General features: G+C 52.8%; 455 protein-coding genes, 11 tRNA genes, 15 pseudogenes, 2 CRISPR repeat arrays and 3 riboswitches (1 of these 486 only partly in view). Of the genes and pseudogenes, 122 read left to right on the top strand and 359 right to left on the bottom strand.

The annotated features are described in order from the left end of the window. Positions 1-68: 68 nt before the first annotated feature. The 3 genes from ORD20_RS06440 to ORD20_RS06430 are packed head-to-tail and all read right to left on the bottom strand — an operon-like array spanning position 69 to position 3,144. Entirely contained in the window at positions 69-1,046 is a 978-nt protein-coding gene (locus ORD20_RS06440) for an ABC transporter substrate-binding protein (protein WP_146039098.1), read from the bottom strand. A 33-nt stretch (positions 1,047-1,079) separates the two neighbouring features. Continuing rightward, positions 1,080-1,898 (bottom strand): ABC transporter permease, encoded by an 819-nt coding sequence (locus ORD20_RS06435; RefSeq protein WP_242968623.1) that lies wholly within the window; start codon positions 1,896-1,898, stop codon positions 1,080-1,082. Then, positions 1,840-3,144 carry an ATP-binding cassette domain-containing protein gene (locus tag ORD20_RS06430; RefSeq protein ID WP_430626612.1) on the bottom strand — a complete coding sequence of 435 codons (1,305 nt, stop codon included), beginning with the start codon at positions 3,142-3,144 and terminating at the stop codon, positions 1,840-1,842. Before ORD20_RS06430 ends, ORD20_RS06435 begins: the two co-directional genes overlap by 59 nt. A 268-nt stretch (positions 3,145-3,412) precedes the next feature. Here ORD20_RS06430 and ORD20_RS06425 point away from each other — a divergent pair, with 268 nt between their 5' ends. Next, entirely contained in the window at positions 3,413-4,075 is a 663-nt protein-coding gene (locus ORD20_RS06425; RefSeq protein WP_103376477.1) for a GntR family transcriptional regulator, read from the top strand. Positions 4,076-4,350: 275 nt separating this feature from the next. Here ORD20_RS06425 and ORD20_RS06420 read toward each other — a convergent pair whose 3' ends face one another. From ORD20_RS06420 to xylA, 7 genes are all read right to left on the bottom strand, one after another. Next, positions 4,351-5,322 carry a 2-hydroxyacid dehydrogenase gene (locus ORD20_RS06420; protein WP_103376478.1) on the bottom strand — a complete coding sequence of 324 codons (972 nt, stop codon included), beginning with the start codon at positions 5,320-5,322 and terminating at the stop codon, positions 4,351-4,353. Further along, positions 5,319-6,371 carry an MFS transporter gene (locus tag ORD20_RS06415; RefSeq protein WP_242968624.1) on the bottom strand — a complete coding sequence of 351 codons (1,053 nt, stop codon included), beginning with the start codon at positions 6,369-6,371 and terminating at the stop codon, positions 5,319-5,321. The genes ORD20_RS06420 and ORD20_RS06415 overlap by 4 nt, the downstream gene beginning before the upstream one ends. Next, positions 6,362-6,616, bottom strand: coding sequence for a hypothetical protein (locus ORD20_RS06410; protein ID WP_242968625.1), 255 nt, complete (start codon positions 6,614-6,616; stop codon positions 6,362-6,364). The genes ORD20_RS06415 and ORD20_RS06410 overlap by 10 nt, the downstream gene beginning before the upstream one ends. 634 nt (positions 6,617-7,250) lie before the next feature. Further along, positions 7,251-8,624, bottom strand: a complete 1,374-nt coding sequence (locus tag ORD20_RS06405) for an FGGY family carbohydrate kinase (RefSeq protein WP_158246363.1) — start codon at positions 8,622-8,624, stop codon at positions 7,251-7,253. A gap of 149 nt (positions 8,625-8,773) precedes the next feature. Next, the gene (locus ORD20_RS06400; RefSeq protein WP_103376480.1) at positions 8,774-9,682 is read right to left on the bottom strand and encodes a carbohydrate kinase family protein; all 909 of its coding nucleotides are present in this window, start codon (positions 9,680-9,682) and stop codon (positions 8,774-8,776) included. Between the two features lie 386 nt (positions 9,683-10,068). Then, a complete protein-coding gene (locus ORD20_RS06395) occupies positions 10,069-11,016 on the bottom strand; it encodes an aldose 1-epimerase (RefSeq protein WP_158246364.1) in 948 nt (315 codons plus the stop codon). Positions 11,017-11,105: 89 nt separating this feature from the next. Continuing rightward, entirely contained in the window at positions 11,106-12,239 is a 1,134-nt protein-coding gene (gene xylA, locus ORD20_RS06390) for a xylose isomerase (protein ID WP_103376482.1), read from the bottom strand. A 161-nt stretch (positions 12,240-12,400) separates the two neighbouring features. Between xylA and ORD20_RS06385 the strand changes: the two genes are divergently transcribed. After that, positions 12,401-13,570: an ROK family transcriptional regulator gene (locus tag ORD20_RS06385; protein WP_103376483.1), complete on the top strand. Its 1,170-nt coding sequence runs from the start codon at positions 12,401-12,403 to the stop codon at positions 13,568-13,570. Positions 13,571-14,150: 580 nt separating this feature from the next. Here ORD20_RS06385 and ORD20_RS06380 read toward each other — a convergent pair. Next, positions 14,151-15,281 (bottom strand): annotated as a pseudogene (locus tag ORD20_RS06380) (IS3 family transposase). A gap of 776 nt (positions 15,282-16,057) precedes the next feature. On the opposite strand from ORD20_RS06380, the gene ORD20_RS06375 reads away from it, so the two are divergent. The 7 genes from ORD20_RS06375 to cas2 all read left to right on the top strand — a co-directional run bounded on the left by ORD20_RS06375 (position 16,058) and on the right by cas2 (position 22,298). After that, entirely contained in the window at positions 16,058-18,295 is a 2,238-nt protein-coding gene (locus ORD20_RS06375) for a CRISPR-associated helicase/endonuclease Cas3 (RefSeq protein ID WP_103376485.1), read from the top strand. Between the two features lie 85 nt (positions 18,296-18,380). Beyond that, positions 18,381-19,073, top strand: a complete 693-nt coding sequence (cas5c, locus tag ORD20_RS06370) for a type I-C CRISPR-associated protein Cas5c (protein WP_103376486.1) — start codon at positions 18,381-18,383, stop codon at positions 19,071-19,073. Between the two features lie 6 nt (positions 19,074-19,079). Continuing rightward, positions 19,080-19,424, top strand: a complete 345-nt coding sequence (locus ORD20_RS06365) for a type I-C CRISPR-associated protein Cas8c/Csd1 (RefSeq protein WP_430626611.1) — start codon at positions 19,080-19,082, stop codon at positions 19,422-19,424. Beyond that, the gene (gene cas7c / locus ORD20_RS06360; RefSeq protein ID WP_103376488.1) at positions 19,399-20,361 is read left to right on the top strand and encodes a type I-C CRISPR-associated protein Cas7/Csd2; all 963 of its coding nucleotides are present in this window, start codon (positions 19,399-19,401) and stop codon (positions 20,359-20,361) included. The genes ORD20_RS06365 and cas7c overlap by 26 nt, the downstream gene beginning before the upstream one ends. Positions 20,362-20,367: 6 nt before the next feature. Beyond that, a complete protein-coding gene (gene cas4, locus ORD20_RS06355) occupies positions 20,368-20,976 on the top strand; it encodes a CRISPR-associated protein Cas4 (RefSeq protein WP_103376489.1) in 609 nt (202 codons plus the stop codon). Next, positions 20,973-21,995 carry a type I-C CRISPR-associated endonuclease Cas1c gene (cas1c, locus tag ORD20_RS06350; protein WP_103376490.1) on the top strand — a complete coding sequence of 341 codons (1,023 nt, stop codon included), beginning with the start codon at positions 20,973-20,975 and terminating at the stop codon, positions 21,993-21,995. The genes cas4 and cas1c overlap by 4 nt, the downstream gene beginning before the upstream one ends. 12 nt (positions 21,996-22,007) lie before the next feature. Next, positions 22,008-22,298 carry a CRISPR-associated endonuclease Cas2 gene (cas2, locus tag ORD20_RS06345; RefSeq protein WP_103376491.1) on the top strand — a complete coding sequence of 97 codons (291 nt, stop codon included), beginning with the start codon at positions 22,008-22,010 and terminating at the stop codon, positions 22,296-22,298. A 191-nt stretch (positions 22,299-22,489) separates the two neighbouring features. Further along, positions 22,490-23,455: a CRISPR direct-repeat array (repeat unit 37 nt; unit sequence GTCTCCCGGCACTAACCTGTCGGGAGTGGATTGAAAC). A gap of 122 nt (positions 23,456-23,577) precedes the next feature. Here cas2 and ORD20_RS06340 read toward each other — a convergent pair. Both ORD20_RS06340 and ORD20_RS06335 read right to left on the bottom strand, forming a co-directional pair. Continuing rightward, entirely contained in the window at positions 23,578-23,826 is a 249-nt protein-coding gene (locus tag ORD20_RS06340; RefSeq protein WP_103376492.1) for a hypothetical protein, read from the bottom strand. Continuing rightward, positions 23,823-24,128 (bottom strand): transposase, encoded by a 306-nt coding sequence (locus ORD20_RS06335; RefSeq protein WP_103376493.1) that lies wholly within the window; start codon positions 24,126-24,128, stop codon positions 23,823-23,825. The genes ORD20_RS06340 and ORD20_RS06335 overlap by 4 nt, the downstream gene beginning before the upstream one ends. Before the next feature lie 86 nt (positions 24,129-24,214). Between ORD20_RS06335 and ORD20_RS06330 the strand changes: the two genes are divergently transcribed. Further along, positions 24,215-24,496: a DUF917 family protein gene (locus ORD20_RS06330; protein ID WP_103376494.1), complete on the top strand. Its 282-nt coding sequence runs from the start codon at positions 24,215-24,217 to the stop codon at positions 24,494-24,496. Between the two features lie 390 nt (positions 24,497-24,886). Here the strand turns inward: ORD20_RS06330 and ORD20_RS06325 are convergent, their stop codons facing one another. From ORD20_RS06325 to ORD20_RS06280, 10 genes and pseudogenes are all read right to left on the bottom strand, one after another. Continuing rightward, on the bottom strand, positions 24,887-25,273 hold the full coding sequence (locus ORD20_RS06325; RefSeq protein ID WP_103376495.1) for a PTS-dependent dihydroxyacetone kinase phosphotransferase subunit DhaM: 387 nt from the start codon (positions 25,271-25,273) through the stop codon (positions 24,887-24,889). Next, a complete protein-coding gene (locus ORD20_RS06320; protein ID WP_430626610.1) occupies positions 25,270-25,482 on the bottom strand; it encodes a DAK2 domain-containing protein in 213 nt (70 codons plus the stop codon). The genes ORD20_RS06325 and ORD20_RS06320 overlap by 4 nt, the downstream gene beginning before the upstream one ends. A gap of 56 nt (positions 25,483-25,538) precedes the next feature. Further along, a pseudogene (locus ORD20_RS06315) lies at positions 25,539-25,865 on the bottom strand (dihydroxyacetone kinase subunit DhaK); the annotation flags it as partial. 14 nt (positions 25,866-25,879) lie between these two features. After that, positions 25,880-27,388 (bottom strand): glycerol kinase GlpK, encoded by a 1,509-nt coding sequence (glpK, locus tag ORD20_RS06310; RefSeq protein WP_103376498.1) that lies wholly within the window; start codon positions 27,386-27,388, stop codon positions 25,880-25,882. Further along, on the bottom strand, positions 27,381-28,307 hold the full coding sequence (locus ORD20_RS06305; protein WP_103376499.1) for an MIP/aquaporin family protein: 927 nt from the start codon (positions 28,305-28,307) through the stop codon (positions 27,381-27,383). The genes glpK and ORD20_RS06305 overlap by 8 nt, the downstream gene beginning before the upstream one ends. A gap of 261 nt (positions 28,308-28,568) precedes the next feature. Beyond that, positions 28,569-28,826 carry an HPr family phosphocarrier protein gene (locus tag ORD20_RS06300; RefSeq protein WP_103376500.1) on the bottom strand — a complete coding sequence of 86 codons (258 nt, stop codon included), beginning with the start codon at positions 28,824-28,826 and terminating at the stop codon, positions 28,569-28,571. A 9-nt stretch (positions 28,827-28,835) separates the two neighbouring features. After that, complete coding sequence (locus ORD20_RS06295) at positions 28,836-29,450, bottom strand: glycerol-3-phosphate responsive antiterminator (protein WP_369825289.1); 615 nt, start codon at positions 29,448-29,450, stop codon at positions 28,836-28,838. Further along, positions 29,431-30,633 carry a (Fe-S)-binding protein gene (locus ORD20_RS06290; RefSeq protein WP_103376502.1) on the bottom strand — a complete coding sequence of 401 codons (1,203 nt, stop codon included), beginning with the start codon at positions 30,631-30,633 and terminating at the stop codon, positions 29,431-29,433. Before ORD20_RS06290 ends, ORD20_RS06295 begins: the two co-directional genes overlap by 20 nt. Further along, positions 30,620-31,804: a hypothetical protein gene (locus ORD20_RS06285; protein WP_103376503.1), complete on the bottom strand. Its 1,185-nt coding sequence runs from the start codon at positions 31,802-31,804 to the stop codon at positions 30,620-30,622. The genes ORD20_RS06290 and ORD20_RS06285 overlap by 14 nt, the downstream gene beginning before the upstream one ends. After that, complete coding sequence (locus ORD20_RS06280) at positions 31,801-32,583, bottom strand: FAD-dependent oxidoreductase (protein ID WP_430626609.1); 783 nt, start codon at positions 32,581-32,583, stop codon at positions 31,801-31,803. Before ORD20_RS06280 ends, ORD20_RS06285 begins: the two co-directional genes overlap by 4 nt. 218 nt (positions 32,584-32,801) lie before the next feature. On the opposite strand from ORD20_RS06280, the gene ORD20_RS06275 reads away from it, so the two are divergent. The 3 genes from ORD20_RS06275 (at position 32,802) to ORD20_RS06265 (ending at position 37,440) form a co-directional block, all read left to right on the top strand. Beyond that, entirely contained in the window at positions 32,802-34,400 is a 1,599-nt protein-coding gene (locus ORD20_RS06275; protein WP_103376505.1) for a putative PEP-binding protein, read from the top strand. A 160-nt stretch (positions 34,401-34,560) separates the two neighbouring features. Beyond that, positions 34,561-34,737, top strand: a riboswitch (cobalamin riboswitch). A gap of 106 nt (positions 34,738-34,843) precedes the next feature. Further along, entirely contained in the window at positions 34,844-36,610 is a 1,767-nt protein-coding gene (gene cobT / locus ORD20_RS06270) for a nicotinate-nucleotide--dimethylbenzimidazole phosphoribosyltransferase (RefSeq protein ID WP_103376506.1), read from the top strand. 146 nt (positions 36,611-36,756) lie between these two features. Continuing rightward, positions 36,757-37,440, top strand: coding sequence for a hypothetical protein (locus ORD20_RS06265; protein ID WP_146039099.1), 684 nt, complete (start codon positions 36,757-36,759; stop codon positions 37,438-37,440). A 150-nt stretch (positions 37,441-37,590) separates the two neighbouring features. On the opposite strand, the gene ORD20_RS06260 is transcribed toward ORD20_RS06265, so the two are convergent. Together ORD20_RS06260 and ORD20_RS06255 are read right to left on the bottom strand one after the other, a co-directional pair. Next, positions 37,591-39,174 carry an APC family permease gene (locus ORD20_RS06260; protein WP_103376507.1) on the bottom strand — a complete coding sequence of 528 codons (1,584 nt, stop codon included), beginning with the start codon at positions 39,172-39,174 and terminating at the stop codon, positions 37,591-37,593. A gap of 15 nt (positions 39,175-39,189) precedes the next feature. Next, on the bottom strand, positions 39,190-40,293 hold the full coding sequence (locus ORD20_RS06255) for a pyridoxal phosphate-dependent aminotransferase (RefSeq protein ID WP_103376508.1): 1,104 nt from the start codon (positions 40,291-40,293) through the stop codon (positions 39,190-39,192). A gap of 488 nt (positions 40,294-40,781) precedes the next feature. Between ORD20_RS06255 and ORD20_RS06250 the strand changes: the two genes are divergently transcribed. Beyond that, positions 40,782-42,515, top strand: coding sequence for a peptide ABC transporter substrate-binding protein (locus ORD20_RS06250; protein ID WP_158246367.1), 1,734 nt, complete (start codon positions 40,782-40,784; stop codon positions 42,513-42,515). A gap of 172 nt (positions 42,516-42,687) precedes the next feature. On the opposite strand, the gene hutI is transcribed toward ORD20_RS06250, so the two are convergent. Genes hutI through ORD20_RS06225 form a run of 5 tightly spaced genes read right to left on the bottom strand, consistent with a single transcriptional unit; the run spans position 42,688 to position 49,193 of the window. Beyond that, positions 42,688-43,944 (bottom strand): imidazolonepropionase, encoded by a 1,257-nt coding sequence (gene hutI / locus ORD20_RS06245; protein ID WP_103376510.1) that lies wholly within the window; start codon positions 43,942-43,944, stop codon positions 42,688-42,690. Between the two features lie 51 nt (positions 43,945-43,995). Further along, on the bottom strand, positions 43,996-45,699 hold the full coding sequence (gene hutU / locus ORD20_RS06240; RefSeq protein ID WP_103376511.1) for a urocanate hydratase: 1,704 nt from the start codon (positions 45,697-45,699) through the stop codon (positions 43,996-43,998). 36 nt (positions 45,700-45,735) lie between these two features. Continuing rightward, positions 45,736-47,076, bottom strand: coding sequence for an amidohydrolase family protein (locus ORD20_RS06235; protein WP_242968628.1), 1,341 nt, complete (start codon positions 47,074-47,076; stop codon positions 45,736-45,738). Beyond that, positions 47,073-48,314 (bottom strand): Zn-dependent hydrolase, encoded by a 1,242-nt coding sequence (locus ORD20_RS06230; protein ID WP_103376512.1) that lies wholly within the window; start codon positions 48,312-48,314, stop codon positions 47,073-47,075. The genes ORD20_RS06235 and ORD20_RS06230 overlap by 4 nt, the downstream gene beginning before the upstream one ends. Positions 48,315-48,332: 18 nt before the next feature. After that, a complete protein-coding gene (locus ORD20_RS06225; RefSeq protein WP_173677116.1) occupies positions 48,333-49,193 on the bottom strand; it encodes a MurR/RpiR family transcriptional regulator in 861 nt (286 codons plus the stop codon). Between the two features lie 262 nt (positions 49,194-49,455). On the opposite strand from ORD20_RS06225, the gene ORD20_RS06220 reads away from it, so the two are divergent. Together ORD20_RS06220 and ORD20_RS06215 are read left to right on the top strand one after the other, a co-directional pair. Continuing rightward, entirely contained in the window at positions 49,456-50,826 is a 1,371-nt protein-coding gene (locus ORD20_RS06220; RefSeq protein ID WP_103376513.1) for a purine-cytosine permease family protein, read from the top strand. A 165-nt stretch (positions 50,827-50,991) separates the two neighbouring features. After that, positions 50,992-51,315, top strand: coding sequence for a GNAT family N-acetyltransferase (locus ORD20_RS06215; protein ID WP_430626608.1), 324 nt, complete (start codon positions 50,992-50,994; stop codon positions 51,313-51,315). Positions 51,316-51,323: 8 nt separating this feature from the next. On the opposite strand, the gene ORD20_RS06210 is transcribed toward ORD20_RS06215, so the two are convergent. Both ORD20_RS06210 and ORD20_RS06205 read right to left on the bottom strand, forming a co-directional pair. Continuing rightward, positions 51,324-52,106: a DUF6671 family protein gene (locus tag ORD20_RS06210; protein ID WP_430626607.1), complete on the bottom strand. Its 783-nt coding sequence runs from the start codon at positions 52,104-52,106 to the stop codon at positions 51,324-51,326. A gap of 206 nt (positions 52,107-52,312) precedes the next feature. Then, positions 52,313-52,855, bottom strand: coding sequence for a methylated-DNA--[protein]-cysteine S-methyltransferase (locus ORD20_RS06205; protein WP_103376516.1), 543 nt, complete (start codon positions 52,853-52,855; stop codon positions 52,313-52,315). Between the two features lie 229 nt (positions 52,856-53,084). Here ORD20_RS06205 and ORD20_RS06200 point away from each other — a divergent pair, with 229 nt between their 5' ends. The 5 genes from ORD20_RS06200 to ORD20_RS06180 all read left to right on the top strand — a co-directional run bounded on the left by ORD20_RS06200 (position 53,085) and on the right by ORD20_RS06180 (position 58,195). Continuing rightward, on the top strand, positions 53,085-53,303 hold the full coding sequence (locus ORD20_RS06200; RefSeq protein WP_146039100.1) for a hypothetical protein: 219 nt from the start codon (positions 53,085-53,087) through the stop codon (positions 53,301-53,303). 46 nt (positions 53,304-53,349) lie between these two features. Further along, entirely contained in the window at positions 53,350-54,765 is a 1,416-nt protein-coding gene (locus tag ORD20_RS06195) for a DUF2079 domain-containing protein (protein ID WP_103376518.1), read from the top strand. A gap of 842 nt (positions 54,766-55,607) precedes the next feature. Continuing rightward, positions 55,608-56,777 (top strand): NAD(P)/FAD-dependent oxidoreductase, encoded by a 1,170-nt coding sequence (locus tag ORD20_RS06190; RefSeq protein ID WP_430626606.1) that lies wholly within the window; start codon positions 55,608-55,610, stop codon positions 56,775-56,777. 28 nt (positions 56,778-56,805) lie between these two features. After that, positions 56,806-57,063: a GtrA family protein gene (locus ORD20_RS06185; protein WP_430626605.1), complete on the top strand. Its 258-nt coding sequence runs from the start codon at positions 56,806-56,808 to the stop codon at positions 57,061-57,063. 274 nt (positions 57,064-57,337) lie between these two features. Beyond that, the gene (locus tag ORD20_RS06180; protein ID WP_430626687.1) at positions 57,338-58,195 is read left to right on the top strand and encodes a DUF5666 domain-containing protein; all 858 of its coding nucleotides are present in this window, start codon (positions 57,338-57,340) and stop codon (positions 58,193-58,195) included. Here ORD20_RS06180 and ORD20_RS06175 read toward each other — a convergent pair. Further along, positions 58,192-59,022, bottom strand: a complete 831-nt coding sequence (locus ORD20_RS06175) for a hypothetical protein (protein WP_430626744.1) — start codon at positions 59,020-59,022, stop codon at positions 58,192-58,194. The genes ORD20_RS06180 and ORD20_RS06175 overlap by 4 nt on opposite strands. Here ORD20_RS06175 and ORD20_RS06170 point away from each other — a divergent pair. After that, on the top strand, positions 58,929-60,131 hold the full coding sequence (locus ORD20_RS06170; RefSeq protein ID WP_430626686.1) for a threonine aldolase family protein: 1,203 nt from the start codon (positions 58,929-58,931) through the stop codon (positions 60,129-60,131). The genes ORD20_RS06175 and ORD20_RS06170 overlap by 94 nt on opposite strands. Before the next feature lie 55 nt (positions 60,132-60,186). Here ORD20_RS06170 and ORD20_RS06165 read toward each other — a convergent pair whose 3' ends face one another. Next, complete coding sequence (locus tag ORD20_RS06165) at positions 60,187-60,744, bottom strand: GNAT family N-acetyltransferase (RefSeq protein WP_103376524.1); 558 nt, start codon at positions 60,742-60,744, stop codon at positions 60,187-60,189. A 297-nt stretch (positions 60,745-61,041) separates the two neighbouring features. Beyond that, a pseudogene (locus ORD20_RS06160) lies at positions 61,042-61,275 on the bottom strand (hypothetical protein); the annotation flags it as partial. A gap of 476 nt (positions 61,276-61,751) precedes the next feature. On the opposite strand from ORD20_RS06160, the gene ORD20_RS06155 reads away from it, so the two are divergent. Then, entirely contained in the window at positions 61,752-62,198 is a 447-nt protein-coding gene (locus ORD20_RS06155; protein ID WP_242968630.1) for a hypothetical protein, read from the top strand. Continuing rightward, positions 62,093-62,416, top strand: a complete 324-nt coding sequence (locus ORD20_RS06150) for a DUF4232 domain-containing protein (RefSeq protein ID WP_242968648.1) — start codon at positions 62,093-62,095, stop codon at positions 62,414-62,416. The genes ORD20_RS06155 and ORD20_RS06150 overlap by 106 nt, the downstream gene beginning before the upstream one ends. A 708-nt stretch (positions 62,417-63,124) precedes the next feature. Here ORD20_RS06150 and ORD20_RS06145 read toward each other — a convergent pair. The 44 genes and pseudogenes from ORD20_RS06145 to ORD20_RS05930 all read right to left on the bottom strand — a co-directional run bounded on the left by ORD20_RS06145 (position 63,125) and on the right by ORD20_RS05930 (position 100,887). Further along, a tRNA-Ala gene (locus tag ORD20_RS06145) sits at positions 63,125-63,200 on the bottom strand. 133 nt (positions 63,201-63,333) lie between these two features. After that, positions 63,334-63,690 (bottom strand): VOC family protein, encoded by a 357-nt coding sequence (locus tag ORD20_RS06140; protein WP_103376528.1) that lies wholly within the window; start codon positions 63,688-63,690, stop codon positions 63,334-63,336. A gap of 30 nt (positions 63,691-63,720) precedes the next feature. Then, the gene (locus ORD20_RS06135; RefSeq protein WP_103376529.1) at positions 63,721-64,551 is read right to left on the bottom strand and encodes a M55 family metallopeptidase; all 831 of its coding nucleotides are present in this window, start codon (positions 64,549-64,551) and stop codon (positions 63,721-63,723) included. A gap of 2 nt (positions 64,552-64,553) precedes the next feature. After that, the gene (locus ORD20_RS06130) at positions 64,554-65,822 is read right to left on the bottom strand and encodes a PIG-L deacetylase family protein (protein WP_103376530.1); all 1,269 of its coding nucleotides are present in this window, start codon (positions 65,820-65,822) and stop codon (positions 64,554-64,556) included. Beyond that, positions 65,791-66,189, bottom strand: a complete 399-nt coding sequence (locus tag ORD20_RS06125; RefSeq protein WP_103376531.1) for a biotin/lipoyl-containing protein — start codon at positions 66,187-66,189, stop codon at positions 65,791-65,793. The genes ORD20_RS06130 and ORD20_RS06125 overlap by 32 nt, the downstream gene beginning before the upstream one ends. A gap of 49 nt (positions 66,190-66,238) precedes the next feature. Further along, entirely contained in the window at positions 66,239-66,388 is a 150-nt protein-coding gene (locus ORD20_RS06120) for a hypothetical protein (protein WP_158246369.1), read from the bottom strand. A 20-nt stretch (positions 66,389-66,408) separates the two neighbouring features. Further along, positions 66,409-68,505 carry a carboxyl transferase domain-containing protein gene (locus tag ORD20_RS06115; RefSeq protein WP_430626685.1) on the bottom strand — a complete coding sequence of 699 codons (2,097 nt, stop codon included), beginning with the start codon at positions 68,503-68,505 and terminating at the stop codon, positions 66,409-66,411. Between the two features lie 105 nt (positions 68,506-68,610). After that, positions 68,611-68,916: pseudogene (locus ORD20_RS06110) on the bottom strand (Glu/Leu/Phe/Val dehydrogenase dimerization domain-containing protein); the annotation flags it as partial. A 216-nt stretch (positions 68,917-69,132) separates the two neighbouring features. Next, on the bottom strand, positions 69,133-69,414 hold the full coding sequence (gene yajC / locus ORD20_RS06105) for a preprotein translocase subunit YajC (RefSeq protein WP_103376533.1): 282 nt from the start codon (positions 69,412-69,414) through the stop codon (positions 69,133-69,135). 65 nt (positions 69,415-69,479) lie between these two features. Further along, positions 69,480-70,481, bottom strand: coding sequence for an anti-sigma-I factor RsgI family protein (locus tag ORD20_RS06100; protein ID WP_103376534.1), 1,002 nt, complete (start codon positions 70,479-70,481; stop codon positions 69,480-69,482). Then, the gene (gene sigI, locus ORD20_RS06095) at positions 70,474-71,211 is read right to left on the bottom strand and encodes an RNA polymerase sigma-I factor (RefSeq protein WP_158246370.1); all 738 of its coding nucleotides are present in this window, start codon (positions 71,209-71,211) and stop codon (positions 70,474-70,476) included. Before sigI ends, ORD20_RS06100 begins: the two co-directional genes overlap by 8 nt. Positions 71,212-71,240: 29 nt before the next feature. Beyond that, complete coding sequence (gene ruvB / locus ORD20_RS06090; protein WP_103376536.1) at positions 71,241-72,251, bottom strand: Holliday junction branch migration DNA helicase RuvB; 1,011 nt, start codon at positions 72,249-72,251, stop codon at positions 71,241-71,243. Between the two features lie 14 nt (positions 72,252-72,265). After that, a complete protein-coding gene (gene ruvA / locus ORD20_RS06085; protein ID WP_103376537.1) occupies positions 72,266-72,859 on the bottom strand; it encodes a Holliday junction branch migration protein RuvA in 594 nt (197 codons plus the stop codon). After that, positions 72,856-73,344, bottom strand: coding sequence for a crossover junction endodeoxyribonuclease RuvC (ruvC, locus tag ORD20_RS06080; RefSeq protein WP_103376538.1), 489 nt, complete (start codon positions 73,342-73,344; stop codon positions 72,856-72,858). The genes ruvA and ruvC overlap by 4 nt, the downstream gene beginning before the upstream one ends. Before the next feature lie 265 nt (positions 73,345-73,609). Beyond that, on the bottom strand, positions 73,610-74,356 hold the full coding sequence (locus tag ORD20_RS06075; RefSeq protein WP_103376539.1) for a YebC/PmpR family DNA-binding transcriptional regulator: 747 nt from the start codon (positions 74,354-74,356) through the stop codon (positions 73,610-73,612). Positions 74,357-74,405: 49 nt separating this feature from the next. Then, the gene (locus tag ORD20_RS06070; protein WP_103376540.1) at positions 74,406-76,112 is read right to left on the bottom strand and encodes an NAD+ synthase; all 1,707 of its coding nucleotides are present in this window, start codon (positions 76,110-76,112) and stop codon (positions 74,406-74,408) included. Beyond that, positions 76,109-76,450 (bottom strand): hypothetical protein, encoded by a 342-nt coding sequence (locus ORD20_RS06065; protein ID WP_103376541.1) that lies wholly within the window; start codon positions 76,448-76,450, stop codon positions 76,109-76,111. The genes ORD20_RS06070 and ORD20_RS06065 overlap by 4 nt, the downstream gene beginning before the upstream one ends. Next, positions 76,437-77,075 carry a HesA/MoeB/ThiF family protein gene (locus ORD20_RS06060; protein ID WP_103376542.1) on the bottom strand — a complete coding sequence of 213 codons (639 nt, stop codon included), beginning with the start codon at positions 77,073-77,075 and terminating at the stop codon, positions 76,437-76,439. The genes ORD20_RS06065 and ORD20_RS06060 overlap by 14 nt, the downstream gene beginning before the upstream one ends. 32 nt (positions 77,076-77,107) lie before the next feature. Then, the gene (locus ORD20_RS06055) at positions 77,108-77,443 is read right to left on the bottom strand and encodes a tetratricopeptide repeat protein (protein ID WP_430626604.1); all 336 of its coding nucleotides are present in this window, start codon (positions 77,441-77,443) and stop codon (positions 77,108-77,110) included. 17 nt (positions 77,444-77,460) lie between these two features. Then, entirely contained in the window at positions 77,461-77,712 is a 252-nt protein-coding gene (locus ORD20_RS06050) for a tetratricopeptide repeat protein (RefSeq protein WP_430626603.1), read from the bottom strand. 11 nt (positions 77,713-77,723) lie between these two features. Next, a complete protein-coding gene (tyrS, locus tag ORD20_RS06045) occupies positions 77,724-78,917 on the bottom strand; it encodes a tyrosine--tRNA ligase (protein ID WP_103376544.1) in 1,194 nt (397 codons plus the stop codon). 60 nt (positions 78,918-78,977) lie between these two features. Beyond that, complete coding sequence (locus ORD20_RS06040; RefSeq protein WP_430626602.1) at positions 78,978-79,814, bottom strand: Smr/MutS family protein; 837 nt, start codon at positions 79,812-79,814, stop codon at positions 78,978-78,980. After that, on the bottom strand, positions 79,768-80,964 hold the full coding sequence (locus ORD20_RS06035; protein WP_430626601.1) for a MutS-related protein: 1,197 nt from the start codon (positions 80,962-80,964) through the stop codon (positions 79,768-79,770). The genes ORD20_RS06040 and ORD20_RS06035 overlap by 47 nt, the downstream gene beginning before the upstream one ends. Before the next feature lie 113 nt (positions 80,965-81,077). Further along, positions 81,078-81,362 (bottom strand): cell division protein ZapA, encoded by a 285-nt coding sequence (locus ORD20_RS06030; protein WP_103376546.1) that lies wholly within the window; start codon positions 81,360-81,362, stop codon positions 81,078-81,080. 85 nt (positions 81,363-81,447) lie between these two features. Next, positions 81,448-83,790: a phenylalanine--tRNA ligase subunit beta gene (gene pheT / locus ORD20_RS06025; protein ID WP_103376547.1), complete on the bottom strand. Its 2,343-nt coding sequence runs from the start codon at positions 83,788-83,790 to the stop codon at positions 81,448-81,450. Beyond that, positions 83,787-84,350, bottom strand: a pseudogene (locus ORD20_RS06020) (phenylalanine--tRNA ligase subunit alpha); the annotation flags it as partial. The gene pheT and the pseudogene ORD20_RS06020, both read right to left, overlap by 4 nt. Positions 84,351-84,583: 233 nt before the next feature. Further along, positions 84,584-84,796 (bottom strand): annotated as a pseudogene (rplT, locus tag ORD20_RS06015) (50S ribosomal protein L20); the annotation flags it as partial. A gap of 42 nt (positions 84,797-84,838) precedes the next feature. After that, on the bottom strand, positions 84,839-85,039 hold the full coding sequence (gene rpmI / locus ORD20_RS06010; RefSeq protein WP_103376550.1) for a 50S ribosomal protein L35: 201 nt from the start codon (positions 85,037-85,039) through the stop codon (positions 84,839-84,841). 701 nt (positions 85,040-85,740) lie between these two features. After that, a complete protein-coding gene (gene thrS, locus ORD20_RS06005) occupies positions 85,741-87,639 on the bottom strand; it encodes a threonine--tRNA ligase (protein WP_103376552.1) in 1,899 nt (632 codons plus the stop codon). Positions 87,640-87,987: 348 nt separating this feature from the next. Further along, on the bottom strand, positions 87,988-88,809 hold the full coding sequence (gene ytxC / locus ORD20_RS06000; protein WP_103376553.1) for a sporulation protein YtxC: 822 nt from the start codon (positions 88,807-88,809) through the stop codon (positions 87,988-87,990). Positions 88,810-89,061: 252 nt separating this feature from the next. Then, positions 89,062-89,139, bottom strand: a tRNA-Val gene (locus ORD20_RS05995). 8 nt (positions 89,140-89,147) lie between these two features. Then, positions 89,148-89,222 (bottom strand) — tRNA-Cys (locus tag ORD20_RS05990). A gap of 20 nt (positions 89,223-89,242) precedes the next feature. After that, a tRNA-Gly gene (locus tag ORD20_RS05985) sits at positions 89,243-89,317 on the bottom strand. Positions 89,318-89,395: 78 nt separating this feature from the next. After that, entirely contained in the window at positions 89,396-90,205 is an 810-nt protein-coding gene (locus tag ORD20_RS05980; protein WP_103376787.1) for a 3-hydroxyacyl-CoA dehydrogenase family protein, read from the bottom strand. Between the two features lie 64 nt (positions 90,206-90,269). Continuing rightward, positions 90,270-91,049 (bottom strand): enoyl-ACP reductase FabI, encoded by a 780-nt coding sequence (locus ORD20_RS05975; RefSeq protein ID WP_103376554.1) that lies wholly within the window; start codon positions 91,047-91,049, stop codon positions 90,270-90,272. Positions 91,050-91,267: 218 nt separating this feature from the next. Next, positions 91,268-91,933: a Crp/Fnr family transcriptional regulator gene (locus tag ORD20_RS05970; protein ID WP_103376555.1), complete on the bottom strand. Its 666-nt coding sequence runs from the start codon at positions 91,931-91,933 to the stop codon at positions 91,268-91,270. 66 nt (positions 91,934-91,999) lie between these two features. Next, the gene (locus tag ORD20_RS05965) at positions 92,000-93,256 is read right to left on the bottom strand and encodes a hypothetical protein (RefSeq protein ID WP_103376556.1); all 1,257 of its coding nucleotides are present in this window, start codon (positions 93,254-93,256) and stop codon (positions 92,000-92,002) included. Between the two features lie 280 nt (positions 93,257-93,536). Further along, positions 93,537-94,202, bottom strand: coding sequence for a 3D domain-containing protein (locus ORD20_RS05960; protein ID WP_103376788.1), 666 nt, complete (start codon positions 94,200-94,202; stop codon positions 93,537-93,539). 125 nt (positions 94,203-94,327) lie between these two features. Continuing rightward, positions 94,328-94,403, bottom strand: a tRNA-Phe gene (locus ORD20_RS05955). Positions 94,404-94,408: 5 nt separating this feature from the next. Next, positions 94,409-94,486, bottom strand: a tRNA-Asp gene (locus tag ORD20_RS05950). 103 nt (positions 94,487-94,589) lie between these two features. After that, a complete protein-coding gene (locus ORD20_RS05945) occupies positions 94,590-95,240 on the bottom strand; it encodes a histidine phosphatase family protein (RefSeq protein WP_242968649.1) in 651 nt (216 codons plus the stop codon). A gap of 514 nt (positions 95,241-95,754) precedes the next feature. Continuing rightward, positions 95,755-96,690: a LysR family transcriptional regulator gene (locus ORD20_RS05940; protein ID WP_103376557.1), complete on the bottom strand. Its 936-nt coding sequence runs from the start codon at positions 96,688-96,690 to the stop codon at positions 95,755-95,757. 76 nt (positions 96,691-96,766) lie between these two features. Continuing rightward, entirely contained in the window at positions 96,767-99,250 is a 2,484-nt protein-coding gene (locus ORD20_RS05935) for a YbcC family protein (RefSeq protein ID WP_103376558.1), read from the bottom strand. Then, positions 99,247-100,887, bottom strand: a complete 1,641-nt coding sequence (locus tag ORD20_RS05930) for a proton-conducting transporter membrane subunit (RefSeq protein ID WP_158246372.1) — start codon at positions 100,885-100,887, stop codon at positions 99,247-99,249. The genes ORD20_RS05935 and ORD20_RS05930 overlap by 4 nt, the downstream gene beginning before the upstream one ends. A gap of 397 nt (positions 100,888-101,284) precedes the next feature. On the opposite strand from ORD20_RS05930, the gene ORD20_RS05925 reads away from it, so the two are divergent. Both ORD20_RS05925 and ORD20_RS05920 read left to right on the top strand, forming a co-directional pair. Next, the gene (locus tag ORD20_RS05925) at positions 101,285-101,641 is read left to right on the top strand and encodes a PucR family transcriptional regulator (protein WP_369825297.1); all 357 of its coding nucleotides are present in this window, start codon (positions 101,285-101,287) and stop codon (positions 101,639-101,641) included. 759 nt (positions 101,642-102,400) lie between these two features. Next, complete coding sequence (locus ORD20_RS05920; protein ID WP_158246373.1) at positions 102,401-103,171, top strand: sulfite exporter TauE/SafE family protein; 771 nt, start codon at positions 102,401-102,403, stop codon at positions 103,169-103,171. 212 nt (positions 103,172-103,383) lie between these two features. On the opposite strand, the gene ORD20_RS05915 is transcribed toward ORD20_RS05920, so the two are convergent. Continuing rightward, complete coding sequence (locus ORD20_RS05915; protein WP_103376563.1) at positions 103,384-104,238, bottom strand: hypothetical protein; 855 nt, start codon at positions 104,236-104,238, stop codon at positions 103,384-103,386. 1,456 nt (positions 104,239-105,694) lie between these two features. On the opposite strand from ORD20_RS05915, the gene ORD20_RS05910 reads away from it, so the two are divergent. The 3 genes from ORD20_RS05910 to ORD20_RS05900 all read left to right on the top strand — a co-directional run bounded on the left by ORD20_RS05910 (position 105,695) and on the right by ORD20_RS05900 (position 109,247). Next, complete coding sequence (locus tag ORD20_RS05910) at positions 105,695-106,081, top strand: cysteine-rich VLP protein (RefSeq protein ID WP_103376564.1); 387 nt, start codon at positions 105,695-105,697, stop codon at positions 106,079-106,081. 202 nt (positions 106,082-106,283) lie between these two features. Then, on the top strand, positions 106,284-107,648 hold the full coding sequence (locus tag ORD20_RS05905) for a helix-turn-helix domain-containing protein (protein ID WP_158246374.1): 1,365 nt from the start codon (positions 106,284-106,286) through the stop codon (positions 107,646-107,648). A gap of 888 nt (positions 107,649-108,536) precedes the next feature. Then, the gene (locus ORD20_RS05900; RefSeq protein WP_103376566.1) at positions 108,537-109,247 is read left to right on the top strand and encodes a M48 family metallopeptidase; all 711 of its coding nucleotides are present in this window, start codon (positions 108,537-108,539) and stop codon (positions 109,245-109,247) included. Between the two features lie 2 nt (positions 109,248-109,249). Here the strand turns inward: ORD20_RS05900 and ORD20_RS05895 are convergent, their stop codons facing one another. The 5 genes from ORD20_RS05895 to ORD20_RS05875 form a co-directional block, all read right to left on the bottom strand. Further along, a complete protein-coding gene (locus ORD20_RS05895) occupies positions 109,250-110,491 on the bottom strand; it encodes a hypothetical protein (RefSeq protein WP_146039103.1) in 1,242 nt (413 codons plus the stop codon). Positions 110,492-110,613: 122 nt separating this feature from the next. After that, complete coding sequence (locus ORD20_RS05890) at positions 110,614-113,556, bottom strand: type I restriction endonuclease subunit R (RefSeq protein WP_103376568.1); 2,943 nt, start codon at positions 113,554-113,556, stop codon at positions 110,614-110,616. Then, positions 113,549-114,748 carry a restriction endonuclease subunit S gene (locus ORD20_RS05885; protein ID WP_103376569.1) on the bottom strand — a complete coding sequence of 400 codons (1,200 nt, stop codon included), beginning with the start codon at positions 114,746-114,748 and terminating at the stop codon, positions 113,549-113,551. The genes ORD20_RS05890 and ORD20_RS05885 overlap by 8 nt, the downstream gene beginning before the upstream one ends. Further along, on the bottom strand, positions 114,741-115,742 hold the full coding sequence (locus ORD20_RS05880) for an N-6 DNA methylase (protein WP_430626600.1): 1,002 nt from the start codon (positions 115,740-115,742) through the stop codon (positions 114,741-114,743). The genes ORD20_RS05885 and ORD20_RS05880 overlap by 8 nt, the downstream gene beginning before the upstream one ends. Before the next feature lie 89 nt (positions 115,743-115,831). Continuing rightward, positions 115,832-116,164, bottom strand: coding sequence for a type I restriction-modification system subunit M N-terminal domain-containing protein (locus ORD20_RS05875; RefSeq protein WP_430626599.1), 333 nt, complete (start codon positions 116,162-116,164; stop codon positions 115,832-115,834). 583 nt (positions 116,165-116,747) lie between these two features. Here ORD20_RS05875 and ORD20_RS05870 point away from each other — a divergent pair. Both ORD20_RS05870 and ORD20_RS05865 read left to right on the top strand, forming a co-directional pair. Beyond that, positions 116,748-116,876 (top strand): excisionase family DNA-binding protein, encoded by a 129-nt coding sequence (locus tag ORD20_RS05870; RefSeq protein WP_430626598.1) that lies wholly within the window; start codon positions 116,748-116,750, stop codon positions 116,874-116,876. Between the two features lie 162 nt (positions 116,877-117,038). Continuing rightward, on the top strand, positions 117,039-118,190 hold the full coding sequence (locus ORD20_RS05865) for a tyrosine-type recombinase/integrase (protein ID WP_430626597.1): 1,152 nt from the start codon (positions 117,039-117,041) through the stop codon (positions 118,188-118,190). A 371-nt stretch (positions 118,191-118,561) separates the two neighbouring features. Here the strand turns inward: ORD20_RS05865 and ORD20_RS05860 are convergent, their stop codons facing one another. The 9 genes from ORD20_RS05860 to ORD20_RS05820 all read right to left on the bottom strand — a co-directional run bounded on the left by ORD20_RS05860 (position 118,562) and on the right by ORD20_RS05820 (position 126,793). Beyond that, on the bottom strand, positions 118,562-119,533 hold the full coding sequence (locus tag ORD20_RS05860) for an electron transfer flavoprotein subunit alpha/FixB family protein (RefSeq protein ID WP_103376575.1): 972 nt from the start codon (positions 119,531-119,533) through the stop codon (positions 118,562-118,564). A gap of 28 nt (positions 119,534-119,561) precedes the next feature. After that, a complete protein-coding gene (locus ORD20_RS05855; RefSeq protein ID WP_103376576.1) occupies positions 119,562-120,329 on the bottom strand; it encodes an electron transfer flavoprotein subunit beta/FixA family protein in 768 nt (255 codons plus the stop codon). Between the two features lie 26 nt (positions 120,330-120,355). Next, positions 120,356-121,744: an L-seryl-tRNA(Sec) selenium transferase gene (gene selA, locus ORD20_RS05850; protein WP_103376577.1), complete on the bottom strand. Its 1,389-nt coding sequence runs from the start codon at positions 121,742-121,744 to the stop codon at positions 120,356-120,358. 57 nt (positions 121,745-121,801) lie between these two features. Then, entirely contained in the window at positions 121,802-121,978 is a 177-nt protein-coding gene (locus ORD20_RS05845) for a hypothetical protein (protein WP_173677119.1), read from the bottom strand. 86 nt (positions 121,979-122,064) lie between these two features. After that, positions 122,065-123,039 (bottom strand): porphobilinogen synthase, encoded by a 975-nt coding sequence (gene hemB, locus ORD20_RS05840; RefSeq protein ID WP_103376578.1) that lies wholly within the window; start codon positions 123,037-123,039, stop codon positions 122,065-122,067. Positions 123,040-123,054: 15 nt separating this feature from the next. Further along, positions 123,055-124,377: a uroporphyrinogen-III synthase gene (locus ORD20_RS05835; protein ID WP_103376579.1), complete on the bottom strand. Its 1,323-nt coding sequence runs from the start codon at positions 124,375-124,377 to the stop codon at positions 123,055-123,057. 42 nt (positions 124,378-124,419) lie between these two features. After that, positions 124,420-125,076 (bottom strand): hypothetical protein, encoded by a 657-nt coding sequence (locus tag ORD20_RS05830; protein ID WP_430626596.1) that lies wholly within the window; start codon positions 125,074-125,076, stop codon positions 124,420-124,422. Positions 125,077-125,094: 18 nt separating this feature from the next. Then, positions 125,095-126,405: a glutamyl-tRNA reductase gene (gene hemA, locus ORD20_RS05825; protein WP_103376582.1), complete on the bottom strand. Its 1,311-nt coding sequence runs from the start codon at positions 126,403-126,405 to the stop codon at positions 125,095-125,097. A 220-nt stretch (positions 126,406-126,625) separates the two neighbouring features. Then, positions 126,626-126,793, bottom strand: coding sequence for a helix-turn-helix domain-containing protein (locus ORD20_RS05820; protein WP_146039104.1), 168 nt, complete (start codon positions 126,791-126,793; stop codon positions 126,626-126,628). Between the two features lie 185 nt (positions 126,794-126,978). On the opposite strand from ORD20_RS05820, the gene ORD20_RS05815 reads away from it, so the two are divergent. Continuing rightward, positions 126,979-127,338 (top strand): helix-turn-helix domain-containing protein, encoded by a 360-nt coding sequence (locus ORD20_RS05815; protein ID WP_103376583.1) that lies wholly within the window; start codon positions 126,979-126,981, stop codon positions 127,336-127,338. Positions 127,339-127,471: 133 nt separating this feature from the next. Here the strand turns inward: ORD20_RS05815 and ORD20_RS05810 are convergent, their stop codons facing one another. From ORD20_RS05810 to feoB, 4 genes are all read right to left on the bottom strand, one after another. Next, the gene (locus ORD20_RS05810) at positions 127,472-127,603 is read right to left on the bottom strand and encodes a hypothetical protein (RefSeq protein ID WP_430626595.1); all 132 of its coding nucleotides are present in this window, start codon (positions 127,601-127,603) and stop codon (positions 127,472-127,474) included. Then, complete coding sequence (sucC, locus tag ORD20_RS05805; protein ID WP_103376585.1) at positions 127,603-128,715, bottom strand: ADP-forming succinate--CoA ligase subunit beta; 1,113 nt, start codon at positions 128,713-128,715, stop codon at positions 127,603-127,605. Before sucC ends, ORD20_RS05810 begins: the two co-directional genes overlap by 1 nt. Before the next feature lie 259 nt (positions 128,716-128,974). Beyond that, entirely contained in the window at positions 128,975-130,114 is a 1,140-nt protein-coding gene (gene icd, locus ORD20_RS05800) for an isocitrate dehydrogenase (NADP(+)) (RefSeq protein ID WP_430626594.1), read from the bottom strand. Between the two features lie 340 nt (positions 130,115-130,454). Next, positions 130,455-132,254 (bottom strand): ferrous iron transport protein B, encoded by a 1,800-nt coding sequence (gene feoB / locus ORD20_RS05795; protein WP_103376588.1) that lies wholly within the window; start codon positions 132,252-132,254, stop codon positions 130,455-130,457. Between the two features lie 57 nt (positions 132,255-132,311). Between feoB and ORD20_RS05790 the strand changes: the two genes are divergently transcribed. Together ORD20_RS05790 and ORD20_RS05785 are read left to right on the top strand one after the other, a co-directional pair. Continuing rightward, complete coding sequence (locus ORD20_RS05790; RefSeq protein WP_103376589.1) at positions 132,312-132,668, top strand: hypothetical protein; 357 nt, start codon at positions 132,312-132,314, stop codon at positions 132,666-132,668. Positions 132,669-132,825: 157 nt separating this feature from the next. Next, a complete protein-coding gene (locus ORD20_RS05785) occupies positions 132,826-134,058 on the top strand; it encodes an MFS transporter (RefSeq protein ID WP_103376590.1) in 1,233 nt (410 codons plus the stop codon). Positions 134,059-134,122: 64 nt separating this feature from the next. On the opposite strand, the gene ORD20_RS05780 is transcribed toward ORD20_RS05785, so the two are convergent. From ORD20_RS05780 to ORD20_RS05745, 8 genes are all read right to left on the bottom strand, one after another. Beyond that, on the bottom strand, positions 134,123-136,114 hold the full coding sequence (locus tag ORD20_RS05780) for a (Fe-S)-binding protein (protein WP_103376591.1): 1,992 nt from the start codon (positions 136,112-136,114) through the stop codon (positions 134,123-134,125). Positions 136,115-136,190: 76 nt separating this feature from the next. Further along, entirely contained in the window at positions 136,191-136,418 is a 228-nt protein-coding gene (locus ORD20_RS05775) for a FeoA family protein (protein ID WP_103376592.1), read from the bottom strand. After that, positions 136,415-137,170, bottom strand: coding sequence for a twin-arginine translocase subunit TatC (gene tatC, locus ORD20_RS05770; protein ID WP_103376593.1), 756 nt, complete (start codon positions 137,168-137,170; stop codon positions 136,415-136,417). Before tatC ends, ORD20_RS05775 begins: the two co-directional genes overlap by 4 nt. Positions 137,171-137,190: 20 nt before the next feature. Then, positions 137,191-137,835 (bottom strand): response regulator, encoded by a 645-nt coding sequence (locus ORD20_RS05765; RefSeq protein ID WP_242968632.1) that lies wholly within the window; start codon positions 137,833-137,835, stop codon positions 137,191-137,193. Beyond that, complete coding sequence (locus ORD20_RS05760; protein ID WP_103376595.1) at positions 137,804-138,715, bottom strand: sensor histidine kinase; 912 nt, start codon at positions 138,713-138,715, stop codon at positions 137,804-137,806. The genes ORD20_RS05765 and ORD20_RS05760 overlap by 32 nt, the downstream gene beginning before the upstream one ends. A 120-nt stretch (positions 138,716-138,835) precedes the next feature. Continuing rightward, positions 138,836-139,645, bottom strand: coding sequence for an alpha/beta fold hydrolase (locus ORD20_RS05755; protein WP_242968633.1), 810 nt, complete (start codon positions 139,643-139,645; stop codon positions 138,836-138,838). Continuing rightward, complete coding sequence (locus tag ORD20_RS05750; protein WP_103376596.1) at positions 139,642-140,367, bottom strand: nucleotidyltransferase family protein; 726 nt, start codon at positions 140,365-140,367, stop codon at positions 139,642-139,644. Before ORD20_RS05750 ends, ORD20_RS05755 begins: the two co-directional genes overlap by 4 nt. After that, positions 140,330-140,782: a CoxG family protein gene (locus ORD20_RS05745; RefSeq protein WP_158246375.1), complete on the bottom strand. Its 453-nt coding sequence runs from the start codon at positions 140,780-140,782 to the stop codon at positions 140,330-140,332. The genes ORD20_RS05750 and ORD20_RS05745 overlap by 38 nt, the downstream gene beginning before the upstream one ends. A gap of 174 nt (positions 140,783-140,956) precedes the next feature. Here ORD20_RS05745 and ORD20_RS05740 point away from each other — a divergent pair, with 174 nt between their 5' ends. Further along, positions 140,957-141,244, top strand: a complete 288-nt coding sequence (locus ORD20_RS05740) for a hypothetical protein (protein WP_103376598.1) — start codon at positions 140,957-140,959, stop codon at positions 141,242-141,244. A 3-nt stretch (positions 141,245-141,247) separates the two neighbouring features. Here the strand turns inward: ORD20_RS05740 and ORD20_RS05735 are convergent, their stop codons facing one another. The 14 genes from ORD20_RS05735 to ORD20_RS05670 all read right to left on the bottom strand — a co-directional run bounded on the left by ORD20_RS05735 (position 141,248) and on the right by ORD20_RS05670 (position 154,928). Then, the gene (locus ORD20_RS05735; protein WP_103376599.1) at positions 141,248-142,498 is read right to left on the bottom strand and encodes a polysaccharide deacetylase family protein; all 1,251 of its coding nucleotides are present in this window, start codon (positions 142,496-142,498) and stop codon (positions 141,248-141,250) included. 38 nt (positions 142,499-142,536) lie between these two features. Beyond that, on the bottom strand, positions 142,537-143,706 hold the full coding sequence (locus ORD20_RS05730) for an MFS transporter (RefSeq protein ID WP_103376600.1): 1,170 nt from the start codon (positions 143,704-143,706) through the stop codon (positions 142,537-142,539). Beyond that, positions 143,693-144,913 carry an MGDG synthase family glycosyltransferase gene (locus ORD20_RS05725; protein WP_430626593.1) on the bottom strand — a complete coding sequence of 407 codons (1,221 nt, stop codon included), beginning with the start codon at positions 144,911-144,913 and terminating at the stop codon, positions 143,693-143,695. The genes ORD20_RS05730 and ORD20_RS05725 overlap by 14 nt, the downstream gene beginning before the upstream one ends. 17 nt (positions 144,914-144,930) lie before the next feature. Continuing rightward, complete coding sequence (thiE, locus tag ORD20_RS05720; protein WP_103376604.1) at positions 144,931-145,542, bottom strand: thiamine phosphate synthase; 612 nt, start codon at positions 145,540-145,542, stop codon at positions 144,931-144,933. Further along, a complete protein-coding gene (gene thiD / locus ORD20_RS05715; protein ID WP_430626592.1) occupies positions 145,496-146,254 on the bottom strand; it encodes a bifunctional hydroxymethylpyrimidine kinase/phosphomethylpyrimidine kinase in 759 nt (252 codons plus the stop codon). Before thiD ends, thiE begins: the two co-directional genes overlap by 47 nt. Continuing rightward, positions 146,251-147,321 (bottom strand): AIR synthase family protein, encoded by a 1,071-nt coding sequence (locus tag ORD20_RS05710; protein ID WP_103376606.1) that lies wholly within the window; start codon positions 147,319-147,321, stop codon positions 146,251-146,253. Before ORD20_RS05710 ends, thiD begins: the two co-directional genes overlap by 4 nt. 432 nt (positions 147,322-147,753) lie before the next feature. Then, positions 147,754-148,584, bottom strand: a complete 831-nt coding sequence (locus ORD20_RS05705; protein ID WP_103376607.1) for a prephenate dehydratase — start codon at positions 148,582-148,584, stop codon at positions 147,754-147,756. Beyond that, positions 148,581-149,480 (bottom strand): branched-chain-amino-acid transaminase, encoded by a 900-nt coding sequence (gene ilvE / locus ORD20_RS05700; protein WP_103376608.1) that lies wholly within the window; start codon positions 149,478-149,480, stop codon positions 148,581-148,583. The genes ORD20_RS05705 and ilvE overlap by 4 nt, the downstream gene beginning before the upstream one ends. Before the next feature lie 37 nt (positions 149,481-149,517). After that, the gene (locus ORD20_RS05695) at positions 149,518-150,522 is read right to left on the bottom strand and encodes a thiamine pyrophosphate-dependent enzyme (RefSeq protein WP_430626591.1); all 1,005 of its coding nucleotides are present in this window, start codon (positions 150,520-150,522) and stop codon (positions 149,518-149,520) included. After that, positions 150,474-151,061, bottom strand: a complete 588-nt coding sequence (locus tag ORD20_RS05690) for a thiamine pyrophosphate-binding protein (protein ID WP_430626590.1) — start codon at positions 151,059-151,061, stop codon at positions 150,474-150,476. Before ORD20_RS05690 ends, ORD20_RS05695 begins: the two co-directional genes overlap by 49 nt. Further along, a complete protein-coding gene (leuB, locus tag ORD20_RS05685; protein ID WP_103376610.1) occupies positions 151,058-152,140 on the bottom strand; it encodes a 3-isopropylmalate dehydrogenase in 1,083 nt (360 codons plus the stop codon). Before leuB ends, ORD20_RS05690 begins: the two co-directional genes overlap by 4 nt. A gap of 21 nt (positions 152,141-152,161) precedes the next feature. Then, positions 152,162-153,406 (bottom strand): 2-isopropylmalate synthase, encoded by a 1,245-nt coding sequence (locus tag ORD20_RS05680; RefSeq protein WP_430626589.1) that lies wholly within the window; start codon positions 153,404-153,406, stop codon positions 152,162-152,164. Positions 153,407-153,421: 15 nt separating this feature from the next. Further along, positions 153,422-154,444 (bottom strand): ketol-acid reductoisomerase, encoded by a 1,023-nt coding sequence (gene ilvC / locus ORD20_RS05675; RefSeq protein ID WP_103376612.1) that lies wholly within the window; start codon positions 154,442-154,444, stop codon positions 153,422-153,424. After that, entirely contained in the window at positions 154,389-154,928 is a 540-nt protein-coding gene (locus tag ORD20_RS05670) for a hypothetical protein (RefSeq protein WP_103376613.1), read from the bottom strand. The genes ilvC and ORD20_RS05670 overlap by 56 nt, the downstream gene beginning before the upstream one ends. Positions 154,929-155,588: 660 nt before the next feature. Here ORD20_RS05670 and ORD20_RS05665 point away from each other — a divergent pair. The 7 genes from ORD20_RS05665 to ORD20_RS05635 are packed head-to-tail and all read left to right on the top strand — an operon-like array spanning position 155,589 to position 163,112. Next, positions 155,589-156,956, top strand: coding sequence for an isochorismate synthase (locus ORD20_RS05665; protein WP_103376791.1), 1,368 nt, complete (start codon positions 155,589-155,591; stop codon positions 156,954-156,956). Further along, positions 156,956-158,659, top strand: coding sequence for a 2-succinyl-5-enolpyruvyl-6-hydroxy-3-cyclohexene-1-carboxylic-acid synthase (gene menD / locus ORD20_RS05660; RefSeq protein ID WP_242968651.1), 1,704 nt, complete (start codon positions 156,956-156,958; stop codon positions 158,657-158,659). Before ORD20_RS05665 ends, menD begins: the two co-directional genes overlap by 1 nt. Continuing rightward, complete coding sequence (gene menH / locus ORD20_RS05655; RefSeq protein WP_103376615.1) at positions 158,656-159,495, top strand: 2-succinyl-6-hydroxy-2,4-cyclohexadiene-1-carboxylate synthase; 840 nt, start codon at positions 158,656-158,658, stop codon at positions 159,493-159,495. Before menD ends, menH begins: the two co-directional genes overlap by 4 nt. 18 nt (positions 159,496-159,513) lie before the next feature. Then, entirely contained in the window at positions 159,514-160,335 is an 822-nt protein-coding gene (gene menB, locus ORD20_RS05650) for a 1,4-dihydroxy-2-naphthoyl-CoA synthase (protein ID WP_103376616.1), read from the top strand. Positions 160,336-160,341: 6 nt separating this feature from the next. Further along, a complete protein-coding gene (gene menE, locus ORD20_RS05645) occupies positions 160,342-161,808 on the top strand; it encodes an o-succinylbenzoate--CoA ligase (protein ID WP_103376617.1) in 1,467 nt (488 codons plus the stop codon). Between the two features lie 27 nt (positions 161,809-161,835). Beyond that, a complete protein-coding gene (gene menA / locus ORD20_RS05640; protein ID WP_103376618.1) occupies positions 161,836-162,702 on the top strand; it encodes a 1,4-dihydroxy-2-naphthoate octaprenyltransferase in 867 nt (288 codons plus the stop codon). Positions 162,703-162,731: 29 nt separating this feature from the next. Beyond that, positions 162,732-163,112, top strand: a complete 381-nt coding sequence (locus tag ORD20_RS05635) for a hypothetical protein (protein ID WP_103376619.1) — start codon at positions 162,732-162,734, stop codon at positions 163,110-163,112. A 14-nt stretch (positions 163,113-163,126) separates the two neighbouring features. On the opposite strand, the gene ORD20_RS05630 is transcribed toward ORD20_RS05635, so the two are convergent. From ORD20_RS05630 to ORD20_RS05580, 11 genes are all read right to left on the bottom strand, one after another. Next, a complete protein-coding gene (locus tag ORD20_RS05630; protein ID WP_103376620.1) occupies positions 163,127-163,726 on the bottom strand; it encodes a hypothetical protein in 600 nt (199 codons plus the stop codon). Between the two features lie 125 nt (positions 163,727-163,851). Further along, positions 163,852-163,928, bottom strand: a tRNA-Trp gene (locus ORD20_RS05625). 12 nt (positions 163,929-163,940) lie between these two features. Next, a tRNA-Lys gene (locus tag ORD20_RS05620) sits at positions 163,941-164,017 on the bottom strand. Between the two features lie 7 nt (positions 164,018-164,024). Then, positions 164,025-164,100 (bottom strand) — tRNA-Glu (locus tag ORD20_RS05615). 2 nt (positions 164,101-164,102) lie between these two features. After that, positions 164,103-164,178 (bottom strand) — tRNA-Ala (locus ORD20_RS05610). 520 nt (positions 164,179-164,698) lie between these two features. Next, positions 164,699-166,669, bottom strand: a complete 1,971-nt coding sequence (locus ORD20_RS05605; RefSeq protein WP_103376622.1) for a sensor domain-containing diguanylate cyclase — start codon at positions 166,667-166,669, stop codon at positions 164,699-164,701. 277 nt (positions 166,670-166,946) lie between these two features. Further along, entirely contained in the window at positions 166,947-167,498 is a 552-nt protein-coding gene (locus ORD20_RS05600) for a flavin reductase (RefSeq protein WP_158246378.1), read from the bottom strand. After that, positions 167,476-170,568: a DNA polymerase III subunit alpha gene (locus tag ORD20_RS05595; protein ID WP_103376624.1), complete on the bottom strand. Its 3,093-nt coding sequence runs from the start codon at positions 170,566-170,568 to the stop codon at positions 167,476-167,478. Before ORD20_RS05595 ends, ORD20_RS05600 begins: the two co-directional genes overlap by 23 nt. A gap of 24 nt (positions 170,569-170,592) precedes the next feature. Continuing rightward, complete coding sequence (locus ORD20_RS05590) at positions 170,593-170,742, bottom strand: hypothetical protein (RefSeq protein ID WP_158246379.1); 150 nt, start codon at positions 170,740-170,742, stop codon at positions 170,593-170,595. 13 nt (positions 170,743-170,755) lie between these two features. After that, entirely contained in the window at positions 170,756-171,031 is a 276-nt protein-coding gene (locus ORD20_RS05585) for a DUF6504 family protein (protein ID WP_242968634.1), read from the bottom strand. Positions 171,032-171,087: 56 nt separating this feature from the next. Beyond that, positions 171,088-172,179, bottom strand: coding sequence for a hypothetical protein (locus ORD20_RS05580; protein WP_103376625.1), 1,092 nt, complete (start codon positions 172,177-172,179; stop codon positions 171,088-171,090). A 270-nt stretch (positions 172,180-172,449) separates the two neighbouring features. Here ORD20_RS05580 and ORD20_RS05575 point away from each other — a divergent pair, with 270 nt between their 5' ends. Then, positions 172,450-172,881, top strand: coding sequence for a hypothetical protein (locus tag ORD20_RS05575; RefSeq protein WP_103376626.1), 432 nt, complete (start codon positions 172,450-172,452; stop codon positions 172,879-172,881). Between the two features lie 138 nt (positions 172,882-173,019). On the opposite strand, the gene ORD20_RS05570 is transcribed toward ORD20_RS05575, so the two are convergent. The 6 genes and pseudogenes from ORD20_RS05570 to ORD20_RS05545 all read right to left on the bottom strand — a co-directional run bounded on the left by ORD20_RS05570 (position 173,020) and on the right by ORD20_RS05545 (position 177,984). After that, positions 173,020-173,796: an enoyl-CoA hydratase/isomerase family protein gene (locus tag ORD20_RS05570; RefSeq protein ID WP_103376627.1), complete on the bottom strand. Its 777-nt coding sequence runs from the start codon at positions 173,794-173,796 to the stop codon at positions 173,020-173,022. 82 nt (positions 173,797-173,878) lie between these two features. Further along, positions 173,879-174,814: a hydroxymethylglutaryl-CoA lyase gene (locus ORD20_RS05565; RefSeq protein WP_103376628.1), complete on the bottom strand. Its 936-nt coding sequence runs from the start codon at positions 174,812-174,814 to the stop codon at positions 173,879-173,881. A gap of 24 nt (positions 174,815-174,838) precedes the next feature. After that, positions 174,839-175,951 (bottom strand): annotated as a pseudogene (locus tag ORD20_RS05560) (acyl-CoA carboxylase subunit beta); the annotation flags it as partial. A gap of 4 nt (positions 175,952-175,955) precedes the next feature. Further along, positions 175,956-176,168 carry an acetyl-CoA carboxylase biotin carboxyl carrier protein subunit gene (locus ORD20_RS05555; RefSeq protein WP_103376630.1) on the bottom strand — a complete coding sequence of 71 codons (213 nt, stop codon included), beginning with the start codon at positions 176,166-176,168 and terminating at the stop codon, positions 175,956-175,958. Then, positions 176,165-176,845, bottom strand: coding sequence for a hypothetical protein (locus tag ORD20_RS05550; protein WP_103376631.1), 681 nt, complete (start codon positions 176,843-176,845; stop codon positions 176,165-176,167). Before ORD20_RS05550 ends, ORD20_RS05555 begins: the two co-directional genes overlap by 4 nt. Further along, on the bottom strand, positions 176,845-177,984 hold the full coding sequence (locus tag ORD20_RS05545) for an acyl-CoA dehydrogenase family protein (RefSeq protein WP_103376632.1): 1,140 nt from the start codon (positions 177,982-177,984) through the stop codon (positions 176,845-176,847). Before ORD20_RS05545 ends, ORD20_RS05550 begins: the two co-directional genes overlap by 1 nt. A 126-nt stretch (positions 177,985-178,110) precedes the next feature. On the opposite strand from ORD20_RS05545, the gene panB reads away from it, so the two are divergent. From panB to ORD20_RS05510, 7 genes and pseudogenes are all read left to right on the top strand, one after another. After that, positions 178,111-178,944 carry a 3-methyl-2-oxobutanoate hydroxymethyltransferase gene (panB, locus tag ORD20_RS05540; RefSeq protein ID WP_103376633.1) on the top strand — a complete coding sequence of 278 codons (834 nt, stop codon included), beginning with the start codon at positions 178,111-178,113 and terminating at the stop codon, positions 178,942-178,944. Next, positions 178,941-179,837, top strand: coding sequence for a ketopantoate reductase family protein (locus ORD20_RS05535; RefSeq protein ID WP_158246380.1), 897 nt, complete (start codon positions 178,941-178,943; stop codon positions 179,835-179,837). Before panB ends, ORD20_RS05535 begins: the two co-directional genes overlap by 4 nt. A gap of 211 nt (positions 179,838-180,048) precedes the next feature. After that, positions 180,049-181,389: an MFS transporter gene (locus ORD20_RS05530; RefSeq protein WP_103376635.1), complete on the top strand. Its 1,341-nt coding sequence runs from the start codon at positions 180,049-180,051 to the stop codon at positions 181,387-181,389. Positions 181,390-181,888: 499 nt separating this feature from the next. Then, positions 181,889-182,518: an IS607 family transposase gene (locus tag ORD20_RS05525; protein WP_103376636.1), complete on the top strand. Its 630-nt coding sequence runs from the start codon at positions 181,889-181,891 to the stop codon at positions 182,516-182,518. Continuing rightward, positions 182,515-183,702 (top strand): RNA-guided endonuclease InsQ/TnpB family protein, encoded by a 1,188-nt coding sequence (locus ORD20_RS05520; RefSeq protein ID WP_103376637.1) that lies wholly within the window; start codon positions 182,515-182,517, stop codon positions 183,700-183,702. Before ORD20_RS05525 ends, ORD20_RS05520 begins: the two co-directional genes overlap by 4 nt. Before the next feature lie 82 nt (positions 183,703-183,784). After that, positions 183,785-184,036 (top strand): annotated as a pseudogene (locus ORD20_RS05515) (hypothetical protein); the annotation flags it as partial. Between the two features lie 43 nt (positions 184,037-184,079). Then, positions 184,080-184,988 (top strand): beta-ketoacyl-[acyl-carrier-protein] synthase family protein, encoded by a 909-nt coding sequence (locus ORD20_RS05510; RefSeq protein WP_103376638.1) that lies wholly within the window; start codon positions 184,080-184,082, stop codon positions 184,986-184,988. On the opposite strand, the gene ORD20_RS05505 is transcribed toward ORD20_RS05510, so the two are convergent. Together ORD20_RS05505 and ORD20_RS05500 are read right to left on the bottom strand one after the other, a co-directional pair. Then, positions 184,968-185,843: an AMP-binding protein gene (locus tag ORD20_RS05505; RefSeq protein WP_430626588.1), complete on the bottom strand. Its 876-nt coding sequence runs from the start codon at positions 185,841-185,843 to the stop codon at positions 184,968-184,970. The genes ORD20_RS05510 and ORD20_RS05505 overlap by 21 nt on opposite strands. Continuing rightward, on the bottom strand, positions 185,777-186,190 hold the full coding sequence (locus tag ORD20_RS05500; protein WP_430626587.1) for an AMP-binding protein: 414 nt from the start codon (positions 186,188-186,190) through the stop codon (positions 185,777-185,779). Before ORD20_RS05500 ends, ORD20_RS05505 begins: the two co-directional genes overlap by 67 nt. 628 nt (positions 186,191-186,818) lie before the next feature. Here ORD20_RS05500 and ORD20_RS05495 point away from each other — a divergent pair. The 3 genes from ORD20_RS05495 (at position 186,819) to ORD20_RS05485 (ending at position 188,345) form a co-directional block, all read left to right on the top strand. Next, positions 186,819-187,403 carry an SLC13 family permease gene (locus tag ORD20_RS05495; protein ID WP_430626586.1) on the top strand — a complete coding sequence of 195 codons (585 nt, stop codon included), beginning with the start codon at positions 186,819-186,821 and terminating at the stop codon, positions 187,401-187,403. Continuing rightward, positions 187,324-187,854 carry an SLC13 family permease gene (locus ORD20_RS05490; protein ID WP_430626585.1) on the top strand — a complete coding sequence of 177 codons (531 nt, stop codon included), beginning with the start codon at positions 187,324-187,326 and terminating at the stop codon, positions 187,852-187,854. The genes ORD20_RS05495 and ORD20_RS05490 overlap by 80 nt, the downstream gene beginning before the upstream one ends. Before the next feature lie 68 nt (positions 187,855-187,922). Beyond that, on the top strand, positions 187,923-188,345 hold the full coding sequence (locus tag ORD20_RS05485; protein WP_103376640.1) for a phosphate-starvation-inducible PsiE family protein: 423 nt from the start codon (positions 187,923-187,925) through the stop codon (positions 188,343-188,345). 230 nt (positions 188,346-188,575) lie between these two features. Here ORD20_RS05485 and ORD20_RS05480 read toward each other — a convergent pair whose 3' ends face one another. Continuing rightward, positions 188,576-189,037 (bottom strand): NUDIX hydrolase, encoded by a 462-nt coding sequence (locus ORD20_RS05480; protein ID WP_207654694.1) that lies wholly within the window; start codon positions 189,035-189,037, stop codon positions 188,576-188,578. 146 nt (positions 189,038-189,183) lie between these two features. On the opposite strand from ORD20_RS05480, the gene ORD20_RS05475 reads away from it, so the two are divergent. Continuing rightward, complete coding sequence (locus ORD20_RS05475; RefSeq protein WP_158246382.1) at positions 189,184-189,606, top strand: methyltransferase family protein; 423 nt, start codon at positions 189,184-189,186, stop codon at positions 189,604-189,606. A 196-nt stretch (positions 189,607-189,802) separates the two neighbouring features. Here ORD20_RS05475 and ORD20_RS05470 read toward each other — a convergent pair whose 3' ends face one another. Next, the gene (locus ORD20_RS05470; RefSeq protein WP_430626584.1) at positions 189,803-190,042 is read right to left on the bottom strand and encodes a TetR/AcrR family transcriptional regulator; all 240 of its coding nucleotides are present in this window, start codon (positions 190,040-190,042) and stop codon (positions 189,803-189,805) included. Positions 190,043-190,128: 86 nt separating this feature from the next. On the opposite strand from ORD20_RS05470, the gene ORD20_RS05465 reads away from it, so the two are divergent. The 3 genes from ORD20_RS05465 to ORD20_RS05455 all read left to right on the top strand — a co-directional run bounded on the left by ORD20_RS05465 (position 190,129) and on the right by ORD20_RS05455 (position 193,279). After that, positions 190,129-190,848 (top strand): ABC transporter ATP-binding protein, encoded by a 720-nt coding sequence (locus ORD20_RS05465; protein ID WP_430626583.1) that lies wholly within the window; start codon positions 190,129-190,131, stop codon positions 190,846-190,848. Between the two features lie 26 nt (positions 190,849-190,874). Continuing rightward, the gene (locus ORD20_RS05460; protein ID WP_430626582.1) at positions 190,875-191,381 is read left to right on the top strand and encodes an ABC transporter permease; all 507 of its coding nucleotides are present in this window, start codon (positions 190,875-190,877) and stop codon (positions 191,379-191,381) included. A gap of 143 nt (positions 191,382-191,524) precedes the next feature. Further along, entirely contained in the window at positions 191,525-193,279 is a 1,755-nt protein-coding gene (locus ORD20_RS05455) for a peptide ABC transporter substrate-binding protein (protein ID WP_242968635.1), read from the top strand. Positions 193,280-193,404: 125 nt separating this feature from the next. Here the strand turns inward: ORD20_RS05455 and ORD20_RS05450 are convergent, their stop codons facing one another. Further along, positions 193,405-195,051, bottom strand: a complete 1,647-nt coding sequence (locus ORD20_RS05450) for a hypothetical protein (RefSeq protein ID WP_103376645.1) — start codon at positions 195,049-195,051, stop codon at positions 193,405-193,407. Positions 195,052-195,263: 212 nt separating this feature from the next. On the opposite strand from ORD20_RS05450, the gene ORD20_RS05445 reads away from it, so the two are divergent. Together ORD20_RS05445 and ORD20_RS05440 are read left to right on the top strand one after the other, a co-directional pair. Then, positions 195,264-195,857, top strand: a complete 594-nt coding sequence (locus ORD20_RS05445; protein WP_158246383.1) for an RNA polymerase sigma factor — start codon at positions 195,264-195,266, stop codon at positions 195,855-195,857. Then, positions 195,841-196,452 carry an anti-sigma factor domain-containing protein gene (locus ORD20_RS05440; RefSeq protein ID WP_103376647.1) on the top strand — a complete coding sequence of 204 codons (612 nt, stop codon included), beginning with the start codon at positions 195,841-195,843 and terminating at the stop codon, positions 196,450-196,452. Before ORD20_RS05445 ends, ORD20_RS05440 begins: the two co-directional genes overlap by 17 nt. On the opposite strand, the gene ORD20_RS05435 is transcribed toward ORD20_RS05440, so the two are convergent. The 5 genes from ORD20_RS05435 to ORD20_RS05415 form a co-directional block, all read right to left on the bottom strand. Beyond that, positions 196,449-196,988, bottom strand: coding sequence for a DNA topology modulation protein (locus ORD20_RS05435; protein ID WP_103376648.1), 540 nt, complete (start codon positions 196,986-196,988; stop codon positions 196,449-196,451). The genes ORD20_RS05440 and ORD20_RS05435 overlap by 4 nt on opposite strands. A gap of 310 nt (positions 196,989-197,298) precedes the next feature. Continuing rightward, positions 197,299-198,021 carry a hypothetical protein gene (locus tag ORD20_RS05430; protein ID WP_103376649.1) on the bottom strand — a complete coding sequence of 241 codons (723 nt, stop codon included), beginning with the start codon at positions 198,019-198,021 and terminating at the stop codon, positions 197,299-197,301. A 42-nt stretch (positions 198,022-198,063) separates the two neighbouring features. Continuing rightward, the gene (locus ORD20_RS05425; RefSeq protein WP_146039109.1) at positions 198,064-198,363 is read right to left on the bottom strand and encodes a hypothetical protein; all 300 of its coding nucleotides are present in this window, start codon (positions 198,361-198,363) and stop codon (positions 198,064-198,066) included. Positions 198,364-198,391: 28 nt separating this feature from the next. Continuing rightward, the gene (locus ORD20_RS05420) at positions 198,392-198,790 is read right to left on the bottom strand and encodes a hypothetical protein (protein WP_430626581.1); all 399 of its coding nucleotides are present in this window, start codon (positions 198,788-198,790) and stop codon (positions 198,392-198,394) included. Beyond that, positions 198,787-200,439: a class I adenylate-forming enzyme family protein gene (locus ORD20_RS05415; RefSeq protein ID WP_103376652.1), complete on the bottom strand. Its 1,653-nt coding sequence runs from the start codon at positions 200,437-200,439 to the stop codon at positions 198,787-198,789. Before ORD20_RS05415 ends, ORD20_RS05420 begins: the two co-directional genes overlap by 4 nt. A 441-nt stretch (positions 200,440-200,880) precedes the next feature. Here ORD20_RS05415 and ORD20_RS05410 point away from each other — a divergent pair, with 441 nt between their 5' ends. After that, entirely contained in the window at positions 200,881-202,311 is a 1,431-nt protein-coding gene (locus tag ORD20_RS05410; RefSeq protein WP_103376653.1) for an MFS transporter, read from the top strand. A 959-nt stretch (positions 202,312-203,270) separates the two neighbouring features. On the opposite strand, the gene ORD20_RS05405 is transcribed toward ORD20_RS05410, so the two are convergent. Next, complete coding sequence (locus ORD20_RS05405) at positions 203,271-204,194, bottom strand: fumarylacetoacetate hydrolase family protein (RefSeq protein WP_430626580.1); 924 nt, start codon at positions 204,192-204,194, stop codon at positions 203,271-203,273. Between the two features lie 15 nt (positions 204,195-204,209). Further along, positions 204,210-204,680, bottom strand: coding sequence for an acyl-CoA thioesterase (locus tag ORD20_RS05400; RefSeq protein ID WP_242968636.1), 471 nt, complete (start codon positions 204,678-204,680; stop codon positions 204,210-204,212). Positions 204,681-204,924: 244 nt separating this feature from the next. On the opposite strand from ORD20_RS05400, the gene ORD20_RS05395 reads away from it, so the two are divergent. Both ORD20_RS05395 and ORD20_RS05390 read left to right on the top strand, forming a co-directional pair. Then, positions 204,925-206,145: an FAD-dependent monooxygenase gene (locus ORD20_RS05395; protein WP_242968637.1), complete on the top strand. Its 1,221-nt coding sequence runs from the start codon at positions 204,925-204,927 to the stop codon at positions 206,143-206,145. A gap of 16 nt (positions 206,146-206,161) precedes the next feature. Beyond that, a complete protein-coding gene (locus tag ORD20_RS05390; protein ID WP_103376655.1) occupies positions 206,162-206,395 on the top strand; it encodes a hypothetical protein in 234 nt (77 codons plus the stop codon). Between the two features lie 54 nt (positions 206,396-206,449). Here the strand turns inward: ORD20_RS05390 and ORD20_RS05385 are convergent, their stop codons facing one another. Beyond that, positions 206,450-206,578, bottom strand: coding sequence for a hypothetical protein (locus ORD20_RS05385; protein ID WP_255398166.1), 129 nt, complete (start codon positions 206,576-206,578; stop codon positions 206,450-206,452). A 55-nt stretch (positions 206,579-206,633) separates the two neighbouring features. Between ORD20_RS05385 and ORD20_RS05380 the strand changes: the two genes are divergently transcribed. Continuing rightward, on the top strand, positions 206,634-208,127 hold the full coding sequence (locus tag ORD20_RS05380) for an APC family permease (RefSeq protein WP_158246384.1): 1,494 nt from the start codon (positions 206,634-206,636) through the stop codon (positions 208,125-208,127). 61 nt (positions 208,128-208,188) lie between these two features. On the opposite strand, the gene ORD20_RS05375 is transcribed toward ORD20_RS05380, so the two are convergent. The 9 genes from ORD20_RS05375 to ORD20_RS05335 all read right to left on the bottom strand — a co-directional run bounded on the left by ORD20_RS05375 (position 208,189) and on the right by ORD20_RS05335 (position 219,220). Next, positions 208,189-209,043 (bottom strand): hypothetical protein, encoded by an 855-nt coding sequence (locus ORD20_RS05375; protein WP_103376657.1) that lies wholly within the window; start codon positions 209,041-209,043, stop codon positions 208,189-208,191. A 381-nt stretch (positions 209,044-209,424) separates the two neighbouring features. Next, positions 209,425-210,249, bottom strand: coding sequence for a M20/M25/M40 family metallo-hydrolase (locus tag ORD20_RS05370; RefSeq protein ID WP_103376658.1), 825 nt, complete (start codon positions 210,247-210,249; stop codon positions 209,425-209,427). Positions 210,250-210,255: 6 nt separating this feature from the next. Beyond that, positions 210,256-210,618 carry a M28 family peptidase gene (locus ORD20_RS05365; RefSeq protein ID WP_103376659.1) on the bottom strand — a complete coding sequence of 121 codons (363 nt, stop codon included), beginning with the start codon at positions 210,616-210,618 and terminating at the stop codon, positions 210,256-210,258. Between the two features lie 3 nt (positions 210,619-210,621). Further along, on the bottom strand, positions 210,622-212,010 hold the full coding sequence (gene hydA / locus ORD20_RS05360) for a dihydropyrimidinase (RefSeq protein ID WP_103376660.1): 1,389 nt from the start codon (positions 212,008-212,010) through the stop codon (positions 210,622-210,624). 113 nt (positions 212,011-212,123) lie between these two features. Continuing rightward, complete coding sequence (locus tag ORD20_RS05355; protein WP_207654695.1) at positions 212,124-213,572, bottom strand: NCS1 family nucleobase:cation symporter-1; 1,449 nt, start codon at positions 213,570-213,572, stop codon at positions 212,124-212,126. A 695-nt stretch (positions 213,573-214,267) separates the two neighbouring features. Further along, the gene (allB, locus tag ORD20_RS05350; RefSeq protein ID WP_103376661.1) at positions 214,268-215,629 is read right to left on the bottom strand and encodes an allantoinase AllB; all 1,362 of its coding nucleotides are present in this window, start codon (positions 215,627-215,629) and stop codon (positions 214,268-214,270) included. Next, positions 215,616-217,616 (bottom strand): hydantoinase/carbamoylase family amidase, encoded by a 2,001-nt coding sequence (locus ORD20_RS05345; protein ID WP_430626579.1) that lies wholly within the window; start codon positions 217,614-217,616, stop codon positions 215,616-215,618. Before ORD20_RS05345 ends, allB begins: the two co-directional genes overlap by 14 nt. Then, entirely contained in the window at positions 217,609-218,523 is a 915-nt protein-coding gene (locus tag ORD20_RS05340; RefSeq protein ID WP_430626578.1) for a M20/M25/M40 family metallo-hydrolase, read from the bottom strand. The genes ORD20_RS05345 and ORD20_RS05340 overlap by 8 nt, the downstream gene beginning before the upstream one ends. After that, positions 218,501-219,220 carry an aspartate/glutamate racemase family protein gene (locus ORD20_RS05335; protein ID WP_430626577.1) on the bottom strand — a complete coding sequence of 240 codons (720 nt, stop codon included), beginning with the start codon at positions 219,218-219,220 and terminating at the stop codon, positions 218,501-218,503. The genes ORD20_RS05340 and ORD20_RS05335 overlap by 23 nt, the downstream gene beginning before the upstream one ends. A 410-nt stretch (positions 219,221-219,630) precedes the next feature. Between ORD20_RS05335 and ORD20_RS05330 the strand changes: the two are divergent. After that, positions 219,631-219,987, top strand: a pseudogene (locus tag ORD20_RS05330) (MFS transporter); the annotation flags it as partial. Positions 219,988-220,024: 37 nt separating this feature from the next. Here the strand turns inward: ORD20_RS05330 and ORD20_RS05325 are convergent. Further along, the gene (locus ORD20_RS05325) at positions 220,025-220,594 is read right to left on the bottom strand and encodes a sulfocyanin-like copper-binding protein (protein ID WP_103376667.1); all 570 of its coding nucleotides are present in this window, start codon (positions 220,592-220,594) and stop codon (positions 220,025-220,027) included. Between the two features lie 95 nt (positions 220,595-220,689). Further along, positions 220,690-221,577, bottom strand: a complete 888-nt coding sequence (locus ORD20_RS05320) for a response regulator transcription factor (RefSeq protein ID WP_242968652.1) — start codon at positions 221,575-221,577, stop codon at positions 220,690-220,692. 194 nt (positions 221,578-221,771) lie between these two features. Between ORD20_RS05320 and ORD20_RS05315 the strand changes: the two genes are divergently transcribed. Together ORD20_RS05315 and ORD20_RS05310 are read left to right on the top strand one after the other, a co-directional pair. Continuing rightward, positions 221,772-223,676 carry a PQQ-binding-like beta-propeller repeat protein gene (locus tag ORD20_RS05315; RefSeq protein WP_103376669.1) on the top strand — a complete coding sequence of 635 codons (1,905 nt, stop codon included), beginning with the start codon at positions 221,772-221,774 and terminating at the stop codon, positions 223,674-223,676. 450 nt (positions 223,677-224,126) lie between these two features. After that, complete coding sequence (locus ORD20_RS05310) at positions 224,127-224,510, top strand: PQQ-binding-like beta-propeller repeat protein (RefSeq protein ID WP_430626576.1); 384 nt, start codon at positions 224,127-224,129, stop codon at positions 224,508-224,510. A 70-nt stretch (positions 224,511-224,580) separates the two neighbouring features. On the opposite strand, the gene ORD20_RS05305 is transcribed toward ORD20_RS05310, so the two are convergent. Next, the gene (locus ORD20_RS05305; protein ID WP_103376799.1) at positions 224,581-225,612 is read right to left on the bottom strand and encodes an NAD(P)-dependent alcohol dehydrogenase; all 1,032 of its coding nucleotides are present in this window, start codon (positions 225,610-225,612) and stop codon (positions 224,581-224,583) included. 329 nt (positions 225,613-225,941) lie between these two features. Beyond that, on the bottom strand, positions 225,942-226,412 hold the full coding sequence (locus ORD20_RS05300) for an HIT family protein (RefSeq protein ID WP_103376671.1): 471 nt from the start codon (positions 226,410-226,412) through the stop codon (positions 225,942-225,944). A gap of 239 nt (positions 226,413-226,651) precedes the next feature. Here ORD20_RS05300 and ORD20_RS05295 point away from each other — a divergent pair, with 239 nt between their 5' ends. Then, entirely contained in the window at positions 226,652-227,197 is a 546-nt protein-coding gene (locus tag ORD20_RS05295; protein WP_103376672.1) for a general stress protein, read from the top strand. A 53-nt stretch (positions 227,198-227,250) separates the two neighbouring features. Here the strand turns inward: ORD20_RS05295 and ORD20_RS05290 are convergent, their stop codons facing one another. Together ORD20_RS05290 and ORD20_RS05285 are read right to left on the bottom strand one after the other, a co-directional pair. Continuing rightward, positions 227,251-228,276, bottom strand: a complete 1,026-nt coding sequence (locus ORD20_RS05290) for a hypothetical protein (protein ID WP_103376673.1) — start codon at positions 228,274-228,276, stop codon at positions 227,251-227,253. Further along, positions 228,246-228,992 (bottom strand): SEC-C metal-binding domain-containing protein, encoded by a 747-nt coding sequence (locus ORD20_RS05285; RefSeq protein WP_242968638.1) that lies wholly within the window; start codon positions 228,990-228,992, stop codon positions 228,246-228,248. The genes ORD20_RS05290 and ORD20_RS05285 overlap by 31 nt, the downstream gene beginning before the upstream one ends. A gap of 310 nt (positions 228,993-229,302) precedes the next feature. Between ORD20_RS05285 and ORD20_RS05280 the strand changes: the two genes are divergently transcribed. Genes ORD20_RS05280 through ORD20_RS05265 form a run of 4 tightly spaced genes read left to right on the top strand, consistent with a single transcriptional unit; the run spans position 229,303 to position 233,135 of the window. After that, a complete protein-coding gene (locus tag ORD20_RS05280; RefSeq protein ID WP_158246387.1) occupies positions 229,303-230,034 on the top strand; it encodes a glycerophosphodiester phosphodiesterase in 732 nt (243 codons plus the stop codon). Next, positions 230,028-230,969: a carbohydrate ABC transporter permease gene (locus ORD20_RS05275; RefSeq protein ID WP_103376675.1), complete on the top strand. Its 942-nt coding sequence runs from the start codon at positions 230,028-230,030 to the stop codon at positions 230,967-230,969. Before ORD20_RS05280 ends, ORD20_RS05275 begins: the two co-directional genes overlap by 7 nt. Next, complete coding sequence (locus ORD20_RS05270; protein ID WP_103376676.1) at positions 230,966-231,793, top strand: carbohydrate ABC transporter permease; 828 nt, start codon at positions 230,966-230,968, stop codon at positions 231,791-231,793. Before ORD20_RS05275 ends, ORD20_RS05270 begins: the two co-directional genes overlap by 4 nt. A 31-nt stretch (positions 231,794-231,824) precedes the next feature. Next, positions 231,825-233,135, top strand: a complete 1,311-nt coding sequence (locus ORD20_RS05265) for an ABC transporter substrate-binding protein (RefSeq protein ID WP_103376677.1) — start codon at positions 231,825-231,827, stop codon at positions 233,133-233,135. Positions 233,136-233,187: 52 nt separating this feature from the next. On the opposite strand, the gene ORD20_RS05260 is transcribed toward ORD20_RS05265, so the two are convergent. The 5 genes from ORD20_RS05260 to ORD20_RS05240 all read right to left on the bottom strand — a co-directional run bounded on the left by ORD20_RS05260 (position 233,188) and on the right by ORD20_RS05240 (position 239,958). After that, positions 233,188-234,048, bottom strand: coding sequence for a carbohydrate ABC transporter permease (locus ORD20_RS05260; RefSeq protein WP_242968639.1), 861 nt, complete (start codon positions 234,046-234,048; stop codon positions 233,188-233,190). A 34-nt stretch (positions 234,049-234,082) separates the two neighbouring features. Next, complete coding sequence (locus ORD20_RS05255) at positions 234,083-235,009, bottom strand: carbohydrate ABC transporter permease (protein WP_103376679.1); 927 nt, start codon at positions 235,007-235,009, stop codon at positions 234,083-234,085. Between the two features lie 2 nt (positions 235,010-235,011). Next, positions 235,012-236,289: an ABC transporter substrate-binding protein gene (locus tag ORD20_RS05250; protein ID WP_103376680.1), complete on the bottom strand. Its 1,278-nt coding sequence runs from the start codon at positions 236,287-236,289 to the stop codon at positions 235,012-235,014. Between the two features lie 83 nt (positions 236,290-236,372). Beyond that, positions 236,373-238,700 (bottom strand): MGH1-like glycoside hydrolase domain-containing protein, encoded by a 2,328-nt coding sequence (locus ORD20_RS05245; protein ID WP_430626575.1) that lies wholly within the window; start codon positions 238,698-238,700, stop codon positions 236,373-236,375. Positions 238,701-238,836: 136 nt separating this feature from the next. Continuing rightward, complete coding sequence (locus ORD20_RS05240) at positions 238,837-239,958, bottom strand: class I SAM-dependent methyltransferase (protein ID WP_158246388.1); 1,122 nt, start codon at positions 239,956-239,958, stop codon at positions 238,837-238,839. A gap of 129 nt (positions 239,959-240,087) precedes the next feature. Here ORD20_RS05240 and ORD20_RS05235 point away from each other — a divergent pair, with 129 nt between their 5' ends. The 7 genes from ORD20_RS05235 to ORD20_RS05205 all read left to right on the top strand — a co-directional run bounded on the left by ORD20_RS05235 (position 240,088) and on the right by ORD20_RS05205 (position 246,358). Then, on the top strand, positions 240,088-241,530 hold the full coding sequence (locus ORD20_RS05235) for a hypothetical protein (protein WP_430626574.1): 1,443 nt from the start codon (positions 240,088-240,090) through the stop codon (positions 241,528-241,530). Between the two features lie 21 nt (positions 241,531-241,551). Continuing rightward, on the top strand, positions 241,552-241,977 hold the full coding sequence (locus ORD20_RS05230; protein ID WP_430626573.1) for an IclR family transcriptional regulator: 426 nt from the start codon (positions 241,552-241,554) through the stop codon (positions 241,975-241,977). Positions 241,978-242,030: 53 nt separating this feature from the next. Then, positions 242,031-243,005 carry a thiamine pyrophosphate-dependent dehydrogenase E1 component subunit alpha gene (locus ORD20_RS05225; protein ID WP_242968641.1) on the top strand — a complete coding sequence of 325 codons (975 nt, stop codon included), beginning with the start codon at positions 242,031-242,033 and terminating at the stop codon, positions 243,003-243,005. Positions 243,006-243,027: 22 nt separating this feature from the next. Next, complete coding sequence (locus ORD20_RS05220) at positions 243,028-243,531, top strand: alpha-ketoacid dehydrogenase subunit beta (protein WP_430626572.1); 504 nt, start codon at positions 243,028-243,030, stop codon at positions 243,529-243,531. Beyond that, positions 243,485-243,724, top strand: coding sequence for a transketolase C-terminal domain-containing protein (locus ORD20_RS05215; protein ID WP_430626684.1), 240 nt, complete (start codon positions 243,485-243,487; stop codon positions 243,722-243,724). The genes ORD20_RS05220 and ORD20_RS05215 overlap by 47 nt, the downstream gene beginning before the upstream one ends. Positions 243,725-243,767: 43 nt before the next feature. Further along, positions 243,768-244,787, top strand: coding sequence for a 2-oxo acid dehydrogenase subunit E2 (locus ORD20_RS05210; RefSeq protein ID WP_242968642.1), 1,020 nt, complete (start codon positions 243,768-243,770; stop codon positions 244,785-244,787). 113 nt (positions 244,788-244,900) lie between these two features. Next, entirely contained in the window at positions 244,901-246,358 is a 1,458-nt protein-coding gene (locus ORD20_RS05205) for an MFS transporter (RefSeq protein WP_103376689.1), read from the top strand. Between the two features lie 66 nt (positions 246,359-246,424). On the opposite strand, the gene ORD20_RS05200 is transcribed toward ORD20_RS05205, so the two are convergent. Then, the gene (locus tag ORD20_RS05200; protein ID WP_103376690.1) at positions 246,425-247,798 is read right to left on the bottom strand and encodes an FAD-binding oxidoreductase; all 1,374 of its coding nucleotides are present in this window, start codon (positions 247,796-247,798) and stop codon (positions 246,425-246,427) included. A gap of 169 nt (positions 247,799-247,967) precedes the next feature. Here ORD20_RS05200 and ORD20_RS05195 point away from each other — a divergent pair, with 169 nt between their 5' ends. The 3 genes from ORD20_RS05195 (at position 247,968) to ORD20_RS05185 (ending at position 252,938) form a co-directional block, all read left to right on the top strand. Continuing rightward, positions 247,968-249,794, top strand: a complete 1,827-nt coding sequence (locus ORD20_RS05195) for an APC family permease (RefSeq protein ID WP_103376691.1) — start codon at positions 247,968-247,970, stop codon at positions 249,792-249,794. Positions 249,795-249,893: 99 nt separating this feature from the next. After that, a complete protein-coding gene (locus ORD20_RS05190) occupies positions 249,894-251,060 on the top strand; it encodes a SufD family Fe-S cluster assembly protein (protein ID WP_103376692.1) in 1,167 nt (388 codons plus the stop codon). A gap of 135 nt (positions 251,061-251,195) precedes the next feature. Further along, complete coding sequence (locus tag ORD20_RS05185; RefSeq protein ID WP_103376693.1) at positions 251,196-252,938, top strand: peptide ABC transporter substrate-binding protein; 1,743 nt, start codon at positions 251,196-251,198, stop codon at positions 252,936-252,938. 96 nt (positions 252,939-253,034) lie between these two features. Here the strand turns inward: ORD20_RS05185 and ORD20_RS05180 are convergent, their stop codons facing one another. Continuing rightward, positions 253,035-253,772, bottom strand: a complete 738-nt coding sequence (locus ORD20_RS05180; RefSeq protein ID WP_103376694.1) for a TenA family transcriptional regulator — start codon at positions 253,770-253,772, stop codon at positions 253,035-253,037. A gap of 214 nt (positions 253,773-253,986) precedes the next feature. Between ORD20_RS05180 and ORD20_RS05175 the strand changes: the two genes are divergently transcribed. Beyond that, positions 253,987-256,332, top strand: coding sequence for a plasma-membrane proton-efflux P-type ATPase (locus tag ORD20_RS05175; protein ID WP_103376695.1), 2,346 nt, complete (start codon positions 253,987-253,989; stop codon positions 256,330-256,332). 103 nt (positions 256,333-256,435) lie between these two features. Further along, positions 256,436-257,296, top strand: coding sequence for a cytochrome c oxidase assembly protein (locus ORD20_RS05170; RefSeq protein WP_103376696.1), 861 nt, complete (start codon positions 256,436-256,438; stop codon positions 257,294-257,296). 132 nt (positions 257,297-257,428) lie between these two features. On the opposite strand, the gene ORD20_RS05165 is transcribed toward ORD20_RS05170, so the two are convergent. The 4 genes from ORD20_RS05165 to ORD20_RS05150 form a co-directional block, all read right to left on the bottom strand. Beyond that, positions 257,429-258,208, bottom strand: a complete 780-nt coding sequence (locus tag ORD20_RS05165) for a G1 family glutamic endopeptidase (protein WP_242968643.1) — start codon at positions 258,206-258,208, stop codon at positions 257,429-257,431. A gap of 872 nt (positions 258,209-259,080) precedes the next feature. Beyond that, on the bottom strand, positions 259,081-259,230 hold the full coding sequence (locus tag ORD20_RS05160; protein WP_158246389.1) for a hypothetical protein: 150 nt from the start codon (positions 259,228-259,230) through the stop codon (positions 259,081-259,083). Between the two features lie 109 nt (positions 259,231-259,339). After that, positions 259,340-261,232: a S53 family peptidase gene (locus ORD20_RS05155; RefSeq protein ID WP_103376697.1), complete on the bottom strand. Its 1,893-nt coding sequence runs from the start codon at positions 261,230-261,232 to the stop codon at positions 259,340-259,342. Positions 261,233-261,269: 37 nt separating this feature from the next. Continuing rightward, positions 261,270-263,012 (bottom strand): hypothetical protein, encoded by a 1,743-nt coding sequence (locus ORD20_RS05150; RefSeq protein WP_430626571.1) that lies wholly within the window; start codon positions 263,010-263,012, stop codon positions 261,270-261,272. Between the two features lie 187 nt (positions 263,013-263,199). Here ORD20_RS05150 and ORD20_RS05145 point away from each other — a divergent pair, with 187 nt between their 5' ends. Both ORD20_RS05145 and ORD20_RS05140 read left to right on the top strand, forming a co-directional pair. Next, on the top strand, positions 263,200-264,078 hold the full coding sequence (locus ORD20_RS05145) for a class D sortase (protein ID WP_430626570.1): 879 nt from the start codon (positions 263,200-263,202) through the stop codon (positions 264,076-264,078). A 7-nt stretch (positions 264,079-264,085) separates the two neighbouring features. Next, positions 264,086-264,445, top strand: coding sequence for a hypothetical protein (locus ORD20_RS05140; protein ID WP_430626569.1), 360 nt, complete (start codon positions 264,086-264,088; stop codon positions 264,443-264,445). Between the two features lie 59 nt (positions 264,446-264,504). Here ORD20_RS05140 and ORD20_RS05135 read toward each other — a convergent pair whose 3' ends face one another. The 14 genes and pseudogenes from ORD20_RS05135 to ORD20_RS05070 form a co-directional block, all read right to left on the bottom strand. Further along, complete coding sequence (locus ORD20_RS05135; RefSeq protein WP_158246390.1) at positions 264,505-265,200, bottom strand: anti-sigma factor; 696 nt, start codon at positions 265,198-265,200, stop codon at positions 264,505-264,507. Then, positions 265,190-265,750 carry an RNA polymerase sigma factor gene (locus ORD20_RS05130; RefSeq protein WP_103376702.1) on the bottom strand — a complete coding sequence of 187 codons (561 nt, stop codon included), beginning with the start codon at positions 265,748-265,750 and terminating at the stop codon, positions 265,190-265,192. Before ORD20_RS05130 ends, ORD20_RS05135 begins: the two co-directional genes overlap by 11 nt. A gap of 107 nt (positions 265,751-265,857) precedes the next feature. After that, complete coding sequence (locus ORD20_RS05125) at positions 265,858-266,139, bottom strand: hypothetical protein (RefSeq protein ID WP_103376703.1); 282 nt, start codon at positions 266,137-266,139, stop codon at positions 265,858-265,860. A gap of 313 nt (positions 266,140-266,452) precedes the next feature. Further along, positions 266,453-266,929 (bottom strand): GNAT family N-acetyltransferase, encoded by a 477-nt coding sequence (locus ORD20_RS05120; protein WP_207654696.1) that lies wholly within the window; start codon positions 266,927-266,929, stop codon positions 266,453-266,455. A 1,853-nt stretch (positions 266,930-268,782) separates the two neighbouring features. After that, positions 268,783-270,099, bottom strand: coding sequence for a DUF5677 domain-containing protein (locus ORD20_RS05115; RefSeq protein ID WP_146039111.1), 1,317 nt, complete (start codon positions 270,097-270,099; stop codon positions 268,783-268,785). Between the two features lie 371 nt (positions 270,100-270,470). Further along, entirely contained in the window at positions 270,471-270,710 is a 240-nt protein-coding gene (locus tag ORD20_RS05110; RefSeq protein WP_430626568.1) for a DUF6527 family protein, read from the bottom strand. Positions 270,711-270,804: 94 nt separating this feature from the next. Next, positions 270,805-271,791: a ThiF family adenylyltransferase gene (locus ORD20_RS05105; protein WP_430626683.1), complete on the bottom strand. Its 987-nt coding sequence runs from the start codon at positions 271,789-271,791 to the stop codon at positions 270,805-270,807. 87 nt (positions 271,792-271,878) lie between these two features. Next, positions 271,879-272,190: pseudogene (locus ORD20_RS05100) on the bottom strand (Mov34/MPN/PAD-1 family protein); the annotation flags it as partial. A 23-nt stretch (positions 272,191-272,213) separates the two neighbouring features. After that, on the bottom strand, positions 272,214-272,621 hold the full coding sequence (locus ORD20_RS05095) for an E2/UBC family protein (RefSeq protein WP_207654697.1): 408 nt from the start codon (positions 272,619-272,621) through the stop codon (positions 272,214-272,216). Beyond that, positions 272,618-272,917 (bottom strand): multiubiquitin domain-containing protein, encoded by a 300-nt coding sequence (locus ORD20_RS05090; protein WP_103376709.1) that lies wholly within the window; start codon positions 272,915-272,917, stop codon positions 272,618-272,620. The genes ORD20_RS05095 and ORD20_RS05090 overlap by 4 nt, the downstream gene beginning before the upstream one ends. Positions 272,918-272,968: 51 nt before the next feature. Beyond that, the gene (locus ORD20_RS05085) at positions 272,969-273,118 is read right to left on the bottom strand and encodes a glycine zipper domain-containing protein (RefSeq protein ID WP_158246391.1); all 150 of its coding nucleotides are present in this window, start codon (positions 273,116-273,118) and stop codon (positions 272,969-272,971) included. 79 nt (positions 273,119-273,197) lie between these two features. Further along, positions 273,198-273,881, bottom strand: a complete 684-nt coding sequence (locus ORD20_RS05080) for an ImmA/IrrE family metallo-endopeptidase (RefSeq protein ID WP_103376710.1) — start codon at positions 273,879-273,881, stop codon at positions 273,198-273,200. 24 nt (positions 273,882-273,905) lie between these two features. Beyond that, positions 273,906-274,244: a helix-turn-helix domain-containing protein gene (locus tag ORD20_RS05075; protein WP_103376711.1), complete on the bottom strand. Its 339-nt coding sequence runs from the start codon at positions 274,242-274,244 to the stop codon at positions 273,906-273,908. A 120-nt stretch (positions 274,245-274,364) separates the two neighbouring features. Next, positions 274,365-274,967, bottom strand: coding sequence for a tyrosine-type recombinase/integrase (locus ORD20_RS05070; protein WP_430626567.1), 603 nt, complete (start codon positions 274,965-274,967; stop codon positions 274,365-274,367). Positions 274,968-275,068: 101 nt separating this feature from the next. Here ORD20_RS05070 and ORD20_RS05065 point away from each other — a divergent pair, with 101 nt between their 5' ends. Then, positions 275,069-275,299, top strand: coding sequence for a hypothetical protein (locus ORD20_RS05065; RefSeq protein ID WP_103376712.1), 231 nt, complete (start codon positions 275,069-275,071; stop codon positions 275,297-275,299). Between the two features lie 16 nt (positions 275,300-275,315). Further along, positions 275,316-275,621, top strand: a complete 306-nt coding sequence (locus ORD20_RS05060) for a hypothetical protein (RefSeq protein ID WP_146039112.1) — start codon at positions 275,316-275,318, stop codon at positions 275,619-275,621. 466 nt (positions 275,622-276,087) lie between these two features. On the opposite strand, the gene ORD20_RS05055 is transcribed toward ORD20_RS05060, so the two are convergent. The 10 genes from ORD20_RS05055 to ORD20_RS05010 form a co-directional block, all read right to left on the bottom strand. After that, on the bottom strand, positions 276,088-276,528 hold the full coding sequence (locus tag ORD20_RS05055; RefSeq protein ID WP_103376714.1) for a putative toxin-antitoxin system toxin component, PIN family: 441 nt from the start codon (positions 276,526-276,528) through the stop codon (positions 276,088-276,090). Then, entirely contained in the window at positions 276,525-276,794 is a 270-nt protein-coding gene (locus tag ORD20_RS05050; RefSeq protein WP_103376715.1) for a ribbon-helix-helix protein, CopG family, read from the bottom strand. Before ORD20_RS05050 ends, ORD20_RS05055 begins: the two co-directional genes overlap by 4 nt. Positions 276,795-277,109: 315 nt before the next feature. After that, positions 277,110-277,205, bottom strand: a tRNA-Sec gene (locus ORD20_RS05045). A gap of 52 nt (positions 277,206-277,257) precedes the next feature. Continuing rightward, complete coding sequence (cysK, locus tag ORD20_RS05040; RefSeq protein WP_103376716.1) at positions 277,258-278,202, bottom strand: cysteine synthase A; 945 nt, start codon at positions 278,200-278,202, stop codon at positions 277,258-277,260. Between the two features lie 78 nt (positions 278,203-278,280). Continuing rightward, entirely contained in the window at positions 278,281-278,508 is a 228-nt protein-coding gene (locus ORD20_RS05035; RefSeq protein WP_103376717.1) for a twin-arginine translocase TatA/TatE family subunit, read from the bottom strand. Between the two features lie 68 nt (positions 278,509-278,576). Then, complete coding sequence (locus tag ORD20_RS05030; protein ID WP_430626566.1) at positions 278,577-278,867, bottom strand: hypothetical protein; 291 nt, start codon at positions 278,865-278,867, stop codon at positions 278,577-278,579. Between the two features lie 131 nt (positions 278,868-278,998). After that, positions 278,999-279,709, bottom strand: coding sequence for an adenosylcobinamide-GDP ribazoletransferase (locus ORD20_RS05025; RefSeq protein WP_430626565.1), 711 nt, complete (start codon positions 279,707-279,709; stop codon positions 278,999-279,001). Next, positions 279,672-280,634 (bottom strand): cobyric acid synthase, encoded by a 963-nt coding sequence (locus ORD20_RS05020; protein ID WP_430626564.1) that lies wholly within the window; start codon positions 280,632-280,634, stop codon positions 279,672-279,674. The genes ORD20_RS05025 and ORD20_RS05020 overlap by 38 nt, the downstream gene beginning before the upstream one ends. Beyond that, positions 280,610-281,146, bottom strand: a complete 537-nt coding sequence (locus ORD20_RS05015; protein ID WP_103376723.1) for a bifunctional adenosylcobinamide kinase/adenosylcobinamide-phosphate guanylyltransferase — start codon at positions 281,144-281,146, stop codon at positions 280,610-280,612. The genes ORD20_RS05020 and ORD20_RS05015 overlap by 25 nt, the downstream gene beginning before the upstream one ends. Before the next feature lie 137 nt (positions 281,147-281,283). Continuing rightward, positions 281,284-281,712, bottom strand: a complete 429-nt coding sequence (locus ORD20_RS05010; protein ID WP_103376724.1) for a c-type cytochrome — start codon at positions 281,710-281,712, stop codon at positions 281,284-281,286. 161 nt (positions 281,713-281,873) lie between these two features. Between ORD20_RS05010 and ORD20_RS05005 the strand changes: the two genes are divergently transcribed. Next, a complete protein-coding gene (locus ORD20_RS05005) occupies positions 281,874-282,434 on the top strand; it encodes a hypothetical protein (RefSeq protein ID WP_103376725.1) in 561 nt (186 codons plus the stop codon). Between the two features lie 6 nt (positions 282,435-282,440). On the opposite strand, the gene ORD20_RS05000 is transcribed toward ORD20_RS05005, so the two are convergent. Both ORD20_RS05000 and metX read right to left on the bottom strand, forming a co-directional pair. Then, entirely contained in the window at positions 282,441-282,971 is a 531-nt protein-coding gene (locus ORD20_RS05000) for a GNAT family N-acetyltransferase (RefSeq protein ID WP_158246392.1), read from the bottom strand. A gap of 309 nt (positions 282,972-283,280) precedes the next feature. After that, a complete protein-coding gene (gene metX / locus ORD20_RS04995) occupies positions 283,281-284,414 on the bottom strand; it encodes a homoserine O-acetyltransferase MetX (RefSeq protein WP_103376727.1) in 1,134 nt (377 codons plus the stop codon). A 532-nt stretch (positions 284,415-284,946) separates the two neighbouring features. Here metX and proC point away from each other — a divergent pair. Further along, positions 284,947-285,765, top strand: a complete 819-nt coding sequence (gene proC, locus ORD20_RS04990; RefSeq protein WP_103376728.1) for a pyrroline-5-carboxylate reductase — start codon at positions 284,947-284,949, stop codon at positions 285,763-285,765. Positions 285,766-285,791: 26 nt separating this feature from the next. Here the strand turns inward: proC and ORD20_RS04985 are convergent, their stop codons facing one another. Continuing rightward, the gene (locus tag ORD20_RS04985) at positions 285,792-286,736 is read right to left on the bottom strand and encodes an ROK family protein (protein ID WP_158246393.1); all 945 of its coding nucleotides are present in this window, start codon (positions 286,734-286,736) and stop codon (positions 285,792-285,794) included. A gap of 486 nt (positions 286,737-287,222) precedes the next feature. Between ORD20_RS04985 and tkt the strand changes: the two genes are divergently transcribed. From tkt to ORD20_RS04950, 7 genes are read left to right on the top strand one after another with little or no spacing between them, the layout of a single operon-like run. Further along, on the top strand, positions 287,223-289,217 hold the full coding sequence (gene tkt / locus ORD20_RS04980) for a transketolase (RefSeq protein WP_103376730.1): 1,995 nt from the start codon (positions 287,223-287,225) through the stop codon (positions 289,215-289,217). Between the two features lie 36 nt (positions 289,218-289,253). Next, the gene (locus tag ORD20_RS04975) at positions 289,254-291,953 is read left to right on the top strand and encodes a bifunctional transaldolase/phosoglucose isomerase (protein ID WP_430626563.1); all 2,700 of its coding nucleotides are present in this window, start codon (positions 289,254-289,256) and stop codon (positions 291,951-291,953) included. An 11-nt stretch (positions 291,954-291,964) separates the two neighbouring features. Continuing rightward, entirely contained in the window at positions 291,965-292,864 is a 900-nt protein-coding gene (gnd, locus tag ORD20_RS04970) for a phosphogluconate dehydrogenase (NAD(+)-dependent, decarboxylating) (RefSeq protein WP_103376804.1), read from the top strand. Between the two features lie 32 nt (positions 292,865-292,896). After that, complete coding sequence (gene zwf, locus ORD20_RS04965; protein ID WP_103376732.1) at positions 292,897-294,438, top strand: glucose-6-phosphate dehydrogenase; 1,542 nt, start codon at positions 292,897-292,899, stop codon at positions 294,436-294,438. Between the two features lie 29 nt (positions 294,439-294,467). Then, positions 294,468-294,968 (top strand): glucose-6-phosphate dehydrogenase assembly protein OpcA, encoded by a 501-nt coding sequence (locus tag ORD20_RS04960; protein WP_430626562.1) that lies wholly within the window; start codon positions 294,468-294,470, stop codon positions 294,966-294,968. Further along, complete coding sequence (gene pgl / locus ORD20_RS04955) at positions 294,968-295,612, top strand: 6-phosphogluconolactonase (RefSeq protein WP_430626561.1); 645 nt, start codon at positions 294,968-294,970, stop codon at positions 295,610-295,612. The genes ORD20_RS04960 and pgl overlap by 1 nt, the downstream gene beginning before the upstream one ends. 2 nt (positions 295,613-295,614) lie before the next feature. Next, positions 295,615-296,304: an HAD family hydrolase gene (locus tag ORD20_RS04950; RefSeq protein WP_103376735.1), complete on the top strand. Its 690-nt coding sequence runs from the start codon at positions 295,615-295,617 to the stop codon at positions 296,302-296,304. A 28-nt stretch (positions 296,305-296,332) separates the two neighbouring features. On the opposite strand, the gene ORD20_RS04945 is transcribed toward ORD20_RS04950, so the two are convergent. The 9 genes from ORD20_RS04945 to ORD20_RS04905 all read right to left on the bottom strand — a co-directional run bounded on the left by ORD20_RS04945 (position 296,333) and on the right by ORD20_RS04905 (position 303,388). Continuing rightward, positions 296,333-296,614, bottom strand: a complete 282-nt coding sequence (locus tag ORD20_RS04945; RefSeq protein ID WP_430626560.1) for a hypothetical protein — start codon at positions 296,612-296,614, stop codon at positions 296,333-296,335. Between the two features lie 32 nt (positions 296,615-296,646). Continuing rightward, the gene (locus tag ORD20_RS04940; protein WP_103376738.1) at positions 296,647-298,146 is read right to left on the bottom strand and encodes a recombinase family protein; all 1,500 of its coding nucleotides are present in this window, start codon (positions 298,144-298,146) and stop codon (positions 296,647-296,649) included. A 246-nt stretch (positions 298,147-298,392) separates the two neighbouring features. Then, a complete protein-coding gene (locus ORD20_RS04935) occupies positions 298,393-298,863 on the bottom strand; it encodes a hypothetical protein (protein WP_103376739.1) in 471 nt (156 codons plus the stop codon). A 274-nt stretch (positions 298,864-299,137) separates the two neighbouring features. Beyond that, positions 299,138-299,620 (bottom strand): hypothetical protein, encoded by a 483-nt coding sequence (locus ORD20_RS04930; protein ID WP_103376740.1) that lies wholly within the window; start codon positions 299,618-299,620, stop codon positions 299,138-299,140. A 209-nt stretch (positions 299,621-299,829) separates the two neighbouring features. Further along, complete coding sequence (locus ORD20_RS04925) at positions 299,830-300,327, bottom strand: hypothetical protein (protein WP_103376741.1); 498 nt, start codon at positions 300,325-300,327, stop codon at positions 299,830-299,832. Between the two features lie 46 nt (positions 300,328-300,373). Continuing rightward, a complete protein-coding gene (locus tag ORD20_RS04920; RefSeq protein WP_103376742.1) occupies positions 300,374-301,180 on the bottom strand; it encodes a hypothetical protein in 807 nt (268 codons plus the stop codon). Between the two features lie 202 nt (positions 301,181-301,382). Further along, positions 301,383-301,739, bottom strand: a complete 357-nt coding sequence (locus ORD20_RS04915; RefSeq protein WP_103376743.1) for a hypothetical protein — start codon at positions 301,737-301,739, stop codon at positions 301,383-301,385. 420 nt (positions 301,740-302,159) lie between these two features. Then, positions 302,160-302,966: a transposase gene (locus ORD20_RS04910; RefSeq protein ID WP_103376744.1), complete on the bottom strand. Its 807-nt coding sequence runs from the start codon at positions 302,964-302,966 to the stop codon at positions 302,160-302,162. Positions 302,967-302,968: 2 nt separating this feature from the next. Continuing rightward, on the bottom strand, positions 302,969-303,388 hold the full coding sequence (locus ORD20_RS04905; protein ID WP_103376745.1) for a transposase: 420 nt from the start codon (positions 303,386-303,388) through the stop codon (positions 302,969-302,971). 525 nt (positions 303,389-303,913) lie between these two features. Between ORD20_RS04905 and ORD20_RS04900 the strand changes: the two genes are divergently transcribed. Both ORD20_RS04900 and ORD20_RS04895 read left to right on the top strand, forming a co-directional pair. Further along, entirely contained in the window at positions 303,914-304,240 is a 327-nt protein-coding gene (locus ORD20_RS04900; protein ID WP_103376746.1) for a helix-turn-helix domain-containing protein, read from the top strand. Beyond that, positions 304,240-305,118 (top strand): Cfr10I/Bse634I family restriction endonuclease, encoded by an 879-nt coding sequence (locus ORD20_RS04895; RefSeq protein ID WP_103376747.1) that lies wholly within the window; start codon positions 304,240-304,242, stop codon positions 305,116-305,118. The genes ORD20_RS04900 and ORD20_RS04895 overlap by 1 nt, the downstream gene beginning before the upstream one ends. Here ORD20_RS04895 and ORD20_RS04890 read toward each other — a convergent pair. From ORD20_RS04890 to ORD20_RS04840, 11 genes are all read right to left on the bottom strand, one after another. Then, a complete protein-coding gene (locus tag ORD20_RS04890; protein WP_158246396.1) occupies positions 305,108-306,211 on the bottom strand; it encodes a DNA cytosine methyltransferase in 1,104 nt (367 codons plus the stop codon). The genes ORD20_RS04895 and ORD20_RS04890 overlap by 11 nt on opposite strands. A 1,008-nt stretch (positions 306,212-307,219) precedes the next feature. Continuing rightward, positions 307,220-308,839, bottom strand: coding sequence for a hypothetical protein (locus tag ORD20_RS04885; protein ID WP_146039113.1), 1,620 nt, complete (start codon positions 308,837-308,839; stop codon positions 307,220-307,222). Between the two features lie 71 nt (positions 308,840-308,910). After that, a complete protein-coding gene (locus tag ORD20_RS04880) occupies positions 308,911-309,711 on the bottom strand; it encodes a hypothetical protein (protein WP_103376750.1) in 801 nt (266 codons plus the stop codon). Positions 309,712-309,784: 73 nt separating this feature from the next. Continuing rightward, positions 309,785-310,834 carry a hypothetical protein gene (locus tag ORD20_RS04875; RefSeq protein WP_430626559.1) on the bottom strand — a complete coding sequence of 350 codons (1,050 nt, stop codon included), beginning with the start codon at positions 310,832-310,834 and terminating at the stop codon, positions 309,785-309,787. Positions 310,835-310,985: 151 nt separating this feature from the next. After that, on the bottom strand, positions 310,986-312,527 hold the full coding sequence (locus ORD20_RS04870; RefSeq protein WP_430626558.1) for an FtsK/SpoIIIE domain-containing protein: 1,542 nt from the start codon (positions 312,525-312,527) through the stop codon (positions 310,986-310,988). Next, the gene (locus ORD20_RS04865) at positions 312,506-313,009 is read right to left on the bottom strand and encodes a hypothetical protein (protein ID WP_430626557.1); all 504 of its coding nucleotides are present in this window, start codon (positions 313,007-313,009) and stop codon (positions 312,506-312,508) included. Before ORD20_RS04865 ends, ORD20_RS04870 begins: the two co-directional genes overlap by 22 nt. A gap of 88 nt (positions 313,010-313,097) precedes the next feature. Continuing rightward, complete coding sequence (locus ORD20_RS04860) at positions 313,098-313,925, bottom strand: lytic transglycosylase domain-containing protein (protein WP_103376754.1); 828 nt, start codon at positions 313,923-313,925, stop codon at positions 313,098-313,100. Positions 313,926-314,100: 175 nt separating this feature from the next. Then, positions 314,101-315,924: a VirB4 family type IV secretion system protein gene (locus ORD20_RS04855; RefSeq protein WP_158246397.1), complete on the bottom strand. Its 1,824-nt coding sequence runs from the start codon at positions 315,922-315,924 to the stop codon at positions 314,101-314,103. Positions 315,925-315,984: 60 nt separating this feature from the next. After that, positions 315,985-316,842 (bottom strand): hypothetical protein, encoded by an 858-nt coding sequence (locus tag ORD20_RS04850; protein WP_103376757.1) that lies wholly within the window; start codon positions 316,840-316,842, stop codon positions 315,985-315,987. A 70-nt stretch (positions 316,843-316,912) separates the two neighbouring features. Next, positions 316,913-319,021: a hypothetical protein gene (locus ORD20_RS04845; RefSeq protein WP_103376758.1), complete on the bottom strand. Its 2,109-nt coding sequence runs from the start codon at positions 319,019-319,021 to the stop codon at positions 316,913-316,915. A gap of 12 nt (positions 319,022-319,033) precedes the next feature. Continuing rightward, the gene (locus ORD20_RS04840) at positions 319,034-319,792 is read right to left on the bottom strand and encodes a hypothetical protein (RefSeq protein WP_103376759.1); all 759 of its coding nucleotides are present in this window, start codon (positions 319,790-319,792) and stop codon (positions 319,034-319,036) included. Between the two features lie 304 nt (positions 319,793-320,096). On the opposite strand from ORD20_RS04840, the gene ORD20_RS04835 reads away from it, so the two are divergent. Further along, positions 320,097-320,384, top strand: coding sequence for a transposase (locus ORD20_RS04835; protein ID WP_430626556.1), 288 nt, complete (start codon positions 320,097-320,099; stop codon positions 320,382-320,384). Then, positions 320,384-320,884 carry an IS3 family transposase gene (locus tag ORD20_RS04830; RefSeq protein WP_430626682.1) on the top strand — a complete coding sequence of 167 codons (501 nt, stop codon included), beginning with the start codon at positions 320,384-320,386 and terminating at the stop codon, positions 320,882-320,884. Before ORD20_RS04835 ends, ORD20_RS04830 begins: the two co-directional genes overlap by 1 nt. A gap of 1,256 nt (positions 320,885-322,140) precedes the next feature. On the opposite strand, the gene ORD20_RS04825 is transcribed toward ORD20_RS04830, so the two are convergent. The 7 genes from ORD20_RS04825 to ORD20_RS04795 all read right to left on the bottom strand — a co-directional run bounded on the left by ORD20_RS04825 (position 322,141) and on the right by ORD20_RS04795 (position 329,420). Next, complete coding sequence (locus ORD20_RS04825; protein WP_103376760.1) at positions 322,141-322,761, bottom strand: metal-dependent hydrolase; 621 nt, start codon at positions 322,759-322,761, stop codon at positions 322,141-322,143. Positions 322,762-322,764: 3 nt separating this feature from the next. Beyond that, complete coding sequence (locus ORD20_RS04820) at positions 322,765-323,202, bottom strand: hypothetical protein (RefSeq protein WP_103376761.1); 438 nt, start codon at positions 323,200-323,202, stop codon at positions 322,765-322,767. Between the two features lie 46 nt (positions 323,203-323,248). Beyond that, on the bottom strand, positions 323,249-324,562 hold the full coding sequence (iscB, locus tag ORD20_RS04815) for an RNA-guided endonuclease IscB (protein ID WP_103376762.1): 1,314 nt from the start codon (positions 324,560-324,562) through the stop codon (positions 323,249-323,251). 396 nt (positions 324,563-324,958) lie between these two features. Continuing rightward, on the bottom strand, positions 324,959-325,750 hold the full coding sequence (locus tag ORD20_RS04810) for a hypothetical protein (protein WP_103376763.1): 792 nt from the start codon (positions 325,748-325,750) through the stop codon (positions 324,959-324,961). Positions 325,751-325,769: 19 nt separating this feature from the next. Beyond that, positions 325,770-326,651, bottom strand: coding sequence for a hypothetical protein (locus tag ORD20_RS04805; protein WP_430626555.1), 882 nt, complete (start codon positions 326,649-326,651; stop codon positions 325,770-325,772). 440 nt (positions 326,652-327,091) lie between these two features. Then, complete coding sequence (locus ORD20_RS04800) at positions 327,092-327,343, bottom strand: hypothetical protein (RefSeq protein WP_430626554.1); 252 nt, start codon at positions 327,341-327,343, stop codon at positions 327,092-327,094. Between the two features lie 766 nt (positions 327,344-328,109). Next, positions 328,110-329,420, bottom strand: coding sequence for an RNA-guided endonuclease InsQ/TnpB family protein (locus ORD20_RS04795; protein ID WP_103376767.1), 1,311 nt, complete (start codon positions 329,418-329,420; stop codon positions 328,110-328,112). A 50-nt stretch (positions 329,421-329,470) separates the two neighbouring features. Here ORD20_RS04795 and tnpA point away from each other — a divergent pair, with 50 nt between their 5' ends. Continuing rightward, positions 329,471-329,887, top strand: coding sequence for an IS200/IS605 family transposase (tnpA, locus tag ORD20_RS04790; RefSeq protein ID WP_103376768.1), 417 nt, complete (start codon positions 329,471-329,473; stop codon positions 329,885-329,887). A gap of 98 nt (positions 329,888-329,985) precedes the next feature. Here the strand turns inward: tnpA and ORD20_RS04785 are convergent, their stop codons facing one another. From ORD20_RS04785 to ORD20_RS04545, 49 genes are all read right to left on the bottom strand, one after another. After that, a complete protein-coding gene (locus ORD20_RS04785) occupies positions 329,986-330,477 on the bottom strand; it encodes a hypothetical protein (RefSeq protein WP_430626553.1) in 492 nt (163 codons plus the stop codon). A gap of 573 nt (positions 330,478-331,050) precedes the next feature. Next, a complete protein-coding gene (locus ORD20_RS04780) occupies positions 331,051-331,407 on the bottom strand; it encodes a zinc ribbon domain-containing protein (protein WP_430626552.1) in 357 nt (118 codons plus the stop codon). A gap of 355 nt (positions 331,408-331,762) precedes the next feature. Further along, complete coding sequence (locus ORD20_RS04775; RefSeq protein ID WP_430626551.1) at positions 331,763-332,626, bottom strand: hypothetical protein; 864 nt, start codon at positions 332,624-332,626, stop codon at positions 331,763-331,765. Next, on the bottom strand, positions 332,586-333,275 hold the full coding sequence (locus tag ORD20_RS04770) for an IS607 family transposase (RefSeq protein WP_103377028.1): 690 nt from the start codon (positions 333,273-333,275) through the stop codon (positions 332,586-332,588). The genes ORD20_RS04775 and ORD20_RS04770 overlap by 41 nt, the downstream gene beginning before the upstream one ends. Before the next feature lie 306 nt (positions 333,276-333,581). Further along, on the bottom strand, positions 333,582-334,256 hold the full coding sequence (locus tag ORD20_RS04765) for an SAF domain-containing protein (protein WP_103373813.1): 675 nt from the start codon (positions 334,254-334,256) through the stop codon (positions 333,582-333,584). Positions 334,257-334,361: 105 nt separating this feature from the next. After that, a complete protein-coding gene (locus ORD20_RS04760) occupies positions 334,362-334,919 on the bottom strand; it encodes a hypothetical protein (protein ID WP_103373812.1) in 558 nt (185 codons plus the stop codon). Positions 334,920-335,001: 82 nt separating this feature from the next. Beyond that, positions 335,002-335,469, bottom strand: coding sequence for a hypothetical protein (locus ORD20_RS04755; protein ID WP_103373811.1), 468 nt, complete (start codon positions 335,467-335,469; stop codon positions 335,002-335,004). Beyond that, the gene (locus tag ORD20_RS04750) at positions 335,450-336,043 is read right to left on the bottom strand and encodes a hypothetical protein (RefSeq protein WP_103373810.1); all 594 of its coding nucleotides are present in this window, start codon (positions 336,041-336,043) and stop codon (positions 335,450-335,452) included. Before ORD20_RS04750 ends, ORD20_RS04755 begins: the two co-directional genes overlap by 20 nt. A gap of 116 nt (positions 336,044-336,159) precedes the next feature. Continuing rightward, positions 336,160-336,393 carry a hypothetical protein gene (locus ORD20_RS04745; RefSeq protein WP_103373809.1) on the bottom strand — a complete coding sequence of 78 codons (234 nt, stop codon included), beginning with the start codon at positions 336,391-336,393 and terminating at the stop codon, positions 336,160-336,162. A gap of 141 nt (positions 336,394-336,534) precedes the next feature. Next, the gene (locus ORD20_RS04740; protein ID WP_103373808.1) at positions 336,535-336,768 is read right to left on the bottom strand and encodes a hypothetical protein; all 234 of its coding nucleotides are present in this window, start codon (positions 336,766-336,768) and stop codon (positions 336,535-336,537) included. Between the two features lie 149 nt (positions 336,769-336,917). After that, positions 336,918-337,607: a hypothetical protein gene (locus ORD20_RS04735; protein ID WP_103373807.1), complete on the bottom strand. Its 690-nt coding sequence runs from the start codon at positions 337,605-337,607 to the stop codon at positions 336,918-336,920. Between the two features lie 53 nt (positions 337,608-337,660). Continuing rightward, on the bottom strand, positions 337,661-337,882 hold the full coding sequence (locus tag ORD20_RS04730) for a hypothetical protein (RefSeq protein WP_430626550.1): 222 nt from the start codon (positions 337,880-337,882) through the stop codon (positions 337,661-337,663). A 369-nt stretch (positions 337,883-338,251) separates the two neighbouring features. Next, the gene (locus tag ORD20_RS04725) at positions 338,252-338,440 is read right to left on the bottom strand and encodes a hypothetical protein (RefSeq protein WP_103373805.1); all 189 of its coding nucleotides are present in this window, start codon (positions 338,438-338,440) and stop codon (positions 338,252-338,254) included. Between the two features lie 220 nt (positions 338,441-338,660). After that, positions 338,661-338,801, bottom strand: coding sequence for a hypothetical protein (locus tag ORD20_RS04720; RefSeq protein ID WP_158246092.1), 141 nt, complete (start codon positions 338,799-338,801; stop codon positions 338,661-338,663). Positions 338,802-339,122: 321 nt separating this feature from the next. Beyond that, a complete protein-coding gene (locus tag ORD20_RS04715) occupies positions 339,123-339,350 on the bottom strand; it encodes a hypothetical protein (protein ID WP_103373804.1) in 228 nt (75 codons plus the stop codon). Between the two features lie 556 nt (positions 339,351-339,906). Next, entirely contained in the window at positions 339,907-340,122 is a 216-nt protein-coding gene (locus ORD20_RS04710; protein ID WP_103373803.1) for a hypothetical protein, read from the bottom strand. Positions 340,123-340,460: 338 nt separating this feature from the next. Further along, positions 340,461-340,676: a hypothetical protein gene (locus ORD20_RS04705; protein ID WP_103373802.1), complete on the bottom strand. Its 216-nt coding sequence runs from the start codon at positions 340,674-340,676 to the stop codon at positions 340,461-340,463. A gap of 145 nt (positions 340,677-340,821) precedes the next feature. Continuing rightward, positions 340,822-341,202 (bottom strand): DUF4406 domain-containing protein, encoded by a 381-nt coding sequence (locus ORD20_RS04700; RefSeq protein ID WP_103373801.1) that lies wholly within the window; start codon positions 341,200-341,202, stop codon positions 340,822-340,824. 319 nt (positions 341,203-341,521) lie between these two features. Next, a complete protein-coding gene (locus ORD20_RS04695) occupies positions 341,522-341,746 on the bottom strand; it encodes a hypothetical protein (protein WP_103373800.1) in 225 nt (74 codons plus the stop codon). Positions 341,747-341,806: 60 nt separating this feature from the next. Continuing rightward, the gene (locus ORD20_RS04690; RefSeq protein ID WP_103373799.1) at positions 341,807-342,448 is read right to left on the bottom strand and encodes a sigma-70 family RNA polymerase sigma factor; all 642 of its coding nucleotides are present in this window, start codon (positions 342,446-342,448) and stop codon (positions 341,807-341,809) included. Further along, positions 342,445-343,143 carry a hypothetical protein gene (locus ORD20_RS04685; RefSeq protein ID WP_103373798.1) on the bottom strand — a complete coding sequence of 233 codons (699 nt, stop codon included), beginning with the start codon at positions 343,141-343,143 and terminating at the stop codon, positions 342,445-342,447. Before ORD20_RS04685 ends, ORD20_RS04690 begins: the two co-directional genes overlap by 4 nt. A 128-nt stretch (positions 343,144-343,271) precedes the next feature. After that, complete coding sequence (locus ORD20_RS04680; RefSeq protein WP_103373797.1) at positions 343,272-343,928, bottom strand: hypothetical protein; 657 nt, start codon at positions 343,926-343,928, stop codon at positions 343,272-343,274. A 42-nt stretch (positions 343,929-343,970) separates the two neighbouring features. Next, positions 343,971-344,786, bottom strand: coding sequence for a type II secretion system F family protein (locus ORD20_RS04675; RefSeq protein WP_158246091.1), 816 nt, complete (start codon positions 344,784-344,786; stop codon positions 343,971-343,973). A 16-nt stretch (positions 344,787-344,802) separates the two neighbouring features. Further along, a complete protein-coding gene (locus ORD20_RS04670; RefSeq protein WP_103373795.1) occupies positions 344,803-345,645 on the bottom strand; it encodes a hypothetical protein in 843 nt (280 codons plus the stop codon). Further along, positions 345,642-346,946 carry a CpaF family protein gene (locus ORD20_RS04665; RefSeq protein ID WP_103373794.1) on the bottom strand — a complete coding sequence of 435 codons (1,305 nt, stop codon included), beginning with the start codon at positions 346,944-346,946 and terminating at the stop codon, positions 345,642-345,644. Before ORD20_RS04665 ends, ORD20_RS04670 begins: the two co-directional genes overlap by 4 nt. A gap of 39 nt (positions 346,947-346,985) precedes the next feature. Next, on the bottom strand, positions 346,986-348,452 hold the full coding sequence (locus ORD20_RS04660; RefSeq protein WP_158246090.1) for a MinD/ParA family ATP-binding protein: 1,467 nt from the start codon (positions 348,450-348,452) through the stop codon (positions 346,986-346,988). Further along, positions 348,440-349,108: a hypothetical protein gene (locus tag ORD20_RS04655; RefSeq protein ID WP_158246089.1), complete on the bottom strand. Its 669-nt coding sequence runs from the start codon at positions 349,106-349,108 to the stop codon at positions 348,440-348,442. Before ORD20_RS04655 ends, ORD20_RS04660 begins: the two co-directional genes overlap by 13 nt. Continuing rightward, the gene (locus ORD20_RS04650) at positions 349,089-349,454 is read right to left on the bottom strand and encodes a hypothetical protein (protein WP_103373792.1); all 366 of its coding nucleotides are present in this window, start codon (positions 349,452-349,454) and stop codon (positions 349,089-349,091) included. Before ORD20_RS04650 ends, ORD20_RS04655 begins: the two co-directional genes overlap by 20 nt. Before the next feature lie 54 nt (positions 349,455-349,508). After that, positions 349,509-350,231, bottom strand: a complete 723-nt coding sequence (locus ORD20_RS04645) for a hypothetical protein (protein ID WP_430626549.1) — start codon at positions 350,229-350,231, stop codon at positions 349,509-349,511. 726 nt (positions 350,232-350,957) lie between these two features. Continuing rightward, positions 350,958-351,623, bottom strand: coding sequence for an EAL domain-containing protein (locus ORD20_RS04640; RefSeq protein WP_158246088.1), 666 nt, complete (start codon positions 351,621-351,623; stop codon positions 350,958-350,960). Positions 351,624-351,867: 244 nt separating this feature from the next. Further along, on the bottom strand, positions 351,868-352,131 hold the full coding sequence (locus ORD20_RS04635) for a DUF3850 domain-containing protein (protein ID WP_103373788.1): 264 nt from the start codon (positions 352,129-352,131) through the stop codon (positions 351,868-351,870). Continuing rightward, complete coding sequence (locus tag ORD20_RS04630) at positions 352,115-353,182, bottom strand: hypothetical protein (RefSeq protein ID WP_430626548.1); 1,068 nt, start codon at positions 353,180-353,182, stop codon at positions 352,115-352,117. The genes ORD20_RS04635 and ORD20_RS04630 overlap by 17 nt, the downstream gene beginning before the upstream one ends. After that, entirely contained in the window at positions 353,173-353,340 is a 168-nt protein-coding gene (locus ORD20_RS04625; RefSeq protein ID WP_430626547.1) for a DUF2442 domain-containing protein, read from the bottom strand. The genes ORD20_RS04630 and ORD20_RS04625 overlap by 10 nt, the downstream gene beginning before the upstream one ends. Positions 353,341-353,420: 80 nt before the next feature. Next, the gene (locus tag ORD20_RS04620; RefSeq protein ID WP_103373785.1) at positions 353,421-353,615 is read right to left on the bottom strand and encodes a hypothetical protein; all 195 of its coding nucleotides are present in this window, start codon (positions 353,613-353,615) and stop codon (positions 353,421-353,423) included. A gap of 184 nt (positions 353,616-353,799) precedes the next feature. Continuing rightward, on the bottom strand, positions 353,800-354,009 hold the full coding sequence (locus tag ORD20_RS04615) for a hypothetical protein (protein WP_103373784.1): 210 nt from the start codon (positions 354,007-354,009) through the stop codon (positions 353,800-353,802). A 261-nt stretch (positions 354,010-354,270) separates the two neighbouring features. Beyond that, on the bottom strand, positions 354,271-354,480 hold the full coding sequence (locus ORD20_RS04610) for a hypothetical protein (protein ID WP_103373783.1): 210 nt from the start codon (positions 354,478-354,480) through the stop codon (positions 354,271-354,273). Positions 354,481-355,112: 632 nt separating this feature from the next. Continuing rightward, positions 355,113-356,684, bottom strand: a complete 1,572-nt coding sequence (locus tag ORD20_RS04605; protein WP_430626546.1) for an RNA-guided endonuclease TnpB family protein — start codon at positions 356,682-356,684, stop codon at positions 355,113-355,115. Beyond that, entirely contained in the window at positions 356,644-357,333 is a 690-nt protein-coding gene (locus ORD20_RS04600; protein WP_103377028.1) for an IS607 family transposase, read from the bottom strand. The genes ORD20_RS04605 and ORD20_RS04600 overlap by 41 nt, the downstream gene beginning before the upstream one ends. 103 nt (positions 357,334-357,436) lie before the next feature. Next, on the bottom strand, positions 357,437-357,622 hold the full coding sequence (locus ORD20_RS04595; protein ID WP_103373767.1) for a hypothetical protein: 186 nt from the start codon (positions 357,620-357,622) through the stop codon (positions 357,437-357,439). A gap of 85 nt (positions 357,623-357,707) precedes the next feature. After that, the gene (locus ORD20_RS04590) at positions 357,708-358,088 is read right to left on the bottom strand and encodes a DUF805 domain-containing protein (RefSeq protein ID WP_103373768.1); all 381 of its coding nucleotides are present in this window, start codon (positions 358,086-358,088) and stop codon (positions 357,708-357,710) included. A gap of 219 nt (positions 358,089-358,307) precedes the next feature. After that, positions 358,308-358,853 (bottom strand): DUF6036 family nucleotidyltransferase, encoded by a 546-nt coding sequence (locus ORD20_RS04585; RefSeq protein ID WP_103373769.1) that lies wholly within the window; start codon positions 358,851-358,853, stop codon positions 358,308-358,310. Next, positions 358,840-359,430: a hypothetical protein gene (locus tag ORD20_RS04580; RefSeq protein WP_103373770.1), complete on the bottom strand. Its 591-nt coding sequence runs from the start codon at positions 359,428-359,430 to the stop codon at positions 358,840-358,842. The genes ORD20_RS04585 and ORD20_RS04580 overlap by 14 nt, the downstream gene beginning before the upstream one ends. 73 nt (positions 359,431-359,503) lie before the next feature. After that, entirely contained in the window at positions 359,504-360,349 is an 846-nt protein-coding gene (locus tag ORD20_RS04575) for a DNA adenine methylase (RefSeq protein WP_242968139.1), read from the bottom strand. Then, positions 360,349-360,738, bottom strand: coding sequence for a hypothetical protein (locus tag ORD20_RS04570; protein ID WP_103373772.1), 390 nt, complete (start codon positions 360,736-360,738; stop codon positions 360,349-360,351). Before ORD20_RS04570 ends, ORD20_RS04575 begins: the two co-directional genes overlap by 1 nt. 61 nt (positions 360,739-360,799) lie before the next feature. Further along, positions 360,800-361,057 (bottom strand): hypothetical protein, encoded by a 258-nt coding sequence (locus ORD20_RS04565; protein WP_103373773.1) that lies wholly within the window; start codon positions 361,055-361,057, stop codon positions 360,800-360,802. A gap of 39 nt (positions 361,058-361,096) precedes the next feature. Next, positions 361,097-361,369: a hypothetical protein gene (locus ORD20_RS04560; protein WP_103373774.1), complete on the bottom strand. Its 273-nt coding sequence runs from the start codon at positions 361,367-361,369 to the stop codon at positions 361,097-361,099. A gap of 422 nt (positions 361,370-361,791) precedes the next feature. Continuing rightward, positions 361,792-363,363, bottom strand: coding sequence for an RNA-guided endonuclease TnpB family protein (locus ORD20_RS04555; protein WP_430626546.1), 1,572 nt, complete (start codon positions 363,361-363,363; stop codon positions 361,792-361,794). Beyond that, complete coding sequence (locus ORD20_RS04550) at positions 363,323-364,012, bottom strand: IS607 family transposase (RefSeq protein WP_103377028.1); 690 nt, start codon at positions 364,010-364,012, stop codon at positions 363,323-363,325. Before ORD20_RS04550 ends, ORD20_RS04555 begins: the two co-directional genes overlap by 41 nt. Positions 364,013-364,336: 324 nt before the next feature. Beyond that, positions 364,337-365,290, bottom strand: coding sequence for an ORF6N domain-containing protein (locus ORD20_RS04545; protein WP_103375994.1), 954 nt, complete (start codon positions 365,288-365,290; stop codon positions 364,337-364,339). Between the two features lie 1,819 nt (positions 365,291-367,109). Here ORD20_RS04545 and ORD20_RS04540 point away from each other — a divergent pair. Further along, a complete protein-coding gene (locus ORD20_RS04540) occupies positions 367,110-367,370 on the top strand; it encodes a hypothetical protein (protein WP_146039073.1) in 261 nt (86 codons plus the stop codon). 155 nt (positions 367,371-367,525) lie between these two features. On the opposite strand, the gene ORD20_RS04535 is transcribed toward ORD20_RS04540, so the two are convergent. The 13 genes from ORD20_RS04535 to ORD20_RS04475 all read right to left on the bottom strand — a co-directional run bounded on the left by ORD20_RS04535 (position 367,526) and on the right by ORD20_RS04475 (position 379,678). Then, positions 367,526-368,125, bottom strand: coding sequence for a hypothetical protein (locus ORD20_RS04535; protein WP_103375990.1), 600 nt, complete (start codon positions 368,123-368,125; stop codon positions 367,526-367,528). Then, positions 368,118-368,846 (bottom strand): hypothetical protein, encoded by a 729-nt coding sequence (locus ORD20_RS04530; RefSeq protein ID WP_146039072.1) that lies wholly within the window; start codon positions 368,844-368,846, stop codon positions 368,118-368,120. The genes ORD20_RS04535 and ORD20_RS04530 overlap by 8 nt, the downstream gene beginning before the upstream one ends. A gap of 21 nt (positions 368,847-368,867) precedes the next feature. Next, positions 368,868-369,335, bottom strand: coding sequence for a hypothetical protein (locus ORD20_RS04525; protein WP_146039071.1), 468 nt, complete (start codon positions 369,333-369,335; stop codon positions 368,868-368,870). A gap of 521 nt (positions 369,336-369,856) precedes the next feature. Then, positions 369,857-370,198 (bottom strand): hypothetical protein, encoded by a 342-nt coding sequence (locus tag ORD20_RS04520; RefSeq protein ID WP_103375987.1) that lies wholly within the window; start codon positions 370,196-370,198, stop codon positions 369,857-369,859. Positions 370,199-370,566: 368 nt separating this feature from the next. Next, complete coding sequence (locus ORD20_RS04515) at positions 370,567-371,085, bottom strand: hypothetical protein (protein WP_103375986.1); 519 nt, start codon at positions 371,083-371,085, stop codon at positions 370,567-370,569. After that, positions 371,082-373,415 carry a DUF927 domain-containing protein gene (locus ORD20_RS04510; protein WP_158246316.1) on the bottom strand — a complete coding sequence of 778 codons (2,334 nt, stop codon included), beginning with the start codon at positions 373,413-373,415 and terminating at the stop codon, positions 371,082-371,084. Before ORD20_RS04510 ends, ORD20_RS04515 begins: the two co-directional genes overlap by 4 nt. A 303-nt stretch (positions 373,416-373,718) precedes the next feature. Continuing rightward, on the bottom strand, positions 373,719-374,789 hold the full coding sequence (locus ORD20_RS04505) for a DNA primase (protein ID WP_103375984.1): 1,071 nt from the start codon (positions 374,787-374,789) through the stop codon (positions 373,719-373,721). 24 nt (positions 374,790-374,813) lie between these two features. Next, positions 374,814-374,957, bottom strand: coding sequence for a hypothetical protein (locus tag ORD20_RS04500; protein ID WP_158246315.1), 144 nt, complete (start codon positions 374,955-374,957; stop codon positions 374,814-374,816). Then, positions 374,950-376,644: a DEAD/DEAH box helicase gene (locus ORD20_RS04495; protein WP_242968568.1), complete on the bottom strand. Its 1,695-nt coding sequence runs from the start codon at positions 376,642-376,644 to the stop codon at positions 374,950-374,952. The genes ORD20_RS04500 and ORD20_RS04495 overlap by 8 nt, the downstream gene beginning before the upstream one ends. Continuing rightward, entirely contained in the window at positions 376,637-376,933 is a 297-nt protein-coding gene (locus ORD20_RS04490) for a hypothetical protein (RefSeq protein WP_146039070.1), read from the bottom strand. The genes ORD20_RS04495 and ORD20_RS04490 overlap by 8 nt, the downstream gene beginning before the upstream one ends. 93 nt (positions 376,934-377,026) lie before the next feature. After that, positions 377,027-377,782, bottom strand: a complete 756-nt coding sequence (locus tag ORD20_RS04485) for a hypothetical protein (RefSeq protein WP_103375981.1) — start codon at positions 377,780-377,782, stop codon at positions 377,027-377,029. Between the two features lie 89 nt (positions 377,783-377,871). Next, positions 377,872-378,591, bottom strand: coding sequence for a hypothetical protein (locus ORD20_RS04480; RefSeq protein WP_103375980.1), 720 nt, complete (start codon positions 378,589-378,591; stop codon positions 377,872-377,874). A gap of 76 nt (positions 378,592-378,667) precedes the next feature. Continuing rightward, positions 378,668-379,678: a PD-(D/E)XK nuclease family protein gene (locus tag ORD20_RS04475; protein ID WP_242968567.1), complete on the bottom strand. Its 1,011-nt coding sequence runs from the start codon at positions 379,676-379,678 to the stop codon at positions 378,668-378,670. 156 nt (positions 379,679-379,834) lie between these two features. On the opposite strand from ORD20_RS04475, the gene ORD20_RS04470 reads away from it, so the two are divergent. From ORD20_RS04470 to ORD20_RS04460, 3 genes are all read left to right on the top strand, one after another. Then, positions 379,835-380,926, top strand: a complete 1,092-nt coding sequence (locus ORD20_RS04470) for a helix-turn-helix domain-containing protein (protein WP_158246314.1) — start codon at positions 379,835-379,837, stop codon at positions 380,924-380,926. A gap of 43 nt (positions 380,927-380,969) precedes the next feature. Continuing rightward, a complete protein-coding gene (locus ORD20_RS04465) occupies positions 380,970-381,779 on the top strand; it encodes a 3'-5' exonuclease (RefSeq protein ID WP_103375978.1) in 810 nt (269 codons plus the stop codon). A 212-nt stretch (positions 381,780-381,991) separates the two neighbouring features. Then, positions 381,992-382,561 carry a site-specific integrase gene (locus tag ORD20_RS04460; RefSeq protein ID WP_173677103.1) on the top strand — a complete coding sequence of 190 codons (570 nt, stop codon included), beginning with the start codon at positions 381,992-381,994 and terminating at the stop codon, positions 382,559-382,561. A gap of 243 nt (positions 382,562-382,804) precedes the next feature. On the opposite strand, the gene ORD20_RS04455 is transcribed toward ORD20_RS04460, so the two are convergent. The 9 genes from ORD20_RS04455 to ORD20_RS04415 all read right to left on the bottom strand — a co-directional run bounded on the left by ORD20_RS04455 (position 382,805) and on the right by ORD20_RS04415 (position 392,064). Further along, positions 382,805-383,047, bottom strand: coding sequence for a hypothetical protein (locus tag ORD20_RS04455; RefSeq protein WP_103375976.1), 243 nt, complete (start codon positions 383,045-383,047; stop codon positions 382,805-382,807). Positions 383,048-383,199: 152 nt separating this feature from the next. Then, a complete protein-coding gene (locus ORD20_RS04450; protein WP_103375975.1) occupies positions 383,200-383,394 on the bottom strand; it encodes a hypothetical protein in 195 nt (64 codons plus the stop codon). Between the two features lie 262 nt (positions 383,395-383,656). After that, positions 383,657-384,031, bottom strand: coding sequence for an HNH endonuclease (locus ORD20_RS04445; protein ID WP_103375974.1), 375 nt, complete (start codon positions 384,029-384,031; stop codon positions 383,657-383,659). 854 nt (positions 384,032-384,885) lie between these two features. Further along, positions 384,886-385,967: a CRISPR direct-repeat array (repeat unit 30 nt; unit sequence GTTTCCATCCCTTATAGGTACAATCCCAAC). Positions 385,968-386,134: 167 nt separating this feature from the next. Then, a complete protein-coding gene (locus tag ORD20_RS04440) occupies positions 386,135-387,448 on the bottom strand; it encodes a hypothetical protein (RefSeq protein ID WP_430626545.1) in 1,314 nt (437 codons plus the stop codon). Between the two features lies 1 nt (position 387,449). Beyond that, the gene (gene csm4, locus ORD20_RS04435) at positions 387,450-388,376 is read right to left on the bottom strand and encodes a type III-A CRISPR-associated RAMP protein Csm4 (RefSeq protein WP_146039069.1); all 927 of its coding nucleotides are present in this window, start codon (positions 388,374-388,376) and stop codon (positions 387,450-387,452) included. Then, on the bottom strand, positions 388,376-390,844 hold the full coding sequence (csm3, locus tag ORD20_RS04430) for a type III-A CRISPR-associated RAMP protein Csm3 (RefSeq protein ID WP_430626544.1): 2,469 nt from the start codon (positions 390,842-390,844) through the stop codon (positions 388,376-388,378). Before csm3 ends, csm4 begins: the two co-directional genes overlap by 1 nt. Further along, positions 390,837-391,352 carry a CRISPR-associated endoribonuclease Cas6 gene (cas6, locus tag ORD20_RS04425; protein ID WP_430626681.1) on the bottom strand — a complete coding sequence of 172 codons (516 nt, stop codon included), beginning with the start codon at positions 391,350-391,352 and terminating at the stop codon, positions 390,837-390,839. The genes csm3 and cas6 overlap by 8 nt, the downstream gene beginning before the upstream one ends. Positions 391,353-391,370: 18 nt before the next feature. Then, a complete protein-coding gene (locus tag ORD20_RS04420; RefSeq protein ID WP_158246313.1) occupies positions 391,371-391,547 on the bottom strand; it encodes a hypothetical protein in 177 nt (58 codons plus the stop codon). Positions 391,548-391,830: 283 nt separating this feature from the next. Beyond that, positions 391,831-392,064, bottom strand: coding sequence for a hypothetical protein (locus ORD20_RS04415; protein WP_103375966.1), 234 nt, complete (start codon positions 392,062-392,064; stop codon positions 391,831-391,833). Positions 392,065-392,264: 200 nt separating this feature from the next. On the opposite strand from ORD20_RS04415, the gene ORD20_RS04410 reads away from it, so the two are divergent. The 4 genes and pseudogenes from ORD20_RS04410 to ORD20_RS04395 all read left to right on the top strand — a co-directional run bounded on the left by ORD20_RS04410 (position 392,265) and on the right by ORD20_RS04395 (position 395,100). Then, entirely contained in the window at positions 392,265-392,453 is a 189-nt protein-coding gene (locus ORD20_RS04410) for a hypothetical protein (RefSeq protein ID WP_103375965.1), read from the top strand. Positions 392,454-392,660: 207 nt separating this feature from the next. Then, positions 392,661-392,816: pseudogene (locus tag ORD20_RS04405) on the top strand (transposase); the annotation flags it as partial. Positions 392,817-393,065: 249 nt separating this feature from the next. Beyond that, entirely contained in the window at positions 393,066-394,385 is a 1,320-nt protein-coding gene (locus ORD20_RS04400) for a HEPN domain-containing protein (protein ID WP_430626543.1), read from the top strand. A gap of 166 nt (positions 394,386-394,551) precedes the next feature. Beyond that, positions 394,552-395,100: a Uma2 family endonuclease gene (locus ORD20_RS04395; protein ID WP_158246312.1), complete on the top strand. Its 549-nt coding sequence runs from the start codon at positions 394,552-394,554 to the stop codon at positions 395,098-395,100. Between the two features lie 312 nt (positions 395,101-395,412). On the opposite strand, the gene ORD20_RS04390 is transcribed toward ORD20_RS04395, so the two are convergent. The 10 genes and pseudogenes from ORD20_RS04390 to hisS form a co-directional block, all read right to left on the bottom strand. Then, positions 395,413-396,561: an NAD(P)/FAD-dependent oxidoreductase gene (locus ORD20_RS04390; protein WP_103375961.1), complete on the bottom strand. Its 1,149-nt coding sequence runs from the start codon at positions 396,559-396,561 to the stop codon at positions 395,413-395,415. A gap of 15 nt (positions 396,562-396,576) precedes the next feature. Next, the gene (locus tag ORD20_RS04385) at positions 396,577-397,518 is read right to left on the bottom strand and encodes an ornithine cyclodeaminase family protein (RefSeq protein WP_158246311.1); all 942 of its coding nucleotides are present in this window, start codon (positions 397,516-397,518) and stop codon (positions 396,577-396,579) included. A gap of 455 nt (positions 397,519-397,973) precedes the next feature. Further along, positions 397,974-398,483 (bottom strand): GNAT family N-acetyltransferase, encoded by a 510-nt coding sequence (locus ORD20_RS04380; protein ID WP_103375959.1) that lies wholly within the window; start codon positions 398,481-398,483, stop codon positions 397,974-397,976. 353 nt (positions 398,484-398,836) lie between these two features. Further along, on the bottom strand, positions 398,837-399,613 hold the full coding sequence (locus ORD20_RS04375; RefSeq protein ID WP_430626542.1) for an RNA-guided endonuclease InsQ/TnpB family protein: 777 nt from the start codon (positions 399,611-399,613) through the stop codon (positions 398,837-398,839). 12 nt (positions 399,614-399,625) lie between these two features. Then, the gene (locus ORD20_RS04370) at positions 399,626-400,024 is read right to left on the bottom strand and encodes an RNA-guided endonuclease InsQ/TnpB family protein (protein ID WP_430626541.1); all 399 of its coding nucleotides are present in this window, start codon (positions 400,022-400,024) and stop codon (positions 399,626-399,628) included. Then, a pseudogene (locus ORD20_RS04365) lies at positions 400,021-400,650 on the bottom strand (IS607 family transposase). The gene ORD20_RS04370 and the pseudogene ORD20_RS04365 overlap by 4 nt, the downstream one beginning before the upstream one ends. Before the next feature lie 25 nt (positions 400,651-400,675). Then, positions 400,676-401,095 carry a DUF302 domain-containing protein gene (locus tag ORD20_RS04360; RefSeq protein ID WP_103374081.1) on the bottom strand — a complete coding sequence of 140 codons (420 nt, stop codon included), beginning with the start codon at positions 401,093-401,095 and terminating at the stop codon, positions 400,676-400,678. A 349-nt stretch (positions 401,096-401,444) separates the two neighbouring features. After that, positions 401,445-401,765 carry a hypothetical protein gene (locus ORD20_RS04355; protein ID WP_103374082.1) on the bottom strand — a complete coding sequence of 107 codons (321 nt, stop codon included), beginning with the start codon at positions 401,763-401,765 and terminating at the stop codon, positions 401,445-401,447. A 16-nt stretch (positions 401,766-401,781) separates the two neighbouring features. Continuing rightward, entirely contained in the window at positions 401,782-402,141 is a 360-nt protein-coding gene (locus ORD20_RS04350) for a hypothetical protein (RefSeq protein ID WP_146038951.1), read from the bottom strand. A gap of 139 nt (positions 402,142-402,280) precedes the next feature. Continuing rightward, positions 402,281-403,525, bottom strand: a complete 1,245-nt coding sequence (gene hisS, locus ORD20_RS04345) for a histidine--tRNA ligase (protein ID WP_103374084.1) — start codon at positions 403,523-403,525, stop codon at positions 402,281-402,283. A 237-nt stretch (positions 403,526-403,762) separates the two neighbouring features. Between hisS and ORD20_RS04340 the strand changes: the two genes are divergently transcribed. The 3 genes from ORD20_RS04340 (at position 403,763) to ORD20_RS04330 (ending at position 407,223) form a co-directional block, all read left to right on the top strand. After that, complete coding sequence (locus tag ORD20_RS04340) at positions 403,763-404,413, top strand: IS607 family transposase (RefSeq protein ID WP_430626540.1); 651 nt, start codon at positions 403,763-403,765, stop codon at positions 404,411-404,413. Continuing rightward, positions 404,410-405,930 (top strand): IS200/IS605 family accessory protein TnpB-related protein, encoded by a 1,521-nt coding sequence (locus ORD20_RS04335; RefSeq protein WP_430626539.1) that lies wholly within the window; start codon positions 404,410-404,412, stop codon positions 405,928-405,930. The genes ORD20_RS04340 and ORD20_RS04335 overlap by 4 nt, the downstream gene beginning before the upstream one ends. Before the next feature lie 414 nt (positions 405,931-406,344). After that, on the top strand, positions 406,345-407,223 hold the full coding sequence (locus tag ORD20_RS04330; protein ID WP_103373879.1) for a metallophosphoesterase family protein: 879 nt from the start codon (positions 406,345-406,347) through the stop codon (positions 407,221-407,223). Positions 407,224-407,467: 244 nt separating this feature from the next. Here ORD20_RS04330 and ORD20_RS04325 read toward each other — a convergent pair whose 3' ends face one another. Beyond that, complete coding sequence (locus ORD20_RS04325) at positions 407,468-408,394, bottom strand: acetamidase/formamidase family protein (RefSeq protein WP_103373878.1); 927 nt, start codon at positions 408,392-408,394, stop codon at positions 407,468-407,470. Between the two features lie 142 nt (positions 408,395-408,536). Further along, positions 408,537-409,679 carry an RNA-guided endonuclease InsQ/TnpB family protein gene (locus ORD20_RS04320; RefSeq protein WP_430626538.1) on the bottom strand — a complete coding sequence of 381 codons (1,143 nt, stop codon included), beginning with the start codon at positions 409,677-409,679 and terminating at the stop codon, positions 408,537-408,539. A gap of 530 nt (positions 409,680-410,209) precedes the next feature. Between ORD20_RS04320 and ORD20_RS04315 the strand changes: the two genes are divergently transcribed. Then, the gene (locus ORD20_RS04315; protein WP_103373876.1) at positions 410,210-410,830 is read left to right on the top strand and encodes a rhodanese-like domain-containing protein; all 621 of its coding nucleotides are present in this window, start codon (positions 410,210-410,212) and stop codon (positions 410,828-410,830) included. Positions 410,831-410,945: 115 nt separating this feature from the next. On the opposite strand, the gene kdpC is transcribed toward ORD20_RS04315, so the two are convergent. From kdpC to ORD20_RS04290, 5 genes are all read right to left on the bottom strand, one after another. Continuing rightward, a complete protein-coding gene (gene kdpC / locus ORD20_RS04310) occupies positions 410,946-411,524 on the bottom strand; it encodes a potassium-transporting ATPase subunit KdpC (protein WP_103373875.1) in 579 nt (192 codons plus the stop codon). Between the two features lie 13 nt (positions 411,525-411,537). Further along, entirely contained in the window at positions 411,538-413,466 is a 1,929-nt protein-coding gene (gene kdpB, locus ORD20_RS04305) for a potassium-transporting ATPase subunit KdpB (protein ID WP_242968147.1), read from the bottom strand. A gap of 118 nt (positions 413,467-413,584) precedes the next feature. Beyond that, positions 413,585-415,279 carry a potassium-transporting ATPase subunit KdpA gene (gene kdpA / locus ORD20_RS04300; protein ID WP_103373874.1) on the bottom strand — a complete coding sequence of 565 codons (1,695 nt, stop codon included), beginning with the start codon at positions 415,277-415,279 and terminating at the stop codon, positions 413,585-413,587. 46 nt (positions 415,280-415,325) lie between these two features. Beyond that, positions 415,326-415,406, bottom strand: coding sequence for a K(+)-transporting ATPase subunit F (gene kdpF / locus ORD20_RS04295; RefSeq protein WP_369825220.1), 81 nt, complete (start codon positions 415,404-415,406; stop codon positions 415,326-415,328). Positions 415,407-415,416: 10 nt separating this feature from the next. Continuing rightward, positions 415,417-415,542 (bottom strand): hypothetical protein, encoded by a 126-nt coding sequence (locus ORD20_RS04290; RefSeq protein WP_255398079.1) that lies wholly within the window; start codon positions 415,540-415,542, stop codon positions 415,417-415,419. Between the two features lie 132 nt (positions 415,543-415,674). On the opposite strand from ORD20_RS04290, the gene ORD20_RS04285 reads away from it, so the two are divergent. The 3 genes from ORD20_RS04285 to ORD20_RS04275 all read left to right on the top strand — a co-directional run bounded on the left by ORD20_RS04285 (position 415,675) and on the right by ORD20_RS04275 (position 419,262). Continuing rightward, the gene (locus ORD20_RS04285) at positions 415,675-417,042 is read left to right on the top strand and encodes a GAF domain-containing sensor histidine kinase (RefSeq protein ID WP_103373872.1); all 1,368 of its coding nucleotides are present in this window, start codon (positions 415,675-415,677) and stop codon (positions 417,040-417,042) included. A 39-nt stretch (positions 417,043-417,081) separates the two neighbouring features. Next, complete coding sequence (locus ORD20_RS04280) at positions 417,082-417,744, top strand: response regulator (RefSeq protein WP_103373871.1); 663 nt, start codon at positions 417,082-417,084, stop codon at positions 417,742-417,744. Positions 417,745-417,800: 56 nt separating this feature from the next. Then, a riboswitch (SAM riboswitch) is annotated at positions 417,801-417,901 on the top strand. A gap of 71 nt (positions 417,902-417,972) precedes the next feature. Further along, positions 417,973-419,262 (top strand): O-acetylhomoserine aminocarboxypropyltransferase/cysteine synthase family protein, encoded by a 1,290-nt coding sequence (locus tag ORD20_RS04275; protein ID WP_103373870.1) that lies wholly within the window; start codon positions 417,973-417,975, stop codon positions 419,260-419,262. A gap of 49 nt (positions 419,263-419,311) precedes the next feature. On the opposite strand, the gene ORD20_RS04270 is transcribed toward ORD20_RS04275, so the two are convergent. From ORD20_RS04270 to ORD20_RS04240, 7 genes and pseudogenes are all read right to left on the bottom strand, one after another. Beyond that, a complete protein-coding gene (locus ORD20_RS04270; protein WP_103373869.1) occupies positions 419,312-420,238 on the bottom strand; it encodes a class I SAM-dependent methyltransferase in 927 nt (308 codons plus the stop codon). Positions 420,239-420,321: 83 nt separating this feature from the next. Further along, positions 420,322-420,540 (bottom strand): hypothetical protein, encoded by a 219-nt coding sequence (locus ORD20_RS04265; RefSeq protein ID WP_430626537.1) that lies wholly within the window; start codon positions 420,538-420,540, stop codon positions 420,322-420,324. Further along, entirely contained in the window at positions 420,501-420,692 is a 192-nt protein-coding gene (locus ORD20_RS04260) for a hypothetical protein (protein ID WP_430626536.1), read from the bottom strand. Before ORD20_RS04260 ends, ORD20_RS04265 begins: the two co-directional genes overlap by 40 nt. Positions 420,693-421,147: 455 nt before the next feature. Further along, entirely contained in the window at positions 421,148-421,537 is a 390-nt protein-coding gene (locus ORD20_RS04255) for a hypothetical protein (RefSeq protein WP_430626535.1), read from the bottom strand. A gap of 43 nt (positions 421,538-421,580) precedes the next feature. Continuing rightward, a complete protein-coding gene (locus ORD20_RS04250) occupies positions 421,581-422,288 on the bottom strand; it encodes a type II secretion system F family protein (protein ID WP_103373865.1) in 708 nt (235 codons plus the stop codon). Next, a complete protein-coding gene (locus ORD20_RS04245; RefSeq protein WP_158246098.1) occupies positions 422,281-423,483 on the bottom strand; it encodes a CpaF family protein in 1,203 nt (400 codons plus the stop codon). The genes ORD20_RS04250 and ORD20_RS04245 overlap by 8 nt, the downstream gene beginning before the upstream one ends. A gap of 350 nt (positions 423,484-423,833) precedes the next feature. Further along, positions 423,834-423,955, bottom strand: a pseudogene (locus tag ORD20_RS04240) (transposase); the annotation flags it as partial. Between the two features lie 442 nt (positions 423,956-424,397). Here ORD20_RS04240 and ORD20_RS04235 point away from each other — a divergent pair. After that, the gene (locus ORD20_RS04235) at positions 424,398-424,826 is read left to right on the top strand and encodes a nucleotidyltransferase substrate binding protein (protein WP_242968145.1); all 429 of its coding nucleotides are present in this window, start codon (positions 424,398-424,400) and stop codon (positions 424,824-424,826) included. Next, positions 424,826-425,134 carry a nucleotidyltransferase domain-containing protein gene (locus ORD20_RS04230; RefSeq protein WP_103373862.1) on the top strand — a complete coding sequence of 103 codons (309 nt, stop codon included), beginning with the start codon at positions 424,826-424,828 and terminating at the stop codon, positions 425,132-425,134. The genes ORD20_RS04235 and ORD20_RS04230 overlap by 1 nt, the downstream gene beginning before the upstream one ends. 102 nt (positions 425,135-425,236) lie before the next feature. Here ORD20_RS04230 and ORD20_RS04225 read toward each other — a convergent pair whose 3' ends face one another. The 20 genes and pseudogenes from ORD20_RS04225 to crcB all read right to left on the bottom strand — a co-directional run bounded on the left by ORD20_RS04225 (position 425,237) and on the right by crcB (position 447,738). Next, positions 425,237-427,966 carry a hybrid sensor histidine kinase/response regulator gene (locus tag ORD20_RS04225; protein ID WP_103373861.1) on the bottom strand — a complete coding sequence of 910 codons (2,730 nt, stop codon included), beginning with the start codon at positions 427,964-427,966 and terminating at the stop codon, positions 425,237-425,239. A gap of 46 nt (positions 427,967-428,012) precedes the next feature. Further along, positions 428,013-428,465 carry a chemotaxis protein CheW gene (locus tag ORD20_RS04220; RefSeq protein ID WP_103373860.1) on the bottom strand — a complete coding sequence of 151 codons (453 nt, stop codon included), beginning with the start codon at positions 428,463-428,465 and terminating at the stop codon, positions 428,013-428,015. Positions 428,466-428,501: 36 nt separating this feature from the next. Next, entirely contained in the window at positions 428,502-429,014 is a 513-nt protein-coding gene (locus ORD20_RS04215; protein ID WP_430626680.1) for a methyl-accepting chemotaxis protein, read from the bottom strand. A 1,015-nt stretch (positions 429,015-430,029) separates the two neighbouring features. Beyond that, positions 430,030-431,388 (bottom strand): annotated as a pseudogene (locus tag ORD20_RS04210) (methyl-accepting chemotaxis protein); the annotation flags it as partial. Next, positions 431,385-432,110 carry an EAL domain-containing protein gene (locus ORD20_RS04205; RefSeq protein ID WP_158246097.1) on the bottom strand — a complete coding sequence of 242 codons (726 nt, stop codon included), beginning with the start codon at positions 432,108-432,110 and terminating at the stop codon, positions 431,385-431,387. The pseudogene ORD20_RS04210 and the gene ORD20_RS04205, both read right to left, overlap by 4 nt. Positions 432,111-432,349: 239 nt before the next feature. Then, a complete protein-coding gene (cbiD, locus tag ORD20_RS04200) occupies positions 432,350-433,459 on the bottom strand; it encodes a cobalt-precorrin-5B (C(1))-methyltransferase CbiD (RefSeq protein WP_103373857.1) in 1,110 nt (369 codons plus the stop codon). Positions 433,460-433,463: 4 nt separating this feature from the next. Continuing rightward, the gene (cobJ, locus tag ORD20_RS04195) at positions 433,464-435,020 is read right to left on the bottom strand and encodes a precorrin-3B C(17)-methyltransferase (RefSeq protein ID WP_158246096.1); all 1,557 of its coding nucleotides are present in this window, start codon (positions 435,018-435,020) and stop codon (positions 433,464-433,466) included. Beyond that, positions 435,017-435,775 (bottom strand): sirohydrochlorin chelatase, encoded by a 759-nt coding sequence (locus ORD20_RS04190; RefSeq protein ID WP_430626534.1) that lies wholly within the window; start codon positions 435,773-435,775, stop codon positions 435,017-435,019. Before ORD20_RS04190 ends, cobJ begins: the two co-directional genes overlap by 4 nt. Before the next feature lie 40 nt (positions 435,776-435,815). Beyond that, positions 435,816-436,886: a cobalt-precorrin 5A hydrolase gene (locus tag ORD20_RS04185; protein ID WP_103373854.1), complete on the bottom strand. Its 1,071-nt coding sequence runs from the start codon at positions 436,884-436,886 to the stop codon at positions 435,816-435,818. Then, the gene (cobM, locus tag ORD20_RS04180) at positions 436,883-437,803 is read right to left on the bottom strand and encodes a precorrin-4 C(11)-methyltransferase (protein WP_242968143.1); all 921 of its coding nucleotides are present in this window, start codon (positions 437,801-437,803) and stop codon (positions 436,883-436,885) included. The genes ORD20_RS04185 and cobM overlap by 4 nt, the downstream gene beginning before the upstream one ends. Then, positions 437,766-438,515: a precorrin-2 C(20)-methyltransferase gene (gene cobI, locus ORD20_RS04175; protein ID WP_103373853.1), complete on the bottom strand. Its 750-nt coding sequence runs from the start codon at positions 438,513-438,515 to the stop codon at positions 437,766-437,768. The genes cobM and cobI overlap by 38 nt, the downstream gene beginning before the upstream one ends. Beyond that, complete coding sequence (gene cbiE / locus ORD20_RS04170) at positions 438,512-439,729, bottom strand: precorrin-6y C5,15-methyltransferase (decarboxylating) subunit CbiE (protein WP_103373852.1); 1,218 nt, start codon at positions 439,727-439,729, stop codon at positions 438,512-438,514. Before cbiE ends, cobI begins: the two co-directional genes overlap by 4 nt. Next, a complete protein-coding gene (locus ORD20_RS04165; protein WP_103373851.1) occupies positions 439,723-440,352 on the bottom strand; it encodes a precorrin-8X methylmutase in 630 nt (209 codons plus the stop codon). Before ORD20_RS04165 ends, cbiE begins: the two co-directional genes overlap by 7 nt. Continuing rightward, positions 440,349-441,914 carry a VWA domain-containing protein gene (locus tag ORD20_RS04160; RefSeq protein ID WP_430626679.1) on the bottom strand — a complete coding sequence of 522 codons (1,566 nt, stop codon included), beginning with the start codon at positions 441,912-441,914 and terminating at the stop codon, positions 440,349-440,351. The genes ORD20_RS04165 and ORD20_RS04160 overlap by 4 nt, the downstream gene beginning before the upstream one ends. Then, the gene (locus tag ORD20_RS04155) at positions 441,826-442,389 is read right to left on the bottom strand and encodes a cobaltochelatase subunit CobN (RefSeq protein WP_430626533.1); all 564 of its coding nucleotides are present in this window, start codon (positions 442,387-442,389) and stop codon (positions 441,826-441,828) included. Before ORD20_RS04155 ends, ORD20_RS04160 begins: the two co-directional genes overlap by 89 nt. Positions 442,390-442,525: 136 nt before the next feature. Further along, positions 442,526-444,307, bottom strand: a pseudogene (locus tag ORD20_RS04150) (cobaltochelatase subunit CobN); the annotation flags it as partial. Between the two features lie 344 nt (positions 444,308-444,651). After that, positions 444,652-445,986, bottom strand: coding sequence for a uroporphyrinogen-III C-methyltransferase (gene cobA / locus ORD20_RS04145; RefSeq protein ID WP_103373848.1), 1,335 nt, complete (start codon positions 445,984-445,986; stop codon positions 444,652-444,654). After that, positions 445,971-446,663 (bottom strand): precorrin-2 dehydrogenase/sirohydrochlorin ferrochelatase family protein, encoded by a 693-nt coding sequence (locus tag ORD20_RS04140; RefSeq protein ID WP_103373847.1) that lies wholly within the window; start codon positions 446,661-446,663, stop codon positions 445,971-445,973. Before ORD20_RS04140 ends, cobA begins: the two co-directional genes overlap by 16 nt. An 80-nt stretch (positions 446,664-446,743) precedes the next feature. After that, a riboswitch (cobalamin riboswitch) is annotated at positions 446,744-446,872 on the bottom strand. Positions 446,873-446,941: 69 nt separating this feature from the next. Further along, positions 446,942-447,334, bottom strand: coding sequence for a fluoride efflux transporter FluC (locus ORD20_RS04135; protein ID WP_103373846.1), 393 nt, complete (start codon positions 447,332-447,334; stop codon positions 446,942-446,944). Further along, positions 447,331-447,738, bottom strand: coding sequence for a fluoride efflux transporter CrcB (crcB, locus tag ORD20_RS04130; protein WP_207654593.1), 408 nt, complete (start codon positions 447,736-447,738; stop codon positions 447,331-447,333). The genes ORD20_RS04135 and crcB overlap by 4 nt, the downstream gene beginning before the upstream one ends. A gap of 149 nt (positions 447,739-447,887) precedes the next feature. Here crcB and ORD20_RS04125 point away from each other — a divergent pair, with 149 nt between their 5' ends. Genes ORD20_RS04125 through ORD20_RS04115 form a run of 3 tightly spaced genes read left to right on the top strand, consistent with a single transcriptional unit; the run spans position 447,888 to position 449,396 of the window. Further along, complete coding sequence (locus ORD20_RS04125) at positions 447,888-448,559, top strand: class II aldolase/adducin family protein (RefSeq protein ID WP_103373845.1); 672 nt, start codon at positions 447,888-447,890, stop codon at positions 448,557-448,559. A gap of 27 nt (positions 448,560-448,586) precedes the next feature. Next, positions 448,587-448,964 (top strand): carboxymuconolactone decarboxylase family protein, encoded by a 378-nt coding sequence (locus ORD20_RS04120; protein ID WP_173677047.1) that lies wholly within the window; start codon positions 448,587-448,589, stop codon positions 448,962-448,964. A gap of 57 nt (positions 448,965-449,021) precedes the next feature. Then, positions 449,022-449,396 (top strand): PadR family transcriptional regulator, encoded by a 375-nt coding sequence (locus tag ORD20_RS04115; RefSeq protein ID WP_103373844.1) that lies wholly within the window; start codon positions 449,022-449,024, stop codon positions 449,394-449,396. Here the strand turns inward: ORD20_RS04115 and ORD20_RS04110 are convergent. From ORD20_RS04110 to ORD20_RS04060, 11 genes are all read right to left on the bottom strand, one after another. Continuing rightward, positions 449,365-449,874, bottom strand: a complete 510-nt coding sequence (locus tag ORD20_RS04110; RefSeq protein ID WP_430626532.1) for a hypothetical protein — start codon at positions 449,872-449,874, stop codon at positions 449,365-449,367. The two genes, ORD20_RS04115 and ORD20_RS04110, sit on opposite strands and share 32 nt — an antisense overlap. Positions 449,875-450,112: 238 nt before the next feature. Beyond that, entirely contained in the window at positions 450,113-451,798 is a 1,686-nt protein-coding gene (locus ORD20_RS04105) for a VirB4 family type IV secretion system protein (RefSeq protein ID WP_103373841.1), read from the bottom strand. Next, positions 451,789-452,370, bottom strand: a complete 582-nt coding sequence (locus tag ORD20_RS04100; protein WP_103373840.1) for a type VI secretion protein — start codon at positions 452,368-452,370, stop codon at positions 451,789-451,791. The genes ORD20_RS04105 and ORD20_RS04100 overlap by 10 nt, the downstream gene beginning before the upstream one ends. A gap of 30 nt (positions 452,371-452,400) precedes the next feature. Next, the gene (locus ORD20_RS04095; protein ID WP_103373839.1) at positions 452,401-452,688 is read right to left on the bottom strand and encodes a hypothetical protein; all 288 of its coding nucleotides are present in this window, start codon (positions 452,686-452,688) and stop codon (positions 452,401-452,403) included. A 4-nt stretch (positions 452,689-452,692) separates the two neighbouring features. Then, positions 452,693-453,496, bottom strand: coding sequence for a conjugal transfer protein TrbL family protein (locus ORD20_RS04090; RefSeq protein ID WP_103373838.1), 804 nt, complete (start codon positions 453,494-453,496; stop codon positions 452,693-452,695). Continuing rightward, on the bottom strand, positions 453,483-453,716 hold the full coding sequence (locus ORD20_RS04085) for a pilin (RefSeq protein WP_103373837.1): 234 nt from the start codon (positions 453,714-453,716) through the stop codon (positions 453,483-453,485). The genes ORD20_RS04090 and ORD20_RS04085 overlap by 14 nt, the downstream gene beginning before the upstream one ends. A 179-nt stretch (positions 453,717-453,895) precedes the next feature. Continuing rightward, positions 453,896-454,339: a 1,2-phenylacetyl-CoA epoxidase subunit PaaD gene (gene paaD, locus ORD20_RS04080; RefSeq protein ID WP_103373836.1), complete on the bottom strand. Its 444-nt coding sequence runs from the start codon at positions 454,337-454,339 to the stop codon at positions 453,896-453,898. Between the two features lie 25 nt (positions 454,340-454,364). Beyond that, on the bottom strand, positions 454,365-455,138 hold the full coding sequence (gene paaC / locus ORD20_RS04075) for a 1,2-phenylacetyl-CoA epoxidase subunit PaaC (protein ID WP_430626531.1): 774 nt from the start codon (positions 455,136-455,138) through the stop codon (positions 454,365-454,367). A 5-nt stretch (positions 455,139-455,143) separates the two neighbouring features. Then, entirely contained in the window at positions 455,144-455,488 is a 345-nt protein-coding gene (locus ORD20_RS04070; protein ID WP_103373834.1) for a phenylacetic acid degradation protein, read from the bottom strand. A gap of 51 nt (positions 455,489-455,539) precedes the next feature. Continuing rightward, the gene (locus ORD20_RS04065) at positions 455,540-455,809 is read right to left on the bottom strand and encodes a hypothetical protein (RefSeq protein WP_430626530.1); all 270 of its coding nucleotides are present in this window, start codon (positions 455,807-455,809) and stop codon (positions 455,540-455,542) included. Between the two features lie 567 nt (positions 455,810-456,376). Next, positions 456,377-456,856 (bottom strand): acyl-CoA thioesterase, encoded by a 480-nt coding sequence (locus ORD20_RS04060; RefSeq protein ID WP_103373832.1) that lies wholly within the window; start codon positions 456,854-456,856, stop codon positions 456,377-456,379. Positions 456,857-456,943: 87 nt separating this feature from the next. Between ORD20_RS04060 and ORD20_RS04055 the strand changes: the two genes are divergently transcribed. Beyond that, positions 456,944-458,371: an amino acid permease gene (locus ORD20_RS04055; protein WP_103373831.1), complete on the top strand. Its 1,428-nt coding sequence runs from the start codon at positions 456,944-456,946 to the stop codon at positions 458,369-458,371. On the opposite strand, the gene ORD20_RS04050 is transcribed toward ORD20_RS04055, so the two are convergent. From ORD20_RS04050 to ORD20_RS04040, 3 genes are all read right to left on the bottom strand, one after another. Further along, a complete protein-coding gene (locus ORD20_RS04050) occupies positions 458,368-459,141 on the bottom strand; it encodes a COG4705 family protein (RefSeq protein ID WP_103373830.1) in 774 nt (257 codons plus the stop codon). The genes ORD20_RS04055 and ORD20_RS04050 overlap by 4 nt on opposite strands. Before the next feature lie 165 nt (positions 459,142-459,306). Next, positions 459,307-460,659 (bottom strand): 23S rRNA (uracil(1939)-C(5))-methyltransferase RlmD, encoded by a 1,353-nt coding sequence (gene rlmD, locus ORD20_RS04045; protein ID WP_103373829.1) that lies wholly within the window; start codon positions 460,657-460,659, stop codon positions 459,307-459,309. After that, positions 460,656-461,373: the 3' portion of a S66 peptidase family protein gene (locus ORD20_RS04040; protein ID WP_103373828.1), read on the bottom strand. Its footprint extends 188 nt past the window's final position; the window shows 718 of its 906 coding nt (coding positions 189-906); its start codon lies off the right edge, out of view — the gene reads right to left on this strand; the stop codon is at positions 460,656-460,658. The genes rlmD and ORD20_RS04040 overlap by 4 nt, the downstream gene beginning before the upstream one ends.

Genomic DNA, 461,373 nt, shown 5'->3' with positions numbered 1-461,373 from the left:
TACTACTACCGTACACAGTTTTCTGCGCGATTTCTTGTTAAAATTGCCAACTAACACGATAACATCGTTTATTTGGCATTGCGCGCAAACTTTGTATTCACAATGTCTGCATACGACACCTGTCCGGGATGGATATTTCCCAGAAATTCTTGTAGCTCAAGAGCGTTATGGAATTCGCTTGGCGTTATGACGGGACTAGTAGCGTAGACCTTATCACGAATCATCCGCAGAACCCCCGCTTTGACAACGGATGGCGGAAGTGTCGGGAACTCTTTTATCGCAATTTGTATCGTCCCTTGGGGATGCTGGGCAATGTACCGAAGACTTTTGTCGATACCGTCGACAAATTCTTGCACGACCCGAGGGTGTTTCGCCATAAAGGCCCGACTCGTATCAATACTCGAGAACGCGTAATCGGATTGGTATTGATGCGCAAAGGAATAGACGACTTTTAATCCCTGAGCGACGGCTTCTTCCACGGTAGGTTCGTAAACTACACCATACTGCGCCTTACCTGCTAAAACTGGCGCAGCTTCGGTCCCTAACTCCACAAACTCCAAATTAGCTTTCATGTGTTTTTGCTTCAATGCCCGTTGAAGCAAATAGGTACTGGTGGAAGGCGGAATCGCAGTCGCAATATTTTGTCCCGCTAAGTTGCTAAAAGACCCCTTTTGATGGCCAACAATCCATACGGGTACTCCATTAACAACCCCCGCAACAGGCACCACGGAAGCCCCCTTAATATCTGACAATGTTGCGATCATGGGGTCCTGCAAGGAAAACTGTGCTGAGCCCGAGATAACGGACGCAACGGCGTTGGCACCGCTATTGCTCGTAACTTTAGTTACTTGTAACCCTTCTGAAGCAAAGTACCCTTTGTCCATCGCAACATAAAGAGGTAAATACAATAAGGATTGAAACGCTTGAGCAATAACGACCTTCGTACCTGCAGAAGCGCTGGCTTCTGCTTTGGCGGACGACGCACCACATCCGGATAATAGTACCGTGGCCCCTAGAAGTCCCATCAGCCGTTTAGGTCTTATCACAATGAATCATCCCCCTCAATTAGTTAAGCGCACTTACCAGGGGCGACCTCGAATAACGAGGCGTTCGACGACCGCAACCCCGCCGTACAAGACCAACGCCATCAGCGATAAGACTAAGACGCCCACCCAGACAACATTTAATTCGAACAAATTCCCGGCGACAAACACAGCATGGCCTAATCCCGCCTGGGACGCGATAAACTCCCCGATAACGGCTCCTACCAAAGCCAGCCCTACGTTAATACGCATCGCATTAACGACCCACGGCATACTTCCGGGCAGAATCAAATGAAGGAACACTTGTCGTCGGTTCGCACCAAACGCCCATAACAAGCGTTCAAAATCCCGGTCAAGTTCCATGGCGCCTTGATAGGCAGCGAGCAACGCAACAACAACAGTCGACGCGAACGCCAAGAGAATCTTCGATTGAATGCCGGTACCAAACCAAATAATAATCAAGGGCGCCAGAGCAATCTTCGGAATACCATTGAACACCACGGCAAATGGCTGAAATACCTTCGACGTTCCTGTCCAATACCAAAATGAGTAGCCAATTATCGTACCTCCCACAGTACCCAAAACGAAACCACTGAGCGTTTCAATCGCGGTAATTTGAATATCGGTTTGAAGGCTCCCCGCACTCCACATTGACCGGGCGCTTTGCCAAATCAACATCGGGCTGCCGGTCAAAAAGCCATTGACCCAGTGACGCCATACAGCAATTTGCCACAGTACTAATACGATCCCCACAATGAGGACCTGCCATCCGAGGCTTTTAACGGTCGATGCGTGTCTATTGAAAATTCGTGGCTTGGAGGGATTGCTGATCTCTATTTTCTGTTTCACTGCCACTAGCGCTCATCCTCCCTGCAATCTCCATCTGAAGACCTAACTCCTGCCACAAGATATCAAAATACGTGTGATATTCGGGAGCCTTACGCGCCTCCCATGGCGTCCTAGTCTCGGAGATTGTAAGACGAATCTCGTGAATGGCTTTGACATGCGCCGGACGGTGACTCAAAACAATGACCCTATCTGCAAGTGAAATAGCCTCCCCTATATCATGAGTCACCAACATCATCGTTCGGTGTTCACGACGATTAATCTCAAGTAACTCATTTTCGAGTAATAACCGTGTTTGATAATCAAGTGCGGAAAATGGCTCATCGAGCAAAATGAGTGAAGGCTCAATCATCAACGTCCGAATCAGCGCGGCACGCTGCCGCATGCCACCAGACAACTGGTTCGGATAAGCATGTGCATAGCCTTCTAGTCCATAACGCCTTAAGTATTCGTGCGCCCGTTCGATGTGGCGACGGTCACGACGAGAGTGTATATCCAGCCCGAGCAATACGTTGTCCAATATGGTTCGCCAAGGAAACAAGATCGGCTCACTGCGAGAGTAGCGAGCTCCTGGCACATCATAATCATGAACACAAATAGGAGGATTTAGCGCATCGCCGTGGCTACTCAAAAATTCTTTGATAGCGTTAATAGCGTCAGATTTCGTCTGTTGGTGATTCGTTCTTCCAAACGTTTCGGCCAGTGAATAACGCCCAAAGCGATCAAATTGAATCTCGGGTGAAAGAAGCTTTTGTTCCTCCTGAGCCAACAAGACGCCGTTGTTCGCGCGCACCAAATAATTTCCTGCGCCCTCTTGAAATCGAATTTGTCCTTGATAATATTCGACCACCCCTATTGTGCCGTGGTGATCCGCTAACAAGAAGTTACCTCCAACGTTGCTTGGAAATTGCTGAAAGTATTGTGATAAAAACTGATATCCTTCCTGAACCGTGGTACACTCCGCCAACATCGATGCATTGGCCAAACCTCGGTTATCTCCCACCCATCCCGATTCCTGCGGGCCACCATTGGAATCGGGCATGCATGTATCCAGATATGAAAGGACAGAACATAACCCTTGCGAATTTAATCCTGAATTAATTCCCAGCTGAACAGTAATCCCTACGGCTAAAGCGCGCATGCCCGAAGGGAAAGAGACTTCTGCATGCCATGTGCCAGCAGGAGCAGCATCCAACGTCTTAAACCCCAACAACCACTCTTTATCCGTCCCTTTCAATATACCTGTCGTACACATTAGAGCCACCCCCTTGACATATTTTGTATCCAATATAGAGGGAATATATCATGAAATTTACACTAATGTAATGGGTTGGTCCGCATATTTATCGCTTTTGTAAAAGTTCACAATAATATCTAACAGTTTTTCGACACGACATTTTTCCTTTACTTTTAAGGATTTTGACAAGATTTGTTCTCTCTTCCCGTTGCGCAGTATGCAACCGTTACTTATAATTCATTCAGACATAATTGGATACAATAATTTAAGATGATGGAGGCTCTTAATGACAAAAAACCATCTTGTTGACACGGCCGTGCGAAATTTACGCGAAGTGATTTTGAGTGGCGAACTGCCGCCGGGCATGCACCTTATTCAGGAAGAACTTGCCGAACGATTCGGGATTAGCAGAACCCCTTTGCGGGAAGCATTGCGAATTTTAGAAAAAGAAGGATTCCTCGTCGTTTCTCCTACCCAAGGCATGACTGTCTTACCTATCACCTATGAAAATGTTCGAGATTATTACGTTGTTCGCGAGGTCCTCGACGGGGCCGCTGCAAGGCTTGCCGCCCAAAAATGTACGGCTAGCCATATTGCAGAACTTCACGAAATACTAAACCACATGGAAAACACTATTGAGCCTTGGTCTCCGAGCGAATGGTTGAATCATAATCTCGCTTTTCATCAACTCATTACGGTCATAGCAGATAACATGCCGCTACGTCATCATTTAGAAGAAGTCATTAACATTTCTGCACGCCTGTTCTTTCCCACTATCCAAATCCAGTTGCAAAGAGCACAACATGCTCTACAAGAGCATCGACTGATTGTGAATGCCCTAGCAGAACATGACGCAATTCGCGCCGAATCCTTGGCAAGACATCATATTGCCACCGCACTCGAACTTTTATCTATATCCCGTTCACCACTTCTTGTTGCCGGGGACTAGCACTCAAATGATGACTTCCTAAAGATAAACCCACAGATTGATAGATGATGCAATCTTGCCTGTGTCCCCACCGGCACCAAAAATCTTTCACAAATAAAATGTTGGCAGCTAAGCAGTAGCCACCTTCTTATCCTTATACGGACTCACCAACTAGTGATCCAGAAATATTATGGGCTCATGAGGAACCTGGACCCCAGCCGTTTCTTCCCGGCATGTAATTTTTCGAACGACTGGGGTCGCCCCTCAGCACTACCTGCAATCCAATACCATAATTCTTACGGTCTTCTTGTCCATCTTTCGGTATTAACGCCGTTCTGCGCGATACCTAGGAGACCCTTTTCAACATTTGCGACTGCATCGCGAGTCATCTCAAACCGGGCCTCTAGAGTCTGGGTTCCGGTGTGCGGCGACAATATGATCGACGAGAGTTGACGGAGCTCGGAAGAGACATGCGGTTCGTGTTCGAAAACGTCTAACGCTGCGCCTTGAATACGTCTATCGGTCAAGCAACGCACGAGAGCACTTTCATCCACACAAGGCCCTCGGCTGATATTGACCAAGTAAGCAGTGGGTTTCATGCAATTCAACTCGCGCTCCCCAATAAGATGATACGTCTCGTGGGTGAGTGGCGTGAGAACCACAACAAAGTCTGCCTGACTCAAGAGCTCAGACAAGGTATGATAACCTGGATGTCCTTCAAGACTTCCATGCTTTCGCGTATAAATTACCTGAAAACCTACGGCACGCAATATTTCCTCGAGCCGTTGCGCTACTTTACCATATCCGACCAACCCAACTATTTGACTGTTGGCATTGTGTGTCAGATCCTGATTGAGAAATCCCGGATTGGGCGATTCGTCCGTAAGGACCTCTCTCATAGCTTGATCATGCGGAACGATGTGGCGCATCAAAGCCATAATCAATGTGAGACCGAGCTCTGCCGTTGCTGCGACAACCGCCTCCGGTGTATGCGTGACAAGAATGCCCAGGTCTGAGGCCGATGCGACATCGATATAGTCATAGCCTGTGCCGTATGTGGAAACTACAATGAGCGACGTCATAGCTTCCAAACGGTCTCGAGTCAATGGATAATTGGGTGCGGTAATAAATCCTTGGATTTCTGATAAGCGCTTTTGCGCAGGTTCACCGAACGCCCACGCATAGGGTGACTCTTCTAAGGACGGCCAGCCAGGAAACTTGCTGAGAGCCTGACATTGAAAATGTGGAAGTGCTTTTATTGTCGTCATAGAGTCACTTCCGATAAGGGACCACGTGCGTTAGGAGGGGTCTGCGCGGCACCGGTTCTCTTTACCCGCACCAACATCGTAAGAATTGCTGAAATGACTAGACACAGCGCCATAAATAAAAATCCATCGTTAGGCGAGCCGGTTGCTGCGGACAAATAACCTACAAAGTAGGTACCCACAAACGAGCCTAATGCGCCCATGCTGTTTATCATTGCCATAGATTCTCCCGATGCAGAACGAGGAATGATATCAGGAACGATCGCAAAATATGGCCCATAGGGTGCATACATGCATCCCCCTGCGACCACGAGTAACAACATTGCCCAGACGAAGTGGTGCACGCCCACGGCAAACGAGGCATACATCGCCACTCCCCCAATCATTAGAAAGGGCCATACATATGCCTTGCGATTAAGACTTCTATCAGCGAAAAAGGAAGCCCCCAGCATGAGTATAATCGCGAGTAAATAGGGAATCGCGCTGATAAGACCTGTCAGACCAATGCCAAGGCCTGACGCAGCCTTAACTATAGAAGGTAGCCATAGAATAAAGCCATAAATACCCGCACTCCACAGAAAATATTGACCTGCTAACAATAAAACATCCCGCGACTTGAAAGCATTCCAGTAATTCACCGGATGCGCAAACGCATTCTGCTCCGCGTTCAATCGTTGTTCAAATACATCGCGTTGACTCTTTGGCAACCACGTTGCCTCCTCGGGTGTATCTTGGACAAGCGCCAACCAAACAAATGCCATGATGATGGACGGAATGCCTTCCAAGACAAACATGACCTGCCACCCCACCGCCGCGATGAGAAAGCCAGACACTACAGACATCCACAACACTGTGACGGGGTTACCCAAAATCAACAACGTATTAGCTCTGGCTCGCTCCGGTTTTAGAAACCAGTGGGTATTGAAAACTAAGAGAGATGGGAACAACACACTTTCGACCGCCCCTAAAAGCAGTCGATCGATAATAAGCCATGTTACATTAGGCAGTAATCCTGTTAAAGACGCTAATATCCCCCAGAGAATCAGCCCCAAAAGATTATTCGTTTGGCACTTTTCGTTTCCGCATAATGCGCGCCTGGAATTTGAAAGAAAAAATAGCCCAGAAAGAACATCGCTCCTAAAAGCGCCGTGGATCCTGCGGTAATATGAAGCGTTTTTGATAGCCCCGCAGCGGCCCCGAAGCCAAAGTTTGCTCGGTCGACGTACGCCAAACTGTAAACAATAAAGATTATGGGGATGAGTCGCACCCAACGCTGGCGGGCTCCTGTTGCCTCCATACCGTATCCATCTCCTTATTGGTTTGTCGCGTAGCTAATGTTCGGATTCAGCCTCCCTATGGTTTCTTCCACTTGCGTGCTCGCACAATGGTTCGGTCGGAGGCGATTGTTTGCGCATTGAAAACCAACCGCCCTCAACATAGACCTTTTATGGCGTAAGTGCTGTAGAAGCGCGGGCAAGAATTTGGGCCATAAACCGTACTTGACCGACCGGCGTACGCGGGTGCATCAACATCTCAGCCGCTTCTCTTCCAATTTCTTCCGTTGGCTGACGAATGGCCGTAACCCCTCCCAAAATATATGAAGCCCAGTTTAATATAATAGTGCGACTAATTATTTCTTTCTACTCTGCAAAACATTCTTCCTTCTTCCGGTGTATTTGATCCGGTTCTATAATTCCCATAGAATGACTCAGGCGCACACCTCCGGCGGACTGCAGTGCCGTCTCGTAGACCAGGGCAAGGAGATCTTGTAACCACAAGATCCCTGCCGCAATTGCCCTTCGCGACAAATGAAGTAATTTATCACACTCTGAAATTCAGCCACTGCTAAAAGGTTCGATTTTTTGCGGTGGCCATGCCGGAATATTTCGCACAGCTAAGCGAGCGGGGGCTATGAACTTCTTTCGATGATGCTAGGATTTTTGATACGCAACAAGAATCGACACCCTCTCAAGGGTTCGTTCATACAGTGACGAATGGGATGGATGGTAGTAGCGTTGTATCACCGGAGTTGTAAGACCCTTTTCTGAACGAGCAAGGTCGATCGCCCCCATAAGTGATGCGTCTTGAGCATCGACGAGCGACAACGGACGACTCAGCGAATCCGAAAGAAATTGCGCTAAAAATGGCCTGTCAAGAAGACCAGAACCAATGCGGAGATCTTCTAGCGGAACCCCTTGGTGTTCGAGAGTTTGAAGCCCTCTGAAGTACATAGCGGCTATGGACAAGAGCGCCGATCCTAACATATGGTCCCGTCCATGTAATGGGGTTAGACCACGCCATTCGGCGTGGAGATCTTCACGCCACCACGGCGACCTTTCACCGTATAAATAAGGGATCGCCACCGGCAAGGGCTCCCCACGACGGACGGTATCAATCCCCCTGTGAAGAACCTCATCGACCGAAAGGGAAAATAGGTTCGCAACCCACGATAAGTAATTGCCGATATTGGAAAAGGCAGAACCGACGAGATACCCTCGGGTTGGTCCCATGGTATAGCAGAAGAGCTCAGGCGAATCCACTGTATATGCTGACGTCGTGCGTAGCGCTCCACTGGTCCCCATCGCTAATACCCCCACCCCTCCATCTGGGGCAATACCCAAATGAACATGAGCAGTCGCAGCATCATTGCCGCCGAGCACAACTTCGAATTGACCGGTGGTATCAGGAATGGCCAACGTCACAGGATGCAATTCAGGAAGGTCACGCGCAGACACATCCGCATAGTGCAATGCAAGAGGACACCAATCCCCGTTGAGTCCTAGAAAACCACTGGCCGCAGCCGTAGAGTAGTCGGTTTGCCACCGGTTGGTGAGGCGAAATACGAGGTAATCTTTGAGCGATACGGGTCGTGCGGACTTCGGCAGCGTGGAGCGCAGGTGAATCCACTTGACCAGTGGTGACATGGCGTGTAAGGGAACGCCTGTTTGCCGCTTTAAATCCCCCGCCACATCTTGCTTGCGCAGATGTTCTGCCGCAGGAAACGCGCATGAGTCCATCCAAGTCAGGCTCTGGGTCAAAGGATTGCCCTCGCTGTCCACTACCAGCAACGTGTGCATTGCACAAGAAAAGCTCAGACGTTGAATGTTCCACCGGACCCTGGCATCTTTTAAGACTTCGACAATCCGGTCATATACCCAAAGGGGGTTTTGTTCGGAATGACACCCATCCGTTCTTACTCCCGATGGCATCTGATTTTGTGCCAGAATAATTTGGCCAGATAAGTCGGTAACAACCCACTTCAAATGGGTTGTGCCAAGGTCAAAGGCGATAAGAGCGCGCTCCATATCCAACCTCCTAGCCATTCCCTAACGTCTAGTATGACGGACCTCTAGAGGCCCCACAAGTGTTAGAACTACACTCCCACCGAGAAAAACTTCATTATCTGATATCAACGAATCTCAGGGCTCTGTTATCGCCTTAACACCCTCAGTCTCTATGGCGTTACCCACCCACTTAGTACCTCGTCTTTGGTTGGCAAGGCCGGCCCTGCCCCCAAGCGACTCACAACTAACGAACCCGCCTTTAACGCCAGCATACAGGCCGCTTCATACGACAGGTTCTGGCGGAATACTGCCCACGTCCATACAGCTGTAACCGAATCCCCCGCGCCCGTTGGATCAACGACATCCACGGGAAGGGCCGGAAATTCTAGCCGTGGTTGCTGCCTTTGAAACAACCACAGGCCCCTAGCACCTAAAGTCACCAAGCACGCCTCGAGCCTCGGATTTTGTGCAAATAAAGCGGCTGCCGCATCGTCCCACGCATTCTCTGGCGCTTGAGTCATCATGGCAAATTCTGACTCATTGGGCGTCAAAAAGGTCGCGAGGTTGAGCAGTGCGGGCGGCAGATTATCAGCAGGGGCTGGATTCAGCACAACACGACCGCCGGCACTGACGACCTGCGACGCTGCCCACAAGGACACATCCCACGGTAACTCGCCTTGCAAGATCAACGTATCAACCGACAACCAGTCGTATGCCAATGCCTGTAAGTCAGAAACCGACACCTCTTCATTGACACCGGGCACATGAAAAATAAAATGACGGTCAGGCAACTGAATCGGTACAGCATAAGCTGTATTTTTGGATCCTGTGATAATCCTTAGCGTTAAATGAGCGTCGGAGAGGCGGTCTTTCATCCATTGCCCTAAGGGATCCTCCCCAAGGACGGTAATCAGTGTCACATCTTCTCCCAAACGCGCAAGCTGAATGGCTTGATTGACACCCTTACCGCCAACCGTCATATCGCTCTTAGTCACGCGGGCTGTTTCCCCATCTACCGGCATGTGGTCATAAGCCAATGGCATGTCGACTACCGCACTCCCCAACACAACCATACTCATCCAGCTGTCCACCTTTCATATTGATTACTCAAATTCACAACACATCCACTATTGACAACAGCACCTTGTTTTGACATTTTCGAACCCATTAACCTCGTTACTTTTATTACTACAGGCATTCCGTTTCCGACATCAACAAAAATTCTTTCTCATCCACATCTCTCGTCTTAATTTATTAGGAACGAGTCAAACAGATAGAATGTTCGTTCAATATCGCTTATGGTGCAGTCATCTCATTTTTACCTAAAGTATCCCAAAGGCAAAAAGCCTTTGGGATACTTTAAATCTACAGCAGAACGACATCATACGAAGAGGAAAAAGATTGATATATTGTATCTAACCGCGAACACCCTGATCGATCAATAAACGAACATTTGTAACGAATTCTACTGCGCATTAGCCAGAATACGATACTCAAACACCTTTTCCTCACCTGAATCTAAGCCACTCATTCCGCTGATAGCCTGGTCTACGGACAAATTGGGTGCGTTGTGTGTCCACGTACATGGCTCAACGCAGATGAATGGACTGTTTAACGAGGGCCGGAAGATCGTCAACTGACGAAATTGTGCATCGGGTTGCCAAATAAATTCGAAAGCCGACTCGGCACCTCGCATGAATACCGCGGTATCAACGTCGTCATCGAGGCGGTAACAGGCATCAGCCACTACGGACGTGGCTAATCGTCCAACGGGTAAACCTCGCAACGATGATAAATGGGGAAGAAATGTTCCGTTGGGCATCAGTGCCGTAGTCATGGCCCACTCTCGCCCACGAGGAATCAGTACCTCCCAATCCTGTTCTTGCAAGTTCCAAGTCGTATGAAATCCTATGCCGAATGGCACGCTCATTGATCCCGTATTTTTCGCCGTCACCCGAATTAGGAGCTCTGGGCCACGCAACGCATATTCCACACCAACATTCAAGCGAGACCCCATATACCACGCCAAGTCAGCAGTGCCTTGCGCGCCTAGCGTCAACCACAAATGTGTCGCGCTCACGTCGACAACCCGCCATGGCCGATTCCAAACAAACCCATGAAGGTGATTCGGTCCAGCCGTGTCATTCTGAGGCCAGTGGTAATGAGTCCCGTTCCAGGTAAACTGTCCTTCTGCAATCCGGCCAGGGGGGATTAAAATGGGAATACCAAATAAGAATGGCTCATCTTCCCATGCTTTCTGGTGACTCGGCACGCGGAGCAATTCCCAATTCAACGGCTTGAAGCGCAACGACAGAATCTGTCCTCCCAGCGCCGGGGCAATAAGGCAGGCCCAATAGGGATTCTCCAAACTAATAACGTCAATGTCTCCAATATGGTGCGTGACCTTCTCCACAGCTAAGTGGCCCTCCAATTCCGCTACGTGACGCAATGATGTCGTAATTCTCTGTGCGCTTGTGCTTGGCTAAGTTAGCCTACCGCCCCTTATCTTAGCCCCAAGAGTAACTCGGTCACAAGCTGGTCAAGCTTTTCATACGCATAGCCGCGTTCGCGCCAGTATGCCAAACTTGAGCTATCCACAACAGCAGGCCCCGTTTCATTTAACTCCCGAATGCGCGCTAAAACTCCAGAGATTTCCGCATCCGCATGAAATTGACGCACTTTTTCCCGGTATCCTAGGTAGCTGCGCATAGAGCCACGCGCAAATTCCCAGACGCCTTCAGCATCTTCTGTGCGGTAGGGATGCGCATCAAAATGGAGAGGCCCATCGTATCCGCTGTCTTCAAGTAGTTTAACGATATAAAACGCGCCCTTGATATCATCGGACCCGAAGCGCAAATCTTGGTCAAAACGGGCAATCCGCTGATCATTAAGATCAATATGAAATAACTTATTTTGGTCAATGGCCTGGGCAATCTCGTGTACTGGATTCAAACCCGCCATTTTGGCATGCGCAATTTCGGGGTTGACTCCGACAAGTTCCGCATCATCGAGAGTTCCAATAAACGATAACATCGATCCGACCGTCGGCAAATAAATATCACCGCGCGGTTCGTTAGGCTTCGGTTCCAAAGCAATGCGCATATCGTAGCGCTGATTACGAATATGTTCGGTTAGTGTATTAATTCCTTCCCGGTACCACGCTAGCGCATCACGGGGATCTTTCGCTCCATCGACTTCCGCTCCTTCGCGTCCACCCCACAAAACAAAAATGTGCGCTCCTAACTCCCGCCCTAAATCGATCGCCCGTTTGGCTTTGTCTATCGCAAAACGCCTTACGGCTGGAGCTGAGGAGGTAAAGGCTCCATCTTTAAATATCGGATCATAAAACAAGTTCACGGTGACCATCGGTACAACCATGCCGAATTCGTCTAATGTCTGGCGAAATTCGTTCACAATCCGGTCTCTTTCAGCGGAAGTTGCCTCCATGGGAATAAGGTCATTATCATGAAGTGTAATACCATAAGCCCCCAGCTTACTTAATTCCCTAACAATCGTTGTGGGCGCAAGTGTATCTCTAACAGCATCACCAAATGGATCTCGCCCTCGGTTGCCAACAGTCCACAAGCCAAAAGTAAAATGATCATGTCTTTGCGGAGCCAACTTATCAGTCGCCATAATAAAGTCTTCCTCCTTAATTAATTCGGATTGTGTTCATTTTATCAGATATTTTGACTCAAAGCTAAAAGATTTCGCAATATTTTCATCATAAATTTGGCATGGCCATTATGCTGTGATACTCTGATACCTATAATCTACAGGTCAAGGAGCTCGCTTCTATGCCAATTTCTGTGGCGCGCCACAGTTTAATGCGCCAAATGAACGATATTGCGGTTCTTACCGTTGTTCGTCAAAATGGTCCCACCTCACGTCGCCGCATCGCTGAAATTTTAGGGCTAACAAAATCGACCGTTACCGTGGCGACCCAACGTTTATTACAAAAGCATATCCTAACTGAAGTAGGGTCAGTCAGTGCAGGACCCGGCCATCCCGAACGATTGCTCGATATTAATCCCACCGGTGGTTTCATTATTGGCGCCGCCATCGACGTCGGTAGCTACCACGTCATCTTGTTTGACTTGCAAGCCCGTATTATACGGCAAACCATTGGCTACTACGATTTATCGAGTCCTCCAGAAAAAGTCCTCGAGTCGATTGGCCAAGATGCCGCCGCCTTCCGCCAAGATATTGACCAAAGACGCTACTTGGGATTTGGGATATCCATTCCCGGCATCATCTCCACAGCGGGTGATGTGATTTATGCGCCTAATATTCGCTGGACCAACGTCCCCATGCGCGACTTTTTTGTTCAACTCTTTGGGGAGCCTGTGTTCATTGTGAACGATGCCAATGCGGGAGCCGTAGGCGAATACTTTTTTGGCGAAGCGCAACATAGCGAACTCTTGCTCTATCTCTCACTGGGTATGGGCATTGGCGGAGGTGCGGTTGTTGAAGGCAACCTCATGCAAGGTGCGACGGGCGCGGGCACTGAAGTCGGCCACATGGTTATTGTTGAGAACGGCCCGCTGTGTCGTTGCGGACGTCACGGTTGTTTTGAAGCTATGGCCTCTGTACGCGCGTTAACCGAACGCGCCATGCGCACGGCCGATGTCAGGCAGTGGATTGAACTCGATCACATCCTCACTAGCTTCGCCGCAGGCGAAGACTGGGCGGTTCGAGCTGTCGAAGAAACGTTGACATATTTGAAAATCGGCCTCGCGAATGTGGCGAATATTTATGATCCCGACATGATTATTCTGGGCGGCCCATTATCCCATTTAGGGGAATTTCTTCGACATGAAATTGACGAAGCAGTCAATGCTCGGGGGATTGCCGAAGGACGCCGCCAAATTGCTGTGCAAACCACGAGCCTAGGCGACCTAACCAGTGTCTTTGGCGCCGGCGCCATGGTGTTACATACCGCCATTGAAACGCGTGTCGAAGCGTAGCGTAACTGAGATGGCACAAATTTTTGCTGATGAGACTGATGCTGTAGCAATTCTGGCTACCCATAAACTACGCGCGGCCCTCCGGTATCGATGAACCCTTCAAATCGCATGGAGTTCGGCAACCATTGTCCGTGCCAACTTTGTCCGCGAATCTTGAACCCTTCATATAGCCCGACTCTGCGGCATTGTGATAATAGGAGCATCTCACTTCCGTAACGCGCGGATTGCGCTCTAAAAACCATTGAGCGATAACTGGGACCTCGTGATGTCCAGAAATCGCCTCCCCTTTAGCTAGACCGGCAGAATTATATCGGTTTGTTGGGTCAAACAGCATATCATGCGCACTGCCTTGTCCCAAGAAGGCCACCACTTTTTCGGGTAGTTTCCGAAAACGATCCGTTTGCGTCGATATTTGACAGTAAGGTGGACCCCATTGTCAAGACAGATTTTTGACCCTCAAAGTGTGAGACTGGCCTTCTTTCTGTTGATCATGATTGGGACTTTACCCTCCGGTTTGGTGCGGGCTGAAACAGCCCGCACCAAACCGGAAACCCAGCCCGTAGGGCTGTCGAGGAGGGATTCAATCTCGGGGCCCCCTCCCGGCAAAGGGTGGAAGGGGCGTATACCAGGCCGCGGGTGGCGCGTGTAGCCTAAGGATTGATGCAGCCGGTGATCGTGATAGAACGTAAAGTATCGGCTCAAGCCTGATCGCGCTTCCCGTGGTGAACGGTCATCGTGTAGATAGACTTCTTCATACTTCACGTTGCGCCACAGCCGTTCCGTCAACACATGGTCCAACGCCCGCCCTATACTGTCCATATTGATTTGTACCTCCTTGGCCAACAACAAGGCCGTGTATTGGGGGCTGGTCAAAGGGCTGCCTTGATCATGATTCCCAATGGTCGGAGTGGCAATGGACAACGCCCGCTTATCGGCCGTGAGCACAAAGGGCCATGCCAAGGTTTCGGAGAGTTCCCAGGCCACCACGAATCGCGAATACCCATCCAAAATGGCCACTAAATAAAGCCAACCATGCACTAACCGGATAAACGTGATGTCAATTCCCCATACGTGATTGGGGTACGCCGGCGTGACACCGTTCAATAAATACGGGCACACCGGGTGCTGGTCTGGGGACCCGGCGCGAGCCCCCAAATCCCCATCGCCCGCAGATCGCGCTGCACGCGCTTACGGTTCATGGCGTAACCCTCCTGGTTCAACGGGGCCGTCATCCGTCGGGATCCGTAAAAGGGCCGATCGGTGTCAATGTCCTCGATGCGATGCTTGAGGGCGATCTCGTCGGCATCCGGCCCGACGGGCCGGTCATAGAGGTTCGAGCGGTTGAGGCTTAACAACGCGGCTAGTGTCGTCCACGGCAGAGTATTCGCTCCCCAAACCAGCAAGATAATCCGTTCATCGCGGGTCAGGGTTGAGGCCAGATTTTTTTGAGCCACTCGACCTGGGTGGTCGGTTTGCCGATTTCCGCATAGAGTGCGGTCAGTTGTTCCTCATGGGCTTGAGTTTGCTGTTTGAGCGCCTGCGATTCCGCAAACAGCTGCGGGAAATTGTCCAGGGCCTGGCGTTTCCCTCGATGCCACAGCCCGGGATGAATGCCCTAGTCGGCAATCTGCGTGACCGTTTTTTCTTCCTGGAGCATTTCAAGCACCACGTGGCTTTTGAAGGGGGCCGAATGCCGTGTTTGTTTCGCCATCGTGTGTCCCGTGTAACACTTAAGGGCCTCCCCAATGGTCTAGTTTTTGGGGACCACTATACGTCACCATCGTGGGGTCCGTGCGTTTGCCGAATGAAACACGCCTGCTTAATGAACTCGCGTTCTTCTAGGGTCACGGTATATATTTTCGGTTTCTTGTTCTCTGAACCCAATGGTTTCCCGAGACCTTTTCGTTCCTGCCAATATCTCCCTATCCCATCCGTGGGACCGACGTCGACTCAACTCGGTTAAATATTGGGCAAGACTCTGGGCTTCCGTAATCGCTGAGCCCGTGTTTGCTGCTACAAGGCGCCTCCACTCATCATAGAAGTAAGTGTACTGCCGATGTATTTTTTTTATAAATTCTGCTGTGTCACTTATCGTAAACCCTCCGATTATTGCTTCGCCACTGCTTCTCCCGTTCGTCGAATTTGGCGTGGTGTTTGAGAATGATGATGTGAACATCACTCGTTCCCCCTTTTCAACTTCCGTACATTAAGACTCTCACTGCGACACTCAAGCCGGCGTTAACCTGCTGAACCCGAGCGGGTTTAAACTCCGATCCACCACCTGTATTAACAGGATGCCTATTACGTAAAGCGCCCAAAATGCGAGACTAGCGCATAATTCCCCGCTTTACTTCCCGATCTACCAGACTGTTGACACTTTTCTTAGCCTATAATTCGAGAATTATTTGTTATCGTCCCCCTTAAACCGACATATTATGGTAAATTTATAATAATGAAAACACTAACGCGTTTCTGCAGGGCATCATAATGGAAAAATGGCTGGCGCATTCAGCCCCCACCGGGGGCCAATCCCAATCCCTTTCGGACCACTTGCGGACGGTGAGCCAAATGGCCTCTAGTTTTGCGGCTCCACTTGGCTTTTCGGAGGAAGCCGCCCTCGCGGGAATACTCCATGATTGCGGAAAATACGGTGAAAAGTTCCAGGCACGATTAAAAGGCAAAGCTCAGCATATTGATCACTGGTCATTCGGCGCATGGAAAGCAGTGCATTTGCATGCTATTGGCGCCGCTCTAGCCATTCAAGGCCACCATGTGGGCCTCGATGTGCTATCTACGTCGAAAATGCGTGAAAACATGGACCCAAACATCTTAATGACACATCATCCGTTATCATTAACACTTTCAGAGGCCTCCTTCGAAACCGTTATGCAGCGATTCGAGAGTGATGGGCTCCAAGCTTTGCCGCCCCGAACGACTGTCGTGCCGAATCCACTGCCGGCACCCAACGCTTCGCTCAACATGATGCTGGATGTGCGCATGCTCTATTCCTGTCTTGTTGATGCCGATTTCTTAGATACCGAAGCGCACTTTCACCAGGATGCCGATGGGCATAAAGTTTTCCGACAAGCAGGCCCAGCTCTCCATCCTGAGCAAGCATTAAGCCTTGTCATGCAACGCTTAGCGTCATTAGAGAGTGCAGGGATTTCATCGGCCCTTCAGCAAATTCGCCACGAAGTATGGACCCAAGCTCTACAAGCGGGGAACGAACCGGATGGCTTTCGCACCCTGACCGCGCCGACCGGTGCGGGTAAGACGCTGGCCATGTTGGCATACGCTTTGCAACAAGCCTCCGTGCAACACAAAGACCGCATTATTGTGGTATTGCCCTATCTCACGATTATCGAACAGACCGCCAAAATATACCGAGATCTCTTTGCGATGTTTGGCTCCCGCTATATCGTTGAACACCACAGTTTAGCGGACTATGGCGACACGGCCTCGCTAGAAGGCTCTGCCCGGCTCCTCGCTGAAAACTGGGATGCCCCCATCATCATAACCACCACTGTGCAATTATTTGAATCCCTGTTCAGTAATCGCCCGAGCCGCTGTCGAAAACTGCATAACCTAGCAAACAGCGTGATCCTCCTGGACGAAGTCCAAAGCCTTCCTCTTTCCTTGGCGATTCCCATCGTGGCAAATCTGAGTGCCCTGAGTCAGCGTTACCACACGACGGTCGTGTTTGCTACCGCAACCCAGCCGGCATTTGATAATTTGTCTGATGGTTATGCGCAAATCAGCCAAACGCCGTGCCAATTTCGCGAGATTATTAATAATCCCCCGGAATTGTTTGCGAAAGTTCACCGTTTTCATACGGAATTTCGGGAAGCTCCGCAGTCATGGGCCCATCTTGCCGAAGAAATGCTGCAACAGCCCGCGTGTTTAGCCATGGTCAATCTCAAGCAGCACGCGGCCGCATTAGCGGCGGCAGTGGCTGAGCAGAAAACAGACGAGCTGCCTCTCTTTCATCTGAGCACCAATATGTGCCCGGCTCACCGCACCGACACCTTGGCGGCAATCAAGAAGTCTTTGGAGGGGGATGGATGCCGTGTGGTGGCCACCCAATGCATCGAAGCGGGAGTTGATGTGGATTTCCCCACGGTGTACCGGGCCTGGGCCCCCGCCGATAGCTTGGCCCAAGCGGCCGGCCGCTGCAATCGCGAGGGAAGTCTACCCGATCCGGGGCGGTTTATTGTCTTCCAGCCGCCAGAAGACCGCTATCCCCCAGGGATTTACCAGCAAGCCACGAGTATTACGCGCGCCATGTACCGTGAAGGGATTCTCGATTTGCACCATCCCGATAGTTTTTCACAGTACTGGCGGCGTTTGTACGAGATGAACCGACCTGGAGAAACCTATCGCGCGTTGCTCCAAGAAATACGCTCCTTGGACTTTCCGGCTGTGGACCGTGACTACCGCCTCATCGACCGCACCACCTTGAGCGTGCTGGTTCCCTACCACTCGAGTTCTTTTGAAGAGTTGGCCACTGATGTGCGCGTCAAGGGATTTTCGCAGGACTGGGTAAGGCGCGCACAGTCCTTTAGCGTCAATATCTACCGGCCGCGGGAAGAAGATCCTATATGGGAGAAACTGGAGCCGATTTATGCGCGCCACGAGAAAACCTCATGGTATATCTATCTCGCGGCAAACGATTACAGCCCGATTTTTGGCCTCATGCCAACCCAATCGGATGTCTTGATTTCATAATCGGTCCGTGCGGAAAAATGTCTGATAGGCTGCCGCTGTGCCATTAGGACAATCTATTAGCGGAAGCCATTAAGGAGAGGTTGCTATGCTTACAATTGAAGTTTGGGGGGATTTGGGGTGCTTCACCCGACCCGAAACGAAAGTGGAACGCATGAGTTACCCTGTCATTACTCCCTCCGCTGCCCGCGGTATCATGGAGGCCATTTACTGGAAACCGGAGTTTCAGTGGGTGATCGACCGCATTGAGGTGCTGAGTGAACCGCGCTATATTACCTTACGGCGCAATGAAGTAAAAGACCGCGTCCCCAGCGAACGAACCATAGTCCAGTGGATGGCCGGCACGCATGCCATCGAGCCATTGTGGGCCGATGGCACTAAAGATGACATGGGAAGTGACCAAAAAGGCCGTACGCAACGCCAAACCGTCGCCTTGCGCTCTCCACACTACCGCCTGTCTGGGCATATCGAACCATGGCCCGGATATGAACCACAGCTCAGGAAGTACGAAGCCCAATTTCTTCGGCGGGCCCGCAAGGGTCAGTGCATTTACCAGCCTTATTTGGGATGCCGAGAATTTCCTGCGTATTTTCAGGTCCCGGACAACCTCAACGAACCGGCACCCATAGACATCACCGCCGATTGGGGTCTTATGCTGTATGATGTGTTTTCTCGCCACACCCCGGGCCATTCCTATTCCGAACCCGAGATCCAGGTATTCCCCTGCCGCATTGAGTCTGGCGTGATCAATGTCCCGCATTATACGCATTTGTCTGATTAGGCTGTGATGGGACGGCTGCAGAATGCCGCGAATCCCGGAGTCAATTCCGATGTGGTAACGCGGTTTTATAATGCGGCCAGCACCAATCCGGCTCTCACATTTGGCCGGCTCAATTCTCTTTCACGTTACCATTTAAACAAGCTAGAAAGCAGCCGCCTGCGCTTTTGGTTCGAAGGACAACTGGCCCAAGTGATGGCGCATATTCGCGACTTCCCCACCACGCTCACCTTAAATGATCAGAGTCTATTTGCTCTGGGGTATTATCATCAACTGGCATATTATCGTAGCAAAACCCACCAAAACAGTGAAAGGGCGGAACAACACGATGACAACACTTCAGAATCGCTATGATTTCTTATTTTTGTTTGATGTGGAAAATGGCAATCCCAACGGAGATCCGGACGCGGGAAACGCCCCGCGCTTGGACCCTGAAGACATGCATGGCCTGGTTTCGGATGTCGCCATTAAACGGCGTCTGCGCAACTACGTTCAGATCGCGCGAGATAATCGGCGGCCCTACGCCATTTTTATTGAACACGCCACCAACCTGAACACCGAAATTCTGCGCGCGCATGAAGAAACAGGGAGCGTGACCGTCAAGGGCGCCGCGAAAGAACGGGTACGCCAAGCCCGCGACTGGATGTGCCAGAATTTTTATGATGTGCGGGCATTTGGAGCGGTGATGAGCACTGGTGCGAATGCCGGACAAGTTCGGGGCCCCGTGCAGATCGCTTTCTCCCGCTCTCTTGACCCTATTCTTCCTCTGGACCTGTCAATAACTCGCATGGCGGTCGCCGATGCCGTGCCTGGCGCCAAAAATGTCTCTGATATGGAGAAGTGGGAGAATGAGCAACCCGAAGACAAGTTACGCACGATGGGGCGCAAATCGCTTGTTCCTTACGGATTGTACCTCGGCAAGGGATTTGTCAGTGCCCATTTAGCCGATCCGGCTACCGGGGGAACCGGATTCAGCGAAGAAGATTTGCAATTGCTTTGGGAGGCCGTAGGGTCCATGTTCGAGCAAGATCGCTCAGCCAGCAAGGGCATTATGACCACGCGCAAGCTCATCGTCTTCAAGCATGTCGGGACGGACACCGATCCCGTGCAACGCGCCCGGCAAGCGCGCCTAGGGTGCGCGCCAGCGCAGAATTTGTTGGAACTTGGGCGCGTTGTCTCGGTCAAGAAAAAACCCGGGGTAAATTATCCCCGGGCCTACTCAGACTATCTCGTGGAGGTTGATCCGAGTCGCGTTCCCATGGGTGTTGAAATGCTTTTCCCCATGGAATAACGTCTGATGAAAACACTCGTGACGATCTCCTCCTTAAATCAGTATGCTTACTGCCCACGACGCTGTGCGCTGATTTATCAGGAGCAAATCTTTGAGGATAACCTGTACACGACCGAAGGCACAGATTTGCATCAGCACGTGGACGAAGTCGGTTCCCACGCAGAAAGTGTTCCGGTCGAAACATCTCTGCGCTTGTGGAGCAAAAAATTAGGGTTGACCGGTATTGCCGATGTCGTAGAGTGGCATGACCATGTTCCCTATCCCGTAGAGTATAAGCGCGGCAAACGGCATAAGTGGATCAATGACGATCTGCAGTTATGCGCACAGGCCTTATGTCTCGAAGAGATGCTGGGGATGGCCGTACCGCGCGGAGCTATTTACCACGCCAAAAGCCGCAGACGCCGGGAAGTCATTGTGACGGAAGCATTGCGCGAGCAGACGCGCCGTACGGTTGAGACCATCCGGCAACTGATCTTGGCTCGGCATTTGCCTCCCCCCACCGAGCGCCGCGAACGGTGTGTAGGCTGCTCCTTGGAGGATCAGTGTATGCCAACACTTTATGGCTCGACGACGATGCTCCTAGAGGACATGCTGAAGGAGGATCATGATAGGTGATTTTGGAAAATACGCTTTACTTAACCACGCCAGGCTCGTATGCACATTTGGACCACGAGACAATCATCGTCGAAGCCGACCACGTCGTGCTGATTCGGGTTCCTCTGCACCATCTTGGGGCTATCGTAGCCTATGGTAATGTTCTCGTCAGCCCCTATCTCATTCACCGTTTGGCCCAAGACGGGAAGTCCCTCAGTTGGATGACCGAGTATGGCGCGTTCCGCGGACGATTGCAGGGACCGAGCTCAGGAAATGTTTTGCTGCGAGTGGCCCAGCAAACCGCTGCTCGCCAACAAAGCCTTGAAATCGCAAGGATGTTTGTGGCGGGCAAGATTCACAATCAGCGGCAGGTCCTTGTTCGAGGAGGGCGCGACGCGGGCACTGAAGGTCAACGGCGCCAGTTGCTCAAAGCGGTACGCGCCGTAACCGCAATCGGCCGGAACGTTTCCCGATTTACTACCGTGAATGCTCTACGTGGGCTAGAAGGCATCATTGGGCGACAATATTTTCGCGCTTTCCCTGCGCTTATCCGCCAAGACGATGCGGCATGGACCTTCACCGGAAGAAATCGGCGGCCACCCAAAGACCCAATCAACGCATTGCTATCTTTTGGGTATGCCATGCTGACACAGGAGTGTCAGAGCGCTTGTGAGGTTGTAGGGTTGGACCCTCAAATAGGATTTTTGCACGTCTTGCGCCCGGGCCGCCCCGCCCTGGCGCTGGACTTGATGGAAGAATTTCGTGCGCATGTCGTCGACCGCTTAGTTTTGTCTGTCGTCAATCGACGTCAAATCACCGCAGAGGATTTTCTCTATCGGCCTGGTGGCTCTGTTGTGCTTCAAGAGAAAGGACGCAAAACATTTATCATGGCCTACCAAAAAAGGAAGCAGGAGGAAATTCATCATGAATTATTGAAACAAAATGTGCCAATAGGGTTGTTACCGATATATCAAGCCAAAATCCTTGCACGTTTTCTTCGCGGAGATCTATCCAGTTACCAACCCTTTCTCTTTCGATAGGAGGAGTGCACCATGGACATTATTGTTGCGTATGACATTGCTACGGAATCTCCTATGGGACGAAAACGCCTAAGGAAAGTGGCGCAGCTATGTTTGAATTATGGGCAACGCGTACAATACTCGATTTTCGAGTGCCGGGTCAGCGAAATAGAGCTGCACAAGCTCAAAACTTCACTCTTAGACGTGATTAGTCCTCGCGAAGACAACGTTAGAATATACCGATTGTCCGGACCGCATGATGAGTGTGTCTGGTCCAAGGGAATCAACCGGTACGTAGATTTCGATAATCCGCTCATTTTTTAGGTTCTAACGGGTGTGGTGTATAGTGCGCGAACCTATAGTGACCGTGGATTTTATGGAAGGTTCGCGCCTCTTGATGCGAAAGGGAAGAGACCTATATGACACCAAAACACTTAGGATTAAGAGGCCCCATTTTTGACGTTCGCGCATTACTAGGCAATAACGCAGACTACGGGCGACTTTCACGGCCCAGTGTCTCCCGGCACTAACCTGTCGGGAGTGGATTGAAACCATGAAGTCTATCAACAGCAGTCCGCTACGGACTTGTCTCCCGGCACTAACCTGTCGGGAGTGGATTGAAACCCTTTATGAAGCCATTACGATATTCCTATCCACATGGTCTCCCGGCACTAACCTGTCGGGAGTGGATTGAAACCTGCTGAACAAAGAGATAATGGACAGCGTCCCGGCGTCTCCCGGCACTAACCTGTCGGGAGTGGATTGAAACATTGGATTGACAAAAATCTAGGCAGTTTATTTGTCTCCCGGCACTAACCTGTCGGGAGTGGATTGAAACCGGTATTTGGTGTCGGCAGCTAGCACGTTCAGCATGTCTCCCGGCACTAACCTGTCGGGAGTGGATTGAAACCCGTCACCAGCGGGGAGACAATCACCGGCACTAGTGTCTCCCGGCACTAACCTGTCGGGAGTGGATTGAAACGATTCCCACGCCCGTAGCTTCGTCTACCGTCACATGTCTCCCGGCACTAACCTGTCGGGAGTGGATTGAAACCCTACAGTCCCGACCACCACACCATTGGCCCCGAGTCTCCCGGCACTAACCTGTCGGGAGTGGATTGAAACATTGGATTGACAAAAATCTAGGCAGTTTATTTGTCTCCCGGCACTAACCTGTCGGGAGTGGATTGAAACGGGTTTTCCCTTTGATCGTAGCCGAAAAGACCCCGTCTCCCGGCACTAACCTGTCGGGAGTGGATTGAAACCAAGTTTATGCCGTTTTGCGGTTTTTGGGGCGATGTCTCCCGGCACTAACCTGTCGGGAGTGGATTGAAACTTCCCTGCGGATTTCACGAGGCTGGTGGTGGCCGCGGTCTCCCGGCACTAACCTGTCGGGAGTGGATTGAAACGCTGAGTTTTTGGGGTTTGATGTTTCCGATGTTCCGTCTCCCGGCACTAACCTGTCGGGAGTGGATTGAAACTTCGGCAGGGGGGCTTCCAAATGACCGCGCGGTCTAAGGCCCGGATAACTCAGTCTTGCGTCATGCGCCGATCCACCGCCCATCCCACCATGTTTCGGGTGGACCAAGTCCTGAAGGCTCGCTCAAGAGAGCCATCCTTCCTCCGTGGCGATATACGTGATGTCCGCCATCCACACGGCGTGCGGGCGATCGGCGGTAAATGTTTGGTTCAAGACGTTCTCGTGCACCGGCAACGTATGCCGAGAATTTGTGGTGGCTTTATATTTCCGTGTCACGCGAGAGCGCAACCGATGGTCGTGCATCAACCACGCCACCGTTTTTTGACTGATGCGCTCGCCTTCCCGCCGTCGAGACGGGGAAGCGGTGTTCATGAATGAACTGAAAGATTACTTCCGATCATTGGTGACGAGGCGCATCGCTTTTTTAGGATCGCCTTGTCCTCTTCGAGATCTCGAATACGCCGCTGCAAATCGCGCAGGGCTTGGTCTTCCGCCTTCCGATGCCCACTCCCGACAAAGGGTTCGACCGGGTCGGCTTTGTAGGCGGCAATCCACCCATACAACGTTTTGCTGGGAATACCGAGTTCGCGAGTCACTTGGACGCCACTCTTTTGTTGGGTCAACACGAGCTGCACCGCTTGTTCTTTAAAGGCGCGACCATAATGATTGGCCATCGGATATTCACCTCAATTGAGAATGATTGTATCATCTTGTCTCAATTCGAGGTGTCCACAAATTAGACTAACATCCAATTCAAGGTATGCCCCTAAATAAAGACATTTTGTATGTGGATTTCCAAAACGAGAACTTAGTCGTGCGTCAAGGGACTCATGACTTTATCGCGACAGTACCCGATTTGATAACCTTAGTTGACCCCATCACTGGTCAAGCCATAACCACCGAAAGGTTGCGCTATGGACAACGCGTGGCCGTACTAATGATTCCGGCGCCACCTATTATGAAAACGAAGAATATCTTGGAAATCTGGGGTCCCCGAAGGTTTGGCTATGACATTGATTATGTTCCGATGTCCACCACCTAACTCTAACAAGCACCTAGCGATCCCAAAGAACCCCACATCTCTATAAACCACATTCTTGGACTCTCACACGGATCCTCTAAGGACCAAGCGGAAGGGTGTTAACCTTTCCGCTTATTGTTATGGCGCGTCTCACGCAACACTGTGCGCCGCGACATGTCGTCCTGCTAGCAGAAGTTTGCGTTTGCACATTGCCGAGGGTAATTTGTAATCCAGTCTTGTTGATGAGGTTAATCTTATGAAACGCCACCTGTGTACCATCGTAGACCAACCCGCCCGCTCATAGACTCCATTCCTGAATCGTAGCGATGTCAACGCCGCCATGCAGTCAAACAGATATGTCCCTGGGGCATTAGACTCTCCCGCCATCGTTGGGTTACTGCCAACCAAGTGTCACCTTTTACGGATCGTATAAGCCTCTGTTGCCGCGGTGATAGCATCTGGGATTGCAGCTCCGGTGCTAAGCGTCATGGCAGCCGCGATGGTACCTTCGACGAGCGGCGCGTCGACAATATGCACAGGTATTGAACTTGATACGAGGTCAATGGCTGTTTCTGCCGAAATAAAGGCACTGCCAAGGTCCCCCAAAATTAGAATGCCATCCACTCCTTGCGCCAACAAGGACGTTATGCCGCTAGCTACCATGGACGCTGTGACTCCTAAACTATCTTCACCCCCTGCAGTTTCTATTGGAACCACCGAACCGCTGAGCTCTCGCGTTAAGTCCGCCAAACCGTTCACTAATTTTCTGGAATGAGAGACCAAGAGCATGCCCGTCATACAGACCCTCCTATAATGCGCCCTAAACACTGCCACCAAAGCGCCGAAGACGTGGCGCCTGGGTCAATATGACCCACACTGCGAGCGCCCAGATATGCCGCGCGCCCCTTTTTGGCCTGCAACGAAGCCGTGGCTTCGGCCCATTCTTTCGCGTGTGCGAGTTCAGCGTCTTGTGCCAGCGAAGACCAGATGGTCTTGTCACCCACCACGGCCTTGCCCCTTTGCGCGCGCCCCTTTTTGGCCTGCAACGAAGCCCGGATGCTCCGCCCGTATAATTTTTTACCACCAACAAAACTCCTGCCCCATGATCGGCTACGCGAATGCCTTCCAAGACCTGATCGGGGGTTGGTGAGGTAAATACCTCGCCTGCCACGGCTGCATCCAGCATGCCGTAACCCACATAACCGGCGTGAGCCGGCTCATGGCCGGACCCACCGCCGGAGACAAGCCCTACGCGTCCGGCTGGCTTCGGGGTGGCCCTTGTCAACACATGGGTTCCGGGGACTTGCTTAAGGTATTGGGGAAAGGAAATAACAAGACCCTCAAGCGCTTCTGCCACTAACGTGTCCGGACTGTTCATAATTTTTTTCAATGTCGTCGCCTCCTTTACATCTCACTGGGCTCAATCCAGTTCTTCGCGCGCTCGACCGCTCGCTGCCACTGTTGATAGAGATGATCCCGCGTGTCTTCCGCCATAGAGGGGTAAAACAGTGCATCCCGTTTCCATGCTTGGGCTAAAGGCTCAAAGCCCGGCCATACACCCGTCGCAAGACCTGCTAAAAATGCCGCTCCCATCGCCGTTGTTTCCGTAACTTGAGGCCGTTCCACCGTGCAATTTAATAAATCTGCTTGAAATTGCGCCAAGAACCTGTTCGCGATAGCGCCCCCGTCGACACGCAACATACTGATCTGCCGTCCAGAATCTTTCATCATCGCCTCCAATACATCGCGGCTCTGATAAGCAATCGACTCCAAGGCTGCGCGCACAATATGCGCGCGGTTGCTTCCACGGGTCAGACCAACAATCGTACCACGCGCATAGCTATCCCAATACGGGGCCCCTAATCCCACAAATGCTGGTACGACGTAGACCCCGCCCGTATCCGGCACAGACAAGGCGATACCTTCTGTTTCTTTGGCGTCATGAATTAATTGTAATTCATCGCGCAGCCACTGAACGACCGCACCCGTGATAAAAATTGAGCCTTCTAACGCATACGTCACCTGCCCGTTAATGCCCCATGCAATGGTTGTGACAAGGCCTTGATGCGAAGGAACCGGCTCCGCACCCGTGTTCATCAGTAAGAAGGAACCCGTACCGTAGGTGTTTTTGGCCGTACCCGGAGTCCAGCATCCTTGCCCAAACAATGCCGCCTGCTGGTCACCAGCAATGCCCGCTATGGGAATTTCTTTCCCAAACCACTGAGTGTCCGTGTATCCCGCAATTCCGGAGGAATCGACAACCGTGGGGCACATATTCTGCGGCACTTGCAAAATATTGAGCAAGTCGGCATCCCACTGAAGCGTATGAATATTGTAAAGCAGTGTCCTTGATGCGTTGGAATAATCCGTGACATGCTTCTTGCCACCTGTCAGTTTGTAAATCAACCAACTGTCAATTGTCCCAAAGGCCAAGTGCCCCGCTTCAGCGTCTTGGCGCGCTCCTGGCACATGGTCTAAAATCCATCCCACTTTTGTGCCCGAAAAATACGCATCCAAAACCAAACCGGTTTTTTCTTGAAAGGTTGACGTGAACCCTTGGGCCCGTAGCCTATCACAGACATCGGCTGTACGCCGACACTGCCATACAATGGCATTGTAGATGGCTTTGCCTGTCCTCCTGTCCCAGACCACCGTCGTTTCCCTCTGATTGGTAATGCCAATGGCCTTGATCTGCTCAATGGGCACGTTAGCTTGAGCAAGACACGCTTGAATAGATTGCCATTGCGATTGCCATATCTCTTCAGGATCATGTTCTACCCACCCCGGTTGGGGATAGATTTGCCTAAATTCCTGTTGGCCGGTGGCGACCGGCAAGCCCTGCTGGTCAAATAAGATCGCACGACTGCTCGTGGTCCCTTGATCGAGCGCTAACACATAGATCGCTTCAGACATTGACCGTTCCCCCTTGGGCTTCAGATTGAGGCTCGGGATCCACTAATCCCACAGCCGCTTTTGAGGTCATTCGCTTCTCCAGCGTCAATTCAATGAAGTATTTGTATACCACCACACCAATAACCGCCCCCACGAATGGTCCTAATATCGGAACCCACCAATAGCCAAAGGGTCCCGGAAAGGCATTCGGCCCCCATCCGGCCAACCATGTAAATAAACGCGGGCCAAAGTCACGAGCGGGATTGATAGCATAGCCAGCATCGACGCCGAATGACATACCAATAGCGGCCACCGCCATTCCCACAATAAAAGGACCGACATTGCCTTGCACTCCTAAATTTTTCATGTCCGTAATGGCCAAGACAAATAATATCAAGAAAAATGTGCCGATAACCTGGTCTAGAAAGGGACCAAACATGTTGGCGTGAAAATACGAGGCCGGAAATGTGCTGAAAATGCTAAACGTTGTCAATCCGCCGGGAGTTGATCGTGAAATCACATGATGTGCTGCGTTCCATGCATTAATAGCAGGATAATAGTCCACATAAACGATGGCTGCTCCTGTAAATGCACCGAGGGTCTGCGCGATCCAATAAGGAACAACCTTCTTCCAAGGCAACGCTCCGCGCAGAGCCATGGCTAACGTTACCGCCGGATTAATGTGGGCGCCTGTAATCCCGCCAGCCACGTATATGCCCATGACCACCGCCATAGCCCAACCCCAAGTTATTAATAACCAACCTCCAGCACCTTGGAAAATCACCAGTGTTCGGCCTGACATGGTTAGCCCTACTACCGCCACCGCAACACTACCGGCACCAAAGGCTAACAGCACCATGGTACCCAGGTACTCTGCTAACAGCTCACCCCAGGTCGTAGCGCGCCACCCGGTCTTGCCATATTTTTGCTGTGTCGACATGGTTTATTCCTCCATTGTCCTTGTTTAATTCCAACAAATAAAAATAAGCCCGCACTCAAACAGTGCACGGGCTTTCTCTTGTCTCTTGCCGTTCTATTTGTATTAAACAACGTCTTGTTAATTTATGCAAGACTCGTTTTATGTTGATGAGATGAATAATTCCGTAAATTTTTCATCTAACATAGGTGTTATGGCTCCCTCTTAATGAACAAAATTCAAATCAAAAGGAACGCCCTTAGACGTTCCCCGTCCACTGTCCATTTATTGCAGCAGAGGCTGTAATGCCTCCTCACACCGCTTCACAATAGCTTCATCGTCTGTCTGATAGTGTACAACGATTGCATCACCTGCCCGTACTCCAAGAGCCAAGACATTAAGAATGCTTTTGCCATTAGCTTGCTTTTCTCCAAAGGTGACTTGCACTGCTTCCGGACATAGCGCCATAGCCTGAATAAACTGCGCTGCCGGCCGGGCATGTAATCCTTGGGGGTCGGCAATCACATAAGAACGCGTAATCATAATCTCTGGTCATCCTTCCTGATATTGATTGGACTGATGCGGCGCCGTCAGAGAGGCCCGGTCCCATGATTGATGCCACAGGCGCTGGCTGCTGGTCGACACACTGATAGCGCCAGCGTTTAAGGCACCGGCCACATGTTCAGTCGTCGTAATAAGGCCTCCGGCTATCAAAGGCTTAGCGATGCGCTGGCACAGATAGCGAATGAGGACGGGCAACAATCCCGGCAGCACTTCCACGGCATCGGCATCGACATGCGCGATTTGTTGAATGCCAGACTCGACCGATTGGCTATCTAGTAAAAAAATTCTTTGGATGGCGGCCAAGCCCAGCTTTTTCGCATGCGTAATCGTATAAGGATGCGTCGTGATAATACCGTCAGGCGCCGCAAACTCTTGAAAAAAGCGAATTCCTTCAAAATCCCCATTGAGACCCTTAACCATATCGACATGCACAAAGACTTTGCAACCCCAGCGCTGCAACCGCGCCACACTTTCTGCGACACTATCAATTGTCCCCCCGAGAATGAAGACCCAGCAGGGACTGGATGGAGATAGGTCCTGCCATTGATTGGGATCTCGAATGGCCTGAATGATCACAGGCATATCACTTTTCTTGAGAGGCAATGTCCCCACTCCTTTGTGTCAGTGACAAAAAGCGTTGATAGAGCCAGTAGGCGGGATGTTTCGCCAATGCTCCTGTAATCTGCGTGAGATGCAACGCACACGTTCCGCTATCGACGATAATCCGATCATGGGTCTCTGTGACCTGCTCAAGCGCCGCCGCTCCCAAGGCATGAGCCGTTTTTTCATGCTCCTCTTTGAACGCATAGGATCCGCCCGCTCCGCAACAGGCCAAATTCAATGGTTGAGTGGCAGCTAAGCCCGCTTTGTCGGCAAGTTGCTCTAATATGCCGTCCCCACGCGACACACGGCTTCGGCACGTGGTATGAATCCAAGACGTGGTTTCCCCCTGTTCCTGTTCTGCCGTCATCCCCTTATGCATTGCATCCCAAAACCATGCAGGCGCCTTATCTAAAGCGAATTCCGAAAAGGATAGGACAGGTACAGGCAACGACAAATTCCAGTACAGCGGCCATTCTTCCCTGAGCGTGCTGTCACACGTCGCATTGAGTGTCACAATCTGCGAGAGATCCGTGAGACCTGGGGTCATGGCGTCATAGGTTGAGCGTGCAATGCGCTGTCCTTCCTCAGGTTGGCCGGCAGCATAAGCGGCGGCACCACAGCAATGACTAGCGTGCGGCAACAGCCGCACCGAAAACCCCCAAAGCTCCAATAATGCTTGAGCCGCTGACAGGACATCTTGGTCAAACCCCCTGCTATAACAGTCTACAAACAACCCCACAATCTGCCTAGTATCCGCTTGAGGTGAGGAAGACAACGGGGCCACACGTCTTTGGGGACGAGGCCAGCGACTTTGTGTGCCAAAGCCTAAGGGGCGGACCAAAAAGTTGGGGGCATTCGCTAGGCGCGGATAGCGCGCCACCCAGTGCGGATGCGCCAAAATACGGTCTCGCAAGTTGATACGCCACGTTTTCTTCTTAAGACTCTTATGTTGCGCAATAAGATGTGCGATGGGCACATGCACCGGACACGATGCCTCACACAACTGACAAAATGTGCAGTCATCGACGTGCTCGCTGGGTACAGTCAACGGGTTGGCTTGATACGCTCGAAACCAATCGGGCCCCAAGGCCTTAGGTCCGGGAAACTCCAAGTCCTGACCATAGACCGGACAGACACTAATACAGATGGAACATTTGATGCAGGCATCATCATTTTCCCACATGCGTGACGCTCCTTTCGGAGTTACAAGATCCAAGGTTGGAGAAAATCCCGGTCCGGCATAAACTCTGCCACACTGTTGCCAGAATCATGGCGCCTCCATTTCCATCTTGGTTGGGATTCCACCCCCCACATTGACTCCCGCATGCGGTCATCTCCGGCGTGCCGTAGTCGGCCGCTTGTCCCCATGAGTACAGATCAATGGCACGACCGGGTGGGATTCTTCCCACCACGGTGTCTCGAAGAGGATCTCGCAGGCGTCCGTCCACCATCACCTCAAGCCCACCTCCGAGAATGCCGCCCGTGGCGACAATCACATGGTCACTGTGCCACTGGCGCCCATCCGCCAAAGTGACCCGCCCCTTCTCGACTGAGGTGGCGCGCCCTGTTAAAAACGGCACGCCTTGTTTTTTGAGATACCACACCCAACGGTCGCGGATGCGCATCCCCCCTAAAGATGGCGTGACGAGGGGGTATTCAAACACCATCTGACCCAACGCCGTCGTCAGAGCTTGCAAGTTGTGCTCAGCCCTCCTGCGCCCTATCACTTGCGGCAGCAAAATCGGCCAGGTTTTAGGAATTTCTGGGGCCACCTTCTGGATTTCTGACACTAACCAACTTAGTCCCTCATCGGTATCCAGGTAGCTAGCCCACCGAATCGGCCCCCAAGAAGGTGTCCAAGGGGCCGGGTTAGGCAACACATGAAACCCTGCGTCCACGCTCGTTTGCTGCTGATAGGTGTGGCATTGAAAATCCGCCATGGAATCCGCCAAGCCTTGAAATCCGATAAACCAAACGGGCAGAAAGGTTTTTTGAACGTATTGCCACTGTGGCACAACAAACACCGGTTTTGACTTACCGGTGCACGTTATCGTCCACCAATTATGTGACGGGATATCGGCCGCAACAGGAATGCCAGCCGCTCGCTCAAAACGCACCAAGCTTTCCCAGAGGAAAGCCCACGTCTCAGCGGGCAGCATCAGCGGTTGACGGTCGAGTAAAGACCACGGGTTGCTGATATCGTCACTTGGAGCATGAAAATCAAAGCTACCGCTCCACAAAGGCAAACTGCCTTCCGAATCTGCCACGATCACACAGTCTTGCTGAACTTCCTGGATAAAAGAGGCGGCTAATAGCGCAGCAGGCCCTTGCCCAATAATGGTTATCGCGCTCATAGCGTCACCCCTTCTGAGCTAGGCCATGAATTTTTGAGCCCTGGTGAGTTGCCATCCCCCGGGGATTTTAGACGATTCACCACCACCGGAAACTTGCGGTGCGCAAACAAAATCATTAATCCATACGAGAGATGCATCGGGATCGGATCTTCAAACAGGTCGGCGACGGCTCCGGCCCAAGGGCCGGCCGCGTTGACAACGGCGTCACACCCTACCTCGACTTCCCCATTCGGACCTTGAGCACTCACGCTTGTCACCCGACCGTTCACGGTCTGTATTGCGGTAACGCGGTGTTTGCTCAATAATGTCCCGTCATGGGCAAGCACGTCTTTAGTCAGCATTTGCAAGAGATGAAAGCCTTCCAAGACCCCATCGGGCACCCAATACGCTGACGCCACCCGTGTTGTCAAGTCCGGATACCGCTGATGCACGGCGCGAGGATCCAATGCCGTCACGGGAATGCCGGCACGATCACAGCCCTTCAGCCACGCCTGTTCGAACCCGGGATCATCATCCTCCGAACGAACAAATATCCCACCCGTCTGCTCAATCGCGTCCGGAGCCACCGCCCGCAACAACGTATTTTCACGGTAACAATCTTCAGCAGCGGTCGGATCGGTCACAACGTAGCGCGCTCCACTGTGCAAGAGACCATGAAAACGCCCCGATGTCCCAAAGCCTGGTTCCCACTGGTCCACCACCGTGACCTTCACGCCCCGCAAGGCCAGGTCCCTTGCCACCCCCAATCCAGTAGCGCCCGCCCCTATCACCACGACCATTTTCCTACCTCCCATTAAAAAAGCCCGACGACACCTGAGGGGTGTCGCCGAGCTCTCTTTATCTCTGCTCAGACAAATACCGTGAAATTTTCGACTCGCTATTGACTTCATAAAATATTATGAATCATAGTGAAAGCATTGTAAAGTGCCTCGTGGTTGGGAACACGAATACATCCTCAACGCTCTCCCACAATTTATCAAGAGAAGGTGACATATAAATGCACTATTCCTGTCGTGTGTTATCTCCCGGGAGCACCACTGGCCCTATTCATATCGTACAAGCCACCTCAGAAGCGCCTAGCACATCCACCAACGTGCAACAAGCCCGGGAGAGCGCTGCCTTGCAATTAGAGACGCAGGCCCAGCACGTTTCTACCGGGGCGGATATCTTGTTAGCCCAAAAATCCATGTTAGAAGATCCCGAACTCCTTGCCCGCGTCGAAGCGCTCATCAGCAGCGGTGTTAGCGCGTATAGTGCCATCGCTCAGGCTTGCGACGAATTTGCCAACACCTTGCTGCAAGTTGACGACCCGTACCTCGCCCAACGTGCGGCGGATATTCGCGAAGTGGGTCAGTTATGGCAAAATGCGTTGGCCCCTGTTCAAGAAGATGCCTGCCCACAAGGCTCTATTGTGCTCTGTGAGACCCTTTTGGTCCAAAACATTTTGACATGGGCCGAAATCCCGGTCGCTGGGGTGATTTGCACGCAAGGCAGCCCCCTGATGCACGCCGCCCTCATTGCTCAAAATCTTGGGATCCCTGTAGTTGTTATGGACAAAGCCGCCATTCGTGACATGCATGAAGGACAAGTTGTCAGCATCGATGGTGCCAATGGCGTGGTCGATACCGAGGCCCAAGCTCCTGCTTCAAGCCCCACTGAGCAGGGATTGCTAGGTCATACAAACCCCATCACCCTCCCAAGCGGGCGAACGGTTGAGGTGCGCGCCAACATCGCATCCCTCGTCGAAGCCGGCCGAACCACAGCGGTTGGCGCAGACGGGGTAGGGCTTTTTCGCACGGAAATGCTGTTAGAACAAGCCGGCCGTCTCTTATCCATCTCCGAACAAGAAGAGATATACCGTGATGTTCTTCGGAAGAGTTCAGGACCAGTGATATTCCGAACTTTTGACATTGGAGCCGATAAATCGCTGGCCTTTTTAGACATGCCCTCTGAGCCGAATCCTGCCTTGGGCACACGCGGCATGCGGTTATACCGGACCCATCCTACCTTGTTTCAGGACCAATTAACCGCCCTTTACCGGGCCTCCGAAGTCGCTCCCATGTCCATTATGTTTCCGATGGTAACAACCACCGAGGACTGGGATTTTTGTCGCGATCAGGCTAAGCGCGTGGCTTCCACGGTGTCATCATCCCCGGCCAATGACGTTAGCCTCGGCGTCATGATCGAGGTGCCGTCCTTAGGATTTTTAGTTCCCGAACTTGCCTTACATGGCGCCCATTTTGCCTCATTAGGCACGAACGACTTGTCGCAATACTTCTTTGCCACCGATAGGGAATCGGACGCTTCTTATCATAGTGGTCTCGCCCTGCTCCGCTTCATCCACGCCATTGCAGCGAGTGCACGCGACGTTCAGTTGCCATTAGGTGTTTGTGGAGGATTAGCGGCCGATGTCCCGTGGGCCATTTTGTTTGCGGCCATGGGCATTTATTCCTTAAGCGTGCCTCTTCCTTCTGTTCAACCCATAAAGGCCGCTCTATCCCGCCACCAGGAGTACGAGAAGCTGGTTGCACAAGCTATTCAAGGCGCCCATGATTATGCACGGATAATGGACTTGCTAAGACAAGAGGGACCATAAGGACAACGATAACGGGGGTTTCGCGCTTTATTCAAAAGGCCTCCTCTGCAAACAACCATGAGCCCAGGACATGTGGAGAGCTTTTTTGCTGGATTCGAGCAAGCCTTCTTGTCTTTCTTTACCAATTTTAGGTTTGTTGGAATTTCTCCTGTACGCTACAATGCTCATAACGTCATTGGGTGCCCGAACGGGAGAATAGGAAATCCGGTGGAAGTCCGGAGCGGTCCCGCCACTGTAATCGGTGAGACGCATCAACACGTCACTGCCCCTTTTGGGGTGGGAAGACGATGCTACGATGACCCGAAGCCAGGAGACCTGCCCAATTGACAAAGGCTACGAGGGCGTGATGGTAAAATGCCTGACCTATTAAGGTCGGGCATTTTTTTCACCCCATCTTGGCCCAACTCGTTCTAGAACTTACGGTGACTAAGGAGAGAACAACGATGGCAACAACTTTAACTGACCTCGATCAAGTACTGAACAACATTTTGCCTAAGGACCGATTGATTCACCGCGACATGCAAAATCATTTAGATGCCTTAATCAAACCTCCTGGGAGTTTAGGCCGGTTAGAACGCTTGGCGTGTCAGCTCGCGAGCGCCGAGCGCACCCTCAGACCTGCTGTCGATCCAGCGATTACGCTCATTTACGCAGGCGATCACGGCGTCGCATCGCTCGGGGTATCACAATATCCGGCAAGCGTAACAGCCCAGATGCTCAGTGCCTATCAACACCAATTTGCCGCCATTTCCGTTTTGGCGCGTCATGCTGGGAGTGTTGTAAAAGTCATTGACGTCGGCGTGAACGGCGAATGGACCAATGACGATCGTGATAAGATCGTTGTCTCTCAAAAAATTCGGCCCGGAACCCGCAATTTTGTGGACGAGTCCGCCATGACGCCGGACGAATGCCTGATGGCGCTTACTATAGGCATTCAACGCGCAGAAGCCGCCCATGCCCAAGGCTACCGTGCGATTTTATTAGGAGAAGTGGGCATTGGCAATACGACCATTGCCGCCGCCTTAGCGTCGGCGTTATTAAATGAATCGCCCCGCACCATGACGGGACACGGCACGGGCATTGACCAAGACCATTGGGAACACAAAATCCGAACGGTTGAAGCGGCACTGAAACGCCATCATCGACCGGATTTAGAGCCTTTTGACGTCCTTACACGACTCGGAGGGTATGAAGTTGCGGCCATGGTGGGAACCATTTTGGGCGCAGCCCAGCACCATATCGTAACCATTTTGGATGGCTATCTCACCGGTGTTGCGGCCTTGCTCGCGGTGCGTTTAGCCCCCGCCGCGGTCGACTATCTTGTCGCCTCCCACCAATCCGCAGAACCGGGCCATGGCCGGGTACTAAGCGCTTTAGGCCTAAATCCTCTGTTGGAATGGGGCTTGCGCTTAGGGGAGGGCAGCGGCGCCGCATTAGCTTTGCCCCTGCTGCGTCAAGCCTGCGCCATCGCTAGCGAAATGGCCACATTTGAAGAAGCCGGGCTGACTGAAACCCCTGCCCCCCTTGAATCGCCTTGGGCCATCACACGCCATCAGTTTTCCTGGCCTGAGCGTGCAGCCGTCTACCGGGCCATTGAAAGCCGTCGCGATATCCGGCAGTTTCGTTCCGACCCCGTGCCTCCCGAGATTTTAGAGCGCTTGTTGTGGGCGGCCCATCATGCGCCATCTGTCGGCTTTTCACAGCCGTGGGACTTCATTCTAATTACAGATCCCGCCATCAAACAACAATTAAAAAGCTTAGCAGATCGCGAACGACAAGTTCAAAAGCTGTACTTTGATGACGACCGCGCTCAACAGTTCTTACAGCTGAAATTAGAAGGATTACTCGAGGCGCCCATTGTCCTAGTGATTACCGCCAACCTCGAACGCGGAGGACCCGAAGTGCTTGGCCGCCACACGATGGAGGAAACGACTCTCTATTCTGCCGTATGTGCGGTGCAAAATCTTTGGCTTGCCGCCCGCGCGGAAGGTGTCGCCGTGGGCTGGGTAAGTTTATTTGAACCGCGTCACCTGCGCCAAGTTCTGGAAATCCCTCCTGGTATTCAACCCGTTGCCGTCCTGTGTGTCGGCTATACTGATCATTTCCCGCCAGAACCACAACTGAAAACAGTTCGGTGGGCGGATGCCCTCGCCGTCAAAGAGTTAGTGCATTGGCAAACTTGGACCGGAACAACGCCTCCTACGCTATAAGAAGCAACGCACACTAGGCAAGAGCCCTTCCGGGGCCGTGTCTATCCACAGCACGGCCCCTGTCACAAATTTCTTGTAACCGGCACGGGAACAGCCGCGTTGTTCTAGACAACGGCATTATTTTGCCACCAAGGAGGCCTCATAACATGTTCACACGACAATATGGCATCATCAGCGCAGCCATATTTTTGGGCAGTATAGTCCTCGTCGGCTGTGGCACCAAGAGGCATCCCGTGACCGGTTCTCACCATAATCATTCACGAACTGTGAATCCATCCTATTCCACATCCCCGCCGACCACACCGTCATCACGTCCCGTATCCTCATCTCCCTCCTCCACCTCTTCGCCTATCACGCCGAGTTCTCCATCTACGGCGCTGCCATCCGCGCTACCCAGTTGGTCCTCCAGCACGCACGCGGAAAGCGCAATTCTGTATACCCATCAACAACAATCATTTATCATGCAGGCGGCCCAGTCCATCGGCTTGCCCGCGGCGGCTGTCCCTATGCGCGGGTTCGGGTCGCAATACCAGTACACGCAAAGAATCCTTATGAGCGGGGGAGGATCTATGCTCGTAATACAATATAGTAACTTTAGTGTTCAGGAGTTTACCAGGCCAATACTCACAGGTCGCACAGTCTTAAGAACGGTGCCCCTCACGATATTGGGTTCTTCGGTTACCGGAACGTGGAATCAAGCCGCATCCGCGAGTCAGAGCGCACCGCCTTTAACTTTTCATAGGCAAGGCATATACTACCTCATTCAAGGTTCCCGTACCTTATCACAAACACAAGTCTCTACCATTGCGGAATCTTTAACCAAACTCTAACGCCTATTCTCTGGGAATGGCACGGCAAAACGGTCCTCATTTAAGAAGAGCGTTTTGCCCTCTACTTGACGAAGTCACACAAGACTTTAGCTGGCAACGCATTGAAGGTATTGTTAAACAGACGTGTCTATCCCGCTTCTGCGGATGTCTTTAATTCCTGGTCTCTGCTGTGTCACACCTAGGCATCTTGTTGGACAGCTTCAAGCTCTTGTGGTGCGGGAAAGAATTTACTGCGGTGGGCTGTTCAGATTGGGTCCGCTGAACGTTTTGCCAATAGTTTCGGTATAAGGCGATCCCAATTACCGCGAACAAGGCGACTTCAAATAGTGGATTGTCATACCATGGATTGGCTATTTCAGGAATCACAACAAGAACCCCCATACCACCGCCAATCAGGATCATCAGTGTCCCTAAGGCGACTCGCAGACCCGGTCGCCCAGCAAGCCAGCTCTGATTGGCGGCAAATAAACCTGGTGCCATGCGCGGCATCATAATAAGCCCGAGTCCCAAAGCAGCGTGTACGATAGCACCTGCTAACACACTTGCGGCCACTCCAAAAGGCGTCCCGGTCAACCCGGTTTGGATTAAGACCACGCTAGCCAGTGCCGCCCCAACAGTTAAGGCCCGTACCGGCGTTTTCTTCGAGGATAAATGCTTAAGACCTTGCGGCACGAGTCCGTCTTCGGCAAAGGCCAACAACATCCGCGATTGGCCCATCATTCCGGGCAAGATTGTCTTAAACACAATGGCCGCAACGGCGAAACTTAAGAGAATAGCTGCCCACGCGGGTAAAAACAATCCCGTTAGTGCAGAAGCATTCGCCAATGACTTGTGGCCCGTCGCGATAAGGCCCGCGATAACCGACCAAGGCGCCATATGATAGAGCGCCAAGGCAAATGTGACGTACAATATCGCAACCAAGCCCAGCACCACCAGGACACTGCCACTCACCACTTTGCGTGCTTGACGCACCTCGCCGCCCGCATATGTCGTGCTGCGCAAACCTGCATAAGCGAAATACAATATGGGCAAGGCCTCCAAAAATGCTGCCCAATGCGGTGAAGAACCCGCGTGTGCATTTAAAAAGGCGAAGGACAGATGGTCGTGTTCAGCCAGCTTCTGCGCTAAGGTGCTGGGCCCATGAGAAAACCCGACAACAATGACCGTACTAGCCGCCACCGCGATAACCGCCGTCGCCACCTTCACTAATGTTCCGACATGCTTGACGCCTCGGGCATGAATCGCCCACGCTCCCCATATCATTATCAACCCCGCAACGACCGTGCCCATGGGTGTGGCCAGCCATGTCCCCAGACCAGAAGCAATAGGCATCAGGGCAGCGGACAAAAAAGACGGCGCGGTATAAGCCAAAAACCCCATACTGGCGGTTGCGCCAAACCATGAGACGACATGGACAATGAACCCGGCTTGCGGCCCCAGACTACGCGAGACAAAAAGATATTCTCCGCCAGCACCCGCAATAGAGTGAGAAAAGAACCAATAGGTCAAGGCCAAAACGGTGGCGAGTAAAGCGTCCACAATTAAGGCCAACGGAACATGAGGACCAATGCCAGGAACCTCGGCTTGCACCTGGGCGGTCAAATAAAAGATCCCAGCCCCCACCTCACTTGTAATGCCTAATCCAATGACGGCTAACCATCCCAGATCTTTAGCGAGCTGCTGGGGCGGTTGCAATCGACCAACATCTTGTCCCAATGCACGATTTTCTGCCATGGTTGTCCATCCTCTCTATCTGGCATCAATGGTCGACGGTGCATAAAGATTTGTGGTCACCAAACTGTTTTTAATCACGCGTAAGACCTGGTCATTCTGTTCCGGGGTGCCAATCGTAATGCGGGAAAAACCCGGTAAGCCCATTGTCTGACCGGAGCGTATCGCAATATGGGCACTATCCATAGCATGGCTGTGATCCTGCCATGCCACACTAATAAAATTGGTCTGAGTGGGGTAGACCGAAAGGTTCCACGCGGTCATTTCCCGTACCATCAACTCCCGCTCGCGGCGGATGATGGCTCCATATTCCCGGTATGCCGCCTCTGCCGCCGAAGACAGTGCCGCTTCTGCGCCTTTTAAGGCTAAGCGGTTGGGCATAGCCCGACTCATGCGGCGCTGCACCGCCTGCGCCACGGCCGCATTCGCAGCCAAGAGATACCCTAAGCGCATACCCGCCATCCCATAGTACTTAGAAAAGGTACGGGAAATTAAGAGGTTGTCATAGCGTGCTAATAGCGTTTCAGCCCCAGGCTGTCCTTTGGCATAGGCATCGGTCATTTCCCAATAGGCTTCGTCCAACAATACCGCCACCTCTGAGGGGACCTCGTCCAAAAACGCTGCAATTTCGGATAAAGGGAGGTATCCTCCTGTGGGATTATTGGGATTGCAAAGGATGATAAGGGATGTTCGCCCATTAACAGCTTGTAAGGTCCCGAATAAGTCTAGGCACCCATCACTGCGAAGAGGAACGTGGCGAACCACGGCTGACTGTGTTCGTGCGATGGCTTCATATAAAGGAAACGAGGGCTCAGGAATAATCATCTCGTTAGGCACTTGGGTCAATCCTCGAATCAGATGTTCAATAATATCACCCGACCCAGATCCCAAGACAATCTGATCCGGAGCAAGGCCCAACCGTTCAGCCAACACGCGTTTTAAAGACGAACCACTCGGGTCAGGATAATATTGGCCTCGCCATGTCAGTTCCTCCACGACGGCGGCCCGCACCACGTCAGGCAATAAAAAAGGCGATTCATTAGCGTGAAGACGAATAAACTCTCCTGTTAAACGCAAGGCCCCACGATCTAAAGATCCTTCCGGCATCACATTCCACCGCATCAGCTTTTGCTCCCTTCTGTAGTCGCTATACCGCCGACTTTCTCCCTCTCTTTTTGTGGATTTTTCTGTTATATTACCGAATTGTCTTCTATTTTTCTTGTAATCTATTACACAATTTACTCAGATATCTAACATTATTATGCTTTCTATGTTAGATATTTGCAGAAAGCGCTCGCGTCTTTAGAGAAATGGAAATCCTCGATCTATCATTCGCATGCTTTGCTCTTGTTTAGGCATTGATTGCCGCACTATTCTCAACATATCGGAAGAAAATATGATAAATTTATTGTGTTAAATGCACAGGAATTCACCCGGGCCCTTCCTCTATGCTCTTCATTACTCCTTGCTCGGAACCATGCAAGGATAGGTACCTTTATAATTTTTTGACTCCGTAAAAATAAACGCGGCAGTATACGCCCGTCCGTATGATGTGGACAAGAACAGCATCTGAGTATCAAACTTTGCGACCAGAGCGGAGGCGCATTCCTATGACAATGAGAAAGATCTCGAAAACCTTCGGAGTCATCACCACCAGCGCGTTGTTGTCGGCAGGACTTGCGGCGTGCGGCACCAACGCGACCTCGCCACCTGCGGCTGTGAGTAAGGCCGGGCATATCACGAAAGGCGGCACCATTGTCGACGCGTTGGGCCCTCTCATTTCAATCAATTGGTACAATCCACTGCGTCCCAACGCTGACAACAGCCTCTACGATGCTTGGGCGGCATCACTGATGTACAAAGGACTCTTCCATATCGCATCCAATGGCACCATTGACTATGCGCGTAGCATCGCTAGCAGCATTCATTGGAACAAGACGGGCACCGTTTATACCATAACCATGAATAAGAAGTGGCATTGGTCCGACGGGACTCCCGTGACGGCGCAAGACGTCTTGTTTACGTGGCACTTAATTAAAGCCGCGTCTTCTCCGAATGCGCCGGCCCCATGGCCATATTCTGGAGCAGGGTCTGGCGGCATCCCCACGCTCATTCGCAGTGTCACGATTTTAAATTCCCATGCGTTTCAAGTCACGCTCACACAGCCCGTCAACCAAATTTGGTTTGAATATAACGGACTTGCGGATTTGTTACCCTTACCAGCGCAATCGCGGAACCAATATCCTAACAACGTCAACCAAGAATTGACGTACTTAGCCAATAACGCTGATAATGTCTCTTTTTTTCATGTCGTCGATGGCCCCTTTCGCATTGTCAATGCCGTGCAAAACAATTCCTGGACCTTTGTGCCCAATATTCACTATGATGGTCACAAACCGTATATCAACAAATTGATTTTGGCGTATGAGACGTCGGAAACGTCTGAAGTCAACGGACTAAAAACGGGAACCATCCAAGTCGGCTACTTGCCGTTATCCATGTATTCCATTCGTCAGCAATTGCCCCAAGACAAACTCTATACAGCCTATACGTATTCCATTGCGCGCAATCCGTTAAATTTCCGCAGCCCCCAAGTCGGGAGCATTTTGCGCCAACTGCCGGTGCGCCAAGCGTTGCAAATGGGCATTGACCAACCCGCAATTATCAACACGCTCTATCATGGCATGGGCGTGTTGGGAACTGGTCCTGTCCCCCTTCATCCCCCGACATTCCTGGCCCCCCAACTCACGCAGCCCATTTACCCCTTCAACATTAATGCCGGCAAAGCCTTGCTAGAGAAAAATGGATGGCATTTAGTCAACGGCGTGATGACCAATCAGCAAGGTCAAAAGCTCGTTTTCAACATGCAATTTGCTGCAGGGAGCAACACTACACTAGACATGGCTCAGCTGATGCAGCAAGATTGGGCCAAAGAAGGGATTAAAGTCTCTCTGACACCCGTCGAGTTTGTACAAATGCTGCAATATCACGCCCAACCCAGTAAATGGGAAATACAAACCGGGCTCAACTGGAGTTATGGCGGCAGTTATCCTACCGGTGGCGGGATGTATGAATCAGGTGGCGGATACAATTTCTACGGCTATAGCAATTCAGAAATGAATAAGCTCATCGCCGCCACACACCAGCCCCAACCGTCCCCACAAGCGGCTCAGCAAGCTCTTGATGCCTATCAAGTGTTTGCGGCCAAGCAATTGCCTAATTTGTGGATGCCCATGCCGGAAGATCTAGGAGAAGTCGCGCAGAATGTTCATGGCGTCAAGGAATCCGCGAATAATTTTACCAACGCCATCTCGCCCCAATATTGGTGGATATCCCCTTCCTAAGCATGGGATCAGCTTTGACACAACACGGTTCTCATCAAGAGACAGCACGTTTAGAGGTGTGCTGTCTCTTTTTTCGATCTCTAAAAATCCCAAAGAATCCTCGGATGCCCCTAAAGAAAGCAATGCCCATAGCCAATGTCCGTATCCGGCGGTACCGCGGTAATCAATCCCGTTATACCCCACCCAATCCCTTCTCGCCGACCACCCACTGCCCTCGCACCATGACCCGCGCCACAGGATTGTGACCCGCGCGGTATGGAATCATCGCCAGTTCATCGGTATCCAAGATTAGTACATCAGCTTGTTTCCCGACTTCCAGTGAGCCGATTTGTTGATCCAATCCCAAGACATAAGCGGCGTTAATCGTCACCGCAGACAGCGCTTCTTCGGGTGTGAGATCAAAGAGATGAACCGCTAGCGACATCGTCAACGGGATGCTCGAGATGGGCGCAGTCCCGGGATTGAAATCGGTGGCAATCGCCACCGCTCCGCCAGCGTCAATTATTTCGCGCGCTGGCGGGCGCACCGTTTGCTTCATACTATATGTTGCCGCTGGCAACAGTACCGCCACCGTACCGGATGAGGCTAATCGCTCCAAATCCTCAGCAGCCAAGTAGTCAAGATGATCGAGACCACGCACCGCTAGGTCGAGTCCCATCTTGGTTCCTCCCATGCGGCTCAATTGGTCCGCATGCAGTCTGGTTAGCAGCTGACGCTGCGCGGCCTCTACGAGCAATGGCTGCGCTTCACTAGCAGTAAAAGCGCCCTCTTCGACAAAGGCATCGACAGCGTCCAGTAGCCCCTCATCGTAAGCCGCCGGCCAAAGCTCGTGCATCACTTGATCAATCCATAAGGATCGTGACGTCTCGGGCGGCGGCGCATGCAGAAAAAGTCCGGTGGAAACAATCCGTTGCTTGACTTGCTTGCGCAGCGTCTGAATGAGGCGCAGCTGCCGCAACTCGTCGCGCACGCTCAGGCCATAGCCACTTTTCATTTCCATGGTGGTCGTTCCTGTCGTCAGCATCTCACCAGCCAGCGCCCGAACAAAGCTAGTGACCTGGTCATCTGACGTTTGCCGCAATTGTCGACTTGAGCGAACAATCCCGCCCCGCGCATGGGCAATCTCTTCATAGCGCTTGCCGGCAAGCCGCAGGCGGTATTCATCGGCCCGCCATGCAGCAAAAGGGAGATGGGTATGGCAATCTACAAATCCTGGAATGACCGCACGTCCCTTAGCATCCCACACGGCATGCACTCCGGGATATTGCGCCACAATGTCCTTGGTAGGTCCCACCGCCTGGATGATATCGTCCTCTATCATTAAAGCACCATCTCGGATCGGCGGTTCTGCCGGAAGTGCTTGGCCTCGCCGGGGTGCTCTAGAGGTCTTCACCGGAAAAATCGTGCCATGAATAATGAGCTGACGCATGACATCGCTCGCTTTCCGTTGTGTTTAGCATTCGCCTCGCGCTAGGGGATTCTACGCGCGAGTATCCGAGGGGATGTTGGATGCCGGACCCACAAAAGGCGCTCGCATGCGCGCACTGTGCGCCAGCATGGTTTTTTCCGCTAAAGAATAGCCTGCATCGGCATGACGAATGACGCCGATGCCCGGATCATTGAAAAAGACCCGCGACAAGCGTCCCGCACTGTCATCACTCCCATCCGCCACCACCACGGCGCCCGCGTGCAAGGAATAGCCGATGCCGGTGCCTCCGCCATGATGGAAGGACACCCAGTGCGCGCCCGCTGCCGTATTAAGCAAGGCATTGAGAATCGGCCAGTCCGCAATCGCATCCGAACCGTCTGCCATTTTTTCGGTTTCCCGGTATGGCGAGGCCACCGAACCCGTGTCATGGTGATCACGTCCGAAGACGACGGGTGCCGACAATTTACCCTGAGCCACCCACTCGTTGACCCGCACCGCAAATGCGTCACGTTCGCCCAGACCCATATAGGCAATCCGGGCCGGGAGACCCTGGAACTGAATATATTGCTGAGCCAACGTAAACCACCGCCGCAAAAGGGGATTATCCCCAAACATATCGAGGGCGAGTTGATCGAGTTGGTATAATTCTTCCGGTCTGCCGGACAATACGGCCCACCGGAATGGACCTTTGCCTTCACAGAATAAATCGCGCAAATAGGCCGGCACGTATCCTAAAATTTCAAAGGCGTCGGTTACGCCCTGATCAAACGCTTCACGCCGAATGTTATTGCCATAATCAAAAGTTTGGGCCCCTGCACGCTGCAGCACCAACATATTTTCGACGTGGTGGGCAATAGACTGCCGGGCTTTCTGCAGGTATTGGCTCGGGTCTTCAGCACGCAGAATCGTGGCTTCCTCCACAGTCAATTCATCGGGAATATACCCGACCAACGGATCATGGGCCGCAGTTTGATCCGACAAGACATCCGGCGTAATCCGTTCCGCCACAAGGTATTGCAATAATTCATTGGCGTGGCAATGCACCCCAATAGAGAGTGCGCGTCCTTCCGCCTTGGCCTGTAACGCGATGTTCACGGCTTCGGGGATACTCTCCAACCCAACATCCAAATACCCTGAATCCAAACGCTTTTGAATGCGGCGTGCATCCACTTCGGCCAATAACGCCACCCCATCAAGCATTTTCACAGACAGAGGCTGAGCGCCCCCCATGCCCCCTAACCCCGCCGAAACATAGAGGCGTCCGCGCAGTGTACCGTCAAAATGCTTGGTCGCTAAAGCCGCTAGGGTTTCAAACGTTCCTTGAATCACACCTTGACTCCCGATGTAAATCCACGATCCTGCGGTCATTTGACCGAACATGGTTAAACCCATTTGTTCCAGCCGGTCAAATTCCTCCAGGGTCGCCCACTTCCCCACAAGATTAGCATTGGCAATCAGCACACGCGGCGCTCCCGGCTGCGTCTTAAAGACGCCGACCGGCTTTCCCGATTGGATGAGGAGCGTTTCATCATTGTCCATGGTCAGCAAGCTTTCCACAATCTTGTCATAAGCGGGCCATGACCGGGCCGCCCGCCCGCGTCCGCCGTACACAATGCGCTGTGCCGGATTTTCCCCAACTCGCGCATCCAAGTTGTTCATGAGCATCCGCAATGCACCTTCTTGACCCCATCCTTTACAGTGAAGTTCGGGGCCAGTGGGGGCTTGAATTTCGCTGTGACGCGTAAAATCCTGCATTGACAAAGACCTCCTTTGATATGTGTCCAAACCCTTTTATTGCCCGCTCCAGCGCGTGCTCACATTTTGGACCTGCTGAAACAACTCGTTGGCATCTACTGTGACAAGCTCGCCGTCTGTAACCACCGCCCGTCCGCCCACCACGACATGCCGAATAGCTTCTGGACTCATGGCATACACAATATTGGCTAACAGCGTTTGGGGCGACCACGGTAACAACGAGACATGCGTTAAGTCCACCGCCACGAAATCAGCCAAACGGCCTACCGCGATGTCTCCGGCGTTCACCTGAAGCATCTGCGCCCCAGCTGTGGTACCCATCGCCCATACGGAGGACGCGTCCAACGCGGTGGCATCCAAGGTGTGGACTTTTTGTAGCAAAGCGGCCATCCGCATTTCTTCAAAAATGCTCGCACGGTTATTGCTACATCCCCCATCCGTACCTAGGCCCGCTGTCACCCCGGCCGTTCGTAGCGCTCCAACCGGCGTCACTCCGTCTGCTAAAAACATATTGCTAGATGGGCAATAGGCAAGGTGAGCCTTGGCTTCGCCCAATAGGGCAATATCGTCAGCATTGGCCCATGTTAAGTGAATCGCAATCATGCGGTCGTCCAGCGCGCCCATTTGCTGCAAATGCGCGACCGGCGTAAGGCGCGTGCGCGCTTGACACTCTTCGACCTCGAAAGGCTCTTCGGCGACATGAATATGCCAAGGCGTATCCATCTCACGCGCCAGGGCTACCCCGGCCTGAATCATCTCGTCCGATGCCCCGTGCACACTGTGCGGCGCTGGATGAATCGACACCATCGGATGCCCTTGATATTTGACCGCCAGCGCCCGCGTGCGGCGTGTAGCTTCTTCTGGCGTCTCCCGGTAAGCGGCAGGTGCTCCCTCCCAGTCATAAAACGTCCGGGCTAAGACCAGCCGAATACCCACGTCAACTGCAGCCTGAATCACGGCCTCATCATTTTCAAGGCCGTGGGAATGGACGTAAAAAAAGTCTGCGACGGTCGTAATCCCATGCCGCAGCATTTCGCTAAAGGCCAGCTTAGCGCCCCAGTAAATCGCTTGCGCGTCTAAGTGCGGCGTGACCCGGTACAGCGCTTGATCACGCCAGACTAAGAAGGGTTCATCCACGGCTAAACCGCGCAATAAATGTTGAAAGGAATGCGTATGCGTATTCACGGTGCCCGGCACCATAGCCAAGTGCGGCCAATGATAAGACACCGCATCCGGATATTGGGTTAAAATTTTTTCTTTGGGGCCAACCGCGACAATGCGGCCATCTTGGGGACTGACCACGACGCCAAAGGCCTGCGCAAAGGCCCCTTGATGCCATACCCACTCCGGATAATAAGCCACGAAAGCGTCTATCACCGGATTCCCTCCTTAGCCAGCGTTTCATCCCACTGCACGAGAAAGTCGGTGAGCACCTGCTGGGCCGTGAGAATATCATCATCCTCACACGCTTCATCGGGACAGTGGCTTTTCCCATTGTTGCGGATAAAGAGCATCCCCGTTGGCACACGGCGGGCCATATGCGCCGCGTCATGGCCCGCCCAGCTCGCCATAACCGGGGCCGCCATCCCACGGTGGGCAATGGTTTCAGCCAATAAGGTTTGCATGCTTTGATCCATGGGACTAGGCGGCTGGTTCAATATCACATGACGATTCGCCGTAATCTGGTGGCTACGGGTCCATGCTTCCACCGCCTCCCAATACCCTTGAGCGACCTGTTGCAAAAGGTCCATGTCGGGCGATCGCCATTCCACGATAAATTCGACCCGAGAGGGCACAATATTCACCGCGTTTGGATAAACGTCCACAAATCCCACGGTGCCCGTGACTCGGCCCGTATAGCGGGCCAACCACTGCTGAAAAATCATCATAACCTGCGCAAACGCTTGCACGCTGTCGTGTCTGAGCGCCCAAGGTGTCGTCCCGGCATGATTTTGCTCGCCCACTAACGTCACGGCGTGCCGAATAATCCCCGTAATCGTGGAGACTACGCCCAGAACTTCCCCGCTGTCTTGCAGGCGTGGCCCTTGTTCGATATGCGGTTCTACAAAGCCCCGGACATCGTCCAGTGACAAATCGTGAGCATCAGGACTGGCCCCTGCGGCCTCAAGGGCCTTCATGACAGGCCGACGCTCATCATCCGTGACCGAGACAATATCTTCCCACGACAAAACCCCGGTTAAAAGGCGGCTCCCCAAGGTAGACAACCGAAATGCATTGGGTTCTTCGCCGGTAAACACTAAAACGGCCAACGTATGTTCGGGGGCATATCCGGACTCCTTTAAGCTCTGAATCGCTTCAAGCGCCATCAGTACCCCAAGCGCACCGTCATAGGCACCCCCGTGAGGCACGGTATCCAAATGCGATCCCACGGCCAACACCCCAGAGCGCTTGCCGGGGTAACGCGCCCATATATTGCCCGCCGCATCAACGTGCAGGCTTAGCCCCGCCTGCTGAGCTTCTGACACAAACCACTGGCGGGCATCAATCTCCGCTGCACTACCAAACGGGCGGGTAATACCGCCTTGAGGATCTTGGCCAATCACGCGCAATTGCTCTATACGCGATAACAAGCGTTGTGAAGAAATCGCGGACATCCATCCATCTCCTTGTGCTCAGTGATGCGGGCGCGTCCAGTACACCCCTAAACGCTGATCGCGCTCTTCAAGCTGCTCCAAGCGCTCACGCACCGCAGGAACCCTTTGTGCCACTTGGCGCGTTAGGTAATTGACTAAAAACATTGGCGCGACATACGAGTCAAAGAGAGACGCATTGGAAACCGGTACGACGAGCGCTGGATCGGCCCAGGCCATGGCTGGCGACATCCAACGGTCGGTCAACACAGCCACTGGCACCCCACTGTGCAGCGCCTGTTGCAACCAGTCTAGCAATGTCTGGGGATAGCGCGGGAACACCCATCCCACAATAACCGTGCCTGGTTGCGGGGTGAAATTATCCCATAGGACCGAACCCGGCGTCGCCACTTCAATGCCGTTTCTCACTTTGGCTAAACAGTAGGCGGCATAAGGAATAAGAGTGCTAGAAATACGTGCACCCGCCAGCACGACCCGTTCGGCTCGCGCCACGAGATCGACCAACCTTGCCATCGATTCACTCTCAAGAATTTCAGGCAAATTCTCGAGATTAGTAATCTCCTGCACCAACAGGGGATCGGCATCTTCAGGAAGGCTAGGACGCAGGTAAATTGTGCGCTCTGGTGCTTTCCACTCCTCTCGCACCACATTTTGCAGCGCGTGCACAAAATCACCATACCCTGCAAACCCCATCGCGGTGCAAAAGCGGGTAATGGATGCCTGGCTGACGCCCGTCTGTTTAGCCAATTCGGCAGAACTCATAAAGGACACATCTCGTAGGTGATCATCGAGATATTCCGCAATTTGCTGGTTGGCAGGCGAATCATCCGCAATGCGCCGGATACGCTCAGCAAAAGACTCAATGGTGCTCGCGATCTCCATATAACGTTTAACTCCATTCATATTGTTTGGACTTCATGAAACTAATCAATCATCCACATTATAGCACCTTCCAAGACGACGTCGATAACAGACGCCATTAATCCTAAATGTTTTTTGTTATTTATTCTAAATTCCAGATAATTAACTTGCATTTCCGACTTCTATTGATAATATGATGTATGGATTCATTTATGTATCGCCTCATTAAAGTAACATCTCTTTCATTCCGAACACCAGTATCCACAAAGGACGTGACAACGAGATGAAAGTGGAAACCCATTCGATTGATTATATTCCACCGACAGAGCGACACGGAAAAGTCAGCAACCTCTTCTTTATTTGGTTCACCGCAAACATGCAGATTACCACCATCGTTACCGGCGCACTGGGTATTGTTTTAGGATTAAATCTAACGAGTGCAATTCTAGCCATTCTCATAGGCAATGCAGCCGGTGCCGTCTTTATGGCGTACCATTCTGCGCAAGGCCCGAAATTGGGCATTCCTCAAATGATCCAAAGCCGCGCCCAATTTGGATTGTATGGGGCCATCTTGCCACTGCTCTTGGTTATTGTGATGTACCTGGGCTACTTCGCAACGAGCGCGGTCTTAGGGGGGCAGGCGCTGGCCGCATGGCTTGGGATGCCCATAGATCTAGCGATTATTCTCGTCAGTCTCATCAATATTGTTCTCGCCATTGTTGGCTACGACCTGATTCATCAGTATGAAAAATGGGCCGGATACCTCTTTGCAATAGTTTTCGTCCTCTTGACCATTCGGTTATGGACAATCTATCCCGTTCACGCCCCAACCGCCGGACACTTCACATGGAGCACATTTCTGCTAGCCATTTCCATCTCGACGACGTGGCAGATTACCTATGCACCATATGTGGCTGATTATTCACGGTACTTGCCGCAAGACACGTCTATCCGACAATGTTTTGGCTATACCTATTGGGGATCGGTGATTGGCACCGTCTGGATGATGTCTATCGGAGCCGTCATGATGAGTTTTGCGGCAAAAGCCTTTAACGCCAATACGGTGGCCTTCGTTGCAGACAGAGTCGGAGGATCGCTCTCTGCTATCGTTTTTCCCGTCATTGTCCTGGGGATCATTGGGGTGAATGTGCTGAACCTCTATGGCGCTTTTATGTCTACCACGACAACTCTCCACGCCATTAAACCATGGCGCTTTGGTGCACTATCTCGCATTAGCATCATCCTCGCAGCCGGCATCGTCGGAACAGCCCTTGCCATTTGGGGACAGGGAAATTTCCTCAACAACTACAGTAACTTTTTGCTTTTAATTCTCTATGTACTCATTCCCTGGACCGCCATTAACCTGACCGACTTCTATTGGGTCCGCCACGGGCAGTATGATATTCCCTCCATCTTGCACGCGGGTGGCCAATATCCCAAATTTAATAGGCGTTCCTTATTCACGTTCGTCCTTACGACGGTCATCGAAATTCCCTTTATCAACACAACCCTCTACGAAGGCCCCATCGCCAAGGCAATGGGAGGCGCTGACATTTCATGGATTGTGGGACTCATTGTCGCCAGCACCCTATATTTTGTGTTGATGAAACGCGAACGGATTGCCATCCCATCTGCAATGAGCAAACCCTTGTAACATTGTGCGAGGCACTGAAAAGTCTTGAGGGCGTCCTTAATATTAGAGATAATTGGGAGTAAAAAGGAGTCCTTATGAATCCGCTTCTCATAGACTTTCCCAACGCTTTTGAAACGGAACGCCTCCTCATTCGAAGTCCATTATCCGGGGACGGTCTCATGGTCAATGAGGCCATCGTCGAATCCTATGAGCCTGCATCTTTTTCTCAAATCGTCAGGCCAGTTTGTTGGCAGCAGCGGTCTGCATAATCTCAATTGGGAGGCCGGATGTTTCGAGATCGGTTATTGGCTTCGCACCTCCGCAGTGGGCCAAGGGCTGATGACTGAAGCTGTTCAAGGCATTGTAGACTGGGCGGCTCACCATTTAGATGCTAAGCGGCTTGAAATTCGTTGTGATCCCCGCAACCACCGTAGTCAACACGTGGCCGAACAGGCTGGATTTCATCGCGAAGCTGTGCTTCATCAAAATCGAAGCGCGCAGTGGGCGTGATAGCCGACTTAGTTTTCGCCTATCACACTAATGAGCTGGGTAGGAAGCCCACATTGCTCGCAGGGCAGACCTTTGACCACGTCGACCACGCCAAATCCCGGTGCGTGACAGGAAGGACAACGCGATGCGAGCCGTCTGCCTAACTGGGCCGCTAACGCATTTAGGACGCGCTGCCGCATGGGATTCACATGCGCTCGCATATCCGTCTCCACATGAGCCATCCCATCTGCCGATGCTGCGCTGCATAAGGCGACAGCATTGCGAAGGCTAGGCACATCAGAGATCCCCTTGAACAATAAATCCGGTTGAAATCCCGAGTGTGGCCGCACAATCAACGCATGCGAAGGAAATTGCACCTGGGTTAAAAATTCTTGCAGGTCATCCACAGATTTCGCCGCCTGATGGCCATAATTGGTTTCGACACTCAGCGTTTGCTCAACAATTTCTATGCCTCGCTCTTGATCAATAAACGCGAGCAATTCATGATCCGACGGCACAAAAAGCAGCTGCGGATGAGGCCCAAAACTCCCCTCACTCGCCAAACCTAACGACAAGCCTGTCAATTCCATCCCCCACCGGGCTTTGCGTAACGCAACGTCCCGCGGTGTGCCATGTCGTTCAATTTCTCCACTAAACGTCCCCAACAAGTCCGTATCGATGTTTTCAGGAACATAGAGATCTAATCCGACAGCTTGCTGTAAGGGCGGTCCCAATACGATTTCCTTTTGATGCTTGGTCGCTAACACCGCCTTCTGACCCTGATAAGGGTGCGGTTCATATGGGTCACTCATTAACGCCCACGCTCCTCGCTTCTTAAGCCCTGTTGAACCAACCCGAAGCATTCTGATATCCTTCGTGCGACTCATATGTCGCGACTATTATAGCGTACAAAAGGCCATAGGTGCTTCCTCTTCGGTTTTCCATGTGCGCTTAGACATTATTTCATGACACCAATCCTTGGCCTACCACGGGGAAATCGCTACGAAGAAGACTAGTCTTAGCGCCGTGCATCTAGACTCACCGCTATTCCTTCGAGTTCCAGTAAATGCGCTTTCACCTCTAACCCTCCTCGGTAGCCAGTGAGCGTTCGATTCTTGCCGATAACGCGGTGGCAAGGCACGACAATGGGGATCGGGTTGGCGCCGTTGGCGGCACCAACAGCCCTAACCGCTTGCGGGCTTCCAATACGGGCAGCGATATCGGAATAACTTTGCACCGTGCCAAAGGGAATATCCCGCAACGCGTTCCAAACACGGCGTTGAAACGTTGTGCCACGCATATCCACAGCACAGGTAAAGTGCTGACGCTGGCCGTTAAAATACTCCTGTAGTTGAGTCGTATATGGTGCAAGTGCTATGACATTGTGCTCGAGTACAGCCCCAGGAATATGCGCATCAATCCACTGTTCTAACGTAGCAAACGTGTCGTGAGGGAGCGTAATAGCACACAATCCGGACTCAGTCGCTGCTAAATACAACGACCAATCCCCTTGATCTAGCCGGCTCCAATAGACAGCTTCTTGAACAAGGTGCTTAGCCACAGCTTTCAAATCCCTTCTCCGAAATAAACTTCCCAAAAGGGGGGCAAACGCTGCCTCTATGCTCACGTCGCCATCGACTCAATGACTAGCCCACGTACCAACAGGTTTCCATGATGGGCTATGACCTTCCAAACTATTTTACGACATAAGCGTTCCATATCCATTAGAAAAGTTGGCCTATGATATCCTAAACTTACCAGTCGGACTCACAAAGAGGAGCGTGATCTTATTGAACTTTAGCGGGTTTCCCTTGTTACCGTTTGCTGGATTCGGTTCGTTGGGTGTCTTCTTGGTCGCCGTGGTCGTCTTTGGCATTCCTGCTCTTCTGATGTGGCTCTGGAATCTCACCTTGCCAGACCTCTTTGGGTGGCCTCGTCTTCGCTATTGGCAAGCGTTTCGCTTGGAGCTGATTTGTGGCTTGCTCTTCGGAGCCTTTCATATCATGTAAACTTGGCATAGTCCCCTCACACTACGCATGAAACGGAGCATTTCCTGTGAACGAATCTCTAGCCAATCCTATTTCTCATCCGAAACGCTCTGTCCAAGCGGTTGCCATCGCAGTGGCGCTTGCTTTGTCCCTTGCGGCGGGAGTCATATCCCTATGGCGTCTAGAAAGCTGGCACGCCACGGGCATGGACATGGCATGGTATAGCCAAGCCTTGTGGCTCATCAGTCAAGGACACTGGCGCGCATACGACACGGTGGTGGGATATCCCGCGTTAGCCGATGCCGGCAGCTACATTCTCTATCCCTTAGGAGTGCTCTATGGCTTAATCGGTCAGCCAGGCATTCTTCTCATTCAAGTCCTTGCCCTGAGTACAGGATTTTTGGGGATTTTTTATTACGCTCAGAAGTATCAACTCACCGCCTTAGATCTCATAGGCTGGCTACTCCTTTATGCCTTCTATCCTGCTGTGATAGGTCCTGCCTTTTTCGATTGGCATCCCGACGTGATGATGATTCCAGGATTCTTTCTGGCCATTTGGGCTTTTGAGAATAGGCGCCTTAGACTATTCGTGATAGGGCTCCTCATCGCCTCAGCGACCAAAGACGTCGGTGCCGCGGTGACCGCTGTTTTTGGCGTTGGTCTTCTGCTTCACAAGGCGACGCGTTACGGCATTATCGCTATCTTGATTGGATTAGGAACTGTGCTGCTCGATTTTTTCGTGGTCTTGCCCTGGATCTATCCCCATGGCGTCGCGGTTTGGGCTGTCACCTATGGGTGGCTTGGAGTAGACCCCACGGCAGCCATCGTTCATCTTTTGTCACATCCCGGGCTTATTTTCGATGCTTGGACCCGTCCCAACGTGGTTGCTGCCGTTGTCGTGCTTCTTCTGGCATTCGGCTTTGTTCTACCGCTGTTGAGCGCATTCTCCTCACCTTATGGACTTCCCATTTTATCCGTTTTCGCCTTCAATGCGCTGTCTGGATTTGACCCACAAATCTATCCTTTTCACCAATATTGGATTCCCGCCGTCCCCTTCTTGTTTGCCTCCGCCCTCACATTCTGGCCAAAGATTCGTTTACAAACCAAATGGCTATGGCCGTGGGCCATGGCTGGTTTATTGCTCTTCACCTTTACCCAAGCTTCCGGTCAATTGCTCACCTATCATCAACCCTACCAAAGAGTCTTGCGAAATATGTCGCACCGCATCCCGCCGAACGCTCCCGTAATCGGGATGAACAAAGATATCGCGTTATTGGCCAATCGGTCCCACATTCGTTTAATTGATGGGAGCGATATTGCAAGCAGTAGGCCTGGCACCTACGCCTTCCTAGATATGAACGATATGTCGAATGAACTTGTGTCTGCGGCGGCACTCCACCATTGGTTCCATATATTGCGGGCGAATTCCCATTGGAAAGTCATCGCGCACCAACACAACATTTGGTTATTTGAGAAGAGATGACAAGCCAAAGATCAGAAGTCGACTACACAAGCGATTTGCCTTGTGTCTGCGTACCATGGAAGGAACAATATCTGAACCCCCCCCCCATTCCAGACGCCAGATCGCAACCACCCCGCAAACACACCCGCGACCTCATCTGAACAAGCGTTATGATAACCACGACATACGCGACCTATTTCCACCATATTATGACAAAAAATGTATAAATTTCCCCTATTTTCCTTGAGTTGTGGTACTATTTGTAGTAGACATCAAATGCAAATGAATGGTATATCTTGTAAGCTGAATATCAAAGGTGAGATCCATTGTGACGCACAACCTGATTGATCTAACTATCTTATACCTCATCATCATCGCAACGCTTGATTTTTTTGTACATGGAGAACAACTCGTAGATAAGGCCGTCATGTTGGGTTTAACAAACGGCGTGCGAGGCGGCCTTGACGTATTATCCTCACTTCATTGTCCATGCCTTCTTGGCTGCAGACCTGCCCTAAAGGGTCTATGTAGTTTAAATCATATAACTCCGAATCAAACCGGCGGTCATCTGGGTTTCATTCCTCTTGGAAGCCGTCACACAAAAGGCATCCCACCAACGTCACGCTATTCTTCAACGCCTTGGAGATTACAAGAATTTGCGCGTTTCACGCCCTGTTCTCCTGTTCCGCCGTGTTAAGGGGCACGTCCCCACATGGCATAGCATGTAGCGGCCATACACCCAAGATTTCGCCACACTATGACAGTCGCTAGACATAAGTAGAGCCATTGGACCGTGTTGATGTCTTGCGCCTCGCATCTTGGGTTAAGGTGAATCAATTTCAGTGTCAGAGGAGACCTAAAACATGAGAGTGGCCATTATTGGAGCCGGACCTGCCGGGTTAAGTGCGGCATATGAGCTCTCGCGACATGGACAGACCGTAAAAATTTTCGAACAAGACCCGCGTTTTGTGGGTGGGATCTCACGTACGGTCGAGTATAAAGGCTATCGTTTTGACATCGGAGGCCACCGATTTTTTTCCAAAAGCCCAGAAGTCGAAGCCTTTTGGGCGAAAATTCTAGGCGTCGACCTTCTCGTAAGACCACGTAAATCACGCATATACTACCAAAACAAATTTTACGATTACCCTCTTAAGCCCCTAAATGCCTTTTCCAACATGGGCCTACTCAATACCTTCTTATGTCTTATGGATTATGCTAAGGCCCAAGCCGCACCGCATCGAGAATTAAAGACATTTGAAGACTGGGTCGTACGCCATTTTGGTCGTCGACTCTTCACCATATTTTTTAAAACGTATACAGAAAAAGTGTGGGGCATTGCGTGTAATGAGATCAGCGCCGATTGGGCTGCGCAGCGGATAAAAGGCTTAAACTTGATGAGCGCGATAACCCACGCGCTATTCCCCAAACGAGAAACGAAGCAAGACATGGTGAAGACGCTTATTGAGGAATTTTACTATCCCCGTTTAGGCCCTGGCATGCTCTGGGAAAAAGTTGGACAAATGGTGGTAGAAGAGGGCGCGGAATTGCTCATGGGTCAGAAAATCATCAGCCTATCTCACCAAAACGGCCGAATTGTGGCCTTGGAGGCCACAGATGCACATGGTCATATCACCCAGCATTGTGTTGACCACGTAATCTCCTCCATGCCCATACGCTCTCTGGTTCAGGCTTTGCGTCCCGCCGTGAGTTCCGCTACATGGGAGGCTGCTAGCGCCCTGCACTACCGCGATTTCATTACAGTCGCGCTCATTATCAACACCTCCAATTTGTTTCCCGATAACTGGATTTACATCCACGATCCCTCAGTCTTAGTCGGACGCATACAAAACTTCGGCAACTGGAGTCCGGCCATGGTCCCCGATCCGTCCACAACATGTCTTGGGATGGAATACTTTTGTTTTGAAGGCGACGGGTTGTGGAATCAGAGCGATGACGCGCTGCTAGCGCTTGCCGAGTCTGAGCTGCGCCGCATGAGGGGCATGGACAACGAGCTTTGTTCTTTACAACCTTAGCCATTGGTCCTACCTGGCTTGTCAAAGTATGGGCTTTCTCGTAGGCCTTGCTGTCAACTATCCTTTAAGCCACCGTTGGACGTTTCGCAGCCCATCCGCTATGCTCTCGCGTCAATTACCATTGTTCATTGGCGTCGCGCTCATGGGGCTAGCTCTGAACGAAGGCGCTGTGTGGGTCGCGGTCGCCTCCGCACATATCGCAGTCCCCATTGCGATGGCAATGGGATTATTCACCGCCTTTCTCTGGAATTTTACCGCAAATCGCTGGATCACCTTCGCACAGTGACGACGCACCACTGAAGACGGCCCCGGGGGGTGCTTCCTTGGGCTTTTGTTAAGGCCGCGCTCACCCTTTCACGGTGCACCACCCTCCACCTTTATCCAAGACACCCAAAACCGCTGTCTTTCCCATCAATTGTATCGTCCAATTCAAAGATTCAGCAGAAGTTCAGGGCATTTTCAGGGCGACTTCAGTAAGAGTGGTTAAGATGACACTGGAAGTGCAATCAAGTCTGCCTTGCATTCTTCCACAAATTACAACGAAAGAGGGCACATTTGTGATGACCAATCGCACCAAGACCCTAATTATTGGTCTATCCGGCCTCATGGTCGTCGGAGGAGGCGCCGTAGCATTCGCTCAGTCCTCACCAGCCCCTTCCCCAGCCATTCAACTTAGCACAAACACCGTCATGCCCCATACGAAAAAACATACCCACTATAAAGGCCTAGCTGTCCGGGTTACAGCGATTAGCGGACAAACGCTGACCGTGACGCATGGCAAGAACGCACTGTCTCACACCATATCGTTAGCTAATGCCGCGATAAAAGCGGGCCCCTATAGTGTCCTTGCTAATACTATCAAAACAGGAGAACACCTGCGCATTGTTAGCTGGCAAGGCTCGCATCCCCAGATCTTTCTGGTCCCGGTGGTCCACGGCACCTTACAAAATACTAATGGAACTTGGACAGTTGTGGGCAAAAAGAAAACCTGGACGCTGACCGCAGTCAGTACCGCACAACTCGTTGGTTTTTCGACTCTCACGCCAGGGCAAAGCGTGACCGCCTACGGTGTGACGTCCTCGACAAGCCTCGCCCCGACGGTTTTGGCAGCACCGGCTAACCGGACCCTCGCCCATGTTACAAGTGCTGCCAATGGCCTTATTACGCTCACGACCAAAAAATGGGGAACCGTATCTTATACGGTGCCTTCCCCGGCGCCTCATTGGCTTGACCACCTAAAAGTCGGTCAACACGTCCAGGCCAAAACGAAAGTGTTCGTGTTCACACCTCACACGCGATTTACATCACAACACAAACCGATTGCCGTCACATCAGTCAAAGTGGGCAATGTCGTTATGGTCAAGGGTCAACACCAAAAGGGCCACCAATTGGTCGCCCTTATTGTGCACGTCTCTTAAGAAGGGTCTTGGGGATATGCAATTTGGGGCGAATAATGGGTGCCGGGGAGCCCAAGAATGTGCGAGGGCAATCCGATTCCTGGATAGCCTTTCAACGAAAGAACGGCGGACAGATTCACCGTACGTTGCCCCGTCATCAGATTAATGGCCATATAACTGCCTGCCGCAGGATTTCCTAACACCACCTCATCCCCTGTAAAGTTGATCACGCTAAAGACCGGGCTGGGGCCGGGGCCAAAATACACTGGCACATGATGATAGCTTGCTCCCAATACTAAGCCATTCGGGTAATTTTGATAGATATCGAAAACGAACGAATGCCCATCTAAATATCCAGAAAATCCCTCCAGTGGCACAAACGCCTTGCTGGAAAACACCATCGCCTTATCGGTAGGGCTTTGATATCCCTGCGCAATGGCGGGCACGATTTGCGTACCGGTGAGACGTCTGACATGAACCCCCGCAAATTCCGGTGTCGAAAATGTGGCCGCAGCGTCCATCGACGGCATCGCCCCGGAAGGATATTCGCGCATGGACATCGCCATTTCCATGGCGCCGGTGGCAGAATGATAGTCATCAGCTTGGTATAATACCGAGCCTTCCTGCCATATCACGGTGGTATGCGCCCCGTCCGGCGCATTCAACACTTCGAGCACCCCGCGGGTCTCCGGCAACAAATGACGGTGCAGATATAGCACCACCTCTTGCGCCTTTTGCACATCCCCTAAGACAGATCCTCCCACCACTTCTAACGTCCAGTCGCCTTCGTGCCACTCGACCAGTCCACTATTCCAACGAGTTCCTGTCAACCCGGTTCCGAGATTCACCGTTTGGGGCGCCGAAGTCTTCGTTTAAAGAAACGTCCCATCAAATCAGCGGCCATGGCCGCCGGCGAGTCCAGATATTAAAAGAAGCGTTAGCGGACACTGAGGAAATGACGGACGCGGACTATTATGGTCAAGGCGTGATCATCGAGGAGTTTCAGAACAAAATCGCCGAGTACTTGGGTAAAGAGAGTGCCGTATTTTTTCCTAGCGGGACCATGGCACAGCAAATTGCCTTGCGCATTTGGTGCGACCAAAAAAATCTTCACAAAGTTGCGTACCATCCCCTATGCCATTTAGAAATTCACGAAGAAGGCGGATTGCGCCACCTTCACCATATTGAGCCGATCCTCGTTGGTGCCCCCGATCGCCTCATCGACCTAGCGGACGTCGTCAACTTGCCTGAATCCGTCGCTGTTTTACTGCTCGAGTTACCACAACGGGAAATTGGCGGTCAACTCCCCCCGTTCGAAACGCTCCAAGACATCGCCCATGTCTGCCGTGAGCGAGGCATCGTTCTGCACTTAGATGGCGCACGGCTGTTCGAGGTGTTGCCCTATTACCAAAAAACTGCGGCTGAGGTGTCTGCCCTCTTTGAGAGCGTCTATGTATCCTTTTACAAAGGGATCGGTGGCATTGCAGGAGCCATCTTGGCCGGACCTAAGCCATTCACAGATCAGGCAAAAATATGGAAACGCCGCCATGGCGGCGACCTCATCAGTTTATATCCGTACATTCTATCCGCCGACTACTTTTTTCATCGGCGTGTCAACAACATGGCCCGTTATTACGCCCAAGCGCAAGAGTTAGCCGCACGCTTTAATCGTTTACAAGGCGTTTGGACTATGCCTTTGGTCCCTGTCAGCAATATGTTTCATGTCTACATCGACTTGCCCAAGGAACAGGTCGAGGCGATATTAGAGCAGCTTCACCGCGCATCCGCCATCGGTCTGACAGGAGTTTTACGCGAACAGGGAACCCACAGCCGCTCTTTTGAGGTCAGTGTGGGTGACCAGCTCGGCATGATTCCTGAGCTAGCCTTACGCGATCTCTTTGACCAATTCAATACGTTGCTATTGGACGCGGTGCGCACCAAGGAATCCGTTGACTAGCGTTGGCCCCTAAAAAGGGCCCCGGTAACCAATCTTACCGGGGCTCCCGTCCCATTTAGGACATTGCTTCGTCTTCCAACAGCTCGTGGCGCAATAGACCCAATATCATTTGATCCATAGGCTGCCCGTTAACTCGTAACGCTTCACGTAAGCGTCCTTCCACTTGAAATCCGACTTTAGCATAGGCCTTCAAGGCACGGACATTGCCAGGCCACGTGTCTAATTGTATGCGGCGCAGTCCAAATCGCTGAAACAGAAAGCGACACATCGTTCGAACTGCATCCGTCCCATATCCCTTGCCCCAGTAAGATTTATTCCCAATCAGAATCCCTAGAACGGCGCTGCCTGCCACAACATCCATATCCCGATAACTGACTTCACCGATAAAGTCATCGTCATCCGTAAATATTCCCAAACAGCCAGATACTAGGTGATGGTCCACTAAAATACTCTGCTCGAATGCCGCCATAAATGCTTCTTCCGGTACAAGGCTAGACGCATATGACTCTCCCGTAGCCCAAAACATGACTTCAGGGTCGAGACGCCAATGGTAATACGTACGCCACATATCGCGGGTAAAAGGACGCAGGGTGATTCGGGTTCCTTGGATCAAGCAAAATGCCTCCCACGAGAGGTCCTGACCGCTGCCACACCGAAGAAATTGAGGATAATGCCCCGTGACCTACAATCTCACACTCTCTCTAATTTTTTATGACTCATGGATCCTTCCGGTCTTAAGTTCTTTAGGCATACCACGCTTTGCATCATGGCCATCCCTCCCCCATTCGGTATTTGTAGGATATTCATTGAGTTCATAAAAAACAAGGCCCAAGCAATCAGGCGGTCCCTAAGCACTATTACATCGATGTCATCTGGTCTTGTAATGCAATGAATTGTTCGAGAAGCGGCGTCAAATCCGTGCGGATTGTTTCCCGCACCGCAACAAATCAATTCCACCATAATGGTGAACTCGATGGCGTAAGCCAATCATGTCACGCCACAAGATGTGTGAGTATCGATCTTTTAAGCGCCAGCTCAACTGGCTCGGTCCGCAGTGTAAAATCGTGGTAAACGCATCAACCATGGTTTCGATGATGACCTCATCATCCCGCGGGGCGCTCAAACGCAGATACTCCTTCGTGTTGAATCTTCGGTTGCAATTTTGGGAGAATTTCCGCCCAGGTCGACAGAGCGGCCCAAAATCTCAGCCATCTGTTCCTCAAGACGACTTAACAATCGCCCGTTGTACTCCGCCAGCCCGCGGGCCGATTTCGAGGAAAAGGATGCCTGACTCCGGTCTTGGGGGATCAAAAACTATCCAAACGTTAGGCCAGGCCCCCATCGAATGAAAGTGGACTCTTTTTCGAATTTTTGACGCGAAATCTCGGCAACAGGCTCAGAACGGCGAGGCATGTGCGAACATGGTTGCACAGAACAACCTCCGTGGCGGTGCCAAGCATCGCCCCACTGAGCATTGCGCTCCTCCCTTCGATTATGATCCCCGTCGCGCATGTCTGTTGACCGCCGTTTCCTTCTCTGTGCGTAACCAATTCGCTCCATCCGTCGTTGTTTAAGCAGATGAGTCAGACGGCTTGAGACGCGCCTCGGGGAGGCATTCTAATGAGACGACACGTTTCAATCGTTGCGACCGTGGCCGTTGGTGTGTTCTCGCTTGCGGGATGCGGAGTCAGTCGCCACCTCGCAGCCAATCCGACGGGCAATGGAACGGTCCGCGTTTCGCATATCGTTCCCCGCAACGGATTGAAGCTACCGAGGTCGACGACGCCCTCTTCGACAGGGAGCACCACCGTAACCACCACCACGCATGGCCATTCCACGGGGACCCTCAAAGTGACCATTGTGCATAGCGCCGTGGCTGCCGGCGCAGACGGCGGCGTTATCCATTTTACAATATTGGCCATTCGCCCGTATCGCTCCGCGGATGGTCCACCGTCGTCGGTATTACGGCCTCCGGGAACCAATCTCATCTTGCCGTTCGCCGTGATTCGACCATGTTTGGGCCCTACTTTGGGCACGGTATCCCGAACGTACCCACAGTTACCCTGAAACCCGGGCGTTCGGCCGAAGAGACATTCATCGGGTCTGATATGCCGGGTCAGAACGGCAAGGCAGCTACAATCTATCACCAATTACGGATTACGCCGCCGGGCAGTACGCGATCGTTTGTGGTGTCGGCGTGGCTACCCTATGCCGACGCTTATTTCTCCTCCAGTTCCGGTATCGAAGTGTCTGTGATTGCACGGACTAAAGAGTTTAATCCGTAGCCCGAGCTGCGATTCGATATTTCGACGATCCTTGCGGTTTACTCTAGTTAGGCGATTGGCCAAACGGTTCTCAAAGCGCTTCCCTGCTGTCGCCGGATGGTAACAACCGTCGCGTCTTATTCACGCCCGTGACGGACCTACACCATCGATCCCGAGCCCCTGTCGACTACCCCGTATCACACGCGGAAAACGGAGCCGCGTGCGGGCCTGTCAAAAGGAGTGTCTGCTCAGAAGGATTGTACGCAATGTAAACGCAGTTATCGGCTACAGTGGTGGCGACACTTTGCCGACACTTTTTGAAGTCCGAAAAGTGTGATGGCCCAAGGGATTGGCGAAATCTCCACAAGATCGCGGTGAAATTCTGACAAAATGCGCCAAACGCGGAAGGACAGCTGGGTACGACACGAGTGAAGACTGTGTCGACGGCATGCGCAGACACGATAGGTCACTACCCATTGGGGAAGACGAGGATGAGGATGAACAAAACCGGGAAGGGGACCCTATTTCAATCACAGAATACAGATACTCTTTCTTTTTAGGTGGATTGTTAAGACAACGGGAAGAGTACTTCTTGGGGAACCTTCGAATGTTTGAGACGTCCAAATAGAAAAATACCTAAAGACCCATTCAAGCTCGGAATATCTTACAGTCCAGAATAAAACTAAGCGACGGAATAAATGGCTAGGATAAAAAATTGAAGAGGATAACTGGTGGAGACGAGGGGAGTCGAACCCCTGACCTCTAGAGTGCGATTCTAGCGCTCTCCCAACTGAGCTACGCCCCCAGTGCATTGCCTATTATAGTGGCCTGTTCGAGTTCTGTCAACAAAAAGGTGCCGTCTTTTTGCGTCATAAAATGGACGTGAACTACTCCGCATAGGTTGGACGCAATGTGGACATCTTATGCTTTAACAATGCCTAGTAAACTTGAACGAGGCCCCATACATTGCCAAAAGGATCAGTCATTTGACAGACCCAACGTTGGTCCACCCCAAAAATTGGCCCACGAAACAGCCCACAGCCTTTGGACTGTAGCTGCGCGATACTCTGATGGATATCCGCCACCCGCCAATAAGGCACAGGCCCTGTTGAACGGGTCGGCGTTTTGTCATCGTATGGGTGAAGCCCAATGCTCACCCCACAGAGTCGAAATGCACAATAGTGGGGGTCATCAAAAACGGGGTCGACTCCTAAAAAATCCGCGTACCACGGTTTAGCACTTTGCACGTCCGGCACAAATAACAAAATTTCTTCAAGGCCGAGAAAAAGACTCATGGACCCCTCCTATGCCAAACGCATGGCATTTTAGTATAGCGGGCGGCCCGCAGCCAATGCCATGATGGTGTAAAAAGCGCGGTAAACCTCTAGCATGCTGTGAGATGTATACTGCACCGTACGTCCCCCGGTGCGTTGGGTGCCCGGGCAATACGTGGCACGGTCGGCCATATCCGTCGTCATCACCGTCACTTCTAAGGTCACAGGTGTATCAGGAATAAAGGGAGACAAGCGCCCACTGTGCCACTTCGCTAACGCATCATGTACGCCTTGACGCAAAGCCATCGCACTTTCCAAGCCACTTAACAGGTGGGCTGCCCGTCTGTTGGTGGCTGTTTTCACGCTCACCGCAGTGACCCATGGCAGCAATTGCGACGCTTCGGCACACACTTTGTCATCGCCACTGACGAAGCCGACTGGGACCTGATAATGACCGGCCACGGCAGCATTCAGCCCCGTTTCCCCGACTTCCACGCCATTGAGCCGCACTTGAAAAATCTCGCCTGAATAGGTATGGTCCATCACGGCCTGCGGCGTTCCCGCCATAGCGTGATAGCCGACAAAGAATGCCACATCCGCCTGATCTACACCTTGCACCATCGACCACGGCTTACCCCCGCCTGAGATTAACGTCACCCCTTGCGGCATCGACGACCATAGCACATTGAGCATCCCATCGTGGGAATCATTGACGACAATGCCTGTCACTGCAGGGTCCTCTTGCACAGCACCAATAACCGTCGTGATATCTTGCATCAAGTAGTGCACGGCTTGGCTGTAACGCTGCCCCTGAGGAAGTAATTGGTCACGGTCCACAATCCCGCTGATGCCCTCCATATCGACAGAGATCCATACCTTCACGTCTATCCCTTCCTTTCCGGGTCGGCGGACAGCCACGGCCAGAACCCCGTGCGCCCCGTGATTTTATTATTCCGGTAAAACACAATGCCCTTCAGCCACTCCCGTTCTGTCCCCGTTTCTGACACAGACCACGTGAGGTCCACATGGTCTGCCGATGGCGTTACCAGCAGTCCCGGATCATCTCCGCCCTGCATTCCAGACGTCCACCCCGAAAACTCTAGACCCTTTCCCCACGCATACACGACGACCCGCGCGGACCATAGTCCCTCGAGTTTGACCCTGCATTGCACATGGTCCTGCCCTTGCCTATGTCGCCAACGGCTAGCCACAATACCATAATCACGACGCAAAAATTTCGTCAAAGACTCGGCCCGTGGCTGGGGCCAGACCGCTTCCTGATCAACGACCGTAGGCGTGACACGGCCGAAAACCTCCGTCTTACGCGCGAAAGCCAGAAGAAAGGGCTTGATTAATTCCACTTGACTCTCATAAGACAGCAGCGAGACCCTTTTGGCTTCAACCGTCGGGGCGTCATAGCCAAACTCCTCCCAGCGCAAACCAGGATAGGTGGTAAGCGAAGGTGGAACCTCCTGACGCATTTCCGGGCGATATGCTAAAGGCAAGGGCCACCCATTCCAATGCACCAAATATCCCAAATGTACCGTATGCTCCGCCCACGACAAACCTTGGGCGCGGCACGCCATCAGGGCGAGGCTCCCAAAAGCCGATGTCGCCCAGTGGTCGGGGTGCTGGTCCAGCATAAGGGGGGTAACCACCCAATCAGGCTGAATCTCGGTGAACAGTCGAATAATGGCATTCAGTAATTCGGCCCCGGTATAAGGGGTGCCGTAAGTGGGTGACTCGATGTACGGACCGCGGCTGCAACCCGTGGTCGGGCTGACGAATAAAGCGGCCGCATCATAATGCAAAAACAAATGATCCAGGCCTCCATCAGGAAACCCTAAAAAGATCACCCGTTCTTTAGGCACTCCCAAGGCCGCCATGGCTTTTTGCGCCTCAATTTGGCGCTCATAACCTAGGTGAATGTATTCTTCCGACGTAACGGTCAGCGAAAGATAATAGCGTTCGGCATCTTGTACAAAGCCGTCACCAGAGGTCATCAAAACGACATAGACATCATAGCCCTGCCGCACTGCCTGATGGATAAAACCACCCGCGCCTAATGCCTCGTCATCAGGATGAGGCGCCATCACCAAGACCCGCCGCCGTCCTGCCATCTTACGCTCGGTCGATGACAAGTAAGACGTCATTGGCGTCGACTGCACTGCCTTTTTGAACCTTTACGCTCTTGACGCGTCCTGGCACCGGTGACGTGACCTCATTTTCCATCTTCATCGCTTCCAAAATCACCAACACCTGCCCGACCTCGACCGAACTTCCTTCTTGCACTTTGACGTCGAGGACAGATCCCGGCAACGGCGCCTCGATGATCGTCTCCCCATCTTGGGAGACGACAGCAGCTGGCTTCCGCGCAGGTTCCGCCGACGCTTTGGGCTCCCTAACCGGGGCAGGCTGCGCGGAGACTTCCTGACGCGGAGCGCTGGCCTCTTTGACTTCTTCCGCCTCTACTTCATATAGAACCCCATTCACTCGAATTCGAAACTTGCGTACCGCCATCTCCTGTGCCTCCTCCACCAAATTGCATGTCATTAAACCCTTGTGTTCGTTACCAACCAACCCATCGCCATTCCGAAGGCTGGGGCCAGACTTCGCGAATCTTCACGGTGAATGCCGTCTGTTCTCGTTCATCTTCCATCATGAGCGCGACAGCCATCATGACCGCGGCGAGGTCATCGGGCCTTGTCGATTCCGGCATAATATCCTCCCTTCACCGCGTTACAGCGGCATATTGCCATGGCGTTTATGCGGACGATCATCGCGTTTGTTTTGCAGCGCCATCAGCGCTTGTGCAATATGTCCTCGCGTCTGCGCGGGTTCAATCACCGCATCCACAAAACCACGTGCCGCCGCCACATACGGATTGGCAAACTCTTCTCGGTACTCTTCAGCCTTTGTACGGCGCATCGCCTGGGGATCTTCTGCGGCATTGATATCTTCACGAAAAATAATATTGGCGGCCCCTTCCGGTCCCATAACCGCTATCTCTGCCGTCGGCCAGGCAAAGACCCAGTCTGCCCCCAGTGAGCGGCTACACATCGCCAAATAGGCCCCTCCGTAAGCTTTGCGCAAGATCACCGTCACCTTGGGAACCGTCGCCTCGGCATAGGCATACAAGACTTTGGCGCCATGGCGAATGATCCCGCCAAACTCTTGGGCGGTTCCTGGCAAATAACCTGGCGTGTCCACAAAGGTGACCAGCGGAATATTAAAACTGTCACACAGTCTTACAAACCGCGCCAGTTTGTCCGAAGCATTGATATCCATCGTGCCTGCCAACACGCGGGGCTGATTGGCACAAATGCCGACCGAATGTCCGCCAATGCGCGCCAATCCAATCACAATATTGTCAGCATAGCCGTTTTGAATTTCTAAAAAGGAGTCCGGATCCACAACACTCGCAATGATGCGCTTCACATCATAGGGCTTATTCGGGTCCAAAGGCACCGTCTCGGCCAACGCCTCATCCATGCGGTCCAAAGGATCCGTGCACGCCGTGACAGGCGGCAGCTCACGGTTATTGTTCGGCAAATAGCTCAAAATCGTACGGACTAGTGCCAAGGCTTCGGCATCATCAGCCGCGGCCATATGAGCCACGCCGGATTTGCGAATTTGAGCCTGAGCTCCTCCAATTTGCTCCCCGGTCACATTTTCTCCCGTCACCGTCTTAATGACTTGAGGACCAGTAATGAACATCTGTCCTGTATGTTCGACCATTACAATAAGGTCCGTCAGCGCTGGGGAATAGACTGCCCCGCCGGCACTTGGCCCCATAATCACCGTAATTTGGGGAATAACGCCTGAAGACCAGGTGTTGCGCTTGAAAATCTCCCCATAGCCAGAGAGCGCATCCACGCCTTCTTGAATGCGTGCCCCACCCGAGTCATTTAATCCGATAATCGGAGCTCCGGTTTTGAGCGCTAAATCCTGCAAACGGACAATTTTTTGAGCATGCATCTCGCCAAGTGAACCACCCGCGGAAGTGAAGTCTTGCGAGAACACATAGACCACGCGGCCGTGAATACGCCCTACACCTGTCACCACGGCATCTGCTGGAATCTCTTGCTGATCCATGCCAAATGCCCGAGCGCGGTGGCGGACATGCGCGCCAATTTCCTCAAATGAGTCCGGATCAAGCAACGCGGCCACCCGTTCGCGCGCCGTCATCTTCCCTGCCGCATGTTGACGAGCAATGCGGCTAGGTCCCCCCATTCCGACAATCGCTGCTTGGCGTCGCCGCAACTCTTCTAAGGGTTCCTTGTCCACCACAAAACCTCCTGAAAAGGGCCCAAAGAAATAGGAAACCGTCACGCCGCCAGAGTTACCAAGAACGTCGGGAATGACCATAATGCCTTTATCAAACAAAATGCGATCGGCCTCAGGCGTTGTGGGCCCATTGGCCCCCTCTCCCACAATGCGCGCCCGAATCTTGCCCGCATTGTCCGCTGTAATCTGGTTTTCCAACGCTGCTGGAAAGAGAATGTCAACGGGCAACTCGAGCAGTTCCTCATTGGAGATGGGTTCTGCACCCGGGAATCCTGTAAGAAAGCGGTGCACTCTTTGGTATTCCAATAACTCAGGAATATTAATGCCACTGGGATTGTACAAGCCGCCATCCTTGTCCGAGATGGCTAACACCTTGGCTCCCATAGCATAGGCAATATCGGCCGCCACCGACCCGACATTGCCAAATCCCTGAATAGCAATCTGGCTTTTGGCAAAATCGATGCCCAGTTCTGTGGCCAACTGTTTTGTAGCAAATACTAAACCACGACCAGTGGCCGCAACGCGTCCTGCCGATCCCCCAATTACCATCGGTTTGCCCGTAATCAAGCCAAACGTGTTTTCCCCACGTATCCGCGAATATTCATCAACCATCCACGCCATAATCTGAGGATTCGTGGAGACATCTGGTGCCGGAATATCCTTATCGGGACCAATGACCAAACTGACGGCACGAATGTACTCGCGGCTGAGGCGCTCAAGTTCGTGGTCGGACAACTGATCCACGTCGCAGGCAATTCCTCCTTTGGCACCGCCATAAGGCAATCCAAGCAATGCGCATTTCACACTCATCCACATGGCGAGCGCCTTGACTTCATCCATGTTGACTGCCGTGTGAAAGCGCAAGCCGCCTTTGGTCGGTCCCAAAGCATCATTGTGCTGCACACGGTATCCGTTGAAGACTTGTAAATTGCCATCGTCCCGTATAAAAGGGACTGCCACTTCGAATGATCGGAGTGGCTGTTTGAGAATTTCATAAACGGCTGGCTCTAACCCTAGCGTATCCACGGCCTCTTTAAACGCCTGTTGTGCCCGCAAGTACGGGTTAAGTGACGAATCCGCCACTGTTTCCGCCTCCCCCAGTGTGTCTCATCGAATCCGGTCTGGTCCCGAATTCGCCCGTATTATAGCACACCTTAGAGAGAAAACCGGAATTGCTCAAGCGTCTTGATATTTTCCGCCGATTCCTGTTTTGAGGACTTTAATCTTGACATCGTCCGCGATCTTCAGAACGACCACTTTGTCATCAATAGAGGCCACCGTACCAATCAGACCGCCTACCGTTACCACTTGATCGCCCTTTTGCAAGCTGTTTTGCAGCTTTTGCCGATTTTTTTGATTCCGTGATTGCTGCATGAACATCCAAATCGTCATGCCGATCAGTACGGCGAAAAAAACCCAGTACAGTGTGCTCGTGCCATGCGTTGTATGCGTGGTCATCTCCCCATTTCCTGTCAGTCATTTCTGCGCCTTATTGTGGCAGATTTTCCTAAGACTTCGCAAGTCTAACGTTTCCATTTGGCATAACCTTGGATATGAGCCAAGGGGTGTAAGGCGAAATGTCCCCGGGATAACGGCCGGTGTATCCACCCTGGTGGCAGCGCGTGTCCTGTCACAGCGGCTGCCGGAGCAGGCTTTGGCACGATCGGAACAATGTGTTGCCTAATGGCCGAATGACGGGTAAAAAGAGCGCTAGATACCGGCGCTTTAACCCGAATTCCTGGTGCTACGGGCTCTTCCAAGGGATGTCCCAACTTGTGATGGGGGTTGTGCAAGATGGGTTCTACTAAAGATTGCAAGGGTTTGCTCATGGGAACCGGACTGGCCCAAGGCACATGGTGTTTGGCCCCTTGGACCTCGCTCCACAGCAATGTGCGTCCCACAGAACTGGGTTGCCGCGCAATGGCCGTTAAGGAGGAATGACTGACGGCCGAGACAACCACTAGCCGCCCTTGCCACAATCCGCTTTGTTGCAACAGGTGACGCTCAGTGGTTTGCACCTGCGCAAACCAGGTTTGGCGCTGCACGCCAAAGGCAGCCGCCAACACGACAAACGGATGGTGTGCGTTGAGGTAGCCGTCTTTGCGGGCTTGGCGGGTTAAGTCAGCCACCGCGCGGACAATGGGCAGCCCGGTAATCGGAATTTGGGAGAGCACACGACGGCCCCTCGCATCTTTCCCACTGGCGCTGACCACAATGTGGTTGGGGCCCGCGACCACCATGCTCATGCTCGAATTCATGTCCAAGCTCACAACCGCCGTGGCTTTCAGCGGTGTGGGAGACTGTGGGCCGTGAGTCAAAAGAAGGGCTAATGCGCCCACCGCGGCCGCAACGCCCCACAGCGCCCGCTGCCATGGCGAGTGCTCGGGGAGACGATATTCCTGGCCCACCTCTAGATGATGCCTTAACATGCGCACGCGCTTAAACTGCCCCCCGGGCAATAGGAGTGTCACATGGTGAGGTTCTACCGCAATAACCAGCGCCTGACGGTGCAAGACGTTATTCATCTTGTATTCGCCCCCGCACATAGTGTTGCAAGTAGGGCCAGTCCGAAACTAAAATCAGCGTAATCGCAATAATGTACTTGCGGTGCCGTTCAATGACTTTGCGGCTTATCCCCGTCTCCAACACTAAGTCCTTAATCGGTAACTCCTTACGCGTCCAAAAATATTCTCGGTGCCGGGCACTATGCGCAATGTGATGACTCACGGCGATCGCACGCTGGCGCGCATCTTGGTGCCGTGGAGAAATTTTGGGTAACTCGGCTACATGCATCCCAAACGCATGAAGTGCCTGTTCCAATTCCGCAATTTCCTGCACCCTCACCTCTTGGCTCAGCTTGTCGCGCCACACTCGGTGAGCCATGAAGTCAATCTGTGTTTGCAACACATGCCCTTGGGGATCCTCGTGTTCGAGTTCGCTCAGCAAGACCTCCGCCGGCCCCGAATTTTTCTTCCGGTAATAATCGATCAAGCGGCGCTTAATCACTGTCTGGGCAAATCCCACAAAACTGCCCTTGGTCTTGGTGTATGCGCCAATGGCTTCATTGAATGCCAACATCGCCACCGAAATTTCCTCATCAACGCCTTGATGCAGATAGCGGCCCGCTACCTTGCTAGCGGTCTTTAAGATGAACGGAACATATTCCGAAATGAGTTGATCTCTAGCGGCCACATCGCCGCTTGATGCGCGTGCGAGCAGAGAAATCGAGACATTGGCCGCTGGATCCGACCGCATTCCCACTCCCCCTCTCCTCATGCTCTGGTCTATTCGTCCGTTAACTCCGGTTCGGCCGGCAAGCCCAAATGCAAATATGCCCGGCGGGTTAGAATGCGCCCACGTGGCGTACGTTGTAAAAATCCCTGTTGCAGCAAATAGGGCTCGACGACTTCTTCAATTGTGCCGCTTTCTTCTCCGACCGCAGCCGACAAGGTTTCTAGGCCCACCGGGCCGCCATGATAGCGTTCCGCAATCGACACCAACAGGCGCCGATCCACTTGATCGAGCCCCATCGGATCGACGGCCAATAGTTCCAATGCCTCGGTAGCTAGGACAAGCGAAACCTGTCCGTCTCCCCGCACCTGCGCATAATCCCGAATCCGCTTTAGCAACCGATTGGCAATGCGAGGCGTGCCCCGGCTCCGCCGCGCAATCTCATAGGCCGCATCCGGATGCATAGGAATCCCTAAAACCCGCGCAGAACGGTCCACAATGTGAGCGAGCTCTTCGGGATGATAGAAATCGAGATGCAACAGCACCCCAAAACGGTCCCGCAACGGCGACGCCAACATGCCAGGCCGCGTCGTCGCCCCAACTAAGGTGAACCGGGGCAAGTCGAGACGGACCGACCGCGCCCCAGGTCCTTTTCCCAAGACCAAATCCAGGGCAAAATCTTCCATGGCCGGGTACAGCACTTCTTCAACGGGACGGGACAGACGGTGGATTTCATCAATAAACAACACTTCGCGATCATCAATATTCGTTAAAATGGAGGCGAGATCGCCGGGTCGTTCAATCGCCGGCCCCGATGTATAGCGGATGCCGACGCCGAGTTCGTTGGCAATAATATGGGCCAGTGTGGTTTTTCCCAAACCCGGCGGGCCGTATAACAACACATGGTCCAACGGCTCTTTGCGTGCTAGACTCGCTTCGATAAAGATGGACAGTTTCTCTTTGAGTTCCTCTTGGCCGATATACTCCTTGAGCCGATCGGGGCGCAGTGTCCCTTCTGTCTCAGCCTCTGCCCCCGAATGACCAGAGACTACCCGGTCTTGCATCGTCCTTGCCCCCTTTATCGCCTGTCAAGCGTACGCAATGCCTCACGAATCCGGTCAGCCAAATCTCCTTCGGCCGCCGTTTGCCGAGACGCCGCCTGGGCTTCCTCCAAGGAATAGCCAAGAGCCATTAACGCTTCCCCCACGTCATCGAGTTTGACCGAGCGGGGCAAAGATGGCCCAGCGTTCGGAGAGTGGCGGCGGGGCTTGTTCTGCCATTTTCCCGAAAGCTCCAACAAAATACGCTGGGCCAATTTGGCTCCCACTCCTGGCGCATCCTTGATGGTTTGCCATTGTTCTTGAGAAATCGCCTCTTCCAGGCCATCGACGCCTAGTACCCCGAGCACGGATAAGGCGGTCTTAATGCCCATGCCCCCCACCGCAATCAGGTCCAAAAACGTTTCCCGCTCCTCGACCTCCAAAAAGCCAATCAACCGCCAATTGTCTTCTCGCACCACCAAGTGGGTATAGAGATGGACGGGGTTTTGGACGTCCGGCAGTGCTGCCAAGGCCCGTTTCGACATATCCACCCGAAATCCAATACCGTGAACATCCACCACACACGCATCGTCATCTTTGTGGACAATTTTGCCGGTTAGTTCGCTTATCATCGCAGCACCTCCCGGAATTTCACCCATTCCAACCCCGTCATCGCAATCGCTAACGCATCGGCGACATCGTCGGGCTTGGGCACGGCCTCCAGATGCAACAACCGCGTGACCATCATCTGCACTTGGTGCTTGTCGGCCCGGCCATAGCCGGCCACTGTTTGCTTCACTTCCGCCGGTGAGATTTCGACAATAGGAATATTGCGCTGGCTCAAGGCCAAGAGCACCACCCCACGTGCCTGTCCCACCGCCAAGGCCGTTTTCGTGTTTTGCCCAAAAAAAAGTTTCTCCACCGCCCCATATTCCGGCTGATACCGGTCAATCACAGCGATGAGCCCCTCATACAGATGTTTTAGGCGCTCGGGTGCGGACAACGTGGAGGAAGTCAGCACAGCCCCGTAATCATGGGCCAAGGGCTCATGGCGCACTTTGTCAATAATGCCCCACCCGCATATGGCCGTGCCCGGGTCAATTCCTAACATCCGCATAACACACCCGCTTCCACAATGTCCCTGCGCTGCTTATAGCGTCTTGCTTTGTTAAATACCACAGCGGCAGGGAAAAATCCTCTATTTTTTGTCAGGACATATGTTCTATGCGACTTTAGGGCATGCGCTGCGTTTATGCCAAGAAGGAAAAATACGCCATTGTTCTCCCCACCTATGGGGTGAAAGACTTCTGGCGCCCGTCTATGAAAAGCGGCTTACTGGGGCGTAAGCCCCAGTCACGCTTGGGTCTCACAAAAAACCCTTATTAGGCTTCGTCCATCTCAAAGTCTTCTGGGAACTCCGCGTTAAAGAAGACTTTTTCGACATCATCATGGTCTTCTAGTAAATCAATCAGGTCTAACAGTTTGTGGGCATCGTCACTGCTCACTTCGGTCGTCGTTTTCGGCAATTGCACTAATTCCACATCATCCACTTTAATGCCTTGGCTTTCAAACGATTCCCGCACCTGATCCAGCACATCAGGAGCCGTGAGGACGACAAATTCCCCGTCTTCTCGGCGCAAATCGTCTGCCCCCGCCTCAATCGCCACATCGAGCAATTCCTCTTCGCTCTTGTTCGTCTCGGTAATGGTCAGTCGACCTTTGGACTCAAACATCCAGGCCACACAGCCTGTTTCCCCCAAAGCCCCTCCATGACGGGAAAAAATATGCCGCACTTCTCCCGCGGTGCGGTTACGGTTGTCCGTCAAGATTTGCAAGTAAACCGCCACACCGCCGGGCCCATAGCCCTCGTAGACCACTTCTTCGTAGTGCACGCCCTCTTCCTGACCGGTAGCCCGCCTAATGGCCCGGTCAATATTGGCTTGAGGCAAGTTGTTGTCTTTCGCTTTTTGGATAGCCAAGCGCAAGCGGAAATTCGTATCGGGATTGCCGCCTCCTCGCTTCGCCGCCGCCATAATCTCTTTGGTTAGGCGCGAGAAGACGGTCCCCTTCACCGCGTCCACTTTGGCCTTTTTGCGTTTAATATTGGCCCACTTCGAATGCCCCGACATCGTGCAGTCCTCCTTAAAAACAAGTACCGTCTCCTATTGTCTTTACGCCTCATTCAAAATGGCGAGTGATTGGCATGCGCCTGTCCCGCCCAAACGCCCGCGGAGTCACTTTAATCCCTACGGGAGCTTGACGCCTCTTGTATTCATTACGGTTCACCAACTTAACAACCAGATCTACAAGAGCCGGGTTTAAGTCACGGGCCTTTAACGCCTCCGGAGACAAGTCTTCTTCAATATAACCCTCTAAGATCTGATCTAATATATCATAAGGCGGCAAGCTATCTTCGTCCTTTTGATTAGGCCGCAACTCAGCACTCGGCGGCTTTGATATCACGCGCTTGGGGATACGCGTCCGCTCCTGATTGAGCCACCGCGCCAGGCGAAATACTTGGGTCTTTAGCACATCTTTCAATACAGCAAATCCCCCTGCCATATCTCCATAAAGAGTGCTATACCCCGTGGCCATTTCGCTTTTGTTTCCCGTGGTCAACACCAGCCAACCAAATTTATTCGACAACGCCATCAACAAAGTGCCGCGAATTCGTGCTTGGAGATTCTCTTCGGTTAAATCCAAAGCACGCCCCGCAAACACCGGCCCCAACTCATCCAAAAACGCCGTCATAATATCCTGAATCCCTAGCTCCCATGTCGCAATACCTAAATTCTTGGCAACCGCCAATGCGTCTTCCCGGCTCTCCGTCGACGTAATGATTGACGGCATCAACACCCCATGCACTCGCTCACTGCCTAAAGCATCCACAGCAATCGCCGCCGTCAAAGCGGAGTCAATGCCGCCTGACAAGCCAATGACTACGTCCTGAAAATGATTCTTCTCGACATAATCCGCGACCCCTAACACGAGAGCCTGATAAAGTTCGGCATCGTCTTCTAAAACCGGCGTACACGTGAGGTCATAGCGTGGAGCATCTAAATGGCCCAAGGAGCCTATGCGGACAACCCCTACCTGGTCAGAGACTGGGCCCAAGCGCCATCTTGGGTCGATAAATCGCCGGTGCTGACTAGGCGTCGCGTGCAGGGTCAACGACAATTCGTCTTCGTCAAAAGCGCGCGCTCTGGCGAGCACCTGGCCGTCGGGCCCAAATACCGCACTTTGCCCATCAAACACTAATTCGTCTTGCGCTCCCACCAAATTCGTCCACAGCAGATATGAGGCCACGTCATCCGCACGCGTAGCTAACATCCGTTCCCTGGCCGCCCGTTTTCCCCGAGAATAAGGTGATGCACTGATGTTGATTAAAAGATTGGCCCCTTGCCGCGCTTGATCTAAGTACGGACCGTCGGGATACCAGACGTCTTCACAGATGGATACCCCAATTTTCCAGGCGCCCGCATCAATAATTTCCGTCTCACGCCCCGGCGTAAAATATCTCGCCTCATCAAATACCCCATAATTGGGCAAATACTGTTTTTGCACCCGCGTCACCCAAGTCCCTTCGTGCGCCACCACCGCTGCGTTGAACAAGCCCCCATCGGCATAAGCATAGCCAAAAATCGCCATCAGTCCTTGCGAATGCCTGACCATTTCATCACAAGCCTGTTGCAGGGTTTCAAGAAAGTCTGCACGAAACAGCAAGTCTTCCGGCGGATATCCTGCAAGCGCCAATTCTGGGAACACGACGACATCGATGTGATCGCGCCGGGCCCGCTCCATGGCGGACAGCATACGCTGTAAATTTCCTGCGACGTCGCCCACCACACTATTCATTTGCACCAGACGCACATTGAGTTGCGTCATGCTTCCATCTCCCCCGATGCTAAAGTCCGCAACCATTGCGTCATGGCCAAACCCATCGCCACCATCGTCTGACCGCCTTCACCGCTCACAGGAATCACAAGGTCTGGACAACGCCCACTTGAGGCTATAAGACGAAGATTCATAGAGGTCTTGACGGCGGGCCTCTCTTTGACCTCTAAACCGGCGGCGCGCAAATAGCGAGCAGCCCACTCACTCCACGGGTCTGGCCCCGTCAGCCACACTGTTTCCGAGAGCAGGCGCAACTGTCCATCATAGCCAATCTCATCCATCAATATTTGGCGAGAAAACTTTTCAATCGTCCGGTTATCGAGCTCCATGCGTGCATTGCACCGCCTTCATGCCAATTTTCGTTACGGCTCCTTGCACCCCATCGACTAAAAATAGACCCTGTGGCCAATACTGGACATCGTCAGGATGCTCCCGCCACAACTCCCACAACGTCACCGCTTGGCCGGCCACAGCAAGTGTCAAAGTTCCTAACACCCCCGCTTCAAAGCACCGAGGACCTTGCTGCAATGTGCCAAATAAACAAAAAAGACACTGCGTCTTAGGAGAAAGCAGTGCAGACATCCCTTCCGCGCGAAGCGCCGAGGAGAAAATCCAGGGAGCACCGGTCTGAAACGACCATTGTTGAATGGCCATGCGCGCAGGCCAATTATCCGAGGCATCAAAAACGATATCGCAACCCGCTAATAAACGGGCCGCGTTGTCGTCCGTCAACGCCTCAACCCGCGCCGACAAACGCTCTGGCGCATAGCGCACAAGACATTTTGCTTTAAAGTCGCCAATATCCGTCTCGTTGAACCATGGCTGCCTAGGCAAATTGGACAAGGCGATGCGGTCGGCATCAATCACCCGTAACTCTTCGATCACCGGATCATGCGCCAACTGCATCGCCAGTGGCGATCCAATCGCGCCGCCCCCCACTATGGCTGCTCGCACTGTCCGCTCCCTCCATTTCCTCCCCGCTCAGCTCACGCTTTCATGCATCGCCCCAGTTCCTCTTTGGCTTCTGGTGTCCATAAATCCACCATATCATCCACATAACGCGAGGTGCGCACAAAGGTCTCATCATCCGATTGCCATAATGGAAACGGCAATAAGGCCGGATAGTTGGTAATAAACAAGCTGAGATCCGGAATGACGGCTAACGCATCAGCCCAAGCCTGACGCGCATCTGTCAGTTGTCCTTGAAGAAAATGTGCCAGTCCCACACTGTAAAATGCTTCGGGATAACGTGACAAGCTTTGTTGAAAACATTCTACAGCTTCTGTCGGACGATTCGCGCGTAGCTGCAGCATGCCCAGCAAGTAATAGCCATCTTGACCTATCGCCTCGGTATCCCAAGCAAGCGTTGGTGATGCGGCAAATCCTCCTGCGCTTGCGCAATAGCCATCTGAAACAATTCTTGCGCTTGTTCGAAATCGCCCCACGACAAATAGACCTGACCCAGGCCGTTTAAAGCATCTGCACGGTAAGGGTCGAGTTCAAGAGCCCGTCGAAAATGAACTTCTGCATTTTCCAGTTGGCCTTGCTCCATCTCTTGCCATCCTAACCGCTCTTCATCTTGCGCTACCATGCCCTCACTCCTTACACCGTAAACCGGTAATACCGGCGTCGGCCAATACGCATCCATGACCCCGCAGCGATGCTCAGGACATCTGTCACCGCTAAGCGATTGCCATCCAGCACCACGGCTCCTTGCTGCAATAACCGCCGTGCTTCTTGTTTGCTAGGCACATCGGGCATCGCTGCCACACACTCAATCGCCGACACCTGCCATGGATTGCTAGGCATCGCCACCGAAGGCATGTCCTCGGGCACTTGATGCTCGCGAAACTTGCGGTCAAAAGCCTCTTGTGCTGCCACCGCTGCGTCCTCGCCCGCAAATCGCGTCACCAGCCGTTTCGCTAAATCGGCCTTCACATCACGTGGATTCTCACTTTGCACCCGTTCTTCCCATACCGTGCGATTTTCTCCTAAGAGCAGCATGGCCCACCGGGTAATCAAGGTGTCGGGAATGGACATGATTTTGCCGTACATCTCCTCGGGGGGTTCACTGATGCCGACATAGTTCCCCAAACTTTTTCCCATGCGTCGAACGCCGTCGGTGCCTTCTAAAATCGGCAAGAAAATTCCGACCTCCGGCTCCAACCCATAGGCTTCTTGAATTTGACGGGCCGTCATGATATTGAATCGCTGATCGGTGCCGCCCAGTTCCACATCCGCCTTTAATGCTACGGAATCATAGCCCTGCATCAGGGGGTAGAGAAGTTCATGAAAATAGATGGGCACATGTTCAGTAAACCGATTATGAAAATCGTCTCGTTCTAACAAACGGGCAATCGTCATTTGACCCATGAGCCGAATCGTGTCGGCCAGCTGCATCGGCTCCAGCCATTCACTGTTGTAGCGTAAAGTCAGCCGGTCTGCATCTAAGATTTTGCGCGCCTGTTCAATATAAGTGGCGGCAAAAGCCTTGACTTCATCCGCCGTCAGTTGCTTGCGCGTAGCCGCGCGGTCTGTCGGATCTCCAATGCGGCCCGTCATGTCACCAATCAAAAAGACCACGGTATGGCCCAGTTCCTGGAATTGGCGGAGTTTCTCGATGACTACCGTATGCCCCAGGTGAATGTCAGGGGCCGTCGGATCTACCCCCAGCTTAACCGTCAAAGGGCGCCCCGTCGCCTGCGATTTCTCTAATTTCTCTTTGAGCAACGCGGGACTGACGACGTCATCGGTGCCGCTGATAAGCCAGTCCAATTGTTTATGAATGTCTTGCAAACCCAATCCTCCCTATTATCCTGCCGAGAGTATATCATACTGATAGATTGCCTAAAAATCTTACTCTCGGTCTCCCAACGTCGCGACCGTTACGCCGTCGCCCCCTTCACCGCGCTCGCCCAGTCGGTAGGTGCTGACCCTAGGGTCAGCCTTTAACAGCTGTCCAACAGCCTTGCGCAACACCCCGGTGCCTTTGCCGTGAATAATCCGGACTTGAAAGGCTCCGGCCAAGACCGCGTCATCGAGGTATTTGTCCACCACATCCACCATCTCATCGACCGTCATCCCGCGCACATCACACTCCATGTGAAGATTTTGCGCTTTGGCCGACGACAGCCCTTGATGGCGACCCGGCGATTTTCTCGTTCGCCCCGGTTGCGGAGCCTTAGCGGCCTCTAAATCCCCAACGGGCACCTTGACTCTCAGCGCCCCCACTTCGACCAACGCCACCTTGCCGTTGACCTCCAGGACCTGCCCAAGCCCTTCAAAGTCGCGCACGTGAACATAATCTCCTGCCTGCCAATGCCCTTCGGGACGCGCTTTCGTCGTTTCTAACTCTTGGGGCAAAATGCCCCGCCGCCGCCAAGTATCCCGCAAAGCCTCCACAGCGCGCGCCTGGTCTGGTCCTTGTTGATGGCGCACTTCTAAAATGGCTTCGGTCATCTGATCATGCAACTGGTCCAGTTCATGCCGCCACTGATCGCGAATCCGGCGCATTTCCTTTTCCCGTGTGTCAAGCCATTTGCGCCGCTCTTGTTCCAAGGCCAAGGTTTGGGCCGCTAAGGCGTCCGCTTGTTCGCGCACTTGCTGTTTGGCAGCACGCAACTCCATTTGCAAGTGATTGGCTTCTTCAATCGCTCGAAAAGGTGGACAAATTTTGCTCAATGCTCTGCTCATCGCCAATATCCACCCATATCCGGTCAAAGAGCGGAATCGTTGTCCCTGCGCGGCACGGCACCATCATACCGGCCAAAGCCAGACTCACAATCAAGCCGGTCGTTCTCAGCGCGACGGTCTTGCCTCCCGTATTGGGACCCGTAATAATTAAAATATGACGGGACTTGGCTAATGACAAATCGAGCGGGACCGGGTCTTCAATCAAGGGATGTCGGCCCTCGATAATCTGTAAATCTTCCCCGCCGATAATGGGCAGAACTGCCCCGGAGTGCTGGCCGTAGCGGACAATCCCCAACAGTTCATCAAGCCAAGCCAATGTCTGTTCTGTCACCACACAGTCATCGGCCACACTTCCGACCGTGCGGGACAACTCCGCGAGCAAGTGGCGAATTTCTTCATCTTCTTGATTGCGCAGTTCTGTCAATTGATTTTGTTTCTGCACAACCGGCATGGGCTCCACAAATACCGTTTGCCCACTAGATGACCGGTCATGCACAATTCCTGGCACTTGATTACGAAACATCGCCTTGACGGGCACCACACGGCGTCCAAATCGTAGGGTGACTACGGGATCTTGCAAAAACTCGGCCCAATGCCCCGAATGAATAATCCCATCGAGCAGGCGGTCAATCTCCGCCTCCGATTGTCTGATTTCACGGCGAATTTTTTGTAAAACAGGACTGGCGTGGTCCTTTACCTGTCCATGCTCGTCTAATATGCGAAAGATAGCCTGCGCGACGTAACCTAAGGACGGCAAGCGGGCAATGCGCTGTGCCAATAACGGCATGTCTTGATCATTTGTCCACGTACTAACCGCCTCGGCAACCTTCAGCGTCACCCCAATCCCTAACAATTCTTCGGGGTTCAACATTCCGCCTTTTTGCGCCCGCCGCACCAAATCCTTTAGAGGAATGGCGCCTTTGAGGGAGATCTCCAGCGTCTCGGCGTCACGCACCAGTCGCATGACTTCTTGCAAGGCATCATGCCGTTGGCGCAACGCAGCCTCGCTCAAATACCCCGCGTTGACAATGCGCTCATGGCCCATGGGCGTATCCGTCCAGGCGGCGACTTGCTGAAGCACGGCAGGAAACTGGACTAAATCGAGACTGATCCGCAGCCGGCTGTCCGCTATGGTATCAAGAGTGTTCACGTGCCCCTGCCTTTCTCTTCTCTAAAGATCTGTTAAACTCTTGCGTATGCACCTTTGGATTATAGCACCTGAAAAGGCCACTGCGTTTGCAGTGGCCTTTTCCCTGTCCCCAATCACGGTGTCTTATTCTTCACGCTGCGGTTACTACGCCACTGTTCTTGCATCGCCCGGACAAGTTCTTCATTTTGCTCTTGAAGATGGTACAAATCTTCCGCCATGTTCAAAAGCGCCAAGACAGCAATGCGGGAAATCCCAAGATGCGGATTTTTGGCGGCCAGAACCCGCAGGCGGCCATCCACATGGTGCGCGAGTGCCTGAATCACATCTTTGGGCAGGTCTCCTTTGAGAGAATACTCCTCGCCATAAATGGTCACGGTCGTCCGAATGGGTTCTGTCACACGCCTGCCTCCCTTGATTATTCTGTCTTTCTCCTCCTCTCGACAATACCGCTTTTTTCCTGTGCTGTCACGCCATAATCAGGCATTATTGGCGTATTTTTACACCGTAAGGGTCCAGCGACGACAGAATTTGCTGAATCGCGCGATCGACGTCCTCTTCCGTCAAGGTGACCTCGTCGGGTTGGAAGACAAAGCGCAAGGTCCATGATTCACCAAATGCACCCACATAATGGTCGATAGGCGTCATGCGGCGCAAAGCCGGTAGGGCCAGAGCGTTGACCACATCCACGATTTGCTGGTAGGCGATATTGGCTGGAACCACCAAGGACAAATCTCGCACGGCTTCGGGCAGACGTAAGGGCCTATGCATTTGGGAAGACACGGCGGCCGAAGACGGCAGAAGGTCGAGCCGCATGACCCAAACCGCTAGACGTTTGGCATGATAGCGCTGGGCTATGCGCGGTCGCACTTCGCCTAGATACCCGCACACCGTGCCGTTGCGATTCGTTAGTGCTAACGTCCGTCCGGGATGCAAATACGCTGGCGGCTCCTCGACCTGGCGCCATGTCAAGCCCATATCAGCGCGCACATTGACCCATTCCATCACGCCTTTCAAATCCAACACATGAGGGGCTTCAGGATGGGGATAAGCAGGTTGTCCCTCCAGGGTTTGGACAACGGCCAGCTCCGCTATCTCTTGACACCCGTCCGCATGCGATTGATAGACGGGCGCAATTTCGAACAGGCGTAGGGCTAGTCCCCGCCGGGCGCGGTTCGCCTCAACCGTTTCGAGCAGGCCCGGAAGCAATGACGTGCGCAAAATCCGCTCTTCGTCGCGCAAGGGATTACGCACGACAACCGCATCTGAGACCGTCATTTCTGCCCGGGCTAACCGCTCCGGTGACGTAAACGAACGCGTCACAACTTCCCAATATCCCGCCTCAGCCAGCAAATTCTTTAAAAATTCCAGGTACGCTTCGTGGCTGTTTTTTTGACCGGGTACGGCAGGCGCCAGAAACACCGAGGGCTTAATGGTTTCTAAGCCATACAGCCTTGCCACTTCTTCGGCTAAATCGTGACTGCCACTAACGTCGTGACGCGCATGAGGAATCACGACGTCGCCTGCAGCTGTCACGCCAAACCCCAGCCGTTCTAACCCTTGACGCAATTTGTCATCGGCCCAGTCGACCCCCAATAAACGCCGAATCTTGTCCGGTTCAAAGACAATTTGGCGAGCCGGGGCAATACGCCCCACCACTTGGCTCGGCCCAGTAGCCACAAAGAGTCCGGCCTCTTGTAACAATGCACGGTAGCGGTCTGGGGCGGTGTACACCGCCAAGGGGTCCGTGCCTTTGCCAAAATGCAGTGCCGCATCGGAAAAAATTTGATGCCGACGCATGGTTTGGAAAATGCGCGAGGAATCAAAATGCGCCGCCTCCAACAACACATGGCGCGTCTTTGAAGAAATCGCCGACCGGGTGCCGCCCATGACGCCTGCTAGGGCCAGTGCACCCACATCGTCCGCAATCACTAAGTCCTCAGGCCCTAATGTGCGCTCTTCCCCATCCAAAGTCTCAAGCCGCTCACCCGGATGCGCCAGACGCACGGTAATAGAGCCCTGGACGGTATCGCGGTCAAAGGCATGGAGCGGTTGGCCTATATCCCACAGCAAAAAGTTCGTGATATCTACGGCCGGAAAAATCACACGCTGGCCAATGGCGCGCAACAAGACTTGCATCCACAAAGGTGTTGGCGCGTCCGGTTGAATCTGAAATGCTACAAGCCCATAGAGCGGACAGTCATGAAGATCTAAAACGCGCGCCAACGCATCTTCCCCGTATTCAAAACCGCGACTGTGTTCGGTCAACGGCAAAGACAATGCGGCCGCCAATTCGCGAGCAATGGCCTGCATGCTTTGACCAAAGACGGCTAAATTGGGTGTGAGCTCCAACTCAAAGACGGTGTCTTGACCGCCAATGACGTCAATAAAGTGCGTCCCAAGCGGTTCGGGCCCTGACCAAATCCATAAATCTTGAGGCCCTTGGTCAAATCCCAATTCTTCCGCTGACAGCAACATGCCTGGTGAAAGGATGCCGCGCATGCGAACCGCTTCCAATACACGGCCGTCAACCAGTTCGGTCCCCACAGGCGCATACCAGACGCGGTCTCCAACAAATCCATTGGAAGCCCCCGTGACAATGTCAATCGTGCTGCCGTCACCGCGCCTGACGCTGACCACCGACAAATGGTCGGCATCAGGATGCTTCACCCGCTGAACGACTTCCACCAGTTCCACGGGTTCGTACCACCGTCCCCAAGCCTCCATCTGCGCCACTTCCCACCCCATTTGCGTCAGGGTGTCGGCTACCTTCGCCGGCGCTGGCAAATCCGGAACATAGCGAGTTAACCACCGGTAACTAACTTTCATAACCCAGGCCTCCCTATGTACGTCTGAAATTGAGAGAGAAACTGCATGTCGTTTTGATAGAGCAACCGCAAATCATCAATACCAAAAAGACGCATGGCTAACCGTTCAATTCCTAATCCAAAGGCAAATCCCGTCACCACGTCGGGGTCATACCCCCCGTTGCGCAACACAGTGGGATGAACCATGCCCGACCCCAAAATTTCCACCCAGCCGGTGCCCTTGCACACGCGACAGCCTGTCCCCCCACAAGCCGCGCACGTGACGTCCATTTCCACCGACGGTTCGGTAAAAGGAAAATATGACGGGCGGAATCGGGTTTTGATCTCACTCCCTAACAGTTCTAGCGCCATCGCCGTCAACGTGCCTTTGAGATCTGCCAAAGTAATGCCGTGATCAATCACTAATCCCTCAACTTGGAAAAACATCGGAACATGGGTCGCGTCATCATCGCGGCGAAAAACGCGGCCGGGCGCAATAATTTTCACGGGCAACGAGCCCTGATATTTTTGCATGGCCCGAATTTGCACCGGCGAGGTATGTGTGCGCAAGACCCTGTCCGGACAGTTGGTAAAAAATCCAGGATGTGTCCTTTGGCTGTTGATAACGGCACCGGCCGGCAAACCCTACTGTAAAGTTCAAGTTTGCACTCCCCAGCGAATATCGACCGCCTGCAGATCCGTTCCCACCAATACCCGGATTCTCTGCGCTGCAGGGATGGCTGACATGTTCTGGATCATCGCTTACTGTCTTTTATTTTCCGGTTATTGTATCATAACCGGCGGAACTGGCAAAACAAGCGAGCAGCCGCATTAATACGGGTGATCCATAGACGCCGGAAATCACCTTTACGCTTCTTGCGGTGCTGATAGGCATACCACAATGAATGCATAACCGCTTCGTTTGCCGGTTTAAAATGACGGGAACGTGCACCCCGGTAACCCCGTGCCATCTTTAAAATCTTTTTGTGACGGCGATGTCTCACCATCCCATGTTTTACCCGAGCCATCTTCCAAACCCCTCCACAACAATTAGTTTACCCCAAGGCCACTTACTTGCCGTTGGGCAACAAACGCTTTGCACGGTGGTAATCCGCATGAGACAACAGAACCCCTTGGCGCAACCGGCGTTTTTGCGACGGTGACTTGTGCTCGAGCAAGTGACTCTTGCCGGCACGGTTCCGCGCGACTTTCCCTTTCCCGGTAATCATGAGGCGCTTGGCGGCTCCACGATGTGTCTTCATCTTTGGCATGCGTTACACTCCCTTTTTCGGCGCTAAAATCATTATCATGCTACCGACTCCCAAATACAGAAATCCATTGTTAATCCATCATAGTTTTTTTTTCCCTCCTTCGAATGCTTTCTTGGTGGTCCAAACAAAAAAGGGCGGATCACTCCGCCCAAATACAGAAACCACGTTCCATCAACCCTTTGGGTCCAAACCGGAGGGTGAGAAGCTGATGCTTCTGCTTTGTTCGGCATATGCAGTAATATTGTAAGCGAAAAGCCTTACCCCCGTCAATCACAAAGATGCTACTCACCCAATGCTCTGGGATCTCTTGGCGTGTTGGCATGGCATGAATCTCAGCCATTTTGTGCACTAGCAATTGGGAGGACGCATCTTTAACCCAACGCCGGTCCCAAGTCGGTTCCGGATCGCCATCCTTGGATTTCGACCGTGTAGTGCGACACCAGAGGTACAGTGCTGTCGCGGGTAATGAGTTATATCGCCTGCGGATTTTCTTGAACACCGGATGTCCGCCCAGTTTTTGAAAGAACGACTGCTCAAGTTCTTTCCGCACTTGAGGCTTTCTCGCAAATAAACGGTCATACCAGCGTCGCGTTGCCCGCTCACTCTATCTTAAACAGCACAAGGAGGCTCATCTCCTATTGAGACGAGCCTCCTTGGTGAACATGCTGAGCACAAAGGGATCGTCGTCCCCCTTTGTAGGCCTAGTCTAAGGGCATTTGCGCTTGTTCAACCAACTCTTCTAGATATTCGGGCCAGGCCTTAGCACCAATATCCCCTTCTTCGCGTGTACGCACCGACACCGTGTGATTTTCCAAGTCACGGCCGCCGACAATCAACATGCGCGGCACCTTATTCACCTGGGCTTCGCGAATCTTGTAGCCCATTTTCTGATTACGGGTATCGACTTCAACGCGCAACCCCCGCCGCCTGAGTTTCGTGGCGATGTCTTGAGCATAGGCGCTTTGCTGGTCGGTAATAGGGATGACCATGACCTGCACAGGCGCCAACCACAGCGGGAAAGCTCCCGCATAATGTTCCACCAAAATCCCCAAGAATCGCTCGACCGATCCCATAATCGCGCGGTGAATCATAACCGGACGCTTATTAGTTCCATCTTGGTCGGCATAGGTTAGATCAAATTTCTCAGGCAATTGGAAGTCCAACTGGATGGTCGCCAACTGCCAATGTCGACCTAGCGAGTCAATCGCTGAGATATCGAGCTTCGGCCCATAAAACGCGCCGTCGCCCGGGTTGATTTGGTATTTAATGGCGCGTTCGCGCAAAACCGCTTCGAGATCGTGCTCCGCCTTGTTCCACAATTCCAAAGACCCCATATAGTCATCAGGGCGCGTCGAGAAAACCACTTCGTAAGGCAAGCCAAATGCCCGAAACACCACATCGACTAAATCTAATACCCCTAAGATCTCTTGGGTGATTTGGTCTTCTCGCACAAACAGATGCGCATCATCTTGGTGAAAGCCCCTCACACGCATTAATCCGTGCAACGTACCGGAACGTTCAAACCGTGACAAGGGTCCATATTCGGCATAACGAATCGGAAGATCTCGGTACGAGCGGACTTGATTTTTAAAAAGTAAAGCGTGTCCCGGGCAGTTCATCGGCTTGGCGCCCAGCACTTCTTCTTCGCGTTCCATGAGAAACATATTGTCGCGGTAATGATCCCAATGGCCTGAACGCTGCCACAACCCGACGCGGTAAATCCAAGGAGTCGAGACTTCCTCATAGCCCCGTTCCGTCTGCAAGCGGCGCGAGAATTCCTCCAGTGTCCGGTATAGTTGATATCCTTTGGGATGCCAGAAGGCAAAGCCTGGTGCCTCTTCCCGAAAACTAAACAAATCCAATTGCGGTCCTAGCCGCCTGTGATCTCGCAACTTCACCTCTTCCAACCGTTGAAGATGTTGTGTCAACTCTTCTTCGGAAGGAAAAGACGTACCATAAATGCGGGTCATCATGGGATTTTTTTCATCACCACGCCAATAGGCCCCCGAGACATTGGTCAACTTGATCGCTTGAATCACTCCGGTGCGGGGCACGTGAGGACCTGAGCACAAGTCCACAAACTCGCCTTGTTGATAGGCGGAAATGGTCATGCCCTCAGGAATTCGACGCACAATTTCCAACTTAAAATCTTCATGACGATCAGCAAAAAGTGCAAGTGCCTCATCACGAGTCAATTCCAAACGTTCGATCGCGAGATTTTCCTGAACAATTTGCCGCATCATCTCTTCAATCGCGCTCAAGTCTGTCTCTGTCAACGGTTTAGGGAGCCAAATGTCATAATAGAACCCGTCCTCCAACGCAGGACCGGTACCCAGTTTAGCCTCCGGCCATAAGCGTTTGACAGCCTGCGCCATTAAATGCGCGCTGGAATGTCGAAACACCTTTTGGCCACTACTATCAGCAAACGTCAACCATTGCAGCTGCCCGCCGTGCGTCAATGGCCGATTTAAATCCACCACGTCTCCATCAATCCATGCCGCCAGAGCGTCTTGCGGCATTTCTTCTTGAAAGTCAATAGGCCGCACCCCTGGACTCTTTACGACATAATCGCCGTGTAGCTCAATCGTCAAGTCCTCCATACCTTCGTCCTCCCCATAAAAAAATCCGCCACCCCATCTGTCTGGGGGACGGAAAAATTCCGCGGTTCCACCGCCATTGGCATACAATCTGCCCGACTTTTGTGCGCAATATCGGTCGCCGCCGCTAACTTCGCCTGCTATAGGCTCGCTAGACGCTCCAAGGTGGTTAGAACTTCCGCGTCACTAAGACGTCTTTCAGCCAAGGACATCTCTCTCTTAAAGAATACGGAAATTCACATCTCTTCATCGCAGTACTATTTGCCCTTTACGATACCGAAAAGCGCAAAGCCGTGTCAATAGCCCTTAGGCATGGCAAGCAGCGTCCATGGGAGTAGTATGCCCTGATTTTCATGAATCAGCCCGGGCCGGCCGTTTCGCTGAAGACGCTGGATGCAACTTTGTTTCAACCGATTGAATGCGATCGTCAAAAATAGCGCGCAGCATCTCTTGCAAATTGGAAGGCAGTGTGCTGTCCAATACAACGCGCGCAGGTGCGAGCAACACCAAGGCACTCACCAAGAGCTCCTGGCGCGTTTCTTCGCTATCATCCAAATCTTCGGCTAAAGCATCGATAATCTCGCGGCCAACGTCAGTCCCTTGCGCATCCGCAATATGCATGTGTTTTCCACAACACCGAACATGCACGACGTCTGCGTGAGGCGCTTGTTGACTGACATAATCCTTAAGAAACCCAATAAATTGGCGGTATTCATGCTCCGCAAAATACTCATCCACGATATGTCCCACCACGTCGATCAAGCCCGCACGGACATCATGCAACAAAAAATCTTCGGCGCCTTCAATCACCAGCACATCGTGTGTCCAAAAATATGCGGTGAGCCGAGCAGCAATCGCATCCACACGCGCTTGCGCCGCCTCAGGGTCTTCCGTACGAAGGTTTTGGACTACCCGGCTCAAAATGATGCGGCGTTCTTCCTGTGTCAAGTAGCTGTACTGCTGCCGCAAAATCCGCGTCACCCAGGGTTCATAATGGGCACTAATGAGTTTGGCCACGGCGCGGGCCATGGTATAGGCTCCCTCCGTTCTTGTGCCGTCCATGTCGCAGACAGCCCACTCCATTCGGGATTGCCTGGTCCACTCTACAGGCGCCTCCAAATATGCATCAATCCGCGGAGTATCCTCTTGACTGCCAATACACCACTGCACCACCCTGTCGCCTCCATCTCTTTGAAATATCCCCACCTGTATTAGTTCTAAGATATTGCTAGTATATTCCAGATTATCAAAACCTATTCACGCCTAGGTTTTCTGCCAAGCTGAAGAACATCTGAATCACATTTCTATTCGTAAGACATCGATGTACCATGATGAAAACGGAAGCATTGAACGGAGATAAAGGAGGTAACCAGGAAATGTACTTTGCGCAAAATAAAAAATCCGCATACAATTTGCGGGTTTTTATGGTGGGCGGTACAGGACTCGAACCTGTGAACCTCTCGCATGTCAAGCGAGCGCTCTAACCAACTGAGCTAACCACCCATGTGTATTGGAGGCGACGCCCGGATTCGAACCGGGGCATAGAGGTTTTGCAGACCTCTGCCTTACCACTTGGCTACGTCGCCTGATAGGTCAGGCGGCAGATTGGAGCGGAAGACGGGATTTGAACCCGCGACCCTTGCCTTGGCAAGGCAATGCTCTACCACTGAGCTACTTCCGCATCACGCTCTGCTAGTATAACAACTTCTCTCGCATTGTGCAAGTCACCTAGGCCACAAAATTTTCGTTTTTAGCGAGTTTAATATTGGTAAAATCCGCGGCCACTTTTCTTACCAAGACGGCCCGCACGCACAAGACGGCGCAAAACTTGAGGCGCAGCAAACCGGTCGTCATGAAACTCATCATACAAATAATCCATCACTTCTAAATCCACATCCAACCCCGTGAAATCCGCTAGCGTCAACGGGCCCATCGGATGATTGAGGCCTAACTGCACCGCTTTATCGATATCCTCCTTGCTCGCTACGCCTTCCTCAAGAATCCTCATCGCTTCAATAAATAAAGGCATTAGTATCCGATTGACAACAAATCCCGGTGTGTCTTTTTGTACCACCACGGTTTCTTTGCCAAATCGCCGGGCAATATCTTGCGCGAGCGCCACCGTCTCATCGGAGGTATCTTCTCCGCGTACCAGTTCCACCAATTTCATCACTGGCGCCGGATTGAAAAAGTGCATCCCCAAGAAGTTTTCGGGATGGCGGGTTGAACGACTAAGTTCCGTAATAGAAAACGATGACGTATTGGTCGCCAGCAAGGCCTGTGGGCGAACTACCGCATCAAGGCTTTTAAACACCGCTTTTTTGACATCCATGACTTCAACAACCGCTTCGATGACCACATCTGCTACCGAAAAATCTTCCAGCGAGGCTTCTTTAAGGCGCTCCATGGCTGATTCCGCCGCGTCCGCCGTCATTTGGCCCCGTTCAACGGCCCGCGCCAACCGCGCAGCAATTCGGTCCTTTCCGCGTCCTACAGCCCCTGGCGCCGCATCATGCATCAACACCTCAAATCCGCTTACCGCAGCCAGTTGGCTGATTCCCGCTCCCATGGTGCCGGCTCCCACAATCCCTATCGTTTGCACCTTAGTGCCTCCTTTACCCTATTTGATGCTTTTAGTAACCCATAATGTGAAATCCACTGTCCACAAACAGGATATGTCCGGTAATGCGTTTAGCCCAATCTGACGACAGAAACACCGCGGCATTGCCGACATCGTCCGTCGATATGTTCTCGGGAATGGGGGCCCGTTCGGCCGTACTGTGTAGCGCCGATGAAATGCCTTTCACCCCAGACGCTGCCAATGTTTTCACCGGTCCAGCTGAGATCGCATTGACACGAATATGGTCTTTACCGAGGTCAAAAGCTAAGTAGCGTACCGACGCTTCTAACGACGCCTTTGCCACCCCCATCACGTTGTAATTGGGCATGACGCGCGTAGCCCCTTGATAAGTTAGCGCCACAATGCTAGCCGATCCCGCCTTTAATAGCGACGGATAAGCAGCCCGCGTGAGTTCGGTCAAGGAATAAGCACTGACCGTCTGCGCTAACGTAAAGCCCTCGCGTGTTGTATCCAGAAAACGCCCTTCTAAATCTTTACGGTCGGCATACGCGATGGAATGGATTAATGCATGAACGCCATCAGGAGCCATATGACCCAATTGGTCAGCAAACTCTGCCATCAGAGTGTCGTTCATCACATCTAGTAAGACGGTCTTGACCGGCGTATGCAACTCCTCGATCAATTTATCCAAATTTTCTTTCAGTCGATCGTTTTGATACGTCAAAATCAACTGAGCGCCTTCCCGTTCAAAAGCCCTGGCAATCCCCCATGCAATACTCCTCTTATTCGCAATGCCTGTAACAATGGCCGTCTTTCCCTCTAAAAGCCCCAAAAATATCTCTCCTCCGTGGTAATCCGTTTTTTGGAACATCATACCGCATCGAGACATGGACGGCTATACGTAGAAGTCCTCTTTTCATCACATGGTGATATGAGCACGTCATAGGATATCGCACGCGGGTTTAACGGACGTGAACGATCCGGCGGTAGAGCGACCGTTGTCTAGTCGCCACCTTGGAATCCCGCCATGATGGTCGCTTTTTGAGGATTCTAATCGCTATCTTTATCCACCACCGCCATCCATTGCTTCAGCTTGACCGCGTCAGTGACTTCCAGCATCCCATGGTGCGCATAGATCACGCCATCTTGCGCAAGTGTGTGAATGGCACGCGTCACTGTCTCCCGACGCGTGCCAATTAACCGGGCAATATCTTCATGGGTCAGATTAATCATGCGCCCCATCCGAATAAACAAGGTCCATAGGACCGAAGCGACTTGGTTCACCATTGGCAACCCTTTACGGTCGGCAATGGACTCTTGGATGAATCGCAAACGTTCGGCCAACACCCGACTAATTTCGAGGCCAAACGCCGGGATTTCTTGATGCAGCCGCAGTACCATCGTGCGCGCAATCCAGCCCATCACCGTCGGCGTTGACAGCGCCCGAGCCGACGCAGGATAGCCGCTCTGATCCCAAAGCCCCGCAATCCCCACAATATCGCCCAGCACCCACACACCAGTCGTGGTTAATTGGCCTTCGAATCCGATCCGTTCCATCGCCACACGTCCCTCGAGGACAAACCATAACCCTGACGTCGGTTCGCCCTGTTCAAAGACTCGGTCGCCCGCCTCATAATGACGCATCACGAGGATCTCGGACAATGTCGATTCCGGAATTAACTGAAGCAAGGGCACATCATAGCGCTTACCGGTCATGGCGTCCCTCCCTATGCCCGATATTATACGCGTCACGCGTAGCAATCGGTAGAGACGTTGTGCACCCTATACTTGTGCTTCACGTCTTTTGGACGCGCGCCTTATTGCCACAACCATATTAATTACCTGCGTCACAACCAGTCCCAGAGCCACAATCCCGCTTGCCGACACCATAGCGCCAAAATGACCAACCCATCCCACTACAGATAACAAGGCCCCCGTGACGCCTAAGACAGCGACTACGATGGGTTGCCGAGGCGAATACATTGCTTGAGCCAAGAAGAAAGCCTTGAACACAGGACCTGGCAGTTTATTCGATACAAGTAGAGCCACCATAAAAGGAATGATGCGAGATTGATAACTAAAGATAAGAATGAGAAACCCCCAAAACGCGGTTACCACCGCCAAAGGGCTAAGCCATATCCCTAACACGGAGGATGCAAGAAATAGCGCCCAAGCCGTTCCCACCCCTGCAAACACCCAGTCAAACATTTTCCCCTGCCGCACGGTACTAACGAGTTGCACGATAGATGCCACCACGGCGCCCACCCATATGGTGGCCCCCAGTCGCATTACAAGTGCAGAGGTCAGAAGCGAGGCCCACACCATGAGCGTCCCTATTCCCGCCAAAATAATCGGCAGAGCGGGTTTCGTGCGTTCAGCTTTAGACATTGAAAACATGGGGTTCAGTTTTAATTGCACACTTAACACTAAAAGACCCAACCAAGTCCCGAGCGCTGTCGCGATATGTACGCGCAGCACTTGATACTCAGGCCACCATCCCAAGAAAGACAACGCCATAAACAAACCCAGAATCCATGTCGCGTTAAACCCCAGAATTGCTCCTTGAATACCTCGGTAGACGCTGCCGTGTTTCTCAGATCGCCTCATTTGTCCCCATAATGCAACTGACCACAATACAATGGCAACGGCTAAGATCCCTCCACTCAGCGCCAACACTCGCCAGTTCCCATACATCAATCCCAACGCGAACCCGATAACGCCGCTCAGATATACAAGAAATTGGATGACCGTACGGCGAAAAGATAGCGGTGGGACATCAAACACCACCGGAATCCACTGGGTTAAGATGCCTTGAGCTGTCATGGACAAGAATCCCAACGTAAAAAAGTGAACAGCCATAATCACGTGCGGCTCCCCGGCGCGTCCCAAAGCGATAGGCTGCCCCAGGACGATAACCTCGATGGCCGCCAAAATGAAAAATGCATATCCCGTGCCCATATACAGCAGCGGCGCCGAAATTCGCGGGGCCTGTGCGATATTGATACTGGGTTTATAATGCACCATTTCGGACAAGTTCATCACCGTCTCCTTCTCTATTGGGCCTTCAAAATTCGAACAACGGCCGAATCGTCGGATCCTGCCAGGAAAACCCGCCTCACACTGATTATTGATACACGGTCGTCGCGGACCCTACGAGCATTAACCGCCAACGCCCCATTGTTTGTTTCACAAGACTTTTGACTTTGATGCCAGCCGTTTCCACCGGGCATGCGCTCCTTTCATGCCCACACTCTATCGCAGCACTTTAGGGAGCATTGTGACATCGATCACGAAGAACACCATTCAGAAGAGAGCGAGATTAGCCGGGATACGAAGAGGGGCGCTGGGTTAGAATGTACACCGTGTGAAATTGAATTCCATAACGAGCAATTTGAGAGGCGGGCTCCGGAAAGAATAAGTCAATATGATCCCCAATAATGGCCGAGCCCGTATCCACAGCCCGCGCGGGACCATATCCATCAATATACAAATACGTTCCTAACGGGATGACATTAGGGTCTACCGCCACATCGCCTTGGTGCAAGGGAAGTCCGTCCCAAGCCGCCACCGCGCCGGACGGGCCGTTCATGGAGTATTGGCCATTGTAAGCGGTCGTCAAAACAGAGAAGACCCGGTCGTAATGATACGTAACCCCGTTAATGACAATCGTATGGACGGGCGCCGTTCCTTGAGCGACTATTTGTTGGGTGGGCGCGGTGATAGACGTGCGAACAGGACCCACTTGAAAGACAATGCCCGGTCGACCCGGCTGCAACAGCAACGTCTGGCCTTGGGGCAGCATATTGTCTTTCACGGTTTTCACCGGATAGGCAACGGGCGTAAATTGCACCGATTCCGCTGCAAAACCTCGGCCTGACCATGGCCACGGCGGCATTTGATTGGGCGCTGACCCGCTTGCATTGGCAGATTTTAGCCCTATGCCCATCGCCATACAGGCGATCGCCACCACCACTGCCCACTTCATGACGCTGACGCCTCCGCCTCTTTTATGACGGTTAGTTTCCCCAAATCCTCGGGCATCATGTGCATAGGCATTGATGACAATAAAAAAAGCACACCCAAATGGTATGCACATCATTTACCTTATAGTGGTGCCGCAGGGCGGAATCGAACCGCCGACACGAGGATTTTCAGTCCTCTGCTCTACCGACTGAGCTACCGCGGCATTTGTGGCGGAGGCGACGGGATTCGAACCCGTGATCTCATGCGTGACAGGCATGCGTGTTAGGCCGACTACACCACGCCTCCGAGTTCCACCACAGCAACGTTGCTATTATCCACTACATTAAGGAGTTTGTCAAATACTTTTTTAGGACATGGTGGTTTTCTTCTATGGCCGCCTAAGGGCTAATTACCTCAGTTCAGTCATGGCTGCCGCATTTTCGGTGGTGGAATTTCTATGCGCGCAAGAAATTCCAGGTTTCCACTTCATCTCCCCCATTTCTCCAATCCTCATCACCCAAACGTCTCCATTATCCATTTCAAAGTGACGATAACTGGCCAACGGCAATGCCAAAGATGCGGCAATAAAAAGACGCATCACGGTATTGTGGGACGTGACCAACACATTTTGAAACGGCCAACTTTTCACGTCCTCAACAAAATGCTGCATGCGGACTACAGCCTCCTGCCCCGTTTCGCCCGTTCCTCCTGCTTTGGTCACGGCAGGATCTTGCACCCAGCGTTGCCACTGGAGCGCATCCGATGACTCGATTTCTTGTTGGGTTAATCCTTCCCAGTTACCGAAATCAATTTCTTGCAACCGGCTATCGATATGCAAGGACACGCCCGCGCGGTTGGAAATCGGAAACGCTGTCGCAATAGCGCGCTGCAAAGGTGACGCAAAGGCCACATCTAAAGGCACATCCTCAAATAGTTGCGCAAGCCGAAGAGCTTGACCCATTCCCGCTTCCGTCAACTCTAAATCTGATCGTCCACAGTAACGATTGCCGCGGTCATTCCATGTTGTTCGACCATGCCGGACAAAGTACACCGTTTTCATCGCCAATTCTTCGACCTCCAAATGTTCATCGCTTCTGTTCACCCTGATGACTTTGCCGCTTAACAGGGTTTGGGGGACTGCGAGCGTCTATACATAAGCAGTTCAGAGCACTGGTGGCCGCAAAGCATACCGTACGATTCACGCCAATCCCCCCATTAATATCTTTAGCCGTCCTGACAGGTTCTCCAGCCTTTTGTTTCGATGATAGGCCTTGTGAGTACCTATTACGTGGTTTTTTTGTGAATTAAGCGTATCAGCTCAGCCCATTGTTGACTAATACCGAAACATAAAAGAACCCATAAGTCAGAAATAATGGATAGGCTAGGTGACCGGAGGATCCCCTGAAGGCCATTGCGTTTAGCATGTGTACGTAATTAGAGCAGGCCATGAGGCTACCTAGCGTCAACATGACCCGGTGCAAGAGAATATCTTAACAAACCGTGTCGAACAGCCCCATCACCGCTCCTGGCACGCCCGCTGCATGCCTAAGGGCGCGACAGTTCAATGCCACAACTTAAGAGGAGACATCCAAGGACGGCTTGGGAGTGGAGATGTGTTTGAGCAACAACGCCTTAAAATGCACTGCAGGCGGTGGCAACATCCGGTCACGCAATTGGACCACATGCCAATAGCGTACCCGAGGGAATCCTTGGACGTTCAACACCACTAATTGCTGAGTTCGAAGTTCCAGTTCAATTGCGCGGCGCGGAACGATTGCAAGCCCAAGACCGTGGACTACAGCCCGTTTAATGGCGCTATTGCTTGCGACTTCCATGCCAATACGAGGCCTGACGCCTGACTCGTCAAAAAACTGTTCCATCGTTGCCCGGGTGCCTGAGCCTTCTTCTCGAATCAGAAACGTTTCGTCTGCAAGCGCATTTAATGGAATGTTCTCATGATGGGCCAAAGGGTGGTCCGGCCACGCAATGACCACAAGTTCATTGACCAAAAATGGGATAGCCTCCAATTCCGCTTCATGAGGAAATTTGCCGATAACCGCTAGGTCCGCTTCCCGAGACAATAACCGTTCGATGGCCGTCTTGCGATTTGTAACATCGAGGTTAATGTCCACTCGGGCAAACTTTTGACGAAAAATGCCTAAATACTCGGGGACCACATAGACCCCAGCGGTCGTGTCAGCTGCGACCCGAAGACGTCCAGCATCGCCCCCTTGCAACGCATCCATCGCTTCACGCGTTTCTTGCAACACGGCGAATACCCGTTGACTGTACTCTAACAGCTGAGTTCCCGCCTCCGTGAGATAAATTTGTCGGCCGACTTTTTCAAATAGCGGCATTCCCATCGTTTCTTCGAGGTGTTTGATATGCATGGACACCGCCGGTTGACTCAAAATCATTTCCTCCGCGGCCCGGGAAAAACTCATGCGACGCGCTACTTCTCGGAAGACCCGTAATTGATGGAGATTAATGAGAACCTCGTCTTCTTTCAAATCGCGTCCCCTCCTGAACCCTTTGCCTCTCACATTTTATCGCCTACCAATATGAGGCTTGCTCACCCTAATCAAATCACTGGGCGCCCACGAGAGCCCATTGTTTATTAAGACCACGGCGATGGATACGCCCGTCGTCATCAATCTGAAACAGATAAATCCATGCATCTTCGACAAGGTGCTGCACCTCGTCATGGTGCGCAATGACCTCATCGATGGCCTCCCGAGGGGCCTCAATGAGCACTGTGAGACGCATTGGCTCATGCATCCAGCGGGTACCGTCATGCAAAGACTGCCAGGCTAATCCGGCCCGCAAATCGCCTCCATTTCCTTCGAGCACCCCAACAGATCCCCCCGTCACGTTATGCAACACTTTATTGCCACTGCCCAAACGACGCGGATCCACCATAGACCCGTAATATTGCATATTAATCCACTGTGCTACAACCATCGGTGCCGTCATGATTTGCTGCAGGGTGCTAAATGTGGGGTCAAGGTGCCAATCATATTCATGCAAAAACGCCCGGCCCGCTAAATCTCGCTGACGCGTTCTGTGCCGTGGAGCCGCGATAAATGCGGCATTGCCGGCTAAAGCCCACTCCGGTCGCACCTCTGCCCAATCACGGGCCCGTCGCCATAAGACTGCACGAGCCTTAGCCGGGGTGTTCTCCTGATCTGTCTCACGGGACAAGCGTTCTGCCCGGGCAAGCTGTCCCGCTTGCTGTAACCACTGTTCCAATTGCTGAACATCTAAGACATGTGAAGACGGTATGACCTCTTTATTTAACAAACGTATCTCTTCGGTCACGGTGTCATGCAATCCCGCCAAAAAATAGGTGTCATCAGGAATGGCTAACCCTCGCTGTGCCAAGCCGTGGCGTGTACCCGGGTCATTTAACAAAGCGGCTGCCACTCGCGCATTGGCCTCTCCGGATTGCCCTCCACACGCTCCACAGTCCAACGCAGAAGCCTGAGGATTGTTCACCGTCATGCTCCCATGCCCGACTAAGAGCACTAGACGGGCGAAGTTCCCCATCAAGCCCATGTTGCGTAACACCGATTCCGCTAGGGCAGGTCGATCGGCTTCGGGAATACCGGTGATCATGTCGGAAACAAGGTCCTGAGATTTGCTCTCAGATGACAGTTGAGGCTGCATACGACGGCGGTCAGTTCGTGATAGGCCCACGTCATCTGGTTTGGGAACAGGACGGGTCCACCCCATACTGTCGCTGATTAGCTTGGGCGCCCATAAAAGCCCTACGGATTCCACAAACGCAAAGGTGGACGTTGCCGAAGTTTTAAAGATTTTCCAGACCTTATTTAACCGTAGCTGGTTATGTCGTTTGACCAAGAGGGTTTTCGTGTCTTGTCGTTCAGAATCCGGATTCAAAGATTCTGCGATACGGTAGCTAGGCGTGAACAAGACCGGAAGATGGGCCTGCCCTGCACTATCGCCAAAGCGAACATATTCCATAGGTATGCCAAAAAATCCGGCAAAACCTAAGGTCTGCACGCCCGGCTCCACCGTCTCGAAAGCGCGGCGAAACACCTCTGAACGCACATCGATACAAAACACCGCTTGCACCGGTGCCCGGTCCTGGAAGGGTTGTGATTCGACAGAACCGTTCAAAAGCCCCAACAACTGGCGCTGGTATCCTATTTCCAATGCCGTTTGCCAAATCGGATCGATTGGGATTTCCTTGGACGAATGCCCTGCGGACTCGGCGGCTTGGACCAAGAATTCACGCCACCGACTCTTCAATAGATCGCTGGACTTTAACTGATACAACAAGGCCTCCCACGACAGACGAATCGCTAGCAGATCCTGGAGGTCAGCATTGTCGTTTCCTTGCAGTTCGGCCTGGAATCGCAAATACCGTGTCCACCCTGCCCATCCCCCAATGCTCAACAAAACGGCATAAAGATAGTCGTCCAAAACTTCCCCTGGCACATCGAGTGTTTGAATCGCTTGCACGATGGCCCCTTCGGCCGTATCCGGCCACCGGTCCAACGCCTCGCCAAAACCTTTGACGCCCCATAGCCGTGGGCTTTTATCATACCGCACAAATTGGCGCCAACTGGTATACAGCGGCAAGTCTTTCCAAGGAAATGACCAAAGAGCCTGCCCTTGGTCGTAATACGCGGCGCAATAACGACTGGTGTGTTCAACAACAAAGGCTGACCAATCTTGCTGCTCGATTTGACCCAAAATATCCGTCAGCAACTTAAAGGGTATATCGCGGGAGCGGGACGGTTGGACTAACATCTGTTCAATACCCGCCGTCTCGTCCCCATAACCAAATTCTTGAATGGCTGTGGCGATATCCTCATGCGTGATACGGCCGTCTTTCATTTTCTGCCAATAATACTCTCGCGGCATGCATAGACCTTGGCCCACAACACGTTTCAACGTTTCGTGCGCATCCCAAAAGGACTGCATGAGGCCCATATAGGGATTGACGGCGACAAAACTGTCTAGCGGCCACAGTGGGGCAATCCGTTCCATGACACTTTGTGCTTGCTGGATGAGTTGTGGGCCCTTGAAATGCACCATCGTCATGACAAGACCTCCGATGGATGAGCAGCCGGTAGGACCGACGCTTGCACGATCTTACAGCCCCACAATTGGCGCACCCACCGCGTGACTATCATGTCGACATAGTCGGTATACAAATGCAAGTAAATGGCCAACCCCCAGGGATGCCGGCGGATCCGCGGCAAATTGTACTGAACGAAGAGCAAGCCGACAAAGCTCACGATAATCAATCCCCATAGCACGTATTGCAAAACTCCCCCATTGGCATGAGCTACGGGCGGCCACAAAGTCGCCAAGAACCCATTGAACACGGACCCAAGCCCTAAGAAGGCCAAAGACACACCAACGCTCAGCCCCATAATGAGCCCCACGAATTGGATTCCTTCGACAGCTCTCTCGGTCAACGCCAGCATAACCATTTGAATCAAGGCGATTAAAAGAATCGTTTCCATCACCAATAGCGGAACGTGCGCGAATAGTGGAAGTCCCATCGCAACACTGACACCCACAACCGAACCCAAGGCCACTCCCACACTCATCAGCATGCGCGAGGCTGAAAGAAACACCGGCCCGCGTTGTAATTTGGGCGCTCGAAATTGTTCCACGACACTTCCCGACGAGAGAAAGGCATGAGCCTTATACACGGCATGTGACATAATGTGTAACAACGCCAGACTATAGAGCCCTAACCCACATTCAATCAGCACAAAACTCATTTGCGCGTGCGTCGAATAGGCTAAAGACGCCTTGATATTTGACGCCGCCATCATCATCAACGACCCTGAAATCATCGACAGCAATCCAATTCCAATCAAAACGTCGCCTGTCCATGTTTCTTGCGCTACCAGCGGTTCTAGCCGTAGTAACAACAATACCCCTGTATAAATGATGCCAGCATGCAGCACCGCAGAAACCGGCGTCGGCGCTTCCATGACTTGAATCAACCACCCATGGAAAGGAAATTGTGCACTTTTGAGGACGGCACTCACAATCAGAAGTCCCCCAGCCAGTTGCAAAGCGAAAGGCAGCGGACCCGAAAAATTCATCAACGTGCTCCCAATCACAGCAAACTGGGCTGTATGCAGAGTACGTGCGATGAGGATAAAGGCGACCAATAGACTACCGTCTGCAAGGCGGTCGACAAAATATTTCTTACGCGCCGTCAACACCGCCGCGGGACGCCCGCGGTAAAACGCTAACAATGGATGCAAACTCAAACTGGCCGCAATCCAAAAAATGAAAAACGTCCACAAATTGGAAGCCGCAATCATCCATAGAAATGATCCTAATGTCAGGCTTAGCCATTGGTGAAACCGTCCCTCGTGCACATCGCCACGCATATAGGTATAGGCATAACGTGTGACGACTAATCCTACGAAGCTCACCAACAACGACATCAAAATGGTTAAGACATTGACGTCAACCCACGCTCCCAGCCCCCGTGAAGAACCTAGCGGCGCGTGATGCGCGGTGGACCAGCCCACAAAGTATAGAACGGCGTCCAACCCTGCCAATAGTAAGGTGACCACTGACGCCCCCAAGACCATCTTTTTAATGACCCCAGGATTGCGGTAAGCGCCCATAGCGATTAACCCTGCGAATACGAAAGGCCATGGCAGTATCTCCAAGATGTCTGATATGACTTTCGACAATTCCATCATAGCCCTTAACTCCTCTCGTCGCTCACCACAATGCATCAGTTTACGGAAGTTCACTTCACGACGTTTTATATACGATATAAAATTCGTGAATTCAAAGTCGTTTACTATTATACGAGTCCTCTGGTTGAAAATGCAATCACTTTAAAAAAATTTCCGTGCGTTGATATCCCAGAGCAATGCCATTAACCTCTCTCGTTTCCGAATCGCTATTCTTGCCGCAGACAACCAATGAAGAACGCCCCCTCACTGGCGAATAGCGGTTCCGAAAAAACGGAGGCGTCATGTATCTATCATTGCGCACTTATAAATAGTTTCGGATTTTGGTATTAGTCGGCGGTTAGGCGAGATGCTATTCTCAAGGTGGCAAAGCGAGAAATTGCCTATGCTTCAAAAGGAGATGTCACAATTGTCACGCTGGTTCGATACTATACCGGAATCGGTGCAGGCGGAATTTGTCCAAGAAAAACTTGGCGCCTTATTGCAATCTAGCGCGTATAGCCAAGAATTGTTATGGACCTTACAAGTCTATCTGGAAAGCAATGGCCACGCACGGGCCGCCTCAAAGCGTCTATATATCCATCGCAATACCCTTTCGTACCGTCTTAGCCGCTTGCAGACGATACTTGGCTGCGATCTTAAGGATCTCGATACAATCATTGACCTAGGACTGGCACTCGCTTTTTACCGCAAGAACCCGTTAATCCATGGAGGTGAAGAAGATGTTCAAATCGAGAAAATCGCCCCTATTTCGTAAATCTCCTTCGGCAATATGGGAACCCTGTCTTCAATGCTTTGGCTATGGCGAAGATATTTGCCCAGAATGCGAAAGTGAAGGCTGTATCCACTGCGACCAACGCGGGTACACCACGTGCCGCATGTGCCGCGGCATGGGCGAGGTCCGTGTCGATGAATTAACGTGGCGGGCCGTCCAAGGCTAGACCAATGCCCCATCACAGCCTCTATCCCTGAGATGATCTACGACCATCTTTTGTACGCATTTTTGTCCCCGCATTAGATTCAATTTTTTGTGTGACCCTTCTATCCATCATAACACCACGTGCTTGCTTTGCCTTATCCCTTCACATAGACTATTTGGCGCCACGCATGGCGTCAATGGTCAAGTGATCAGAACCTCTGAAACATAACAGCAACGTTCTCATAAGCACCCCCAAGAGAACTTTTCTTGCCATGCCTACGACTGTTCGCAAAAACGGCCTGCAAGCAATTGGGGACCAGTCCCGAGCGTTAGCGAAACATCCTCTCCTGTCACCTTTGACTGATTGCGGCCTTACGCATGTCTCCGATCAACAGAAAAACGTCTTTATCAAGACAGATACAACGGTTGATCGACCATAAAATACCGATACTCCTAGCATTTGATTGACCTTTATTGCTATACTTTGTATAGTAATAGAGCCGTTGTGTTCTAACGCCTTACGCCAAACACCTTTTCTTAATAATGAAAATAGGCGCCAGAGAACTCAACGTTACGTGCAGAGGAGCCTTATGCGAAATGGATATCGTAGTGTATTTAATCATTGGCCTCATTACTGGTGCCCTGACCGGATTTTCCGGAGCAAGCGCGGTCGTTATCGTGGTACCTGCTTTGACTTTGGGTATGCATATCCCTTTTCGCACGGCCGTTGGCACCAGCCTTGCTGTCGATGTAGTAACGTCGGTCACGGTGGCATGGAGTTACGCTCGGCAGCGTCACGTGGCGTTTAATCAAGGAGCGCTCCTCATGGGAGGAGCCATGGCTGGGGCTCAAACCGGAGTGATTTTGTCGCACCACATTCCGACTGCATGGTTGACGGTAGCGTTTGGCATTTTCATGGTCGCCATGTCCTGGAATTTTTTGTCCCACGCATGGCGTAATATCCCCCTCATCACCCCTCCCCCGGCCGGCCAGGCACCAAAACCCCCAAACTGGAAAGTGGTAGCAGCGGTCAGCGCCTGGGGGTTTCTCATTGGCAACATTTCTGGACTGATCGGCGCTTCCGGAGGCATTCTCTTTTTAGTTGCGCTGCTCTATGGCCTACGATATCCTCTGCGCACCGCTATTGGCACAGGAACCGCTGCCATGGCGTTATCAGCCCTCAGTGGCGCTTTAGGATACGGCTGGCATCACGAAATAGATGTCATCGGCTTTCTGCTGATTGGAGTGATTGCCGTCATCACGGGGTATCTCGTAGCACACTACGCTCAGGGTATTCGTGAACGCTATCAAGTCGGCGGAACCGGTCTACTCCTTTTTGCCGTCGGACTTTGGATGTTGATCCATTGACTTCGGTTTTATAGCATAAAAGGCGGTCGACGTTCCCAATCTAAATCACCTTTTGTATGACACATCGGAAATAGTGGTCTGTGCTGCAGATTTTTTAAAAAAGCGCATAGAAAAGTTCGATGGTTGGGTTCGCCAAATCATTACACCCAAATTGGTTAAGTCACACACTCACCGTCAAGGGGAAATTTACAACAATTCAGAACTTTATCCTATTATCGCAAGGGCGGCCATGAACACATTAAACCCGATCCACCACGGTTTTCAAATCCCTCGGCGGTCTCAACAAAGACAGCAATGTTATCCTTTCGGCACAAATCTTCGATGACCGCGTCCGAAGATTGACAGACGATGCCACTATAAACGTGGTGCTTAGGATAACCTTGACCATAGAGTAGCGTGTAACCGCGGATTTGTCCGTAAGCTTGCCAATTTAGCGTAATTTTTCCTTCAAATAACCAAACATGGTTATCTGCCTCACAGACAACGTCAATTTGTTTAAGTTCTGGTAGCCACACGTTTTCGCGATAAATTCCGGTTATGATGCCTGACCTCCGAAATCTATCTAATAGGCGCCGCTCTGGCGTACCTTCCACAATAAAACATAATTCTTTTAATAAAGGCGTACCGCGTTGCAACACCGCATCAAGAAAATCCAGCCGGTCCGGACGATACGTGGTTCTGTCTTTAGGCACAAAACGCCGAAATGACGCGTTAGACCCCGTCGCCCAACCAATGTGATCATCTTCGACGACAATAACCCTACCTGATATATATAGGTTGCCAGAGCGTGATTTAAAACATCTACGTAGAGAATCCTCTTCAAGTCGAGGAAGTAGAATCGAGGCCCATGGCCAAATGTCCTCGCGATAAATTTTTTGTTCCACTGTTTCATCTAATCCGCCTAGTGGGGTGACGGGAATCCGAATCACCTCACAAGGAATCTGGTGCAGTTCCCTAATTTTCTCCATGAGTTCAAGGGTTTGTCGGTGATACGATTGCTGTACCTCGTCTTCCTTCCAGTAATGCCAGTAACTATCGTCTGGACAATAATACCGTAACCCGTACATAATGGCTCGTCCCTTCGTAAAATTTATATCGGTGCTCAATCAGGATACCGTCATATCAGCGACGCCATTAAAACATGTTTATACCTACAATATCACGTAGACTAACTAATCGAAATAAAGGCCACATCGCCACTTTATGGTATGTTTTGTCGAGTTCTGATGACGCCACACGAATGTTCAATCATCAATGAAGGATTATCACTAAAAACAAAATAGAAATCTCCACCGATGAAGCCATATGAATTATTAGAGGGGATCTTTGGGAAATAGCAATGATTGTTAAATGACAGGCAATAGGAACAAGGCCACTTGTACGTGCAGAGAGTCAACCTAACAGAAGACGTATCTCAATTTGAGGTGTCCACACTACATCCACGTTTACGGTCTGCCCCTACCTGCGTAATCTCACCGTAGATGATAACGGAAAAATCCGAAACTTGTAGGTGACCGAGTAGAATACGCAGTCCTATTTGAGAATGGCATACTAAAGAAATAAAAAATCACCGTTGGCCTTGGCCATGGTGAAAAATAGATAACCGTTAAATTTGAAAAAAATGGTGCCGCAGGGCGGAATCGAACCGCCGACACGAGGATTTTCAGTCCCCCACAGTGCTCGATGGATGTGTTGGGGTGAGTAAGGCAGAGTGGGTCAGAGTGTGATTCTCTAAGGCTTTCGAGACATTGGCTTTGACTCCACGATTGGCTGAATTTGGCCCGGTTTGGCTGAGTTGGCACACATTTGGCACACAAAAATGTGACGTTAATTTCAAGCCGTTGGCCATCTCAAACAGAAGTCGCCAGACGAATTGTAAGACCCCCTTCACGGCATTCGGCCATCAAATTGAGCTGCTAAGGGACTTTAAAAATTCGGGACAAATTTTGGATTTGCGGGTTCGAACGCTCAGTAGATGGATAATTTTTAGTATGGGCGTCGCGACACCGTTAATGCCACCCACTAAAAAATTTTCATGGTGAGCCGTTTTGAATTATCCTGCTTTTTGGATGATTTCGCGGCTTATATTGTGAGAGCATGTATGGTTGCTCTCAGCTACTACCACGTTAACCCCCACTGGAAGAGCCGCGCTCATCAGAGGGTATCCGGAATGTCTTCGGAACCTTCTAATTGGAGGCTGACCCCCTATCTACCCGAATCCGATGGTCTAAGAGATGCATAGAAGCTCCTCCGCGCACATTTCCGTCCACAAGGGAGGCTTATTGCCCTTGGTCAGTATGGGGGCTTCTACACGCTTCTGACGCGATTTTTATGAAGAAGGAGGATGTCATCGAATGCGCCAAGCCGTTAATAACGTTACCTTACGAATCCCGGTCGCTATCGTGGAAACAGTAAAGCAGTTTGCCGAAGACCATAGAGTCTCGCAAAATCAGGCGTTTGTCCAACTTCTCCAAACCGGACTCCAGTCTCACGAGATCCCCCAACGAAAGGACTCTTAAAGCGATGTTGTCAGAGAAAGTACGACACCAGAACATTAGACGGACCGTGCAAGCCGACTGTGCCAATTTCGTTGGGGGACGGTGCCTTGAATCGGAACAGGCATGTTCCCTGCTGACGTGGACTAAAGGACAGGATTCATACGCCTGTCAGTATTTTGAAGAAGCGGTCCTACCCGCAAACCCGGTGCTCCGAGCCGAATACCAACAGAGTTCCAAGACCCCAGACAACAAGCAGATGGTACAAACAGGTCAATGCCAATCGTGCAGAACCTCATTTGTCAAGACCGGGCGGAATCAAAGGTATTGTCCCCCCTGTGGGCGGCAGGCTCATCGAAAGGCCCAAGCTTCGGCATCTCGGGCGTATCGCCGCCGCAAGGCCAAACCGTCATAGTTTTTAAGGTGGAGCGCCAAGTAGGACAAGGCTTTCCAGCCCCGGTTGTGAAGAGGGTGGTATGATTGCCTATCCTCCTGATTTTTACCCATCAAAACGTATGACGGCAAGCATGGATCTTCCAACAACAGAGAGCCGTCCCATGCGATGGTTCTTTTTGTTTTCGACCACGATAATGCTCCACGGAAAGGACTGCGTCCCTATGATCAATCTTCCCTCCCTATCTCACATTCAACAGCCTGTAGATTATGCGCTGTGGCTCCACGGGGAGTCCTCTGGCTACGTGACCTTTGGCATGATGGAAAACGGCAACAATCCGAAGGCTTGGGATACGCAAGCCGTCTCCGCAATTCCGACGGTATTATCGAAGTATGCAGACAATGTCGACATCGTCATCACGCTCAACCGCTTTAACGGGCCTCGCCAATCCAAAAATCTTCGGGAACTTAATGCGATATGGGTCGATTTGGACTACCACACCAAGCCCCAGTGGCAACAGGCAAGCCCCGAGGCCGTACTAGCAGAAGCCGTGAAGGTGCTCAACCATGCTCAGATTCCCCTCCCGACCTTTGCCCAAACATCGGGGAACGGGATGTGGCTCCTCTGGCGCATTGACCCCATCCTGCCCACCATGCTGCCACGGTGGCAAAAAGTCATCAAACGCTTACGCCAAATTCTGAGTCCCCTCGGGGCGGACCCCATGGCAACGGATGTCGCCCGGTGCATCCGCCTCGTCGGCGTGAACAACAGCAAGAATGGCAAGCGAACGGCTGTATTAGACTCGATGGTCATCCATTGGGCCGCTGCGTGGGATGCCGCCCTCCCTGATGCCGCAACCTATTATTGCCATACGCGATGGGACTTCGAAAGTCTCGAATACGCCATCCTAGGCAGGCACGACTCCCACAGGACGCCACAAGCTACGCCCCACAGGAAAACCCCTGCAACACGAAGGCGTAAACCGGAATGGCTCCGTAACTATACCATTGAGACATGGTATCAAGCCGTGGTTAAGGATATTTTGAACTTGATTGTGATGCGACATGGGGAATATCTCCCACCGGGAGAGCGAGATCGGTATATCTTTCCGCTGGGTGTAGCCCTGAGCCATTTGGGAGAGGAAGATATTGTATCGGCGATGAGAGAATTTGTTCACTCAGTGGGTGGCTGGGACGAACAAGAACTCACCAATCGATTGCACGCCGTCATCCAAACGGTTCAAAAGCACAGAGCCGGGGAAACGATGGAATGGAAGGGACGCACGGTTTCTCCGTTGTATCGCTTTCGAAACCACACGCTCATTGATTGGCTAGACATTACGGAAGAAGAACAACGGCAGATGACCACCATCATTGGTGCCGAAGAACGTCAAAGACGGGATCGAGAGCGCAAGAAACAAGAACGTGCAAAGCATGGTAAGCCATCACGAGAAACTCTAGCCGCAACCCATCGGTTGGAAGTTCAGAAACTTTATGCTTCAGGATATAATAAGTCAGCCATCGCAAGACAGGTGGGCATTAGTCGGATGCAGGTATACCGTTTATTGGGACCGCAAAGTGTAACATGAGTGTCTTGTTGTATGAAAAATACCTAGTACAAGGGGAATTTCATGTTACACTTCCAGAATTACTGACACTAGTTAGCTGTCATTCCTTAAATTTAGCGCGATTAAATCCCGTGGATTATTCTAACCCTGTATATTCGTGGCTTTCATTGGACAGCACGGTTTACACAGAGGTGGAAAAATTGTCCACCAACAACACATGCAAGAAGTGGACCTCGTAGCGGTTCGCTTGGCAACTACGCCAAATCCCCTAGGTCTCCCTAATGCGTTAGCCTGCGAAGTGAAATCGTTTTTGGGCTCCCATGGAGTACACTATAATCATGTTTTTAACTATGGTAGCCAAAATGCTAAACGGTATGCACTGGTAAACGATCCCGTTGTTCGTCAGCAAGTGCTAACCAACTCCAAAACGACTTCAATACCTCATTTGACATCGCATTGATCGCGGGAAAATTTTGTCCGCCTGATGTGACGAAATTTTTTCCGAATGGGCCAAGCCGATTTGTCCCACACCCACACCCATTAGGGAGTGCATACGTCATCGATGCTCAACCATGCATAAACGACGTGATAACGTTAATAAAAGGCAATGGAAGATCCTATAGTAGTGACGAACTAGTGCAGTTAATTCGCCTTTTGGGTCTAACGGGGGAACTTTGATTGCAATGGCCCAAGTTCCCCATCATCAGGACCGTCAACAAGAAGGTACTTTTGCCATACTTAGCCCAGAATAACTGAATGGCTATCCATTGCACTCCCCCTCTTTTAGGCATTTTCCAACAATCCCGCCAAAAATCTTAAAAAATCCTCGATGGTTCGCTCTTTAATTTTCCAATGCCCCTTTACGATTACATCCGTTTCGGTACAATGCGAAGGTAAGGAGCGAGAATAATGCCAACGATTACGATTGGAACCACGACCATCCCCTATACTATTGAAGAACGGCCTCGTCGCCAACATCCCGCTATCCAGATTGATGCTTCTCGACAGGTGACTGTTTTGGTGCCTGTGGGGTTTGACCGGCAGCAAATTGAGCCACTTGTGAAGCACAAAGCGCGATGGCTCTTAAAGCATTGGACCGCCCCGCCAACACCACAGACCCTCCCCGCCAAAGAATTTGTCAGTGGCGAGGGCTTCTTACTGCGTGGATATACCTTGCGGCTTAAAGTGCAACGAAGGGACGCCAGTGAATCGCCCGTTGTTTTGGAAGGCCGGAACCTCATCGTCACCGTGTCTAAAGGCCAACAACCGTACCGTATCCGTGAGATCCTTGTTCAATGGTACATGGAGCAGGCATGGTCTCTTTTTCCGGAACGAATTGCGCATTATGCCCCCATCGTGGGCGCGGCGCCATCACGTCTCAAGATTGCGGAATACAAATCCCGCTGGGGCTTCTGTCGCGAGGACGGGTTAATTGCCCTAAACTGGCGCATTGTCCAGGCGCCTCTCTCCGTCATTGACTACGTCATTGTTCATGAACTTACACATCGGCGTTACCCCCATCATCGCCGGACATTTTGGGATGCGGTCCGGGTGATACTCCCGGATTTTGAGGTGCAGAAGCAATGGCTCCGGGATCACGGGGCGGAGTTGGGGTGGTAATATTAAATAGGAACCCGACCTAACAATGATAATAACGATTTTGATAGACCGTCGATTCCTTGTAGCCAAGCCCATCCCATATGCTGTAATGTAATTAATGAAAGTGTACGCCAGTTGTCAACTTCATTTCCAATGCGCATAGAAAGAAACGGTATCCATATTCTTCTCATGAGTTTCCCAAGATCGGTTTCGGTTCCAATATCGCAAACGATGATTATGGGTGGTTTTCTGATACCGATTCGCGTTGTAAGTGCTTGCCCGAGAATCGCGTTAATGTGAATATCGCAACCGCCATAGCCAATGAGCAACCAAACATCATCATTAAAAGCATGTTGCCGAAACAAGCTTAAATACGCTGAATACGGATAGGTAATGGTATTCGCAAGTTTGTTTCGACCTGTAATCATGACGGGCTCCAACTGCCAATCCTTGTTGGACGAATAACTCGCGCCTGACTTGTGTCTTAAATTTTCCGCTATGTCAATATCTTCCACCCATAACGGTTGTGTTGGATTACTTGGGAGAGACCGATTTAAAGCATAGGATGGAATAAAATGAATCGAGCCGTGTAAAGGTAGATACAGGGTCGTGTTATCTCCCGAAAATTCTATTGTAGGATCGAATTGATAGATACCTTGGTGGTAAGGGAGCCGGAACCCTGTCTCCAATGGAATTCCGCTAAAATCTAACATATTGTCATAATTTAAGGATGCGACCGTTAATTGAAAATACTGATTTAGGGTTCTTAACACAGTATTTATGGCGGACGTGGACATTTTCATTGGATTCGACGATTGGTAAATTAAACTTAATATGCGGGTTCGTGCTTCATGCGCAAGAAGCCTTAAAAAACCCCCGTTCAATGTTAGTTGTGGTATAGTTCCCCGTCTAAACGAGCGGCGTCGGAAGGATCGACTTATCAACCACAACGTTGGATAGAAATCGAAAGCCCCATTAGCAGTCCAATTAAGGGAGGCCAACAAATCAAGAAAATCAATGAGATCTTCGAAATTTGGGCTCTTCTTCTCTCTTTGGGACATTTTCATAAACGGCGCAAAAAACGGTTCGTTAATAATGGTACTTCCATCGCTAGGTGCAATCCATGTTAACAGATCATTCGTTATCTCTGCGGTTTGAGGCACGATAGAATATGATGAACCAGCTCCAAGGAGCACTAAAATGGCTTTCTTACTGTGGCTCATTATTTTTTCCCTCGTTTTTTTCTCATAGGGTATTGCAACCACAACTCAGGTAACCTCCGACTTTCCCCACTATGATTGGGATAAAAAACCGAATCAGCATCACCTTGTGCGCAAATAGTTGTGTTCCCTTATGATGGGTAGGATTGGTAAATATAGCAATATCGCTATGCCAGACGTACTCTTGCCAACTCCATCAACTGGCCTGTCAACCGATCTAATACGCTGGACTCCGTAACCCCGGCCACCCGCAATTGCCTCCGAATAAACCTCTGCATTTCCCGCTGCACATCCTCTTTGACTTGCCAATCAATCACACGGAGCCCTTGGAGTCCTTCCACAATCGATTCAGCCAATGCAGTCATGGTATCGGTCCGTTCTCCAGAAGCATCCAATGCCTCCACCAACAGGCTCCGAAACGCCGACACGGTAGGGGATAGGCCATCGGCTTGACTGCCTTGAACAATTTCCTGTGCCTCGGTCCGCATGGTTGCCATGGCTTGGAGTAGTTCTGCCAATGTAATCCGGAGTTGGCGGTATTGCTGAATCAACTCATCCAACCGTTGCCGCAGGGATGTCCAAGCGACCGGGTTTTCTTTTTGACGCACCCGAATCTCATGACGCAACGCATGTTCCATCTCATGCGCACGGGCTTCAGGACTGGGGAGCCCTTCTAAGATCTTTTGATGAAAGGCGGGGTCCAGAATGGATATCGGAGCTAAAAGGCTCGTTACGCCCGAAGACCGAATATGGTCCTCGATGAGATGGCGAACCTTCGCACCGACACCAGAAAGATCCAAGGTCTCTTGCCGATACCGATTCTTGGCCCCCATGCGAATTTTTCCGAGCCAGCGCATGTCATCGAGATAAGGTGCCGCCACCGGATCGGGCATCACCCGGTCTAAGTGCTTGGCAAATTGCAAAAAAGCGTTATCAAAATGAATCCGACGATCTTCCGGTTCTAAATAGCGCACCAACGCATCTAAATCATTCGGGTCAATGCCATCAAAAATCCGCATGATGGTCCGGTGGGCTCGTTCCAAGGCTGGAAGATCATCGGTTAACGGGTGCAGGATCTCTTGAACATCCTGCGCCTCGAAAATGCCTAACGCCTCATCCAACAAGCCACCAATGCCGTAATAATCCACCACCAGCCCATAGGTTTTACCGGGAGCGGGCCGATTCACCCGGGCAATGGCTTGGAGTAAGGTATGTTCGCGCAGTCCGTCATCCAAATACAGAACTTGTTCTACGGGGGCATCAAAGCCGGTGATGAGCTTATCGCACACGATGAGAATGGCCAACGGATCCACCGCTAATGGCTGCTTAAATCGATCAATGAGTCGTGCTTCTTGGTCTGGCGTCAGCTTATATTGCTTCATCCGCGCATCATCGTCATTCGTTACGGAAATAATCACGGCATTTTCTGGACCATTTAGGCGTCGAATGGTTTCGTGATAGAGCACGGCAGTCTCGCGATCAATCGCCACAATTTGGGCCTTATACCCATTGGGCTGGATATGGGTTTCATAATGCTGAATCAAATCTAGACATACCTGCTCAATCCGTTGCGGACTTCGAATAATGCTTTTCAGATTAGCGTAACGTTTCCTAATCGCTTCCCGTTCTTCATCGCGATAGTCGCGAAACACGCGGTCAAATAAGGTATCAAGCGAGTGTCCTTCCACCTGCACCTCCGGCAGACGAGATTCATAGAAGATCGGCACCGTCGCCCCATCCTCGACCGACTGCTTAATGGTATAGGTATCGATGTAAGAACCAAACGTCTGGGGCGTGCTTCGGTCCTTTTTATCAATGGGGGTACCCGTAAATCCCAGAAAACACGCATGTGGCAACGCGACCCGCATATTGTGCGCCAATCCGTGATATTGGGTCCGGTGAGCCTCATCGACCATCACAAAGAGATTGCTGTCTTCACTCAGGACGGGGTGCTTGGCCGTAGGGGAGGTTTTCGGGACTTGGAACTTTTGAATGGTGGTCATTAGCGTCTGCCCCGGCCCGCCATTCAGCAACCGATCCTGTAATTCCTGAATGCTCTCCACGCGCACGGGATTGGGGAATCCGCACCGTTGGAAGGTTCCCGCGATCTGCCGATCTAAATCTCGTCGATCCGTTACCACCAGAATAGTAGGGTTTTGCAAACCGGGAGTTCGTCGCAGTTTCAAGGCCGTATAGACCATGGTCAGAGACTTTCCCGACCCTTGGGTATGCCAGATCACACCGCCCCGTTGCTTGTTGTGCGGCACATGAATGATCCGATCCATGGCTTTAGACACCGCTCGCCATTGCTGATACCGAGCCACTTTTTTAATGACCGTGTGACCATCCGGTTCAAAAACGATGAAGTTTCGCGTCAGATCTAATAGGTGCGCTGGCGTCAAAGCACCCGCTAGCAAAGTATCTTGGGGCAACGCATCCGCGCCCAAGTCGTCTGCCGTCCAAGGATAAGGATCTTTCCACTCCGCCCAATGACGCGCCGGTGCCTGAATGGGGGCCAGCCGGGCACCTTGTCCCCAAATGGCCACGCACAATTGATTCGTCCAGAAGAGTTGGGGAGCCACCCGTTGATAGCGTTCCAATTGATCCGTCGCCTCTTGGAGGGGATGAGAGACTAAGGCAGGATTTTTGGCTTCAATCACCACCAAGGGAAGCCCGTTGACGAAGAGCACGAGGTCAGCGCGAATCTTCTCCCTGCCATGCACCCAAAACTGATCAACCACAACAAAGTCATTATTCAAAGGATCATCCCAATCAATGAGCCTTACCGTCTGATGACGACGTCCCTGTCCGAGATCTTGTTCGAGGCTAAAATACGTAGTCAAATCTTGATGCACTTGCGCATTGGCTTCCAAGAGGCTGGTGGCATTGACTTGGGTGACCCGGCGCGTGGCTTGAACAGCATTGTCCGTGGAGATCCATGGGTTAAGACGTTTGATGGCGTTAAAGAGACGTTGAGGCAAGATGGGATACGCCAAAGAATCCCGCTCTTGGTCGATGGTGGGACCGGGAATGTGTGCCCAACCGAGTGCGACCAGCCGGTGCAGGGCGGGGGATTCTGAAAGTTGGGATTCAGACCAATGGTTAGACATGGGTTACTCCTTGTACGGCAGGCTGCGTTATTAAAAACTTTGAAAGGAGCGTCGTCTTTAAAGAGGTAATTTTATCTTTCTCTGCACTGTAGGATGCTTTAAGTTGCTGAATTGAATTCACAAAACCTATAATTTTAGTCTGTTCTAGTATAGGAGGAACCGGAACTAATATTTCCATTAGATTAGATGCGCTAATATTGGCTTGGCTAACCCCAGGAGTAATTATTTTCCGGATTTGTTGTTGACCTTTTTCAGAGTTCAGAAACAACGTAAGAAAATGTCCAACTACAACCTTACTATTTGGTTTGAGCCGAATTAGATAAGAGGCAAACGTTAGGGGAAGGATTAGATTAGCATCGTAACAAGCAGATTTTCCGACCAAATCAAGGCTGTTTGTGCGATTAAATAAGACGTCGCCGTCATCCAAGATATACTCTGGGGTTACGTCAGTTTGAGACAAAAATTTGACATCCGATATGTCAAGGACACCATGTCGGATGTTATTCATTCGTAGAACTGGTATACCACTACCAGGGTCGGATGCCATTAAAGGTAGAGACAGTCCGTACTGTGCTTTAAGAAGAATAGACCTAAGTGGCAGTATAGACCAACGTGTTGGAACTCTACCCACGCCAGGATGCGTACAATGTTCAGACTGTTCAAGTCCACGAGAAAGCAGATATTCTATAATTTGGCCCTCTAGTTGGACTAAGGTGTCTAATGACGATCTTAGCGAGTCAATCACCGCATCCACACTCCCCAAAATCTCCGCAATGCGCCGTTGCACGGGGAGTGGAGGGAGAGGGATAGTTTTTTCGATTAACCATGATTTATCTACGTGTGGAATTGCTCCTCCCACTCGGTTCATTTGTAGTTCTGGTTGGATATACTCAAGAAAATAAAATAAGTACTCAGGTAACAAGTTTCTGGAAATCGGACGTATTCTTAGTAGTGTCGATCCTACTGCGCCATATCGATTCTTGAATACTTTTCCACTTCCCGACCCATCAACTATCATAAGGATGTCGTCCGGAAAACAAATCGGGACTGTTTCGTCGTCAGTGAACAAAGTCTGGGATTCATCTATTAGAATATATGGAACTGACTTGTGCGGCCCTTTGCCATATATGGAACGTGGTTTTTTTCCCTTGGTAACTGTTATCATCTCGCCTAATCGAGCAAGTTCAATCAATGTATCCCAACTCCTTCAGATATCCATACATCTTCGCTTCCAATTCATCCCGTTCTACTTCCAGTTGTCGTAATTCCCGGATCAGTACGCTAATGTCTACTTCTTCCTGCTCTTCAGAGGTGTCCACATAACGCGAGATGTTGAGGTTGTATTCATTTTGCCGAATCTCCTCCAGTGACACCACACGCCCATACTTCTCCACGTCCTGATATGCGGCATATGCATCCACAATCTTCGCGATGTCCTCGGGTCGCAAGCTATTTTGGTTTTTCCCCGGTTGGAAGTCACGCGACGCCTCAATAAACAACACGCGGTGACGATGGCTCTCGGGTTTGGACTTCCGGATGATCAGGATGGCCGCCGGAATGCCGGTCCCATAGAAAAGGTTTGGGGGTAGCCCGATCACGGCATCAATCAAATCGTCTTCCAAGAGACCCTGCCGAATGTGCTGCTCGCTATTCCCCCGAAACAAGATCCCGTGGGGCATCACAACCCCAAGCCGTCCGGTGACGTTTAAGGTCGCCACCATATGTTGCACGAAGGCCAAATCGCCATAACTCTTTGGCGGCAGGCCATATTTAAAACGTCCATATGGGTCATGCTCGGCCTCTTCTCGGCCCCAGCCTTTCAAGCTAAACGGGGGATTGGCTATGACTCGGTCAAACAACATCAACTCGCCATGGTCCACCAGTTTAGGATCGCGGATGGTATCGCCTTTTACAATCTGGGCATCCACCAAGCCGTGGAGGAGCATGTTCATCTTGCAAATGCTCCACGTGTTGAGATTCTTTTCTTGTCCGTAGAGACTCACATTCTTGGCATTGCCACCGTGGGCCTCAATGTAGTGGACCGACTCAATCAGCATCCCGCCCGAACCCACGGTCGGGTCACAAATGCGCATGCCTTCTTCAGGTTGGAGCAGGGCGACTAGCAGTTGCACGACACCCCAGGCGTTGCACGACCCGCCCGAGGCGTGGGTAGATTCATATTGCACGCCACCTTTCGGGAAGATCCTTATTGCCTAGTTGCACGCGACTGAAGTGTTCCAAGAGGCGCAGGAGCACGTTGGGCAATGAGATGAATTCATATGCACAATACACCTTCGAGTCGGCGGTTTTGTTCTTCCAAGGCTTCAAAGGCTTTGTTAATCGCTTCCCCGACATTGACCGCGACAGTGCGCAAATGACTCCATCGAGCCCGTTCCGGCACGAAAAACTGATATTCCACGGGCTCATCGGGATCGGCACCGGGAATGTGTTGCAAGTCTTTCCGTTCTTCCTCGAAAACGTCATTAAGCCGTTTCAGGAATAATAAGCCAAAGATATAATTCTTGTAGTCCGCTGAGTCAATACTCCCTCGCAGGATGTTGGCGGATTCCCAAAGGTGCGATTCGAGTTCTTGAAGCGTCAGAGGCATAGATATTCGGAACCCCTTCCATTCGACAAAACATTCGATGATATTGAGAATTATACTGGATTACGAAGGAATTAGGGAGAGGTCGTACCACAGTGAAGGTGACTTCGGAGGGCAGCATCCACAACGCTGACTTAACGTGCTCGGGAAGGTTGCGACTAACGCGGACATAGCAGCTTTAATAACGTCGCAGTCAAGGTATAAGGCCTGTCCGGGTCGTCTTTATATGTGACCGCCAGAGGGCATATTACGTCAGGTTGGTCATCGGTATCTGACGCCGACCAACCGCACACAAGGATCGCTCTCAATAAATCGTATCATAGTGAATAATTATGCCATAAGAAACGGGGCCGTGGGTCTAGTTGGTATGCTTTGGTAAAAACCTTATGTTTTGCTTGATCAGTGCGAGTTCCTTAGTAGTCTTTAAGCAAGGATAACACCTCTTCATCTAGATCGTGTCATCACGGATAAACCCTGTTCCCCCTCCCACTTGAGCAGACGCTATTTCCTTTGCAATCTCCTCATCTCTCCTAATTTAAGACCCCGCAACCAATTCAAGTCATTAACACGATGGTATATTCTCCGCGTGTCCCGCTGGCGCATTTACGACCTCATCGCACAAAACGTCATCCCAGCCGTGCGTCTGGGCCGTCAAATACGCATCCCCCGTGACAAGCTGTGGGAACTAATCCAAGCACAACGTCAGGCCATATAATGCCATGATTCCCCTCCCGTTCCTAATCTCTATTCGATATCTACATGATGAGCAGGAGATAATTAATCTCCTGCTCACTCTTGAAATCATTACTACACAACAATATCATGATGGCTGTGTGCCAAATGTGTGCCTTTCCGAAAAACACACAGGAGGAAAAATATGGCTGGACAAATCATCTCCCGAGGGGACCGGACCTGGCTGATCCGGATCTTTATTGGCCGTGACCCGAAGACGGGAAAACGGAAGTATCTCAACAAGACGGTTCATGGAACAAAAAAAGAGGCGCAACAGGAACTTAATGCCTTGTTGCGTGATCAAGATACGGGTACCTTGGTAACAACGCAACGGATCACACTCAATGAATATCTCGATCAATGGCTGGAAGCGGCGGCAAAGCCACGGCTCCGCCCACAAACGTCTGAGGATTATAAGGCTATCTTGAATCGGTACGTCCGCCAACCACTAGGATACCGAAGATTATCGACTATACAGCCATTGGACTTGCAAAAGCTATATTCAGAGATGCTGGAGCGCGGGTTATCCCCACGAACGATCCGGTACACCCATGTCATTCTCTCATCCGCGCTGAAGCAGGCGGTCCGCTGGCAGATGCTTAGTCAGAATCCAGCGGACAAGGTCTCGGTGCCTAAACAGCAACGACGCGAGATGCACGCACTGAATCCAGAAGAAACGAAACGCTTTCTCAGCGCCGCAGAATCCTCTCGCTGGTTGACGTTGTTCCAATTCGCCCTCGTAACGGGGATGCGACCGGAAGAATATTTTGGTCTACGCTGGGAGGACATCGACTGGCACAACGGCAGAGTACAAGTGAAAAGAGTGCTGGTGCGGCCCAAAGGTGGTGGCTGGCGATTTGACGAACCCAAGACGAAGAAAGGCCGTAGCATACCAATTCCTCAAACCCTCGTCGCATCGCTCAAAACGCTGAAGGTGGAACAAGCTAAGCAGCGCCTAAGTCTTGGGGAAAGGTGGAAGGACCACGGGTTGGTGTTTACCGCAGAAAACGGGGAACCGATTCATCATTCAAATTTCACGGCGCGCCACTTCAAGCCGATCCTGAAGGCGGCTGGATTAGCCGAGAATATTCGGCTCTACGACCTCCGCCATACCTGTGCCACATTGCTACTAGTGGCAGGCGAAAATCCCAAGGTGGTCAGTGAACGATTGGGACATGCGAGTATTACTACATGCGAGTATTACTCTCACACTGGACACGAGTTGCTGGCTTCCTCCATCTATCCACAAAGCGCTCGTGCCGTTGGGTGCGGGATAGAGTTTGCCCCCAATCCCTAGCAAGGCATGGCCAGCACTGACTCCCACGCGCCACACGCCTGCTCCAGATGGTTCCGGCACGTCTTCCCACGCAAGAGGCGTTGGGGAATCCGTGGTAATATGAATCCCTGTGGCATGGATCGTCATGGCCAACTCGGGGGTCACAAGATAAAATTGACCATTTTGCTCCACTAACCCACCAGGCTGCGCGCTCACCATCATCCAACTAGACGTTTGCACTTGGTGCGAAGCGGGGACTTTTGCCACATAGATTTGCAGCACGGCAAACATCAGCAATAGAAAAACGGAAATGGGACGTTTCATAGGGATATTCCTCCTTGGCGCCTTCCTCCATATCCCTATGCCCGTCCCATTGTTTTATGCGAAGGGATTTATTGTTGCGCCTTCAAGGCTTTAATCTCCTCCGTCAGGCGGGGTACGACTTCAAAGAGATCCCCTACAATACCATAGTTGGCCACTTTAAAAATGGGAGCTTCCGGATCGTTATTGACCGCTACAATATACTTCGACCCCGAAATTCCTGCTAAATGCTGAATCGCCCCCGAAATGCCAATAGCAAAATAGACGGTAGGGCTCACGACCTTGCCCGTTTGGCCGATGTGATACGAATGCGGAACCCAGCCTTCATCGGCCACCGGCCGCGACGATCCCACCGCAGCTCCCAGCGCTGCGGCAAGGGCATCTAACAACTGAAAATTTTCTGGGGCTTTCATACCACGCCCGCCGGATACGATAATGTCCGCTTCCGTCAATTCTATGGTGCCCGTTTGCGCCTCCTTGCGCTCCACCACAACGGCTTGAAATGTCGCAGGGTCAACAGATGGAGCAATGTCCAATATCTCTGGGGTCACCTGGTGCACTTCAGCGGCATTGATGTTCGGACGCAATGAAAACATTTGCACAGGTGTGTTGATGACCACCTCAGCTAACGCCTTGCCCGCATAAACAGGACGAATAGCCTTCACTCGCCCCGATGCCTCCGCCTCTAAATGGAGGCAGTCGGTGGCCAATCCGGCTCCAAGAACTTCGGATAGGCGAGCGGACAAGTCTTTGCCCCACGCATTCGCTGGAAAGAGGATCACGTCCGCGTCAAACTGCGGAAAGCTTTGCGCAATCGCTGCCGAAAATCCATCCGAACTGTATTGTGTGTACGATTCCCAAAACACCGCCCGATCGGCTCCATATTCGGCTAATTTGGGAAGAGTCTTTGCCGCATCTGTACCGAACGTCAAGGCCGTTACGGGTCCTTTTCCCAAAGACCGCGCGACCGTCAACATCTCTAAGACAACATGGCGGATATCGCCCGCATTTTGATCAAAAATTACCAACACGCCATTAGCCATCCTAAATCCCTCCTACTTCTGCATTTCCCTATAAAACTTTTGCCTGGTTGTGCAGCAGGCGTACCAATTCCTTCGCCGTTTCGGCAGGATCCCCACTGAGAATGGTGGGCTCTGGCCGTGTTGGTGGTTCAAATAACCGGTTAACCGTCACCCACGGTTGGGCCGGTAACGACAACGACTCTAAAGTGACCCGCCGCACTTCTTTCTTCTTGGCCTTCATAATATTGGGCAACGTCGGATAGCGCGGCTCGTTTAAACCCCGTTGAGCTGTCACAACGGCGGGATAGGGCAATTCCACAATCTCGCTCGCGCCTTCTAATTCGCGTTCCGCTCGCAGCCGTTTCGACGCTTCATCGACTTCTAGGTGAATCACCACCGTCACTTGTGGTAAGCCCAATCCCGCCGCAATCATAGGCCCAACCTGAGCGGAATCATCGTCAACCGCTTGTTTGCCCGTAATAATCAAATCAAATCCCTCTTGTTGGCAAATGGCGGCCAAGGCATGAGCCGCTGTCGCGGGTTCCACTGAGCCCTCAGTCGTAACAATGACAGCCCGGTCCGCTCCCATCGCCAGCGACTGGCGCACAGCCTCTTCCACGCGTGATGGTCCCAAAGCCAGAACCACCACTTCACCCCCATGCTTTTCTTTTATACGCAAGGCTTCTTCAATCGCAAATTCATCATAAGGATTAATAACCCATTTAATCCCTTCTTCGTGAATGCCTTGTCCGTCCGCACGAATTTGAATCTTCGTCGCGGTATCGGGCACCTGCTTCACGGTGACTAAAATTTTCATCGCTATCTCTCCCTTGCTCTTGAGTATCAGGTAAAGAGCGCCTCTTCCAGAGCCATCACTATAGTATCAATCAACAAAGATTCTTGACTAGGGAAAATTGTGCGCAGATCAAAAATTACCGAACCATGACTAATGCGTGCAATCACCGGCATCCGGGCGTATCTTAGGCGTTGTTCGAAACGCGGTACCACGCTGCCGTCTTGCGGCGTCACCCGGACAACAACCGAGGGAATATGGGTCCCAGGCATAGACCCTCCTCCAATTTGGGAAAAATCGGGAGCGGTATCAATGTCCACAGGGCCGCTTACGCGCTGGCGAAGCACCTGCGCCACGGCCGTGGCACGTTGCTGAAGGGTATCCACCGTTTGGGTCATCATGTGCCACAGTGGCAACTCTACAGCGCGCCCTTCCAAATACCACCGAATGGTCCCCTCTAAAGCGCTCAACGTCATTTTATCGACCCGAACGGCCCGAGCCAACGGATATTTTTTCAGCCGGTCAATAATCGCCGCCTTCCCCACAATAATGCCGGCCTGCGGTCCCCCAAGCAGCTTATCGCCCGAAAAGGTGACGATATCAACTCCAGCGCCCACAACCTCTTTGACGCTAGGCTCGACCACATCCTCCAGCCGCAGCGGATCAATCACGCCACTTCCTAGATCTTCCATCACCACAATCCCATATTCACGACCAATGCGAACAAGATCAGCCGTGGATAACCCTTGGGTAAATCCAATCACACGAAAATTTGACTGATGGACCTTAAGCAGCATGCCCGTGTTGGTGTTAATCGCGCCAATATAATCGCGCGCATGCGTCTTATTCGTCGCCCCCACTTCGCGCAAAATCGCACCCGACAAGGCCATCACCTCGGGAATGCGAAAAGAACCGCCAATTTCCACCAATTCTCCCCGGGACACCACCACTTCTTGGCCCCGAGCCAATGCCGACAACGCCATCAAAACGGCAGCCGCATTATTATTGACCACCATCGCGGCCTCGCCGCCTACCAGGTCCGCCAAAACCCCTGCCACATGATCATGGCGCGAGCCCCGGCGCCCGGCTTCCACTTCATATTCCAAGGTCGAATATTGGGTCGCAACGTCCTTTACCATCTCCATAATCTCAACCGGTAACGGAGAACGCCCTAAATTCGTATGGATAAGGACCCCTGTAGCATTAATCACCGGTTTGAGGTGCGGAATGGCCCACTCTTCGGCCTTATGCAAAATGTTTTGAACAATTATGGGCACGGGCGGCGGCAACTGTCCTTGTACCGCCTCTTGTCGTAACTCGTCCAGTACCACGTCCATCGCCCGCCGGACCCAATAACGGGACACAGGCAAAGGGTTTGGCATGGCTTGCCATATTTTTTGCGCTGCAGGAATTTGTCTGCGAATATCTGGGTCTTGCATATTGTCCGGCCACACTCCTACGCAAGGCCGCCACAAGGCGGCCTTGTCTTTGCGGTTTTAATGCATCTTCTGGTGCTCTGGGGAGACTGGAGGAACCGGCGAAGTGATCATACCCAGTGACGAATCTATCACTAGGTAGCCTTGAGACTCGAATAGGTCGTCAGCATTCATGTCATAGAGAAACACGGCCTCATTACGCACCTTACCGGGTTTGCGTTGAGATGCGAACTCCATTCATAACGCCTCCTCTCCTCTATTCAGCAGGGTTAACAGAAAACCCAGTCCCCTCTTCTATTGTACCCTGTGCGCCCCTCTTCCCCCTAACGCTCTTGCGCCCAGCGGGCCATATCAGGCGCGAAGTAGGTGATAATCATGTCAGCGCCCGCGCGTTTGATGCTCACTAATGATTCTTCAATCACGCGACGTTCTTCCAGCCATCCCAATTGTCCGGCCGCCTTGATCATGGCAAATTCTCCCGACACTTGGTAAGCCGCCACTGGCACTCTGACCGCTTTTTTGACATCAGACAGCACATCCAAATACGGCATCGCCGGCTTCACAATGACCATGTCCGCCCCTTCTTCTAAATCCAGCAACACCTCTTTTAAGGCCTCTTGGCGATTGGCCGGGTCCATTTGGTAAGCCCGCCGATCACCAAAGGTCGGGGTATTCTCTGCGGCTTCGCGAAAGGGCCCGTAAAAACCCGACGCATATTTGGCCGCATAAGACATAATCGGCACCTGTTCAAAGCCAGCAGCGTCCAAGGCGCGACGTATAGCGCCCACCCGCCCATCCATCATATCCGAAGGCGCTACCACCGTGGCCCCGGCCCGCGCTTGGACGACAGCCGTACGAGCTAAGACATCAATCGTCGCGTCATTGTCCACAATCTCTCCATGCAATAGGCCACAATGACCATGGTCCGTATATTCACATAAACACAAATCGGCAATCAAGGTCGCGTCGGGAAGCCGTTCGTGAACCGCCTGCAGCGCACGCTGGACAATCCCATCAGGACTATAGGCTTCGGATCCTTGCGCATCCTTATGGCTGGGAATGCCGAAGAAGAGAAAAGCATGCACACCTAATGCATAGACCTCTTCAAGATGAGCACATAAGGTATCTACCGACCACTGATAAATCCCTGGCATCGAGCTAATGGGTTCTTGAAGTCCTTGCCCGGGGCGAACAAAAACCGGATAAATTAATTGTTCGACGGCCACGCGTGTTTCACGCACCAATGCCCTTAGCCCTTCAGTTTGACGAAGACGTCTCGGACGTTCTATCGGAAACATAATGGAAATCACTCCTTAACGATGAGTTTGATAATGCCGCACCAACGCCTCAACCATGGCTTCCATAGAGGATGTCTCGGCCTCCAAGATTTCCCCCACGACATAGTGATGTAGTGTCCTTGTTGTTAAGGGGCCGATACTCACGGCTTGCGTTTGCCGCAACGCCTCGCGCAATTCGGGATGCGGTTCCCATAAATGCTCAACCGCCGACGATGCCGTATAAAACACAGCGTCGATGTCGTGAGCAGCTACCCGCTTAGCCACTGCAGGGCTTAAGGGCACTAGGAGATTTTGATAGAGGGCGATAGACGTGACCAATGCGCCCTGCTGCATAAGAAAGTCCTTGAGATAAGAGCGATTGAGGTTGCCGCCCGGAAGCAAAATGCCTTTGCCCAACAACGGTAAAGACGCCAAGCGCTCCGCCAGTCCCTCCTGACTATATTCTTCATCAGGCATAAGACTAGGGTAAATGCCGTAGTCTTGAACCGCAGCCGCAGTCTGCGGTCCGACTACAGCAATTTGCGCAGACAACTTACGAATGTCCAGGCGCAAGCGCCGCATCGCGGAAAAGAAGCGCGAGACGGCCTCTTGACTGGTAAAAATGACCCAGTCAAACCGTTCTAAATGCGTGATTGCTTCGTCCACCGCTTCCCATGATACGGGATCGGTAACAGCCGACACCGGTGCGAGTAAGACCGTAGCGCCATACTCCTCAAGTCGTTCGCGGGCCCGAGCCGCCGCGCGGCCGGCCCTTAAGAGCATGACGGTACGACCCGCTAGGGGCCTGCGGGAAAACCACAATGAAGGAGCAACAGACGCGGGGGTTTTGACAGTCAACCAGGCCTTAAAATCCATTTCGTCATTGCCTATCTGCCTCCATTGCCCAGGCGCCCTATATGCCCAAGTTGTCGTGTCAGCTGAAAGGGTATACGTCGCTATCTGCAGGTGTTGCGCAGGCTCCACCGCTTCAAGCGGTTTCGCGAGGGTAAAGCCTTCGGTATCCAACACGGCCGTCATGCGCCAAATCCCTGGCACAACCGCCCCCAATTGCCTGCGCTCTTGCACCAAAGTCACCCATGTCGGCAACAAGGGATGGTGAGCAGGAGATTCGGGCACCAGAACCGCCACCGTCCGGTCCTGGTCCGTCCAGTGCTTTAAACGAGAGATGACCTCATCCGCTGTGATATGTTCTGCCTGTGCTGGCCACGGCCACTCGCCTTCCGGCACTGCTTGATCCGTAACTAATGCCACATCCACGCGCGCAAGGATATCCCAGCCTTGTTGGGTTATCCACCGCACGCCAGCTGGGCCCGCCCCGATAAAATATACCCTAGCCACCACACACCCCCCTCTAGAGCAATTTTAAGGCACCTTGTTCTATCAGACGCTGTCCTGCTTCGCGCCCAATCCGTTCCGGGTCAGCCACATCGCCCTGAACATCAGCAACAAGAATATGTTCGCCTTGAAGATCACCCACTTTTGCACGCATCCGCAGGACATGCGAATCCACAAGTTCGGCATAGGCGCCAAAATGACCATATCCATCACGTCGAGGGAAGGCAATTGATAATAGAAGACGCGAACTTTCTTCCATTTAAGCTCCCGCTCTTTTTCAAAATACATGACACTAAACACTGCGGCAATTAAAAAGGCCACGTATGCCGCCATGGAGGCGATGGAGGATACAAGAACCGTGGACGTGCCGGGCGTTCTCGGTAGCACCTGCCCTCCCAACCATACCACAACCACCACAGGCATTAAAAATCCCCCAAGCGGCCATGTGGGACGAAGCCGTTGATAGAAGACAAATGCCACAATGGACAGCCAAACGAATCCGGCTGTCCAGTCATACATCGTGGTGATAGGCCATAGCCCCCGTTGAAAACCCTCACGGACCAGCCATGCGGTCTGTGCCCCCCAGCCCACAGCTAAACTCGAAAAAGCCCAGCGTTTCCACTGGGCATCATATAAAGCGGCCACAAATGCGGCCGCTGCTATCATGTATCCTAAAAAGGTTACGGCTAACAGCGCTTCCACCGGTATCCCCGCCCTAGTTTACCGCTCTGGTTCGAGCGCCACACCTTGCATCGGGACAGTGGAGGGCTCGTTGGACTCCGTCAGCTTAAACAGTTCGCGCACGGCATCAATATGATTTTGCTTGTCCCCTTCGGCTGCCCAGGAGCGCATAGTCACCATAGCATCATTAAGAAACTTATTGAGGATAAGCCGTGTCGTATCAGCCACAACGGCCTTTTCCTCAGCAGACAAGTGCGGCAAACGGTTCATAGCCTTCTCCAACTCAGCCGTGCGAATGGCATCGGCCTTGGAACGCAGCTGGCGAATAACGGGCCCCACTTCCGATGCCGCCAATTCTTCTTTCAAAGAACGGATCTCCTCCTGGATAATGCGCTCGACTTTCACGGCTTCTTTTTGCCGTTGTGCCAAATTTGCTTGCACAACCGCCTCCACATCATCGACATCATACAAAAAGATTCCCGCCCCTAATTTAGCAATGGCCGGGTCGATATTGCGAGGCACAGATAAGTCAAAGAGAAACCGCAACTTCTGGGTGTTTCCCCGAATTGCCGTGCGTACCATGGTTTCGTCAAGTAAAAACCCCGACGCATTCGTGGCCGTAACAACAATATCCGCTCCACGCAATAGTTGTGGGAGAGCTGCCATATCCGCATAGTCGGCGCCCAATTCCTCTGCTAATTCTTGCGCCTTGGCAACCGTACGATTGACCAGCGTCAACCTGCCCACACCCGCTGATGTTAAATGACGGCCCACCAGCGTTCCCATTTCACCCGAACCAATCACCAGGGCATGCGTCTTATGAATATCCTCAAACACCTTGCGTGCCAATTCCACCACGGCATGCCCCATCGACAGCGCATTATGACTAATGCCCGTTTCGGCATGGGCTCTTTTACCGACGGTCAGGGTATAGCGAAATAGACGGTGCAGGGCTTTGGCCGCACCATAGCGCTGCGATACCTCATAAGCCGCTTTGACCTGCCCCAGGATTTGTGTTTCGCCCAAAACCATTGAATCCAGCCCCGCTGCCACCCGAAAGAGATGATCGAATGCCCGGTCATCTGCATACCAAAACACTGCATCGACAAATTCACTCTGATCGACGCCAACAATCTTCGCCCACCATTTCACCATTGCGGCATAAGACACATTTCCGGCGACATATATTTCTGTGCGATTGCACGTCGACAAAATGACCACGCCTTGATTACCATGCAACTCACCGAGTCGCTGATATGCATCAGCAATTAACTCCGGCGTGAGCCCCACCCGAGCGCGTATCTTTAGCGATGCAGTTTTGTGATTAATTCCGACAACCTGTATCTGCATCCAAGCCACCTCAAATCTAGCGTGACCGTATTCTGGCAAACCTATGTGCCGATCACTATTTCTCTCATCATAACACGTTCATCGGCTATGAACGCATCCAATATTAAAAAATCAAAGGAAGTTTAACCGAAATTAAACAACATTAAGCATTCACTATACTAGATACGGCAACCAAGTGTTCGCCATAGCCTTTTAGGCCACTCATCATCGCGACCTAGGGCTATCGTTGTAAAATAAAAGCTTCTTCAAGCGTCATCCCTAAGAGCAGCACGCCGGCTATAAATTTGGCTCCTGGCTGCCTTTTGCCTCCCAGTACCCGATTCACATAAGAATACGCTAAATCCATATGGGCCGCCAGGTCACGTTCGGACCATCCTCGTTGTTCCATATAATTCCTCATTGCCGGTATATTTACTGTTAACGTAGCCATGACAATCCCTCTTTTACCTTTTTGGCAAAATCATAGCCCAGATTTGCTATTTTGGCAATTTTCTTAGGCAGCACGGGAGTTGCCTACAGGCAACGAATTGAGTAGGATAGGGATGATACCGTACGGACAAAGGAGGGCTGGTGATGCGTTTTGGGCATTTTCTACGATCCAGGCGACAAGCCTGCCATCTATCCTTGGTGGAACTGGCTCGTCTGAGCCGCACCAGCCCTTCGTACCTCTCGCGCGTCGAACGTGGACTCAGGGAACCTCCCCGCCCCGCTATTTTAGGTCGTTTAGCCGATGCCCTCGACTTACCCTATGAACAATTAATGCAACAAGCCGGCTACCTCACGCCGCATTTACAAGAAGAATCCGCTCCCTACGGGATACAGCCGGACGAATGGGCCGAAGCACTCGCCACCTTGTCAGAGGATGATTGGGCCGATGTCCGGGCCCTTATACAAAACAAAGTGGCCCGAAGAAAACAAGGCCACTCGTCTTAATAGGGATATCCTGTCAAGCCGTTACGACATTACGGAACGGACGGCCTCCGCGACTTGCCATGGCATCGTCACCACTTCCGCACCATGCGCGCGCAGCGCTTGCTCTTTGCTCTCCAAAGTGCCGCGTCCACGCTCAATGATAGCCCCTGCATGGCCCATGCGTTCGGGAGCCAAAGGCGAGCATTTGGCGCGTATGAAATCGTCCTTGATTCCCTGTAATGCCTTGGACAATAATGCGCGTGTCCTGCGTGAGCAAAATAGACATTACATCGCCTCCTTTGCGAGGCGCACCGCTTGTTCCGCGGCTTCAGCCATTTCCGAATACGCTTCGATACCCGCTGCTTTCAAGAGGGCCACCCCTTCTTTTTCATTGGTCCCCACTAAGCGCACGACCAATGGTACGGGAATCCCCGTGGTTTGTTTCACTTGCAAAATTGCGGAAGCCACATCATCACACCGGGTAATGCCCCCAAAGATATTGACCAAAATGGCTTTGGGATGCATCGAGACTAACACCCCGAGCGCTTCTGCTGTAGGACCTACTGAAGCTCCTCCCCCCGCATCCAAAAAGTTTGCTGGCCTTCCGCCAAAATGTTGAATAGCGTCTAACGTGGCCATGGCCATACCGGCGCCATTGGCCATGACGGCAATATCGCCATCGAGCTCGACATAGGCTAGGCCAATTTCATGCACTTTGCGCTCCAATGCTGATCCCTCGTCAACCACCGTCACATCTTTGTGGCGATAGAGCGCACTGTCATCCAAGTTCAAGCGGGCATCGGCCGCCACTAAGTGCCCATCCACAACCGCAAGCGGATTGATTTCCACTAATTCGGCGTCCTTCTCGCGGTAAATCTGATAGAGCTTGACCACCAAGTCGGCAAACTCTTTAAAAATGGTGCCCTCCAATCCTAACGCGGCAGCTACTTCTCTCCCAAAGTATGGCAAGACGCCAACCGCGGGATCCACATAAGCTTTCACAATCTGGTCGTCGGCCACATCTTCAATTTCCATCCCACCCGCTAAAGAGGCCATGACCAGGGGTTTTTTGGCATTGCGATCGGTTGTCACGGAAATATACAGCTCCCGCTCAATCGCCAGCTTGCTTTCTGCGTACAGCAGTTCGACGGTATACCCCTTAAGGTCCATCCCCAACATGTCCTGGGCCACACGACGTCCTTCTTCAGGAGTTTGGGCAAAGCGAATGCCCCCTGCTTTGCCCCGGCCTCCCACTAAGACCTGCGCCTTCAAAGCAGCCGGCCCAATGGTTGCCACCGCCTCCGCCCCGTCCTCAGGAGTACGAACAAGCTGACCCGGGGGAATAGGTATGCCGTAGGCTTTTAATGTGCCTTTGGCTAGATATTCATATTGCTTCACGCGGCACCCTCCTTTTATCCCATGTGTTCTCTTTTGACTTTCACTAACCACAATGCCCTACCCTGACATCCTTGGGATCTCAACTAGACAAAAATTGATGACCTAGACGTAAGGAATATCACAAGGTCAATGGGAACGCTCCCCACCTCGTGGGCGTAAGGGTTCTGTCACGAGTGGGGCGCGGGAAGTCAAGCCTTTGTGCTTGTTCGCCACGCCCCATCCTCATAGTCCCCCTTGGATAGGAGGCATCGCTCACAAATTAGGTCACCGTCTTCGCTTGAATTGTCTCCTCGAGCCCCCGGACGATCAAATCCGCCGCTTCATCCCAATGCAAATGCTGCAGCATCATCACTGCCGACAAAATAAGTGAGCCCGGATTGACTTTGTCCAAGTTGGCATATTTCGGGGCTGTCCCGTGAGTGGCCTCGAACACAGCAATTTCATCAGACATATTGTTTCCCGGTGCCATGCCTACACCGCCCACTTGCGCCGCCAACCCGTCAGACAGATAATCGCCATTGAGGTTGGGGGTCGCAATAACGTCAAATTCCTTAGGCCTGAGCAAGACTTGCTGAAAAGTAATATCGGCGATGCGGTCCTTCAGCACAATCTTCCCCTCGGGCTGCTTGCCGCCGTACTCGCTGTAGAGGACATCTTCGGTAATTACGATATCAGGGAACTCGCGCGCAGCGAGTTGATACCCATAGTCACGAAATGCTCCTTCTGTGAACTTCATAATATTCCCTTTATGCATCAACGTCACGGAACGGCGGTGGTGCTCAATCGCATATTGAATCGCACTGCGTATGAGGCGTTCACTGCCAAAGCGCGTAATGGGCTTAATGCCAATACCCGCTAATTCATCAATATGTTTCGAAGTTTCCTTGTTGATAAACGCGATAATCTTTTGGGCTTCTTCGGAGCCCGCTGGCCATTCCACACCGGCATAGACATCTTCCGTATTTTCGCGAAAAATGACCATATCGACCCATTCAGGGTGCACCACCGGCGACGGAACTCCGGGCACATAACGGACGGGTCGAACACAGGCGTATAAGTCAAGTTCTTGACGCAATGTGACATTTAAACTGCGAATGCCTCCGCCAACGGGAGTCGTCAGCGGTCCTTTAATCCCCACTTTGTATTCGCGGAACATGTCCAACGTTTTGGCAGGCAACCATTCTCCCACTTGCGTATGGGCTTTCTCGCCCGCTAGGACTTCCACCCAGTGGATTTGTCTCTGGCCTTGATAACTGGCTTTAACAGCGGCATCAACCACCCGCACCGTGGCGCGCCAAATATCTGGCCCAATGCCATCTCCCTCGATATACGGGATGATGGGATCGTTGGGCACCATAATTTTCCCATTGTGATACACAATGGCATGACCTTGTTCCATTGGCCCTCTCCCCTTCCTCGATTGCTCTCTTATGATCGCACAAATTTGGCGAGGGACTCAAGGATCGTTGATAAGTTCAACAAATTTCATTGTTTTGAATTGATTTGACAGATTTCGAACGCCGCGACACCCGTCCGAAGTGGCGAGATTCCTTCCCCCCACAAGATTTCTCGAAGCGGCACACTTGACACGGACTGCCCCACTCCACCACTGCTGCAGCCCCGCACCGAGGACATCGGCCAACTCCTCGCGACAGAGGATATCCGCATTGACGACACGAGGATCCTAAAGACGTTGGCGCCATTCTCATCACCTCATCTTCATCCTATGCCGCTCCCCATTAAATGGGTCCAAAGCGCGCGACCAATCCGCCTACGACCAAGGCCAGAGCAATGGATCCACCCCAAATGGCTGCCCCTTGCATCCAGCCTCGCTCTTTTAAGATGACCAAGGTCGAAGCCATACAAGGAACAAATAGCGTCAGGGTCACAGCCCCTGTCAAAATCTGATGCGGAGTCAACCCTAACTGATAAAATCCTGCGGCTCCAAAATCCCGGCGAATAAAGCCCAACACAAAGGGCTGGACCGCTTGCGCTGGCAACCCCAACCAATAACGCATCACGGGGGCCAAAGTCCGGTCCAACCAAGGCAAAAACCCAAAAATGTCCCCGAGTTCCACCATTGCGGATCCCCATAAGAACAAAGGTCCCGCCTCCCTAAGAAACTCTAGGACTTTTGTTTGTGTTTTCCAGACAACATTGCTCAACTGAGGGACGCTTAAACGCGGCAAATCCAACAGTAATGGGGTAGGACGGCCCGGCAACGACCGATCTAAGACCGTTCCCACGGCCACAAATAATCCCGTAATAATCAGCACATAGCTTAGGGCATAAGGCCATCCAATGCCGCTTAGCAGCCCGATGATGACGCCCATTTGCGCAGAGCACGGAATCGTCCACGCTAACAAAATGGTGGCAATCGTGCGCTCCCGCTGAGTCTCCAACACACGCGTCGTCAGTGTTGCCATCGTCACACATCCAAATCCCAGCACCAATGGAATGACCGCACGACCATTGAGGCCCAGACGCAAAAACCAACGATCCAGCACTGTCGCTAACCGCGGCAAGTACCCACTATCTTCCAGCAAGGCCAGCAGGAGGTAAAAGCCTGTGACTAAGGGCAGCAAAAGGGCCACAATATAGAGCAAGCCCGCCGAAACAATGCCATATTGGCCCATCAGCAGCCGGTACGGCAAAGACGTCCTGGGCACGACACTCCCAATGAGATGTCCTATAAAGGGCACAACCCACTGCATCGTGACACCTTGTAAAAAATTGACCACCGTTCCTGCCACAACCGTGCCCACAAAATAGTACACCAGAATTGAGAGAACCCCCGCACTGGCCAAGCCCCCCCACGGACTTAACAAAACGCGGTCAAGCCATTGCTCCAAAGCGGGTGTGCCCCGCCCGGGGCGATATACGGCAGCCGCTATGCGGTCTGCCCGCTCACGGCGTTCAATATAGCGCCGTTCTCGCTCTCCGGGTTCAGGGCCCGTGCCCACTTGACGCCGCAGTTCCTTGTCTTCTTCATACCACAAGACCGCCTCCAATGAAGACAGATGCCACGTTTCAGACACGGCCCACTGGGGGTCAATTACGGGGGGCTCCAAGCGTGTATCGAGCAGACTTTTCAAGACAGCGATATTGCGCCCTTGAACAGCAGCAACGCCAACAACCGGCACTTTGAGTTCTTCTTCGAGACGAGCCGTGTCGACAAAGCCTCCTTGCGCCGCGACTTGATCCATCATGTTGACGACGACGATGACACAAAATCCCGCATCGAGCAGTTGCAGGGTCAAAAATAAGTCGCGCGATAAATGGGTCCCATCCACCACATTGACCACAAGATCGGCGTTCTTTAAGGCTTCTACGGTAATTCGCTCTTCTTCCGTCCACCGACTCAGTCCATAGACCCCAGGCGTGTCCACTACCAGATCGTCTCCGACCACCGATTCAAACATTTGTACGGTGCTTCCGGGGAAATTGGAAACTTCCACATAACGCCCTGTAAGTTTTTGAAACACCACAGATTTTCCCACATTGGGGTTGCCCACGAGAACAATTTTACGGCCTGGCATAGGTTTGTCCCTCCTAGGACAGACTATGACCAAAATATGGAAGGAAGAACTGCTGCCATGATTGAATTTCGCTTTGATCGCCATGTCTCGATAAGGACATTGAAACGTTTGTGGGATACGTGTTTAGACACGGCAGGGCGTGATCCCGAAAGCATCGATTTAGCCTGGCAGAACAGCGCCTACGTGGTACACGCCTGGCGGGGAGAGGACCTCATTGGCATGGCCCGTACCATTTCTGATGGACGTTATTTTGCTGCGGTCTGTGATGTCATTTGTGCCCCGGATGCTCCCCCCCATCTCGCATCACACCTCAAGCGTTTGGCAAAAGCCCCGTTTCAGCGCCGCGGTATGACCATTGTCTTGATTTCCCCACATCATGCTCCGTCCTCCGCGGTAAAAAAAAACGGACGATAACCGTACGTCTGTGCGAAGTCCATCACACCCCAATGCCTGATAAGTTCGGCACAATATAGGATTTGTTCCAAAGAGAAGCGGAATTTTTTTGCGCTGATCTTTGCGGCTTAAAGGCTTGTATAATAGCGATACGAATGAGACCTAGGACGGGCGAACCATGCGCACATCGTTGCTGCGGAAAAACATGCGACTATCATTGTGGCACGGCGCGTTCTTTACGGCGGCCACCACCATTGTCACAACATTTTTTCCTCTTTTTTTAATTGACTATCTTCATGCCAGCGCTCAGCTGGTCGGCTTGTCGAGCGCACTGCCGGCGCTGGCCGCACTCATCGCTAGTCTTGTCCTCATGGTACGGCTTCCCAAGACGCCCACCTTGCTATCATGGACGACCCATTCGTTTTTGGCGACGCGCCTTTCCTATTTATTGATTGCCGTAGCCCCCTGGCTAACGCCTCACCATGCCGCACTAGCAGCTGTCCTCATCCTCACGGTCGGCAATATCCCGCAGACTTGGGGCCTTATGGGATGGCAAACGATTATTGGCCACGCCATTCCTCCCTTAGTCCGGGAAAGTTTTTTCAGCTACCGTAGTATCGTGACAACCTTGGTCGCTTTAGTGGTCAGCCTCGTGACGGGGCTTATCACGCAGTGGGGAGGAAGTCATACTAGTCTCTTTCTCAAAGCCTTTTTTATCTTGGCAGCTGGCTTGGGCATTGCAGAGGTTATCACGCTCGCACGCCACCGTCTTCCAGTCCGGCCCCCGGCTGCCACTCCTGTCATCCCCCCGATTGCTTGGCGGGCCATTTGGCAGAATCCCGTCTTTGTTCGCTATCTCGTCCTCTCAGCGTTCTTTAATTTTGGTTGGCAAATGTCATGGCCGCTATTCAGCCTGTATCAAATCGGCCAGGCTCATGCCACCGCTTTGTGGCTGGGATTGTTCACCGTGGCCGCTTTAATCTCTCAAGCCATCAGTTTCCCAAGCTGGCGCGCTTTAGCCCGCCGCCAGGGAGGCATGCGGGCACTGGGAATATCCGCCTTGGGACTCGCCTCCGTTCCGTGGCTCACCGTTCTTTCACGCAACTTATGGATCTTAACCGGCGTTAACTTCGAAAGTGGCCTGTTTTTAAGTGGGGTGAATTTGCTGCTGTTTACCGAACTCCTCGCCCATATTCCCCCTGCCTACCGCACCCAATATATTGTCATGTACAACGTCGCCTTAGGCGCCGTCGCTTTTATTGCCCCGGAATTTGGCATTGTAGCGCTACATCAGTGGCATATGCACGGCGCCATGGTATTGTCCTCCATTTGGAGAGCGTGTGGCGCGATAACATTTTTGGCCATCGGTACAAGTGTCGAGCGCAAACGCGCTCAGATTGTGCGCCCCTAATAAAAGGCCAAGGGCTGGTCCCGCGGCTTATGCGGCACCAGCCCTTGGCCTTGACGCCATCATTCTAGTGGATTACAGGCAATACCGCATCCGCTAAAATCTCAGAGAAATCTCGCACCCTGACACCCTCTTCGGCCCCCAAGGACTGCACCCCATCTTTCAGCATCGTCAAACAAAAAGGACAGGCCGTGGCCACCGTGCTAGCCCCCGTCGCGACGGCCTCTTGCGCACGATTTTGGTTAATGCGCTGGCCTTGCTTCTCCTCTAGCCACATTCTCCCGCCTCCCGCTCCACAGCAGAAACTTTGCTCCCGTGAACGGTCCATTTCTACCAAGGACAAACCGGGCACCGATTGCAAAACATCGCGCGGGGCATCAAAAACACCATTGTATCGTCCTAAATAACACGAGTCATGGTACGTCAGGGTCTGCGCCTCTTGTGCCTGAGGAACCAGTTTGCCCTCCGCGACCAATTCGGCGAGATATTCCGCATGATGCTTGACGGTATACTCACCCCCAAACTCAGGATATTCGTTTTTAATGGTATTAAAGCAGTGCGGACACGTCGTCAAAATCAGATCCGGATGCACGGCGTTTAAGTTCTCAATATTTTCAGCCGCCAGGGATTGGAAGAGATATTCGTTTCCAAGCCGTCTGGCGGAGTCACCCGTACATTTTTCCAGCGCGCCCAATACGCCAACATCCACACCTGCCTCTTTCAACAGCTTAACCGTGGCTTCAGCGACCTTGTGCGCGCGGTCGTCGTATGTGGCCGCGCATCCCATCCAGTACAACACCTTGGGCCGATCACCCTTACTCACATCCTTAATTCCCATCTCTTGGGCAAAACGCTGCCGAGGATCGGATCCTAATCCCCAGGGATTACCCTGCGTTTCCATGTTACGAAAAACATTTTGCGCTTCCGCTGGCATTTCTCCTTGGGTCAGCACGAGATGACGGCGCATCCCGACGATTTTCACGACATGCTCATCAAAGACAGGGCAGGCCTGCACACACGCCCCACAGGTCGTACACGCCCACAAATCCTCTTGGGCGATAACACCACCGGCAAGCGGCAGTTCGACACACGCGATTTCCTCCGCAGACCGTTCTTCCGGTGATTTTTGCAAAATCGGACCGACTTCTTCGAGTTGATGGCGCAGGGTGACGATAATATTTTTGGGGGACAGGGATTTTCCCGTCTGATTGGCTGGACACTGCGCGGTGCAACGTCCGCACTGTACACACGCATAGGTATCAAGCAAATCTTTCCACGTCAAATCATTGACCTGGCCAATGCCAAAACTTTCTTGGGTCTCATCTTCAAAATTCAACGCCGGCAACTGCCCTTTAGGTCCTAAATTGCGATAATAAATATTAAACGGCGCCACCATTAAGTGAAAGTGCTTGGAATACGGCAGATATACAAGAAATCCCAACAAAACCAAGGCATTAACCCACATCGAGATGTGCAGCCCCATCACGTCAGCAGCGGGGCCAAAGTGGCGGAGCCAGCGTCCCAAAGCGCTGCCAATAGGCGCATAACTGCCATGCGGTGCCAGCGCCATCTGAAAGCCCTCGATACTCAGCTGCGCCAAAATAATTAACGCAATCAAAATCAGCACGGCACCCGCATCCCAATTTCGGACTAACCGCGGTGTGTGAGCCACATACCGTTTATACGCAGCCATGCCGACGGCAATCAACACCAGTACCGCGACGATATCAAAGGCCGAATCGATGAGCGTTCCTGCAATCCCCCCTGGCGCTCCTAAACCCGGGAAGAGACCATCCAAGAAAAAAATAGCGGTTTCGACGGAGACCACAAAGAAACCCCAAAACATCAAGACATGCATGATGCCCGAGAAACGTTCTTTGAGCACCCGGTGTTGACCAAAAACTTCTGTCATCACTCCAGCCCATCGTTGCCCTGATTGACCTGTGCGGTCATCAGCCTGTCCTAAGTGAACGAGCGCTAATTTTTCCTGGACTAACAACCCAAACCACAACAGGGCCAAAGCCACCAGCGCGATAAAGAAAATATGGTTAAGCGTCACGGCCGTTGCCTCCTCATATGAGGTCTTCTGTCCCATTCTACCATTAGTTAATTATTGTTGTATACAAATATTTCTTTTAAAAATCTTTCATCAGGGTGACGACAACATGCTGGGCCAATGCGCGTCCGAGCGCAATTTTACTGGGGCCAACCAACACAATAACCGGCCCCTTCGGCAATTGCTGGTGCACCGTCAGCACCCGACCTGGAACAATGCCCAGGCGAATCGCTTGCAAGCGGCTGTCAGGCAACAAAATCTCCGATACCAGCACTTGTTGGCCTGGCTTTACCTCATCGAGTGTCACCGTGTACCCTCCGCGTCAGGAGGTCCGCTTGTGGCCGCAACCGTGGTCGCAGGTGCCTTATATGCAAGGCGGGCAACCAATGCGGAAATCTCGTAAACTAAATAGATGGGAATCGCCATCAATGTCATCGACAACGCATCAGGGGGCGCTAAAATAGCAGAAATAAAGAAGGCTAATAAAATCGCATAGCGGCGGTAGCGCCGAAACATGATAGGCTGCACCAGACCCAAGTGTGCCAAGACCCCAGACACCAGCGGTAATTCGGCCACGATGCCAAAAGGAACTGACAAATCAATAATAAAGCTTAAAAGACTTCCAAGACGCCACATGGGTTGGATGCCGTGCCCCGTAAAGGATAGCATCACATGCAAGACAATCGGCACAAAAACAAAATACCCGGCCGCTGTGCCTACCAAAAATAAAACCAGACCGGGTCCTACCACTACGCCCACAACATGACGCTCCACAGGCGTTAGCCCGGGCAAAATAAACGACGCCACTTCATACAAAATCAATGGCGACGTCAAAATCAGCGCCATTGCAAAATCTAATTTAATGAGCGCAAAAAACGCTTCGGTGACGCCCGTCACAATGACGTGATGCACCGGCGTATGCTGAATAATCCAGTGCAAGACGGGACGCGTAAAGAAAAACCCTACTAAAAAAACCACCGCAACCGCTCCCAAGATGACAAAGAGTCGGTTGCGGAGTTCCGTTAAGTGTTCCGTTAACGTCATCTCTCTATCGTTCATAGCCGCTCCTCTACCGCAACCTAATGAGGGTCCACCAACCCGCGCCGAATCGCATAGGCGGCGGCTTGCACACGATTTTCAAAGTGCAGTTTTTGTAAAATGTTGCGGAGGTGATTCTTAACCGTGTTTTCCGAAATAAACAACCGGGTCGCAATGTCTCGGTTAGAAAAGCCTTCTCCAACCAATTTCAATACTTCGAGTTCACGCGTGGTCAACTGGGTTTGCTGGCGTTCAACGTCATGAGACGAAAAGGCACGGATAATTTTCAACGCCACATCCCCGGAAATCGATGCCTCACCCCGAATTTGCGCCGACAACTCTTCGAGAAATTGCTCAGGATCTAGATGTTTGAGTAAGTAGCCCTGTGCCCCAGCCTTAACGGCTTCAAACAATAAATCATTCTCATCGCTAGCCGTCAACACCACAATCTTCACATACGGCATTTGTTCTTTGATAATCCGTGTGGCTTCCAAGCCCCCGCCACCCGGCATATTAATGTCCATTAAAATCAAATCGGGCATCAATTCTTCGGCCAGTCGCACCGCTTCTTCGCCTGTTTCGGCCTGCCCTACCACTTCAAGGTCGGGACGGCTGGACAATAATGACGCCATACCGGACCGAAATAATGCATGATCATCCACCAGCATAACTCTTGCCTTTTCCACCAAGCTCTCCTCCTTTGTCACCATCCAACTGATACGATATCGTAACTGTCGTTCCTTGTCCAGGCACAGACTGAATCGATACCTTTCCACCAAAAGTTTGGGCGCGTTCTTGCATAATGCCTAGCCCAAAATGATGAGTGGGGCGGTCCTGACTCACAATAAATCCTTTCCCATCATCTTGGACCACAACCTCAACCCTATCTCGTTGCATTTCCGCCCGAATATGCACATGTTGGGCTTGGGCATGCTTGCGAACATTGGCCAGAGATTCCTGAATAATGCGCAAGATCTGAACGGACGCCATATCGCTCCAAGGTACCCCGTCGTTCGGCAACGCGGTGACTTCCACGGCAATATGACTGCCCTCTTCGAAATCTTTGGCCAACGTCCGCACGGCTGGCCAAAACCCCTCTTCTAGGCGCTTTCCCGCACGCAAGTCATAAAGGGATTGCCGAACTTCAGAATATGACTTATTGACAGCGGCGCGAATATCTTCAAGTTCTACCTTTAGCTCGTCAGTTCGGTTAGCCTCGAGCAGTGTTTTGGCTTGATAGACCTTGAGATTAATGACCGCCAGACTTTGCGCCAACCCGTCATGCATTTCCCGTGCCAAGCGTTCTCGTTCTTGCAACGACAACATCGCATCCTGATATTGCCGCCGTTCCCGTTCGATTTTTTCAATCACATCAAACACATAGGACGAAAAACCCGCCGCCCCCACTAAGGTCACGGCTACCGCTACCAAGCTCACCCCCGCTGGAGGCAGAATCTGACGCAAATAATAAAATCGGACCGTCTCCGCTATGGCGACAAAGAGCGTGGGACCGATAGTCGTTAGCAGTTTTAGCCTGCGATACCGTCTATGGTCATCATAGCCCATGTTCGTTCCTCCTTGCCGCACCATCTATTCCTGACTCGTATATTTTACCTATACCATGAAATAACGGTAAAGGGGCTAGGTAGATCCTTGGAAGCAGTCCCAAACACCTATTCCCGCGCCTTAGTCGTCCGCAGCCACGCCATGCTGCCAAAAATAACGACATTCCCGGTGTACACGGTCAGGCTGGTCCAATAAAGCCAAATGCCCACTACGAGGCAACACCTTAAGCGTTCCCTGTGGCAGCAACTGACACACCGCGTCGGCCTGAGCGGCATCGGTACGCGTATCTAAAGCTCCCACCATCACCAGCGTCGGCACAGACACGGCCGGATAAATCCGTTCGTTTGATTCGGTGTAAATGATGCGCATCGCCTCTAAATACCGCTGCACATTACAACTGCCCAGCTCAAGGGCTAAGTTTTCTTGAATTTCCCCCGAAGCGTACATCGTCAGGGTATTGTGTGCATATTCACGCGCAAATGCCGCCATCCCATTCGTCTCCAACTGTTGTTGTCGCTTCGATACATCCGCCTCTTGCCCATAAAATCCCAAAGTAGCGCCGATAACCGTTAAGGATCGTACCAGACCGGACGGATTTTGTACGGCAGCACGAGCCATCACCCATGTTCCTAATGACACCCCCAACAAATGCACGGGCATATTAAGCGCTTGGACAATATCGGCCACATCATGCACCCAGTCAGACATGGTCGGTTGCCATTCGGTATGGTCTCCAATTCCCCGGGGATCCCATGTCACCATGACAAACTCCCGTGACAAGGCGGGGACCATGCGGTGAAATAAAAAGCGTCCCAATCCCAGACTCGGATGGCACAACACCGCTTCATGCCCCTTGCCATAGACATAATACGTCAATCCTGTGGCCGTCCGCATACGACGCTGGTCCACCCCTTCCTTCCAAAGACTCATGGCTTGTCCCCACCATTCCATAATTTGAACGCTAGACGATAGTCCTCTGGGGTGTCAATATCTATAGCCGGATTAGGACGCCCCTCGATGGTCCGCAGAAGCCGGCATTCTGGAGCCAACGACGCTAACACGGGGCCCAATCCTGCATCTCCTTGTGCATCGCGAGTCCATCCCATCGCTTCCGCATCCAGCAGCACGGGATGCCCCACTTGCCCATTATAATAGGGACGCACAGCATGACACGTCTTTTCCCTGCATAAAAACCCTTCGAGTACAAAGTCGATATCATCCGCCGTAATAAAAGGTTGATCCGCTAAAAACACCGCCGCCGCGGCGCCGGGCCACCGGTACGCAACCCGCTCAAGCCCTAAACGCAAGGACCCAGATAAGCCGCGCTCCGGGGCCGGGTTAAAGACATAGTCCACACCGAGCTCCTTCGGCAAGACCTGGTGATGAACAACCACAACGGGCATTCCCACAGCCTGAATGGTTTCCACAATGTGGCCTAGCACCGTGCGGCGGCCCCACGGCAACAAATATTTAGGGCGCCCCATCCGTGACGAAAGACCGGCCGCCAACAGCACCGCGACGACGCGGGCAGGAGGCTTACGTCTCTGCTCGGGCTGTTCGGTTGTGCTCATCGCCACCGGTCTTCCCTTCCGTTCGAGGCTGACCCAATCGACCTCACCCATCAATTTTGTGAGCACGTTTGGAAATTTCACTAAAAAATTGTCCTAAAATGACACTCGACGCGCCCGACAGCACTTTTTGAGCCACTCCTGATGAAGGAGATCCGAATTGTCCTTCTCCCTCATAGTGTAGATCCGTTTGCTGTCCATTTCCACTAGCCGTCAAGGTAATCCTCAGATCCATCTCGATCGTTCCTGCCGGGCCGTTCCCACTAAGATGGAGATGGTAGAAAACCGGAGCCTTAATCTGGTCAATCTGCATGGTGCCGGCATATTTCCCTTTAAATCCGGGAATCCCTAACTCCATCTCTACATGGAAAATGTTGTCGCCTTCGGGTGTCATACGTTTTAACCCCGGCATCGCCTCCACTAACACCGCCGGATCCATCAGCAACCCAAACGTCGTCTCAGCCGTCGCGTCGATCACTTTGTGGTTATCTATCTCCATGCGCATCCCCCTTAAGCCAACTGAGAGCATATCTAAGCCCCAAGGCCGCTATTGACGCCCTTTTAGGTATATTCATGAACCGTAGTACTTAGTGCTGTTTCCTGTTTTTGCCCACGAACGCCTGACATGGTAGGATAGCGATATCACACCCTGTGGGATAAGGAGGGTACACCCGTGCGACTGTTCAACGTGGAACAACAATTAGAAGAGCGGTTTGAGGCATTTCTGGAGCCGCGTATTGAACGCTGGTTCCGCAAGTTTCTAGACTCCCCGGCAGGAGAAGAGCTAATTTCCGGCATTCTCGCGGATGTCATGGTATCTTGGATGCGTCCTGGATCTTCCGAAGGCCACAGTTATTTAGAAGGCATTGTCTTAGACCTCGTAGGCCGTCTTAAGGATAACCCCGAGTTTCGTACCCGTCTCTTAGCCATAGTGACCGCCAAAGAAAGTCCCAAGTCTTAAGTGTCAAGCTTGGCGTTTGTTCGAAGCCCGCCGATACTTTTTCATCAAGGTTTCACGGTCCATGACCAACAGGACCGGATGGAGCCGCAAAAATCTATGGAATGTCCGCCATCCTTCAGAATGATAAATGGCCATGAGAAAGATTAAATAGACCCACATCGTCCATTTGCGAAACCCCGATACGGGGACCCGATCAAACCCCAACTTCTCAATCGCGCTCGTCGCATCCAACAACGTAATCCCGCCCACCACTTCAATATGCTGGTATTTGGGATGTTCATCCACATACTGCGCGAGATCGCTAAGCGAACGCATTACAGCATGAAAAGCTCGCAAACCTCCGGCTCGGCCCGCGCTCATTTGAGACAAGGCCGGATTACCAAAATGGATTTCTCCCATAGGGTCACCTTTGCTTACCGTACGCCCCGAACTCAGCGTGATAGACGGGTAGGGAAAGCGGATATAGCCCAGGCGGAGAACGGGATCCCCTCCTAAAGATGAAGCAATAGTATCAATGTCCCAGCTGCGCGTAAATCGGGTTTCCCACCACGTCCACCACCGCCGCAATTCCGACACTTCCGGTTTTAAGTCAGACACACGGACTGGCTCCATGCCTAATTTTCTAAGTTGCGGGATCATCATTGCCACCGCTTGGGCGGTCGCCGTCCGGTCTCCCCCCGCATCGTGCATCACAACAATGGCTCCCGGCTGCGCTAACTGAGTCACGTAGTGATCAATAAATTCGGCCGTGCGTCCCGGCTTCCAATCATCTGGTGCAATGGTCCATAGCACACGGCGCAACCCCAGTTGATGGGACACCCAGTAGGTCATAAGATTGAAATGTCCCCACGGTGGGCGGTATACAAGCGGCCTTACACCCGTAATTTGCTCAATAATTTCAATCCCTTGCTCCAATTCTTTCCGTACACTCCACGGCCAGAATAAATACATCGAGCGATGCTGAAACCCATGCAGTCCAATTTCATGCCCGCCTTGTACGATAGCCTGAAGCACTTCGGGATAATGACGCGCGCGCTCAGCAACAACAAAAAAAGTCGCATGAGCCCCGTGCGTATTCAAAGACTCTAAAATGGCCGCCGTATCGGCTCCCGGCCCATCATCAAACGTCAGCGCGATTTGGTGGCTATCCCTAGCCCCAAGCGCCCCTTTCCACTGCAACTGATGCCAGAGCAGATCGGGAATGAGATAGAGGATGGCCCATATCACGATTAGTAACCCAATAATCCAACCCATGAATCCAGCAATCCCCCTATGTTCATCGCCGGCGCTTCTTACACCGATATTTTGTCTTGCACGCGAAATGATGCGTAAAAGGTGCCCATGATGAGTAAAATGATGGCTGAGGCTACAAAGGGTAGCCAAATTCGGTACGCAAACAACCGAGTCCCTAAAATAGGACCCACCGACATGCCAAATCCTTCAATGGTCATAAACACACCCCAAAGCCATCCCTCGATCTCCTTAGGGATGAGTTCCGCTAAAAATGCGTTCCAGGATGGCAAGATCATCGCATACGAGAGCCCTAAAATACCCCCAAAGACGATCAATTGAAAGAAGTGGCGAAAAAAGGCAATTCCCAATAAAGCACTACCGGCAACGAAAAATCCGCCCACAAGGGGAACCCGCAAGCCAAAGCGGTCCGTAATTTTTCCCATGGGGACGAGTAAGATCACGGTAAAAGCGCCACTGCCCAATAACAATTCGGCAAATTCTACGTGACTGAGGTGTAATACCCGCGTTGTAAACGGCTGCAAAATCGGCAACATTAGTCCGAGGGTCATATTTTGGACAAAGGTACCAGGAATCACCCAGCGAAACCGCCACAATGTTTTCCATAGGGGGTGGGACTTCAAATGCTGCTCATGAATGTGGGTCAAACGTGGGTCAGAGACCATGATGGTCACCGCAAAGGCTACCACGTCCGCTATCACCAACAAAAGAAATGCTGTACGGTCCCGTCCCCCCAAGAGAAAATTAATCAGCACCGGGCCCAACCCTGAACCGGTTAACCATGCCGCAAAGACCACGCCCATCATGGACGCCCGCCGTTCGGGCGCGGTGAGTCGATTTGTCCCCGTCACGATAGCCGGCCAATGCGTGGCCGTCCCCACGCCTAACAGCGCAACAAACACAATAATCATCGCCGGCTGCGTCGTATTCATCGCCCCAATAAGGGACAAGCACTCAATCGCCAAACCAATCGTCAACACCCGCGGTACTCCGATATGGTCGACCAGCCAGCCCGCAGGCCCTCTAAAGACCGTATCCAAAAAATAGTGGCTCGATAGGGCCCACCCGACAATGGTCAACGAGGCGCCTAAGGGGCCGGTCACGTAGGCAGGAAGCAACGAAATAATGAGAGCACCGCGGGCAAATTCCGCTAATCCCAATATCACGAGCAATAATGTCTGCGGCAAAGACATCCGCTCACGCTGGAGCATGAGCTTCCTCATTTTGCAGCGCCAAATAGATTTGTTGTGCCACAATCTGCGCAGCGTCGGCATGACCTAACGCGCGCGCTTGATGCGCCATGGATTTCAGTTCCCAAGGGTGTTCTAACAAATGCGTCACGATCTCCCCCAAATCCTCTTCACTATGCGCTCGACGCCCTGCGCCATTACGCACCAAAAATTCGGCGTTGGCGTCCTCTTGGCCCGGAATGGGCCGATAAATGATCGTGGGCAGCCCTCGACATAGCGACTCCGTTGTCGTAAGCCCTCCTGCCTTGCTAATGAGCAACGAGGATATCGCCATCAATTCGTGGACATTATTCACGTAGCCTAGCACGACCATAGGATTCGCCGCCTGCGGCAAGTATTGTTTGGCCAAGTTCATCCGCACGGCTTCATGGCCAGCAATCACAATGGTTGTATGCGGTACCCGCACTTGATCCAGAATCTTAAGGACTTGAACATATTCCCCGATGGGCATATAAGCGCCGCCCATAAATAATAAAATCGGCAAAGTAGCATCCACGTTTAACGACGCTTTCACCCGTTCGATATCGACCTCTTCTTGAAAGCGCTCATCCACCGGAATTCCCGACACCATAATTTTGCTGTCAGGCACCTTACGGTCGAGTAATTCGTTACGCATATCTTCGCTACCGACGAAGTACATGTCAACGGCGGGATGAATCCACTGCGAATGAACGCTGTAATCGGTCATCACCACAAAGTTAATGGCGTCGAGCTTGCCCTGCTGCTTCATGAGATGAATGCCGATTTCTTGATAGCTGAGGTAGCACGGCAAGACCGCCGCCATCGTTGCCGGCCAGGTGCGGCTCCACGCCGTTCGCACCAAATGGTCCGTATATGCGATGGTCGCTAAACCAGGCACTGCCCTGCCCAGATCCGCGGCCGACACGCCAAATGCTGGCAACAGCGAAGCATGGAGCGCTGTTTCCACAGTCGTCACATTCTCCGCGTGGCGCAAGAGCGTTTCTGTCCATTCCCGTCTCGGAGCACGCGACGCGGCAACGGCGAGTGTGGACAAAAAATCCCCTAGATAAAGAGCATCTTGCGTCAAAAAATACCCAAACTGCCGATGTGACACGGTGCCCTCCCCGATTCCGGCGACAAATGGGTGGTGAATCAACTGCTGCCATTGATCCTTAGCCGAATCTTTTAATCGGTTTACCATCGTCATGGGTCTTCACCCCTTTATTAGTGCTCTCTTAATCTGCGGCACGCTTCTTGTTTGTCCGCTGCTTGCCAGACAGCAGAGATGACGGCAATTCCGTTAACCCCGCACTGCCACACCGCCCCTGCATTCTCCAAGCTAATGCCTCCAATGGCCACAACCGGTGCCATGGCCTGTGCGACCCTAGTCCATTCTCGAAGCTTACTTGTGCCCACAGCCGGGCCAGCATCAGATTTTGATGCCGTCGCAAAGACCGGCCCCATACCAAAATAGTCCGGGGGACTAGCCTCAGCCGCCAACACTTCTTGTAGCGAACTGACGGATAACCCGACCGTCAACTGCGACGCTAACGTTCTCACCATGGAGACGGGCATGTCGTCTTGCCCCACATGAACCCCATCGGCTCCTAACGCTAAAGCCACATCGACCCGATCATTGACGATAAACGCCAACCCATACTTCTGACATAATTCCTTGAGCATGCGCCCACCGTCTATTAACTCGCGTGTTGACCGGTCTTTGCTGCGCATTTGCACGACCGTCGCTCCTCCCAGAGCGATGGCTTGCACGCCACTCCTTAAGGATTCTTCAGACAAGGCAAACGGGTCCACCAAAACGTGCAAACTTAAATCCATGGCGATTGCCCCCAGTGGTGAAGCAATGGCCCATGTCCGTGCCCAAGCCCCGGAGCATGACGAATGCGGCGCACTTGTAACATACTCCTTGGCAGGTATGCAAGGTCTCGATTCGCGGAGCCGATAGCCATGTTTCACGGCCCTCATGCAGCAATAAATCCACCGCCTCTTCGTCCGCCAAATGACCGCCTTTGATCAACACAAAGGGGACCCCCAAATTCTCTAGAACATGCGCAGCCTTTTGCATATCGGCACGGGTTTGCACAGGAAATCCCACTAACGCCGAGGCTTCTGGCAAGTTGGGAGTCACGACGGTGGCAAGGGGCAACAGTACATCACGCAAAGCCTTTTCCGCGCCAGGATCGAGAAGGGGTGCCCCTCCTTTGGCGCGCATCACGGGATCAAGGACCACAGGAATGCCAGGCCATTGGCGTAGCCGCTCTGCGACTACCTCAATGATGGGCTTCGAAAACAACATGCCAATCTTGATAGCATCTGTACCCAAGTCCCGGGTGACGGCGTCGATTTGCGCCCCCACGACTTCGGGATCCAACGCTTGGACACGTTCAACACCAACCGTGTTTTGCACGGTGATGGCAGTAATCGCCGACATTCCAAAAACAGAAAATGCCATAAAGGTTTTCAAGTCGGCCTGAATGCCAGCCCCGCCCCCCGAATCCGATCCTGCAATCGTCAAAGCTCTCGCCATCATTTGGGCGATCTCCCGGCGGCTAAAGCGCCAAAAGCCGCCCAAAACGGGTCAATGCGCGGATGTACCAAGGGCATCCGTCGCCCATGAGCCTCCCGCCACATGCCCTCAGACGCTGGACGCATTTCCCCAATGACTGACACGTCAATGCCTTGCGCCTTTAATGCCCGCATCACTTTATCCACCGCATGGGGTTTGACCGTTAGCAACAAGGTGCCCTCGCTAATGGCAATGAGAGGGTCGATGCCGGTCAGATCGCAAATGGCTTTGGTCTCTTCCCGCACAATCACCGCCTCATCACGCATCACTACGCCTAGCCCTGAGGCTTCGGCAATCTCATACACGCCACCCACAACCCCGCATTCGGTGGCATCATGCATCGCCGTCACGCCCTGGGACCGAACCCCTTGTGCAGCCGCTGTTAAGGCATCTGTTACGACAGTCATCTCATCAAATAGCGCATCGGCCCGTGCCCAGAGATCATGCCCCAGATGCTGACGGATATAATCAGGAAATGTTGCAGCCATTAGACCGGTTGTTTCAATGGCTGCGCCTTTGGTACATAGCAACAGATCACCAACCTCAGCCATGGCCGTCGTGACGTAGCGATCTTCCGGCCCAATACTCATCACAGTGGCCCCTCCCACCATAGGGAAATCGCAACCTTCGTAACGCGCGGTATGGCCTGACACGACAGCAATGCCCAATGATTGACATGTTTTAGCAAAGGCTTCCCAGAGCTTTTGAAAATCTTGCGTAGTAATGGTAAGGGGGAGATTTAAGTCAACCGTCATTAACGAGGGCGGAAGTCCAGACGTAGCCGCATCCGACGCCAGAATATGAACGGCAAACCAAGCCGCCCGTTCCCATCCATAAGCCGGCACTATAAAAACCGGATCGGTCGTCGTCGCCATTACGGTTCCCGGAGCGACCCGAGTAATCGCAATGTCCACGCCTGAACGCGGTCCAACCAACACTTCAGGCCGGTCTTGTCCCAAATTGGGATAAACATAGTCCCGAAACACTTCCGGAGAAATTTTTCCCATTGCTGGCATTTCTGACTTTCCCACAACGTTCCTCCATTCACCCATCGCCGAATGATGTTTCAGACTAAAAGGCCGGCCACAGTTCCGAGATGCCCGGCCTCTTTGCTCGCTTCGGCGTCATTTTTTGGGAACTGACATCACCTTGTAGCATAGCATCAAGCGAAAACGAAAAGAAGTATAAAACCGCATACGTCAGCGTAGAATTGGGGCTGTCTCAAAAGGCTCTTACCCTAACTTTTCTCCCACTTTACCCCTAAAAACCGGGAAGAAAGTGAATCTTTTCCTCCACTACGCAGGGTAAAACGGGCAAACTTTAGGGACGGCATTACCGCCGACATACCTTTTGAAACAGCCCCGTAAATGCAAACGGTTTTTCGATTATTGGTTGTCAGGCCCCGCTCGCACCAAAACTTCCTAGATTAGAGCTGGGCCAACCCAACACGATTCTTTACAGCCTTATTGACTTAACACGGGGTAGGTGCCAAAACGGCGAGACCACTCCGCGTGGGAAGCCCCAGCCGACCACGCGGCGTTTAATGCATCCACCGTTCCGACCGCATCGATCCAAAACCGATAGGCAAACGGCGCCCCCGGTCTCGGCCGCGACTCCACCTTAGACAAATTGATGCCCGCTTTTTGAAACTCCTGCAAATACGCAACCAACGAGCCGGGTTCGTCTGGCAAATCCACAACCCCACTGGTTTTGGTTAATCCCAGCGGCGATTCAATAGTCAGTTGCTTTTGACTCAGCAGCCAAAACCGTGTCCGGTTATCCGGATGGTCCTGAATTCCCGTACGGACAATGCTCAAGCCGTATATTTCGGCCGCCCTTGGACTGGCAATCGCCCCGGTATCTTCCCGGGGATTTTCGAGCAACTCCTTCGCGCTTCCCGCGGTGTCTAAGGCCACTTCGACCGCGAGCCCATGCTCTTGGCAAAATTTTTGACTTTGCATAAGCGCCTGGGGATGCGACCGAACCCGGCGCAGGCGCGACAAGTCTTGATGTCCATAGGCCATCAACGCTAACTCGACGGGCTGGACAGCTTCCGCCCAAATAGATAATGGGGCAGAAGCTGTCAACAAATCCAGCACATCATACACGGGGCCGCGGTAGGCATTTTCAATTGGGAGAAGCCCTACCGCGTTTGGGTCGTCCAATAGCGCTTGGAATGTCAACGCAAAAGTCTCAAACCCTTTAGCTTTTGCATGCGGCCAATGCGACAAAATAGCGGCTTCACTAAAAGCCCCCGGCGAGCCTTGATAATAAATCACGGGCACAGCTGTCATGCGGTCGCCACATTTTTATCATAAACGGGAACTCCCGTCGAACGGGAATACCGTTTAAACGCCTCGAGTGTCTGCTTCGTAATTGGACCAACCATTCCATCCCCAATCACACGCCCATCACATCCGACCGCCGGCACAATTTCTGCAGCTGTCCCCGTTAAAAAGCACTCATCGGCATTGTACAGGTCATGCAGGGTCAGGTTTTGCTCACGGCAAGGAATCCCCATGTCACGCGCCAACTCCATAACGCATTGGCGGGTAATGCCGTTAAGAATTCCCGCATAGACGGGAGGAGTCAGTAGCTCGCCATTTTTGACAATAAAAATGTTGTCGCCTGTACCCTCCACCACGTAGCCTTGGTGGTTCAATAAGACTACCTCTGGTAGCCCGCGCAAGTTCGCCTCAATCTTCGCAAGAATGTTGTTGAGGTAATTGAGGGACTTAATTGAGGGATTAAGCACATCGGTCGCTGGGCGCCTCGTGGAAACCGACGCTAGTTGTAGGCCATTAAGATACAACTCTTCCGGATATAGGGCAATCCGGTCCGCAATGATAATCACACTAGGCACAGGACATTTGTTAGGATCTAATCCCAAATCGCCTTTACCGCGTGAAACAACCAAGCGAATATAGGCATCTTGCAAATTGTTTGCGCGCACAGTAGCGCACACGGCCTCGGATAATTCCTCTTTTGTATAAGGAATTTCCAAAAGAATACTTTTGGCGGAATCGTAAAGCCGGTCAAGATGCTCGGCGAGTTTAAATACACGTCCTTCATATGCCCGAATGCCTTCAAAAATCCCATCCCCATAAAGAAACCCATGATCAAACACGGATACGCGGGCCTCACTACCGGGTACCATTACTCCGTTAAAATAGACCTTTAGTTCATCCATCCCATGTTCCTCCTGTTTTGCAAACGTCACGATGCTGTTATCCTTCTAGAACCATTGATAATGGCTGCCCCGCTGGGACCATTGGAAAAACATGTTCATCCTGTGGCACCCGAACTTCAAGCATAATCGGCCCCTCGATCGTCTCCATGGTTTGTAAGGCTTCTTCCAAGGCCTCTTCAGAATTCACACTAAAGCCTGGGATACCAAATGACTGTGCCAGTCGCACAAAGTCCGGATTCAACAAGTCGACACCAATACGGCGTTGGCCATGAAAAAGGTCTTGCCACTGTCGTACCATGCCATGTCCCTGATTATTAAGGACAATCATCCAGATGGGGATCTTGTATTGGGCCACGGTGCCCATTTCTTGCAAATTCATCTGAAAGCTCCCGTCTCCCGCCAGAAGGACCACACGGTGGCCTTCAGCAGCAAACTGTGCGCCCATCGCCGCGGGAAACCCATAACCCATCGTTCCGGCGCCTCCTGAGGTGAGAAAAGTCCGTGGCTTTTCCCGGCGGAGATATAAAGCGGCCCACATCTGATGTTGACCAACCTCCGTCACCACAATGTCCTCAGCTTGGAGATGGCGATTGACGATTTCCATCACCTTGGGCGTCGCGATACTCCCGTCAGGAGCCGTAGGGGGACGCAGGGGATGATCCTTTTTCCATTCATTAATGGTCGCCCACCACTCCTCGTTGGTGCGCGCGGGAACCATTTCGACAAACTTCGGTAGAATGGTTCGCAGATCTCCACGAATGGCAATGTCTGCCGGAACCAATTTACTCAGTTCTGCCGCATCGACTTCCACATGGATAATGTGAGCATTCGGAGCAAATTCATCCAGTTTGCCCGTGACGCGATCGTCAAAACGCACTCCAAGGGCTAAAATAAGGTCCGCATTTTGAATGGCATTGTTCGCATACCACGTGCCATGCATCCCCAACATCCCGAGCGCCAATGGATGGGTGCTAGGAAATGCTCCCACTCCCATCAGAGTATGAGCAACGGGACATTGATAGGTTTCGGCAATTTGACGCACATACTCCTGGGTCCCGCTTGAAACGACACCGCCGCCAATGTATAGTAAATGTTCTTAGGAAATTCCACCACCACTGGGCCAGGACGGCCACGCCGTGCGGTCTCATACGCCTCAATTAAGACATCGGCCACCTGACTGGGATCTGAAATACGCCAACTGTGTTTTACCACAGGCATTGTCATATTAAACAAATCCGCCTCTTGGAAGGCATCGGTACCAATGAGGGTGGTTGGCACTTGACCAATCAACAAAACAATCGGCACAGAATCGGTCATAGCGGTCACAAGACCAGTAATGACGTTAGTCCCTCCCGGGCCCGAAGTCGCCATGGCAATGGCGGGTTTTCCGGTCACACGGGCATAACCATCGGCCGCGTGAATCGAAGCTGCTTCATGACGAGACACCACAAATTCAATGGGGTTGTCTTTGCGGGTTGCTAACGAGTCTACTAAAGGAAGAATGGCGCCGCCTGGCACACCAAACACAACCGTTGTACCGAGTTTCGACAAAACTTCCCACGCCAATTCTGCACCGGTCATTGCTGTCTCCTCCTCTGCCAAATGTCCTTTAACCGATTGCCTACAGCCTCCGTGAATTCTTGCGTCGTGGCTTGACCTCCCAAGTCAACGGTTCGGGGCCCTTCGCTTAACGTCTGGGTCACAGCCTCGCGAATCAGGTGCTCGGCGTCGTGTTCTTGCCAACTCCATCCGACAAGAAATGCGAGGGATAAAATGGCTCCTGTGGGATTCGCGCGGTTTTGTCCAGCAATATCGGGGGCCGAGCCATGAACAGGTTCGAATAGTCCACGCGTGCCTGGAGTTCCGGCCACAGACAAGGAACCAAGAAGTCCAAGAGACCCCACCAATCCCCCAGCTAAATCACTTAAAATATCGCCAAAGAGATTTTCCGTCACCACGACTTGGTAATTTTGCGGATTGAGTACCATATCCATAGCTGCAGCATCAACATATCGGTGGCTAAGCGGCACGTCGGGATATTGACGAGCCAGTTCTTCCGTCACTTCACGCCATACTCGGGAGCTTTCCAATACATTGGCTTTGTCCACAGACGTCAATGTCAAACCGTGGTCCTTAGCGTATTGAAAAGCCAATTGTATAATCCGCGTCATTTCGGATTTACGGTATTGTAGCGTATCAATGACTTCCAAGTCTCCTGGTAAAAACCGCCGTCCCCGTGGCTGCCCAAAGTAAAGGCCACCTGTCAATTCTCGAAAAATAATGCCATTCATCACAGGATGTCGTAATGGAGATAAATGCTCGAGACCGGGAATCATTTCGAACGGTCGTAGATTAGCCCACAGTCCCATGTATTGGCGCATGTCGAGCAACCCTGCCTCTGGACGCCTTGGCGCGTTATCCCACTTGGGTCCTCCAACCGCTCCCAACAATACAGCAGAAGACCGGTCAATCGCCTGCTGCGTCGCCTCCGGAAACGGATCGCCGTATTGGTCGATGGCAGCACCGCCAATCGCGGCATGATCCACTTCAACCTGCCAATCTTCCAGCTTCGCCATAATTTCCAGAATCTTCAATGCAGACTCCGTGACCTCGGGCCCAATTCCATCTCCAGCCAACACTAGTAATTGGTGACTCGCCATGATGTCCTCCTTGGTTGTGGCTTAAGCCACGACGTTCTGTGTGCGTTCATATAAATAGGAAAGCGCTTCGTGCAATGCTATCGCTGTCGCTTTCGTATGCCTAGAACGCCGAATTTGCCCCACTTCCTCTTGCCATACCGCCTCCAGGTCTTGGTCATTGATGTCGCTCTTCAGCTCACCCAGTTCCTTGATCCGCGCTTGGATTTGGTCGATTTGCTGGCTCGTGGCGGTTAGCCCCAATTCCTCAAGGCGCTGTCTCAGCGCATGACGACCGGAATGCTTGCCTAATACTAACCGACTAAGACCCCAGCCAACCGTCTCTGGCGTCATGATTTCGTACGTCGACCGGTCTTTTAGCATCCCATCTTGGTGGATCCCGGACTCGTGACGAAAGGCATTTTTGCCAACAATCGCTTTATTCGGCTGTACAGTCATTCCGGTTAATTTACTGACCAATTGGCTCGCACGGTAAATCTCTTGGGTTTTGATGTGGTGTTGGACTTGATATTGGTCTTGACGCGCGGTGAGGTTCATTACAACCTCTTCTAATGAGGCATTCCCCGCCCGTTCGCCAATGCCATTAACGGCCACCTCCACTTGCCGACAACCAGCTTCAATGCCTGCTAATGTATTAGCGACGGCCATTCCGAGATCATCATGGCAATGTACAGACAAGATGACATCCGGATCAGGAATCGCTTCGCGCATGGCCGTGATCAACTGGAAATATTCTCGAGGACTCGTATAGCCGACCGTGTCGGGAAAATTCAGGGTCGACGCCCCTGCCGCAACCGCGATGCGCCCCGCCCGGATTAGAAAATCATGATGAGAACGCGTTGCGTCTTCACACGAAAACTCCACGTCGTCACGATAGCTCTTGGCCAACCGCACCATCGCATCGATGCGTTCCAACACCTCTTCGGGGCTCATCCGCAACTTCGCCTGCATATGAATGGGCGATGTCGCGATAAACACATGAATGCGCGCGTTTTGTGCCTTTTCAAGAGCCTGTGCCGCCCGTTCAATATCCTGGCGATTGCAACGGGCCAACGCCACTATGGATGGGCCTTGAATGGAAGAGGCAATCCGAGACACGGCGTCAAAGTCTCCCTCCGACGCTTGTGGAAAACCTGCTTCCAGATAATCGACCCCTAAACGCGCCAGCTGCTCAGCAATGGCCAATTTTTCCTGTGCGGTCAATGCCACGCCCGGCGACTGTTCCCCATCTCGCAAAGTCGTATCGAAAATGCGTACCGTGTCGGCCATGGACGAACCTCCCTCTTATTTGCCAACCCCATCTTGTTCAACGACTGACGGCTTCAACCAAGACATCATCGATCGCAATTCGCGTCCCACGTCCTCCACACTGTGTTCTTTAGCGGCCTGACGCATCCGGTTAAACGAGGGACGACCCGCTTGATTTTCCGCAATCCAGCGTTCGGCAAAGGTACCATTTTGAATATCCGCCAATACACGCTGCATCTCCTGCTTGGTTTCCTCGGTGACAATTTTGGGACCGACGGTTAAACCGCCGTACTCTGCGGTATCAGAAACGGAATACCACATGGCGCCCATTCCACCCTCATAAATCAAGTCCACAATAAGTTTTAGTTCGTGCAACGTTTCAAAGTAAGCAATTTCGGGTTGATAGCCCGCGCCCGTCAGCGTTTCAAACCCTGCCTGGATCAAACTGGTCACACCACCGCACAATACCGCTTGTTCGCCAAACAAGTCCGTTTCCGTTTCCTCCGCAAATGTGGTGCGGATAACGCCGGCTCGCGTGGCACCAATACCTTTGGCATACGCCAGAGCCATATCCAGCGCATGTCCTGTCGCATCTTGTTCAACCGCCACCAACGCAGGAGTTCCTTGACCTTCCACGTAGAGTCGGCGAACCAAATGGCCTGGAGCCTTGGGAGCCACCATAAACACATCGACGTCAGGCGGTGGAATAATCTGCTTGAACCGAATGGCAAATCCATGAGCAAACGCTAGGGCGTTGCCGGGCTCTAAGCCAGGCAAAATATCTTCTTCAAACAACTGTCCTTGGAGATGGTCGGGTGTAAGAATTTGAATAATGTCTGCTTCACGTGCGGCATCTTTCACGTCCATCGTCCGAAACCCTTGTTCGTTGGCCCGGTCCCGGGAATGTCCTGGGCGGATACCGATGATGACATTGACTCCCGAATCGCGCAGATTTAATGCGTGAGCGTGACCTTGGCTCCCATAGCCAATGATCGCCACCGTCTTATCGGCTAACCACCTCAGATCGGCGCTGTCGTCGTAGTATAATTTTGCGTTCATGATTCCATCCTCCTTGAATGTGGTGAGTCTGAGTTCGAGCGTGTTTGTCATTGATTTTTCCCGATAAGCAACTAGGGAAGAGAGCAAAAACACGGGCATGGTTTTCTTCAATCCACGTGTCCACGGCGTGACGGGGTCCCGCTACGGTGTAGTACCCTGCATGCGCGTCAATGGGTGAACAAGAGACCGCTGGGACATCGCGCACAGCAGAATCCTTAGGCCCTGCAGCGACAAGCACCGTATGAAAAGAGTTCTTCGCGAGAAAGGTGCGCACAATGTCCTGATGCCTTGTCAATTGGCGCATTACCCACCGGGCTTTTTCAGCCGTCGCGTCAATGCCAATCATGGCAGTGAGCCGACCAGCCTCTCGGTCTTTTTTAATGGTCATCTGTTCGATTTCAACATTGCGCTGTCCAAGAAGCAGCAAAAGACGTTGAATAGCGCCCGGCTTATCCTGCATTTCCACCCCAATGAATGGATTCATGAGAGACACCCCCCAAGTCTTAGAAATAATGGCTAATAAAAGAAAAACCCCTTCAGCCGCTATTGGCTAAAAGGGACGCGTTGGCGTGGTACCACCCTTATTTTTCCCTTGGCAAGACCAAAGGACTCGTTGATGGTTAACGACATCACCCGGCTTCGTCTACCTCCAGAACACTCTGGACTCGGGAAGCGCGCTCAAGGGTGAGACACACAACCTCGCCAAACCTCGAGCTTCCACCATCCTCGAGTCGCTGTAGTCTGGGCAATGAGGCCATGATACCCCGTCATCGCTCAAATCTAGCCGTAGGTATAAAAAAACCCATAGCAAGTTCAGTTACTGCCGAACCTGCCACGAGTCTTTTATCCCCATGGTGTAGCCCTTTTTGAGAAAAGAGCCTGTACCGCTTGGTCCTACCGCTACGGGCGGATCCCTAGGTACACTCCGACTAAGAATTTATACAAGCACTATACCATTCGTTCTGAAAATAACAAGGGCTAAATGCCGAATTTCGTAAAATATTTTTTCGACAGCTCTCGTCACGAATGACCTCTCCTTGTTATTTGTACCAATCTATGCGCCCCGTGATGAATCCATTCCTGTATTAGTCTTCGGCGTGCAAGATTGATTGATTTCCTTCTCATTCCGTCTTATGATGGCAATATGAACACGCATTCAGTCACTGAGAGCACAAGCCTTTTAGAGTTCGTTGCAGCCGCTTGGGAACATTGGCGGTATACGCCAGATCAACAGTTCTGGCAAAAAGAATTTGACTATCCAGCGGTGGATTTGCCAATGGCATTGCAAGATACCGTAGACGGCTGGTATTTTGCACATCCCCATGGGCAGGAACAATGCGGCCTGGGGGCTGCGATGCGTTGGCAAACGACAAGTTCCCAAGACTTCATCGATATGGAGCGTGAGCGTCTCAAGTTGTTAGCCGCCGGTCTCTCCTCTAAGACCACCTTAGGAGGAGGATTTGCTTTTGACGCGTCAGACAGCCATGATGAGGCTTGGGCAGCATTTGGGCATGCTCGGTGGGTACTGCCCGCTCTGTATATTCATCAGTCGGAAGGACAAGCCCATATTGTCGTGACGGTGTACCCTAAGCATTTCGCATCAGCCCAGGACGCTGTGCAGTATTATGGCACTCTGTGGGCTGCTGTCGACCGTCCCCAACGTCCGGACTCCAAGGATCCTGTTCCCGTCTTGTCGCAAAATATGATTCCACCATCATCCCAATGGATGGCGCTCGTCGAAGAAGCCACAGCCGCTATCCAGCAAGGTCTTTTACACAAAGTCGTGGTAGCCCGCCGCGTGGATACAACGTTTGCAGCGCCATTAGCCGTCGGGCACCTATTACACACATTGCATCACCATAACCCCTCAACAACCATTTTTGGCCTCCGCGCCCAAGGTCAAACATTTCTCGGAGCGACGCCCGAGTTGCTTTTGTCCATCCACGACCACACGCTAGAAACCATGGCGCTAGCTGGAACCACAGCGCGTCAACCATCAGCTTCCGCTGACGCCCACGCCGTACAAATGCTCATGAACAGTGCAAAAAATCGTCGTGAGCATGATGCGGTGGTCAACCGCATTGTCGATACCTTAAGGCCCTACGCCGATTTACACGTGCCCCAGGCTCCGCAGATTCTCACGTTAGCCAATGTCCATCATCTCTGGACCCCTATTCAGGGGGGTGTGCGAGGCGATCAGTCTCTTTGGTCATTGGCCTTGAAACTACACCCGACACCGGCAGTAGGAGGAGAACCCCGAACCGTTGCCCAACAATGGTTGCGCACCCATGAAGGACTGGACCGAGGATGGTATGCGGGCAGTGTCGGCACGATGGACCTTAAGGGTCAAGGAAGCCTATGGGTTGCGCTACGGTCTGCGCTGGTGGCCGGCAATAGAGCGTCCTGTTATGCCGGATGCGGCATTATGCACGATTCGGATCCTCACAAAGAACTCGAGGAATCAGAATGGAAACTACAAGCCATGTTAAACGCGTTAGGAGTGAAGTCGTGATGTCCACTCAATCTTCCGAGGTCGGCCGCTATTTAGCGCAATTTGTCATCTCTCTTGAACACAGTGGCGTCACGCATGCTGTTATATGTCCGGGGTCACGCTCAACCCCTTTGTCTCTTGCCCTTTATGCGTCGCATTTAAAGACATACGTCCTTATGGATGAACGGTCCGCGGCTTTTTTTGCGTTAGGCATCGCGAAAAACTTAAGACGGCCAACCCTTTTGGTCTCGACTTCAGGCACAGCCGCCGCCAATTTTATGCCCGCCGTGGTCGAAGCCTTTTGGTCTCATGTGCCATTGATTGTGCTCACGGCGGATCGGCCTCCTGAACTGCGCGATTCAGGCGCCGCTCAGACCATTGACCAGATCCGCCTTTATGGCTCTCATGTCAAATGGTTTCAAGACATGCCCTTAGCAGATGGCACGGAGATTTTGGACCGATTTGCCAACATCACGGCTCAGCGCGCCGCCATTACCGCCCAACAAAATCCAGCGGGACCTGTGCATCTCAATTTTCCATTCCGAGAACCCCTGTTGACGGTCTTTCCCGACCCCTCGACGCTGTTAGATCCGGGTCCTGCTCGAATTATTCCCGCCCAGGAGCAACCCAACCCACAAGGCATTTTGCTCGTGGCCCAGTGGCTGCGCCACATCAGCCAAGGCTTCATTGTGGCGGGACCCGGACACATGGCGCAGGCTTTACCCGCCATGCTCCGCCTCTCTCGCCAGTTAGGATGGCCTATTTGGGCCGATCCGCTATCTAATCTTCGGGGCCTAGACCCGGCGATTTTGGGCACCCACGATGCTATCTTGCGGGCCCATGCGGCCTCTTTGCCCACCCCGCAAGCCGTTATTCGAATCGGGGCGCCGCCAACATCCAAAGCTCTTAATCAATTTATTGCCCAGAGCCGGTTAGTCGTCATCGACGCGGAAAACAGCTACCGAGAACCCATGCTCCAAGAGGCCCAAATTCTTCAGGGGTCAGCGGATCAGGTGCTTGATGAATTGGCGACCGCCCTTTCTAACCAAACCGTGGATCCAGCGTGGCATCATTTATGGCAAGAGCAAGACCGGGGTATGCGTGCGCAATTAGCGCAACGCTTGGCGTCCGTGAATACCCCCAACGAGCCGTCCCTTTATTACCATCTGGTGAATTGGTTGGCCCCATTAGAGCCTGTCGACGTTTTTGTGAGCAACAGCATGCCGATCCGTGACGTCGATGCCTTCACGCTCAATCCAGGCCGTCAGTTACGGTTTTGGGCTAACCGGGGCGCCAACGGAATCGATGGCGTAACGTCCACGGCGTTAGGGATGTCCGCGGTACAAGGCCAAGTGGTCTTAATCACCGGAGACCTTGCTTTTTATCATGACATGAATGGACTCTTGGCCGCTAAAAAATATGGTCTCAATGCGCTTATCATTGTTGTCAATAACGACGGCGGAGGGATTTTTTCGTTCCTGCCCCAAAGCCAGTTGGCTGAACCAACCTTTGAGGCGTTATTCGGTACACCTCATGGCTTAACCTTTGAACATGCAGCAGCGCTCTATCACGCGGCCTATCGCCACACCCAGACTGTAGAAGAACTGAAGGCCGCAATTCAAGACTTAGCTCCTTTGCCCGGTTTGCGCATTATCGAATGGCACACCGCAAGCCGCCAGGATAATGTCTCGTGGCATGCCTTTCTTTGGGGTGACCCCGTATGAACTTCCAACACCACCAGTTTGCAGCCACACCGACCCGCACCTATCACTTCGTGACCGCGGGTCAATCAGGCCATCCAGCGTGGCTGTTACTCCATGGATTTACAGGAAGCCACCACGATTGGTGGCCGACAGCCGAGACTTTGGCTTCGAAATATTACTGCATTATGCCCGATTTACCTGGCCATGGCCAGAGTTTTCACACAGGAACCGTGGACGATATGGCCCTGCCCACAACCGCACGAGACCTATGGCGCTTACTCAAACATCTTGGCGTATCCGATGTGGGGATTTTAGGATATTCTATGGGCGGTAGACTTGCTTTGCATCTTCCCTTGTATGGTGGAGGAGCCAGGGTGCGGTCGCTGATTCTCGAAAGTACCACGGCAGGGCTTCGCAGCAGAGAAGAACGAGCTCTACGACGCCAAGCAGACGAACAACTAGCACGCCACATTGAGGAACGCGGCATCAAATGGTTTGCAGACTATTGGGGCACATTGCCCTTGTTGCGCACAGACGATCCGGCTTTAGCAGCCCAGCAATACGAAGAACGATTAGGAAATAATCCCGTAGGACTAGCGTCCAGTCTGCGCGCGGCCGGAACAGGGCACCAAGCTTCTTTATGGAGCATTCTGCCCTCCTACCATATGCCGGTTCTCCTTATTGCTGGCGCGCATGACCAAAAGTTTCAGGCCCTGGCGGAATCCTTGCACACGGCGTTACCCAATAGTCAGGTGCATCTCATTCCTCACGCTGGACACACGGTGCACAAACAAGCGCCAGGGGCCTTTCATCAAGCTCTTCGGACATGGGTAGACAGATCCGAAGCCACAATATGACATTTGAGGTGAGCAATTATGGCAACCATTTCATGGCAACTACTGAAAAACTATTCCGATGTGATTTTAGAAGAATATGAAGGCATTGCGAAAATCACCATTAATCGGCCCGAGGTGCGCAATGCATTTCGTCCGCAAACCCTCTTTCAATTATCTGATGCATTTAATATTGTGCGAGATGACCCACACATTGGAGTGGTCATTCTTACCGGACAGGGCGATAAGGCGTTTTGCTCAGGCGGCGACCAACGTATCCGCGGTGAGGGTGGATATGTGGATGACGAAGGCGTCGCACGCTTGAATGTTTTGGACTTGCAAAAGCAGATTCGCGCCCTTCCCAAACCTGTCATTGCCATGGTCAAAGGCTACGCGATAGGCGGTGGCCATGTCCTGCATATTGTCTGCGATTTGACCATTGCGGCGGACAATGCGGTGTTTGGCCAGACGGGTCCAAAAGTCGGCAGTTTTGACGCAGGCTATGGCGCGACCTTGTTGGCCCGTATTGTTGGCCATAAAAAAGCGCGAGAGATTTGGTATTTATGTCGTCAATACTCCGCCCAAGAAGCGCTAGACATGGGATTGGTCAACACCGTGGTTCCGTTGGACCAAGTCGAAGAAGTCACGGTTCAATGGGCACAAGAAATGATGCAAAAAAGCCCCTTGGCTTTGCGGTTCCTGAAGTCTGCCTTTAACGCAGATACCGATGGGCTTGCTGGCCTTCAAGAACTCGCTGGCAACGCCACAATGCTCTACTATATGACAGAGGAGGCCAAGGAAGGGAAAAACGCGTTTTTGGAAAAACGGCAACCCGACTTTTCCAAATTCCCTCGTCTTCCCTAGGGGTTTATGATGATGGCAACCATCCTTCCTGATTGGCTTCATGCCCGTGCAAAAACGTCCGCTCACTCTCTTGCTTTCACCAACGGGCAAGAGAGTTGGACCTTTCAGCAACTCGATGACATGGTGGCCCGCGTTGCCACTCGTTTGACACAAAGCGGTGTTGTCAAAGGACGCCGTGTCGCCTTAATAGTGTCCGGCGAGTGGCAGGCGGTGCCCGTCATTCATGCACTAGCCCGGATCGGCGCGGTGCTCGTTCCATTAAATGGTAGGTTGAAACAGCAAGAACTGGCCCCTCTTGTGGCCGATGCCGACGTTGATCTCATCATTGCCCAAGATTCCCTTCCATCCTCCTTTGGGACGGCCATCTGTCTAGAAAATCTGTTCGACAAGTTGAACACTTATGAACCAATGCCGGCGTCATTCATTGATTTAACGGCTACACAGTTTCTCGTATATACGTCTGGGACGACGGGACGCCCCAAAGGAGCCTTGTTATCCTTTGGAAATATCTATGCGAGCGCTGTATCGAGCGCGATTCACTTGGGAACGCTGCCTCAAGACCTGTGGCTACACATGATGCCTTTGTCTCATATTGGCGGTCTTTCCATTCTCTTTCGGAGCGTGATCACGGGCAGTGGCATTGTCTGGCTCAATCGCTTTGACCCTCAGACGGTCTTTGATTTGCTCCATCGCTATCCCATTACATTAATATCCGTCGTGCCCACCATGTTGTATCGCTTGCTCGAATCGGATGAATCGTTTGGGTCTAACCTACGCATTGTGCTGTTAGGCGGCGCTCCTGCGCCTGCCTCCCTCGTTGAAGAAGCGCATAGACGCAACGTGCCGGCCGTGCAAACCTACGGACTGACTGAAACCAGTTCGCAGATTGCAACCCGCTTGCCGGACGATGCCTATGGTACCCTATCATCAGGCCCCGCCATCTATCCGACTCAAATTGCGATTATGACGCCTCAAGGGCCTAGCTTTAGCCCCTATCAACACGGTGAAGTGTTAGTCAAAGGCCCTACAGTCTTTCAAGGCTATTGGAAGCAGCCAGACGCGACTCAAGCAACATTTTGGAATGACTGGCTCAGAACCGGCGATATCGGATATCTTGATGAGAGGGGCTACCTGACCGTCATTGACCGGCAGAAGGAACTCATTATCAAAGGCGGTGAAAATCTCTCTCCGAGTGAGATCGAAGCCGCATTACTAGCTCATCCCCATATCAACGATGCGGGCGTCATAGGCGTTCCTGATCCGCAATGGGGTCAAGTGCCTGTGGCCATTATTGCCACAGACCAATCGATTTCCCGTGATGAATTGCATCGGTGGGCCCAGCTCCACTTGTCAACCGTGAAGCAGCCAACGCAATATTACCAAGCGAATACTCTCCCACGAACCGCCAGCGGAAAGCTTAGGCGCCGCGAATTAGCAGCGATGTGGGAAAACGGGCAATACGCGCCAATTTAATCGGAACCGTTGAGGAAGGAATCCTTCATGAACTTTAAACAATTTCTCCGTGTTAGCCGCCCCCCTACGCTTTTAGCGACCATTGTCCCATTGCTCATTGGGGGCGCAATGGGCTGGATAACTCATCATTTTCAATGGTGGGCATGGCTTGATATGGTAGTCATCGCTTTTAGTATGCAGATCGGCGTGAATATGCTCAATGAATACTTTGACTACCGTCGTGGCTTAGATGACCACGAATCGTTGGGCATTGGCGGCATTATTGTCACAGGGGAAGTGAAGCCCCGCACCGTCTGGCATGCGGGATTGCTCACTTATGCTCTAGCCCTTATTCTCGGATTAATTCTTGTCTATTGCCGTGGCCCCTTGCTCTTGGTCATGGGACTGTTGGGCATCATTGCCGGCTTTCTTTACACAAGCGGACCCTACCCCATTTCCTCGACCCCCTTCGGGGAATTGTTAGTCGCGCTCATTATGGGCCCGATCGAAGTGCTTGCGACGCAATTTGCATCAGCGGGCGTTATCACGCCCGTTGCTGAGTTGATTTCCTGGCCCGTAGGGATTTCCGTCGCAACGATTTTAATTGCAAACAATTTACGCGACTTGGAAAAAGATCGGCGTCACGGGCGACACACCCTCCCTATTGTCTTTGGGGCCAAACGCGGACTGCTCATTTTAATCAGCATGATTGCAATCGTCCTGCTCTGGATTACCGTTATGGCCTTCACGGGCCTCTTGCCCTACAGCGTCCTCATCATTTGGCTTTCACTACCAGTTATTATTGCCAACTTAAAAAAACTGTCCTCGGGGCAGGCATGGGGCAAAGCCGTCCCGATTACAGGACGTATTCACGTCATCATCGGGGTTTTGCTTGCAATCGGTATTCTATGGTAGGGTGATGTTTAAGGAAGGAGACAAGCACGATGGCACAACAATCTGTCGCCCTACGCGGCATCAAAATCACTCAAATGATCTTGCGCTTAGCTTTTCTCGTCGCTTTGATTATTGGCCTTGGAGGCATGTTTGGCTGGTTCGCCTTGAATCGCGCGACGGTTGACTTACATATTGTATCGGGGATTATCGTCCTAGGCGCCATGATTACCGTAGCGAGCAGCATTGGCAAAGCCCGTAAACCCGGGGCTGGCGCCCTGTGGACGGGCGCCGTACTTGTCGCAGTTGGAGGATTGATGGGCTTGACGTTGCACATACGCGGCAACGCGTTAGGCATTGTGCATTTGCTCCTCATGCTCGTCGCAATGGGACTGGCTGAAATGGGCGCTTCGCGTGCTAAAAAAGCTGCATAACGGCACCCTGGCCATCAATGATATTCTTTGATTAACGCACTAAGCTCGGGTGGCATTTGCCCGGGCTTTAGTTGTTTAAACGTATCGGCATTGGCTTGCGTGTCAATTTGCAGCATTCCGTCACTGAGATGGGATACGGGAACGCTGCCCGGAGGAATATTAGGCCCCCCAAATTGGTCGGGATTAATGCGATTTTTTGCTAAGGTTTCAAGCATCCCCACGCTATATGCAACAGGATTCCCCGGAAAGGGTGTCAGGGGCGTAAAGACATTGTTGCGCGTTCCCAAAGCTTGTTCCAACAAATGCGGATCGTCGGCCATGGCTGCTTGCATAGGCGCTTTGGTATCAACAGGTGTGTACCAATTTTCTCCTCGGTGAATACTAAAATCCTTTAACGGTAAAGGTGCCATGTTTACCACGACCGTCGTTTGGGGATTTGGCGTTTCCATGCGGAGCTTAAATTGTTGCGTATCGGCCTCATATTCTCCTTGCCATCCTGTTACATTCGCCTCAGTAATATTCTGACCCAAGGAGGTTGTCATCGGCACAAAAATGACGCCGATGGTTAGTAGCGCCGACACTCCAAAGACAAACTTCATACTCTGCGTATTCATGTACGTCCTTTGGGATCGAACCCACGTGATCAGACTCCCGTGCCTTACCAGCTTGGCGACTCCCCAATAAATATTAAATTGATATGGTGGAGCTTAGCTCTACCATTGAGCTACACCCGCTTAAATGGCAGGCCAGGAGGGACTCGAACCCCCAACCCGCGGATTTGGAGTCCGCTGCTCTACCAATTCGAGCTACTGGCCTAAGTTCATGTAATGGTGGGCCATGAAGGACTCGAACCTTCGACACTCCGCTTAAAAGGCGGATGCTCTAACCAACTGAGCTAATGGCCCGAATAGATGGCGACCCCACCGGGATTCGAACCCGGGTTACCACCTTGAAAGGGTGATGTCCTAGGCCTCTAGACCATGGGGTCGCTGGTGGAGATGAGGGGAGTCGAACCCCTGACCTCTTGAATGCCATTCAAGCGCTCTCCCAACTGAGCTACATCCCCATTGACTGGCCTTAACGAGCCGCTTTCTTATTATAGTGATCTTCACTTGGCTTGTCAAGTTCTTTTTTTGCTCTGCCTCGTCGGCGTTGCAACAAAAGCAATTTTATCATCACCCCAGCATATGGTCAAGAGGTTTCATCCACGAGCTTTTTTTGCATTGTACCCATTAAAAAGCTTATGGTTGCATTTTATTGATAACACAGGTGATAGTTTTTGGCATACGTGCCATATTGTATAATGTTGTGCTTTTCTCTCCGTCATTGAGCCTGTTCCGGGCTGTCAGCTCTTTTTCCGCGAATGGTGTGAAGTTCCATTGCAAAGGAGATGGCCACGCGACTGTTCCCCGTTCGGCGGTCGTACGCTTGGCATATCCCCGCTTCCAGTTAAGCTGGTTATAGCTGGCTTGGTCAATCGGCGATCGGTTTTCAGAGCCATGCGTAGCCCCCACGCCGACCCATTGGGCCGGACAACGTTTTTTCCTATGTTACGTCGAAACAAGAACGCGACCACAGCCAATGACTTACGATACTGCAACGACTCGATTTTTCCCTGATTGCTTGGCTTCATACATCGCGCGGTCAGCGGCTGCAAAAAGCTCTTCTTGCGACATGGATGAGTCTAACTGTGCCGCCCCCACACTAATAGTCGTTCCAATCATAGAATCGTTCCACGCAAATTTCCCATCCATCTCCCGCCGAATGCGTTCCCCAACGGACATGGCTTCATCCACCCGGGTATTGGGCAAAATAATAACAAATTCATCGCCAGCATAACGACACGCCGTATCATTTTCTCGTATATTGCGCAGAATCACATGGGATAGCATCTGTAAGTGGGTATCGCCTGCCATATGTCCATAACGGTCGTTGATTTGCTTCAAGCTATCAGAGTCAATCAAGAGCAACGATAGGGCTGTATGAGTAGCCCGAGCATGGTCGATAGCCAATCGCAAGGCTATCGTAAAACGCCGAGAGTTTCCAAGATTGGTCAGGTGGTCTGTTAAGGCCACCGACTCGGTTTGTTGGTACAACTGGGCATTTTGAATCGCGATTGCCGCTTGAGAGGCAATCGATGAGACAAACTCCACATGATCTTGGTCATAGTCTATCCGGTAGGACTGAGTAGAGATCACACCAATGATAGTGCCTTCAAATATCAACGGCGCAAAAATTGCGCTCTTGGGCACACGGTATGATCCCAATAATTGTGATGGCCCAATATCTCCCGCAATGAGTAACGCTTCTTGTCCTTCTAACACCCGTTCCGTAGGACTGCCAGGCGTAATCGACATCACTTCCGCAGGATATTCTTGACCTTCATCAAAAAGATACTCCATAAGGATACGCTCCGAATCATCAGGCAACGTCAGCGCGACAAAAAACGAATCGGTTTCTAATTCCTCAGCGACGGCTTGGTGCAATGACCGCAAAAGCATGCCCATTTCAAGGTTTTTATTCACAATACGTCCGACTCGCTCTAGAATTCCTAGCAATCGACCGCGTTTACGCGCGTCAGATTGAGCCTGAGCAAATCGGCTCTGGTTCACCACCATGTCAGCAAGTCCCTCAAGCACAACCTGTTGTTGATTGAGCGGCACTCCTCCCCGGTCTCCTGCAAACGCCATCACCCCAATTACCTTAGCGCCATCTCTTAACGGCACCATGGCCAATTGATAATACCGAAGGGCTAACAGGCCATGGTCCACCTTAACAGGTGGAAGACTCGCAATGTGTTTCCAATAAGTCATTTCAGTGCGGTTAAGGGCATCGGCTTCATAACTGTCACGCGGATCCCATTCTTCCTCGTCTTCACTCAACCCCACTTGGGCCACCATCTGTAGTGTTCCAGAGGTTGTCCACCGCGCAACATATCCTACCCGCGTTTGCAATAACTGAGTTCCTGCTTGGAGAATCGTCATGACCATGGTACTTAAATCCGATAATTCCACTAAAGAACCTTGTAAAGATTTCAAAGCAGCCAATTGTTCAAGTTTGACTTTTCCGGTATTGGCACTACGCATGGCTTTGAGAACCGAGGACCCTAATGTATGGGCGCTCAATGCCAGCAAGACTAATAACAGGACTTGCCACCAAAACAAGCCATGGGTCCATCCATTAGATACTATGCCATAGCTGACGAAGATTAAGCCCGTCCCCACCGCGATCCATTGCCACGACACATATGTCACCAAAAACAACACATCAATGCTATAGAGGAGAAAACCATGACTTTGTAATCCGCCGGAGAGAAATACCGCGGCGGATATCACGATTATATCGACGGGAATCAATAGGACATTCCATGTTCGCAGACCGCTTTGGGGCATCTTCCACAGCATCAAAAGAGCCATAAGCCCCCATATGAGCGTCACTATCAAGTCGCGGGGCTGTTGGACCCCCAATAGCCCCGCGGCAAGCAACCATTCTAAAGGACGAATCTTCCAAATGGCCCTTTCGGTTTCGATACGGTACGGCGCTTGCTTGACCTTCACAATGTTCACCCAACATTATGGCGTATTAGATACTATTTCGCTTTATCCAATAAAAATCCTTTAATTCATAGGAAACTTTTTACAAATCTTAAAGAAAGTTTCCTATAAATCGATTAATTATGGGAAAAGAACATCATGATTTTTCGTCAAGTCAGGGACGTAAAAATGAGATCCTCTCGGTGGGAAAGGCATGTCAAGCACGGAAAAGCTTTAGACCACTCTTCCGTGCTTGCCTTTTGGCGTTCACATCAATTTTAGAGTTACAGGAGGAAATGGGTTACCGGGCATCATTAGAACGGTCTGGCAAAACTCTCGAATCATCATATCCACGAAAGGGCATTTTCACTTTCGTCACCGGGCCAATGTCGTTAACGAGCAAATCAGGGACCTCTCGCAGCGGCGTAGCCGTCACGGTTTGTCCAATCATCCAGTAAAAGTCGCCTAAATCTATAAGGTCATCAAGCCAACACTCAAAATTTGCAACGGCATTGGCCCATAACGGAACGCCCGTCTTTTCGCCATAGACAATAGCCCCTTCGCCAAGTAAATCAGGCGTAAGGGCACCTTGTAAAAACCGAACATAAAGGTCATACTGATCTGCTGCTACCAACGATAACCCAAAACGACGTCCTTTTTGAACAATGCGTGCGCCTTCAATTTCTTTTGCCATCGCTACTCCCATCCGGGGCGGCTTATGAGAGACAGGGCTGACCCAACACCCCGTATGCATATGGCTGCGTTCTCCGTCGGATGTGGAAATAATAAAGGTCCCTCGCCTACGCGCATCATAGACGGGTTCGGTCCAATCAAATTTTGCTCCCGTATCCATTTTTCGCTTCCCTTCTATCCGGTTGATAAACCGGGCCATTCCATACGGAAATGGCCCGCACGTCGAGACTCTTCTGTCCAATACGTCCCGCCACAACAATCACCGGATTACGCGGTCCAAAAAGCAAGTGGCCAAATTTTTGATAACCATCCGGGCCTAATCGTGCTTCGAGCACACCGGTTTCGTCCAGTAATGAAAAGAATACCACGATCTTCCCACTGCGTGTAGGCGGGCGATGGGGTCGAATCAGTAAGCCTACACAGCGAACAAATCGTCCAGCAGGCAGATGATCCAGGGCGTTAATCGGCACAAACCCCTGCTGAGTCAAAAGATTTCGCCACGGAGCCATCCATTGCTGATGTTGACCAAATCCACAATGCTGATAGTCCCAAAGATTTTGCTCAATGGGGGATGGGGCCTTTTTATTAGAGGAGATTTTTGATGTCAAGACTAGACCATCTGGTAATGTTAACTCATCGATTAAGGCCTCACGCGACAAACCCGTCTCATCCCACGCACCAATTTGAATCGTCACCATAATTTGCGACTCGTTTAAGCCGCAAGATCGCAACTGACGAGGCGTCTTATACCCTTCTTGGGGCCGCCGCGCTACAATATTTTTAGCCAACTCTATCCCTAACCGTTTAATGAAAGCCAGCCCCATGCGAATCCGGTGAGTTCCTGATTTCTGCGCTTTCACCGCACTGGCATTAATATCGATAGGCTGTATCTCCACTCCCCGTCTGCGAGCTTCCACCATCAGCACATCTAGAGGATAATAGCCTAACGGTTCAGCATTGAACAATCCGATAAAATATTCGGTGGGATAATGGGTTAAAAGATAGGCTGTACGGTAGGCCGTCGCTGCAAATGCCGCAGCATGCGCTTCATTGAACCCATAGCTTGCATATCCCACCATTTGTTGAAATGCCGCCTGTGCAATTTCAGGATCAATTCCCCGCGCTTGAGCCTTTTCCAAAAACTTCTGGCCCAATTCTCGCATGTCCTCTACGGACCGAGCATGGGTCATGACACGACGCAGGGCATCTGATTCTCCCGGGGTAAATCCCGCTAATGTACTCGCAATGGCAATGACTTGCTCTTGAAAAAGCACCACGCCATAGGTTTTAGACAAGATCGGTTCCAGTGCTGGATGGAGATACGATATCGGCTCTTGTCCTTTACGCCGTGCAATAAATGGATCAACCATATTGCCTTTAATCGGTCCTGGGCGAATCAATGCTAAACTGGCAACGATATCTTCCCACCGATCGGGTTCAAGTTTGACAGCGAGTGATCTTTGCGCAGGGCTTTCCAATTGAAACACTCCGATCCCGTCCCCTTGCCGCAGCGTCCGGTAAGTAGCCTCATCATCCAAAGGAATCTCATCATACACAAATGTTGGCGTACTCTGTTGGATGGCTTGATTAGCGATTTCTACAGCGGTAAAGGTCCGTAATCCCAGTAAATCTAATTTCAACAACCCCAAAGCTTCGACATCCCGCTTATCAAACGGAATGATTTGAACCCCTTTGTGTGATATTTCGCGTGGACTAATCATCGACAATGGCTCATGGCTAATCACCACCCCACCCAAGTGTGTGCCGATATGCCGCGGCAATCCTTCTATATGTGAAGCCCACTCTATGATTTTTTGCAGCATAGGACGTTCGGCATATTGACGCAACTCGGGAATTTCATCCCAGCGAGAAACAATTTGGGATAAGGAGGCTTCTGGCAGCGATTTGACTAGTCGATCCAACTCTAACGCGGGAAATCCCAACACTTTTCCAATTTCTCTCACAGCTGAACGCTGACGAAAAGTTTGATAAGTTGCAACGCGAGCGACATGTGCCTCACCATAGCGATCTTGAACATAGGCAATCACATCATCCCGATAGCGGGTATCAAAATCGATATCAATGTCAGGCATTTCCTGTCGTTCTGGACTCATGAACCGTTCAAATAAAAGATTGCGTGCATAGGCGTCCACATCTGTAATTCCTAGACAATATGCCACCACAGAATCCGCGGCAGATCCTCGTCCGGCAAACCGAATGCCCTTTTGCCGAGCATAGTGGGCGATGTCCCAGACCACTAAAAAATACTCGGTAAACCCTAAAGATTCAATAATGTTCAGTTCATGTTGAATACGCGGCCAAACATCTCGGGCATTGCGCGGATACCGCCAGCGCATACCCGCGACCACTTGCGACCGTAGGTATTCAAACGCAGACGTTTTAGGCGGCAAAGGAAAATGAGGAGTACGGCGTTTGTACAAAATTTGAGGGGTTTGCAAACGCTCCGCTAATGCCAAGGTGTTCCGCAATGCTTCAGGCCACTGCGCCAAAGAGGTGACGATGGCCTGCCATGGCTTAATATAATTTTCGGCATTTAAATAGCGCCCGGGCCCGACGTCCTCAATTTTTTGCCCTAACCGTATGCTGGTTAACAAATCAAACGTTGCGAAGTCTTTTTTTCTGGCATAATGGGCTGCGGCACTCACTACAGTCTGTACATTTTTCCACTGCGATAAGTCCGTTAATACTCGAAAAAGAGCGCTGTCTCCGGGAAGATAATTCGCTGGTAATTCAATAAAAACATGGCCCGTTCCAAAAATTTCAATAAACCGATCGAGCAATTCTCCCATGAACATTTTTTGACCACGAAACCATGCACGCATAATAGCGCCCATACGGTCGCCCGTCAGAACCATGAGACCCTTTCCCCAACGGTTTAGTGTGTCCCACGTCACATAAGGCGTCTTTCGTGGAGCAAGAAGATGTGCTTCCGACAAGATATTGACAAGCGCAGAATAATGCGCCGTATCAGGAACTAAGAGCACGATGCGCCCGATATCTAAGAGTTCGACTTCGGCCCCCACAACCGCTTTAATGCCTAAAGCGCTCGCTTCAGTCAAAAATGGGACAATACCCGATACGCGGTGAAGATCGGTCAACGCTAACGTAGAAATTCCTTCTTCTGCAGCAACGCGGACGAGGTCTTGAGGCAGTGAAGCACCTTCTAAAAAGGAAAATGCCGAATGAACATGAAGATGTGCCCCTATCATCTTTTTATTAAGACGTCCGCTCTATCAAGCGCCCGGTGCATGTTTTTTCCAATTCCTCCACACCCGATCAAGCAAGGAATGCTCCCGAATACGAAATGTCCTTTGGCCAATGTGAATCACCATCTCTAGCTCGCGCGCTTGGTATTGCTTGGGGAAGATAATAATTTTCGCCATAGTCTTCACCTTCCTAGTCGTAGACATGATAAACCCACCATTGGTTACTCTGAGGATGGCATACTAGCTCGTACACCCCCTGACGATCTGTTAAAACGCGCCAAAACCATAGTTCCGGTTCTCCTCGCCACCATTCGGAAACATCTCGCCAGTAATCCATAATACGGATAATCTTATGAGATTGACCATTCAAGAAGAACTGATACGGTACATGGTTACGTATTCGAACCTGCGAAATGGGGCGAACCTTTTCTTCACGACTGAAATGGGGAATTCCTTCTGGACTCACGCCGCAATCCCCCTTTTCGATGGCAATCATAGACCCGTTGTATTCCCCATTTCCCGTTATCGGTCCAGTGAATGTCCTCTCCGCCAAGGATCCCAATACTGAAGCATTCGCGTTCGGCGGGATTCTGATATTGGCCCCTCTGGATCTCCCTGAAAACGACGTGCAATAGGGCCGGACCACCAAGCCATTTGTTCTGCCCGTAAATCTTCAATTTGATGAGCTTCTAATATAATTCCTTGAGGAGGCGCTTGGGGGAGTACGGAAAGCAACGTTAAAAACCGCGTCACGACTTGCTGAGAATTTTCGGTTTGCACTGGCCAAGTTCTTTGGCGCATTTCATCTCCCTGCTCATGTTCCCAAATAATCCGCAACTGTCGGCTCCCCTGCCTTCTTTCACGTAAAATCCTCGCGATTTCCTCTGCCATGATACGCACTAACTCAGGAATTCCTTGTTCTACAGGACTATCAAATCGTTTTTCTACACGGATTACTGCCGTACTTTTGAAATGCTGTCCCCCAAACTCCCTTGTCTTGACTTTCGTATATAAATTGGGTACATCTCCAACCCTCATCCATCCTCTTTTTTTCCAATCTTTCGGATAGTACTCTGGAATGTTTTCTGGTAAGTATTCTAACGGTAATAATTTCCACAGCTCTTCCTCTTTATTTTCCCGCGCGACATACGCCTCATGTTGCGCCTGTGTCCAATGCTCTGTTAATTGGGGATAGTGTGCTCCTTCATGAGCAAGCCATTGTGCTAACAACGAATGAGAAGCAATGCCCATCGTGCTTCTTGTGGCCCATTGAAGTAAGGTCGACGTCACAAGGTGTTGCCATTGGCTGCTATTCATTTCCTGACAACCCCAATACCCTTGTTGTACATCATCTTGCACATAAAATAATGCGTTGTCATTGAGCCATTGACACAGGTTGTCATAGGTAGATTGGTAATCTTTTTTGCTCCAGGAAATGATTTTTGCGTGGGGATAACGCCATTTCATCTCCTGTATCGACATGCCTTGCCGTACGCCATTATTCCACCCGAAAGGGTCTGTATCATAAACCTTATTTTCACGCTCGACTATAAATCCGTCTTGATCCTGGCCACTTCGCTTGAGATGTGCTAAACGCCAGTACACTACCGTCATTGCTTACACCTCAGCTTCACGGAACATTTGTTCGCCTAAGCGATCTTTATTATACCCACAAGATAGCGCTTTATCAAATACTTTTTCTTCCTCTTGACCAGGTTTAGGACATGCTTCGAAAACGCGTGAGCATCGTAAATGGTTCTACTGCGCTTTGTGCCGAAGCTCTAGCCTACGCAAAATCTCGATCATAAAAACAGGAAACATCCACGCCGTGGCGAATTTTTACGGAGATCAATTTCTTCAAGAAAAGCCAAGGAGAGCTATTTAATGGAAAAGTCACGGGGAATCATAACCGCAGGAGCTATGGTCAGCGTTCTCGCCTTATCTGGGGCTGCTTTTGCGCAAAAGCATCACGATATGCCAGACCATTCCAAGCATATGGAGACCATTCACGGGATGTTTGAATCCGGCAACTTTACGGGAGCGGAAATTACCCTCAAAACATCCTCAGGAAAAATGGTTACTATTGACCTAACACGTTCAACACGCATCTCATTAGAAGCACAAGGCTCGGTCAGCACCATTATGACCGCCTTGCAAAACCATCAACTGCGCATTACGGCAGACGTCATACCCGGGCCAAAGGACTTAATCGCCCGTAAAATCGAAGCTCATCTCAATGTCGAACAGAATTCTCGTCATAAAGAAGATCATCAAGACCATAACGGCGCCAAAAAGGCCGCCCAAAACAAAAATTAAAACAATCCTATCGGCAAAATCTCTAAGCCGCGCAATAGTCACGAAGCTTAGAGATTTTTTATATCCGAACGTGCTTTTAATAACTAACGCCCACATAGACCATGCAGATTGCTAGCTCAGTGAGGCAATGTCCCCTCGTTACTGTGCGGAAGGCCACCGTGGCGAACGCTTTTCTTGGAATGCCAAGATACCTTCCCGGGAATCCTCTGATAAAGCGACTAAGCTCACCATATTTTTCAGATAGTCCATGGCTTGTGATGTATCCATCCCTTGAATATGCCGCCATGCTTCCTTTCCCATTTGCGCAATAAATGGGCTGCCTTGATTGATCGCGTCAGCTACCTCCCATGCCTTGTCTTGCAAGAGAGAAAACGGAACCAACTGATTGAAAAACCCCCATTGATGTAATTCCTGCGCCGAAATAATGCGTCCTGTTAATGCCAGCTCAAGGGTCCTTCTTGGCCCAATAAGCTGAGCAATGGGCGCCATCACCACCATAGGGAACAATCCAATTTTTACTTCTGGCAGCCCAAACGACCCGTTATCCGCCGCTATCAAAATATCGCAAGCCGCTGCCAGCCCCATCCCCCCTGCCAACGTATATCCGAAGGCCGCTCCAATGACGGGTACCTTCACGCTGCGTATGGTTTCAATCAGTTGCGCCATTAAAGAAAAATATGTACGGACCGACTCCACTTCCCGCAATGTCGCCACTTCATTTAGGTCCGCTCCCGCGCAAAATGCTTTTTCCCCACGTGCGCTTAAAATAATTACGTGAACCGTAGGATCCTGACCAAGGCGTTCGAATGTCCCAATTAATTCTTGAATCGTTTGTCCGTTTAATGCATTGCGTACAGCAGGCCGATTCAACCAAATCCGGCTAATCGCCCCGGATTCCACCTCTATATTGTTCATCACTATCCCCCAGTCGTTGCATCACCTAAAACACAAACCGCCAGCGCGATCTTGGAGACCGCATCTGACGGTTTAGGTCGCTTTATGATTTCGAAGCGTTTACAGGAATCATCTTCCCGCCCGCATGAAAAACTTTAGCGGGAACATCATGGCCCAATTTCTCAACCAAAAAACGGGCTGTCTGTAACAGCTGATCTAAATCAATGCCGGTTTCTATACCCATTTCATCCAAACAATACACGGTATCTTCTGTCGATAAATTGCCACCGGCCCCTGGAGAAAAAGGCGAGCCCCCAATCCCTCCTAACGCGGTTTCAAAACGTGAGGCACCACTACCAACAGCGGCTAGCAAATTGGATAATGCCGTTCCCCGCGTATCATGGAAATGCAAAGCCAATGAGATATCCGGCAATTTTTCGCGAAAAGCCTGCACAACGTGCGCAACCTGCCGCGGATTAGCAACGCCCACGGTATCCCCCAGGGCCAATTCATGAATGCCCATATCGCGCAACCGCTCCGCCAAGCCCAGTACTTGAGACAAAGGCACGGTGCCTTCATAAGGACAGCCAAAAGCTGTGACAATAACCGCAGAAAGAACTACGCCATGGGACCGTGCCATTGCGCTGATCTCTGCAAAGCCTTTTAATGACTCGTCAATGGTCCGGTGCACATTTTTTTGATTATGCGTTTCACTGGCCGACACAAACACAGTCATCTCATCGGGATGTGTTGCTAAAGCGCGCTCGGCTCCTACAGGATTGGGCACCAATACCGAGTACACGACGTCCGCACGCCGGGCGATCTTTGCCATAACCTGCTCCGCATCCGCCATTTGCGGAAGCCACTTGGGGCTCACAAAAGACGTTACCTCAATACGGGGTACCCCGGCATGGGTCAGTTGATCAACGAGCGAGACCTTATCCTCAGTGGACACAATCACTTTTTCCGCTTGTAGTCCATCTCGAGGAGACACGTCCCGAATCCAGACTTTCGGTGGTGCTTGCCATTCCCAGCTCATTGCTTGACTCCCTTTCTACGGGATTTATACCGGAGTCACTGGATGACGCCTAGCACTAAAATCCCGTGATTTATTCCGATACAAGTGAAAACGCCGAATCAACTCTTGGCGTAACTCATGCGGTTGCACGAGTTCATCCACAACCAATTCAGAGGCTAAGCGCAGAATATCGATATCCTCACGGTATTCCCTCTGCCGTTCTTGAATAAACTGCTGACGCTCGGCTTCATCGAGTTCATGAATCTTATTAAAATACACGGCATTGACCGCAGCCTCTGGTCCCATAACCGCAATTTGCGCCGACGGCAACGCCAACGTCGCATCCGCTCCAAAAGCCGGCCCCGCCATAGCATAGAGTCCTGCTCCGTACGCTTTACGAACAATCACACTAATTTTGGGAACGGTCGCTTCGGACACTGCGGCAATCATTTTCGCCCCATGGCGAATGATGCCCATGCGTTCAACCTTGGTCCCGATCATAAATCCCGGCACATCCGCCAAGAATAATAAAGGAATATTGAACGCATCTGCCAAGGTAATAAAGCGTGCGGCTTTGTCGGCGGAATCCACAAACAACACCCCGCCCTTGACCTTAGACTGATTGGCTACGATGGCAATAGGCTCGCCATTTAACCGCGCCAGCCCCACCAAAATTTCTGGTGCAAACAACGGCTTGATTGGAAACCAAGTGCCTTCGTCCACCAATCCAAAAATCACTCGGTGCATATCAAACGGCACATTTTGATTGCTTGGAATCACATGATCCCAATCGGTTGGCACGGGAGGCTGTGGCGCAATTGCCGGCGGTGTGGCTTGATAATGGTCGGGAAAGTAACTGAGATACTGCTTACCCCATGCAATTGCTTGCGGCTCATCGGCCGCCAATAAATCGCCGTTGCCACTTACCGTGCAATGCATCCGGGCCCCACCCATTTCTTCCAAACTCACTTTTTCTCCAATCACCATTTCCGCCATGCGCGGAGAACCTAAATACATTGATGCATTGCCATCGACCATAATGACCACATCCGTAAAGGCCGGAATGTAGGCTCCGCCTGCGGCTGATGGCCCGAATAACAAACAAATTTGCGGGACACGGCCCGATAGCTTGACCTGATTGTAAAATATCCGGCCAGCCATGTTATTCCAAAATCAGCAGAGGATCGCTTTCGTTGACAAAATCCCCTTCATGCACTAGCACTTCAATGACCCGGCCTGCCACTTCCGATTCAATGGGAATTTCCATTTTCATTGACTCCAGCCGAACCACCTCTTGTCCGACGGCCACCTGATCTCCCGGCCCGACCAACACCTTAAATACGGTTCCTGCCAAACTTGCAACAACACTACTCATGAATTCATCTCCTCGATTTGCCATATTGATTGTTCGGAAAACCATCCCTCTAAGGCAGGTAGTGGACGTAGCCCCGTAGAGCCCCATACGCCACCAGCAATGGCCTCACCGCGGATTTTCCACTCTCGGGGAGGCGCGTATTCTGCGGCGAGACCCACTGACGCCACCAAACGTCCCTCCACCCACTCTCCCACTGGTCCCAATATCAAAGGATGCCACAGGAGCACATGATCGGCACTGCGAGCAGCCCAAAATCCGGGAATGGGGGATGGGCAACGAATATAAAGCGTCTTTCCGTTAAAGCCGGGCATATCGTTCATCCAGCTAATCTCTTGCCCATGTCCCACTACGGCGTGAATATCCCAAGATTTCCATGCACAAGCCCCATAATAGACCGCTTGATGGGAAAATACCCATAGTTTATGGTGAAATATTGTCGCCAGGGCCCAGTATCCCTGACTTTCCCGTCCATCTAAAATTTGCAGAGGCGTCAACCGAGCCTTTTTTGATGCATTGAGACAAAAGACATGATGCGTAACCCATCCAGCCCAAATATCGGCCCAATTGTGAGGGAGCTCTGCAAACCCTGAAAGACGCTGCCAATACTCTAGACGTTCAGGTGTGAGTTGCGTCCGAAGTGCCGCGTCGCGTTCCCAAGTCGCCATGACCGTATGCACTATTCTACGGACTCCAGCTGTCTTGCAATCACCATGCGTTGAATCTCCGATGTCCCCTCTCCGATTTCCAGAAGTTTCGCATCGCGCATAAAGCGCTCCACAGGGAAGTCATGCATGTATCCTGCCCCCCCATGAATTTGCACCGCTTGCAATGCGGCCCGCATGGCAGTCTCAGACGCATAAAGCTTGGCCATTGCCGCCTCTTTAGCATAGGGGCGATGCTGATCTTTCAACCACGCCGCTTTCAATACCATCATGCGCGCCAGTTCAACTTCCATTGCCATATCCGCCAGCTTAAATTGAATCGCTTGAAAACGATCTAACGTTTTTCCAAATTGACGACGTTGCCGACTATATCGCAAGGACGCATCCAAACACCCCTGAGCGACCCCCACACTCAACGCCCCAATGCTAATTCTTCCTCCATCCAAAATGTCGAGAAACTGGTGAAAACCCTTATCCTTTTGCCCTAATAAGTATTTGGCAGGAACTTCCACGTTATCCAAGTAGACCTCACAGGTTTCGCTAGAGCGCATACCCATCTTTTTATACCCCGCATTGACAGACAAGCCGGGACTCCCTTGAGGAACAATAAACGCCGAAATACGGCGCTCATTGCGGTCGGTTCGAGCCGTCACCACAATATAACCGGCATGCTTCGCATTGGTTATATAGATTTTCGTCCCTGAAATGCGGTAACGGTCCCCATCTTCTTGGGCAAACGTTTGCGTTCCTCCGGCATCTGAGCCAGCTTCCGGCTCAGTTAAGCCAAACGAGGCCAAAAACTCCCCTCGTATGGCCGGAACTAAAAAGGTTTCTTTCTGTTCCTGAGTGCCAAAAGCATAAATGGGCGAACATCCTAAAGACACATGGGCCGCAAATCCCAACCCTAACGAGGCATCAACCCGCCCAATTTCCTCCACGGCTAACGCATAGCTTACGGTCCCGGCCCCAGACCCACCCCATTCTTCCGAAAACGGCAATCCATAAAACCCCAGTTGCCCCATCTGTTGCATTAAATCCCATGGAAACTCTTCGTGCTCATCGCGGTAGCCTGCCTCAGGTGCTACCATCTCATTAGCAAATTCTCGAACTGTCTCTTGAATCAGGCGCTCTTCGGGCGTAATATCCCAATCCATGCGTCATATCCCCTTTACATGGCTACATCCATCCAGAATTCATTCTACCGCGAATTTGTCCAAAACGACTATAATCTAAATAAATCCGGCAGCACTTCTGCGCCATCAAAGACAGGTGAATACAACATGTTAACTGCTCCACAACTGCGATCGTTAAAGGGCACACGCCCTATCACATGGATTACTGCCTATGACGTCGTGCAAGCCCAAGTCGCTGAAGAGGCAGCCATCGATGTGATTTTGGTGGGTGACTCGCTAGGCATGACCACCTTAGGATACGAGTCGACCATTCCTGTCACATTGGATGATATGCTGCGCCATGCTGCCATGGTGCGTCGTGGAGCTCCTCACACGATGATGATTGTCGATTTGCCCTATCTGACGTATTACAATGTGGACATTGCGCTCGCAAGCGCTGGACGCATTATGCAGCAAACGCTAGCGAACGGCGTCAAATTAGAGGGAGGACAAGCCATTCTTCCTGTGGTGGATGCCCTTATCCAAGAAAAGATTCCCGTCATCGGCCACCTAGGTCTAACTCCACAAAGCGTGCATACCATGGGCGGATATAAAGTTCAAGCCAAATCCTCATCGGCCATTGAAGAATTGGTCCAAGATGCACAAGCACTCAGCGATCATGGCGTAAGCGCCATCGTCCTTGAAGGAATCCCTGACCGGGTAGCCGCTTATGTCACAGCACACATCGAGGCGCCAACCATAGGCATTGGGGCCGGTCCCGGCGTCGACGGACAAGTCTTAGTGTTTCACGATTGTTTAGGACTTAGCTCATCGTTGCCTAAGTTTGCCCGCCCATTTGCCGATATTCGGCACGCCATGATTGCGGGGTTACAGTCCTATCGCGACAGTGTTATCAACCGCACGTTCCCGCAAGACGCCGAATCCTATCACCTGCCTGATAGCGAATGGGAAAAATTTATCCAAGCGAGAGAAAATTCATGAACATGGCCATAGCGGGCACAGGCGCCATGGCCATGTTCTATGCCTATAGCCTAAAGCCTTTATCACCCACGTTAATCGGGCGGCGTTACCGCCCGTTTTTGGTCACAGAAAGCGGCAAGCAAACACTGCTTGATCCGCCTTTTGTCTCGTGGAACGACGCAGCTGACACACCCTGGGATGTGATTATTTTGGCTGTAAAATGGCCTGCCATGCCGCTTGTCCAGCAATTATTGGCCCATCAACCCAATGAGTGCTTGATTATTTCGCTAATGAATGGCATGGGGCAAGAGGCGGCTTTAATTCCGCCCTTGTCCCCTCAACAACTGGCCTGCGGTTTAACCACTAATGCCGTAACGCTTTCGTGGAACAAACACCACCGTTTACCTGAAGCCACGGTGACGGCGCGGGGAGAAACGACGATTCCGTTGATGCCTCATCCTCTCATCCCTTTTTGGAAGGAAACGCTTGACCATATCGGATGGTCATGGCGGTTTCTCCCCTTGGAGGCCGTTCTACGCGCACGCTGGGTTAAACTGGTTCAAAACAGCGTCATTAATCCCTTATCTGTCCTGGCCAATGCCCCCAATGGCGCACTCCCCGACCTGCCATTGTGGCATCTGATGCCAGATTTAATTCACGAAGCGCGCATGATAGCCCAAACGGCCGGAATTGTTTTACCCTCAAATCTCGGCGAGCAAGTGACTCAGTTGGCCCGTGCCACAGCTCCCAATATCTCCTCAATGCTCCAAGATGTCAGGCGGCACCGCCCAACAGAAATCAACTCGATTAATGGATATCTTGTGCAACAAGCACGCGCTCATGGAATGCATCTTCCTACGCATGAAGCAGTAATAGCCCTCGTTGACCGCATTGCATCGAACCCCAACGTATGACAATCCTCACGGCAGCCCCTTTGCAAACTGACACGTTGTTGTCCTCTGACTTTGCGTTACAAAAGCAGGCTATAACGCACCAGACATTCATAAAGCCATTTTTGACAGAATACTGTGTACCGATTTAATATTCTTCTTTTCCCTCATAAAAGAACGTGCATGCCGATACGCACGCCGACTGATCTGACTAGGTCAAAAAGGAGGCGTCATCATGGATGGACTTCAAACGGGTGTCAATTTTGGAGACTTACCCGTTAGTCGCTTTATTCGTCGTCTGACCTTTCTATCAGCAATGGGCTTATTTCTTGATGGTTACGACCTCACCATTATTTCGGTGGCCCTGTTATTTATCAAACCGCAATTTCATCCCTCTCCATTCTTATTAGGATTAGTGGGTTCAGCAGCCGTTTTAGGAATGCTGATAGGATCCTTGTTATTTGGCAACCTGACCGATCGATTTGGACGCCGTACCATGTATCTTCTCGATTTAGTATTCTTTGTGGTCTTCGCACTATTAGCTGCCATATCGCAGAACATGGCTGAGCTTATCATTTTTCGCTTTTTCCTAGGGATTGGACTGGGGGCCGATTATCCGATTTCATCAACCCTGACCGCAGAATTTGCTCCACGACGCCGCCGCGGTATCCTAATGGTCACGACAATCGGCTTTTGGACAGTCGGTGCCATTGTCTCCTATTTTGTCAGTTTACTGCTTCTGCACACCGGTCCCAACGCATGGCGCTGGATGTTGGCATCTGGAGCGATTCCCGCCATCTTAGTCATCTGGGGTCGACGCTCTATACCAGAATCGCCCAGGTGGCTAGCAGCTGACGGACAACATGACAAGGCCATTGCCATTGCCCAGCAAGTGGCGCGTGAAGCTGACACCACCCTCAATATCCAAGATGGCGGAGGATTAGGCCAAGAAACCCCCACCACGATGGCGTCATTTTCCCGTTTATTTCACAAAGATCTGATCCGCATGACGCTTTTTGCGTCAGTGACATGGCTTTTGTTTGATGTCGGCAATTATGCAACGATCGTTTTCAGCCCTACCATTTTCAAAATGCTCAAGGGTTCTACATTGACGTCATCGGTACTGGCCTCGGCGGCCATGCAGGCGATTGGGCTCGTAGGAATTGCTGTGGTGTGGATCCTCGTCGACCGCGCCGGACGAAAACGCCTGCAATCTTATGGGTTTTTGGGTTTAGGCTTGATTTTCATTCTTACCGGATTATTACATCACCCCGGATTCGGACTCTTTCTCTCGCTATTTCTGGTTCTTTCGGTCGTGGACCAAGGACCTGGCCAACTGACGTACGTATACGCTGGCGAAGTCTTTCCCACATCCGTGCGTGCCACCGGTCATGGGTTTGCGACAGCTTCATCCCGTGTGGGAGCCTTGATCGGGATTTTAGTGCTCCCCCTCTTTATCGCCCACGTCGGATTATCAACCGGTCTTATTGTCTTTGGGATTTTGGATTTAATAGGTATGGTGTTGACCCTATGGTTAGCCCCCGAGCCCAAAGGCCAAGAGTTAGCCGGCGGATAATCCATTAGCATCACACCAGCGTCACATTGAGAGAACAAAGACGCCAACGAAAGTGGCCGTCCAATGATGTGTTGTGATAGACGTTACGTCACGGATGACACCGTCTATCGGAATAACAGGCATCCCATTCGGTTTCCAAAAGGTCACTGAAATCTCACTTAGGAAGCCGAATGGGATGACTCCTTTTCTTAAGCTAAGGCGCACCTTACCCGCCTAAGCGTAGGAGCTCCCCCCAGAAGAACACGGACTACTATACGGCCTTTACAGTGCCGATGACGAACATGACTCGTGTCTGACGTTCTATTGGTCACCTCGCGATCGCCCACCAAAGACCAGGGGCGTTGAAGTCAAACGTAAAATCCTGCAAAGTGCTATCATAATCACACTGAGAACACGCCTGCATGCGGTGCAACTGCGGCAAAGCCTTGTTTTTTTTAAAGGGGTTTGAACAGTTTCCTTAAATGTTGTATACACTTATCTAATGATGTAAGATCTGGATATGGATCGTAAATTGGTGAGTATTCATGAAGCGGCTCAATTTTTGGGGGTTACTCCGACGACCTTGCGCCGATGGGAGAGAGAGGGACGACTCTTACCGGATGCACGGACTCGCGGTGGGGATCGGCGCTATGATCTGAGTCGCTTGGGATCCGCGTCTCAAGGCTCGGACAATCCCGACCGAAAAACCGTGGCCTATGCGCGGGTGTCGAGTCATGACCAGAAAGAGAATCTGGAGCGCCAAAAGCAAGTCTTGGAGATCTATTGCGCCCACCACGGATGGACGTTTGAGGTCGTGGCCGACCTCGGGTCGGGGATGAACTATCACAAGAAGGGCCTGAAACGCCTCGTAAATGACATCCTCGCCGACCGGGTCGGTCGGCTGGTTGTGACCCATAAGGACCGTCTCTTGCGCTTGGGGGCGGAGCTCGTCTTTGCGATCTGCGAAGCCAAGCAGGTGGAGGTCGTGATTCTCAATCAAGGCGAGGACACGACCTGTGAGGAAGAGCTGGCTCAAGATGTCCTCGACATCATCACGGTCTTTTCAGCGCGGCTCTATGGGAGTCGCTCGCGGAAGAACCAAAAATTGCTGGACGGCGTGAAACACGCCGTGGAGGAGGCGTTGTCATGATGCGGGCCCATAAAATTGCGCTCGATCCCAACAACGTGCAGAAGACGTATTTCCGCAAGGCCGCCGGGACGGCCCGGTTCGCGTACAATTGGGCCTTGGATCAGTGGCAACAACAGTTCGACGCATGGAAAGCCGATCCGACGTTGCCCAAGCCGACCGAAGCGGCTCTGCGGCGTCAACTCAATGCACTCAAGCGCGACGCCTTCCCCTGGATGCTGGAGGTGACGAAAAACGCGCCGCAGATGGCCGTGATCCACTTGGGCCAGGCGTTTAAGAACTTCTTTGCCGGGACGGCGGAGTATCCGACGTTTAAGAAGAAAGGCCGTCACGACAGTTTTACCCTCACCAATGATCAATTGGCCATCAAAGGATCGCGGGTGCATATCCCGAAGCTGGGGTGGGTGCGAATGCACGAAACGGTGCGGTTCGTCGGGAAAGTCGTGGAAGGCACCGTGTCACGCACGGCCGATCGCTGGTTCCTGAGTGTCACCGTCGAAATTCCTGATCCGCCGGTCGTTCACCGTGAAAACCAAACGGTGGTCGGGGTAGACTTGGGCATTGCGGCGTTGGCCACGCTCTCGACCGGCGAGAAAATCATGGGACCGAAAGCCTATGCGGCGGCCTTGACAACGCTTGGTCGGTTGTCGAAACAGTTTAGCCGCCAGATGGAGGCCGCCAAGATTCGCGCCGGGCTCCAGCCCGGCCGGCCCATCCCGAAAGGGATGCCCATGCCCTTGTCCCAGAATATGCGAAAAACACAGCAGCGGATCGCGCGGCTCCATGCCCGGATGGCCCACATCCGGGCGAATGCCTTGCATCAACTCACGACCGATCTGGTCGACCGTTTCGATGTCATCGCCATCGAGGATCTGAATGTAGCGGGGATGCTGAAAAATCACAAGCTCGCCCGCGTTATGGCGGATATGGGCTGGGGCGAATTTCGCCGCCAACTCGAATACAAGGCCTCCAGGCGCGGTGTCACGGTTGTCGTCGTGAATCGCTGGTATCCCAGCAGTAAAATATGTTCCGCTTGTGGCGATAAAGTGCCGAAAATGCCGCTCTCCGTACGGGAGTGGACGTGCCCCGAATGTCATACGCATCATGACCGCGACATCAATGCGGCCATTAATTTACGACACGTGGCCGAGAGTTCGGTGAGGGGCTCCTCACCCGTTTCTGCCTAACGGTAGAACTGCTCGGTGACTCGCTTGGGGAGCGCCCTCCGGTGGACGATCGGTCTTTGAGACCCTAAGAAGCCGTGGCGCGATGAACCAGGAAGGTGGCAACAGAGTGGGTCAGCAAGATTTTTGGCAACAGCTTCTATTGGGAACCCAACAAATTAGTGCCGTTGACTGGCCTTTTAGCCCGATACAGCATCCGATATGGCAATCGCCTATCACTCCGCATTTCGATGCTTCGCAATGGATCCACCATCCAAAGATTCTCAAAAATTCAGCCCGCTTTACGCTCTATGCCTTAGCCGCTGTCGCACAAGCATTGGACCAAGCTGCCTTACCAACTCTTCCTGCCCTTCGCACAGCGGTCATCATAGGCACCTCAAATGGGCGGCGTACCGGAGTTGGTGGACGCCCAAGAACAGTTAGCCAAAGGCCCTCAAGCCGTGTCGGCGCGTCTCATGGCCACCGTAATCCCGAACATGGCCAGTGCACAAATAGCCCTGCTATATGGATTACACGGCCCACAACTCACCCTTACCAATGCGTGCGCCTCGTCTATCGATGCCTTGGGCCTCGCAGCTCGCCTTATCCAATCCGGCACCGTCGACGTAGCCATCGCAGGCGGCGCCGAAACACTCATCAACCCCGTTGTTGGCTATAGCCTCTTTAATGCGCATGCGTTGTCACAAGCGGCGTCGGCTCAAAATGCTTCACAACCATTTGATGCCCACCGAACAGGATTCGTCATGGGAGAAGGAGCCGCCATCTTGGTACTTGAGTCGTATCATCATGCCCAACAACGGGATGCAAAGATTTTTGGCCAGGTGTTAGGCTATGCATCATTAGCCGATGGCTACCACGTGACCTCTCCTGAACCATCCGGAACGTGGGAAGCCCTAGCGATGCGGCAAGCCTTAGCCGATGCCCAACGGACGCCGCAAGATATCGACGCCATTATTGCCCATGGCACCAGCACCGTCGTAGGAGACCGTGCAGAAATGCGCGCGATGCACGACGTCTATGCACATCACCACATTCCGGTCACGTCGATCAAAGGACACCTCGGCCATAGTATGGGAGCTTCGGGTGCCATGTCCGCCATCGCGGCCCTTTACGCCTTGCAAGACGGAATGCTCCCCCCCACGGTTGGCACCACAGAGCTAGACCCGGAAGTAGAGTTTGACCTTGTTCAAGACAAGGCCAAACCCTTTTCCCTATCAATAATTCAAGTTAATGCTTTTGGTTTTGGCGGACAAAATGCCTCGATTATCTTAAGCCGGCTGCTGGGGTGAGCCAAGAACTCCATGACTCAGCCATTCACGCAACCGGTATTTCTGAATTTTGCCGCTCGGTGTTTTCGGCATTGACTCCAATACTTCCAAACGTTCTGGCCAAAACTGCTTCGTAAAATCGCACGCCTCAAGATAACGTAGCAACTCTGGCAACGTTAACGAATGCCCTTCATTAAGTACCACACAGGCGCAGGCGCGGTGGACGAGGCGAGAATCGTCTACCGCCACTAATGCCGCTTCACGGATGGCGGGATGACGGTACAGCAATTCCTCTACATCAGCAACCGGTACTTTCTCTCCGCCACGATTGATCATATCGCGGACTCGTCCCGTAATCCGCACATAGCCTTGTGTGTCTAGTACCGCCATATCCCCGGTCGACAGCCACCCATCATCGCTCAACACTTGTTTGGTTGTCTCAAGATCTTGATAGTATCCGATGAAATTTTGAGGCCCTTTGACTTGCAATTCCCCTTCCTGATAGGGACCCAGTTCTTGTCCTTGGGTATTGACCACACGACATTGCATGTGTGGAACGGGTCGACCATCGGTCGTGTAGGTTTTTTCCAAGTCATCCTCCGGGCGAACTAGCGTCACCAACGAATTCTCGGACATCCCCCACCCCGCTAGGATGTGCACCCCAAACTGGTCATGTGCTTTTTCGACCAAAATGCGAGGAATAGGGGCGCCAGCGCTAATAAAGATTCTAAGCGCCGCTAAGTTATGATCCTGTGCCTGGTAACGGTCGGTCAAGTCCGCTAAAAACGGCGTCGCGCCCATGGAAAACGTCACGTGCCACTGTGACATGAGAGCCAAAGCCGTGTCAGCCGACGAAAGGTCTGCGGCACCACCCAAAGTTTCGCGTCCGTTTGTCCTAAAATTTGGCGCACCTCATGGAGACGAAAAATCGGCATAATGGGACAAATGACTGCGCCAATTTTCCAAATCGCCCATGTCAGTACAACAAATTCCCAACTATTGGGCAATTGGACTGCTACCACATCTCCAGAACTAATACCAATATTTTGTAATGCCCGTGCGGTTTTCTTTACAAGCACCGCAAACTGTCCGTATGTATAAACCTCTTCCGCCCGTTCTAAAGAATGATCGACGACGTAGACCGCATCAGGTTGTACCACCGACCAATGATCGAAATAGTCAGCCGCAGTCCATTGCATGTTATCTTCCGCCACTTCGTTCATCGCCTTCCTTTATATAAGGGATTTAAAAACCACATCTGCCCGTTAGGCGCTGTTGTTATGGTTAACTTGTCCACCACTCATGATGGCTCGCGGCCTCGCATGGTCTGTCTTCTCTACTCGGTGGCTTGGGGTTCTCTACGAAGACGAAATGTGTATTACCATGAGCTTAGCTTAAAGGTTCTAACACAAGCCGGCGTAAAAGCTAGCCCGAGTTTTCGAACTACCAGACGTCAATGCAAGTGTTTTGCACATGCTTCCAGTAAATCACTCCATTGCATTAAAACTCTGCGCGGTTCGGGTAGCGAACCCGCCCGCCATGGACAGCCTCAGAAGCTTGTGTGTCTGGTTCATCTATAAAGGAAAATAGGTCCTGAAGCTCAGTCACTTCGGGCACCTGCGATCATTATACTCTTCAGATCTTGGGATGGGTTCCTGACGCTTTAATGTTAAAGATTTCAGGGACTCGCTGATATCTCAAGACGCTGTCCTATAGACCATGCGAGTGATGTGTGGTGCATCGTTCATTTCGCATGTCTTGGGACAAATTTCCCTAATCGCCCTCGTCTTGTATGATAGTAAGGGCTCACATACGACCAACACCATCCAAAAGGACAAAAGGAGCGGGTTTGTGCAAACCAACATCGTACTAAGCATCTTTGTCATCGCCATGATACTTCTGGCGTCGAATCGGGTGCGCATTGACCTCATCGGTCTCATTGTTTTGCTAGGATTAGGCCTCACCGGTGTGGTCCCATCCTCTCAATTATTTGACGGATTTTCATCCGAAGCCGCGATTTTAATTGCCGGAATGCTCGCCTTAGGCGAAGGGTTGGTTGCCTCGGGCGTTACCGAAGCCCTTGCTAACTTTGTGAGGAAGATGGGTCAAGGCCATGAGCGTCGACTGGCCATTGTTCTCATGATCGTGTCCGCCTTGCCGTCCGCCTTTATTAGCGATGTCGGCCTCGTTGGCATGTTTATTCCGGTGGTACGGAGCCTCACCCGTCGCGTACAGATCCCCGCTAGCCGTTTATTAATGCCCTTAGGAATCGCCGCGACGTTTGGCGGGTTGCTTACCATGGTGGCTCTCTCCAGCCATTTTGTTAGGCAGTTTGTTGCTCGCGGCCTTCGGCGTCATGGGCTTGCGGTTAGCTATCGTCTTGGGAGTCGCTCTCATGGCCGGTACCGGCATCTTATCCTTGTCGAATGCCTATAACGCTATCGAATGGAGGATTGTGGTATTTGTGGCCGGAATGATTCCTTTAGGGTCTGCTCTCATTAGTACGGGGATTACCCACCACATGGTCCACGCCCTTGCACTCTGGAAAAGCGTAGCCCTACATCCTGTGCTCATGATCGCCGTCCTCTTCGTAATCGCAGCGATCTTGACCCAGGTACTGTCTAACATCGCCACCGTCTTAGTCATGGCCCCCGTGGCAGCAGAACTCGCCAAGACCTTGCATCTACTGCCTTATCCCTTTGTCATGGCTGTCATTGTGGCGGTCTCCGTTTCCCCCCTCACGCCGCTGGCTAATAAAGTTGACCTTCTGATTATGGGACCGGGCGGCTTTCGCTATGGAGACTTTTTGCGTCTGGGCATCCCTTTAAGCCTGGTCATGGGGATCGTCACAACATTGCTTATTCCCATCTTCTTCCCGTTGCATTAACGAGGGCCTCGCTTACGACCCTATCATCAGCACCCGCCGTAAACCATAGAGTGCTATGAGGTGATCTGATGAGTTCCATGCTGGAAGGCTCTCCCATGCGTCCCCTTGTCAATCGCCTGACAAGGTGGGGCGTTGATGCGGTCTACCTTTTAACCGTCATTGCGGTTTTGGCTTTAGCCGGTCGGGTCGTCTACAGCATCATCGAGATCTTGTGGCACGCCCCATCTTACAGCGCCATCGTTGACGTTTTAGACCCTCTTTTGTTTCTTCTCATGCTCGCTGAACTACTCCACACTATCCTCATGGCTCTGCAAACGCACCACTTGCCCCTAAGACCGTTATTGGCTTTGGTGCTCATGGCTGTCTTGCGTCATGGAGTCGTGCTGGCGTCGACGTCAGCACTCGACACATGGAATGCCGCCGCCACCTTGGGAGGTCTTTTTGCCCTGACCGGGTTGTTAGCGAAATTGTCATCGCATAATGCCGATTAACCCATACCCACGACAAGACCCTCAAAACATCGACTGCCGTGCAAGGCTAGATGATAAACCCGATGCACGGCAGGATTTTCATAACACCGAAGGACGGTGTAGAGACGACATCAACGCGAACAGTGTGTATCGACATTCTAAAAGGCCATCGCATATGCCCATTCACAGTGGTTCATTTAATAGTCTAGAGCAATCGCTTCGGTGCCGTCCTTAAGAATAAACAGGTGCTCTCATGATGCCACGAATCGGCGCAGGTATTCATGTAAAACACGCGTATCGTTAGGACCCATGCAATCTGGCAATTCACGGGGTCCAAACCACTGCAACTGCAAAGTTTCTTGCGGATCCGCATGCATTGTTCCTGAAAAATTCTTGGATATATAATACACGGCCGCCAAATACACGGGATCCCCATTGGGATACACATGAAAAGTCGCGGCACCCGAATCTGTCATAAAATATTCCAACTCATAGAGTTCCAACCCGGTTTCTTCGCGCACCTCGCGCCGGGCCGTTTCTTCAAAACTTTCTCCGATTTCCATCGCTCCGCCAGGCAATCCCCAGCATTCATTATCTCGGCGATGTTGCAATAACAGTTGCCCCTGTGCATTAAGAATAATGACACCTGATCCGGCCATAATCAGTGGCTTTTTACCCACTTGTTGACGCAATTCTTGAATATAGTTGGCCACCTAAGGCGCCTCCTCGCGTTCGATAATCCTTACAATACCAGGCAGGGTACCCATGCGCCAGTCTCTTAAGAAGTGTGTTAGGATCGATTTATCGATAAAGGAGGGTTTACGAAATCAAAAATTCCCCACACATCATTCCAGCGCCTTTGGTATACGCAGCAGCCTTTGTTTTAGGCGCGTTTGCTCAATCTCTCAAAGCCATAGCATGGCCCGCTGTCTCCATCACTCGGTGGAGCGGTATTCTTCTGTTTCTTAGTGGAGTAGGGATCACGATGGCGAGTTTAAGGGTTCTCCGGCAGCATCATACCCCGGTCGACCCCTCTCGCCCGGTCAATTTTTTGGTAACGACTGGCCCTTACCGGTGGTCACGTAATCCCCTTTACGTCGCACAGACATTATTGTACCTAGGCGCAGCTCTCTACTGGCATTTGACGTGGAGCCTTCTCCTCATCATTCCTACACTCCTTATTGTGCATTACAAAATCATTCGAGCCGAAGAGCGATATCTTCTGCACAAGTTTCCACAAACCTTCTCTCAATATCAACAAACCGTGCGACGTTGGTTGTAATTAGTGCGAGATTGATGCGATTCCCATCCACAACAAGCTTATGATTTTTGCGGGAATGTCCTCGGTAGGATACAAGGGCTGGCCGTCACGATCTTTGGCTTGATTAAAATCCAAACACACTTGTAAACGCGTCAATGTCAAGCGCATTAAGTCGGAGAGAAACCGCGGCTCGTGTGTAAAATTTTTACAGCATGCGTCATCTCAACTGCTGTTTCACTACGCCCATCCCGGCCGCGACAAACAACTCGGTTTTCGTCGAGAAATAATAATAAATAGCGGCTTTTGTAATTCCAGCTTGTGTGGCCACATCGGCAATACTTACCCCATCATATCCAAGCTCCATAAATAACTGAGCCGCCGTGCTTAAAATGCGTTCTTGGGTTTGTCCTTCCGGAACGGCCTTAGGCCGCCCCAGCGGCCTGGATCCGGGAGCCACGTTGAATCACCTCGCAAGAATTTTATCACAGTCTGCTTGCACATTAATTAAATAAACGGTTAAATAAATATAGGGAGGTAATCACTATGAGTGAAACACCGCACTTTGCCATAAATGTTCGCCATCTTACGAAGCAATATGGAGACTTTCTCGCTTTAAATAATTTGGACCTCACCGTAGCCTATGGAGAGTTTTTTGGGTTTCTTGGGCCTAACGGGGCCGGAAAAACCACCTTAATTAAAATTTTGACAACACTTATGGCTCCGAGCACAGGGGAAGCTTGGGTTGGAGAATACCGAATCGGTGAAGACGACGAAGCTATTCGCAGTCATATAGGCGTCGCATTGCAAGACGTGGGCGTGGATCCCTTACTCACCGGTCGCGAAAACCTTCTTCTCCAATGCCGCCTTTTTGGACTCTCTCCCCGTCAAAGTCAAGCACGCGTCGACGAATTACTCGACCAGTTTGGACTAACGACCGCTCAACATCAAAGACTTCGCACGTATTCGGGAGGCATGCGCAGACGATTGGATTTAGCGTTAGCGTTAGTTCACAAACCCCTCGTCTTATTCTTAGACGAACCAACGACTGGACTCGATCCCACGAACCGCTTTATGCTGTGGGATCTTCTCCGCCAACTGAACCATGACGCCGGGATTACCATTTTTCTCACAACCCAGTATCTCGAAGAGGCAGACGTTTTATGCAACCGAGTGGCTTTTATGCGCCAAGGGCAAATTGTGGCAGAAGACACACCCAGCCACTTGAAGCAGCAGGAGGTGCTGGTGGTGCTGGACAATCGCTAATTCGTGACATCGACTCGGGGTATTTTATGAAACTCCGTCTCAGCCCAGTATCGCGTACCGCCCTTGTTTTGGCTCCGATGATTGCGGGCATGGCCCAATTGCTCGTTCAAACCGCTCTGATTATCGCGGTGGCCTATGCGATGGGATTAACACTGCCCCACGGAGCTCTATCGCTTGTGGGCCTACTAGTCTTAACCGCGGGGTGGGGATTGGCCTTTGCCGGCTACGCGGTAGCCATGGCTCTCCGGTCCAAAAATAGTCAAGCCGCTCAAGCTGCTACCTTTGTGTTCTTTCCCCTGCTCTTTTTAAGTGATACCTTTGTTCCGATTCGGGCTATCCGTGCTCACTGGATGCGCATCGCAGCCCAGTTCAATCCCACCACGTATGTCTTTAACGCCATGCGCAGCCTGCTTTCTCCCCATTTTTCGACAACAGTTTATTGGCATGGCGTCCTTGCCGTGCTGCTTTCGGTCGCTATCACATTGTCTTGGGCATCATGGACCGCATCCCGGTCTTTGCGCAAAGAATTGTAGCCATGACCAAAAGAAGACGAAATACAAGATCCGAGTGATATCGGCAGGAGTTTTGATGAGTGTTGTCGAATATATCGCCCTAGTCTTTTTTTGCGCCAACATCTTGCGATGTCGGCGGATAAAGGCCAATAGAAGGAGGCTATATGTTGATTAAACGCAAAGCATTGGCTGCAGGATCCGTGGGATTACTGCTATCCGCTGCAGCACTGTCCGGCTGCGGAACTACATCTTCAACCAGTTCAACAACATCGTCGCACACCGGAGGCACCGCTGTCATTGCTCTGGCAACCCAGACCTCACCCAACTGGTTTTTCCCTGATCTGTCTGCGGCAGCCTTTAGTGATGTCAACACGCAGGTCGACAGCATGATGTATCGCCCCTTAATCATGTTTAACAAACAAGATCAAGTTGATTATGCACGGTCGCTAGTATCTAACATTTCTTACAACAGCACAGGAACGCAATATGTGCTGACGCTTAGCAAAAAGTACAAATGGTCCAATGGACAGCCCATTACGGCTCAAGACGTGGTTTTCACCTGGAATATCTTAAAAGCCACCAGCGGCTCTTCAGCACCGTGGACCTATGGCGGCGTAGGAATTGGTGGACTGCCCACAAGGTGGCAAAACGTCCAAGCCGAAGGCAACGACAAAGTGGTTGTCACATTGACCACTCCGTCCAACCCTGATTGGTTTATTCACAACGGGCTTGGCCAAATTTGGCCCGTACCAGAGTCGGTATGGAACAAAGATCCTAACAACATGACGGCTGAACTCAAGTTTATTGAGTCAGTGGCCAACTCCCCGTCAAATCCCGTGTACAAGGTCGTAGATGGTCCATACCACTTCCAGTCCTATGCGCCAAACAGCCACTGGACATTTGTCCCCAACCCCTCATTTGGCGGACACAAGTCCAGTTTGAGCAAGGTTATCTTTGAATATGAAGCCTCTGACGACGCAGAATTCACGGCATTAAAGACCGGGACCGTCAACATGGGTTACCTCCCATTCTCATCATGGGGAGCTCGCTCGCAACTCACGAATGACGTCTTGACCATTCCTTATCAGCTCGGCTTCAATTATTTGATTCTCAATTTCAATCCCAAAGCCCCCGGTGGACTAGGGCCAATCTTCTCCAAGTTGTATATTCGCCAAGCCTTGCAAATGGGCGTGGATCAACCCGGCATTATTCAAAGTATTTTCAACGGCAATGCCATCGAAGAAGGAGGGCCGGTGGCTTCCTTGCCCAAAACCCCCTATGCGGATCCCGCACTATCCAAACCCCTGTACGGCTTTGATCCGGCTAAGGGGAAAGCACTGTTAGAGCAGCACGGATGGCACGAAGTTAACGGAGTCATGACACGCAACGGCATCAAACTGGAATTTACCTTCTTAGCGGTTTCCGGAGACCAAGCCCAGACCAACTTGCAACAACTACTGAAGAGCGACTGGGCCCAAGAAGGCATTGTCGTCAACATCCAACAGCAGCAGTTTAACAACATTATTGCAGACGCCAACCAGCAAGGCACAGACCCTGAGAAATGGAGCATGGCCGACTGGGGAGGCGGTTGGACTTATCAACCCGATTACTATCCCACAGGGGGAGGATTGTTTGCGACCGGCGCTGCCTCCAACTTCCAAGGCTACAGCAGTCAAACGATGGATACCCTGATTCAAAAATCCTACGCGCCGGGGACTCCTGCCCAAACGCTGCAAGCCCTCTATAACTATGAGAAATTCGCAGCGCAACAACTTCCGGTCATCTGGCTTCCGTACCCTGCGTCATCGTACGCTGGAGCATCCTTGCCAGAACACGCCAAGAACCTACACGGCACGGTCAGTACCTTCAACCCCATTACGGACATGATTTTCCCGAACTACTGGACGGTTTCTCAATAGGCTCTGCATGCACCTTGTACCCTTAATAAGGGGCGCCAATTCTGGCGCCCCTTATTGCTTAAGCCTTTATGACGGTTTGTTCTCTATTCACAACCGCGTTCCTCTCACCAGCCCATGGTCCCGGTTTACTCTAAAACGTTTACCGTATTGGTGTTGTCGTCGGTGTAGTAGACGAATAAATGTCCATTGGAGGTAACAGCATCGACACCAAATAAAGCCGAGCCCGCACCGGTCTTAGGATTCACCGGCGTATTATCCAACACCTTCTGCCCTGCGACATAGGCATGGCCATTATTCAAAGCGATTTCGACCAGGTTGTTGTTGCCCTGATTTACAACCAGCAAGTCGCCATTCAGCGGATCGAGGGTAATACCCGCCGGTTTCATCAATGCACCACCCTGGTAGATGAGCTGTCCTTGCCCTTGATTTGGGGTATTGGCGCCAGTCCACTCGTAGGCGCGAATGGAATTGTCTGCTGTGTCCGTGACATAAACCATGTGCGTCATCGGATCATAGACCATCCCTTGTGGCCCTTCGATGGTACTAGCCGTCGACCCTGAATGCGCCAATCCACTGCCAATCTCCATAAAATGGGTATCGGTGTTAAAATTAGGCGGAGCAAAACCATACATGGCATCGACTGTCCCATTGAGGGCATTCGTCACAAAGAATGCCGGCGTCGTTGGATTGGGAACGAACGCTTGCCCCCATGGGCCATCGAGGTTGCTTCCCGTTATCTCACTGCCACCGTTGGGAAATACACCGCCACCCGGCGTTAACACCATGACATTGCCATTCGTTCCCATAGTGCCAAAGTCTGCAACCCAAAGTGGACCCTTAGGGCTGACGGCCAACGCATCAGCTCCTTGCACATCAGATGAGAACGTCTTAACGCTACCAGTCTGGGGATTAATCGCTTCAATCGTAGTGCCCGCACCTTGGGCCCCTGCTGCATTCGAAAAGTTGGAGACCAGCAGATCGCCATAATAGGGGTTGGGCGCAGCCGAGGTGCCGGCAAAACTGTCGTAAGTGAGTCCATAGGGATTGCTGTCGCCATTCGTAGCATCGACAGTGCTGGCAACTTTTTGGATGGTATGCATGATGCTAACATTGCTATTCATCAGGCTTTGAGTCGACGATGCCATAGTCTGCGCACTCGTCGCCGGACTGTCAATAGATTTCGCGTACGCCACAAATTGATAGGCGCCATTTTCTGTTAACGGAACCGAAAAATTCGGATTGGATTGATATGGACCACTGGCTTGCCATACGCCGCTTGGAGTCTTCCACCATAGTTGATAAACAGGCTGACTCACGTTCGATGTCGCTACGGTAACCACTTCCGCAGGTCCGGATGCGCCTTGTTCGCTCATCATTTTGACAGACACGGTAGCATTGACATACAAACTGTCCGGCGCTGTGGCCATGGCCTTTGCCCAATCACCTTGTTCCACGTCTTGACGGCTTAGCGCGTAGGCGACAACCTCATAACTTCCTGCTTGGACATGGGGCAATATAAAATGCGGGTTAGCTGAATAGGATTGCGCCATTTTCCATTGACCCGAAGGTGTTTCAATCCAAAACTGGTACTCTGTCGACGAGGTCGCTTGACTGTCTTGCACGGTGTATTGAATCGTTTGCCCAATACTGGCAGTCTCCGCGCTTGCTTGTAAGACAGGTCCGGAACTTGCCGCATAGGCCGTTAATGGCAACCATGCCATAGACAAGGCAGCAGATGCCAAAATAATCCGTGAACTCTTCCCCATTGTCATGCAATAGCCTCCTTGATAAAAATGCCGTGTCATCACGGTTTTGGTAATTTGTTCTAACCTTCATTTAGCAATACGCTGAAAAGGTTCCCCATGGATGCACGCCAATGGGCTTCATCCAATGTTTTTATACGCTGAAAATATCATCCACGAATTCTGTCGGATTCTCATGCTATGATGACTTTAAGACTAAGACGACTTTCTTGGGGCGATGGATGAAAACGCAGGGAGAGGATGAACAGCGTACCGATTTAGAGTTAATGGTACGAATTCAAGCAGGCGATCAGGATGCCTTTGCCATTTTATATAACCGCTATGCCCCTCGCGTGCTCGGGCTCACGAGACGCATCATTTTTGATGACCGTGAATCCGAAGACGTGATGCAGATCGTATTTCTTAATATATGGCAAAGATGCCATGCCTATAAACCTGAGCGGGGGTCCGTTGAAGCCTATATTTTTCAAATTGCTAAAAGCCGCATCATCGATGCATTGCGCCAAAAGCGACGGGTAGTGACCGAAGTCTCTAGCACCTTTCTCGATGAGCCAGCGCCGTCTGAAGATGAGATGGCCAAAATTGACGCCTTATTGACGGCCAGACAATTGATCCAACCTCTGAGTTCGCAGGAACGACAAGCCATTATCTTGACGGTTTACGGAGGATTTAGTCAACGAGAAATCGCGCAAATGCTAAGGAAGCCCTTAGGATCCGTGAAGAGTTGGATACACAGAGGACTTCATAAACTGCGAACCGCATTGGAGACTCATCAAGAAACAGAAAGGAGAGAACCCCGTGGCCCATTTAACTGATGAGGCATTGCTCACAGCACATCGTCGCTACGGCCGCGTGCCCAAACACTTGCGGACCTGCCAATTATGTCAAAAGCGCCAAGCCGACCTACTTCGCGCCTTACATCAACTTGCACCGGAACCCTACGCGCACCCTAATGTCGATGCCTATAGCATTTTGGCCCAAGCCCACTTTACGCCACGTCCAAAGGTTTCCCGTATCCTTGCGGTGGTAGCTAGTGCAGCTGTTTTGGCAGCCATCCCAGTGGCCCCATCACATCCCACGTGGCCCACTCCTGTTGCCATGACGGCGTCAAGTCTACCGTTTAGCACTAGTCACGTCACTCTTCAGTGGCGACCAGGCGATATCATGGGACGTATCCACACCACAAATCTGAGCCCCCACTTGGGCCGAGTCCTCGAAGTCTGGATGGTCAAAGGACACCAACACATCCCTGTCACCGTGTTGCCTCTCACGCGCACACCCCAGACGATAACTTTTGCGGTGCCATACCCCGCCCGCGATGCGCGCGCCGTCGGCATTACCATGGAACCGGCCCCTAATATGCCGGTCCCAACCAGCCCGCGCATTTTCGGTTACCATTTCTCTTCCTAGCCCTCTCCCTGAGATGACTGCTCTCGGCATTGTTGAGCCATGCGCGCAAGAAAATCACGCACTTGCCTGGGTGTTTTAAGCGTTATTTGCGTCACGTTAGGAGCTTGGCTGAGCCGTGCCATAACCAGCGGCCGTTCATCCACCGGCCAGCACCAAATCCACCGTAAAAACTCCCTATCGATTTTTTCTGGACAGCCCGGCGCCATGTCCGGACGACTTCGGCCACGATATTGGACCAGGCGCTTTAACACTCTCCACAAACACAGGTGCCGGGGAAAATCCAAAAAAATCACGGTATCCGCAGCTTGCAGCCGAATATCCAATGTCGCCCCATAATTGCCATCGATAATCCACGTGGGTCTTTGCACGAGATTTTCTTGCAAAATTCGCCATTCGTTTCGGCTGGTTTCTTTCCAATTTGGATGCCAATAGACTTGGTCTAAATGAATGACAAAAATCCCCGTCAGTTCTTGTAATTGTCTCGCCAGCGTGGACTTACCAGCCCCACTGGGACCAATAACGAGAATTCGTTGCATAAAAGCTCCTTTCGTTGCGGGGCTCCTCTAGTATGCCGAACGAGCGAAGGTCTCTTCGCCAAACTCTAGGCTGCTGTGTATTCTGCTTGACAGCCCAATTCGCCCAAGCCCACAACACGAGGCATCCGTTTAGGTTTGAAGTAACCGTCCATAGTTTAACGCGCTTTAGACCGCGCCACATCAATCATACCAGCCGTAGTCCCTGTCTGTTCGTCAGCAAACCTTGTCGCGACCACCTGCGCTACGTGGGAGTAATCCCCAAATAAAAAAGAAGGCTGCCCCCATGGGGACAGCCCTAGGCCATTTAAGGTCAATTACTTGAACTCGCCGTAGATGACGCCGAGGGCGACGTGCTTGGAGCGGTGCTCGTACTCGTCGAGGGCGACGTACTGGATCCGGTGGAAGGCGCTGTACTAGGGCTAGTACTCACCGTCGTTGTCAAAGCCTTGACCTGGGCAGTCGCTTTGACAAGGGCTGCGAGTTCCGCTTGAAATTTGGCGATGACGTTAGATAACGCGGTCGGTCCAGATTGACCCCCCATCGTTGCTTGCGCATGTTGAGCTGCCATGACCGTTTGGACCGTTTGCGCTAACGTCGTTTTAATCGTCTGCAATTGCGTCAACGCTTGCTGCATTCCGGTCGCAGATCCTGTCGAGACCGTCTGCGATAAGCCTTGCAGATAGGCGCGAATGGCCGCGACATATTGCTGACGCGCCGTCTTTACCTGCATGATGAGGGCATGCATTTTTTCAACATCCGCCAGCACCTGAGACGACTGGCTGTGAGCGTGGCTGGTCGCCTGTTTTGGCAACGACACTACATGGCTGGGGACAGCGGTCGAACTCTTAGATGCCACAGAACTCGCCTGCGATACACGGGCCGCAACCCCATTAGATGTCGTAGACACGGCATGCGCGACAGCCTGACTGGGCAAGTTAGCTGGACTGTGTCCATGGCCTGCTGCCATGACGGGTACGGCCGCGGTCACCGCTAATGCCGCCGCCACAATAGGCGCTGTTTTCCACACGTTCATTATTCCATCACTCCTACCAAATGTTTTGTCTTGTTTTCTCGTTCAGGGATTTTGCAGTTCTTGCAAAAGCTGATTCAATTGCGCAACAGATTTCTGCAGTTGTTCGACGGTAGCCGTCGAAGCCTTCGACGATGTCGCTACCTTAACCGCTAATTGCCCATGATTTTGCACCACGCTAATATGAACCGCTGGTGATTTGGTCACCGATTTTGCGGTCACAACGGAACCAGATACAGCAGTAGGACTTTGGGGCGTGGCCGTCGCGGTATGAGCGACCCCACATCCCGCGGTTAAGCTCCCTATAATTAGGAGCCCGCCAACACGCCATCCGTGGCGTAACATGGATTCCCTTCCTTTCGTTGTGTCTTCATCATGCATGATTCGACACCACCGTAATCCTTCCTCTTTTTCCTACCGTGTTTTTACCACTAACCTCTTTTGGCCTTTTACGGTTCTGAAACGCCGAGGCGGAGTGACGATGGGCTTGAGCCGTCTCACCCGGCAAAATAATCTGGATACCAGCGTATAAAGAATTCACCGTCGCAGGAGGCTCCGTTAATCCAGGGTTGACTAACATTAAGACGCGCCGCTCCGCTTCATGTAAGGACAGCACCTCGGAAAAATGCAACATGTAGGGGCGAAGGTCTCGATACCGCCATACATAAGGCACGGCTTCACTTTTAGGCTCAGCGGGGAACAGATTGCCATAGTATTTCCACAAGGGAGCCGCCCCTAATTCTTTAATGGCTTCATACGGATCTTGTATCATTTCGATGCTCCTTCCGATGTCTTGTTACGTTCCGCTTCTAAAACCGCTTCTTTGAGCAATGCGCGAGCAATTTTTCCTGTCGGCGTAGTTGGCAATTTCTCTAGCACGACTAATTCTTCTGGCCATTTATATTTCGCGAGCCCTTTGGCCTCCAAATGGTGGCAGATGTCTTGAAGCGTCAAAGAGGCTCCCTCACGGAAAGACACCGCAAGACAAGCGCGTTCCCCCAATCGTAAATCGGGACGCGGCAGAATCGCGTGTTGAGCAATTTCTGGCAGGTCGGATAATAAGGACTCGACTTCCAATGCACTAAATTTCAGTCCCCCACGATTCAAGGTTTCCGTCGCCCGTCCCCGGTACTGAATCGTCCCATCAGCATTCCAACTCGCTAAATCTCCCGTACGGAGCCATGCCTCTGCATCCACCTGCTCCGCCGTCAATTCCGGATCGCCATAATAGCCATGAAAGAGATAGGGACTCCGGTAATACAAATCGCCGACATCCCCAACGGGCGCTGGAGCCCCCTCGATCAAAATCCGCACCTCCGCACCGGGAGCCGGAAGCCCCACACTCTCCCCAACAATGGCATCAGGTACGCCGGGCCTCGTAAAGATACCCGACCCAATTTCTGACATACCCCACTGAATCACTACTCCTGCATTCAAATGCTGACGTACCGCAGCAATGAGCTCTTTGGGAACAGCAGCCCCACCTGTACGAATCTCACGAACCGATAATTGATAAGAATGAGGATGGGCATCCAAAGCACTCATCATGTCGCGCAACTGCGTCGGAACAGCAAAAATAACAGTGGCCTGAGACGATTGCGCACGTTCTAGAAAGTCCATAACGTTCCAGTGCGCGATAAGGCTTTGCCCTCCCCCCATAAGCAGGCTGATATGAACCGATAAGATGCCAAACAAATGGGTAAAAGGGCTGCCACTGAGAATGATGTCCTCGGGCCGCGCCTTCCCTTCGGTGGCAGTAACCCAAGCATTAGACAGCAGGCCGTCATGGCTATGCACACAAATTTTAGGACGCGTCGATGTTGTACCGGATGACGCGATAAGCATAAACGGATCGTCCGGACGCACCAAAACGGGTTGCCACGAATCTTGCCGCCCTCGCTCCATTAACGTGTGGTAATCCTTCATGGCGGGGTGCGAGAACGACCCTCCCTGGGCTCCTACCACAATAATTGTTTCCAGAAAGGGAAGCGTTTCCAGCAGATGTTGTGTCAACGTGGATTGCTGATGGCCCCGAAATTGATCTGGCGTGATGACAACACGAGCTTGAGTCCGGGATAATAGAGCCGATATTTCCCGCTCCCCGTGCGCCATATGCAATGGCAGCATCACCGCGCCGCGCATGGCAATACCCACATGAGCCACTAAAAATTCCCACGAATTGGGCAAATGAACGCCAACAACATCCCCACGTCCAATCCCCATGTTGGCCAGAGCTGTTGCAAAAGCGCGAGCGTCTTCCTGCCATTGTTGCCAGGTATATGACCTTTCCCCATCGTATGCCGCAATACGGTGGCCATAATGCGCCACGGTTTTGTCAAAGACGTCAGGGAGTGTGTAGCCCTGAAGGTAGGATTGCAATGACACTGGAATGTTAAATAAATAATCTTTTTCCGTTAGCACTGGCCTTACCTAGCTAAGTTCTCGGGAAACAAATCGCGTTGTCCCATGGTTGTAGCCGTCTACATGCTCAAGACGAACTACATAGCCAGGCATCCTCCCTTCTTTGAGATCCGCTGCACGTTGCGCGTGAGCGATTGCGGTAATTAAAATTTACCGGAAAACATTATATATAATGTATTATTCATTCTAGCCAACCAAAGCCCCTGCCGCAAGACTCCAAACCTCGTAAATATTCCAAAGCCTCCTAGGCCAAGTTCTTACTTTCGTGCCATTATTCTCGCAATATTAAGCCCCCCCCCCCTCATTGACCCCTTACACAAGGCTACTCACAAATAAAACCTTGTTATTGGCATCATTTTTATTGAAGCCCTCTTTAATATAATATATTATATATGCGCATATCCTCCTTATCTCTATTTTCTGACAAACAGAGGTGAATTTATGAAGCCTGAAACAGCGATTTCTCCGAGTAGCGTGCTCTCCCGACTCGAACGATTATCCGTTTGGTCTATGCCCTATTTATTTATTGGCGTCATCGGCGTGGGTTTTTTGTTCACGTTCTACGACATGTTTGATATTAATGTGTCGTTTATTCAAACCTGCACCCAACTCGTCCATGGTTGTACGCCGGAGAGTTCGTCCACATGGCTTGGTTTGCCCGTTCTTTTAAACCTTGTCGGCTATGTCATCGGCACCTTAATTTTAAGCCCTTTGTCTGATCGCATCGGCCGGCGCGATATGCTGCTTGTCACCATGATGATTACAGGAATCGGCTCCTTATGGACAGCTTTTTCTCCCACCTATAACCAATTCATCTTCTCTCGCATTCTGACTGGCGTGGGAGTCGGCGCAGACTTGGCCATTGTCAATACGTATATCAACGAAATCGCCCCACGACAGGGTCGAGCCAAGTATACCTCCTTGATTTTTATAATGTCCTCGTTAGGAGCGTTTTTAGGCATTTGGCTAGGCTTGTTACTGACAACGCCTGCCACTCCATTTCCTCTGGGCTTGCCGTTTGCTATGGCTAGCGCCCATTACACCAATGGCTGGCGCACCATGTATTTGATTGGCGGACTGCTTGCTGTCACGGGCATTTTTGTGCGTATCCGCCTTCCCGAATCGCCCCGTTGGCTCATTACCCAAAATCGAATTCATGAGGCCAGCATGGTTGTGTCCCTCATGGAAGACATGGCGTCTTTACGCGGACCCTTGCCCCCTATCACAGAACAAGTCGAGCCACCAGCAATTGGAGAGCCTGCCATTCCCTACTCCGCAATTTTCTCCAATCCGCTCTATCTTAAACGGACAATTTTACTCATGGCCATGTGGTTTATCAGTTACGTGACGGTGTATACGTATGCAGCGGGGATGACCAGTATTTTGGTCAGCTTGCATTTCGCGCCACCAGAAGCAGGGCTGATCGCTGCATTTGGAACCTTCGGATTTATTTTAGCCACGATTGTCGCATTTTACACTGCAGAGCGGCTTGAGCGAAAATACTGGCTGCCGATTTCTGCCGTCATTTGCATATTAGGCGGCATTTTCGTTGCCGAAGCGGGATCAGATTTTGTGTTGTCTGTGCTGGGTTCCTCGATGATCTTTTTTGGCTTTAACCTCTGGGTCCCCATGACTTATAGTTGGTCGACAGAAAATTACCCCACTCGCGCGCGCACCACGGGATTTGCTTTGGTGGATGGCATTGGCCATTTAGGCGGCGGTGTCGGCTTGATGGTGATTGCACCACTAGCCTTACACATGAGTGTGATGTCCGCATTTTTGATGACGGGAGCATTTTTAGCCGTAGGCGCCATCATTGCACAATTCGGGGTCAAAACCCGCGGGCGCCAGTTGGAGGAAATCTCCCCGTAACTTTTCTGTCCGTAAACCCTACCTTGATTGGGGTCAAAATTCGAGTAGCGGCGGGTGACTAACCCGCCCCGCCGGGTAGAAGGGCTACTCACTTGGAGTAGCCCAACCCCCACGGAACCCAGCGTGCGGGTTTCCCGCACTGAGCTCTTCAGCGCTGAGTGGTTGTGAGACATAGGGTTCCCTCTCTGTCAGGATTTTCTAAAATACTTAAACACAGTATCTGGTTTTGTGTGGATCACGGTGGTCCCAACGCTTTCTTCGCGGACGCACTCATCGGAAAGTCTTTCGTCTTCCCGGTCTTCTGTTCGGTAATCTGAATGCGCTCCCGCCATTTCGTGGGCGTTTCGCGCACATCCCCGACGGTCAGGTTGAGCAGGTATCCGACGGCCAATCCATATGATCGAACGTTTAAAGAACAAGCGGTTCAACTGGCGGTGACACAACAAAAAAGTGGCACGCGAATTGGGCATGCCCAGTAAGACCTTAGGTAGTCGGCTGCCGTCGTGAGTCCCACGAATTCATGAGCGGCACCACTTTCTGGTCATGTTCGGCTCTGCAGCCCGCGCGGGTCTAGACTTCTCTCCCGTCACGCGCACCTTGCGGTGCGCCTGTCCGCTTTAGCGGTACCGCGAGAGACCTACCCGGCTAAGAACGTGTACGGTCCCTCCATCTACCGGGTGCATTTACGTGACGCGCGCTTGACCGTATTGGGCTTCATTCTGTTGAGCGAATTCGCCCCACGCGCCCCGCCTCGGATGCACATCCTGTTCGTCCGGCCGGAGGTTTGCGACCGGCTTCCTTCAGATCCCGCCTCGCGACGAGCACCTTGCCTTAAGCTATGGTTGGAACGGTCATCCCCCCCTTTGGGACTTTCACCCTAAAGCACACACCCATGCCGGACGCACCGATAAGCCGAGTGAGATTATATTCTCACTCGGCTTATTATTAGCAAAAACAATTTATGCGGTCACAGTGCGGGCCACGGTAAATTTGTTGAACCAGTCCCCCATATTGTTTGGTGGAGTGGCTGTCATCTTTGACACCCGCACGATTAAATCCCCAATCCCATCCACTTGCAAATGCATCTCGTCGCCAGGCTTGACTTCCCCCACGCCTTGCGGCGTTCCCGAGGCAATAATGTCGCCAGGGAATAAGGTCGTTTGATATGAGGCCAACGAGATTAATCGCCGGATGGAATAAATCATGTCTTGGGTGCAGCCTTCTTGCCGCAACGCCCCATTAACCCATAATCGAAAGGTCATGTGGTTGATATCCGGTATTTCATCTTTGGTAACAATCCACGGCCCAATCGGACAAAACCCGTCAAACCCTTTACGATACGGGCGATCTTCAGGCCCGCGCACGGACAGATCGAGCAATCCCGTAAATCCAAAAATCGCTTGTTCTGCCTCGTCTTCTGTAATGTTTCGCACTTGACGACCGATGATAACACCGACTTCCGCCTCATGATCCGTTCGCCGTTCGGCAAAGGGAAGCGTGATGGTCTCATCCGGCCCTGCAATAGATGAGGAAGGCTTCAGAAATAAGCCGTAATCTTCAATGGTTTTGACTTGTGTGCCGGCGTAGACGCCTTTGGCCCCCCCCATCTCTTGCTGATGCAATACGTAGTTTACGGGGGCAGCAATAATTTTCGAGGGCATGGGCACAGGCGCGCGTAAATGCACCTTGTCGAGCGGCTGCCGGGGGCCATTGGCTGCTAAATCTTCCCACTGCGCACGTTTCGCGTCAAACTGAGCAATAAAGGGGAGCATCCAAGCATACGGCCAACGAGGTGACCAATCCGGAACCCAATCGGTAATATCAACCACGCTGTGATCGACAATAAGGCCAACTCGCGCTTCATCAAATACGGCTAACTTCATTCGGTTTCCTCCTGACTACGATGACTGCTGAGATACTAATCGGCGCAACAATTCGGGGCGAACCGTCTCCGGAATAGGAATCGCCACGGGAGTTTCTACATCTTTAAATGTTACCCACGCCCGTTTTTCACGGCCATGCGCAATACGTTGACCACGACAGACAATATCGTGTAACAATGTCATAGACTTATTCCCGACGTGCTCCACCGTCGTCGACACTTCAATAGGATCGCCAAAATGCAACGGAGCAAAAAATTGAATAGAGGCCTCGAGCAAAGGAAAACCAATACGCTCCACCGTAAACCACTGGGGACTACTCTGTGCTAAAGACCCGATAAAGTGATGAGTTGCTTCATCAAACCAGGCAAAATAATTCGGATAAAATACGAAACCCGCCGCGTCGGTATCCCCCCATGCTACCTTAGTGCGCCAGATATCCTGCCCTGGTGTTGGTTCATCGTCCTGCTCCATACGGTCTTCTATCATGGCTACCTCTCCTTGCTCAGAAATACATCCAGGATTCTTTATTCGTCAGATTAATATGCAAGGCGCGACATCTTCTATATTATATATTATACTTTTTCTTGAAGACAATCTAAATTGTCATGATAACCACGAACTTGCGCTCCATGGCGAAACAACATGTGCCCTGCATAATGGATTGGGCCCATGCAGCATGCTAGAGCATTGATTTTGTCCGTTACAATTCATCATCCTAGGAGGTCAACCGGTGAGTTTACAAGATATCGCATTTCCCGCCATTGTCGTCGGCGCTGGTCCTGTAGGCATGACGGCCGCCTTAGCTTTGCGTCATGAAAATATTCCGGTCATGGTCTTAGAAGCGGAATCTCAAGACCGCCTACGTCCCGGTAGCCGTGCCATTTTTCTGCATAAGGCTACACTGCAATTACTCGAAGACATCGCCCCCTCGTTAGGGAAGACCATGGCACAACATGGAGTGGTTTGGCCGGTTAAGCGCACGTGGTTTGAAGGGCAAGAAGTATACACCAAAACGTATCCATCCCCTTCCCCCGATACTCTTCCCCCGTTTACCAGCTTGCCCCAAGTACAAATCGAGCAATTTTTATATCAAGCGTGCTTGGAGCAAGGAGTTGAATTTGTGTGGTCTAGTCCTGTTGAGACATTACAGATCGAGCCCACCGGCGTTGTGGTGAAAACCCGCAATGGCCACACTTATACCACGTCCTATGTCATCGGCGCTGACGGAGCCCATTCCACTGTGCGTCATGCTGCTCATATCGATATGGAAGGCACACGCTCTGCCAATACCTTTATTGTCGTCGATGTTTCTGAAGACCCCGATGATCCCCTACCGCTAGAACGCGTGTTCCATTACAACCACCCGCAAATGGATGGACGCAATGTCTTGTTCGTGCCTTTTGCGGGCGGTTGGCGCATCGATCTGCAATTAAAGGACAGTGACGTCGTCGAGGACTATGCTGGTCTCGACGCGGTACGACGTTGGCTTCCACTTGTTATGGATAAGAAATATGCGGACCGCATTACGTGGGTATCGACCTATCAATTCCTTCAAGTTGTCGCGAATTCCTTCACTGATTCTTTGTACCGTGTCCTGCTCGTTGGCGAAGCCGCCCACCTGTTCGCGCCCTTCGGTGCCCGCGGATTTAATTCCGGCGTCCCCGATGCCGTAACCGCTGCGCAAGCCATTCACCAAGCGCTGAACGCCAAGTCGTCCTCCGCAGCGCAAGAGGCTATTGCTCATTTTGCCGAGCAACGCCACCACGCCGCGATTTACAACCGGAACGCAGCCGGCATCGCCCTCGAACACATCCAAGGCGCATCGAGCGGCATGCAAGCCAAACGTTATGTCGCTGCTGCTTTGTCTCCTGCGTGGCCTGCACTCGGGCGCTGGCTTGATGAAGGACCATATGGACCGCGCTCCGGCCCATCTGCTACTACCAAATATTAAGAGAAGAGGGTTGCTAATGACACTGCCGGAATTCACCGTGTTTTACTCGCAATTGAATCCAGAGCGATTAGGCAAGGTTTATGACAACGCCTTAAAAATGCTGACCGACCGCCTAGCCAGTAGTCAAGAATCGCCGGAAACCTTGAGTCCCGTGATTCTTGACGCCGCTATGATTCTCAGTACACACTTGCTGCATGAATACCATAACTGGTTAGCCCAATCCCTTGCTTCCACTGCAAAAGACGAATAATAAACACAAAGGGCAGGCCCTGAACAGCCTGCCCTTTGTGTTTATTAACAAACGTTACGAGACATAAACTTTTTGTGCTTTAATATGGTAGTACTGGTAGTAATAGATATCAATGTTTTGGACGACGACCAACGCTTGTTTCTCACGGACCACCACTAAGCCATCATGACCTTTTTCCGCCATGTTACCACAGCCTTTAATATACTTTCATATGTCACGTGGGAGAGGTGAACGGAAAATGATTGAACCCGGTTCTAACACGAGGCCCTATCAATTGGACAAAGTGGTGGGGGTCATTGCCATTATGGCCTCGGCACTTTCCCAAGAATACGGTTCCGGTATCAACTTTGTCGCGACACAAAGCCTTAGCGTCTACCCTCGGATCGAATACCTCGTCCCTTTAGCCATGTTTGTTACCGGCTTATTCTATCTTCCTAAAGTCTTTCTCTTTATGCGCTTTGGCAAAGTCATGCCAAGAGCCGGCGGGAGCTATGTTTGGATTACCCGAAGCCTAGGCATGCAAATCGGCTTTATCGTCCACTTTTTATGGTGGGCCAGTTTAGCTTTCGCCATAGGTGTGCTAGCCTTTGCCTTTGGTACCTTCCTATCCGCAGGACTTGTCAGCGCAGGATTGCCAGGCGCGACCTTCTTTGTCACGCCATGGGGTCATATTTTGGCCGGAGCCGTAGCCATTTGGCTCATTTTTTGGATGCATTACCGCGGTATAGGGCATTATGCCAAACTGGTAACCATCTTAATGGGTGTCGTCATTCTGACGGCCGCTATCGTCATCGCTGTGGGATTCAGCAACACGCCCGCTACATTTGCACAAGCGGTACACACCAAATTACACGTGTCGTTGGTGGCTCCCACCACCTTTCCTGCCCCAAGCTTATCGGCATTTCTCTCGGTCTGCACCCTCTTCATTTTTGCTTACGGAGGAATCTCTGCGGCGCCGTTTTTAGGCGGAGAAGCCAAAGACAGCACGCATTCCATTCCCCTCGGAATTTTTTGGGGATGGCTTTCGGCAATCGTGTTGTTTTCTCTGGTATCCCTGGCCATTTTCCACGCGGCTCCCTGGTGGGGCGTCGTCACATTAATTCATCACGGCGATACAGCGTACGCAACCACCCCAGGACTGGTAGGACTCTTAGGATCTCCAAGCCTTGCCGCCGCTCTTAATCTATTAGTCGCCCTCATTGTTGGCAAAACCCTCGCTCCACAAATGATGGGCACATCTCGTCTCGTCTTTGCATGGGCCCAAGACCATTTGTTTCCGGCCCGGTTTGCCAAAACATCGAAATGGCACACTCCGGCGGCTGCTCTATTTCTCAGCGCCGTGATCGGCACCTTATCTTTAATACAGTCGGCGCTCGTCGGATGGTCGATCGGCGTGACATTTCGGTCCATTGCGATCTTATTGGTCCTAGCCCTGCTCGGCATTGGCGTGCTAAACCTAAGGTGGGGATCGCATTTTCGCCACAGCCATTGGCGAGAACCGATTGCCCATGGTTGGGCAGTCGTTATCGCCGCTGTCTTAGGAATTATTATTGCAGCCCTGTTAATTAGCAGCGTCCTCATCGTACCGAAAACCCCCGTAGTCTTCCAGCCTGCCTTTCAAGCCGTCGTTGCCATTCTCGTAGGAACAGCCATCTACCATTGGTCTGTAGCACACGCCAAAAAGAAAGGCATTCATATTCATGCCATTGCTGAGGACCTTCCTTTGGAATAGGACGCATTGGCCTTCCACTAAAAACCGCTCCGGATTCCTCTCACCGGGGCGGCTTTGGTCTTTAGCGTATTTGTCTTAATATATTAAGGCGCATAAGATTTGGACGCGGTTTTTGTCTTCCTATCGTTAAAAAGGCCACCGCCGAGGTAGCCCATGACAGCCAAGCGACAATCAGCGTGTCCCCCACGACCGTTCCCGTAACAAAATGTGTAATCAATGCAACCCCTAGCAAAGGTATCCCAACCAAGCTATTTACCAGATGGTGAGCACTATGGCGTTGTTGCCACACCCACCACACGGCACCAACTGCTACCCCCATTCCGCTTAAGTGAAACAGCTCCTGTACAAGAAGGGTAGGGTGAGCATAAGTGATCCACGCGCCCATATATAAATTGACGGCCAAGGCCGTTGCCATCCAGACCTCAACACGAGACGACAGAGCTGTTCGGGAAGTGACCACAGGATACCGCCATAACGCCAAAACCATCACAACTAGAACGCTCTGAGCCGCTAACCCTAACGGGGCTAAAATAGCCATAATCGCAGCCGGAACATTCCACAAGACTCCTAGAGTGCAAATCACAGTCTCAATAGCTAATAAGCTCAGCAATATCACCATAAAGCGCTTCCACTGCTGCGCATAACGGCTGTAGCGCCACGCACCGACTAAAAATACCACGAGAGCCACTACAAACCCTAAAGTCAGCAAACGATGTACATATTCAATCACCACAGCTGTGTTATCAAAACGAGGGACCACCGCGCCGTGGCACAATGGCCAATCCGCGCCGCATCCCTGGCCTGAATGCGTATCATGATCGATAAAGCCTGCAGCGTTCACAGCAAAGACACCGATGACACTGATGATGCCCATCGCTTTTAGCCATCTCAAAGATGGTGTGGTATTAGATCTCATAGCCCACCTCCGATTAAAACCTCCTTATTACATATCGCTTCGACAACCCCTTGCGTATACCATTTTCCTTCATATCCCCAAAGGGACTGAGAATGTCCATGGAGGATAGCTTCATTATAAATATTATTGGAAATGATTGGGTAAAATATGTCATTTAACTCAAAATACATGACACAATGGCGGTCTCAGACATGAGGCTGCCACTTGTCTGGGACCACCCACACTCTCCTCTTGTCAAATCCTGTCCCATCCCATGCCTTCAGGCTTATACAGTAACCGGTTAGAGCCTTGACTTCCTTGCCCCCATGTTTGGCTCTTTTTGTGCCCATGGCTCAAGGTTAGCAAGCATGGTCTAACAGGTTTCTACTAAGCCTTCAATGTTCAAGTCCCTGTCAATATTGTCCGAGCTGCTTCTTCGAACACCATCACCCCGATTTCGCAATCTTGGGGCGAAGACCATTCATCGCGAGCATGACTAACGCCCGCAGCACTTGGAATAAACAGTAGTCCTGAGGGCACGGATTGAGCCAAGATCATAGCATCATGTACAGCCCAACTATTGAGAAACATTGTTGGAATCTGAAGGCGAGCAGCAGCGTCGCTTAAGATATTGCGAATCGTAAGGTCTAACGCTACTGCCGCCTTATCAACCCTTTGCACGATAGCCCCTGCCGCCCATGAGGCTTGCCACCGGCGCAAAACCGCTTCCCGTATATCGTCATTAGGTGCGCGAACATCAAAAGAAATTGCAGAATGACCGGCAATAACATTAGGACTACCAGGATCCGCGATAATATCGCCAACCGTCCCCACACATTCATGGTCCATAACGGCCTCATGCAAGCCCACAACAGCCTGCGCTGCCGCAAGCAAGGCATCTTGTCTTTTGTCCATGGGCGTAGTCCCTGCGTGGTTTTGATGCCCCGTAAACTGCACATACCCTTGCGACCTTCCCGCAATCACGTTCACAATCCCTAAAGGAATTTGGCGCTCTTCAAGGATCGGACCTTGTTCCACGTGGATTTCTAGATACGCACAGATCGGCACCGGTCTTATGGCAGACAAGGATTCCCATGTCACCCCATACGCAGCCGCCGCATCCTCTAAACTGTGGTTTCCACTTGCATCTGCCATTGTCATAAATTCTTGGCGCGTCAAAGCGCCTGTGATAGCTCGGCTTCCTAATAAACCGGAATTAAACCGCACCCCTTCTTAATCAGCGAATGCCACGATGGCCACATTGCCATAACCGCCAAATTGGCATTCACGCAAGGACAAGAGCGTTTCTAGTGCCGCGGCTACCCCGTAGACTCCATCGAAATCACCTCCGCCCGCCACGCTATCTAGATGGCTACCGAGCACCAGATATTCTTGCCCTGGCTTAGGTGTCCACAGTCCCCAAACATTACCCGCCCCGTCGCGAAACGCAGTAAACCCCTCATACGTGAGGATCTCTGCCAACTCTCGCCGCGCCAACATATCCTCATCCGTCCATGCTACCCGAAATACTCCATTGTCCTGGCGCCCAATGCCTTGTAGTCTGTGAAAGTAATCCCAAAACCTTCGTCGGTTCATGGGCTACGCCCTCACTGCCGCATGCTGAAAACCAATAAACTGCCCATTAGGGGGCTGGCCTGTAGATTGATAGTCCCGAATAGCCCATTGGCCACCTACCATCACGTCCCGCGGAAAACCTCGAACGGCCCACCCTTCATATGGTGTATAATCGACACGCTGATGCAATTGTTCCACATGGATGGGCGGTGGAACCCTTTGAGGATCAACAATAATAATGTCAGCATCGCTACCGGGCAACAGTGCACCCTTATACGGAAAAAGTCCAAACGTTTTAGCAGCATGCGTCGACATCCAACCGACCGTGGAACCCAAGTCAATCTCTTTACGCTGAACCGCATTTAACAATAATGGCACCCGCGTCTCAATTCCTGGCCCTCCATTAGGAATCTGTCGAAAATCATGAATGCCGAGTTGCTTTGCCCCCTCCATGTCAAAAGGACAATGATCGCTCGAGACAATGCCAATGTCTCTTCTTTTCAATGCCGTCCATAAAACTTCCTGGTCTTTAAGGGAGCGTGATGGGGGCGTGTACACAAAACGCGCGACAGAAAAACTGTCCGGTTCATAGACTTGGTCATCTAAGAATAAATATTGCGGGCACGTCTCCGCTGCCAAGTTCGCACCTAATTGGCGCGCGAACGCGAGAGCTTGGACCGCCTCATGAGAACTCATGTGCACAATATATGCTGCCGCTTTGGCTAGTCTGGCGAGTTGGCCCACACGAAACACCGCTTCCCCTTCCAGTTCTGCCGGCCTCGTTATCCCATGATAACCCGCTTGATAATGACCAGCCATGATGGCGTCTTCGGCAATCACATCGATTACCGGACCATTTTCCGCATGAACCATGGTCATAACACCACTGTGACCTGCCGTTCGCAAAACTTTATAAATATCCGCATCGGAGAGCATAAGTTTGCCAGGATAAGCAGTAAATACCTTAATCGTGTGCACTCCTAGGGAAGGCAATAATGCCAGTTCTTTAAGCCACTGGTCATTCATTTCGGGAATGATGATGTGAAAGCCGTAGTGGGCCCACGACGCCCCACTTTTTTCTTTCCATCGTTCCACTAACGCGGGCAACGATTCCCCCGGTTGTGGCTGGATAAAATTCATGACGGTTGTCGTACCACCAAACACGGCGGCCTTTGTCCCTGAACCCATATCATCAGTCGTCACCGTGTCGCCAAAATCCCAATCGAGGTGCACATGTGGGTCAATCCCACCAGGGAGAACCCAGCATCCACTCGCATCCAATTCCACATCATAATCTTGACGATTCACATCACGGCCAATGTAGTAAACGCTTCCCTGGACAATGCCCAAGTCTGCCTGAATGAGTGTATCAGGCGTCAGACCAATGTAGCCGTTTCGAATTATCGTGCGCACGAGTAGCCCCTCCTACTGTCGATGTTGACGTTGTTATGCTCACGCGAACCCTCTAAAACAAAGTAGCGATGCGGGTATAGAACGTCTTAAGCGCATCGCCACTTTGTGATGCGTTAAAGTTCTGCTTCTTTGGGCTCTGGAATAACCGTAGCAACCACATAGGGTCTCATCAGCAACGCATAACTTACAAAACTAGCAACGATTCCGACAAACCACGAATACGTATACAAAACGTGCAGGCTTGGAATAAAAAGTCCGATAAAAGCTCCCAATAGCCCCACCCCAAAGGCCATTAGACCCCTGAGATTCCAGCCGTTTTGGTAACGAAAATCTCCCGACCGTTCGAAGAATTGCTCAACATCATAATGTTGGTTGCGTACGACATAGAAGTCCGCCAACATCAACCCCGCAACAGGCCCTAAAGCCCCACCAATGGCACCTAACACATCGTAAATCGTGGTGGCATTGTTAAACCACATCCACGGGACAAACAAGACTCCTAAGGCAATAGCTAAGATCCCCGCGCTCACAAAATGCAGTTTTCTCGGGAACAAATTGACTAAATCGTAAGCAGGCGATACGACATTGGCACCAACATTCACGGATAGCGTAGCGACGATAAGAGTCAAAGCACCAAATACCAAGATGAGAGGATTATGGAACCGTTGCAATAAATCGACGGGATTTGAAATGGCGCTTCCAAAAGCTGCTAAAGCCCCAGACGTCGTGATAATGCTAATAAGGGCAAAGAGGATGGCGGTAATCGGCAATCCAATAGCCTGCCCTACTACCTGATCGCGCTGGCTTTTAGCAAATCTTGTGAAATCGGGAATGTTCAGGACTAATGTTGCCCATACTCCAATCAGTCCGGTAACCGCCAAGGGAAACGCCGCGTCAAATGCGGCCGGTGATAGGTGACTTGGCTCGGTAAACAGGGGCCCTAATCCATGAGCAGCGTTAACCGCCCATACCACTGCAATCAATCCCATAATAATCACCATGGGGCCCGCCCATAATTCGAAATGTCGAATTCTCTCCATACCATGGGATATGACCAACGCATGCAAAATCCAGAACAATCCAAACGCAATCGCGACATTAGCCTGCAAGCCCAAGAAAGCATATTGTGAGAGACTGTTCCAACCCGGAATCAATAAACCAAACAAGGCATTGATGGCTAAGCTACCCGCGTAGCTCTGCACGGCAAACCAAAATATCGCGACAAAGGCACGCAATAACACGGGGATTTGTGCCCCTTTGTAGCCAAAAGCCGAACGAATCAATACCGGAAAAGGTAATCCATATTTAGCTCCCGCCACCCCATTCAACCACATGGCCAAGACCAGAATCACATTGGCAATTATGACAGCAAGCAAGGCTTGCGCCACACTAAAACCTTGGCTTAGAAGAGCCGCGGCGGTTTCGTAGGCGACAATATTGTGGACCATTCCCATCCAAATGGTGCTGTAATTCACCCATGTCCAGCGCCTCTTTTCTTTCGAAATGGGAGCAAGGTCGACATTGTACAATTCAGGGTCTTTTACCATCAAATCGTTGGCCATTGCCGCTCTCTCCTTTTTCATGTTAACTTCATGGTTAAACTATCATTTTTATCTATCATTACCGATATAGGATATGACAAAAATTTTTATTTCGTATGTTATTTATTACAAAAAGCTATTTACTTGTGTAATGTATTTCTTTCACTCAAAACTGATCGGCAGTAACGGTTAGCGTGGCCTAGTGAATGAATCCTGTAAGACGAAAGACCCATCAATACACGTTTACACGGACAACTAATCAACCAAATTCCTGTGCAACGCACTCATATATGTCGGAAATCTCTTGTCAGGCACGTCAAAAGAAGCCGCTCGCAAATCGTATTCTTTCTGGATACTCAGCGACTGCAGAATGTTGTGCTTTAACTGCCTTGGGGGGGCACTGAGGTTGATGCGAAAAGTTCCTTAACACTCGCAACGTGGATCACCCACAACGCACGCAGGCACTTGGAGCAGAAACCAAGTGGCGTTTACAGAACACACAAAATTAGAATTGAACTTATAATCCACCATGCGCTTATACGCAAGCAATGCTGCCTCATACTATTAAGGCTCTTTTGGCTTTCACGAACCAAAAGAGCCTATGTCTTGCAAACGTACGCCGAGGCTTTCGCTTCATTTTTGGCAACACGCCGGATCCCAGGCGATCTCTATAGCATCTATACCCTGATAGCGTCAAAGGATCCACTGCCCCTGCGTCACAGCAATACGCCTGGGCCAGGGATCCATTGCGGCGTGAAATCATACCATTCGCCCTGCGCATATGCTATTTGGCCATTAAGCCAAGTCGCTTGAATTTTCGCGGGCAATACTTTCCCACAATAAGGATTGTGTCGGTGGGCATCGTAGATAGTTGAAGACTCCAAAGAGTGATCAGAATGAGAATCAACTATGGCTAAATCCGCCCAATACCCTCGTTGAATAGCCCCCCGGTCTTGCAAACCAAATCTTTTGGCCACATTGGTACTAAGCAACGCGGACAGCCGTGGCAATGGGATTTGCCGCTTCAACCACCCTTCCGATAACAGGACTTCCACACTCGATTGTATCCCGGATATCCCTCCCCAAATTTTTGACACATCGCTCCCCGTTTTCAGCCCTGGCGGACTCGGGGAATGATCACTCGCGATCCAATCCACATAGCCCTTCGCCACACAGTCCCACAAATCCTCGACATTTTGGGCAGAGCGCAGCGGCGGGGCGCATTGATAACGTGCTCCCCTTGTCAAATAGTCCTGATCGGTCAAAGTCAGGTAATGCGGACACGTCTCTACTGAAACATCGACACCACGCTGTTTCGCCTTGAAAGTTTTCACCACTGTATCTGCCAAAGAAGCATGAACAATATGAATTTTAGCCCTCAAACGCTCTGCCCAGTATAAAAGTCGGTCGACCGCCGCTATTTCACTATCTGGGTTGTGAACCTGCAAATAATCTTCGCGCCGCCAGCCATTTTCAAGAAAACGCCGTTGACCATCCATTACGGATTGGTCCTCAGCATGCACAGCGATCAAGGCACCCGACTCCGCCGAAAAACGCAAAGCCGCTATGAGCGTCTCTTCATCAGCCGCAGGAAATTCCGGAACGCCAGAGTCTGCCATAAAAAGTTTAAATCCCATGACGCCCGCGTTCCACAATGCGCGCCATTGCTTTATTCCATTATTCGCTACCCCACCCCATAATCCAAAGTGGGTGCGACAATGCGCTTGGGCAGCCGCCAATTTTTGCTGTAAAGCTTCCCTAGTTGTGGTAGGAGGCAGACTATTCAATGGCATGTCAAAGATAACACCAACCCCGCCAGCCAAAGCCGCACGAGACCCCTGATGAAATCCTTCCCAGTGAGTACGTCCTGGTTCATTGAAGTGCACATGCGCATCGATCATGGCCGGCATAACGACCGCGCCCCGCGCATCATAACTTGCGGAAACTAATCCCTTAGCTAAGTTTCCTGGGCCAATCCTTTGGATGCGTCCCTGATCAATAGTTACGTGTCCCCACATCTCATTGTCCTCCAGCACAATGTGGGCATTGTAAATCGTACGCATCTTAGTACATGTCATGACGCGGCGCTCCTTCCCTTAAATCCAGTTCTTTAAGAAAAAGGAGCGCAACCCGCACTGTCAAAAGATCTTCGGCATCACTAAGCGACCGATGCAGCAAATCTTCCAACTTACGTATTCGGTACAACACCGTGTTGCGGTGGACATACAGAGCTTTAGCCGCTTCCGATGCCTGATTTTGGTTTTCAAAAAAGATATCCATGGTTTCCAGCAAAACAGCACGTTCCGGTTCTGAGAGTGTTAACAAGGGCCCAAATACTTCTGTCACAAAACGCGCACGGTCTTCGGGGGCAATCTGGCGAAGCAATGCTTGAAGACTTCGAGCCTGGTAGACGTTGATCACATGATTCGTAAGCGTCTTTGCGACCTCGCGGGCTTCTTGCAAAGACAATGGCAAATGACTTGCTGAAGGATATAATCGTCCTAAATGAAACGACACCTTAACATGAAAGTGAGCCCACAAAGCCTGGCTGGCCTCTTCTAATTGACGATAATTCCACGAGAAATCGTCTCCTTCCATCGACTTAGAACCAGGCGAAGCGATTCCCACCAACTCATCATCGTCAGAAGCCAGAATCAGTCCCCAACCCTTCTGGGTCAAAAACATCTGGAGCCATTGAGCCGTTTCATCCAAGAGCGAAACGCGTTGATTCCAATGGTTACCCATTCTCTGAAAGCCCGGTCCCGTTTGCACATGCACCACCATGGCACCATAAGGACCCTTGAACAATACGTGATCGAACCGAAATGGCGAAGTCAATGTCGATACAGGTGTCAACGAGCCTTCACGGGTCATACCCTCAATCCATTGACGTTGTTGGACGTACAATTGCTGCATGGACCAATACTGCTTGGCTCTCAATAAGGCAATGGCATGGATCGCCGCCGACAGCGCCATTCCTAGCGGTTTTCGCCGCCTTACAAGAATAATCTCTCCGTACCATACACCTTCCCGAATAACGGGATAGCCTTCTGCAGTTTCCCCACTAGCTACAAGTCCTTGAGGACTTCCATCACGCACATAAGAAGCTCTGTCGCGCAATTGCTGTGCAACCATTTCAAAAAGAGCATTATTTATGCCGATTTCATCCGCCAGTCTTTGACGCACGGAATCTTGGGCAGCTCGAAAATCGACCGAAAATTGCACATGACCAGGAACACAGTTGATCGACCCGTGAATGACTTCCAATATCCCCACAGTGGCTATACCAATCGGTTCATAGCGATACCCCAAGGTATTGATGGCCAAAACCATTGCACTGGCCGCGACCAAAGCATCTTGACGACGTGCCAACGGCGTCGTCCCCGCATGAGCACTGTCACCCCTTACGCTGACAAGCCATCGTTCTTGGCCAAAAATTTCAGAAACCACGCCGATGGCACACTGGGCATCTTCTAATTCTGGACCCTGCTCCACATGAAGCTCAATATAGGCTTCATAATCCGAACGATTTGCTTCTCCCATAGATCGCCAATCGAGGCCATTCATCTGCATGGCTTCGAACAAGCTCGTCCCTTGATCATCCACAAGACGCGCCACTTCTTCCGGCTGCCAAGCGCCCAAGATGGCTCGACTGCCCAAACATGTCATGGGAAAGCGGCTTCCTTCTTCTTCACAAAACGCTACCACTTCTAAAGATTTTTCAGGCACTCTACACCGCTTCTTAATTTGTGATAAGGCGAAAATTCCCGCCACGACGCCGTACACTCCGTCATAAGCGCCACCACCCCGAACGGTATCGAAATGCGATCCCGTAAGAATCGTATGGCGAGAACGGCCCTCAATCCGCCCATGTACATTGCCTACCGCGTCAACCCAGGGATTTAATCCTTCCCCGCGCATTAACTGCACAAGGTGTCTCTGTGCCGCTGCCCATTGAGGGGAATACAGGCGCCTTGTAACCCCTTTTCGCGTCGGTTCTTCCGTGTATTGGGCTAACTGTTGTAAATCGTCTTCTATTCTTCTGTATGGATTGAGATCAATCATGCTCATCACCTTTCGCGGTCAAAGCTAGATCAACAAGACTCGTAGGACCTTTACGCCACAACGTCGCCACGACGGTTGAAAGTACCAACATGGCCCGAGATGAATCGGCCATGGCAATGTGTTCATCAGGGCCATGCGCCCCCATTTCGAAAAGATTGGCTTGCCCCGCCCCATAACAAATAGTCGGAATCTGTGCTTCGCGATATTGATAGAACTCGGTAATCAGTTCCGCCCCGGCTTTCACACTGTCGCCGCCGCGTTCACTGACAGCGGCATGCCGCGACCGCCCCCTAAGCACAATGGTCCACAAAAGAGCCCCTCCGTGTCGATCCACTACCACATCAGCACTACCGGGGCAAATGGCCACCGTGTGGGCAGGCCATGAGCCAAGTGCCAACAGGCGCTGGGGACCAAGGTATCCCCCTGTTTCCTCATCGCCAGTGAGCATGACAAACACAGGAAATGAAGGCCTTACCATCTGATATGCCATATATACCGCATACAAATATCCCATGACGTCGGATTTTGACACAGCAGCACCCCGGCCATAGATCACCTCATCTTTCAGGTGGCCGCTGTAGGGGTCGACACTCCAGCCCTCCCCGGGAGGCGTTGTATCAAAATGCGCATTAAGAATCACGGCCTGATCGGCGTCTGGACCGATTCGGGCTAAAACATTCACCGCTTTCCTCACATGGTGCTGGTGCGCTAAACTGTCTGGCACATGATCGATTCTAACGGTATACCCTAATCGCTCGGCGACTGCCGCTACATATTCAGCGGCCAACGTCATATCCGCCCCAGGGTTTTCACAACGCACCTGCAATAGACCGCGAAAATCTTCAATAAATTCTCTCATAACGTGATCTTGAAGCCTTTGCATCTCAGCGAAGCCGCTTATCCCCATCGCACACTCGCTCCTCACACCAATTTTTTATCCAGTCCGCCGCCGCCTCTACCCCATCTATAACCGGATAGGACCAATGCGGCGTGATATGAGATGTCAGCCCCGTCATCGCCGCACATCCTAAACACAGAGCATACGGCGTAGAGGGATCCGCATCCACCAATTCTGTCCGAATCGCATCAATAGTCGCAGAGGAATTCGCAAAGAGGTCGGCCGCCGATGCATGGACAGCCCGGACAATGCCCTCCTGCTGCCGCTGGGATAAATAATTAGACAACACAGGAATCCATGAATCACCACTTGTTACAATTAAGGGGGGAATTCCAGCATTTGCTGAAGCCCATAATGATGCTTGCAAAATGCCAATAACAGGTTTATGGACCAATCGGTCCCGCAAGACCGGAATTAATGGATGGTCACTATAACACGCGACAATAACGGCATCCATTTCCGCAGGCAGTTCGCCTAATTCCTCCATACAATACCAAGCACTCTCCCACGCATCCCGTTCAGATTCAATAGAAAGCGGGCCCCTTGTCGGACAAAAAGCCACGATTTCCGCCTCTGGCAGCTTGTTGCGGACCGTCTCGGCCAATGCGTAAGATAATTCCACCTGCGTATTTGGATTAATAACAAGAACTCGCACGCAACTTGCCCCTTTCTTTCCCACAATCAGCGCCTGACGCCATGCGCCCACGACAAGACCACCCGTTAATATTGTGATCGTGTCGTAGGCGCCAAGCATTGTTATATCCTACAAAGCTTTTGGGGCCATTCGTGACAAATACCATTGCAGGGTCTTTACCAGTCCCCTGACAACGTCGAGACAAACATCCCACGACCTCATACGTATCTTGGGAATACACATAACCTATTTGCGTTGATTACTGGCATTTTTGACAAAACATTTCGGACCAATCCAAAAAATGGTGATATTTTAGACCAATATGTGGTAGATTATCATGTAAGTGCAAGACTCTTTTCTCGCACCTATTGATATTTAACCCCATCTCAAACACGCACTCGTGAAATACAACATCGTTGCCATCAAACTCATTCTCTTGGCCCCAATCGGGTGCCCTATATATTCGAATAAGGAGGCACTTTATGTCCACCAATCCCCGCCCTCAACCGGCGAGCGAAGTTACTGTCAGGTCCGTGGCCAGACGTAGTACAGCGATGTTCGTACTCATCGTCATCATTTCTGCTATTCCCGCGTTTCTTGAAGGGTTTGATACCAATCTATATACGTTTGGCTCGCCCTTTGTCGTTCACAACGTGCATGGCACTGTAGCGTTATTAGGTGAAGTGTCTACCGGTTATGCGTTTGGCGTGGCAGTGTTTAGCTTAGTTGGCGGCTACTTATTTGACCGTTATTCTGTCAAATACACCATTATGACATCGGTCGTCATCTTTGCCTTCTTTACCGTGTGGACCGGATATGTTACCAGTCCCACGGGCTTATTTATCGCCCGCCGGAGCCCGGGGCGTGCTTCTATTTTTATGGTTTTCCCACCACCATGGATGGCTTTGGTCCTGATATCACATCAAAATTCACGTACATGCCCACGGCAATATGACCGGGTACCAAGCAAGCCAACTCATAATGTGCAGGATGAGAAGGAGTCCGGAATGAGAATGTGGCCGTGCTCCCTGGCGGCAGACCTGCTACCGCCTGCGGAATAGCAGCACCCTTGATTATGGGCCCTGTAGGATTTTCTGCGCCCGCTTTAACCAAACCAACCGAATGCGGCATGTTCCCATCATTGGTAAAGTTCACGGTCACCGTGTAATTCTCCGGCATGCGAATGGTCAATTCCCCAAACGAATACCCATCAAAATCGAATCCACCATTTTCGTTGTTATAATCGGCATCCATAGCCAATGTTGCCGTTTTATGGTTAAGGTTGTCTTGCAAAAATGTATGAGGATTAGGACTATGAGGGACAGGGGGCAACGTTCCGGTTTGCCCCGAAGATACCGACGTCCCCCCTTGAATTCCACACCCTTGGACTAAAAAACCTATTGTAAATACCGCCAAAGCCTTACCCATTCTAGAAGATCTCATCATTATTCCTTCTTCATCGCGGCAAAATCAAATCACAATGTAGTATACCATGAGCAGGAGCGCTAAAAGGCTTTCCTCATCAGGCCCCACCCACAGTACTAAGGCAAGAGATGGTGTTGATGGGCCCACTGGAGAGCTTCTTCACGACTATGGGCTCCAGCTTTGCGCAAAATACTTGCCGCATGAGCCCGAGCAGTCCCTTCGCTAATTTTTAGCATGTGCGCTATCACACGGTAGGGGTGGCCGTCTGCCATCAACCGTATGACTTCGTGCTCCCTGGGCGTCAATAGCACAGACGGCAGCGCCGTGCCTGAAGTGCGAAGCACATTGGCCAGCGCTTGGGCAAGTCCTGCGCATTGGCCCGGTTCAAAGCGTTCGGGCATTTGACCTAAGAGCTCTTCCAACGAGCTATTCCTCCAGGGCTCCCCAACCCCATGGACCACCGTTTCGTGAATTAACGTAGCAACAGCGGCTCGAACATCTCGTTGCCGCGAACGCATAATGTCTTCAGGCAGCGCAACATACCGCAACATCCGTCCTAGAACCGCAGACATCGCCACCACTAAAACAATAAACAGGGGCCAGGCTGGATGGGGAAACCACCCCACCATGCGATGCAACGTCCAGATGCGCACACCAACCAATCCCACACTGACACCAAACACTTTATGCACGAGAGTTTTCGTCCCCATATAACTCAGTTCCATGACGGGGATAGCGGCAAGCAACATCGCCGGCACATGGGAATTTGTTAAATAGACCACGTAGAATCCTATGGCGTAGAGGCAATCACGCCAACTCGCCGTACATTGCCATTGCTTAGATGCATAAGACGTGCAACATAAGGTAACATCCAAGGCTGCTGCGCCGCCAATAACAAAGGCTGGCTGAACGTTGCGCACTCCCGTCAGAATTTCCGCCAAACACAAGATGGGGAGAATATAACGAGCCACTGCAACAAATTGTCTTGGAGCCCATAAAGTCATCGGCACATTTTCACCTCCTTAAATTCTCTCTACACCTAGAGCCTCCAACATCGCTCTCATTATCCAAAATCTGCCTCGTGAATTCAATATTGCCACTGCCCTTATTAGTCTAAAAATAAGAACTAATCCAATAGATTATAAGAATCCTATGGCTCCATACTGACATTGCATTTCGCAAAGAAAGGAGCCTTCTTATGAAAAAAATCATTCGCGCCACACTCAGCACTCTGAGTATTGGCGCCCTAGGCTTTTTGCCCGCGTCCGTCTTAGCTATGACGCATCACACGACTCTTCATCCGACATCATCGGCTTCACCTTCTGCCACAGCAGCGACAATGGCCCTCCGTCTTTTCCCTAGCGGGACTAACAATGTGATTTTGTGCTCGTCGTTGCCATCCCAGGCACAAACCGTGGTTGCCGCGCAAGGCCTCGCCACAAAAATAGGAGCTGCGTTATTGTTAACGGAGAATGCGGTTGACCTAGGACAAGCCACCGCTCATGCCTTGAGTTTAATGACGGTTCCTCAAGTATCGCCAACCGGAACCGTCCAGCCGTATCAACCACCAGCCGGAAAACCCACCGTCACTATCGTTGGCAATACGTCCGCCATCAGCGCGAGCCTTGAGCAAACACTTAGAGCTCAAGGCTATCCCGTGGTGAGAATCTCAGGGCACGGTTCGTTCCTGATTCAAAAGCTTATCCACATCGTCGCTCCTCCCATTCCAAACGCCGCTCAATTACCGGGGTTTGCCCAATCATGGGACGTATACGCAGGCTCTCCATCTCATAACGCAGACTTCCCCGTACCCGCCACAAGCCCGAAATGGGAACAGACGGGAGTTCAATGGAATTTTGCCGAAGATTCTGCTGTACCCCTGAACGCTTCCTTTCCTGACCTCGCCAATTTAGGCGCACGTGGTGCCCCAGTCAAAATGACCCAAAACCTCGGCAACGCCGTAGGGGTTACGGCGGTTGGCGGCATTATTTATGCGGAGTCTGACGATTATCACTTATACGCCTTAAACGCCCGCACAGGAGCTTTATTATGGCAAACGGGTCCCTTGGTCAACAATCTGATGGGTAATCCGATCGTCCAAGGCAATATGGTCTATGTCACAGCCGGCGATACCGGATTTCCATTCTCCCAAGTCCTAAAATACGAATTATCGGGTGGACAAGCCTCATTAGTTCGCGGGCTCATGTATTCTGCGCTTTATGCCTTTAATCGCTACACCGGCCGACTCGTGTGGCGGCAAGATTTCCACGGAAACGCCATGCCCTCCCCCGTTATTGTAGGCCAAACGATCTACGAACCAACGGGCGGCGGCAATTTGTGGGCACTGAACGCCAACACGGGACAATTGGAGTGGAAGACGGCTCTAGGCGGATTCGACAGCATGTCGAGCCCCAACGTCTATGTCAATCCCACCACCCACCAAACCGAAATTATCGTGGGAACGTCTGATAGCAATCATGTCGTGGCGGTCAATGCTACCACCGGGCAAATCCTTTGGACTCAAAAAACAGCTCTCAACATCTTTAATACCGGCATGGGCGACAATTCGCCCACCGTCGATGAAACGCACAATCTTGTTATACAAGATTCCGTGGTCAACTTCGACAAAACTCTCGGAACTACTAATTTGGCCGTTTATGCCATGAATGCTACAAACGGATCCGTCTTATGGTCGACCAACCTGGGTGTAGGCAGCGCTCCACCAGCTTATAAAGCTGGGGTCAGCATGGTACACGATGGCATTGTCTATGTGGGCTCCCCCGTCACTTCTACCTTTTACGCCTTAAATGAATCAACCGGATCTATTTTATGGACCTTTCCCTTTGTAGGCGCAGGACCAGCAGGCGCTGGACGCGGCAACGCCGTCATCGCCGATGGGGTTCTCTGGGTAGCAGCAGGCCCGCAGATCTATGCCCTAAACCCTTACACGGGGCAAGAACTCGGCCACTATACCCCTGGAGGTCGATTTGGCATTGTAAATCCCGTGATTGTGGGCGGCACCATGTATGTCGATAATTCCTACGACTGGGTTCAAGCCATTCCTTTAAAAACAATTGATCCAAGTGTCGTGCTACAGCCTTAAATCTTGGTGACTATGAAGGGAGCTGTCCCAAGCAGGGACAGCTCCCTTCATATGGCCTCTTCTTTTGTAATGGAAACGATTAAGTTTGCACCCGACCGGCTCTGTGAACGCGCCCATCTCATACATGCCGCCAACTCCACGTATTACTGCCTACGTTTTTCTAGGTGGTACCTTTTGCAAAAGAATCATTTCGCATTGTGTAAAAAAGGAAACCGCTTTAATCTCGATTTGTCTAAACAATAGCTCACACGATGTCCTTTGCTCCGGCTTATCTAAATCACCAAAGAGTCCGACCCAGAATCTCGGAATGACTGCATCACCCTATAGGTCTTGGCCCATTTCTATCTCCGTTTAATCTAGCGACAGGCATTTAAAACCATCTAAGCTTTAAATCCTATAACCCTTAACTTGATTTAAGCATTATTTTACCTAAATATTCTAAATAATCCGTTGACTTGTTCGTCCTTCCTTCCATCCGTATCGACGTCCCACAACGGCGTCATTTATGTATCCGATACCGCCACAAGCACCTTATTTGCCATTAACGCGAAGACAGGAGCTGTTCTTTGGCACAGCGCAATCCCCAACGTCCTCTCAGCGGGAGCGGGAAGAGGCGCCCCCACTTACGCGGACGGTATCATTTGGATTGCGACGGCGCAGAACATCAACGCTTTTAATGCACGCACGGGAGATCTTTTAAGCAGCTACCATGTCGGAGGGCGTTTCGGCATTGTTAATCCCGTCATCGCCGGAGGAACCATGTATATTGACAATAGCTATGATTGGATTATGGCCATTCCCTTGAAAAAAATCGTGCCTCAGATACGTCTGTAAAACTAAGGTCATGACCACAGCGTACCCGTAAGTGCGCTACGGTCATGACCCCTCTACAGGCTTGTCACCTTTACGGCACCAACACGGCTCTGCCCATAATTTCTCCCCGGTCCAACATCTTGAGAACATCTGGAGCATCCACCAACGGGTATTGTTGTGCAGAAATCGATACACGGCCTTGCCGATGCAGTTCCATCAGCTCAACTAACTCATTGTAGGTCCCTACCAAATTACCTACGATATTAATTTCCCGATTTACAAAATCTAGCGTTGGTGTCGACACCTGGCCACCATATCCAATGACCGAATAGGTGCCTCCTTTCGCCAGCATAGAAGGCGCCACGGCAGGGGTGCAATGTTCTCCCACAAAATCGAAGACAACATCCGCACCACGGGGAGCAATTCCTACGACATCTTTTAGCCCCCCATCCGAACCCGCCAACACCCCATAATGCGCGCCCAATCTCTCGGCAAAGGCCAGGCGCGCTTTGTGCGTGTCGACCGCAATAATCTTAGCCGGCGTCAAGGCCCGAAGAATTTGGATAGCAAAATGGCCCAACCCTCCAACACCGATAACGACCACAAAGCTCCCAGGATAGAGCAATGGCACAAGTTTCTTCACCGCATGGTAAGCGGTAATACCGGCATCTGCAAATGGCGCTAACGCGACTGGATCAATATCTGGCGACAAAGGAACCACGGCGCGCACCGACGTTTTCATATACTCAGCATAACCGCCATCGGTCCCATCAAGTCCCGGAAAGCGTCCCGCTATGCAATGCATATCCTGTCCAGCCCGGCAAGCGGGACAAAGACCACAAGACATCAACGGATGCAAAATAACCGGATCACCCGGTTTCAAATGCTTCACCCCAGATCCCACTTGCTCTACCCATCCTGCATTCTCATGTCCAATTGTATAGGGCAAGACAGGATTGGCCAACGCATCTTTCCATACCCCTTCAAGAATATGGAGGTCCGTTCGGCACACTCCAGCTCCACCGACTTTAATAATGACATCGGTTGAATCTGTAATTTGGGGGTCTGCGACATCATCAATCGTAATCGGTTCGTTATATCCATGGATACGAGCGGCTTTCATCAGTTTCACGGCGTAAGACCCTAACGTTCAAACCAGGACCTTCCCGCCAATTCCCCCCCTTCTCTTCCTTTTGGAGTGAACACCTCGGCGCCGGCGTTTTTCGGTGTGGAATATGAAGCACGCCCTAAATGCTTAATGTTACGGATATTATAGACTATTTCACTAATGAGGGTATCCGTATTTTGCGATTGATCGGCTGTTGCCGTCTCTTGGTTTAACTAAGAGGGCTTCGGGTGACCTGACCGGAGTGATGTGTAAGGCGACACAACCCGTTAAAGTGATTGTGGTGCGGATGTCTTGCGCAGAACGCTAACGCCGACAAGAATAGCTCAGCGGTCACTTTCCACCATAAGTTCCTCCAATCGCTGCGTAATATCCGTTCGCATAGCCCCATGGAGTGCATCCGTATATTGTGTGATCGGCATTTGCCACATTTCGGCGGGGTATCGCCACACCGGACGCCATCTCCGCTCTTCAGGTTCCCATGCGTACCGAGGAATCACGTGAGCATGAAGAAATTCATCGGAGTTCCCGTAAATCGCGTAATTCATGCGCCAAGGCTGGCACACATCGGCCACCGCTTGGCCTAAGAGAGCCATGTCCGCTAAGTATTGGTTGCGGTCCGCCACTAATAGGTCTTCGAGCGCATGCACCTTGGGATAGGCCAACAACACACAATAACCCGGCAGGAACTGCGTATCACCGATGACCACATAGCCGCTTTTCATTCGGGCCATAATCATTGGATTCTCCCCGCGTTCTATCGCTCCAAATCGGTCTTTCTTCCATTCATCGTGCATCCATAATCAACTCTTTCATCAAAATATAGCGCAGCGGATACGTCGGCCTTTAGGCCGGAGATGAGCCGCGTAAGCGCCCCCCCCTTCTCCATGGCCCATAATCCCCATAAAATGTGACCATTCGGTGGACAAGAATGGCCCAAGAGTCCCTGTGTGTTACACCGCGAAATTGATACGCTGACACTACTGGGCGGATCCTTAATGTGTAGACGCCCCGCAAAACGAAGGGAGAATTGAAAATGGCCGATCAAACTTCTAAGGCAGAATCTGCAGTTATCGGTATTTATGATACCCACGAATTGGCTGACCAGGCAGTCAAAGAATTGCAACATGCGGGATTTGATATGAAGAAGCTCTCGATTATTGGCAAAGGTTATCACAGCGAAGAGCAGCCCATTGGCTATTACACCACGGGCAAGAAAATGGAAGTCTGGGGAGGCATTGGCGCCAGCTGGGGTGCCTTATGGGGAGGGTTTTGGGGTCTATTAATGGGTGCTGGTTTTTTCATGATTCCAGGGGTTGGGCCCGTTTTAGCCGCTGGCCCATTGGTCGGTCTCGTCGTGGGAGCATTGGAGGGTGGTGTGGTAGTCGGAGGGCTCAGCGCGCTGGGCGCCGCTTTATTCAATATCGGCGTACCCAAAGATCGCATCGTTCGCTATGAGAGCGCGATCAAAGCGGATAAATTCGTTTTGATTGTCCATGGCTCGGATGACGATGTGGCTCGTGCCAAAAAAATCATTGACCAAGCCCATGCCACCGAAAGCAGCATCTACTCCGCATCATAAAAGACGCGCAGGAGGGACCAAAACGCGAGTTCCCTCCTGCCACTTCCATGTCATTACGGAAGAATATGGGCCTCAACATCCTGAGACGAAGGGACAGCCGTAGCCCCAAGGTTCTTTGGAACAGGGTTAACATCAAAGGTCACCACAAACCATCCGCGATTCGTAAACGCCTCAATAATTGTCCATTGAATCTTTCCTAATGCCCATAAGTTCCCATCGCGAAACACCACGTCTGAAATTGGTTGTCCGACTAAAATCGTTCCAGGTCCCTCTTGCAACTGGTAGCCTGCAGGCAGCATCACCTTAGGCGCTAACGATTGTTGAGGGGAATAGGCGTGAAATGCCGTATACAGGACGGGGCCGTGTGATTTTACCGAATAGACCGGCACGGTATATTGCGTTCCGACTGCCACCACGTCAATTTCATGGGGATCACTCTGTTGGAAAGACTTAAGACCCATAGTTTCCGTGAATAACGTCGGAATATAAAGCGATTGAAAGCCCGGATCTTGCTCGGCAATATTTCCATGCAACTCTTGGTTTATGGTGACAGGATTAGAACTATTGAATGTTGTGCCCGCCCCACGCAGAATATCTTCACGAATCCCCCTAAAGCGCGACGGATAAGCCAGGTGGCGAATCGTATCGACCATAAGGAGCACTGGATTATTGCGCGTCGTGGTGCCTTGATAATACCAGGGCACAGACTGCCGAGGTCCAAAAATCTGACGCGCGGCACCTGTAGAAGAACTTGTCAAATGAGGAAGCCCCGTCGAGAGTCCTTGAGCCACAAAGTTCGGCACGTCACGGCGAACGGCTACAGGAATGGCCGGCTTTAACAGGTGCGTCGGTGACAAAACAATCTTCGCACTTACGCCCCCCGAGTATTTGTTATCATTGCTCGGATGCGCTTCATGAAGTGCAGGCGCTGATGTCAACGCGGCCTGTTGACCGCATCCTGTAAGCAGTCCCGCAAGTCCCAGCCCCAATCCCATACCAACCCACCGACTAATGCCCACGCGGTGAGTCCTCGATTCCGTCCTATGCATCATGGTGCGATTCCATTCTGGCTGCGCCATGCCATGAGGTCATCCCACCGGCGCCGTATCCCGTCGTCCGCTTCATCCATGGCCCGCGCTTTTTGATAGAGACTAACAGCTTTATCTGGCTGCGGTAGCGCCCACCGAAAAACCGGGTTATATTGATCGCCCCACCAAATGAGAGGCCATGGGTCATTGGGATAACGGTGGTGCAATGCCGCAAAAACCTCATCCCCCTCAACGAAATTGCCCATGAGGAATAACGCATCGCCTCGAGCGGCTCGTAAAGACGCTTCCTCTTCGGAGACCCAATCTTTAAACCGGACAAGAACGCCGTCAATAAAATTTAGGCAACGCCCCGCCATCTTGCGGTCGGTATACATCGCATTATGCAAGAGATCATGATAATCTGAAAGCCACACGCGAAGCTTGCTACGAAGCGCAGGAACGGCTGTCACCTGGGTGACATTTTGTTGCTGGATGACTTGCCAGATCTCTTCTCCGGTGTCTATTGATTGGGTTATTTGACCCCTTTCAGCCATGGCCAAAGCTTGATCTAATAATTCGGCAAGCCCACGTCTTTGGCCCTTCACGTGTTCAGGATCCTTATCAATACAACACTTCTTATACTTCTTTCCACTGCCACAAGGGCAGGGATCATTGCGTCCCGTTGTCAATGCCCATCCTCCACGACGATCTGTTGTTGATGATTTCCCCATCTTGTCATTAATCATATCATGCCTGTGCTCGACCATTTTCCCGAAACTCCAAGCACATGCCCACTAAGCCACTCGTGTACGTTTCAGCAGCCACGGGAACCCCGTGAGCCGCTGAATCCCCCCGGGCATGTGGTTTATGACCCATAGTGAGACACCTTCAAGAGGCCTTTAAGGAACGCGATGCAATGCGTTGTCATCAGAACAAGGTGGTGGTGTGTGGGCATATGCAGTGCGGTTGGGCTCAACCTAATCTTCCCACAATCTTCACCCTCTAATCGCCTAGTCTTAATGCCCAGTTGATACATTGGCTTCGTCACATAAGCTGATGAGAAAGGAGAATACCATTGTGGCGCAGCATTGCTGGGTATGGGGACACCGCGGATATCCCTCGTGTTATCCAGAAAACACAGCTGCGGGTTTTGCCGCCGCTATTGCCGCAGGAGTCAATGGCATTGAAACCGATCTGCAATTGACGGCCGATGGCGAGGTAGTCCTTTTTCACGACACTCACTTAGAACGCGTCACGAACCTAAACGGCTTGGTCCGGTCGAAACGTTGGTCCGAACTTCAATTGGCGCGGGTTCGGCGGCCCAACGGCGACTTATCTACAGAAAGTCTCTTGCGCTTGGAAGATTTGTTTCGTTTGTTCGCCAAGACCACCCAGTATTGTTTGGAACTTAAGCCCGTAAAAGAGACTAGAAGGACGTTGGTGGAGCGTACGATCGAGACCCTTCAGCAAATGGGGATGACCTCACAGATTATGATCTCATCCTTTGACGTCGCCTCTTTGCAACTGCTAGCCACCCATATGCCCGATATTCCCCGAGCATTGGCTATTAGTCCCTTCGATGTCGATACGTGGCAACAGTCCATGTCCGCATGCTCTCCCCAGTGGGTGCATCTGCACTATCAGGATTGGGAGTCATGGCAAGCGCTTGGCGACAGCCGTGTCCATGCAGCATTGTGGGGATTTACCTCAAGCGATCAAATCTCTCTCACACTAAAAAATCAGTGGCCCGCCGCGCTCTTCGTGGATGACCCGCACTGGCCCTACGTGCCGAGGTTGGCCCCATGTTGAAAGAACACTCCGTGCGCGAAAGAACGCCATGGATCAACGCATCGGCTCTTGTGCGCTACGCCCATCGCACAAGGCTAGTAACGCCTTGGCTTATGCTTGCACCTGCCCTTCTTGGGCTGAGCGTCTTCGTCTTGCTTCCTACTGTGGCCATTGTCGGATTGAGCTTTACAAACTGGAACCTGATGACACCTCATCCACACTGGGCCGGCGTTGCCAACTATCGATCGGTGCTCACCTCTTTCGACTTCTGGAACGCCATGCAACATACCGCGATCTATGCAGCAGCCGTGGCAATTGTCATTCTTCCAGCGAGTTTCGGACTGGCATGGCTCCTCAATTATCCTCTTCGAGGGCGCAATGTGTACCGCATGATTTTCTTTCTCCCCTATGTTATGCCCTTGGCCGCCAGTGGCATTGTGTTCAGCGGGTTGCTTTCGCCATCAAGCGGATTGATCAATATTCTACTGGGCCATCTGCACATTACCGGCCCCAATTGGTTAGGTTCCGTGCATTGGGCGTTAATAGCTGTCATCGCCGTCACAATCTGGGAATATGTCGGGTTTTATATGCTGCTCTTCTTAAGCGGGCTACAGCAGTTGAACCCTGCGCTATCGGAAGCCGCCGCCATGGATGGCGCTGGCAGCTGGCCTCGGTTCTGGCACGTCATCTTACCCCAATTGGTGCCCACGATCGTTTTTGCGGGGGTCATGGTGGTTATTCAGACCTTTCAGGCCTTTGACCAAATCTATGTCATGACTGCTGGAGGGCCTGTCACGGCAACAACCACCTTAGTGTATTACATCTATGAGCAAGGCTTTCAGTTTTTTAATGTCGGCCAAGCCTCTACAGCCTCTGTCTTGTTCGTCATGCTGGTCGGCGCTATTACGGTAATACAGTGGCGCGGAATGCATCGGTGGGGAGGCGACGGCTCATGAACGCACCTCGCAAACTGTGGCTGTGGCATGTCCCCCTTATTCTATTAAGCGCCATCATGTTGCTGCCTTTGTGGTGGATGGTTGTTGCGGCTTTTGATCCGATGCACGCCTTAATTGGGGGGCATCTCACGCTATGGCCCGTTACATGGAATTTGAAAAACTTTGTCGCCGCGTGGCGCAGCCAGCCCTTTGGGAGGTATTACGTAAATTCCATCGCCACGACTATTGGCATTGTGACTTTGCAAATTCTTACCTCGTCATTAGCGGCGTATGCCTTGGTTTTTCTGACATTCCGCGGAAAACGCATCATCTGGGGAATGACTTTGCTGGCCATGATGATTCCCGTGCAGGCCATCTTCATTCCAGACTACTTGATCTTGAGTCAATTGAATTGGATCAATACCTACCAAGCCTTAATTCTCCCCTTTGCAGCATCCGCCTTTGGTATCTTTTGGCTACACCAAGCATTTCGAAATGTACCACGGGCCCTCGTAGAAGCCATGATGATGGATGGCGCGTCGCCTCTTACGATTCTGTGGCAATTGATTTTGCCTAATACGCGCCCTGCCGTTATCACCCTAGCGGTTCTTAACACCGTCTTTCATTACGGATATCTATTCTGGCCGCTACTTGTCACCAACACGGCCGCTTACCGCGTGTTGCCTTTAGGTCTATCCTATTTTGTTGCGCAGCAAAGCGGATTCATGCAATGGAATCTGATGATGGCGGCGGTCTTAATGACGGTCTTACCCATGATGGTTTTGTTTGCTTTAGCCCAGCGCTATTTGCGAGCCGGCGTGATGCACTACGGAATCCGCGGATAGTCGCCAACCTTACTTAAAAAGGAGAACACTGATGACAACCTTTATAAAAGCCACTTCCCTTGCTATTCTCTCCAGCGCTCTACTTGCCGGATGTGGCACTAGTACGGCTAGTGCTCCCCAGCCAATACAAGCCACCACCGCGCATCCGACGACCGTTGTCTTCTGGTATGGTCTTGGGGGCTCACTGGGTCAACAGGTGCAAACCATGGTTGCCGAGTTTAATCGCAGCCATCCTTTGATTCACGTCGAAGCCGACTATGAAGGGAGTTATAGCGACAGTGGTCCGTTACAACAGAAATTGCTCGCCGCCATCGTCGCCCATCGACCACCCGACGTGGCGCAGATTGAAGTCCATTCCATGCCGGTATTTGCCGCTACCGGGGCACTAGCCCCCTTAAATCAGGACATTAGCCGCTCATCCATTGACGGGCCCTCTCACTACTTGCCCGGGATGGCGGTCACCACAACGATTCATGGTACGATTTATGGCGTGCCATTCAACCGTAGCGTTCCCCTGATCATTTATAACGAGACGTTGTTCAAAAAAGCGGGCATTACCCAACCCCCAGCCACGTGGCCTGAGCTCATCCATGATGCCCAACTGTTGACCCAACATGACGGCAGCCAAAGCGTTTACGGATTTGCCCCACTGGCAAATTGGTGGCCATGGGAATCCCAAGTTTGGTCCGCGGGCGGTCACATTATGAATAAATCCCTAACCCAGGCCACTTTCGACAGCCCTTCTGGCGAAAAGGTCACCAAGGCACTAGCTGCGCTAATCCATGCAGGCGATGCTGAAGCCTTTCCCGGATCGGAAGGATGGGACAATACCATGACCGCATTCTATCAAGGTAAAGTGGCGATGATGGAAGATTCGTCGGGAGACCTCGGGTATGACGCCCAACAAATTGGCAATAAGTTTGCATGGGGTGCTGCCATGATGCCGAAAGATCCCGTCGAAGCCGTGCCCCCAGGGGGAGCCGATGCGGTGATTTTCAAAAACTCTTCAAAACAAGTCGCTAGTGCAGCATGGACCTTCATTCAGTGGTGGACAGCGCCTGCCCAAACCATGGCCTGGTCTGAGGCCACAGGATACCTCCCAGTACAGCAAGCCGTCTTATCCAACGCCAAATATCAGCAGTTTTTGGCCACCCATCCTCAGAATAAGGTGGCATTAGCCGAATTAGCGTATCAAAAGCAGCCCCCGCAGTCCCCTCACTACTTGGCCTTGCTCCAATATGTCCAAGATGCCATGCAGTCGGCGTACTTTACCAATACCTCCGTGGCCCAGGCCATGAAGACGGCCGCGCAACAAACCAATGCGGTAGTGTCCGGCCAGTAGACCCCCTTCTTGGGCAATGAACGAGCGCCATGGGCAACACCCTTGGCGCTTTTTATATAATTTTTGGATCATTCAAGCCTGTGGTCGAAATCCCTTGGATAAACCATTTTTGCAACAGCAAGAACAAAATCGTAATGGGGACCGTAGCAATGACAGCCGCCGCCATCAAATAAGGCCAATTCGTATAATATTGTTGCTGAAACATGACGACACCTAGAGGCAGCGTCCAAAAAGTCTCGTTGTTGGCCACTAACAAGGGCAACAAAAAATTATTCCACGATCCCATAAACATCATAAGCGCCAAGGTCAACAGCGTAGGAACGACCATGGGTAAAGCAATGCGCCAAAAAATCCTAAATCGACTTGCTCCGTCAATAATAGCCGATTCTTCAATTTCCCCTGGTACGTTAAGAAAGGCTTGTCGCATGAGGAACACTCCCATGGCGGAAACCAACTGCGGCAAAATGAGCCCCGCATAACTGTTAATTAAACCCAAATCCCGCAGAATAATATACACGGGCAACATAATAGATTGGAATGGAATCATCAGCATAGAAATAATCGCAAAAAAAACAACAGATCGCCCTCGAAAATTAATACGCGCTAGCGCATATCCCCCCATCGAATCCAAAACAACATTGCCCACGACAACACTGACCGACACTACCATGCTATTCCAAAACCAATGCCCCATGGGAACAATACTCCATGTTTTGACAAAGTTATCCCACAATGGAGGATGAGGAATCCATTGAGGCGGATAGACCAAGGCTTGGCCGAGAGATTTTAAGGATGTCGACAACGTCCACAGGAACGGAATCAACATGATGATTGCCCCCACTGTAAGAATCAGCAGATAGATTCCGTAAGAAATACGATTTAAAAGTTTTTCGGTTTGGGAACCGACCATCATACCAGCCTCCTCTTACAACACCATATCGGCGTGATTAATATTCAATAGGTTTGCCAAGCCACCGATTAATGAGCAACGTTAGTCCCAATACAAGCACGAATAAGAAGACGGTGGCAGCCGCTCCATATCCGACATGGCCATAAGAGAAAATCTCTTGATAGATTAACAACGCTATGGTTAACGTGGAGTTCAATGGCCCGCCTGTTCCCCCGGATATAATGAATGATTGATCAAACATTTGCAGCGTGCCAATCATTCCCATAATGACGATGAAAAATGTCGATGGCCTTAACAACGGCACGGTGATCTTCAGAAAGCGTTGAAATCCTGATGCTCCGTCAATGGCTGCCGCTTCGTAGAGATTTTGTGGAATAGCTTGGAGTCCCGCCAAGAAGACGACCATGAAATATCCCGCAGTACTCCATATATTCAAGATCATAATGGCAACCAGGGCAAAATGCGGGTTCCCGATCCAATTAGGTCCGGAAATATGGAATACCCCAAGAAAGCTGTTCAGGAGACCCAACTTGTTAAATATCCACATAAACATAATGGAAGCCACTGCCGAGGAACTAATCGAAGGAAAGAAAAAGGCCAACCGGTATAACGGTCGAGCTGGTAAGTGCTGGTTCAATATCACCGCAAAAACCATAGCAATAATCGTTTGGACTGGCATCACAACTGCCGCAAAGACCACTGAGTTTCGGACAGAGGTCCAAAAGAGCGGCATATGAAAAATCATGTCGTAGTTGTGAAACCCCACCCACCGCATATGATTGAGCAAGTTCCACGACACCCCGCTCAAGAAGAATGCGTAGGCTGCTGGGCCGAGAGAAAAGCCCAGCAGCAACACAATAGTCGGGAAAGTAAATGCGTAGGCGGTGGTGGTTTCCTGCCGCCGCCATTTCTTTAGTCCTCCGTTCGTGAGTTTTGGAGATCTTTTGAGGCTGAGCGCAGCCACCGTCAGTTCCCCCCTTGTTTCAAAATACTCTCACCCTGGCTTTGCAACTGCGCAAGAGCTGCTTGAGGCGTAATTTTTCCTTCTACAGCTAAAAGCGACACATTGGATAAGGTACTGTTGACATATTGGTCAAAGCCGTTGGGGAAGTTCCACGGAATGGCTCCTGGCAGTTGTGCCAAAATATTTTTGTAGATAGGGTGCGTCTGGTAATATGGCATATCCACCAACGATTTTCTCACTGTCACAAGCCCCCCTTGCTCCACCCACCGGGCTTCACCCGTTCCTGTTAAATATCGAATAACTTCCCACGCTTGCTGGGGATGTGCCGAGTCTTTAGTAATAGCCCAAGCGGTCGGGAAATCTAAGCTGACATTGCTGACAGGTCCCCGAGGCAGTGTTGCAATGGCAAACGGTGTATTGGGATAGGTGTCTTGCAGGTACGGAATAGCCCAAGCGCCCTCGAGAGTCATTGCCGCACGCCCCATTCCCAAAGCCTGCCCGCCCCATGTTGCTCCAACCTGAGAAGGCTGGGCAGCAACACCCATCCGATAAAGATGTACGAAATAAGAAAAACCTTGCAACGCTTGTGGGGTATTTAAGGTCATTTTGGTCATCGAAGCATTCATAACGCTTCCACCCGCTTGATAAATAAATTGGGCCCAACGCGGTTCCTGGGGCGTTTGCACAAGTCCATAGATTTTTTGACCAGGATTGGTAAGCTTTTGAGCATCAGCTTGCATTTGCGCCCATGTCGTAGGGGGGCCGGAAATTCCGGCTTTCTTGAACAAAGCGGGATTATAATACAACACCAGGGGAGACTGATCGCGAGGGAGACCGTATACTGTTTGACCTGCTTTAAACATGTTCATGGCTCCCGAAAAGAAGTCCGACAGCGAATAGTGGGATTGTGCAATGTACGAGTTAAGGGGAATGACCATGCCTTCCGACTCAAACGTGGGGGCTTCACCGCCGTTATTCAATGTAATAATATCGGGGGCATCTCCTGCTACGAATTCCGTTTTCAGCAATGTTTCATAATCTCCGGAAATAGGGCGGTAAACGGCATGAATCGTCGGATGGGCTTTATTAAAAGCGGCTAACTGTTGATCAATAATACCGTTGGTCACGTTGGTTCCCGCCCAACTGGCCACAACAATTGTGACGGGTTTTCCAGGACTCCCCCCAGTGGAACCAGCGGCCGCACTAGTGCCGCATCCTGCAAGCCCCGTCGCCACCAGCCCCATCATAGAGGCGACGGCCATGGTTTTAATGCGTACCATACATAACTCCTCCTCGCAGTATTTTTTCTTTTTTGTTGGTTCTGTCTTTTCTGATTCCAGTCTGTTAAGTTCTTTCGCACGTATTACCGCGGCACCCCCCCTTTCACATACGGGCTCCGACACACAACCCAACCCGTTGAGTTTTCGATGATGTCAATGTCGACAGCCGAAGCGCTCCGCCACATCCGCAGTGACAGAATCCCCACGCCAAGACGAATTCCTGTAATTTCCAATTGCGTCATAGATGGGGGGAGAACCGGGTCAATCCCAATGCTTTGACGAAGAGCATCAGGCCGAAGACCTATCAATTGTTCTAAAATAAATACAGGAATAGCTGCTGCCCACGCTTGCGGGGAGCAAGATACCGGATAAGGCACCGGACGGAGCGATTCTTCGCGGGAAAATCCTGCAAACAATTCAGGTAGCCTGTGCTGGTCAAATTCATCTTGCGCTCGCAACAGACTGTCTATCACCGCTATGGCTTCAGACAAATAGCCATAGCGCCGCAGCCCATAAACTATCAAACTGGTATCATGCGGCCATACGGATCCATTGTGATAGCTAAGAGGATTGTAACGAACCTCCGCACTCGACAACGTACGAATGCCAAATCCCGTTAACATATGCGGAGACACCATAAGCTGAGCCACAACATCCGCAATTTCTTTTCCTATTAAGTCACTCACCAGCACTTGGCCCATGTTGGAAGATGTCACAAGGCAGGGTTGCTTATGCCCATCTAAGGCAAGCGCTATGCGCTTGTCCGCTTGAACAAATTGTTGGTTGAAGCCGTCTTGAAGGCGAATAGCCTGCATACGCATGCGCTGCGCATGTCCGGTCATTCCTAACGCCGAATAGATTTCTGCCCAGTCCGCGTAGGCCCGGTGGGCATAAGCCTGTACTTCACACAACGCCACAGGCCCTTCAACCAATCGTCCATCCGCATACATGATGGAATCCCCAGAATCTTTCCAGCCCTGATTGGCAATCCCTTCCCGTGCCTCTTGCCAGTATTCAAGGAAACCGTCGCCATCGCGGTCGCCATACTCCTGCATCCAGCGAAAAGCCCGCTCGACATTGGGCAATAAGCTGCGCAGAAACACCTCATCGCCCGTCCAACGATAATAATCGGCCAGCAACATTAAAAATAAGGGGGTCGCGTCCACGCTGCCATAATAGGGAGCGAAAGGCAACAACCCTATGCGACTGAGTTCGCCATCTCGGACTTCGTGGACCACTTTGCCAGGTTGTTCATCCCGATCAGGCTGATCCTCTTGCCCTTGAAACTGTGCCATCGTCCAAAGCGTACCGCGCGCTACCTCAGGCGCCGCCAGTAACAACTGGCGAGCCGCGATCAAGCTATCACGACCAAAGGGCACAGCATACCAGGGGACACCCGCAACAATCATATTGCCATACCCAAGATTACTTTGCAGCATGCGGACATCTCTCAATCCTTGGTTATACCAAGCCGCATACCGCAAACACCCCGACACCTTGGGCATCTTCGATAGCCACTGTTCATGGGACGCCGCAATTCTCTCAAAGCCCTTGGTAGGGCCTGTATCCTCACCGCACTGACAGTCCACCGGATTTATGAAGACAGAGAACGACACTTCGATCTGGCCACGGGGTTCGAGACGCATTCGACCCTGCCATCGACGCTGTGTAGCGTCCTCTTTCGTCCCGCTCCACCCTGCCAGATCGTCTAGCTGCGCGAAGGTGCACGACACGCCAACCTCAGCATGCACGACTAACTCCGGGTCAAACCCTATCCCCGCTTCAACCAATGCTGCTTCGTAGCCTTTAAGACGATCAATGCTGACCACCGCGTCCAATCGGCCGTTCACAAGCCCTATTCGTTGGTGGTTTTTAGATAACAGATGGTTAACCGCAAGCTTAGCCCCTGCCACATTGTCGGTCATTACGTAGCCACAATGCTCGCTTAAAATTGGCAAATCAATTCCAACGGACACAAGACTCGCATCGGCTACTTCGCGCATATAGGGATCGTCCATACGCATTCCCATGACAATGACGCCTTCAAGTCGCCGCTCGGTGCAAAAGTCAATATAACTTATAAGTTGTTGACGAGCTGTTGTCGTACTCAACAGCGTGACGTCGTATCCTAAATCGGCCAGACGGTTATGAATTCCTGCCAAGACATCGAACAAAAAGTGATTGCTACCAGGATTTGCATTGAAGTCAGAAATAAGTAGCCCGACACTCTGCGTTTGTTGCAGCACCAAACTCCGCGCCACTCGACTCGGTCGGTATTTCAAATCTTTGGCGACTTGCAAGACACGCCGCTTAGTTTCTTCCCCCACATCTTCATATCCATTAAATGCATGCGAAACGGTGGTTACCGAGACACCCGCCGCTCGAGCTACGTCACGAATGGTCACAGGCATTGGCCCACATCCTATTCCGAAATCTTACAAACTTTGTCATCGCTCTTACTATAGACCATAACGTTATGGCTTTGCAATGCTTTTGCAAGATAATTCAAAAGTTTTTGTTGCCATCTAATAGTATTATCCTAATGGCTTATTCCATGGATACCGCCGTCGGAACAAACAGGGTTGGCACTGGCGCATGCATGAAGACATAACGCGCGACGCTCCCCATCCACAAATCGGCTGAAGGGGTACGCGTTTTCTTTCCCATCACTACCATGCTAGCGTGAACATCTTCCAAGAAGCGCACCATCGTTGGCCCTGGCTCCCCTTCCAAAACCGAGGACTCGCACCGAAATCGATGCTCATCCAATAATGCCTGCGCACGGCGGTGTTGCCGTGACCAAAAGAGACGGTCTGTTTCCGCCACCTCTTCGGCCCTAACCTTTGGGGGAATAATGGTAATGAGATGAACGCGTGTTCCTGAAGCCACAAAGCGGTTAATCCATGCAGCACCTTTGAGCGCCGTTACCGAGCCATCAATAGCCCACACCACAGGTCCCTTCTGTGTCGCCTGATGTGAAGACACCTTGTCAGACGCCCGAACGCCCGACACCACCGCGACTAAATCCCCTAACCAATAATGGCGAGCTATTGTCGCAATGCCTAAGTGTGCAGCCTCCGAGCTCAGCTCATCGGCCGTAGGCGCGTGTTGTAACGAGACACCAAGCCATTGATAAGGCACGAGCGCATCGTTCGACAAATTGGCCGTGATGGCATCAAGACCTTTGCGTGCCAACGCTCCCAACGACGTCACCGGCTGCACCATTTCTAAAATGGTCAATCTGCCTCCCACTTTCAGAACACGGACCATTTCTTTCAGACCCTCAAGCCAATCACTCATATTACGCAATGAAAATTGGGCCGTCACCCGATCGAACGTTTGGTCGGCAAACGGCAGGTGTTCTGCCGCGCCTAGCACCCACTCGACCGGGGCGCTCTCAGGATCGGGGACTATCTTACGAGCCACGCCCAGCATTGCCTCAGCTGGATCCAAACCCACGACACGCGAAGTCGGCCCCGCAGCTTTCGCCATTAGACGCGTGGCGGTGCCTGTTCCACAGCCCACGTCTAATATGTTAAGACCAGGACCCAGACGCATCTGGTCCACGGCAAAATGATGCCACGCACGAATCCCTTCTCCCGATAACAGATTGCTCCACCGGTCATAATGGCTGGCAATTTCATTAAAAAGCTCTGGCGTCTCTCCCATTTGCATATCCCCCAGCGCGTAATCGCCTTGCAATGATATTCATTGTACACAGGCCTCTCTCTCATCTGCACGGCCTGATGGGCCCCGTTTGACCTCACAGGGCCTATCCCCAAGGCGCCTTCTCATGCCGTGTTGCACCTTCATCCCGACCACGGCGCCGCCGGCACCGTGATCCATGTATCTGGGTGGGCACCTCTGACCACCGTTATTGGCGAACCCTTTGGCTATGAACTGGACTGGCAAGAACCTGGCAAGCGCGCCGTTGCTGGCCAACTCGGTCAAGTACAACAGCAGTGGAATGGCGACCTCACGGGAACCTTTCAGGTGCCAGCGTTTTTGCCGTCCATGGGCGAGCTGTCCGCAGGTCCCGCAACTCTTGATCTCGCCTATGTCTTTGTGAGCAATCCTCAGTCGGCCTTAGCCCCATTGCATTCGTCAAGAGGGGCGGGATTTATCACAATAGCACCGACCCAGTTTGTGGACACATCGTCTCCTGAGTGGTCGAATCTCGCCATAATTCCTCGCCACATCGCTTCGAACCAAAACGGTCTCTCTTTTGCTGCGCCAACGCCCTTAGCCGTCAACGGTCAACATCTCGTGATCCAAAGCGCTTATCATGGCCCTTTGTGGCAATCATACAATGGCGGACAAAGTTGGCAACCATTGTCACTCCAATCTCTGATTCCCCTAAGTAATGCCGCCGGTTTCCCAGCGGTTTGGCCGGGTAACTCCACGAGCGTTCAAGCCACCTCCATTACCTTGGATCCGGCCTATCCTCACAGTCTTTTTGTCGCCTTTAGCGGGGTCTTAAAAAAGTATGATCAGGCGCCGCCCGTCTACAATCTTCCCGCTTTCTCGACCAACGCAGGAGGTAGTTGGCAACTCGTCCCCGTTCCCTCTGGCATGGTTTTAGGCGACTTTGGCGGATTCTATCACACATCGCAAGCGGTCTATGCGCTTTTTTCCAACGGCTCCTTAACAGAGACCGAAGAAACATCTAATGGCGGTCAAAGCTGGTCTCAACAATCGTTGAGCGCTGCAGTGAATCATGCCACACTCATTTGGGGAGCGGTGCCCAACCAAAACAACGGGCAAATGGGAGGCTTTTCACCCCAGTTGGTCCTTTATAAAAATAACCAAGGCGACTGGACACCTACCGCCCATGTTGGCTTATTAGAAGGGCCCTCAGATCTTGTCCGTTTGCCTCATCATCAAGCTCTGCTCGTCTCTAGTAGCACTTCCTATCCCGTGCAATTTAGCCGCAATGGCGGAAAAACATGGCAGAACATTCAATTGCCAACACCTCCTGGCGCCACAACCCAACAAAGTCCTTACCAGACTTTGCAACTGTTGCCCAGCGGTTCTTTGCTCGCCGATGTGATTGAAAGTCAAGGACCCAACGCCTGGTTTGTGCTCCCTCCTCATGCTCAACAGTGGCAGCCGGTACCAGTGGCTCTGCCGCAAAATACCCCCATCACCGTCGGAAATAAAGGAATTTGGTGGAATAGCAGCAGTGCTGAAAGCCCACAAGCTCTTCCAATCATTCATCACGTGTTGGACAAAGATCTGTAACCGCACGTTCAGGCGGTAAAAGTGCGCGCCTTATATGTCGGATACCGCGACCACGCCTTTGTACACGCACTGGGTAAAGCCATTCTGTCAGCGTTACCGCCACGCGTTTTGGCTCGCTATCGACAGACTCACTTCCCAGTGGCCCGCACCGCTCGCTCCCATGCCACCGACGAACAGATTGTGCGCGAATTGCAAATTACCGCCGAAAGAGGGTATAGCCTCGACGTTGGAGAGTGGGAAGACGGCGTGTGTTGCATTGGCGCTCCCATTTTCCAGTACGACGGCACGATTTGGGGCGCAGTCGCCATCTCGATGCCAGAAAGCCGCTACGATCCCCGGTCGGAAGATACCGTACACTACCTCAAAAAATACGCGCAAGCCATGTCTAAATATTTAGGCCAACCACAATCGAGCCGTTCGTCAGTGCCGTTCTTATCTGGTCCATAGTTGCATAGAAACCCAAGAGATCCGTGATTGCAAATACCAAGGGGGGATTAATATTGGACGCACCGGTTGAGATGTACCGCATGATGTGCCTGATTCGTCAATATGAAAACCGAATGGCGGAAGTGTATGCCGAGGGCAAAAGCCCGCTATTTAGTATCGCCGCGGGCCCTGTTCCCGGTGAAATGCATCTGGCCGCCGGACAAGAACCAGTAGCCGTAGGCGTGATCCACCATCTCCGTGACGAGGATGTCGTCACGGCCCCACACAGGCCACATCATTTCGCGATCGCCAAACATGTCGATCTCAGGCGCATGACCGCGGAAATTTTTGGCCGCACGGACGGATTATCCCATGGAAAAGGCGGGCACATGCATCTGTTTGACCCGCGGGTACACTTTAGTTGTTCCGGCATTGTCGGTGCTAGTTTTCCGCCAGCCGTAGGCGCTGCCCTTGCTTTTCGCCACCGGGGGCAAGACCACGTTGCAGTCGCTTTTGCTGGTGAAGGTGCTGCAAATCAAGGAACCTTTCACGAAAGTTTAAACCTTGCCGCGACGTGGAAAGCTCCTGTGATTTTCGTTATTGAGGACAACCACTACGCGATTTCCGTTGCTAAAGACACCTCTACCGCCATCGCCAAAAACAGTGACCGGGCTGGGGCGTACGGCATTCCCGGCGTTTTTATCCGTGGCAATGATGTGTTGGCGATTTCCGAAGCAGCCAGTGAAGCCATCGCCCGGGCCCGCGCCGGCAAAGGCCCTAGCCTCTTAGAGATTGAAACCACACGATTTTTTGGGCATTTTCAAGGTGACGCCGAAGCCTATTTGCATCCTGGCGAAAAAGATACATGGCGTGCGCTTGATCCTATTCCGCGATTTCGCGACAGCCTATTCGCCCAACGCTTGTTAACAGCCGATCAAGATGTGGCCATTCAACAAGAGGTAGCAGAGCTTGTCGAGGACGCTATAGCCTTCGCCCGTGAGTCACCCGAGCCCCAGCCAGCCGACGCTTTAACGGATGTTTTCGCTTAAGTGACAAGGGGGAAATGTGACAATGACGACAACCATACGAAAATTAACCATGGCACGCGCTATTAGTGAGGCCATCGCCCAAGAGATGGCACGAGACCCCAATGTCCTCGTTTGGGGCGAAGACGTAGGCGTATACGGAGGCATCTTTGGCGCAACGCAGGGATTGTATCAGAAATTTGGACAAGACCGAGTGATTGACACCCCTATCTCCGAAAGCGCGTTTATTGGCGCCGCCATCGGGGCAAGCGCTGAAGGATTACGGCCCATTGTGGAGCTAATGTTCGTTGATTTCTTCGGCGTGGCGATGGACCAAATCTATAATCATTTGGCGAAAAATCACTATATGTCAGGAGGCAGCGTGACTCTGCCGGTTGTGCTCATGACCGCTATTGGGGGCGGCTACAGCGACGCCGCCCAACACAGCCAGACACTCTATAGCCTTTTTGCCCATGTCCCCGGCTTGAAAATCGTAGTCCCCCATTATCCAAACGGCGAAGAAAACTCACCGCGTTCTTATTGTAGATGAGGATTACCGGTCATTTGGCATGAGCGGAGAAGTAGCCGCGATTTTGGCCGAAGACGCGCTTGACTACTTGGAATGCCCTGTCCGGCGGCTCGCCATCCCAGACGTTCCCATCCCGTATAGCCGTCCCCTCGAGCAATTTACTATTCCCTCCACAACACGCATTGCAGAGACGGTGCGTGCCATGATGGACTAAATATCTCAATTCAGGCTTGGCCGCCGAAAGGTAGATGATGAGTGTGGACAGCACGGATATCACAGTCAACTTTAGCGATCAACACGACGCGGAAGCGGTTCTGGTTCACTGGGTGTATGATGAGGGAGCCTTTGTGCACGCGGGCGATATGGTGGCGGAAGCTATGGTAGACAAAGTCACCTTGGAAATTGAGGCACCTACCGATGGCTTCTTGGTTCCTCTTCTCGCCGCGAATGAGGTATTTCGATCGGGCCAAACGATCGGACACCTCGCCGCTTCTAAAAGCGATATTTCCTCTGCTATGCGAGCTAGCAGTCCTGGAGAGAAACAAAAAGAATTAGCCCGTGACCCCTTCATCCCAGCGCCTCCCGCGGTTCGCCGCTACGCCGAGGAAAAGGGCGTTCCCTTAGCCGAGGTTCGCCCCCGTACACCGGGCAAGCGTCTAAGCTTGGCCGATGTCGACCAATGGCTTCTCGAACACCAACGCCCACCAACCCTATCCTATTCCCCCTTTCGCCAAGCCTTAATTGAACACTTGACAGACCCCGGCGCTTTGCCGACAACCCTGCATCGACGCATAGCTCGGGGCATGCCAGCCGCTGAAGTTCTCCCTCAGATAGCATGGGCGCTCACGCAAACCCTCCCCCAATTCCCACGCCTTCACGGGTGGGCTGATGCCCAGGGATACACCAGCGCTCAAGAACTCTTGCTGGGCATTGCTTCCCAAACAAGCCAAGGGCTGTTGGTGCCTGTACTCCGTCAACAAAACAGCCTCGATGCATGGAACAAGGCGTTTAGCACCTTACGCACAGCTATACGCAATCAAACGCTTAACAGCCTTGATTTCTCCCCGCCGTCTTTTGTTATCAGCAATTTAGGGGCACGCCAGATCGAATACTTTACACCCCGACTTATGAGCCCCACCATCGCCATTCTTGGAATAGGCGCGGTCGACAGCTCCGTTCCCGTCTCCTTAACCTTCGACCACCGAGCCGTGGACGGAGCCGAAGCCGCTGAGTTTTTAATGGCGCTTGACAAAACCTTAACCGCCTATTTACTCTAACACGTTATCAACAAACAGATTGATGGCAAGCTACGGCTTCGCGAAGCCATAGCTTGTCATTAATTCATTTACCCCTTAATCCGCCATCTCACGAGAGATAAGGGGGCAGAGCTTTGCAATCCAGACAGATATCCGAAGGAAAAGAGGCCAAAAGTGGATGGGCGCTGGCGGTTATTGTCACCGGCGTGCTCGTAGCCGCTGTTGATACAACCATTGTAATTTTAGCGCTTCCTACCATGATGCGAGCTTTGCATGCCAATCTGGCCGACATTATTTGGGTGATTATGGCCTATCTTCTAGTTATCACATTACTCGCCACGCAAGTTGGCCGCCTTGGCGACATGTTTGGCCGTGTTCGGATGTACGAGTTGGGATTTTTGGTCTTTGTGCTAGGCTCCTTTTTATGCGGAATCGCGACGACAGAGACCGCAATCATTGGTTTTCGCGTGCTACAGGGCATTGGCGGGGCTCTCATCAGTGCCAACAGCGGGGCAGTAATCGCCGATACCTTTCCGCCAGAAAAGCGCGGGCAAGCCTATGGATTTACAAGCATCGGATGGAATTTAGGCGCGATCCTAGGCATTTTATTAGGCGGTCTCATCACCACCTATCTTTCGTGGCGGTATATCTTTCTGATCAATGTTCCGATTGGACTGGCCGCCGTAATTGTCGCGTGGTTTGTCTTAAAAGAACACGGCAACAAGCAGCCACGAAACTTAGACTGGTGGGGCATGATTTTGTTGGGAATAGGACTTCTCTTGGTTCTTCTAACTATGATTCATGCCACGTCCCAGGCCTTTACATGGCATCTCGGCATCATATTGTTTTTTGGAATTTTAGCGTTAGCACTGTTTGTCGTCGTGGAAACTCACCAGACTCAGCCCATGATGAAACTCGATCTGTTTAAAAACCGCATTGTCAGCGCGTCCTTGCTCGCTGCGTTCTTTCAGGCCATTGGGAATTTTGCGGTTTTGTTTTTAGTCATTATGTATCTTCAAGGATTGCGCCAGCTGACACCTCTCAATGCCTCCCTTTTACTCGTACCGGGCTACCTCGTCGGAGGGATATTAGGGCCGGTATCAGGACATCTTTCCGACCGTTTTGGGTCCGCTCTTCCCGCGACCGTAGGTCTCAGTATTGAAGCCATTGCTCTATTTCTATATGCCCACCTTGGATTACATACGCCGTTATGGTGGATTATCATCTTTAGTACAGTGAATGGCATCGGTAATGCAGGATTCTTCCCGGCCAATAATGCCGCGGTCATGAAAGGCTCTCCGAGCGGATCCTACGGGATTGCCTCCGGAATGTTGAGAACCTTTGCCAATATCGGTATGGTGCTCTCTTTTGCTTCCGCCCTCCTTATCGCCTCGACCCAAATTCCCCGCAACTTGGCATTTGCCATCTTTGTGGGCACCACCGCTTTGAAAGGGCATTTGATGGTCGCATTTAATCACGGGATCCATATGGCCTTTTACTTAGCCATTCTTCTCATGGCCGTGGCTGCCGTGTTTTCGTTGTTGAGAGGTTCCACCAACCTTGCACAAAAGTCCCCAACTTCCACACAGTAATTGGAGAGGCGTTCCCTCCATGTTCTAGGAGGGAACGCGCAGACGCCAATTTTACATCCGCCATACTTAGTCCCGCCTTGGTATGGTTTTCCCTGGATTCAAGAGATTGTGCGGGTCCAGCGCATCTTTAATAAGCCAATACAGTGCACTAGATTCCCCCCGTTCTTCGCGTAAAAAGCGTGTTTTCCCCATTCCAATGCCGTGTTCCCCTGTACACGTTCCCCCTTGCTCCCATGCATACCGAATGACCGCCTCATTGACCGCTCGCGCTTGATCCAGCTGGTGTGGATCCTCTGGGTTAATCCCCATCACAATATGATAATTGCCATCGCCGACATGCCCTAAGACCGCCCCTTGAATCCCCATACGATTTAATGTCTCCCGAGCATGTCGCAAGGCTCGTGGCAAAGCCGATAGGGGAACAGCAGTATCGGTTGTAAAAGGATGGCTTCCTCCAGAAGCGGCCAAAATATCCAAAGCGGCTTTGTGCCGGGCATGCCATAAGGCTTGGCGACGATCGGCATCCCATTCCACAGTCCAGTCGCTCGTGCCATGATCAGAAGCCACACTTCGGCACGTCTCCAAGTCTTCTAAGAGCGCATTGTGGTGATTGCCTGCTAGTTCCAAGAATAACGTAGGCTGTTCAGGAAATTCGGTGCCTTCGACCACATTCACAGCATGAATCGTTTGTTCATCCATCAATTCCAGGCGATTAGCGGCCACCCCGTGCATAATCATCTCGGTCGCGGCTTCCCCTGCGTCTTCAATCGTGTTAAATACAGCGCGTGCCGCAACCGTCAGCTGAGGAATCGCATAGACCTTTAAGGTCAACTCCGTAAGGATCCCTAATGTTCCTTCTGCACCGACAAACAGGCTCGTCAGTTGATAACCCGCCGACGATTTCATCGTCGGACCTCCTAGACGCATAACGCGTCCATCGGCTAACACTACTTCAAGCCCCAATACATGTTGCCGCATCGCCCCATATCGTAAAGCCTCAGTGCCCGCTGCATTCGTGGAAGCCATTCCCCCGAGTGACGCGTCAGCTCCGGGATCCACGGGGAAAAACAATCCGTAAGGTCCCAAGATTTTATTTAACGCTTGTCGAGTAATACCTGGTTCCACCTGCACCACAAAGTCTTCGGGCCGGACAGCCACCACGCGATTCATGTTGGCAAAATCAATAGTAATACCGCTTTGTAAAGGGATCGTATGTCCTTCCACTCCCGTCCCCTGACCGTAGGCAATCACGGGAATTTGGTACCGATATGCCACCTGCATGATGCGACTGACTTGCCGCGCGTTCGTAGGAAATACCACGACATCGGGTTGATGACCATGGTGATAGGAAAAGTCACGCGCATGTTGCGCTTTCACTGACTCGCCCGTGGACAAGCCATCGGGTCCGACAATCTCTATCAACTCGTCAATCCAAGTCACAATCTCAACTCCCTCAATTACAGCATGATTTCATCTATCATCAACCATTTCAGCAAAATATCAGGCCATCAAGCGTCCCAAGCGCCTCTGTATAGGCACTATAAGACAAATCCCTTATACTGTTTTGCAAGTAGTATATCGCACCATTAAAAGGGCAGGAGACCATTTGATGACCACCCAAGGTTCCTCGAACACCAGGCAAACTCAGCGTCTCCTCGTTGGCGTCTGGGCAGGACTCGCAGCGTTAGCGCCAGACGCTTTGTCTTCGATCGCCTACGGACCGCAAGAGATGATTATCCAATTGGAACCCGCAGGCCTTCGAGCCGAATGGTACATTTTGCCCCTGGGCTTCGTACTCATTTTCTTGCTCGGATTTCTTGTCTTCAGTTACCGACAAATTATCCAGTCCTATCCCAATGGTGGTGGCAGCTATGTGATTGGACAAGCCACATTTGGCAGTACTATTGGCATATTGGCAGGATCCTCATTAATTATCGACTATATCATGACAGTGGCCGTCAGTGTTACGGCAGGCGTAGACGCTCTAGTGTCCGCCTTCCCATCCCTTCAGCACGACATGGTGACCGCCGATGTCTTGATTATCGTAGCGATTATGGTGTTGAACCTTCAAGGCGTGCGAAAAACGGCACAGGTCTTAAGTCCCGTCACGTACCTGTTCATCGCCATGATCTTGATGATGGCGACAGTCGGACTGGTACATCCATTTCAGCCGATAGCCCCCCACCCCAAAATTTTTCCCTTGCCGTCGGCTTTGCCTTCGGTTGGCGTGCTAATGCTGTTGCGATCCTACACGTCAGGCTCGTCAGCGTTGACGGGCATCGAATCCGTGTCGAATGCCGTCCCGATATTTAAAGCGCCTTCGGCCAAATTTGCCAAAAGGACCGAAACATTATTAGGAATTTTCCTTGGCAGCATGTATGTCGGTGTTATTCTAGCAGCCTTAAGAGAACATGCGATGCCAACCGCACATATGACACTACTTCAACAAATCGCCCAAGAAACTTTTGGCCATGGCGTATTCTTCTATCTGCTATCTTTCGTCACCATGGCTATTTTGGCTATTGGCGCTAATACAAGTTTTACCGGCTTACCTCAGTTAGCCAGTTTAATGTCATGGGATCAATGGATGCCGCGCATGTTTCTCTTTCGCAATGATCAAGACGTGTATCGCAATGGCATTTTTGTCTTGGGAGGAGTCGCGGCATTTCTTGTCCTCCTGTTTAATGGCAATATTAATCGTCTCATTCCCATGTACGCCATTGGTGTCTATCTCAGCTTCACCATCGCTCAAGTGAGTTTAATCAAGAAAGCCCTCACCGACCGAAGAGCAGGAAAGCCCACAGTCCAACTGCGCGTGTTGCCCTTCGTTGCTATCGGATCACTACTGACGATGGCCGTGGTGATTTCGTCGATTATCTCCAAGTTTCAAGGAGGTGCCTGGATAATTGTCATTGCTATCCCTCTGATGATGTGGGGCATGGTCTCCATTCGGCGACGATATCGAACCGTGGATCAAATCCTCTCCCTCGCCCAGCCTGTACACATTCCTCCAAGCCGACCCTCAGCGGTTCTCGTACCCGTCGACACATTAAATCAACTCACCGTACAAGCATTGCACACCGCCCAGTACCTCGCACCTCAAGTCATCGCGTTACACATCGCACCTAACGAAGCCGCCGAACAGGAATTTGCGGCGGTCTGGGCCCAGTCCGATACCCACGGTTCACTGCATTTGCGGACAACGTCCGTTCAAAACGCCTCGGTGATGGAATCTTTGATGGCCTATATCGAGGACTGGCAACAACAAAATCCCGGCCAAGTCTTATGGGTTATTCTCCCAATATTGACCAGCAAAAATCCATGGGAAGGCTTTCTCTATAACCAATTCGAGAGATCTCTCCATCAACAACTGGTATTCGGTCACAATATCATGGTCACAACGATGCCATTTCCCTTGCAACAACCCTCGTTGTAATTTCCCCCTAAGACCATTTCTGATATCTTCATGCGAATACGCTACAATAACCTTAACAATTAGCCCCAAAAGCTATATCATCCGGCAGGAGGAAAACCCGTGGCCCAAGAGATCTGGAAAACATTTACTGACATCACCCCGCAGTCCATCGTAGCCCACAGCCAAAAGCGGGGTGAACCCTCGTGGCTTACAGAGTTTCGCCTTTCAGCTCTCGCCACGCTCAACGCAGATCTCGTCACCCCTTATTGGCCTATCCAAGGGTTTCAAAAACCAAACACCAATATGGCAGAGTCTGGTCAAACACACGCTGATGAAGCGGAAGTCGTTTACCAGCAATTAACAAAACGCTTAGCGCAGGACCAAATCATTTATGGGAACTTTTATGACGTCATGCGCACGCACCCGCAGTTACTGCACAAACTTTTGGGCCACATTCTTCCCCCCCAAGAAAGCGCGAGCAGTGCGCTTAATGCCGTGCTCTTCACCGGCGGTATGGTGTTATATGTCCCACCGGGAGTGACTTGCCCAGTGCCGGTCAGCTATTTTCGACCCCAGGGACACCCGGGTCAAATCGAGCGCCATCTCATTTGGCTAGACCGTGGTGCCCACGCGCAATTCATTGAAGGACGCCCCTCATTGGACTTTGCGCCGTCCCATCTCGTGCACACCGAAGTGCTCTTAGGAGCGAAGGCCACCTTCCAATACATTGCGGTGAAAAATTGGGCCCATACCGTATCCACTTGGGTAACAAAGCGGGTGGTTTGTGAAGCGGAAAGTCAGCTCACATGGGTCGAAGGGCATTTTGGCGGGGCGAAGACTTATGAATCCACGCAAATTATTCTTCAGGGCACACAGGCCAGTACTCGGGTCATCACCTGTGCAGTAGCCGAAAGCGACCAACACATCATCTACCGACCCACAATTTATCATTTGGGGTCACATACCGCATCGTCCTTATCGGTCCATGGCTTCAGCAAAGATGGGCCTATGCGCATACAGGGCGGTATCTTTCTTGCACCAACGGCTACCCATGCCCGCCTTGAGCGCGATGTGTTGTCGACGGGCCCACAGGCCACGGCCACTGAGGAGAATGTCTGGCTCACTTTGCCTGACGTGATTACAGGTCCCTTATGGACAACTTCTACACCCTCCCTATCTTGGACCGCTGCCAAACCCTTGACCCAGCCGTTTGTGGACCAGTTGCCTCTAGAGTTCTCCATTGAGGCCGAACGGTTGCTACGCCAAAAATTAGGATCCGAGCCTTAAAATGTGTCCCCGAGGCTATTTTCCAATTGGTTACTCCCATCATCGATGATATAATGGCAACATTTCCAAATAATGTGTCCTCGCTATCACACAGACATGAAATCCACACACGTTAATAGTGAAGGAGTGCAACAGATGCGAAAAGTCTTAGCCCTGACATCGTCATCCGTTTTACTCGGAGCACTTTTGGCCGGTTGCGGGACGAATGCAGCCCAATCTTCTAACTCCTCCACTGGTGCGGGCCACCCCATTCATGGAGGGACCGCGGTGATTGCGCTTACCAGCCAGCAATCCCCCAATTGGTTTTTCCCATTGCGATCAGCGGTCACGGATACGGTAACCAACGAGCAAGTAGAACTCATGATGTATAAGCCCTTAATTGCCGTGAATGGCCATGATCAACTCGACTATCAGCGTTCCCTCGCGCAGTCTATTACTTGGAATGCGGCCGGGGATGTTTACACCATCAAGCTGAATCCGAAATGGCATTGGTCCAATGGCACACCGGTTTCCGCAGCCGACGTCGTATTTTCCTGGAACGTCATGAAAGCGGCAAGCAATGCCAGTGCTCCTTGGACCTTTTGGGGTGAAGGCTTTGGAGGCTTCCCCAGCTTATGGCAAAGTGTCACCGCCAAAGGCCCATATACTGTCGTGGTAAAGATTGCTGCACCGCGCAACCCCGCATGGTTTGTGCGCAATGGACTAGGCCAAATCATTCCTGCTCCTGCGTCCGTCTGGGACAAATACCCCACCAACATGACCGAAGAACTGCACTATATCGCGTCATTGGCCAATTCACCGCTTAACTCCGCCTATCGTGTCGTCGATGGTCCCTACAAACTGAGTGCAATGTCGCCCAACAATTTCTGGACCTTTGTCCCCAACAAAGCCTATAGTGGGCATAAATCATGGCTGAGCAAGGTGATGTACCAATACGAATCGTCACCCTCTAGCGAGTTTGCAGCGCTCAAAACGGGAGCGATTAATGCAGGGTCGTTGCCGCCCTCCCTGATGACGTCAAAAGCTCAATTGACCAGCGACACCGAAGTCCCCGAATACGCCATTGGCTTTAACTACATTGTGCCTAACCAAAATACAGCCGCGCCCAACGGCATTGGCAAAGCCTTTCAACAGCTTCCCGTCAGACAGGCGTTGCAAATGGGGATCGATCAAAAAGCGATCATTCAAGATTTTTACCACGGCTATGCGGTAGCAGACGACACAACCTTGGCGCCATTGCCGCGTACACCATTTTTTAATCCGGCTCTAGCCAAATCGCCCTATGCTTTTAATCCAGCCGCTGGTAAAGCCCTATTGGAGAAAAACGGATGGCATGAAGTCGGGGGAATCATGACGAAACACGGCATCCCACTCAAATTCACTTTAATTTACGCCTCTGGAAGCACTGCCGGAACCGACTTGGCCGAACTTCTTAAGAGTGATTGGGCCCAAGAAGGGATTAGTGTGAGTCTCTATGCAGAGCCATTCGACGAAGTCGTCACCCACGGCGCCGCAAATGCCTCAAGCTGGGCCATGATCGATTGGGATCAATCGGTGGGTGGTTGGACCTACGGTACCGGTTATCCAAGTGGCGGCGGATTATTTGCGTCGACAGGATCAGAAAATATGGGAAGCTACGACAATCAGCACATGAACCAACTCATCCAAGCCACTTACGCTCCGGGTACGACAGCCCAGACCTTGCACAATCTTTACGCCTACGAGTCCTATGCCGCTCGGCAACTGCCGGTCTTATTCATTCCCGATCCGGCCGAAATCTTAGTGCATTCGAAAACATTACACGGGGTCTCGACGTACTTTGACCCGGCGGGGGCCCTATTTTTGCCGAATCATTGGTGGTTTTCCGCGACCCCTTGACATTGTGCAGTACAGGAGGCAACCATGCGCAGCCCTAGGCATGGTTGCCTCCTTTTCATCGAAAGTGTCTTCAGCACTTATGTGACGAACAATCCGTCAGCGCGCTACTAATGCCTGCATTTCCTGATGCAATCCCGTATACATCGCCAATTCCGACGCAGCAATCATTTGCCCTGTTTCCAACATCATGCCGAGATCGGCAGGATCCCGAAACTGCTGCAAAATGCTACGACAGAGCTGGTAATGGCGGGGTTCATCCGTTTCCGCATGGACCCTCCAAAAGGTGAGATCAAACTCGTGATGTTGTTGATACCGCATATGCTCTAAGGAATGTCCAATGCGGCCCATGACTTCCCCAGCAAAAAATTCCGAACCCAAGCCCACCGCCGCCATGGCTTCCAACGGGGTCGAACGTCTAAAGAAATCAATAAAAAAGTCCGTAGCCTGAGCCACCACAGTAGACATTGGGTGCGGAGGTAAGCCCTGATCATCGAGCCTCATGGTGGGATCAACGGATAACAAAAAGGTCCGGTACAGTTCTTCATGGGATTTACCGGGCACACCCCGTCCCGCCTCATCCCATAAGTTATCGGCCAGAGGCATCCACCACTGCGGATACGGCGCCATCGCCGAGATCGCCGCGCCTAACACCCGCGGAAAATGCCGACTATAATAGCCATATTGAATAGCAAAATGACGTAATTGCACGGGCGTATACTGCCCCGAAGCAAGTGCTTCGAAAAAGGGGCTGTTAAAAAAGGTTTGTTCCACCCATTCGCGCATAGCGACTTCCACATCGTCCAGGGTAGTCATTTGCTTCACAGACGCCGTCATGATTCCCACTCCATTCTCAGCCGTTCTTTTGGCACATCTTTGCCTAGGGTACAAAAAATTAAGAGCGTCGTAAAGCGATTAGGCGGTCATAAGGTCTACGACCAAATGACCTCTAAAGAGAGCCATTTGGTCGTAGACACTCCCCTGGACAAATTGCCATGATATGAACAAGCTCATGCATCTAAGGTACAGGCCTAAACTAAAGGAGCGTTCTATGGACACTACAAAGGGACTAACTACGAGCGAAGCCCAAGCGCTTCTTCAGAAATTCGGACCGAATCAAGTCAAAGAGGAAGCTCCGCACCCCATCCGGTTGTTTCTGATGAAATTTTGGGGACCGGTTCCGTGGATGCTGGAAGTCACGCTGATTCTCGAGGGCATTCTCCACAAAACTCCTGAAGCGCTGATTATCGCATTCCTCTTAGTGTTCAATGCCATTTTAGGGTTTACTCAAGAACGCCGGGCCCAAGGTGCTTTGGATCTCTTACGGACTCAGTTAAAAATTAATGCCCGCGTGTTAAGAGATGGCTCGTGGACCGAAATTCCCGCCGCCGATCTGGTTCCTGGAGACTATATTCATTTGCGCATGGGTGACTTTGCCCCGGCCGACACGCTTTTGGATGCCGGATCCGTGCTGGTTGACCAATCGTCTCTGACCGGGGAAGCAGCACCGGTAGAACGAAGCGCGGGTAGCATCATCTATTCGGGTTCCATCTTACGCCGTGGTGAAGCGAGCGGAACCGTTCAAGCGACAGGGGCCCGGAGTTATTTCGGGAAAACCGCTGAGCTGGTGCGGGGCGCAGGGTCTAGGAGTCACCTTGAAGATCTCGTCATGGGCATTGTGCGCTACCTGGTATTGCTTGATGGCATTCTCGTGGTGGGTATTTTAATTTACGCCACCGTGCACAGCATTGCTCTTGGCGATATTTTACCATTTGCCCTCATTTTGCTCGTCGCATCCGTTCCGGTCGCGCTCCCCGCCACGTTTACCCTAGCTACGGCCTTAGCCTCCTTAGATCTGGCACATCATGGGGTCTTAGTCACGCGTCTAGCGGCGATAGAAGAAGCATCGTCGATGGACGAGTTGTGTACAGACAAAACAGGAACCTTGACCCTCAATCAACTGACCCTGACGGCTATGCAACCTGCCCCAGGTGTCTTAGAATCGGACCTTGTTACCATGGCAGCCATCGCTTGTGATACCGCTACCCAGGATCCTTTAGATCTTGCAATTTTGCAAGCGGTTCAAGAGCAGCATCTTACCTTACCGCCCCGTCAAGACTTTATTCCCTTCGATCCTGCCACAAAGCGGTCGGAGGCCACGTTTATTCATAACGGTGTGCCGTGGAAAGCCATTAAAGGAGCCCCTCAGACCATTGCGGCTTTAACCGCACTAACCGACTGGCAAGACGCTGCCGAAAAACTGTCACAAACCGGTGCACGGATTTTGGGGGTAGCAGCAGGCCCGGAAAATTCCTTGACTTTTCAAGGATTTTTAGCGCTCTCCGATCCTCCAAGACCTGATGCCGCCCAAGCTGTGGCCGATTTGACGGCTTTGGGCATTCACGTACGCATGGTCACAGGAGACAGTGTCCCCACGGCTCAAGCCGTTGCGAGCCAATTGCATATTGCAGGTCCCGTCTGCGAGCACGACGCCATTCAAACGTCAAACCAAGATTGCGGGGTATTTGCGGGTGTGTTTCCCGAAGACAAATTTCATATTGTGCAACGCCTGCAAAAACAACACCGCATCACCGGCATGACCGGGGATGGCGTCAATGACGCACCAGCGCTCAAACAGGCGGAAGTCGGTATTGCCGTGTCCAATGCCATGGATGTCGCGAAAGCCGCGGCAAGCTTAGTGCTCACGCGACCTGGGCTAACCGATGTGGTCACCGCCGTCAAAACAGGGCGACTTGTGTATCAACGCATGCTGACCTATACCCTCAACAAAATCGTGAAAACTTTTCAGGTCGCTATGTTCTTAAGTCTCGGCTTACTGTTATTTGGACAATTTGTCGTCACTCCGCTTCTTGTCCTCTTGCTGCTCTTTGCCAATGATTTCGTGACCATGTCATTGGCCGATGATAACGTGCGGTACTCCCAAGACCCTGACCACTGGGATCTTCCATCACTCATAGGCACATCGCTCATCATTGCCATGGCCTGGCTCATTTACATTTTTGCCGTCTTCCTGGTCGGCCGGTATGATTTCCATTGGCCGCTCCCCACCTTGCAAACCATGGACTTTTTGGGTCTCGTGTTTTCTGGCCTTGGCAATGTCTTTGTCGTTCGAGAACGCTCGTGGTTCTGGCTATCACGGCCCGGACGCTTTCTGACACTGGCTGCCCTAGGCGACGTCATCGTCGTGTCGCTATTGGCCGTTCATGGCTGGCTCATGCATGCCGTCACCTTACGCGCTATCGTCTACCTCTTTGTGTTCACGCTGCTGTATATGCTGATCCTCGATGGAATGAAAGGCATTGTTCTACGTTTCTTTCATAGCCGGACCGCTTCCCCTAGCCCCGTCCCGGGTGTTGGCCCCTCAGAGATGTCATAACGTCATCCGAGCGAGGCCTGTCTGATGTTGGCAAGCATCCATCGTCTAAGACGCCTGCTAAGTGTGGCGACTCCGAGTACAATGTTAAGGAGAACGACCCACAATGACACAGACGCATGCGAGGTGGAATATGGCCAACTTTTGGCGACACAATGTATTTTTCTTATGGCACCCGGTCATGGCATTGATTCTGATATTAGTTTTCTCTTTCTATCTTCGCTTGACAGGACGAAGGCATCACAACGCCACGGGATACTCTGCCAGCTTTTTACAGCAAACCTATTTCACGCTGGCTCTTTTGATGTTCTATCTCGCCATGGGCTCTCCCATCCGGCTGGCGGCCGAACACTATCTTTTTTCTGCTCATATGTTGCAATATGCACTACTCACGATGGTAATCCCCCCGCTATTTTTGTTAGGCCTTCCCGAAGCGCTGCTGGCACGCGTTTGGCATCACGGGACGTGGTCACGCCTTTTAGCGGGCGTCACGAATCCTGTTGTTGCTATTTTACTATTTAACATCGTTTTCGCTGGATTCAACTATCCACCCCTGCTCGATGTCAGCCTATTATCGGGATGGCTTTATATTCTCGAATCATACGTCGTATTGATCTTGGCCATTACCATGTGGTGGCCTATCTTAGCCCCGCTGCCGGTCAAAGGGTTCACGCCATCTGATTCCTGGGATCAAGACCACATCGAATTAGGCATGGTGTCCCGGATCTATCAACTCATGTATATTTTTTTCAACTTCGCTCTGATGATGCTCGTGTGGTTTTACATTATTGATACCCACGTCGCTTTCTACTCGTTCTATGTGCACGCCCCGCGCCTGTTGTCCCTGACACCGCTTGCGGATCAACAACTCGGCGTGGTTATTCTGGAAGCTTTTATGGGACTCGGATTCGTTGTGGCATTTGTGGCTTCGTATTCACGCTATGACGACTCGCATTGGTATGATTAACCAGATTTTGCAAGCGACTAGACAACAGCGTTTCAAATGGTGCCGTGTTCTATAAATCGTTGCTAAAAGCTCACCGCCATCCGTCACAAGCCGAAGAAACCTCGTAAACAAGGCCCCCGCAGGGGCCCTTGTTTACGAGGCGGGAGCGCTAGGCGCTGTGGGGCCATAGGCCACGTTAAACCCATCCGTATCGCTGTCCGGAACCGAGGGTGTCGAAACTTGCTTGTTCTTTTGAATCATGACGCCCCCATCCTCGGTCGTGAAATCAGGATTGGCTCCCCCATTGACTGTGCCGGGATTAAACGTTGTCTCCCCGTAGTTGGCCAATGTGGCGACATGCCCTCCGATGGTCGGAGCCTCCAAGATCCATTCAGCAGACGCACCGGGTCCTGAGTAGTCCTGATTGGTTGTAAAGGTCCAGCCTTCCGTGACATCCTTTAGCGTGATAGTCCATACCCCATTGCCGTCATTCACAATAGACGCATCCATCTGGTCGCCCGGCGCAACCGGTTCGTTAATGACCGTTTCTGCTGCCGGAAGAATTTCCCACCATGCCGAATACTGTGCCGATCCCCCAGTATAGTCTTGTTCTGTGCCTGTCTGAATTAGATCGCTATTATTAAAGCCGTCAATCCCAATCCACGCCGACGAATAGGTCGACCCATGCCCTGCTGTCACCGTTGGGACAATCCAACTTCCCGTAATTTGGGTGTAGGGCCCATTGGTTACGGCGTAGCCGGACCAATTGCTCGAAGACCATCCATAATTGCCGATTGCATGAGATGGGCGGGACAATTTAAGTCTTGGCGCATGGGTAATTAAAGGAAGGGCCGACGTTCCCATAGCCATAGTCGGCGCACCCACGACAAAAGATGCCATCGCAGCTGTCATAATCCATGAACGAACACGCATGAATAAATTCCTCCTCGGTAAGAGCAAATGGATGGTCAATCCCGTTAACAGCATATCCATGGTACATATTGTGTGTTCTGTTCTTTCTGTTGTTTTTCCTTCTTTTTCCATAGAATTTTTTGGGTTCTATTTCTTTCGTCGTTTTGGCGTCATCCGATGCACCATTAGGAAACAAGTGAGGAACCAAATGGCGATATCACAACTATTCCTTGTAACAATAATATGGTGCCGTCAGTACACTCCGCCAACAGCCCACCTTGTGGACCATCACGCTTCGTTATCGGCACTCATTTACCGTGCTTAATCGTGCCCCATGTCCGCCACATCCTTCACGCATCGGCGGTAGCGGTCAGTTTTCTCCAAGGCTCCAAGTCGGTCCCAATCTTCTAGTGCAAATCATAATTAATAACGCTGCCGCTGCCATAGCAGCGGCACGGTAGCCTTGGCCGTTGGATGTGTTCTCAACCTTTTGGGATGCGTATGACATGCCTCGTATTCGGAGCCTTCGGTCCCCTGCCAGGATATAAAGCCCTCTGGCGTCCTTGGCGAAGACGCTTATCCGAAAGCAAAGTCCATTCTAAAAAGCTGCTAAATTAGTGAAAAATTCCGTGGTGTCGACAAATCAGCAGTTAGGCATTCAGTCTACCATGTAAGAATAGACCCAAACATAGGAAAGAAGACAAAAGGGCTGATTGGAGCCGTTTCGCGATCGCAACAATGGCCCCGAGCCATACTTTTTTTGCGCACATAATGCAATTCACAAATTCTCAACCAGGGTCAGCCGTCATGAGAAGCGGGCTTCTTTGTATGTCTAGCGACTCCACGTCTTTCTGACTGAGCGAGACTATTGCCCCATCGCCACCCTGACATGCTCAATTTTTCAAAAAGAGACCTAAGCCCCCCATACCCAGACCAATCACCGCAACGCCCACCCATACTAAGCCTAATCCGCTTGAATCAGCATTCATGAGTACTGCAAACCCTTCTAAAACAATCGCAAATAACAACATCTTCGTCCCCATGCAAAGATCCTCCTTAAACACATCTCCTCCTTATCATGCCCGTTTTTTCCATGTAGCCCCGTGACAAAAAGGCGAAGCAAGCTTTTCGCTCCTTCGCCTTTGCCAACCTCTACTCTTGATTCCACGCCGTAAGACTTTTCGCCAACTGGGCCACGTCAGGAGAGCCAAGGCCCGTGACGGCGTTCCATCCAGGTCCCGCATTATAATACCAATTGTTGCCTTGCGTGATGGGATGAAATCCCCCGCCATTGGCATTCGCATAAAATGCCGCGTTCACCAATCCTTGCGGGCCCCGGAGATCTTGGTCGATCAAGGCCATAATCCCTGCCCATTGCGGTGCGGCAAAAGACGTACCGCCCCATCCATTGGTCCAACCGTCAGATTCGGTCGTATAGAGCGAATTCGTGTCGTAAATCGCATAGCCTGTAAACGGATCGGCATCAAACGCCACATCGGGCACACCCCGAGCATTGGCATTCCCCGTACCCGATTGCCACCAATAAAGACTCGCGCCATTGTCAGGAGTCGATGACGTCCAAAACGCGCTATATCCTCCCGTTGATCCGAAGGGATAAATATCTCTTTCCCATATGGCTTCAGATTTGACACCAAAATTAGCGTAATAAGGCAATAAATATTGCCATCCCCAGCCTTGCTCTCCCACCATGGCAATCGATCCGTTAGGAATGGGAATATATCCCGTTTCTGAAGTCCCGGGTGATATCGGATTCGCGTTCGGCTGGGTCGACACCATCGGCAACGTCGTCCCACCAGCCGCCAAAATATCGGGGCTTGACGCGGGCGAGTCGACCGCGAGCTGTTTGTCGGTAGGATAGCCGTCATATGCCCCATCATCGCCAGACGCTGCAATCATGGTCATCCCTTCAGCGGCCCCTTGCATAAACGCTTGGTTGAGCATGTAGGCATAAGAGAACGGTTCGAAAAACTCCGCTTCTCCCCAACTCGTCGTCATGACTTGGACTTGGTCAGCTGTAGCGACCGTGTCATAGAGATCAATAAAGCCCGTAGTGGTATTCGGTGCTTCATACACAATGATGTTGGCCCCTGGCGCCATAGCGCCCGAACGTTCAACATCTATTGAGGTTTCACTCCCCCCTATTCCTTTCCCAGAAGCGGTCGTGCTTTGCCCGTCGACTCCAACTTCACTGAGGCTCCCGGTTCGGTTAATGCCATAATACTGCCAAAAATACGTCGCATCACTTGGCACAAAGGGCGCCAAAGTGGCCACCCCAATCGTAACCCCCTTTCCTGTAATGTGATGCGCCAGCAATGGCGTGGCGTTATATGCCGCAGCAATTTGCTGCGGTGAATAGCCGACGGGCCCGGATTGGTCATTGAGATGCGTCACATTGGACTGTTGCACGGTATGGGGTCCAATCCCGTTATAGGTGGTCATCCCTGCGACGCCGGAAACTAAACGCGCTAAATTATATGACGTACCTTGATACGTATAGGACATTGGCAGCGAGGGGTTTTCATCGTTGGCAATAAAAGATCTCCCCGCCGAAAGATAATTGTTGATGGAAACCGAAAACGCCTGCTCCACGTCGCCTACTGTCCCGGTCACATTAATGCCTAAAGGGTATTGGACAAAGTGGCCATGGACAGTGACCGGAACAATATGGTATTGCGCCAAATAATTAAGCAATGCATCGACTTGATCCGGGGATGGCGCGTAGTCCGCCGCAAACTGGGTCTCCGTAAGAAAATGGTGAAACAACGCATTGCCCGGCGTTTCGGTATCCTGAATGTACTGCGCAAGACTTGGCATGTTGGCCGGTTTGACAAAATTAAACCCCACATATAGGGTAACTTTCGCCGACGTGTTTGCTGCCCCAGTCATTGTGGATTGAGCCAGCAACGCATGGGCAATATTCCCCGAGACTCGTCCATATTGACTGGCAGCGGCCGATCCCGGTAGAGCCAAGGCCGGTAGAGCTAAAACCGTCGCGGTACTTAGTACCGCCCATGTCCGTTTCATGAAACCGTCCCCCTTTATGTTAAGTCCATGAATCTGATCAAAATATTCGGTTTTTGCCATAAAATTCCTGCAATGTTTTTTGTTTATTAACATAAAAAAACCGTCCGGGCTGAAAGCCCGAACGGTGATAACCCGTTTTCGCTACTAGGATTGCCGTCGCGTCCTTAATAACAGTCCTGCTGCTCCCATCAAACCGACTCCGATTCCCATAATCGGCAATAAGGGCAGGCCCGTAAAGGGCAGGCCCGTAACGGGCGATGTCGCTCCTAGCACTTGCTAAAAATGCCGCGAAAGCGTCCTTATAATGCGTGAGTGTGGCTTGAGCACTATTCGCGTCGACCAAATCCGTAACGTAGGAAAAAAAGTACATATGCTCGTTCCATAACGATTCAAACTTTTGTCCAGCACTTTGCCCGTAAATACTGGTTATGGCCGCTGTCAACGACTGCGTATTTTGATTCATGACGGCGGTATAGGCATTATAGAGATTGGTATTGCCGCTATATAAGGCTTGCATCCGTAATTCGAGAATCAACGCGTGCTCACCAAGCAGTTGATCCAAATCCACCCGCAAGTTTCCGGCCGCAGTATTCGTCGCCGTGTGATCAAATTTGCTTGGAAATTGCGCGACAATGCCCTGAGCTAAATATCCCCCCGCCGTATACATCAGATTATAGTCCTGCATCAACTCTTGAGTTGCGGCCGCATCATTGCCCGCCACATAATCTTGAAATGCGGTGGTAATTTGATTGATGTGCTCTTGCAACACGGTGGACAAGGTGCTCTCACTCAAGTTCGGATTGGCCCCCGCTAAAAATTGGCTAAATTGGTTCTTATACTGCGTTAACGCCGCTTGGGCGGCCCTAGCACCGGGCGTATTGCCGTCTTTAACGTCGTTCACATAGGTAAAGAAGTACTGGTGCTGCTCCCACAAATGCTCGAACTGCTGACCCGCAGCCGTCCCGTAAATACTGGCTATGGCCTGAGTCAATGCTTGCGTATTCGCATTCATTTGCATCATATAAGCATGATACAAACCTTGGTTGCCACTATAGAGAGCTTGCATCGCCAACTCTAAAATCATGGCATGTTCTCCCAGTAGTTGATCGAGTGCCACTTGTAGATTGACAGCCGGAGTCGATGGGGACTGGTTGTCAAACTTGGCAGGAAATTGTTTTGCAATACCGCCCGCAAGATATCCGCCTGCCGTGTACATCAAGTTATAATCTTGCACGAGTTCTTGCGTCGCAGCGCTATCTTGACCCTGGGCATAGTCATTGAGGGCTGTGGTAATTTGATTGATGTGCTCTTGCAACACGGTGGACAAGGTGCTCTCACTCAAGTTCGGATTGGCCCCCGCTAAAAATTGGCTAAATTGGTTCTTATACTGCGTTAACGCCGCTTGCGCCGCATTTTCCCCCTTTACCGCATTCACGTAGTTAAAGAAGTACATGTGCTGGTTCCACAAAGACGCAAACTTTGTCCCCGCGGCACTGCCATAAATGGACGACACTGCCTGAGTCAGTTGTTGCGTATCTTGGTTCATAATGGATGTTAGGGCATTATATTGCGCGGTATTCCCACTATACAATGCTTGCATGCGCTCTTCGAGTACTAAGGCATGCTCCCCCAGCAACTGATCCAATGTAAGGCGCAATGAGACCCCAGGAGTCGCGGTCATCGACGAGCTCGGTGAAGCAGCAAAGGCCATGGATGCAGATGCCCCAATCGTCGCCACACTCAGGGCTGTCGTACTCAAGATTTTTGTCAGATAACGCATGAATTTTTCCTCCTCGTGATGACTGATTTCACTTCATATACGGAACGCAGAACGAACCCGATCTCTTTTTGGAGAAAAAATTTAAGGTTTTTTTACGAGAAGATTTCCTGGATTTTTTGTGGAAGAGATCGCATCCGAGGATTTTTACGTAGGCCCAAGTAAAGCACGATAACGAGGAGGGAATACCATGCGTCGAACATTCGCAATAAGTCTGGCCGCCTTGGGTCTAGGCATGATGGCCATTCCGTTATGGATTGGCCCCGCGGTGCAATGGACCAGCCAATTTGCTGCTCCGTTACCTACGGTTAAGCCGTCTCGCACCATACAGCCATCTCAATCCTTATCCCCAGAGCCCCAATCACTGCAAGCAGCCCCTCTACAAGACAACCCTAAACCCGGTCAACGCTGTGCAACCCTTTGGATCCCCTCGCTCCATTTGAAAGTGCCCGTCGTCCAAGGCACCGCCTATGGCGAGCTGCTGCTAGCGGCCGGTCATTATCCTGGTTCAGTCATGCCAGGCCAATTAGGCACTAGCGTTATTGCCGCGCATAACGCGACCTATTTCCGACATCTCAACCAATTACGACCGGGCAATCGCTTGATTGTGACAACATCTCAAGGCACATTTTGGTTTGATGTCACAGGCCATGAAATTGTTTCAGATACGGCAGGATTACCCGTCAGTCCCGCATCCACATTAGATCTTGAAGCCTGTGATCCGTTAAATGCCCTGTACTTGACCCCGAATCGATATATCGTTGAGAGTCGACTGGTCCGGTCGGTCCTGACGGACCATGCGACCCCAACGGTTCTCATGCCCCCCGCCTCACCCTATCACGCCATGATCCCGTCTTTTGTGACGGACCACTATTCTTTGTCTCTGCAAGACAATTCTCTACCGATGGGTACCTTGCGCTATCAAGACGCCGGCACAGCAGCCGATTTTACCTACCAGCAATCTGTTTTACCACTGCAAGCCGCAACGGAGGCTACTACTTTATGCCCTCCTTGGCGTTGCTCTTTGGCCCAGTGCCGATGCCCCCATCCAGTGGAACCGTTTCGCTAAACCTCTGTTGCTCACCCTAAGTCTAGCGGGATGGCTCGAAACCGCGTGGCAATCCTGGTATTATCCCTTTGCCACAACCGGATTTTCCACAGTTCCCAGCCATCTCTTTGCGCTTGGCGTTCTAGGGGCTTTGGCTGCACTTATTTGGCCGCGCCTACGCCGCTTAGGTGCTGCAGGCCTTATCGTTTTGTCCATTTGGGCTTGGATTACCATGCAACAAGCAGGACAATTTTGGCTGCCCTATGCGACGGACTTCAACAGTGGAGCGTTGTGGGCATTATTTGCGCTCGCTTTATACGGCTGTTCCTCCACCAAAAAGGCTCTTCACATAACCGGTTCGGGTGAACACTCGTCCCAGTCCGCATAAGACCAAGATTCAAAGGCCCCCGCTTCAAACACGGGGGCCTTAACGTGCTAAAGGTTCTTCTAACCCGGCAAGGTAGCCATGACCAAAATCGGGGTAGTTGGGGTTTTCGTGCCGCCAACGGGCTCTACCGTAATGGCGAATGCTTCTGGGTGCGGTACGGGCACTTTCAACGCCGAAGGTGTGGAACCAAAAGTTCCCGCCGCAACTGGATGTCCGCCTTGAATCCACCAACCTTCATAGGTTTGCCCGTGGCCGGGAACGGGCAGATGATTTGCCAAAACAACGGCGCGGTTCTTGGACAGATACAAGGCGGCACGGTAAGGCCCATGCGGTGATGTCAAATCCAGTCGTTGACCACTGGCCATGAGTCTAATGACCTGTTCTTGCTGAGAGGCCACATGATGCAAGTGATATGCACTAGCCCAGCCTCCTAACCCGATCACCACAACGGCTGCCCACCCTACTGCCGATGGGAGGAATCCTGTGTGGCGACGTTTGGTAGCCGTCTGGGGTGTAATACGTTCGGCGTTCAGCTTTTCCAGAAATTCTTGGCGTAAACGGTCGTGTTGGTCCCAGTCTTCCGTCACATCGTCCTCATGCGGGTCCAACTGCTGCAACAAGGCCTGGTAGTCATGATAGGCTTTTTGGCAACTGACACAAGTCTGGAGATGGACTTCGAGTTCTGCCGCTTCATCTGAAGGCAACGATCCTGCTGCCAAAAGCGGTAAGTTGAGCTCTAGTCTGTCATGGTCCACTCGTATACACCTCCAAGGCCCTTCGCAATTTTTCCAAGCCTAATCTCAACCGCGTTTTCGCCGTCCCTACCGGGATGTTTTGGCGCCTGGCCGCTTCTTCCGCAGTTTGTCCCCGAATATACACCGCTTCAATCATATTTTTCTGGGCAGCCGGCAAGGTTTCCATCGCTTGATGAAGCGTGGTCTCCGCTTCTCGCTTGACCACGGCCGTCTCGACCTGGTCGCTCGGGCCGCCCTCCAAACCGACCGCTTCGTCGAGACCTGCTTGGGTCGGTTCGCGTGCCACCTTGCGAAGCCGATCTATCGCTCGACTCCGCGCCAACGTTAACAGCCACCCGGTCACCGGCGCCCTTCCGGCATCATAGACAGCCGCCGTTCGCCACACCTGCATAAAGGTGTCTTGAATAACCTCGTCTGCAATGTTTCGATCAGCAATCATCTTTCGACAATACCCTGCCACAATGCCAAAATATTGATCATAAAATTCCATCATGGCTTGCTGATTTCCCTGGGCAATTTGGCTCAGCAACTCGCCTTCGTGACTTGCCATGACATCCGCCTCTCTAACCATGAATCCGAAAATCCGGCGTAAAACGATCTCTCGCCTACGAATTTCATGAAGAAACTTTTGCTTCCGAATCTGTGGGAGACCTACTCTTAGTCGCTCCGGTAGCGACTTAGCAAGCGATATACACCGTAGCTGATTAACAGCGGGTCAAAGACCACACCCCACCCTATACCCATTGTCACATCCGATGGTCCATGAAACCTCGGGAAGACTTGCGCATAAAAGATCTGAAAGGGCCCAAATCCGAGAAAGACAGACCCTTGATGCCACGTCATGGCCCACGACTCATACCGCAGAGCAATTATATAAAGTGCCGCCGCACTAATCGCCCCAATGCCGCTAGCCGTAACGAGCGCCCACCGCTTTGTCAAGCGACGTCATCTCCTCACCACATCAATCAATTCGAACATTTTATGTTAGTATAGCCTACTTTTCGCGTGCCCGTGCGGCAGGTGGCATCGTCCTTAAAGCGGTGACCCCAAGGATTTCGAGATGGTTCACACACCTGGATAGAAAGATCACGCAGAAAGTCGATTCCAAGTTCTTGATGCTCTTGAGTTCTGTTCCCCCATGAACCAATCCTATCAAACTCGACATGCCTCCGCCCATCTCGAGCCAATACACGAACCGAACAATCATCCTGATACGATCGCCATCCACGACCTTTTTCACGTCCATTACTCATTAAATCAACATCTTACCCATTCTCCATACCGTATGATCAGAACCTTCTTCTTGAAGATTGATTAGACCGCACTTTTGATAGAATCGAACAGCACGAAGATTGGCCGGGGATACTCGTAAATGATATTCAGTGACCCCCTGGTTACGGAAGCAATGTTCCGCATAATCAGACAACTGTGCTCCCTTTCCTTGTCCGCGAATCGACGGAACGAGGTAATATAGACTGACAAACCCTATCAACCTCTCCTCATGGTCTCTCGTAAAAATCTCCATTTGCCCAACTGTATCTCCGTGTTCTTCCACCATCACATATCCCCACGGAAATTGAACGGTCCGTTCCGTCAGAAGTTTAACGTATTCACCGGGATTAAAGCCCTTTTCGGAGCCAAAACTCACCCGAAACGAATCCTTCCGAAAGTCGATGCATGTACTGAGGTCCCTTGTCACATCGATAGTGCGGAACGAAAATGCCATCATCTGGCCCCCTCATGAATCCATTTTCCACGCTAGGTATTGATGACAAACGTGGTTAACAAAACCTATGCTGGCCGCTATGCCGTAGTGCTTGAGGCGTAACGCGCTGACAACGATGTCTGACTCATGCCCATAGGTTAGAGCTGGTAACCGGAGGCGGGCTGGATTCGCCAAGAAACCGTCGCGCATGATCCAGACTGTCTTGGGCAGCGGCGATGTCCGTTTCAGCCTCATTCCAAGCGATGTCGATAAGGACTTGGGGAACGATTGACCGCATACCCATTAAATTTTGCCTATTCCATTGAGAATTCCGGACAGGCGGCTTGAGCGGCCGATAGCATCGACAAGCCGGCTCGACGTTTAACAGTCCGGGATGGCTCTTTAGCTCAGCGTGTAATTCAGTAATAGGGGGTTGACCGACACACAAAACTAAATTCTCGAGTACGTTAAGAATTTTGTCGTCGGGAAAAGAAAACACTTCTTCATACAGCTTACGAAATATCTTCTCCCGCCCCGCATCTGTCCTATGTCTTTAAGAATACTTAACCGATCTGTGGGGTGTTTCAGATCCCATTGGTAAAAAGCAGAAGTCGCAGGAATACTCGAGGTGGTGAGAAGAATCAATGACTTGAACTTCGCTGCGTAGTCATAATTTTTTAACCAGTTTCTTAGTGACTTCCAGAAGTCTTCGCTGCGGTCGCTAAGATTATGTTCGGATAAATGGTGCTTTACTTCCGTTTGCACAGAATCCTTAGGGGATATTTTTGCAATATCGCCGTACTGTTCGACATAAATTTGCTCATTCTCTTTTAGTTCTAGGCAATTCTTTACAACGAACAAATATTGATATACATCGCCTAACCTTGTTAGGGTCGCATCATTGCCGAGCCGTTTCATACCAGCAGGCGCCCCTGCTTGTCGCATTCCCGATGTCGGGAGGCGTGTTCATAAGGCGAACCGAGAATGGGCTGTTCAGCGAACTGGTTTTCCATATAGTTTTGACCTACCTCAAAAATTTTTCCGTTTAAAGAGAAAACAAAACTTCCTTTCGTCGTATCCAGATATCGACATTATTAACGATACTCTGAGTTCAGGTCAAAAAATGGGGCCATTATACATCCGAACGGACCCGGACCATTAGGCATATCCCCGAATTTCGTGGAATTTGCAGTTAGCGATCCCCCGTCCGGAGTCTGATTGAGTTAGGGTGTCGAAGCCCAAATTATCCGACCACAGAAGGGAATCACGGTAAATCTCATTATAAAGAAGCCCCACGAAAAGTGACCCTTCTATTCCTCCGAATTGCCCCCGGCGTTGGTGGGCCCTGGTGGACCTGCTTAAAGACGCGGAAGGTAGGCGTCCAGGGACGTTGCAGCAACTCATGGCCTCCGAAGTCGACGCGTTGATGGGCTCGCCCGAAGGGTCAGCACAATTCGAGCCGCAAGACCGTGCGACTCGGAGTCGAGGACGGCTGTGTCTATGTGGGGGACCGGATGTATGCGGCCGAACCCGAGCACGTCAAATTCTCCTTCGCACACGAACGGAAATCCATAGAGGGGCCGACGATTCGTCAAAAAACCCGTTCGGATGCTGAGTGCATCTGACTAGGTCTGGGCGAGCGCCCATTGTTTTGTTCCCAACTAACATGATTATCGCTATGGCCTCCTCCAACTGCCGTCCTAGTATGTCCATGGCGATATCGTCGGTGTCACTTCCGACGCCGCACGGTCGTCGGGCAACCATGGAAATCGCGGCCCATACACATGGTAGCAAATTACTCTTTTTGGGGCAGCCATGTGACGCCCTTCCCATGTTAGTCAGATCCTTGATCTTTGTGCCATTCTTGCCTGCTACAGCTATAAAGATGGCTGAGAAGTGATGGATACTCGAAACGGAAAACCTGGGTATAGCTGGTCGATCACTCCCAAAATTTCGTCAGTCAACGAGCAAGCATCTTCGACGACGTCTTCAAGAGTATTGGCACTGCGCGTCAAAATTCGGTGAAGGCGGTGAAGAGGATTGGCACACATCTGAAAGCAACTTGCTCGCGCCGCAGCCCACGAGCCATGAACAAACCCGGAAGTCCACGGATAATAACGGTCGTAAATATCCTTGAGGTTTGCCTCGATGCTTATGTTCCTAAGGTTGCTATTATCCCAATGGCCTAGATTTATCGGGACAAATTCATGCCACATATCCTCATTAGCAAATGCCTCTATTGTCTCTAGGTTAGCAAATGGAGGCGGGGACACGGATTCATCGAGTTTTAAGAAAGTGAGTTTTGCTTGACCTACACCGTAGGTTCTATACTCCTGCCACTTATGGGGATCCCTTTGCGCAGTAAGATAGGCGATGGTAAGATATACCTCCAATAAGCTACGGAGGCCCATGCGGCCCAAGATGGAAGAGCTGTTTCCAAAGAGAACTAACTCGCCGAGGATGGATAAACTATACGCCGCCATCCCAAACGAAGAATCGTGCTGCGCATCTAATCCGGTGGAAGTGGCCGTGGTCATGGAATGTTCGACCAGTCTACGTTGAACCTCGCGAATTGTTTCTACGGTAGTACCCACTGATGATGCGTTCATGGTCTCGGTCTTCGAGTGTCCCCATGGTTCGCACTGTGTATCGCGCCAACACTGCTGCCAAAATGCTTCGGCCCAACCAGAAGAGGCCAACCCCGTTGCCGCCGAAAGGGCACCTTCTGTGGCACGGATCATGGGTCTTACCTTATGCAAGTCTCCCCGTAGTGGATAGTCTTTGAGTTCCTCAACCAATTCTTGCGAAGGCAAGACTAACTCGCCGGCAACGACCTTAACGAGAACGCGCACCCACCTTGAATCGGTTGCCGCTTCAGACTGCGGATCCAAAATACAGATTACCGCATCTCTTAGGTCCATCCAGTCATCTTCTTCAGGCTGTAGACCGATAGCGTTTTCCCATGCATTGCGAGCTGGCAAGTCTTCAAGCAACAGAAGTGGCCGTAATGTCCTTTTGAGTATGCAACTCGACGTTAGCGCCGTAAGTACTACAGATTGCACAGATTGTGGTAAGGCGGAAATCCCTGTCTGAGTGACATCCAATGTCTTCGGGATCGAAGCTAAACCGTGTACGGCTAACGCTACCCCCCGAAACACGGTAAGAGTACTGGCCCGGCCAATCCGTGCGAGCAACAATCCGGCCCATAGGAATTCTGGAAGCCTCTGATCAAGCCAAGACGTTAGGGGTAGATTTGGTATTGTAGACATAGGTGGAATTAGCGATTTGCCTTGTCTCGTGTGCTGACCTACCGTCGAATGCCGTGAACCTGCCCTTTTAGGGTTTTTTTTCTTTTTGGACATCGACCTGCTCCTTCCCCAACAATATGAATCATGAAGAGCTACTCTTCCACGGTGAATTGGAGGGGTCCAACTCGAAGTGCATGGTACCCATATTGACATCCAGTCTGAGAAGCTCAGTCAGGCGGTTCGTTCGAATGCTTATGCTTAGGAATTCAGTTCGCATCCTAAATGTCAGAGGAGAACTCGAATTCGCCCCCCCGCACCTACACCCACTCGATCTTCCCATCCTGAAGAAAAAAGTGACTTTTGCAGCCCACCTTTCTCCATACCGAAGGATACAGGGACGGTTCACCGTTGGGCCCTCTCTTCAACTTCCAACATGGCCGTGCTTTAGGAAGGAGATTAAGCTGAATCAGAGCACCACAGTTGCAGGGGCACAGAAACCCGACCGCCCATTCGTACGGAGGGTCTCCCAAAACATAGAGCACGTTTTGCTTTGGCATCTCCGGTAACGCATCGCAATTTATGACCGTATATTGGCCGACTCGTCGACGGAGTCCCAGCCATCCAAGAATCCGAAGAATACCATCCCTAACTTTACTGTACAACATTCATCTCACCCAACGGGGGGACGGTGTCTCCCCGGCCGACGTAGGGAGCCAGGCTCGATTTGACGTTTGGAGCAGGCTCGTACCGAAAATAGGCGTCACTCAAGTTGAATCGACCTGCGCTACAATCGGCATTTCTGAACCAGCGAAACCCATGAATGCGCGCTAAGAAATCATTCACGGCGAGACTTGCGGCTAACGTATTAACGCTAATGACCGCAGGGCGCTCTTCGCGGATTCCCTGAATGTAGCCCTCGTCCAACAAACCCTCATATTCCTCGGGGTCAGTGCGTTTTAGGTGACTCGCCCTAAGTTGCTCCGAGGTGTATGCCTTCCGTTCCAATAGGGTTGGGCCATCAGGGGTCAGGTAGTGCACCGAGACCCCGACGAACTCAACCCCGCCGTTTCCGTCAGCCTCTATGCCGACTCCTACATCCCAATATGGCAGGCTGTAGTACACTGCAAGCTTATTAAGCAAATCGCGACCGACTATAGAATCCATACACCCAAAGACCATGTCGCATTGTGCAAGGGCGGCGATCGCCGACGTGTGATAAAGGTCTGTGTGAATCGGCAACACTTTCGTATTTAGCCCACTCTGCTTTATTGCCCTCGCTATGACATCGACCTTGTAAATTCCGATATCCCGCCTAGAGCTGTTGTAAATACGCCCTAAATTCTTCTTCTCTATCGTGTCAGCATCCACAAGTACCAAGGAACCCACGCCAAGCCGAAACAACATTTCAACAAGGGGACTGCCTGTACCCGAAACACCGACTACACCCACCGACAGCTTACGGAGGATAGCAGTCGTACCTTGTCCAAAAGTTTGGTGAGTACGCTGTTGGATTTCGTCCATATCTTCATCGACCGGGTCTGCCTCATTCATGCGGTTCCAGATGTAAATGTCGTCGCCCGCGACAACCACCGATTCGAAGTATACGGGAGTGGCTCCACCATCCCAAGCTCTCGCCACGATTCGACCTCCGGGGAGCATTACCGCACTAACCAAGACGAAGTCGCGTTGAAACCATCCCGCCAAACTTTCATACAGACAGCGGTCTGATTCATCGTCCAGTTCTGAAAATGATTGGCTGCCATCTGGGTGGCTATGGATTTTAAGAACGACGAACTGCTGAGTTGAATTTTCAGCTATTAATTCGGAGAGCAATTTAGTCGACCAAGTGACTCGACTGCTAGTCCTCTCGGTACACTCACTGTAAGGGATGTGCTCGATGCAATGAACTGCAACGATTCGTTCAACGCGACCTGTATCTTGACGCTCCGCGACGCCACACAGGGACACACTCACTGCCTCAAGTCCGTCATCGGTTAACAAATGCTTTCTAAGCGCGTCGTATTGGTGACCTGTCATTCTCAATTTGTACTGTTTTGTAATCATTTGACCCTCTCAAATTCCCGGCGCAACCATTGCTCGATGAGGAGCAGATGGGTTACCAGCGAATCATTTCCGGGATCCCATGGAGCTTGAGATGTGCGATGCCTAGACCAACGCTGAAACGCCCGGCCATCAATCTGTTCGACCACATTCACCTGGGCGATCGACTTGTTATCGGCTCGTGACAAAGCCGGCGTGAAATAACACATATCCAGCCCTTGTCGAAGGTAATCTAAGGATGGAAACTGTACCGCCAGAGTAGCCTCCGTCACATTGTAGCCTGGGGGTATGGGAAAGTGACTCACCAGCAGCCAAAGCTTCTTCCCTTCTATGATGGTCTCCCAGTGGTAACCCTTGGCGTCCATGTACTGCTCGTCATCCGAATCTAGGTTGAATTGTCTTCTCACTTTGACCCTTCCGTTTGGTCCAATTTCATGTAAGTGAACCGTTCAAGACCCTTACGTGTCAATTCGACCACTTCAGTTAATTCGATGGGCTCGACCACCCCGTGCTTGAACTTCTGATTCAGCTGGTACTGGGTCACCGGAATCAGTTGAGCAAGTTCGAGAATTTGCTTACCCGTTATTGTCGGCTCACTCCAAATGAGAAGCTTGTTTCCGACTTTGAATCGGTATTCAACACCGTGCGTCGGTACCTCCTTACCATCTCTTGCGAATTCCTCGATATCGACAATATTAGCCATCAATCCTCTTCCTTCCCGTTAATGATCCAGAGCGATTGCTTCCGTAAATCATCAGTTTTTATTTCCTACCTCATGTCCAATGACCGCCGCTACAATTGCCCCAATTGCGGCACCTACGGGCCCTCCAACGAGAGCCCCCACGAATCCTCCTGCCGCCCCTCCAAACGTGGCACCTACCACTGCTTTCGCCTTCTTGGCCATGAGTGTATCCTCCTTTCGCATTTCCCCAATCCGCTGTTACGCTTAATAGCGTATTCTGTCCTATAAAAAAAGTCAAGCCTCACAGGAAGAAGCCAAGTTCCCCACTTTGGTTCGAAGCATACCCGACTTTAGCAAGTCGAACTTTGGCTGCCTGTTCGGATACATGAAAAAGTTCTTGCATTGCTCTTACCAACTTGGACTCATCCGAAATAGTTGATGAACTTCCATTCCCCATAGAGTCAATTAACTCTCTTATTGCCGTGTACGGCATTAAAAAAGCTCCACATGCATATCCAGCCTGCCATTCCATCCAATCGACCGGATGGACGCCCAGCACAGCCTCCCGATGACAGCGGGCCTCCAACAAACCGTTGGCAAACTCAAATTCGATCTGATTTTTCTTTTTAAGCCAAAGCGGGTTATGAAAGACTACATGTCCTAATTCGTGTGTCAATGTGGTCCGCAGCCGATTTTCCCTTTTGGGTTCCCAAAGCCGTTCCGAAATCCGTACTGTTGGCTGAGTACCAAATTCGGTCAGTCCTTCGACATCCTCGCCTTCTTGAGACAAGTCCGCCATGGAGTCCAAGTTTGCGTGCTGCTCAATCAGTACGGTCAAATCGTCCGTTTTAATCGGAAAGGAAAGCGCGCCGCGTCGGGTAATCGCGAACTCTCTAATAATAGCCGCGCATCTGTCTTCCATCTCTATGCCTTCGTAGTACGGACGATAATCAAACCGACCAGTATTGTCCGGTATCCATCTCATATAGTGCGATTCTCCCCAACAACGTTAACGTGGATCGTTCTTCTTTTCTATTGCGCGCCGAAACGCTCGGATTCCTTTTTCGACCGCATCTGGTTCTAATTGAGTAGTCTCCAAATCTTGAAGGGCTTGTGGAAGCTGTCGTGCCAAGATGCTGAGGTAGGCTTCCGCAACTCCCAACTGGGACGCGAGTTGACGGATATAGTAGGCTGGCGGAGGGTTGCGACGTCCGTGCTCTATGTCGTTGAGGTATTGCAACGATATGGGAGTTCCGTCCTCCTTCAAGATTCGCGAGGCAAGATCCTTTTGGCTTAAGCCTAACTTCTTTCGCGCGTCGGCAATGTACGCACCAAAATCATTCATCATTTACCACCTTCCGCTTAATAGCAGAATATCAGAGATATACAACAATCACAACAGTTAAGCTCGCTAGTAGTATCTCGGTCACTGTTTCTATGGCTTACAATCTGCCACTTCCTGAGTTCCTCATTCGTAGACTCCCTTTTGGTCGTCTATTTCCTTACCAAACAGAATCCTCGCAGCTCCCTCCGCCTGTTGATTTGGCAAGGCATGCGCGTAGACCTGCAAAGTAAACGCCACACTGGCATGCCCAAGTCTCTCCGATACGACCTTGGGGTTTATCCCGCTCGCCAACCAGTGCGTCGCCATCGCATGGCGCAGGTCATGCAATCGCCACGTGTTCGGTAAACCAGCCTTTGCCAATAGCTTCTTAAACGCGAGCGTGATCTGACTGGGGTCCAGCGGCGTACCCCTTGAGGTGGTAAACACAAATCCGGTTTCCCCCAGTCGTCCCCGGCGACCTGCCTTTCCAGCTGTTGTTGCTTGCGTTGCGCCTCCAGTTCGTTGACAAGAATCTCGGGAATGGTAATCGTCCGTACACCGCGTTGCGTTTTGGGAGTGTTGAGAGTGCGGCGCTTTCGCCCACTTCCCGAGAATGTCCGCTGAATGGTGACAACACGGCGCTCCCAATCTATATCCTCCCACCGCAGGGCCAAAGCCTCGCCGCGTCGGACACCCGTTAATGCGATAAACTTCCACAACACTCGCTAACCCATCCCCAGTATTCATGTCGGCATGTTCTGTATAGACAAAATATTCGACGCAAAGGAAAATCGGGATCCCCTGGCGAAGTATGCATTGCCATGACTCTGCGCCGAAGGGGGATCCCGATGATTCAACGACAGTCTATCACGACGTTTTTTCAAACGCACGGCCACTTACGCAAATCTCAACGCACGACGCTCGCTGCGTTGGTCTGGGCGGTTATCCCGTCTCCGCGTTTAGGATCCGCCATCATCGGGCGCCATCTGGCGATGGCGGACGAGATCACCACCAGCGCCAAACATACGATCAAGCGGGTGGATCGTTTTTTGGGCAATTCGCGGATGGATATGGGGTGAGCGCAAGGCGATGTGATTGCTTATCTCCTCAATGCTGTACGAGGCGTTACTCACCCTCGACTGGACCGATCCGAAGGATGGAGTGCATCAATTTCTGTCTTTAAATTGGCGGGCCCATGGCCGCGCGATTCCCTTAGGCTGGATCACCGTACGGAAAGACGCCTTAAAGGATCGCATGCGGGCCATTGAAGTGAACCTGTGTCAGCGCGTGGCCTCCTACATCCCTCTTACCTGTCATCCCATTCTGTTGGCCGATCGAGGCTTTGCCGCCGTCGAACTTTTCGGGGGTTGGCACACCATGACCTGGTTTGGCGCACCCTGATCCGCACCGTGCGCAACTTTTGCCGTCGCATCCCGCCTGTCCCGATCCGGGGTCTGAAGACAGACGCGGGGCCATAAAATCCGAGGAGCGCCCACCATCCTTCCGGCCCGATTCGCCACCTGCGGGCGAATCGGGCATGGCCTGGCATTCAGGTGGTCTGCCTTTCGCGGCCTACGAAAATGCGCGCTGGGCCTCCAGGATGCGTCACTTTCGGCGCTCCAAACAGCGACCGAACCGGCTGGGTTGTTACAAAAACTCTATTTTTGTGGTACAAACTGGGGATCAGTCAGCCCCAGAACGGTCCGTATTCGGTTCCATCGACAGCAGAACCCGCTTTTTATCTTTCTTGGCGAGCCATCGTGTCTTGAGGAGAGGGACTGTGGCACGGCAATTTTTACAGGTCACCGTCCGCGCCCAAAGATACGCGACGTCGCAGTTCGAGAGCTACCGAGAAGTCACAGTCTTATCAACCGAGAATGCCAATCTTGTCCAAAAACTCCTTGGGATTGAGCACGTGAATTCGCTGGTCGCGGAGGTAGGCCTTCACCTCCTCCGCATCCCACAAATCCGCATCTCCACTGACCAAAAACTGGGCCTTTCCCCTTTCCGCCGTCTCGATCACCACATTGTCATCCGGGTCCCGACATACACGGACCGTGTGATGGATCGGGATAACGACGGCATGTCTCCTCAGGAGTGCCTGTAGGGCCTGAACGTCTTCATCCGTCACGCCGTATTTCCGCACGATCTTGGGCCGTCGCAGAACCTCCACTAGCTCTTCCAACAGGGGCTCACTGGTGACAACGGTAAACCGCAGATCTCGATAGGCGTCCAGCACTCGCGCCGGCATTCCGTTCCGGTAAATCAATCCCGAAACCCAGACGTTGGTATCAATGACCGCGTTCATCGTCGTCGAGTTCTCACGTCGTGCCTCGCCTCGCGGATATCGCGCTCAATTTGGTCGGGATCGATGGCAGGAGACACGCGGCTACGCACCCGCTCGATGAGAGCCGTCATATCGCTTTGCCACGTCACATCGTTTTCTAATCGACTGCGCAAGAACTGGTCCACCGCTTGCCGAACAAAATCGGCCACCGGCTTATTCTCTTCGGCAGCCAGATGTTTGAGGAGTCGTAACTGGTCCTCGTCCAGATAAATGTTGGTCCGCTGCATGCCATCTCCTCCTTGCTATGTGGGCCATAGTCTCAACGACTCATAGCTCTCCCATCAGTCTATGTATTCATTATACATCGTGATGTATGTCCGCAAACTTCGAACGTGTGAAATACACCCGCGAAGTTTGCCATGACTCATTGACGCCTCAGAATTCTCAGTAGCAAATCTGGCGCTGGCCGTTACCATCGCGAGCGTCTCTACTGTCACGTCTTTCAGCTCCGCGCTCGGGCCGGATAAAACTTGCTGTGTTTGCGCATTTTGAGGCAAATAAAAATGGCCTCCGATCCTCGGAAGCCTTGCGGAAATTGACTTTGGCGGGAGCATGTGGGAATCGAACCCACCATCGACGTCTAACGCCGACCACTGGATTTGAAGTCCAAGGAAGGCACCATGCCCTCAACTACCCCCAAAGCTGCTTTATTGTACGGAAAAAAACGTAATTTGTCAAAATCACGCAGCACTATTCTTGCTCGGCCATCTTTAGCCACTCTGATGACGTGGGCGGATACAGACCTGTCGACAAATAACGCTCGCCGGAATCTGGAAAAATGACGGCTATGTGTTTGCCATCATAGTCCCCCGTGTCTAATAGATGCTGGACAGCCCAATACGCAGCCCCCGAGGACAAACCGACCACCAAGCCTTCTTCGCGTGCTAACAATTGGGTGGCTTGAATAGCGCCTTCATCCGGGACATCCACCACCTTCGTGACCACTGACATATCGAGGACTTGGGGAATAAAGCCAGCGCCAATGCCTTGAATACGGTGGTTGCCGGCTGGCTTGCCGTTCATGACCGCCGAATTTTCTGGTTCCACGGCGACAATTTCGATATCCGGATTGACGCGTTTGAGGAATTTACCCGTGCCCGTTATCGTACCGCCAGTTCCCACTCCAGCAACAAGCACATCGACATGCTGTCCCATTTGCTCCCAAATTTCCGGCCCGGTTGTCATCTCATGAATCGAAGGGTTTGCTGGATTTTCATGTTGGCGCAACATTAGCGCATCAGGCAGCGATGCCTCCAAGGCCTTTGCCCGAAGAATCGCTCCCGCGGTCTTTTCCTCCCGCGGCGTCTCAATGATTGTAGCGCCATAAGCCCAAAACAGCTGCTTGCGCTCCGAGCTTTGTCCCTCCGGCATAAAGACCACCAAGCGCAGATGGTTCAAAGCACAGACCATCGCTAACGCAATCCCGGTATTCCCGGACGTCGCTTCAATGATGACGGTCTTGGGACCGACTTTGCCTCGGTCCATGGCATCTTTAAGCAACGACCATGCCGTTCGGTCCTTAATCGATCCGCCAGGATTGAAAGATTCCAGTTTCGCAAAGACCTGGGCGCGCGGAGCTAAAGAATCTAAAAGAACCATTGGTGTGTGGCCAATAAGGGATGACAAATCCGCCATAATATCTCTCCTTAAGCAAAAAAGCCTCCAGTTGCAGGCAATTGCCGCAAAGAAGGCCTTTTCAATAGTCTCACGCCATCATTCTGTTGGCGGTTGTTGTTCCTTTATAACAGCTTGTGCCGGATATTCGGTTGGTGCTGGTGCTGCCGGATTTTTGGTTTCTTCCGTCATTTGATTCATGGACTGCTTGAATTCTCGAATACTTTTGCCCAGTCCCGAACCGATTTCCGGAAGTCTTTTAGGTCCAAAGATTAAGAGCGCCACGACGAGTAATACAATAATATGCATAGGTGATAGCAAATCCATAGGACAATCCCCTTTCTAGTCACCCGAAACCTTGTCTGCCATATAGGCTATTATAGCACGACTACGCATTAAACATGCTTTATTTTGCTGCGCGCAACAATTACCTCATGCGCTGCCATTTCCCGCGTGCTCTCCATGGGCTCTAAGACCACCTCACCATCATATTTGCAATCCAGAGCCCACTCAAGCAATAGGTCCGTTAAATGCGGATTTTTGGGCAATAACGAGCCGTGCAAATAAGTGCCAATGGTGTGATTCTTCCATGCTCCTTCCGTCCCGTCTTCTCCGTTATTTCCCTTGCCCAGCCGAACGGTGCCTAAGGCTTGACTGCTCCCCATATCAGTCCGGATAACGATCAATCCTATTCACCAACGTTGGCCATAGTGCCCGAGCTTTCGGCCCTGGGCCATACGGCGAGATACTGCTTGATAAATCGAGCATAGGATAAGGCCCAGGTTCTAGTGAAGCCCAGTCTCCTCCATGCATTCTCTCATCTCCAAATCCAGCTCCATGAGCCTACAGCGAGCACCGCAAGCTCCGTAAAGATGACGGTCGCTCCTAAAATATCGCCATTTAATCCTGAAAAGATCCGCTGCCAATAGCTCACGAACATCGCCGCCAGCAGCACAACCACCGCGTCTAACACCAAAGCACGGGGACCTATTAACCAATAACTGAGCCCCACCGTTAACAAACTGCTGATGATGCTGCCCCTAGGGTCGGTCATCTGTTGGACCCATTGTGCCAATTGGCTTTGGGCAGAGGCTTTGGGCAAAGCCGTGGCCACACTAATGACTCCGCGCGCAAAGACGGGACTCAAAAATAAAAGAGGCCAACGGAGGGTGTCAGCCCCCAGCCGCCACAGCTGCACCATAGCCACAAACCCGGCCACGAGCCATAGCACGCCTATAGCTCCGATGCGTGAATCCTTACGGGCTTGTTCCCGGCGGCCAGGCCCAGCTCCCCACCCATCAAAGACATCAGCCCATCCATCCCAGTGCATGCCGCCTGTCAATAAAATTTCGCTGACGATAGCGCCGGTCGCTCGCAATGGTACCGGCATCCCTGAAAATAGTTTCCACCAGGCCAGCCACAAGACACCGACACCCGCCCCCACTACAGGAAACCAAGCCAATGCCCATGAACGTTTGGCGCCGTGCTCGCTAAAAGGTCCCATGGGAATGCGGGTTAACAAGCTCACGGCTTGGCGCAATCTTACTGCCCGGCACAACCACCAAATCGGGCGGCTCCGATGGCAAATCAGAAGTAAAAATCACGTCAACATCGGGTTCCATCCGCAAGGGATCAAAGTCGGTAAAATTGCTCATGTAAGGCAAGGTCGGCACTACCACCGTCACCCGCGCCGAACCCTTTCCCCCTTGCGGTACGCCTAGGCTATCTTCTTCAGGAAATTGCAAAGGAACATAGGGCACGACACCCAATACCGGCTGATGCGTCAAGGATTGCAAGATCTGCACACCTTCTGTAAATAAGGATGCATCCCCCCTAAACTTGTTGATAATCAATCCTTTAAGACGCGTTTGCACAGTTTCGGGTAACAACGCGACCGTTCCGTATAACGACGCAAAAATCCCGCCGCGGTCGATATCCCCCACCAAAATCATGTCGGCATCCGCATATTCTGCCATGCGCACGTTGGATAAATCAGTGTGCATCAGATTCAATTCCACAGGGCTACCCGCCCCTTCAATAATCACGACATCGTATTGGGCGGCTAATCGATCATATGACTCTGTGACCGCACGAAACAACTCATCACGATTGTAACGAAAATGATGGGTGCCGTATGCGCCTTGGACCTGTCCATGCACAATCAATTGCGATTGCTGGGCACTTTGCGGTTTGAGCAGTATCGGATTCATATCGCGATGCGGAGCAATTCCAGCACTCCAGGCCTGCAATGCCTGAGCATAAGAAATCTCCGCGCCTTCACGGGTGATATAGGCATTAAGAGACATGTTTTGAGCTTTGAACGGAGCCACCCGAATTCCCCGGTCACGAAAAACCCGGCATAGTCCGGCCACCATCCATGTTTTCCCTACATGAGAACTTGTCCCAAGGACACTCAGCGCTTTGGCGGTCATACGGGTCGACCCTTTATCCACAACGGTAACCCCGCGACGACGAGCACGACGCTGGTAGCTAACTCGGCCAATCGTTGATTGACTTGGCCTAAGGCATCGACAAAGGACCGTGTTTGTGGGGACGAAGCCAATAGCCCCCAGCCGACTTCTTCGCTCACAACGACTGTGTCCCCTTGCCTTTGGGCCAAAAGAGAAAGCCGATTGAGCCACTCCGTGAAATGCTCAGAATTCTCGAGCAGCATACGGCTTAACACAGGACCAATACCATCCCACAATACCGGAGCGTCCGTCGCTAAAGACAAGATACGTGCCACCGGATCACTTGGTTCTTGCCATAGGGTCCAATCTTGCGGGCGCCGCAGGCGGTGTGCCGCAAGTCTTCCCTGAAACTCCACATCGGTCGGGTCCATTAATGTTTCATCGATTGTCGCGATGTATTGTACCCCCATATGCCCCATGGTCGACCCGATCAGCCGTTCGGCAAATGCGCTTTTCCCTGACGCGCTGCCGCCAAGCACCAGCCAAAGGGACATCTAATCTCCCCAATTCTTTACGTAATTTGTCTTCATTATAGCAAGGCTTTTCGGGATTCAGATAATGCGGCATGAGATTTTACCGAAAAAGCCGTCCCAAGGGGAGGCTTTTTCGGTAAACATTGCGGTAAAGTCTTTTATTTCTTTGCAAGACCCCATACATAACCGGACACATTTGTCGCTTGTTGAGGCGTTAGCGATCCCGGATCTGTAGCCGGCATATTGTGCGCTACAAATGCCTCCAATGCCGTCTCGCTGCCAAATCGCGAGACCACGGTGGGGGAAGCCGCCAATTTGGGTCCTTGACTGGTTCCGGCACCATTTTTCCCGTGGCAAGACTGACATGTGGAGGCATAAAGTTTTGCGCCTGTTGTGATGTTAGGCGGAGAGACTTTGGTATTGTCGGCGGCATTATAGGGACTGGTTTTAACATTTTTAGGAACGTTGCCAGAATGCCGGGCGCTTTGCTTAACGTTAGATGGAGCGCTGGAATTATGACCGCAGGCACTAATAGTGGTTGTCAAAACCGCGGCAAACAGCATAATCGAAAAAACGCGCCGTTGCATCTGTTCATCCCTCCCTTCTACCTCCTAGCGTGGCCGCGGGGAGAAGCGGTTATACAGAACACGACAATCCCTTACCTTGTAAGTTAGGCCGGTCAAAACGGTATAATAAAGGTGAGAACCTGCACAAAAGAAGAAGATATTAACGGAAGGAACATGCCCTAATGCCTGACGAAACCACCTTAGCCTATGGGCTGAGCGATGATCTGAAAAACCGCATCGAGCAAGAATATATTCATGAAGGCGCATTATATGGCCATTTACCGCAAAAGCAATTAAGCCCGGAAGAGATGCGCGCGCTGAAAAAAGTTGGATGGACCCCGCGCGACTACCGCGATAATCCCATTATGGAAGCCCCTCAGTCCACCATTAATTGGGATCAATTAAGCGCGGAACATCGCGATCATGTGTTACACGCAATTAGCCACCGGTTGCCACAAGGAGCGCCATGGGCGGGCAATCGCCAAGCTATCTTAGAAGAATTAATCGCGTCGGCTTGGGACGAAAGGGAAGAGGAGATGCGTATTCTCTTAAATTCGTGGACATTTGCTGCCGCTTGGTCTGGCCATCCCAACCAAAACGACCGGCTCGTTGAAAGCCGCCAAACATTTTATTTTTACACAGCCAAAATGCGTGATACCGCCGAACAGGCTCTGCATTTAGCGACAGAGCCTCCGGGAGATGATGATGCTTTTTGGGGATTTGTCGAAGCGCTTAATAGCTAGGCCTATCTATAAATATTTGGCCATAAACACTTCCGCCACCATGCGGCCTTGGATCACAAATTGGCCAGGCCGCGCCGCTTCCTTGTGATATCCATGATGCTCATAAAACCGGATGGCTCGCTCGTTACTTTCAAATACCGATAATGCGATCTTTTGCACGGCCCCGCGTGCCGCCCATTCTTCCATCGTAGCGATTAATCCCGCACCCCGGCCTTGACCGCGAAACGCTTCACTTAAAGCCATTCCAAAGGTCACGACGTGACGATTTTTACGAAACGTTCCGCGCACCGCTTCTAAGGTGCCAAACACCTGTCCTTGGCTTTCCGCCACCAATACCAATTGCACGGCATCATTAAGCTGCGTTAGAATGCGCCGTTGTTGTTCGGCAGAATAATAGTCCTCTTCGTTGGCAATATACACCTCTTCTCGACCCACGGTGCGAATCAGCGAAACAATATCGTCCGCGTCATCGGGATACGCGGACCTTACCACGTAAGGCATTCCGCTTTTGTCTATGTACAGTGACTTGATGGGCATGGGACTGATGTGTCCTCCTGATAATGGCCTGTCTTGTTCTAGACAATAATTCTCCATGCCCATACAAATCTCCTGCTACCGACCGACGCGGTCGCGACCGTCTAGGAGAGGTGCCAACCAGCTCTACAGAAATTAACCACGTCGTGGGAAATTCAAAGCACCGTGGACGTTCATGAGGATGAAACTTTCCCCACGCACGAAAAGAGTGAGAAAACCACTGAATATGAGTGGCATAGAATGTGTGCTGACCCTTGAGGGTGACTTCATATAGAGTACGCATGCACACAGCATGGACCATAATGGGCTTTTCTATTCGGATGAGACCAAAACTCTTGACATGGCCTGCAAAAATCGGCGAACAATTTTGGCCATAGCCACTGCGTCGACCAAAAAACTGTCGTGCCCCCACGGCGAGTTTAAGGTCTCAAAGCGAGTACGCACACCAGCCTCGCGCAAAATTTCTGCGTGCTGACGAATTTCATCATATAAATATAATTGGTCACTGGTAATGCCTACCATCCATACGGGTACACTGCGCATGGCGTCCACCGCCTCATCTTCCAACAAATCAAAGCGGTCCATGGCTTCGGTAATTTTTAGATAGGTGTTGGCATCAAATCGGCGGACCAGTTTGAGACCCTGATAACGCAAATATGAAGAAATCTGAAACTCCTCACGTTCGGCGGTTTGATAATGGCGACCAAATTTCTTGTCCATTGAAACGGGACTTTGATAAGAAATCATATCCGCCATCCGGGCTAATGCTAAGCCATGCGTGGGATAAGAACCACTGAGATAATAATCGCCATTGTTGAACGCGGGGTCGCTTGTGATTGCCATGCGTCCAACCGTGTGAAAGGCAATAGCCCACGGAGAATGTCTAATCGGTGAGCCAATCGCCAAAATGCCGCGGATATCTTTGGCATAGAGGGCGCCATAGGCATAGGCTACCATCCCCCCCATGGAACCTCCAATGAGAATCGGACGATCGGCCAATTGCACCGCCTCTTCTAACAAAATCCGACTAGCCCGTGCCATATCATACAGGGTAATGCGGGGAAACCTGCTGCCATAGGGATGCCCATCTGGGCCTGGCGAATGCGGGCCGGTTGTCCCCATTGCCCCCCCTAAGACGTTTACCGAAATCACATGATACTGATGTAAATCAATGGCCTTCCCAAAACCGACCATAGCATCCCACCACCCTGCCGCATCTTGGTAGGTATGCCGGGTCACATGGCTATCCCCTGTGAGAGCATGGAATATTACGACGGGAATTCCCGAGCCAATTTTTCCCCATTCCTCATAGGCCAGAAGCAATTCTGGCAGGGATTCCCCGCTGTCCAAAACAAAGGGGCCTTTGGCGCGGTAAAATTGCAGCCGCGGCCAAGGAAACCCCTGACTAACCTGCCATGGCCAAATTGGATAAGGATATCTCCCCATAATGTGAAGCCCTCCTGCTCCCCTCGTCACGGTGCGGGAGTCATGCACCATTCCCCGTGATGTCGCGTGATGAGTTCTCCCTTCACGCCTGAACATCATGATAATATCAAACTCTGTCATCGACAGCGACCCACGAGTCGACACCTTGGTTAGACAGATTCTGACCCACATGGAGTAAGCCAGGGCCCGCTCCGCCTTCTTTCTTTCCTTAAAAATCCGCGCGCTTTTCCGTACCTTACCTTGACAATCTAAAAGAAACCCATTAGAATTTGCATAAAATTTCATCGCTATTCACGATGACTGAGGCTGAGGGAATGGATTGTGTTTTAGCGAGCGACGCATGGTGAAAGGTCGTCACAATCGTCCCGTCCCATCTCAACGAGTGACCGTATAGGCGAGTTCCTCACGTTATAGAGGCATTGGAGATACATCAAGGCACAGCTTTGATGTAACTAAGGTGGTACCGCGAATCCCATTCGTCCTTAGGGTTGAATGGGTTTTTCTTTTTTTATTTCCTTAAGGGGGCAATATCATGCGAAAGATCGTCATCGTAGGTTCTGGCCATCTCGCGCGCGCTGTGGTAAGCCGTTGGCAACAAGCCCGTGCGTTAGATATTCATGTGTTAGCGCGTTCAAACAAATATTTATCCAAAGGTTGGAGCCTTGACGAGCAGGCGCTCGTGACATTTGACACATCTGTACTGCGTGACGCTGACTTGGTCTTGCTCGCCGTCAAACCTAAAGACATGCCTGGTACATTAAATCAATTAAAAGATGAAATAGCGCCTCATGCCGTAGTTCTCTCCGTAGCCGCTGGCATCAGTATTGACCAAATTCGAAAGATTTGGCCCGACCACGCTATCGTCCGAACCATGCCAAATATTTGCGCGGAAATTGGCCGTTCTGTCACCGGCGTATCCTATTATCACATTACCGATCACGACAAAGCCTGGGTCAACGATTTGCTCACACTTCTCGGATACACCCAAGAAATGCCAGAACACTTACTTAATCCCATGACAGCCCTCTATGGCAGTGGCCCGGCCTATGTCTATATTTTCATTGACGCGATCATGCAAGCGGCACACGAATTAGGAATTCCTGCAGAACACTCTCGATCGTTCGCAGCCTATATGGTTCAAGGAGCTTGTGAGATGGCCCTCACCGACCATGACAAAACCCTTGGACAATTGGTCGACGAAGTTGTCTCTCCAGGCGGCACAACCGAAGCGATGCTCAAAGTTCTCCGCAATGCCGGATGGCAAGACATTCTCAGTCAAGCACTCCAAGCCGCTGGGGAACGAGCGATTCAGCTGGGCCAAAACGTGGACCCCGTAAAGGCCCCCTCGTAATCCAAGGAGGCGGATATCGCCGCCTCCTAAATGCGTGTTTGGCCCATAACGGCCGCGGCTAATGCTCCTTGCATACCGGACGCTGTCCCTAGTTGTGCGGGAACGATCCGCACCGCAGGAAACATCGCGTCCATACTAAAGCGCTGAGTATTATCATGAATCGATTGTATCCATTCGTGGTGATTGGCCATGACTCCCCCGCCTAAGACAATCATTTCGGGGTTATAGAGATTCACCAAATACGATAGGCCCAATCCCAAATAGAACGACGCTGTATCTAAAATCGACTGACATGTCGCATCCTGAGCGTTCGCACCTGAGAAGACCAAAGCCGCATCGATCGTCTGGGATTGCTGCAGAAAGGGGCTGTCTGCTAAACGTTCCGCCGCCATCCGAGCAATAGCTGTTCCTGATGCCAATGTTTCTAAACAGCCGTGTTTGCCACAGCGGCACAAGGGACCATCCGGCTTCATGACGATATGGCCGAACTCTCCCGCGTTGCCTTGAACTCCCGCATCGCGCATGCCATTCACCACCATTCCGGCTCCAATGCCCGTAGATATGGTGACATAGACCATGTGCTTCAAACCCTTGCCTGCTCCGTATAGCCACTCTCCCATGGCCGCTGCCGTGGCGTCGTTTTCAACCACTGTCAATATGCCCGAGCGCAGACGGAGACCCCCTTCAATATCCAACCCCTCCCATTCGGCCGGCAAATTGGCGGTCTTAAATAACTTCCCTCCATTTAACGGTCCGGGGGATCCGACACCAATGGCGCGCAATTGTGCCCGTTCAATGCCTAGCCGCTGGCACAAGGCATCAATTTCCGCAGTGATGGCATCAAGCGCCTCGCCTCCCCCGGGTAAATCAGCCGTCACTAACTGACTCTCTAAAAGAATGCGACCGCTGGCATCCCCTATGCCGACCGCTATTTTGGTCCCCCCAATATCGACCCCTGCAAAGTAATCCAATATAGTTTCCTCCTATGTCGCAATCAACCCGTACGCATTGCCTGCCGATATCGACCCTTGCTGATTTCTCAATAAAAATCGTAAAATTGCTCTGAAGAGGAAGGGTCATTATCCAAGGCTTTTATTGCTGAGAAAATGATTCTTTGATGCATGGTTGTTCCCACCGCGGACGCACCTGAAAATTCTGGTTCCTCAGCTCTTCTGTGGGTGCATAGCCGTGACCCTTTCTTTTAGGAATGATTATACCAAAACACCAGGCTTCACCATGCCCTGATGCGCTCGCTGCATGACTGTACTGAAAATATCGATTCGACCATATTCGCCAGACGCTTTTGATAATGGCGCACGTTGCTAATCCCAGCAAGGACTACTAAAATTAGCAACAGATGAACAGCCTACTCAAGATGAACAGACGAAAGAGGTAGTTGACACCACAGAGCACACTTGGGCGCGCATCTCACCCATTAACCACGAAGGAGCGTTGCAATGAATTCTCAAAATTTAGATCTTCTTTCTGTCAACACGATCCGCACACTAGCCATCGACGGCGTACAAAAGGCTAATTCTGGCCATCCAGGGTTGCCCATGGGTACCGCCCCGATGGCTTATGTTTTATGGACGAAATTCCTTAAGCATAATCCTCATAATCCGACATGGTTCAACAGGGACCGATTTGTTCTGTCAGCGGGACACGGCTCCATGTTACTCTACGCCCTACTTCACTTGACGGGGTACGACCTCTCATTAGATGATCTGAAGAATTTTCGTCAACTTGGCTCCAAGACTCCGGGTCATCCCGAGTACGGACATACACCCGGTGTAGAAACAACGACAGGACCTTTAGGGCAGGGATTTGCCACCGCCATTGGTATGGCCATTGCCGAGCGCTACCTCGCCGCACGCTACAACAAGCCTGGGCTCCCTATCGTCGATCATTATACGTATGCCATTGTCTCCGATGGCGATTTAATGGAAGGTATCAGCGGCGAATCGGCTTCTTTGGCTGGCCATCTGAAACTCGGCAAATTGATTTACCTATACGATGATAACCACATCTCCATTGAGGGCACGACGGACATCGCTTTCTCAGAGAATGTTCTCGAACGCTTTCAAGCATATGGCTGGTATACGGATCGCGTAGCCGATGGTAATGATACCGAAGCCATTGAACAGGCGATTTTAAGGGCACAAGCTCAGGACCGGCCCTCGTTAATTGCCGTACGGACTCATATCGGTTATGGTAGTCCGAACAAACAAGATAAGCCGTCCGCGCATGGCTCCCCCTTAGGCGAAGAGGAAGTGCGTTTAACGAAAGAAGCTTATGGGTGGCCTGTGGATAAAACCTTCTACATCCCGGAAGAAGCCCTCGCCCATTTCCGCGAAGCGGTCCCGCAAGGTCAGGAATGGGAAGCCGAGTGGAACCATCTTTTCAGCCAATATCAAGCCAAATATCCTGACCTTGCCCGGGAATTCGAACAATCGTTAAAGCAAGAACTCCCTCAGGGGCTATTTGAGCATTTACCCACGTTTAAAGAAGGCGACATGGTCGAAACCCGGTCCGCCTCTGGTAAAGTCATTAATGCACTAGCCCCTCACCTACCCAATCTTATTGGGGGTTCCGCGGACTTAGCGCCCTCGAACAACACCCATATTCAAGAGGGCGGTGATTTCTCGGCCTTTGACCCCGCTGGGCGCAACTTGCATTTTGGCGTTCGCGAATTCACCATGGCGGCGGCGTTAAATGGCATGTCTCTGCACGGCGGTTTGCGTGTCTACGGCGGGACGTTCCTCATTTTTTCGGATTACGCGAAACCCGCCATTCGCCTCTCCAGTCTGATGCATCAACCCGTGATTTACATCTTTACGCACGACTCCATTGGACTGGGCGAAGACGGTCCCACTCACCAACCGATTGAACAATTAGCTGCACTTCGGGCCATGCCGAACATTTTGGTGATTCGTCCAGCCGATGCCAACGAGACGGCCGAAGCATGGAAAGTGGCGTTAACCACGCACGATAAGCCCATTGTATTGGCTTTAACGCGTCAAAAAGTCCCCACAGTCCCTGCAGCGAAAGCCGAAGGATTGACGCGCGGTGGATACATTCTGGAAGAAAATGCAGCCGAACCGGATTTGATTTTAATAGCCACAGGTTCTGAAGTCGGATTGGCCCAAAATGCCTATAAGATCTTAGCAGCTGAAGGCCACCGCGTGCGCGTGGTATCGCTTCCGTCGTGGGAACTCTTTGAAGCGCAGCCCCAGTCTTACAAAGACGCGGTATTGCCCCCATCGGTCACGCGCCGCATTGCCATTGAAGCTGCTTCAACCATGGGTTGGGAACGCTTTGTCGGCAATGATGGCAAGATTATTGGCATGACAACCTTCGGCGCCTCCGGAAAAATTGAGGACTTAATGGCGCATTTCGGATTTACACCCGAACACGTGGTGGAAGAGGCACATGCTCTCCTAGCGCGTTCCTGAACAATCTCTCTTGATGTGAGCAAAGGGGAAATGACGATGAGTACAGCGATCCACCGTTTAAACGAACTGGGCCAAAGCATTTGGTATGATAACGTCCGCCGCGGACTTATCGAGTCGGGTGAATTGTCCGACCTGATTGCCCAAGGTGTTTCAGGCGTCACGTCCAATCCCACGATTTTCGAAAAAGCTATCAATGGTTCGCATGATTATGATGCCGCGCTGCGTCAGCTTGTCGCCCAGCGCGCATCTTTGGAAACGATTTATGACACGCTTGTTTTAGAAGACATCGCGAATGGCGCTGATCTGCTGCGTCCCGTGTATGACCGAACTCATGGTCTCGATGGATACATTAGTGTGGAGGTGCCGCCAACTTTGGCGGCCCAAACGGATAAAACGATTGAAGAAGGCCGACGTCTGTTCAAAGCCTTAGGACGTCCCAATGTGATGATTAAGGTGCCGGCAACCCCCGAGGGCATCCCAGCCATTCGCCAACTGATTGCCGATGGGATCAACGTCAACGTCACCTTAATTTTTAGTCTCGACGCTTACCGCACGGTAATCGACGCCTACCTCTCAGGACTAGAAGACCGCGTCAGCCGCGGGCAACCTATTAACCACGTTGCATCCGTCGCCAGCTTTTTCGTCAGCCGCCTCGATACCTTGGTGGATCAATTAATCAAAGAAAAAGGCTTGCCCCAAGAGCTGGCGGGTAAAGCCGCCGTGGCCAATGCCAAGTTGGCCTATGAGCTCTTTACCCAGCTCTTCAACTCACCCCGTTTTGAAGCCCTAAAAGCCCAAGGCGCCATGGTGCAGCGTCCCCTGTGGGCCTCCACAAGCACCAAAAACCCATCATATCCTGACCTCTTATACGTCGATACCCTGATTGGTCCGGACACCGTCAACACGCTCCCTCCGCAAACGGTAGCCGCCGTTTTAGACCATGTCACCGTTAAGCGGACCGTCGACGAAGATCTCGCGGGCGCTCACCAAGTGATAGATACTTTGGAAGCGGCAGGCATTTCGATGCATGCGGTGACGGACCAATTGTTGCAAGAAGGCGTCGAGAGCTTCTCCCAGTCCTTTGTCACCTTATTCCGGGGTCTGAAGCGTAAGCGCGCCGCGATTGTCAGTGAGCTTGAGCCCGTCGACTGGTCGCAAGATATTCTTCATGCAACGGCCGATGCGGTGGTAGAAGAGCTCACCAAACAAGACGCCGTGGCCCGGGTATGGAGTCACGATGCGTCGCTATGGAAGACCGATCCAGACCATCAGGCGATCATCCGCAACGCGTTGGGATGGCTAAGCGTGCCGGAAAAGGTGGCCCAAGATCTGCCCAACCTCAAGGCCTTTACCCAGAGTGTTATTGACGACGGGTACACCGACGTTGTGGTGCTAGGTATGGGAGGAAGTAGCCTTATCTCCGATGTATTGCTACACACCTTTCCGGCCCCAGCACCCTATCTGCGCTTGCACGTGCTGGATTCAACCAGTCCCGACGCTGTGCAAGCCGTGAGAAACCGCTTGCCCTTGGCGACTAGCCTCTTCATTGTCGCTAGCAAGTCTGGCACCACAACCGAACCTCAGGAATACTTCCGGTACTTCTGGGAAGAAGTCAGCGCGATTAGCAGCAAACCTGGAGAGCACTTTGTTGCCATTACCGACCCCGGGACATTGCTCGTTGAGGAAGCGGCATCTCATGGATTCCGCAAAACTTTTTTGAATCCCGCCGATATTGGGGGGCGCTACTCGGCCTTGTCATGGTTTGGTATGGTTCCTGCTGCACTCAGCGGCGTGGATTTAGAGGCGTTGCTCACCAATGCGCAAGACATGCAGCAACTATGCCATGTCGCATCGGTGAAGGATAACCCTGGCGCCTTACTCGGAGCCTTGATGGGCGCCTTTGCCGTAAGCGGTCGTGATAAGATGACCCTGCTTATGCCCGAAGCCCTCAGCCAGTTCTCGGACTGGATTGAACAATTATTGGCCGAATCCACCGGCAAAGAAGGCACAGGACTTTTGCCCATCGCCCACGAACCAGCGCTGCCCGCCCACGAATACTCCCATGACCGGCTATTTATTGCCTGCCAATTGGAGAGTGAACCCGATTCGGACCTGGACGCCCGAATTCAAGAGTTACGTCGGGCTGGCCATCCGGTGGTTGTATTACCCATGGCCGACCGCACCGCATTAGGCGGGGAACTATTCCGCTGGGAATTTGCAACAGCGATTGCCGGATCGGTACTGCGTATCGACGCTTTTGATCAGCCTAATGTCCAAGAAAGCAAGGACAATACCACTGGATCCTCTCTTGCCGAGAGTTTGACGGCTCTTATGCGCACATTCAAGACCAATGACTACGTTGCCATGATGGCCTATGTCGATCCCAGTTCCACATCATGGGAAATGCTACAAGCCATTCGTGCAGAAATTGGTCGGCAATGGAATGTTCCGACAACGCTTGGATTCGGTCCACGCTTCTTACACAGCACAGGCCAGTTGCATAAAGGGGGAAATGATCACGGCCTCTTTATCCAAATTGTTGCAGATGCGGGCGCCCACGTTCCCATCCCAGGCGAGCCATTTGATTTCCTGACTCTCATTAAGGCTCAAGCCATTGGTGACTATCAAGCCTTGCGCAGCCATAATCGACGCGTCATTCGCATTGTCATGACAGAATCCACGGTAGAAGGATTGAAGGTTCTCGAAAATACTGTACGGGCCCTCCGTACAAAGTGAGGCGACGCATGATGAAGATTGGCATGATTGGATTAGGTCGCATGGGCGGAAATATGGTCAAGCGTTTAACGCAAAATGGGCACGAAGTGGTAGCCTATGACCGCAGCCCGGATGCGGTCACAGAGATTGCAAAGAGTACGGGAGCCGTAGGAGCGGCATCAATTCCCGATCTCGTCAATAAACTTGAAGGTCGCCGTGTCGTGTGGATGATGGTCCCCTCTGGCGACCCGACGGAACAAACCCTGGAGACATTGCTAAGCCTGCTGTCTCCAGGCGATATTATTATTGACGGAGGCAATTCGAATTTCCGTGATTCCATGCGCCGCGCAAAATTAGCGCATGCCCAACAAATTGAATTTATTGATTCGGGCACCAGTGGTGGCGTTTGGGGGTTGGCGAATGGCTACTGCCTCATGGTGGGAGGCTCTGATGATGCTGTTCACTACTGCGAACCCATCTTCACCACCTTAGCTCCTGAAGACGGTTATTTGCACACCGGTGCCGTCGGCTCCGGCCACTTTGTCAAAATGGTACATAACGGTATCGAATATGGCTTGCTCCAAGCCTACGCAGAAGGATTTGAAATACTCAAAGAAAGTCAATTCCCGCTAGATTTGCCGGCCATCACCAAATTGTGGAACCACGGTAGTGTTGTCCGTTCATGGTTATTAGAACTGCTTGAAGATGCCTATGCCAAAAACCCAGGTCTCAAGGATATCCGGGGTTATGTCGAAGATTCCGGAGAAGGTCGGTGGACTGTGCAAGAAGCCATCAACGAAAACGTCCCCGCGCCCGTCATTACCGCCTCGTTATTTGCCCGTTTTGCCTCCCGGCAGGAAGAATCTTATGGTGCCAAAGTCATTGCCGCATTGCGCAATGAGTTTGGCGGGCACGCCGTCAAAACTGAGTAAAAAGTGACTTGCGAAAGGGACGGAGAGAAGACATGATCGATATCCACAGCACAGCGAATCCTCTGCGGGAGGGGCTCGTTGAGAGCCGCCGTCCACAGCCTTTTACCATGATCATCTTTGGTGCCGCGGGGGACCTCGCGCACCGCAAGCTATTTCCTGCTCTCTACAACCTGATGGTGGACCATTGGCTTCCCCATCAGGTCAATGTTGTAGGATTTTCTCGGCAGCCCTTTGATGATGACAATTTTCGCAAGGAGATCAAACACTCCATCGAACAATTTTCTCGTCAACCCTTAAATGCCGATGTGTTTGACCAATTCGCAAGTGGCATGCATTATATCTCGGCCAACTTCAACGATCCGCAAGCGTATATCGAATTGCGCAATCTCTTAACCCGTCTCAATGAGGAACAACATTTGCTGGGCAATTACTTGTTCTATCTCGCAACCCCTCCATCTTTTTATCCCATTATTGCTGAACATCTTGGAGCGGTAGGGCTAAACGTTTCGCCTAGTGAGCAAGGATGGGTCCGGATTATCGTGGAGAAACCCTTTGGCCGTGATTTAGCATCGGCCATCGAACTCAATGCCCAATTACACAAGGTCTTTGATGAAACGCAAATCTTTCGCATCGACCATTATCTTGGAAAAGAAACGGTGCAAAACATCTTGGTATTCCGTTTTGCGAATGGGATTTTTGAGCCGTTGTGGAACCGGCAATACATTGACCATGTGCAGATTACCGTTGCCGAATCGTTGGGAGTCGAGGGACGCGGCACCTATTATGATACGGCAGGAGCATTACGGGACATCGTGCAAAACCATATGATGCAGCTGGTCTCCCTTATTGCCATGGAACCGCCTGTTGTCTTTGAGGCCGATGCCGTCCGCGACGAAAAGGTCAAAGTGCTAAAAGCCATTCGGCCACTATCTACGCGTGACGTCACGCAATTCACCGTTCGCGCCCAATATGACGAAGGCTACGTGGAAGGTTCCATGGTGCCTGGGTACCTTGATGAGCCGGATATCCCTTCAGATAGCCGCACCGAATCCTATATGGCCATGCGCCTTTTAATTGACAATTGGCGATGGGCCGGAGTCCCCTTCTACTTGCGCACCGGCAAACGGCTCGCTAAACGGGCGACCGAGATTGCCATTCAGTTCAAAAAAGCCCCGCACCGATTTTTCAACCAAACTGCCACCCCCGACTTGGAACCGAATCTGCTCACGCTGAAGATTCAGCCGGACGAAGGCATCGCGCTGCGCTTTGGCGCCAAGGTCCCGGGACCTGTGGTACGCATCCGCACCGTAAACATGGACTTTCTCTACGGCACCTCCTTTGCTGACCAAGCCCCAGAAGCCTATGAGCGCCTATTGTTGGATGCGATGATTGGAGATTCCACGCTCTTTACCCGCAAGGATGAAGTGGAAGCCGCTTGGTCCCTCGTCACGACGATTTTGAACGGTTGGGAACGCGCCAAAGGTCCCATTCCAACTTATGAAGCGGGTACCTGGGGCCCTCCAGAAGCCGATGAATTGATTGCCCGTGACGGATTTCGGTGGCGGCGGCCCTAACAACGTCATAAAGCGGAGGGAAGACACGAGTGGAAAGCCAAACATTACATTGGAATCATCCGAATATCATGGGACCGGAGCTGCTTGAACTCCTGCGCACCTCCGTGCCGCAATCCCTCGGCGGTACTCTTCCGGTCACGGCGACAGTACTGACTTTAGGATTGTATGTGAAAGGCATTTTACCCACCGATTGGGCAGAGCTGGCCGGAAAGATTTCGCGGGTTCATCCCTCTCGGGTTCTCATCATCAACCCCATCGTTAATTCCGCCAACGCTCCAACCCACGTTGATGCGGAACTTTCAGCCACCATTACATATCGGCGACCGCATGAGCCGCCTATCTTGTTTTCCGAATGCGTCCAAATGAATCTCCAAGGCGGCTTGGCCAACCACTGGATCGATTTAGTTCAATCCCTTATCAAATCCGACCTTCCCGCCTATTTGCTGTGGTTAGGTATGCCGCCTCTGCCAGGATTTCGTTGGGACTTATTAAGTACAGGGTTTAGCCATCTCGTCATCGGATCTTATTAATGCGCGGACGGTTTCTTTTGGCGTTGTCTGGTGGCTCGACGCCGCGCCAACTCTATACCCTGTTAGCCGAACCGTCATGGCAACAGCGTTTGGATTGGGCGCACACTCTCGTGTTTTTCAGCGATGAACGCGATGTGCCTCCAACCCATCCCGATAGCAATTTTAAAATGGCCTCAGATGCCCTGTTATCCCATTTAAATCCCGTACCTCAAGCCATTTACCGTTGGCATACCGAATATTCTCCCGCGATGGCCTTAGCAGACTATCGACACCATTTAACGTTGGACAATACCTTACCCGTGCCCCCTACCTTAGATGTGGTTCTGTTAGGCTTAGGGCCAGAAGGACACACGGCTTCACTATTTCCTGATCGCCCTGTCCTAGATTCCGAAGACATTGTGAGTCACACCTATGTGCCCACGCACAATTCATGGCGCTATACGTTTACACTTCCGCTGTTGAACGCCAGTCGCCATATTGCCTTTCTTGTCACGGGTTCGGAAAAACAAGAGATTATTGACCAGATTTTCACGCACCAAGCAGCGGTTCCCGCCAGCATGATTCACCCGGTCCCAGGTGACGTGCATTGGTTTTTAGACAGCGCTAGTGCACAACGCCTAAATCCCAATATTCTGCCGTCGTGACCATGCCAACATCCCCTATCCTATTGCTATGGGATATCGACGGTACCCTGTTGTTAGTGCCAGGGGCAGGAGCTTCGGCTATGACTCAAACGTTCCAGCGTTTGTTTGCAATTCCTAATGCTTTTGCTCATGTAGAATTTGCCGGGGGAACCGATTCCTATATTGTCGACTCGGCGTTCCAGCAGCACCATCTCGATCATCAGCAGTATGGCATGCTCTTTAAGACCGCATATTGTCGCCAGCTTTCTCGGACGCTTAAGGAATACCCCGGACACATTTTGCCCGGGGTCTCTCAGTTATTACAGACCTTACATAAGGACCCCCGTTTCGACCTGAGTCTAGCCACAGGAAATTACCACGACGCTGCCTACATCAAATTGGCGCACTTTGGTCTTGACCACTACTTTCCCACTGGCGGATTTGCTGAAGATGGATATACTCGCGATGCCATTATGACGGCAGCCAGGAATAACGCCGAGCTCTATTACCAAAAACACTACACGTCCTGTGTGGTGATTGCAGATACCGTACAAGATGGTCTAGCCGCCAAACAGTGTGGCTATCCTCTCCTTGCCGTAACGACAGGCAAACAAAGTATCCAAGACCTGCAGACCGTGACGCCCTATGTGGTCCCATCACTCGACGATTCGTCCCTCGTCCATCTTTTACTAAACATAGCCCTCTCGCATTAAAAAGGGACAGGCCAATGCCTGCCCCCCGTTACGTGATCGATACCGACCCTTGCGTCGTCACCATGTTCCACGGCCCCGCAATGATGGGAAGCGCTACAGTCATTTGAACTGTAGCGGTCAGCGTGCCTTTCTCATCTAAAAATGACATGGTACGCAGCGGCATTTGTATAAAACTATTGCCCTGGCGGTCCTGAACACGCCTTACGGGATCGTATTGAGATTGCTGGTGATTTGATTGAATGCGCCGATTAGCGCATTGCGCAATGCTTCTATTGGCAAAATCATAGCCAATACGACAATTATGATCCAAAGTGTTATCGTGTGATCGCGTAAGAGAAAAATCTACGATTGGTGCGGCCTTTCGGGTTCTCCGATGAATTGTATCATAGCATTGATAACTCCGTCCTCGCCAATTGACACGGTTATTTTATTGATCAGCCGCCGAGCAATCTCTTGCCGCGTGGCAAAGGGCAAGGAATCCAGATGGGGTCCCATACGCGTTCTGACATCCGCAATCAGTGTTGCCAATGACGGCTGAAGGGTATGCAAAGCCGTCTGCCGTTCACGCAGGCGTTGTTCCTCACCTTTGAGTGTTTTCAGATCCCGTTCGGCATCTTCTAAGGTGATCAAGTCCTTCCGCACTAATTCTAACAAGCGATGGCGACTCCGTTGCACCCGTTGCAACTCGTGTGCGATCTGTTCGTCTTCGCTTGGTCCAGTGGGTTCATGCTCGGTTGTTTCTTGAGCCGCCCGCCACCCTTGGGGATCATCAATCACTTTGACGATGTCGTGCCATACCGCCTCTTCCAACGAGTCGGCAGGGATCCATGGGAGAGTACACAGAGTGTCACGGCCTTGAGGCGTAACGGTTTGGAACTTACGGGGATAGCGACGAGGGCAAAAATAGTACCGATATGTAGTGCCCTTCACGGTTCGAATATTTGTGCTCATCATGTGCCCACACACACCACAATACACGAGACGACGCAGAAGCATCGGCACTTCTTGCCGTCCCTTCCAAATTTTTTGGTAATGGTAAATCACCTCACGTGCCTGCGCCCATTGCGTAGGCGTCACCAACGCAGGCACCTCAATCGCTATCCATTCGTCGGCATGACGCTCGCGATTATGATTCCCCGAATCGTATCGATGCACATAGGCGATTCCCGTATAGGCTGGATTGCGCAAAATCTTACTAATGGTATCCCGCCACCACACCGTGCCGCGTGGCGACGGGATCTGCTGCTGGGCCAACCGTTGGGCAATTTTCCCTGTGCTCAAGTGTTCATCGGCCGCGAGTCGAAAAATTTCTTGCACCACCGGTCCGGTGACGGGATCAATCGCGAGGGTTTTGGTCTGCGTATCGTACTTATATCCATAGCGTTGCATGCCCGCCACCAACTGTCCACTATACGCCTTCGCTAACCATCCTCGACGGGTGCGCTCACGAATTTTCTCCCGTTCAAACTCCGAAATCGCGCCGCGCAGAGAATAAAACAAACGGCCTTCTGGCGTATGTTGCCACTCAAAGTTGACAAATTCCAACACCACCCCCCGCCGTTCAAATTCTTCCGTTAGCAGGAGTTGATGTACCAACTTGCGCGACAAGCGATCAGGGTCAAAAATCACCAATCGGCTAATCTCGCCGCGCTCCGCCGCTTGCCGAAGCGCGGTCAACTGGGGACGTTCCAAGAGCGTGCCGCTTACGCCCCCGTCGATAAATTCCTGCACCGGCTCAACCGTGATTCCAATGTGCTTGCGGCATGCTGCTACTTGGGTTTCCAAACTCGCGCCATGTTGGGCTTGCTCCTCCGTACTGACCCGTGCATAAATAGCAATCACGAAGACGCCCCCTTGGATACTTGTCGTCCTCCGTGGGAGCCCTGCTGTTTGATCGCGTGAATCGCCACACAGCGCGCCTTATCTACCATAGTCGCCAACGGTGTATTCTCGTGACGCACAACGACTCTCTCGCCAACGTGTCGCATTTTTTCGCCTCCAAACGTTGATACGCCTGTCACATGGGCGCAAAAAACATCACCCCCCTATGGTTATAGGGAGGGTGAACCGTCGTGAGTGTTGCGTGCGTTAACGCATGTGACTTCCCCATAGCAGGCCCCACGTCACCACCGCCACGCTCCAGAGCCCCGGTCCCAAGGGCACATCGATATGCGAGGGCCACGGGCCCATGACAATGCGTCGTACTGCCATTCCTAGCCCAGTCAGCAGATACCCCATGGTGATGATTGCCACAGCTGGAATGCCCCCAAAGACAATGCCGAAGGCAGCCATACTCGCAACATCTCCGAGGCCCAACCAGTCCCGCCACCATAGGGCGGTCGCCACACCGCCGATGATTGCGCCTGCCGCGAGATGCCCGATCCAGAATCCCCTTCCTCCTGAGGTCATAGATGTGGCAATCGTTCCTATCAAGCCCACTCCAGTCGCTAATCCCGTGGCTTCAAACGGCAACAATTGGTCTCGCCAGTCCCGCCAGATTTGGTATGTTGCGACTCCACACCAGGCCAAGATCACCACCACCGCCACGCTGTGTAACACGGATCCACCTCCTTAGTCACGCAAAAAACGACCGCCTCAGCGTGTGAGCGGGACGAAGTGTAGATTAGCAATCCCAAACGACTTGTCGGAAGCCCCCTCAACTCCCGTCTCGGCTCTTCCTTCCCTGAGGGTCACCCATGCCGAGATTTGCCGCCTCCGTCCGCACTCTCATTTGGACCGGGGGACGCAAGATTAGCAGTAATAATCATACAAAAACTTACATACTCCCCAGCATTGCCATGCTAGGGACAGGCAATCCCGCTCTCATCCGCAGCTATCTGTATGAATCCACGGAGGCTGATCGGGTGTGGCTCCGGCTTTGTACGTCGGCAGAGCCTCCGTCTAACCGAAGAGATGTTCGTCCATCCACGTGATAATCGTGACAAAGATAGTGAACGTTTTCGGGGCGTGTTTCGTCATCGGGTGGATTCGGCGACCACGCGCAATCCAAAAAACAGGGATCGCTTTGGGGATCAAGATAATAAGGCCGCCCGAGTAATTCAGGAATCGTGTCATCCTGAATTTCTAACCACCAGTGCGCACGGGTCCCATGAAGAATCCAGCGCCATCGAGATTGGGCGGGGCAATCGGGATTTTCGACTTCTACCACGTTGTCGGACCCTTTGTCTTTTTGGAATTCATCATATAAGAATGTGAGAAAGGCGGTTTCTAACTGTTGCCGCGCGTCGGCTGTCAATTGGGCACTGGGGCGCGGGGCCACTCGGGCAGATCGACGATGGTATTTGCAGTCACGCATGCACGGTGGCCTCCTTGTCTCAGAACAAGCTCACGAGTAAGTTTTAGGCTGATCGTATCCTAACGTTGATCCACCAGGGAATAATGGACGTATTTGCTCGTCCATGCCAGGTTTTCTTGACATAGTGGCCCGCAAATGGTCGAACTAGATAAAACGTACGCCGTTCGTGCCGGTCGTTCTTGTACGTTACAAATTAAGGAATGGGTCTACTAGGCCTCCTCAATGTCATCGAGTTGAGGAGGCGCGGTAGTTGGCGCCCCGGCTTCATACACGTGGATTGCTTCGGTTTGGCCTAACAATTTTTCTTCCATTGCGACGACTAATGAACCGACACAATAGTTCATGCGTTTATCGGGCTCAGGATGATGTGGGTCACAAAAATCGTCACACAATCCGAGAAACAAGCGACTCTGATACGGAATCAAATCATAGGGGCGGTCTTGGCCTAACTCTGGGAGGCGATCGTCCCATACTCGTAGTCGCCAGGCGGTGGGCGTCCCTATAATCTGCCATCTCCAGCTTGCTAATTCCGTGCGATTCCAATCGGGATGGCTCGCGTGCAATGGCTCCAGGTTGATCTCGGGGTGATCCGAGCCGGGCCCGAATCGGGGTTTCGAGTGCACGTGCCCCTTTTCACTAAAATGCCATAACTCCTGATATAACTGGATGAAAAATTCGTCACAGTCACAGGGTTGCGTGTGAGGCATTGATACTCCTCCTTGACGTGATCCTAGAGAGAACGGATCCGAAGCGTTAGAATTTATTCGTGGATGGATAGAGTCCATCGTTAATCCACCAGGGAACAATGCTGGTGTTTACCCGATTATGCCACGTTTTGGTGACATAGTGGCCATAGATCGGGTAGCCCGTGATGACCGCACCCGGTCCGTGACCCTTGGAAGTCACTACTCCTGTTGCATTGCCATTATTGACAATCACTTCGAGTAAAATAGTCCAATTCTCAAACGGCACAGTTGTTTTCCACCAATGATCGTAAACAGGATGCCCATACCGGTCTTCCCCAGATGCTTGGGCATCCGCCACGGTATATTTCACACAATCTTGTGCGGCTGCTGTATTCTTCCAGTTATGGCGATATTGCATATGCTGCCAGCCCCATCCTGGCTGTGCCCCCTGGTAAAGTATTACAAACTGTCCTGTATAGTTACCATAGGCATCCCAAATGGCTGTATTCGCAGGATAGGCCATTGGCGCGACGGTCGAAGGCACTGCGGAAGGGGTAGAAGCCGTTAAGTCATGATGTACGTCAAACGTATAAATGGTGGTTTCTACGTAAGCAATTTGCGCTGTATTTAAGCCATGGTGCGCTAAGATTGTCGGAGAGACATCCACATATCCCGAAGTCGTGTTAATCTGTTCTGTTTGCCGAGCCACTTGCGCGGCTTGAACACGTTGAGTGGCGGTCAAGGCGGGTCGACTCGCCGGAGATGTTTGAGCCAAAACCGGACCCGACGTGATTAAAGGGATTCCGATAAAGGCGATGGAAGCCAGTACGCCCACTCCTAATATCCCTTTGTGGGGCAACCTATCGCCGAACAATAAAAACCTCTCCCTTAGATCGTTTTATGTCCTAGGGTTTCTGAAGAAGATCACACAATCCTGCTTAAGGCAGTAAAAAACGCTCGACATAACGCGACGCTTTTTGCAGGATGAATCGACCGGTTAGAATGAGTGATAGGGTTATCTAGTGCAAGTCGTTGAGCAAAGGACCTCATGGATGCCTCTACGCAGAAAAAAGAATCTACCGCACCCACCAATGCCGACGCACGACGCCGTGAGCGTCGGGAGTGTCCACCGTGACACGCAACAGGCCCGCCTGCGTCAGCCGATCGAGCCAATGCCAGGCTGTTCCCCGCCCGACATGCCAGATGGCGACCAGTAAGTCCACAGTGACTGGCATCCCGGACGGCCACTGACGCACACGCTGTGTAATCGCCGCCCATGTTGGTTTGTCAGACGCAGGGGGAAGCGGATTCTGGGGCAGGCGAAGGTGTCGGGGAGGCGGTGCGACAGAATTCCGGGGTCGCGGCTGCCATACGCGCCCCCACCACGCCCGCCACGACGGGGGCATTTGGAGGTCATCGGTGTTCGGCGTCATCGCCCTCACCTCCTTGACAATTCGAGTTTCTCATTGATCGGCTCTTGGAATCCCAGCATAGTCCCTGCACGATATCAGAAAGAACATGACCCGTTATATAACTGGTTTAGGTATTGTCAAGAAACAAGGCTTTTCTGCACTAATGAGTGTCATCGGTAAATACGGCATGTGGGGTCTGAATTAGATACACGCACAAGATGCACGCTATCTGAAAATGTGGTCGCGCAAATTCCCCACTTACACGAAATGCGGAAGAGCCATTTTTATTTGACTATAACCGCTAGCTAGTTCTTGCTGAAAAAGTCTCTTTGTGTTTAGGAACCTCTCTGGGAGTTATCGGCCGAGGCCTACCTTTCGCGGGCCGAGGACGTTAGCCAGCCTGCCGCTGGGCCCAGCGGCGCACATTATGAGCGAAGATCCCTAACCCGATCCCCGTCGCCACCGTTGAGCTCGGCGAAACGCGGGGGTGCGTCCCTCGAGGAGGCGCGCCTCCGACTTTTTGCCCCGCTTGGGAATGGCGATGGTCCCCATGTCGCGGTCACGGCCCTCTTGTTGATTGCGGGCGCTGTCGTCACCCCGGTCGGTGGCGACGATGTCCGGATCGCGCCCAAACTGGGCGCGATGACGATCCAAGGCAGGGCCCAGTGCCTCAGCATCCGGCGGGTTCCCGGTGTGGACTGAATAGTCCGTCACAAATCCATTTTCCGCTTCCGTGATTTGCACTTTATAGCCCAATGGCACAGGCTGCCCCCGTTGGCCTTTTTTAATCGGACGCGCATCGTGATCCGCTACGCTCACCATTCGATCGGGGATCCGTTCGCCCGCAGTGGCCGCACGACTTTGGCGGATGACCGTCTTGAGATCCTGCAACGCATCCGTGACTCGAGCAATCCGGTGGGCGGCGACTTGATCCTCCATCGCAATCTGCTTCTTGGCTGCGTCGAGCAATTGGGCCACTGCACGACCTTGAGAGAGGCCAATCTTGGCCACCTCTTCCGTGATGCGACGCACCTCGGTAAGGGCCTCCCCCGTGCGTCGCTTGAGCACCTTCCCAATTTCGAGGATCCGACGTTTCACACTGCGTGCGCGGTCCCGAATGGCGATCGGGGCTTTTTGGATGGCGGCGTGCAATTGGCGGGCCCGTCGCGTGACCCGGCGAATGGCATCCGCTAGCAAACCCGGATCGGTTGGATGGTGAATGTCGGCGTCCGTGACCGTGGAGTCCATTTCTATTTGGCCATATACACCATCCGAAATCGGCGCCCCCGGATCCCCTGATCCTCTCGAAGTCGGGCCGTGACGGCCCGATTGATGACCCCAATGCCGTCCGTCCCCAACCGTTGGCGCCAATGCGTGAGCGTGGTCGGATGCGGCAAGGCGTCCACCACCCCAAAGTGGCAAAACTTCCGCCAGTGAAAGCGATCGGACACTTCCGGATGAGATCGCGGTCGGATAGCTGATAGCGGTCCTTTAAATAAAACAGCCGGAGTATTTGGGCGGCGGGTACGGATGGACGACCCCGAACGGGGTCGAGTCGATTTAGGAGGGGAGCCAGCCTCGCGGGATCCGCGAGCAAGCGATCGACGACGGTCAATTCCGCGGACAGCGTCCACACCTCCGGGGGCATTGCGGCCGTCAGAAAGTCTCATGGTTAATGATCTGAACGTTGCATATCATGTCCGAAGCAGGAATGAGACGTCGGGATCGCGAATCCCTGCTCATCGGGGTTCCCCCCTTCGAATTGGAATACTGGGTGCTGGATAAATTCGACAATTGAGCCAGGAATCCCTTCTTTTATGCGGCTTTCAAGGATCGGTAGGGTGAAACTTTTTCAGCACGATCTAGCTACATAATGATAGCACGGCACCTATTACCCATATGTTGCGTTCTACTAATTTCAGTAATGTGATGTTTTTCCGCTCACATCTTGGAACTGAATGACATTGCGATGAATTCGGTGAGTAAGAAATTTCGGCGGTATTTCACTTAGGTTATTCTAGACAAATTTTACCCACACCTAACATCTACTAAAGTAAACATTTTTAGTTATTTTCTCATCTTTTTCGAATTACTTTCTGTGATTTTTACGTCTTAAAAGACATTAGACAACCCGTTTCTATTGGGTGTACGCTATCGTTAATAAAAACTCCCAAGACTGTCACGGAGGAACAATCATGACAGAACAAGAACTGAAAACCTTTTTTGGACATACCATAGCCAAACTACGAATGCAAAAGTCGATGAAGCAAGAAGAGTTGGCGCAACAAATTGGCTGCACTTCACGGCATATGTCCTCCATCGAACGCGGAGAAAAAATGCCCCGACCTTACTTAATAGTCGAATTAGCTCGAGTCTTAGAGGTTCCCGTTCGGAATTTCTTTCCCGGCGACGACAAAGACCAATCTATCTTCGAGTTACTTCCATGGCCCTATCAAGAAACAGCGCGGATTATGATTCGTCGATTGGAGCTATTAAGTTGTGATAACAGGAGGAAACACTAATGAATCTCACTTTCAGCGAGGCGTTTATTCTTAATTCTGCGACAGGAAAGGGTCAAATCGTCCCATCCCATGCCTTGGACGACCTATATGGAGCTTCTCTCCCACAGTTGCCAATAGTAGCTACGCTAGAACAATTGACCAAGCACATTAGCGATGTCGCTAACGCAAAAGGTTTAGCCTTGCCAAGTCGCGAAGCTTTATCCAATGCTCGTGGTACATGGTTTGAAACTCTTGTGGTGGCAAGCGCTTGGAACTACATCATTAATTTGGGAATCACCGATACGCTGGTCGTGCAATTACCGAACGTTCAACGTTTCGACTTTCGGAATCTCTTTGATCAGTCAAGTCAGTCTATGCTTGACGACCTTGAACGCTCTCTCAGGCGACACGAGGTGGATGTGGAAATGGTCACATCAAATCCCGACTTGATTGTCATTAAGTCTAAAGACATGTTGTCACGACTAGCTCCCCGAAAAATCGCCAACCTGTCATTGGCTAACCAACATTACTTGAGTGGATTTTACGAAAATCTCAGAACAAAATGTCCTTGGGACTCTATTGTCGCCGGGATCGGGCTCAAAACATCTGTCCGACCTGACCGACGACTTCAGTTGGTGCATGAAGGTAATATCCTAAAATCAACATTCGCCCATCTAAAAATGCGACATTGGAACAGAGACTTCCGTTTTCTCTACGTCGTCGCATCAAGCGAAAAGTTCAATGATGCAGATAAAAAAGCGCTAAAGACTGCCGCCACACATACCATCGTCAATGTAGATGCAACACCAGAACGTTCGGTTGATGAATTGTATTGGCTCACTGAGTTTGAAGACGTTGAACGTATGCTAGGCGATGTAATCACAACCATTAACCGATAATTGCCACCGCATTTTGAGCCTCAAGCGTGTAATAGCTGTCCAAGACCACTTTTATCTGATCGGCAAGCAACTCAGCCAGTCGAAAGGCAACCCCGTTGGAAATCATCTTGAACATCTTGTCTAATGGAGTCCCTTCTTCGAACTGATACCAATCCGGCACGGATTGAAGGCGCAATGCTTCTCGCACTGAAATTCGGCGAGGCTCAGTGGGGTGAAGATGCACTTCGTTGTTCCCATAAGCTACCGTCGGACTATAACGAAAACGATGTAGGCGCTTAAATGACTTGCGACGGTCGTCTCCTTCGGCAATGACCGTGAATTTATCCGATCTCGGTTGAAAAAACACATGATTGGGCAGTCCACTAGTCGGTACATCTTTGATGGCCGAATGAACCGTAAGGGCATATGGTACTACCAATTCATGAATGAAGTCCTCTTCATCTACTTGAGTCCCGTAATCCCATGTATCGATCCAATCAAAATTGGCTTTCGCCCTAGGATAGATAGGTTGTGGAAACTCGAAGGTCGGTAACCCATGAATGCGAAGAGCCGTAGCAATAGCATGTTTCACGCCCACTAAAAAGACCCGTGACCGATCTTGGGGGATGCCGTAATCCAAGGCATTCAGCACTTGAAAATCCACCTCATACCCAAGATCTGCGAACTGAGCCATCAAAGGAATTAACGCTTCTTCACGATTTTTTCGTATTTTGTACAAACCCTCGACATTCTCAAATAAGAAGAAATCAGGATTTACGGTGGCGACTTTGTCTAAATAATCCCAAACCAATTGCCCGCGGGCTCCAGCAACACCAGGTTTATTCGCATTCCCAACCGAAAAATCCTGACACGGAGGGCCCCCGATAATTCCAGCAGCTTTAGGAATACTATCAGGACTAACTTTCGTAATGTCAGCGGTTTGAATGGTATCTCGACGCCCTTCTCCATAGCGAAGCCTTAAATTATAATTATGAGCTTGCGCGAAATAAGGCACTAATTCACAGCCCCAAACCACATCAAAGCCGTGTTCCATGAAGCCAAAGTCCAAAAAACCCGCCCCAGAAAATAATGAAACCACCGAATATCCTGCCATTGGCAACGCCTCCACACTAATCAATTTTGACAAGACAACCGCTTTCATGCCAGAGAATGAACTCTCCAGCCCATTCTATCTCCATCCAGGTGAGGTAGATTCCTAGTTCTGGAATCACTGCGACAGGATCGGTGTCTACAAACATAGATTTTATCCATTTTCTCCTCATAACCTTATTATGGGGCGAACATTTGGAACTGTCGAGACCTTTACTTGCCCCCCCGTTAAGCTTATGGCCAAAAGGGAGACAGACGGATGTGATTCAGAATGTTTCTGCTATGTCAACTAAATCCGCGCAACACCCCCTGGTTAAAGAACGCCATGACTGGAAACACCCTAGTCATGGCGCGGTGGAATCCGACCCCTCAATCCGTTTCCTGGCATAGCCTCTGTCCTTTTCCTCCCTTCAGTTGACATAATATCATGACTTGACGGCCTGTCAAACAATGACAATAGCAGGACCCCAACAAATGAGCCTCCCTGCTCAAGCCGTTTGCGCAGGAAATGATCAAACATCGTCTTGATTGGCATTTGCTGAGGATGCGGCATGGTCTTTGCAATTGACGGGGCATGTGCAGCCACACACATTGGTAGACAGACGCGCCCTGCCCACCCTCGAAAATATACGCCAAGACGGGATATACAGGCAAAAATTCCTCTTAAATAGATTGTGGTACACACAAAAAGCGGCTGGGCCTCGTACAGACCCAGCCGCGACACACTCTAAGGCCATTACACATCTCACGTGTGACACGTTCGTCAGGGCGTCGTCCTCCATAATTCTCTTGCAAGATATCGGCCGTGGCAGTAAAGGGCCAATGGCCTGTGGGCGGAAGCTACCCCTCGTGCTCTCACCCTCTCACGTAATACCACAGGCGATGGCCCACCTAGACACACGGCCACCCGAGAGCCTTTCACACGCTTTCCACCATAGTTGTTTTGTCTGCCGCTAGATTGTCGCACAGATGCACTATCACAGGTCTCCCCCCGCTATCTGTCCCTGCGACGTTAGTTAGACGTATTGGATGCATTGGCCCCGGTTCCGCTGGTGACGGTCACCACGGGATACGGACAAAATGTCGGATCGTAGGCTTCTGAATACTTCGGCGGTCCGTCCGGCACTCGTGTTTGCGTACACTCAGTGCCATCAACGCAGGTGGTCGTGACCTTGTATTGGGTGGCCCTGTCAATAGCCCACCCGGGCCCCGGCAATAACGTATCGGGCGTGGCCCCGCCGGCTTCAACCCATGTATCGCCTTCTGGAGCCGCAATGGGTTGCCCGTTGTCTTCACGCATCACGGGGTTGGGCATACATGCGACGGCTGTTGGCCCGACGACCTGGGTGGTGGTCGTAATCGTGGTGCGGGGCACACACGATGTTGTGGTATGCGCTTCTTGCGCGGGAGCACAGTGGTCTCCAATAGTCTCTTGCCGCCACTCGGTTTCGATTTGCATGCGATACGCCGTATAGGAATAATATTCCGGCACCGCATGCCACTGGGTGACTGCTTGCTCTTCGTAACGGATCTGGTCCACCATCCCCCCATAACATGTCGTGTTGATGCACAACGCCCGAGGGCTCCATATTTCCGTCCACACAGGAACCCTTTCGTACACCGTATACGGCTCTTCCTCATACCGCACACCGGTGAGGGTATACGGAATGGAGATGTCATAGGTATAGGACACTGTTTGCGTCACTGGAGTACACACCGTTTGTGTGGTATAGGTGGTCTGGGTCTGAAGTTGATCATCGTAAGGACACGCTGGAGGCGATGAGCTAACAATCGGCAGAGGCGTGGCCGTTCCCCCAGACGTTGGTCCCGTATAATGGTATGACGGCCTGGTGTGCTGGGTGTGGTTCGATGTTGACGGATTAGATGATGGAGCGGGCGATGATGCCGTAGAGGTTCCCGTCACGCATGCCACTTGTTCTGTGCCTTTAAGTGCTCCGGAGTGCGCCCCCCAGATATACTCCGTTTGCGTTCCATTGTTGCACGCGCCAAACGTCCATTGTTGATGGGTTCCCGCACACTGGCTGGCCGATCCGGTACACCCCGGCGTGCCCTGGCACACCCCGTCTCCGTCAATCTGACTTTCCCCTGCGGGGCAACTCGACGCGCAATAACTTTCATTGTTGCCGTTATACGCCACGACTCGCCCTTGCCCACATGAATTATAAGTCACTTGCCCGGTGTGTTGACTCGCTTGTGTGTCCGGTCCCGACGTGTTGATGGGATTCGTAAAAGATCCTCCGTCCTCCCATGCGCCACTGGGCGTAGCACTCGCACTGTTGGACGCTGAATTGCTCGCAGTCGATGAAGATTGCGAACTGCTCGACGACGTGGAGGAACTACTAGCACTACTCGATGACGAGGAACCCCAATGGCACAGGGTTGCCGTGGAACATTGCGACCCTGACGCATTGCCGCTATGACAATCGTGATATTTCCCGCCGTAATAATTGCACCATGTCGCTGAGCCACATCCGCTGCATCCCATGTTTTCCCATGCCGCAAAACTTGGGTGCGACAGCCCTAAGATGCCGCTCAGGACGATACCCACCCCTGCCGCCAGCAGTAGGCGGGATGGTCGTGCGAGGCGGTAGAGGGAAACGAATTGACGCATAGGGCACTCCTTTCTTGACAATATGACCGCTATGTTGCCAGCGGCGTGCGATACCGATTACTTGCGACGCACTACCGCTCATCGGGCAAAGTGATAGGGCGTTGGCCGGGCACTAAGTCAAATTCAGTTTGACCGATCATCCAAGTGCTTGTGCGCGGCGTCCTGCCTACCCTATCCATGAAGACTTCCCCCTCCATGGTTTGGGTCACTCGATGCCCTGCGAGGCTTTCGTAGAGCCGGACCCGCATTGGCACAAGTAATTGAGCCGTGACAGGCCATCGCGCTGACTTCGGGGGGGTGAGCTGCCGCACGCTGATGGGATAACTAGATGGATACGATGTCACCACGGTAATCGTTCCTCCATAAACATACCGCCGCGATGCCCAATCCCCATAGACTAACAAATACCCATAATCAGCGGCGAGCGTGGAGGCTTCGCTCGGATCTAGGCGGCCAATCACCTGTAGCGGATTGTTGCCCAAGGCCATCCGCGCCGCGTCTGCGGCGGTTCTGATGCCCGCCTGAAGAACCTGGGGTGTCAGACCGGGCACAACGCGCTCAACGTGATGAAAATAGGCCGCATTGGCCCGCGTGGTCCCCTGAATCCCGGCGACCGTCCAATGGGACCATGACGAAGGTGCGGACGGCGCGTGAACAAGGCTCGCTGTAATGCGACCTTGGGTGGCGGCCAATGGCGAATGAACCGTGTGCAACCACTTCTGAGCATATTGCACAACCTGCACGTTGGCTTCGGGAGAGGGAGTAGCCCGCCTTGGTGGAGACATACGGGGGATTCCCCACATCCATACCCCTATTCCAACAAGCCCTGCCACACCGATTCCGACCATGCCATGACGCATTGTGATGGGCATTTTTCTCCCCTCTTTCCAAGACAAAGCCGCCGTGTATAGAACTCACACGGCAGCTACGATAGTGCAAGGCAGACTACCCTTCGTAAGAAACCGGTATCCATCCCCACCCGCTAGGAGCCGCGACATCCGGCACTAAAGCGAGCGTCAGGTCCACGTCCATGGGGGCAAATTGTCCGGTCGTCAGGAGCGAAGCATTCGCCGTTGATGGGCCGTAGCCCCACGCCACGACTTGCATGGGGACGTTGAGTTCCACGACCCCGTTAGCGGTTTTAGAAAGCAACAGCTCGAGTGACGACGACGATGGCGCCGGAATCACTGCACTGCTCGGCACAGACGATTCTAAAGTCATTTGCAACAAGAAACGCCAGTCGTTCATCTGGGTATAGATGTTTTCACCTTCCATAAGATTCGTGACTTCCGTTTGTTGCCACGCAGAGGGCATGAGTCCCCAATCCATTTGCTTCAACGCTAAGGCCGGATTATTGATGTAAACCGGAATATCTTGAGTCGCCACCGTAAGCCCTGCCGCCCACACGCTTGACGGAAGCGTCAAACCCAGACTTTGGGCTTGTTGGGTAAGGGTTGTGACGGCGGTCGATTGTCCGATCACGGTGTTTTGTGTGAAGTGATATTGTTGCGCTAACGTTGTCAGGGCAGCCGTGTACGGCACCGAGTAGGTACGAAACGTGTTGGGAGTCAGGACGTTCGCCAGATGGTGTTGCGCTTGAACCCAATCATCCCACAGCGACGCGGTGGTTACCGCTTGCCCGATCACGGGCCCCGTAGCATTCGGACTCAAGGTCGCTCCTATCGCCCACCCGGTGCTTGTGGGAGGTGTCCATTGGACTTGATTTTGATCTTCCAAGGTTTGTGCTATAGGCAAAGGAGTCCACGTTGACGTTGGGGAAGGTTTCACCCAAAACTGCACATTAAATGCGATTTGCTGTTGGTCCAGCCAATTGACGGGGCTAATCGTCGCCGTGATGGTCATCGGTTGACCGGCTCGCACCGGATGGCTCGCGCTGATTTCTTGTGGAATGGTGGAAAAGGGGATGCAGAAAAATCGCGTGATTTTTGTAGGCTGAGCATACCAATGCCCGGGTTCCGAAGAGACTATAGTCATTGTACCACGATGGAACGTTGACCACAAATCGGAGGCGAGGCCGTTGCCCAGAGGCGTTGGGCCCACCTCCGATTTGTGCGGAAGGATCGCTAATCGCGCGGGCAGGGCGCATCGGTGAGGCTTGGCGAGATGAGGGACCCTGTGGGCATCATTAAGCCTTCTTGGCCCATCCATCACGAATCACCTGCCAGACCCCTTCGGTTGCGAGCGGAGTCTGGCCCCGAATGGCCACCCCCATACTACTGCTTTTAAACAGAGCGTCTCCTCGACCGAGCAGGGTTTCGGCCCCGGGGCTATCTAAGATGACTTGCGATCCCACCGTGTTGGCAACTTTCAACGCTAACCGAGTGGGTAAGTTGGCTTTGAGCGTCGAATCAATCGTTTCCGCCAAGGGGTGTTGGGTCGCAATCCACAGCAACAGACCGGCTCCGCGAGCTTTTTGCCCCAACCGCCCAATATTGCGTTCCAATTCTTTGAGATCGTCCTTCTCCAATTGGTCCTTGAGGTCCTTATATTCATCCACTACCAAGAGACGATACGGATATTGCGTCCACCCCGCCGCCATCGCTGCCGCCAGATCCTCGACCCCCCCATGGGCAAACTCTTCAAAGCGAGCATCCGCTTCGTCCGCCCATTGTGCGACGAGTTGGCACACCTCCTGGGGCGTTTTGACCAACGCATCAACATGGGGCGCGTGCTTAGCCCACGGGAATGACGCGCCCGCCTTGGGATCCACGAGCGAAATGCGCAACCGCGTCGGCGGAACCGTGATCATGAGACTGGCTAACCATCCCACCAACGACACGGTTTTTCCGCCGCCCGTCGTGCCCCCCGCCAATAAGTGGGGCCAAGTGGCCGCATCCGACCAAAAGGGGGTGCCGTCCGATTTCACCAGGCAGCACACAGGCAAGGCCATGTTTTTCAAAGACTGCCGCGTCTGTTTATCCGTTCGAGCCAACGCCGTCACCAAGTCCACAAACTGCCGATCCGGGCGGGGACGCTCTACGGCAATGACTCCGGGTGCCCCCTCCACATAGGCCATCCGCAAGGGTAATTCGCCGTGCCCTAATTGCCCCGCAAGGGTCGCGGACTCGCCCAAAATCCTCTTCGCCAACGCTGCTGGCGGCCGAATTTTGGCCACATCCACCGTTAAGCCCCGTTGGCCTCCGATCGCGACGGTATCGGGAAATCCCAAGTGCCCCAACACGCGCACTACGTCCTGCACCCGTTCGGGGGGAATAGGACCCGACAGGACGGGGAGAGGGTCCGCCGCCGCTGCCCGTAGTTGTCCCCATCTCAGTCCGTCCTGGCCCCATTGGGTCGCGTCAGGCAGCCCCTCGACTGTTGACTTGGGGGGTTCCACAGGCGGAGCGTCTTCCCCCCTAGGACTCGAGGCTGACTCGCGTCCTCGCCGCACAATCCCCTCCGCGCTGACCGTCCATGTGCCTGTGATTCCCGCATGATGTAACGCGGTTTCAGCCCATTGGGTGGCCCATTGCACCCACTCTTGCATGGTGCCTGCATGAAATCCCATGGCCCAATGGGGGTGAATGAGCCCGTCGGCAGCGACCACGGTCATACGACGCGCCGTCGTCCCATCCGGTAAGGTCGTCCACGCCACATCGGGTTTGCTCGTAGCAAATCCGGCATCCAAGACGTGAGCGGCGTGGGCTAAATCTGCCGTCGAGGCCACAGCGTCTGCCCCCCATATTCGACGGCATCCGTCCAATACATCATCGTATTGGCCGGGCCATAACCGGGGTTCTGCGGATCACCGTCAATCGGCAAGGGCACCCAGACCCATGCTTTGTGAGGCTGGCGAAAGCCCCACCAGAGGACAGGAACGCCCTCGGCATTCTGGGCGGCGTCATTGGCGATAGCCCACATCCCCGAATGACGCAGCGCAGGACTGGGACTCAGTTGTAAATAGGCCGGAGGCATGGGCATTCCGTCGCGATGAGCAGTGCGCACTAACGCACGCCACGCGGCGGCCTGCGCCGGAAGAATCGTCGGGGGAACGTTCGTCGTTCGGACCTTTTGTGCCGACGCGCCGACAGGGGGTGAGGATATTCCCGGTGGGGGTGTGGCTGGGGATGGTGTAGTTCCCCCCCAGCCACACCCCACCATGCTCACGCCGCCCACCCCTGCGCACAAGACATACTCCCATTTACGCATCGTGATGCTCCTTCACTGGGCTTATTGAACCGAGGCCCGCTCCATCGGAGGGGCGTGCAACGATCGGCACTACACCGGACTCTGCCTATCACGCGGCCGCCGCGATCTCGACGGCAGTTTCGCCCGCCGACTCCAAAATGTCCACCCATTCAGCTTGCCACGTCTCGGCGGGCGTGGCAGCCAATCCCGGCAACGCCGAAAACGGCAATAAGGAAGGGGTGGGAATGTTCATTGCTTTCACGGCTTCTGCGTAGTTGGCGACCCCAGGAAGCTGAGGCGTTCCCACCACATACGTCGCATCTGTCAAACCGTGGTTACCCGCTGCGGGGCAGTGATTGAGCAACTCCGCCGCCGTGCTCCACGCTACATTACCCATCACCCCTTGGGCCTGTACCCACCCGGCTCCCGCGTAATAGGCCGCTGATGCTAGAAACCAATTTCCCCCAAACATGCGAGCATTCTGCGTTAAGTATTCTCCAGCCAGTATCAGACTTGCTTGCGCATTATGGCGGTCTCCCGGCTGATACCCAGGCAGGGCTTGGGCTGTACCTAACTGAAGTTGCATCAAACCGTAGGCTCCTCCGTCACTCGCTTGGGGATCGCCTGTCGGATTTTCTTTTAACAACTCTCCCGCCAACCAAATAGCGGGCACTCCGGTTTGATCACTCGCGACCAAAATATCGTGCCAGTAGTGGGCAACGGTGTTTTGGTCACTGAAAGATAAATATGCGGGCGACGCGTTCACGGCGACTTGGGCTTCCGAATCGTCGTCGCCGCGCCACCGATGATGTTGATAATTGGCCGGCATCTGCGCCACAAATACCCACGGGAGCAAAAAGACCCCGATAATCCCGGCGATAATGCGTCGGGTGCGTCGCCGTTGTTGACGGGCGCGCACGGACGGTGACCTGCCCATGATTACGGATGCTCCTGAATTTGATAGCTAATGCGCCAGTCATCCGGTTCGTAGACAGGAAGCCCTTGCCCCATCAGCTACAAGTAATCCTTCCCCTTTCTGCGTGAGTCGCTCTGTGTAGAGAAGACTCACACAGAAAGGCCGCCTCATGGGGCGGCCTTGTCAAGACAGCGTGTTAGCCTCGGGTCTTATATAACCGCGCCTCGTCCGGTGGAACTTCAGCCCGCGCCGTCACCCATTCATCGTGCCACAAGCGCAGTAAGACGGTTTGTTTAGGCAACTCAACCAGAGTTCCCGCCACCGGCGCGGGCATTTGTAACGCCTGGGCCGCACTTTCTACTTGGGCTTTTTCAAGTCGTAGGAAGGCTTTCAACGGCGTCGTAGCCCACAGGGATTGACCGACAGATGTGGACCACAGGGGATCGGGCGTATTGGTAGCCAACAGCATCACACCATTCCATTTCCGGATCGTCGAGGCCAGATCCGCCACCGACGATCCCAAAATGGGCTGGGTCATCACCCGCTGACCTTCATCCACCACAATGGCCGTCCATTGCCCGGCCCGGCGCTGACGCCGTAGCCACTCCCAAATGGTATGCCACACCAAAACATAACGGCCCGCTGTTTCGGGAGGCAAATGGCGGGCGTCCACCCCCGCGTGTTGAGCCAGGTTCCCCAAGTGCCACACCGTCAGAGGGCTGGGGATGGTGTCCCAGACTTCGGGACGCCCCGCGAACAAGTATCGTTGTGATCCGTGAATGTACACCCACAATCGTTTGGCAGCGTTCATGGCGTCCGGGTCCTCGGTCGTGATGTTCAATTGCTCCCAGACCTCGGCCATAGTCGGATGGGGGGCATGGGGGGTGCGGGTCCATGTGGCCGGGTCCTCAGGGGAGACTCCGTATCGCTTCCATACGGTAATGACCGCTCGCTCCACGGCGGACTTCGTGACCAGATCAAAATCCCCCAGAATCTGGGTCAAGCGGCCTACCGTGTCTAACATCCGGTCCCACCGCCGCGCATCCGTGGCCTCGTCCCCTACGGGCGCGGGAATGGCAAGAGGATCAGGGAAAGCACTGGCTTGTGTGCCAGACACGTCAATCCATGTCCCTCGTTCGGCCTCACACACCGCCCGGTACTCCCCGTCCACATCCAGCACGACCACACGGAACCCTTGGGCCAGCAGCCCCCGAATAACTGTTTTCATCCAAAAACTTTTACCCGTCCCCGTGCTTCCGACCGCTAACAAATTGGCCGCCGTCCCGGCAACATCTTGGAAAAAATCGACAAAAATGGGGTGCCCTTGTGCCGTGTGGCCAACATAGACCCCTCGGGTCGGATCGTCCCCGGTGAGGCCCCACCCCGGCCATACCAGTGATGCCGCACGTTCGGCGGTCGTGACACGCGGTTCCCACGTCGGAGATGACGCGTGCCCCCCAATCCACCGTTGAATGCGGTCGGACCACGTCGAGCCCGTCGCGATAGGCAAGGGCCCCGCCCCCCACGCACGCACAGCCGCCCATTGCTGGTCGTAAGGCAACGGTCGCACTTGCACCCCCAAGGCTTGCCAGCGGGCAAGCAACAACATCACGTCTTCCTCTAACAGATCGGGCGTAGAGGTGACGAGGACGACGGTATCCACGTTAACCAAAGATTCCCCTTGAAACACCAGTGCATCCCGCATGGCTTTAAGTCCCGTGAGGGCGGTCCATTCGTCCCGGCGTGGCCCGGTTTCTTCTTGGGCCAGATCCCGGACGGCCATTTCTAGGCGACGGATTTTGCGAGCCAGTTCGCCGTTTAACAGCAAAGGACTTGGGGTGACGCGCCAGACCCATTGCACCAAAGGCCAGGTATCGGACCGCAGGGGATGCGCCGCCAATGCCAGGCGGTCTCCCACAGCCCCTTGTGGCCACTCGACCACCGCAAACGCCCGGTGTGCCACGGGTGATTGGGGGCGAAAACACTGAATCGCATCCCGTTGCTCTTCCCATCCATCCATCGGTTGGGCTCCTGTCCCGCCCTGACGGTCTGAACGCCGAAACCACCACCCCATCATCGTTCAACGCGGCAGAACACGGCGCTTCCCTCCTTTGGAACCCAATCGAGGCAGAGGCGCCAACCTCAGCCCCGTGTGCACGTTATCCACCCATCGGCTATAGGCCGCCGCTGGATTCGCGGCGTCCTGTGTGATGGCTTGGGCGCTCGCTGCGGATACCCATTGCCAATCGCCGGGCCCCGGCACAGCCCGCCAGGCTTGTTCTACGGATTGAAAATGCACCCATGCGGGATCTCGACGCGGATCGGGCCATCCCATACGCAGGTAGACCTCCGTGTTGACACTGCGGGGCCCCACGGCCTGCACCCACCACTGCCACCGCGCCACCATGACGGGATCGGGGGTCGTAGCTGGCATCACAGCTGAGCCGGGCAATTGGGCGGTGCGAATATCCAGCACCAATCCATGCGCCGCCGCAACACGCACTGCTTGAGCCAGTCGATGATGCCATGCGTCCACCTGCGACGCATCCACAAGGTTTGTCGGGGGCAGGACGAGGCGAGCGACGGCCCACGTCGCTCCTCCGACCGACCACACCGGGTCGGGTGCTTGGTTCGCCGGAATCCCGGGTGACAGCCCGGGCGGATTATCCGTTAGAACGTGCCGCTGGCGCCACCGAAGCCGCCGTGCCATCATCGCGGGCCCATCCACGGCAATCCACACCCCCAAGCCACTGCTGAGTACCAACGCGATAGCCATAGCGACAAGCCACCCCAACAACGGCGTGACAAGGAACAATACCATCGGAACAAGGATCGCCATACCGCCCAAGAGGATGGCCAACCCGCTGAACGTCATTTTGCCAATCACGTGCGCATCGGTTCGAGGATCTAAATCAGGAATGACAGGGCGGTCTGCCACGGGCACATCATCCTTTCTGTCCTATTGGCCCTGCACTTGATGACGCCAATGCTGCGCAACGGGTGGAAAATCAGGATAGGTGCCCCGTAGAGGCCTTGGACGATTGTGCTACCCATACGCCTTGCCGTAATTCTTCCGTACGCCCGTACCGTTGACGAGTCAAGGGCGCATGGTGCGTGGTCGGGTGGGCCAACGTCGTCGCCACCGTTGGAGGGAGCATTGCGCCCGAGCGCGCTTGAACGGAAACTTGAGCCCCGTTGGTATGTATCAACGGCATAGCTCCGTGCTCCGCCCAGCGATCATCCGAATACTCTGTGGTGAGAATGGTCGCCGCCAGCGTTTTAGCCCGAGTGTCGACCCATTTCTTAATCTCTTGCGGATGCGCTTGAGACAACGGGGTGCCATCGGGTTGCACCTGGCTCGTGACCTCCGCCTGTGCCTGCTGCGCCGCCTGCGTTCTCGCGTCCCCTTCATGCATGGCTCGCCACGTCATAGGGTCATCTGCGAGGCCCGCTTGCGCCCACGTTTTATGCAATTCGGTCGCAACTTCAGCAGCGTGACTGGGCGATCGAGCAGTTCCTTGCCAGCCTGCACCGTCCGCCGTTTCTTGCCACCGTACCGTTGCGGCGGCGTCGGGGACTGCCATCGGGGTTGTCTGCACGGCCCATCCCGCAGGATGCGCAAAGGGGGAATCCGTTGATCCGCCCATACGGGTAGTATCGGCACTGGTGATTTCGGTGTCACGCCACCCGGCTTGCGCCCCACGCCACGCCGCCCGATCCTTGTATTCCACAGCGGCATCGCTCACATGGGCCCCGGCCGTAGTGGTGGACTCCCCCCATTCGGCCATCGTCGTCCCCCACCTTTGCACAACATCCCCAGCAACACCGGGCAAAATCACTCCCAATTGTTCCAGCCGTTGCCCCGTCGTTTGCGCACGTTCCCCTAATTGAACCGCCCTGTCGCCTGCTTGTCCCGCCAAGACCGCCACGTTTTGGCGCATGGCCGTCCACCAATTGGCGAGGTCGATTTGCACGTGGCGTAATAACAACCACGCCGGCATGGCAAACCCGCGCCATCCTACGACAATCCATACCACCGTCCACCCCAAGCTGAGCCACGGTGCAAGCCCTACAAAGCCGGGAGATAATCCCAACGGCCCGTGAGGCCCCCCATCGATGGCGGCAATGCCTCCGACCCATATCCACGCGCCCAATTGCAACGCAAAGGCCCTAGCCGCCACGCCTAATACCGCCCACATCGCCTCAGGAGACCACGGGTCCAATACGGCGATCCACGCCCACACGGGAGCGATTCCCAGCCAGACCCCGGCCCCTACCAGCAGGAGCGTCCAGAGGGCCACAGCGACCGTCACCGCCACCATCAAAAGAATCCCCACATTGAAAAACTGATACACAAAATTTGCAACATCGCGATAAATGGACAGTTGCCCGCTGATCATCCCTTCGCCGCCCGTAAAGGCCGTAGTCAGCGCATGCGCGACTCCGCTCGCGACGCCCAAAACGCCCGGGGCTGCAATTAAATCGCCAATTTTCGTCAGGCTCACATGACTGGGCCCGGACAACCCCCAGATTGCGCCCCAGATCCAAAACGGGTTCTGTAATGCGGACGGAGCAGCCCCAATCGACGACGCAATTGCAGTCGAGACCCGAGGCCCCCACGCCCCCCACAAGGTGCGCAGAAGGGGGGGCAACACGGACGGCGTGGCGAACACAAATATGCCCGTCGCAAGGGGGGCCCACAGCATGACGGAGCGAGGTCGTTGACCCCCGCGAAAGGCTACGAAGACTCCAAGCAAAATACCCAACGCCCAAATCGCTGCAACCAACACCGTCCAGACCGGCGGTTCGTGCATGGTGAGAAGAGTGTGAGTGGGCGTCCACGGATCACTCCACCCGGGGGTGCCTTTGGGATGCACCACGCGCAGCAAAGCTGGAAGCCCCGCGCTATGGCCAGTCAGATATTGCACCAGGTCCGTGAGCATTTTCCCGAAGTGGTTCCCAAACAGCAGAAACAATAACAGCACGAAGGGCAAAGACCAAACCCAAACGTTGACCGTATGCCCAATGTTGTTAAATCCGCTCGTAATCCCTTTTTCCGCGCCGTTGGAGACCGCGCTGGTGAGCGGGCCAATTAACCCTTTTAGCAATGATCCCATGCTCCGCCTCACTTAATTCGACTGACTTGCTGGCCTTGATTGCACGAAAGAGGCCAGTGGGGTCCACACATGGTCCCACGCCGCCGACCCCACCCCCTCAATCCCCAACGGCTCTGAGGGTAAGATAAGCCGGCGTGCCCCATCTCCTTTGGCCGTCCCCCGTGCGGCAATCCAGGTATTCAGAGGCACTTGGGTCGTGGAGGCCCCATTCGCCACCACGCAAATCATTAAATCGGCTGTGACGGTGGGAGGCGTCAGCCCCGCGTCGACCACAACGGCTGCGTCGGGCATCATTTTTAAGGCTTGCGGCCACTTGCGGGCCGCGTTCACGAAATTCATCGGGGTGCCCATCGCCCAGACCGTGAGACGATCCGTGAGTGTGATCACGGTCGGCGGGGCTCCGGCTGGCGTCCCCGCCTGCCACGAGGCTTCCCATCCCCACCCGGGACGGACGTGGGCGGTCCGAATGAGCGACAGCAACCCCGGCTGCGTGAAATGCCCATCAAGCAGGCGCACGGGCGTTGTTTGGTGCCATGCAAGCCATCGAGCCAAGGCCAAAGCCACCGACGACGTACCGGCTTTGCGGGCGTTGCCCCATACCCACGCGATCCACGGAAGTCGGATGGCCGACGGGGCGGGCTCGGACGGTGGCGAGACAACCCGCAAGGCAGTTGGCAGGGGCGAGCGCTTAGAGGATGGAGGGGCTCCCGCCCCTGCCGTGTTGTCTACATCGCCGAGCGGAGATGTAGACGCCAGATTAACGCCCGGCACTGGGCGTCGTGGGGGCAACGTTATATCCGAGGATGGTTGATCCCATCGCGATGGGCGAGCCGGACGCCAGTGCACCACAGGTCGCAACTGTCTGCGGATCGTCGGCCTGGTGGGATTCTCTCTCCGACCTGACGGGGCGTCTCTTTGGGAGGCAGTGGCATCGAGAGGATCCTCGGTAGGAGGTGGCGATGCTACTGACTCCTTCCGAGATCCGGACGCCGCATCCCCCTGGATGTTAGTCTAAATTGTGGACACCTCGAATTGAGACAAGATGATACAATCATTCTCAATTGAGGTGAATCCGATGGCCAATCAATATGATCGAACGTTTAAAGAACAAGCGGTGCAGCTCGTGTTGACCCAACAAAAAAGTGGCGCCCAAGTGGCGCGCGAACTCGGTATTCCCAGCAAAACGTTGTATGGGTGGATTGCCGCCTACAAAGCCGACCCGGTCGAACCCTTTGTCGGGAGTGGGCATCTGAAGGCGGAAGACCAAGCCCTGCGCGATTTGCAGCGGCGTATTCGGGATCTCGAAGAGGAAAATGCGATCCTAAAAAAAGCGATGCGCATCTTCACCAACGATCGGAAGTAATTTTTCAGTTCATTCATGAACACCGCTTCACCTTCTCGATCACGAAGATGTGCCAGATCCTCGACGTCTCGCGAAGCGGGTATTATGCCTGGTGCCATCGTCCACCCAGTCCCCGGGCGCAAGCCCGGGCCCGGCGGGTCGAACGGATTCGAGAGGTGTTTACGACATCGGGCGAACGGTATGGTAGCCCCAAAATCACCGCCGTGTTACGGCGGGAAGGCGAGCGCATCAGTCAAAAAACGGTGGCGCGGTTGATGCACGACCATCGGTTGCGCTCTCGCGTGACACGGAAATATAAAGCCACCACAAATTCTCGGCATACGTTGCCGGTGCATGAGAACGTGTTGAATCAAACGTTTACCGCGGATCGCCCGCATGCGGTGTGGATGGCGGATATTACCTACATCCCCACGGAGGAAGGATGGCAGCGGATCCATAGTGCCCTGGATTATCAGACTCCGGCCGAAGCCGATGCGGCGTATCATGCGCGATACGGCTAATGTCTCAATTTCGGGTGTCCATTTTATTGACATAGGTCCACCCGTCTTCGAGTCTTCAGAGCCGACGGGGGGCTGATCGGGAGCAGGCTCGCAGGACGAGAGGGACGTCTGCCGAGCCTGCTCCTGTTTCATCATGGCGAGCGTTCGAGCCGTTTCAGCTTGAATCCGGGCGGTTTCCGCTTCCATTTGGGCGATTTCTTGCTGAATCCGGGCGGTATCTTCTTGGTCCTTTTTGATCCGTTCGGCCCTTATCCGGGCTTCTTCCGCTCGGGCTTGCTCTAATGCTGCACGTTCTGCCGCTTCTTTTTCCATGCGTTGGCGTTGCGCTTCGGCTTCCAAACGGGCTTGCTCCACCGCTTGCCGGGCGGCTTCCACCCGGGCTTGTTCAGCTTTCTTCCGTTCGGCTTCCTGCTTCAAACGGCGGGCTTCAGCTCGAGTGCGGGCCTCTTGTTCCCGTAACTGAACCGTCGCATCATCGATGGATAGCGCACTTGGGGAATTCGAAGATCTGGACGCTACCCGGCCACCGGGCGCGGTTTGAGCTACACTAATCGCTCGATGAATGCGTCGCTCCCACGATTCCGAATCGGCCACCATCGCGGTGCCGACGCGTACAGCCCCTAGCGCTTCCCAAACCCGCCGGGCCCATTCTGCTCCCGTTAGGGCGTCGGGGCCCTTGGGCCACGCACACCAAAATCGATCGGGCCCTGATCGGACCAAGACGGCATGAGGACTCGCGAGGCGCTGAAGAACCGCCCCAGCCACCGCCATGTCTAACGGTTGCTCGTCCGAACTATACACCACCCCGACCATCCATGTCCCCGCGAAGTGCATTCGAGTTTGCCACAGGGCTCCCACTTCTGGCGTCCATGCCCCCGTTTCGGGATCACGCACGTTGGGGGTGTGGGGAGGCCATTGGACAGGATTGCCCACGGGCCACTGGAGTTGTAAGGGCCGAGTCGGGTCCCACGACTCATCTCCGATGCGGACGGTCGTGCCGTGGCGCGCACATTCGGCACATGCTTGACGCCAGACTTCCGCCTCCCGCGATCCAACCAATGGCAACGCCTGCACCGGAATCTCCAGTACGCTGGGCCAAACCTCTGCAGCTCGCGCCACGATTACCAACGCAAAGGGATACCGATACACAGGGTCTTGGTCGGCATCGAGCGTAGGATCAATCCGGCAAACCCAGTCAGCCATTAATGTTGCCCCCTTTGGGATGACTCAGGCGAGTTGCGGAAAACCTTCCGCGCTCAGCCTGCCTTGACGCCGCGATAAATGAGTTCGCTACTACCTGCTGTAATCAGGCCCAGCCACGGATTCCAATAGACTAACCCCATGATGAGCCCCCATCGAAACACCGTTTCGGGCCATGTGCCCACCGTAATGTTGGGAATGGGACTTTTGATCCACAGATTCAACGGCCAGAACCACTGCACCCCTTTGGTGTTCAAAATGTCGACCAACATGTGACTGGCATATCCAGCGCCCCATCCGATCCGCAACCCCGGCCCCCAGATGTGGTCTAAGGCACTGATCCAGCCAGGATGCCCGATCCCTGCTCCCAGCGCTAGGAGCAATCGCCCCACCCCCGCAGCCCCCCACGGCAACAGAATCCACGTGGTCAGCATCAGCGCCACCACCGAATGGGCCACCCCCCGATGCCGCACCCACCCCGTCGATCGGGCAACCGACGAGGCGGTCGACGCGCCCAACAGATGGCGGGTCAGTAACGCTTGGGGATGATCTAAATCGGGGGCGAGGCCCCCCAACCCTCCCAGGATAACCAGATCAGGGGTGACAGCCGCATGGATCAGGGCCGCCGTGGTGACGGCGGCCCCCACCCCGGCCACAATATGCGTTTTGCCTAACATGAATTAGCCCCCTGCTCCGGAGACAGGAGGCGTCGTCGTAGCAGTCGAACTGACGGTCGTGGTTAAGTGGGTCGAGACTTGCGTTCCTACGTGGCTCCCAATCCCAATGAGTGCATTCACAACGCCGACCCACGCTCCCGACATGACCAACCCCACCACCACAAACCCGATCATAATGTCCAAGATGGTGGCAAACATTTTCGGAACGCCCGCGATGGTGTTGGTGAACCCGGGCGTATATGCTCCGCTTTTATCGTTACCGCCTTTGTAATGCGCAAACAACTCTTTCATCAACCGCACAATTCCCACAACCAAAACTACGACGCCAAACAACCCAATCGCCAAATTGGATGTTGACACCAAGAGACTGACGAGGCCGGTCCCCGTATGTGTCGTCGCGTGCCCCAAGGTGCTTGGTAGCACGTACCCTGTGGCTACCAATAGCTCATGTCCTCCCATCAGCAATCGGCGGCGGGGACCCCGGCGTTCAGGCCGGGGAGGAAGCCGCCTCCCTCCTTTCGAGATTTGCTAGTTTTTGAGCATACTGCCACCCGTCTCCGCGTTGGAGCAAATGGCAGGATCGCCAAGATGCCTCAATGCGAAGGCCGTCCGCCGTGGTGACGACAAAACGCCCGTCCGCCCGAACCGTCAAGCGTCCCGCCCACGTGCCAACCTGCTTACCCCGTCGCTTCTGTGTGCGAACAAGATCCCCGGTTCGAAAGCCGAAGTGGACTTTCTTGCCTGACAGATAGCGAATCGGGAACCCGTGCTTGTCCGTGCGACAGCGTTGACGGTTGCCCCGTCCCTTTGCGGTCCAAACCTGCACATACGCAGGAAGGCTGGTGAACCGATCGGGCGTGCTTTCGCCGGCGCAGAGTGCGTCGTAGTAGTGTTCCTTCGGGAATCCGTGGTTAAGCCGCTGCATCTTGGTTCGAGCACCCGACCCGGCTTCGACGGGCAATCCCGTAGCCTTGAGTTGTTCGTACAACCGCCACCGGGTGGCGTTCATCATCGCCACATCCTTGAGCGGCTTCCGGGCTTGCACCTGGATATCGGGATACCCGAACTCTTCGGCCGTCCGACTCCCCTTAACCTGGTTGCAGGCGTGGCACGCCAAGGCCAAGTTGCTGACCCGATCCGTCCCCCCGCGGCTCTTCGGAATGATGTGCTCCACCTCCAGCGGTACATCGGTGGCCCCGCAGTAGACACAGGCCCGCCCCCACTTTTCCAGCAGGTACTCCCGCACTTCGTAGCCCAACAAGGTGCCTTGCTGGTACTCGACTCCCGAGATTTCCGGGTTCTCCAGTTTCTGCGTGTCGAAGCGGACGTGCTCCACGCTGAGATCCGTAAAGGGAGCGAGCTTTCGGAGCTTCACTAGAACATGGAGGGTCTGATCCACCCGAGCCTCCAGGGACGGAGGGAGCCAGCCCGCCTTTCGCCGGCGGTTCTGAAACCGGGGCTTTCGATAACGGGTCTTGCGATGGCGGCGTCCGCGCCGGAGGGCTCGACGGGCATCCAGCTTGGCTTTGATGCCCGCTTTGTGGACAAGCTCCCCAAAGAATACAACCTTTGATCCTTTGGCCCCCTCCAAGACGAGGGCCACGCCCGTCGTTTTGCTGCCAGGGTCGAATTTGACGCGCAGCGGTTGGAAGGTAGATCCTTCCGCCGTGCGATCCTTTAGCCGGATCGTGAACGGAGCCATTTTATGAACAATGGCCCGCCCCCGTTCGAGCAACTGACGCGCACGCTTTTCGGTGCAGGACATCAACGGATTCTTCTGTCGGTCGAGGACAAAAACCATGATACGGCCTCCTTGCTACTCCCCGTAAGGGGCTCGTAACGCTTCCTTACGGAAGTCTCTCCTCGCCAAAGTTCGGTCGGGTCGATAACGCCTCGCACACGGCTCGCACTACCCTCAGCTGGCGTTTAGTGCGAAGCCCAGAAGACTTGGGGCTGGAGAAGCACCCCAAGGTCTGCACCGACCGAACGGAGTCTCGTGAAGAGACTAAGGCTGGTCAACCGTGGAGCTTACGACAAGCTCCGCCCTTCAGGGCGGGGTGGTTGACAGGCACGACAATAGATAGCAAACAACACGCACCGCCACGACTGTGGCGGTGCGTAGGGGCGGTCGACGCGAATGGGACCAACGGACTGGGATCCCTCGGCGTGGACGCCAGGACTTGACGCCCGGTGTTGGTCAGTTCGATGTAATGGTCACAATCGGATACGGACACGCATTCACATAGTACACTTCTCGGGCCACCCAATAGGGCGAACCGTCCGCGACGGTGTCCCACGTGATCCCGTCTTTCGTGGTGACGAGATAGTGCCACCATTTTTGCAGTTCTTGGGATTCAATGCCCCATCCTGGGCCGGGAATCAAGACCCCCACGGCCCCCAATTGCTCCATGTTGCCCCAGAGCACCGGCGCGGGTTGGGCTGGATACCCGGCTAAACTCGATCCGCCCGGTAAGTTCTTCGGAGCATTGAACGGAATGACCAACGCATTTTGCGACGGCGGCGCAATCCGCGCCACCCACCCGGGTTCCCCCGGTGCCAAGGTATCCCCTGTGAAGCCGACATCCGAATTCGGAGCCACCACCGACACAGGCGGGTTGGGCATACAGCCGTTGAAATACCAAGGGGTCACCGGCGTGATGGTCACGTAGCCCGCCGGGAGCGTCGGCGGCACAGATCCCGGCGGAGCACCTGCTGTCTTTGAGCCATTGGGACCGTGCGGATTCAAGGGTTCGAACGGCCCGCGACCGAGACTCACGTGATTCTGATTGACCGAATTGCTGAGGAGGGCACCCGTGCCCGTGACGGGGGAGATCTTGGAGGTGATGGTGGTGCCTCCTGTTGCGACCGTGCCAATCCCACTAGCGGCAAAAGCCATGCCGCCAGCAAATCCTAGACTAACCGCGAGTCCCCCGGCTAGCAATACTAGCTGGGGGACTCGCGGGGCAATAGGTGAGTGCTTATATTTCATAAACGACCTCCTTGGTGGTTTATGCCTGTACAGAATACACCCCCACCACATGGGAACGGGCCACTGCTTGCGAATCAGCCACGAACCATTGTCCACTGCCTTTCCCGTTCGACATATACTCCAGTTGTATCTGTGATTCCAGATAGTATTGGTTGCCGACCTCGTACTTACTGTGATCCCACGTGGCAAAGACCTTATGCACTTGAATCACATTCGCCAACACCATCGACCACTCGGGAGCTGGCATCCCGTTTGGTAATACACCTCCCTCTGTCTCCCAATTGGCAGCCAGTACACCTTGGGTCTTGGTTGTAGGTGTGAGCACTTGCGTCCACGCACTATAGGTGTACTGACGTTGAGGTGCATTTCCTAACGTCATGGAGGTTGTATAGTCTGGTTCGATCCCACTTCCAAAAGACTGCAATCCCGTCACATTGCTTACGGTTGGGTGAGCCGGGCCCAACACTAATTTCAAGGTTGCAGCAGGATCGTTACCGTTCTCGGCATTTGCAAACTCCGCCGCCACTTCCACGCCTTGCTCGAACACCGCCTGCGTCATGCCGGGGAAAGCGTGATGAGCTTCTATCACCGGCCAAAGGGCCTTCACAAACGCCGTGACGCCTTGGACGGAGCCGTTGGCGGGCAAATTCGGAATATGCACACCCGCTGCTGTGAGCGTCGCAGGAACCGTCGGACCGCCGTATTTCTTTTGCAAGGGGCCGTTTAAGGCTGTTAGGGTGAACGTACCCGCATTCGGTCCCGTCAATGCGACCCCCGGAATGTTGGCCGCTTCCTGCTGCAACATGACATCAATCCCGTGTTCGTCGTACTGCTCACTGCGTGCATCTTCGGAGTCGTTGTCTTTGCAGGGGGATGCGTCCCGGCCTGTTGGGTGCCACACCCCGCGAGGCCGCCCGCCAACAGAGCGGCTATGACGCTAGCACTCCAAAGTTTAATGGTGGTCATAATGATCTGCCTCCTTATTGGTGGTGCGTTCCCGCAGGGGATGCACAAAAAACGCGGGTGTTCCTAGCGTGAGGCATAGGAATGCCCGCGAATCCTTAGTTGTTAGGAAAATGATAACAAAAATGGCGGGTTGATGCAAGAGACAGCCGCTTGCGATGCATCAGGCATGGGCAGAGACACATGCGCCATGCCGCCCAGTTTCTGCCTTTTTAGCCAATTCCTTAATAGCGTGGTGATATCATGTTCCACGCGTGTTTTCTTCTGAAATGTTGTGATATGCTGAAGATAATTGGGTAACCGAGCTATCGTATCGAAGGGAGATCGATGATGAAGTATCGCGGCAACACTTTGATAATTGGAGGGCTAGGAGTCGGACTAGCTTCCTTGTTGTTGTCTGGGTGCGGATCGACCGTGGCTACGAAAGCTGCGCCGCCTCCCGTAACCTCTTCGACATCCACTTTTCCCCAGCCCCAACTGCCCTAGGCGTGCAAGGGCTCGATCGCGGGTGGCTTGGGCTTGATTGACGGCAGCGCGTAATTTGGTCAACGCGAGTTGATGATCCACTTCTTGCGCCGCATTGCTCACTGCGTTCATGGCTTTATCTTTTAGGCTTTTCCAATCAGGCATAAGGAGCCCCCCTTCCATATACTAGACATATGCTATTGTAGCAGAATGCGCATGTAGCGCACTCTAATCAATTCCTACAAGAATTGGTTCGTTCAGTAGCACGAGTGCTCCTTATTGGTGGTGCGTTCCTGAAGGGAGGCACAAAAACAACACCGATCTTCCTAGCGTGAGGTATAGGAATATCTGCGAGTCTTTTGTGGGTAGGAAAATTAAACAAAAGAGGCTGAATGATGTAAGGGTGTAAGGTCCGGCATCATACGCTGTCCGAGCGGGGCACAGAGGTTTTGCTGGACTTCTGAGGCCCCATGTGACTGCGGCGGAATCTCTGGGCCGCGAATCTAGAATGTCACTGGCGGCCCCGTGAGGAGTTCCTAAATCTTTTAGCAACACGTGTCTAACTATCGTCGGTTCGCCTTCGGCTAGTGGATACTTTGAGGCAAGACGCCAGGGGAAGTCTATAGATATTCCCCTGTCCATACTATGATCGCGTAACACCGTGGGCCGTTAAACGAAAGGTTAGCTACGGTTACTCCGTACGTCAGATTGCAGGGTTCGTAGACCGACAGACATTCGCCAAGAACACTCTAACCTTCGAGGATCCTCTTTACTTATCGACTATAGGCATTTGCTCCCATAGGCCTACAAAATAAAAGAGTCAAGTCGGTAAGATTAGATATCGAATTTTAGTTGATCGTCTACCGATTGCGGATGGCAAACCCTCACTTCTTCCTTGTTGTCGATATATCGAGAGTTGAACCTCCCCGCCCTAAAGGGCGGAGATTCTGGGGGAACCACGATGGCTGCGTCCACGGGCCGTGAGGCCCTGGTGTGCTGCACCGGATTCGCTATCGCTTATCCCACCAGCAATTTCCCGGGGTTCAGCCGGACTACGCCTTAACGTTCCCTGGAGGGGAACGGGACGGCGATACGTGATCCGTTGGGGTACCAAAAACTCCCCGGGGCGAATCTCCCCATGCATTCCCTTGTTGAGGATGTTCACCGCACCGACGCCATCGCGGTGGGCTCGATAGCCGCAAGCGCGACAATGGTAGGTGCGGCCTGCCACCTTGTTCAGATGGCCACACTGCGGACACGTTTGAGACGTGTACGCTTCACTGATCTTGATCAATTGGATACCATGACGCCGGAGCTTGTATTCGAGGTACTGTTCCAAACGCCCGAATTCCAATGCCCCAACATCCTGATTGGTCCGCCGGGATCGGCGGTGCCTTTTTTTGTGGTTGAGGGTACCGAGGGCTCCCGCGTACAGAATCGTAATCCCGTAAGCGACACAAAAGGCGACGATCTGATTGGCTGCATGATGGAGAGCATTGCGTGTCACGCGCTCGACTTTTTGACTCATGCGGTGTTGCGCTTGATTGAGCCGTTTGCGGCGACGTGACCCCGGTTGTGTCCGAGCCCGCTTTTTGCGAAGCTGAGCCTGCGCTTTGGCGCGGCCCTGCTTCACCGACCGCAGCCCGCGTCCGGAAATGGCCAAGGCTTCTTCGCCATCGGACACCATACCGAGATGAATGACGCCAATATCGAGCCCTCCCGCTTTGCTGGAGGGAACCGGCACGGGCTCCGGCATCGTGCGGGTGACGGTCAGATAGATCGTCCCATACCCCAACTCGGCTTGCACCATCGTACCGGTCGGCATGGCCTCCGGAAGATGCACCCGAATCGGTTCACGCCCACGCCCGAGGGGCAAAAGCAGAGACGAGCCTTCCTTTTTCAGCGATTGGCCTTTGAAAATCGGGTTGAAATAGCGGCGGAATCGCCAGGGATACCGGGCCTGCTTATCGCCCTGTTTTCGTTTCGTGCGCACCCCGTCGATCGTGGCGCAGAACTTTTCGATGAGGGCTTGGACGGTTTGCGAGTGCAGGGGGAAGCGTCGTCTGAAATGCGCCTTGAGTTGGGCTTCGGTGGGCCATCGCCAATGGCGCCGTCGACAGAACCGATGGATTTTCACCAAGCGGGTCCAGAGATCACCCGCCGCCCGCCGAGCCGCCGTAGCCTTGGCCCACTCAGTCGGCGATAAGGACACCCGATAGGTGAAGACGGTCGTTTCTTGCATGGAATCCCGCCTTTCTTGACGAACCGTTACGGCTATTATACACTTGGTCTATGGCTACTTCAAGCGACTATCGCACTGGCCGACATTGCGTCTTCAACCTGCATGTGCATTTGGTGTTCGTGGCCAAATATCGGAGGCTGGTCTTCACGAAAGAAATCTTGGAGGACCTGCGAGCCATCTTTTCCGACGTGTGCCAGGACTTCGAAGCGACCTTGGAAGAATTCGACGGCGAGCGGGATCATGTGCATTTGCTGATCACCTACCCGCCGAAGGTGGCCATTTCTCGCTTGGTGAATAGCCTCAAAGGCGTCTCCTCCCGCCTGATCCGGAAGAAGCACTATCCCAGCATTGAGCGAGCGCTGTGGGGGGGCAGCCTCTGGTCCCCCAGTTATTTTGCCGGATCGGCTGGAGGAGCACCCCTCTCCATCATTCGGCAATACATCGAACAACAGGAAACCCCGGATTGACTCCTGCGGAGTCAGCGCCTTGTATCTCCGCCCTGAACGGCGGAGTTTTACGGCGCATTCTGATAAACACGTTAGAGTCTAAACAGATGATCGGCGCCTTACTCATGGTTTTTTTTCCACAACTGATAGGTAAGTTCACCAGAAGGCTGCTTGCCAAACCAGTCTCGTCCAATGCCAAAAAACTCCTCCAATGGCACATCCGTGGATTCAGGAATCAATGTCAGTGTATCTACCGTCATCCGTATGGGATGTAAACCGCGATAGACGATCCGTCCCTTTGCACGCGCTGTCTTTCCTAAACATTCTATAACGGTCAGCTGAAGTTCTTTTGGAAACTGTACCTCAACGCGCTTACCACTAACACTCAACCATAAAACAAACTCATGTTTACGATATACCGTAACAGAGCCTAACGTTCCTTCTAGAATCCCCTCTGCTATACTGTCGCGAGGCAACTGTTCCAAGATCTTCTTGGCTGTTGCTGCCATGGAGATAAACGGTTCCTCGTTGATCCCTAAATGGATCTCCACTCGTTCCGACAACCGGGCAAAACGACGAAAAATCCGTTCCTCGGCGGAATCAACATGCATTCCCTCACATCTAGAAAGAGAAAGCCGTCTCGCCGTAGTATACACTCGTCGCGCAGCACGAAGAACAATCGGATCTGGGGAGATGGGAGCCAAAACCATAGTCGGCAAGCTGTGATGCCAGTCACGCAGTATCCAGTGGGTTCGGCCTTGCGCCGGTGCATATGGCTCTTCTTCCGCTATTGCCAACCAATAGAGCAATGTGCGCGAACCCGTGGTATCAGCAGCTGCCCAATTCTTGGGACAAATATGGACAACCGCTATTCACGGCAGCCCCTTTCCGGAGGATCCTCGTGTGGAGGAAGAGCGGCTTACGAAGCGACTATCCGCTCCATCCCGGTTACTCCGGCCATTTCTAGCCGGTTGCAGGGTAGAGCCATCGATGCTGTGAGGTACGAAGCCTCTGCTTCTACACCGATGGCCCTGCCGGGGGAGAACCACTGGCCTCCCCGCCGTTTCCGGCATCCCCAGGCCGCTGATGACCGCTTGCCGCCTGTTTGGTGGTTAGCCGGTGCCCTTCTGGGCATCCCCCAAGGGGAAAACGGACCTCCCGATTCTCTGGTATCCGAACAGGGACTATGCCACTGTCCGGTTCGGGCCGGTTTTCGTCGCTTTTACGTTCCGGTTCTTCCGGCGAGTCGTGACCTTGCCCTGGGCCTCCCGGATCTGCTGCTCATGCCGCAATGTGGCGATGGAGGGGAAGATCTTGAGCCATTTCTTGCGCAGGTTCAAGGCCCCCACTAGGTCGGCATTGCCGCCCCAGCCACAGGCGTAGCAGCGGAACACGTCCTTGCCCCGGCGGTGATGGCGGGTGGCTTCGCAGAACCGGGCTCCGAGATGGCCGCAGCGAGGGCATGCCTGACTGGTGAACTGGGCATCCCGAGTCACGACCAGGATCCCTTCGTGCAGAGCCATGTGCCGAACCCAGCGCATGATCCCCCCCGCATCCAGTAGGATCGGCGGAGGTTCTGCCGCTTCATCCAGCCGGTGCGCTTGGGGTTTTTCATGCGGGACAGGGCCTCAAATACGATGACCCGGCTGCCGTGCCGTTTGGCGAAATCGACGATCTGGCGGGCGACCTGGTGGGCGATGGCGTCCTCTCTGTGCTTGAGATGCTCCCAGATCCGGTGATTCGCCTGGCGCTTGGGTGGGTCCCCCCCCCGTCTTCCGTTGCCGGACGGCGATGGCCTGGAGCCTGCGGAACCTCCGCTGCTCGTGCGGCCGTCGGGAACGAAGAGAGTGCCTTTCACTTTCGCGCCATGAAACGCCACTGCTACGGCCAGGTTGTTCACGCCCAGAGATCCACCGTGGTCACCGGCAGATCGGGATTTTCCGCCAGCTGGTCTTTCGCCCGTTTGACGCGGATCGGGGTGGCCAGGGGCACGTGGAATCGCCAGCGTTTGCCATCATGAAAGAGGGTACCCGACTCCATGACGGGAATGCCGTCCTGTTGCCTCCCCTCGGTGGCCAGCAAGGTTTGGGCTTCCTCGTCCCGGCCAGCCTTCTTGATCATCCGCGCCTCGGCCCGCACCGCGTCCAGCCGGGCCTGCTCCGTTTCAGCTATCGCCAGCATGGTGCGCTGGTAGGGAGCGATGGCGACCGGGTACCCCTCGAATCGCCAAGATTGACCATCCCAAACTTTCACCCGCAGGAAGGAACGGGTTTCTTCTCGCACCAGAAGGCCCATGCCCTGGTAGAGCGTGACGGGCATCGAGCGGACAGTGGGGATGGCAGGAGCCTTCCCACGACGGTGTTCGGGCAGGGATTCCCAACGTTTGCGGTTGGCGCGATAGCTCTTCGCGATGCCGATGGCGCGGTTGATCGCCGCGCGGCGGAACACCACCGGAGCATCCTCCGCACCAGGAACATTGGAGAGAGGATAAGAAGGATGGGTATGGGCCGGAGTGGATACCGTGACAAATTCCAGCCGGGTAAGGATGTCTTTGCTGGTAGGGGCACGTTCGGAAAGGATTTCGCCGGTTGCGGGATCTACCTTGACCACCGTGTCCCAGAATAAGGGGGTGGTCAGCAGGATGTTCAGGTAGAACTGAACCATTTGGGAAAACAGGGCCTCCGTCGACTCCAAAGCCTCCAGTTTGCCGGGATTGGCGTCAAGGAGCGGCAGAATCAGGGTCTTCATGGCTATGGCCAAAGGGGGATTCACCGCCTTTCTCGTGGTGCTCTTGAATGGTATCCGTGATTTTCTTCCGGAACCCCTTGCTCCGTCTACCGTAGAGCCGGGCGGAGAACACCGTCAGGATGGTGATGAGATCACGGGTCAGTTCTTCCTCGAAGGATGCCGGAGGCATATCCCGCGCGGTTTCCACCCGGACGTCAAAGGCCCGGAGATATTCGGTCAGGTAGCGATAGCCAAAGCGCGCCAACCGATCCGGGAATTCAATAAGGAGCACATCAAAGCCCCGTTTTTCAGCTAGGTGCAGGACGCGCCAAAGACCACGCCGTTTGTCATTGATGCCGGATGCCTGCTCCGCCACCACCAACACCGGATCATAGCCGCGTTTTTGGGCCTCTTCCAGGAGCCTTTCTTTTTGGCGCTCCAGGTTTCCGTCACGCGACTGCTTTGCAGAGGACACACGCGCATAGACGACACATCGGGTACCGAATCCCACCTGGCGTTTGGTGAGAAGCCGCATGATTTGGTCGGAACGATAACGGCGATACCCCGTAGGAGTTCGCTCTGACTGGATCGTTTTCGCCAGTTCCCATCGCCGCAAGGTCTTAGGCGTAACGCCTAGAATCTTTGCCGCCTTGCCAATGGATAAGTATTCTTCCATGTCCATAGTTTACCACCCAAAGGCATAGAAAGGCAAGGGTTGTTGCAGGTCCTGGCCACTCACCCCAAGTGCCTAGGAGAAAAGCCAACGCATAGGCAAGCTTTCGATCTGGTGAAGCACAGCCATCATACAGGTTTCCTGTCTCGCTATATGTGGAACCTGCCCATGTCTTTGCGTCATACAGTGAATCGAATTCTTGATTGTCATGTTCCCATCGCACATAGTTGACTTCTTCCGTGTTTTATCGTCATGGTCGCCTTTGGTCCTCGAAAATCACGTGGGTTCGTCCTCCAACCAGGAGCCAACACGCGTTTACCGTTTGCTTGATGGTTTGGACCCCGACACCGCCGAAGTCGACGTCGCTGCGGGTGTGGCGTTACCATCTCCGGCGATGAGTCCTGTCACATACCATTGGGTCGCCGGATGCCCGCCCATATTCGCCAGAACCAGCGTACTGCCCACCAGAGCGGCCGCCGCGACGGTCGGGGCCTCAATCAGAATGGTTTCGCCCGTGTTGGACGACAACGATCCGCTATTAACTGGGGCCATGACATTCAAGACTTTCACCCCCGTCGCATCGAGTGTCCCGCCTTGTTGTCCATTTTGCACGGTATAAATGGCCACACGGCTTCCCGGAACGACGTTTTCCGCGTTGGTCACGGGCACGCTTAACGGCAAGGCGACAAATTGCGACGGCACCGTTAAGTTCAGTCGCTCGCTCGCCACCACCGGCACGCCTGGGGAAATCGGGGACGCGGGCACAAACCCCACCAATTGAGCCTTCGTTAAGAAATGACTTTTGAGCGCCACACTCGCCGGCAGGGTGATGGTGGTCACGGCGGACGCGGGAATGGCGACGCCCGCCTTCGCTGGGCGAGATAACACCCCGACCGCCACTTGATGAGCGGGCTGCGACAACGCCAAGGACGCCCCCAAGCCCGCCACGGCGACACCCGCCGCAATGGCAATACGTAGGGATTTTTGCATGGTTATTTGCAGGGAGCAGGCTCACTCGTCCACCTGTGTCCGGGATGCCCCCTGCTCCTCCTTTCCGAATCTCAAATGTTGTACTCGTGCCTTTAGGCGTGGGATTCATGACGACGGCCCTTGAATGGCATTGCTATACCCCAAATTGACCGTGGTGGTCACTTGCGCTACGATTGGAAGCTGTAACCCCCAAAACGGGCGCGGGTCCATCACGGCGGTGGCGGTGTAATGGTTATGGCCGTTGTTGACCAAATTCACATCGACGACGCTAGGCACCGCCAATGCCGCATTGACTGGCACGCCCCATCCCCCTTGGGCGCACACGTCGGGTGCCCCCGAGATGGGTTGGCAGGCCACGCTGCGTGTCGCCCCTAAAGCACTCACGGACGCCGTTTCAAAACTGGATGCCGTGGAGGTCGCATCCAATTGAATCTGCCCGGCACTCTCTTGTTGGAAACTTTCAGCGGCTGCCGACTGCACTGCGGACGTGAGGGCTAACTTCAACTCACTATATTCTCCATGCCACCGGGCGATCAGCACGGCCCCGATGACCGCCCATAACACCACCATCGAAAACCCGATCTGAATCACCCACAAGGCAACCCCCCGAGGGCGCATATCCCGGGAACGGGAGTGTATGACCCGGCCCACCGTCTGTCGCATTCCATTCGCCTCTTTTCTGTTCTAACGGGTCTCGGTTTTGTTGGGCCAGCCGCCCCATTCAGACGCGAGTTTTAGGCATCCTTTAACTCCCCGTCGTCGGAGGGGTGGTACAGGTTGGCGTCCCTTCGTTGGCTTGGCTCGGTGCGGTACTAAACATTTGTCGTGTCGTGGTGAAATGGATCGGCTGACCGGTGGGCCCGGTACCGGACCATCCAGCGACCGGAAAACTCAGGGTCACAACAATGGGCTGCCCGTACGGCGTGTACGCGGCCGTTGCGTCGGTGACGTGAACCTGCGACGGCGGCAATAATCGGGCCAACGGGGCCAGTCCGTGATTCAGAGCCGTCGTGCTCGCCGCGTTCCAACAGCCGGCACTCGCCACGGTGGAGGCCACCGCATTGGTTGTAGTCTCGACCTCCATATACGTAATCCCCACGATCCCCGCCCATAAAGCCACGGGAAATATCGTAAAAATCACCACTAAGCCTAAGATATTGGCAGTGCTGGCTCCCCCGTGAGGAAGCCAGCGGTTAGATTTGCGGCGTTTCACACGACACCTCCCCCAACGATGCCTCGCGATAAAAGTCCTCTGCCGTCACCGTCGCCTGCCCCACTAAGGTTGCGTGCAACAAGCGCACGCCGATCCAATCGACCGTAATCGGCAACCCCACCCGTACGGTCAACAGGGGATCGAACTGACTCCCCACATAAATGGATCGCCCGTTTTGACTAGCGGTGGATGTGAGGCTCACGGTAGGCGTCCCGCTCGTCTTGACGGTCTGCACGTCGCTCGCTACCACCTGTGTGACGGCGCTGGTCCAACACCCATACGTCGCGACACCCTGAGCCGCATCATACGCCGCTCTTTGTGCGGCTTCCCATCCTCGTCCCACTTGCACGAGGCTCGTTAAGCCCGACAAAATTAGCCCGAATACCGCGATCCCCGCAATTAAATCAAGGGCGGCCCCAGGACTGGACCCCCCGCGTGGCTCCCACCGCCGACGGTGTGTGTCGGTGTGGGAGGCCACGACCCGGGATCGATCAAGTACGGAGGGGTCACGCCGTGGCTGACGATCCACCCCCCGACGACGGCGAGCCCAATGAGGCCAATGAGGATAAGCCATTCTTCGATCACACTCCTATGCTGAGTCAACGGCAGCGCCCCCTTGCACCCCAAATAGTTGAACTCCCTAAGAACGACCAGCGCTCCGAGGGAGTTCAACGCCCCACGATTTTGTTGTTAAGCGGCGGTTGAACTGTTGGCCCCGTTCAGTAACCCGGTAAAGTTACTCAAGACATTCGACAAATCCGCCGACCCACCGCCCTTGGTCCACCAGAGAATAATGGAGCCAATGATAATCACGGCCAGCACCACCCACAAAATCGGCCCAACCGACCCGCCCCCTCGTGCGGTCTGAGACTTGACGGCCCAACGGCTTTGGAGCCTGGCGAACCACCACGCAATCGGCGTCATAACGGCACTCCCTTCCCGATCTCGGATTGGTCTGGCATTGAACTTGTACGGGCCGTATCGGGAAGATCGGCGCTGACACGACCGCGCAAAAAGCCCCTCCCCGCGACAGACGTGTATCGTGCGTCGCGGGGAGGGGAGCGGTTAAGCGGCCGTCGAACTGCTGGCCCCGTTCAACAACCCCGTGAAGTTACTGAGCACATTCGACAAATCGGTCGACCCACCACCTTTAGTCCACCAGATGATAATGGATCCGATGATGATCACCGCCAGCACCACCCACAAAATGGGCCCGACCGATCCACCGCCCCGTGCTGCGCGTGACTTCGCCGCTAAGCGGCTGTGCATCCACGCATACAAAACAACTAGTGTCTTCATGGAGTTCCCCCTTCTATTTGTCACTCATCCGTGAGATTTATCGCTCATCCGTGAGCCATGTCGGGGCGCGTCCTCATGCGCCGCGCAAAAATAAGAGGCCAAGGCGTGTAGCCTTCGGCCTCTATGGCCAACTCGTGTTAGTGTCCGGCTTAGCACTTCTGATGACCGCTGCTCCAAGGGGCCTTTAACCGTCCCCCATCGAGGGGCACGGTAACCACGTGCCACACGGCGGGATCGGCAAGACTTGGTCCGTGCCGTGGAACCACCCGCCCAAACATTTTGCGCTGAATAGCTGGGAGAGCTCGTGCCTCCCGGCGAGGCAGGACTGTGAAAGGTGTGCCTACGGTGACGTACCCTAATGCCTCCGGAGGCGAACCAATCGTCGAAAACGTATGGGAAACAAGCACCCATTGCGGCGGTTCGGCGGCCTGTGCATAGACCGCATCCCATTCAGCCCGACGCTGAGACGCAAACGCGTGGGGAGACGGCCACTGCATTTCTTGGGTATGGCGCTCAAAATGCGGTACATCCGCCCAATGCGTGGGATCGCCCCATACCGCTCGTTCCGTCGCTCGCCGGACAGCCCAACTCGTCGGTTCAAGAAAAAACGTGTCCCAACCGTCTCGCCGCGCCCGCTGCAACGTCACGAGACGCTCGCCCATAATGATTAGGGCGGTTACCGTGAAAGCTCCCAAAACCCCCGGCATCTTAGCCACTAGCCATCCAGGAATTCCCACGGTCAGTAGCATCACTGGAACCAGCCATCGTCCCAGCCGATCGCGTTCTAAATCACTCCACACCCACGCCCATGGTTGAAAATACCACGTGTCTAAGCGCACAACTTGATCAGCCCTTCACCACAACATATGTCGGACACGAAGAACGCTCCGGTTCAATCAAGCCGAAACTCCTCGCCGTATCCGCAGGCCATCATACACACCAACCGCCCGTCTGCCCATTTCTCATCGTCCCCATCAGACGTGACGACGACGGCGGGTAGATAATGTTTAATCACAATGAGCGCGGCGGTGACGGCGATGTCGTAGGGCTTAATGTAATGTCGGGCTGGCCCTCGCCGTACGCATCCCCCAACGGAATACCTTGGTCTTGGCACATGCAAAAGTCACGCCTCCTTGATATAGAATGGAATCAGTTGAGTTCTCCTTTCCGGGCCGATGATCGCCATGGTGCAGCGCATGGCAGATTAGAATGGGGAGTTCCCCTGGCAGGGTGGGCGTGAGCAAGCAGCGGCGTCAGCAGTTGAATCGAAAGCGCCGCCAAGCGCGGGGCCAACCACTGGCCCGTGGGATCCCGCAGCATATCGGTTTCGCATCGAAGTTCGACGGTAGCCCGTCAGAATCGGGTGGAAATATTCGGGCCAAATGTTGAGAACGTAAATTATCAGCACGATCCTTTTGTGTGTGAAAAAAGGCCCGGCCGCTATCAGACGGGCCGGGCGATCTGTTGACGGGGGAGAGAGTGATTAAGCGGGCGGCAACACATCGAGCAACGCCGTGACATGTTCTTGCAGATCATCAAGCCAAGCACGTACGGTCGTAGCGTCGACAGGTCCATCGCCCGGGTGCAGGCCGTGGAGATAGAAGGTGAGCACATCGGTGGCGTGGGTATCAGGCAGCGCATGAAGTAAGGCGTCGAGCGCGTCAGTTGTCATCGAAATCACCTCCAGAAGAATACGCCGGAATCGGCGCTTGAGAACAGTATAACGAATCGAGAGAGCGTTGTCTTAAGGCGTCGGCACAAGAGATGCCGACGCCGATCATCCCAAGATCCAAGCGCCAGACGCAGGCGGAGAGCCGGAGGAACGGTCATCTCCGTCGTCGCGGGGTCTCCCTCCGCGTGGGCATAGGCGAACCTCCCGGGTAGGCGCCCTATCATGGGGAGTTGGCGTCCGCTTGTGCGAGACGATATGACCGCTGAAAAATGATGGTCGTGATTTCAGCCCGCACACGGAGCGGAGACCATTCGGCCACGTGATAGTGATGACTGGCCAATGTCAGAATGCCTCGTGCCACCCGGCTCCTGATCACAATGATCACAAAGCCGTGTTCGTTGGAGTTTGAGACTGGGATCCTTCAGCGTAAATCTAAGACAAGTTTTGTGGCGCGGCACAGACGAGACCGGGACAAGGGATGCACATTTCAGGCCATTTTGGGGCAAGCAAAGCAATAAAATGCCCGAGTACCCTGCGAATTTTCTCGTATGGTACAGAATTGGATGCGGTTTGTCAACAGACTCCCGGCATCCCCCGCCTCTCCGGGTTCGACTTCGACGATGAGAGAAATGCTAGCCCCCTGCGGGACATGGCGTCAACGAACCGAATGAGCCGTGCGAACTCAGACGGGGGGCATCGCCGGGTGGACTAAATACGGGGCAAACAACCCCACGTTGCGGCCCCACACTGCCCAAAATCCGAAGGCACTGACGATCAAGAGACTTTGCAGAAAGCGCCCCCACGGGTGGGGGAGCAACGGTCCGTAGCTTTGCCAGACAATCCACAAAAAGGCGATGCCTGCTGCGCTATCCCAAATATCCATCCAATTGAGCCAATACACCTGCCACATGGCCGAGCCTCCTGTTAGTGGGCGGTGGAAAAGCCTTGGGCACCACCAGATAAATTTGGCAGCGTCAAGGCTTTCTATCAACCTAGGAACCATGTATCAACGCTCAGCGATACCTAATTCTCTGCATCCATCTCCCATCGCCCCAACTGATACAGGCTCTCCAAACGCCTGCTTATCTGATCTCGAACACACGGCCCGAATTGGTTTGGGCAATCCGTCTCAGGTGGCACCATGCTGGCATCAGCCGTGGCGGAGGGCCTGTGGCACGGAATCGGGGCCCAATAACACGCGGGCCACGACTTGTGCAACCGCCTCCGCACACTCCCCTACCACCGTAGTCCGTTGCGTGATCAGATCCCAATGACTAAATCATTCCCGATAATGAGCCCCCTGCACGGTATAGCCGGTTCCGGTTACGGCCACGAGCACCCCGACAAATTGCGCTGACTTGTTGCGCATCTCCGGCAGATCGACGGTCCAATGTAGGCACGCAACACTCCTCTCACAGGCCCCGTGCCAACAGCCGTGGGCACGCCCCCAGACCCAGAATGAAACGTTAGAGGATGGCAATCCACTCGGAACGGCGTTGCTCCCCCACGTAAAAACACGCGAACACATGCAACGGATCCTCAGGCGTCCCCGCACCGGACACTCTTAATTCGGGTGCGGTACGCGCCAACGGATCGGTAATCCCAAACGCTTTGCACACTTCGTCGATCATCACCGGATCGTCGAATACTCGATTCAATTCCCCGTTAAATTCTAAGCGCATCGTCTCGTTTCTCCTTACTGGCCGTCTGCCCCGGCTCGTTCTACATCAGCTGTTGCCAACTGCTGAGCTCATTGTCGAATGGCGCGAGCAAGACGGGGATCTTTTGGATCGTCGCGTCGGATGATCTCCAGTGCTGAGCTTACCCCGACACTCCGCCCTGACTAACGACATTCTCATCTCAGCCCGCGCCGACAGCGCATAAAAAAAGGCCCCGAAGGGCGTCGAAACGCCGGAACCCAATGGATACCGGATTTGACAGGATTTTTGTTTTGGCAGGGCAAGATGATTTCACTCAGTCCCCCCGGGCCGTGCGCCTCGCACGACCCGGGCCACCCCAGCTAATACCCTGGCAGGCGCATTTCCCGCACAATCTGCGAGCCGTGCAAGAGGCGAAAGCTCACATAGTCCACGGGGTCCGCGAACGTGGTGCCCCAGATTTCCAAGGTATCTGCCGTGTCCCCCGCTGTCGCATCCCACCCGGGGCCAAACGGCGGCGGTTGGGTAATTGCGGCCCGAATAGCGGCGGGATCCGTCAAGCGTCGCAAACAATACACGTATGATTCCCCCTTTGTACCACTAGTATGCCATACGGAGGTGCTGAACCAAATAGGCCGTTTCCGGGTAGAGCAAAACCAGTGACCGGCGCGGTTCTTGCGACAAGCCCACGCATCCCTCATCCCCTGCGGGATCGCCCGATCCTTATTGGCTGTCGAGGATCCGTGCCACGGAGGCCGCAGACGCGGACCACGTAAAGCGGCGCGGAATAAACAATGGCGTGAGGGCGTGCCAAGTAAAGACGGTATGCACGCGCAAGCCGAGCCGCCGAGCCAAACGCACTTCGAGGCGCGCGCCACGCGAAGCTTCCCATCCGGGCAAGACAGCTACGGCCTCCGCGTGTGTTGTAAGAGTGTCTAGTCCGACGCGCATGTAATCCGCCCACGTCCACGTCGGGTGTAGGCCAATGTCCGCAGGGTTGAGGATGGTATACCCCGCGTGGCGTAGAGCATCCGCCGCCGCAAAGAACGCGGGGTAGTTATAGTCGGGGTAGCCGGTCATCGGTCCGGCCAAGTAGAGGCGCATGCGTGCTCCGCCTTTCTGTTTGGATTTCGGAATATCTCTCTACGGTTGACACTTCCCATGCTTAACGCTAGGGATCGCACGGCGCATGCCGAGATAAACACAACCGACTTTGAGGCCCCTGCCGTGCCCGCTCCTCTTGGGGAATAAAAGTAACCCCCTTCGTGTAGAAGGGGATGCAGGTTTTGTGGGATCTTGGCGTACCCGGGACATAAGGTAGCCGCCCGCTCACGGGCTTATTGTTGAGGATAGTATGACTCGAATTCCTCGATCCGTCAAGCTTCTTTGGGATTCGCGATGGCGTGTAGAATATCCGGAGATGTCAATCGATGGCCGTGCCGTCCCATCGGTGATAGTGGAGCGGTTCTTCGCCCGTATCTGTATAGGTGCGCAAAACAAAGCATTGATACACGTCATGCCACTCGACCACTGCTGCGGGAATTCCGTTAATTTCAATGGTAATGCCGGGGTAGGGTTCGCCTGGTCCATCAGCCCACGCAGTAATCGTGCCTTCAGGTGTCTTGACATTCACAGAATTAGCAGTCATGGCACTTCAGATCCTTTCACCTTCCAAACTACGTCAGAGCAGGACGGTTGTCCGTGATATCTAACCCCTCGTTTCGTCGTATAGCCACTGACGGGCCTTCCGGCGAATTCGTTGGCGAGTGTTGTCCACTTGTTTGCAAGTCAACCCGCGCGTTCGGGCTGTGATGCGCACAGGTTCGTGACGCATAAGCGGAATCAACACCCGCCACTCGGTTGGCGTTAAGCGTTCGGCCAAAGCCGTTAATACGGTAACGAGTGTGTCTCGTTGAATGACGATCGCTTCGGGATCGGGACCCGGAGCTGCAATTCGGTCGGCCACGGTGATGGGGTTATCTTCCTCGGAATTGCTCACCGTTTCCAACGAAATAGCTGTATCAAAGACCAATTGGCTATACCGTCGGCTGCGCCGTATCACGTTGGCCATTGCCCGACGAACCACTACCGCCACCCATCCCTGCACGGGTAATCCCCGCGAGGCGTCGTAGGATTGCACCGCTTGCCACAGAGCCAACCGCATCCACTGCTGGATATCGTGCTGATCAGCCCCAGCCACACGATAACGCCGACTCGCCCGGCAAAGCCACGGATCGTAGCGGGCGTAGAGCGCATCCCACGCGGTCTCGTTCCCTGCTTGATACCGTTGGACGAGATCCGCGTCAGACCACGAGAGCGTGGGACCCGCTGTGGGCGGATCGGGCCTCATTGGATCGCTTGCTCCACCCCGCGTCGGGAACCCGACACGGCGGTCGCGCCGGGAATCAGTTTCGTCATTACCCCGGCTTTGTTGGCAAACACCCAGGTCGGAAAGTCCGAGACGCGCCAGGCCTCTTGCGTCGCGGGAGGCGCCACATAGACGTGAACAGACGGAGGCACATGATACTGGTGGACATAGCGGGTCATCACCTGCTCCATACCTTGTGTGGTTAAGGCTCCGCCGGTGCCATCGTGCCCCGAAAACGGCGGATTCAGGGGGCCGGGATCGGCAATCCCCCCTTCGGGGGAGACATCCACGATGTCGAAGGTTACCTGCGGCAACGTGTTCACTAAGTGGGGAATGACATAGCGATCTTCATATCCGCAATAGAGACACCATGACGCCATGACCAAGACCACCGTGCCATGAGATCCATGAGCTAACGTGGTGGTGTGGCCGTGTAACGTGTCCACCGGAAACGCCCACAGGTGCGTAGTGTGCAACACCGCAGCCAACCCTTGAGCAGGAGGTGGGGAAGACCGCGAAGGATTTCGGGTGACCACTTTGGGGGCGGACGCGGTGGGGGCGGGTGAACGACTTAAGACACCCAACGCGAAGCCCCCCGCTAACAATCCTAGGACTCCGACCGCTAAAGCGGCGATTGGCAGGGCTTGCGATGCCAATGAGGATGGAGACGATGACATAGTTTTGGACTCCTTTCAGCGCGCAGCCTTCGTCAACGAGGCCGCACGCTCATTCCTATCACAGAGGCAACAGGGTGCCGAAAATCGGCGCCCTGTTGCCTCTGTGTCCCTAGATGCCAGGCCCTCCGCTACGATGCCACGTGGTGCCAAGCCATTCGGGTAACCCCCACCACTCCGATCATGTGCCCGACCGCCAGCAGACCCAACCAGACGCCCAACGAGACTGATGCCAGCCCCCTAGCAATAGGGGCGAGGGGGGCTAGAGCATGCGGCATCACCCGCGACATCGTGGTCAGGTCATGGTTCCCCCCGGACACGGCAAAAAGTCCCCACACAGTGATCAGCGTGACGGTGAACGAGACCACCCATTGCAAGGACATCCCCACGCGCTGTTGAGCGGCGCTCAGCACGGAAAAGGGAACATTGTAGTCATCGTCCCAAACTCGGAGCGTGTGCAGATAATAAGCAAAAACCCACACAACGTGTATTGTCAAGACCAGCGACGCCTCAATGATCGCTCGACTCGTCAGGGCGGCGGGGTCCGTTGCTATAATGAATACGGTGCCGCCAATCCATATCCATGCGATCCATTTGAGGCGACGAGGCCACCATCTCGCCACCACAGCCCCAGTTCTGTCCGCCCTGCGCGGTAGGGGGACGGAGAGGCGAGGCGTGGAAGCCGGGAGGCCACGCCCCGAATCAGACCACGGCGTCAGCATGGTATCCAGATCATCGAGAGTCCGATCGGTCGGCCCTGGCGTGTTGATATCACGGCGGTCATTCATCGTACTACCACTCCCCCTATTAGGTTGTGAGCCTCCCCAACCCTACAACGACACCCCGGATAATCCGCTGACGGCCATCGCTAACATAAAGTAGAGGCCGGTTACTAGAGCCCCAAACGTCGCCATGATCGGAATGATGGACGCCACTTGGTCGACCGACTGCGATGTCGTTTCTTGTTCGCGGTCTTGGACGGCGACCAACATCACCATCAGCGGGGCTAGGGCTTCTCCCGACAAGCGCCGCCCCGCGACCGTGGACAGGGTGGCCGCCAACACGAGGGTTTCCATGCGTTGCGTATCCCGAGCCAAAGCCCCGAAAGCATCCCCGACCGACTCTCCCCGTTCCAACCGAAAGATCACCTTATCTAGTTCGCGTCCCAGAGGCCCGTCCACACGGTTTCGTGCCCGCTTGACGGCGTTGACCAACGGCAACCCCAAGTCCAGTAGAATTTGTAGGTGATGTAAAAAACTCGGTAATCCTGCGACCACGCGCCGTTGCCATCGGGTAAAGCGGCGCCGAATCAAATAATTGGGCACTAAGACCAGGGCTACCACCGCTAAGACGACCAAGATGATCAGCGGCACCCCTAGCAATATCAGTAGAAACCCGCCTCCCGCGACCGCCGTTAAAATAGTGGCAAAGAGCATTAGAGGCGTCGTCCCCATGACACTGGCTTTACGTCGGGTACTGTCCATCGTCACGCGGGTCCAGATGGCCATCAGTAGCGCCTTGCTCCACGCCTGCGATCCCCGCTGTGCCGTAAACCACGATAACGGACGGCGGCCAGGTAAACTCCATGCCACCCCGACAGCCAGCCCCACGGCCACGACCACGGCGAGGCTCAATCGAATGTCCACGATAGTCCCTCCTTCATCAGCGGACCGCATTCATCGCTTTGCGAACCGCCCGATCGAGCAGCCAGAATGCCCCCGCCGTCATGGCTGCTCCGACGCTGCCCATGACTAGGCCCACAACTGTCCCGTCCGAGTGGCGAGCCCCGGCTGAAAACGCGGGCCAGAACACCTGAATTCCGACCGAAATCACAATCATCCCGAATCCCAACCGCGTACTCCCACTGATTTTACCTAACCGCTTTTGTTCGGTTTGGAGACGACTGCCCCACATGGCAACGAGATCTTCTAAGAGTCGACTTGCCCGTGTGGTTTGCGTGCGAATTTGCACGAGAATATCGCCTAAGAGTTCAAGATCCGCTTGCCGCACGTCGCGCCCAATTTGCCGGATCATTTCCGTCCCGGCTCCAGTATGGCGCGTCTCGGCACGCAAACTTTGGGCGAGGATACTCTTGAGCGGCTCTTCGGCATTGTGCATCGCGTCGGTCAAAGCGCTCACCACGTTGTCACTAATCGGCAACAACAGCCGCAAGGAATTCGCTAAGGTATAGGCTTGCGTGTCTAACTTCGCCCGCCGTGTGGCGGCCATGCGGCGTAATATCACAACGGGCATGAGCCCGCCCATGGCGCCAAAGATTCCCGCTACTCCGATATTGTGCGTCGCCCCTAGCACCAGCAGCGCCACGATGACCCCAGCCCCAATCCGAAGGCCCACCAACAGGCGAGGGGCTAAAGACGGCCCAAGATCCCACGCTGGGTCGGGTTCCCGAGGCTTGGCCGCCGACGATGGGGTTCCCGTGGTGTACCATATCAAGGCTCCTAAGCCCCCCGCGCCCACCAGCCCTCCGATCAGCCCCGCAATCATTCTGCATCTCCTAGGTTCCCATAGAGCGCCATACGCCGGGCCAAGGTATCGGATAAGGCATTGCGAGGAAGCCAATCCGTGCCATCCCACTGCCACAGCGGGGCTATCGTCCCATCGTCGCGCACTTCCGCGATCTCAGTAACCCGCCGCGTCACACGCCCGTCTTCATTGGCGGGGCGGTTGATCTGGATGATGAGGTTCAAAGCATTTTTGACCTGCGCTTCCACAACTTCGTATGGCAACATCAGCCCGGAATTCATGAACATCGAATGAAACCGTTGAAACAAGAGTTCTGGGCGGTTGAGATGCACGGTAAAGAGCATCCCCCCCTGTTCCGTCGCCGCCGCCTCCAGGACATCCTTGGCTTCGATTCCCCGAACCTCTCCCACGATCAGGCGGTCCGGCGTCATGCGAAGAGCATTGACAAAAAGCGCGTGGATCGACACGTCCGGTTCGGCGCTATCGGGGTCAGACTTCTCGTGACCGACCAAGCTGACACAATCAGGGAACACATCTACCAGTTGCAATTCGTCAATATCCTCGATCGTGATCACCCGTTCCCACTGAGGGATGGCGGCTCTGGCAAACGCCCGTAAGACGGTAGTTTTTCCGGTGTTGGTCGGCCCCGCAATGACAATGTTGGCCTTACCACGAATGGCCCGAATGATGACATCCGCCATCTCGTCATTCATCATCGCGCGGTCAATCAAATCAGCTAAATCGAAGGCCGCTTGCTTGTTCCGTTTGCGAATGGTGATAATAGGCCCTCCATTGCCGCTGACGCTCTCATGAACCACGTTTATTCGCGCCCCGTTGCCCGGCCACATAATGGTTTGTAACGGATTCACCGGCTGATAGCGCGCGCCAGCTCGGTCGCATAGGAACTGGGCTAAATTGGACGCTTCGGCGGGGGAGACTAGGGGCGGCACGACCTCATACCGCCCGTCGCGTTGTACCCGCACACGGGTGTTGACGACGGTAATTTCCGTCACGCTGGGATCGTTCATCCACTGATCGATGGCTCCGGCTCCAATGAGACGACTTCGTAACTTCGCCGCGACCGCCGCACGAGTGGCGCTCGATGGAATTTTTAGCTGAGCGACCGCCTGCGCAATGGTGTCAGTGACGACTTCCGTCGCCACACTCTCCTTGTGGAGCATGATGTCCGGGTAATGAGCTTCGATCCAATCCCACGCCGCATTTTCGTAGGTGGCATAGGCGGTGTGGGACCCGTGACTATGATCCGCTCGCAAGGCCGCCGCCTTGCCGGGGCGATGCAAATATTGATTGATGTCACTCACGCATTTCTTCTCCTCTCCTGTTAAAGCCCACGCTAGCAGCTACCGTCGCTTTTGGGACGCGACCGGGCGACCGGTAGCCTCGACTAAAACCCGTTCCCATGGCACTTTGCGTCCCCACTCAATAGGATGGTGTTTCGCTAACGCTTGGTGCGCCGCTTGGGGCACCCACGGGAGTTCCGCCAGCAAGGGGATGCCCCCCAAGTGGAGATTCGCAATTTCCTTCGCACTCACGCCCCCTTTGGGGCTGCCGCGCCGGTTGACAATCAAGAGCATTTTTTCCGCAGGGAAGCCAAACCCATCGAGCAACTGATGCCGAACCCGGTCTGTCTCCAAAATGGCATCCTGCTCGGGGGTGGTCACCAGAATCAACACCCCATCGTGTTCTGCCCGCTTAATGGCGGTCTGGGCGGATTCATCAAGCGCCGGATCGGTATCGCACACCACGACCGGTTCCTCCTGGTTCATGGCCCACCCAATCAACAGGTCAGGAATGCCTAACGGGGGGAACGCAGGATGCAGTCGGTTGCGATGCGGTCCCGGCACCACCACCAGCCCGCGTCCCGCAGGCGGGAGCGCATCCATCCACTGGTCCACTAACCGACGCTCCATCTCGGGATCGTGTCCGCCAGGCTGAGACCGTGCCACTTCGATTTGATCAAACAAGATCCCTAAGTCCGGGAGGCCCTCGTCCGATCCCCAAAAGTGCAAAGCGAGGTTGGGTTTCAGGTAGTCGAGATCAAGCCCGACGGCCCCTCCGTACACCTGCGCCGCTGATTGCAACAAAGCCGCCGACACCGTGGTTTTGCCCACCCCGCCCTTACCTCCGACCACCACAATCAAGCGGGACGGGGGCAACACCACTCGCGTGCCGCTAGATCCCGGAGGCACCGCGCCTAATGCTGTCTGCGTGCGAGCGGCGGAAGATTGCGAATCCGCCCCACCACGAAGGCGACTCCAAAATCCCTTTTTACTGGGAGGCTGCGACGCCATCGCGTTGATGGTATCGGGATGTGGCATCGGATCGGCGGCCCCCTCCGTTAACGAAGTCGCTGGCCCTCGGCGTTTTATGGCGTGGGCTAACGGACCCCATAATCGGTGCCCAATATCAGTGTAATCATAGAGAATTTCGTTGTCCGGGGGCGTAACCTGTCCTTCAATCACGGTCGCCCATTGGGCCAACGCCGTACCTGCCAAGCTGCCAAGCCGTCCAGGGGTCCCATCGGGAGTCCCCTCGGCCAACAAAATGCACCGCGTGGGTGGCGTGCGCTGCTGCCCCACGGCGGCCCAGGTGTCAGCCCACGGGACTAATTCGGGGCAGGTGGTCGCTGCTAGAATGGTGACCGGCACGGTTTTGTAAGCGGACAATTGTACGGGTAGCTCTGCGGCCGTGTCAAGCGTTGTAACCCCCTGCACCGCCTCCCCCCCATTCTGTTGCACCCAAGCAGCCAGGTCTGCATTTGACTCCGCATCCACGGCGACAATCACTTGCCATGCTACTTTTTCCAAGCGGACCCCTCCTCCAAGCGCAGATGCGCCTGCCAACTTTGATAGCGCAGAATCGCCGTCTGCGTTTCCTTGTTCCACCGACGATCCTGAGCATCCAACGCCTCGGGCAAGACCCCCGCTGCGTTGGATGCCAACACGACGTAACGGCGCAAATTGCCACTGTAGGACTTCGATACCCCGTGCTCTCGCATGGCCACCAACCATTGAGCTAAGAGGGCATCAGCGGTGGCATCGCCCGTGGAGGTGGGCGACCGTTTGCCACGGGACTGTTTTGTGGGGGGCAATGAGACTTCCGCCATGGGGCCCGGTGTCGCATTCATGGCCTGCCACGTGACGTGGGCAGTCTCGGCCCACGTCACCAAGGTTTGAGGCCCCTCGCCAAGAACGTCTTGCCAGATTCCTTCGATCGTCGGATCATAGGGCACAGGATCACGCATTAACGATGCCAGTGGGTGCCAAAAACGTCGGGCGCTGACCACAAACTCATCCAACGATCCGATCACCACATCGCGAGTCAACCATTGGTCCCATATGCTCTCCCATAACGCCGTCCACCGCCAGCGACGGCCAAAAGTGCGCTGTTCTTCAAGGCTAGCGGGATGGTCATGCCATCGACGCCAACTAAGCCGCGCCGCATTAAACTCCGGTAACATCATTGCTGTTCCTCCTTGTGGCTTTGGATCCGTCCCCATTATCCTGCGCCTCATCCTGCGCCTCATCATGAGAGGTCAAGCCACTAAGCAATCCCTGCATGGTGTCGGCCCCCCACCCTCGCAGAGGCAGCGTTTGTCGTGCAGGAGCGGGCTCCAACACTCGGGATTCCAAAGCCCTGACCCGTTGCTCCAATTGGGCTATCCTGGTGTCTGTCGAGTTCTCCGTGTCCCTGTCTTGCCCCCGCCAGGCCTGCTTGATGCGTTGGGAGCGAGTGCCTAACGGCCATGCCACGATTTGTGCAATCAAATCCGCATCAGCGACCGGATTCAAATACAGAACAATGCGCATGACGCTCCGCCCTTCCTTGTTCGTGGTGAATACACGTGCCGCTCCGCATCAGAATTATGCGGAGCGGCACGATGAACGCCCAAATTTAGGAAACGATGGGGCTAGGGCTGAAAAATGGCGACGGCTATGCACACATGATGCACAGATTATCCACGCAAGGATACTCCGATGGGAAATCCGATTGCCTAGAGCGTGCCCTAATTCATGCATGGGTGCGTGGCGTCTCTGCCTTGCCGCCCTCGTCGTACCCCTATTGAGGCATCGCCAACAAGTATCCTTGCGCATTAGCTGAGATGCGGTCGGCGGCAAAACCGCCAGCAACGCGGCGACGCCTTGCGGCCAGACGGCGACCTGTGCGATGGTTAGGGTCTGGCCGTTCACGGTCACGATCCCAGCCCACGCTTCGGGAATTTCGCGACGGGCTTGGAGATACCATGCCAGCGGTACGCCCACGGCCAACCGTACTCGACCCGATGTCGCTAAGAGCCGTCCTACGGCGATCATCGTCAAGTCTCGGGTCAGCACATCGGCCGCTTTATCGCGACTGAACAAGCTCGCTGCATGGGGAGCCGCGTCCTGGCCCACTAAATAATGGTTGGCCTCATGCCCCGCCCATTGCACAACATCCGGCTTGACCGCGTCCAGTGTGCCCCATGTCTCGGCCCCCTCGACCACTGGGACAATGAGACTGGGACCAAGCAACCGTTGCCCGTGATCGGTCAAGGCTTTCACACATCCGTGGCCGCAGTCGACGGCGACACGATTTTCGCTCATCATCAGGGTGTCATACCCCTTTCCGCTTTCGAAAAAATAACTTGCCTCTCGGCAACACAAGTCGGGGAGATTCGGATTGGTGCACTTTTTCTTCATCGGATAATGGCGAGGCTACTTTCGACGGCGATGGGGGAGCCCAGTGAAATTTCCAAGCATTGTACGTCAACACGCGGCAATCGGCGGGACAGGCCTTTTGGGTCACACGATGGCCATCAGACATCCGATGTAGACTGATCCGTCCACCCATCGTGCCGCCGACGTGAACGACACCCCATTGCGGATGTCGGACCACACTGCCGCGTTTAAACCCTTCGCTGCTGGCCACCAGAGGGGTGACAGACGAGGGGGGTATCCGTCACATCTTCTGCCCCGCCACGGGCGGATGGCTCAGCGGTCTTCGAGTGTCCCCGGAGACAGTTGCCCGATCCGGTGACTAGACCAAGCTAGTCTTTCGTACCCTGAGGGCACCTTGCGCTAAACGGCTGGCGAAGCACGCTCTCACAAGCCTCCGGCTTTAACCGGAGGTACTTGACTGGTCAGAAATGCTGAGAAGTCATACTAGAGAAAAAATCTGCACCCCGCCCGAATGGCTCAGCGGGATGCAGATTTTAGGAGACTTTTTCCGGTCGTAGGCAAAACGATACCTCACGCCTGTTGCGCTACCTTGAATATAGCATTGAATGACAGCTAGCGCAACAGATTAGGCACAAGTTTATGCCTAATCTGTGTCTATCGGACCAGCGCCGGAACGCCGCACGCCCAGCCTTGACCATATCGAATTCCCAACTCTTTCGCTACTTCGACATGATCCACCGTTTCTAACCCTTCAGCGATCACCATAATGCCTTGTGCTGCGGCGTAGGCTTGTACCGCTTGAACCCATGCTCCAGCGCGCACTTCATGCATCGCCCGCTGGATCAGCGGCCAATCAAGCTTTAACCGTCGAATAGGCCATTGCGTCAGCCGGGTCGACGTGCCCGGGCCATCACCCCAATCATCGAGCGCCAGATCCCCGCCCACGCGGGTTAAGGCGGCAATATCTTCAGACCGCCAATGATCGACTTCTAAGAGTTCCCAGACCACGGGAGACAAATCGCGGGTAAACCGCCCCCACACATCAGGATAATGACCGATAGAGCGCACGACCCCCTGCGGGTGCAAATTGATGTGCCATATGCGTGGATCGTGTTGAACCCGACGGACACGCACGAGATGCTGGAGGATGGCGTATTCATAGCGAGCAATGAGGCCCAACTGCGTTGCAGCTTGCCACAACCTGACCGCACTGTCATCCCCACGCGCCCGGGCCAGCCACTCCACGGATATGACGTGGCCTGTAGCCAAATCGACAATAGGCTGTTGCCAAAACGCTAAACGCGACGTTACGAGAAACACACAATCGCCCCCTTCGAAAACACCCGCCCAGCAAAAGCCCATGCGGGAGAATGTCAGCGAGGTCGTAATTACAAAGCCATGCTGAGGATGTCATGGAGACACGATCAGCCTACGCAAATCATCTGCCAGAACGGTGGGATAGGCGGGGAGAGACATCCATCGACAGCGACTCCTTTCAGCAACGGCGTCCGGCCCAGCTTTTCGGGGCATAACACCGAGGAGCCCAGGACTCGGCTGAAGTCGGTCAATCCGCGTGCAGGCGCTGAATCGAGAGCGCCGCTACGTTTGGGGCCAGCCACTGGCCCTCCGGGTCCCGAAGCACATGGGTCACACGGACCGCGCACGTGCGGCCGATATAGGCAGGGATAGCGTTCGGCACATACTCGCAGAGACGCAAAACGTCCCCCACCGCAAAGGTGCGATCGATTTCCGTGCGCAGTTCGACCGTTTTAGCGCCCGTCAGAATCGGGTGAAAATATTCGGGCCAGATTTTAAGGATGTGAACCATGTGTACTATGCAGCACCTCCGAATAAGAGTGGCCGTCCGCTGTGTTCATAGGAAAACCGCATGGCGTGGATGAGGGGACGGGGATCGGATACAGGGTGTCCCAACCTGTTGCGTGAAGATGTGACACAGATGAGACACGGCAGCCAGAACAGACGGCGAGTCCGTGCCGATTGCACTGGAGACAAGCGTCCGGCGCCACTCGTTCCCAAATGGCACTGGGAATTTTTTGGAATCCCCCATTCCACCGAATGTCCCCGCGCCACACCATCCGCCATGAAGATGGCATGCGAACCGGCAGACCAGGAGCTCGGTCCAAGGGCCAGACAATCCATCGACTGGTCGGATCGGCACGAGCCACAAATTGCGCAGGCTCCACGGTTCCTTGAATCGTGTCCAACCAGAGGGGAAGCCACGGCGCGTCGGACACTAATTGGATTTGCCCATTCACCCACGGAATAAGGCCGGCCCCGGTCAATGTGTCTCCGCTGCGGCTGACAATGTTGGTCGCGTGGTGTTTCTGTAAAAACGTCAGGGCCGACGCGGGCCAAGCCGGACGAAAAACCCCACTCTGTCGGATGGTCAACGCCATTAAACCGAGCACAGGGGTCGTCAGAGCGACCAACATCCCGGTACGCCATCCCCGTGCGCCGCTCCGAGATGGGGGGACATGCGTCATCAATAGCATGAGCGTCCCAATCGCCATGTAGGGGACAAAACGTTGCGCAAATAACGCCGCCCCCGTCCCCCCAATCAACCATCCTTGACTGACCCAATCGTGTTGGCGTCGCAGGACGGGCCAGACACTACTCCACACGCCGAACAACCATCCAAAAACGAACACGCCCCGCCACGTGCGAGGATCGGGCGGCATCCACTCGATAATATGCGTCAAGATCAGAGGGGTCAGCACATGCCCCAAAAACCCTGCCGCACTGCCGACGCCTCCCACACGCGCCACGGTGCCGACAATCGCCAATCCTAGAGGCCCCGCGAGGGCTCGGCGGCGTTCAGGCATGCCCGCAAGCATCTCCCATGCCAATGCTATCGGCACCAGCACCACCCCCACACTAATTTACCCTGAGCTCTTTGTTCAGGCGTGGCGTTGCGGAGGCGTGGAAAATCCGTCAAGGGAAAGGCTAATTCGCCTCCGTTAGTTAGAGCAAAAACAACCCTATCCTCTTCAAATCGAATCGCCGTGGCTTTAGGCATCCGTGGCCTTGGTTCCTAAAGCTCCGCCCTTTAGAGCAGGCTAGTTGACAACGGATCTATGACACGGGCCGCAACAATCATCAATCCCCTGACCAATACCCGCCACTCTTCTGATCCCACGAGGCTTCATACACCGGCTCCGGGTGAAGCAACGTCCCCCCTGGGTATTCGTGATTTAAGCACATCTGTACCGACGCCCCTGCGGGCACCGTCAGGAGCGCAGCTGTCCCGTCCGCCTGTTGCACCGTGTACACTCGATAGCCGATACTCCTCATGATGGAGTCCCCCTTGTGATCAAGTTGTTACGACACAACAAACGGCTCGCGCTGGGCGATCCAACGCGAGCCACAACGGTCCGACAGAGTAGCACAAACACGTGACCTGAGACCTAGTCGGCACCAACATCAGGAGCCTTATCTTATGTGCTGTGGTCATACGGCATCCGCCTGCGCAACGCAGTCATTCGAGAAAGGCATACGACGCCGTTTGACGAAACGCCTGCACAAACTGTGCCTTATCATCCACACTGAACCGGATGGCGCAGATCTGTTCTTTGGGATCGCCGGGAAACGTCTCAATATTGCGCCCGCCACATTGGGCCACATCCGCCACGTAATGGTCTAAATTTCGACCGTCTTCACAGCCCCGAAAATAGTACAGTAGTGTCACGATCTTTGGCCCCCTTTTACGAACCACAGCCGCCGCCCGCGCTTGGCTACCGGAAATTCCTGTGAGGTGACATGCTGCGGCAGATAACCGCACAGAGTATCGTCTATAGTGGACAGATGGCTCATGACGTTACCATTCTTTCTGAAGCTGAATGTCTTTGACAGCGCTGGGCAGTCACATCACGGCAAATTCAACACCCTACGGCGTGCCGATCACGTCCAGCAAAATCCAGCGGTTCATCGTCGCCCGCTATCGTGTGCCTCAAGGCTCAGCACCTGGCGAACATGATATAATCTCGATCTCGCGTTCTGGATAACGCACCGAAAAATGGCTCGTTCCGCCATCTAAATCTCGGATGTATTCGACCACCCAATTTAATTGCATATCCCGTTGCATCCGTGTGATGGTTCCGGTAGTTTCGCGCTGAACACGCTTGCCCACAAAGTGAGCGCGTAGTTCGTTGTCTGTCATGCTCATTCGTCCTTTCTCTATATGTGGCCTCACACTCTATGGGGCCGGACACGAATACCCGCATCCTGGTGTGCTGCAACCTTGCCAAGCATCCCCAGTAGTTGGGTCGGTAAACAGCATCAATTCGCTATAGCAGTTTGGGCACATGATGTATCACCCCCTTTGTCTACCGCAAAAGCGCGGATCGGCTGTCTCTGACGATCCGCGCTTCGTAAGGTCATTCTGCACCTGCACCTAACGCCTGTTCTATGTCCAATTCGGATAGACTTAGTGGTATCAGCAGCTGCCCAATTCTTGGGACAAATATGGACAACCGCTATTCACGGCAGCCCCTTTCCGGAGGATCCTCGTGTGGAGGAAGAGCGGCTTACGAAGCGACTATCCGCTCCATCCCGGTTACTCCGGCCATTTCTAGCCGGTTGCAGGGTAGAGCCATCGATGCTGTGAGGTACGAAGCCTCTGCTTCTACACCGATGGCCCTGCCGGGGGAGAACCACTGGCCTCCCCGCCGTTTCCGGCATCCCCAGGCCGCTGATGACCGCTTGCCGCCTGTTTGGTGGTTAGCCGGTGCCCTTCTGGGCATCCCCCAAGGGGAAAACGGACCTCCCGATTCTCTGGTATCCGAACAGGGACTATGCCACTGTCCGGTTCGGGCCGGTTTTCGTCGCTTTTACGTTCCGGTTCTTCCGGCGAGTCGTGACCTTGCCCTGGGCCTCCCGGATCTGCTGCTCATGCCGCAATGTGGCGATGGAGGGGAAGATCTTGAGCCATTTCTTGCGCAGGTTCAAGGCCCCCACTAGGTCGGCATTGCCGCCCCAGCCACAGGCGTAGCAGCGGAACACGTCCTTGCCCCGGCGGTGATGGCGGGTGGCTTCGCAGAACCGGGCTCCGAGATGGCCGCAGCGAGGGCATGCCTGACTGGTGAACTGGGCATCCCGAGTCACGACCAGGATCCCTTCGTGCAGAGCCATGTGCCGAACCCAGCGCATGATCTTCCCCCGCATCCAGTAGGATCGGCGGAGGTTCTGCCGCTTCATCCAGCCGGTGCGCTTGGGGTTTTTCATGCGGGACAGGGCCTCAAATACGATGACCCGGCTGCCGTGCCGTTTGGCGAAATCGACGATCTGGCGGGCGACCTGGTGGGCGATGGCGTCCTCTCTGTGCTTGAGATGCTCCCAGATCCGGTGATTCGCCTGGCGCTTGGGTCGCCCCCCCGTCTTCCGTTGCCGGACGGCGATGGCCTGGAGCCTGCGGAACCTCCGCTGCTCGTGCGGCCGTCCGGGAACGAAGAGAGTGCCTTTCACTTTCGCGCCATGAAACGCCACTGCTACGGCCAGGTTGTTCACGCCCAGATCCACCGTGGTCACCGGCAGATCGGGATTTTCCGCCAGCTGGTCTTTCGCCCGTTTGACGCGGATCGGGGTGGCCAGGGGCACGTGGAATCGCCAGCGTTTGCCATCATGAAAGAGGGTACCCGACTCCATGACGGGAATGCCGTCCTGTTGCCTCCCCTCGGTGGCCAGCAAGGTTTGGGCTTCCTCGTCCCGGCCAGCCTTCTTGATCATCCGCGCCTCGGCCCGCACCGCGTCCAGCCGGGCCTGCTCCGTTTCAGCTATCGCCAGCATGGTGCGCTGGTAGGGAGCGATGGCGACCGGGTACCCCTCGAATCGCCAAGATTGACCATCCCAAACTTTCACCCGCAGGAAGGAACGGGTTTCTTCTCGCACCAGAAGGCCCATGCCCTGGTAGAGCGTGACGGGCATCGAGCGGACAGTGGGGATGGCAGGAGCCTTCCCACGACGGTGTTCGGGCAGGGATTCCCAACGTTTGCGGTTGGCGCGATAGCTCTTCGCGATGCCGATGGCGCGGTTGATCGCCGCGCGGCGGAACACCACCGGAGCATCCTCCGCACCAGGAACATTGGAGAGAGGATAAGAAGGATGGGTATGGGCCGGAGTGGATACCGTGACAAATTCCAGCCGGGTAAGGATGTCTTTGCTGGTAGGGGCACGTTCGGAAAGGATTTCGCCGGTTGCGGGATCTACCTTGACCACCGTGTCCCAGAATAAGGGGGTGGTCAGCAGGATGTTCAGGTAGAACTGAACCATTTGGGAAAACAGGGCCTCCGTCGACTCCAAAGCCTCCAGTTTGCCGGGATTGGCGTCAAGGAGCGGCAGAATCAGGGTCTTCATGGCTATGGCCAAAGGGGGATTCACCGCCTTTCTCGTGGTGCTCTTGAATGGTATCCGTGATTTTCTTCCGGAACCCCTTGCTCCGTCTACCGTAGAGCCGGGCGGAGAACACCGTCAGGATGGTGATGAGATCACGGGTCAGTTCTTCCTCGAAGGATGCCGGAGGCATATCCCGCGCGGTTTCCACCCGGACGTCAAAGGCCCGGAGATATTCGGTCAGGTAGCGATAGCCAAAGCGCGCCAACCGATCCGGGAATTCAATAAGGAGCACATCAAAGCCCCGTTTTTCAGCTAGGTGCAGGACGCGCCAAAGACCACGCCGTTTGTCATTGATGCCGGATGCCTGCTCCGCCACCACCAACACCGGATCATAGCCGCGTTTTTGGGCCTCTTCCAGGAGCCTTTCTTTTTGGCGCTCCAGGTTTCCGTCACGCGACTGCTTTGCAGAGGACACACGCGCATAGACGACACATCGGGTACCGAATCCCACCTGGCGTTTGGTGAGAAGCCGCATGATTTGGTCGGAACGATAACGGCGATACCCCGTAGGAGTTCGCTCTGACTGGATCGTTTTCGCCAGTTCCCATCGCCGCAAGGTCTTAGGCGTAACGCCTAGAATCTTTGCCGCCTTGCCAATGGATAAGTATTCTTCCATGTCCATAGTTTACCACCCAAAGGCATAGAAAGGCAAGGGTTGTTGCAGGTCGTGCACGTAGCCCCCGCGCTATATGTGTGTCGGCTGAATCATCGGTCCGGAGTCTCCCCTATGATTTCTTCGCCCATTGTGCCAATAATTCAGCCCAGCGATCATCCTCGACCAAAAAGAGATCAACGGGGCCGCTGGCCGAAGCCACATTCACCAACAACTGGCCGAGCCGCCAGTCAGGATGGCGGTGCCAAATCTCGGCCATGAGAGCTAACATCGGGGCAATTCGGGCGGGATCACGCATGTTATCGGTCTCTTTCTTGTTGTCGCCTTGCTAAAAGAAACCAGCTGTCCGTGATCGCGGACGACTGGTCCACAGTGGCATCGCGCTAAAACGGCGTAGCTGAACTACTCCTCACATCAGGGACGGTCGGCGCCACTGATCCGAAACGGTTGCTTCCCAGATCACTCGGCAATACGAAGAATACCAATAAGACGATAGCTCCGACAAGCGGGATCAGGCTCATCAGCAACCACCATCCCGAGTGCCCTGTGTCATGCAGTCGGCGAATTTGCACAGCAAGACTCGGCAACAATACAGCTAAGCCGTATACCCACGTTAATATCACGAGCTCGTGTGCTAGAGACGCTAGAAGATACAAGACAATCACCGCCAGAACATTAAACAACTCAAACATCCAGTATTCGGTCCGCGATGCGCGGCCATCGAATCCGAGATAATTTCTCCAGACGCCGAGATACCATTGCATGGCAATGCCCCCTCTGAATTTCTGCGTGATGCCGTTCGTCAAGGCATCACAAAAGGTCACGATTCTGTGCCGTGGGCTAAGACTTAGGTTTTGCGACGGTGCTGGGCCTTACGGCGTAATTTTTTCGAGCATCGTCCATCAGAGCGACAGCAGGGGACCCCGGATCGGCCCCAACTTAGGTATTGGGAGCCGTTGGGGCGTCGGCTTCTGGCGCTACTGTCACAATTTTAACGTCGAAGGCCATCTCAGCGCGTCGACTAAATCGTTCCATGCACTACGAGGATTGGCGGGATTGCCGATGTAGTCATTGAGGCCGTCTTTCACATACTCATACAACTGGTTTGGATTCAAGTTCTGCGCCACGGCAATTGCATCCGCCGAATCGTGCTGTTGCCATCGACCCAACTTACTCACAATCCAATCATAGGGGCTCAGCCATCCTACGGTTAAATGGCGAAATTGCCATGAACTCCAGTGGATTCGCGATTCCCAATCTTGTTGTAACCACGCCACCGATCCCGCTCGAAAGGAAATATCCAGATTGTCCGCCTCTTGGATCAAACGGTCGGGTACGACAGTACTTTCCAATAGAATCGCATCAATATCATGGGTGGTATCACGGGCCATCACATGATAAAACGCCAAGGCCACTCCACCCAGCAGAACAAGCACGGCATGACCGTCGCGAGGCCACTGAGCGGATTCATCCCATTGCTGTAAAGCGCGATACACTGCGCTGTCATCGCGAAGATTAAAATTTCCCACAATGATCTCCTTTCCACAACAACGGGCGACAGTCGAGAGTGCCCACCCCCTGGGGAATAGTGGCCAATCCTTGACTCGCGGCTTCGATCACACGCCGCAGGAATAAGACCCGACGGTCCAGCCGAATCCTGTCTCGAATCGGCAACGCATGAATCGCATCGAGCTTACGCCAGAAATCCGGCGGCCAGACATCCAGCATGACAAAGGACTGAATCGCCCAGGTCACGGGATTTGAGTAGGTGCCCCAACTCAGCGCCCGCCAAAACCACACGCCTTCCCGTATGGCCATGGCTTGGGGATCGTCCCGGCTCGTTACGGGAACAGCGGCCAACGTTTCCTGAATCACGTCGGGATCGCTAAACAACCACCACGGCCCCTGCCACACGGCCACTCGTGGATAGTGCTGGCCTAATTGGAGCAACGCCATCCATTCGTCGGTGGTTCCCAACAATGGATCGCTCCACCGTTCTTGATGCGTGACCGTGGTAATTTCTTGCCCCATGATCTGACGTAGCCCGGCCAAGGACCATCGGATCGGGAAGTCGTCATGGTGGCGGGTCATGGGTGGTACTTTCACGAATCAACCCTCCCGACAATACGCGAGTATTTGATTGACATTATAGCACCACACACTGGACTGGCATCTGGTTCTAAAACCATGCCAATTGGCGATTGGCATGGGCCCACGCGGACGGGGACCACCAGAGACATTCCGTGCGATAATCCTGAGCCGCTAGTCTCCCCCGCGCTAAACCCGTGGCCTCCGTGCGGCCTTTGACCCCCACGGGGAGGCGATAGGTTTCTTGATGCCATCCCGCATCGACTAACGCTAAAGTCGTCGGATGTTCATACCCTGATAGCACCACCATACTGCGCATCTGAAGAACGGTATTTACCAAGTGAGTTTGATCGGCCAAGGTCCACGCCATTCCATAATCGCCATCCGTTCCCACATACGGAGGATCCAAATAACACACGGTATCAACCCGATCGTACCGTGTGGCAACGTCACTCCAATCCCCAGATTCTAAGGCGACACCTCGTAGACGGTCAGCGACCACGGGAAGCCGATGCAATAGGCGGTCCACGCGGCTTTGAATGTCAGACGCCATGCCCCCACCCCAACTGCTCGAATCGGGTTTGCCGCCAAACCCCTGGGTTAAACGAATGAGAAATCGAGCGGCTTGTTCGACCGTATCCCCTATAGGCGCAGAGTCTTTGGCCCGACGCCACTCAGCCCGACTAATCGGCGTCCACCGCAATCGGCGCACGAGATGCCTCATCGTCACGGGATCTTGGAGGCACCGATAGACGGCAATAATATCCCCATTGGCATCATTGAGCACTTCGATGGGGCTTCGGGCCTTCGCCAAAAACACCGCCGCCGTCCCTGCAAACGGCTCCACGTAGGCTCGGTGTGATGGCAGTCGGGAGGCGATTCCTGCTGCCAATCGAGCTTTGCCTCCTTGCCAGGGCCATAATACCGGCGGAGCCATCACTGCACCATCTCCTGACGGGCCGCCAAGAACATACGAGCTTCCCGTCGGTGCAGGAGCTTCGCGCGTTCTTCCGGGGGCCCTACCACGTGATTCCCCCGCCACTCATTGTGTTGGGTGACCAAGGCATCCCACCACGCCAGTCGCCAATACGTCAGAATTCGCCACGCTGTGGGCGTAGGGATCGCAATCGCGACGCCATCGGAGCAGACACGCCATGCCCACAAGCCTCGATAGTGGCCCCAAAACACGGCATAATCCCACGCATCTTCTACCCCTAACGTGGGAAAGCGTTCCCGCCACCGAATCATGGCGTGGCGCGTCCATTCGACCCGCCGTCGCCCCGGCAAGGCGCCCCGACGACGGGGTGTAGTGCGGCGCTGGGCCATGCTTCTCATCTCCTTTATGTGATCGAATTGCTATCATCAAAGTGCGGCCGATAAGGCAACGCTAGTTGGCCAGAATCTGCACGCGGATCGATACCGGACGCCGTGCAGTAGGGCGTTCGTCAAGCCATTCATAAACGTGAGCTGGACGGGTGGTAATGGCTGAGAAATCCGCGTCATCACCTGCCCAACGGCGCACTAAATCCTCCACAAATACCCGGGGCGACGTAGCCGGGGCCAGAGGATCGGACCCCCGGGCCACGCAGTGCGTGGCTTCCCCAGCCGTTAGAGCCAGACTATGCACTTCCCAATCTGCAATCATGATCTCCTCTCCTTTGCAGGATTTTCGGGGCTCCGCTCGCTACATTCCGCGCTGGAGTTGTTCTAACAAGGCAGGGCCCTCCGGTGGGTGCAATTGCTGCACAGCCCGTATCACATCATTGCGGGTGTCATACCAGGCTACGCCTTGCCGCGCCGACGGTCCGGTCGCTAACAAGTCCTCCATCGTGTTCCAAGGGTGTCCTGACGCATCCCACCACAAGGCCCATCCCTGCCCCTCTATCTCTGTGACGCCCCAACATACGTGACCGGTGGAGCCTAATCCTCGTTCAACCACTGCAACCATGTGTTCCACGAATTTCATCTCCTTGTGACCGCAATCGGGCGCAAAGCTTTTGCTCAAAACGCGGAATCCGTGGTATCAGCAGCTGCCCAATTCTTGGGACAAATATGGACAACCGCTATTCACGGCAGCCCCTTTCCGGAGGATCCTCGTGTGGAGGAAGAGCGGCTTACGAAGCGACTATCCGCTCCATCCCGGTTACTCCGGCCATTTCTAGCCGGTTGCAGGGTAGAGCCATCGATGCTGTGAGGTACGAAGCCTCTGCTTCTACACCGATGGCCCTGCCGGGGGAGAACCACTGGCCTCCCCGCCGTTTCCGGCATCCCCAGGCCGCTGATGACCGCTTGCCGCCTGTTTGGTGGTTAGCCGGTGCCCTTCTGGGCATCCCCCAAGGGGAAAACGGACCTCCCGATTCTCTGGTATCCGAACAGGGACTATGCCACTGTCCGGTTCGGGCCGGTTTTCGTCGCTTTTACGTTCCGGTTCTTCCGGCGAGTCGTGACCTTGCCCTGGGCCTCCCGGATCTGCTGCTCATGCCGCAATGTGGCGATGGAGGGGAAGATCTTGAGCCATTTCTTGCGCAGGTTCAAGGCCCCCACTAGGTCGGCATTGCCGCCCCAGCCACAGGCGTAGCAGCGGAACACGTCCTTGCCCCGGCGGTGATGGCGGGTGGCTTCGCAGAACCGGGCTCCGAGATGGCCGCAGCGAGGGCATGCCTGACTGGTGAACTGGGCATCCCGAGTCACGACCAGGATCCCTTCGTGCAGAGCCATGTGCCGAACCCAGCGCATGATCTTCCCCCGCATCCAGTAGGATCGGCGGAGGTTCTGCCGCTTCATCCAGCCGGTGCGCTTGGGGTTTTTCATGCGGGACAGGGCCTCAAATACGATGACCCGGCTGCCGTGCCGTTTGGCGAAATCGACGATCTGGCGGGCGACCTGGTGGGCGATGGCGTCCTCTCTGTGCTTGAGATGCTCCCAGATCCGGTGATTCGCCTGGCGCTTGGGTCGCCCCCCCGTCTTCCGTTGCCGGACGGCGATGGCCTGGAGCCTGCGGAACCTCCGCTGCTCGTGCGGCCGTCCGGGAACGAAGAGAGTGCCTTTCACTTTCGCGCCATGAAACGCCACTGCTACGGCCAGGTTGTTCACGCCCAGATCCACCGTGGTCACCGGCAGATCGGGATTTTCCGCCAGCTGGTCTTTCGCCCGTTTGACGCGGATCGGGGTGGCCAGGGGCACGTGGAATCGCCAGCGTTTGCCATCATGAAAGAGGGTACCCGACTCCATGACGGGAATGCCGTCCTGTTGCCTCCCCTCGGTGGCCAGCAAGGTTTGGGCTTCCTCGTCCCGGCCAGCCTTCTTGATCATCCGCGCCTCGGCCCGCACCGCGTCCAGCCGGGCCTGCTCCGTTTCAGCTATCGCCAGCATGGTGCGCTGGTAGGGAGCGATGGCGACCGGGTACCCCTCGAATCGCCAAGATTGACCATCCCAAACTTTCACCCGCAGGAAGGAACGGGTTTCTTCTCGCACCAGAAGGCCCATGCCCTGGTAGAGCGTGACGGGCATCGAGCGGACAGTGGGGATGGCAGGAGCCTTCCCACGACGGTGTTCGGGCAGGGATTCCCAACGTTTGCGGTTGGCGCGATAGCTCTTCGCGATGCCGATGGCGCGGTTGATCGCCGCGCGGCGGAACACCACCGGAGCATCCTCCGCACCAGGAACATTGGAGAGAGGATAAGAAGGATGGGTATGGGCCGGAGTGGATACCGTGACAAATTCCAGCCGGGTAAGGATGTCTTTGCTGGTAGGGGCACGTTCGGAAAGGATTTCGCCGGTTGCGGGATCTACCTTGACCACCGTGTCCCAGAATAAGGGGGTGGTCAGCAGGATGTTCAGGTAGAACTGAACCATTTGGGAAAACAGGGCCTCCGTCGACTCCAAAGCCTCCAGTTTGCCGGGATTGGCGTCAAGGAGCGGCAGAATCAGGGTCTTCATGGCTATGGCCAAAGGGGGATTCACCGCCTTTCTCGTGGTGCTCTTGAATGGTATCCGTGATTTTCTTCCGGAACCCCTTGCTCCGTCTACCGTAGAGCCGGGCGGAGAACACCGTCAGGATGGTGATGAGATCACGGGTCAGTTCTTCCTCGAAGGATGCCGGAGGCATATCCCGCGCGGTTTCCACCCGGACGTCAAAGGCCCGGAGATATTCGGTCAGGTAGCGATAGCCAAAGCGCGCCAACCGATCCGGGAATTCAATAAGGAGCACATCAAAGCCCCGTTTTTCAGCTAGGTGCAGGACGCGCCAAAGACCACGCCGTTTGTCATTGATGCCGGATGCCTGCTCCGCCACCACCAACACCGGATCATAGCCGCGTTTTTGGGCCTCTTCCAGGAGCCTTTCTTTTTGGCGCTCCAGGTTTCCGTCACGCGACTGCTTTGCAGAGGACACACGCGCATAGACGACACATCGGGTACCGAATCCCACCTGGCGTTTGGTGAGAAGCCGCATGATTTGGTCGGAACGATAACGGCGATACCCCGTAGGAGTTCGCTCTGACTGGATCGTTTTCGCCAGTTCCCATCGCCGCAAGGTCTTAGGCGTAACGCCTAGAATCTTTGCCGCCTTGCCAATGGATAAGTATTCTTCCATGTCCATAGTTTACCACCCAAAGGCATAGAAAGGCAAGGGTTGTTGCAGGTCCGCACGAAACTGCTTCACCGTGCCTTCGCAGTGGCATTCCTTGCACATGACCGTTGTATTATCGTCCCACATCGCATTGCGGGCGTTGACGGGGATGTCAACTGTGCATTCTCCCGTCTCAAATCGCAAAACGTGCACATCGACGTGCGTCGTGGCGCCCTTGATAACAAAGTAGTGGGGCGCATGACTCTGCGGACACCGCAACTGCGGGCAACGCGACAGTATCGCACCGTCTTTCTGTTGTGGTTCTTCGGGCGCCTAGCGCCCATCCCTTGTGCCTCACGCATGATTCCCATCGCGCCGGGGCGTCAGGTCATCACACGCCAGCCCCGCCGCCGCCAGATCGATCCACATCATGGGCCGCACCTGCCCGCGAGCGCGCAGAAGAACGTTACACGAAAACGCATGCCCCTTGTCCGTCCGCAACCAGCCGGCCGCTCGCATGGCCCGCTTACTGGCACGAGCATCAGGTGATTGCAACACCGTGACCACCCATGTCGGCTCGCATACCAAATACTGCCGCCCATCCATCGTTTTGAGCATGCCGATATGCTGTCCGTTGATCCATGGCCCTGGGCTGCGCCACCCGATAATGCGGTCGGCCACCGTCTGAAGCGCGGCTTGCAAAGTAGCACGTAGGCTATCCAAGTCCGTGGCCACCGTGGTGGATGCTCGGGGGGCGGCAGGGTATGCAGCTTTCGCAGGCAGTATACTGTGCTCCAACGTTTCCGGTACATCAATGCCTGCCGCTTGATAGGCCGCCCGCATGACGGGCCATGCATCCGTCTGGGGAGGAAGGCCCCGAGTAGTGGCCCGTAAGACTTCAGCTAGGTATTTCAGAGTTGTCGGTTTAGGCGTGGATTTTGGGGCCTCCCTCATCCGCTCCCGAAAATAGGTGTTGACCAATCCGCGCTGAATCTGCCACGCCAAATCGTCCGTCAGGGATTTGGTGATCATGAGATAGCCGGATTCGGTGATTAAGATCATTTCGATATTCGGATTGCCTTCTGAGTTGCCGACGAAATTCGTACGCAACTCAGAACGGGACACCGTAAAGTAATCTTCTCCTGCAATAAATCGTTCCCGATGCTCATTGAAATTACGTCGTGCCGTCCCTTCTGGCCTGCGATGCAGACGGTCAATATCGGCCAATGTGACGACCCGCTGGCCCTGCCATTCTCGCACTTCCAGCGCGGTGGGCGGGACGATCTGAGGCAAGACAACATACGACATGGCTTTTTTCCCTTCCTTCCCCATTCTGACAAACGACGACAACGCATCTAAATGATCTCAGTGGCATTCGGGAATCGTAGCCGCATTCGATGATGAGGACGCTCCAGACCAAGCGTCCGAAATTTGGACGCTTGGTCTAACGTACGCAAAAAGCATGGAGGCCTCTTCCGGTGTGCAGGATATGAGACACAAAACCCCCCGGAGCGTTTCCGGGGGATGCACATTTTTCACGATTTTTCGGGTCTCAGGGCGCGAAAAACCGTCACGCCGTGCAGGTGATATTATGAGTATAGAAGAGTGCTAGCGCCGTGTCAAGCCACCCCGAACCCCGAGGGAGGTGCCCACCATGAATTATGCCGCCCGCCACGCTATGAATGCCGCGCTGTGGAGCCTGATCCGCTGGATCATCGGCCCCTACGGAGCCCCGCCCTCGTCCGCCTGACGTGGGCCTCGGCCCCTCCATCGGCTCCCGCATTATCGCCTAACCCGGCCGCGGCCCTTATGACCCGGATCCCATCGCCGCGCCAGATTCCCGCTCTTATCAACACTTGGTGGGCCTCGCACATCACCGCGCATTTGCCGCAACCAGACGCTTTAGCCCGATGGATGACGCGCCGACGCATTTGATGTCCGCGTTTGCTCATTGCCGTACCCAGAAAGGCACGGCAATGAGTGCTCGTTACTGGTCGAGTCAAAATATTAACGGACCAGTAACGCGACAAAAGCGTTGTGGCATAAGGGTTTGAGGTACGTCGTTACTGATGTTACTTATGATCTCTCTCTATATATAGGGCGACTTTTTTAATTTTGTTTTGCGACCCCTCACAAAATAAAATTAAATTCATCCCGCCTATATATATATATCATCCGCAAAAAACCAGTAACACCAGTAACGCAGGGCTCAAACACATACAGGGCAAGGGTTTCAGCGTTACTGGTGGACAAGTAACGCAACGTGGCCCGTCAGTAACGCGACGCAGAAATTTCCTGCCACAGAAGATGAGTTACGTACGAATTTCGTCGGCAACTCAGAACAGGGGGCCGCAAGGGATTGGCCCCCTGTGCGTACCCCCGCACAGCCCACAAAGCAGTCTCCTCGGCGTTTGAGGTTCGTGTTGATAAGCAAGTGAATCTCTCAAGGCGTCCCGACTCCACGATCGGGGGCTTCGCTCCCGGGGCCTCGGCCGCAGTGATGTCATCCATCATCCATCCGGTGGCCCGGATGGATTACAGCGTCCGGGATCAAGACCATGAGTACGCACGGTAGCAGACTGTTCATTGCGGGCACGATTCCCGGATGCTCATACGCTACCCTTACCCGCTAGAGCGCGAGGTGTAAATTGCGGGTAAAGGTCAAAACCTTATGCGGCGTAAGGGTTTGAGCGGGGTCTTTACACCTTTACACTATTTACCCTTGATCTATATATATATATATAGGGTCGCTTTTTTAATTTTAATTTCGCGAGAGATGAGCCGGCGAAATTAAAATTAAAAAATCCTCTTTATATATACATATTGTTTTGCGGGCAAAGCGGGTACAGGTGTAAATTTTCCTTCAAACCCACGCGTGGCTTGGCTTTTGGATTTTACCCGCTCTTTACACCCTCCAGCGTGGTTGGGTTGGCACTGAACGAAACGCGGTCGTGGGAAGGAACGCCCCCGTCTGATCGGGGTCTATGGCCAACGGTTTACCACCGCAGAGTGCTTTAACGATCAGAAAAATGATCCCGATGAGGAATTCTCCTGGAATGCCGTCACTCTGAGTACGCCGGAACGGTGGGATCGCCTGCTCCTGGTCTTTGCGTGGGCGTATTATTGGTTGAATGTCGTCGGGTGGGCCATGGAAACCGCGGGCAAAGCCCGCGAGTGGCGTGCCAATACGGTCAAAGACTCTCGTACGCATGCGTTGTGGCGCTTGGGCCATTGGGGATTGGCACACCATGACGTGGTGTGGCGCACCCTGGTCCGCACCGTGCGCACCTTTTGCCGTCGCATCCTGCCTGTCGCGGTCCAGGATCTGAAGACAGACGCGGAGCCAGAAAATCCGGGGAGCGCCCACCATCCTCCCGCCCGATTCTGATCCTCCGAAGATTTGTGAGCTTCGCCGCTTTCCAATCGACCAAGGAAACGCCATGGCTCCACGGTATTCTTCTCTATCAGGATTGGGGATCATACGGGCCGCCTCAACATGTCTCATATCACCGTTCGGGCATCATCGTTAAAGCGAAAGCATTATCAGGCGTGCGGCATCAGTACCAACGCCCATTTAGCTTGGTGCTGTACAAGCGCTGTGGGGTTTTGAGGCATGTGATCGGGGACCCATAATGCCGATATCGTGACGTAAAGGGGCTGATGGAGGTATGGAGGAATTCTCAATTGAAACTTGCTTGGGGTCAAAGTACAATCCGATTGATGTGGATACGTGGCATTGACTTCGCAAACAATTTTTGGCTTTTTATCCGGGATTCCGGTGTGGCTGATGGCCGATTGTGCCCAGAACGAGACCATCACCATGTCGGGTTCCATCGTGGGATGCCATATCACTGTGATGCGTGCATTATGGCTCTGCGTGATCCGTAATGGCCACGCATAGCGCTTTGCAGGGGCCAGTTTACTAAAATTGTGTTGGCTATCTTTCCACGTGGCACTGACTAATGGCGCGGTCAGGGTTCTTCCATCATATACAATCTCCGCCCAGGGTACTCTGATGGGGAATCCTGCAGAATACCGGGCAGACAAACGTGGTGACGACGAAGGATGACTCACTCCACATCCCGCAAGGAGTAAGACGAGGCTGCTTATTAAGCGTCCTGACAATTGGCGAACTTTAATCAAACATATCCGCTCCAATGGTGCCATTAATTTCTAGGGTATCAACGAGGAGGTCCCAAGCGCGGCCGTTATCGGCTTCGGCTGCGAGTCGAAGGAAAAATCCGGTTTGCGCATTGACCCATAGTTGAAACAGATGACCTGCGGTTATCCATTCGAGGTCTTGCGCGGGGTCAAACAATCCTTGCTGCATGCGTATAACGTTCAGGTCCGGGTAGGCCACCAGATGAAAGGCCTCATAGCCATGGATCATGCCGTGTTCTAAAACGACCAGGTGCATCGAATCCACCCACAACGGGGGATTGAGCCATCCCAGCCGGTGGCAATTGGCTTCAGCCGTCCACTGGGGACTGCCCACTTTAAAGATGATAGGCGTTCCCCGCATCGGATAAGTTCCGGAGGCACGTGGCTGATGATTCACGCGATAGGTCCAGTGATGGGCCGTTGTGATATATTCTTCCTCGGCCCCGTCGGGACTTCGCTCCGCATAACGCCATGCATCGGGACTTTTCCACCACGCCCTGAGCGTCCACGGTTCCGAGTGATTGAAAAATGCGAACAAGGCCGTCGGATTTAAGAACTGCCAAGGAGGATGGCGCTGGGGTTGCGCATCTTCACCCACGTTGTAGTTTTGCAATCGTGCCACTACCCGTAAAGTGTCCACGTTGTCCCATGCATGAAGCATTAATATGCGGACATAATCGGTTTCTTGCGCATCGCTCATCATTCAGGACTCCTTTCGAGAGAATTAGGCTACCGGTTTAGGAGTTGGGCACGCCACCATGGCTGTCCGATCCGGCGGCGTAGAATTCCATATGGCTTCCGTCCCATTGTAAGATACTGTATACCCGACCCCTTGAGACATCCATTCGTTATACCATCCCGGGTAAGGACATTGCCAACTCGCTTGGGGTCCGGGAGCCGGAATTTGATAAGTATTGGAGGCACTTTGTTTACCCTTGCCTTCTGTTATCCATGTGTTGCCCAGCCAATATACGGATCCGTCTTGCGAAAGGATTGCCGTGACCTGCATGGCTTTTACCGTAGCAGAACAAGACATCCATGCATGAGACGCGACACGAGATTGACCGCGGTCGCGCCACCATGACGATCCATGCGGGTTATCAATATTCACAGTACAACTGAAATTGGAAGGCGTGATGATTTGCGGAGATGTATTTATGGAATTAGATTGGGCCCGTACAATCGGTGTCATGGATAAGATATACCCTGCTAAGCCCACTGTGATTGAAAGTTTCCTCCACATATGCATGTTGATTCCCTACCCTTCATCTCTTAGAAAATATCTTAAATTATAAATTCGATACATTGTGAAACATTCCTTGCAAGCGGCGGGGATTATTCTATGACACGATTCGAGTAGAAATGACACCACGGTCAAACGGTGTCATACAAGGATTGAAATCCATAGCGTAATCGAGGACATATGCCCACAGTGAATGAGATGGCATTGACCCAACAATGTGAGGCGTGATGGATCAGTCACATGGTGGCATTATTCAGGGAGAAATACAGGATGCTCGACCGTTTGTATAAGGTAGGAATGCGTCTTGGGCGCGGCGAATCATCGATGGGGTGATAACACAATAACCATGCCAAAGAGACCCAAAGAACCGTATTCCGCGACTCCACGCCAACTGCCACCCGGCCGCCGCCCGCTTGACCCCCTCCTGGCCTGCGGCCGAGGAAGGGGTCAAGCGGGCCTTTTGTTCAATTTCAAGGCACCTGTAATTCTTGGAATATCCGCGGCGTGCCATTTTGTCCATTAATGTAAACGACATATTTACGCAGTAATTGCCCGCGTCGATTGACATCCAATACCGACAAAACATAGTCGCGGTGTAGATGCCCGGAAAAATCGACCCACTGCACGCTAAAATCTCCTCCTCCGTTGATTGTTAAAAACGGGCTTATTAGTCTTTGCGCATCCTGGCGCGCGTGCGCTGATGAAATTTGCATTCGATAAGCGCTTCGATAGAAATGCAGAACGACGAATCCCATTATCGCCACCACACCGATCATTGAGACAATCATAATTCTTTCTCGTAAAGATCCCATTAGAAGTTCTCTCCTACCTCAATGTTTGGTCTTGTTTCCTTACCCTTTTGCCGTCTTTCACGTCGGTTCCCTCTCGACCGGTCTTCCGTCACCGTCATCACCTGAAAGCCATACATAGCAATAAATATAAGGTATATATCCTTATATCCTTCTTTTCTTACTTTCCTGGTTGCATATCATCTACACGCGACGCTTGCCATTTATTTTTTCTCCAGCGCTCCTTCCATCTCGAAATTAAATTATTTTGGACCCGTATATATACATGGTGTTAAACGCAGGAAAGCCATAAAAGGTGTAGGGTGAATCCCTCAACGGCTTCACGCACAAGTGGGTCAGACGGTCCGGGGGAGGAAAGCATGACGCCCAGATTAACGCGGAGCCCATGCATCACGGCGGCACGTGCCATCGGCCTTGAACCAGCGCAGGCGCACCGGGCGCGGGAGGTCCGGCGCGGCGAGAAGGTGCAGAAGGTCATCCCAACGGGCCAGTGGCGCGTCCCCGTCGGGTAATACGTAGATGGGCGCAGCTTCGTCGGGTTCCACAAGAAAATAGCCCGATGGGGCGGCTTGCATCACCTGTTTGGCAGCGAGCCACCAAGCTCGACACCCCAGTACCACACCTTGGAGATCCTGGGCGGCCACCCCCGCTTCAATGGCCGTTTGTGCCTGGTCGAGAGCTCGAATCAGGGGGTGGGGCGGTTGCTCATCGTAAGGATCAGCCATCCGCGTCAGTTGTTCCATCCAGTGGCGCGGCCACACTAAACGCGACGCGATGGCCTGAGCGGTTTGCCCGATGACTGATTCGGCGACGGCCTGATCCCACGGTGTGGGCTCAGGATGACGCATGAGAGCTTGGGCTTGTTGCGCGACGCTCAGGGATTCTGTCATGGCGCACCTCCGCGTTGTTGTTTGGCATACAGGCGACGAACCAGAGCGGCCGGCGACAGAGGCTCTTGCAGTTCATGCGGCGTGGGTGGTTCCTCTTGGACCGATGGGATCACCGCAGGGGGTTCGGGGGCCGGAGCCTGCGGGGCTTGGTCATGCATCTCGTTTGGTTCCGGCAATACCACCCCAAATCCCACGGCACTGGCGCGAAAACACAGTAAGCGTGTTGCAACGGCAACTTGCCCAACCTTCTTCATGCTTTTGACAATGGTAAATTTTTCTTCTCCCCGAATCATCCAGCCTTTCCGACACCACTCCGTGTAAATCGACTTAAAATCCTTGCGGCCATTGCGCTTGAGTTCGCCTTGAAACCACTCGGGCAAGACGCCGATGAGATCTTCGTCGGCAAAGTACCGTCCTCGGTACGCCCGAGGCGCAATGACATTCCCGTCCCGGTCCGTGAGTTCCAAACCAGCAAACTCCATCGCATGTTCATTCAATAAACTGCATGCGGTTTCCCACCAGCGTTCGGCTTCGGATTGCTGATCAAAGGCGCTGGCAGGCAAGATCCCCTGTTGGATGGCCTCCAGATAGCCCGCTTCGGCCTGGGCCACGGCTTGGGGCGTCCAGCCATAGCCATGCTGTAACAAGAGGCGCAGTCCTAACAACCCCATCGCCCAGGCATGCGCTTGGCGGCCTAAGACCTTCGCCACCTCGCCTGAAGCCGCTGGCCATGCCGCCCGCATCTGATCCACCACCGCTTCGGCAGCTTGGTACTGGCTCAGTAAATCCGCGTCCGTCATCGTCGTAAGGACGGCGACCATGGCCCGGCCCCCATGGCCGTGATGCTGACTGACCCGAGCCATCCATCCTTCGATCAAGGTTTTGAGCTGAGCGGATTGTCGGGGATCGTCGAGCCGCCGTTGCGGGATGATGTGATTCAAGGACAAAATGCGGGCGGCGGCTCCCGCCTGATCCCCAACCATGCTGAGAATACTTTGGTTGTTGGCAACAAACAGCGTGGTGTGCAGGGTTTCGGCCACGGCGTAGCCGCCGGTCTTTTGCCCCCGCACCCGTCCCCCTTTTTCCGCGATCATGTGGACGACACTACTCCAGTCCACTTTGCTTTTCTGATCCGCCTGCAATTCTTGGATCGCGGTGGGCAGATCGTTCGTTTCCAGCAACTGCTGTTCCAAGGCAAAGGCCGACGAATACTGCGCAATGGGAATATAAGGAGACCGCCAGGGGGACAACGCCAGCGCGGTCAACGAGGTTTTCCCCGTCGAGCTTTGCGCGCTGGCCAGTTCGACGACGTACCCGTTGAGATTGCCCGTCACATGCAACCTGCTCAGGCGGCGGTGCAACGGGGCGGCCGCCCCATGCCCCATAAGCCACGCAAACTGGGGAATCTCCGCGAGAATGTCGGCGAGGAGGCGCGATTCTTCGGCAATGTCGCCGTGCGCTTTGAACAGGTCGGCCCCCGCTGAGCCCCGACCCTTGGGCCAGAACACGACGTGATCGTTGCCGCCCGGTAACGCGGGGCCGATCCATTGTTCGGGCAGCATAAAGCCCCACGCATTCTGCACCCGTTTCCATCCCAGAGTGTTCGTCAGGTGCTGATCTCCCCACACTCCCGCCTGCAAGCCGACCTGTTCCGTCAATTCTAGCCATTTCAAAACGGCCTTAATTTCATCGTGAGCGATGCGAATATTGAGGGTGTTCAGCGTATCCGGCGCGTTTTTGAGGCTCATGACCTGCTTACGCGGGAGCCACACGGCTTTCCACTCAGCCCCCGCCCGCCACAATAATTCGAGCCATCCTTCGCCATCGGTGTCCATGGGTTCCGCGCCCCCGATAATCATCAACGGGACATACGTAATCGGGGTCATCACCCGCTCCCCCGTCAGAGGATCTTCTCCTACTTTCCGAGCCACCCCTTGTGGCCCTGCGTCAAACCGTCGATCGGCCGGCACGGGCCACTCCCGCACCCGCACGGGGGCGTCCGGCCAGATGTCTTCGACACGCGGTAACGTCACGGGGGCCAGAGGCCCCGAGGGGGACGATGCGGCAATCCGTTGCGCCTGTTGCGCGGCCCGTGTTTCGGCTTCCGCTTGCCGTTTGGCTTCGGTGGCAATAATCTTCTTCCATTCTCGAGCCTTATAGCCCTTGATGCCTTCCAGTCCCCGCGCCAGCTCATACCATCCGAGATTATCCGTGCGGTAGATAGCAGTCGCGAGGGCAATGATGTCCGCATCCACCAGCAATCCCGGGTTCGCCTGAATCTGGGGCAGCGCGGTGGCATTCCACACCGTCAAGAGATCGGGTGTCTCCACGTGAGCCCTCGTCGGTTCCTCGGGCCCATCCGGGGCTCTATGCCCGTTGTCGGAAACGGGCGCGTCTGGTTCCGAGAGAACGGAGGGCGGGTCTCCCAACTGGTCCATGGTCTTCGCGTCGTCTGTGTCGAACGCCTCCCACAGGGCATCCCTAGGGAATGACAGGGTCTGTTCTCGTGAAAGGTCTTCCTTCTCCGGCACGTTAAGAGGGTCCCTGCCCTGTGACGCCTCGGACGAGCATATGGTATCATCATCGTGTGGTCTCAACGGAGATCACCTCCTGCATGTAGTGGTGCTAGGGGGCTAGTGGGATCGGCTTGAGCGCGTGGTGGCCGTGGTGGGGGCCATCACGCGCCGCACATCGCGCCATCGGCGCTCTGCGCAATGCATATGCTGGCATTTGTACCCAAGCGTGCCGTCAGGGGACCAAAACACGGCACTCTCGGTCTTGCCGGACGATCCGCTGTGTTCCGCTTCCCACGGGCAGGTCACCAGAATTTTTGTGCGTCCATCGGGCATCACCATTGGTTCTGCCAGAATGTCTAAGCCCCACGCGGCTAATTGATTACAGACGCTCTCCACATGGTGTGTCCACGAGGCTGAGGCCCGGGGTGGAGTGCGAGACGGCACCCAGACTTTATGCACGGGATCGACAGCCCATCGGCTGAGGACTCGCCAGCCCTCGTGATCCAGGGGCACGAGGGGGTCGGGTCGGTGGACGATCTGGGCAGGCCACCACGGGCGTTCGGCGGACGGCGCTCCTTTTTTGGGCACAGTCCCATACACTTTCGAAATGCGGCTCGCGTTGAACACACTCACGTCCACATCGACGGTGCCATCCGTAAACCGATGCGCCAGCGTCTTGAGCATCCACTGCACCCGTTCGGTCGTGAGTTTGTCGTTGGGCCAGTCGGCCAACCGATAGAGAAGATGGGCCCCATTGCCCGACACCGCTTGCACCGGATCAGGCCAGCCCAGGGCGCGTAGCGCCTTGCCGATGTCTCCGGCTTTCGTGAATGCCGCCCTTCGTTCTGCGACGGTCGCGTTGGTCTTGGCGGGTCGGACGGGATCACAGTCCACCAGCAACCAGCGGCGATAGGCCACATCCGTGTCGCGAGCCGCCTTCCCTCCGATGCGCACCTGATTGAAGGGGCCCACCCACGGTGCGTCAGGAGCTACCGGGTTTAAGGTCACGTAGATCCCCGAGACATCGGGGCGCGCGTTGGCCGTGGTGACCGCTTGCACAAAACGATCGAGGTGGGTAAAGCGCCCCACGGCGGGACGCGCCCCCCGACGCAGTATTCGCACTTCGACCAGGTACCCCGGCACCGCGACCAGTTCCCATGTTTGACGAATATCGTGGATTGATGCCATCACGCTGTCCTCCTATGCATGTCTTTAGGCGTGTGGCCCTGCGGCTAAGCACAACACTAACAGCCCATAGCCGCCGCCGACGGCTAAAACCACTCCGATCCCAGTCCACACGCGTCCCGCCGTGGGGCGCAAACGGTAGCGTCGTCGACGAAATTTGACGTTACGCATGAGCGGGAGCCCCTCCTTTCCAAGCTGCCAACCCGGTATCGATCAATTGCGATGCCTCGCCTTTCGTGACCGTGACGATCAATTCCTCGGGCACGTGCAACCTATGGAGGAGCGCCCGTTGTTTGGGCGTGGCGGGGGTCAGCTGCCACAACTGGTTGGCCATGGCAGCCTGGGCCTGCTGCGGATCCCATCCCATCAGCTGGGCTAATGTGCCCGCCCGGTGCGCCGACCATTGAGCCAGAATATCCCGGTGCTTGTCGAGGGCGTAGCTGGCCTCCCACTTTGTGAGCGTCGACGCGATGTCGGGCAGCCAGCCGAACTCCGCCAAGCGCGTTTGTTGCAGGGCCGTCGCGGGGTCCAGGGGATTTTGCATAAAGCGGGCATAGTAGCGTTCGACCTCGGAGCGCCGATCGGGATCGTCGGCAATCGTCGTCAGGTCGTCCAGCAAGTCGCGCCAGTCCACGCTAGGTGCCGGATCGTCAGTTAGGGACTCAAAGAGGTCCAGGACGTCTTCGCTATGCAAATGCAATCGGGTAAGCCACCGCTCCGCCTCGTCTGACAGCCGGGACTCCTGAGTCATCCGCTCGGCGACGCTGGTGCCATCTTTCGGGTCTTTGCGCAACCCAATCAGGTCTTTCACAGTCATTAGCTTGTGACGGCGTGTCGAGTCCACAATGTCCAACAGCACCATGTGGGTTTTGCCAGTCTCCGGAGACGGACGTGTCCCCCGACCCACCATCTGCGTGAATAGCGCAAGCGACTTGGTGGGACGGGCTAAGATCACCGTGCGCACGGCGGGTTCGTCAAACCCCTCGCTTAACACCGAATCATTTAGAACCACTAGCGTTTCCCCAGTTTTTAACCGGGCTAACACAGCCCGCCGATCATCGAGGGGCATGGATCCATCGATAGCCTCAGCGGGAATGCCGGCGTCCCGAAACATTGTGGCCAAATTGTAAGCGTGTTGAACCCCAGCCGTAAATCCAATCGCTCGGGTCCCTGCTGCGTGCTGTTGATACGCATCCACAATCAGCCGATTGCGCGGAGGGGTATTCAGCGCACGGCTCAGTTCGGTTTGATTAAAGTCCCCTCCTGACGTATGAACCTCGTCAAGGTCTGCTTTGCCCTCCACGCGGAAGGCTCGAATATCCACCAGATAGCCATCACGAATCCCTTCTTGGATGCCGTAACTGTGCACGATCTTGTCGAACACTTCCCCAAGTGAGGCTTTGTCGGATCGGTACGGGGTTGCGGTCAAGCCCAATAATAACTGCGGATGCAGGTAGTCGAGGATTTTCCGGTAGCTGATGGCCGGGGCGTGATGACATTCATCCACGATCACGGTGCCGAATCGATCCGGAGTCCATCGCGTCAGCCTTTTGGCCGACAGGCTTTGAACGCTGGCAACCACCACCGGGGCTTCGTAGTCATCTTCGGCGGCCTTGACGATCCCAACGGACGCCTCGGGCCACCCCTTGCTGAACGATTCGGCGGCTTGCCGAACCAATTCATCGCGGTGCACCAACCAAAGCGTGGGTAACCCGCGTTGCTGAGCGTAGGTTGTGCCGGTGAAGGTTTTCCCCGTTCCCGTCGCTAAGCTCCAGATTTGCCGTGTGATTCCTTGCGTCAAGGATTGGCGCGAGGCGGCAATCGCGGCTTCCTGGTACGGGCGCAAGGTGTTATTCACGGGAGTCCTCCTGAGTGACATACGCGGCAATCAATCGGCGGGCAGCGGAGGCTATACTGATGCGGTGTTTGTTGGCGAGTGCAAGGAGCTGCAAGTCCAGGGGGGCTGGAAGATAAATGTACAGGATCGTGGTGCGCCGTCCCTCCGTTTCCGGGGGCAGGGCGGGTAAGTTCACTCCCACCGCGATGGCCCGGCGACCGATTTCGGATCGCGGGGCGTCGGCGGTTTGAGCGGCTCGGGCGATGCGCTGAGCGGTGTGCGAATCAAGATGTACGGTGCGTCGTTGCACGTCGGGAGCGTTCCATGCGCGAAACACGTGGTTGGCCATCGTCGTCGATCTCCTTTGCTTTTTGTCTTTATCTAAGGGATTACCGATAAGGGATTACCGAGCTTGGGTAAACGCGAAATCGCGGGCGGCTAAGTCGGTGTTTGAAACAACCTTGAACACGCCATGCTCCTTGACCGCCGCACTATCAGTGCCCGCCTTCATGAGTTGTGCGATGGTTGGATCGGGGGGTGTGAGAGGGGGTCGACCGGCGTCCCGAGTGCAGAATCGTCGGGCGGCTTCGTGCTGACGGGGATAACTCACATCGAAGAGCATGGAAGATCCGGCAGGCGTATCCCGATCCCGATGGGTGAGGTCGGGGGCCACGCGGGACCACTCTTTGAGTGCGATGTGTTGCAACGATCGTTTCAGTGCGGGGGTTGCATCCTTGACGGCTGCGGACAACGCCGCGTCGATCGCACGCATGGCTTCCCAACGCAATCCTTCCAGGGTGGCCTCCCAGCCGTCTTCCACACGCCGCCGGGCTTGATTCGCTGCGTCCACCCACGCCGTGCGGCACAAGTACTCGTAAATCTGTTGCGGGGTGGGGGCTTTGCCCGCCCGAGTCCCCGGGTAGGGCTCGATATCCCGGGGACCGTAGCTCACCATGCGGCCTAACTCTTCGGTCATGGCGCGACGGGCTTCTCGGTATTCATCGCGAAATTTCGACACAATCGCTTTGCACGTTGCTCGGAGGGCTTGTTCTTTGCGCCGTCGCGCCGCCGTCCGGGCCGCTCGCACAATATTGCCGTGGGGCCGAACAGGGGTGGCGGAAACGGGCTGGGGGGTAGGTTCGACAAACAGGGTGGCCATGGGTCTTTCCTCCTGGTATTGTGGATTTCGCGAGACGGCCCGCGTGCCGGGGACGCCATCGGCGTCCGCAGCATCCGAGTCGAACGCGACTAGAATGTTTGATCCTGTTGCACGGGGGGCTGAGTCCACGCGGTGTAAAAGTCGTGGAGCGGGCCGTCCATAAGGCGCTCCACGAGCGCGGCCTGCGCGGCGGCGTCTAAAATTTCTAGCTCTTCGATAGACAGCACGCCCCACTCCATCTGTCCCGATTTCTGATAACTAGTGGACAACTTGACATGGATTTGCCCGAGGCGGAGACGGCGGGCGGCCGCCCGGGTTTCAAACTGCCCGACGCTCAAGAGCGACGTGGGCGGGGCCACCACCACGACGGGCAACGCTTCTCCATCGCGGAGAACCAGCAACAGGCGTTTTTCCCGGCACGCCTTGCCTTTGCCGCCGTTGGCTGCCGTGCCCCAGCGGTTCATGGGACACGAGGCACATTCGCGCCGTTCGACCGGGCCGTCGATGTCTAAAGGGGCCGTGTGCCATTCGCCTACGCCGCGTTCCACGAGCTGGCATTGGGTGGGCACGGGATCGCGTTCAATTTCATTCCCTTTTCCATCCAGTTCAATAAACGGCATCCAGCGGGCTTCGCGGACCGCGAGGATGACGCCCGTCATGTTTGTCACGGTATCCACCGGGCCTTCAAAGCCCCGGGCTTTGATGCGGTAACGCTCCGGGCGCAAGTCCTGCTCGGGGAATTCATAACCAGCGGGCAATTTGGCCCAAACTGTCAATGCGGTGTTCTTCGTTTCCGTAGCAGTTGCCATAGATTTCGTCTCCTTTGATGTTGTGTGCAGTGTATGGTGGGGGAATCGCCCTCCCTGGGGAGGCCACCGCCGTCTTTTACAAGACAGCGACGGGCTCCGCAGGGCTGTCCTCGGTAATGAGGGTGCCGAACTTCGTGTGGCACAAGCTGAGAAATGCGCAGGTGCTACAGCCGTATTTGGTTTGAGGATTGGGAACGATCGACTCGGGCCGTTGGGCTAGGGTAGCGGCGTAGTCCAGTTGCTTCGTAACCCGCATGATGTCCGCTTGCGACACCGGGACAGGAATCATGGTGTGCTCCACGCCTGCTTTGTGCGCCACCAGGTAGTCGAGTCCGAAGGTGCTCCACTCTCCGGTGGTCGCGTGCCACCCGGCGACGTACATCGGAGCTTGCAACGATTCGCGGGCCGAGGCCGTCGTGTTGGGTAGACGCTGTGCCGTTTTGAGATCTCGAATCATGCTACTCTGGTCCACTACGTCGAGGACGGCGGTGATGGTGTGTCCCCCCATTTGGAATTCCATCCGCTGTTCCACGGCGCGGGGCTGACCAAGGCTCGGGCGCACCGCCCGATCCCATGCTTCCGTGAAGGGGAGCCATGTCTCGGGGTCCGTGCCGACCGTCTGATCGGCGACGTTCATAAGTGCATCGTCCGGGGACATCCCCATCAAGCGATTTTCTGCATAACGGTGCGTGGCCTTCCCTACCGCCGCCCGGGCATTGTGAGGCCAGCGAAAATCCGGGGGAAGTTCAAAGATACCAGTGCTCCATGCGCCTTTGGCGGGGCACAACAGCCAGTCCATGAGGCGCGTTGGCGACCAGTTGCCCACCGGAAGATCTGTGGTCACCACGGGTTCTAACAGATCCTCGAGTGAAGGTGCGGAGATGAAGCCCGACCAGGCTTCATCTTGGGGCAAAATTTCTACGAGGGGGACGCCTAACGCTCGAGCAAGTTTCCGGTAGGTGCGCAGACTCCCGGCGCGTTTGCCGTGTTCGAGCTGCGACAACGTTGGTTGTGCGACCCCTGCTTTGCGAGCCAAGGCTTGCTGGGTGAGACGGGCGGCACGACGAGCGGAGATAAGGGGATTCATGGGGATAGCCTCGCTTTCGCTAACCTTTTTGGTTTATAGTTTTATTATAAACCACATAAACCCCGAGTCAACACCATTATGGTTTTTACTCCAAAAAACTTTTTATTTATAGCAAAATGTAATATCCTTAAAGAACTAAGGAATGGGAGGATTCTCATGAGCACAGGCGAGCGTCTAAAGATGGCGAGGACTAGCAGGGGTCTGGACCAATCCGAATTAGGTCAATTGCTTGGTATATCTCAGAATGCTATCAGCCTCTACGAGCGAGGTCTCCGAAAACTATCGTCTGAGAGGCTTGTCCAAGTAGCCCAAGTTCTCCATGTCTCAACGGATTACTTGCTGGGTACGGACGAACCCACCGATCCAGTCCCATCCCCAACCCTCAACTGGGATACTATTGCATTGAAGTTGCGGCAATTACGCGAACTACGAGGCCATACCGTAGAGGAAGCCGCAGGCCGTATCAATATTCCTCCGGATACCTGGCTAGGTTGGGAATCCGGGCAGACGCCGATCCCGTTGGATGCCTTAAGTGCCATCGCCAAAGCCTATGGGGTCCCGCTCAAATACCTCATGAACGGGCTGAAAAAATCCCCCGCTGAAACCACGCTAGATCGTCCCTTGCGCGAAATTTTGCCCAGCCTTCTCCATTTACGTGAAGTCCCCATTCTCGGGAAAATTGTGGCCGGTATTCCGATTGAGGCTCAAGAAGACCGACGAGGTACGGCGCTCGTGCGTGACGATATTGAAGGAGATTTTGCTCTGTACGTCGAAGGCGATTCGATGATCGGCGCAGGGGTACACGCGGGTGATCAAGTGATTGTCAAAGCCGTCGCTGGGTGGGAAGAGGTCCCTGACGGAAGTATGGTCGTGGCGCTCGTCAATGGCGAAACCACCCTCAAGTATTTGATTCGGGAACCCGATCCCCTCGGAGCGCCTCGATGGTGGTTGCGGGCCGCGAATCCTGCCTATCCAGACCGCCTCATTGATCCCGTTCAAGACCGCGTTCAAGGCGTCGTCATGGCGATTCAAACCGTGCGCCCCCCTCGGGCTCCCGTTCCTCCCGCGCCACCCGCCAGCAGTTCGCATTCCCCGTCCACCGACAAAGAACTCCAACGGTTGATCGACACCTTACGCACCTTGTCGCCTGAGCATCTGGCTACGGTGTCAGCCGTAGTTTTTCCGCTCATCAAGCAATTGCACCATGCCGCACCCCTCTCCCCGTCTTCCGATGATGCGCCGTTTTGACCAGATTCTGGATTAGCCCTACTACGCAAAGGAGTGCGAGTCGATGAAGCCGATTCTCGTTTTTGATCTCGAAACCATCCCAGATCTCACTGCCTTACGTCAACTCCAACGGGCTGCCAGTGATGAGTCGGATGCAACGATCGTGGCTAACGCCCACCTCGATGAGCAACCGTTGAAGCCCGCCTTTCAGCAGATTGTGGCGATTGCCGCCGCGTGGATTACGCCCGATGGCGCGATGAGACGATTAACCAGTTTAGGCCATCGCACATGGGACGAGCGGCAACTCGTTAAGAAGATGTTTGATGTGATTGCTGAAAGCCGCCCACAATTAGTCGGCTGGAATTCCAGCGGGTTTGACTTACCCGTGTTGATCTACCGCGCCATGGTGCATCACGTATCCGTTCCGGCCTTTTATCAAACGGGAACCGGTCGATTCCAAAACTATCGGTATCGGTTTGATGAAGACTGGCACATTGACCTCATGGACATCCTGAGCAACTACGGAGCCAGCGCCAAGCTGAAACTCGACGAAATGGCTGCGATCTTGGGAATTCCGGGGAAGATTGGCGTCGATGGTAGCCACGTGCTCCCGCTATATCAATCGGGGCAGCTCGATGCGATCCGCACGTACTGCGAAAGCGATGTGCTGACAACAACGTTGGTGTATGCCCGGTATGCCGAACATCGGGGATGGTGGACTGACACGCACATGGCAACGTTCGAAAGTTCGGTGGCGGCGTGGCTGGACTCGCAATCGGGTCCGACGTGGGACGAATGGCGTGCGCGCTGGCAACCGGGATCTCAAATCCTCGGGCAACTCTGCGAACCTGCTCCCGATCAGACGGGGTGGTGAATCGGACAGAATGGAGTTCTGTTCGATTCACCAAAAGCCTGGGCAATCCCCGCAAACGCCCAAGGGATCTAAGGTTCGGGTTCCCTGTGAACGCGCCTCAGCGCCCCTCAGTGAGGACGGGTTGCTGGGAATCGGCTATAATAACGATCAGAGAAGTCTTGTAGTGGATACCATTGCGATCACCGTGATCCCGTGAAGGAGCGATGAATTTCGTGAATACCGTCGAACCGATCCGTGATAAACGGCAGATCGATGCGGTCCGCAAAATTCTGGCGGCGCAAAACTTGCGCGATGCGGCTTGGTTTACGCTGGGCATTAACAGTGGCTTACGGATTGGCGACCTCTTGCACCTGACCGTGGGCGATGTTCGCGAAACGCCAACAAAATGGCGGGAACGCATTCGGATGACCGAACAGAAGACCGGCAAGATGAAAGACTTTCCCCTGAGCGCCACGGCCAAAAAAGCCCTGGCCGCCTATCTCGCCACCCGACCTGACGCCAAGCCCTCCGATCCGCTCTTCCCCTCGCGGAAACATGGCCGCCCGTTACAACGCGGCCAAGCCTGGCAGATCCTCCGCGATGCCGCCCGCGCTGTGGGTCTCACCGATCCGATTGGCACCCATACCCTCCGGAAGACCTTTGGCTATTTCGCGTACACCTCGGGGGTGGATCTCGCCATTATTCAGCAGATTTTGAATCACAGTAGTCCGGGGACGACTTTGGCGTATATTGGCATTCGGCGCGAGGATCGCGATAAAGTCTATTTGGGGTTGAATTTGTAACAATGTGGATGACCTTACCGATATGGTATGTTACTAATAAAGTCAAGGATGGTTTATTATGCCACTTTTTGCTTCTATTGATATCGGAGTCTCTCCTACTATCGGCTATGCGTTTGCCATTAGAACAAATGAAAAAATTATCCTCGAAGACAATGGCGCATAGACAACACACCATCTATTATTTCCTTGAGCAATCTCTCGTGTTCATTTTTAGTGGGATATTAGAATTACTGAGTCAAGTATTTATCGATGTCGCAACCGGCGGATCCCCCATGTAATGACTATCCCCAGAAGTAGCACTACAATGGCAGGTTCGATGCTTTGTCGTGCTGCCATCTCTAACAACGTTGCGGATGTGTTCGTGGTAGAAATTATTTTACTTCCCGTACCAGTGACGATTTTTGCGGGTTGGGCTAAGATGAACCACACGTAACTCCCTAGCGCTATGATTAGTGCAATCCAGTATCGTCGAAGCCAACGAAACATGTGGTCTACTCCTTTCTTTAAACATCTTGGTTCTTGTTCTTTTGCCTTTATTGTTCTTTTCCATTGATATATCCTATCGCCGAAAATGTTCCATTTGCATAATACGTGATATTTAGCTGAACGTTATTAACCGTTTCATAGTCTGAAGTAAATTAGTCATAATTCTCTGTAAGGAAGTCGGTGCCGCCAGTCGTCGTGATAAATGTCGTGGATGGTGAGCCCGTTTGTACCCAATCCCACGCTTCAGCTGTGCCGTAGTAATTGTGAAACGATACCGATGTAATAACGCCTCCCGAACTACTATACCCTTCATTGACTTCAAACGTCCAAATCCAATTTCCAAGCACATTATAGCCCTCCATCTCGACATCATCTACGGGATCGCCACTTGTACTAGTAACTAGTTTGATTTCAGTCGGGATAGACTCCAATGCAATTCGTTGTTGAGTTGTGATATTTGGATTAGCCAACGCCAAAGCAATAGTTCTAGCGTTAGCAAGCTGTTTAACAATTTGAGAAGACCATCCTATCTTCCCCTTGAGTTGAAGAAAAAGAGGTTGTTGGTTTCCGAAATGTGTTACTAACTGAGCAGGTGTATCGTCAATCCAATTAAATCCGCCGACTCACACTGAACTTGTTCATCCCATTATGTTCAACGACCCATAAATCAGATTGAGGATCTTGAGGTGTGACCGATATACGGATTGTCCTCTGACCGTTGTGGGATAGTGTAGTTTGAATGTCATAGCCTTTCCCTTGGATTTTAGCCGGTTTCTTTTTCTTATTGGGGACCGATAACAGCGCTCGCGTTAAACCAAACTCATGATCGAGAACACGCGCTTCTATTTGAGTTCCGAAATAATTATTGCAATGATCACAGACCCTCCCTTTGGAAATGAGAGGTCCACCAGTCGATTCCGGGATAATGTGTTCATCACGCTGAAATGCGACATTAGACCTTCGGCAAAATACACATTCTTGCACTTGGGTATCCTTTCTACGATTTTAACAACGCATGTCATTCGTCCTGCCCGGCTTCCTGGTAATGGAAACAAATGCCTTAGCTAGACTACCAAATCGTAACGTCACAACGCCAAGATTGACATCGAATCCGTCTAACGTCTCGCTTAAAAGTCTCGGCATAAGCACCACCCCCGATAATATTTTTCTTACCAGGAACGCAAGTCGCGTTTTAGCCGACCTCACCTTCGGGAACGAAGCCGAGCACAGCGAACGACGACAACATTGTACCACCATTATTAAGTAATAGGTTTGGCGACATTCTCCATGGTCGCCGCGAGTAGAATCCTACGCCGCTACAATATCCCGAACCATCACTCGAAATACTTTCCCAATGGCTCTTCACTCGGCGGGTTCCCGGTTCGGATTATCTCGCTATTGAGTTGCTTCCTTAACTCGGCCCATTGCTTCACTTCGCGTTTCGTGTCAAACGTTTGCGTCAGTTCGTGCCGTTTGCCCTTCTCGTCATAGCGCACCACACGACCTTTCCAACGACCAGAAGGCAGTTTCCGAGGCTCCACGGCCTAGGGATCTTTCGAACGATTAGGCACAGTACCTCATCCCCCCCATCCCGCTTGTCGCCACACCAAACTTTTCACTCTCCTGTCTCGTCCTCTCTTCCCCAGTCAAGATTTCGCCAGCCAGGAGCCGGGGTTCTGCTCAGAAAGTAAACATGGGAAAATTTTTGCGGGGACTATAGTTCAGGATTGACTATGACTCAGGTCGAGTTATGTTATTGTTCCGCTAACCGCCCTAGAATGAGCAAAATGAACGGACGACATCCCTTCCTAAAAGGATGTCGTCCATCTCATTGTGTAGAATTCGCCCCTCATAGGTACAATCCCAACACAACTTAGCCCTTTATTACAACACCACAGAGGATTTTGAGTTTCCATCCCTCATAGGTACAATCCCAACCGTTGGGCTATCGCTTCTCGTCCTGATTTACCTTTGTTTCCATCCCTTATAGGTACAATCCCAACCTGGGACGTGCTATTGCGGGGCATTGAAGGGGGAAGTTTCCATCCCTTATAGGTACAATCCCAACGTCAAGAGTTCGAGGGCTTCGCGGACTTCTTCCTCCGGTTTCCATCCCTTATAGGTACAATCCCAACCGTCTGTGATCACGTTTCCTCAAGCCTTAAAGGAAGTTTCCATCCCTTATAGGTACAATCCCAACGCAGAAGAAGGCCGCAAATTAATGGGCGGGAACATGTTTCCATCCCTTATAGGTACAATCCCAACCCCATGGACACAACGCGCGAAGCCCTTCGGTGGGGGTTTCCATCCCTTATAGGTACAATCCCAACGGCAGTTCCGAGGCGTCATGACTTTCGCGTAAAAAGTTTCCATCCCTTATAGGTACAATCCCAACCATGGCTAGGACCATGCGCGAAAAAGGAGGAGGAAGTTTCCATCCCTTATAGGTACAATCCCAACTCCGCCACAACCACAATCAGCGAGATCACCTGGAAGTTTCCATCCCTTATAGGTACAATCCCAACGGACGAAATCCCTGATAGATATGGAATGAAGTATGGTTTCCATCCCTTATAGGTACAATCCCAACGTATTAGCGTGGTTAGAGAGAAAATTGGAGGAGTATGTTTCCATCCCTTATAGGTACAATCCCAACTGTGGGACGGTTCGGCAGAGACAGTGACCATGGCTCTGTTTCCATCCCTTATAGGTACAATCCCAACGCAGCGGGGGCATCCGCCCGGAATTACTGTTCTTGTTTCCATCCCTTATAGGTACAATCCCAACATCTCATCCTGAGACCAGCCTTTTTCTCCCTGACGGAGTTTCCATCCCTTATAGGTACAATCCCAACACATTTCATCCGATAATTCCCCATATGCGGGAATTGGTTTCCATCCCTTATAGGTACAATCCCAACCCCTTTGGCCCTTACGCCACGCCAAACACAACCCTTTGATAATATGGAATATTTTACTAGTAACGTAGACTCTTACCTCGCAACCGTTCCGTAGCAACGCATTGAGTACGATGGTCTTTGTCGTCGATCTCCCGGAGTTTTGGCCCGATTGGACATCGACGACACTATTATACCCTACCCGGTGGCAATCCTAAATCTTGCAGCACGCGTTGGCGCATGGCGGGAGTCAACGGATAGAGCTTGAGGTATTCCCCGGTGTCCGGCACCAAGGTCATGACCCACTTACGGAGAATCGGCCGGACCTTCGCAACATCCTCCCGAGTGACTGGCTGCATGCCATGCGCCGCAAGGGATTGATTGCGCACGTCCATAAGTGCCTTAAAAGTGTCAATATCTGCCCATAGCTCGCGGACGGTCGGGTCCGGACTCTCCTCGGTGAGGGTACGAGCGAGGACCAAGAGGGGAACATAGCGTTCCCCCTCATCCCGAAACTTCTCGGTCAAATTCTGCGGCAATTGCCCCACCCAGTGTTTAGCCACCCTCCGCACATTCACGCGATACTGCGCGTGATAGTAATAGTATAAGAGGCCTTCAACCAGTCGGCGGCCTCGCGCTAACGCATCGGTATACCGCTCTTGTTCAGAATACCGTTCAATCGAGTAATACAGTTCCACCAAATTCAGCGGATTTTCTTCAGTGGATTCCAAGGCCGTATTGTTCAACCAACGTCGTTGGCGGTCAAATGCGTCCCGTCCCTCCGGAGTCCACGGCACCGCGTCCAACCGATCCACCTGGGTGAGATAACGTCGGGCCACGGCAAAATCGGTCAAATCCCAAGCACGATAGGCTCGCAATACCGACAGAAGCGCCGCGCTGGTGCGTCGCACCACGTCATGAATGGTAATGCGTCCCCATTCTTGGGCCAAAGCGATCGCCGTTTGAAACTGATTGCCTGCTACCGCTTCGCCAAGCCGTTCACGCAGCAAGTATTCTCCTATAAAGCGGACATCCTGGACGCTAACCCGCTCCTGATGCTCTCCAACATGCCGTGGATTCAGGACCGTCCAGATTTTCCCGCCTGGGAGAAGTCCCGCCGCAGACAGCAAGGATCCACTGAGTTTCATTGTCGGTGTGCCAGAACTGGCATTAAAAAAAATCGTCACGTCGTTGTCATTTCTGGTATTGACGTTCTGCTGTACGACCTCAAACGCAAATTGGGTTACCGCCTCATAATCGACGGGGCTGGCTTCCCGATGATAGAGTTGAATCTGTTCGGCCGTGCACAAGTGCTCTGAGATTAACCAATCCCGGGTATTCTGCGCATACTGTTGCCCTTCGGCATTCACGGAAAATAGCCACACCTGGTCGACGGGTTGACCGTGGTCGCGCCACCACCGCCATAAGGTGACAATCGAACCTTCCTCATTGGTGTCGTCCGCAACAGGATCACGCGCGCCAGCGAAACTTAGGAAAATCGTCATATCATATCCTATCCTCCTCCCCGATATTCCCCAGACAGACGGGGATCGTAACCGTAAGGCCAAAGTCCACGACCTGCGGAGCCAAGGCCACGGCTGTCACAACACGTCCGGTCCAACCCTTCCACGGGCGGCTTAACGGCCACACTGCACCGGGTTGCACCTGCAAGATAGGCGCCTTCCATGGACTGGCGTACTGAGCCCCCCAGACGCGGCCGTATTTCGTGTGAAGGCGGTAGGCTAGTCCCGGCGGATCATCTGGAGCTGGGACGCCATGGCCGAGCCAAATTTCTGCCGTTGGATTCGGAACAGGCGGCGCGATCCATGGCTCCCATCCTGCCCAGTCCACTTGACCGTAGCCACGGCTTAACTCTCCCCCAATGCCTTGATAGGCCACCACCCGCGCTAGCAGTTCGGTAAGACGGGGATCCTGAGTCCATAGATAGATTTGGACGGGCTCCGCACTCCATTGTCCCTCGCGGGCAAACAGGCTTCCCTCCAATGCGCCACCCGTCTGGCGATCCACGCCGGTATGCAGAGTGTTCATCCCCTGAGGTTCCTCTTGCAGGCGAAAATCCTCGCCCATAGTCTCTCCCGCTATAAAGCGCCAGAAGTCGGCTGCAGCGATCAGCCGTTGGCGTTTGAATTGTTTGTGCTGTTGAAAGGCCGCGATGATGACGCTTTTATCCTCGCCTTGTGCAGGGCGTGTGCGGCGGGGAAATCCCATGGGACGCGGCAACGTGCCGGCTGGCCATGCATCGGATACTACAAACGGCGGCTGCCCCTCAATAAATTGCTGCAACCACCCATTCATGGCCCTGTCGCCATAACAGTCGCGATAGGCCCAAGCCAAGTGCCCCATTAGGAGATCACTCGTGGGCCAGTGACTCCATGGGGAGCGCGGCCGGAGGGTCCAACAATATCCGGTCATCACGGCACATCCGGCCACACGACACGAATCCGCAAGTGATCCAAGCGGATTTGACCGCTACCGCGTGATCCTCCACCCCCTAGCGCATCATGCTCCACCATGGACACCATTTCCTGAATGGTCGATCGGATGAGCGCCTTATCATCCCCCTGATAAACCCGCACGCCCAGCACGAAGTTGAACGTGGCCCCAGCGGGCACCCGTTCTTGAACACGGGGATTGGTCGCTACGTGGGTATTACGATTGATGGTATTTTCAAATTTCTCTTCGGCAAAAAACAAGCCCATTTGTTCATAAGCGGTTTCCAATATGTCTTGAGAGGCAGGCGTTAAAAAGGCATCGCGAAACAGGAAGCGCGTCGGATTCAACGTGTGCCGAGGTTTGCGGTGTGGGCCAAAATACCGGCAAACGCGACAGGTCGGCTGAGCACATCCACACGGCTCGCCATTCACGCCTTTGCCATCAGCCGCCTCCAACAGACTGCGGAATTTGCCCTTCAAGCTACTGCCCGGCAAATACGGCCGTTGTGTGAGAGGATGGCGAACGATGGGGTTGTCAATGCCACCAATTTCCAATACATCTTTTGATCCCCCCACATGACACCCTGTCACACAAGTTAACTCGGCTGTCACTTCCCATATCTCTACCAAATGAGGATTGGAGGTTAAATCCGGTCGCCGATTATCGGGCTTGCCCATTAGACGTCCCTCCTTGTCGTGGGAAACCGGGCTCCGTGGGGAAATAGGCCACGACGCTCTCGAAATGTTTGACAAATCCCTCAAATTGCTCCCAATTGGTAACGGCTTGGTCGACATTGCGATCCATGAATGTGGGAAAAAATGCATTGACGAGATGACGCTTCGCCGCATAGTACGCATGGGATTGTAACTCGTACAACTGCGACTTCTGTTGATTAAACAAACGCCCTCGGTCCATGCTGCGCTCCAACCCTTTGACTCGGTTATAAAAGCGCCGCAATGCATGATCCGGCCGTCCTGCATTAACTGCCGCACCCCTTCAGTAAAAAATCGGTCGACCGTCTCTTGAAGACGAATAACGCGATAGACATCCGTGCCGACTGTGGTGTTCTGAGATAATCCCACCGTCATGAGTAACCCTAGATTATCGACATCCACTTTGAGATACCCCAACCGCGGCGTCGCCCCGGCCTCTAAAGCCGCTAAACAGGCAAACGTATAGGGTTGGCCCGCCCGCACCGGATCGTCCACGGAGGCCCGTTGACAGTGTGGGCAATCCTCGGAGGCAATGGGCAACGCCACGTTCATCCATAGAGTAGGCATCGGAGGCTGCGCAACGTCGTTGAGTGTAACCATCTGGTGCGTCTGTTCTTGAGGGCGCTCTGAGCTTAGCGCGAGACTCCAATGAGGCCCTATTGCCACCGATCCATGCGAATCGTTACGCAACTGAATCCACTGGATGCGGGGCAAAAAGCTGCCAATCTGTTGGTCCACCGCACATCCGTAGCAGAGCCCCTCGGCATTGTAAACCGGATATTTCTCGCACCGAGCACAGCGCGATTGCAATATTCCCGGCGTACGCCACACCCAGGGATCGTGACGTGCGTCAGTGGTCGAGAACAGGTAGGAATTCAAGGGTTGCCGCTTCGACGCCCCCACTTGGGCATGAAGATCACGCATCGCCACCCCATAATTCTCGAAGAATTCTTCGGCCGTGACCTCCATTTCAGTCGAATACAACACAACTTGGGCATGTGTGACGTCATGGAGCCATGCGTTTATTTCCGATTGGAAGGCTGCCAGCGACGCTGTGGGAGGCAACAACAGGGAAAATCCCCCACCCACAGAAGACAATACCAGGAGTCCCGTCTGCGTTATCTGGACACTCGTCGCCCACGGGACCCCAAGCGAGAGCAACCCGATCCGGGCACTACGGGCCCGCAAGGTTTTGGCCACCCCGGAAACACCGAGACGTGATGATGCAAACACGTACGCTTGAATGCCTGAAAAGTCGCCGTATACCAAACGAGCTCGCCCGGCTTGGGCCGCCAATGCCCACGCGACCTGCATTCGCAAATACACGGGCAGGGCAACCACTGAACCACTAGAAACTACGGTCAGCCCGAACCCCGACCATTCGCGACCCACGATGGCCAGGACGCGTTCCAGTACCTGGGGCACGGAACCGACCACGGCGGCGCATTGCCCAATCACTCGGGATACACTGCGCCCCCACTCCCTCCAGAATGCTGACCGATTGATGGGACAGGGATAGGGCACCCGTCCAGCGTCCGGCACCACGTACAGAGGCGAGTCAGCAAGCCCTTGGGATAACGACACATCGTTGAAAATGGACGGCAGGGGTTCAACCCGAAACGTGCGTCCAGGCTCTGGTCGCACTTCAAGGGTCTGACCATCGACACGCACGTGTACGGGTTGGTCTGCCCATGTTGCACACTGCTGTAAAACCCAATGCAAGACCTCACGCATGAGCAATCGCCTCGTGGGCCGACGTCGGCAAAAATGCGTCACAACAGCCAAAACCTAACCCGTTTCGTCGACCCACGCCGACATCGTACAACAGCGTCAGCAAGTCGGGATCTCCCGCCAACAAAAAGCGTCCACGGTAGCCTACGACGGGGGTTGTGCCATACCAACTGCGGACACGCACGGCCTCGAGGGGATAAATCGCCAATGGTCCAGCCGCATGTCCAAGAAACTGCTGCGCCTTGATTTCCGCATTGTGGGCAATATGGTCTTGAAATAAGGGCTCGTCGGGCCCATAGGATATAATGTGTCCATTAATGTTATCATCGGCCACAATCGGTGACAGCGTAGTGATCCCCATCAGAGTGCGAGTCCACACAAACGGAGGTTCCACCGCAACCCCGATAATGTCTCGACGTTGATCGGCCAAGACAAGAACCGCGTTCGCGGCGATTCGGTCTAACAAGGCGCGCATATCTTCCGCCCGCCGCAAGCTAATCCACCAATCTATCGGCCCGGCAAAACAAAATTACGATCCCTTCCTCTTGTTGGACGGCATTCGCACAATCATGCCAACGATACCAATTAATTCGACAACCGCTAGCGGGATCGCAAGCGCAAGCATGTTATCTAACGCCATCCCAATAAGAGTGAGGCCCATCAAAGATAACAGAGCCGCTAAAAAGGCATTAGTAGATTTATGCATGGGAGCCCCCTCTCAGCATCCGATATTCATAGGATTTCACATGATAGCACCCATATGTTTCCAATAGTCCTGCGTCACTAGCGTATCATGTAGAATTGACTGTATTCCGGTCGCTACGCGAAATATGTCGGAATCATAGACGCTATGCATAACGCGTCGAAGGCAGGCGTAAATGGTACGCCTATTTGACACTGTCATCCCGTCCTCTCGGCCACCCCCCTGCAAAAGTCCGGTTCCAATAATCGAGGCGAAGTTCTCAACTCGCCATGACAATAAGTCTAAATCACTCCTCCTGGGTGGCTGTGTACGGCACAGATTGTGCGGTTGAGGACATCTTCCCCTCTTCGTTCGCAGTCTCTCGCCAATGCCACCATTCCGTGGCGATGGCGCCTGTATCTGGATCGCGCCGATACGCTAAACCCCATCCCCGTCCCGAATCTGTGGGGTCGATGCCGATCCATTCCTGTGCCTCATCGGGCGCTACCCATCCCGTGATAATACACCGTAGCGTTTTCATTGCGTTGACACCCCTCAGTCATGATGTAAGTCATGTGACAGCCAACATGTTATCCGTTGAAGACGCTCGTGAAAATAGTGCATCGGGGGGTGAGCCTTGTATTCTTGTCCAGCCGTCTCTTGACCGAGACCGACGGCTTGTCTGTACCTCCTATTCTCTCTATACTGAAGAAGAGGACACGGGCGCAAAGGAGGCCTCTCATGAAAAATGTCGAATGGACGCTCGACGGCGACATCCTGACCATCCGCATAGACCTGACGCAAGAGTTTGGCCCGTCCAGTTCCGGCAAGACAACGATTATTGCGAGTACGGAAGGCAATGTGGCGGTGGGGCCGGGTCGGGAGGAAAAGATTGGGCTGAATGTGTATCGGCCGAGAAACCATTCCTAGTAGGCCTTTCACCATGACCATGACTCTCTGCGTGTTTAGCAAGCAGGGAAAGGAGACCATCAAATGTCCTGTTATTCATACGTATTCGTGGGGCATGTCCATCCGATTGCCGCGAATGTTACGTTGGCATCGCAAGACTTTGCGATGAGTCTGCCGTCCGAAGACAGACCTATTCAGGGAACGCTGAACATCACCCATTCCGCGATCTGGCGAGCCGGAGGAGAAGCCACCATGAGTCGCCTCAAACGGAAGTATGGGCTCCGACGTAGTCGATATCGGGGCTATGACGCGGAGGCGACGGGGATCGGGTTAGGGATCTTCGCCCATAATGTGCGCCGCTGGGCCCAGCGGCAGGCTGGCTAACGTCCTCGGTCCGCGAAAGGTAGGCCTGGGCCTATAACCCCCAGAGAGGTTCCTAAGTACAAAAGAGACTTTTTCAGCAAGAACTATCTAGCAAAATCCGTGGAGTTTCGGAAGGGTTTCTCGATTGCTTTATGGAATCAGCCGTACAACTTCATTCAGCGTGAACAGACTTGGAACGAAGTCGGGGGACGATAGAACGTAGCCTTCACGTCGGATTGAAGCAATTCTCATGGTGAAAGGAATATAATTATGGAGAATAAAGCACGAGAAAAAAGCTTAACCGCAGATTTTGATCTTTCTGGGCTCTGGTGGGATCCGGAAAATCCTTCGGTGAAATGGTTTGGCACAGTAGAGTTTCGGCATAACACATTCACCACCATAACATTATGGGCCGATCAGACGCTATTTCAAAAGGCATCACACCTTTATGGACTGACCCAGAATGGGGAAGCCGTTACGCTCATTGACTTAAAGAACACAGGGGGTAGCATAAGCTCGGGACAGAAAGGCGCCATTCATGCTGCTTCTTTCATCACTAAATACATGGTGGTTGGTGCGTACGTAACCCTGGAAACGCTCTACCGTCATATGGCCGTCGAATATACCTATATTGAATATTGGGTCTGGCAACCTACAGAGGTGGCTAACCCCGGCACCGTTTCCGATGTCGATTGCGGATATATCCGTAGCCTCAGAGCCACTATGGCACTCAGCCCAACTCACAGAACATTCAAGAACTTAACAAGTCATATTAACACGGTGGGATGGTCCTTCCACATTACCTTTGATAAAGGTGAAACCCTCGACACGTTGCTCAGCATGTCCTTTGATTTGGGTAACTTCCTTACTGTATTATTTGGACAAGCTACGTATGTACAAACCGTCGAGCTGAAACATGATACGAAGACAACAGATTCAGTGAAGGTGTTTTATTCAACCCTCCCCAAGAGACTACTGGACAAGATCCATCGTGACCATTTCGTGGTGCCGTTTTCCGTGTTTCAATCTACTGCTTCGTTGATAGTACCACAGTGGTTCGATAATCTCGACACTTATCGGCCGGTGATTGGGTTGTATACCGCAACCATTTTCGGCGTTACACAGTTTTCGGAATTTAGTTTTTTGGCCCTCATTCAAGGTATCGAAAGCTATCACCGTCGCAGGTTCCCTGCTAGGCAATACATGGCGCCGGATGACTACAGAACTGCAATCGCCGAATGGGTGTCCCAAATACCGTCTTTCATATCCAATAGCAGTCATCGGCAAAGCCTCAAAAACAAAGTTACATTTGGATACGAATACTCGTTACGAAAACGTTTAAAAGAGTTATTAGGTGTGATAAGCCCCGGTGAAAAGGCAGCAATTGTATCAAACTACGACGAACAGCCCTTTATCCAAAAAATAGTCGACACACGGAATTATTTGACGCACTATACTGAGGAACTCGCCATCCTAACGGCCCAGGGGAGCGAACTTCCGATTGCCACCCCTGCTGGGTGTGGTGCTCTCAGCATAGCAAGTTTCCATGGGAGGATTCCTACCCAATTCGGTCCCGGTTCTAGGCATTAATAACGTAGACCCTTAGGTAAACGCTGTCATCCCACGACCCGGAGACAACGGCTCACGTATACCACCCGTATATGTGGATTGGCAAAAAAGGCGAATTATCAGATAGACTCGGGAATCGCCAGCATTCCATTGCATTGCTATAATGAGAAGTAGGAGGCGAGAATGCATGGACATTATCCGTCCCGTGTTTACGGCAAAAGACTTGGCCCAGCTCCCAGACGACGGCAAACGCTATGAGATTTTAGAAGGAGATTTGGCCGTGAGCCCTTCGCCTAATCAGCAACATCAAAATGTCATTCGACACTTATCAGCATTTTTTATCCATGTTGAATCTCATGGTTATGGACGGTGGTATCCTGCCCCATTTGATGTCGTATTTGATGACAACAACGTGACCGAACCGGACCTGCTCTTTGTTCTGACTGAACATCTGAATATCATCAAGGAAGCCAACGTGCAAGGTCCACCAGATCTGGTTGTCGAGGTCTTATCCCCTAGCACCCGTGACCGAGATCGCGGCGTGAAGGCCCACCTCTATGCCCGCTTTGGTGTGCCAGAATATTGGATTGTCGATCCTGAGACCGAAACGTTGACTCTCTATCATTTAACGTCAGAGGGCTACGAAGTCACTGGACCGTTTCGGGCTGATGAGACAATTCACAGCACTCTCTTTCCAGACATTCCCCTGAACGTATCCGATGTGTTTCTGCCGTGAAGCCCGTTACAACTCACACCATAAACCTCACTGGAATCGGACAGAACGGACTTCTTTGCGATTCCCACTACCACAACCTCCGGCCTCGAGGCATTGAAGAGATTTCAGTTGCAGCCTCAGACTCATTGAATGGTTATATATGTCTTGTGTCGCTTGCTGTTTGACCTCTGCCTTATCTACGCCCGTTTAAGCGCTTGTATATCAACAAGACATCCGGCTGAATCACCAAAAAAGCAAAATTCCACTACGCACAGACACCATCCAATTAGGTGACAAAATCTACGGAGGCGGAAGGGGAAACCGCCTAGCCTACTAAATCACAAACGTTTCTGTGGTCGGACGATCCGCATTAAAGCGAGCGAGCGCAAATGGGGTCAAATCAACAAAGGGCTCTTCCCCCATAATGAGCTCGGCAATGACTCGCCCCGTAGCAGGAGAGTGCATAAAGCCGTGGCCACTAAACCCGTTTGCCATATAAAATCCTGGGATTTCCGGCACTTCACCGATAATCGCCGTGTCATCCGGCGACACCTCATATAAGCCCGCCCATCCACGCATAATGGAAGCCTCCGCTAAATTGGGAACCCATCGCAGTATAGTGTCAATGAGCTTCTCCAAGGTCTGGTGGTCGACGTCCGTATGATAACTGCTCGGTTCATGAGGGTCGGACATCCCAAGCAAAATACTGTCACCTTCGCGGCGAAGATAGGATGTCGTTTCTAATTCCAAGGTCATTGGGATCGTTTGAGGAAGTTTGCTAAAGGGCGTCGTAACATAAATACTACGGCGGTAAGGACGCACAGGGATTTCTACCCCTGCCATCTGCCCTACGGCGGCGGCATACGGACCCGCGGCATTCACCACGACGCCTCCCATAACGATCCCCTTGGTGGTTTTCACGCCAGCAATGTGATTATGGTTCATGAGAATACCAGTGACTTGTTCATCCAAGCGAATCGTGACCCCAAGGTCTATGGCCCGTCTGGCAAAACCATAAAGGACCGCGCCCGGGTCGGCAATGCCATCATCTGCACAAAACGTTCCTCCCACGAGTCCTTCCATTTGGACATACGAAAACTGGCTCGCGACCTCTTGGGGCGAAAGACATTTAACGGGAACGCCTAGGGCTTGTTGCATTAACGATAAGTTCTGCATAACCGTCCACTTGCTCGCATCGCGCGTTAAAAAGAGATATCCGCACGCATTAAATGACGACGAAATTCCGAAGATGTCTTCAAAATGGCGAAACATTTCAAGACCGTATTGGGAAAATTTAACGGCGCTCGGATGAGAAAATTCAAGGCGGACTCCCCCTGCACTACGTCCAGACGAGCCGTGGCCCCACACCCCTTCTTTGTCGATGACAATGACGTTGGAAATTCCTTTGCTCGCTAAATGATAGGCAATGGATAAGCCAATGAGGCCTGCTCCCACAATAATGACGTCCGCATTATCCGTCACCGATTCTCCTCTTTTCTACCCTGTTGGGCGTTGATCTTGAACTCCGACCAAATATTCGGCACAAGCGAGATCAAAAACGGCCGACCCGACACTTTTCATGACCGTAATCCCCTCTTGGGGTCCATAATGCGGGGCACTAGCCAAAGGACGAATTTTTGTTAAATCGACAAGACCTTCTGCAGCAGGAATGAGAAAGTCACCAGCTTCTCTGAGGCAAGCTGGCAGAAAATCAGCATACAACGTAGCTTTGGCCACAATGTCGCTAGCAAGTTCTCGCGTGGTAGGTAAATAGGCTCCCATCGCATTAATGAGCACTGGCGTTTTGATTATACGGGAATCAAATAAGGGGGTCGGTGAAGACGTGACCGTGGTGATAACATCGGCATCAGCTACTGCTTCGTCAATGGCGGTATGGACACTAATGGACACATGAGCAAATTGAGGAAGGGAACACAGTCTGTCTCGCAGGGCATATGCCGCGTCTGGTGTGCGGTTCCATAAGCGAATGGAGCGAACTCCCGCCAAACGCGCGAAGGCTTTGGCGTGATAATAGGCCTCAAAGCCAGCCCCGAGGATGCATTGACACGCATTCGCTACACTAAGCCACTGCGTTGAAAGAGCGGCAATGGCTGCGGTGCGCATCCCAGTGAAAGCTGCCCCATCGGCAATAGCGATCACCTCACCGTCAGCACCGTAAATACTGACCGTACCGTTTAAAACCGGTTTGGTCTTTGCAAGACTTTTGTTAGCTGGACGCTCGTATAAGACCTTCACCAACGATAGACTAAGGTCTGCCCAGCTGGCCGCCATTAAAATAATATGGCCTTTGTCGTCTGGCTGGACCACGCGCACGGGTTCGTGAGACAAGGGGGCCGTGAGTCGTCGGCTCAAGTGTGCCCGCAACATCACATCATCAAGCGCTGTTTCTAAGTCTTGAGCTCCAATCCACATTGGCATTTTCCCCACTCCAAGTTTGCAAGCCGGCACGCTGAACGTGGTATTTGCCTCAACCATAACAAAGGCCACTGGTTTTTAATAGGGCCATAAAACAAAAATCGTCACAATCACAACGCCCCCAATCCCATGACATCTAAAATTCTCTGGACAACGACTCTTTTACCAACGTGCGCTGAAAAGCCCCTTCCTTCAGTTATCTTAAGGGCTCAACATGCCTTCTATGACAAATATGTCGCCTAATGGAAAGAAATTCTTCGCCGGAGAATGATTATCTTTAGGGATTTTCTGAAGTAGAAAGCCCGCACACCGACGGCTCAAAGCCCCGAATGTCTTACCTTTGATGAAGTCCTTCGCTTTTCGTGTTTACCATCATAGATACGTCTACGATGTCAACGGCCTCACTCTGTAAGGTTTTTAACATTTGACTATAGATAACTCAAGCCGTGGGGAGGATGTCAATCCAACAATTTCGCCATCATGTACTCATCCACAAATTGGCCATCCGTATAGCGAATACTGTGTCGCCGCAATCCCTCGACTTGAAATCCCATTTTGTGGTATAGCCCAAGGGCACAGCGATTTGTCACCATAACGTCTAATTCAATTCGATAAATCCGGTGGTCTTTAGCCCAACTCTCCAATATTTGAAAAAGCTGAGTGCCGATACCCTGTCCCCAATACGCCTGACGAATACCGACAACAATCAACGCCGAATGCGCCATGCGCCGTGGAGTATGGCCACGCGCTCGCAAAAATCCAACCAACGTGCCATCAACAGCCTCAACAACCCAAAATCCATTGTGAGGCTGATCGATGAAGGGAACAATCCGTTTCTCCCATTCGGCCACACTATCCGAAAGTTCACCAGGCTCCATTAACATGTACTGTGTCTCTTTATCCAACGCGTTTTGCAAATCTATAAACTTGGCTACATCCGTCTTGTCAATCAATCGAATTGTCCACATTATCGATCTTCCCGCTCTCCATTCCTGTCCTATCCAATAGGCCCCCAAAGACTCCAGAGTTGTGCATTACCCTCAAATGCCTTTCCAGTTATATGGGAGTGTCTGAGCCCATACCCGCCGGAGTACAACCATAAACATAAAAGGCAGAACCCGGTTAGGCGCAATAAAAAAGGCCCCATGTATTGGTGGCTAAGAGACTATCCGTTCTGATGGACTTATCCAAGTCTGATCATCGTTAGTCAATGGATCAAACGGAGCCACCTTCCTGTGTCATCATGCCACCGCTTCTTAGGGCCATTGGCCGGTCGTCCACGGGCGGGCACTCCACAGGCTGTCACCGAGCAGGTCTGCCGTCAGGCAGACACGGGTGAGGAGCTCCTCACCGAACTCTCGGCCACGTTTCGCAAATTAATCGCCGCATTGATGTCGCGGTCGTGGTGTGTGTGACATTCTGGGCACGTCCACTCCCGCATAGCGAGCGGCATTTTCGGCATTTTGTATCCACACGCGGAACACGTTTTGCTGCTCGGATACCAACGGCTCACGATGACCACCGTTTTCCCGCGTTGGGCCGCTTTGTATGCGAGTTGCCGACGGAATTCCCCAAAGCCCATATCGGCAATCGCCCGGGCGAGCGAAGGATTTTTGAGCATCCCGGCGACGTTCAGGTCCTCGATGGCCATGACATCGAAGCGCTGCACGAGATCGGTGGTCAGGTGGTGTAACGCATCCGCCCGGATATTCGCAATCCGCGCATGGAGTCGGGCCATGCGCCGCTGCGTCTTTCGCATATTCTGGGACAAGGGCATGGGCATCCCTTTCGGGAGGGGCTGGCCGGGCTGAAGCCCGGCGCGAACTTTGGCGGCTTCCATCTGGCGACTGAATTGTTTCGATAACCGCCGAAGCTGTGCCAAGGCGTCCGCATAGGCTTTCGGTCCCACGATCTTCTCTCCGGTCGAGAGCGTTGCCCACGCCGACACGCCCAAATCCACGCCGACTACCGCTTGGCTTTCGCGGCGGACACGGGGGGGATCGGGAAGTTCGACGGTGACGCTCAATAACCAGCGATCAGCGGTCCGCGACACGGTGCCTTCTACCACTTTGCCGATAAATCGCAACGGTTCGTGCATGCGCACCCAGCCTCATTTGGGAATATGCACTTTGTGCCCTTTGACCGTGAATTGGTCGTTGGTGAGCGTAAAGCTGTCGTGGCGGCCCTTTTTCTTAAACGTGGGATACTCCGCGATACCGGCAAAGAAATTCTTAAACGCCCGGCCCAAGTGGATCACGGCCATCTGCGGCGCGTTTTTCGTCACTTCCAGCATCCAGGGGAAGGCGTCGCGCTTAAGGGCATTGAGTTGACGTCGCAGGGCCGCCTCGGACGGTTTCCGCAACGTGGGGTCCCCTTTCCACGCATCATATTGCTGCTGCCATTGGTCCAAGGCCCAATTGTAGGCAAAGCGTGCCACACCAGCCGCCTTGCGGAAATACGTCTCCTGTACATCGTTGGGATCGAGGGCAATTTTATGGGCCAAAATCATGACGATGCTTCCTCCACGGCGTGTTTCACGCCCTCCAGCAGTTTTTGATTCTTCCGCGAACGACTGCCATATAACCGCGCTGAAAAGACCGTAATGATTTCAAGAACATCCTGCGCTAACTCCTCTTCGAAGGTCGTATCCTCGCCGTGATTGAGAATCACCACCTCCACCTGCTTGGCTTCGCAGATCGCAAAGACGAGCTCCGCCCCCAAGCGTAAGAGACGATCCTTGTGGGTCACGACCAGCCGACCAACCCGGTCGGCCACGATGTCATTGAGCAGGCGTTTGAGGCCCTTGTTGTGGTAGTTCATCCCCGACCCGAAGTCGGCTATCACCGCAAAGGTCCAGCCTTAGCGGGCACAGTAGAGTTCGAGTACCTGCTTTTGGCGCTCCAGATCCTCTTTCTGGTCGTGGCGCGACACCCGCGCATAGGCGACGGTTTGGCGAGGAGTCCCGTGGTGATGAAACTGATCAGGACGCAAGCGCGCTAAGTCGTAACGACGATACCCACCCGCGGTACGTTCATCGGGTATCAGTTTACCTTCATGCTCCCATCGACGTAACGTCGAGGGCGTCACGCCTAAAAATTCGGCGGCTTCACGAATGCCCACAAGTGTCCGGTTCATACCTAAATTATACAACCATGGATAACTATAGGTAAAGATTTATGAAACGGTTAAAACCCTTCATTAACGCTATCCATTGATCTATTAATCCGTCGGCTTTTCGGCTTTTAACAACTAAAGACGGCACTTGATAATCAGCAAATAACTCTTCCATATACCGTCTAACCACGACTGTTTCTCCTTCTTCTTTTTGATACAGCCCCAGACGCAAGGGAATGTCCACCACAACATCCGAAGAGTCCTCGAGAAATGCCGCGCCAAGAGTGGGATTCCCAAAAATCACAGTCCATGCATCAATTTGCGGATCAATTCCACGGGCCTTCATGTCTTCCGTATGATGAACCACAGCATAAACAATAATGCCTTTTCCCTCTAACCAATGAGTGAAATCGTTAACCAACTCGGCTGCGGGTCGAGAAATCTCTATCTTTTCGATCGGTGACACGTTTATCCCCCCATAACCTCAATCTACAAAATTACTATCGCGTGCCTGTTCTGACGGCCATACAATAGGTGAGAGCAACTGGTAGCATGTGGCAATGACTCATAAGCCCATTGTACAGAAAAAATTGTCATGGATTCCCTCCCATTACCGGATCCCACAACAATTTGATCATTTGGCAAGTCATTAGGGGCTGCACTGAACATACGCTAGCGAAATAGAAATATAGGAAGCATGGGGTACACAACCGCAATACGTTCTTCGCATACAAAAAAGTCCCATCGGATTCCTAGAGTTTTAATGAACTAGGACACCGCAATGGGATACCGAGAAGTCATGGCCTTAACGATAATCAGACACCATGTGTGGCCTCAGACCTGTCTAAACGTGCCAACACCTTTTCCAAAGCTGCTTGATAAATGACGGCCTCTTCGGTCTGTTCCCCTGGTACCCAAGGTCGCCGCGGCAGTCCCCAAAAAGCCGTCAAGAACTGGCCAATGTTATCCTCCCAATCCAGTCGATCCTGTTGTGCAATGATCCACTGCCCAAGGGGATGCTGTCGTTCGTCATCGCTAAACGATGCGCACAAAATGGCAAGTTTTTCGCGACTGGATGTATTAGCCTGTTGATCTATCCATAACATTTTTTCCGCAATGGCTTGGTCAATCGGCATCTCAAGTTGACTCCTTTCAAACCACCGGCAAGGGCCAGCGCACAATTTTGTTGTTCGTGATGTTCGTACGCACGTAATTAGCCACACGAGGGGTCACAACCGTCTCCCACGCATCTTGTAATTTCTCTCCATAGTTCGCCGGTGTGACACCCAAACGGGCTTCAATAAAGTGAAAAAATTCCTCAGAACGGCCCATCAGTGTGCTATATTGCCACCACGCAGGATGTTGCTGATCTGCTGCCGTTAGCACGGCGTAAACAGGTTCCTCTGCGCCTAAACGGTGTTTCTTGCCATCCCAACTCGCGTCATAAATCGCATGGGCCAACCACAGCTTTTGATAAATTGCATCGTAGGTGACATCATTGGCATTCCCCATGCCCCCATGCACCACCCTTTCTCATTTCTAAACCGTCCCGTTATATCCTTTTTTGGGTCAGCCCGTCAGATGCTTCTGGCCGTCATATGCCAGGTCTAGTCCAAAAACCACACCGTGAAATGATGCATCGCTCAAACATCTAGGACAGTTGCTGAAGGTACGGAACCAGATCCTCCACGGGCATTGTCCTCTGCTCGTTTTGTGCCAAGTCTTTCACCGTTACCTGCTTTAACTGTGCCCATTCGTCTCCACCCACGATAATGACAATGTTGCTTCGCTTGCTGGCGTCGCGCAATTGGGCTTTAAGACTGCGCCGCAGCAAATCTGTGTCAATGGGAAAGCCCTCCTGGCGCAGATGTTCCGCTAATACAAAAGCATCGGCTTCGGACCCAGGAATGTGTGCGACATAGATGCGGCGTTCAGGCGTCAGGTTTTTATCCTCTAAGACGGACAATATCCGTTCCATTCCCATGCCAAAGCCCACCGCCGGTGTCGTTTCCGGACCATCCAACGTGGTAGCCAAGCCGTCATAACGCCCTCCGCCAAATAGCGCCGCACGATTCCCCAAACTGGGGTGAGCGATTTCAAAAACAGTCCTCGTATAATAGTCAAGCCCTCGGACTAAGAATGGATCTCGCACCACTGTCCGCCCAGAAGCTTCTAATAACGCCACGAGCTCGGCATAGTGCGCCGCACAATCTGCACACCAATAATCTTTAATGTCAGGTGCCCGGTCGCGAATGTCTATGTCAACTTTGCAGTCTAATAGCCTAAGAGGATTAGTCTCTAACCGACTTTGGCAATCCGCACAGAGTTCGTCCTCATGGGAGTGATAGTACTCTAGAAGACTCGCTCGGTATTGAGGCCGACACACCGAACACCCAATGGAATTCAGCCGCACTAAGGGTGCTGGTAACCCCATCGCCTCAACCGTTGCGCACGCTAGCAAAATGACTTCCGCATCGGCTTCTGGCTGTGTTGAGCCATAGAGTTCGGCGCCGAATTGGGTATGTTGGCGATAACGTAATGCCTCAGGTTTTTCACGACGAAACATGGGGCCATAATAACAAAGACGAACCGGTTGTGGTTTATTAGCCATACCATTTTCCACATACGCCCGCGCTACTGCCGCAGTACCTTCAGGACGCAAGGTTAAATCCACGCCACCCACATCGGTAAAGGTGTAACGTTCATGCTGAACAATATCCGTTGATTCCCCTACACGCAAGAATACTGCACTTTGCTCAAAAATTGGTGTTTCCAATAAATCATATCCGTACCGCGTAGCCGTATCGATGGCAATTCGTCGTAACTGCTCCATTCGGCTCGAGATCGGCGCAAGAATATCCTGAGTGCCTCTGGGGCGTTGCAACTCTTGACGCATGCTATTGGTCCTCCCTACTATGACGACGGCAGATGGATCCTGCCAAGCTTGCAACATTATAGCATAGTCGAGGACCGGCTTCTGAACGAACGCAATAAACTTCCCCCAGTATGAGGACGCTGCGGAATACCACCCTTGTCCACGAAGAGTCTCACCGGCGAAGGAGGTTTAAGCTGCTTGCTGTCAATCTATGATGATCTCTGATAATATGTTATAATATAATAAGGTGATGGTATTATGGATGAGCAGTTTGTCAGTATCGGCAAGGCGGCCAAGATGCTCGGCATGAGCATCGACGGACTCCGGAAGTGGGAACGCGAAGGGCGCCTGATTCCGGTGCGTACCGTGACGAATCATCGGCGCTATCGGGTCGCGGACTTACGCGCGCTGATGCACGAGGATGCGCCTGATGTTGCTAGGGATACTCGTTGCCTCCTCTATGCCCGCGTCTCGACCAGAAAACAACAAGACGCGGGGAACTTGGATCGTCAACTCGGGCGGTTAACCGCGTTCGCTGCGGAGCAGCGATGGACTGTGGTGGCGGCTCTTACCGATATCGCGAGCGGCTTGAATGAAAAACGGCGGGGTCTCCATCGGTTGCTGGAGCTTGCTCAGCAACACCAAGCGGGCATCGTGGCTGTGGAATCCCAGGGTCGATTGGCGCGCTTCGGGTTTACTTATCTGGAAAGTTACCTGCACGCCTTTGGCGTGCGTGTTGTCGTCATGGAACACACGGTGAAAGACGATCAGCAGGAACTCGTGGAGGACTTGATTGCCATTACCACGTCGTTCTCGGCCCGCATTTATGGCAAACGCGGAGGGAAAAAGATGGGGTCGACCGTGCGTCAAGCGATGGCGACCTTAGCTCAGGAAGGAGTCCCCGAATGAAGACGACCATTTTGGGTGTCTTGCTCGATGTCACGCCCGATCAGGACACGGTGTTACGCCGTTTGATGCGCAAATATGGGTTCATGCTACGGTTTGCCTTTCAACGCTTGGTTGGAGGACTACAAAACATCGGCGGTTTGGAACGTCACTGTGCCAGTGAAACGGAGTTGCCGCTGCGTTACGCCAAAGATGCGGTGCAAGAAGCGCAAGACCTCATTCGGGCCCGCCATCAAGCCATGAAAGACGGGGCGACTTTATGGACGCAACGCGTGAAAAAAACCCGAGAACGGTTGACCGCACTCCGGGCCTCCCCGCATCCGAATGCCCGCCGCATTGCGGGACAAGAACGTAAGCTCACGCATCAAGAAGCCCAGCAAGCGTTTTATCCACAGCATGTCGAGGCAGGCACCTTTCCTCCCGTGGTGTTTGGCACAAAAAAACGGTGGTTGGATCGGTTCAAGACTCTCGATGACCCCCTCGCCGAACAGAAACGCCAGCAGGCGTGGCGGGAAGAATGGGACGAGAGCCGGAATGGTCGGCTGTCAGCGCGTGGGGATCGAACCAAAAGAGGCAATCCCCTCCTGCGCGTCCGCGCAGGGGTCGACCATTGGATCTTAGAAATCTCTCTCGATTGCCTCAAACCGGGCAACCCCGACGCCAAAGTCCCTCGGTATGAGAAACTGGAGATCCCTCTCTATATTGCGCGGAAGGTGTCCAAGAAAACTGGCCAAGTCCATGGCCGGGATTATGAGGGGCTGCTGCGTCGGGTGCTCGCCGCCGGCGACCCCTATCAAGTCGAAATTCTCCGACGTCAAGGACAGTATCAGGTCCGCGTGACCGTCGAAGAAGTCCCCGCGCCCATCCAGACCGATCCTCGTCATGGCTGGGTGGGAGTGGATACCAACAGCACCTTTTTGGCGCTCTGTCACGTGTTGCCGAACGGCAACGCCTGCGCCTTCGCGACGATCGGGGACCCCCGTCTCTTCGATGTCCGATCGACCCAACGCGACGCGTTGGTGGGAGGTCTCGCGGTCGAGACCGTTCAGTGGGCTAAGGCTCGTGGAGCGGGACTGGTCGTGGAAGACTTGCAGTTCATCCATGATCGGGATGTGAGCGCCAAGTTTAACCGCGTGACGCACCAGTTTAATTACCGGGCCTTGCTGACGGCGGTCGAACGACAGGCCGCGCGGGAAGGCGTCGCCTTGCGGAAAGTCAAACCAGCTTATACCTCGATTATCGGGCGGTTCAAGTATCAGCCGCAATACGGGATAAGCGTGCATCACGCCGCGGCCCTCGTGATCGGGCGACGAGGCGGACTGAAAGTCCGCCGGGAAAACGTCCCGAAAGCCTTGCGGCGCTGGATGCAAGACCGCGATCAATGGAACGACCCCACTTATCGGAAAAATGATTGGAGTGCATGGGCTCGGATTAAACGGATCATGACGAAGACGTTGGCATCGCACCATCAGTATTTGAGTGCCTGGTTAGGGTATCGCAAGACGTTATTCTCCGAATGACCCACATCGCATTCCCCTGTCGCCACCACGTGGCGAAAGGAGCGACGGGGCATCTTGATGAGGGCCCAGTAACACTGGGGCTCAGGGCACCACCGACGGGACACCGATGGGAGTTTCCTGCCATCCTTCTCCTGCCGGGATCTTGAGCGGTGCGTGGGGGAAAAACATCCCCACGCGATGGAGCGGAAGCCACCCCCGAGCAGACGAATCCTGTGAGGACTGCGGGTCCCGTTAGGGGCCGAGAAAAGCCGAAAGAGATTATCGTAGGTTTTTTTAACCAGGCTCTACGAAACATTAATTAATCCCTAATACCACGATCATGCCCTCATCATTCGCCTATGCGAAGATGAGCGCGTTACACGGTTGGGACCGTCCCTGTCGTGACAATGACTTTTCGATAAAGGACTGGTGTTCATGGAGGACATTACCCTTCTTCATATCTCGGACTTGCACGTCGATGGGCTTGGTAGTGACCGAAAACTGCCCGCTTCATATTGGTCCACTATGGCAGTAACGCTAAATCGCCTTAATCCTGATTTAATCGTCGTGACAGGCGATCTTACGACACATGGAGGGTGTGCTATCCAAGCGCTCTATCAAGCCCGGGAATTCTTAGAAAGCACAGGGCGTCCCTATCTGGTAGTGCCTGGTAACCATGACTTGTCTCCATCCTCTGTGATGCGTGAGGATGAATGTTACGAAGATGTCAAATGGCCTGAGACACATTTTTCCCAAGTTTTTTCACAACCATCTACTGTAACCCAACACATAGGGCCGGTGAGCGCCATCGGCATTGCGTTACGAGACGGCGATCCAGACCAATCGCTGTTACAGCTAAAAACCGCCTTGTCACAGGCTCCAGGACCCGTCTTAGTCTTTGGTCATTATCCTTTACGCCCTGTTCGCACTCAAGGAGTGTTAGCGAAATTTGGTTGGAGTCAATACATTCCGAATACCATGCCGGAATTTCGACGTATCTTAAAGTCTTCACCGCGCGTACGCCTTTATGGTTGCGGTCACGTTCACGCCGCCTCGGTCCAGCCAATCACCCCTGCCTTAGTTCAAATTTCTGCAGGTGGCTTAGGCCCTGGTCCCAGCCAATACTGGCTTTATAAAATCAATGCACAAGACATAACATTCTATTCCGTTGCCGGACCGGGCCCCGCAACTTTTTGGAATGAGGTCGATGCAGAACACGACAATGTCTACGATTATAACTGGGGGAAGACGAAAAGTGGACTGATTCGCTTAGCCCATGAACCGTCTCTGCTCACTCTCTCGGCACACTTCTAAATCGACGGGCCATGCCAGCGACATTGGACGGCACGGCCCTAGCATAGCTTTGTGATCTCTCAAGGAGCAACTGGGTGTGTACCGCTAGACCCCGGGCCTTGTCCTATCCTACGCCTCAGGCAAGCTAGATACATTGCTCTGGGCTGGATGAAAAAAGGACCGGCATGCGACAGAAAATCAACATGCCGATCCCATCAAACCTCATAGGCATTTCATTGTATACAAAAGACACCTTTATCCGTCTTTATAATCCGCCCTCGAAAATCTCCTTATCAAGGTGCATGGAGACGACCCAATTCGGCGCATCCACAATCTCTGAAATCTTTAAATCGCCCGCAATGCTCGCCACCATATAAGCATCTTCGTCAGATAGACCCGTCTTTTCGCTTATCAAAGCAATCATCTGGCGCGTCGCCATTCGTGCTGCCTCCCACAAGTCGGATGCAATGCCAGTGACGGCCCAAGCGTAGCCTGAACGTAGCGATCTGGGGTGGGTCTCCACCATGGGCGAAGTAAGTGGGCGATTTTTGACCAAATTGACCCGAAGAGTGACCTCTGAAGCAGTCTCCACAGCAGTGCCGCACACCTCGCCATCACCTTGAGCCGAGTGCGTGTCTCCGACAGACAAGAGCGCACCTTCTACGGCCACCGGAAGCCATAATCGAGATCCCGGAGTCATATGGCGAATATCCATATTTCCGCCCTGAGCACTGGGAGGCACAATGGAATGTTCACCGGCTTCAGCTGGGGCCACCCCGATAGTTCCGATAAACGGAGAAAGCGGTACGCGTAAGCCTGGCAAAAGCTCGGCGTATTTCGAGGTAATCCGCGATATGCGTAGGTGCGGTTCTTGAAATTCGTCCGCCAGGAGACCAAAACCGGGAATGATCGCAGTCCAGCCCCAGGCCTCCATCTCCATAGAAAGAATATCCACCACTAAAGCATCGCCAGGCTCAGCCCCCTCCACATATACAGGTCCCGTCACCGGATTGATATGGGAAAAGTCCAGTTGACGAACATCAGCCGGAGTGGAGTTTTGACTAATCTGTCCGCCCGAAGCTTCTGCAATCTGCATTCGAACAGTATCTTGCGACCGAACATGCAGGGCAGGCTCAATGGAATTGTTCCACACCGAGTGCGATTGCTCCTTAGATAAATGAAATGATGGCATCAAACTACACCTCCTTGCAAACCTTGGTCAACTATCCCGGCCTAAAGGCCGGAGCTTGCGACTCCCCGGAAGTGCGTCCGATGGCTGAACGCCATCTCCTTCCTTGGGCTGGGGTCGCATCGTAGGGCGGTTGACGTCGCCCTCACGACCGCGGGCCTGCCGCGATCGCCCCTGTCACCCGGTACTCAATTCCCTGGCGGTGCAGGTTCATGGCGCCAATCCGGTCATCGTTCGACCGGTAGTGGCATTGTTGGCACGCGAAGCGGTGTCGGCGCTTATCGCGATTTCCTCGGGCCACGTGCCCACAGTGGGGACAGGTTTGCGAGGTATAGCGCGGATCCACCGCGATCGTGCGGGACTGATATAGGGTCGCTTTATATTCGAGCATCTGGCGGAGTTGGTAAAAGGCCCACGACACGGACGTATACCGATCCCGTCGCCGGACCCGCTCCGTGGCCCCCCGCATCCCCGTCAGATCCTCCAGGACGAATAGCGTCTGAACCCCATAGCGGACCACGAGTGCCTTACTGACCCGATGGTTCACATCGGTCATCCAACGGTTTTCTCGTTGTCCTAAGCGTTTCAGGCGCCGGCGGGCGGACGGCGTCTGCCGCCGTTGCAGGGTCTGTCGAAGGAGCTTGAAGTGAGCACGCCGCGCTTTGACGGCGCGGCCGGGGAAAAAGGTAGTCTGCCCCTGGGAATCGTAGGCCGTCACCAGGACGTTGATGCCGAAGTCGAGCCCGACCACCTGACGAATCTCCGCCCAATCGGTCTCGGCCACGTCTTTCGTCATCGGTACAGGGAGAAACCAGCGACCATGGCGGTGCACAAGATGTGCCGTGCCACACTGCCAGGTCCCGTCGAAGAAGCGTTCCATGCCCTGCCGGGCGAAGGGGATCGGCACGCGGCCCGCCAGCGTATTGAGAGAGAATGCGCCGGCCTTCAAGGAATCGTCGCGATTCCAGACGAGATCGAAGGCCGGTTTGGTGAACCGCACCCGAGTCCAGGGGGCAATCACGGTTTTGATCACCGATTGCGCCATTTGGGATCGCAAGCCAAACTGCGCCCGCAAGGGCCGGTAGGTCTCGGTGTGGAGAGCGGCTTGCTGAAGGCCGTGCGTGGTATCGACGACCCCGGAGACCCAGTTGCAGCCCTGACGGTAAGCCTCGACGGTCTGCTGGAGCAACGTCACCTGATCCGGGTTCGAATACCATGGCACTTTCGCGGTCAAGGTCAGTACCGTCGCAGACGCCCCCCAACATTCATGAGACCTATCATATCGCAATGTTAGTGAGACCACAACATGGGAAGAAGGGAGGGTTTCTCTGACGCGGCTCCTCCCCGGCCTGAAGGCCGAGGTCTCTGCCGCGCGGTATTTTGATGAACCAGACTATACCACTCGGATTCTCGTAAAATTCTGCGGCCCCTGACCGACTAGGTCAACCGCTTTCCTCTTTTTGGCACCCCACCGCTTCGGATTATAACGCTGTGTCCGATAAAAGATGTCTGGTTCATGCCTGTGGATTAGACCTACTGCATATTCTGGCCTTAACAACCTAATCCTTATGACAAGGGCTATTAATCTCGTTATCAACTGAGGTCTTATTTTAACACGTGTGAAGTCATTACTTAAGGGGACACCTTCGTTCTTAGCTATTAAGTGAAGCTGTTTTATACTCAAGTGTAGTTGACAACTGATAGAAAATCGCCACAATATACCCTATATGGTATAAGGGTTCAATCGGGCTGTGCGACCGGTTTGATCCGTAACAACCCAAAACCCAATTCCGCACCATGGAGAAGGAGATGCATAACATGGCAGAAATCACGGCGGAGGAATTTGTGTCGGAAGTGGGACGGGGGGTAGCACTATTTCTAGACATTAATCCTCCGGACATCTATTCCAAAGGTCACCCTGCAGGGACCTACAATTTCCCCTATCATCGTCGCAACTGGGGACGTGACGTCAAGCGCGCGTTAAACGGTCAAACGCCCCCGATTGGTCTTTTTGGCAATGACACCGCGACTGTCGATGCAGCCGCGCAAAGTCTAGAGGATGAAGGATTGTCCGTCGTCTTCAAATTCGGCCATGGTTTAATCGCGTGGGAAAAGGAAAAACTTCCGGTTGAGCGTGTCAAAGACCTCACACCTGATGAGCTCGCCAAGAGCCTTGGGGATTATGTCGTCATTGATGTACGTGAAGCCTACGAATTGCGTAGTGGAAAGATCCCCGGGGCTCTGCACATTCCCATGGGCCAATTGCAAAGCCGGATTAATGAATTGGAAAAAGACAAAGCGTACGCCATTGTATGTGCATCGGGTGGACGCAGTTCTTCCGTAGCGGCGTGGATGTCGCAACTTGGTTATGATGTATCCAATGTCGTGGGCGGCATGTCGTTATGGGCTGGCAAACGCCACCCTATGGAACGTGGCTAAAAACGCTGTCAGTAATCTTGCCATCGATAACACACCAGCCATCCTTATTATGGATGGCTGGTGTGTTATTCGGAGCAATGTTCTAGTCGTCAGAAGCCTTCCCATTTTGTCACCCTTAACCCCGGTGCACCAGTTTATACAGCGCGAGGTTAAGTTGGACGACATTGAGGCGCTGAACGCCAAAAATACCAAATTGCGGACCTAGAATCTGGCTATCGACAAGATGTTTCAACACGGCAGGGCTTAAACCGGTAGCCTTGGCCACTCGAGGAATTTGAATCAGAGCTGCCTGCACCGAGATGTCCGGATCAAGCCCAGACCCTGAGCTTTCGACCAAACTTGCCGGAATCTGATTGGTACGAAGGCCAGGAATCGTGGCCTTCAGCGTATGAATGCGTTGCACAATATGGCTTATCAACAGCCGATTGGTGGGGCCCAAATTGCTCGCTGTTGAGGCGTCTGGATTATACGGAGGAATAGTCGCAGACGGTCGCCCCCAAAAATATTGATTCTCGTCAAAATATTGTCCGACATGACGGGACGCCACAACGGTCGTTCCTATACGCACGGGACTACCGTTGGCTTGCCACGGAAACACCACTTGACTAATCCCAGTCATGACCAGTGGATAGGCGACACCGACCAATAACCAAGTTGATACCGTCAAGACAATGATGGGCCGTAAAAACTTCATAGGCTTCCTCCCTCTATGCCAAACCAAAAAGACCTAAGATGTGGTCAATGCCCCAGATCGCAATAAACGGAATAATTACCCCCAAAACACCCCAATTAAAAATATTTCGCGCCAGCATCGCATCCGCACTTTCCGCCCGGTATTTCACGCCGCGAATCGCAAAAGGAATAAGCGCAGGGATAATGAGTGCATTAAAAATGAGCGCAGACAAAATAGCCCCATGGGGTGTTTTGAGCCCCATGATGTTGAGCGCCTTCAGTCCCGACAATTCCGGCACGGCCGCAAACATCGCGGGAATGATCGCAAAGTATTTGGCGATATCATTAGAAATCGAAAAGGTCGTAAGCGCTCCGCGCGTAATGAGAAGTTGTTTCCCCACCATCACCACATCTAACAGCTTGGTAGGGTTGGAGTCTAAGTCAATCATATTCCCGGCTTCTTTGGCCGCCATCGTTCCGCTATTCATTGCCAGCCCGACATCCGCTTGCGCCAAGGCTGGAGCATCATTGGTGCCGTCTCCCGTCATCGCCACTAATTTTCCCTGACTCTGTTCCTTTTTAATCAACGCAATTTTATCTTCGGGTTTGGCCTCTGCGATGAAATCATCAACACCCGCCTCTTGCGCAATGACCGCTGCTGTAATCTTATTGTCGCCCGTAGCCATAACGGTCCGAATGCCCATGGCCCGAAAATCATTAAACCGCTCCTTGAGCCCCGATTTGACAATGTCTTTCAGACGAATGATCCCAAGCGCCCTGCCATCCATCTCCACAGCCAACGGCGTGCCCCCATCTTTCGCCACACGTTCAGCGTTTTGCTCTAATTCCGCAGGAGGATCCTCTACAATATCGCGAATGGCACTCACCGCGCCTTTACGAATTTTCCTCCCATCCGCCAAATCAATGCCACTCATGCGCGTATGTGCCGAAAATGGCACGGCTTCCCCTTCATACTGTGGAAGCTCTTTGATGTGCAGGATGTCTTGGGCTAATTCCACCACCGATCGTCCTTCGGGGGTGGTGTCCGCTAAGGAGGATATGAGAGAGGCTTCCGCCAGTTCTTCTTGCGTAACTCCGGGTACGGGTAAAAATTCTGTGGCCATGCGGTTGCCGATCGTAATGGTTCCCGTTTTATCTAAAATAATAGTGTCAATATCTCCGGCTGCTTCCACCGCCCGACCACTTTTCGCAACGACGTTGACCAATGAGACACGGTTCATACCTGCAATCCCAATGGCTGATAATAAAGCGCCAATCGTCGTGGGAATCAAACACACTAAAAGGGCTACCATCGTGGTAATATTGGCGGCATGCGGTCCAAAATAACGCGCAATGGGCACGAGAGTCACCACGACGAGAACAAAAATCAGCGTGAGCACCCCTAAAAGAGCCGAGAGCGCTATCTCATTGGGTGTTTTCTGCCGTTCTGCGCCCTCCACCAACGCGATCATCCGGTCTAAGAACGTCTCTCCAGCATTAACGGTAATTTCTATCACCAAGTGATCAGACAACAACACCGTCCCGCCTGTCACGCCATCATCCGCCGCCTTAACCACAGGAGCCGATTCGCCGGTGATAGCGGATTCATCAACAGAACCCACGCCTTCAATGACTACGCCATCGCCCGGAATGACGTCCCCTGCTTCTACAAGCACCTTAGCGCCCTTAGTAAGTTGGGGTGCATCAACCCATGACGTCGTTCCATCTGGCAATAAGAGCTTCGCACGTGTCGAGGACTTAGTACGCCGAAGAAAATCGGCTTGGGCACGCCCTCTGGCCTCAGCAAAGGCTTCCGCAAAGTTGGCAAAAAGAATGGTTAGAAACAAAATAATTGCCACCAGAAGATCGTAATTACGGTCGGCCGCACCTTTTTGAATCAATGTTAGCCAAACCACGACAGCCGTTCCCAATTCCACGACAAACATCACCGGATTGTGAATCATTTCCCGCGGATCCAGTTTGCGGATGGTCGCCTTGAGAATGCTCGCTGTATAGCTTCGCTGTCCTGCAATTTCTTGTGCTGCCAACGGGCTTCAGACTCCTTTCTCATCCAGTCATCCGTTAAAAAAGGTGGTGTGCCATCATTAAGTACTGTTCGGCCAAAGGCCCCAAAGCCATCACCGGGAAAAAGGTCAACGCATTTAAGACCACAATGGCCCCCAGTAAAATGCCGCCAAACAGCACGGTGTCGGTATGCATTGTGCCAGATGTCTCAGGCACAGCGCGTTTTCTTGCCAAAGATGCTCCCACCAACAGCATGACTAAAATGGACGCGTAACGGCCGAGAATCATCACAACACCGATGGCCACTTCATAAAATGGCAGCCCAGCATTAAGACCTGCAAACGCTGACCCGTTATTCGCCGCCGCTGAACTAAAAGCGTAGAGAATTTCGGACAAACCATGCGGCCCCGGATTCAAAATTCCCGCCAGTCCTATAGGACTAGCCACAGCGATGGCCGTCCCCACTAATATTAAAAGCGGGTGCATTAAAAAGGCGATGGAGGCCAAAGACACCTCCCGCGCTTCAATTTTCTTGCCCAAGAACTCCGGGGTCCGCCCGACCATGAGTCCCATTAAAAAGATCGTAATAATGACGAACATCACCATATTCAAAAGTCCAGAACCAGAGGCACCAAAGACCATGTTCAAAAACATGCCGAGGAAAAACGATAACGACGATAACGGTAAATAACTATCGTGCGCACTCGCCACGGAACCGGTCGAAAACGCCATCGTCGATGTTTCAAAAATCGATGTGCCGCCCATGCCAAACCGCATTTCCTTACCCACCATGTTCGCGTGGCCATGCAGGCCTAGCGCATTGATAATCGGGTTTCCAGCCATTTCCGGAAAATACAGCAATGCGAGCATAACCAGATAAAACACCCCGGCCACACCAATGAGCGTCCATGCCAATCGTTTTCTCCCGGTCATCACTCCAAACGTATAAAAAAGGGCAACGGGCAAGAGTCCCATCGAAATCGTTTCGATCAGGTTAGAAAACGCCGTGGGGTTTTCTAACGGGTTGGCGCTATTGGCGTTCGTAAACCCGCCCCCATTTTGCCCTAGGTGCTCTATGGCTTCCCACGTGGCTATTGGCCCTTGAGGCACGGTCTGCGTCTGTCCCGTAATGGTATGTAGGTGAAGATACGGCCCCAACGATTGGGGCACCCCCTGCCCGACCAGAACAAGAGCAACAACGATGGCCATTGGCAGCAATAAGCGAGTTACGACCAAGGTCACGTCCACAAAGAAATTGCCCATCTTCTTTCCGGACAGCATGCGCAAAAATGCGATAGCGGCCGCCACGGCGGTAGCCGGCGTTACAAATTGTAAATAGGATAAAACGGCAAACTGTGAAAAATAGGACATCGTTAATTCCCCAGAATACGCCTGCCAATTCGTATTCGTAACGAAACTGGCCGCCGTATTAAAAGCCAATTCGGGATTAATTCCTTTCAAATGCTGGGGATTAAAGGGCATTATTCCTTGCACGCGCAATAGAAAATAGGCCCCTAACATCCACACAACATTCGTGAAAATCAACGCCAGCCCATATTGTTTGACCGTCATGGCACTCTGACGCGTCACGCCCATCGCGCGAAATATCGTATTTTCAATGGGAGTCAGGGGTTTATCAAGTAGCGTAGGCTGAAACGTGAAGACTTTGGCAATATACGTGCCCAGTGGCTTCACGGTAAAGGCAAAAACCGCGATAACCACTATCCACGTTATCACCGTTTGTGTCGACACACATTGTCCCCCCTTAAAAATGTCCCGGATACGTCAAACTCCCGTATTAAAATTTTTCTGGATGTACAATAACATACACGAGATAGACCATCACAAGAACGGATAGCGCCAATAAGAACCAGTCCATAAAATCCCCCTTATGACAACTGCTCGAGAAAATGAAGCAATGCCACCATGGCGGCATATAGCAGCAAAGTCAAAACCACCATTTCCACGTCTGCCATATGGTGACTCCTTCCATACATGGGTGTAACAAACGACACTAGTATATCAAGCCTGCTGCGAATAAATCCGTAAAAATTTTCCTTGCCCCGATAAAAACCGCATAAAAAGACAGTGCGCCCATTTCGTGCTATAGTCAATATACATTCATAATTAAGCTAAAGAGGTTGAAAATGCCCCCAACAGCCGACCCCGCAGAACGGACGTCCGCAAAACCATGGCGATGGATTGCAACACTGATGGCCATGGCAGGAGTCAGCGTGACCATTGTCTTATTTCATTATCTGGTCGCCCCTTATCTGCCGCGTGGATCGCACGATTTTTCTCTAGCTATTATCTTAGTGATTGGTACAGGCTTCTTCTCCTATTTTGTTTTTGGCATCCTATCGCAACAACAAAAGGCGGTCACACTAGCCAATCAGCGCTTAGAACGACAACGTGACGGACTCACCGCGTTGCGTGAAGCCTCGTACGCCATGACCACGGTGGGAGACTGGCATGATATTGTCCAAAATGTGGTAGATGTTGCGCGCAAGCTCACAGGGGCCAGATACGCCGCGCTCGCAGTACTGGAAGACGACGACGCCTATACAATCAGCCAATTCTTCACATCTGGTTTAAGTGCCGAAGAAGTGGCAGCAATGGGCCCTTATCCGACGGGGCGTGGACTACTGGGCGAAGTGATTCGCACGCGTCGTCCGATTCGCCTGCAGCGCCTGCAAGACCATCCAGCATCCGTTGGATTTCCGCCACATCACCCCAAAATGGAAAGCTTTTTAGGTCTCCCTTTACTCTATCAAAATCAAGTCATGGGCCATTTATACCTTACGGAAAAAGCCGGAGGCTTTACAGCAGACGATCAATCCATGGTCGAACTATTTGCCCGACAAGCCGCAGCGGTCATTGCCAATGCCCGCTTTTATCAAGACCGTGAATCATTTGCGACGTTAAAAGAACGCGAACGCATTGGCCGAGATCTTCATGATGGCGTATTGCAGACGCTTTACGGCACGACTCTGTCCATTGATAACCTTGTAGACTCCGTCGAGACACTAGATCCGTTTGCGATTAAAGAGCTCATGCGCATCAGCGAAACGTTAAGCCTTCTCATGACCGACATTCGGTTCTTTATCCAAAGTCTCGAGTCGACATCCATTGACTTTAAAATTGCCCTGACGGACATGCTTAGGCGCCAAGGGCCAATGGATGACATTTCCATGGAATTTGATGATTCCCGGTATTTGGACTTACACCCCGAACGTATTCACGATTTGCTGTTAAGCATACAAGAAGCCGTCTCCAATGCGCGTAGCCATGGCCATGCTCATCACATATTGGTGCATTGGCATTCCACTGCGGAATCATACCAAGTGCAAATCATCGATGACGGCGAGGGCTTTGTTCCGCAGCCAGATGCCTCCCATACGCACTTCGGGGTACGGAACATGTCTAAGCGCATGGAGCGATGGCATGGGCACGTGGATATCCAAAGTCGATTGCATGAAGGTACAACTGTCACCCTTACCGCCCCCTGGCTATAATGAGGGGTAAGAACTCTTTATTTAAGGAGGGCACAAACAATGCCCGAGGATAATCCGATACGCGTTGCTATTGTCGATGATCATGAAGTCGTACGCATTGGTCTGCGCAATATGATTGAACGCCAGCCCGATATGGTTATGGCCCAAGAATGGGAAAGCGGCCAAGAGGCCATCGACCATATTCCAGGTAATGTTGATGTTGTGGTCCTAGACGTTCGTTTGCCGGATATCAATGGCATGGAAGTCTGCCGCAAGCTTAAAGATCAAGATCCCAATCTCCGCATTATTATGCTCACCTCATTTGGGAGCCAAGATTTGGTGGTTGACGCGGTGAATGCCGGGGCTTCAGGCTACCTCCTCAAGGAATCCCGCGGACGCGCTGTTATTGACGGCATCCGCACGGTCGCTCAAGGTGGCGCATTATTTGGCCCTGAAGTCACATCACAGTTGCTCGAGCGCCTTCGCAATCCTAAAGTCACTACCGATGCCGTGGAAACGCTCACTGCGCAGGAAAAGAAAGTCCTCGAACTCATTGCCCAAGGCCGAACCAACAAAGAGATTGGCCAACTAATTTTCTTGAGTGATAAAACGGTCAAGCATTATGTCAGCAACATTCTCAGTAAATTAGGATATACCAGGCGTTCCGAAGCGGCTGCCCATTTTGCCCGCTATAATGCACCCGAAACCAATGAGGAAAACTAACTAATCCATATTGACGAAATACCTGACATTCTTTATCCTGTTATTCAATTGAAAACCTCTTATGGAGAGTGGCGGAGGGACTGGCCCGATGATGCCCGGCAACCGGCCTTGATGGTTATGGTGCCAATTCCTGCAGCATATTGCTGAGAAATGAGAGGCCGACACCAGAAGAGCCGGCTCTTACTGGTGTTTTTTTATGCGTCACCTTGATAAGGAGGCTTTAAATTAATGGAAAAGCCAAACCATTGGCAATTCGAAACAACGGCTGTCCGGGGTGGATACACACCGGATGCGGCAACATCGGCCGTCGCGACCCCGATTTATCAAACGGTAGGTTATGCCTTTAAAGATTCCGAACACGCAGCCCGGCTCTTTAATCTTGAAGAACCTGGCAATATTTATACCCGTATCATGAATCCCACCACCGATATTCTGGAACAACGTCTAGCCGCGCTCGAAGGCGGCCAAGCGGCTGTCGCCTTTTCATCAGGCATGGCAGCTATTACGGCGGCCATTTTGAATCTCTGTCGAGCGGGTGATGACATTATTGCCTCGACGTCTTTATATGGAGGTACCTGGACACTCTTTACCTCCACGCTTAAGGATTTCGGCATCACTGTCCGGTTTGTGGCCGACAACGACCTTGCTGAGGCCGATGCCCTGATCACCGAGCACACGCGCGGTGTCTTCGTGGAGTCAATTGGCAATCCTCGGCTCAATGTGACCGATATCGCCGCGTGGGCAGATTTTGCGCATCGTCACCACGTGCCGCTTATCGTGGATAATACCTTTGCGACTCCATATTTAGAGCAGCCCATCGCATACGGGGCAGATATTGTCATCCATTCACTGACGAAATGGATTGGCGGACATGGCACCTCACTCGGCGGCATCGTCATTGACTCGGGCCGATTTAATTACAATGTACCAAAATTCCCTCTCTATTCGGAGCCTGATGCAAGCTACCACGGCATTGTGTTCGGCGAACAACCCAGCTCCTATGCCCTACGCTTGCGCGTGAAAACCCTGCGAGATACAGGCGCCGCATTAGCCCCTTTCAATGCGTTTTTGATTCTATTAGGGCTTGAAACATTGGCATTGCGCATGAAAGAAGCAAGCCAGTCTGCCGCATTCATTGCCGACCGCCTAGCCCATCATCCCCTCGTCAGTTGGGTCAATTATCCCGGCCTGCCAGCCGACCCCGCCCATTTGAACGCGCGCAAGTATTTACGGGAAAACCTCTTTGGTACCATGCTCAATTTCGGTGTCAAAGGTGGACGCGCACAAGCCGAGCAAGTCATGAATCATTTGCAGCTCTGGATTATTGTGGCCAACGTCGGCGATGCCCGGTCTATGGCCATTCACCCGGCATCGACAACCCATCAACAGTTAAGTCCGCAAGAACAAGAACTAGCGGGCGCCGGGGGTGACCTCATTCGGTTATCCGTAGGGCTGGAGAATGCTCACGACCTGTGGGCCGATTTGGAGCAAGCATTAAACGCGTCCACTCACGCCTAACTATTGTGGCCAGTGTGAACCTAAAACGCCCACACTGGCCCCTTTTGGGTCAGTATTCGACTAACTGCATGGTGTCACGGTCCTTACGCCGCCCAGCCAGCGTCATTCGCCTCAATACTATGAGAGTATACGGGCCATGGGTTTTCATGCGCATCAAGGCCAAATGTTCCCGCGCTGCAAGAATCCCGAGCGTACGCACACTATATGTCCGTCCTTTTGGGCTCGTACTCGCCACTTCTATAGCAAACAATTTTGACCACAAGGTATTATCATCCACCGAAGAAATCACACAAACGATTCCATTGGGTGCCAACTGCTTGCGCATATGATGAAAGATTTGCCGCACCTGCGTCGCTGAAAATTCTTCTAAAAACCGTACTGCACTCACCACATCAAACGGCCCTGTTGGCAAACCCGCTAAAACGTCGCCTGCGACTAAACGTACTGATGAGAAGGACCTTGTGCGACACCGAGCAATAACTGAAGGGGTATCCAACATCGTCACATCAACCCCCATTTGGCTTAGCTGCCGTGCCAAATCACCCGTACCCCCGCCAATATCAAGCCAGCGCATTCCTGTTGAGGGTTTGATATTGGCGATAAGGAAGGTATTCATCTCTTGACCGGAGTCGGTAAGGCGCATATCATCCGCCGCATGCTTCCATGGTGCCAGCGCTTCCTCACAAAAAGGCACCAAGTGAACCCAGCGCCTCACCGCATCAATGCGCGTGATACGACGGGGATCCGGGGGTGCGCCGCACCACAGCCACCGTTGCCCACTGTAGCGCACCACCCCTAGTTGTGCCAATGTATGCACTATTTCACAAGCCGGAAATCCTTTGTTTCTCCCCAACTCCCTTATCATTTCATTATCAGCGCCCTCAACCAACATAAGATATAGCCCTGACAAGATCACTGCATACATCACGGCATCCACATAAAAATCCCGGTCCAACAAAGCCCAGTCCGCATCCATGGAAACACACCTCACAAGGATTAATTGGGTTGCGTTTTCCACCTTATGCGGGAGATATCATAAAGTGCTTAGCCCTAAACTTTTTAATGCGCGATACTCATCACGCCAATAATCGCCAAGAGTTTCAAGGCGACATCACGCCGTGTCAAACTCCACGGATCATCGTGCCACGGCGTGAGAGCCGTAATCAGCATAGCGACAGCGAAAATGCCTGCCCAAGCCCCAAAGATTCGAGGGTCGCTATATAGGCCGAGCAAGCAGACTATAATCCCCAATCCTTGATAAGCGAGGATAATCTCCACAACATGGCCCCTATCATGGCTAGGGCTAAAGATATGCCCACATGGGGAACATGGGCCCCTTGCTGCAAGAAAAACCCCATGAGCACGGTGGGGATGCTCCATATTGCTAATGGCAATGGCCTAGAAAGTTGCCAGGCACCGCGCCAATTCATAACCCGCCTCCTTCTTTTAGGTAAGTTAATGGCCATTGTGTGGTGTACATAGGATGGATGTCATGCACATTTTGTTTGAATAACACCGCATCCCATTCGGGTTCCTAGAGATGGTCGAGATCACAGAGGTCCGAATGAGATGCGGTAGCCTTACTGTCCCATGCCGTAATCTATGACGCCAGGTCGATGTTCACAACACCGATTTCCTGTGCAAGGCAGGGAAGATGCATCATAGCTTTTTAATGAGTCGGCTAGTGTATAAAGTAGACATGAAGACCCTATGAACCACGGCCCACGTTGCTAAAATCTTGGGAGTGACGATCACATTCGTGAGAAAAGTGTCCGCAGGAAAATACTCGTTGCCTTCCCATTGATGCCGGCCCTTTGCGTTCTCGGGAGGCATTTTGGCCCCGGAAACCGGATAAGGCTTTGCGAGCACTAAAATTGGGCTTTGGCTATCCTCCTCTTACGACAGTCCAACTATGCAGAGCTAACAAGCCCATAGGAGCCCCAAACAAGGCTAAAACGTTTAGCAACAGCAATGCCGGAAGAATAGTAAGTAACATGGGGTGAGATTGTCTGCGCAAGGCTTCTTCGAGGGACAATTGTTCTTCCATCTCGCTCGCTTGCTTCATGGCATCATCTGGGGCGATTCCGTGGTGATAACCATGCAGTAGCATGGTGGCTATCACATCGGACTCGGGACCCGGATATTCCCTGCGAAATACCTCCATAGCCGACAGGTCAAACCGTGAGAGCAGCATGGTTTGCACCAACTCCCGAATTGCGCCATCTAACTCCGGCACCACCGCTAACGCTTGATCGATGGCCTGCCAAAACGTCATGATAGATATATCGCCAAACCACTACATAAGGCCGCCACGAGGATCATGAGGATTCCTCCTTGCGGATGTACCAAGATAACCCCATCAAGACCCCCGCCGTACTCATACCCAACATGCCAATCACCATATGCCCTGCCGTAGTCTGGGTCAAAATATTATAGAAGCTAGGCAACGCCATGCGAAAAATCAGCAAAAGACCATAGGGCACAACAGCGAGAACCATAACCGTTGACTCCAACGCCGTTTCTTCGAGCCGCCGCCCAAAACGTTGACGACGCGCGCGGCCCATATGTTGAATCACATTGTCGATAATCGGTGCCAAGGAGCCTCCGTAACGATTCGACAAACCGGCAGCTAGGCTCACAATCAACATTGCTTCCGTGTGCCACCGCTCACGTAATTCCATTAGCACCCGGTGGGGATCGGGATGCGGCACGATGCGGCTGTCACTACGCGCCACATCATCCAATGCCTGTGATAAACTCCCCCGGTTTCTTAAGGTCCGGCTTAGCCGTTGCAGAAAAACTTCGGTCTCCTGTTCTGCAAGATCACGTCCCGCGCGCATGCGTCGGCTTGTTAAAAACACTTCGAAACCTGCCGCAGCCAACAATACGGACAAGGTCAACACATGAGGGCGCACCCATAATAACGCAAGGCTGAGTGGAAAAATTACGCGAAAGACTCTTCGGGCATGCCAGGCATACACGGCGAGTCCCAGCATCCCGGCACTGAGCAGCACCAGACTATCCATCTTGTTCACCTACTTTGACAAACCCGGCGTCGGGACGATAGACCCACAGCACATGCATCCCCTCACGTGTTGGTTGCTGCACCGATTCAATGCGCCGAACCCCATCGGGACCTCTGCGTACATACACAATGACGTCAAGCGTGTCCTGAATTTGGCCAAGCAATTCCTCAAAAGGAATCCCTAGCTGATTTCTGGCGCACATCCGCGCTAATCGTAAGACGGTGGCCATGCCTCCCGATTGGGCATGCACGGTCGAAAGACTTCCATAATGTCCCGTCGACATCGCCTCGATAAGTTCTAAGGCTTCCGCGCCCCGGACCTCACCAACAATAATGCGATCCGGCCGCATACGCAGCGCATTGACCAGTAAGGTATGCACATCATGCGCACGAGTGGCTTCAAGGCTGACCGTATGAGAATGCGTTAAATTCAACTCACGCACGTCTTCGATAGTGACAACGCGCTGTGCTGGATCAATGTGGGAGGCCAACAACCTTAACAGTGACGTCTTACCAGAACCAGCCCCACCTGCAATAATAATATTGCGGCGTTCCTCAATATATTGAGACAAGTCCTGCCATAATGCGTGAGACAAACTGCCCGCCTCAATAAGGTCCGTTAGCACCAGAGGTTCAGCACGAGCCCGGCGAATGGTGATAGTAGGTTTTTCTGCCACGGGCGGCAGCACGCAATGAATGCGTGAACCATCCGCGAGCTGCGCATCACAAAGAGGAGATTCCGTATTGAGAACGCGTCCTGCCCGACTGGCTAAGCGCTGCGCCAACAACGTTACCTCATCGGGGTCGGCAAATTGTTGATTGACGAGCATAATGCGGCCATCCCGCTCACAATAAATTTGCTGTGGACCATTCACCATAATCTCGGTGACATGGTCATCCGTCAACAACTGGTCAAGAGGTCCCAAACCCGTCAAGCGATTTAACAAGGACCGTCGATATAATGCCACCGCCGCGACATTTAACCCGTCATCCGCAATCACTTGATCCACAGCTTCCTCAAGCTGATTAAGACGATCGCGGTCCCACACTAAATGACGCAACAGCTCAGGAAAGCGATTTTGTATCACTTGTTGCCATTGGTCGACACGTTGCCCCATTTGCGTATGTTCTTCGGCGGCCCCATGCGGCCAGAGCGATGCAAACGATTCTTCAGGTTTCCATGAATACGTTCCCACGATTTTTGCCTCCTTTCGCAATATCCTTAGCATAAAGGAGACTTATGACAGAAATACTGTTCAATATAGGCTCAGATGCGAAGAACTCGCCATCCGCTGATCCAACCCCATCCGGCGCAGAAAAATTCTTGACACAATGGTCAGAACGATATATTATGTAAACCGTAGGGACGCACGGAAACGGATTGAGGCCGTGCCGAGGAATTGGTTGAGGGATCGGATTCCGTAAAGAGCCGCTTGTCAGCGGCTCTTTACTTTTAAGTATGGGGCCGTCCCAATGCCCTTTTCAACTTCCTTCTTTGTGGGTGCATCGTAGGTGCATCATGGAAGAAACACCATGACCCTTCTGGTTATCCTTGGATGGCGGTCTTTTTCAGGAGATTATGGCCGATACTCAAAATCCCCATTCGGTTCTCACTTTTCCCAATCCGCGTAATAAAAATCGCCGGAACCGGCGGTTTTCTTTAATCTGTCACGGTTTAAACTGGGGTTCTCGGGCCACACGCCCCGCGTCTGTCGTGTTCGGCGCAGCCCACCCTAGTCCCTTCGACGGTGAAGGGTAAAGTGACTTGTTCAACGACTGACTGGTCAACAGAAGAATGTTTCATCAAGCAAAACCGCCTCCTTGGGTACATGTTTCCTTAAGGAATATTGTGACCAAAGACGACAGCTTTTGTTGATTCTATTCGGTTTTTTCTAATCGGCCAATACGCCATTGGTGATGCCTCGTAGCGCATCATTGGGTTTCCACTCGAAGGCGACGGTCGGCAGGTCAAACCCGACAATTGCATTCCCACATACCTGCATCCTATACTTAAAACGAAAATGGTGGGTGGCGTGTAGATCGTGGTATCTATCTATGGAAGAATTCTAAAAGGTTTATTTCTTAGTGCCGGAGTTCCACTAGGGGGTATATGATGTCGGATGATGATGTGCGCTGGATACAGCGGTTAATGCACTTTAGTCAAGCCTTAGCGCAGTTGCGGGATGCCAATGCATTAGCTCAAAGTCGAGCGCTGTCGAAACTCGAAGAACAAGGCATGATTCAAGCCTTCGAGTTTACTCATGAGTTGGCATGGAAAGTTTTGAAGGACTTTCTTGAAAGTCGTGGCGTTCAAAATTTGTACGGGTCTCGTGATGTAACCCGTGCAGCTTTTCAAACGGGCCTCATTACGGATGGCGACACATGGATGGCGATGATTGAAAGCCGCAATCTTACATCGCATACGTACGATGAGGACACGGCGCAAAGAATTCTGAAATCCATTCGTCAAGACTACGTGCCCCAATTCGAAACGCTGGAACGTCGGATGGAATCCTTGCGAATGGAGGAGAACCTGTAATGCCTTTTGGTTTGTCCGAGACTACAGTGCGTACAATCCATACCATTTTTCAGCAACATCCCGCCATTGATCAGGTTATTATCTATGGGTCGCGGGCTAAGGGTAATTATAAACAAGGGTCGGATATTGATCTGACCCTTATCGGAGATGCTCTGACACACGACGACTTGTTGCAGATCATGCACGAAATCAATGAATCCTCGATCCCTTATCTCGTGGATCTCTCTATTTTTCACGATATTAGCGATCCGGCTGTTCGTGAACATATTCAACGGCGTGGATGCGTCTTTTATCAGAAAATTACTTAACAGACTTTTGGGGCAGCCTCTTTTAAGGACCATCCGCAAAAACAAGAAGAGGCGCGTTCCGCGATGTGCGGAACGCGCGGATTACACCAGGCCACTCGTCTGTTACGATAACATAGGCACGCTCTCATGGTGCGCAGAAACGGGCAACAACAAACCCGCTACCGTACGCGCAAGCATCGCCGGATCAAATTTCGTCACAATGGCATCGGCCTCAACTTGTTGAGCCCGGTCAGCATGCCAGTGCCCAGACAACGAGGTATGCAATAAAATCGGAATCTCATGCGTGCGCGCTTCATGTTTCAAGCGCTGTGTCAACGTATATCCATCAAGACGCGGCATCTCCACGTCAAGCACAAACAGGGCCGGCAAGGATTCGGCTTTTTCCACTGCTTCCCACAACGCTTCTCCATCCGCAAAGGTCCGTACTTGGAGTCCTAGCGGATGTAATGCCTTCTCCACTTGATTTAAGGCAACCCGCGAATCATCGGCTAACCAGACTGTTTTTCCCGTGATAGGACTATGGATGTCGGCCTTCACCGGTGGATATTCTGGCGGGGCCACTTGCTCTAAAATCTGCTCAAAGTCTATCAATTGAATAGGACCTAGTTCCGGATGATCGATAAGTCCAGTAAAGCGCCGCCGCCCACTAACAGCGGTATCGAGAACAGGTGGCAATGGTTCTACCCGGTCCCAGCTGACGCGCACCATTCGGTCCACCATATCGACAGGAAACGCCTGCACACTTTGATTAAACTCGGTCATCAGCATCACTGCATCGGGCCCTGGCTCAGGGAGTCCCAAGGCTCGGTGCAGACTCACCACTGGCACCGTTTGTCCACGCAATCGCAAGAAGCCATACAGCCAGCCATGTTGTTCTGGTACCCGCGTAACCTCCGCCGCCCTCAACACTTCGCGCGTTTTATACACATTGATGCCGTACCGCTGACCATCACTCAATTGAAATACTAAGAGCTCCATTTGATTAGAGCCAGCCCGTAAAATGCCGTCATCATGAACCCGTTCCCGGTCTGTCCGCGTACTCGGAACCAAACGCCGTACGTCTATCATGAGCGCTAAGCGCCCATCGCCCAATAAAGCGACCCCACTCAGCCACGGTGTAACCGAGGCAAGTGTCGCCACCGGCTTGACGACCACTTCCTGCTGCCCCCGCACCTCATCCACCGCTAAAGCGGCTTGTGTGCGGCCATCTTTAACGCGGATGAGATAGGTGTCCTCATGGGCAGCTGTCGGGTCTAGCAACTGCGCAAGGGAGTAAACAGGAATTGGCGCATCATCGTCGGGAACGGCGGTCTGCCCTAATACGGTGCTAATCCCCGCTTGTTGCGCCACATCAATGCGTTCAACCGTCAAGATCGGCAATCCTATCGTCCACGGCCCCGCATCAACAATCAAGGCCGTCATAATTGCCATCGTCATGGGCAATTCTAGATGAAACGCTGTACCCTTGTGGAGGTCACTCTCCACCGTAATCGTGCCGTGAATTTCGTCCAAAAAGGCTTTAACGACATCCAAGCCCACTCCCCGGCCGGAGAGATCCGTGACTTTTTCGGCCGTCGACACCCCTGGCCGGAATAAGAGCTCTGATAGCCGGTCTGTTGACGCATGCAACGCTTCTTCCGCACTCATCCACCCTTGGCGGACCGCTTTTTCCCGCAACCGGTCCCACTCAATCCCTCCACCGTCGTCCTCGACCCTTACATGCACATGACCCTGGGCCGCGTATGCAGCGAGTCGCACCGTTCCCATTTCCGGCTTGCCGTGGGCCACGCGGACCTCTCCGGATTCAATACCGTGGTCACACGCATTACGCAATAAATGCAAGAGGGGTTCATGCAAACGGTCCATGACCAATCGATCTAGCTCGGTCTCGCCCCCTTGGGTCTCCAAACGAATTTTCTTGTCTAATTGTTTTGCCATATCGTGAATGGCTCGAGGATACTGCCGAAACAATGTATCCAAAGGCAACATGCGCGCACGCAAGGTGAGGTCTTGTAAATCCAAGGCACGGCGGCGCATATGGTCTAAAACACTGCGCGTCGCTTGATCAGCGCTGCCGCCAAAATGGTGCTCGAGTTGGCCTTGATCTAATAACAGCTCGCCCAAACCTTCTAAAATCCGTTCCAACGACGCGGCACCAATGCGTATTGTCCCTTCACGAGGCGCCGACCCGGTCACTGGGGCAGACGTGCTGACGGCCGGAATCGCTTTGGCATCTTCGCCCGACCCCTCAGGTCCCCGCACGACGTCCACACTGACTAAATTGTCGATCTCGGCAAGTAATGCCCTGACTTTGCTCGCCTCAGCAGATTTTGGCACCCGCAGCCGACTTGTGGTGCCGGTCCACCCAGAGAGCTCCGCTTCCGGCGGATCACTTTGGGTGCCAGGAAAAGCAGCTGACACGGATTGCCAAGCCTGGTACGCTCTGACTCCCAGCATGGGCGCATTCTTGTCCCATGTCAGTTCCCAAACCACCGTCTCGTCACCGGAGGACATCGGTGCAGCGCCCGCCAATTCCGCCCGCAACACATCCACAGTATGCAAGGTTTCTTTCTGCAGATCTTCATCAAACTGTCGAGCGCCTTGACGAACCTTGTCTAACGCGTCCTCAAGGTCATGCGCTGCGGTTACCCAATCGGTAAGCCCGACCATGCCTCCAGACCCTTTCAGGGTATGCGCCGCGCGAAACAATGCATCAAGAGGCGGTGAAGCCATCAAAGCCCCCTCTTCCAACGATGCCAACAATTCTGTTGCTTCTTGCATAAATAAGTCCCGTTCTTCAGGAGAATCCCACTGAATCTCTGAAAACCGCATGATTGCCCGCCTCCTCTTTCAAATAGTTCCCTCTTTGGTCAATCCCTTAGCCCGTGGCGACTCGGCCCGACCCCAAAACCGATGCTTGCAAGCGATCAGGCAAATCCGGAGCAAACGCCCAGAGCCACTCCGACTCCATCCGGTATGCCCCAACCACCCACGGAGCGGCTGCTTGAGGAATCAAGTTTTCCCACAAATCGCGGGACAAAGGGGGCCCAGGGGTCCATAAACTCTCGACCATATCAACCGCTACCAACGATACCCCCCGAGAGGATTCCCAACGTAAAGCCAAACCCACGTCTTTTGGCGGCAAGCCCAAAGGCGCTCCTAAGGTCCACACCTCTAAGGGTTGTCCTCTGACCACCGCGACTCCTGCTATAAGCTCCGGAGTCTGGGGGATGTGGGTGACAGAAAGGTTCGAAAGAATTTCTGTCACAGCTGTGACGGGTGCCCCAAACAAATACGATCCCACCCGTACGGTCAACAATTGCTCCTCCACTCTCTAACGCCTCCTCTGGAATTTTTCGTCATGAATTTATTGCCCTTGCGTACGAAGTCGCGTGGCCAATCCTGATACTTGCGTTGCTTGCTCAGCTGTCAATGCCGCAGCCGCCGTGAGTTGTTCAATGGCACTCGTTGCGGCCTGAATCTGGTCATGGATCGCATGCAATGCCTGCGCTGTCTCACGTACTGCCGCACCAATATCTAAGAAATTTGCGGAAACCTTTTGGCTCATCTCGTGTTCGGCGGCTTGAGCCGTCTGCGCCGCAGCGACAGCTTGGCTTAGTTCAACAAGGCGGGATCCAATGCCTGCAATCGTCTCTTCAATGTGACGCGTGGCATCACGCGACCCTTCTGACAACTTTTTCACTTCCTCGGCCACAACCGCAAATCCTCGGCCCGCATCGCCCGCCCTGGCCGCTTCAATGGCTGCGTTCAACGCCAATAAATTGGTTTGACGCGCAATATCCTGAATCAAAGAGGTCGATTGCGAAATTGTCGTCACTTGTCCTTCCAAAGCTTCGCGCGCACTGCCCACCCCCTTCATCGTGCTCCCCAAGGTTTCCGTGTGGACGGTTAGCGACTGAATGGTTTGGCTTCCCGCATCCGTAAATTGTTCCGTGGAGGCCATCCCGTCTTGGATCACCGAGGCTTGGCGCGCCAACATGTCAAATGTTTCCTTCAAATGTGTAACCGCCGCATGCGTTTCTTCCGCCGTCGCAGCTAAATGTTCGGCGTGCTGCCATAAATCTTGTTCAGCTAATTGCATGGCTTGGCGCGCTTGCGTGGAGGTGACGACCGCCAGTACCCCAACCGCCTCATTATCTTGCATAATGGGGATCGCCACCGACTGATAGGGGACCCCAAACGCGCTCGCATCACGCTCGTCTTTGAGAACCCGTCCCGCCTTTAAGGCTCGTTCACTCACCGTTCCACTAGGCGCATTTGCTTCAACGCTCGTCTTTGAGCAAATGAATCAAGCCGTCCGCTTTAATGACATCAGACGTTCAGAATTTATAGGTGATTCCATCTTCAAATAACCTCCCCTATCTCTTCTCGTTCTCATTGACGGCGATTCGCTGTCGACCCTATCCCGGATCAAATAAATGGCGCAACTCGCTCGGTGAAACCGGCCGATAATCAAACGTCAAATCCTCCGGATGCACCTGCTTTTGCAACGAGTCACGCATACGCCCCGCTTCGTCCCCAAGCCATGCGCGCATTGCTGACACGTAGGATTGGACCGGCTTTCGCGTGCCGACCAGACGCCACCCGGACAGAACATTTTGCAGATCTTGGACAGTATCATTCATTGCCACGACAGTCCCCACACTGATATCCATTTCTTGCGCAATCGTGAGCAATTCATGGGGAACAGATTCCGTGCGTTGCAAATTACTTTGTGCTGTCTTGGTCAAGTCTTGTGCTGTCTCTCGCAAACCTTGAATCGTCGCGGTCATTTCTTCAACAGCCGCGGCATATTGCTCTGCTGCGGCTGCCTCACTTGTCACTTTTTGAGCCACCCGGTCCGCCAGCGATGTGGCTTGCTGGACGTCTTGACCCACCGCAGCCAACGCCGCCGTTAGGTCGTGTAGAGCTTCGGGGATAGCCATGATTTCTTGGCGCACACTTGTGAGGACTTTTTGCCCTTGTAGCGCCCGGTCGGCGATTCCTGCACTTTGTCGGGCCCCTTGTTCAATCGCCTCACTCACGGCGGTCAAGGTGGCTGCGGTCTGATGAGCAGCCTCTAGACTTTGCTCAGCCAAAGACCTCACCGACTCTGCTACGACCGCAAATCCTCGGCCGGCTTCCCCTGCCCGAGCTGCCTCAATCGCCGCATTTAACGCCAACATCTGCGTCTGCTGCGCGATTTCTTGAATTGTCGTCACGACCGGCGATAGTTCCCGCACACGCTGCGCCAGCGCCTGGTTTTCCTTATTGCTGCGCGCAATCGCATCCGGCAATGCCTCGATTTGATCTAACGCTTGGTTGACAGAGTGCACCGCACCCTCAATTCGCGCTTGCGATTCGGCTACCAAAGCTTGTCCTTTAACTTGGGCTTGTGCCGCACCTTGCACGGCCAAAGCCAATTGCGCCATCTCCAAATTCGCTGTCTGGGCTTCGCGCGCCTGACTCTCAGCCGCCTGCGCCACCTGATCCGCGACCACCGTTAACTCTTCTAATGAGCTCGAGACCATCCGTAAGGATTCTCCGTCGTCTAACGACGTTTGGCGCATCTCGGTTACGAGTTGCCTAATGCGCCCCGTGGTCGTTTTGACGCGCCGAACACTCTCCGATGATGCAGCGGTTTGCCTCATCAAAGCAGCACCCGTATATAGGACCCGATATAATACCGCGCGCAGCCGTTCAACCAATGTCTCACCGGCTTCATAGAGACTACGCACTTCATCATATCCCAAAGGCGCTTCCCGATCCGTTTCCAAATCGCCAGACACGACCCGCTGAATACTGGCAATTTGTATCGCAATCGGTGCGCTGACATAACGCGCATTAGCCCATAACGCTACGATGCCGCTGAGTTCCGCAATCAGACCTAAAGCCAAAATCAGCCCGACGATCCCATTGAGTGTTCTTACGTGGGCAAGCAGCAAAAGCGTGACGCTGGTTATCTCAATGATGGCAATCATGACCATAGCTCCGCCAAGTTGCCACGCAAATTTTTTGGATAATGGCCATTGTAAGTAGCGCTCCCATAGCCAACTCCACCAGCTGTTGCGATCCGTTCGTACGGCGTTATCCTGTGACGTTGTATCTCGACTCTCCACGGGCATCTTCGCTCCACCGCCTTTGTCAATATGAGATGAAATCTCTAAAACGCCGGTCGGCTTCGTTTGAGACCCTCCATCGTGTCGGCCGGTCCCCACATTGATTGGGGAATCTCGCTTCTTGTGATTCATCATGAAAGGCCCACCTGGCCCTGGTCGTACGACGTATGCGCACGCCAATAAGGGGCCGATGCAGGGCGACCCAAAGCATATCCTTGCACGGCCTCAATTCCTTCACGCGCCAAGCCTTCAAGCCACGCGCGTTCTTCCACGCCTTCAGCCACAACCACCGCGTGAATAGCCCGCGCAGCTGCAATCCAGCGACGCAGCCCTTCGGGCGATCCTTGAGCCCATTCTTGCACCACGTTCGAATCAATTTTTACGATTTGGGGACGCAACCAGTCTAAGCGATGAGGCGTTGAACACCCAGAGCCCGCATCATCCAAGGCCAAAGCATAACCCTGTTGCCGGAGCCAGAGGCTGCCTGATGCCCCATCTTGATCTGCGACTTGGCTTTCCGTGATTTCCCAGATAATGCGATTGGGGGAGCCTAAAAAAGGAAGGGTTGAAGCGGCTGTCAAATGGACCGCGCGAATGTTCAGAAACAATTTCCCCATCAATCCGTATGCAGAACGTACGGCTTGTTGAATCGCTATCCGATCAAGACGCATCACCTGATGGACGCGTTCAGCGTAATCCCACACTCTGTCCGGAGGACAACCATTGGCGAAGCGCGATAAGGCCTCAAAACCTACACACTGCCCTTGTATTGTCCATATGGGCTGAAAGACGGCGCGAATATCACCACGCCGAAGAGCCGCGACCAGCGCCTGCTGGGCAGCATCTTTTGAGTTCATAACGTGTCCCCTCCTTGGAACCGCAACCCAATCCATTACTACAATCTTCGCCGCATATCACAAGAGTCCTCTTTTATGATTCGACAAATTATGTCGTAATTTCACAGGTCAAGAAGCCCAGGATGAAGCTCTCATGTTAAAACCATTTTATGGGATTGGATAAAAAAGGATACTCGAGAGCGCCAAAGCGTCATTTCAAGGGGATTCAACGAGATGTTTTAGGGTCTTGGTCTTGCGATTTAGGGGCAAACCATTGCCAACACTTGGCCGGTTGCACTGATCAGCCACACATCCACGGCCACCGTTGAAGGCAATTTTGCCTGCACAGTGGCTTTAACACGCTGCGCAACCAAACGATAAAAATCTGGATACCGCGTGCCCACAACCTCAGCCACGCGTTGAGCTGTCGAATCGTCCCCCAGTGCGTTGAGCAGATCCAAATGAGCGCCTGCGCGCACGGCTATATCCCGTAAGCTCTCTAAAATAAGGGGAGACTCATAGGCGTGAAGATCCAGCGCTCCTTGCGCCACCTTGGCCAGCTTGCCCATCATGCCCACCAGCGAGACACGCCGAATTTGGGGACGAATGGCTGCAGCATGCAAAGCCGGTCCTAAGAATCTCCCAATTTCGACAATCGGCGCATAAGAAAATTGTTGTTCGGCAAAATCTCGACTCCGGCTTCCGGTGACCAACACGACATGGTCGCTACTCTCTGCCGCCACTTTTACTGCCAGAACGACTGATGCCTTCCATGATGACAAAGAATACGGACGAACAATTCCTGTCGTCCCCAAAATTGAAATGCCTCCGACAATGCCTAACCGTGGATTGCATGTCCTTAGAGCAATGTCTTGTCCTTGAGGGACGCTTATGACAATATTTACGCCCCGTGGTCTGGCACTTAGCCCAGCCAGCACTTCTTGCAAAATCATCTTGCGTGGAATCCGGTTAATAGCGGCCGCACCAAGGGGCAATCCCAATCCTGGTTTGGTCACACGTCCGACGCCATGACCGCCATCCACGATAATGTCACGGTCATCGCGCCAACTGACGTGGGCCCAAATTTCTGCCCCGTGCGTTGCGTCGGGATCATCTCCGCCATTTTTGATAATGCGGCATACAACCCCATCGCCCATTTTATGAACCCCATGGATTGTCAGATACGCAAGCTGTTTTGTCGGCAATATCACTGACACTTCCGCTCCAGGATCATGGCCCATCAAAGCCATCAGCGCGGCCTTTGTTGCCGCTTGAGCGCAAGTCCCGGTAGTGAAGCCCTGCCGAAGACGGCGCAACTGGCCGTCCACTTCCACGTCTTCAAACATATTTTCTAAGCGCAGTCCGTCCATACCTCTAGCATATCACCGCGCCAGACGTTTCAAAAATCTGGCATTCAATGGCGTCAAAGCTTAGACCCTCATCAACCCCGTCTGAGCTAGATTGAACCATAATCACGGCAATCCCACGTTCTAACGCAGGTTCGACTTTGCTCGCTAAATCATCACTCGAATCTTTCACAACGACAGCGCGAATGTTGTAGCGGTCATATATGGCCCCATTTAACGCTGCCGAATATGGGCCCACCATCGCCACCATTTGATGGGGTCCTAGCCCCAACTGTTCGGCTTGCAAAAGCGTTTCAGATCGCGGTAAAAGCCGGACCATTACGGTAATCTCGGGATTATCCGCTAAAGCTTCCGTATATATGGCTAAAGATTTAATGCCTGTCAGCAGCAAGACATTCCCCTGATATTGCCGCAAGGCCGCTGCCGCTTGCTGATGGCTATCTACGCGTCGGACCAAAGCCTCCTGTTCAAGACCTCGCGGTCTTTCCCAGCGCAGATAGGGCACCTGCTGCTCACGAGCTGCCCAGCGAGCCACCTTCTGGATAATCTGGGCATCGGGGTGGGTCATATCAACAATCCATGCAATGCCTTCATCGCGTAAAAACTGTGCTAAGCCCACGTCGTCCCATGCTCCCCAGCGGACCATAACGCCCTCCCCGTATGGACCCGGAGGAGGCGGTAACCGGTAAGATAACGTGACGCGCGCGCCCCGTCGTCCCAGACGTTCCGCCATGATCTTAGCCTCACGGGTGCCCCCCAGGACTAACACGCGTGGTCCACGATCAGACGGCGGGTAATAGCCGCGCGGGGTAATCATGCGGGAATTCCAAACAAAACTTTGGGAATTCCCGACCAAGACAATCGTGAACATATCGACCGCATCCGGTTCCAAATGTGCCACATCGGTGATGACCACCGATTCGCCGTCACGAAAGGCATTGCGAACAATGCCTACTGGTGTTCTAGGAGAGCAATGCGTACGGATGATGGCCTGCGCTCGTTCCCACTGCTTTTGTCGCCTCTGACTGCGGGGATTATAAAGGGCTAAGACAAAGTCTGCCCGGATGGCCGCTTGAAGACGTTTCTCAATCAGTGGCCACGGAGTCAACAAGTCACTTAAACTAATCGCCGCAAAATCATGGGACAGCGGGGCACCACAGCGTGCGGCCGCGGCTTGTAAGGCTGAGATGCCCGGGAGCACAACAATTTCTGGACTCTCATGCTGACGGGCCGCCCATTCAAATACCACACTCGCCATGCCATAAATGCCCGCATCCCCACTCGAAATGACCGCCACATGTTGCCCCTGGCACGCATACTCCATGGCTAGCTGAGCCCGTTCAATTTCCTCGGACAAATTTTTTGTTACAATCACTTGCCGTTGGGGATGCAAAATGGCCTCAATCAAGCGCATATAGCCTTGATAGCCAATAATCACCTGGGCGTGTTCTAATGCCTGCCGCGCTTGCATTGACAACAAATTCACATCACCAGGCCCAATGCCCACAATGTAGATGCGCCCTTGCGAGCACTGCCCGTTACCCATGGTCATGCCCATGATCATGAGAATGGCCTGGTCCATGATGGTGAGACAATGGATACCGTCACCCTCTGAACCACCACCTCAATGACATCGTTCTCGAGGCCAAAGTAGTCTGTCACGGCCACTTCCACCCCATGGTGGTCCGCTGCAAATTGCTGGGCAATCGCCTTGATTTTCTTGAAGAGCGTTCCCGTAAACAAAAAATACGGAACCACCACCACACGGCGCATTCCCAAACGGTATAAACGCTCTAACCCCTCGGCCATTCTTGGAAAGGTAATGCCAATAAAAGCATTTTCAATCCACTCATACTGTGTCCGCTCCCACAACATACGTGAAAGCTGATAAAAATGGGCATTCGCCACGGGATCAGAGCTACCCCGGCCCACGAATAAAATGCCGGTCTGTGGGGTAGGCGGATATGGAGCTAGGCGCCTTAACAACACGTCTTGCAACGCGGGATGAAAGCCCAAGTGATTGCCATAGTGAATCTGAAGTCCGTTATGACGGTGTAACGATGCATGCAAGACATGCGGAATATCCTCCATACAGTGTCCCGCATCCAACAACATGACCGGTACCGCGGTAATTTGCATTGTCCCCTCAGCAACTAAAACGTCGATATAGGGGCCGATAGCTGGCTCGGCAAATTCTAAAAACGCCCGGTGCACCGGAATCGAATGAGATTGTTGCAAACGTTGGGCCACTTGGCGGGCCATTTCATCAAATTGCTGAGAACCTTCTGCATCTTGACTCCCATGTCCAATTAATAACACCGCTGATTTTTCCGTTGGAAACCCCTCCTAAATGTCTGGCTTACCACGTGGTTTGTAACGCCACCGCTACAGTAACCCGGTCCGTCTTCACTTTAGGCACCAACAATGTGCCAAGCTTTGCCGCCCGAAGGGCGGCGGGCTCCGCTACCGCCACAGCGCCCGTCACGCGACGAACCGCCACATGCGAAGGAGAAAACACACCAGGCGTGTCATTTAAGGTGGGAGCGCTAAAATATTCAATAGGCCATCCTCTTTGAGCCGCAAACTCCGTCAAACCTTCTTCATCCTTTTTGATATCAATGGTCGCCACCTTCGCCACACTCTCCAGAGCTAACTGATTCTCACTGAACACGCGGTCCACCACATCGGCAATCTGCGTGGCCTTTGTACCGCGGCTCACCCCAATTCCAACAGCCAACACGGGAGGGTAGAAAATCACGCCGGGATGATGAGGTAACGGCCCTGAACGGTGGGTAATCCAGAGCCACCCCCGCAGGGTCTTAAGGTTTTGGGCGGGAACACGATCCCAATTGGGATAAATCCACGGCATGAAATCCATGCGATGCGGCCATAACACGGGGCCGCTTTCTTGCACAACACCAACGGCCTCTCCTTCGACAATAAGACGAGATAGCGTCGTCATATCGCGCGAGGGCCCCCGAACCCATCTTAGCTCCCGTTCCCATAGGTCTAAAGAGAAGCGATTTAACACCTCAGACCCGGTCGTCACCACAGCATGCACGCCTAATAGAGCCGCAACGCGCCTTGTGACATCATTGCCTGCACCCTCGTGGCAAGATAACAAACAGACCGCATATTGTGGACGCTCGTCGATCGCGACAACGCACGGATCCGTGTATTTGCTCACCAACAGTGGCGCGATAATGCGGACCACAGCACTGACGGGCAAAAGGAAAATCCAAGCCCGGTAATCAAAGAATTTCTCGCTCACGAGCGCGGACAAAGATCCCCCGTACCCGTGATAGCGAGTCCCGTCGGCCAGGCGGGTCGGAACCCATGCATCAAACGCCACACCTTGCTCACGCAGTGCATCCAATGTGTTACGGCCCCGCCGGGTCACCGCTACCGCCGCCCAAGGAGCAGAGCTCATGGCTTAGGCCCCTTGGGCCGTCGAAATAAATGGCCAAAGGCCTCATCATACAGCCGTGAACGTTGTAAGCCGTCATGGGTGATCGCCGGACCTACCAAAATCAACGCCTGGCGATGAATGCCGGCCGTGCGCAAATCCTCCGCCAATCTGGCGACCGTACTCCAAACTATCTGCTGATCTTGCCATGTCGCACGGTACACAATACAGACCAGAGCGTCTGGGCTATGGCCTGCCGCTTGCAGTTCGCGGGAGACTTTGTGGCCTAATGCCGCACTGAGAAAAATCGCCACGGTCGCTTGATGACGCGCCAAGCTTTCTAAAGACGCTGACGCAGGAACCTGGGAAGCGCGCCCTTGCACCCGGGTCAAAATCACTGTCTGACTTTCTCCAGGAACCGTCAGTTCCCGTTCTATGACCGCTGCTGCAGCAAAGACCGCACTGACCCCTGGAACAATTTCAAAAGGCACTTCCTGAGCGCGCAATGCCTGGATTTGTTCTGCCATAGCCCCATATATGGCTGGATCCCCCGAATGCAGCCGGGCCACCACTTTTCCGCTCTGCGCCCCTTTTGTCATCACCCCCACAATGTCTTGCAAATCCCTATCACTGCTCGTCACGACTTCAGCGCCGGACTGGCAATAGGCCAACAGCTCTGGATTGACCAACGAATCCGCATAGACCACCAGATCCGCGTGTTCGAGAATATGTTGCCCGCGGATGGTGAGCAACTCCGGATCCCCCGGCCCGGCTCCGATAATGTAAACCGTTCCAGGACGAATTTCTTTCATATCCGTGCTCGGAATTTTGTTGGTAACGTCGCCAATTCCGCCTGCCTCCTTCGGCTTCCTAATGAAAATCCCCAACTCGATAAAACCGCTGTCACAGTCCGACCGACTCTCGCGTGCTTTCCCTTGCATCCTGACGCCCAGAGCGCACAATGAACAACGACATATAAGGCACCGTGTGAGGGTCTAGTTGGTGCACATCCATCACGACCCGTGCATGAGAATATCCGACATTTTCCACATAAACAGTGCGCTCCACCAACCCCTTTTGGTCAAGCATCGCCAGCACCTGCTCAAAAACCCGCGCAATCTTGAGAATGACCACGGTATCAAAATGCTGAAGAGCCTGCGCCACGGCCGCCAAATTGGATGATGCCGGCACGACCGCCAACGATTCAGCGCCCATGACTAAGGGGGTGGCAAGGATGGCTGAGGCACCAAATATTGATGAAATGCCGGGAATAATTTCTAATGCCACATCTGGGATCATCACGCGTAGCGCTTGCAGTAAATAATAAAACGTAGAGAACAACGATGGATCGCCCTCCGTGACAAAGGCAACGTCTTGCCCTTGGGTCAAGAAAGATGCCACTTGCAAGGCCGCTTCGTCCCACGCTTTCGTTAACAGCTCGGTGCTGGTAATCATAGGAAAGTGCAGTTGCAGCAAAACTTTAGCCGGGGTAATATAGCTCGCAATAATCTGTTCAGCCCGTCCTTTTCTCCCTTGACCTTGGGGTACAGCAATCACTTCCACCTGCTTTAAAATACGATCAGCATGCAACGTCAACCATTCAACGTGACCAGGCCCTGCTCCAATAGCATAGAGACGGCCTTTAACGCTCATTGTTTCACCCCTTTTTCCGCCGTGACCACAAATACCGGATTCTCTGGCACAAATCGTGGAACTTGTCGCTCGGGATTCATTAACGCCGAACTCAACCACTGAACGGTCCAATGAAAATGACGCGGAAAAAGATGGGACAGCTGTGTTAAGTGGTCGAACCGTACAAGGGTCAAAACCATTCGACCGCCCACATGTAGCCGCTCCCCCGCGCTATCAATAATCTCCGCTAATTGCCCACCAGATCCCCCAATAAATACGGCATCGGGATCGGGCAAACTTTCAAGTCCCTGTGGGGCTCTCCCCAAAATGGGATAAACTGGCGCTTGATGCGTTTGGATATTCTGGCATAAGATCTCGTAGTCTTGAGGATTCGCTTCCACCGCATAGACCGCACCTTGTGGTCCGATAACGCGCGATGCGTCAATCGAGACAGCCCCGGTGCCCGCTCCAATATCCCATAAGATGCTGCGCGGGCTAAGCCCTAACTGCGCAATACTAACAGCGCGCACGGCCTTTTTCGTCATCATGCCTGGCTGTTCTTCCGGCCGCAATAACCTGTCATCATCCATGCCGTAAACGGCTTGACCGCCATGAGGATTGCAAACCACAACGACGGAAAACCCGTCATCATCCGCACCTTGCAGCGCCATCGCCGTTCCCGAAAAGACCTTCTCCGAATCCATCCCTAAATTCGCACACACATAAAGCGTCACCTCTCCGAATCCCCGCGCCGTCAAATCCTTGGCTAAGGCCGCCGTATTGTGATGAGGATCTGTCAGAATGACCACCTTGTTATAACGGGCAACCCACGAAATGGCCTGTTCGAGCGGCCGTCCATGGACGCTGCCAAAATAGGCATCATGCCATGACATTTTTAATCGCGCAAATGCAGCTTGCATAGAAGACAAAGCAGGAACCACGGTCACCAAAGATGCCGGTATGTTCCGATAAATGGCCTCAGCCACCCCAAAGAAATTTGGATCGCCCGTGGCTAACACCACTCGCAAGGTTCCTTCATGCACCCTGAGATGGTCAAGAACAGGGGTCAAAGGAGAGCTGATTTCTAGCGTCTGGGAACCAGACGGCAACATATTCAAAAGACGTCGACCCCCGTAGACCCAGTCGGCGCTTTGAATGACTCGACGCCATGATTGCTCAACGGCTTTCAATCCTTCAGGTGGCACCCCAATAACATAAATTCCTGCCGCTACCATGGGCTCTCCCCGGTGGCCATGCGCAACAACGCATTCATAATCGCTGCAGCCACTGGACTCCCCCCCTTGGGTGTCGGATTTGCTATATAAGGAACCCGTCCGTTGTCAATCAATGCCTCTTTAGACTCTTGTGCCATAATAAATCCCACGGGAACACCAATAATGACAGCGGGGCGCCACCCCTGATTCACCCATTCCAAGGCTTCAAATAGCGCGGTAGGGGCATTGGCTACCACGACAATGGGAGCATCCCCCCGGTTATCATGCACCGCCTTACGAATACCGAGTGCTGCTCGGGTTACCGACGTGCGGGCAGCCTCCTTGGTGACCTCCACGTCATCAATATAACAAGCCGTCTGCACGCCTAACTTCGCCATCCGCATGTGATCCATTCCGGCTAACGCCATCCGCACATCGACAATAACGCTCCCCTGTCCTAAAAGTGTCTTCAGGGCCTGGTCAACCGCCTCAGGATGAAACCGCATGACGTGGGCAAAATCCCAATCAGCCGTCGCATGAATTATTCGTTCCACGACATCGCGTTCTCTAAGCGTACCTGGAAAATCGGACAACTGCTGCCGAATCAAGGCAAAGCTCGCACGATAGATGTCTGTGGCTCTCATGATGGTCTCCTCACGGCCCAATCTTCTAAGGTTCGGTAAGACGCTTGCAAAGCTTGGGCCACCACTTTAGCCCAGGGCGTCGTCGTTCGCCCAATTTCCGCATCAATGACATGCAGCACTACCGGAGATTGCCTAAGCGCGTGTCGGCAACGCGCCGCAGAGGCTAATGTTCTTGGAGTATCTGACAACCCTGCCACTTTGCCATCAGTAATAAGTACCACGTGATAAACCCACGCATGCTTTTCCCGCCAACGCCGCAAGTGTTCAGCGGTTTCGCTCAGGCCATCCCACAAAGGCGTGTTGCCCCCTGCCGGAAGCTCGTCTAACACGCGCTGGAGCCGCGTTTTTTTATGCGTGGGAGTGAGCAACACCGTCGCCTGCCCCCGCCCAAAAGCCAGCACAGCAAAACGCGACCGCGTTAGATAGATGGTTTGTGCTGCTTGCGCCACTGCCCCTTTGACCCGTCCCAAACGTTTGATACTGGCCATAGACGCACTCGTATCCAAAACAAAAACAAACACGACGGTACTGCGTCTTTTCGCGGCCCGGAAAGATAAATCGAGGCCTAAGACCTTAAATGGCTGAACTCCACGCCGCAGTGCCTGGGTAATCGTCAGCGGCCAGTGGACCCACAAGGCGGATTTTGTCGTCTGGGGCCATTGGCGCCTGGCGCCTAATCCCAGACGCCCATAGGGCTGTCCCAAACGGCGTGGTTTGTCCTGAAGCCTATCGGTGACGCTACGGCGCTCTGTCTTGGGCCATGCGCCCTGTAAAATCGACATCTCACCGGTAAAGTTTTGGGAGCGGACAACACGCTCTGGAGGAGGATTTTGACTAGGTCCGGCCCCTAGCGACTGAAATCCCGTAGGCCCAGTAGGCGTAGCGCCTCCTTGTGGCGGCGTATCTTGAGGCGGATGAGGGCGCGGGGCCCCGGGCGGTGCAGGTCGCCTGCGGTGTGCCAACACAAGTTCACTGATGGCTTCCACATCCTCTTCCGTGACGGTCGTCCCTCCTCTCCACGCGGTATAAGCCTGTGCCGCTTGGGCCATTACCAAATCAGCACGCACGCCTTCCACATGCGCATCCAAAGCTTTTTGGGTGATATAGCGAAGGATATCGCGGCCGAGATTGATGTCCGTAAGCCGCTGGGATGCTTCGGCAATACGAGTTTCCCACCAATGCGTTTGCTCCGTCCATTTTTCCAGAAATGCCTGGGGATTTCGATGAAAATCCAACCGTCTCTCCGCAATCTCCATGCGTTCCTCTACCTGCTGTGGCGTGGTAATGTCGACCGATAAGCCAAAACGATCTAACAGCTGCGGTCTTAACTCACCTTCTTCGGGATTCATCGTACCGACCAAGATAAACCGTGCAGGATACGTCAGTGAAAATCCGTCTCGTTCAACATGCACCATCCCTGAAGCCGCTGCGTCTAATAAGAGATCGATTAATTGGTCATCAAGCAAGTTGACTTCATCTACATATAAGATGCCGCGGTGTGCTCGGGCGAGAAGTCCTGGTACAAACTTTTGGTGCGCATTTTGAGTCTGCCGTCGCGTCATAGCCAAAAAGAAAGTCCATCGTGTTGGCCATTTCTAAAGCTCCCTTATAGTGATGGCGCATCGCAGCTTCAATCCACCGAGGATTGACCACGCGGCTGCGGAACACCCGGTAGGCTTCATCTTGAAAACTGCGCATGCCCACCCGGCCAGGGTCAGAGGAATCTCCGAAGTATAAATCCGGCATCGCCCCTGTCAGCGAGCGGATGGTCGCGGCCATTCCGCCATGATCTTGAAGATAGTCATCACTATCAAAAATGTCGTGTTCCCGGTTGTCTTGATTTTTGGTGGCAATTTGCACGGATGCCATGCGTGTACGAAAAGCCTCTGGTGCGGGGATGCCATAGTCTGTTGCTGTATAGGCATAACTCGACCACGCTAAGTACACGCGCGCAAGGTCGTCGGGATTTTGCCATTGGCCCGTGTGCAGCAAAGGCAGAATGCCGGAGCCGTAACTGCCAGGCTGACTGCCGAACACCCGAAATACGCGTTCCTGGTCGCATCCACGGCTCTAACGGTGCTGGCAAATGACCCCAAAAGGGTTCGCCCAAGCGGTCCTGAAGGTCCTCCCACGACAAATCCCATTGCGCACATAACGCAGCCGGGGCTGACGGCACCTGCTCCGCCAGCGGCAATCGCGTCATGGCATAGAGCAATTCTCCCCAACTGTTGGCCGTGGTTGGCGATTGCCCTAGAATATGCAGTCCGTCTCGGATTTGCCGTGCTTCCAATTCACACAAATAGCCATCAATATCCAAGAGATATTGCGAAAAGTCGTCAGGACGGTCCATTTGCTTCAAATCATGGTTGAGATGGATGGCTTCCGCTAATTCCCATACCGCGTTTTGAATCATCGGCAATTTCGTCGGATCTAACGTTTCGGCTTGATAATATTGGTCAAGCAATTGCTGCATTTTTACCAAATCGTCATAAAGTCCGGCCTGGGTCACCGGTGGTACCATGTGATCAACAATAACGGCATGGCTACGGCGCTTGGCTTGTGTTCCTTCTCCCGGATCATCCACGATGAAGGGGTAAAAATTGGGCAAGTCGCCCAAAACAATGTCGGGAAAGCAATCTTGAGATAATCCAATCCCCTTTCCCGGAAGCCATTCCAGCGTCCCATGCTTGCCTAAATGGATCACCGCATCGGCCCTAAATCCTTCCGCAATCCATTGGTAATAGGCCATATAATGGTGCGATGGAGGCAACTCGGGACTATGATAAATACCGACCTCATCGTCCCCGTTCCCCCGCGGTGGCTGAATGCCTACAAAAATGTTGCCCAAGCGTAAGCCCGGAACCACCATCCGTCCTTGGTCTACCCATGAAGACCCAGGCGCCAAGCCCCAGTGCCGTTCAACCTGAGACTGGACCACGGCTCCAAGCCGGCCAAACCGGTCGGTGTACGCAAGCGAGTCAAGCCCTGGCATGTGGTGCAATTGCTCCCACGTCACATAATCCTCATCATGCGTTCCGGCCCCAATCAGTCTCCGCATGAGATCGTCCCCGTCACGCGGTAAAGCCTCGAGAGGGCCAACATCATACCCCTCTACAGCCAATTGCTCCAAAATCTTGACCAAAGACATCGGCGTGTCCAGTCCCACCGCATTGCCGATCCGTGAGTTTTTCGAGGGATAATTGGTCAGCACAATCGCGATACGGCGCTCGGCGACAGGCGTTTTGCGCAGTCTCGCCCACTTGCTGACGATTCCCGCTAGCCGCTCGACACGGTCAGGCCGCGGAACATATAAACGCCGAACAATCCCTGCCCTATCTTCCACGTCCTCGCGAAAACTAATGGGGACCGTTATGATGCGCCCATCAAATTCCGGAATGGCCACATTCATCGCCGTTTCAAGCGGCGCTAAACCTAAAGCACTGCGCTGCCACGCTTCTTGCGATCCAAGGGATACCATGGCTTGAAATATGGGCAGATCCCACTCCTCAAGGAGCGTCGGAACCTTGGCCGCCACGCGTCCTGAGACCCCTTGTGGTGCGCTTTCCAAAGAGGCCGCCGAAAAACTCATGGTGACAACAACCGCATCCGCCGTGCCTTTAATCAGTGGCGTGACCTCGTCTCCTGTCTTCAATGACTGGGTGAAAATAGGTAAGGGCACACTATGCGCACGCTGAAACTGCTCAATCATGTGGTCCACAAACCCAACATTGCCGCTGAGCCAATGGGCCCGATAAAAAACGATGGCAATCACCGGCAGATCATCACCCCCGCCATGTAATGCTCTCCATTCCTCCAGGGTTAAAGACCTTTCGCGGCCAGGCCAGTAAATCCCCGTCCACGGTTCCTCAAATGGCGGTTGATAGCCATAATGCGTCCCGAGCCAGTGGTCGGAAACGTAACGGAGGAGCTCTAAGAAATTGCTCACGCCACCCATCGCCGCATATTGCATGGCTTGATGTGACACAACCGGATCTACCGTGTTGGCCTGAAGCAATTCGTCACTGGGCTCTAGATCGCCAGGCCAAACCATGAGAGGAATTTGGGTGTCTTGGCATAGGGTTACAACAGCGTCAAATAAGGCTGGAGCCGCTTTACGTCCTCCCAAAAGACGCATCATCACAACACGTCCATGTTTTTGGATTTTCTGAATAATCTCTTGGGCGTCGTAGTCAACCGAAAGGTTAACCGCATTTACGGGTTCCAACGATAACTCCCGCCACTTTTCGACCGCTTGAGAAAGACTTAACAAATCCGTCTCAGCCGTAGTCAGATAAATAATCATGCCCCGTCCCCTTCCATCCATAATGAGCGCAGTCTTAAAGCCCACGGTTCATGAGGCAGTGCCTGCAAAGAATGACACGGGCCTTCGATTCCCCACCTAGGACATGGTCCATAAAACGTTTGGGCGATAAGCGGCGACCGCCAAGCCGGGTGCGCGTCCGTACGAGGTCCAACAACCACCGCCTCGAACGGTAACGCTAGCTGATAGCGCCACAACGGGTCATCATCTCGCACTTGGTCCGGCAACGTCCATGTCCGGTCCAATGAGGAGTCGTGCCTTATCTCAGACACGCTGAGCACATGATGCACGCCATGGCGAAACAAGCTCTTCACGACGGGATCTGGGCCCTGTAAGGATGGCAAGTCGCGCACATCGCGGCCCGCAGCTGTCCATCCCTGCAACAGAGGATCCACGAACGCTACCTCTGGCAGCCACACCTGTGTACTGGGCGTTAAGTCTTTAAGGACTTCGAGGTCAGCTTGAGGGCTCCAGAACATCGACCAATTCAGCACCTCGGCGCCATCTTCACGTGCCGCAAGCAGCTCATCAAAGGGCAAAGGATAGCGGGTGAGAATCAAAATTCTCTTTTGGTAATCAACCCGTGAGGCAAACCAATCCATTTCTCGCGCCATCGACGCGTTTTCCCCCCACACCAATACCCCTGGGGAAAAGATCCTTTCTTGAACCACCCGGTTGGGCAATTGAGCCAACTCGCTCGCCACTAAACGTTGGTGACCCCATGTGCCCCATTCAATGGCACAAGCAGGCAATTGCGGCGGAAATCCCTGGGCGAGCGCTTCTTGCACCAGCATATCGACTTTTTCGAGCCCCATCATAATGATCCATGTATGGTGCGGTTGCCACGAATAAGGAAAATGGCCCGAATAGCCCGCCACAATCGTCGCCCCTTGAATTCTGTGACGGTGGGTCATAGGAATTCCGGCATAGGTTAAGGCAGCAGATGAGGCACTTAGCCCTGGCACAATCTCAAAGTCAATCTGGTGGGCACGAAGAAATTCGGCTTCTTCGCCCCCTCGACCAAAAATCAACGGATCTCCGCCCTTTAACCGGACAACATCAGCCCCCGTCTTGGCGTGTTCTAAAAGAATGGCATGAATGTCGTCTTGGCGCGCACTGGCTTTGCCGTGCTCTTTGCCCACATAGATATGGCGCGCATGACCAGGGGCCAGGTCCATTACATTGGGGTGGATCAAGCGGTCATACACCACGACGTCAGCCGATGCTAACACCGTCTTAGCTCTAAGGGTCAGGAGCCGTGGGTCCCCAGGTCCCGCGCCTACGAGAAAAACGCGCCCTACTCCTCGCCCCATACGCCTTGACCTCCTTCAACCCCAGCAAGACGACTGAGCCATTGATGCATAGAGGGCCTTAATCCTTCCGGCCCCTGTTTATCGATCTGATCCAACCACTTTGAAGGAGAAGAAGAGCGCAGTGCCCGACGCAGGCTAGCCCGTCTTGCAGGGTCCGGAACGGCTTCGAGCTCAGCCAACAGGCTGTTCATAACCGCTATGACGTCGTTCCACCAAGGGCTTAGGTATTGGGAATGATGACGTAGAACCTCGCGGGCAGCAGCCGGCCATATGCCCGTCGTAGAAACTGCCGTGACAAGATGATTCGAATGCCAATGGTCTGCCATCATCATGAAGTCACTCTCGTCTTCGTGACTGGCATCCGACACCAAAATATTCAACGCCTGCGCGTCGGACATCACCGCATGATTCACTTCAGCACAATTCGTGGCAGTGATAACCAAACGCATATCTTGTAAATCGCCAGCGTGATATGAACGAGGAATCCAATGCAAAGAGCCCGGTAAGGAGGCGTCCGTAAGCGTAGGATAAAGTGTCGGATGAAGAGTAGGACTGATAATGGTAAGCCTTGCGCCTTGTGCGATGAATTTCTTGGCCTTGCGCGCTGCCACCGCGCCGCCTCCCACAATGAGCACCGGAAGGCGTTGTAAGTTCATCATAACTGGTAAATAGCCCATAAAAAATCCTCCCGATTGGACGAGAGGATGACAGTTTCCAACAAATAAAGAAAATGCCACCCCTATTTCCGCGAATACGAGTGAAACAAACTTTAAAGGCAGGTCTCCTGGCTCTTCCTTTGAGGAATTACAGTGGCGGGACCGCTCAGGTTTTGCACCTGATTCCCTATTCTCCTGCGAATGCAGGCACCTTTAAAGTGTGATATGTCGTTATGGGTCATGATACCATGTCCACGCCAAACCGGCTAGAGCGGGTGGCAAACTAAAACCTGGTGGGATTACTCGGCGGTTTTAACCCAATGCAGAAGAGACCGTACTGCGACAAGACCGCCATAGACGGCAACAAGACCAATACCCCAAGACCCCAATAGATAGACAACCCCATGCCAGAGCGATGTACGCAACAAATCATGCACCCCTAACATATAGGTTGAAAACGTCGTAAATCCTCCTAAGAATCCGACACCTAAGAACATTCTCCAGGCGGCAGGCAACAGTTCATATTCCACACTTAATGCCATGACAATGCCAATGAGAAAGCTTCCCACAATATTAATCGTAAAGAAATTTAAAGGAAACCACCCCACGTCTCCCAGAGTAGACACACCCGCCCGAGCAAGAGCTCCGAGTCCTCCACCGATGCCTATAGCTACCCAAACATGCCTTTTCATATCCCCATCCCTCTTCCAATGCTGATGCCTAGGGCTACGGCTCCAAGCCCCGTAGCCAAACTTACCGCCGCATTCAAGAACGCCGTTCGATAGAGTTTTTCTTCCATTAAACGCAAGGTTTCATAACTAAACGTAGAAAAAGTTGTAAAAGCTCCTGTAAAACCCACATCCAATAAATTGAGAAGGGGAGGGGCAAGCGGACGCGCAAAGAGCAAACCAATAAACAAACTACCCACGGTATTAATCGAAAACGTTCCCCACGGAAAAGGTCCTATTGTGCGCTGCCCTATCCATTGACCGGCTTCAAACCGCGCCACCGCCCCGACAAATCCGCCCAAAAAAACCCAGACTAAAGCCAGTCCTGAACACTCCCTTTGTTCTTTATTATAGGTATACCTTAGCAATTTCCTTCGATTTATAAACTGAGTATTGCACTATAGTATTTTTTGTTACATAATGAATAATGTTTTATAAGGTAGATATCAGATGCATAGATTAAGCCCCTTTTGGGGGATCTTAACCTCATGAAGCGAAGATGCAAGGAGGGAAGTTCATGACGATGCTTTCTCAGAATCAAGCCAAGCAGCAGTTAGTCGAGGCTGCTCACTATCTTGCCGAACATGGCTTGCTTTTCCGCGGCAACCATGCCAATTTGTCTGCCAAGGTTGGTGACAACCACATTATTATGACCAAAGGCGGCAGTATTGAAAATTTAACGTTAGACGATTTTGCTTTGGTTGACCTAAATGGCACCGTGATCGAAGGCGAAATGGAGCCGACGATGAAAGAAATTATCGAGATGCACACCGGCATCTACCGGGTCAGGGATTCGGTCGGCTCAGTTATTCATACCCACGCACCACACGTTACCGCATTTGGCGTCGCGCAAAAGCCCATTCCGTTAATTTATGAGCCGCTCCTGCGTTTTGGCGTCAGTGAACCCATCCCTGTCGTGCCGTGGGCCCCACGCGGATCCCGTGCCTCTGTTGACAGCATTATCGAAATCGCCCAAAACCATCCGGGGCTACCGGCCTTGATGATGGCGAACCACGGTGTGCTTGTCTTTAATGACACCCCCATGCGGACCGCAAGTTTGCTGGGCACCTTAGATGAAGCTGCAGAACTTTATATCATGGCAGCAAGCCTCGGGGGCGCCAAGGAGCTACCGGCCCAGGCCATTGATCAAGTCAAAGAACGCATGATGGCGTTTGGCAGCAGCCGATAAGCCGTCCAATTAGAGGAGGATATTCCCGTGAACCAAGACAAAAAAGCTAAGATTCTCGAACAAATTCATCAAGAAGAAGTCAAGTTAGGGCGTCCTATGAAACTGCGTCGTTATCTCGCAGAAATCAACCCCAACATTTCTGAAGCACAATCCACGGCTGCCAAGCTCTACCGGGAAGACAGCCCGCTGGATGAAAAAACCATTGCGATTGTCAATTTGGCAGCGGCTTTAGTGACCCGGGTGCCCATGTGTATTCGTAACAATATGCAAGCGGCCTTGAAAGCCGGTCTGACCCACGAAGAAGTTGGGGCAGTGATGGCCCATGCCCAGTTTATTGCCGGGACGGCCGTCTATTCTGCGTCACTAGAAGGCTTAGAAAGCATTTTACAACCCCAAAACGCCTAAAGCAAAAAAAGAGGCCTGGTCGGCCTCTTTTCTCATTGGTTGCAGGAGGCCTTATTTATGTCCGAGAATTTACGACGATATCAAACGGGCAAACACCTTGAAGCCTTTATTCTGTTGTTGTTAATGCAAAAACCTGACCATGGCGGCCATCTGCTGAATCGTCTAACCGCTGTATTACCCGAGGAATGGACGGTTGACAGTGGCCGTATTTACCGCTTGTTGCGCGAACTCGAAGCTACCGGCTGCTTGCATTCAACATGGGTGACAGAAGATAGCGGCGCTCCCATCCGCCAATACCAATTGACGGACCATGGCCGTCTGCGCCTTGAAGAATGGGTCCGCGAAATGGAAGTACGTCAACAATCCCTGGCCTCATTTCTCGCCACCTATCGCCAAATTGTCAATGAGAATTCTTCCGGTGCCGACGCTTAAATAGCCTCCGCAAACCGGTATCGGTTGAAGCATCGGCGTCCAGAGACGGTAATCCCAGTTTTCTCGACAGATTGTTAGGATCAGGTCCTGTGGCAATGAACTCGAGACGAGGATTCATCGAACGTAAGAGCTGCAACCCCTGTTCTAAGGGTTGTCTAAGCCCGCTGGAGATATGTATCACGGCTTGATCGACCGATTGAGCGACAACCCCCACGCTTAGCGGACGTAAATCCACCCCAATATCCCATCCTTGCCATCCGTGAACTGTACGCAACATGCGTTCAATATCTCTGACATCGGGTTGAAACAGCACCGGCATCCACGGCAACGGTGCAGGCGCAATATATCCCCAATCGGCCTTTTGCCGCGTCAACCGTGCATAAGGAAAGGCTTCATGTCCTGCGCCTTGTGGGTTCCACCAAGACGTGAGCAAACTATGCGTCCAATCAAGATCAATCCACGTCCCGATTTTATGCATCTGGCGCATCTTGTGGGTTAATAACGCAATCGATAGAACTCGGTCATAGCAACCACTAGGTGACCATAATAACCAGTGGGTACGAAGTGTAGCACTTCCATTTGACGTTGTGTGTTGAATCCACCCCTCGAGTTTCTCTGGTGTCAACTCCCCTGTCCAGATCTCAACCTCCCTATTGCTAATGCCGCGGGTCTTGACAATGATATGTTTTTCAATCCCATGGCTACTCTTCCCCCTTCTATCTCCGGTATTGTCCGCCTATCAGTGCATGCTCGGCCGGTGAGGCATTGATCTTGATCGGGACGTGATCGTCTCCGACCATTAAAATTCCCTCTCCGCGTCCGGCCGTCGCAATGCGCATCATTTCGCCCTCATGCAGGCGCAGTTGTGTCGCCAATTGCGCCAAGCTTTCGGGATGCTGTTTCAGAAGGAGCACAATGGGCGCGTTCCGAAGACACACTTCTGCCGCGCGGCTCTGGACAAAATCGTTAATGTCTTGCGTAATCAGCGACAAAGCGGTTCCCCATTTACGCGCACGCCGAAACAATTCTTCGAGATATCCCGCTGTCTCTTTCTCATTCAATAAATGCCAAGCTTCATCAAAAATCACGAGTCGTCGTTGTTTTTGGTGTGTCTGCCTGGCAATCCACTCCGTAAGCGCAAGATATGCCGCACTCTTCATTAAAGGCGTAAGGCGGCTGAGGTCAAAGACTTGAAAATCCGGGTTCACGGCCTGTGTCGGTCCTGAACCCACCAAGAGTTTCCACCGTTCTAGAGCCGTTTGCAGTTGTCGCGCAAAGGCTTCATCCACGGCCCTAACCTGCGGCAAGAAGTGCAAAAGGTCCAAAGGCGGCGCATTGAATTGCCAAGTCGCGTTGCGTGTGGCCTCTGGCCGACATTGCCATAGCAAGGGCCACATGACCGTCTTGATTTGTGATGCCTCTTCTGGCATGAGTCGCGACAAAAAGCGGATGATAAAGTCAGCCTCGCGTTCCCAATGGCCTTCCGGCTCGTCATAGGAAATGGCGCAAGGGTCAAACGGAAATTGGGGGGTCTTAGGGTCTCCAATACGCCAAATTGAGGCGCCCGCTTGTTCCAATGGACTGTATTCCCCTTCGGGATCCACGATATAGACGGGCAAATGTCGATACCTGGCGCGGATCGCTTCCAATTTCGCCGCGTAGCTCTTTCCCGCCCCTGACCAGGCGATAGTAATCGAATGGGGAGACGGCATACTGAAGCGATCCACTAAAATCAGGGAATGGTTTTGCCCATTCATTCCCCACAAATTGCCACGCGGATGAAAAATTTCTTCGGATACCAGAGGAAATAAGGTTGCCCACGCGTCCGTTTCCATTTCCCGAACATCGGGCGCATACTCGCCGATAGGAAGTGTCCACTTCATCCCATTCAGGTGTTGAAAGTGAAGCGGGCGAATTACCAACAGCATACTCTGTGCTAAACTGATGAGAAGCGCCGTCGCTTCATCCAGCTCCTCCAAACTCGAAGCCCATAGGGTCAGATGCAAGCTCGTATCGAGCACCCGCGCATCGCCTTGGGCAATTTTCAGGCGAATGCGCTCCGCATCTTCAATGGATGCCGTCATTTCCGGATCGCGTAGATGGCCACTAGCTTGATTTGCCCCGTCGATGCCCCGATTCCAGAGCAAATGCCGGTGCATAGAACGCATCACCACTTGCGGCGGTAATGGCGCCTGGTATATGGCCATCGTCATAGGGTAAGGAAAGCGCAGCAAGGGTTCAAACCATCCCCGTTGGACGTGGCGCGGGTAATCCACGACCACAAAAGAGCGGACCATGCGGTCCCCCACCGCCAATTGTTTGGGAAAGACCTGCAAATAATCAGGCCAAATGCCTTCAAATGGCCCGAATACACGCCGGTGCCGCTTGTGTTTCAGCTCCATGGCGCCATCTCCGCGCTGGGCTGTTCCCGCCCAAAACTCGCGTGTAAAAACTGGAGCATCATTGCCTGATCCAAGGTGTTGACGCGAATCCCCAATGCCATTAACCCTTGAGCAATGAGTTCTTGGCGTCGTAATAATTCTTGCGCCGCTTCGTCCCACAACGGTTCTCCTGTTCCTAATGGTTTTCGGAAATCGTTTGATATCCATGACAACACCAAGTAGAAATGGCGTTTAATAAGGCGATGCACCGTGACCGATTCCTTTATAAACTGGAGGTAATCGTCTAGAGCAGGGCGCAATGAAGGCTCCATCTGAGTGGTTTGGTCTACGAGGTCTGCCAGATAATCATTCACGCGCAACGTCTCGGACCGGACAAAAATTTGCACGGGAAAGCTTAGCCCATTTAAGAAGTTGGCATAACCGGATACCATACGTTCCTGGTCAACGTCAGAACGCATCGCAAAATTTACGGGGATAGCCTCTAACACAGCAACATAGCGATTTTTGTGAAGTAAACAAAGCCCCGGACCAATAGCTTGAATAGGAAATAACTTGTTTATCAAAATATCCATCGCCATCGTTCCTTTCCGCAAGGCAGAGATTCAAGGCAAATAGAGACGCGGGTGCAAATAAAACAGGAGAATAACAAGAAGCCAAGAAGGAATAGAACGACCATGCACGCGCACGATCCCCAAAGCCATTCCCAATGCGGCACACGCGGTGAGGACAAGCACTTCGACAAAATCGCCGCGGGGATCGTGACGCCAGATGATGGCGTCTAGTGCCAGACTTAATACGGGCCACATAAGGTCTTTTACTGTCATGCCCCAAATAAGCGGGGGATTTTTGGATAAAGGCCGTGAAACGATAGATGATGAGGATGGCGCCATGAATTTACGCGACACCTCCTGGCCCCACAGCACCCACCATACGCCGCAGTTGCTGAGGAAGCTTGAGCATATACCACAAGATCCCGATTTCTGCTAATTGTCCGGGCACAGTGCTCCCGGCCCCTTGCGTGACATGGAGAAAGAAATAAAACATCAACGCATGAAGACTCTGTATAAAGATGGCCACGATGAGCTCCTTCGTCAATTTTTGTAACACGAGACTGCCAGGATGGGCCATCCACACTAAGGCAAACCACGGAATGAGCGTCATTAAGACAACAATTTCCACACTTCGGACTCCATAATAAACGCCTAACAGCACCATCAAGACCAAGACCGCCAAGAATATCAGCACGGCAGCTACGGGATCTGTTACCACACCCAAAGACCCAAAAGATGGTGATCCCATGCTGGTTGCCGGCGTGTCTAAAGCTCTCACCACCGCGTTATTGAGATTTAGAAGCAAGCGTACGAGCGGTATAGCCGTGATGGCCCACAAAGCTTGTGTCACCGCCCGGTGCACCGTAATAACTGGAGTTGACATCCATGGCCCCACTCGCAATTCAGGCCACTGCACTTGAATAATGGCCCACATCAAAAATGCCGCACTCGCGGAGATAGCCAAACTGCGGCTGACACCATAGACTTGCATGGCCGTGGACGATAGCTGGAAAGGACGAAAAACAACATGCATAAAGACTACGTGACTCACTTGAATCAGTGTGCTGTCGAGCGTTTTGGCCACCCATGATAGAACGCCTTTTAACACACTGCTTTTCACCAAAGCGGAGGGATCAGCTAGCCGCATACTGGATAACCTGCCGTATTACATCAACCAATAAAATTAAAATCAAACCGCCAGCTGCCCGCGTCATTAATTCTTTGGCCGCTTGCACCGAGCGCGGACTTTGTGCCACCATAAACCGTATTCCGCCATAGACCATCACTAATGAAAACAGTCCCCCAGCGATGTCGACCAAGACACTTGTTAATTTGGTAATCAAGGACAGTACGTGGGCCGTTGGCATGGTATTCCCTCCCCGTTATTTGGCCGCGTCCTCGGGCCTGTCCTTATCATAGCGAAGGACCCGTTGACGCGATCGGTATAGATTCTTGCCACGATGCAGCAGCCTTCCCGTCAATCCTTTAATACACAAAAAACCGTCCCATTTTGGGACGGTTCTCTATGGGTTACAGGCCGACTCGACTAAATCGCTTTCATTGCCTCAAAGGGTTGCTGACACTCGTCACAATAATAGATAGCTCGACACAAACTTGGCCCAAAGGCACTATTGAGATGGGTCTTTTGCGAACCACACAACGGACACGTCACAGGTCCAGGCTGATGATGAGGCGGTGCTACCCCCCACTCTAATAGCCGTTCGCGGCCGCGTGCGGTTAACCGCTCTGTTGTCCATGGCGTTCGATAGACAAATTTGACGGTGGTAGGATAGGGCGCTAAGGCTTCTTCCACTTTCTGCTCAATCCAATGCAACGCGGGACACCCAACAAACGTGGGCATTAAGTCCACCTTGACATGGCCCTGGTCTATCTCAACGCGATCAACCATGCCTAAATCGACAATGCTCAAGTTGGGAATCTCAGGATCTGCAACCGTCTTCAAACGGTCCCATATCTCGTCGGTCGACATTAGCCATCTCTCCTTCCGGTACTAGTTACCAGCCGCTCAAGGGCGCGATCTCCCGCACACTCGTCATTTCCTTCCATAAGGGGAAAAAGGATTCGGCGTGTTGGCCTAATCGACCATTGCTTTCTGCCTGAGGAATAACCCTGGTGTGCCAAGGTAAACCCAAAGACTCATACTTCCCTTGAAGACGCGTAACCCATTTTTGCGGTAGCCCACGGGCGGTTTCGTCCAAATGCCACAAATCTAAACCCGGTTTAGTCTCTTCCCACACAAACATATCGCCGATTAGCGCATACACACGGGTTAAAGCCTCCAATATACGCTGCCTAGCGCTTTGACCACCCAACACCAAAGTGTCTACCCAGCTCTCAAAGTGTTGCAAATGATACATCTTTTCTTGCCGAATTTTCGTCACAGCCGCCTGCAATGGTTGATATGCAATAAGATTTAGCATTTCCAGGCGCATCTCATCAAACGTCTCATAAACAAAACGGCCCGCTACAAGGTCCGCCCAATCTTGACGGGACATCTCGACTAATTGACAATGTTTCCATTCGCTAGGCGACCTGGCGTACACCCATTGGTCTGCACTATAGCCTCCAAGGTCAGCTACGATATCATAAAGCAACTGCGCATGACCAAGACTATCTTGCGTTATTGAACTCAGCGCCAAGTCTTCTTCCAAGTCCGGCGCCAAGCCCAACCACTCCGATCCGCGGTGCCCCAAAATCCACTCATCATCAGCCACCGGGATCAAAATACGCTGCAATGCCGCACGCTCTGCGTCCGTCAATATCTCCACAATCATCACCGCCCCTTCGTCCGCATGTCGGCAGCCACTTCTTCAATCGTCATGGCCTGTGCCTTGAACCGTTTCCAGTGAGGCGCGTTGTCATAGCCACTCGGCAGCCGGTAACGTTTGTCGGAAGTCGTTGTAGGTAATGCGGCGGTAGCGTCACGGCGGGCCCTCGATATCGCTTGTGACGGCACCACCCACACATCATGCGCATCTTCGCGGCGGCAAAATGTTTCTTTAGCTAATTGTAGCGCAAAGGCTGGCGAGGCAGCACGCAGGCTTCCCACATGCGTTGGAAAGCTTAGGGCATCCGCTTGCACAAAGACTTCGTACACAGGTATTTCTTGCGGATTCATCAAAAGTCCCTCCTTTTGTCATTAAGCAAGAACCGTTCGCGTCTACCCGCGTTATGCGCCTTGATTTTGCAACACTTGACCCGCCTGAAACGCCGCTTCTCTCACCCATCGTTGTTCCGTGTGCGCCTGGCGCCGCAAAGCCAGACGAGCTTGGCTCATTGGACCCGTGTTATGATGAACGACCTCATTAAACCAATTCCAATCGGGGTCCGTGTAATGCCAGACATGGTCGTCAGGATCTTGGTATAGATTGGGGTCGGGAATAACCATAACAATCGCTTGCCACGCGTTCCATGATTTGAACTTTTGCCGCGGTCGCATGAGGTCAGAAGAACCCCTGCGAGCTCAAAAGCCCTACAACTAAATAAGGGGATCTCAAGATGTAACGGGACTAAAGACAATAAAGCGGCCAAGGTGCAGTTTGAAGAAACTAAGGCAATCGGAATTGCCGACCATGTCGCTGGCGTCAGCGGCGGCAGTCGCCCCGGCGCCCGAGTCCCGTTAACGAATAGCGGCTCCCCTTGAGGCGTGGACCCTGCGGTCTTTGGTCCCGTATGGACATAAGAATTGTTGTCTTCCGGCTTAGCCCGCCTTCTAGGAAGCCGAGCTAACGACACTTGACAAGACGTGATCAGAGCGATGGGCTGGTTGTTGGTGCACAATGTGAGATACATTGGCGCGACGAGCACACTTCCGCGTACGGTATTTGTTGTTCCCTTTTTGACTCGCACTCCGATTCCGGATTCCAGACGCCCTGACCCCTGTGACACCTCACAACCTCTTTGGGATGCGCCTAATAATTACAGCCCATTCAAAAAGGACATCATCTTCGTGATGTCCTTTTTACCCGTGACGCGACGTTCGCCGCTTGGTTCTGGGCTTGTTGCACTAATCGCGGTGATGCCGGTGTTTAAGGCGTTCCTTACGGCGCTCTTCGGCCTCATGAAATCGTGCCTGCTCTTCCTCCGTTTCACAAATCAAGGGTGGCACAGGCACTGGCTTCCCCTCTTCATCCAACGCCACAAAGGTTAGATACGCGGTACTCGTTTTTTTCACATCACCCAGATTGAGGTCTTCCCGAAACACATCAACCCCGATTTCCATCGACGTATGTCCCACCCAATTCACTTGGGCTACCAACCGAACCACTTGTCCTACCTTTACCGGGTGGAGAAATTCTAACGAGTCCATAGATGCCGTCACAGCCACCCGTCCAGCATGGCGCCCAGCAGCAATGGCCGCCGCCAAGTCGATCCAATGCATCATTCGTCCGCCCAATATATTGCCCAGCTGGTTTGAGTCTCCGGGCAACACTAACTCCGTCATTTCCGTCCGCGAAAACGCTGGGGTGCGTCGTTCTGTATCCATGAGCGTAAGGTCGTCCTCTCTTTTCAGGTATAGGCCTGTCAACAACAATACATGCTACCATCAACACGGGATGAGGAGGCCAATTATTTGAGTATTAAATCGGGCAAATTTGGCGCACGTCTTAAAAAGGCAAAGCACACCCACGCCTTTCAAAAAAGTCTCAGGGCTCCGACTCTCACCTTATTGACCATTGGTGGCATTATGGGGTCTGGTCTTTTTATGGCCAGTGGCTTAGCAATGCGCATGGCCGGTCCCGTTATTTTAGTATTCTTTGCCGTTGCCGCCGTAGCAATGTATCTTGAAATTTCGGCTTTAGCAGAGATGTCGATCGCATCTCCCACTCCCGGATCTTTTTTAAATTACACCAAACTCGTTTTGGGTCCCGGATGGACATTTGTTGCGGGATGGATCTTCTGGTTCTCAAGTGTGCTGACCATGTCTAGTGAGGTGACAGCAGCCAGTTTGTTTTCCCGGCTATGGTTCCCAAGTATTCCGTTATGGACTTGGTCCTTAGCCTATTCCATTTTCATTGTTGCCGTTAATTTCGTCAGTGTTCGCGGCTTCGGTACGGTTGAAAACATCATGGCAGGGATTAAATCGACGGCAGTCTTATCGTTTTTAATCATTGGCGTCTTATCCGTCACGCATGTCTTACCTATGACGCCGCCCTTGGTTGCACCGCATGGATTCAGTTCGTTACTTCATCATGGAGGTTGGATCCCGAATGGCTGGCTTCATGCCAGTCCCGCCCTATTGCTCGTGCTCTTCGCCTACGCCGGAACCGGTGTCATCGGATTAGCCGCGGCGGAAACAAAAAATCCTACGACCACCATTGCCCGCGCGGTACGGTGGACCGTAGCCTTAATCGTCTTGATGTATATCGGCTCGATGTTCCTAATCCTGAATTTAGTGCCGTGGAATAAAATGTCCTCCCAAATCTCTCCCTTTGTTCTCGCCATCCGCGCCACACACGTCCCATATGGGGGATTCGTCATGAATTTTGTCCTCTTATTTGCCGTGCTGTCCACAATGAATGCCGCACTCTATTCGAATGTCCGTGTCCTTTATGGCTTATCACACGCCCACCAAGCCCCCAAGGTTCTAGGACGTCTCAACGCCAAAGGTATTCCGGCCAATGCGATTTGGATGAGTGCTGGCCTTTTAGCACTCACCATTATTCTAGCCTATGTGCTGCCCCAAAAAGCCTATGCCTATCTCGTCACCGCAACGGGATTTCAAGCCATGTTCATTTGGTTCATGGTTTTGTTGACCCAATTATACTATCGACCCTACTTGCAAAAACACCATCCGGATAGGCTCACATATAAACTATGGGGCTTTCCTTATACCACCTACTTTGTCATCCTCATCGTCTTCATCGCCCTCGCAACCTCTCCGCTCGCTACGGGCGAAGCGATGGGCGCCATCGTGGGATTTGGGGGCATCGTTGTCGCGTGGATTGTCTGGCTGTGGCTCCGCCCACGTATTCTCGCCGCCATCCATAACGAACCCTAATCCTGTTGCACGTCACGTTGACTAATGGATAAATATACTACCCCCACAATAAGGGCGATCCCAAGAACAGCACTGACCACACCATCTCCATATCCCAATCCCGTCATACTTGGCGGTTTGGCTGTCCAATCCGCAAACGACGCCCCTAAAGGTCTGGTCAGCACATAGGCAACCCAAAAAACCCATATTGTGTTGAAACCTAACACGTACGCCACACCCGTTAAAACGAATAAGGCCAAAAATAATAATCCCGAAGGCAAATACCCCAGATGCAGGGTCGTGGCCGTCATGTCCCCTGTGGCGGTCCCCATCGCAAAAGTCGCCAACACCGCCGCCCAATAAAACAACTCGCGTCGTTTCGTATCGATGCGGTGAATCGACACCGTTTTCTCTGTCTTATACCAAGTTCTAAACACCACGGCTAAAACGACCGCAAAGACCGTACTCGACAGATAATAGGGCACGCCTAAAGCTACATGCATGGAATCCGCGACCATCGTCCCAAAAATCGCCACCATCAGAACCACAAACCAGTAAATCGGGGCGATATAACGAGGCGCATGCCATTGCCACACAAACGCGACCACAAACCCCATGAACCCCAATCCAACCGCCAAATAGGGATTCAGGTGATGGACAAGATAATCAGAAGTCGCTTCCCCCATTGCCGTCGTTAACAATTTTAAGACCCAAAAATATGCGGTAATAGCCGGCACTTTATTCAACGACGAGCGCGTGAGCCTCTGGTTAATAAACAAGGACTGGTTCATTCTCCTTGGGGCAAACAAATAACCGAGCCCCGTCCCTCCTTTGCCCGGATAATGGCGGAACCCGCATATCGCAACAAATGTCGTCCGATTCTCGGCTAATAATATCACATGATCCATGGATTGTCGGTGGAGTTCCACAGCGTGCTTGGACAACGCCCTGGATGATTAGACCTGGGCCGTATCGAGCACTGCCACGGCTTCAACATGGTCCGTCCGCGGAAACATGTCCACAGGGGTCACCGCTGTCAACCGATATTCTGGCGACAAAAGCTGCACATCTCGCGCCAGGGTATCCGGATTGCAGCTGATGTAGACAATGCGCGAAGGATGTAATCGCTTTAAACGACTCAGCACATGGCTATCGACGCCTTTGCGCGGGGGATCCATCAGCACGACATCTGGCTTTCGCAAAACGTTCTCATCAATGACATCCTCAACGCGTCCTGTTATCATTTGTATATTGTGCAGGCCATTGAGCGCAAAGTTTTTCCGTGCATCCGAAGCCGCCGCCGAATTCAGTTCAATCGCGTAAACCTTTTGGGCCCGTGCACTAGCCAAAGACGCCAACGTCCCAACGCCCGCATATAGGTCCCACAACACCCCCGTGCTTTCTGGAATATTGTCGAGCGCTAAGCGGTACAACCGCTCAACTTGTTCGGGATTGACTTGGAAAAATGATTCAAAGGAGACATGGAAAGACAGCCCCAATATCTGATCAATGATCGTACTTTGCCCGTGCAATAACCGGGTGGAGGGGCCCAATATACGATTGGTGCGTTCCGTATTGATGTTGAGCCCCACTCCCTTAATATGCGGGTTATCCGCCATCAAATCCCTAGCATACGCGGAAAGATTGGGATCAAAAGCGGTCGCTACAATTAATACAAGCAAGTCCTTGGTCGCACGCGCCGAGCGAATCAACAAATGCCGCAACAAGCCCTGTCCTGTTGTCTCTTGATACGCGGTGAAGTGATAGGGACGGGCCAGTTCCGGAGCACGACGCAGCACCCGATTAATGCCCTCATCTTGAATAAGACACGATGCCAACTCCACTAATTGATGACTGCCCCGTGCATAAAGACCCAAACTGAGCTGCTGCCCTTGCTGGCCCCACGGAAACTGCCCCTTATTGCGGTAATAATCCGGCCTAGTCGCTGGGACAATAGCGAAAAGAGGGGGTTCCGGAATTTTGGCAATCCGTTTGAGGGCCTGCCGCACCCACTCTTGTTTGTATTCCGTTTCCGCACGGTAATCCCAATGTTGAAAACTGCAGCCCCCACATTGCTCAGCGTAGGAGCAAACTGGTGTGATCCGGCTCGAGCTGGGCTCGAGAATGGCCTCGATGCGTCCGTTCGCATACCGCGGCTTCACCTGGGTCACCTGCGCGCGCACCAATTCCCCGGGCAAGGCATCGTCAACGAAAAAGATGCGCCCATCAGGCAAATAGGCTACACCCTGGCCAGACTGCCCCATCCGCTCAATGCGCACGGTGTATGACTCCTCTAAACGGGCTCTCATTGCACCGCTGCCTCCTCAAAAACCATGCTCGATCCCTCATGACGCAACTCAATACCCAATGGCACGGTTAAATTGGTTGGCCCGTGTCCTGCCCAAAATCCCCACCACGCCGGAATTTGATGTTGAAGGGCGAAGTCTTGCACCACCTCACGCACCTGATACCCTCGTTCATCTTGTGAATCGCAGCGCGTCGCTTCGCCAAACACAAGCCCCACCGCGCCTTCAAGACTGCCCGATTGGTACAATTGTTGAAGCATACGGTCCACCCGATAAGGAGCTTCTTGTACTTCCTCTAAGTAGCACACACTCCCTTGCAATGACGGAAAATACGGCGTGCCAATAAGCGATGTCAACACCGCGAGATTGCCGCCTTGCCAACAAGCCTGCGGCAGCTCTAGCACAGACGGCAAAAGCGGTTCTAAGGGGACCGGCCCCAAAGCCGTCATATCCCCTCGCAACACCGCTATAGCCGTCTCGCCATTTATTCCGGTCCAATCGCTTTCCATCATGGGCCCATGAAACGTCACCCAGCCGCACACCGTTTGCCAGAAACTATGGAGGGCCGTCATATCGCTATAGCCTAGAAATATTTTGGGCTTAATATCCCGCCAATCGTACCTAGCCAAATAAGGCAAAACCCGTGCGCTGCCATAGCCCCCACGGGCGGCAAAGATAGCATCGACAGATGGATCATTCACGGCATCCACGATATCT

Origin of the sequence: Sulfobacillus thermotolerans (assembly GCF_039623705.1) — a bacterium.
In the GTDB taxonomy this organism is placed as follows: Bacteria; Bacillota; Sulfobacillia; order Sulfobacillales; family Sulfobacillaceae; genus Sulfobacillus; species Sulfobacillus thermotolerans.
Note: the sequence above shows the minus strand (reverse complement) of the source record. Positions and strands in the feature narration are given on the sequence as shown.

What these genes read in the sequence shown, in the direction of transcription:
- ORD20_RS06430 (WP_430626612.1), bottom strand. Translation starts at nt 3,144, where the DNA reads ATGTGTACGACAGGTATATTGAAAGGGACGGATAAAGAGTGGTTGTTG.
- ORD20_RS06425 (WP_103376477.1), top strand. Translation starts at nt 3,413, where the DNA reads ATGACAAAAAACCATCTTGTTGACACGGCCGTGCGAAATTTACGCGAA.
- ORD20_RS06420 (WP_103376478.1), bottom strand. Translation starts at nt 5,322, where the DNA reads ATGACGACAATAAAAGCACTTCCACATTTTCAATGTCAGGCTCTCAGC.
- ORD20_RS06410 (WP_242968625.1), bottom strand. Translation starts at nt 6,616, where the DNA reads ATGGAGGCAACAGGAGCCCGCCAGCGTTGGGTGCGACTCATCCCCATA.
- ORD20_RS06405 (WP_158246363.1), bottom strand. Translation starts at nt 8,624, where the DNA reads ATGGAGCGCGCTCTTATCGCCTTTGACCTTGGCACAACCCATTTGAAG.
- ORD20_RS06400 (WP_103376480.1), bottom strand. Translation starts at nt 9,682, where the DNA reads ATGAGTATGGTTGTGTTGGGGAGTGCGGTAGTCGACATGCCATTGGCT.
- xylA (WP_103376482.1), bottom strand. Translation starts at nt 12,239, where the DNA reads ATGGCGACTGATAAGTTGGCTCCGCAAAGACATGATCATTTTACTTTT.
- ORD20_RS06385 (WP_103376483.1), top strand. Translation starts at nt 12,401, where the DNA reads ATGCCAATTTCTGTGGCGCGCCACAGTTTAATGCGCCAAATGAACGAT.
- ORD20_RS06375 (WP_103376485.1), top strand. Translation starts at nt 16,058, where the DNA reads ATGGAAAAATGGCTGGCGCATTCAGCCCCCACCGGGGGCCAATCCCAA.
- cas5c (WP_103376486.1), top strand. Translation starts at nt 18,381, where the DNA reads ATGCTTACAATTGAAGTTTGGGGGGATTTGGGGTGCTTCACCCGACCC.
- ORD20_RS06365 (WP_430626611.1), top strand. Translation starts at nt 19,080, where the DNA reads ATGGGACGGCTGCAGAATGCCGCGAATCCCGGAGTCAATTCCGATGTG.
- cas7c (WP_103376488.1), top strand. Translation starts at nt 19,399, where the DNA reads ATGACAACACTTCAGAATCGCTATGATTTCTTATTTTTGTTTGATGTG.
- cas4 (WP_103376489.1), top strand. Translation starts at nt 20,368, where the DNA reads ATGAAAACACTCGTGACGATCTCCTCCTTAAATCAGTATGCTTACTGC.
- cas2 (WP_103376491.1), top strand. Translation starts at nt 22,008, where the DNA reads ATGGACATTATTGTTGCGTATGACATTGCTACGGAATCTCCTATGGGA.
- ORD20_RS06340 (WP_103376492.1), bottom strand. Translation starts at nt 23,826, where the DNA reads ATGAACACCGCTTCCCCGTCTCGACGGCGGGAAGGCGAGCGCATCAGT.
- ORD20_RS06335 (WP_103376493.1), bottom strand. Translation starts at nt 24,128, where the DNA reads ATGGCCAATCATTATGGTCGCGCCTTTAAAGAACAAGCGGTGCAGCTC.
- ORD20_RS06330 (WP_103376494.1), top strand. Translation starts at nt 24,215, where the DNA reads ATGCCCCTAAATAAAGACATTTTGTATGTGGATTTCCAAAACGAGAAC.
- ORD20_RS06325 (WP_103376495.1), bottom strand. Translation starts at nt 25,273, where the DNA reads ATGACGGGCATGCTCTTGGTCTCTCATTCCAGAAAATTAGTGAACGGT.
- glpK (WP_103376498.1), bottom strand. Translation starts at nt 27,388, where the DNA reads ATGTCTGAAGCGATCTATGTGTTAGCGCTCGATCAAGGGACCACGAGC.
- ORD20_RS06305 (WP_103376499.1), bottom strand. Translation starts at nt 28,307, where the DNA reads ATGTCGACACAGCAAAAATATGGCAAGACCGGGTGGCGCGCTACGACC.
- ORD20_RS06300 (WP_103376500.1), bottom strand. Translation starts at nt 28,826, where the DNA reads ATGATTACGCGTTCTTATGTGATTGCCGACCCCCAAGGATTACATGCC.
- ORD20_RS06290 (WP_103376502.1), bottom strand. Translation starts at nt 30,633, where the DNA reads ATGTGGGAAAATGATGATGCCTGCATCAAATGTTCCATCTGTATTAGT.
- ORD20_RS06285 (WP_103376503.1), bottom strand. Translation starts at nt 31,804, where the DNA reads ATGAGCGCGATAACCATTATTGGGCAAGGGCCTGCTGCGCTATTAGCC.
- ORD20_RS06280 (WP_430626609.1), bottom strand. Translation starts at nt 32,583, where the DNA reads ATGGTCGTGGTGATAGGGGCGGGCGCTACTGGATTGGGGGTGGCAAGG.
- ORD20_RS06275 (WP_103376505.1), top strand. Translation starts at nt 32,802, where the DNA reads ATGCACTATTCCTGTCGTGTGTTATCTCCCGGGAGCACCACTGGCCCT.
- cobT (WP_103376506.1), top strand. Translation starts at nt 34,844, where the DNA reads ATGGCAACAACTTTAACTGACCTCGATCAAGTACTGAACAACATTTTG.
- ORD20_RS06265 (WP_146039099.1), top strand. Translation starts at nt 36,757, where the DNA reads ATGTTCACACGACAATATGGCATCATCAGCGCAGCCATATTTTTGGGC.
- ORD20_RS06260 (WP_103376507.1), bottom strand. Translation starts at nt 39,174, where the DNA reads ATGGCAGAAAATCGTGCATTGGGACAAGATGTTGGTCGATTGCAACCG.
- ORD20_RS06255 (WP_103376508.1), bottom strand. Translation starts at nt 40,293, where the DNA reads ATGCGGTGGAATGTGATGCCGGAAGGATCTTTAGATCGTGGGGCCTTG.
- ORD20_RS06250 (WP_158246367.1), top strand. Translation starts at nt 40,782, where the DNA reads ATGACAATGAGAAAGATCTCGAAAACCTTCGGAGTCATCACCACCAGC.
- hutI (WP_103376510.1), bottom strand. Translation starts at nt 43,944, where the DNA reads ATGCGTCAGCTCATTATTCATGGCACGATTTTTCCGGTGAAGACCTCT.
- hutU (WP_103376511.1), bottom strand. Translation starts at nt 45,699, where the DNA reads ATGCAGGATTTTACGCGTCACAGCGAAATTCAAGCCCCCACTGGCCCC.
- ORD20_RS06230 (WP_103376512.1), bottom strand. Translation starts at nt 48,314, where the DNA reads ATGTCCGCGATTTCTTCACAACGCTTGTTATCGCGTATAGAGCAATTG.
- ORD20_RS06225 (WP_173677116.1), bottom strand. Translation starts at nt 49,193, where the DNA reads ATGGAGATCGCGAGCACCATTGAGTCTTTTGCTGAGCGTATCCGGCGC.
- ORD20_RS06220 (WP_103376513.1), top strand. Translation starts at nt 49,456, where the DNA reads ATGAAAGTGGAAACCCATTCGATTGATTATATTCCACCGACAGAGCGA.
- ORD20_RS06215 (WP_430626608.1), top strand. Translation starts at nt 50,992, where the DNA reads ATGAGGCCATCGTCGAATCCTATGAGCCTGCATCTTTTTCTCAAATCG.
- ORD20_RS06210 (WP_430626607.1), bottom strand. Translation starts at nt 52,106, where the DNA reads ATGAGTGACCCATATGAACCGCACCCTTATCAGGGTCAGAAGGCGGTG.
- ORD20_RS06190 (WP_430626606.1), top strand. Translation starts at nt 55,608, where the DNA reads ATGAGAGTGGCCATTATTGGAGCCGGACCTGCCGGGTTAAGTGCGGCA.
- ORD20_RS06185 (WP_430626605.1), top strand. Translation starts at nt 56,806, where the DNA reads ATGGGCTTTCTCGTAGGCCTTGCTGTCAACTATCCTTTAAGCCACCGT.
- ORD20_RS06180 (WP_430626687.1), top strand. Translation starts at nt 57,338, where the DNA reads ATGACCAATCGCACCAAGACCCTAATTATTGGTCTATCCGGCCTCATG.
- ORD20_RS06155 (WP_242968630.1), top strand. Translation starts at nt 61,752, where the DNA reads ATGAGACGACACGTTTCAATCGTTGCGACCGTGGCCGTTGGTGTGTTC.
- ORD20_RS06140 (WP_103376528.1), bottom strand. Translation starts at nt 63,690, where the DNA reads ATGAGTCTTTTTCTCGGCCTTGAAGAAATTTTGTTATTTGTGCCGGAC.
- ORD20_RS06130 (WP_103376530.1), bottom strand. Translation starts at nt 65,822, where the DNA reads ATGACGTCTTACTTGTCATCGACCGAGCGTAAGATGGCAGGACGGCGG.
- ORD20_RS06125 (WP_103376531.1), bottom strand. Translation starts at nt 66,189, where the DNA reads ATGGCGGTACGCAAGTTTCGAATTCGAGTGAATGGGGTTCTATATGAA.
- ORD20_RS06120 (WP_158246369.1), bottom strand. Translation starts at nt 66,388, where the DNA reads ATGCCGGAATCGACAAGGCCCGATGACCTCGCCGCGGTCATGATGGCT.
- ORD20_RS06115 (WP_430626685.1), bottom strand. Translation starts at nt 68,505, where the DNA reads ATGGTAATTGGGGGATCGGCAGGACGCGTTGCGGCCACTGGTCGTGGT.
- yajC (WP_103376533.1), bottom strand. Translation starts at nt 69,414, where the DNA reads ATGACCACGCATACAACGCATGGCACGAGCACACTGTACTGGGTTTTT.
- ORD20_RS06100 (WP_103376534.1), bottom strand. Translation starts at nt 70,481, where the DNA reads ATGAATAACGTCTTGCACCGTCAGGCGCTGGTTATTGCGGTAGAACCT.
- sigI (WP_158246370.1), bottom strand. Translation starts at nt 71,211, where the DNA reads ATGCGGTCGGATCCAGCGGCCAATGTCTCGATTTCTCTGCTCGCACGC.
- ruvB (WP_103376536.1), bottom strand. Translation starts at nt 72,251, where the DNA reads ATGCAAGACCGGGTAGTCTCTGGTCATTCGGGGGCAGAGGCTGAGACA.
- ruvA (WP_103376537.1), bottom strand. Translation starts at nt 72,859, where the DNA reads ATGATAAGCGAACTAACCGGCAAAATTGTCCACAAAGATGACGATGCG.
- ruvC (WP_103376538.1), bottom strand. Translation starts at nt 73,344, where the DNA reads ATGCGGATGTTAGGAATTGACCCGGGCACGGCCATATGCGGGTGGGGC.
- ORD20_RS06075 (WP_103376539.1), bottom strand. Translation starts at nt 74,356, where the DNA reads ATGTCGGGGCATTCGAAGTGGGCCAATATTAAACGCAAAAAGGCCAAA.
- ORD20_RS06070 (WP_103376540.1), bottom strand. Translation starts at nt 76,112, where the DNA reads ATGACGCAACTCAATGTGCGTCTGGTGCAAATGAATAGTGTGGTGGGC.
- ORD20_RS06065 (WP_103376541.1), bottom strand. Translation starts at nt 76,450, where the DNA reads ATGGAGCTCGATAACCGGACGATTGAAAAGTTTTCTCGCCAAATATTG.
- ORD20_RS06050 (WP_430626603.1), bottom strand. Translation starts at nt 77,712, where the DNA reads ATGGTAGCGCAAGATGAAGAGCGGTTAGGATGGCAAGAGATGGAGCAA.
- ORD20_RS06040 (WP_430626602.1), bottom strand. Translation starts at nt 79,814, where the DNA reads ATGAGCAGAGCATTGAGCAAAATTTGTCCACCTTTTCGAGCGATTGAA.
- pheT (WP_103376547.1), bottom strand. Translation starts at nt 83,790, where the DNA reads ATGAAAGTTAGTTACCGGTGGTTAACTCGCTATGTTCCGGATTTGCCA.
- rpmI (WP_103376550.1), bottom strand. Translation starts at nt 85,039, where the DNA reads ATGCCAAAGATGAAGACACATCGTGGAGCCGCCAAGCGCCTCATGATT.
- thrS (WP_103376552.1), bottom strand. Translation starts at nt 87,639, where the DNA reads ATGGAGGACTTGACGATTGAGCTACACGGCGATTATGTCGTAAAGAGT.
- ORD20_RS05980 (WP_103376787.1), bottom strand. Translation starts at nt 90,205, where the DNA reads ATGGGAGCGGGAATCAGCCAACTGGCTGCGGTAAGCGGATTTGAGGTG.
- ORD20_RS05970 (WP_103376555.1), bottom strand. Translation starts at nt 91,933, where the DNA reads ATGACCGGTAAGCGCTATGATGTGCCCTTGCTTCAGTTAATTCCGGAA.
- ORD20_RS05965 (WP_103376556.1), bottom strand. Translation starts at nt 93,256, where the DNA reads ATGAACTTGTCCGAAATGGTGCATTATAAACCCAGTATCAATATCGCA.
- ORD20_RS05960 (WP_103376788.1), bottom strand. Translation starts at nt 94,202, where the DNA reads ATGAAGTGGGCAGTGGTGGTGGCGATCGCCTGTATGGCGATGGGCATA.
- ORD20_RS05945 (WP_242968649.1), bottom strand. Translation starts at nt 95,240, where the DNA reads ATGAAAACGGTGTACTTTGTCCGGCATGGTCGAACAACATGGAATGAC.
- ORD20_RS05935 (WP_103376558.1), bottom strand. Translation starts at nt 99,250, where the DNA reads ATGACGATGGTGCATTTCAAGGGCCCACAACTCATCCAGCAAGCACAA.
- ORD20_RS05930 (WP_158246372.1), bottom strand. Translation starts at nt 100,887, where the DNA reads ATGATGGAATTGTCGAAAGTCATATCAGACATCTTGGAGATACTGCCA.
- ORD20_RS05925 (WP_369825297.1), top strand. Translation starts at nt 101,285, where the DNA reads ATGTCACAATTGTCACGCTGGTTCGATACTATACCGGAATCGGTGCAG.
- ORD20_RS05920 (WP_158246373.1), top strand. Translation starts at nt 102,401, where the DNA reads ATGGATATCGTAGTGTATTTAATCATTGGCCTCATTACTGGTGCCCTG.
- ORD20_RS05915 (WP_103376563.1), bottom strand. Translation starts at nt 104,238, where the DNA reads ATGTACGGGTTACGGTATTATTGTCCAGACGATAGTTACTGGCATTAC.
- ORD20_RS05910 (WP_103376564.1), top strand. Translation starts at nt 105,695, where the DNA reads ATGTTGTCAGAGAAAGTACGACACCAGAACATTAGACGGACCGTGCAA.
- ORD20_RS05905 (WP_158246374.1), top strand. Translation starts at nt 106,284, where the DNA reads ATGATCAATCTTCCCTCCCTATCTCACATTCAACAGCCTGTAGATTAT.
- ORD20_RS05900 (WP_103376566.1), top strand. Translation starts at nt 108,537, where the DNA reads ATGCCAACGATTACGATTGGAACCACGACCATCCCCTATACTATTGAA.
- ORD20_RS05890 (WP_103376568.1), bottom strand. Translation starts at nt 113,556, where the DNA reads ATGTCTAACCATTGGTCTGAATCCCAACTTTCAGAATCCCCCGCCCTG.
- ORD20_RS05875 (WP_430626599.1), bottom strand. Translation starts at nt 116,164, where the DNA reads ATGCCTCTGACGCTTCAAGAACTCGAATCGCACCTTTGGGAATCCGCC.
- ORD20_RS05865 (WP_430626597.1), top strand. Translation starts at nt 117,039, where the DNA reads ATGGCTGGACAAATCATCTCCCGAGGGGACCGGACCTGGCTGATCCGG.
- ORD20_RS05860 (WP_103376575.1), bottom strand. Translation starts at nt 119,533, where the DNA reads ATGGCTAATGGCGTGTTGGTAATTTTTGATCAAAATGCGGGCGATATC.
- ORD20_RS05855 (WP_103376576.1), bottom strand. Translation starts at nt 120,329, where the DNA reads ATGAAAATTTTAGTCACCGTGAAGCAGGTGCCCGATACCGCGACGAAG.
- selA (WP_103376577.1), bottom strand. Translation starts at nt 121,744, where the DNA reads ATGCAAGACCCAGATATTCGCAGACAAATTCCTGCAGCGCAAAAAATA.
- ORD20_RS05845 (WP_173677119.1), bottom strand. Translation starts at nt 121,978, where the DNA reads ATGGAGTTCGCATCTCAACGCAAACCCGGTAAGGTGCGTAATGAGGCC.
- hemB (WP_103376578.1), bottom strand. Translation starts at nt 123,039, where the DNA reads ATGTTTCCGATAGAACGTCCGAGACGTCTTCGTCAAACTGAAGGGCTA.
- hemA (WP_103376582.1), bottom strand. Translation starts at nt 126,405, where the DNA reads ATGCAGATACAGGTTGTCGGAATTAATCACAAAACTGCATCGCTAAAG.
- ORD20_RS05820 (WP_146039104.1), bottom strand. Translation starts at nt 126,793, where the DNA reads ATGGAACAACGAGGATGGTCCGAACGTGACCTGGCGGCCCATATGGAT.
- ORD20_RS05815 (WP_103376583.1), top strand. Translation starts at nt 126,979, where the DNA reads ATGCGTTTTGGGCATTTTCTACGATCCAGGCGACAAGCCTGCCATCTA.
- ORD20_RS05810 (WP_430626595.1), bottom strand. Translation starts at nt 127,603, where the DNA reads ATGTCTATTTTGCTCACGCAGGACACGCGCATTATTGTCCAAGGCATT.
- icd (WP_430626594.1), bottom strand. Translation starts at nt 130,114, where the DNA reads ATGGAACAAGGTCATGCCATTGTGTATCACAATGGGAAAATTATGGTG.
- feoB (WP_103376588.1), bottom strand. Translation starts at nt 132,254, where the DNA reads ATGCCAGGCCGTAAAATTGTTCTCGTGGGCAACCCCAATGTGGGAAAA.
- ORD20_RS05790 (WP_103376589.1), top strand. Translation starts at nt 132,312, where the DNA reads ATGATTGAATTTCGCTTTGATCGCCATGTCTCGATAAGGACATTGAAA.
- ORD20_RS05785 (WP_103376590.1), top strand. Translation starts at nt 132,826, where the DNA reads ATGCGCACATCGTTGCTGCGGAAAAACATGCGACTATCATTGTGGCAC.
- tatC (WP_103376593.1), bottom strand. Translation starts at nt 137,170, where the DNA reads ATGAACGATAGAGAGATGACGTTAACGGAACACTTAACGGAACTCCGC.
- ORD20_RS05760 (WP_103376595.1), bottom strand. Translation starts at nt 138,715, where the DNA reads ATGGGCTATGATGACCATAGACGGTATCGCAGGCTAAAACTGCTAACG.
- ORD20_RS05755 (WP_242968633.1), bottom strand. Translation starts at nt 139,645, where the DNA reads ATGAGTCTTTGGAAGGAAGGGGTGGACCAGCGTCGTATGCGGACGGCC.
- ORD20_RS05745 (WP_158246375.1), bottom strand. Translation starts at nt 140,782, where the DNA reads ATGGAGATAGATAACCACAAAGTGATCGACGCGACGGCTGAGACGACG.
- ORD20_RS05735 (WP_103376599.1), bottom strand. Translation starts at nt 142,498, where the DNA reads ATGGGTTGGATTATTGGGTTACTAATCGTGATATGGGCCATCCTCTAT.
- ORD20_RS05730 (WP_103376600.1), bottom strand. Translation starts at nt 143,706, where the DNA reads ATGCTCCAGCGTGAGCGGATGTCTTTGCCGCAGACATTATTGCTCGTG.
- ORD20_RS05725 (WP_430626593.1), bottom strand. Translation starts at nt 144,913, where the DNA reads ATGACGATGGTAAACCGATTAAAAGATTCGGCTAAGGATCAATGGCAG.
- thiE (WP_103376604.1), bottom strand. Translation starts at nt 145,542, where the DNA reads ATGGATTTAAGTTTGCACGTTTTGGTGGACCCGTTTGCCTTGTCTGAA.
- thiD (WP_430626592.1), bottom strand. Translation starts at nt 146,254, where the DNA reads ATGATGGCGAGAGCTTTGACGATTGCAGGATCGGATTCGGGGGGCGGG.
- ORD20_RS05705 (WP_103376607.1), bottom strand. Translation starts at nt 148,584, where the DNA reads ATGACAGCTGTGCCCGTGATTTATTATCAAGGCTCGCCGGGGGCTTTT.
- ilvE (WP_103376608.1), bottom strand. Translation starts at nt 149,480, where the DNA reads ATGGATGAACTAAAGGTCTATTTTAACGGAGTAATGGTACCCGGTAGT.
- ORD20_RS05690 (WP_430626590.1), bottom strand. Translation starts at nt 151,061, where the DNA reads ATGACCGGTGCAGAATTGGCGTGGGAAGTTTTGTCGAAACTCGGTACA.
- leuB (WP_103376610.1), bottom strand. Translation starts at nt 152,140, where the DNA reads ATGGCGAGTCACCAATTACTAGTGTTGGCTGGAGATGGAATTGGGCCC.
- ORD20_RS05680 (WP_430626589.1), bottom strand. Translation starts at nt 153,406, where the DNA reads ATGGCCGACACGGTACGCATTTTCGATACGACTTTGCGAGATGGGGAA.
- ilvC (WP_103376612.1), bottom strand. Translation starts at nt 154,444, where the DNA reads ATGAACGCAAAATTATACTACGACGACAGCGCCGATCTGAGGTGGTTA.
- ORD20_RS05670 (WP_103376613.1), bottom strand. Translation starts at nt 154,928, where the DNA reads ATGAATCCATTCATTGGGGTGGAAATGCAGGATAAGCCGGGCGCTATT.
- ORD20_RS05665 (WP_103376791.1), top strand. Translation starts at nt 155,589, where the DNA reads ATGAACACGCATTCAGTCACTGAGAGCACAAGCCTTTTAGAGTTCGTT.
- menD (WP_242968651.1), top strand. Translation starts at nt 156,956, where the DNA reads ATGTCCACTCAATCTTCCGAGGTCGGCCGCTATTTAGCGCAATTTGTC.
- menH (WP_103376615.1), top strand. Translation starts at nt 158,656, where the DNA reads ATGAACTTCCAACACCACCAGTTTGCAGCCACACCGACCCGCACCTAT.
- menB (WP_103376616.1), top strand. Translation starts at nt 159,514, where the DNA reads ATGGCAACCATTTCATGGCAACTACTGAAAAACTATTCCGATGTGATT.
- menE (WP_103376617.1), top strand. Translation starts at nt 160,342, where the DNA reads ATGATGATGGCAACCATCCTTCCTGATTGGCTTCATGCCCGTGCAAAA.
- menA (WP_103376618.1), top strand. Translation starts at nt 161,836, where the DNA reads ATGAACTTTAAACAATTTCTCCGTGTTAGCCGCCCCCCTACGCTTTTA.
- ORD20_RS05635 (WP_103376619.1), top strand. Translation starts at nt 162,732, where the DNA reads ATGGCACAACAATCTGTCGCCCTACGCGGCATCAAAATCACTCAAATG.
- ORD20_RS05630 (WP_103376620.1), bottom strand. Translation starts at nt 163,726, where the DNA reads ATGAATACGCAGAGTATGAAGTTTGTCTTTGGAGTGTCGGCGCTACTA.
- ORD20_RS05600 (WP_158246378.1), bottom strand. Translation starts at nt 167,498, where the DNA reads ATGGATACGGGAGCAAAATTTGATTGGACCGAACCCGTCTATGATGCG.
- ORD20_RS05595 (WP_103376624.1), bottom strand. Translation starts at nt 170,568, where the DNA reads ATGATAGGGGCACATCTTCATGTTCATTCGGCATTTTCCTTTTTAGAA.
- ORD20_RS05590 (WP_158246379.1), bottom strand. Translation starts at nt 170,742, where the DNA reads ATGGCGAAAATTATTATCTTCCCCAAGCAATACCAAGCGCGCGAGCTA.
- ORD20_RS05580 (WP_103376625.1), bottom strand. Translation starts at nt 172,179, where the DNA reads ATGACGGTAGTGTACTGGCGTTTAGCACATCTCAAGCGAAGTGGCCAG.
- ORD20_RS05575 (WP_103376626.1), top strand. Translation starts at nt 172,450, where the DNA reads ATGGAAAAGTCACGGGGAATCATAACCGCAGGAGCTATGGTCAGCGTT.
- ORD20_RS05570 (WP_103376627.1), bottom strand. Translation starts at nt 173,796, where the DNA reads ATGAACAATATAGAGGTGGAATCCGGGGCGATTAGCCGGATTTGGTTG.
- ORD20_RS05565 (WP_103376628.1), bottom strand. Translation starts at nt 174,814, where the DNA reads ATGAGCTGGGAATGGCAAGCACCACCGAAAGTCTGGATTCGGGACGTG.
- ORD20_RS05555 (WP_103376630.1), bottom strand. Translation starts at nt 176,168, where the DNA reads ATGAGTAGTGTTGTTGCAAGTTTGGCAGGAACCGTATTTAAGGTGTTG.
- ORD20_RS05545 (WP_103376632.1), bottom strand. Translation starts at nt 177,984, where the DNA reads ATGGATTGGGATATTACGCCCGAAGAGCGCCTGATTCAAGAGACAGTT.
- panB (WP_103376633.1), top strand. Translation starts at nt 178,111, where the DNA reads ATGTTAACTGCTCCACAACTGCGATCGTTAAAGGGCACACGCCCTATC.
- ORD20_RS05535 (WP_158246380.1), top strand. Translation starts at nt 178,941, where the DNA reads ATGAACATGGCCATAGCGGGCACAGGCGCCATGGCCATGTTCTATGCC.
- ORD20_RS05530 (WP_103376635.1), top strand. Translation starts at nt 180,049, where the DNA reads ATGGATGGACTTCAAACGGGTGTCAATTTTGGAGACTTACCCGTTAGT.
- ORD20_RS05525 (WP_103376636.1), top strand. Translation starts at nt 181,889, where the DNA reads ATGGATCGTAAATTGGTGAGTATTCATGAAGCGGCTCAATTTTTGGGG.
- ORD20_RS05520 (WP_103376637.1), top strand. Translation starts at nt 182,515, where the DNA reads ATGATGCGGGCCCATAAAATTGCGCTCGATCCCAACAACGTGCAGAAG.
- ORD20_RS05510 (WP_103376638.1), top strand. Translation starts at nt 184,080, where the DNA reads ATGGGCGGCGTACCGGAGTTGGTGGACGCCCAAGAACAGTTAGCCAAA.
- ORD20_RS05500 (WP_430626587.1), bottom strand. Translation starts at nt 186,190, where the DNA reads ATGAACGAAGTGGCGGAAGATAACATGCAATGGACTGCGGCTGACTAT.
- ORD20_RS05490 (WP_430626585.1), top strand. Translation starts at nt 187,324, where the DNA reads ATGGGCTTGCGGTTAGCTATCGTCTTGGGAGTCGCTCTCATGGCCGGT.
- ORD20_RS05485 (WP_103376640.1), top strand. Translation starts at nt 187,923, where the DNA reads ATGAGTTCCATGCTGGAAGGCTCTCCCATGCGTCCCCTTGTCAATCGC.
- ORD20_RS05465 (WP_430626583.1), top strand. Translation starts at nt 190,129, where the DNA reads ATGAGTGAAACACCGCACTTTGCCATAAATGTTCGCCATCTTACGAAG.
- ORD20_RS05460 (WP_430626582.1), top strand. Translation starts at nt 190,875, where the DNA reads ATGAAACTCCGTCTCAGCCCAGTATCGCGTACCGCCCTTGTTTTGGCT.
- ORD20_RS05455 (WP_242968635.1), top strand. Translation starts at nt 191,525, where the DNA reads ATGTTGATTAAACGCAAAGCATTGGCTGCAGGATCCGTGGGATTACTG.
- ORD20_RS05450 (WP_103376645.1), bottom strand. Translation starts at nt 195,051, where the DNA reads ATGACAATGGGGAAGAGTTCACGGATTATTTTGGCATCTGCTGCCTTG.
- ORD20_RS05445 (WP_158246383.1), top strand. Translation starts at nt 195,264, where the DNA reads ATGAAAACGCAGGGAGAGGATGAACAGCGTACCGATTTAGAGTTAATG.
- ORD20_RS05435 (WP_103376648.1), bottom strand. Translation starts at nt 196,988, where the DNA reads ATGCAACGAATTCTCGTTATTGGTCCCAGTGGGGCTGGTAAGTCCACG.
- ORD20_RS05430 (WP_103376649.1), bottom strand. Translation starts at nt 198,021, where the DNA reads ATGAACGTGTGGAAAACAGCGCCTATTGTGGCGGCGGCATTAGCGGTG.
- ORD20_RS05425 (WP_146039109.1), bottom strand. Translation starts at nt 198,363, where the DNA reads ATGTTACGCCACGGATGGCGTGTTGGCGGGCTCCTAATTATAGGGAGC.
- ORD20_RS05420 (WP_430626581.1), bottom strand. Translation starts at nt 198,790, where the DNA reads ATGATACAAGATCCGTATGAAGCCATTAAAGAATTAGGGGCGGCTCCC.
- ORD20_RS05410 (WP_103376653.1), top strand. Translation starts at nt 200,881, where the DNA reads ATGAAGCCTGAAACAGCGATTTCTCCGAGTAGCGTGCTCTCCCGACTC.
- ORD20_RS05405 (WP_430626580.1), bottom strand. Translation starts at nt 204,194, where the DNA reads ATGAAGTTAGCCGTATTTGATGAAGCGCGAGTTGGCCTTATTGTCGAT.
- ORD20_RS05400 (WP_242968636.1), bottom strand. Translation starts at nt 204,680, where the DNA reads ATGATAGAAGACCGTATGGAGCAGGACGATGAACCAACACCAGGGCAG.
- ORD20_RS05390 (WP_103376655.1), top strand. Translation starts at nt 206,162, where the DNA reads ATGACACTGCCGGAATTCACCGTGTTTTACTCGCAATTGAATCCAGAG.
- ORD20_RS05385 (WP_255398166.1), bottom strand. Translation starts at nt 206,578, where the DNA reads ATGGCGGAAAAAGGTCATGATGGCTTAGTGGTGGTCCGTGAGAAACAA.
- ORD20_RS05380 (WP_158246384.1), top strand. Translation starts at nt 206,634, where the DNA reads ATGATTGAACCCGGTTCTAACACGAGGCCCTATCAATTGGACAAAGTG.
- ORD20_RS05375 (WP_103376657.1), bottom strand. Translation starts at nt 209,043, where the DNA reads ATGAGATCTAATACCACACCATCTTTGAGATGGCTAAAAGCGATGGGC.
- ORD20_RS05365 (WP_103376659.1), bottom strand. Translation starts at nt 210,618, where the DNA reads ATGAACCGACGAAGGTTTTGGGATTACTTTCACAGACTACAAGGCATT.
- ORD20_RS05355 (WP_207654695.1), bottom strand. Translation starts at nt 213,572, where the DNA reads ATGGCCAACGATTTGATGGTAAAAGACCCTGAATTGTACAATGTCGAC.
- allB (WP_103376661.1), bottom strand. Translation starts at nt 215,629, where the DNA reads ATGACATGTACTAAGATGCGTACGATTTACAATGCCCACATTGTGCTG.
- ORD20_RS05345 (WP_430626579.1), bottom strand. Translation starts at nt 217,616, where the DNA reads ATGATTGATCTCAATCCATACAGAAGAATAGAAGACGATTTACAACAG.
- ORD20_RS05340 (WP_430626578.1), bottom strand. Translation starts at nt 218,523, where the DNA reads ATGGGGATAAGCGGCTTCGCTGAGATGCAAAGGCTTCAAGATCACGTT.
- ORD20_RS05325 (WP_103376667.1), bottom strand. Translation starts at nt 220,594, where the DNA reads ATGATGAGATCTTCTAGAATGGGTAAGGCTTTGGCGGTATTTACAATA.
- ORD20_RS05320 (WP_242968652.1), bottom strand. Translation starts at nt 221,577, where the DNA reads ATGACTTTATGGGCTCCAAGACAATTTGTTGCAGTGGCTCGTTATATT.
- ORD20_RS05315 (WP_103376669.1), top strand. Translation starts at nt 221,772, where the DNA reads ATGAAAAAAATCATTCGCGCCACACTCAGCACTCTGAGTATTGGCGCC.
- ORD20_RS05305 (WP_103376799.1), bottom strand. Translation starts at nt 225,612, where the DNA reads ATGAAAGCCGCTCGTATCCATGGATATAACGAACCGATTACGATTGAT.
- ORD20_RS05300 (WP_103376671.1), bottom strand. Translation starts at nt 226,412, where the DNA reads ATGCACGATGAATGGAAGAAAGACCGATTTGGAGCGATAGAACGCGGG.
- ORD20_RS05295 (WP_103376672.1), top strand. Translation starts at nt 226,652, where the DNA reads ATGGCCGATCAAACTTCTAAGGCAGAATCTGCAGTTATCGGTATTTAT.
- ORD20_RS05290 (WP_103376673.1), bottom strand. Translation starts at nt 228,276, where the DNA reads ATGGCGCAGCCAGAATGGAATCGCACCATGATGCATAGGACGGAATCG.
- ORD20_RS05285 (WP_242968638.1), bottom strand. Translation starts at nt 228,992, where the DNA reads ATGGTCGAGCACAGGCATGATATGATTAATGACAAGATGGGGAAATCA.
- ORD20_RS05275 (WP_103376675.1), top strand. Translation starts at nt 230,028, where the DNA reads ATGTTGAAAGAACACTCCGTGCGCGAAAGAACGCCATGGATCAACGCA.
- ORD20_RS05270 (WP_103376676.1), top strand. Translation starts at nt 230,966, where the DNA reads ATGAACGCACCTCGCAAACTGTGGCTGTGGCATGTCCCCCTTATTCTA.
- ORD20_RS05265 (WP_103376677.1), top strand. Translation starts at nt 231,825, where the DNA reads ATGACAACCTTTATAAAAGCCACTTCCCTTGCTATTCTCTCCAGCGCT.
- ORD20_RS05260 (WP_242968639.1), bottom strand. Translation starts at nt 234,048, where the DNA reads ATGATGGTCGGTTCCCAAACCGAAAAACTTTTAAATCGTATTTCTTAC.
- ORD20_RS05250 (WP_103376680.1), bottom strand. Translation starts at nt 236,289, where the DNA reads ATGGTACGCATTAAAACCATGGCCGTCGCCTCTATGATGGGGCTGGTG.
- ORD20_RS05245 (WP_430626575.1), bottom strand. Translation starts at nt 238,700, where the DNA reads ATGCCTGTGACCATTCGTGACGTAGCTCGAGCGGCGGGTGTCTCGGTA.
- ORD20_RS05240 (WP_158246388.1), bottom strand. Translation starts at nt 239,958, where the DNA reads ATGGGAGAGACGCCAGAGCTTTTTAATGAAATTGCCAGCCATTATGAC.
- ORD20_RS05220 (WP_430626572.1), top strand. Translation starts at nt 243,028, where the DNA reads ATGACGACAACCATACGAAAATTAACCATGGCACGCGCTATTAGTGAG.
- ORD20_RS05195 (WP_103376691.1), top strand. Translation starts at nt 247,968, where the DNA reads ATGACCACCCAAGGTTCCTCGAACACCAGGCAAACTCAGCGTCTCCTC.
- ORD20_RS05185 (WP_103376693.1), top strand. Translation starts at nt 251,196, where the DNA reads ATGCGAAAAGTCTTAGCCCTGACATCGTCATCCGTTTTACTCGGAGCA.
- ORD20_RS05180 (WP_103376694.1), bottom strand. Translation starts at nt 253,772, where the DNA reads ATGACGGCGTCTGTGAAGCAAATGACTACCCTGGACGATGTGGAAGTC.
- ORD20_RS05175 (WP_103376695.1), top strand. Translation starts at nt 253,987, where the DNA reads ATGGACACTACAAAGGGACTAACTACGAGCGAAGCCCAAGCGCTTCTT.
- ORD20_RS05170 (WP_103376696.1), top strand. Translation starts at nt 256,436, where the DNA reads ATGACACAGACGCATGCGAGGTGGAATATGGCCAACTTTTGGCGACAC.
- ORD20_RS05165 (WP_242968643.1), bottom strand. Translation starts at nt 258,208, where the DNA reads ATGCGTGTTCGTTCATGGATTATGACAGCTGCGATGGCATCTTTTGTC.
- ORD20_RS05160 (WP_158246389.1), bottom strand. Translation starts at nt 259,230, where the DNA reads ATGGGGACGAAGATGTTGTTATTTGCGATTGTTTTAGAAGGGTTTGCA.
- ORD20_RS05155 (WP_103376697.1), bottom strand. Translation starts at nt 261,232, where the DNA reads ATGAAACGGACATGGGCGGTACTAAGTACCGCGACGGTTTTAGCTCTA.
- ORD20_RS05150 (WP_430626571.1), bottom strand. Translation starts at nt 263,012, where the DNA reads ATGCGTTATCTGACAAAAATCTTGAGTACGACAGCCCTGAGTGTGGCG.
- ORD20_RS05145 (WP_430626570.1), top strand. Translation starts at nt 263,200, where the DNA reads ATGCGTCGAACATTCGCAATAAGTCTGGCCGCCTTGGGTCTAGGCATG.
- ORD20_RS05130 (WP_103376702.1), bottom strand. Translation starts at nt 265,750, where the DNA reads ATGGCAAGTCACGAAGGCGAGTTGCTGAGCCAAATTGCCCAGGGAAAT.
- ORD20_RS05120 (WP_207654696.1), bottom strand. Translation starts at nt 266,929, where the DNA reads ATGATGGCATTTTCGTTCCGCACTATCGATGTGACAAGGGACCTCAGT.
- ORD20_RS05110 (WP_430626568.1), bottom strand. Translation starts at nt 270,710, where the DNA reads ATGCCAAAGCAAAACGTGCTCTATGTTTTGGGAGACCCTCCGTACGAA.
- ORD20_RS05090 (WP_103376709.1), bottom strand. Translation starts at nt 272,917, where the DNA reads ATGGCTAATATTGTCGATATCGAGGAATTCGCAAGAGATGGTAAGGAG.
- ORD20_RS05085 (WP_158246391.1), bottom strand. Translation starts at nt 273,118, where the DNA reads ATGGCCAAGAAGGCGAAAGCAGTGGTAGGTGCCACGTTTGGAGGGGCG.
- ORD20_RS05080 (WP_103376710.1), bottom strand. Translation starts at nt 273,881, where the DNA reads ATGAGATGGATACCGGACAATACTGGTCGGTTTGATTATCGTCCGTAC.
- ORD20_RS05075 (WP_103376711.1), bottom strand. Translation starts at nt 274,244, where the DNA reads ATGATGAATGATTTTGGTGCGTACATTGCCGACGCGCGAAAGAAGTTA.
- ORD20_RS05070 (WP_430626567.1), bottom strand. Translation starts at nt 274,967, where the DNA reads ATGAATACTGGGGATGGGTTAGCGAGTGTTGTGGAAGTTTATCGCATT.
- ORD20_RS05065 (WP_103376712.1), top strand. Translation starts at nt 275,069, where the DNA reads ATGATTCAACGACAGTCTATCACGACGTTTTTTCAAACGCACGGCCAC.
- ORD20_RS05055 (WP_103376714.1), bottom strand. Translation starts at nt 276,528, where the DNA reads ATGAACGCGGTCATTGATACCAACGTCTGGGTTTCGGGATTGATTTAC.
- ORD20_RS05050 (WP_103376715.1), bottom strand. Translation starts at nt 276,794, where the DNA reads ATGCAGCGGACCAACATTTATCTGGACGAGGACCAGTTACGACTCCTC.
- cysK (WP_103376716.1), bottom strand. Translation starts at nt 278,202, where the DNA reads ATGGCGGATTTGTCATCCCTTATTGGCCACACACCAATGGTTCTTTTA.
- ORD20_RS05035 (WP_103376717.1), bottom strand. Translation starts at nt 278,508, where the DNA reads ATGGATTTGCTATCACCTATGCATATTATTGTATTACTCGTCGTGGCG.
- ORD20_RS05015 (WP_103376723.1), bottom strand. Translation starts at nt 281,146, where the DNA reads ATGTCCCTTTGGCTGGTGCTTGGCGGCAGCGCGTCAGGGAAAAGCGCA.
- ORD20_RS05010 (WP_103376724.1), bottom strand. Translation starts at nt 281,712, where the DNA reads ATGCAACGGCGCGTTTTTTCGATTATGCTGTTTGCCGCGGTTTTGACA.
- ORD20_RS05005 (WP_103376725.1), top strand. Translation starts at nt 281,874, where the DNA reads ATGCCTGACGAAACCACCTTAGCCTATGGGCTGAGCGATGATCTGAAA.
- ORD20_RS05000 (WP_158246392.1), bottom strand. Translation starts at nt 282,971, where the DNA reads ATGCCCATCAAGTCACTGTACATAGACAAAAGCGGAATGCCTTACGTG.
- metX (WP_103376727.1), bottom strand. Translation starts at nt 284,414, where the DNA reads ATGGGGAGATATCCTTATCCAATTTGGCCATGGCAGGTTAGTCAGGGG.
- proC (WP_103376728.1), top strand. Translation starts at nt 284,947, where the DNA reads ATGCGAAAGATCGTCATCGTAGGTTCTGGCCATCTCGCGCGCGCTGTG.
- tkt (WP_103376730.1), top strand. Translation starts at nt 287,223, where the DNA reads ATGAATTCTCAAAATTTAGATCTTCTTTCTGTCAACACGATCCGCACA.
- ORD20_RS04975 (WP_430626563.1), top strand. Translation starts at nt 289,254, where the DNA reads ATGAGTACAGCGATCCACCGTTTAAACGAACTGGGCCAAAGCATTTGG.
- gnd (WP_103376804.1), top strand. Translation starts at nt 291,965, where the DNA reads ATGAAGATTGGCATGATTGGATTAGGTCGCATGGGCGGAAATATGGTC.
- zwf (WP_103376732.1), top strand. Translation starts at nt 292,897, where the DNA reads ATGATCGATATCCACAGCACAGCGAATCCTCTGCGGGAGGGGCTCGTT.
- pgl (WP_430626561.1), top strand. Translation starts at nt 294,968, where the DNA reads ATGCGCGGACGGTTTCTTTTGGCGTTGTCTGGTGGCTCGACGCCGCGC.
- ORD20_RS04950 (WP_103376735.1), top strand. Translation starts at nt 295,615, where the DNA reads ATGCCAACATCCCCTATCCTATTGCTATGGGATATCGACGGTACCCTG.
- ORD20_RS04930 (WP_103376740.1), bottom strand. Translation starts at nt 299,620, where the DNA reads ATGCGTGACTGCAAATACCATCGTCGATCTGCCCGAGTGGCCCCGCGC.
- ORD20_RS04925 (WP_103376741.1), bottom strand. Translation starts at nt 300,327, where the DNA reads ATGCCTCACACGCAACCCTGTGACTGTGACGAATTTTTCATCCAGTTA.
- ORD20_RS04915 (WP_103376743.1), bottom strand. Translation starts at nt 301,739, where the DNA reads ATGACGCCGAACACCGATGACCTCCAAATGCCCCCGTCGTGGCGGGCG.
- ORD20_RS04910 (WP_103376744.1), bottom strand. Translation starts at nt 302,966, where the DNA reads ATGGACTCCACGGTCACGGACGCCGACATTCACCATCCAACCGATCCG.
- ORD20_RS04905 (WP_103376745.1), bottom strand. Translation starts at nt 303,388, where the DNA reads ATGAGACTTTCTGACGGCCGCAATGCCCCCGGAGGTGTGGACGCTGTC.
- ORD20_RS04900 (WP_103376746.1), top strand. Translation starts at nt 303,914, where the DNA reads ATGACAGAACAAGAACTGAAAACCTTTTTTGGACATACCATAGCCAAA.
- ORD20_RS04895 (WP_103376747.1), top strand. Translation starts at nt 304,240, where the DNA reads ATGAATCTCACTTTCAGCGAGGCGTTTATTCTTAATTCTGCGACAGGA.
- ORD20_RS04890 (WP_158246396.1), bottom strand. Translation starts at nt 306,211, where the DNA reads ATGGCAGGATATTCGGTGGTTTCATTATTTTCTGGGGCGGGTTTTTTG.
- ORD20_RS04885 (WP_146039113.1), bottom strand. Translation starts at nt 308,839, where the DNA reads ATGCGTCAATTCGTTTCCCTCTACCGCCTCGCACGACCATCCCGCCTA.
- ORD20_RS04880 (WP_103376750.1), bottom strand. Translation starts at nt 309,711, where the DNA reads ATGCCCATCACAATGCGTCATGGCATGGTCGGAATCGGTGTGGCAGGG.
- ORD20_RS04875 (WP_430626559.1), bottom strand. Translation starts at nt 310,834, where the DNA reads ATGACTATAGTCTCTTCGGAACCCGGGCATTGGTATGCTCAGCCTACA.
- ORD20_RS04865 (WP_430626557.1), bottom strand. Translation starts at nt 313,009, where the DNA reads ATGCGTAAATGGGAGTATGTCTTGTGCGCAGGGGTGGGCGGCGTGAGC.
- ORD20_RS04860 (WP_103376754.1), bottom strand. Translation starts at nt 313,925, where the DNA reads ATGGGCAGGTCACCGTCCGTGCGCGCCCGTCAACAACGGCGACGCACC.
- ORD20_RS04855 (WP_158246397.1), bottom strand. Translation starts at nt 315,924, where the DNA reads ATGGATGGATGGGAAGAGCAACGGGATGCGATTCAGTGTTTTCGCCCC.
- ORD20_RS04845 (WP_103376758.1), bottom strand. Translation starts at nt 319,021, where the DNA reads ATGGGATCATTGCTAAAAGGGTTAATTGGCCCGCTCACCAGCGCGGTC.
- ORD20_RS04835 (WP_430626556.1), top strand. Translation starts at nt 320,097, where the DNA reads ATGGCCAATCAATATGATCGAACGTTTAAAGAACAAGCGGTGCAGCTC.
- ORD20_RS04825 (WP_103376760.1), bottom strand. Translation starts at nt 322,761, where the DNA reads ATGTTAGGCAAAACGCATATTGTGGCCGGGGTGGGGGCCGCCGTCACC.
- iscB (WP_103376762.1), bottom strand. Translation starts at nt 324,562, where the DNA reads ATGGTTTTTGTCCTCGACCGACAGAAGAATCCGTTGATGTCCTGCACC.
- ORD20_RS04810 (WP_103376763.1), bottom strand. Translation starts at nt 325,750, where the DNA reads ATGAAATATAAGCACTCACCTATTGCCCCGCGAGTCCCCCAGCTAGTA.
- ORD20_RS04800 (WP_430626554.1), bottom strand. Translation starts at nt 327,343, where the DNA reads ATGCCTGATTGGAAAAGCCTAAAAGATAAAGCCATGAACGCAGTGAGC.
- ORD20_RS04795 (WP_103376767.1), bottom strand. Translation starts at nt 329,420, where the DNA reads ATGCAAGAAACGACCGTCTTCACCTATCGGGTGTCCTTATCGCCGACT.
- tnpA (WP_103376768.1), top strand. Translation starts at nt 329,471, where the DNA reads ATGGCTACTTCAAGCGACTATCGCACTGGCCGACATTGCGTCTTCAAC.
- ORD20_RS04785 (WP_430626553.1), bottom strand. Translation starts at nt 330,477, where the DNA reads ATGCATGTTGATTCCGCCGAGGAACGGATTTTTCGTCGTTTTGCCCGG.
- ORD20_RS04780 (WP_430626552.1), bottom strand. Translation starts at nt 331,407, where the DNA reads ATGCGCTGGGTTCGGCACATGGCTCTGCACGAAGGGATCCTGGTCGTG.
- ORD20_RS04770 (WP_103377028.1), bottom strand. Translation starts at nt 333,275, where the DNA reads ATGGACATGGAAGAATACTTATCCATTGGCAAGGCGGCAAAGATTCTA.
- ORD20_RS04765 (WP_103373813.1), bottom strand. Translation starts at nt 334,256, where the DNA reads ATGCAAAAATCCCTACGTATTGCCATTGCGGCGGGTGTCGCCGTGGCG.
- ORD20_RS04760 (WP_103373812.1), bottom strand. Translation starts at nt 334,919, where the DNA reads ATGCGACAGACGGTGGGCCGGGTCATACACTCCCGTTCCCGGGATATG.
- ORD20_RS04750 (WP_103373810.1), bottom strand. Translation starts at nt 336,043, where the DNA reads ATGGCTTATCCTCATTGGCCTCATTGGGCTCGCCGTCGTCGGGGGGTG.
- ORD20_RS04745 (WP_103373809.1), bottom strand. Translation starts at nt 336,393, where the DNA reads ATGACGCCGATTGCGTGGTGGTTCGCCAGGCTCCAAAGCCGTTGGGCC.
- ORD20_RS04740 (WP_103373808.1), bottom strand. Translation starts at nt 336,768, where the DNA reads ATGAAGACACTAGTTGTTTTGTATGCGTGGATGCACAGCCGCTTAGCG.
- ORD20_RS04725 (WP_103373805.1), bottom strand. Translation starts at nt 338,440, where the DNA reads ATGACAACTGACGCGCTCGACGCCTTACTTCATGCGCTGCCTGATACC.
- ORD20_RS04715 (WP_103373804.1), bottom strand. Translation starts at nt 339,350, where the DNA reads ATGTGGCAGGTGTATTGGCTCAATTGGATGGATATTTGGGATAGCGCA.
- ORD20_RS04710 (WP_103373803.1), bottom strand. Translation starts at nt 340,122, where the DNA reads ATGCGCTTAGAATTTAACGGGGAATTGAATCGAGTATTCGACGATCCG.
- ORD20_RS04700 (WP_103373801.1), bottom strand. Translation starts at nt 341,202, where the DNA reads ATGCGCCTCTACTTGGCCGGACCGATGACCGGCTACCCCGACTATAAC.
- ORD20_RS04695 (WP_103373800.1), bottom strand. Translation starts at nt 341,746, where the DNA reads ATGACTGCTAATTCTGTGAATGTCAAGACACCTGAAGGCACGATTACT.
- ORD20_RS04690 (WP_103373799.1), bottom strand. Translation starts at nt 342,448, where the DNA reads ATGAGGCCCGATCCGCCCACAGCGGGTCCCACGCTCTCGTGGTCTGAC.
- ORD20_RS04685 (WP_103373798.1), bottom strand. Translation starts at nt 343,143, where the DNA reads ATGTCATCGTCTCCATCCTCATTGGCATCGCAAGCCCTGCCAATCGCC.
- ORD20_RS04680 (WP_103373797.1), bottom strand. Translation starts at nt 343,928, where the DNA reads ATGAATGACCGCCGTGATATCAACACGCCAGGGCCGACCGATCGGACT.
- ORD20_RS04670 (WP_103373795.1), bottom strand. Translation starts at nt 345,645, where the DNA reads ATGATTGCGGGGCTGATCGGAGGGCTGGTGGGCGCGGGGGGCTTAGGA.
- ORD20_RS04655 (WP_158246089.1), bottom strand. Translation starts at nt 349,108, where the DNA reads ATGATGTTACCGGAGTTTAATGCGGCGCGGCTTAGTTGGCGTCGATGG.
- ORD20_RS04650 (WP_103373792.1), bottom strand. Translation starts at nt 349,454, where the DNA reads ATGCGCATTGTTCTGTATTTGAATCCGGTCGCTGATGCGGATTTGATT.
- ORD20_RS04645 (WP_430626549.1), bottom strand. Translation starts at nt 350,231, where the DNA reads ATGATGAGCGAAAATCGTGTCGCCGTCGACTGCGGCCACGGATGTGTG.
- ORD20_RS04635 (WP_103373788.1), bottom strand. Translation starts at nt 352,131, where the DNA reads ATGGTTCACATCCTTAAAATCTGGCCCGAATATTTTCACCCGATTCTG.
- ORD20_RS04625 (WP_430626547.1), bottom strand. Translation starts at nt 353,340, where the DNA reads ATGCCTAAAGCCACGGCGATTCGATTTGAAGAGGATAGGGTTGTTTTT.
- ORD20_RS04620 (WP_103373785.1), bottom strand. Translation starts at nt 353,615, where the DNA reads ATGAGGAGTATCGGCTATCGAGTGTACACGGTGCAACAGGCGGACGGG.
- ORD20_RS04610 (WP_103373783.1), bottom strand. Translation starts at nt 354,480, where the DNA reads ATGACAGACAACGAACTACGCGCTCACTTTGTGGGCAAGCGTGTTCAG.
- ORD20_RS04600 (WP_103377028.1), bottom strand. Translation starts at nt 357,333, where the DNA reads ATGGACATGGAAGAATACTTATCCATTGGCAAGGCGGCAAAGATTCTA.
- ORD20_RS04595 (WP_103373767.1), bottom strand. Translation starts at nt 357,622, where the DNA reads ATGCGTGATCCCGCCCGAATTGCCCCGATGTTAGCTCTCATGGCCGAG.
- ORD20_RS04590 (WP_103373768.1), bottom strand. Translation starts at nt 358,088, where the DNA reads ATGCAATGGTATCTCGGCGTCTGGAGAAATTATCTCGGATTCGATGGC.
- ORD20_RS04575 (WP_242968139.1), bottom strand. Translation starts at nt 360,349, where the DNA reads ATGGCTCCGCCGGTATTATGGCCCTGGCAAGGAGGCAAAGCTCGATTG.
- ORD20_RS04570 (WP_103373772.1), bottom strand. Translation starts at nt 360,738, where the DNA reads ATGGCCCAGCGCCGCACTACACCCCGTCGTCGGGGCGCCTTGCCGGGG.
- ORD20_RS04565 (WP_103373773.1), bottom strand. Translation starts at nt 361,057, where the DNA reads ATGATTGCAGATTGGGAAGTGCATAGTCTGGCTCTAACGGCTGGGGAA.
- ORD20_RS04550 (WP_103377028.1), bottom strand. Translation starts at nt 364,012, where the DNA reads ATGGACATGGAAGAATACTTATCCATTGGCAAGGCGGCAAAGATTCTA.
- ORD20_RS04545 (WP_103375994.1), bottom strand. Translation starts at nt 365,290, where the DNA reads ATGTCGTATGTTGTCTTGCCTCAGATCGTCCCGCCCACCGCGCTGGAA.
- ORD20_RS04530 (WP_146039072.1), bottom strand. Translation starts at nt 368,846, where the DNA reads ATGATGAGCGATGCGCAAGAAACCGATTATGTCCGCATATTAATGCTT.
- ORD20_RS04525 (WP_146039071.1), bottom strand. Translation starts at nt 369,335, where the DNA reads ATGACACCGATTGTACGGGCCCAATCTAATTCCATAAATACATCTCCG.
- ORD20_RS04520 (WP_103375987.1), bottom strand. Translation starts at nt 370,198, where the DNA reads ATGGGATCTTTACGAGAAAGAATTATGATTGTCTCAATGATCGGTGTG.
- ORD20_RS04515 (WP_103375986.1), bottom strand. Translation starts at nt 371,085, where the DNA reads ATGACAGAATCCCTGAGCGTCGCGCAACAAGCCCAAGCTCTCATGCGT.
- ORD20_RS04505 (WP_103375984.1), bottom strand. Translation starts at nt 374,789, where the DNA reads ATGGCATCAATCCACGATATTCGTCAAACATGGGAACTGGTCGCGGTG.
- ORD20_RS04500 (WP_158246315.1), bottom strand. Translation starts at nt 374,957, where the DNA reads ATGCGTAACGTCAAATTTCGTCGACGACGCTACCGTTTGCGCCCCACG.
- ORD20_RS04485 (WP_103375981.1), bottom strand. Translation starts at nt 377,782, where the DNA reads ATGGCCACCCTGTTTGTCGAACCTACCCCCCAGCCCGTTTCCGCCACC.
- ORD20_RS04480 (WP_103375980.1), bottom strand. Translation starts at nt 378,591, where the DNA reads ATGGCAACTGCTACGGAAACGAAGAACACCGCATTGACAGTTTGGGCC.
- ORD20_RS04475 (WP_242968567.1), bottom strand. Translation starts at nt 379,678, where the DNA reads ATGAATCCCCTTATCTCCGCTCGTCGTGCCGCCCGTCTCACCCAGCAA.
- ORD20_RS04470 (WP_158246314.1), top strand. Translation starts at nt 379,835, where the DNA reads ATGAGCACAGGCGAGCGTCTAAAGATGGCGAGGACTAGCAGGGGTCTG.
- ORD20_RS04465 (WP_103375978.1), top strand. Translation starts at nt 380,970, where the DNA reads ATGAAGCCGATTCTCGTTTTTGATCTCGAAACCATCCCAGATCTCACT.
- ORD20_RS04455 (WP_103375976.1), bottom strand. Translation starts at nt 383,047, where the DNA reads ATGTTTCGTTGGCTTCGACGATACTGGATTGCACTAATCATAGCGCTA.
- ORD20_RS04440 (WP_430626545.1), bottom strand. Translation starts at nt 387,448, where the DNA reads ATGACGATTTTCCTAAGTTTCGCTGGCGCGCGTGATCCTGTTGCGGAC.
- csm4 (WP_146039069.1), bottom strand. Translation starts at nt 388,376, where the DNA reads ATGACCGGATATTGTTGGACCCTCCGGCCGCGCTCCCCATGGAGTCAC.
- csm3 (WP_430626544.1), bottom strand. Translation starts at nt 390,844, where the DNA reads ATGCGTGAGGTCTTGCATTGGGTTTTACAGCAGTGTGCAACATGGGCA.
- ORD20_RS04420 (WP_158246313.1), bottom strand. Translation starts at nt 391,547, where the DNA reads ATGCATAAATCTACTAATGCCTTTTTAGCGGCTCTGTTATCTTTGATG.
- ORD20_RS04415 (WP_103375966.1), bottom strand. Translation starts at nt 392,064, where the DNA reads ATGAAAACGCTACGGTGTATTATCACGGGATGGGTAGCGCCCGATGAG.
- ORD20_RS04410 (WP_103375965.1), top strand. Translation starts at nt 392,265, where the DNA reads ATGAAAAATGTCGAATGGACGCTCGACGGCGACATCCTGACCATCCGC.
- ORD20_RS04400 (WP_430626543.1), top strand. Translation starts at nt 393,066, where the DNA reads ATGGAGAATAAAGCACGAGAAAAAAGCTTAACCGCAGATTTTGATCTT.
- ORD20_RS04395 (WP_158246312.1), top strand. Translation starts at nt 394,552, where the DNA reads ATGGACATTATCCGTCCCGTGTTTACGGCAAAAGACTTGGCCCAGCTC.
- ORD20_RS04385 (WP_158246311.1), bottom strand. Translation starts at nt 397,518, where the DNA reads ATGCCAATGTGGATTGGAGCTCAAGACTTAGAAACAGCGCTTGATGAT.
- ORD20_RS04380 (WP_103375959.1), bottom strand. Translation starts at nt 398,483, where the DNA reads ATGTGGACAATTCGATTGATTGACAAGACGGATGTAGCCAAGTTTATA.
- ORD20_RS04375 (WP_430626542.1), bottom strand. Translation starts at nt 399,613, where the DNA reads ATGCACGAACCGTTGCGATTTATCGGCAAAGTGGTAGAAGGCACCGTG.
- ORD20_RS04370 (WP_430626541.1), bottom strand. Translation starts at nt 400,024, where the DNA reads ATGATTTTGGCCCATAAAATTGCCCTCGATCCCAACGATGTACAGGAG.
- ORD20_RS04355 (WP_103374082.1), bottom strand. Translation starts at nt 401,765, where the DNA reads ATGCCGATTGACCAAGCCATTGCGGAAAAAATGTTATGGATAGATCAA.
- ORD20_RS04350 (WP_146038951.1), bottom strand. Translation starts at nt 402,141, where the DNA reads ATGGGGAATGCCAATGATGTCACCTACGATGCAATTTATCAAAAGCTG.
- hisS (WP_103374084.1), bottom strand. Translation starts at nt 403,525, where the DNA reads ATGCGTCAAGAGTTGCAACGCCCCAGAGGCACTCAGGATATTCTTGCG.
- ORD20_RS04340 (WP_430626540.1), top strand. Translation starts at nt 403,763, where the DNA reads ATGGATGAGCAGTTTGTCAGTATCGGCAAGGCGGCCAAGATGCTCGGC.
- ORD20_RS04335 (WP_430626539.1), top strand. Translation starts at nt 404,410, where the DNA reads ATGAAGACGACCATTTTGGGTGTCTTGCTCGATGTCACGCCCGATCAG.
- ORD20_RS04330 (WP_103373879.1), top strand. Translation starts at nt 406,345, where the DNA reads ATGGAGGACATTACCCTTCTTCATATCTCGGACTTGCACGTCGATGGG.
- ORD20_RS04325 (WP_103373878.1), bottom strand. Translation starts at nt 408,394, where the DNA reads ATGCCATCATTTCATTTATCTAAGGAGCAATCGCACTCGGTGTGGAAC.
- ORD20_RS04315 (WP_103373876.1), top strand. Translation starts at nt 410,210, where the DNA reads ATGGCAGAAATCACGGCGGAGGAATTTGTGTCGGAAGTGGGACGGGGG.
- kdpC (WP_103373875.1), bottom strand. Translation starts at nt 411,524, where the DNA reads ATGAAGTTTTTACGGCCCATCATTGTCTTGACGGTATCAACTTGGTTA.
- kdpB (WP_242968147.1), bottom strand. Translation starts at nt 413,466, where the DNA reads ATGATTCACAATCCGGTGATGTTTGTCGTGGAATTGGGAACGGCTGTC.
- kdpF (WP_369825220.1), bottom strand. Translation starts at nt 415,406, where the DNA reads ATGGACTGGTTCTTATTGGCGCTATCCGTTCTTGTGATGGTCTATCTC.
- ORD20_RS04285 (WP_103373872.1), top strand. Translation starts at nt 415,675, where the DNA reads ATGCCCCCAACAGCCGACCCCGCAGAACGGACGTCCGCAAAACCATGG.
- ORD20_RS04280 (WP_103373871.1), top strand. Translation starts at nt 417,082, where the DNA reads ATGCCCGAGGATAATCCGATACGCGTTGCTATTGTCGATGATCATGAA.
- ORD20_RS04275 (WP_103373870.1), top strand. Translation starts at nt 417,973, where the DNA reads ATGGAAAAGCCAAACCATTGGCAATTCGAAACAACGGCTGTCCGGGGT.
- ORD20_RS04270 (WP_103373869.1), bottom strand. Translation starts at nt 420,238, where the DNA reads ATGGATGCGGACTGGGCTTTGTTGGACCGGGATTTTTATGTGGATGCC.
- ORD20_RS04260 (WP_430626536.1), bottom strand. Translation starts at nt 420,692, where the DNA reads ATGAATTGGCGCGGTGCCTGGCAACTTTCTAGGCCATTGCCATTAGCA.
- ORD20_RS04255 (WP_430626535.1), bottom strand. Translation starts at nt 421,537, where the DNA reads ATGACGTTTTGGCAGGCCATCGATCAAGCGTTAGCGGTGGTGCCGGAG.
- ORD20_RS04250 (WP_103373865.1), bottom strand. Translation starts at nt 422,288, where the DNA reads ATGGATAGTCTGGTGCTGCTCAGTGCCGGGATGCTGGGACTCGCCGTG.
- ORD20_RS04235 (WP_242968145.1), top strand. Translation starts at nt 424,398, where the DNA reads ATGATGTCGGATGATGATGTGCGCTGGATACAGCGGTTAATGCACTTT.
- ORD20_RS04230 (WP_103373862.1), top strand. Translation starts at nt 424,826, where the DNA reads ATGCCTTTTGGTTTGTCCGAGACTACAGTGCGTACAATCCATACCATT.
- ORD20_RS04225 (WP_103373861.1), bottom strand. Translation starts at nt 427,966, where the DNA reads ATGCGGTTTTCAGAGATTCAGTGGGATTCTCCTGAAGAACGGGACTTA.
- ORD20_RS04215 (WP_430626680.1), bottom strand. Translation starts at nt 429,014, where the DNA reads ATGAAGGGGGTGGGCAGTGCGCGCGAAGCTTTGGAAGGACAAGTGACG.
- ORD20_RS04205 (WP_158246097.1), bottom strand. Translation starts at nt 432,110, where the DNA reads ATGAACTCAAAAGATGCTGCCCAGCAGGCGCTGGTCGCGGCTCTTCGG.
- cbiD (WP_103373857.1), bottom strand. Translation starts at nt 433,459, where the DNA reads ATGGACGGACTGCGCTTAGAAAATATGTTTGAAGACGTGGAAGTGGAC.
- cobJ (WP_158246096.1), bottom strand. Translation starts at nt 435,020, where the DNA reads ATGATCATGGGCATGACCATGGGTAACGGGCAGTGCTCGCAAGGGCGC.
- ORD20_RS04185 (WP_103373854.1), bottom strand. Translation starts at nt 436,886, where the DNA reads ATGAGCTCTGCTCCTTGGGCGGCGGTAGCGGTGACCCGGCGGGGCCGT.
- cobM (WP_242968143.1), bottom strand. Translation starts at nt 437,803, where the DNA reads ATGCAAGGGAAAGCACGCGAGAGTCGGTCGGACTGTGACAGCGGTTTT.
- cobI (WP_103373853.1), bottom strand. Translation starts at nt 438,515, where the DNA reads ATGAGCGTTAAAGGCCGTCTCTATGCTATTGGAGCAGGGCCTGGTCAC.
- cbiE (WP_103373852.1), bottom strand. Translation starts at nt 439,729, where the DNA reads ATGGTAGCGGCAGGAATTTATGTTATTGGGGTGCCACCTGAAGGATTG.
- ORD20_RS04165 (WP_103373851.1), bottom strand. Translation starts at nt 440,352, where the DNA reads ATGAGAGCCACAGACATCTATCGTGCGAGCTTTGCCTTGATTCGGCAG.
- ORD20_RS04160 (WP_430626679.1), bottom strand. Translation starts at nt 441,914, where the DNA reads ATGACGCGACGGCAGACTCAAAATGCGCACCAAAAGTTTGTACCAGGA.
- cobA (WP_103373848.1), bottom strand. Translation starts at nt 445,986, where the DNA reads ATGGGGCGAGGAGTAGGGCGCGTTTTTCTCGTAGGCGCGGGACCTGGG.
- ORD20_RS04140 (WP_103373847.1), bottom strand. Translation starts at nt 446,663, where the DNA reads ATGGGCTATTTACCAGTTATGATGAACTTACAACGCCTTCCGGTGCTC.
- ORD20_RS04135 (WP_103373846.1), bottom strand. Translation starts at nt 447,334, where the DNA reads ATGAAAAGGCATGTTTGGGTAGCTATAGGCATCGGTGGAGGACTCGGA.
- ORD20_RS04125 (WP_103373845.1), top strand. Translation starts at nt 447,888, where the DNA reads ATGACGATGCTTTCTCAGAATCAAGCCAAGCAGCAGTTAGTCGAGGCT.
- ORD20_RS04115 (WP_103373844.1), top strand. Translation starts at nt 449,022, where the DNA reads ATGTCCGAGAATTTACGACGATATCAAACGGGCAAACACCTTGAAGCC.
- ORD20_RS04110 (WP_430626532.1), bottom strand. Translation starts at nt 449,874, where the DNA reads ATGCATAAAATCGGGACGTGGATTGATCTTGATTGGACGCATAGTTTG.
- ORD20_RS04105 (WP_103373841.1), bottom strand. Translation starts at nt 451,798, where the DNA reads ATGGAGCTGAAACACAAGCGGCACCGGCGTGTATTCGGGCCATTTGAA.
- ORD20_RS04100 (WP_103373840.1), bottom strand. Translation starts at nt 452,370, where the DNA reads ATGGATATTTTGATAAACAAGTTATTTCCTATTCAAGCTATTGGTCCG.
- ORD20_RS04095 (WP_103373839.1), bottom strand. Translation starts at nt 452,688, where the DNA reads ATGGCGCCATCCTCATCATCTATCGTTTCACGGCCTTTATCCAAAAAT.
- ORD20_RS04090 (WP_103373838.1), bottom strand. Translation starts at nt 453,496, where the DNA reads ATGCGGCTAGCTGATCCCTCCGCTTTGGTGAAAAGCAGTGTGTTAAAA.
- ORD20_RS04085 (WP_103373837.1), bottom strand. Translation starts at nt 453,716, where the DNA reads ATGCCAACGGCCCACGTACTGTCCTTGATTACCAAATTAACAAGTGTC.
- paaD (WP_103373836.1), bottom strand. Translation starts at nt 454,339, where the DNA reads ATGTCGACCGACGAGATATGGGACCGTTTGAAGACGGTTGCAGATCCT.
- ORD20_RS04070 (WP_103373834.1), bottom strand. Translation starts at nt 455,488, where the DNA reads ATGAATCCGCAAGAAATACCTGTGTACGAAGTCTTTGTGCAAGCGGAT.
- ORD20_RS04065 (WP_430626530.1), bottom strand. Translation starts at nt 455,809, where the DNA reads ATGCGACCGCGGCAAAAGTTCAAATCATGGAACGCGTGGCAAGCGATT.
- ORD20_RS04060 (WP_103373832.1), bottom strand. Translation starts at nt 456,856, where the DNA reads ATGGATACAGAACGACGCACCCCAGCGTTTTCGCGGACGGAAATGACG.
- ORD20_RS04050 (WP_103373830.1), bottom strand. Translation starts at nt 459,141, where the DNA reads ATGAACCAGTCCTTGTTTATTAACCAGAGGCTCACGCGCTCGTCGTTG.
- rlmD (WP_103373829.1), bottom strand. Translation starts at nt 460,659, where the DNA reads ATGAGAGCCCGTTTAGAGGAGTCATACACCGTGCGCATTGAGCGGATG.